This window comes from Rhodosalinus sp. 5P4 (assembly GCF_041365695.1).
GTDB lineage: Bacteria > Pseudomonadota > Alphaproteobacteria > Rhodobacterales > Rhodobacteraceae > Rhodosalinus.
Map to the genome: position 1 here is coordinate 254,234 of NZ_JBGFSJ010000001.1, position 350,187 is coordinate 604,420.

General features: G+C 70.7%; 332 protein-coding genes, 1 tRNA gene and 2 pseudogenes. 179 read left to right on the plus strand and 156 right to left on the minus strand.

All coding sequences use genetic code 11. From position 1 onward, the window contains the following. Window positions 1–70: 70 nt before the first annotated feature. Window positions 71–1,828, minus strand: a complete 1,758-nt coding sequence (locus tag AB6A69_RS01245; RefSeq protein WP_371059326.1) for an acetolactate synthase 3 large subunit — start codon at window positions 1,826–1,828, stop codon at window positions 71–73. A 440-nt stretch (window positions 1,829–2,268) separates the two neighbouring features. On the opposite strand from AB6A69_RS01245, the gene AB6A69_RS01250 reads away from it, so the two are divergent. The 3 genes from AB6A69_RS01250 to AB6A69_RS01260 all read left to right on the plus strand — a co-directional run bounded on the left by AB6A69_RS01250 (window position 2,269) and on the right by AB6A69_RS01260 (window position 6,721). Continuing rightward, window positions 2,269–3,351 carry a TRAP transporter substrate-binding protein gene (locus tag AB6A69_RS01250; protein WP_371059327.1) on the plus strand — a complete coding sequence of 361 codons (1,083 nt, stop codon included), beginning with the start codon at window positions 2,269–2,271 and terminating at the stop codon, window positions 3,349–3,351. Between the two features lie 103 nt (window positions 3,352–3,454). Then, window positions 3,455–4,360 carry a TRAP transporter small permease subunit gene (locus AB6A69_RS01255; RefSeq protein WP_371054839.1) on the plus strand — a complete coding sequence of 302 codons (906 nt, stop codon included), beginning with the start codon at window positions 3,455–3,457 and terminating at the stop codon, window positions 4,358–4,360. Window positions 4,361–4,363: 3 nt separating this feature from the next. Next, the gene (locus AB6A69_RS01260; RefSeq protein WP_371059328.1) at window positions 4,364–6,721 is read left to right on the plus strand and encodes a TRAP transporter large permease subunit; all 2,358 of its coding nucleotides are present in this window, start codon (window positions 4,364–4,366) and stop codon (window positions 6,719–6,721) included. 75 nt (window positions 6,722–6,796) lie between these two features. Here AB6A69_RS01260 and AB6A69_RS01265 read toward each other — a convergent pair whose 3' ends face one another. From AB6A69_RS01265 to AB6A69_RS01280, 4 genes are all read right to left on the minus strand, one after another. Then, window positions 6,797–7,624 (minus strand): arginyltransferase, encoded by an 828-nt coding sequence (locus AB6A69_RS01265; RefSeq protein WP_371059329.1) that lies wholly within the window; start codon window positions 7,622–7,624, stop codon window positions 6,797–6,799. A gap of 72 nt (window positions 7,625–7,696) precedes the next feature. Beyond that, window positions 7,697–8,143: an RDD family protein gene (locus tag AB6A69_RS01270; RefSeq protein WP_371059330.1), complete on the minus strand. Its 447-nt coding sequence runs from the start codon at window positions 8,141–8,143 to the stop codon at window positions 7,697–7,699. Window positions 8,144–8,202: 59 nt separating this feature from the next. After that, window positions 8,203–8,643 carry a DUF2852 domain-containing protein gene (locus tag AB6A69_RS01275; protein ID WP_371059331.1) on the minus strand — a complete coding sequence of 147 codons (441 nt, stop codon included), beginning with the start codon at window positions 8,641–8,643 and terminating at the stop codon, window positions 8,203–8,205. 97 nt (window positions 8,644–8,740) lie between these two features. Continuing rightward, window positions 8,741–9,223: a YbaK/EbsC family protein gene (locus AB6A69_RS01280; RefSeq protein ID WP_371059332.1), complete on the minus strand. Its 483-nt coding sequence runs from the start codon at window positions 9,221–9,223 to the stop codon at window positions 8,741–8,743. Between the two features lie 127 nt (window positions 9,224–9,350). Between AB6A69_RS01280 and AB6A69_RS01285 the strand changes: the two genes are divergently transcribed. After that, window positions 9,351–12,140: a bifunctional [glutamine synthetase] adenylyltransferase/[glutamine synthetase]-adenylyl-L-tyrosine phosphorylase gene (locus AB6A69_RS01285; protein ID WP_371059333.1), complete on the plus strand. Its 2,790-nt coding sequence runs from the start codon at window positions 9,351–9,353 to the stop codon at window positions 12,138–12,140. After that, window positions 12,137–12,415: a hypothetical protein gene (locus AB6A69_RS01290; RefSeq protein ID WP_371036533.1), complete on the plus strand. Its 279-nt coding sequence runs from the start codon at window positions 12,137–12,139 to the stop codon at window positions 12,413–12,415. The genes AB6A69_RS01285 and AB6A69_RS01290 overlap by 4 nt, the downstream gene beginning before the upstream one ends. On the opposite strand, the gene eda is transcribed toward AB6A69_RS01290, so the two are convergent. Together eda and edd are read right to left on the minus strand one after the other, a co-directional pair. Further along, window positions 12,412–13,050, minus strand: a complete 639-nt coding sequence (gene eda, locus AB6A69_RS01295) for a bifunctional 4-hydroxy-2-oxoglutarate aldolase/2-dehydro-3-deoxy-phosphogluconate aldolase (RefSeq protein WP_371054844.1) — start codon at window positions 13,048–13,050, stop codon at window positions 12,412–12,414. The two genes, AB6A69_RS01290 and eda, sit on opposite strands and share 4 nt — an antisense overlap. 91 nt (window positions 13,051–13,141) lie before the next feature. Then, window positions 13,142–14,947, minus strand: a complete 1,806-nt coding sequence (gene edd / locus AB6A69_RS01300) for a phosphogluconate dehydratase (protein WP_371059334.1) — start codon at window positions 14,945–14,947, stop codon at window positions 13,142–13,144. A gap of 459 nt (window positions 14,948–15,406) precedes the next feature. Here edd and AB6A69_RS01305 point away from each other — a divergent pair, with 459 nt between their 5' ends. From AB6A69_RS01305 to AB6A69_RS01315, 3 genes are all read left to right on the plus strand, one after another. After that, entirely contained in the window at window positions 15,407–15,706 is a 300-nt protein-coding gene (locus AB6A69_RS01305) for a hypothetical protein (protein ID WP_371059335.1), read from the plus strand. A gap of 134 nt (window positions 15,707–15,840) precedes the next feature. After that, entirely contained in the window at window positions 15,841–17,037 is a 1,197-nt protein-coding gene (locus AB6A69_RS01310) for an RSP_2647 family RNA methyltransferase (protein WP_371059617.1), read from the plus strand. Next, the gene (locus AB6A69_RS01315; protein WP_371059336.1) at window positions 17,034–17,576 is read left to right on the plus strand and encodes an RSP_2648 family PIN domain-containing protein; all 543 of its coding nucleotides are present in this window, start codon (window positions 17,034–17,036) and stop codon (window positions 17,574–17,576) included. Before AB6A69_RS01310 ends, AB6A69_RS01315 begins: the two co-directional genes overlap by 4 nt. Window positions 17,577–17,612: 36 nt before the next feature. Here the strand turns inward: AB6A69_RS01315 and serS are convergent, their stop codons facing one another. Further along, complete coding sequence (gene serS, locus AB6A69_RS01320) at window positions 17,613–18,905, minus strand: serine--tRNA ligase (protein ID WP_371054848.1); 1,293 nt, start codon at window positions 18,903–18,905, stop codon at window positions 17,613–17,615. Window positions 18,906–18,987: 82 nt separating this feature from the next. Further along, window positions 18,988–19,683 (minus strand): serine protease, encoded by a 696-nt coding sequence (locus AB6A69_RS01325; protein WP_371059337.1) that lies wholly within the window; start codon window positions 19,681–19,683, stop codon window positions 18,988–18,990. Window positions 19,684–19,841: 158 nt separating this feature from the next. Here AB6A69_RS01325 and yajC point away from each other — a divergent pair, with 158 nt between their 5' ends. The 10 genes from yajC to AB6A69_RS01375 all read left to right on the plus strand — a co-directional run bounded on the left by yajC (window position 19,842) and on the right by AB6A69_RS01375 (window position 26,788). Further along, entirely contained in the window at window positions 19,842–20,132 is a 291-nt protein-coding gene (gene yajC / locus AB6A69_RS01330) for a preprotein translocase subunit YajC (RefSeq protein ID WP_371059338.1), read from the plus strand. Between the two features lie 28 nt (window positions 20,133–20,160). Next, entirely contained in the window at window positions 20,161–21,822 is a 1,662-nt protein-coding gene (secD, locus tag AB6A69_RS01335; protein ID WP_371059339.1) for a protein translocase subunit SecD, read from the plus strand. Window positions 21,823–21,824: 2 nt separating this feature from the next. Continuing rightward, a complete protein-coding gene (gene secF / locus AB6A69_RS01340) occupies window positions 21,825–22,793 on the plus strand; it encodes a protein translocase subunit SecF (RefSeq protein ID WP_371059340.1) in 969 nt (322 codons plus the stop codon). Further along, window positions 22,786–23,544 carry a sulfite exporter TauE/SafE family protein gene (locus AB6A69_RS01345; RefSeq protein ID WP_371059341.1) on the plus strand — a complete coding sequence of 253 codons (759 nt, stop codon included), beginning with the start codon at window positions 22,786–22,788 and terminating at the stop codon, window positions 23,542–23,544. The genes secF and AB6A69_RS01345 overlap by 8 nt, the downstream gene beginning before the upstream one ends. Window positions 23,545–23,556: 12 nt before the next feature. Then, entirely contained in the window at window positions 23,557–23,910 is a 354-nt protein-coding gene (locus tag AB6A69_RS01350; protein ID WP_371059342.1) for an Mth938-like domain-containing protein, read from the plus strand. 119 nt (window positions 23,911–24,029) lie between these two features. After that, on the plus strand, window positions 24,030–24,641 hold the full coding sequence (gene ccmA / locus AB6A69_RS01355) for a heme ABC exporter ATP-binding protein CcmA (protein WP_371059343.1): 612 nt from the start codon (window positions 24,030–24,032) through the stop codon (window positions 24,639–24,641). Continuing rightward, entirely contained in the window at window positions 24,638–25,294 is a 657-nt protein-coding gene (ccmB, locus tag AB6A69_RS01360) for a heme exporter protein CcmB (RefSeq protein ID WP_371036519.1), read from the plus strand. Before ccmA ends, ccmB begins: the two co-directional genes overlap by 4 nt. Window positions 25,295–25,351: 57 nt before the next feature. Beyond that, a complete protein-coding gene (locus AB6A69_RS01365; protein ID WP_371059344.1) occupies window positions 25,352–26,098 on the plus strand; it encodes a heme ABC transporter permease in 747 nt (248 codons plus the stop codon). Continuing rightward, on the plus strand, window positions 26,095–26,253 hold the full coding sequence (ccmD, locus tag AB6A69_RS01370; protein ID WP_371036517.1) for a heme exporter protein CcmD: 159 nt from the start codon (window positions 26,095–26,097) through the stop codon (window positions 26,251–26,253). The genes AB6A69_RS01365 and ccmD overlap by 4 nt, the downstream gene beginning before the upstream one ends. Next, window positions 26,240–26,788: a DsbE family thiol:disulfide interchange protein gene (locus AB6A69_RS01375; protein ID WP_371054853.1), complete on the plus strand. Its 549-nt coding sequence runs from the start codon at window positions 26,240–26,242 to the stop codon at window positions 26,786–26,788. Before ccmD ends, AB6A69_RS01375 begins: the two co-directional genes overlap by 14 nt. Before the next feature lie 257 nt (window positions 26,789–27,045). Here AB6A69_RS01375 and acnA read toward each other — a convergent pair whose 3' ends face one another. After that, window positions 27,046–29,793 (minus strand): aconitate hydratase AcnA, encoded by a 2,748-nt coding sequence (gene acnA, locus AB6A69_RS01380; RefSeq protein WP_371059345.1) that lies wholly within the window; start codon window positions 29,791–29,793, stop codon window positions 27,046–27,048. 211 nt (window positions 29,794–30,004) lie between these two features. On the opposite strand from acnA, the gene AB6A69_RS01385 reads away from it, so the two are divergent. After that, window positions 30,005–30,721 (plus strand): DUF1223 domain-containing protein, encoded by a 717-nt coding sequence (locus tag AB6A69_RS01385; protein WP_371059346.1) that lies wholly within the window; start codon window positions 30,005–30,007, stop codon window positions 30,719–30,721. Here the strand turns inward: AB6A69_RS01385 and AB6A69_RS01390 are convergent. The 7 genes and pseudogenes from AB6A69_RS01390 to dddP all read right to left on the minus strand — a co-directional run bounded on the left by AB6A69_RS01390 (window position 30,685) and on the right by dddP (window position 38,258). Next, on the minus strand, window positions 30,685–31,626 hold the full coding sequence (locus tag AB6A69_RS01390; RefSeq protein ID WP_371059347.1) for a lysophospholipid acyltransferase family protein: 942 nt from the start codon (window positions 31,624–31,626) through the stop codon (window positions 30,685–30,687). The two genes, AB6A69_RS01385 and AB6A69_RS01390, sit on opposite strands and share 37 nt — an antisense overlap. A gap of 12 nt (window positions 31,627–31,638) precedes the next feature. Next, window positions 31,639–32,535, minus strand: coding sequence for a DMT family transporter (locus AB6A69_RS01395; RefSeq protein ID WP_371059348.1), 897 nt, complete (start codon window positions 32,533–32,535; stop codon window positions 31,639–31,641). Between the two features lie 48 nt (window positions 32,536–32,583). After that, a complete protein-coding gene (locus AB6A69_RS01400) occupies window positions 32,584–33,648 on the minus strand; it encodes a flagellar motor switch protein FliG (protein WP_371059349.1) in 1,065 nt (354 codons plus the stop codon). Between the two features lie 250 nt (window positions 33,649–33,898). Further along, window positions 33,899–34,060 (minus strand): chitin-binding domain-containing protein, encoded by a 162-nt coding sequence (locus AB6A69_RS01405; RefSeq protein ID WP_371036510.1) that lies wholly within the window; start codon window positions 34,058–34,060, stop codon window positions 33,899–33,901. Window positions 34,061–34,112: 52 nt separating this feature from the next. Then, window positions 34,113–35,426 carry an adenylosuccinate lyase gene (gene purB, locus AB6A69_RS01410; RefSeq protein ID WP_371059350.1) on the minus strand — a complete coding sequence of 438 codons (1,314 nt, stop codon included), beginning with the start codon at window positions 35,424–35,426 and terminating at the stop codon, window positions 34,113–34,115. 75 nt (window positions 35,427–35,501) lie between these two features. Continuing rightward, the gene (locus tag AB6A69_RS01415; protein ID WP_371059351.1) at window positions 35,502–36,722 is read right to left on the minus strand and encodes an alpha/beta fold hydrolase; all 1,221 of its coding nucleotides are present in this window, start codon (window positions 36,720–36,722) and stop codon (window positions 35,502–35,504) included. Between the two features lie 194 nt (window positions 36,723–36,916). Next, a pseudogene (gene dddP / locus AB6A69_RS01420) lies at window positions 36,917–38,258 on the minus strand (dimethylsulfonioproprionate lyase DddP). 163 nt (window positions 38,259–38,421) lie between these two features. Between dddP and AB6A69_RS01425 the strand changes: the two are divergent. Both AB6A69_RS01425 and AB6A69_RS01430 read left to right on the plus strand, forming a co-directional pair. Beyond that, window positions 38,422–39,639 (plus strand): class I SAM-dependent methyltransferase, encoded by a 1,218-nt coding sequence (locus AB6A69_RS01425; protein ID WP_371059352.1) that lies wholly within the window; start codon window positions 38,422–38,424, stop codon window positions 39,637–39,639. Continuing rightward, on the plus strand, window positions 39,636–40,400 hold the full coding sequence (locus tag AB6A69_RS01430) for a DUF3445 domain-containing protein (protein WP_371059353.1): 765 nt from the start codon (window positions 39,636–39,638) through the stop codon (window positions 40,398–40,400). The genes AB6A69_RS01425 and AB6A69_RS01430 overlap by 4 nt, the downstream gene beginning before the upstream one ends. Here AB6A69_RS01430 and AB6A69_RS01435 read toward each other — a convergent pair. From AB6A69_RS01435 to AB6A69_RS01455, 5 genes are all read right to left on the minus strand, one after another. Further along, window positions 40,393–41,241 (minus strand): hypothetical protein, encoded by an 849-nt coding sequence (locus tag AB6A69_RS01435; RefSeq protein ID WP_371054864.1) that lies wholly within the window; start codon window positions 41,239–41,241, stop codon window positions 40,393–40,395. The genes AB6A69_RS01430 and AB6A69_RS01435 overlap by 8 nt on opposite strands. Before the next feature lie 168 nt (window positions 41,242–41,409). Then, on the minus strand, window positions 41,410–42,201 hold the full coding sequence (locus AB6A69_RS01440) for a lytic transglycosylase domain-containing protein (RefSeq protein WP_371059354.1): 792 nt from the start codon (window positions 42,199–42,201) through the stop codon (window positions 41,410–41,412). Between the two features lie 113 nt (window positions 42,202–42,314). After that, window positions 42,315–43,070, minus strand: a complete 756-nt coding sequence (locus tag AB6A69_RS01445; RefSeq protein ID WP_371059355.1) for a hypothetical protein — start codon at window positions 43,068–43,070, stop codon at window positions 42,315–42,317. Between the two features lie 171 nt (window positions 43,071–43,241). Continuing rightward, on the minus strand, window positions 43,242–44,648 hold the full coding sequence (glnA, locus tag AB6A69_RS01450) for a type I glutamate--ammonia ligase (protein ID WP_371036501.1): 1,407 nt from the start codon (window positions 44,646–44,648) through the stop codon (window positions 43,242–43,244). 35 nt (window positions 44,649–44,683) lie between these two features. Further along, window positions 44,684–45,022, minus strand: a complete 339-nt coding sequence (locus tag AB6A69_RS01455) for a P-II family nitrogen regulator (protein ID WP_371036500.1) — start codon at window positions 45,020–45,022, stop codon at window positions 44,684–44,686. Between the two features lie 140 nt (window positions 45,023–45,162). Here AB6A69_RS01455 and AB6A69_RS01460 point away from each other — a divergent pair, with 140 nt between their 5' ends. Beyond that, entirely contained in the window at window positions 45,163–46,758 is a 1,596-nt protein-coding gene (locus tag AB6A69_RS01460; protein ID WP_371059356.1) for an NAD(P)H-hydrate dehydratase, read from the plus strand. A 3-nt stretch (window positions 46,759–46,761) separates the two neighbouring features. Here the strand turns inward: AB6A69_RS01460 and AB6A69_RS01465 are convergent, their stop codons facing one another. Continuing rightward, entirely contained in the window at window positions 46,762–47,259 is a 498-nt protein-coding gene (locus tag AB6A69_RS01465) for a Hint domain-containing protein (RefSeq protein ID WP_371059357.1), read from the minus strand. Window positions 47,260–47,425: 166 nt separating this feature from the next. Between AB6A69_RS01465 and AB6A69_RS01470 the strand changes: the two genes are divergently transcribed. Together AB6A69_RS01470 and tig are read left to right on the plus strand one after the other, a co-directional pair. After that, window positions 47,426–47,510 (plus strand) — tRNA-Leu (locus AB6A69_RS01470). 23 nt (window positions 47,511–47,533) lie between these two features. Next, window positions 47,534–48,865 carry a trigger factor gene (gene tig / locus AB6A69_RS01475; RefSeq protein WP_371059358.1) on the plus strand — a complete coding sequence of 444 codons (1,332 nt, stop codon included), beginning with the start codon at window positions 47,534–47,536 and terminating at the stop codon, window positions 48,863–48,865. 78 nt (window positions 48,866–48,943) lie between these two features. Here the strand turns inward: tig and AB6A69_RS01480 are convergent, their stop codons facing one another. The 6 genes from AB6A69_RS01480 to rpsF form a co-directional block, all read right to left on the minus strand. After that, window positions 48,944–49,831, minus strand: a complete 888-nt coding sequence (locus AB6A69_RS01480; protein WP_371059359.1) for an acyl-homoserine-lactone synthase — start codon at window positions 49,829–49,831, stop codon at window positions 48,944–48,946. A gap of 136 nt (window positions 49,832–49,967) precedes the next feature. Further along, on the minus strand, window positions 49,968–50,669 hold the full coding sequence (locus AB6A69_RS01485) for a LuxR family transcriptional regulator (RefSeq protein ID WP_371059360.1): 702 nt from the start codon (window positions 50,667–50,669) through the stop codon (window positions 49,968–49,970). Window positions 50,670–50,731: 62 nt separating this feature from the next. Next, complete coding sequence (locus AB6A69_RS01490) at window positions 50,732–51,103, minus strand: helix-turn-helix domain-containing protein (RefSeq protein WP_371059618.1); 372 nt, start codon at window positions 51,101–51,103, stop codon at window positions 50,732–50,734. Window positions 51,104–51,343: 240 nt separating this feature from the next. Further along, window positions 51,344–51,994: a 50S ribosomal protein L9 gene (gene rplI, locus AB6A69_RS01495; RefSeq protein ID WP_371059361.1), complete on the minus strand. Its 651-nt coding sequence runs from the start codon at window positions 51,992–51,994 to the stop codon at window positions 51,344–51,346. A gap of 10 nt (window positions 51,995–52,004) precedes the next feature. Next, complete coding sequence (gene rpsR, locus AB6A69_RS01500) at window positions 52,005–52,232, minus strand: 30S ribosomal protein S18 (RefSeq protein ID WP_020040241.1); 228 nt, start codon at window positions 52,230–52,232, stop codon at window positions 52,005–52,007. Between the two features lie 21 nt (window positions 52,233–52,253). Then, window positions 52,254–52,607: a 30S ribosomal protein S6 gene (gene rpsF, locus AB6A69_RS01505; RefSeq protein ID WP_371036493.1), complete on the minus strand. Its 354-nt coding sequence runs from the start codon at window positions 52,605–52,607 to the stop codon at window positions 52,254–52,256. 270 nt (window positions 52,608–52,877) lie between these two features. Between rpsF and AB6A69_RS01510 the strand changes: the two genes are divergently transcribed. Further along, window positions 52,878–53,090 carry a hypothetical protein gene (locus AB6A69_RS01510; RefSeq protein WP_371059362.1) on the plus strand — a complete coding sequence of 71 codons (213 nt, stop codon included), beginning with the start codon at window positions 52,878–52,880 and terminating at the stop codon, window positions 53,088–53,090. A 70-nt stretch (window positions 53,091–53,160) separates the two neighbouring features. Further along, window positions 53,161–54,093, plus strand: a complete 933-nt coding sequence (gene fabD, locus AB6A69_RS01515; protein ID WP_371059363.1) for an ACP S-malonyltransferase — start codon at window positions 53,161–53,163, stop codon at window positions 54,091–54,093. 31 nt (window positions 54,094–54,124) lie between these two features. On the opposite strand, the gene AB6A69_RS01520 is transcribed toward fabD, so the two are convergent. The 4 genes from AB6A69_RS01520 to AB6A69_RS01535 form a co-directional block, all read right to left on the minus strand. After that, window positions 54,125–54,547: a hypothetical protein gene (locus AB6A69_RS01520; protein ID WP_371059364.1), complete on the minus strand. Its 423-nt coding sequence runs from the start codon at window positions 54,545–54,547 to the stop codon at window positions 54,125–54,127. 14 nt (window positions 54,548–54,561) lie between these two features. Next, the gene (locus AB6A69_RS01525; RefSeq protein ID WP_371059365.1) at window positions 54,562–54,897 is read right to left on the minus strand and encodes a hypothetical protein; all 336 of its coding nucleotides are present in this window, start codon (window positions 54,895–54,897) and stop codon (window positions 54,562–54,564) included. Then, entirely contained in the window at window positions 54,894–55,703 is an 810-nt protein-coding gene (locus AB6A69_RS01530; protein ID WP_371059366.1) for a hypothetical protein, read from the minus strand. Before AB6A69_RS01530 ends, AB6A69_RS01525 begins: the two co-directional genes overlap by 4 nt. 308 nt (window positions 55,704–56,011) lie before the next feature. Further along, window positions 56,012–57,100, minus strand: a complete 1,089-nt coding sequence (locus AB6A69_RS01535) for a glycosyltransferase (protein ID WP_371059367.1) — start codon at window positions 57,098–57,100, stop codon at window positions 56,012–56,014. A gap of 151 nt (window positions 57,101–57,251) precedes the next feature. Between AB6A69_RS01535 and fabG the strand changes: the two genes are divergently transcribed. The 22 genes from fabG (at window position 57,252) to AB6A69_RS01645 (ending at window position 75,667) form a co-directional block, all read left to right on the plus strand. Next, window positions 57,252–57,989 carry a 3-oxoacyl-[acyl-carrier-protein] reductase gene (fabG, locus tag AB6A69_RS01540; protein WP_371059368.1) on the plus strand — a complete coding sequence of 246 codons (738 nt, stop codon included), beginning with the start codon at window positions 57,252–57,254 and terminating at the stop codon, window positions 57,987–57,989. 208 nt (window positions 57,990–58,197) lie between these two features. After that, window positions 58,198–58,431 (plus strand): acyl carrier protein, encoded by a 234-nt coding sequence (locus AB6A69_RS01545; RefSeq protein WP_371036486.1) that lies wholly within the window; start codon window positions 58,198–58,200, stop codon window positions 58,429–58,431. 171 nt (window positions 58,432–58,602) lie between these two features. Beyond that, window positions 58,603–59,862, plus strand: a complete 1,260-nt coding sequence (gene fabF / locus AB6A69_RS01550) for a beta-ketoacyl-ACP synthase II (protein WP_371059369.1) — start codon at window positions 58,603–58,605, stop codon at window positions 59,860–59,862. Beyond that, the gene (mltG, locus tag AB6A69_RS01555) at window positions 59,862–61,031 is read left to right on the plus strand and encodes an endolytic transglycosylase MltG (RefSeq protein WP_371059370.1); all 1,170 of its coding nucleotides are present in this window, start codon (window positions 59,862–59,864) and stop codon (window positions 61,029–61,031) included. Before fabF ends, mltG begins: the two co-directional genes overlap by 1 nt. A gap of 201 nt (window positions 61,032–61,232) precedes the next feature. Beyond that, on the plus strand, window positions 61,233–61,574 hold the full coding sequence (locus tag AB6A69_RS01560; protein WP_371054880.1) for a hypothetical protein: 342 nt from the start codon (window positions 61,233–61,235) through the stop codon (window positions 61,572–61,574). A 55-nt stretch (window positions 61,575–61,629) separates the two neighbouring features. Beyond that, entirely contained in the window at window positions 61,630–62,856 is a 1,227-nt protein-coding gene (locus AB6A69_RS01565) for a DNA-packaging protein (protein ID WP_371059619.1), read from the plus strand. 271 nt (window positions 62,857–63,127) lie between these two features. After that, complete coding sequence (locus AB6A69_RS01570) at window positions 63,128–64,309, plus strand: phage portal protein (protein WP_371059371.1); 1,182 nt, start codon at window positions 63,128–63,130, stop codon at window positions 64,307–64,309. Then, the gene (locus AB6A69_RS01575; RefSeq protein ID WP_371036481.1) at window positions 64,302–64,532 is read left to right on the plus strand and encodes a hypothetical protein; all 231 of its coding nucleotides are present in this window, start codon (window positions 64,302–64,304) and stop codon (window positions 64,530–64,532) included. The genes AB6A69_RS01570 and AB6A69_RS01575 overlap by 8 nt, the downstream gene beginning before the upstream one ends. 32 nt (window positions 64,533–64,564) lie before the next feature. Further along, on the plus strand, window positions 64,565–65,116 hold the full coding sequence (locus tag AB6A69_RS01580; RefSeq protein WP_371054882.1) for an HK97 family phage prohead protease: 552 nt from the start codon (window positions 64,565–64,567) through the stop codon (window positions 65,114–65,116). Between the two features lie 51 nt (window positions 65,117–65,167). Next, window positions 65,168–66,355, plus strand: a complete 1,188-nt coding sequence (locus AB6A69_RS01585; RefSeq protein WP_371059372.1) for a phage major capsid protein — start codon at window positions 65,168–65,170, stop codon at window positions 66,353–66,355. A gap of 79 nt (window positions 66,356–66,434) precedes the next feature. Then, on the plus strand, window positions 66,435–67,034 hold the full coding sequence (locus AB6A69_RS01590; RefSeq protein WP_371059373.1) for a head-tail connector protein: 600 nt from the start codon (window positions 66,435–66,437) through the stop codon (window positions 67,032–67,034). Then, the gene (locus tag AB6A69_RS01595; protein ID WP_371059374.1) at window positions 67,031–67,369 is read left to right on the plus strand and encodes a head-tail adaptor protein; all 339 of its coding nucleotides are present in this window, start codon (window positions 67,031–67,033) and stop codon (window positions 67,367–67,369) included. Before AB6A69_RS01590 ends, AB6A69_RS01595 begins: the two co-directional genes overlap by 4 nt. Continuing rightward, window positions 67,366–67,776, plus strand: coding sequence for a DUF3168 domain-containing protein (locus AB6A69_RS01600; RefSeq protein WP_371036476.1), 411 nt, complete (start codon window positions 67,366–67,368; stop codon window positions 67,774–67,776). Before AB6A69_RS01595 ends, AB6A69_RS01600 begins: the two co-directional genes overlap by 4 nt. A gap of 17 nt (window positions 67,777–67,793) precedes the next feature. Further along, window positions 67,794–68,207, plus strand: coding sequence for a phage major tail protein, TP901-1 family (locus tag AB6A69_RS01605; RefSeq protein ID WP_371059375.1), 414 nt, complete (start codon window positions 67,794–67,796; stop codon window positions 68,205–68,207). Window position 68,208: 1 nt separating this feature from the next. Then, a complete protein-coding gene (locus AB6A69_RS01610; RefSeq protein ID WP_371036474.1) occupies window positions 68,209–68,532 on the plus strand; it encodes a gene transfer agent family protein in 324 nt (107 codons plus the stop codon). Window positions 68,533–68,540: 8 nt separating this feature from the next. Beyond that, window positions 68,541–68,723, plus strand: coding sequence for a rcc01693 family protein (locus tag AB6A69_RS01615; protein ID WP_371059620.1), 183 nt, complete (start codon window positions 68,541–68,543; stop codon window positions 68,721–68,723). A gap of 1 nt (window position 68,724) precedes the next feature. After that, a complete protein-coding gene (locus AB6A69_RS01620) occupies window positions 68,725–69,390 on the plus strand; it encodes a phage tail tape measure protein (RefSeq protein ID WP_371036473.1) in 666 nt (221 codons plus the stop codon). A gap of 9 nt (window positions 69,391–69,399) precedes the next feature. After that, the gene (locus AB6A69_RS01625; RefSeq protein WP_371059376.1) at window positions 69,400–70,032 is read left to right on the plus strand and encodes a TIGR02217 family protein; all 633 of its coding nucleotides are present in this window, start codon (window positions 69,400–69,402) and stop codon (window positions 70,030–70,032) included. Next, window positions 70,029–70,916 (plus strand): DUF2163 domain-containing protein, encoded by an 888-nt coding sequence (locus AB6A69_RS01630; RefSeq protein WP_371059377.1) that lies wholly within the window; start codon window positions 70,029–70,031, stop codon window positions 70,914–70,916. Before AB6A69_RS01625 ends, AB6A69_RS01630 begins: the two co-directional genes overlap by 4 nt. Window position 70,917: 1 nt before the next feature. Next, on the plus strand, window positions 70,918–71,364 hold the full coding sequence (locus AB6A69_RS01635) for a peptidase (protein WP_371036470.1): 447 nt from the start codon (window positions 70,918–70,920) through the stop codon (window positions 71,362–71,364). After that, entirely contained in the window at window positions 71,364–75,290 is a 3,927-nt protein-coding gene (locus AB6A69_RS01640; RefSeq protein WP_371059378.1) for a glycoside hydrolase/phage tail family protein, read from the plus strand. The genes AB6A69_RS01635 and AB6A69_RS01640 overlap by 1 nt, the downstream gene beginning before the upstream one ends. Next, complete coding sequence (locus tag AB6A69_RS01645) at window positions 75,290–75,667, plus strand: hypothetical protein (protein WP_371059379.1); 378 nt, start codon at window positions 75,290–75,292, stop codon at window positions 75,665–75,667. Before AB6A69_RS01640 ends, AB6A69_RS01645 begins: the two co-directional genes overlap by 1 nt. On the opposite strand, the gene AB6A69_RS01650 is transcribed toward AB6A69_RS01645, so the two are convergent. After that, window positions 75,577–75,915, minus strand: coding sequence for a TraR/DksA family transcriptional regulator (locus tag AB6A69_RS01650; RefSeq protein ID WP_371036467.1), 339 nt, complete (start codon window positions 75,913–75,915; stop codon window positions 75,577–75,579). The two genes, AB6A69_RS01645 and AB6A69_RS01650, sit on opposite strands and share 91 nt — an antisense overlap. A gap of 91 nt (window positions 75,916–76,006) precedes the next feature. Here AB6A69_RS01650 and cysE point away from each other — a divergent pair, with 91 nt between their 5' ends. Continuing rightward, the gene (gene cysE, locus AB6A69_RS01655) at window positions 76,007–76,816 is read left to right on the plus strand and encodes a serine O-acetyltransferase (RefSeq protein WP_371059380.1); all 810 of its coding nucleotides are present in this window, start codon (window positions 76,007–76,009) and stop codon (window positions 76,814–76,816) included. A 112-nt stretch (window positions 76,817–76,928) separates the two neighbouring features. Here cysE and AB6A69_RS01660 read toward each other — a convergent pair whose 3' ends face one another. From AB6A69_RS01660 to AB6A69_RS01675, 4 genes are all read right to left on the minus strand, one after another. Continuing rightward, complete coding sequence (locus AB6A69_RS01660; protein WP_371059381.1) at window positions 76,929–78,290, minus strand: pyruvate dehydrogenase complex dihydrolipoamide acetyltransferase; 1,362 nt, start codon at window positions 78,288–78,290, stop codon at window positions 76,929–76,931. A gap of 13 nt (window positions 78,291–78,303) precedes the next feature. After that, complete coding sequence (locus AB6A69_RS01665) at window positions 78,304–79,686, minus strand: pyruvate dehydrogenase complex E1 component subunit beta (protein WP_371059382.1); 1,383 nt, start codon at window positions 79,684–79,686, stop codon at window positions 78,304–78,306. A gap of 15 nt (window positions 79,687–79,701) precedes the next feature. Next, window positions 79,702–80,712: a pyruvate dehydrogenase (acetyl-transferring) E1 component subunit alpha gene (gene pdhA / locus AB6A69_RS01670; protein WP_371059383.1), complete on the minus strand. Its 1,011-nt coding sequence runs from the start codon at window positions 80,710–80,712 to the stop codon at window positions 79,702–79,704. Between the two features lie 111 nt (window positions 80,713–80,823). Further along, window positions 80,824–81,123, minus strand: coding sequence for a septum formation initiator family protein (locus tag AB6A69_RS01675; RefSeq protein ID WP_371054945.1), 300 nt, complete (start codon window positions 81,121–81,123; stop codon window positions 80,824–80,826). 303 nt (window positions 81,124–81,426) lie between these two features. Between AB6A69_RS01675 and AB6A69_RS01680 the strand changes: the two genes are divergently transcribed. Further along, entirely contained in the window at window positions 81,427–81,915 is a 489-nt protein-coding gene (locus tag AB6A69_RS01680) for a bacterioferritin (protein WP_371059384.1), read from the plus strand. Between the two features lie 27 nt (window positions 81,916–81,942). Here the strand turns inward: AB6A69_RS01680 and pgk are convergent, their stop codons facing one another. Further along, a complete protein-coding gene (gene pgk / locus AB6A69_RS01685) occupies window positions 81,943–83,133 on the minus strand; it encodes a phosphoglycerate kinase (protein ID WP_371059385.1) in 1,191 nt (396 codons plus the stop codon). 129 nt (window positions 83,134–83,262) lie between these two features. Between pgk and AB6A69_RS01690 the strand changes: the two genes are divergently transcribed. The 3 genes from AB6A69_RS01690 (at window position 83,263) to AB6A69_RS01700 (ending at window position 85,390) form a co-directional block, all read left to right on the plus strand. Continuing rightward, window positions 83,263–83,769: a peptidylprolyl isomerase gene (locus tag AB6A69_RS01690; protein WP_371054893.1), complete on the plus strand. Its 507-nt coding sequence runs from the start codon at window positions 83,263–83,265 to the stop codon at window positions 83,767–83,769. Beyond that, window positions 83,762–84,307, plus strand: a complete 546-nt coding sequence (locus AB6A69_RS01695; protein ID WP_371059386.1) for a peptidylprolyl isomerase — start codon at window positions 83,762–83,764, stop codon at window positions 84,305–84,307. The genes AB6A69_RS01690 and AB6A69_RS01695 overlap by 8 nt, the downstream gene beginning before the upstream one ends. 99 nt (window positions 84,308–84,406) lie before the next feature. Next, complete coding sequence (locus AB6A69_RS01700; RefSeq protein ID WP_371059387.1) at window positions 84,407–85,390, plus strand: DUF3179 domain-containing protein; 984 nt, start codon at window positions 84,407–84,409, stop codon at window positions 85,388–85,390. Between the two features lie 94 nt (window positions 85,391–85,484). On the opposite strand, the gene tyrS is transcribed toward AB6A69_RS01700, so the two are convergent. Further along, window positions 85,485–86,741, minus strand: a complete 1,257-nt coding sequence (tyrS, locus tag AB6A69_RS01705; RefSeq protein WP_371059388.1) for a tyrosine--tRNA ligase — start codon at window positions 86,739–86,741, stop codon at window positions 85,485–85,487. 66 nt (window positions 86,742–86,807) lie between these two features. Between tyrS and AB6A69_RS01710 the strand changes: the two genes are divergently transcribed. Genes AB6A69_RS01710 through pgi form a run of 4 tightly spaced genes read left to right on the plus strand, consistent with a single transcriptional unit; the run spans window position 86,808 to window position 91,689 of the window. Further along, the gene (locus tag AB6A69_RS01710; RefSeq protein ID WP_371059389.1) at window positions 86,808–87,905 is read left to right on the plus strand and encodes an anhydro-N-acetylmuramic acid kinase; all 1,098 of its coding nucleotides are present in this window, start codon (window positions 86,808–86,810) and stop codon (window positions 87,903–87,905) included. A 51-nt stretch (window positions 87,906–87,956) separates the two neighbouring features. Continuing rightward, the gene (zwf, locus tag AB6A69_RS01715) at window positions 87,957–89,387 is read left to right on the plus strand and encodes a glucose-6-phosphate dehydrogenase (RefSeq protein ID WP_371059390.1); all 1,431 of its coding nucleotides are present in this window, start codon (window positions 87,957–87,959) and stop codon (window positions 89,385–89,387) included. Beyond that, window positions 89,384–90,055 (plus strand): 6-phosphogluconolactonase, encoded by a 672-nt coding sequence (gene pgl / locus AB6A69_RS01720; RefSeq protein ID WP_371059391.1) that lies wholly within the window; start codon window positions 89,384–89,386, stop codon window positions 90,053–90,055. The genes zwf and pgl overlap by 4 nt, the downstream gene beginning before the upstream one ends. Beyond that, window positions 90,052–91,689: a glucose-6-phosphate isomerase gene (pgi, locus tag AB6A69_RS01725; RefSeq protein WP_371059392.1), complete on the plus strand. Its 1,638-nt coding sequence runs from the start codon at window positions 90,052–90,054 to the stop codon at window positions 91,687–91,689. The genes pgl and pgi overlap by 4 nt, the downstream gene beginning before the upstream one ends. 34 nt (window positions 91,690–91,723) lie before the next feature. On the opposite strand, the gene AB6A69_RS01730 is transcribed toward pgi, so the two are convergent. After that, the gene (locus tag AB6A69_RS01730) at window positions 91,724–92,200 is read right to left on the minus strand and encodes an acyl-CoA thioesterase (RefSeq protein WP_371059393.1); all 477 of its coding nucleotides are present in this window, start codon (window positions 92,198–92,200) and stop codon (window positions 91,724–91,726) included. Between the two features lie 186 nt (window positions 92,201–92,386). On the opposite strand from AB6A69_RS01730, the gene AB6A69_RS01735 reads away from it, so the two are divergent. Next, entirely contained in the window at window positions 92,387–92,584 is a 198-nt protein-coding gene (locus AB6A69_RS01735) for a hypothetical protein (protein ID WP_371036451.1), read from the plus strand. Window positions 92,585–92,886: 302 nt separating this feature from the next. Here the strand turns inward: AB6A69_RS01735 and AB6A69_RS01740 are convergent, their stop codons facing one another. From AB6A69_RS01740 to AB6A69_RS01755, 4 genes are all read right to left on the minus strand, one after another. After that, complete coding sequence (locus AB6A69_RS01740; RefSeq protein ID WP_371059394.1) at window positions 92,887–93,042, minus strand: hypothetical protein; 156 nt, start codon at window positions 93,040–93,042, stop codon at window positions 92,887–92,889. A gap of 110 nt (window positions 93,043–93,152) precedes the next feature. Then, complete coding sequence (eno, locus tag AB6A69_RS01745; RefSeq protein ID WP_371059395.1) at window positions 93,153–94,427, minus strand: phosphopyruvate hydratase; 1,275 nt, start codon at window positions 94,425–94,427, stop codon at window positions 93,153–93,155. Window positions 94,428–94,519: 92 nt separating this feature from the next. Then, on the minus strand, window positions 94,520–95,443 hold the full coding sequence (locus AB6A69_RS01750; protein WP_371059396.1) for a DMT family transporter: 924 nt from the start codon (window positions 95,441–95,443) through the stop codon (window positions 94,520–94,522). Window positions 95,444–95,509: 66 nt separating this feature from the next. Continuing rightward, a complete protein-coding gene (locus tag AB6A69_RS01755) occupies window positions 95,510–95,935 on the minus strand; it encodes a Fur family transcriptional regulator (protein ID WP_371036447.1) in 426 nt (141 codons plus the stop codon). Window positions 95,936–96,088: 153 nt separating this feature from the next. Here AB6A69_RS01755 and AB6A69_RS01760 point away from each other — a divergent pair, with 153 nt between their 5' ends. Next, window positions 96,089–96,982 carry a DMT family transporter gene (locus AB6A69_RS01760; protein ID WP_371059397.1) on the plus strand — a complete coding sequence of 298 codons (894 nt, stop codon included), beginning with the start codon at window positions 96,089–96,091 and terminating at the stop codon, window positions 96,980–96,982. A gap of 91 nt (window positions 96,983–97,073) precedes the next feature. Here the strand turns inward: AB6A69_RS01760 and AB6A69_RS01765 are convergent, their stop codons facing one another. After that, window positions 97,074–98,492 carry a YdiU family protein gene (locus tag AB6A69_RS01765; RefSeq protein ID WP_371059398.1) on the minus strand — a complete coding sequence of 473 codons (1,419 nt, stop codon included), beginning with the start codon at window positions 98,490–98,492 and terminating at the stop codon, window positions 97,074–97,076. Window positions 98,493–98,615: 123 nt separating this feature from the next. Between AB6A69_RS01765 and AB6A69_RS01770 the strand changes: the two genes are divergently transcribed. Continuing rightward, a complete protein-coding gene (locus tag AB6A69_RS01770) occupies window positions 98,616–99,152 on the plus strand; it encodes a CBS domain-containing protein (RefSeq protein WP_371054904.1) in 537 nt (178 codons plus the stop codon). 153 nt (window positions 99,153–99,305) lie between these two features. Here the strand turns inward: AB6A69_RS01770 and AB6A69_RS01775 are convergent, their stop codons facing one another. From AB6A69_RS01775 to mazG, 3 genes are all read right to left on the minus strand, one after another. Continuing rightward, window positions 99,306–99,758, minus strand: a complete 453-nt coding sequence (locus tag AB6A69_RS01775) for an N-acetyltransferase family protein (protein WP_371059399.1) — start codon at window positions 99,756–99,758, stop codon at window positions 99,306–99,308. Then, window positions 99,755–100,696, minus strand: a complete 942-nt coding sequence (locus AB6A69_RS01780) for a nucleoside hydrolase (RefSeq protein ID WP_371059400.1) — start codon at window positions 100,694–100,696, stop codon at window positions 99,755–99,757. Before AB6A69_RS01780 ends, AB6A69_RS01775 begins: the two co-directional genes overlap by 4 nt. Before the next feature lie 83 nt (window positions 100,697–100,779). After that, window positions 100,780–101,604 (minus strand): nucleoside triphosphate pyrophosphohydrolase, encoded by an 825-nt coding sequence (gene mazG / locus AB6A69_RS01785; RefSeq protein WP_371059401.1) that lies wholly within the window; start codon window positions 101,602–101,604, stop codon window positions 100,780–100,782. Between the two features lie 63 nt (window positions 101,605–101,667). Between mazG and AB6A69_RS01790 the strand changes: the two genes are divergently transcribed. From AB6A69_RS01790 to AB6A69_RS01800, 3 genes are all read left to right on the plus strand, one after another. After that, the gene (locus tag AB6A69_RS01790) at window positions 101,668–102,831 is read left to right on the plus strand and encodes a M20 aminoacylase family protein (protein ID WP_371059402.1); all 1,164 of its coding nucleotides are present in this window, start codon (window positions 101,668–101,670) and stop codon (window positions 102,829–102,831) included. A 3-nt stretch (window positions 102,832–102,834) separates the two neighbouring features. Then, window positions 102,835–103,806: an agmatinase gene (gene speB / locus AB6A69_RS01795; RefSeq protein ID WP_371059403.1), complete on the plus strand. Its 972-nt coding sequence runs from the start codon at window positions 102,835–102,837 to the stop codon at window positions 103,804–103,806. Window positions 103,807–103,875: 69 nt separating this feature from the next. Next, entirely contained in the window at window positions 103,876–104,310 is a 435-nt protein-coding gene (locus AB6A69_RS01800; protein WP_371059404.1) for a DUF1499 domain-containing protein, read from the plus strand. On the opposite strand, the gene AB6A69_RS01805 is transcribed toward AB6A69_RS01800, so the two are convergent. Continuing rightward, window positions 104,307–104,564 (minus strand): hypothetical protein, encoded by a 258-nt coding sequence (locus AB6A69_RS01805; protein ID WP_371059405.1) that lies wholly within the window; start codon window positions 104,562–104,564, stop codon window positions 104,307–104,309. The two genes, AB6A69_RS01800 and AB6A69_RS01805, sit on opposite strands and share 4 nt — an antisense overlap. A gap of 62 nt (window positions 104,565–104,626) precedes the next feature. Here AB6A69_RS01805 and prfA point away from each other — a divergent pair, with 62 nt between their 5' ends. The 3 genes from prfA to AB6A69_RS01820 all read left to right on the plus strand — a co-directional run bounded on the left by prfA (window position 104,627) and on the right by AB6A69_RS01820 (window position 107,282). Then, window positions 104,627–105,676: a peptide chain release factor 1 gene (gene prfA, locus AB6A69_RS01810; protein WP_371059406.1), complete on the plus strand. Its 1,050-nt coding sequence runs from the start codon at window positions 104,627–104,629 to the stop codon at window positions 105,674–105,676. Then, a complete protein-coding gene (gene prmC, locus AB6A69_RS01815; protein WP_371054912.1) occupies window positions 105,673–106,506 on the plus strand; it encodes a peptide chain release factor N(5)-glutamine methyltransferase in 834 nt (277 codons plus the stop codon). Before prfA ends, prmC begins: the two co-directional genes overlap by 4 nt. Before the next feature lie 227 nt (window positions 106,507–106,733). Next, entirely contained in the window at window positions 106,734–107,282 is a 549-nt protein-coding gene (locus AB6A69_RS01820) for a DUF4167 domain-containing protein (RefSeq protein ID WP_371054913.1), read from the plus strand. Between the two features lie 4 nt (window positions 107,283–107,286). Here the strand turns inward: AB6A69_RS01820 and rsmA are convergent, their stop codons facing one another. Genes rsmA through lptF form a run of 6 tightly spaced genes read right to left on the minus strand, consistent with a single transcriptional unit; the run spans window position 107,287 to window position 114,726 of the window. Beyond that, window positions 107,287–108,138: a 16S rRNA (adenine(1518)-N(6)/adenine(1519)-N(6))-dimethyltransferase RsmA gene (gene rsmA / locus AB6A69_RS01825; RefSeq protein ID WP_371059407.1), complete on the minus strand. Its 852-nt coding sequence runs from the start codon at window positions 108,136–108,138 to the stop codon at window positions 107,287–107,289. Between the two features lie 40 nt (window positions 108,139–108,178). Continuing rightward, entirely contained in the window at window positions 108,179–109,150 is a 972-nt protein-coding gene (pdxA, locus tag AB6A69_RS01830) for a 4-hydroxythreonine-4-phosphate dehydrogenase PdxA (RefSeq protein WP_371059409.1), read from the minus strand. Further along, a complete protein-coding gene (locus AB6A69_RS01835) occupies window positions 109,147–110,385 on the minus strand; it encodes a peptidylprolyl isomerase (RefSeq protein WP_371054916.1) in 1,239 nt (412 codons plus the stop codon). Before AB6A69_RS01835 ends, pdxA begins: the two co-directional genes overlap by 4 nt. Further along, a complete protein-coding gene (locus AB6A69_RS01840) occupies window positions 110,376–112,499 on the minus strand; it encodes an LPS-assembly protein LptD (protein WP_371059411.1) in 2,124 nt (707 codons plus the stop codon). The genes AB6A69_RS01835 and AB6A69_RS01840 overlap by 10 nt, the downstream gene beginning before the upstream one ends. Further along, window positions 112,499–113,587 (minus strand): LPS export ABC transporter permease LptG, encoded by a 1,089-nt coding sequence (gene lptG, locus AB6A69_RS01845; protein ID WP_371054918.1) that lies wholly within the window; start codon window positions 113,585–113,587, stop codon window positions 112,499–112,501. Before lptG ends, AB6A69_RS01840 begins: the two co-directional genes overlap by 1 nt. Beyond that, on the minus strand, window positions 113,584–114,726 hold the full coding sequence (gene lptF, locus AB6A69_RS01850) for an LPS export ABC transporter permease LptF (RefSeq protein WP_371054919.1): 1,143 nt from the start codon (window positions 114,724–114,726) through the stop codon (window positions 113,584–113,586). The genes lptG and lptF overlap by 4 nt, the downstream gene beginning before the upstream one ends. Before the next feature lie 138 nt (window positions 114,727–114,864). On the opposite strand from lptF, the gene AB6A69_RS01855 reads away from it, so the two are divergent. Both AB6A69_RS01855 and AB6A69_RS01860 read left to right on the plus strand, forming a co-directional pair. Continuing rightward, window positions 114,865–116,328, plus strand: coding sequence for a leucyl aminopeptidase (locus AB6A69_RS01855; protein ID WP_371059413.1), 1,464 nt, complete (start codon window positions 114,865–114,867; stop codon window positions 116,326–116,328). Next, complete coding sequence (locus AB6A69_RS01860) at window positions 116,328–116,786, plus strand: DNA polymerase III subunit chi (RefSeq protein ID WP_371059415.1); 459 nt, start codon at window positions 116,328–116,330, stop codon at window positions 116,784–116,786. The genes AB6A69_RS01855 and AB6A69_RS01860 overlap by 1 nt, the downstream gene beginning before the upstream one ends. Before the next feature lie 6 nt (window positions 116,787–116,792). Here the strand turns inward: AB6A69_RS01860 and AB6A69_RS01865 are convergent, their stop codons facing one another. The 10 genes from AB6A69_RS01865 to atpD form a co-directional block, all read right to left on the minus strand. Further along, a complete protein-coding gene (locus AB6A69_RS01865; RefSeq protein WP_371059417.1) occupies window positions 116,793–117,407 on the minus strand; it encodes an endonuclease in 615 nt (204 codons plus the stop codon). A 90-nt stretch (window positions 117,408–117,497) separates the two neighbouring features. Beyond that, the gene (locus AB6A69_RS01870) at window positions 117,498–118,379 is read right to left on the minus strand and encodes a F0F1 ATP synthase subunit gamma (protein ID WP_371059419.1); all 882 of its coding nucleotides are present in this window, start codon (window positions 118,377–118,379) and stop codon (window positions 117,498–117,500) included. Beyond that, window positions 118,366–119,922 carry an alternate F1F0 ATPase, F1 subunit alpha gene (locus AB6A69_RS01875; protein ID WP_371059421.1) on the minus strand — a complete coding sequence of 519 codons (1,557 nt, stop codon included), beginning with the start codon at window positions 119,920–119,922 and terminating at the stop codon, window positions 118,366–118,368. Before AB6A69_RS01875 ends, AB6A69_RS01870 begins: the two co-directional genes overlap by 14 nt. Continuing rightward, window positions 119,919–120,725, minus strand: a complete 807-nt coding sequence (locus AB6A69_RS01880; protein WP_371059423.1) for a hypothetical protein — start codon at window positions 120,723–120,725, stop codon at window positions 119,919–119,921. Before AB6A69_RS01880 ends, AB6A69_RS01875 begins: the two co-directional genes overlap by 4 nt. Before the next feature lie 3 nt (window positions 120,726–120,728). After that, window positions 120,729–121,007, minus strand: a complete 279-nt coding sequence (locus AB6A69_RS01885; protein ID WP_371036421.1) for a F0F1 ATP synthase subunit C — start codon at window positions 121,005–121,007, stop codon at window positions 120,729–120,731. Between the two features lie 2 nt (window positions 121,008–121,009). Further along, on the minus strand, window positions 121,010–121,720 hold the full coding sequence (locus tag AB6A69_RS01890) for a F0F1 ATP synthase subunit A (RefSeq protein WP_371036420.1): 711 nt from the start codon (window positions 121,718–121,720) through the stop codon (window positions 121,010–121,012). Window positions 121,721–121,723: 3 nt separating this feature from the next. Further along, window positions 121,724–122,008 carry an ATP synthase subunit I gene (locus AB6A69_RS01895; protein WP_371036419.1) on the minus strand — a complete coding sequence of 95 codons (285 nt, stop codon included), beginning with the start codon at window positions 122,006–122,008 and terminating at the stop codon, window positions 121,724–121,726. Continuing rightward, window positions 122,001–122,309, minus strand: a complete 309-nt coding sequence (locus tag AB6A69_RS01900) for an AtpZ/AtpI family protein (protein ID WP_371036418.1) — start codon at window positions 122,307–122,309, stop codon at window positions 122,001–122,003. Before AB6A69_RS01900 ends, AB6A69_RS01895 begins: the two co-directional genes overlap by 8 nt. Further along, window positions 122,306–122,695 carry an ATPase gene (locus AB6A69_RS01905; RefSeq protein WP_371036417.1) on the minus strand — a complete coding sequence of 130 codons (390 nt, stop codon included), beginning with the start codon at window positions 122,693–122,695 and terminating at the stop codon, window positions 122,306–122,308. The genes AB6A69_RS01900 and AB6A69_RS01905 overlap by 4 nt, the downstream gene beginning before the upstream one ends. After that, a complete protein-coding gene (gene atpD, locus AB6A69_RS01910; RefSeq protein WP_371059425.1) occupies window positions 122,685–124,094 on the minus strand; it encodes a F0F1 ATP synthase subunit beta in 1,410 nt (469 codons plus the stop codon). The genes AB6A69_RS01905 and atpD overlap by 11 nt, the downstream gene beginning before the upstream one ends. Before the next feature lie 614 nt (window positions 124,095–124,708). On the opposite strand from atpD, the gene AB6A69_RS01915 reads away from it, so the two are divergent. The 5 genes from AB6A69_RS01915 (at window position 124,709) to AB6A69_RS01935 (ending at window position 129,550) form a co-directional block, all read left to right on the plus strand. Beyond that, window positions 124,709–125,158: a hypothetical protein gene (locus tag AB6A69_RS01915; RefSeq protein ID WP_371059426.1), complete on the plus strand. Its 450-nt coding sequence runs from the start codon at window positions 124,709–124,711 to the stop codon at window positions 125,156–125,158. A 127-nt stretch (window positions 125,159–125,285) separates the two neighbouring features. After that, window positions 125,286–128,036 (plus strand): cation-translocating P-type ATPase, encoded by a 2,751-nt coding sequence (locus tag AB6A69_RS01920; protein ID WP_371059427.1) that lies wholly within the window; start codon window positions 125,286–125,288, stop codon window positions 128,034–128,036. Window positions 128,037–128,129: 93 nt separating this feature from the next. Beyond that, window positions 128,130–128,345 carry a dodecin family protein gene (locus AB6A69_RS01925; protein WP_371059428.1) on the plus strand — a complete coding sequence of 72 codons (216 nt, stop codon included), beginning with the start codon at window positions 128,130–128,132 and terminating at the stop codon, window positions 128,343–128,345. Window positions 128,346–128,387: 42 nt separating this feature from the next. Continuing rightward, complete coding sequence (locus tag AB6A69_RS01930; protein WP_371059429.1) at window positions 128,388–128,852, plus strand: YbhB/YbcL family Raf kinase inhibitor-like protein; 465 nt, start codon at window positions 128,388–128,390, stop codon at window positions 128,850–128,852. Window positions 128,853–128,968: 116 nt separating this feature from the next. After that, window positions 128,969–129,550 carry an HPF/RaiA family ribosome-associated protein gene (locus tag AB6A69_RS01935; RefSeq protein ID WP_371059431.1) on the plus strand — a complete coding sequence of 194 codons (582 nt, stop codon included), beginning with the start codon at window positions 128,969–128,971 and terminating at the stop codon, window positions 129,548–129,550. Window positions 129,551–129,560: 10 nt separating this feature from the next. Here AB6A69_RS01935 and AB6A69_RS01940 read toward each other — a convergent pair whose 3' ends face one another. Continuing rightward, on the minus strand, window positions 129,561–130,178 hold the full coding sequence (locus AB6A69_RS01940) for an Hsp20/alpha crystallin family protein (protein WP_371059432.1): 618 nt from the start codon (window positions 130,176–130,178) through the stop codon (window positions 129,561–129,563). Between the two features lie 112 nt (window positions 130,179–130,290). On the opposite strand from AB6A69_RS01940, the gene AB6A69_RS01945 reads away from it, so the two are divergent. Both AB6A69_RS01945 and AB6A69_RS01950 read left to right on the plus strand, forming a co-directional pair. Continuing rightward, window positions 130,291–131,262, plus strand: coding sequence for an efflux RND transporter periplasmic adaptor subunit (locus AB6A69_RS01945; protein WP_371059434.1), 972 nt, complete (start codon window positions 130,291–130,293; stop codon window positions 131,260–131,262). Then, window positions 131,255–134,494 (plus strand): efflux RND transporter permease subunit, encoded by a 3,240-nt coding sequence (locus AB6A69_RS01950; RefSeq protein ID WP_371059435.1) that lies wholly within the window; start codon window positions 131,255–131,257, stop codon window positions 134,492–134,494. Before AB6A69_RS01945 ends, AB6A69_RS01950 begins: the two co-directional genes overlap by 8 nt. Before the next feature lie 15 nt (window positions 134,495–134,509). On the opposite strand, the gene xdhC is transcribed toward AB6A69_RS01950, so the two are convergent. The 6 genes from xdhC to AB6A69_RS01980 form a co-directional block, all read right to left on the minus strand. Further along, window positions 134,510–135,403, minus strand: coding sequence for a xanthine dehydrogenase accessory protein XdhC (xdhC, locus tag AB6A69_RS01955; protein ID WP_371059436.1), 894 nt, complete (start codon window positions 135,401–135,403; stop codon window positions 134,510–134,512). Beyond that, entirely contained in the window at window positions 135,393–137,765 is a 2,373-nt protein-coding gene (gene xdhB / locus AB6A69_RS01960; RefSeq protein WP_371059437.1) for a xanthine dehydrogenase molybdopterin binding subunit, read from the minus strand. Before xdhB ends, xdhC begins: the two co-directional genes overlap by 11 nt. Beyond that, window positions 137,762–139,195, minus strand: a complete 1,434-nt coding sequence (gene xdhA, locus AB6A69_RS01965; RefSeq protein ID WP_371059439.1) for a xanthine dehydrogenase small subunit — start codon at window positions 139,193–139,195, stop codon at window positions 137,762–137,764. Before xdhA ends, xdhB begins: the two co-directional genes overlap by 4 nt. A gap of 174 nt (window positions 139,196–139,369) precedes the next feature. Continuing rightward, the gene (locus AB6A69_RS01970; RefSeq protein WP_371036404.1) at window positions 139,370–140,137 is read right to left on the minus strand and encodes an ABC transporter permease; all 768 of its coding nucleotides are present in this window, start codon (window positions 140,135–140,137) and stop codon (window positions 139,370–139,372) included. Then, window positions 140,134–140,937 carry an ABC transporter ATP-binding protein gene (locus tag AB6A69_RS01975; protein WP_371056493.1) on the minus strand — a complete coding sequence of 268 codons (804 nt, stop codon included), beginning with the start codon at window positions 140,935–140,937 and terminating at the stop codon, window positions 140,134–140,136. Before AB6A69_RS01975 ends, AB6A69_RS01970 begins: the two co-directional genes overlap by 4 nt. A 60-nt stretch (window positions 140,938–140,997) precedes the next feature. After that, window positions 140,998–142,002 carry an ABC transporter substrate-binding protein gene (locus AB6A69_RS01980; protein ID WP_371059440.1) on the minus strand — a complete coding sequence of 335 codons (1,005 nt, stop codon included), beginning with the start codon at window positions 142,000–142,002 and terminating at the stop codon, window positions 140,998–141,000. 408 nt (window positions 142,003–142,410) lie between these two features. Between AB6A69_RS01980 and AB6A69_RS01985 the strand changes: the two genes are divergently transcribed. The 8 genes from AB6A69_RS01985 to ureG are packed head-to-tail and all read left to right on the plus strand — an operon-like array spanning window position 142,411 to window position 147,472. Then, a complete protein-coding gene (locus tag AB6A69_RS01985) occupies window positions 142,411–143,235 on the plus strand; it encodes an urease accessory protein UreD (protein WP_371059441.1) in 825 nt (274 codons plus the stop codon). Window positions 143,236–143,237: 2 nt separating this feature from the next. Beyond that, window positions 143,238–143,540 carry an urease subunit gamma gene (locus tag AB6A69_RS01990; protein ID WP_371059443.1) on the plus strand — a complete coding sequence of 101 codons (303 nt, stop codon included), beginning with the start codon at window positions 143,238–143,240 and terminating at the stop codon, window positions 143,538–143,540. A 16-nt stretch (window positions 143,541–143,556) separates the two neighbouring features. Further along, entirely contained in the window at window positions 143,557–143,724 is a 168-nt protein-coding gene (locus AB6A69_RS01995) for a hypothetical protein (protein WP_371036399.1), read from the plus strand. Next, window positions 143,721–144,026, plus strand: coding sequence for an urease subunit beta (locus AB6A69_RS02000; protein ID WP_371056497.1), 306 nt, complete (start codon window positions 143,721–143,723; stop codon window positions 144,024–144,026). Before AB6A69_RS01995 ends, AB6A69_RS02000 begins: the two co-directional genes overlap by 4 nt. Next, window positions 144,026–145,735, plus strand: a complete 1,710-nt coding sequence (ureC, locus tag AB6A69_RS02005; protein ID WP_371059445.1) for an urease subunit alpha — start codon at window positions 144,026–144,028, stop codon at window positions 145,733–145,735. Before AB6A69_RS02000 ends, ureC begins: the two co-directional genes overlap by 1 nt. A 9-nt stretch (window positions 145,736–145,744) precedes the next feature. Further along, window positions 145,745–146,194: an urease accessory protein UreE gene (locus tag AB6A69_RS02010; RefSeq protein WP_371059446.1), complete on the plus strand. Its 450-nt coding sequence runs from the start codon at window positions 145,745–145,747 to the stop codon at window positions 146,192–146,194. Beyond that, complete coding sequence (locus AB6A69_RS02015; RefSeq protein ID WP_371059447.1) at window positions 146,184–146,840, plus strand: urease accessory protein UreF; 657 nt, start codon at window positions 146,184–146,186, stop codon at window positions 146,838–146,840. Before AB6A69_RS02010 ends, AB6A69_RS02015 begins: the two co-directional genes overlap by 11 nt. Window positions 146,841–146,842: 2 nt before the next feature. Beyond that, window positions 146,843–147,472, plus strand: a complete 630-nt coding sequence (gene ureG, locus AB6A69_RS02020; RefSeq protein WP_371059448.1) for an urease accessory protein UreG — start codon at window positions 146,843–146,845, stop codon at window positions 147,470–147,472. 23 nt (window positions 147,473–147,495) lie between these two features. Here the strand turns inward: ureG and AB6A69_RS02025 are convergent, their stop codons facing one another. Continuing rightward, the gene (locus AB6A69_RS02025) at window positions 147,496–148,728 is read right to left on the minus strand and encodes a urate hydroxylase PuuD (protein WP_371059449.1); all 1,233 of its coding nucleotides are present in this window, start codon (window positions 148,726–148,728) and stop codon (window positions 147,496–147,498) included. Window positions 148,729–148,850: 122 nt separating this feature from the next. Then, window positions 148,851–149,207, minus strand: coding sequence for a hydroxyisourate hydrolase (gene uraH / locus AB6A69_RS02030; protein WP_371036392.1), 357 nt, complete (start codon window positions 149,205–149,207; stop codon window positions 148,851–148,853). Between the two features lie 73 nt (window positions 149,208–149,280). On the opposite strand from uraH, the gene puuE reads away from it, so the two are divergent. Together puuE and AB6A69_RS02040 are read left to right on the plus strand one after the other, a co-directional pair. Beyond that, window positions 149,281–150,690 carry an allantoinase PuuE gene (puuE, locus tag AB6A69_RS02035; RefSeq protein WP_371059450.1) on the plus strand — a complete coding sequence of 470 codons (1,410 nt, stop codon included), beginning with the start codon at window positions 149,281–149,283 and terminating at the stop codon, window positions 150,688–150,690. Beyond that, window positions 150,687–151,175: an ureidoglycolate lyase gene (locus tag AB6A69_RS02040; RefSeq protein ID WP_371059451.1), complete on the plus strand. Its 489-nt coding sequence runs from the start codon at window positions 150,687–150,689 to the stop codon at window positions 151,173–151,175. The genes puuE and AB6A69_RS02040 overlap by 4 nt, the downstream gene beginning before the upstream one ends. Here the strand turns inward: AB6A69_RS02040 and AB6A69_RS02045 are convergent. Next, window positions 151,162–151,989 carry a bifunctional allantoicase/(S)-ureidoglycine aminohydrolase gene (locus AB6A69_RS02045; protein WP_371059453.1) on the minus strand — a complete coding sequence of 276 codons (828 nt, stop codon included), beginning with the start codon at window positions 151,987–151,989 and terminating at the stop codon, window positions 151,162–151,164. The two genes, AB6A69_RS02040 and AB6A69_RS02045, sit on opposite strands and share 14 nt — an antisense overlap. Before the next feature lie 155 nt (window positions 151,990–152,144). Between AB6A69_RS02045 and AB6A69_RS02050 the strand changes: the two genes are divergently transcribed. The 12 genes from AB6A69_RS02050 to AB6A69_RS02105 all read left to right on the plus strand — a co-directional run bounded on the left by AB6A69_RS02050 (window position 152,145) and on the right by AB6A69_RS02105 (window position 165,089). Further along, entirely contained in the window at window positions 152,145–154,610 is a 2,466-nt protein-coding gene (locus tag AB6A69_RS02050) for a Lon protease family protein (protein ID WP_371059454.1), read from the plus strand. Continuing rightward, the gene (locus AB6A69_RS02055) at window positions 154,607–155,266 is read left to right on the plus strand and encodes a hypothetical protein (RefSeq protein WP_371056504.1); all 660 of its coding nucleotides are present in this window, start codon (window positions 154,607–154,609) and stop codon (window positions 155,264–155,266) included. Before AB6A69_RS02050 ends, AB6A69_RS02055 begins: the two co-directional genes overlap by 4 nt. 159 nt (window positions 155,267–155,425) lie before the next feature. Then, window positions 155,426–156,784, plus strand: a complete 1,359-nt coding sequence (locus AB6A69_RS02060) for a serine/threonine-protein kinase (protein ID WP_371036386.1) — start codon at window positions 155,426–155,428, stop codon at window positions 156,782–156,784. Then, the gene (locus AB6A69_RS02065) at window positions 156,781–157,623 is read left to right on the plus strand and encodes an FHA domain-containing protein (protein ID WP_371059455.1); all 843 of its coding nucleotides are present in this window, start codon (window positions 156,781–156,783) and stop codon (window positions 157,621–157,623) included. Before AB6A69_RS02060 ends, AB6A69_RS02065 begins: the two co-directional genes overlap by 4 nt. Continuing rightward, window positions 157,607–158,533, plus strand: a complete 927-nt coding sequence (locus tag AB6A69_RS02070; protein WP_371059456.1) for a PP2C family serine/threonine-protein phosphatase — start codon at window positions 157,607–157,609, stop codon at window positions 158,531–158,533. The genes AB6A69_RS02065 and AB6A69_RS02070 overlap by 17 nt, the downstream gene beginning before the upstream one ends. Next, the gene (locus tag AB6A69_RS02075; protein ID WP_371059458.1) at window positions 158,530–159,735 is read left to right on the plus strand and encodes a hypothetical protein; all 1,206 of its coding nucleotides are present in this window, start codon (window positions 158,530–158,532) and stop codon (window positions 159,733–159,735) included. The genes AB6A69_RS02070 and AB6A69_RS02075 overlap by 4 nt, the downstream gene beginning before the upstream one ends. A 96-nt stretch (window positions 159,736–159,831) precedes the next feature. Beyond that, the gene (locus tag AB6A69_RS02080) at window positions 159,832–161,886 is read left to right on the plus strand and encodes a dynamin family protein (protein ID WP_371059460.1); all 2,055 of its coding nucleotides are present in this window, start codon (window positions 159,832–159,834) and stop codon (window positions 161,884–161,886) included. A gap of 20 nt (window positions 161,887–161,906) precedes the next feature. Next, window positions 161,907–162,932, plus strand: coding sequence for a hypothetical protein (locus AB6A69_RS02085; protein WP_371059462.1), 1,026 nt, complete (start codon window positions 161,907–161,909; stop codon window positions 162,930–162,932). Between the two features lie 96 nt (window positions 162,933–163,028). Then, window positions 163,029–163,376 carry a hypothetical protein gene (locus tag AB6A69_RS02090; protein ID WP_371059463.1) on the plus strand — a complete coding sequence of 116 codons (348 nt, stop codon included), beginning with the start codon at window positions 163,029–163,031 and terminating at the stop codon, window positions 163,374–163,376. Between the two features lie 34 nt (window positions 163,377–163,410). Next, window positions 163,411–164,214, plus strand: a complete 804-nt coding sequence (locus AB6A69_RS02095) for a hypothetical protein (protein WP_371059465.1) — start codon at window positions 163,411–163,413, stop codon at window positions 164,212–164,214. Between the two features lie 118 nt (window positions 164,215–164,332). Continuing rightward, entirely contained in the window at window positions 164,333–164,617 is a 285-nt protein-coding gene (locus AB6A69_RS02100; RefSeq protein WP_371036378.1) for a DUF5132 domain-containing protein, read from the plus strand. Next, window positions 164,604–165,089: a hypothetical protein gene (locus tag AB6A69_RS02105; RefSeq protein ID WP_371059466.1), complete on the plus strand. Its 486-nt coding sequence runs from the start codon at window positions 164,604–164,606 to the stop codon at window positions 165,087–165,089. Before AB6A69_RS02100 ends, AB6A69_RS02105 begins: the two co-directional genes overlap by 14 nt. On the opposite strand, the gene AB6A69_RS02110 is transcribed toward AB6A69_RS02105, so the two are convergent. The 3 genes from AB6A69_RS02110 to AB6A69_RS02120 are packed head-to-tail and all read right to left on the minus strand — an operon-like array spanning window position 165,086 to window position 169,901. After that, the gene (locus tag AB6A69_RS02110; RefSeq protein WP_371059467.1) at window positions 165,086–166,234 is read right to left on the minus strand and encodes a methionine adenosyltransferase domain-containing protein; all 1,149 of its coding nucleotides are present in this window, start codon (window positions 166,232–166,234) and stop codon (window positions 165,086–165,088) included. The genes AB6A69_RS02105 and AB6A69_RS02110 overlap by 4 nt on opposite strands. Continuing rightward, entirely contained in the window at window positions 166,219–169,212 is a 2,994-nt protein-coding gene (locus AB6A69_RS02115) for a cation-translocating P-type ATPase (RefSeq protein ID WP_371059468.1), read from the minus strand. Before AB6A69_RS02115 ends, AB6A69_RS02110 begins: the two co-directional genes overlap by 16 nt. A gap of 14 nt (window positions 169,213–169,226) precedes the next feature. Then, a complete protein-coding gene (locus AB6A69_RS02120) occupies window positions 169,227–169,901 on the minus strand; it encodes a Crp/Fnr family transcriptional regulator (RefSeq protein WP_371036374.1) in 675 nt (224 codons plus the stop codon). 290 nt (window positions 169,902–170,191) lie between these two features. Here AB6A69_RS02120 and AB6A69_RS02125 point away from each other — a divergent pair, with 290 nt between their 5' ends. The 9 genes from AB6A69_RS02125 to AB6A69_RS02165 all read left to right on the plus strand — a co-directional run bounded on the left by AB6A69_RS02125 (window position 170,192) and on the right by AB6A69_RS02165 (window position 177,549). Continuing rightward, window positions 170,192–170,626 carry a host attachment protein gene (locus tag AB6A69_RS02125; RefSeq protein ID WP_371059469.1) on the plus strand — a complete coding sequence of 145 codons (435 nt, stop codon included), beginning with the start codon at window positions 170,192–170,194 and terminating at the stop codon, window positions 170,624–170,626. Further along, the gene (locus AB6A69_RS02130) at window positions 170,623–171,405 is read left to right on the plus strand and encodes a Crp/Fnr family transcriptional regulator (protein ID WP_371059470.1); all 783 of its coding nucleotides are present in this window, start codon (window positions 170,623–170,625) and stop codon (window positions 171,403–171,405) included. Before AB6A69_RS02125 ends, AB6A69_RS02130 begins: the two co-directional genes overlap by 4 nt. 104 nt (window positions 171,406–171,509) lie before the next feature. Further along, on the plus strand, window positions 171,510–172,727 hold the full coding sequence (locus AB6A69_RS02135) for a thiamine pyrophosphate-dependent dehydrogenase E1 component subunit alpha (RefSeq protein ID WP_371059471.1): 1,218 nt from the start codon (window positions 171,510–171,512) through the stop codon (window positions 172,725–172,727). Window positions 172,728–172,753: 26 nt separating this feature from the next. Then, the gene (locus AB6A69_RS02140) at window positions 172,754–173,722 is read left to right on the plus strand and encodes an alpha-ketoacid dehydrogenase subunit beta (protein ID WP_371059472.1); all 969 of its coding nucleotides are present in this window, start codon (window positions 172,754–172,756) and stop codon (window positions 173,720–173,722) included. Continuing rightward, window positions 173,709–174,005, plus strand: a complete 297-nt coding sequence (locus AB6A69_RS02145) for a type II toxin-antitoxin system MqsA family antitoxin (RefSeq protein ID WP_371059473.1) — start codon at window positions 173,709–173,711, stop codon at window positions 174,003–174,005. Before AB6A69_RS02140 ends, AB6A69_RS02145 begins: the two co-directional genes overlap by 14 nt. After that, entirely contained in the window at window positions 174,002–174,559 is a 558-nt protein-coding gene (locus AB6A69_RS02150; protein ID WP_371059474.1) for a hypothetical protein, read from the plus strand. The genes AB6A69_RS02145 and AB6A69_RS02150 overlap by 4 nt, the downstream gene beginning before the upstream one ends. A gap of 25 nt (window positions 174,560–174,584) precedes the next feature. Next, entirely contained in the window at window positions 174,585–175,124 is a 540-nt protein-coding gene (locus AB6A69_RS02155) for a hypothetical protein (RefSeq protein ID WP_371059475.1), read from the plus strand. Between the two features lie 21 nt (window positions 175,125–175,145). Then, a complete protein-coding gene (locus AB6A69_RS02160) occupies window positions 175,146–176,576 on the plus strand; it encodes an MBOAT family protein (RefSeq protein WP_371059476.1) in 1,431 nt (476 codons plus the stop codon). Between the two features lie 85 nt (window positions 176,577–176,661). Continuing rightward, a complete protein-coding gene (locus AB6A69_RS02165) occupies window positions 176,662–177,549 on the plus strand; it encodes a hypothetical protein (RefSeq protein WP_371059477.1) in 888 nt (295 codons plus the stop codon). A gap of 35 nt (window positions 177,550–177,584) precedes the next feature. Here AB6A69_RS02165 and AB6A69_RS02170 read toward each other — a convergent pair whose 3' ends face one another. Then, a complete protein-coding gene (locus AB6A69_RS02170; RefSeq protein WP_371059478.1) occupies window positions 177,585–178,553 on the minus strand; it encodes a LysR family transcriptional regulator in 969 nt (322 codons plus the stop codon). Between the two features lie 103 nt (window positions 178,554–178,656). Between AB6A69_RS02170 and AB6A69_RS02175 the strand changes: the two genes are divergently transcribed. The 14 genes from AB6A69_RS02175 to AB6A69_RS02240 all read left to right on the plus strand — a co-directional run bounded on the left by AB6A69_RS02175 (window position 178,657) and on the right by AB6A69_RS02240 (window position 193,879). After that, window positions 178,657–179,523, plus strand: coding sequence for an ABC transporter permease (locus tag AB6A69_RS02175; RefSeq protein WP_371036363.1), 867 nt, complete (start codon window positions 178,657–178,659; stop codon window positions 179,521–179,523). After that, window positions 179,523–180,317, plus strand: coding sequence for an ABC transporter permease (locus AB6A69_RS02180; RefSeq protein ID WP_371056526.1), 795 nt, complete (start codon window positions 179,523–179,525; stop codon window positions 180,315–180,317). The genes AB6A69_RS02175 and AB6A69_RS02180 overlap by 1 nt, the downstream gene beginning before the upstream one ends. Window positions 180,318–180,369: 52 nt before the next feature. Next, entirely contained in the window at window positions 180,370–181,512 is a 1,143-nt protein-coding gene (locus tag AB6A69_RS02185) for a PotD/PotF family extracellular solute-binding protein (protein ID WP_371056537.1), read from the plus strand. 172 nt (window positions 181,513–181,684) lie between these two features. Next, complete coding sequence (locus AB6A69_RS02190; RefSeq protein ID WP_371059479.1) at window positions 181,685–182,764, plus strand: ABC transporter ATP-binding protein; 1,080 nt, start codon at window positions 181,685–181,687, stop codon at window positions 182,762–182,764. A 4-nt stretch (window positions 182,765–182,768) separates the two neighbouring features. Continuing rightward, window positions 182,769–184,112 carry an aspartate aminotransferase family protein gene (locus AB6A69_RS02195; protein ID WP_371059480.1) on the plus strand — a complete coding sequence of 448 codons (1,344 nt, stop codon included), beginning with the start codon at window positions 182,769–182,771 and terminating at the stop codon, window positions 184,110–184,112. Then, the gene (locus AB6A69_RS02200) at window positions 184,112–185,038 is read left to right on the plus strand and encodes a 3-keto-5-aminohexanoate cleavage protein (RefSeq protein WP_371059481.1); all 927 of its coding nucleotides are present in this window, start codon (window positions 184,112–184,114) and stop codon (window positions 185,036–185,038) included. The genes AB6A69_RS02195 and AB6A69_RS02200 overlap by 1 nt, the downstream gene beginning before the upstream one ends. Before the next feature lies 1 nt (window position 185,039). Next, a complete protein-coding gene (locus AB6A69_RS02205; RefSeq protein WP_371059482.1) occupies window positions 185,040–185,507 on the plus strand; it encodes a GNAT family N-acetyltransferase in 468 nt (155 codons plus the stop codon). Continuing rightward, entirely contained in the window at window positions 185,504–186,523 is a 1,020-nt protein-coding gene (locus tag AB6A69_RS02210) for a histone deacetylase family protein (RefSeq protein ID WP_371059483.1), read from the plus strand. The genes AB6A69_RS02205 and AB6A69_RS02210 overlap by 4 nt, the downstream gene beginning before the upstream one ends. Further along, on the plus strand, window positions 186,520–187,647 hold the full coding sequence (locus AB6A69_RS02215) for an NAD(P)/FAD-dependent oxidoreductase (protein ID WP_371059484.1): 1,128 nt from the start codon (window positions 186,520–186,522) through the stop codon (window positions 187,645–187,647). Before AB6A69_RS02210 ends, AB6A69_RS02215 begins: the two co-directional genes overlap by 4 nt. Before the next feature lie 173 nt (window positions 187,648–187,820). Then, on the plus strand, window positions 187,821–189,146 hold the full coding sequence (locus tag AB6A69_RS02220; RefSeq protein ID WP_371059485.1) for an acetyl-CoA carboxylase biotin carboxylase subunit family protein: 1,326 nt from the start codon (window positions 187,821–187,823) through the stop codon (window positions 189,144–189,146). Between the two features lie 91 nt (window positions 189,147–189,237). Further along, the gene (locus AB6A69_RS02225) at window positions 189,238–189,885 is read left to right on the plus strand and encodes an ABC transporter ATP-binding protein (RefSeq protein WP_371059486.1); all 648 of its coding nucleotides are present in this window, start codon (window positions 189,238–189,240) and stop codon (window positions 189,883–189,885) included. Continuing rightward, window positions 189,882–192,293, plus strand: a complete 2,412-nt coding sequence (locus AB6A69_RS02230) for an FtsX-like permease family protein (protein WP_371059487.1) — start codon at window positions 189,882–189,884, stop codon at window positions 192,291–192,293. Before AB6A69_RS02225 ends, AB6A69_RS02230 begins: the two co-directional genes overlap by 4 nt. Continuing rightward, window positions 192,283–193,326 (plus strand): lipocalin-like domain-containing protein, encoded by a 1,044-nt coding sequence (locus AB6A69_RS02235; RefSeq protein ID WP_371059488.1) that lies wholly within the window; start codon window positions 192,283–192,285, stop codon window positions 193,324–193,326. Before AB6A69_RS02230 ends, AB6A69_RS02235 begins: the two co-directional genes overlap by 11 nt. After that, a complete protein-coding gene (locus AB6A69_RS02240) occupies window positions 193,319–193,879 on the plus strand; it encodes a pyridoxamine 5'-phosphate oxidase family protein (RefSeq protein WP_371059489.1) in 561 nt (186 codons plus the stop codon). Before AB6A69_RS02235 ends, AB6A69_RS02240 begins: the two co-directional genes overlap by 8 nt. 4 nt (window positions 193,880–193,883) lie before the next feature. Here AB6A69_RS02240 and AB6A69_RS02245 read toward each other — a convergent pair whose 3' ends face one another. From AB6A69_RS02245 to AB6A69_RS02280, 8 genes are all read right to left on the minus strand, one after another. Beyond that, window positions 193,884–195,134, minus strand: a complete 1,251-nt coding sequence (locus tag AB6A69_RS02245) for a lytic murein transglycosylase (RefSeq protein WP_371059490.1) — start codon at window positions 195,132–195,134, stop codon at window positions 193,884–193,886. A gap of 95 nt (window positions 195,135–195,229) precedes the next feature. Then, window positions 195,230–196,162 (minus strand): metal ABC transporter permease, encoded by a 933-nt coding sequence (locus tag AB6A69_RS02250; protein ID WP_371059491.1) that lies wholly within the window; start codon window positions 196,160–196,162, stop codon window positions 195,230–195,232. Continuing rightward, window positions 196,162–197,379, minus strand: a complete 1,218-nt coding sequence (locus tag AB6A69_RS02255; RefSeq protein WP_371059492.1) for a metal ABC transporter permease — start codon at window positions 197,377–197,379, stop codon at window positions 196,162–196,164. Before AB6A69_RS02255 ends, AB6A69_RS02250 begins: the two co-directional genes overlap by 1 nt. Next, the gene (locus AB6A69_RS02260) at window positions 197,376–198,194 is read right to left on the minus strand and encodes a metal ABC transporter ATP-binding protein (RefSeq protein ID WP_371036346.1); all 819 of its coding nucleotides are present in this window, start codon (window positions 198,192–198,194) and stop codon (window positions 197,376–197,378) included. The genes AB6A69_RS02255 and AB6A69_RS02260 overlap by 4 nt, the downstream gene beginning before the upstream one ends. 14 nt (window positions 198,195–198,208) lie before the next feature. Then, on the minus strand, window positions 198,209–199,162 hold the full coding sequence (locus AB6A69_RS02265; RefSeq protein ID WP_371059494.1) for a metal ABC transporter solute-binding protein, Zn/Mn family: 954 nt from the start codon (window positions 199,160–199,162) through the stop codon (window positions 198,209–198,211). Between the two features lie 131 nt (window positions 199,163–199,293). Then, window positions 199,294–200,523: a VWA-like domain-containing protein gene (locus tag AB6A69_RS02270; protein WP_371059495.1), complete on the minus strand. Its 1,230-nt coding sequence runs from the start codon at window positions 200,521–200,523 to the stop codon at window positions 199,294–199,296. Next, window positions 200,520–201,638, minus strand: a complete 1,119-nt coding sequence (locus AB6A69_RS02275; RefSeq protein ID WP_371059496.1) for an AAA family ATPase — start codon at window positions 201,636–201,638, stop codon at window positions 200,520–200,522. Before AB6A69_RS02275 ends, AB6A69_RS02270 begins: the two co-directional genes overlap by 4 nt. Next, the gene (locus AB6A69_RS02280) at window positions 201,635–202,333 is read right to left on the minus strand and encodes a hypothetical protein (protein ID WP_371059497.1); all 699 of its coding nucleotides are present in this window, start codon (window positions 202,331–202,333) and stop codon (window positions 201,635–201,637) included. The genes AB6A69_RS02275 and AB6A69_RS02280 overlap by 4 nt, the downstream gene beginning before the upstream one ends. A gap of 127 nt (window positions 202,334–202,460) precedes the next feature. Between AB6A69_RS02280 and AB6A69_RS02285 the strand changes: the two genes are divergently transcribed. Next, window positions 202,461–203,498 (plus strand): glycosyltransferase family 2 protein, encoded by a 1,038-nt coding sequence (locus AB6A69_RS02285; protein WP_371059498.1) that lies wholly within the window; start codon window positions 202,461–202,463, stop codon window positions 203,496–203,498. Between the two features lie 156 nt (window positions 203,499–203,654). Further along, window positions 203,655–204,779 (plus strand): NAD(P)/FAD-dependent oxidoreductase, encoded by a 1,125-nt coding sequence (locus AB6A69_RS02290; RefSeq protein ID WP_371059499.1) that lies wholly within the window; start codon window positions 203,655–203,657, stop codon window positions 204,777–204,779. Window positions 204,780–204,891: 112 nt separating this feature from the next. Here AB6A69_RS02290 and AB6A69_RS02295 read toward each other — a convergent pair whose 3' ends face one another. Then, complete coding sequence (locus tag AB6A69_RS02295; protein ID WP_371059500.1) at window positions 204,892–205,782, minus strand: LysR family transcriptional regulator; 891 nt, start codon at window positions 205,780–205,782, stop codon at window positions 204,892–204,894. 112 nt (window positions 205,783–205,894) lie between these two features. Here AB6A69_RS02295 and AB6A69_RS02300 point away from each other — a divergent pair, with 112 nt between their 5' ends. From AB6A69_RS02300 to AB6A69_RS02310, 3 genes are read left to right on the plus strand one after another with little or no spacing between them, the layout of a single operon-like run. Continuing rightward, on the plus strand, window positions 205,895–207,439 hold the full coding sequence (locus tag AB6A69_RS02300) for a proton-conducting transporter membrane subunit (protein WP_371059501.1): 1,545 nt from the start codon (window positions 205,895–205,897) through the stop codon (window positions 207,437–207,439). Between the two features lie 33 nt (window positions 207,440–207,472). Continuing rightward, window positions 207,473–209,884 carry a YbcC family protein gene (locus AB6A69_RS02305; protein WP_371059621.1) on the plus strand — a complete coding sequence of 804 codons (2,412 nt, stop codon included), beginning with the start codon at window positions 207,473–207,475 and terminating at the stop codon, window positions 209,882–209,884. Then, window positions 209,881–210,744, plus strand: a complete 864-nt coding sequence (locus AB6A69_RS02310) for a DUF6671 family protein (RefSeq protein ID WP_371059502.1) — start codon at window positions 209,881–209,883, stop codon at window positions 210,742–210,744. The genes AB6A69_RS02305 and AB6A69_RS02310 overlap by 4 nt, the downstream gene beginning before the upstream one ends. Before the next feature lie 4 nt (window positions 210,745–210,748). Here AB6A69_RS02310 and AB6A69_RS02315 read toward each other — a convergent pair whose 3' ends face one another. From AB6A69_RS02315 to AB6A69_RS02350, 8 genes are all read right to left on the minus strand, one after another. Continuing rightward, window positions 210,749–211,588, minus strand: a complete 840-nt coding sequence (locus tag AB6A69_RS02315) for an enoyl-CoA hydratase-related protein (RefSeq protein ID WP_371059503.1) — start codon at window positions 211,586–211,588, stop codon at window positions 210,749–210,751. A gap of 197 nt (window positions 211,589–211,785) precedes the next feature. Next, on the minus strand, window positions 211,786–212,142 hold the full coding sequence (locus AB6A69_RS02320) for a DUF5368 domain-containing protein (protein ID WP_371036336.1): 357 nt from the start codon (window positions 212,140–212,142) through the stop codon (window positions 211,786–211,788). A gap of 12 nt (window positions 212,143–212,154) precedes the next feature. After that, window positions 212,155–213,474 carry an NAD(P)/FAD-dependent oxidoreductase gene (locus tag AB6A69_RS02325; RefSeq protein ID WP_371059504.1) on the minus strand — a complete coding sequence of 440 codons (1,320 nt, stop codon included), beginning with the start codon at window positions 213,472–213,474 and terminating at the stop codon, window positions 212,155–212,157. A gap of 107 nt (window positions 213,475–213,581) precedes the next feature. Next, window positions 213,582–213,797 carry a formate dehydrogenase subunit delta gene (locus tag AB6A69_RS02330; RefSeq protein WP_371056564.1) on the minus strand — a complete coding sequence of 72 codons (216 nt, stop codon included), beginning with the start codon at window positions 213,795–213,797 and terminating at the stop codon, window positions 213,582–213,584. A 16-nt stretch (window positions 213,798–213,813) separates the two neighbouring features. Next, window positions 213,814–214,599: a formate dehydrogenase accessory sulfurtransferase FdhD gene (gene fdhD, locus AB6A69_RS02335; RefSeq protein WP_371059505.1), complete on the minus strand. Its 786-nt coding sequence runs from the start codon at window positions 214,597–214,599 to the stop codon at window positions 213,814–213,816. A 1-nt stretch (window position 214,600) separates the two neighbouring features. Further along, window positions 214,601–217,483 carry a formate dehydrogenase subunit alpha gene (fdhF, locus tag AB6A69_RS02340; RefSeq protein WP_371059506.1) on the minus strand — a complete coding sequence of 961 codons (2,883 nt, stop codon included), beginning with the start codon at window positions 217,481–217,483 and terminating at the stop codon, window positions 214,601–214,603. An 88-nt stretch (window positions 217,484–217,571) separates the two neighbouring features. Beyond that, on the minus strand, window positions 217,572–219,098 hold the full coding sequence (locus AB6A69_RS02345) for a formate dehydrogenase beta subunit (protein ID WP_371059507.1): 1,527 nt from the start codon (window positions 219,096–219,098) through the stop codon (window positions 217,572–217,574). Then, window positions 219,095–219,577: a formate dehydrogenase subunit gamma gene (locus tag AB6A69_RS02350; RefSeq protein ID WP_371056560.1), complete on the minus strand. Its 483-nt coding sequence runs from the start codon at window positions 219,575–219,577 to the stop codon at window positions 219,095–219,097. Before AB6A69_RS02350 ends, AB6A69_RS02345 begins: the two co-directional genes overlap by 4 nt. Before the next feature lie 170 nt (window positions 219,578–219,747). On the opposite strand from AB6A69_RS02350, the gene AB6A69_RS02355 reads away from it, so the two are divergent. From AB6A69_RS02355 to AB6A69_RS02365, 3 genes are all read left to right on the plus strand, one after another. After that, window positions 219,748–220,638, plus strand: coding sequence for a LysR family transcriptional regulator (locus AB6A69_RS02355; protein ID WP_371036329.1), 891 nt, complete (start codon window positions 219,748–219,750; stop codon window positions 220,636–220,638). A gap of 93 nt (window positions 220,639–220,731) precedes the next feature. After that, the gene (locus AB6A69_RS02360) at window positions 220,732–221,715 is read left to right on the plus strand and encodes a TAXI family TRAP transporter solute-binding subunit (RefSeq protein ID WP_371036328.1); all 984 of its coding nucleotides are present in this window, start codon (window positions 220,732–220,734) and stop codon (window positions 221,713–221,715) included. 119 nt (window positions 221,716–221,834) lie between these two features. Beyond that, window positions 221,835–224,069, plus strand: a complete 2,235-nt coding sequence (locus AB6A69_RS02365; RefSeq protein WP_371059508.1) for a TRAP transporter permease — start codon at window positions 221,835–221,837, stop codon at window positions 224,067–224,069. A gap of 155 nt (window positions 224,070–224,224) precedes the next feature. Here AB6A69_RS02365 and ligD (AB6A69_RS02370) read toward each other — a convergent pair whose 3' ends face one another. From ligD (AB6A69_RS02370) to AB6A69_RS02380, 3 genes are read right to left on the minus strand one after another with little or no spacing between them, the layout of a single operon-like run. After that, window positions 224,225–225,121 (minus strand): non-homologous end-joining DNA ligase, encoded by an 897-nt coding sequence (gene ligD / locus AB6A69_RS02370; RefSeq protein ID WP_371059509.1) that lies wholly within the window; start codon window positions 225,119–225,121, stop codon window positions 224,225–224,227. Continuing rightward, window positions 225,118–226,122, minus strand: coding sequence for a non-homologous end-joining DNA ligase (ligD, locus tag AB6A69_RS02375; RefSeq protein ID WP_371059510.1), 1,005 nt, complete (start codon window positions 226,120–226,122; stop codon window positions 225,118–225,120). Before ligD (AB6A69_RS02375) ends, ligD (AB6A69_RS02370) begins: the two co-directional genes overlap by 4 nt. Beyond that, on the minus strand, window positions 226,119–226,721 hold the full coding sequence (locus AB6A69_RS02380; protein ID WP_371059511.1) for a DNA polymerase ligase N-terminal domain-containing protein: 603 nt from the start codon (window positions 226,719–226,721) through the stop codon (window positions 226,119–226,121). Before AB6A69_RS02380 ends, ligD (AB6A69_RS02375) begins: the two co-directional genes overlap by 4 nt. 296 nt (window positions 226,722–227,017) lie before the next feature. Between AB6A69_RS02380 and dusA the strand changes: the two genes are divergently transcribed. The 3 genes from dusA (at window position 227,018) to AB6A69_RS02395 (ending at window position 229,752) form a co-directional block, all read left to right on the plus strand. Beyond that, the gene (gene dusA / locus AB6A69_RS02385) at window positions 227,018–228,034 is read left to right on the plus strand and encodes a tRNA dihydrouridine(20/20a) synthase DusA (RefSeq protein ID WP_371059513.1); all 1,017 of its coding nucleotides are present in this window, start codon (window positions 227,018–227,020) and stop codon (window positions 228,032–228,034) included. A 111-nt stretch (window positions 228,035–228,145) separates the two neighbouring features. Beyond that, window positions 228,146–228,970, plus strand: coding sequence for a sulfite exporter TauE/SafE family protein (locus AB6A69_RS02390; RefSeq protein ID WP_371036322.1), 825 nt, complete (start codon window positions 228,146–228,148; stop codon window positions 228,968–228,970). Beyond that, window positions 228,964–229,752: a hypothetical protein gene (locus AB6A69_RS02395; RefSeq protein WP_371059514.1), complete on the plus strand. Its 789-nt coding sequence runs from the start codon at window positions 228,964–228,966 to the stop codon at window positions 229,750–229,752. Before AB6A69_RS02390 ends, AB6A69_RS02395 begins: the two co-directional genes overlap by 7 nt. A 323-nt stretch (window positions 229,753–230,075) precedes the next feature. On the opposite strand, the gene AB6A69_RS02400 is transcribed toward AB6A69_RS02395, so the two are convergent. The 3 genes from AB6A69_RS02400 to ccmI are packed head-to-tail and all read right to left on the minus strand — an operon-like array spanning window position 230,076 to window position 232,035. Next, complete coding sequence (locus AB6A69_RS02400; RefSeq protein WP_371059515.1) at window positions 230,076–230,309, minus strand: DUF1289 domain-containing protein; 234 nt, start codon at window positions 230,307–230,309, stop codon at window positions 230,076–230,078. Next, window positions 230,306–230,794 (minus strand): Holliday junction resolvase RuvX, encoded by a 489-nt coding sequence (gene ruvX, locus AB6A69_RS02405; RefSeq protein ID WP_371059516.1) that lies wholly within the window; start codon window positions 230,792–230,794, stop codon window positions 230,306–230,308. Before ruvX ends, AB6A69_RS02400 begins: the two co-directional genes overlap by 4 nt. Beyond that, window positions 230,791–232,035, minus strand: a complete 1,245-nt coding sequence (gene ccmI, locus AB6A69_RS02410) for a c-type cytochrome biogenesis protein CcmI (protein ID WP_371059517.1) — start codon at window positions 232,033–232,035, stop codon at window positions 230,791–230,793. Before ccmI ends, ruvX begins: the two co-directional genes overlap by 4 nt. 174 nt (window positions 232,036–232,209) lie before the next feature. Between ccmI and AB6A69_RS02415 the strand changes: the two genes are divergently transcribed. The 7 genes from AB6A69_RS02415 to rarD all read left to right on the plus strand — a co-directional run bounded on the left by AB6A69_RS02415 (window position 232,210) and on the right by rarD (window position 239,774). Then, complete coding sequence (locus AB6A69_RS02415; RefSeq protein ID WP_371059518.1) at window positions 232,210–233,457, plus strand: sarcosine oxidase subunit beta family protein; 1,248 nt, start codon at window positions 232,210–232,212, stop codon at window positions 233,455–233,457. Window positions 233,458–233,542: 85 nt separating this feature from the next. Beyond that, window positions 233,543–233,872, plus strand: coding sequence for a sarcosine oxidase subunit delta (locus AB6A69_RS02420; protein ID WP_371059519.1), 330 nt, complete (start codon window positions 233,543–233,545; stop codon window positions 233,870–233,872). A gap of 55 nt (window positions 233,873–233,927) precedes the next feature. Next, window positions 233,928–236,939 (plus strand): sarcosine oxidase subunit alpha family protein, encoded by a 3,012-nt coding sequence (locus AB6A69_RS02425; RefSeq protein ID WP_371059520.1) that lies wholly within the window; start codon window positions 233,928–233,930, stop codon window positions 236,937–236,939. After that, window positions 236,932–237,501, plus strand: coding sequence for a sarcosine oxidase subunit gamma (locus AB6A69_RS02430; RefSeq protein ID WP_371059521.1), 570 nt, complete (start codon window positions 236,932–236,934; stop codon window positions 237,499–237,501). Before AB6A69_RS02425 ends, AB6A69_RS02430 begins: the two co-directional genes overlap by 8 nt. 89 nt (window positions 237,502–237,590) lie before the next feature. Beyond that, on the plus strand, window positions 237,591–238,193 hold the full coding sequence (locus tag AB6A69_RS02435) for a superoxide dismutase (RefSeq protein ID WP_371036313.1): 603 nt from the start codon (window positions 237,591–237,593) through the stop codon (window positions 238,191–238,193). A gap of 140 nt (window positions 238,194–238,333) precedes the next feature. After that, window positions 238,334–238,792 carry a host attachment family protein gene (locus AB6A69_RS02440; protein WP_371036312.1) on the plus strand — a complete coding sequence of 153 codons (459 nt, stop codon included), beginning with the start codon at window positions 238,334–238,336 and terminating at the stop codon, window positions 238,790–238,792. A gap of 31 nt (window positions 238,793–238,823) precedes the next feature. Further along, entirely contained in the window at window positions 238,824–239,774 is a 951-nt protein-coding gene (rarD, locus tag AB6A69_RS02445) for an EamA family transporter RarD (protein ID WP_371059522.1), read from the plus strand. On the opposite strand, the gene AB6A69_RS02450 is transcribed toward rarD, so the two are convergent. After that, complete coding sequence (locus AB6A69_RS02450) at window positions 239,660–240,232, minus strand: TIGR00730 family Rossman fold protein (RefSeq protein ID WP_371056546.1); 573 nt, start codon at window positions 240,230–240,232, stop codon at window positions 239,660–239,662. The two genes, rarD and AB6A69_RS02450, sit on opposite strands and share 115 nt — an antisense overlap. A 131-nt stretch (window positions 240,233–240,363) precedes the next feature. Here AB6A69_RS02450 and AB6A69_RS02455 point away from each other — a divergent pair, with 131 nt between their 5' ends. The 3 genes from AB6A69_RS02455 to AB6A69_RS02465 all read left to right on the plus strand — a co-directional run bounded on the left by AB6A69_RS02455 (window position 240,364) and on the right by AB6A69_RS02465 (window position 244,469). Continuing rightward, entirely contained in the window at window positions 240,364–241,917 is a 1,554-nt protein-coding gene (locus AB6A69_RS02455; protein ID WP_371059523.1) for a LysM peptidoglycan-binding domain-containing protein, read from the plus strand. Between the two features lie 58 nt (window positions 241,918–241,975). Beyond that, complete coding sequence (locus AB6A69_RS02460; RefSeq protein ID WP_371056544.1) at window positions 241,976–243,793, plus strand: ABC transporter ATP-binding protein/permease; 1,818 nt, start codon at window positions 241,976–241,978, stop codon at window positions 243,791–243,793. Window positions 243,794–243,905: 112 nt separating this feature from the next. After that, the gene (locus AB6A69_RS02465) at window positions 243,906–244,469 is read left to right on the plus strand and encodes a carboxymuconolactone decarboxylase family protein (RefSeq protein ID WP_371036307.1); all 564 of its coding nucleotides are present in this window, start codon (window positions 243,906–243,908) and stop codon (window positions 244,467–244,469) included. Here the strand turns inward: AB6A69_RS02465 and AB6A69_RS02470 are convergent, their stop codons facing one another. The 4 genes from AB6A69_RS02470 to AB6A69_RS02485 form a co-directional block, all read right to left on the minus strand. Next, a complete protein-coding gene (locus AB6A69_RS02470) occupies window positions 244,470–245,498 on the minus strand; it encodes an ATP-binding protein (RefSeq protein ID WP_371059524.1) in 1,029 nt (342 codons plus the stop codon). Between the two features lie 66 nt (window positions 245,499–245,564). Then, window positions 245,565–245,819 (minus strand): GlsB/YeaQ/YmgE family stress response membrane protein, encoded by a 255-nt coding sequence (locus AB6A69_RS02475; RefSeq protein WP_371036305.1) that lies wholly within the window; start codon window positions 245,817–245,819, stop codon window positions 245,565–245,567. Between the two features lie 22 nt (window positions 245,820–245,841). After that, the gene (locus AB6A69_RS02480) at window positions 245,842–249,651 is read right to left on the minus strand and encodes an efflux RND transporter permease subunit (RefSeq protein ID WP_371059525.1); all 3,810 of its coding nucleotides are present in this window, start codon (window positions 249,649–249,651) and stop codon (window positions 245,842–245,844) included. After that, entirely contained in the window at window positions 249,648–250,925 is a 1,278-nt protein-coding gene (locus tag AB6A69_RS02485; protein ID WP_371059526.1) for an efflux RND transporter periplasmic adaptor subunit, read from the minus strand. The genes AB6A69_RS02480 and AB6A69_RS02485 overlap by 4 nt, the downstream gene beginning before the upstream one ends. 204 nt (window positions 250,926–251,129) lie before the next feature. On the opposite strand from AB6A69_RS02485, the gene AB6A69_RS02490 reads away from it, so the two are divergent. The 3 genes from AB6A69_RS02490 to der all read left to right on the plus strand — a co-directional run bounded on the left by AB6A69_RS02490 (window position 251,130) and on the right by der (window position 254,698). Beyond that, complete coding sequence (locus AB6A69_RS02490) at window positions 251,130–251,795, plus strand: hypothetical protein (RefSeq protein WP_371056540.1); 666 nt, start codon at window positions 251,130–251,132, stop codon at window positions 251,793–251,795. A gap of 65 nt (window positions 251,796–251,860) precedes the next feature. Beyond that, a complete protein-coding gene (locus AB6A69_RS02495; protein ID WP_371059527.1) occupies window positions 251,861–253,192 on the plus strand; it encodes a PQQ-binding-like beta-propeller repeat protein in 1,332 nt (443 codons plus the stop codon). Between the two features lie 48 nt (window positions 253,193–253,240). After that, on the plus strand, window positions 253,241–254,698 hold the full coding sequence (gene der / locus AB6A69_RS02500) for a ribosome biogenesis GTPase Der (RefSeq protein ID WP_371059528.1): 1,458 nt from the start codon (window positions 253,241–253,243) through the stop codon (window positions 254,696–254,698). Here the strand turns inward: der and AB6A69_RS02505 are convergent. The 3 genes from AB6A69_RS02505 to AB6A69_RS02515 are packed head-to-tail and all read right to left on the minus strand — an operon-like array spanning window position 254,695 to window position 259,165. Further along, on the minus strand, window positions 254,695–255,396 hold the full coding sequence (locus AB6A69_RS02505; RefSeq protein ID WP_371059529.1) for a hypothetical protein: 702 nt from the start codon (window positions 255,394–255,396) through the stop codon (window positions 254,695–254,697). The two genes, der and AB6A69_RS02505, sit on opposite strands and share 4 nt — an antisense overlap. Window positions 255,397–255,434: 38 nt before the next feature. After that, window positions 255,435–258,047 carry an AAA family ATPase gene (locus AB6A69_RS02510; RefSeq protein ID WP_371059530.1) on the minus strand — a complete coding sequence of 871 codons (2,613 nt, stop codon included), beginning with the start codon at window positions 258,045–258,047 and terminating at the stop codon, window positions 255,435–255,437. Beyond that, window positions 258,044–259,165, minus strand: a complete 1,122-nt coding sequence (locus tag AB6A69_RS02515) for an exonuclease SbcCD subunit D (protein ID WP_371059531.1) — start codon at window positions 259,163–259,165, stop codon at window positions 258,044–258,046. The genes AB6A69_RS02510 and AB6A69_RS02515 overlap by 4 nt, the downstream gene beginning before the upstream one ends. 422 nt (window positions 259,166–259,587) lie before the next feature. Between AB6A69_RS02515 and AB6A69_RS02520 the strand changes: the two genes are divergently transcribed. Both AB6A69_RS02520 and AB6A69_RS02525 read left to right on the plus strand, forming a co-directional pair. Next, window positions 259,588–261,210: a hypothetical protein gene (locus AB6A69_RS02520; protein WP_371059532.1), complete on the plus strand. Its 1,623-nt coding sequence runs from the start codon at window positions 259,588–259,590 to the stop codon at window positions 261,208–261,210. A gap of 151 nt (window positions 261,211–261,361) precedes the next feature. After that, window positions 261,362–262,141, plus strand: coding sequence for an FkbM family methyltransferase (locus AB6A69_RS02525; protein WP_371059533.1), 780 nt, complete (start codon window positions 261,362–261,364; stop codon window positions 262,139–262,141). Between the two features lie 136 nt (window positions 262,142–262,277). Here the strand turns inward: AB6A69_RS02525 and ggt are convergent, their stop codons facing one another. Further along, entirely contained in the window at window positions 262,278–264,074 is a 1,797-nt protein-coding gene (ggt, locus tag AB6A69_RS02530; protein WP_371059534.1) for a gamma-glutamyltransferase, read from the minus strand. A gap of 340 nt (window positions 264,075–264,414) precedes the next feature. On the opposite strand from ggt, the gene AB6A69_RS02535 reads away from it, so the two are divergent. Next, window positions 264,415–266,778, plus strand: a complete 2,364-nt coding sequence (locus AB6A69_RS02535) for a choice-of-anchor F family protein (protein WP_371059535.1) — start codon at window positions 264,415–264,417, stop codon at window positions 266,776–266,778. Between the two features lie 448 nt (window positions 266,779–267,226). On the opposite strand, the gene AB6A69_RS02540 is transcribed toward AB6A69_RS02535, so the two are convergent. Further along, complete coding sequence (locus tag AB6A69_RS02540) at window positions 267,227–267,562, minus strand: hypothetical protein (protein ID WP_371059536.1); 336 nt, start codon at window positions 267,560–267,562, stop codon at window positions 267,227–267,229. A 263-nt stretch (window positions 267,563–267,825) separates the two neighbouring features. Here AB6A69_RS02540 and AB6A69_RS02545 point away from each other — a divergent pair. Next, window positions 267,826–268,997 (plus strand): annotated as a pseudogene (locus tag AB6A69_RS02545) (IS256 family transposase); the annotation flags it as partial. Between the two features lie 166 nt (window positions 268,998–269,163). Here AB6A69_RS02545 and AB6A69_RS02550 read toward each other — a convergent pair. From AB6A69_RS02550 to AB6A69_RS02590, 9 genes are all read right to left on the minus strand, one after another. Then, window positions 269,164–269,568, minus strand: coding sequence for a DUF4149 domain-containing protein (locus tag AB6A69_RS02550; RefSeq protein WP_371059537.1), 405 nt, complete (start codon window positions 269,566–269,568; stop codon window positions 269,164–269,166). Next, entirely contained in the window at window positions 269,562–270,284 is a 723-nt protein-coding gene (gene ubiG / locus AB6A69_RS02555; RefSeq protein WP_371059538.1) for a bifunctional 2-polyprenyl-6-hydroxyphenol methylase/3-demethylubiquinol 3-O-methyltransferase UbiG, read from the minus strand. Before ubiG ends, AB6A69_RS02550 begins: the two co-directional genes overlap by 7 nt. After that, window positions 270,274–271,095, minus strand: a complete 822-nt coding sequence (locus AB6A69_RS02560) for an isoprenylcysteine carboxylmethyltransferase family protein (RefSeq protein ID WP_371059540.1) — start codon at window positions 271,093–271,095, stop codon at window positions 270,274–270,276. The genes ubiG and AB6A69_RS02560 overlap by 11 nt, the downstream gene beginning before the upstream one ends. Further along, a complete protein-coding gene (locus AB6A69_RS02565) occupies window positions 271,092–272,027 on the minus strand; it encodes an NAD(P)/FAD-dependent oxidoreductase (RefSeq protein ID WP_371059541.1) in 936 nt (311 codons plus the stop codon). Before AB6A69_RS02565 ends, AB6A69_RS02560 begins: the two co-directional genes overlap by 4 nt. Beyond that, the gene (locus AB6A69_RS02570; protein WP_371059542.1) at window positions 272,024–273,241 is read right to left on the minus strand and encodes an FAD-binding domain-containing protein; all 1,218 of its coding nucleotides are present in this window, start codon (window positions 273,239–273,241) and stop codon (window positions 272,024–272,026) included. Before AB6A69_RS02570 ends, AB6A69_RS02565 begins: the two co-directional genes overlap by 4 nt. 282 nt (window positions 273,242–273,523) lie before the next feature. Continuing rightward, the gene (locus AB6A69_RS02575; RefSeq protein WP_371059543.1) at window positions 273,524–275,407 is read right to left on the minus strand and encodes a PHA/PHB synthase family protein; all 1,884 of its coding nucleotides are present in this window, start codon (window positions 275,405–275,407) and stop codon (window positions 273,524–273,526) included. A 56-nt stretch (window positions 275,408–275,463) separates the two neighbouring features. Next, window positions 275,464–276,195 carry an acetoacetyl-CoA reductase gene (gene phbB, locus AB6A69_RS02580; RefSeq protein WP_371059544.1) on the minus strand — a complete coding sequence of 244 codons (732 nt, stop codon included), beginning with the start codon at window positions 276,193–276,195 and terminating at the stop codon, window positions 275,464–275,466. Window positions 276,196–276,229: 34 nt separating this feature from the next. Then, entirely contained in the window at window positions 276,230–277,417 is a 1,188-nt protein-coding gene (locus AB6A69_RS02585) for an acetyl-CoA C-acyltransferase (RefSeq protein ID WP_371059545.1), read from the minus strand. Between the two features lie 20 nt (window positions 277,418–277,437). Continuing rightward, window positions 277,438–277,692, minus strand: a complete 255-nt coding sequence (locus AB6A69_RS02590; RefSeq protein ID WP_371038633.1) for a hypothetical protein — start codon at window positions 277,690–277,692, stop codon at window positions 277,438–277,440. Window positions 277,693–277,978: 286 nt separating this feature from the next. On the opposite strand from AB6A69_RS02590, the gene AB6A69_RS02595 reads away from it, so the two are divergent. Beyond that, complete coding sequence (locus tag AB6A69_RS02595; protein WP_371059546.1) at window positions 277,979–278,389, plus strand: CBS domain-containing protein; 411 nt, start codon at window positions 277,979–277,981, stop codon at window positions 278,387–278,389. 17 nt (window positions 278,390–278,406) lie between these two features. Here the strand turns inward: AB6A69_RS02595 and AB6A69_RS02600 are convergent, their stop codons facing one another. The 9 genes from AB6A69_RS02600 to AB6A69_RS02640 form a co-directional block, all read right to left on the minus strand. Next, window positions 278,407–279,150, minus strand: a complete 744-nt coding sequence (locus AB6A69_RS02600) for a Crp/Fnr family transcriptional regulator (protein ID WP_371059547.1) — start codon at window positions 279,148–279,150, stop codon at window positions 278,407–278,409. A gap of 292 nt (window positions 279,151–279,442) precedes the next feature. Beyond that, window positions 279,443–281,203 carry an SLC13 family permease gene (locus AB6A69_RS02605; RefSeq protein WP_371059549.1) on the minus strand — a complete coding sequence of 587 codons (1,761 nt, stop codon included), beginning with the start codon at window positions 281,201–281,203 and terminating at the stop codon, window positions 279,443–279,445. Between the two features lie 138 nt (window positions 281,204–281,341). Further along, entirely contained in the window at window positions 281,342–282,406 is a 1,065-nt protein-coding gene (locus tag AB6A69_RS02610; RefSeq protein WP_371059550.1) for a glycosyltransferase family 4 protein, read from the minus strand. Beyond that, the gene (locus AB6A69_RS02615) at window positions 282,403–283,992 is read right to left on the minus strand and encodes an ABC transporter permease (RefSeq protein ID WP_371059551.1); all 1,590 of its coding nucleotides are present in this window, start codon (window positions 283,990–283,992) and stop codon (window positions 282,403–282,405) included. Before AB6A69_RS02615 ends, AB6A69_RS02610 begins: the two co-directional genes overlap by 4 nt. Further along, window positions 283,989–284,789 (minus strand): ABC transporter ATP-binding protein, encoded by an 801-nt coding sequence (locus tag AB6A69_RS02620; protein WP_371059552.1) that lies wholly within the window; start codon window positions 284,787–284,789, stop codon window positions 283,989–283,991. The genes AB6A69_RS02615 and AB6A69_RS02620 overlap by 4 nt, the downstream gene beginning before the upstream one ends. After that, window positions 284,779–285,762 carry an ABC transporter substrate-binding protein gene (locus tag AB6A69_RS02625; RefSeq protein WP_371054653.1) on the minus strand — a complete coding sequence of 328 codons (984 nt, stop codon included), beginning with the start codon at window positions 285,760–285,762 and terminating at the stop codon, window positions 284,779–284,781. Before AB6A69_RS02625 ends, AB6A69_RS02620 begins: the two co-directional genes overlap by 11 nt. A 44-nt stretch (window positions 285,763–285,806) precedes the next feature. Next, a complete protein-coding gene (locus AB6A69_RS02630) occupies window positions 285,807–286,784 on the minus strand; it encodes a YbhN family protein (RefSeq protein ID WP_371059553.1) in 978 nt (325 codons plus the stop codon). 39 nt (window positions 286,785–286,823) lie between these two features. Then, complete coding sequence (locus tag AB6A69_RS02635) at window positions 286,824–288,464, minus strand: sulfatase-like hydrolase/transferase (RefSeq protein WP_371059555.1); 1,641 nt, start codon at window positions 288,462–288,464, stop codon at window positions 286,824–286,826. Further along, window positions 288,461–289,201, minus strand: coding sequence for a CDP-alcohol phosphatidyltransferase family protein (locus tag AB6A69_RS02640; protein ID WP_371059556.1), 741 nt, complete (start codon window positions 289,199–289,201; stop codon window positions 288,461–288,463). The genes AB6A69_RS02635 and AB6A69_RS02640 overlap by 4 nt, the downstream gene beginning before the upstream one ends. 135 nt (window positions 289,202–289,336) lie before the next feature. Here AB6A69_RS02640 and AB6A69_RS02645 point away from each other — a divergent pair, with 135 nt between their 5' ends. From AB6A69_RS02645 to AB6A69_RS02655, 3 genes are all read left to right on the plus strand, one after another. Then, a complete protein-coding gene (locus AB6A69_RS02645) occupies window positions 289,337–289,888 on the plus strand; it encodes a cytochrome b (RefSeq protein WP_371059557.1) in 552 nt (183 codons plus the stop codon). 70 nt (window positions 289,889–289,958) lie between these two features. Beyond that, a complete protein-coding gene (mdoH, locus tag AB6A69_RS02650; protein WP_371059558.1) occupies window positions 289,959–291,578 on the plus strand; it encodes a glucans biosynthesis glucosyltransferase MdoH in 1,620 nt (539 codons plus the stop codon). Further along, on the plus strand, window positions 291,578–293,080 hold the full coding sequence (locus tag AB6A69_RS02655; protein WP_371059559.1) for a glucan biosynthesis protein: 1,503 nt from the start codon (window positions 291,578–291,580) through the stop codon (window positions 293,078–293,080). Before mdoH ends, AB6A69_RS02655 begins: the two co-directional genes overlap by 1 nt. On the opposite strand, the gene AB6A69_RS02660 is transcribed toward AB6A69_RS02655, so the two are convergent. From AB6A69_RS02660 to AB6A69_RS02690, 7 genes are all read right to left on the minus strand, one after another. Beyond that, window positions 293,077–293,817: an endonuclease/exonuclease/phosphatase family protein gene (locus AB6A69_RS02660; protein WP_371059560.1), complete on the minus strand. Its 741-nt coding sequence runs from the start codon at window positions 293,815–293,817 to the stop codon at window positions 293,077–293,079. The genes AB6A69_RS02655 and AB6A69_RS02660 overlap by 4 nt on opposite strands. An 87-nt stretch (window positions 293,818–293,904) precedes the next feature. Next, window positions 293,905–294,489, minus strand: coding sequence for an ABC-type transport auxiliary lipoprotein family protein (locus AB6A69_RS02665; RefSeq protein WP_371059561.1), 585 nt, complete (start codon window positions 294,487–294,489; stop codon window positions 293,905–293,907). Between the two features lie 59 nt (window positions 294,490–294,548). Continuing rightward, window positions 294,549–296,288, minus strand: a complete 1,740-nt coding sequence (locus AB6A69_RS02670) for an MlaD family protein (RefSeq protein WP_371059562.1) — start codon at window positions 296,286–296,288, stop codon at window positions 294,549–294,551. After that, window positions 296,289–297,128 (minus strand): ABC transporter ATP-binding protein, encoded by an 840-nt coding sequence (locus tag AB6A69_RS02675; RefSeq protein WP_371059563.1) that lies wholly within the window; start codon window positions 297,126–297,128, stop codon window positions 296,289–296,291. It abuts the gene before it with no gap. 2 nt (window positions 297,129–297,130) lie between these two features. Continuing rightward, entirely contained in the window at window positions 297,131–298,261 is a 1,131-nt protein-coding gene (locus AB6A69_RS02680; RefSeq protein WP_371059564.1) for an ABC transporter permease, read from the minus strand. A 210-nt stretch (window positions 298,262–298,471) separates the two neighbouring features. Continuing rightward, window positions 298,472–300,493 carry a hypothetical protein gene (locus AB6A69_RS02685; protein WP_371059565.1) on the minus strand — a complete coding sequence of 674 codons (2,022 nt, stop codon included), beginning with the start codon at window positions 300,491–300,493 and terminating at the stop codon, window positions 298,472–298,474. 21 nt (window positions 300,494–300,514) lie between these two features. Further along, window positions 300,515–301,741, minus strand: coding sequence for an acetyl-CoA carboxylase biotin carboxylase subunit family protein (locus AB6A69_RS02690; RefSeq protein ID WP_371038615.1), 1,227 nt, complete (start codon window positions 301,739–301,741; stop codon window positions 300,515–300,517). 343 nt (window positions 301,742–302,084) lie between these two features. Between AB6A69_RS02690 and AB6A69_RS02695 the strand changes: the two genes are divergently transcribed. Further along, complete coding sequence (locus AB6A69_RS02695; RefSeq protein WP_371059566.1) at window positions 302,085–302,864, plus strand: ion channel; 780 nt, start codon at window positions 302,085–302,087, stop codon at window positions 302,862–302,864. 92 nt (window positions 302,865–302,956) lie between these two features. Then, a complete protein-coding gene (locus AB6A69_RS02700) occupies window positions 302,957–303,772 on the plus strand; it encodes a formate/nitrite transporter family protein (RefSeq protein WP_371059567.1) in 816 nt (271 codons plus the stop codon). Between the two features lie 13 nt (window positions 303,773–303,785). On the opposite strand, the gene AB6A69_RS02705 is transcribed toward AB6A69_RS02700, so the two are convergent. The 5 genes from AB6A69_RS02705 to AB6A69_RS02725 are packed head-to-tail and all read right to left on the minus strand — an operon-like array spanning window position 303,786 to window position 307,175. Beyond that, window positions 303,786–305,063, minus strand: a complete 1,278-nt coding sequence (locus AB6A69_RS02705) for an MFS transporter (RefSeq protein ID WP_371059568.1) — start codon at window positions 305,061–305,063, stop codon at window positions 303,786–303,788. Next, the gene (locus AB6A69_RS02710; RefSeq protein WP_371059569.1) at window positions 305,060–305,929 is read right to left on the minus strand and encodes an MBL fold metallo-hydrolase; all 870 of its coding nucleotides are present in this window, start codon (window positions 305,927–305,929) and stop codon (window positions 305,060–305,062) included. Before AB6A69_RS02710 ends, AB6A69_RS02705 begins: the two co-directional genes overlap by 4 nt. A 23-nt stretch (window positions 305,930–305,952) precedes the next feature. After that, window positions 305,953–306,696: a ZIP family metal transporter gene (locus AB6A69_RS02715; RefSeq protein WP_371059570.1), complete on the minus strand. Its 744-nt coding sequence runs from the start codon at window positions 306,694–306,696 to the stop codon at window positions 305,953–305,955. Between the two features lie 12 nt (window positions 306,697–306,708). Beyond that, complete coding sequence (locus AB6A69_RS02720) at window positions 306,709–306,876, minus strand: hypothetical protein (protein WP_371059571.1); 168 nt, start codon at window positions 306,874–306,876, stop codon at window positions 306,709–306,711. Between the two features lie 11 nt (window positions 306,877–306,887). Beyond that, on the minus strand, window positions 306,888–307,175 hold the full coding sequence (locus AB6A69_RS02725) for a hypothetical protein (RefSeq protein WP_371059572.1): 288 nt from the start codon (window positions 307,173–307,175) through the stop codon (window positions 306,888–306,890). A gap of 131 nt (window positions 307,176–307,306) precedes the next feature. On the opposite strand from AB6A69_RS02725, the gene AB6A69_RS02730 reads away from it, so the two are divergent. The 4 genes from AB6A69_RS02730 (at window position 307,307) to AB6A69_RS02745 (ending at window position 310,764) form a co-directional block, all read left to right on the plus strand. After that, window positions 307,307–307,684 (plus strand): cupin domain-containing protein, encoded by a 378-nt coding sequence (locus AB6A69_RS02730; protein WP_371059573.1) that lies wholly within the window; start codon window positions 307,307–307,309, stop codon window positions 307,682–307,684. A gap of 4 nt (window positions 307,685–307,688) precedes the next feature. Next, a complete protein-coding gene (locus AB6A69_RS02735) occupies window positions 307,689–309,101 on the plus strand; it encodes a dihydrolipoyl dehydrogenase (protein ID WP_371059574.1) in 1,413 nt (470 codons plus the stop codon). A 36-nt stretch (window positions 309,102–309,137) separates the two neighbouring features. Next, window positions 309,138–310,451, plus strand: a complete 1,314-nt coding sequence (locus tag AB6A69_RS02740) for a DUF2254 domain-containing protein (RefSeq protein WP_371054306.1) — start codon at window positions 309,138–309,140, stop codon at window positions 310,449–310,451. A 136-nt stretch (window positions 310,452–310,587) separates the two neighbouring features. Beyond that, on the plus strand, window positions 310,588–310,764 hold the full coding sequence (locus AB6A69_RS02745) for a hypothetical protein (protein WP_371054305.1): 177 nt from the start codon (window positions 310,588–310,590) through the stop codon (window positions 310,762–310,764). A 367-nt stretch (window positions 310,765–311,131) separates the two neighbouring features. On the opposite strand, the gene AB6A69_RS02750 is transcribed toward AB6A69_RS02745, so the two are convergent. Then, on the minus strand, window positions 311,132–312,604 hold the full coding sequence (locus AB6A69_RS02750) for a ferric reductase-like transmembrane domain-containing protein (protein ID WP_371059575.1): 1,473 nt from the start codon (window positions 312,602–312,604) through the stop codon (window positions 311,132–311,134). 123 nt (window positions 312,605–312,727) lie between these two features. On the opposite strand from AB6A69_RS02750, the gene AB6A69_RS02755 reads away from it, so the two are divergent. From AB6A69_RS02755 to arcC, 6 genes are all read left to right on the plus strand, one after another. Continuing rightward, window positions 312,728–313,813: a polyheme membrane-associated cytochrome C gene (locus AB6A69_RS02755; RefSeq protein ID WP_371059577.1), complete on the plus strand. Its 1,086-nt coding sequence runs from the start codon at window positions 312,728–312,730 to the stop codon at window positions 313,811–313,813. Between the two features lie 210 nt (window positions 313,814–314,023). Next, window positions 314,024–314,482 carry a TspO/MBR family protein gene (locus tag AB6A69_RS02760; RefSeq protein WP_371038601.1) on the plus strand — a complete coding sequence of 153 codons (459 nt, stop codon included), beginning with the start codon at window positions 314,024–314,026 and terminating at the stop codon, window positions 314,480–314,482. Between the two features lie 436 nt (window positions 314,483–314,918). Continuing rightward, window positions 314,919–316,394, plus strand: coding sequence for a YfcC family protein (locus AB6A69_RS02765; RefSeq protein WP_371059578.1), 1,476 nt, complete (start codon window positions 314,919–314,921; stop codon window positions 316,392–316,394). Beyond that, window positions 316,391–317,620, plus strand: coding sequence for an arginine deiminase (locus AB6A69_RS02770; RefSeq protein WP_371059579.1), 1,230 nt, complete (start codon window positions 316,391–316,393; stop codon window positions 317,618–317,620). Before AB6A69_RS02765 ends, AB6A69_RS02770 begins: the two co-directional genes overlap by 4 nt. A gap of 8 nt (window positions 317,621–317,628) precedes the next feature. Next, window positions 317,629–318,630: an ornithine carbamoyltransferase gene (gene argF, locus AB6A69_RS02775; protein WP_371059580.1), complete on the plus strand. Its 1,002-nt coding sequence runs from the start codon at window positions 317,629–317,631 to the stop codon at window positions 318,628–318,630. A gap of 4 nt (window positions 318,631–318,634) precedes the next feature. Then, entirely contained in the window at window positions 318,635–319,555 is a 921-nt protein-coding gene (gene arcC / locus AB6A69_RS02780) for a carbamate kinase (protein ID WP_371059581.1), read from the plus strand. A gap of 104 nt (window positions 319,556–319,659) precedes the next feature. Here arcC and AB6A69_RS02785 read toward each other — a convergent pair whose 3' ends face one another. Together AB6A69_RS02785 and AB6A69_RS02790 are read right to left on the minus strand one after the other, a co-directional pair. After that, window positions 319,660–320,121: a hypothetical protein gene (locus AB6A69_RS02785; protein WP_371059582.1), complete on the minus strand. Its 462-nt coding sequence runs from the start codon at window positions 320,119–320,121 to the stop codon at window positions 319,660–319,662. 11 nt (window positions 320,122–320,132) lie between these two features. After that, entirely contained in the window at window positions 320,133–320,420 is a 288-nt protein-coding gene (locus tag AB6A69_RS02790; RefSeq protein ID WP_371059583.1) for a hypothetical protein, read from the minus strand. Between the two features lie 248 nt (window positions 320,421–320,668). Between AB6A69_RS02790 and AB6A69_RS02795 the strand changes: the two genes are divergently transcribed. The 3 genes from AB6A69_RS02795 to AB6A69_RS02805 all read left to right on the plus strand — a co-directional run bounded on the left by AB6A69_RS02795 (window position 320,669) and on the right by AB6A69_RS02805 (window position 326,234). Further along, the gene (locus AB6A69_RS02795) at window positions 320,669–321,421 is read left to right on the plus strand and encodes a VWA domain-containing protein (protein ID WP_371059584.1); all 753 of its coding nucleotides are present in this window, start codon (window positions 320,669–320,671) and stop codon (window positions 321,419–321,421) included. Window positions 321,422–321,978: 557 nt separating this feature from the next. Further along, the gene (locus AB6A69_RS02800) at window positions 321,979–323,124 is read left to right on the plus strand and encodes an efflux RND transporter periplasmic adaptor subunit (protein ID WP_371059585.1); all 1,146 of its coding nucleotides are present in this window, start codon (window positions 321,979–321,981) and stop codon (window positions 323,122–323,124) included. Between the two features lie 14 nt (window positions 323,125–323,138). Beyond that, a complete protein-coding gene (locus AB6A69_RS02805; RefSeq protein ID WP_371059586.1) occupies window positions 323,139–326,234 on the plus strand; it encodes an efflux RND transporter permease subunit in 3,096 nt (1,031 codons plus the stop codon). Window positions 326,235–326,263: 29 nt separating this feature from the next. On the opposite strand, the gene AB6A69_RS02810 is transcribed toward AB6A69_RS02805, so the two are convergent. Together AB6A69_RS02810 and cls are read right to left on the minus strand one after the other, a co-directional pair. Then, window positions 326,264–327,106, minus strand: coding sequence for an endonuclease/exonuclease/phosphatase family protein (locus tag AB6A69_RS02810; protein ID WP_371059587.1), 843 nt, complete (start codon window positions 327,104–327,106; stop codon window positions 326,264–326,266). A 216-nt stretch (window positions 327,107–327,322) separates the two neighbouring features. Further along, complete coding sequence (gene cls, locus AB6A69_RS02815; protein ID WP_371059588.1) at window positions 327,323–328,774, minus strand: cardiolipin synthase; 1,452 nt, start codon at window positions 328,772–328,774, stop codon at window positions 327,323–327,325. Window positions 328,775–328,991: 217 nt separating this feature from the next. On the opposite strand from cls, the gene AB6A69_RS02820 reads away from it, so the two are divergent. From AB6A69_RS02820 to glnT, 5 genes are all read left to right on the plus strand, one after another. After that, window positions 328,992–329,660, plus strand: a complete 669-nt coding sequence (locus AB6A69_RS02820) for a helix-turn-helix domain-containing protein (protein WP_371059590.1) — start codon at window positions 328,992–328,994, stop codon at window positions 329,658–329,660. A gap of 150 nt (window positions 329,661–329,810) precedes the next feature. Then, window positions 329,811–330,701: a glutamine amidotransferase family protein gene (locus AB6A69_RS02825; protein WP_371054288.1), complete on the plus strand. Its 891-nt coding sequence runs from the start codon at window positions 329,811–329,813 to the stop codon at window positions 330,699–330,701. Window position 330,702: 1 nt separating this feature from the next. Next, window positions 330,703–331,380 (plus strand): protein GlxC, encoded by a 678-nt coding sequence (locus AB6A69_RS02830; protein ID WP_371054287.1) that lies wholly within the window; start codon window positions 330,703–330,705, stop codon window positions 331,378–331,380. Then, window positions 331,380–332,711, plus strand: a complete 1,332-nt coding sequence (locus AB6A69_RS02835; protein WP_371038586.1) for an FMN-binding glutamate synthase family protein — start codon at window positions 331,380–331,382, stop codon at window positions 332,709–332,711. The genes AB6A69_RS02830 and AB6A69_RS02835 overlap by 1 nt, the downstream gene beginning before the upstream one ends. A gap of 37 nt (window positions 332,712–332,748) precedes the next feature. Continuing rightward, window positions 332,749–334,077 (plus strand): type III glutamate--ammonia ligase, encoded by a 1,329-nt coding sequence (gene glnT / locus AB6A69_RS02840; RefSeq protein WP_371059591.1) that lies wholly within the window; start codon window positions 332,749–332,751, stop codon window positions 334,075–334,077. Window positions 334,078–334,086: 9 nt separating this feature from the next. Here glnT and AB6A69_RS02845 read toward each other — a convergent pair whose 3' ends face one another. Next, window positions 334,087–334,905: a cyclopropane-fatty-acyl-phospholipid synthase family protein gene (locus tag AB6A69_RS02845; RefSeq protein WP_371059592.1), complete on the minus strand. Its 819-nt coding sequence runs from the start codon at window positions 334,903–334,905 to the stop codon at window positions 334,087–334,089. A 269-nt stretch (window positions 334,906–335,174) separates the two neighbouring features. Between AB6A69_RS02845 and AB6A69_RS02850 the strand changes: the two genes are divergently transcribed. The 5 genes from AB6A69_RS02850 (at window position 335,175) to arsJ (ending at window position 340,698) form a co-directional block, all read left to right on the plus strand. After that, entirely contained in the window at window positions 335,175–336,494 is a 1,320-nt protein-coding gene (locus tag AB6A69_RS02850) for a glycine cleavage T C-terminal barrel domain-containing protein (RefSeq protein ID WP_371059593.1), read from the plus strand. A 99-nt stretch (window positions 336,495–336,593) separates the two neighbouring features. Then, complete coding sequence (locus AB6A69_RS02855; protein ID WP_371059594.1) at window positions 336,594–337,415, plus strand: methylenetetrahydrofolate reductase; 822 nt, start codon at window positions 336,594–336,596, stop codon at window positions 337,413–337,415. Window positions 337,416–337,592: 177 nt separating this feature from the next. Then, on the plus strand, window positions 337,593–338,438 hold the full coding sequence (locus AB6A69_RS02860) for a helix-turn-helix domain-containing protein (RefSeq protein WP_371059595.1): 846 nt from the start codon (window positions 337,593–337,595) through the stop codon (window positions 338,436–338,438). Continuing rightward, the gene (locus tag AB6A69_RS02865; RefSeq protein WP_371059597.1) at window positions 338,435–339,433 is read left to right on the plus strand and encodes an ArsJ-associated glyceraldehyde-3-phosphate dehydrogenase; all 999 of its coding nucleotides are present in this window, start codon (window positions 338,435–338,437) and stop codon (window positions 339,431–339,433) included. Before AB6A69_RS02860 ends, AB6A69_RS02865 begins: the two co-directional genes overlap by 4 nt. After that, window positions 339,430–340,698, plus strand: coding sequence for an organoarsenical effux MFS transporter ArsJ (gene arsJ, locus AB6A69_RS02870; protein WP_371059598.1), 1,269 nt, complete (start codon window positions 339,430–339,432; stop codon window positions 340,696–340,698). Before AB6A69_RS02865 ends, arsJ begins: the two co-directional genes overlap by 4 nt. A gap of 57 nt (window positions 340,699–340,755) precedes the next feature. Here the strand turns inward: arsJ and AB6A69_RS02875 are convergent, their stop codons facing one another. The 5 genes from AB6A69_RS02875 to AB6A69_RS02895 form a co-directional block, all read right to left on the minus strand. Next, a complete protein-coding gene (locus AB6A69_RS02875) occupies window positions 340,756–341,337 on the minus strand; it encodes a TIGR02281 family clan AA aspartic protease (RefSeq protein ID WP_371059599.1) in 582 nt (193 codons plus the stop codon). 54 nt (window positions 341,338–341,391) lie between these two features. Next, complete coding sequence (locus AB6A69_RS02880; RefSeq protein WP_371059600.1) at window positions 341,392–342,009, minus strand: MarC family protein; 618 nt, start codon at window positions 342,007–342,009, stop codon at window positions 341,392–341,394. Window positions 342,010–342,176: 167 nt separating this feature from the next. Continuing rightward, window positions 342,177–343,781 (minus strand): methyl-accepting chemotaxis protein, encoded by a 1,605-nt coding sequence (locus AB6A69_RS02885; RefSeq protein ID WP_371059601.1) that lies wholly within the window; start codon window positions 343,779–343,781, stop codon window positions 342,177–342,179. Then, window positions 343,778–344,077 (minus strand): hypothetical protein, encoded by a 300-nt coding sequence (locus AB6A69_RS02890; RefSeq protein ID WP_371059602.1) that lies wholly within the window; start codon window positions 344,075–344,077, stop codon window positions 343,778–343,780. Before AB6A69_RS02890 ends, AB6A69_RS02885 begins: the two co-directional genes overlap by 4 nt. 63 nt (window positions 344,078–344,140) lie before the next feature. Beyond that, window positions 344,141–346,000 (minus strand): ABC-F family ATP-binding cassette domain-containing protein, encoded by a 1,860-nt coding sequence (locus tag AB6A69_RS02895; RefSeq protein WP_371059603.1) that lies wholly within the window; start codon window positions 345,998–346,000, stop codon window positions 344,141–344,143. 213 nt (window positions 346,001–346,213) lie between these two features. Here AB6A69_RS02895 and ndk point away from each other — a divergent pair, with 213 nt between their 5' ends. After that, on the plus strand, window positions 346,214–346,636 hold the full coding sequence (gene ndk, locus AB6A69_RS02900) for a nucleoside-diphosphate kinase (RefSeq protein WP_371054277.1): 423 nt from the start codon (window positions 346,214–346,216) through the stop codon (window positions 346,634–346,636). Window positions 346,637–346,866: 230 nt separating this feature from the next. On the opposite strand, the gene AB6A69_RS02905 is transcribed toward ndk, so the two are convergent. Together AB6A69_RS02905 and AB6A69_RS02910 are read right to left on the minus strand one after the other, a co-directional pair. Further along, complete coding sequence (locus AB6A69_RS02905; protein WP_371059604.1) at window positions 346,867–348,045, minus strand: pyridoxal phosphate-dependent aminotransferase; 1,179 nt, start codon at window positions 348,043–348,045, stop codon at window positions 346,867–346,869. 74 nt (window positions 348,046–348,119) lie between these two features. Then, window positions 348,120–348,482: an MmcQ/YjbR family DNA-binding protein gene (locus tag AB6A69_RS02910; RefSeq protein WP_371059605.1), complete on the minus strand. Its 363-nt coding sequence runs from the start codon at window positions 348,480–348,482 to the stop codon at window positions 348,120–348,122. Window positions 348,483–348,678: 196 nt separating this feature from the next. Here AB6A69_RS02910 and cysS point away from each other — a divergent pair, with 196 nt between their 5' ends. Further along, on the plus strand, window positions 348,679–350,139 hold the full coding sequence (gene cysS, locus AB6A69_RS02915) for a cysteine--tRNA ligase (protein WP_371059606.1): 1,461 nt from the start codon (window positions 348,679–348,681) through the stop codon (window positions 350,137–350,139). Window positions 350,140–350,187 lie beyond the last annotated feature (48 nt).

Sequence of the window (350,187 nt, forward strand, 5' to 3'; positions counted from 1 at the left end):
CCCCCCCCCCCCCCCCCCCCCCCCCCCCCCCCCCCCCCCCCCCCCCCCCCCCCCCCCCCCCTCCGGCGCCTCAGACCAGCACCGAGCCCTTCGCGTCGATCGCGCCCTGCGTCTCCGCCTCGCCGAGCAGCATCTCGTTGTGCGCCTTGCCCGACGGGATCATCGGGAAGCAGTTCTCGTGCTTCTCGACGAGGCAGTCGAAGATCACCGGGCCGTCGTAATCCAGCATCTCCTGGATCGCGTCGTCGAGCTGGGCGGGATCGGCGCACTGGATGCCCTTGCAGCCGAAGGCCTCGGCAAGCTTGACGAAATCGGGCAGCGCCTCGGACCAGCTGTGCGAGTAGCGCTCGCCGTGCAGAAGCTCCTGCCACTGGCGCACCATGCCGAGCCGCTCGTTGTTGAGGATGAACTGCTTGACCGGCAGGCGGTACTGCACCGCGGTGCCCATCTCCTGCATGTTCATCAGCCAGCTCGCCTCGCCCGCGACGTTGATGACCAGCGCGTCGGGATGGGCCACCTGCACGCCGATCGAGGCGGGGGTGCCGTAGCCCATGGTGCCGAGGCCGCCGGACGTCATCCAGCGGTTCGGATCCTCGAAACCGATATACTGCGCGGCCCACATCTGGTGCTGGCCGACCTCGGTGCAGATGTAGCGGTCCGGGTGATCCTTCGTGAGCGCCTCGAGCCGCGCCAGCGCGTGCTGCGGCTTGATGGTCTTCGGGGCGGGCTTGAACGCCAGGCAGTCGACCTTGCGCCACTGTTCGATCCGCTTCCACCACTTGGCGAGGCCCTCGCGGTTCACCTTGCCGCCGCGCGCCTTCCAGAGTTCCAGCACGTCCTCGAGGACATGGCCGATGTCGCCCACGATGGGAAAGTCGGTCTTGACCACCTTGTTGATGGAGGACGGATCGATATCGACATGCGCCTTGCGGGAATTCGGCGAGAAGGCGTCGATCCGGCCGGTGATCCGGTCGTCGAACCGCGCGCCGAGGTTGATCATCAGATCGCAGCCATGCATCGCGAGGTTGGCCTCGTAGAGGCCGTGCATCCCCAGCATGCCGAGCCAGTTCGCGCCGCTCGCCGGGTAGGCGCCGAGGCCCATCAGCGTCGAGGTGACGGGAAAGCCCGTGGCATCCACGAGCTCCCGCAGCAGCCGGCTCGCCCGGGGGCCGGAGTTGATGACGCCACCCCCGGTGTAGAAGATCGGCCGCTCGGCGGTCTCGATCGCGGCGACGAGGTCGGCGATCCCCTCGGCATCGCCCTTCACCTGCGGCTGGTAGTGGCTCACCCGGGCCTTCGACGGCGGCGTGTAGCTGTCGGTGGCGAACTGCACGTCCTTGGGGATGTCCACGAGGACCGGCCCGGGCCGGCCCGAGGTGGCGACGTGGAACGCCTCGTGGATCGTGCCCGAAAGCCGCGCGGGATCCTTCACCAGCCAGTTGTGCTTGGTACAGGCGCGGGTGATGCCCACCGTGTCGGCCTCCTGAAAGGCGTCCGAGCCGATCAGGAAGGTGGGCACCTGGCCCGTCAGCACGACGATCGGGATCGAATCCATCAGCGCGTCGGTGATCCCGGTCACGGAATTCGTGGCGCCGGGACCCGAGGTCACGAGAACGACGCCGGGCTTGCCCGTCGAGCGCGCATAGCCTTCCGCGGCATGGACCGCGCCCTGCTCGTGGCGCACCAGGATGTGGCGGATGTCGTTCTGCTGGAAGATCTCGTCGTAGATCGGTAGCACCGCGCCCCCGGGATAGCCGAATACCGTGTCCACGCCCTGATCCTTCAGCGCCTGAACCACCATTTTCGCTCCGGTCATCTGCCGTGTCATCGGCGTGTCTCCTTCAAAGCCGCGTCGCCGCCTCTCGCATCGCACAAAAAAGCCCCCGTCCTTTCGTTCGGGGGCGCATGACATCCGGTCTGGGGTTCCGTTACCGGCCCATGCGCCAATTTTCCACGATTACGATAAGACGAGTCATACTTTCCTCCTGCGTTCCGGGAGATATGCATGTGCAGAAAGTCGCGTCAACCGGCGACTGGCACATTCCGGAGAAAATGTCGCACCGGGGCAAGCTTGCGCAATATTCTTTCTGACGGGTGGCGCGAGGGCGCGCGAGCGGGTGCGCAAGAAACAGTCGGCAAACGGGCCTCGCCGCGCATTTTTCCTGTTCCAAAGCAGGGGCGCCATCGCTAGTGTCCGCCCACGGTCAACGAGGGTCCGCTTCGGCAGCGCCGGGGACGGACCGCCAAACTTGGGAGGAAACCAGACCAATGGATCGCCGTTCTTTCATCCGTGCCGGCGCCGTCGGCGGCGCCGCCGCTGCCGCGTCGAGCCTGGCCGCGCCCCTTTACGCGCAAGGAAACCGCACACTCACCATGGTGACGTCGGTGCCCGAAGGCTTCGCCATCTTCGATGACGCCGCGCAGCTTGCCGCCGATTACATCACGGCCATGACGGACGGCCAGCTGACCATCGACAAGCGCCCCGCCGGCAGCCTCGTCGGCGCGTTCGAGGTGTTCGACGCGGTGTCCGCAGGCCAGGCCGACATGTACCACTCGGCCGACTACTACTTCCTGAACCAGCACCCGGCCTACGCCTTCTTCACGGCCGTGCCGTTCGGGATGACCGCGCAGGAGCTTGCCAACTGGTACTACCACCGTGGCGGCCACGAGCTTCACAACGAGCTGTCGGAGCTCTTCAACCTGAAGTCGTTCCTGTCGGGCCAGACGGCGATGCAGCCCGGCGGCTGGTTCAACAAGGAAATCACGTCGGCCGACGACCTGCAGGGGCTGCGCTTCCGCATGCCGGGGCAGGGCGGCCAGGTGCTCGGACGTCTCGGCGCGAGCGTGCAGAACATCCCCGGCGGCGAGATCTACCAGGCGCTGGCCTCGGGCGCTATCGACGGCGCGGAGTGGATCGGTCCCTTCGCGGACGAGCGGCTGGGCTTCCAGGAGATCACCAACATCTATTACGCCGCCGGCTTCCACGAGCCGGGCTCGGCGCTGAGCCTCGCGGTGAACCTCGATGTCTTCAACGACCTGACGCCCGCGCAGCAGCAGATCATCCAGACCGCCACCGAGGCCGTCTACAGCCGCAACCTCTCGCTCTCGCTGGCCGAGAACGGCGCGGCGCTCGCCCGCCTGCAAAGCCAGGGCGTCCAGGTTCGCCAGTTCCCGGACGACGTCTGGGACGCGTTCGGCCGCGCCTCGGCCGAGGTCCGCGAGGAGAACATGGGCGACCCGATCTACAAGGCGGTGGCCGACAGCTACTTCGCCAGCATGGAAGAATCCTCCAGCTGGTACGAGCAGGCCGACGGCGAATACATGCGCCAGCGCAACCGCGTGAACGCGTAACGCCGCCCGGATCCGGGCTCTGCCGCCCCCCGCCGCGCGCGGGGGGCGGCGTTCGACGGAGACAAGAAGCGATCCGCGATAGAACGCGGAGCAGGGGGGAGCGATGCTCGACGCGCTCGGCTGGTTTTTCCAGAACGTCCTGATGGCGTTCTACAATTTCGGCTATGCCGTCACCCATCCCGGGCTCTGGCTGAACTGGTCGGATCCCGAGGCGATGATGCGGGTGATCTATTACGGCGCCTCCGTCGAGTTCTTCTTTGTCGTCTTCAACGTCTTCGCGATCATCACGATCGTCGGGCTGTGGCGCCGGAACTTCCTATGGGGCGTCGTGACCGGCCTCGAGGGGTTCGCGAACACGGTGGGGCGCATCGCGGCGTGGGTCGGCCTCATCATGGTGCTGCAACAGGTCATGGTGGTGTTCACGCAGCGCATCTTCGCGCTGTCGCAACTCTCCGTCGGCGTGGGCTCCGTGGCCACCTTCGACGTGAGCTGGTGGTCCGAGGGGCTGAAGCTCTACAACGCTATGATCGTGTCGCTCTGCGTCTCCTACACCTTCGTGCAGGGCGGCCATGTGCGGGTGGACATCCTCTACGCGCAGTTCTCGCACCGCGTTCGCAAGGCCGTGGACATGTTCGGCGCGCTGGTCTTCATGGCGCCGATGGCGATCCTGATCTGGCTTTACGGCTGGTTCTTCATGTGGCGGCACCTCGTCGTGCCCGCGCCGTCCGCCTCGGACGAGATCGACCGGATGATGATGCGCGCCCGAGTGCTGCGCTGGAACGTCGAGACGACGGGTTTCGCGCCGCAGGGCTTTTCCGCCTATTTCCTTTTCAAGATCCTGCTCGTGCTGTTCGCCGGGCTCGTCCTTCTGCACGCCATGGCGGTGTTCTGGCGCGCCGTCTGCGAGATGCGCGAGGGCCCTGAAAGCGAGGGCAAGCACGTCGACCGCGACGTTCTCGGCGACGCGGCCGAAGAGCGCCAGCACGAAATCCATTCGGGAGCCACCTGACCCATGCTGTTCGGTCTAGATGGGGTCGAGATCGGCCTGATCATCGTCTTCCTGTGCCTGTTCGCCGGCATCCTGTCGGGGTTCCCGGTGGCCTTCGCCATCGGAGGGGCGGGCGTGATCTCCTTCGCGATCATCGCGGCGCTCGACAGCGCGGGGCTGCTCATACATCAGGCGATCGACACCGGCTCGGCCGCGTATCAGGCGCTGGTGAGCGACGGCGCGAGGCCGGCGAACATCAACATATTCCGATACCCCGAACTGCCGCGCGTCGAGACGCCCGTCTTCCCGCAGGGCTGGGAAACGGCGCTGGATCGCAACATCTCCTTCATCGTGAACCGCATCAACGAGCGGGTGCTCGCGGGCCAGTCCATCGAGACGCTGCTCGCCGTGCTGATGTTCGTGATGATGGGCATCACGCTCGAGCGGTCGCGCATCGCCGAGGATCTCCTGACCACCATGGCGCGGGTGTTCGGCCCGCTGCCGGGCGGGCTGGCGGTGTCCATCGTGGTCGTGGGCGCGTTTCTCGCCGCCTCCACGGGGATCGTCGGGGCCACCGTGGTGACGATGGGCCTGCTGGCGCTTCCGACCATGCTGCGCGCGGGTTATTCGCCGCAGCTTTCCACCGGCGTGATCGCGGCCTCGGGCACGCTCGGGCAGATCATTCCGCCCTCGATCGTGATCGTCCTTCTCGGCACGCTGACCGGCGACATCTACTCCGCCGCGCAGGAACAGCGCGCCCAGCTTGCCGGCTGCACCGACGCGCTCACCTATCTTGGCGAGGCGGCGGTGGTCTCGGTGGGCACGCTCTTCCAGGCGGCGCTATTGCCGGGGATCCTGCTGGCGGGCCTCTACGCGGCCTACGCCTTCGGCTACGCGGTCTTCAATCCGTCCAAGGCGCCGGCGGTCCCCTCCCTCGAAGGCACCGTCGGTGAGGTGACCACCCCGGGCGAGCGGTGGACCTGGTTCGCCGGCGTGCCGGCCGCGCTGATCCTCGGCGTGGTCCTTGCCGGGCAGGTCGGTCTCGTCGGCGGCCAGAACGTGGATCCCGGCGGCTTCTCCGAGCGCGGCGAGATGGCGTCGCTGCGCACCAACGTGTCCGACCAGTGCAAGGCCTCCATGATCGAGCTGCACGGGCAGGAGGCCTGGGACGAAGCCATCGCACAGCAGGAGGCGATCGAGGCGGCGGGCGGCGTGGAGGAGCAGCACGCCTTCACCGAGGAAGAGTATCAGCAGCGCCTCGAGGAGAATATCGCCAACGCCGCGCCGATCGGCACCGGCATCGCCGTCGGTTTCCTGGTGCTCGCGCTCATTCTCGCTCTGGCGCGGGGGGTGGCGCCCTCGGCCGATCCGCTGCCGCTCGTCATCGGCGCGGCGGGCATCGTGCTCGCCCTTCTGGCGGATATCGTGGCGATCTCGCCGCTCAGTTCGCCCGGGGCGAGCTTCCTGTGGCTGGCGCTGCCGCTGCTGCTGACGCTTTACGGCGTGCGGCACGCCTTCGCGCGGCTGGCCACCAACGACCTCCTGCGCGTGGTGTTCCCGCCGCTCATTCTGATCATCGCGGTGCTGGGGTCGATCCTGGGCGGGATCACCAACCCGACGCCGGCGGCCGCGCTCGGCGCGGCAGGGGCGATCATGCTGGCGGCCTACCGCAAGCTCGCGGACCAGGAGAAGTCGGGCCGGATCATCATCTGGTCGACCTTCGCGCTCGTCATCATGATCCTCGTGGGCGTGAACTTCGACCTTCGGGTCACGACCTCGACGGCGGGGATCGAGACGTGGCTGGCCTATGCCGTGGCGCAGGCGGCCTATCTCTACGCGCTCTTCGGCCTGCTTTATGCCTGCTGGGTGCTGTTCGCCGGCGGCGTGCTGACGCCGGTGGTGCGCGAAACCGCCAAGGTCACGTCGATGGTCTTCACCATCCTGATCGGCTCGCAGCTTCTGAACCTCGTGCTGATCTCCTTCGGCGGAGAGCACTACATCCAGGATTTCCTCAAGAGCTTCGACAACGAGATCAAGGTCTTCCTGATCGTCATGCTCGTGCTCTTCATCCTGGGCTTCGTGCTCGACTTCCTCGAGATCATCTACATCGTCGTTCCGATCGTGGGGCCGGTGATCTATGGCGGCAGCTTCGACCCGAAATGGGTGACGATCATGATCGCCGTGAACCTGCAGACCTCGTTCCTGACGCCGCCTTTCGGCTTCGCCCTCTTCTATCTCAGGGGCGTGGCGCCGCGCGAGGTGACGACAACCCAGATCTACCAGGGCGTGCTGCCCTTTGTGCTGATCCAGGTGATCGGCCTGGCGATCCTGTTCTGGTTCCCCGGCATCGTGACGATCGTTCCGGACCTGATCCCGAACTGAGGGTCGCGGCGCGCGCGTTCGCCCGCGCGCGCCGCCTGTGCTAACGGCGAAGATGTCTCGCGATGGCGGTGGATGTCAGCCCTTGCGGGCGGCGGGGCGCGCGCCGGGCAGCGACAGGTTCGCCACCTGCTCCGCGATCGGGTCGGTGGACAGCGGGTGCAGTTCGGCGCTGTAGTCCTGCGGGTCGCGCATCCGCTCCCACTGGCCGCGCCTGTGCACCTCCAGCCCGGAGAAGCGGGCCTTGTAGCCCATCTTCGGGCTGCCGGGCACCCAATAGCCCAGATAGACGTAGGGAAGCCCTGCCTCGCGCGCGATCTGCACGTGATCGAGGATGATGTATGTGCCGAGCGACGCCTTCGGGCGGTCGGGCGCATAGAAGGAATAGACCATGCTCAGCCCGTCATCGAGAACGTCCGTCAGGCATACGGCCACTAGCTCCCCGGTGCCGCGATCGCTGTATTCCACGACGCGGGAGCGGACCGGCGTCTCCTCGATCATGGCGGCGAATTCGAACACGTCCATGTCCGCCATGCCGCCATCGGCGTGCCGGCTGTCGAGATAGCGCCGGAAGAGCGCGTACTGCTCCTCGGTGGCCCACGGCGATGTCGCCCGGCGCGAGAGGCAGGCGTTGTTCTTTATCGTGCGGCGCTGGCTTTTCGAGGGGCTGAAGCGCGAGACGTCGATCCGTGCGGACAGGCAGGCCGAGCACTCCGAACAGGAGGGCCGGTAAAGCACGTTCTGTGACCGCCGGAAGCCCTGTTTGGACAGGGTGTCGTTCAGCCGCTCCGCCCCCTCGCCCTGCAGCGCGGTGAAGAGTTTACGCTCCATCCGCCCTTCGAGATAGGGGCAGGGTTGCGGTGCCGTCACGTAGAATTGCGGCGCTATGGGCAGGGTATGGCGCATCACGCTTCCACCTAGAAATTCGGGAAACGATAGCAACCCGTCCGCGACGCGCCAAGCCCGTTTCGGGACTGTTCAGGCCCGCAGGTTCAGCGCCACGGTTCCCATGACGTGATCGGTCAGCCCCTGCTGGTAGGTGCTGACGAGCATGAGCACGATGGACACGATCTGAAGCGGGAAGACCGCGATGGAGACGGTATATCCCAGCGTGTGCAGGAACGCGGCGGACACATCGAGCCTCAGCCCCCGCGCGTCGCGGATCTCGATCGCCATGAGGCGCATCCCCCAGGTGGCCGAGCCGCCCGCAAGCGTTGCCACGCGGTAGAAGAAGCCGACGACGAGCATCAGGAAGGGAAAGAAGAAGATGCCCGTGAAGGCCGTGAACGGCACCACCAGCAGCGACAGCAGGACGATGAGGAGCATGTCCACGACCCATGCGAAAAGGCGCTTGGCGGGCACGCCCGCGTAGAATTCCGGCTGGCGCTCGGGGTCGGGAAAGGGCGTGAGGCCGTCGAGATGCATGGCGGTTCCTTCGCATGGCGCCGCCCCGGCGCGCAATGGCCGGGGCGGTCGGGAGATGATCAGAGATCGCGGGAGCCAGCGCCGTCCGTGTCGTCCGGTGCCGTCCGGGCGGCGCGGGCGCGCTCTTCCATGAACTGGTCGAATTCGGCCTTGTCCCGGGCCTCGCGCAGGCGCTGGAGGAACTCGTGAAAGCTTTTCTGCTCCTCCTCGAGGCGCCGCAGGGTGTCGGCCTTGTAGGCGTCGAAGGCGGAGTTGCCCGAGGGCGTCATGGCGTCGAGGCCGGCCCGCGCGCCGTTTTCGTTACGGCAGGAGCCCCCGAAAAGGCGTTTGCTCCAGATCATGTAGGCAAGAAGTGCAAGGCCCAGAGGCCAGAACAGGATGAAGCCCAGGACCATGGCGGCGATCCAGGCGCCCTTTCCCTGCGAGTCGAGCCAGGCTTCGGCACGGGAAAACCAGTGCCCCGGACGGGCGCGGGTCCAGTCGGTTGCGGCGGATGTCATGTGCGTCTCCATGCGTCGTGTCACGATGTGAATGTCTTTCACATGAGGCAAGATCGGAACCGCGCCGCCCGGTCGCAAGGGGAGATGTGAAAGATTTTTACATTTTTTCGCGTTGGGCCGTGAAATCAGCGGGTTGCGCGCCGGAAATCCGCGGCAGGTCCGCCGGGTCCAGCGCGAAGACATGACGCGGGGTGCCCGCGGCGGCCCAGACCTCGTCGAAGTCCATGAGCCGGCGGTCGAGCCAGGCGCGCGGCGGGGTGAGATGGCCCACCGGCGCAACGCCGCCGATCGCGAAACCGGTCTGCGCGCGGATCAGCGCCGCGTCCGCCTTGCCCAGCGGCTCCCCGGCGAGCGCGGCCGCCTTCGACGCGTCCACCCGGTTCCCGCCCGCGGTGAGAAACAGCAGCGCCTCGCCGCTGTCCTCGCCGCGGAACATGATCGATTTGACGATCTGGTCGAGCGCGCAGCCCGCGGCTTGGGCCGCCTGCTCGGCGGTGCGCGTCTCGCCCGGCTCGCGGATCTCCGCCGCGAGGCCCGCAGCCTCCAGCGCCGCGCGCACGCGTTTCAGGCTTCGACTCATGGATTTCCTCCGGTTGGCCCCGTGCCATGCTAGCCCAGCCCCGGACGGCGCGAAACGGCGGCCCGTCCCCGCCGCGACGCGCCGCAGGCGATTGACCCCGCGCGCGGGCCGTGGCCATCTCCGCCACATGAGTTTCGCGAACCGCATCACCCGTCTGCCCCATGCCCATGAGCCCGAGCGCGGCGCCGAGGCCCGGGCCGCCTGCCCCGGGGCCGAGGGCGATCTCGCCCGGTTGCTCGAAGGGGTGGGGGGGTGCAGCCCCTATCTCAAGGACCTGATCGAGAAGGAGGCCGGTTGGCTTCCCGCCGCGTTCGAAGATCCCGAAGCGGCGCTCGCGGACGTTTTCGACGATCTCGGAGAGACGCCGCCCGACACGCTCTCGGACGCGCTTCGACAAGGCAAGCGGCGCGTGGCGCTTCTCTTGGCGCTTGCGGATCTCGCGGGGGTCTGGCCGCTGGAAAAGGTCACCGGAACGCTTACCGATTTCGCCGATCTCGCCTGCCAGCGCGCGATGGAGGCCGCGGTGGGCCGCGAGATCCGCCGAGGCAAGCTGCCCGGACAGGACGAGGACGCCGTCCCGACGGCGGGGGGCCTCGTCGCGCTCGCCATGGGCAAGATGGGGGCGCACGAGCTGAACTATTCCTCCGACATCGACCTGGTCTGCCTTTTCGACGAGACCCGCTACCCGGAAGACGACGTGATGGAGGCGCGCGCCGCGCTGGTGCGCGCCGTCCGGGCGATGACGCGAACGCTGTCGGACAACACCGCCGAGGGCTACGTCTTCCGCACCGACCTGCGGCTTCGCCCCGACCCGTCGGTGACGCCCGTGGTGCTGAGCATGGCCGCGGCCGAGACCTATTACGAGAGTCTCGGGCGCACGTGGGAGCGTGCGGCCTACGTCAAGGCCCGCCCCGCCGCGGGCGACCTCGACGCGGGCGAAAGGTTTCTCGAGACGCTCAGGCCCTTCGTCTGGCGCCGCCACCTCGACTTCGCCGCCATCGAGGACGCCCATGCGATGCGGCTGCGCATCCGCGAGCACAAGGGCCTCAACGGGCCGATCACGCTGCCCGGCCACGACATGAAGCTCGGCCGGGGCGGCATCCGCGAGATCGAGTTCTTCACCCAGACGCGCCAGATCATCGCCGGCGGGCGCGACCCGGCCCTCAGGGTGCGCGGCACCGTGGCCGGACTCGAGGTGCTGGCCGCGAAGGGCTGGGTGCCGGACGAGGTGGCCCGGACGCTGGCGCGCCACTACCGCGCCCACCGCGAGGTGGAGCACCGGGTGCAGATGATCCACGACGCCCAGACCCACGCGCTGCCGCGCTCGGACGCGGGCTTCGACCGGCTCGCCGCCCTGATGGGGCAGGAGGCGCAGGCGCTTCGCCGCGACCTGACCGAGCGGCTGACGGAGGTGCACGAACTGACCGAGGGGTTCTTCGCGCCCGACGCCGCGCCCCCGGCCGCCGACGCGGACACGCCCGAGATCGACGCCAGCGTCACGGCGCGCTGGCCGAGCTACCCGGCGCTGCGATCCGATCGCGCCATGGCCATCTTCGAGCGGCTCCGCCCCGAAATCCTCGGTCGCCTCGCGCGCACCGCGCGGCCCGAGGAGGCGCTGGCCGCCTTCGACGGCTTCCTCGCGGGGCTGCCGGCGGGGGTGCAGCTTTTCTCGCTGTTCGAGGCCAACCCGCATCTGATCGACCTGCTGGTGGACATTGCGGGCACCGCGCCGGCGCTGGCGCGTCACCTTTCGCGCCATGCCGGGGTCTTCGACGCGGTGATCGCCGGCGACTTCTTCGCGCCGATCCCGGGCGTGGAGGAGCTGAGCCGCGATCTCGCGACCCGCCTCGCGCGCGAGGACGACTACGAGCGCAAGCTCGATGCCGCCCGCCGCTGGGCGCATGAGGTGCATTTCCGCGTGGGCGTGCATCTTCTGCGCGGGCAGGCGGGCTGCGTCGAGGCCGGGCAGCACTATGCCGCTCTGGCCGAGGCCGCCCTGCGCGCGCTCTGGCCCGCGGTCGTGGAGCAGTTCGCGGCCAAGCACGGGGCCCCGCCCGGACGCGGCGCGATGGTGCTCGGCATGGGCTCGCTCGGCGCCGCGCGCATGGCGCCCACCTCGGATCTCGACCTCATCGTGATCTACGACGCCGACGGGGTGGAGCAGTCCGAGGGCCGCCGCCCGCTCTCCGCGCGCGCCTACTACGCGCGCCTTACCCAGGCGCTCGTGACCGCGGTGAGCGCCCAGACCGCCGAGGGCCGGCTCTACGAGGTGGACATGCGCCTGCGCCCCTCGGGCAAGCAGGGCCCCGTGGCCACGAGCTGGCAGAGCTTCCGGTCCTACCAGCGCGAGGAGGCGTGGGTCTGGGAACATCTCGCGCTCACGCGGGCGCGGGCCGTGGCGGGGGACGCGGCGCTCTCCGAAGAGGTGGAGGCGTTCCGCGAGAGCCTTCTGGGCCGCGAGGACCGCGACACCGTGCTGCGCGAGGCCGCGCGAATGCGCGCACGCATCGCCGAGGCCAAGTCCCCCGAGGGCCCCTGGGACGCCAAGATCGGCCCGGGGCGGCTGCAGGACGTGGAACTCGTCGCCCAGGCCGGCGCGCTGATCGGGGACGAGCCGTCCCGCGTGCCCCGTGACGGGCTTGCCGCCGCGGTCGCCGCGGGCTGGCTCGACGGGGCGGGCGCCGAAACGCTGGAAGAGGCCTGGACGCTCTGCTGGCAGGTGCAGATCGCGTCCAAGCTGCTGAGCGAGGGGCCGCTCGCCGATGACCGCATCGGCGAGGGCGGCGCGGCGCTGCTCGCGCGCCTGACGGGGATCGAGGGGCTCGAGGCACTCTCCGGCCGCCTCGGCGAGGTGACGGAGCGGGCCGCGGCCGTGATCGACGCGCACCTGCCCGCGGACACGGAGAAAGACCGATGACACGAGATTCCGCCGACCCGAAGGGCCTTGTCCGGGAGGCCTACCGCATCGAGGGCATCACCTATGAAGAGTGCCGCTCGATCTTCCTGGACTGGGCGCTCGGCGTGCCGATGGAGGCCGACCCGCGCGCGCTGCTGGCCGAACTCCTGGCGCGGCACGGCGATGGCGCGCCGGACCACCCGATGACCCGTGTGCTGACCGAGGGGCGGGACGCGGCCGCGCCCCCGCGCCGGCGCGGGGGCTGGCGCGGGCGCGACCGTGGCGGAGCGGGCTAGAGCGTCGCGGCCGCCCGGGCCAGCACCTCGATCCCGGCCCAATCCTCCGCCGCGACCCGGGCGGCCGGGGCCAGCCAGCTTCCGCCCACGCAAACCACGTTGGGCAGGGAAAGATAGTCGCGCGCGGTCCCGGCCGTGATCCCGCCCGTGGGACACCAGCCGACCTGCGGCAGCGGGCCGGCCAGCGCGCGCAGCGCAGCCGTGCCCCCGGCGGCATCGGCGGGGAAGAATTTCTGCACCGAATAGCCCCGCTCCAGAAGCGCCATCGCCTCGCTCGCCGTGGCCGCGCCCGGAAGCAGCGGCAGGCCCGCGTCCTCGCAGGCGTCGAGCAGCCTGTCCGTCGCCCCGGGCGAGACCCCGAAGACCGCGCCCGCCGCCCGCGCCGCGGCCACGTCGCCCGGTGACAGCAGCGTGCCCGCGCCCACCGCGGCCCCCGGAACCGCCGTGATCTCGGCGATCGCGTCGAGCGCCGCCGGCGTGCGAAGCGTCACCTCGAGCACGGGAAGCCCCCCCGCCACCAGCGCCCGGGCGAGCGGACGCGCGGTCCGCGCGTCCGTCACGACGAGCACCGGGATCACCGGCGCTCGGGCGCAAAGCGCGGCGATGTCTTTCGAACGCGCGCGGTCGTCCGTCATGGCCCGGCTCCTTCTTCTTGGCGGAAATACTCCGGGGGAGTCGCGCCGAAGGCGCGGCGGGGGCAGCGCCCCCATGGCGCACCGCGCCGCATCACACCACCACGCCGGCCCCCTCGCCCGCCGCGCCCACGCTGCGGCGGAACAGCTCGAAGAGTTCGCGCCCGGTGCCCTGGGCGCTGCCCGGCCTGTCCGGCAGGGCGGGCGCGCGCGCGTCGAGGTCATCGACCAGCGCCTCGAGCCGTCCCGCCCGCGCGTCGAGCCGCAGGATATCGCCGTCGCGCAGCCGCGCGAGCGGCCCGCCCGCGGCGGCCTCGGGGCTCACGTGAAGCGCCGCGGGCACCTTCCCCGACGCTCCCGACATGCGCCCGTCGGTCACCAGCGCGACTCTCAGGCCCCGGTCGAGCAGCACCGACAGCGTCGGCGTGAGCCCGTGCAGCTCGGGCATCCCGTTGGCGCGCGGACCCTGGTGGCGCACGACCACCACGCAATCCTCGGTAAGGGCGCCCGCGCGGAAGGCCCGCTTCACGTCCTCCTGGTCGTCGAACACGCGTGCAGGCGCCTCGATCGTCTGCACGTCCTCGGCCACCGCGGAGACCTTGATGATGCCCGTGCCCAGATTGCCCGAAAGCCGCCGGAGCCCGCCCGTGGGCTGGAAGGGATCGGCGGCGGGGCGCAGGATGCGCGCATTCTGGCTTTCGCGCGGACCGGCCTGCCAGGCGAGGCGCCCGTCCACGAGCTTCGGCTCCTCGGTGTAGCGGGCAAGCCCCGGCCCGGCCACGGTGGTGACGTCCTCGTTCAGCAGCCCCGCGTCGAGCAGTTCGCCGATCAGGTAGGCCAGCCCGCCCGCGGCATGGAAATGGTTCACGTCGGCCAGCCCGTTCGGGTAGACCTTCGCCATGAGCGGCGTGACCTGCGAGATCTCGTCGAAATCCTCGAGTTCCAGCAGAACCCCCGCCGCGCGCGCCATGGCGGGCAGATGGATGACGAGATTGGTGGAGCCGCCGGTGGCCATCAGGCCCACGATCCCGTTCACGAAAGCGCGCTCGTCGAGCACGTCGCAGACCGGCGTGTAGGCGTCGCCGAGCGCGGTGATCCCGAGCGCGCGCTCGGTCGCCGCCCGGGTCAGCGCCTCGCGGAGCGGCGTGCCCGGGTTCACGAAACTCGCGCCGGGCAGGTGCAGCCCCATCACCTCCATCAGCATCTGGTTGGAGTTGGCGGTGCCGTAGAAGGTGCAGGTGCCCGGCCCGTGATAGGAGGCCATCTCGGCGCGCATGAGTTCCTCCCGGCCGATCTCGCCCGCGGCGAAGCGCTGGCGCACGCGCGCCTTCTCGTCGTTGGGCAGCCCGCTCGTCATCGGGCCCGCCGGCATGAAGACGCCGGGGATGTGGCCGAAGGTCGCCGCGGCGATCACGAGCCCCGGCACGATCTTGTCGCAGACGCCCAGATAGGCGGCCGCGTCGAAGGTGTTGTGCGAAAGCGCCACCCCCGCGGCGAGCGCGATCACGTCGCGCGAGAAGAGCGAGAGCTCCATCCCCGACTGGCCCTGGGTGACGCCGTCGCACATGGCCGGCACGCCGCCGGCCACCTGCGCCGTGCCGCCCGCCGCCCGCGCGGCCTCCCGGATCAGGTCGGGAAAGCGCTCGAAGGGCTGGTGGGCCGAAAGCATGTCGTTGTAGGCGGTGACGATCCCGAGATTGGGCGCGCGGTGGCCGGCAAGGCTGTCCTTGTCCGCACCGCTCGCGGCATAGGCGTGGGCCTGGTTGCCGCAGGACAGGTGCGCCCGGCGCGGCCCGTCCTCGGCGGCGCGGCGCATGCGGTCGAGGTAATCGCGTCGCGTCGCGGCGGAGCGCGCGCGGATACGTTCGGTGACGCGGTGGATCGTCGGATCGAGTGCCATGAAACTCCTCTGCCCCTTAATCTAGCAACCCGGTTTAGCGCTAACAACCTGCTTGCGCCGCGGAGGAGGGAGCCCCGGACCCCGGCGGAAGACGCCTGTCCGATTGCTGCGCCACCCTGAATTGCGAAGCTCGAAGATCCCGCAATCAGGGGGGATGAAACGCCTGCCTGCCAAGCGGAAAACGCGCCCCAAGATTGATCGGGCGGCGAAAGCGCTGTATCGGAAAGCCAAAGGCGCCTCGTCAGCCGGTCACTTCGGCTCTCTCTTGGGTTTCCCGATCGGACCGGAACGACAAACTTCTAGCGGGGCGGCGTTGGATTGCTGGTTGCGGGACAGGCCGCGCCATGGGCGTCCGGAAGCAGAAGGGGCGCGCGTGACGGGCGCAGCACCGCCGCGTCGCCCGGCGGCAAGGTCCAGAGCCGAAGGACTTGGGATAGAGTTTGCACGAAGAGGTTTGATATGAGTTCGAAAATCGCAGGTATGGCGATCGTGGCCGCGCTGGCCGGGTGCACGATTTCGCCGCAGAACCTGGAATCGATTCCGGTGGTACTGTCCACGTCCCATGGCCCGGTGACGTGCCAGCTTTACACGCGCGAGCGCGTGGACTGGGACCGGTCGGTCGACCGGCCCGAGGGGATGAGCGTCGGCGAGGCGGACCGGCTCTGCGCCGCGGAGGGCCTGAGGCGCCAGCGCGGCGGCGAGGATACCGAGACCGCGGTGACGCTCGGCGAGGCGACCTCGCCCTGGCCTGCGGGCTGATCGGCAGGCTGTACGCCCGTCTCGACGCGGCCTTGCCCGCACCTTCCGGGCCGCCGGTCCTTTCGTCCCGCGGAAGGGCAGTGTCGCGCACGCGGACGCTTCCGCTTTCCGCATTGTCGGGCTATGGCGGCGGCATGAATGGTTCCGATCTTCCCGTCGTCCGGCTGAAGCCCAAGGCCGACGCCCGCGCGCTGCGGCACGGGTTTCCCTGGGTCTACGCGGACGACCTCGTGACCGACCGGCGCACCCGCGCCCTGTCGCCCGGCACCGTCGCGGTGCTGGAGGACGCGGCGCGCGCGCCCGTCGCTCTTGTCGCCATCAACCCGGTCTCGAAGATCATGGCCCGCGTGCTCGACGCCGATCCGGCGGCGCGGGTGGACGCGGGTTGGGTCGCCGCGCGGATCGCGCGGGCGCAGGCGTTGCGCGCGCGGCTCTACGACGCCCCTTTCTACCGCCTTGCCCACGCCGAGGGCGACGGCCTGCCCGGCGTGGTGATCGACCGCTTCGGGGATATCGCGGTGGTGCAACCGAACGCCGCCTGGGCCGAGGCGCATCTGCCCGCGCTGGTCGAGGCGCTGGTGGAGGTCACCGGCGTGACGACGGTGCTGAAGAACGCGGGCGGCCGGGCGCGCGCGCTCGAGGGGCTCGACGACCTGCCGGAAGTGCTTCGCGGTACCCCGCCCGAGGGACCGGTGGAGGTGCCGATGAACGGCGCCACCTACATGGCGGACCTCACCGGCGGGCAAAAGACGGGGCTCTATTTCGACCAGCGCGACAATCAGGCTTTCGCCGCCCGGCTTGCGGGTAACGGCCGTGTGCTCGACGTCTTCTCGCATGTGGGCGGGTTCGGCCTCGCCGCGCTCGCGCAGGGCGCGGCGGAGGCGCTTGCGGTCGACGGCTCGGCCCCGGCGCTCGCGCTTGCCGAGGCCGGGGCGCGTGCCTCGGGCCTGGGTGACCGCCTCGGCATCCGGCAGGGCGATGCATTCGAGGTGATGACCGCGCTCGGGCAAGAGGGCGCGCGCTTCGATCTCGTCGTCTGCGATCCGCCCGCCTTCGCGCCGTCGAAACCTGCGCTGGACGCGGGGCTTCGCGCCTATGAGCGCGTCGCGCGGCTCGCCGCACCGCTGGTGGCGGAGCGCGGCTTCCTGGTGCTGTGTTCGTGCTCTCACGCCGCGGATCTCGCGCGCTTCCGCCGCGCCTCGCTGCGCGGCATCGGGCGCGCGGGACGCGCCGCGCAGCTGATCCGAACTGGCTTTGCCGGCCCCGATCATCCCCAGCACCCGATGCTGGCCGAGAGCGGCTATCTCAAGGCGCTGGCGTTCCGGCTGTGAGGGCGCTGCTCGACGCCAACGTGCTCTATCCCACGGTGATGCGCGAGCTTCTGTTCGGCGTGGCGGCGCGCGGCGGGTTCCGCCCGCTCTGGTCCGCGCGCATCCTCGAGGAATGGGCGCGCGCCGCGGCGAAGCTCGGGCCCGGCGGCGAGGCGCAGGCGCGGGCGGAGATCGCGCTTCTGCGTGCGGCCTGGCCGGACGCCGAGATCGCGCCGGGCAGTTCGCTCGAGGCGCGGCTCTGGCTGCCGGACCCGTCGGACATCCACGTTCTTGCCGCCGCCATCGCGGGCTCGGCGGACGCGATCGTCACCATGAACGCGGCCGATTTTCCGCGCGGCCTGCTGGCAGAGGAGGGGCTCTCCCGCGCGGATCCCGACGGGTTTCTTCTTGGCTTCTGGAAGGCCGACCCCGCCATGGTGGCGGAGGCGGCGGAGGCCGTGCGCGCCCGGGCCGAGGCGCTGTCCGAGCACGGACGCTGGGAGATCCGCCCGCTTCTCAGGAAGGCGCGGCTGCCACGGCTGGGCAAGGCGCTCGCCTGACGGGCAGCAAGGCGCGCGGCCGGCGGGGCGTGCGGCTCAGGCGAGCGTGCCGTCGGTCGTGAGCCTCCCGCGTCCGCCGAGATAGGGCGCGAGCGCCTCGGGCAGCACCACCGATCCGTCGGCCTGCTGGCCGTTTTCCAGCACCGCGATCAGCGTGCGCCCGACCGCGAGGCCGGAGCCGTTCAGGGTGTGCACGAAGCCGGGCTTGCCGCCGCCCTCGGGACGGAAGCGCGCGTTCATCCGCCGCGCCTGGAAGTCGCCGCAGACCGAGACGGAGCTGATCTCGCGGTAGCGGTCCTGGCCGGGAAGCCAGACCTCGATGTCGTGGGTCTTCTTCGCGCCGAAGCCCATGTCGCCGGTGCAAAGCACGACGGTGCGGTAGGGCAGGCCGAGACGTTCCAGGATGTCCTCGGCGCAGCGGGTCATGCGCGCATGCTCGTCGAGCGAGGCGTCGGGATGCGTGACCGAGACCATCTCGACCTTCTCGAACTGGTGCTGGCGCAGCATGCCCGCCGTGTCCTTGCCGGCGCTTCCCGCCTCCGAGCGAAAGCACTGGGTATGGGCCACGAAGCGGCGGGGCAGGGTGGCCTCGTCCACGATCTGGCCGTTGACGATGTTGGTGAGCGTGACCTCGGCGGTGGGCACGAGCCACCAGCCATCCTCGGTGCGGTAGCTGTCCTCGCCGAATTTCGGAAGCTGCCCGGTGCCGAACATCATCTCCTCGCGCACGAGCACGGGCGTCCAGGTTTCGGTGAGGCCGTTCTCCTCGACATGGACGTCGATCATGAACTGCGCGAGCGCGCGGTGCAGCCGCGCCACCGCCCCCGAAAGCACCACGAAGCGCGCGCCGGAGAGCTTCGCGGCGGTCTCGAAATCCATTCCGCGCGCGACGCCCGCGATCTCGAAATGCTCCTTCGCCGTGAAGTCGAGGGCGCGCGGCGCGCCCCAGCGGCGGATCTCGACGTTGTCGTCCTCGTCGGCGCCGTCGGGCACGTCGTCGAGCGGCAGGTTCGGGATCTCGGCGAGAAGCTCGGCCAGCGCCTCGTCCTTGGCCCGCGCGCGGGCCTGCATCGCGGCCACCTCGTCCTTCTTCTCGGCGACGAGGGCGCGCAGGCGTTCGAATTCCGCCTCGTCGCCCGCGGCCTTGGCGCGGCCCACCTCCTTGGAGGCGCGGTTCTGCTCGGCCTGCGCCTGTTCGGCGGCGGTGATGGCGGCGCGCCGCGCCTCGTCAAGCTCCAGCAGCGTCGCGGCGACGGGGGCCGCCCCGCGCCGGGCAAGCGCCGCGTCGAAGGCGTCGGGCGCCTCGCGGATGAAGCGGATGTCGTGCATCGGTCCCTCTTGCGACTCGTCCTGGTCGGGGCGGGTTATGGAACAATTCCGCCGCCGACGTAAGGGCCCGGGGCCGGCCGGTTCAGCGCGGGCGGGCGAGGTGCCCCAGCGCCCACCGGTCGAGCGGCGCGGCATGGGTGCGCGGCGGCGCGCCGCCCGAGACGACGCCCACCACGCGCCAGGCGTCGCCGTGCCGCTCGAGCACCGGCCCGCCGGAGGCGCCGGGCGCGGCCGCGCAATCGAGCCGCATGTGCCCCGGCGCGACCGCGACGCCGCCGCAGCCGGTACGCCCGCCGAGCGTGTGGGGGCGGCTGGCCTGATATCCCAGGATCGCGCGCCCGCCGTTCGGCCGGCCGGCCGCCCCGAAGCCCAGTGGCGCAACTTCGAGCGCCGCGTCGAGCCGGATCACCGCGATGTCCGCGGCGAGCTCGCTCCGGCCGGTGCCGCGCCAGCGCGGATGCAGGTGAACGGCCACGGCCCGCGCGTGGCCCGCATGGGCGCCCTTGTGCCAGCCCGCGACGAAATGCAGATCGCCGAGCGGCACCGGGCGCCCGTCGCGCCGCGGCACGCAATGCGCGGCGGTCACCACCCGGTCGGGCGCCACCAGTGTTCCCGTGCAGATCCTGCGGCGGTCGAACCCCGCGACATTGACGCGTCCGACCGCGTGCCAGGCGGGCCCGCCGGCGTCGGCCAGCGGCGGAAGCGCGCTCTCTGCCCCGCCCGGCAGCGGGGCCCATAGCGCGAGGCAAAGCGTGGCGAGGCGGAGCGGCGCGCGCATCCTTGCGCTCCTTGTGAAGGGTGTCGGGCCAGGCGAGCCTAGCGTCGGGTCAGGCGCGCCCGCAAGCGTCCGGGCGCGTCTTGCAAACCCGGCGCCCGCCCCATAGGTTCGCGCCAGATCTCGCGGGGACGCCCCGCCACTTATCAAGGGAGTCCCCGATGGACGGTGCGAGCGCATTTGCCCAGATTCTGCCGCTGATTCTGATCTTCGCGATCATGTACTTCCTGCTGATCCGCCCGCAGCAGAAGCGCATGAAGGAACACCAGAAAATGGTGGAGAACCTGCGCCGCGGCGACCTGGTGGTCACGCAGGGCGGGCTGATCGGCAAGATCACCAAGGTCAAGGACGACAACGAGATCGAGGTCGAACTGGCCGAAGGCGTGCGCGTGCGCGTCGTCCAGAACACCATCGCGCAGGTCCTCAGCAAGACCGAGCCCTCGGGGTCCTGACCGCGGCCCCGGACGAAAGGTCCGCGAAATGCTCCAGTTCGATCTCTGGAAGCGCGTCCTGATCTGGCTCGTCGTGGCCACCGGACTGCTTCTGGCCATGCCGAACCTGTTCTACGAGCGGGTGGAGACCCGTAACGACGCGGTCGCCACCATCGAGCGCGAGGGCGCGACGCCGCGGCTGGAGGCCGAGGCGGGGCTCTGGCCGTCGTGGCTGCCCTCCGGCATCGTCAATCTCGGCCTCGACCTGCGCGGCGGTGCGCATCTACTGGCCGAGGTTCAGGTCGGGGACGTCTACGAAAGCCGGATGGAGTCGCTCTGGCCCGAGATGCGCGACGCGCTGCGCGACGAGCGCGATACCGTGGGCACGATCCGCCTGCAGCCTTCCGCGCCCGACGAGTTGCGCGTGCGCATCTCCGAGCCCGACGGCATGGCGCGCGCGCTGCAGGTCGCGCGCGGGCTCGCCCGCCCGGTCACGTCGCTTGCCGGCACGGGCGCGCAGGACCTGGAGGTGCGCGGCGAGGGCGACGAGATCGTGGTGACGCTCTCGGAGGCTGAAAAACGCGCCACCGACGATCGCACGGTGCGCCAGGCGCTCGAGATCATCCGCCGCCGCATCGACGAGGTGGGCACCCGCGAGCCGACCATCCAGCGACAGGGCGCGGAGCGCATCCTGATCCAGGTTCCCGGCATCGGCTCGGCCGCGGAGCTCAAGGAGATCATCGGCACCACGGCGCTTCTGACCTTCCAGCCGGTGGTCAGTCGAAACGCCGATCCCGGCGAGCCTCCGGGCATCGGCAACGAGATCCTGCCCTCGCTGGACGAGGAGGGTGTTTTCTACAACCTGGAGTCCGCGCCCGTCGTCACCGGCGAGGAGCTGGTGGACGCGCAGCCCGCCTTCGATCAGAACGGGCGCCCGGCGGTGAATTTCCGCTTCAACCCGACCGGCGCGCGCAAGTTCGGTGACTACACCGCGCAGAATATCGGCAACCCCTTCGCCATCGTGCTCGACGGGGAGGTGATCTCCGCCCCCGTGATCCAGAGCCACATTCCCGGCGGATCGGGCATCATCACCGGCGACTTCACGGTCGAGGAGTCCACCAATCTCGCCGTGCTGCTGCGCGCGGGCGCGCTGCCCGCGGGTCTCGAGTTCCTCGAGGAGCGCACGATCGGCCCCGAGCTCGGCGCCGACTCCATCGAGGCCGGGCGGATCGCGACCATGGTGGCGTTCGCCGCGGTGCTGGTGTTCATGGGGCTGTCCTACGGACTCTTCGGGCTTTTCGCCAACGTGGCGCTCATTCTCAACATCGGTCTCATTTTCGGGCTGCTGTCGCTGATCGGCGCGACGCTGACGCTGCCCGGCATTGCCGGGATCGTGCTGACCGTGGGCATGGCGGTGGACGCCAACGTGCTCGTCTTCGAGCGCATCCGGGAGGAGCTTCGCACCGCCAAGGGCCCGGCGCGGGCCATCGAGCTGGGCTACGAAAAGGCGCTTTCGGCGATCGTGGACGCCAACATCACCACCTTCATCACCGCGCTCATCCTTTACGTGATGGGGTCGGGGCCCGTGCGCGGCTTCGCGATCACGCTCGGCCTCGGCATCCTCACCTCGGTGTTCACGGCGATCTTCGTCACCCGCCTGCTGGTGGTGATGTGGTTCGAGCGTCGCCGACCCAAGACGCTGGAGGTCTGACGATGCGGCTGAAACTGGTCCCCCAGGACACGAATTTCGACTTCTTCGGACGGCCGAAGCTGTGGCTCGGGATCTCGGGGCTCCTGGTCGTCGTCGCCATCGCCTCCTTTCTGCTCCAGGGCCTGAACTACGGCATCGATTTCCGCGGTGGCACGACGATCCGGACCGAGTCGGCCCAGCCCGTCGACGTGGGCGCCTACCGCGACGCGCTGCAGCGGCTGAACCTGGGAGATGTCGCGATATCGGAGGTTTTCGATCCGACCTTCGGCCCCGACCAGAACGTCGCGATGGTCCGCCTCGCAGCGCAGGAGGGCGAGGAAAGCGTTTCCGCCGCGGTCGTGGAGGAGGTGCGCGGCGTGCTTCGGACGGTCGCGCCGGACATCCAGTTCGTGTCGGTGGAATCGGTCGGCCCCAAGGTCTCCGGAGAGTTGATCAGGACCGCGATCATCGCGGTGATGCTCGCCATCGGCGCGGTGCTCGTCTACATATGGCTGCGCTTCGAGTGGCAGTTCGCCCTGGGCGCCGTCGCCGCCCTCATCCACGACGTGATTCTGACCATCGGCATCTTCTCGGAATTGCAGATCAGGTTCGACCTCGCGATCATCGCGGCGCTGCTGACCATCGTGGGCTATTCGCTCAACGACACGGTGGTCGTCTTCGACCGGGTGCGCGAGAACCTGATGAAATACAAGAAGCGTCCGTTGCGGGAGGTGCTGAACCTTTCCATCAACGAGACGCTTTCGCGCACCTTCATGACCTCGGTGACGACGCTGCTCGCGCTGATCTCGCTTTTCGTCCTCGGCGGCGACGTGATCCGCGGCTTCGTCTTCGCGATGATCTGGGGCGTGGTCGTCGGCACCTATTCCTCGATCTTCGTGGCCTCGACGATCCTCCTCGTCCTCGGGGTGAAGCGCGACTGGTCGAAGCCCGACGCCTCCGCCGGAACGCAGTTCTCCGACGTGGATGCCTGAGGGCCTCTGGGCCGCGCTCGCGACCCCCGGCGCGGCCTGGCTCGCTCTCACGATCGCCGTCGCCGGGCTCGTCCGCGGCTTCACCGGCTTCGGCACCGCACTGATCTTCGTGCCCGTCGCGGGGCTTTTCCTGCCGCTCTCGCAGGTCGTGCTGCTGATCGCGCTCACCGGGCTGGCAAGCACCGGGGCGCTTTTGCCGCGGGCCTGGGGCGAGGCCGACCGGGGCGAGGTGGGTGTGCTTGCGCTTTGCGCTGCGGTGACCGTGCCCGCCGGCGTCTGGGCGCTGGGCGTGCTGCCGGAAACCACGCTGCGCTGGCTCGTCACGGGTATCGCGGCGACGACACTCGCCGCCGTGGCAACGGGATGGCGCTACCACGCGCGGCTTCGCGCGCCGGGCCTTGCCGCGATCGGGGGGGGCGCCGGCGTCGTGGGCGGGATGACCGGGCTGACCGGGCCGGTGGTGATCCTGTTCTACCTCGCCTCGACCCGCGCAGCGCAGGCCGTGCGCGCCAACACCATCCTCTTTCTCGCGGCGCTCGACGTGGTGATCGTGGCCAACCTGTCGCTGCGGGGGCTGGGGGGCGGCGCGGCGACGGTCTGGCTCGCCGCGTTGCTGGCCGTGCCCTATTTCGTCACCACGCTTCTGGGCCAGTGGCTCTTCGATCCCGCCCGCGAACGGCTCTTCCGGGGCGCGGCCTATGGCGTGATCGCGCTTGCCGTGATAACCGGAGCCCCGCTCTTCGACGGCTGAGGGAGGTCCGAGATGCGCCTCAACGAAGTGGTCTACACCGATGCCGTGCCGGTGGACGGCTACGGCCCCGGCTTCTTCCGCGTGGGCGGGGAGGCGCGCGAGGGCCCGCTTCTTCTGAGCCACCGCGGCGCGGCGTCCTGGGGCGGATACGACGACCACGAGAGCCTTCTTGCGCTGGCGGGCGACGTGGATGTGCTTTTCGTCGGCACCGGTGCGGAGATCGCCCACATCCCCGCCGATCTGCGCGCCCGGCTCGAGGAGGCCGGCATCGGGGTCGAGGTGATGGCCACGGGGCCCGCCTGCCGAAGCTTCAACGTGCTCCTGTCGGAGGGCAGGCGCATCGCGCTCGCCGCGCTGCCGGTCTGAGGGGGCCGGGGGCGCCTTCGTGAGCCCCGGCTCGCATCCGCGCGGCCCATCGACATCGGGCAGGGGCGCGGTGCCGTCCCGCCTTTCCCCCGCCGGGGCGATGGGCTAAGGCCCGGGTCATGTTGTTGTCCGTCCACGATCTTGCGGTCTCCCGCGGCGGCGTGCCCGTGCTGGAGCACGTGTCCTTCACGCTCGCCCCGGGCGGGGCGCTGGTGCTGCGCGGGCCGAACGGGTCCGGCAAGACCACGCTTCTGCGCACGGTGGCGGGGCTTCAGCCGCCGCTCGAGGGGCGCATCGAGGCCGCGCCGGACGCCATCGCCTACGCGGCCCACGCCGACGGGTTGAAGACCACGCTCACGGTGACCGAGAACCTCGCCTTCTGGGCGCGCGTCTTCGGCACCGGCGATATCGCCCCGGCGCTGGCCGCCTTCGACCTCGAGGCGCTGGCAGAGCGGCCGGCGGGCGCGCTTTCGGCTGGGCAGAAGCGCCGGCTGGGGCTTGCGCGGCTGCTGGTCACGGGCCGGCCGGTCTGGGCGCTGGACGAGCCCACCGTGTCGCTCGACATGGCCTCGGTGGGGCTTTTCGCGCAGGCGGTGCGCGCCCATCTCGGGCAGGGCGGCGCGGTGCTCATCGCCACGCATATCGATCTCGGGCTCGAGGCGCAGGTGCTGGACGTCACCCCGCTGAAAGCGCGGCCGCGCGCCGCGGCCGAGGACGAGGCGTTCCTGTGATCGCGCTTCTGGCCCGCGACCTGAAACTTGCGATCCGCGCGGGCGGGGGGTTCGGCCTCGGCCTCGCCTTCTTCCTGATCGTCACCGTCCTCGTGCCCTTCGGGGTCGGGCCGGATACCGCGCTTCTCGCGCGGATCGCGCCGGGCATCCTCTGGGTGGGCGCGCTGCTGGCCTGCCTGCTGTCGCTCGACCGGATCTTCGCGCTCGACTGGGAGGATGGCAGCCTCGATCTGCTGGCCACGGCCCCCCTGCCGCTCGAGGCGCTGGTGTCGGTCAAGGCGCTGGCGCACTGGCTGACCACGGGGCTGCCGCTGGTGCTGGCCGCGCCGGCCCTCGGCGTTCTGATGAACCTCGCGCCCGGGGGGTATCTGTGGCTGGTGGTCTCGCTCGCGCTCGGCACGCCCGCGCTGTCGGTGATCGGCACCTTCGGTGCGGCGCTGACGGTCGGGATCAAGCGCGGCGGGCTTCTGCTGTCGCTTCTCGTGCTGCCGCTTTACGTGCCCACGCTGATCTTCGGGGCGGAAGTGGCGCGCCGCGGGGCCGAGGGCCTTGCCGTCGCGACCCCGGCCGCGCTTCTGGCCGGGCTGACCTGCGGCACCATCGCGCTTTTGCCTTTCGCCTCTGCCGCGGTAGTCAGGATCAACCTGCGCTGATGTGAATTGCGCCCGGCGCCGGCAGCGACTAGATCAGGCGCGACGAGAGGGAGGACGATGGAACAGCGCGCGAGCCGGTCGATGTGGGAGTGGGCGAACCCCGTGAAATTCCTGCGGCTGTCGGGATGGCTGCTGCCCTGGGTGTCTTGGGGGGCGGCGATCTGCCTTGCCGTGGGTCTTGTCTGGGGGTTCTTCTTCACGCCCGATGATTTCCGCCAGGGATCGACGGTGAAGATCATCTACCTGCACGTTCCGGCCGCGCTCATGGCGATCAACATCTGGATCATGATGCTGGCGGCCTCTCTGGTATGGGTGATCCGCAGGCACCACGTCTCGGCGCTGGCGGCGAAGGCCGCGGCCCCCGTGGGCCTCGTCATGACGGTGATCGCGCTTCTGACGGGCGCGCTCTGGGGGCAGCCGATGTGGGGTACCTGGTGGGCGTGGGATCCGCGACTCACCTCGTTCCTTGTCCTGTTCCTGTTCTACCTCGGCTACGTCGCGCTCTGGGAGGCGGTGGACAACCCGGACACGGCGGCGGACCTCACCTCGGTGCTGTGCCTCGTGGGCTCGGTCTTCGCGCTTCTGTCGCGCTACGCGGTGCTCTTCTGGAACCAGGGTCTGCACCAGGGCGCGTCGCTCTCGCTCGACGCCGAGGAGAACGTGCACGACGTCTTCTACCTGCCGCTTCTCGTCTGCATCGCCGGGTTCGTGCTTCTGTTCGTGGCGCTTCTGCTGCTGCGCACGCGCACCGAGATCCGCGCGCGCCGGGCGAAGGCGCTCATCGCGCGGGAGCGGATGGCATGATGCCCGATCTCGGAAAATACGCGGCCGCGGTGCTGGGCTCCTATGGCGGGAGCCTTCTGCTCCTCGCGGCGCTGGTCTGGCTGAGCCTGAGGCGCGCGCGGCGCGTGAAGGCCGATCTCGACAAGCTGGAGGCGCGGCGCGATGGCGAAGCTTAGGCCGATGATGATCCTGCCGCCGGTGATCTTCGCCGCGCTGGCGGGGCTGTTCTTCGCGGGCATGTTCCGCGAAGACCCCGACGCGCTGCCCTCCGCGCGGGAAGGGCGACCGGCCCCGCCCGTGCAGGTGAGCGACCTCGGGGACAAGACGCTTTTCGATGACGACACGCTGCGCCGTCCCGGCGCGAAGCTTGTGAACTACTGGGCGTCCTGGTGCGCGCCCTGCCGGGTGGAGCATCCGCATCTCGAGACGCTCGCCGAGGAGGGCGTGCCGATCTACGGAATCAATTACAAGGACGACCCGGGCAAGGCGCTGCGATTCCTGGAGGAGCTGGGCGATCCCTACGCCGCCATCGGCGCGGACGCCTCGGGGCGCATGGCGCTCGACTGGGGGCTTTACGGCGTGCCCGAGACCTACGTGATCGACGGCGACGGCGTGATCGTCCTGCGCTTCGCCGGACCGATCACGGAGAGCATCCTGGAAAGCACGATCCGCCCGGCCATCGAGCGGGCGGGCGGCATCGCCGGGAACTGACCCTCACAACGCCGAGACCAGGACAAGCGTGAGAAGGAATGCCGCCTCGAGAAGCGGCATCGGGATGGCCCCGCGACGCAGGACGCGCGCGGGGGCGGAACGGTGGTTTGCGAAACGATGTGTCATTCGTGATTTCCGTGATGGCGCCCTCGCCCGTGGCGACGGTTCTGCCCGAAAATCGTCAAGGAAAGGTTTTCCCGCGCGCTCCCGTAAGGAGGGCAGGTGGCGGCGCCGGGTCGCCGGCGCCGCCCTTCGGATCATGCCGCGCCGGCGAGATTCCGGAGCACGAAGTGCAGCACGCCGCCGTTCTCGACGTATTCCTTTTCCACCGCCGTATCGATGCGGCACTTCAGGGTGATCTCCTTCGTCGTGCCGTCGCCGTAGGTGATCGTCGCCGGAACCTCGGCCTGCGGGCTCACGCTGTCGAGCCCCCCGATCGAGACGCTTTCGTCGCCCTTCAGCTCCAGAGTTCGCCGTGTGTCGCCGTTCATGAACTCGAACGGCACGACGCCCATGCCCACGAGGTTCGAGCGGTGGATGCGCTCGAAGTTCTCGGCGATGACGGCCTTGACGCCCAGAAGCGCGGTGCCCTTCGCCGCCCAGTCGCGCGACGAGCCGGCGCCGTACTGCTCGCCCGCGATCACCACGAGCGGCACGCCCTTCTCCTGCCAGGCCATGGCGGCCTCGTAGATCGAGGTCTGCTCGCCGTCCGGGCCGAGCGTGTAGCCGCCCTCGACCCCGTCGAGCATCTCGTTCCGGATGCGGATGTTGGCGAAGGTGCCGCGCATCATCACCTCGTGGTTGCCGCGCCGCGAGCCGTAGGAGTTGAAGTCGCGCGGGGCCACCTGCCGATCGGTCAGGTAGCGCCCGGCCGGCGTGTCGGGCTTGAAGGAGCCGGCGGGCGAGATGTGGTCGGTGGTCACCATGTCGCCGAGGATCGCGAGGATGCGCGCGCCCTCGATGTTCTCGATGGTGCCGGGCTCCATGCCCATGTCCTGGAAGTAGGGCGGGTTCTGCACGTAGGTGGAACTTGCCGGCCAGTCGTAGGTCTCGCTGTCGGTCGTCTCCACCGAACGCCACTTGTCGTCGCCCTCGAAGACGTCGGCGTAGCGCGTCTGGAACGCCTCGCGCGTCACCGTGCGTTCCACCAGCTCCGCGATCTCCTTCTGGCTGGGCCAGAGATCCTTCAGGTAGACGGGGTTGCCGTCCTTGTCGTCGCCGACGGGCTCCCGCGTGAGGTCGATGTTCATGTCGCCCGCGAGCGCGTAGACCACGACGAGCGGCGGGCTGGCGAGGTAGTTCGCGCGCACGTCGGGGCTGATCCGGCCCTCGAAGTTGCGGTTGCCCGAAAGCACCGAGGTGGCGATGAGGTCGCCCTTGGTGATCGCCTCGGAAATCTCAGGCTGAAGCGGGCCCGAATTGCCGATGCAGGTGGTGCAGCCGTAGCCCACGAGGTTGAAGCCGATGGCGTCCAGATCCTCCTGAAGCCCGGCTGCTTCCAGATAGGCGGAGACGACCTGGCTGCCCGGGGCGAGGGAGGTCTTGACCCAGGGCTTGCGTGTCAGGCCGAGTTCGCGCGCCTTGCGCGCCACGAGCCCCGCGCCGATCATCACGTAGGGGTTCGACGTGTTGGTGCAGGAAGTGATCGAGGCGATGACCACCGAGCCGTCGCGCAGGGTGTAGTCCTCGCCCTCGACCGAGACCTCCTTGCGCGGGTCGACCATCGCGTCGGGCGCCGGGCCCTCGGACGCCATGGAGGTGGCCTCGAGCCCCTCGTCCTCGCCGCGATACTCCGAGACGACCTCGAAGAAGGCCGGCGCGGCGCGGTCGAGCGTGGTGTAGTCCTGCGGCCGCTTCGGCCCCGAGATGGCGGGCACGATGGTGCCCATGTCGAGCGTCAGCGTGTCGGTGTAGATCGGCGCGTAGTCGGGCCCGCGCCACATGCCGTTGGCCTTGGCATAGGCTTCCACAAGGTCCACGCGCGCCTCCTCGCGGCCGGTCTGGCGCAGATAGCGCAGCGTCTCGTCATCGACCGGGAAGAAGCCGCAGGTGGCGCCGTATTCGGGGGCCATGTTGGCGATCGTGGCGCGGTCGGCGAGCGGCAGGTGATCCAGCCCTTCGCCGTAGAACTCCACGAACTTGCCCACCACGCCCTTCTTGCGCAGCATCTCGACCACCTTGAGCACGAGATCGGTGCCGGTCGTGCCCTCGATCATGCGGCCGGTCAGCTCGAAGCCGACCACCTCGGGGATCAGCATCGAGATCGGCTGGCCCAGCATCGCGGCCTCCGCCTCGATGCCGCCCACGCCCCAGCCGAGGACGGCCGCCCCGTTGACCATGGTGGTGTGGCTGTCGGTGCCCACCAGCGTGTCGGGATACGCCACCTCGTCGCCGTTCTGGTCCGCGTCGGACCAGACGGTCTGGGCCAGGTATTCGAGATTCACCTGGTGGCAGATGCCGGTGCCCGGCGGCACCACGCGGAAGTTGTCGAAGGCCTTCTGCCCCCATTTGAGGAAGGTGTAGCGCTCGATGTTGCGCTCGTATTCCCGGTCCACGTTCATCTGGAAGGCGCGCGGGTTGCCGAACTCGTCGATCATCACCGAGTGGTCGATCACGAGGTCGACCGGGTTCAGCGGGTTGATCTTCTGCGGGTCGCCGCCAAGCGCCTTGATGCCGTCGCGCATCGCCGCGAGGTCCACCACCGCCGGCACGCCGGTGAAGTCCTGCATCAGGACCCGCGCGGGGCGGTAGGCGATCTCGCGCGGGGTCTTGCCGCCCTTTTCGGCCCAGGCCGAGAACGCCTTGATGTCGTCCACCGAGACGGTCTTGCCGTCCTCGAAGCGGAGCATGTTCTCCAGCACCACCTTGAGCACGGCGGGAAGGCGGGAGAAGTCGCCCAGCCCGGCCTCCTCGGCCGCGGGAATGGAGTAGTAGGCAAACCGCTTGCCGCCCGCCTCGATCTCGCGGCGGGTTCCGGCGCTGTCCTGTCCGACGGTGATGGGCATTGAAAGCTCCTCGGGTAATGGCTGGAATGGCGCGTTCGCGGCCGGCTTACCGCCCGGGCAGGGGTGCGATCAAGGCCGGCGTCACCCTTTGTATACTATAGTGCACAATTGGTCGCAAGGCGCGTGTGACAGCTCTCGCAAAACGGTGATTGGCCAACCCCCGGTGCGGCTCCTAGAACGAGGATGGCGTAACGGAGAAAGGCATCGAGGCATGCGGCGGATCGGCGGATGGCTACTGGCTGGCTGGGTTCTGGTGGCGGGTGCGTCGGTGGCCTCGGCCGACGAGCACCCGGTCGTCGTCGAACTCTTCACTTCGCAGGGATGCTCCTCCTGCCCGCCCGCCGACGCGTTTCTGGCCGATCTGGCAGAGCGCGACGACGTGATCGCACTCGCGCTTCACGTCGATTACTGGGACTATATCGGCTGGAAGGACAGCTTCGCGCAGCCCGCCTTCACCGCGCGGCAAAAGGCTTACGCCCATGCCGCCGGGCACAATTCCATCTACACGCCGCAGATGATCGTGGGCGGCGCCGACCACGTGATGGGCGCCCGCCCGATGGCCGTGATCGACCTGATCCGCGCCCATGCCGAGGCGCCGCGCAAGGTGTCGCTGGGCGTCGAGCGCGCTGCCGGGGCGAAAGTGGCGATCGAGGTCGAGGCCGTGGCGCCCGTGGGCGCGGCGCAGGTGCACTTCGTGCGCTACCGGCCGCACGCGACCGTGAAGATCACGCGGGGCGAGAACGCGGGCCGCACGCTGGAGTATTCCAACATCGTGACCCGCTGGACGGTGCTGGCACGCTGGGACGGGCAGACACCCCTTCGGCTTCTGGCGGAGGCGCCCGGAGATCAGCCGGTGGTGGTTCTGGTCCAGGACGCGGGCGACGGCGACGATCAGGGCGCGGTGCTCGCGGCGGCGCGCTTGCGCTGACGCGCGGCCTGGCGCTCGGGCTTCCAGCGGCGGTGGATCCAGAACCATTGGCCGGGATCGGCGCGGACCCGCGCCTCCAGCCGCCGGGTCATATCACGGGTCATCTTCACCGGGTCGCCATGGGGCACCGGCGCCTCGAACGCGATCTCGAAATGAAGGCCGTCGGGCTGGCGGATGCCGAAGAACGGGATCACGTGAGCCCCGGTCTTCAGCGCGATCTCGGCCGCCGAGGTCAGTGTCGGCGCGGGCTTGCCCAGAAAATCCACCGGCGCGCCGCGCCCGGCATAGAGGTCGAAGAGCAGCACGCCGATGCCGCCCTCGCGGATGTGCCGGACGAGGCCCATCGTGCCCCGGCGGCCCTGCTCGAAGACCGGCCCCGAAAGCGCGTGCATGTTCGCCGCGTAATGATCGTTGAAGTAGCGGTTCTTCATCGGGCGGTAGAGGCCGCCCACCTGCAGGCCGCGCGCCACCAGCGCGGCGCGCGGGATCTCGTGGTTGCCGAAATGCCCGGTCACCAGCAGCACCGGCTCGCCGGCGGCGTGGGCGCGTTCCAGCAGCGCGAGACCCTCGCCGCCGATGGGCGCGGCGGCGGCGCGCGCCTTCAGCCCCGCGATGTCGTAGTTCTCGATCATGGTGCGCCCGGCATTGTCGGCGGCCGCGTCGGCGATGCGCCGCCGCTCCGCCTCGGGCATGTCCGGCCAGACATGGGCAAGATTGGCCCGCGCCCGCGCGCGCCAGCCGGCGAGCGGTGCCACCACCCGACGCACGAGCCATCCCATGAGGCGGGTTCGCGTCGTCCAGGGCAGCAGCAGGGCACCGGCGATCAGACCGCGCAGCAGCCGGTCCGTCAGCCAGTCGCTCCAGCTTCCGCCGGGGGCGTCGGATTGGGGCGGGGCAGGGGGCATGGCGCTCCGCCGTCAGGCGGCCCTTGTTTCGCGGTGCCAGACATAGAGTCCGGCGCCCGCGATCACAAGCGCGCCCAGGATGGTCCAGCCATCGGGGTATTCCGCGAAGAAGAGGATGCCCCAGAGCGCCGCGAAGACCAGTCCGGCATACGCGAAGGGGGCGAGCATTCCCGCTTCGCCCCGCTGCAGCGCGGTGATGAGCAGAAGCTGCCCGGTCGTCCCGAACCCCGCGAGCGCCACCATGAGGAGAAGCGAGAGGGCATCGGGCGTCTGCCAGTAGAACGGCACCGCAAGGCTGAGCGCGACCGTGCCGAAGAGCGCGGTGTAGACGAGCGAGGTCCAGCGGTCTTCGTCGCGGCCGACGAACCGGGTGGTGAGCGCATAGGCCGAATAGAAGATCGCCGCGCCCAGCGGCAGCAGCGCGAAGGGCGAGAAGACGGCACTGCCCGGCCGGATCACGATGAGCGCGCCCAGAAGCGCCGCCGCGATGCCGAAGGCGCGGCGCGGACCGATCCGCTCGCCGAGAAAGAGCGCGGCCCCGAGCGTGATCAGCACAGGGTTCACGTTCATGATCGCGGTGGCCTCGGCAAGTCCGATATTCGCGATGCCGAAGAAGAAGCACGCCGTCGCGCCAAGAAGGTAGAGCGAGCGAAGCAGCTGCAGACGCGGGTAGCGCGTGCGCAGCACGGTGCCGAGCCGCGGCGCCACGAGCGCCAGCACCACGAGCGTCTGGCCCGCGTAGCGCGCCCAGAGCGTCGGAACGGTGCCGACCCGGACCGAAAGCGCCTTGGCCGTGGCGTCCATCAGCGTGAAGCAGAGCACCGCGCCGAGCATCAGCAGGATCGCCCGCGACCGGACGAGGGCCGGATCGACGATCGGGGCGGGGGTCGGCGTCGCGGGGCGTGTCATGTCGGAAGGTTAGGCACGGGCCATCGCGGCTGTCCATCGCCGTCGGGCTCACTCCCTGGGCGGGGGCGTCGCGAGGCGGATCTCGCCCGCGCGCTCGAGGCGCCGGATGACGCCCACGGCCTCGGTGATGGCTTCCTCGCCCTCCTGCGCGGAGACCTCCCCCAGCCCGGCCATTTCCTCGCGCAACGTGTCGGCCAGGCGGGACGATATGTTGTCGAGGAGGAAGGCGGCCGCGTCGCGCAGGCCCTCGTCCGAGGCCTCGGCCGCGGCGAGCGCGCGGGCGAGGACCGGCTGTTCCATTTCGCGCAGGATCTTGCCCGCGTCGCGCGGCTCCAGCCGGCCGGGGATGTCGGCGAAGGTGAAGATCGCCTGGCGCACGCGTTCGGCGAAGGCGCGGTCGGTTTCCTCCAGCCCCTCGAGCACGTCGTCCCGGGTGGCGGCGGCAGACGAGTCGAGGATCGCGCCCACGCGCTGCACCGGCTCGTCCGGGAAGGCGCGGGGCGGGCGCGCGTCGAGCTGCGCGGCAAGGGCAAGGCCGATCCGGTCCACGGCCTCGGGCGTGATCGCGGCGGTGAGCGAGACGGCATAAGTGATCCGCCGCGCGCGCGCACCGGGCAAAAGGCCGAGAAGCGCCGCGGCCTTGGACGTCTCGAGCTTGGAGAGCAGCACGGCCGCGACCTCGATGCTTTCGGCCGTCACGAAGGGCAGAAGCTCCTTCGGGGAAAGCGCCCCGAGCCGCGCCCAGGGATCGCCGGACTGGCGCACCCCGGCCTCGCGGCGCAGACGCGCGGCGGTGGGGGCGCTGAGATGGCCGTCGAGCGCGTCGAGCGCCCCGGCCATGCCCCCCGGGAACGCGAGGCCCACGCGCTCCAGCTCGTCGGCGAACTCGTCGATGACGGCGCGCAACGTGTCGCGGTCGACGTAGCGCATGGCGCCCATTTCCTGGGCGAGCTCTGCCTGCAACTCGTCGGGCAACTCGGAAAGCGGGATCTCCGCCCCCTCTTTCACAAGAAGGCGGACGATGATCGCCGCCTTGCGCCGCCGGTCGAGCGACGAGGGCGGGGCGGCGGCCGGCGTGGCGCCGAGCGGTGCAAGCTCGCGATGCGTATCCATCCTCTCCCCGATGTCGAGCCGTTCTCGACGGGTCTTAAGCGGGAGCGGTGAAGAAAGACTGAACCGGGGCGGAGGATTTGCGGCGCCCGCCTGGTTTCCCGGCGCGCGTCGATTCAACGAGACGGCCCGGCCTCGCGGCGGCGGCGGGATGCGCGACGGAGACGGCGCCGATTGGCGCATGTCGCTTTTCGGGCAAGAGACCGCGGGCGAACGGGCCGGTCCTGTTCCGTCCTGCCCGGCGTCGCCGGTGTCAGCTCATGACCTGCTGCACGCAGGTCTGCTGAGCCTCGCTCCAGACAAGGCCCTCGCCGCAGGACATCACCTGCTTGCTGTGGCTGCCGCAGGCCGCCATCGACATTGCGGGCACGGCGGTCAGGGCGGCGGCGGCCAGAAGCGTCTTGATCGTGGTCATGGCGGTCTCCTGTTAGTTCCGTAACGGAAAGCTAGCACGGCGACGGCGGTCTTCAAATGCTCGATGCTCCGAAAACCCTCTCGAAGATCGTGTCGACGTGTTTCAGGTGGTAATCGAGGTCGAATTTTTCCTCGATCGCCTCTTTTCCAAGCGCCTGGACGACGTCCGGATCGGCCAGGAGCTCGGTCTTGAAGTCGCGGCCGTCCTCCCAGACCTTCATCGCGTTGCGCTGGACCATGGCGTAGGCGTCCTCGCGGCTCACCCCCGCCTGGGTGAGCGCGAGCAGAACGCGCTGGCTCATCACGAGGCCGCGGAAACGGTGCAGGTTCTCCAGCATCCGCTCGGGGTAGATCACCAGCTTGTCGACGACCCCCGCCAGGCGGTGCAGCGCGAAGTCGAGCGTCACCGTGGCGTCGGGCGCGATCACGCGTTCCACGGAGGAATGCGAGATGTCGCGCTCGTGCCAGAGCGCGACGTTCTCCATCGCCGGGATCACCGCCGAGCGCACCAGCCGCGCGAGCCCGGTGAGGTTCTCCGAGAGCACTGGGTTGCGCTTGTGCGGCATCGCGGAGCTGCCTTTCTGGCCCTGGCTGAAGAACTCCTCCCCCTCGAGCACCTCGGTGCGCTGCATGTGGCGGATCTCGGTGGCGATGTTCTCCACAGACGAGGCGATGACGCCGAGTGTCGCGAAGAAGGCGGCGTGGCGGTCGCGCGGGATCACCTGGGTGGAGATCGGCTCGGGTTCGAGCCCCATCTGCGCGCAGACATGCGCTTCCACCGCCGGGTCGATGTTGGCGAAGGTTCCCACGGCGCCCGAGATCGCGCCGGTCGCGATATCCGCCCGCGCGGCCTCCAGCCGGCGGCGGCCCCTGTCGATCTCGGCGTAGAAGCGCGCGAAGGTGAGGCCCATCGTCGTAGGTTCGGCGTGGATCCCGTGGGAGCGGCCGATGCGCACGGTCTCCTTGTGCTCGAAGGCGCGGCGCTTCAGCGCGGCGAGCACCCGGTCCAGATCTTCGAGAAGGATGTCGGCCGCGCGGGTGAGCTGCACGTTGAGGCAGGTGTCGAGCACGTCCGAACTCGTCATGCCCTGGTGGACGAAGCGCGCCTCCTCCTGGCCCACGATCTCGCCCAGATGGGTGAGGAAGGCGATGACGTCGTGCTTCGTGACCGCCTCGATCTCGTCGATCCGCGCCACGTCGAAGGTGGCGTCCTTCGCCTTCCAGACGGCTTCGGCGTTCTCGCGCGGGATCACGCCCAGATCGGCCATGGCGTCGCAGGCATGCGCCTCGATCTCGAACCAGATGCGGAACCTGCTCTCGGGCGACCAGACGGCCACCATCTCGGGGCGGGAATAACGGGGGATCATGGGCGGCGCTCCTTCCTGGGACGGCGCGGGGTGTAGACCGCGCGCCGCGCCCCCGCAAGCGCCGCGCCCGCGGGATCAGGCGAGCGCGGTCTCCACGCGGCTCGACTGCTCCAGGGTGCGGTGGACGGGGCAGCGGTCCGCGATCTCGAGCAGCCGGGCGCGCTGCGCATCGTCGAGATCGCCCTCGAGGCGAATCGTCCGGCGGAACACGTCCACCTTCTTCGGCTGGCCCGCGCCGGCCTCGTCCGCGTCCTCGGCGTGCAGCTTGTCGTGGGTGACCTCCACCTCGACATGCGCGAGCGGCCAGCCCTTCCGGCGGGCATAGATGCGGATCGTCATCGAGGTGCAGGCGCCGAGTCCCGCGGCGACGAAGCCGTAGGGCGACATGCCCCTGTCCGTCCCGCCGAGGCGTTCGGGCTCGTCGGCCAGCGCGTGGTGCTGCGGCCCGGACTGGATGTCCTGCAGGAAGCCTTTCGGATCGGCCTCCGTCACGCGGACCACGCCCTCGGGCGCGCCGTCGGGCGGGGCGGAGCGCTCGAGCGCGAGATAGCGCCCGGCCCAGGCCGCGATCACCTCCGCGGCGTAATCGGCGTCCCGCGCCCGTGTCACGAGATGGTCCGCGTCGTCGAGCGTGACATAGCTCTTCGGGTGCCGCGCGGCCTCGAAGATGCGGGCGGCGTTCTCGATCCCTACCACTGCGTCGCGGGGGGCGTGCATGACGAGAAGCGCGCGGCGCAGCTCTCGGATGTCCTCGACGAGGCTCGCGCCCTCGAGATCCTCGAGGAAGCCCCGCGAGATCGTGAAGGGCCGCCCGCCGAGATCCACCGTCGCCTCGCCCGTCTCGCGGATCTCGTCGAGATTCGCGCCGAAATTGTGGGTGACATGCTCGGGGTCGCAGGGCGCGCCGATCGTGGCCACGGCCTTCGCGCTTCCGATGCGGTGCGCGGCGCGGAGCACCGCCGCGCCGCCGAGCGAGTGCCCCACGAGGAGCGAGGGCGCCATGCCGCGCGCCTCAAGCGCCGCGGCGGCGGCGACGAGGTCGTCCACGTTGGAGCTGAAGGAGGTGTTGGCGAACTCGCCCTCGGAATGCCCGAGCCCGGTGAAATCGAAGCGGAGCACGGCAATGCCCATGCCGGCCAGGCGCTGGGCGATCCGCCGCGCGGCGGCGATGTCCTTGCCGCAGGTGAAGCAGTGCGCGAAGAGCGCGGTGGCCAGATGCGCGCCCCTCGGCATGTCGAGCCGGGCTGCAAGCGCGTGGCCGGCGTGGCCCTCGAAGGTGAAGCGGTCGTCGGGCATGGGGTCGAGCTCCTCGGCGATGACGTGACCGCACCCTGCTGAGGCCGTGGGCCCGGCGCAAGGCGCCTCGCGGCGAGGTGATGGGACGTCAGGGATGCAACGCGCAGGCAAGCCGCTTGCAAGCGGCTTCGCAAGCGGTTTTCAAACCGCTTGCGCAAGGCGTTTCGAAACGCCTTGCCCCCTCTCCGCGGGGCTCAGGCGCCCATGAGCCGGGGGTCGAACGGGTAGCGCGTCAGGTTCTCGTGGCCCGTCTCGGTGATCAGCACCTGGTCCTCGAGCTTGATCGAGAAATCGCCCCCGACCTCGCCCACCAGCGCCTCGACGCAGAGCACCATGCCGGGTTCGAGGTGACAGTCGAACGCGCCTGGGACCATCCGGTCGGGATAGGCGATGAGCGGCCACTCGTCGCAAAGCCCGACGCCGTGCATCAGGCAGCCGTATTTCAGTTCCTGGTACTTGTCCGCGAGGCGGTGGCAGTTTTCGGAAAGCTCGCGCATGTGCACACCGGGCCGCAGCATCTCCATGTTCGTCATGATGTGCTCGTGCGCGTGGCGCATCGCCTCCACCATGTCGGGGCGCGGCTCGGCCTCGCCCACCCACCAGGTGCGCGAGATGTCCACGCAGATACCGTAGGCGCCGACGAGATCCGTGTCGAAGGCCACGATCTCGTTCTCCTGCACGAGCCTTGGCCCGCATTCCTGGAACCAGGGGTTGGTGCGCGGCCCCGAGGCGAGAAGCCGGGTCTCGATCCACTCGCCGCCGCGGCGGATGTTTCCGGCGTGGAGCACCGCCCAGATGTCGTCCTCGCTGACGCCGCCCCCGGGCACGCTGGTGCGGGCGAAGCGCTCCATCTCGGCCACGGCCGCCTCGCAGGCGTGGGAGGCGCAGCGCATGGCGAGAATCTCGTCGGGGCCCTTCACGCTTCGCGCCTTCTCGGTGACCTCCACGCCCTCCATGATCTCGAAGCCGCGGCGCTCGAGCGCCGCGGAGCCCGTGAAGCATGATCTTGTCCACCGCGAGACGCATGTTGCCGCCGCCATGCTCGGCCACAAGGTCGCGCAGCTCGTTCGAGAAGGCGTCGGCCGCCACGTCCACCTTGTCCCCCCGGTCGAAGTAGAAGAGGTCCGCGCCTGAACGAACTTCGCGCACCAGGGGATTGAATTCGCTCAGGAAGGGGGCGTTCTTGTAGTCCCAGAGCACCATGTATCCGTCGGCGCAGAGCAGGAGCGCCCGGAACGGGTTGTGGGTGTTCCAGAGCTGCATGTTGGTGGAGGCGGTGGCGTAGCGGATGTTGAGCGGGTCGAAGAGCAGCAGCCCACCGTAATCGCGCGTCACGACGTGATCGGTGAGCCGGCGCCAGCGGTAGCGGCGCATCCGGGCCAGATCGGGAAGCGCGAGCCCCGCCGCCTCCCATTCCCGGAAGGCGAGCCGGGTCGGGCCGATCTCCACGCGGTCATTGTCGTTCGGCGTTCCGTCACCGAGCGTGGCGCCCCGCGTGGGGTCGATCTTGCGGGTGTCGCGGTAGTGCTGGTTCATGGCGCAGCCCTCCTCGCTCGCGCCAAGTCTGTCGGGCCTCGCGCGGCGCGCGCGCCTGCGGGCGACATCTCCGCTTGTCGTTTTCGGTCGCGCCGGACGCGTCAGGCTGCCGCCGGCGTTTCGGGCTTGCCTCCGCCGCGCTGGCGCGAAACTCTCTGGCCCCATGTCCGAGATCACCGAGCAGTACGACGCCTACCCCTATCCCGAGCGCGACCCCGATGACGAGCGCCGCCGCCTCGTCACGGGTTCGCCCTCCGACCTGCGGGAGATCGAGCATTTCCTCTTCGCCGGCCGGCGCGACTGGTCGCGGCCCTTCCGGGTGCTGGTGGCAGGGGGCGGCACCGGCGACGGGCTCGTGCAGATCGCGCAGCAGCTCGCCTGGGCGGGGCGGAGCGCGGAGATCACCTATCTCGATCCTTCGACCGCCGCGCGGGAGATCGCCGAGCGGCGCGCCGCGATCCGCGGCCTCGACGGCATCCGGTTCGAGACGGGCGATCTGCGCGAGGCCGCCCGGCTCGGCCCCTTCGACTACATCGACTGCTGCGGCGTGCTTCATCACCTGCTCGAGCCGCAGGAGGGGTTCGACGCGCTGGCCGCCGCGCTCGACCCCGGGGGCGGGATCGGGCTCATGGTCTATGCGCCCCACGGCCGAAGCGGGGTCTATCCCCTGCAGGAAGCGTTCCGGACCCTGCTCGCGGGGCTCCCCCCGGCCGAGCGCCTCGCCCGGGCGCGGGAGATCCTCTCACGCGTTCCCGAGGGCCACCCGTTCTGCCGCAACCCTCATCTCGTGGACCACGCGGCGAGCGACGCGGGCTTCTACGACCTTCTTCTGCACAGCTGCGACCGGGCCTTCGCCATCGAGGAGCTCGACGCGCATCTCTCCCGCGCCGGGCTTGGCCTCGTGAGCCCGGCCCGGCCCGCGCTCTATGATCCTGCGCGCTTCCTGCCCGAAGGCGTCGCGCTTCCCGAAGACCTGCCCCCGGCCGCGCGCATGGGGCTCGCCGAGCGGCTTTCGGGCACGCTCAAGACCCACATCGTCTATGCCGCGCCCGAGGCGCGGGCGGGCCGGGCCATGGCGCGGGGCAGCGACAGCGCGCTCGTGCCGCATCTTCGCGGCGCCGCGCCCGAGAAGCTTGCCGCGCATGTGGCGGCGAAGGGAGAGGTCGCGGCGCAGGGCGCGGGCACGCGCATCTCAGAGCCTCTGCCGCGTGCGTGCGCCCCGCTTCTCGCCCGGATCGACGGGCGGCGGAGCGTTGCCGATATCGTCGGGGCGGCCGGCGGCGACACGCTTGCCGCGCTCGGCCACTGGGCCCGGATCGACCGGGCGCTCACGGGCTGGGGCCTTCTGCACTACGCGAGCCCGCGGCAGGCCGGGCGATGAGCGCGCCGATCCTTCAGGAGCGGTTACCCTTCGATCCGGCCGCGCCGCGCCCGTTGCCGGGGGTCGCGCCGCTCGACCCGGCCGACTGGCTGCTGGTGGACGAGGCGTTCGCCGCGCAGATGGCGCTGCGCGACCGGTTGCTCGCGACGCGGCGCGACGAGGTGCTGCGGCTCGACCCGGCGGCGCGGCCGGCGGCGGAAGAGCTTTTCGACACGGTGCTCGGCCACCTCTCGCACCAGCCGGCCTATGAGGTCGGGGCAGGGGACGTACTTCGGCCCGACGGCGTGCGCGTCGCGCTCGACCGGGGGGATCCGCTGGCCACGCTCGGACGGCTGGTGCAGGAGGATCTGTGCCTGATGGATCTGCGCGGCGCGGAACATCTCCTTGCCGGTGCGGTGCTCTGCTTCCCCGCGAGCTGGCGGCTCGACGAGAAGTTCCTGCGGCCGCTGACCGCGATCCACCTGCCGGTGGAGGTTTACGACGCTGATCTCGCGCGGCGTGTGCAAAGGCTCTTTCACGGGGTGAAACCCGGCCGCCCGCTCTGGCGCTTCAACGCGCTGGGCTACCACGATCCGGCGCTCTTCCAGCCCAGGAGCGAATCGGACCCGAACCGGGGGGATCGCGGCAGCGCCCCCTACCTGCGCTGCGAACGCCAATGCCTGCTGCGTCTGCCGGAAAGCGGGGCGGTGGTGTTCTCGATCCACACCTACATGCTCGCCCGGCCGCGCGGGGCCGCGGCCGGGCGCGGCGCCATCACATGAAGGGAACCGGTGCGCCGGCCGCGGCGAGGGTGAGGAACACGCTGGTCAGCGTCAGCGCATGGGTGTTCAGCCGGAAATCCTCTCCGCGCAGGACGTTGTAGACCGCGAGCGAGGCCCCCACGGGCGGCGAGAAGATCGCAACCGTGCCGTTGACGGCCCAGGTGGCGAGGCGCGCCTCGATGGGCAGTTGCGGGCGATCCTCGACGATGTCCTGCCAGAAGCGGCGGGCGTCGGGCTCCGGCGGGTCGAGGCGGAGCCACTCGGCCTCGAGCCGGTCGCCCGTTTCCTCGATGTCGGGGAAGCGCGCGTCCACCGAAGCGTCGTCCTCGCTGTTTCCCGCGCCGATCAGCACGGTCGGCGGGCTCACGAGACGGAATTCGGTCTGGAACCTTTCGCCTGTCATCAGGCCCGAGCGGCCGGGCAAGCGCACGAAATGCGCGTAGGTGCGATCGACGAGAAGGTGCAGCATCTGCGCGAGCACCGCGGAGGTCGTGTCCGGCGTGCCGTCGGTATCGGGCGCATGGGCCACTAGGCGCACCGAAATCAGTGCGTCGGGGCGCGGCAGGTCGGGATAGGCGTCAGCGAAGACCTCGATCCCTTCCTTCACCTCGTCCTCCGGCACGCTGCCGCCGCGGCGGGCATCGGCGAACACGTCGAGCTGGGCCATCAGCGTCCGTCCCACGACGGTGAGCGGATCGTCGCATTCGGCCGGATCGCCGAGCGGGGCCTGGCCAGTGGCGCGGAACGCCGTCTCGACGTCGCCGCGCAGCTCGTCTGCATCGAACGTGTGGCGGCCGAAGACCACCAGCACGGCCTGGTGAAGAACTGCTTCCTCGTCCATTGCGGATTCCTTCCTTCTTTCTTGCCCAAGTTGTGGCGGGCAAAGAGGGAAAAACTGTGTCCTGACCGCAGAAACAGTTAGGCAATTGTTAAGGATTGCGCGGATTGTTGCCGGACGGCCGTAACCGGGCGCGCAGAGCACGGCAATTTTCTGCCGGTCGCGCGGCGCTCAGCCCCGACCGTCTATCTGCGCCGCCATGATCGCGATGGCCTGCTGGTAGACGGAAGCCGCGTTCCATTCCTGAATCACCCGGAAGTTGCGTTCGCCGGGCTGGTATCCGGCGCCGCGCTGCCAGCCCTTCTGCACGAGGAAGTTCGCGGTGGAGGCGAGCGCGTCGGCTTCGGAATAGAAATCCACCCGGCCGTCCCGGTTGGCGTCCACCCCGTAGCGCAGCGCGTTGCCAGGCAGGAACTGGGTGTGGCCGAGCTCTCCGTGCCGGGCGCCGAGCGTGCCGGCGGAGATCGTCCCGTTGTCCACGAGCCTCAGCGCGCCGATGGCGTGGGGCCTGAAGAAATCGCTCCGGCGGCAGTCATAGGCCAGCGTCACGATGGCCGAGACGACCTGGCTGTCGCCCATGAAGCGCCCGAACCCCGTTTCCATGCCGTGGATCGCGATCAGAACGCCCGCTGGCACGCCGTAGGCGCGTTCGAGCGCGGCGTAGAACCGCGGGTTCCGGGCAAGGCGCTGGCGGCCCTGCCTGACGATGGTGGCCGAGCCGCGCACCCGCATGAACTCGTCGAGCCCGAGACGAAAACTCTTCTGGTTGCGGTCGGCGTTGATGGTGGACTGCGCATAGCGCGAGGCGGCGAGCGCCTGCAGGCCGCGCTGACCGACCCCGGCGCGGGCGGCGTCCTGCGCGAAGGCGGCCTTCCATGTCTCGAAGCCCGCGCCGGTGTTGCCGCAGGGCGCGGCGGCGGCGGGGGGCGAGGCGGCGGCGGCGAGCGCGAAAAGCGCGCCCAAGGCGCGGCTCCTCTGTCGGGCGTGCATCGTGTCCCTCCGTGTGCGGTGCCAACGGGGGAAGCGTAGCCAAAGTTTACGCCGCGGCAAAGCGTTCGCTGCCGCGTCCGGGATCTTCAGGACAGGGCGAGCGCGGCCAGATGCTCGAAGGTGCCCGCCCGTTCGAGCAGGACATAGATCCCGGCCAGGGCCATCGCGTGGACGGGCAGGCGCGGATCGGCCCCGTGGCGAAGGTTGATCGCGGCGAGCACCGGCGCGAGAGGCAGGTAGATCGTCGCGATTGCGGCCGTGAAGGTCCAGGGCAGAAGCGTCTCGGCCCGTCCGGGCCGTCGCGCGGCCGGGGGGGCGTAGCGGGCTGCGTCCGCCCGTGCCGGCGGCGAGACGTCCTGCGCTGCCCCGGGCGGCGGGGCCGGGGCGGCGGGGCGGCGCACGCGCGCGGGGCGTGCGGGCCGCACGCGGCCGATCGGCCCCGGGATCACGCGCAGGAAATCCGCGACATCGAGCCGGAGACCGGGTTCCTGCCACTCGAGCGCGACAGGCCCGAGCCGCGCCGTAAGCCCGTAGGTGATGCCGATCAGGGCGAGGAGCGCGGCGTTGGCCGAGCCGCCGGTTTCCTCCAGCCGGATGGCGAGGCGGCGCTCCTTCGCGGTCTCGCCCACGCTTTCCATCACCGTGACCCGGAATCCTTCCGTTTCGATCAGCGCGGCCCCGTTCGACGGGTGAAGCCGTGCCGCGCGCACGGTGTGGCCGGCCTGCTCGAGCCAGCAGTCGAGCCGGTCCAGAAGCGCCGCCGCCGACGGCGCTTCGTCGGCCGGAAACACGAGCGCGGCGTAATGGCCCGTGCCGTGCAGGGTGTGCGGGATCGCGGTCATCGTCGCCCTCGCTCGAGTTTCCGAAGGAGAATGACGGTCAATCGCGGAGAATTCGTGACCCGAATTCGCAGAACCGGGGGCAAGTGCCGGACTCCCGACGCGTCGTCGCCGGTTCGGAAACGAAACGGGGCGCCCGAAGGCGCCCCCCGCGAACCTTGGAAACGATACGGTTCAGCAGCTGTAGTAGAGCTTGAATTCGACCGGGTGCGGCGTGTGCTCGTAGGTTTCGATCTCTTCCATCTTGAGATCGATGTAGCCGTCGATCTGGTCCTTGGTGAAGACGTCGCCCGCGAGAAGGAACTCGTGATCCGCCTTCAGGCAGTCGATGGCCTCGCGCAGCGACCCGCAGACGGTCGGGATGCCCTCGAGCTCCTCTGCCGGCAGGTCGTAGAGGTTCTTGTCCATCGCCTCGCCCGGATCGATCTTGTTCTTGATCCCGTCGAGGCCGGCCATGAGTAGCGCGGCGAAGCACAGGTAGGGGTTCGCCGACGGGTCGGGGAAACGCGCCTCGACCCGCTTGGCCTTCGGGCTTTCGGTCCACGGGATCCGGATGCAGCCCGAGCGGTTGCGGGCGGAATAGGCGCGCAGCACCGGCGCCTCGAAGCCCGGGATGAGCCGCTTGTAGGAGTTCGTCGACGGGTTGGTGAAGGCGTTGAGCGTCTTGGCGTGCTTCAGAAGCCCGCCGATGTACCACAGCGCCTCCTGGCTGAGGTCGGCGTACTTGTCGCCCGCGAAGAGCGGCTTGCCGTCCTTCCAGATCGACATGTTGACGTGCATGCCGGTGCCGTTGTCGCCGGCGATGGGCTTGGGCATGAAGGTCGCCGTCTTGCCGTAGGCCTGCGCCACGTTGTGGATGACATACTTGTATTTCTGCAGCTCGTCGGCCTGCTTGGTCAGGGTCGAGAAGATCAGCCCGAGTTCGTGCTGGCAGGACGCGACCTCGTGGTGGTGCTTGTCCACGGTCATGCCGATGCGCTTCATCGTGGACAGCATCTCGGAGCGGATGTCCTGCCCGTCATCGACGGGCGGCAGCGGGAAGTAGCCGCCCTTGATGCCCGGGCGGTGGCCCATGTTGCCCATCTCGTATTCGGTGTCGGTGTTCCACGACGCGTCGAGCGCGTCCACCTCGTAGGACACCTTGTTCATGCCCACCGAGAAGCGGACGTCGTCGAAAAGGAAGAACTCGGCCTCGGGACCGAAAAAGGAGGTATCGCCGATCCCCGAGGATTTCAGGTAGGTCTCTGCCTTCTCCGCGGTGCCGCGCGGGTCGCGGTCGTAGTGCTCGCCGGTGTCCGGTTCGACGATGGAGCAATGCACCGCGAGCGTCTTCTCGGCATAGAACGGATCGATGTAGCTGCTGTCGAGGTCCAGCTTCATGTTCATGTCGGAGGCTTCGATCCCCTTCCATCCGTTGATGGAGGAGCCGTCGAACATGAATCCCTCGTCGATGAAGTCCTCGTCCACCAGATCGGACATGACCGTGACGTGGTGCATCTTCCCGCGCGGGTCGCAGAAGCGCAGGTCGACGTAGGCCACGTCCTCGTCCTTGATGGTCTTGAGGATGGAGTCCTTGCTCATTCCCTTGGTCCCTTTCGTCTAGATTTGGGCGTTTATCAGATCGCGTCCGAGCCGGTCTCGCCGGTGCGGATGCGGATCGCCTGTTCCACGGGGCTGACGAAGATCTTGCCGTCGCCGATCTTGTCGGTCTTGGCGGCGCTGACGATGGCCTCCACCGCCGCGTCCACCTGGTCGTCGTCGAGAACGACCTCGATCTTCACCTTGGGAAGGAAATCCACGACGTACTCCGCCCCGCGATAAAGCTCCGTGTGCCCCTTCTGCCGTCCGAAGCCCTTGACCTCGATGACGGAAAGGCCCTGCACACCCACCTCCTGCAGTGCTTCCTTCACCTCGTCGAGCTTGAACGGCTTGATGATCGCCTCGATCTTCTTCATCCCGGGGTCTCCCTCGCTTCCCGTGTCACGGCGGTGAGACCAGTTTCGCGCCGGGGCGACAATCGGATAGGCTGAGAGCGCCACGGAGCGGGGAGGGGTTTCCCGTCGCGTGGCGCGGTTTTGTGCGAGGCGCATATAAAATGAGCAGAGTTGAATCGGTGAGCCGGGCGCCCTGCGAGGTGCTGACCGCGGTGCAGATGCGCGCGGCCGAACGCTCGGCCATGGAGGCCAGGGCGGCCACCGGGCTGTCGCTCATGGAGCGTGCGGGCCGTGGCGTGGTGGCAGAGGCGTTCGAGGTCTGGCCCGATCTCGCGGCCGCGCCGCGGCGGGCCTGGGTGTTCTGCGGGCCGGGCAACAACGGCGGCGACGGGTTCGTGGTGGCGCGGCTCCTCGCCGGGCGTGGCTGGCAGGTGGAGGTCGTGCTCTTCGGCGAAGCCCAGAAGCTGCCGCCCGACGCGCGCGCCAACCACGACTGCTGGACCGCAACCGGGCCGGTGCACCGCGCCCCGCCCGAAAGCGCGGCGGCCCCCGATCTCGTGGTGGACGCGCTGTTTGGCACCGGGCTCGGCCGTGCGATCCCAGACGAGATCGTCCGTTGGGGCCGGGTCGTCCGCCGCATGGACGGCGTGCGCGTCCTTGCGGTGGACATCCCGAGCGGGCTTTGCGCCGACAGTGGCGCGGCGCTTGTGCCGGCCGGCCGCCCCGACGCGCCGGCCGGGGACTGCGTGTTCGCGCCCGCCGACCTGACGGTGAGCTTCCATCGGGCTAAGCCCGGACATTTCCTGCGCGACGGCCCGAGGCTCTGCGGGCGGCTTGCGGTGCACGACATCGGCCTGGGCGGGGACGCCGCGACGGGACCGGGCGCCGCCCTGCTTCGTCTCGTGCGCCCCGGATCGCCGACCTTCGCGCCGCCGCGCAAGCGGCCCGAGGCCCAGAAATACGAGTACGGCCATGCGCTCGTCCTGTCGGGCGGGGCGGGGCAGGGCGGTGCGGCGCGGCTGGCCGCGCGCGGCGCGCTGCGCATGGGCGCGGGGCTCGTGACGGTGGGCTGCCCGCCCGAGGCGCGCACCGAGAATGCCGCGCGGCTGGACGCCATCATGCTGCGGGAGGTCGCCGACGCCGACCGCCTCGCGGAACTGCTCGAGAATCCGCGCATCACCGTGCTGTGCCTCGGCCCCGGGCTGGGCACCGGTGCGCGGGAGGCGGCGATCCTCGAGGTGGCGCTTCGCTCCGGGCGCGCCGCAGTTCTTGACGCGGACGCGCTCACGCTGCTGGCGGCGGACGGGACACTGGCGCGGCTCGTCCACGCGGGATGCGTGCTCACGCCGCATGGAGGAGAGTTCGCGCGTCTCTTTCCGGACCTGTCCGAAGCGCTCGACGCGCCACCCGTCAAGGGGCCGGCCGTCTCGAAGGTCGAGGTGGCGCGGCAGGCGGCGGCGCGCCTTGGCTGCACGCTGCTTTTCAAGGGGGCCGACACGGTGATCGCGGGGCCCGGACCCTCCGCGGCCCTGAGCGCGGCGGTCCATGAGCGCGCCGCCCCCTGGCTTGCCACGGCGGGCGCGGGAGACGTGCTTTCGGGCTTCGTCGCAGGGCTTCTGGCGCAGGGGCACGCGCCCCTCGATGCCGCTGCGACGGCGGCTTGGCTGCATCAGGAAACGGCAATCGCTTTCGGTGCCGGCCTCGTGGCGGAAGACCTGCCCGAGATGCTGCCGTCGGTCCTGCGGTCGCTTGGCTGAGCCTCAGCTCTCGGCGGCGGCGGTCATGGCCGAGGCGGCGGCGAGCTCCAGCCCGTCGGCGTAGACGATGTGCGGGCTGTCGAACTTCAGGGTGAAGAGCGTCCACTCCGCCACGCCCTCATCCGTGACGCAGGTGCCGTCCACCAGCCGCGCGGCGGGAATGATCGCCTGCTCCGCGCCGTAAAGCGCCTTCGCCCGCCAATCGCGGATGAGCACGCCCTGGCAGCCCGGCAGCGCCGTGTCGCGGATCGGCCGAAGCTGGCCCATCACGCGGGCCGGAAAGCGGATCCGTCTCATGCGTGCCCTGCGCCACGTCACGGCGCGGAGCGTCGCGAGGCCGCGGTCGCGGGTGATGATGCGGTCGCCCGGGCAGAGATACTCCACCGGGAGTTCGCCGTCCTTGCTGTAGACGATCGCGCCTGCGGGGATGCCCCCCGTTCCGGGCGGCTGGCACAGATCGAGTCCGGCGTCGCTGACGCGACGTGGCTGTCGAGGTCTCATGGGCTGGTCCTGCTTCGCCTGCCTTATTGTTTCTCATCAGAATACGGCAAAATCTGGTTGATGTCGCGGTTTTTCTGGCGCCTTTTTTCCTCTCGCATCCCCAGGGGCGCTTTGCTAGACAGCCGCGAAACGGCGGGGACCCGGCGGGTGCCCTCTCGTTCTATTGGCGGGTGTGGCGGAACTGGTAGACGCACCAGATTTAGGTTCTGGCGCCGCGAGGCGTGGGGGTTCAAGTCCCTCCACCCGCACCAGACAAGTTTGAGAAGGACTGAGAATGCAGGTCACCGAGACTCTCAAGGACGGGCTGAAGCGCGGCTACGAGATCACCGTCACCGCCGCGGAGCTTGACGAAAAGGTCAACGAGAAGCTCGCCGAGGCGCGGCCCGAGGTGGAAATGAAGGGCTTTCGCAAGGGCAAGGTGCCGATGGCGCTGCTGAAGAAGCAGTTCGGCCAGCGCCTTCTGGGCGAGGCGATGCAGGAGAGCATCGACGCCGCCATGTCCGAGCATTTCGAGCAGACCGGTGACCGCCCCGCCGCGCAGCCGCAGGTCCAGATGAAGGGCGAGGACTGGAAGGAAGGCGACGATGTCCTCGTCGAGATGACCTACGAGGCGCTGCCCGAGGTTCCCGAGCCCGACCTCTCGTCGATCTCGCTCGAGCGGCTTGTCGTGAAGCCGTCGGAAGAGGCGGTGGAGGAGGCGCTGCAGAGCCTGGCCGAGAACGCTCAGGACTTCGAGGACCGCGACGCAGGCGCGGCGGCGGAAGACGGCGATCAGGTGGTCATCGATTTCGTCGGCAAGCTTGACGGCGAACCCTTCGAGGGCGGCGCCGCCGAGGATTTCCCGCTGACCCTTGGCTCGGGCAGCTTCATCCCCGGCTTCGAGGAGCAGCTCGCCGGCGTGACCGCGGGCGAGGAGAAGACGATCGAGGTGACCTTCCCCGAGGATTACGGCGCCGAGGCCCTCGCCGGGAAGCTTGCGGCCTTCGACGTCACGGTGAAGGCGGTGAAGGCGCCCAAGGCCGCCGAAATCGACGACGCGCTCGCGCAGCGGTACGGGGCGGACGATCTGGAGGCGCTCAAGGCCCAGATCCGCGAGCGGCTGGAGGCCGAGTATGCCGGCGCTGCGCGCGCGGTCGCCAAGCGGACGCTTCTCGACAAGCTCGACGAGATGGTCGATTTCGAGCTCCCGCCGAGCCTGCTCGAGGCCGAAGCCAAGCAGATCGCGCACCAGCTCTGGCACGAGGAGAACCCGGACGTCGAAGGCCACGATCACCCTGAGATCGAGCCCACCGACGAGCACATGAAGCTGGCCGAGCGCCGGGTGCGGCTTGGCCTGCTTCTGGCCGAGCTGGGCAACCGCGCGGAGATCGAGGTTTCCGATGCGGAGATGACGCAGGCGGTGATGGCGCAGGCGCGGCAATATCCCGGCCAGGAGCGGCAGTTCTTCGAGTTCGTGCAGCAGAATCCGCAGATGCAGCAGCAGCTGCGGGCGCCGATCTTCGAGGACAAGGTCGTCGATTATATCCTCGAGCTTGCCGAGGTCACCGAGCGCGAGGTCGGCAAGGACGAGCTTCAGGCCGCCGTGGAGGCGATGGAAGAAGAGTGAGCTTCGCCCAAGGGCGGAGCTCCGAGGCCCGGGCGGCGCGGGCTGGGGGGCGCCGCCGCACGGGCCCCGCAGCCGGCGTCAGCCGACCACGCGGTGCGGGGCGGGACGCTTCGGCGTCTCGCCGCGACCGGATTTCAGGAGCTCTTCCATGAGTGCCAGCGCGGCCTCCAGCTCCGTCTCGTCCCGTGCGTCACGGATCTGCGCGCGCAGGTAAGCGCACAGCGCGTCGATGCTCGGGGCCGGAGCGTTTTCCTCCGGACTGTCGCCATCCACCACGGCCAGCGGCGGCTGACCCGCCGCGGTCGCTTCGCCGGCGACCCGGCGCGCGACCAGGGCAAGCGCCTCTTCGTCGCTCAGATGCACGTCGTGATGGATGCCCGCGAAGGCACGGATCCGGTTGATCCGCTCTTCGGTGCAATCGAGAAGCGCGGCCATCGCCGTGACCTTGCCCATCGGCTTGGCCGTGCCGAGGTAGTCGTAGGGGGCGCTGTCCGAGCGTTTCAGGATGCGATCGATGATGGGGTCGATCACCGTCACGATGTCCGAGATGCCCGAACGGCGCGCGAATTCGAGCGATCCGATCATCAGTTCGCAGGTCGCGTAAGAGATCGAGTTGCGCGCCTTGCCGCGGCCAAGGCGCTGCGTGTCCACGCAGAAGCGGGTCGATTCCCAGAGCGTCGCGCTGCGCAGCGGCGGCTCGCCGTCTAGAATCGCGGAGAACACGTCGGCCAGCATGTGCGGGCCGGTCGTCTGCAGCGCACGGACGCACGCGACCACATGGCCCTCGTCGTCGAGACCGACCACATAGGCCGGATCGAGCCGGTCGAACTTGTCGATTTCCTTGCCGTCGCTGACTTCCACCTCCCACCCGAGCCGGTCGGCGAAGACACGCGCGCGAAGGCGGAACATGTCGTCCAGAACGTGCTGGAAGCGGTGCTTGTTGATGGCGTCGATGACAATGATCATTTCGGTTTCCCCCGATGTTTCCGTAGAAAAACCTTAGGGGATGGACCGTTCTACTCCATTGGGGAAATCCCGTAGCTCTCTTGCGCAAACGGATCCCCAACGGGCGGGGGCCCTGCGGGTCGCCGCGAGGCGGCGCTCAGCGGGGCTGGATGAGCCCGAGCCCGATCGCGCGGCCGACGGCCTGGGGCGTGGTGAGAGAGTAGAGCTTTTCGCGCGCCGAGCGCAGATGCACCTCTACCGTGCGATGCGAGATCGACAGGATGTCCCCTATGTCCTGCTGCGACTTGCCGGCCGCCGTCCATTGCAGGATTTCCAGTTCGCGCAGGGACAGCGCGGGAAAGCGCAGCGCGCGCGAGAGCACGTCCGACCGCATCACCGTGTCGTGCAGGTGCACGGCCGCCGCCTGCAGATCCGCGATCACGGTGGGCAGAAAGTCATCCCAGTCGGACGGCGTGCAATCGCGCGTGACGCTCAGCATGCCCACCTCGCCGAAGGGCCCCCGGACCGGCACGGTCATGCCGCGATCGGCGATACCGAAGTCATGCGCATCGCGGAAGACGCGGTGGAAGCGCGCGTCGCGCTCGAGGCGGCGCCAGTCCACCGGCGCGATGCTGCGCCCGGCCGCAATGAGCGTCGGGTCGATGTTGTGAAAGCCGTTGCGGACATAGTGGCGCTTCCACGACTCCGGATAGGTCACATGGCCGTGGAGCGTGCCGTTTATGGGGTTGCTGCCGGCATAGGCCGCGTGATCGAAGCCCAGCCTGTCGCAGATCTGCGCAAGGAAATCTTCGAAGCTGCGATCTTCCTCGGAGATCGTTCCAAGGTCGATAGGATCCATCCGGGCTCCGCTGGGTTCGGCCTGGCCCCGGAACCCGGGAGGTCGGGCATGTCTTGTGGCGATCAGGCGCCGAGTCGCTCCGCCGTTCTGTCTGACCCCTCACGGTGCGCCATGGACGCGACGATATCAAGAACGGCCTTCTTCTGCTCTTCGGGAAGGCACAGGAAGTCGCTCACGAGGCGCATGGCGCGGGTATCGCCGAGAAAATCGGCGCGCCCGGCGTCAGATGCCGATCCGACGGGCAACTGTTCGAAGAAATGGACAACCGGGACATCGAGCGCCTCGGCGATGGCCCACAGCCTGGACGCGCTGACGCGATTCTGGCCGGATTCGTATTTCTGGACCTGCTGGAACTTGACGCCGATCCGTCGCCCGAGTTCCGTCTGGCTCATGCCGAGGGCCGCGCGCCGCGCACGCACCCGCTGACCGACCATGACATCCACTGAATTCATATCCATCTTCCCTCGCAGCCTCGGCGGGCAATGTCGGACGGCGAAGAAGATAGGAAGCCAAGGTTCCAATCGAGGACCACAACGTCCCCGTGCCTGAATGAGGCCTTCCCGCCCTACGTTGAAGTAGGTGAGGCATTACATCCTTGGGTAGAGAAAGGCAAGGTGTGAATGCCGGGGACGCGCCCGGCCGCGGGCGCGCCGCGGCCGGGACAGGCGGGCGCCTCAGGCGCCCGGGACGGTGTCCTCGTCCGAGCCGTCCTCGCGGGGCTCGTCCGCATCGCGGCTTTCGCCGCCGACGTCGTCGAGCTCGTCGAGCTGGGCCGCGCCGATGTCGTCGAAGAGCTCGGCAATCTCGAATTCGGCTTGCGCCTCTTCCTCGGCGGCGAGTTCCTGGATCGACTTGCCCGAAGCCTGGACCTCGGCCTCCTCGGGGGAGCGGGCCACGTTCAGCGTGATCCGGGCCTCGACCTCCGGGTGAAGGCGCACGAGGACCGTGTGCAGCCCCAGCTCCTTGATCGGCTTTTCGATCAGGACCTGTTTGCGGACGACCGAGAAGCCCGCCTCGGCCGCGGCGTCTGCGGCATCGCGCGGGGCGACGGACCCGTAAAGCGAGCCGCCGTCCGAGGCCTGGCGAATCACGATGAACTGCTGGCCGTCGAGGCGTTCGGAAAGCGCCTCGGCCTCCTTGCGGGTTTCGAGGTTGCGCGCCTCGAGCTCGGCCTTGCGGGATTCGAAGGCGGCGATATTGGCCTTGGAGGCGCTGAGCGCCTTGCCCTGCGGCAGGAGAAAGTTGCGCGCGAAGCCGGGCTTGACGTCGACGACGTCGCCCATCTGGCCGAGCTTCGCGACGCGTTCCAGAAGGATCACTTGCATCGCTCTCTCCTTATTTCACGGCGTAGGGCAGCAGGGCGAGGAAGCGGGCGCGCTTGATCGCACGGGCGAGTTCGCGCTGTTTCTTCGACGATACCGCGGTGATGCGCGATGGCACGATCTTGCCGCGCTCGGAGATGTAGCGCTGCAGCAGCTTCGTGTCCTTGTAATCGATCTTGGGCGCATTGTCCCCCGAGAAGGGGCAGACCTTGCGACGGCGGAAAAACGGTTTCGCAGCCATTTTCGGAACTCCTTTCCTCGCTCAGCGGCGCTCACGGCGGTCGCCGCGTTCGTCGCGCTTCTGCATCTGGACCGAGGGACCCTCGTCATGGGTGTCGACCTTGATGGTCAGCACGCGCATCACGTCGTCGTGCAGACGCATCAGGCGCTCCATTTCCTGGATGGCCGCGGCGGGCGAGTTCGTCCGCATGAAGCCGTAATGGCCCTTGCGGTTCTTGTTGATCTTGTAGGCCATCGTCTTGACACCCCAGTACTCGGTGTCGACGACCTGGCCCCCGTTGTCCGCCAGGACGGTGCCGAAATGCTCGATGAGCCCCTCGGCCTGCGCGTTCGAAAGATCCTGACGCGCGATCAGGACATGCTCGTAAAGCGGCATGCGTGCTCCGTTTCTGTTCAGGCGCATTTCATAGGGCCGGGCGATCTGCTTCCGCGCCCCGACCCACGAGAGACTGCGCGGCAAAAGAGTGCTTGCGCGGAAGGCGTGTCCCTTGCCACGGATCGACCCTCGGCGCAAGTCCGGCACCCCGGGGAAACGCCGCCGCGCGCGCGGCGCGTCATCGTCGCGGCCTTGCCCCGCATGTGCCCAAAATTCGACGCAGTGTTGAATGAGCTTGGTGGACACAAGACGAGCCACGGAGGATGAGTGATGTCGCTTACCGATCTTCAGAACGCCCGGCCGACGCCGCAGGGCCTCAACCGTCTTTTCTGCAGGGTGCTGGGGGTGGCGCTTCTCACCGCGGCTGCCGGGCTCTGGGTGCTGCCGGGATCCCTCTTCGCCATGGAAACGCTGCTGTTGAAGTTCGGGCTCACGCTCTTCCTGCTTGGCGGCAGCGCGACGCTTCTGGCCGCCCCGCGCTGAGGCGCCGCCTCGGCCGTTGCGCCCTCTCGCCGCGCCCGCTATCTGGGCGCGGGATTGAAGGGAGGGCCGCATGAGCCGGGCATTCGTATTTCCAGGACAGGGCGCGCAGACCATCGGCATGGGGCGCGCGCTGGCCGAGGCCTACCCCGCCGCGCAAGCGGTCTTCGACGAGGTGGACGAGGCGCTGGGCGAGCGGCTGTCGCACCTCGTCTGGGAGGGCGACGCCGGGGAACTGACCCTCACCCGAAACGCGCAGCCCGCGCTCATGGCGACATCGCTCGCCGCGATGCGCGCGCTCGAGGCGGAGGGCGTCGCCGTGACGTCCGCGGCCTACGTCGCCGGCCATTCCCTTGGTGAATATTCCGCGATGGCCGCCGCCCGCGCGCTTTCGGTCGCCGACGCGGCGCGGCTCCTGCGCCGGCGCGGAGAGGCGATGCAGCGCGCGGTGCCGGTGGGCGAGGGTGCGATGGCGGCGCTGCTCGGCCTCGATCTCGACGCCGCGCGGGCCGTGGCGGCCGAGGCCGCCCGGGGCGAGGTGTGCGAGGCCGCGAACGACAACGACCCCGCGCAGGTGGTGATCTCGGGGCACAAGGCGGCGGTGGAGCGCGCGGTGGAGATCGCGAAGGCGCGCGGGGCGAAGCGCGCCGTGCTGCTGCCCGTCTCCGCGCCCTTCCACTGCGCGCTGATGGCGCCCGCGGCCGAGGAGATGGCCGAGGCGCTCGCCGGCGTGGAGATCGCGCCGCCCGCCGTGCCGCTCGTGGCCAATGTCCGCGCAGAGGCCGTCACCGACCCCGACGAGATCCGCCGCCTGCTGGTCGAGCAGGTGACCGGCGCGGTGCGCTGGCGCGAGTCCGTGGCCTGGATGGCCGGCGCGGGCGTCGACGAGTTCTGGGAGATCGGCGCCGGCAAGGCGCTTTCGGGCATGATCCGGCGCATCGCGCGCGAGGCGGGCACGAAACAGGTCGGCACCCCCGAGGAGGTGCAGGCGGTTTCTCAGAACTAAAGGTAAGCAAAAAAACCGAAGCAGAAGTACTTCAAGTATTTTTTAGAGACTTCGGCAGTCTATGTGCGATCCCAGCGGCTGGCTCAAGAGGCAGACGATCATATAGGAATCGTGGACTAACAGCGTTGAAATCTAAGTTGATATACTCCGAAACAATTTTCTCGTAGTTGTCACTTAGCAGGGTGTTCTCCGGTTTCAAATTATGAACGACGCATAACCCGGTTTTTTCAGCGTCGAGAAGATGTATTTCAAGGTCAGGACGGTGATCCAAAAGTGCGACCACAGTCTTCCAAACATCTCCGGTCCACGGACGTTTGGCGGCAAGCTCACCTAGGTCTCGACTTGCCATTGCTTTTGTCGAAGGGCATACGTCGTGCAGCATGATTATGCCTTTCGGGTCCATAGCCGCTTCACAATTCAAGAAGTCTCTTAGCGCAAATTCGAAGTGATGCATGCCATCGATAAAGGCTATATCAGGTTTGGCCTCGATGCGGCGAAGACAATTCCTGGAAAAAATTCGTCGCTTGTCATCTGAAAGAAGTGCATTTCTTCAGCTTCCCGGAAAACGGGGTTCGAAATCCCAAACTCTGGATCAATTGCAATATAATTACAGCCAATTTTTGATAAAGATTTCCCGCTCCTGCTTCCAATTTCGAGATACCATTTTGCATTTTTTGCTTCGACTATTTCTGAAAGTGTAGCTAGATAGTGCTGCCCAGAAATTGTAGGAAACCCTGCATCATGCAACACTCTATTCACTCGCTGAAATTTAAGCGAAGAAAGCAGTTTAGAGATTTTTATCATTCAATTATGTCCAATAGCTGTTCGAGATCACGTGCCGTTCGTTTCGGGCTAATTAACGATGCAAGGTAGCGCATGCGATCGAGCGCCCTCTGCCATTGTTTCCCTCCGAATGCCATTTGTGCTGCCTCGAGGGCGCTTCGTACACTGTCTGAGTCTATTTTGTCCACGAGATATGGGTAATCTGAGCCCAAAAGTGCTTCCGCGTCGTGGGCGGCACGATTAACCAATACCGGTACACAACAACGGGCTGCCGTTACCGCTTTTGTCAAAGGTTTGAAGACCTGAGTGTTCGCCGTTTGGGCTTGCGGCCGGATTGCATAATGAAAGTTTGCCTGTCCAAAAAGGGATAGTCGTTCGGTCATGGCCGGATAGAGGCCTACGTCGACTACCTGAACACGTTCCGCAATCAGTTCGGGAAGGTGAGCATTTTTTGGATCCCCGAAGTAGGCTGGCCTTAACCGATCTGTGGGAGTGCTCGGGTTTTCCGGCAAGCGGTTATCGGGCTGGTGGAGCAGGAGCCCGCAGCGTGCGCCGCGGGCGTCCGAGGCGAGCAGGTAGTTGTCGAGGGCATTTTTTTGGGCAAGGGAGCTTGCAATATGTAGGTCTACATGGCTGAAAGGAGTTTCCGTGATCGGCCGATCGATAGGATCATGTGCGATCATCAAGGCTTTGCCGCGTAAAAGTTCACGTCCACTTGGACTCAGGCGATCAATGGAGTCCTTGACGAAAATGAAAATCGCTCCGGCTGGACGGGTCTTTACCCAAATATACTCTGCTGACTGAAGTGGAAATTTGGGGACGCGCATGATATTAAATGTGAACCGACCAGACCCATGGAGACGCATAATCTCGTTTAGCTGAAAGCAGCGCATTTGGGTCGACCCAAGTCGTCTTGAACTGCCCGTGTATAAGAAGAACACAGGTATCGGTTGCTTGACGTTAGGTCTCATAACGTACTCTGGCGAGATTTAGCATTTTTTGGAGTTTCAATTTCGTGGCTGGGTTTTGCGGATTTAAGAAGATGCTTCTCCCTAGTTGACTTGATCACGGAGGGGCAGACGGTTGATGGCAGGCTTGCGGGGCCGCAATGTGTGCGCTTTGGGGTGCTTTGTGGCTACCTGCGATTTGCTGTACCTAATAAAGAGATGACACGGTCGCGCAGAACGTCGACAGAGTGCTTCTTCGCGAACGCGTGAAGCGTCTGGGGCGAAAACGAGGTGTCGAGGGCGTTCTGCATCTTGCGGGCGAGGTCGTCGGCGTCGTCCATCCGTGCGATCCGCCCGCAGCCCGAGCCTTCGAGCACTTCCACCGCGCCGGGCGTGTCGGTGGCGACGACCGGCGTGCCGTGGGCGAGCGATTCGATGATGACGTTCGGAAATCCCTCCCAGCGGGAGGGCAGAACCGTCAGGTCGGCGCGTCGATATTCGGAGTCCACGTCGGAGACGTGGCCGAGAAAGGTGACGTCCTGGGCGATGCCCAACCGTCGGGCCTGGCGTTCGAGCTGTTCCCGCAGCTTGCCGTCGCCGGCGATCCGCAGCCGCGCGTCGCGCGTGCGGCGCAGCCGTGCGAAGGCGTCGAGCAGGAGGCCCACGTTCTTCTGCTTCGTCAGCCGCGCGACGCACAGGATCGTCGGCGGGCCGTCCGGCGGCAGGCGCTCGGGCGGGGCGTCGGGCACGTCGACCGCGTTGCGGATCACGGTGATCCGCTCGCGCGGCACGCCCCACTTCTCGGCGATCTGCTCGGCCATGCTGTCGGTAAGCGCGATCACGTGATCGGCGCGGGCGTAGCCCTTGCGGAACAGATTCGCTTTGTAGGCGCGCACGGGCCAGAACCGCATTCGGTTGCGCTCCCACGTGTAATGCGCCTCGCGCAGGATCACGCGCGGTTGCGGGTCCACGCCGCGCAGGGCGAGCCGCAAGCCCAGCATGTTCGCCATGTCCACCACAAGGCAGATATCGGGGCGCGCGGCCTCGATGACCCTGCGAAGCCGCGGCCCCACCTGGATGTTGCGGCGCACGTTCAGGACCTCCAGGCGGACGAGATCGCGGCGCAGCCCGAACTGGTCCGCCTGGGGCGCGCGGCCGGTCGCCAGCGTGACCTCGTGCCCCGCCTCGGCGAGGATGTTCGCGTATTTCACCGCGTTCTTGCCGGCGCCGCCCGAAACGGCGCGGACATAGACGACGATGCGAAGGGGGCGCGGCATGTGCACGGTCCGGATGGCTTGGCTGCGCGATACCGCCCGGCCGCGCGGGTTGCAAGTCGCGCGCACCGTCTTGCCGCGCGCCCGCGCCCTCGGTTAAGGCTCCGGGATCGGATCGCCGGGTGGGCGGTGTGTTTTTTGCTGGGAGGCGGGCATGTTCGATCTGACGGGAAAGACGGCGCTCATCACGGGCGCCTCGGGCGGTATTGGCGGCGAGATCGCGCGCGCGATGCACGACGCGGGGGCCACGGTGGGGCTTTCGGGAACGCGGGAGGCGCCTCTTGCGGCGCTCGCCGAGGAGTTGGGCGCGCGGGCGCATGTGCTGACCTGCGACCTCTCCGACCCCGCGGCGGTGGACGCGCTGCCGAAGCGCGCGGCCGAGGCGATGGGCTCGGTGGACATCCTCGTGAACAACGCGGGCATCACCGCCGACAACCTTTTCATGCGCATGTCCGACGAGGAATGGGCGCGGGTGCTCGAGGTCAACCTGACTGCCGCGATGCGGCTTTGCCGCGGTGTCATGCGCGGCATGATGAAGGCGCGCTGGGGCCGCATCGTCTCGGTGGGCTCGGTAGTGGGGGCCATCGGCAACCTGGGCCAGGCCAATTACGCCGCGGCGAAGGCGGGCCTGGTGGGGCTGACGAAGTCGATCGCCCACGAGGTGGCGAGCCGCGACATCACCGCCAATGTCGTCGCGCCGGGTTTCATCACCACGGCGATGACGGAAAAGCTGACCGAGGATCAGCGGTCGGGGCTGCTGACCCGCGTGCCGATGGGACGCATGGGGTCGGCGCGCGAGGTGGCGGCGGCGGTGGTTTACCTTTCGAGCGAGGAGGCAGGATACGTTACCGGCGCGACCTTGCACGTCAATGGCGGCATGGCCATGTTGTGAGCGCCGCGCGGGGCGGGCGAAAGCGTTTGCCATTCCCCGCGCCTGTGCTATAGGCGCGCAGGATTTCGGCGGGGGGCCTGCGGGCATGTCCCGCCAGCCCGCCCGAGGCGGGAGCAGGAGCCGCCCTCAGGGGCAGTTGAAACCGAGCGTCCGCAATGGGCGAGGGCAAATCAGGGGCGAAGCCCCGGAAAGACAATGAGGATTTGACATGAGCGACATCGCGGATCGCGTGAAGAAGATCGTCGTGGAACATCTCGGCGTGGAGGAGGACAAGGTCGCCGACAATGCGTCCTTCATCGACGATCTCGGCGCGGACAGCCTCGACACTGTCGAGCTCGTCATGGCCTTCGAAGAGGAGTTCGGCATTGAGATCCCGGACGACGCCGCCGAGAACATCCAGACCTTCGGCGATGCGGTGAAGTTCATTCAGGACGCCCAGTAAGGGCAGCCTCGGGATGATTGCGGGCGGCGTCCGGGAGACCCTGGGCGCCGTTCTTGCTTTTGGGCGGGCCTGCGCCGCGCCGCCGACGCCGGGTGCGGCGCTCTTGCCGAACGCGGGCGAGCCGCGCTAATGAGCGGCGAGTAAAAAACGGGAACAAGACGGGGGCCGGGCATGCGACGTGTCGTGGTGACGGGGCTGGGACTTGTGACGCCGCTCGGCTGCGGCGTCGAAACGACATGGCGGCGCCTGCTGGAGGGCCGGTCGGGCGCGGGCACGATCAGCAAGTTCGATGCGAGCCATCTTGCCACGACCTACGCGTGCGAGGTGCCTTACGGCGACGGCTCCGACGGCAGCTTCAACCCCGATGACTGGGTCGCGCCGAAGGAGCGACGCAAGATCGACGAGTTCATCGTCTTCGGTCTCGCCGCCGCGCAACAGGCGGTCGAGGACGCCGGCTGGACCACCCCGTCGGAGGCGGAGAAGCTGCGCACCGGCGTGATGATCGGGTCGGGAATCGGCGGGCTCAACTCCATTGCCGAGACGGCATACCTGATCCGCGACAAGGGCGCGCGGCGCGTGTCGCCCTTCTTCATTCCCGGCTCCCTCATCAACCTGATCTCGGGTCAGGTGAGCATCCGCTACGGCTTCAAGGGGCCGAACCATGCCGTGGTCACCGCCTGTTCGACCGGCGCGCACGCCATCGGCGACGCGGCGCGGCTGATCCGCGACGGCGACGCGGACATCATGGTGGCGGGCGGGGCCGAGGCCGCGATCAGCGAGATCGGCATCGCGGGATTCAACGCCTGCAAGGCGCTTTCCACGAAGCGTGGCGACGCGCCGGAAACGGCGAGCCGCCCCTACGACGCGGACCGGGACGGCTTCGTCATGGGCGAGGGGGCCGGGATCGTCGTGCTGGAGGATTACGAGCACGCGAAGGCGCGCGGGGCGCGGATCTACGCCGAGGTGATCGGTTACGGCCTTTCGGGCGACGCCTATCACATCACAGCGCCCTCCGAAGACGGCGACGGGGCGGAGCGCTGCATGCGCGCCGCGCTCGACAAGGCCGGTCTGGCGCCGTCGGACATCGACTACATCAACGCCCACGGCACCTCGACCATGGCCGACGTGATCGAACTGGGCGCGGTGGAGCGGATGATGGGCAACGCCGCGTCCAAGGTCACCATGTCGTCCACCAAGTCGATGACCGGGCATCTTCTCGGTGCCGCGGGCGCCATCGAGGCGATCTTCTCGATCCTCGCGATCCGTGACCAGGTGGCGCCGCCGACGATCAACCTCGACGATCCGGCCGTGGAGACGGCGGTGGACCTCGCGCCCAACGCGAAGCGCGAGCGCGAGATCAACGTGGCGCTGTCGAATTCCTTCGGCTTCGGCGGAACCAACGCGAGCGTGCTTTTCAGGAACCTCGCCTGATGTGGCGCAGCCTTGCGTCGAACGCCCTGACGATCCTCGCGCTGGCGCTGTTTCTTGCTGCCGGCGCCATTCTCTGGGGCCAGCGGCAATACGTTTCGGAGGGACCGCTCTCCGAGCCGATCTGCCTGCGGGTCGAGCGGGGCGCCAACATCCGCGACGTATCGGAGGATCTCGCCGCCGAGGGCGCCATCGAGAGCGCGGCCCTCTTCCGGATCGGAATGGACTACGCGGGCAAGTCCGAGGCGCTCAAATTCGGCAGCTACCTCGTGCCCGTGCATGCATCGATGCAGGAGATCGCGGACATCGTGACCCGGGGCGGGGCGTCCACCTGCGGCACCGAGATCGTCTACCGCGTGGGCGTGACCCAGACACAGACGGAACTGCGCGAACTCGACCCGGCAAGCGGCCGCTACGAGCAGCAGGCGGAATACCTGCTCGGGACGGGCGAGGCGCCCGATGCGGTCGCCGAGGCGATGGCGAAGCCCGACACCCGCTTTCGCATCGCGCTGGCCGAGGGCGTGACGAGCTGGCAGGTCGCCGAGGCGCTGCGCGACGTGGAGATCCTGGACGGCGAGGTCGATCTGCCAGCGGAGGGCAGCCTTGCGCCCGACAGCTACGAGGTCGTGCCCGGCGATAGCCGGCAGGCCCTGATCGACAGGATGCAGCAGGCGCAGCGGGTGATCCTCGCGGCCGCATGGGAGAATCGCCAGCCCGATCTGCCGCTCGAGTCGCCGGAGGAGGCGCTCATCCTCGCCTCCATCATCGAGAAGGAAACCGGCGTGCCCGAGGAGCGGCGCCAGGTCGCCAGCGTCTTCGTCAACCGTCTTCGTGAGGGGATGCGCCTGCAGACCGACCCCACCGTGATCTATGGCGTTACCGAGGGCCGGGGCGTGCTGGGGCGCGGACTTCGTCAAAGCGAGCTTCGCGGGGCGACTCCCTACAACACGTATGTCATCGAGGGGCTTCCGCCCACGCCTATCGCCAATCCGGGCCGCGCGAGCATCGAGGCCGCGGTGAACCCCGACGCCACGCCCTACATCTTCTTCGTGGCCGACGGCACCGGTGGACACGCCTTCGCCGAGACGCTGGCCGAGCATAATCGCAATGTCGCGCGCTGGCGCGAGATCGAGGCGGAACGGGCGGCCGAGCCGGACCAGGACAACCAGTAACGCGGTCTCTGCGGGCAGGATTTTGTTAAGGGAACCGGGCGCTTACCCGGTGCTCCGTTGCGCAACCCGGTTGACTCCCGGGCCGCTCTCGCCTATAAGTTGTGCCACGCTGACGGCAATGCGGGCGGCCCGGGGGATGACCCCGCGGCCGCCTTTTTCGTGCCGACGGCGGGACGTTCCCATGAAAGGCCGATCACCGACATGATCCTGAAGACCGAGGCGGAGGACACCTCCCCGCTGGACGAGGAGATCGTCAGCATTGCCCGCCAACTTCGCGAAATGCGCCACGATCTCGAAGACTTCCAGGCAAGTCTTGCCTCTGGCGATCTCGTCGAGGCGCGCGAAACGGGAAAGGCGGTCTCTTCGATCAAGCAGTGGATCCGCCTTGCCATCGAAGCGGAGATGCTCCTTGCCACACGACAAAGAAACCGCGCCGGCATCGCCCGCGGCGGATACGCCCTCGACCTCGACGCCGCCCGAAGCGAAATCGCCGCTCGACTGGATCGCCTGCGCCGGGCGCGAGACGCGGAGGACGTTTCTTGATGCGCTGGCTGACGGGCCGCTTCTGGCGCTTCCCTACCTTTTCGAGTTCTGGGCCATGGACCATCAGCTTCCCCCAGGGGGCGACTGGCGGGCCTGGGTGGTGCTGGGCGGACGGGGCGCGGGCAAGACGCGTGCGGGCGCGGAGTGGGTGCGCGCGCAGGTCGAGGGGCCGCGCCCGCTCGACGAGGGCCGGGCGCGGCGCGTGGCGCTTGTGGGGGAGACCTATGACCAGGCGCGCGACGTCATGGTTCTTGGCGAAAGCGGGATCGTGGCCTGCTCCCCGCCCGACCGTCGCCCGGAATGGCAGGTGAGCAAGCGCCGCCTCGTCTGGCCGAACGGCGCGGCCGCGCAGCTCTACTCGGCGTCGGATCCCGAGGCGCTTCGCGGCCCGCAGTTCGACGCGGCCTGGGCCGACGAGCTTGCCAAGTGGCCCCGCGGCGAGGCCGCCTGGGACATGTTGCAGTTCGCGCTGCGCCTCGGCGACGATCCGCGGCTGTGCGTGACGACGACACCCCGCAATGTCGCCGTTCTGAAACGCCTGCTCGATGCGCCGACGACCGTGGTCACACGCGCGGCGACGGAAGCGAACCGCGCGAACCTCGCCGAGAGCTTCCTTGCCGAGGTGCGGGCGCGCTACGACGGCACCCGGCTTGGGCGCCAGGAACTCGACGGCGTGCTTCTGGACGATGCCGAGGGGGCGCTCTGGACGTCGGCCGCGCTGGCGGGCATGCAGCTCGACGCGGCGCCCGAGCTCGACCGGATCGTGGTCGCCGTGGACCCGCCGGCCACCGGCCATGCGGGCAGCGACGCCTGCGGCATCGTCGTGGCCGGCGCGGTGACGCGCGGGCCGGTGGCGGACTGGCGCGCCGTGGTGCTGGAGGACGCAAGCGTCGAGGCCGCGAGCCCCTCGGCGTGGGCGAAGGCGGCCGTCGCCGCGATGGAGCGGTGGCGGGCCGAGCGTCTCGTGGCGGAGGTGAACCAGGGCGGCGCGATGGTCGAGGCGGTCATCCGACAGGTCGACCCGCTGGTGCCGATCCGCAGCGTTCACGCGACGCGCGGCAAGGTGGCCCGCGCCGAGCCCGTCGCGGCGCTTTACGAACAGGGGAGGGTGCGGCACCTGCGCGGGCTCTCCGTACTCGAGGACGAGATGTGCCGCATGACGGCGCATGGCTTCGAGGGTTCGGGCAGCCCAGACCGCGTGGACGCGCTCGTCTGGGCGCTCCACGAACTGATGATCCTGCCGGCGGCGGGCTGGCGCCGGCCGCGCATGCGGGAACTTTGAGACAGGCGCGAGGCTGAACGCCGCGGGCGGGCCGCCTGCGCAAGGGGAGGGCATGCCGGCCCCTCGCGGCACACGCGGGCGGTATCGCGGGGATGCGCGGCCGCCCGCCGGGCGAAGGCTGAAGACGGTCGATCGTGCCTGTTGCGGGGCCGCGCACATCACCGTGCGCTTCGCTGCCGCGTCGTTAACGCCTTGGTAGCTATACCCCTTCCCAACGCCACGGGGCGCGACGGAGCGCCCGCCGCAGACGAAGATCGAGGAGCCGCCAAAGATGGTCTTTCCCTTCCGCCGCGCCGAGTCGCAGGCCCCCGAGCAGAAGGCATCTGCCACGGGACCGGTGCTTGCCTGGGCGAGCGCGGGCCGCGTGGCCTGGAGCCCGCGCGACACCGCGACGCTGACCCGCACGGGCTTTGCCGGAAACCCGGTAGGCTTTCGCGCCGTCAAGCTGATCGCCGAGGCCGCGGCCGCGCTGCCCCTCGTCCTTCAGGACCGCGCGCGGCGCTACGAGACGCATCCCATTCTCACGCTGCTCGCGCGGCCGAATCCCGTGCACGGGCGGGCCGAACTTCTGGAGGCGCTCTACGGCCAGCTTCTGCTCACCGGAAACGGCTATCTCGAGGCCGTGGCGGGCGGCGAGGGCTGGCCGGTGGAACTGCACGTGCTGCGCTCGGACCGGGTGAGCCTCGTGCCCGGGGCCGACGGCTGGCCCGCCGCCTACGACTACACGGTGGGCGGGCGGAAGCACCGGTTCCACATGGACGAGCCACCCGCGCCGATCTGCCACGTGAAAAGCTTTCACCCCCAGGACGATCATTACGGCCTTTCCCCGCTGCAACCCGCGGCGCAGGCCATCGACGTGCACAATTCCGCCTCGCGCTGGTCGAAGGCGCTTCTCGACAATGCGGCGCGGCCGTCGGGCGCGATCGTCTATACCGGCGCGGATGGCGCAGGCGGGCTCGGCGCCGAGCAGTACGACCGGCTCGTGGCGGAGATGGAGCGCTACCACCAGGGGGCGCGGAACGCCGGGCGGCCGATGCTTCTGGAAGGCGGACTCGACTGGAAACCGATGGGGTTTTCGCCCTCCGACATGGAGTTCCAGAAGACCAAGGAAGCTGCGGCGCGGGAGATCGCGCTCGCCTTCGGGGTGCCGCCGATGCTGCTCGGGATACCGGGGGACGCCACCTACGCCAACTACCAGGAGGCCAACCGGGCGTTCTACAGGCTGACCGTCCTGCCGCTTGCCCAGCGGGTGACCGCCAAGATCGCTGACTGGCTCTCGGGTTTCGGGGGTGCGGTGCTTGAGCTCGGTCCCGACCTCGACCAGGTGCCCGCCCTTGCCGCCGAGCGAGACGCGCAGTGGCGTCGGGTCGCGGCCGCGGAGTTCCTGACGAACGCCGAGAAGCGGCGGCTGCTCGGCCTGCCGGCCGAGCCGGACGGGGCCACGGATGAGTGAGCGGGCACGCTACGGTTTCGAGCCGTTCGACTGTGCCCCCGCGCTGCGCCTCGAGGCGCACGAGGCCATGGTCCGGCTCCAGTTCCAGACGCTGGAGGCGCGGCTCGCGCGGATCGAGCAGATGGTGGAACGACTGGAACGGCGGCTCTGGCTGACCGTCTACGGGATCGCGGGAATGATCCTCGCGCAGGCGGCGCAGTCGCTGATGCAGGGCGCGCCCTGAGCGCGCCGGGAGGCCAGGGAAGGAATGGGGCGATGGACATGGAAACGGGACTGGAGCGCAAGTTCTGCCGCGCGGGCGAGACGCTTTCGCTGGGCGAAGGCGCCGTGATCGCGGGCTATGCAAGTCTTTTCGGCGCCGGCGATACGGGCGGCGACGTGGTCGCCGAGGGCGCCTTCGCGGCCTCGCTGGCGCGCCTCGCCGCGGGTGGCGGGCGGGTACGGATGCTCTGGCAGCATGACCCGCGCGAGCCGATCGGGGTCTGGGACGAGGTTCGCGAGGACAAGAAGGGCTTGCGTGTGCGCGGCCGGCTTCTCGAGGCCGTGGCCCGGGGCCGCGAGGCCGCCGCGCTGCTGGCGGCGGGCGCGATCGAGGGGCTTTCGATCGGCTACCGCGTGAAGCGCGCGCACCGCGACGCCGCGGGACGCCGTGTGCTCGAGGAAATCGAGCTGTGGGAGGTGTCGCTCGTCACCTTCCCGATGCTGCCGAGCGCCCGCGTGGCGGCGAAGGAGGATGCGGGCGCGGTCGCGCTTCGCGAGATGGCGCAGGTCTTCGAGACCGCGCGCCGCAGCCTGGCGGGCGACTGAACCCGTCCCCCGAAAACACGCCGCGGTCGCGGCCAAGCGAGAGGAAACCGGATGGAAACGCAGGAGGACGCGCCGGGCGGGCAGATCGCGCCTGTCGCGGAGGTGAAGCGCGCAGTGGTGGGTTTCACAAAGGATTTCAGGGAGTTCCGAGAAGGAATTCATCAAAGGCTTCAGCAACAGGAAGAACGGCTAGACATGCTTGACCGCAAGACAACGCTCGCCACGGCGACGACGACGCGCCCCGCGCTTTCGCGCGCCGATCACACCGACGCCCCGCACCGCAAGGCCTTCGCCGCCTACCTGCGCACGGGCGACGACGATCATCTGCGCGGACTCGAATTCGAGGGAAAGGCGATGTCGACCGCGGTGGCGGGCGACGGGGGCTACCTGATCGACCCGGAAACCGCGGCGACGATCCGTTCGGTCCTGGGCGGCGCGGGTTCCATCCGGCGGATCGCCAATGTCGTCGAGGTCGAGGCCAGCGCCTATGACGTGCTGATCGACACCAGCGAGGCGGGCGCGGGCTGGGCCAGCGAGGCGGGCCCGCAGGCCGAGACCGGGACGCCCACGGTCGACCGGATCTCGATCCCGCTTCACGAACTTTCGGCGCTGCCGAAATGCAGCCAGCGTCTTCTCGACGATGCGGCCTTCGACATCGAGGGCTGGCTGGCCGGGCGCATCGCGGAGAAGTTCGCCCGGGCCGAAGCTGCGGCCTTCGTGTCGGGCGACGGGACGGACAAGCCCACGGGGTTCCTGACCCACCCGGCGGTGGCGAACGACAGCTGGGCGTGGGACAGCCTGGGCTATGTGCCCACTGGCGCGACCGGCGCGTTCTCGGGCGCCGAGGCGCTGGTGGACCTCGTCTACGCGCTGGGCGCGCCCTACCGGGCCAATGCGAGCTTCGTGATGAACTCGAAGACGGCGGGCGCGGTGCGCAAGCTCAAGGACAATGACGGGCGCTTCCTGTGGTCCGACGGCCTCGCCGCGGCAGAGCCGGCGCGGTTGCTGGGCTACCCGGTGCTGATCGCGGAGGACATGCCCGACATCGCCAGCGGTTCGGACGCCATCGCCTTCGGCGACTTCCGCGCGGGATACACGGTCGTGGAAAGGCCGGACCTGCGCGTGCTGCGCGACCCGTTCAGCGCGAAGCCGCATGTCCTCTTCTACGCCACGAAGCGCGTGGGCGGTGACGTGACCGACTTCGCCGCGATCAAGCTGCTGCGCTTCGCCGCGTCCTGACGCGGCGACGGCAAGCCAGAGCCGGTCCCGGCGGCGCCCACGCGCGCGGCCGGGGCCGGGGACCAGTCGGAGAGGTTGGATGATGCTGATCGATGAAGCCGGCGTGCCCGACGCCGCGCTGCCGGTGACGGAGTTCACGGCCCATCTGCGGCTTGGCACGGGGTTTTCCGCCGAGACGCTTCAGGAGCCCGTGCTGCGGAGTTTCCTGCGGGCGGCCATCGCGGCGATCGAGGCGCGCACGGCCAAGGCGCTCGTCCGCCGCGTCTTTGCGCTGACGGTGCACGACTGGGCTGCGCGCGATGCGCATCCACTGCCCGTGGCGCCGGTGACGAGGCTGGTCTCGCTGGGCTTCCGCGACCGGGCGGGCACGGAAACGGCAAGCGGGCTTGACGTGGTCTGGCTGGCCGAGGACGCGCATCGCCCGGTGCTGCGCGCCGCGGGTGGGGCGCTGCCGGCGATCCCTAGGGGGCAAAGCGCCGTGCTGCGCTTTGAGGCGGGCTACGCCGCGGCCTGGGGAGAGTTGCCGGCCGACCTCGGCCAGGCGGTGCTGCTGCTCGCGGCGCATTACTACGAATACCGTGATGCGACGTCGCTCGGCGGGGGGTGCATGCCCTTCGGCGTGACGAGCCTGATCGAGCGTTACCGCGCATTGCGGCTTCATGCCGGGGCGGGGCGGTGAGCGCGCCGCGGCTGAACCGGGCGCTGGTGCTGGAGGCGCCGGGCGAGGTGCCGGACGGCGCCGGTGGCTTCGTCCCGGGCTGGAGCGCGCTCGGAACGCTCTGGGCCGCGGTCACGCCGCGCGCGGCGCGCGAGGCGGCGGGCATGGCGGCGCCTCTGGCGCAGTCCGCCTACCGGGTCACCGTGCGCGCGGCGCGCCCCGGCGATCCGGCCCGTCCGCGGCCGGGCCAGCGCTTCGCAGAGGGCGAGCGGCGTTTCCGGATCCTCGCGGTGGCCGAGGCCGACCCGCACGGCCTCTATCTCGACTGCGTCTGCGACGAGGAGCTTTCGCAATGAGTTACGCGCTCGCGCCCGATCTTCAGAAGGCGGTTCATGGCCGCCTGTCGGCCGACCCGGCGCTCGCGGCGCTTGTGGCCGGCCATGTTTACGACGCGTTGCCGCCGGGCAAGCTGCCGCCGCTCTTCGTGCTTCTGGGCGACGAGACGGTGCGCGACCGGTCGGACGCCACCGCGCGTGGCGCGGACCACGACGTCACCGTCTCCGTCGTCTCGGACGGGCGGGGCTTCGCCCCGGCGAAGGCGGCCGCCGCGGCGGTCTCGGACGCGCTTCTGGCGCCCGGGCTCTCGCTGGCGCGCGGGCATCTCGTCTCGCTCCGGTTCCGCCGCGCCGCGGCCCGGCGCGAAAAGCGCGGCCGCTATCGCCGCATCGATCTCGTGTTCCGCGTCCGCGTGGACGAGGACTGACCGAAGGAGGACCGCGCATGACCGCGCAGAACGGCAAGGATCTTCTGATCAAGGTGGATCTGACCGGTGACGGCCAGTTCCACACCATCGCGGGGCTGCGGGCCACGCGGGTGAGTTTCAACGCCGAGCAGGTGGACGTGACCAGCCTGGAAAGTCAGGGCGGCTGGCGCGAGTTGCTGGCCGGCGCCGGGGTCAAGTCGGCCGCCATCTCGGGTTCGGGCGTTTTCCGCGACGCGGCGACCGACGAGCGCGCCCGCCAGATCTTCTTCGACGGGGAGACGCCGGATTTCCAGGTGGTGATCCCGGGCTTCGGCACGGTGGACGGGGCGTTCCAGGTGACCGCGCTCGACTACGCGGGCAGCCACAACGGCGAAGCCACCTACGAGCTTTCCCTCGCCTCGGCGGGCGCCCTTCGGTTCACGGCGCTCTGAGATGGCCAATCCCTGGGCGGGCGAGGTGGAACTCGTCATCGATGGCAAGGCGCGGGTGATGCGGCTCACCCTCGGGGCGCTGGCCGAGCTGGAGGCCGCGCTCGAGGCGGGATCGCTCCTCGATCTCGTGCGGCGCTTCGAGGAGGGGATTTTTTCCGCGCGCGACGTGCTGGCGCTGCTTGCGGCGGGGCTGCGGGGAGGCGGCGCCGACATGACGGCCGCAGATCTTGCCCGCGCCGAGATCGCGGGCGGGCCGCGGGCGGCGGCGCGGGCGGCCGCCGAACTTCTGGCGCGCGCCTTCATGGATCCCGGAGAGCCGTCGTGACGGCGCGAATGGACTGGCCGGGGCTCTTGCGGGCTGGCGTGCGCGGGCTGGGGCTGGCGCCCGCCGAGGTCTGGGCGCTGACCCCGGCCGAATTGCGGCTGCTTCTGGGACCGGAGGCGGGAGTGGCGCCGATGCCGCGGGCGCGGCTCGACGAGCTGCTCGCGGCGTTTCCTGACGACATGGGAGACTGAGATGGCTGACTACGAGGAGGCCGAGCGCCTCGAGGACCAGATCGACGCCCTCGAGGCGAGTTTCGGCGCCGCGGCAGGCCTCGCGGCGGGCTTCGACGCCGAACTCAGGCGCATCCACGAGACGTTCAGCGCCACCGGCAAGGGCGTGGCGGAGCTCGAGTCGTCGCTGGGTCGGGGGCTACGCCGGGCCATCGACGGGATCGTGCTGGACGGGATGCGCGCCTCCGAGGCGCTGGAGGCGGTGGGCCGCTCGCTCGTCGCCACGGCTTACGGCGCCGCGGTGAAGCCCGTGACCGATCATTTCGGCGGGCTGATCGCGGACGCGGTGGGCGGGCTGTTCGGCGGGCTTTCCGGGTTCGCGTCGGGCGGCAGCTTCACGCAAGGGCGGGTGATGCCGTTCGCCGAGGGCGGGATCGTCACCCGGCCCACGCTCTTTCCCATGCGGGGCGGAACCGGGCTGATGGGCGAGGCGGGACCGGAGGCGATCCTGCCGCTCGCACGGGGCGCCGACGGGCGGCTCGGTGTGCGCTCCGGGCAGGGATCGGCGCGGCCCGTCACCGTGGTGGTCAACGTCACCACCCCCGACGTCGACGGCTTCCGCCGGTCGCAAGGCCAGATCGCCGCCGAGATGGGCCGTGCGCTCGCCCGCGGGCAGCGCTACCGCTGAGGAGGGACCATGGGCTTTCACGAGATCCGCTTTCCAAGCAACCTGAGCTTCGGATCGGTGGGCGGGCCGGAGCGCCGCACCGACGTGGTGACCCTCGCCAACGGGTTCGAGGAGCGCAACACGCCCTGGGCGCAGTCGCGGCGGCGCTATGACGCGGGCGTGGGCCTGCGGTCGCTCGACGACATCGAGACGCTCGTGGCGTTCTTCGAGGCGCGGCGCGGGCGGCTGCACGGGTTTCGCTGGAAGGACTGGGCGGACTTCAAGTCGTCGCGCCCCAGCCGGCCTGTCGCGCGGGACGATCAGCACCTTGGCGCGGGCGACGGGGCGACGCGGGCCTGGCAGCTCGTCAAGACCTACCGGTCCGGAGAGGGCGCCTACACGCGGCGGATCGAGAAGCCGGTCTCCGGCACCGTCCGCGTGGCGGTGCAGGGCGACGCGCTGCGCGAGGGCGTCGATTTCGAAGTCGATGCGTCCACCGGCCTCGTGACGCTGGAGCGCGCGCCGGCGGCGGGCATGGAGATCACTGCGGGGTTCGAGTTCGACGTGCCGGTCAGGTTCGACACCGACGCGATCCAGACCGGCGTGGCGAGTTTCCGCGCCGGCGAAATGCCCCGCGTGCCGGTGGTGGAGATCCGCACATGAGCGACATGAACCCGACCCTGGCCGCGCATCTCGAGGGCGGCCTCACGACGCTGGCGCGCGCCTGGGCGCTGATCCGCACCGACGGGGTGGAGATGGGGTTCACCGATCACGACCGTCCGCTCGTCTTCGAGGGCATCGCGTTCCGCCCCGACACCGGGCTGAGCGCCATGGCGCTTCAGCAGGGCACCGGGCTTGCGGTCGACAACACCGAGGCGCTGGGCGCGCTGTCGGATTCCGCGATCACGGAGGCCGACGTCGAGGCGGGCCGCTACGATGGCGCGGAGCTTCGGGTCTGGATCGTCGACTGGCAGGATCCGCGGGCGCACCATCTCGTCTTCCGGGGGCATATCGGCGAGATCCGGCGGATCGACGGCGCTTTCCGCGCCGAGGTTCGGGGGCTTTCGGATGCGCTCAACCGCCCGCTCGGGCGCGTCTTCCAGCGGCCCTGCACGGCCGTCCTGGGCGATGCCGCCTGCCGCTTCGACCTGTCGAGGCCCGGGTATGCCCACGAGGCCGCGGCCGTTTCGGCGGACCGCGGGCGGGTCTTCCGCCTTGCCCCGCTGCCCGGCTTCGCGCCGGGCTGGTTCGCGCACGGGCGGCTGACGGTGCTGGACGGGCCCGCGGCGGGGCTTTCCGGCGCGATCAAGCGCGACACGGCCGAAGAGACCGCGCGCGTCATCGAGCTTTGGGAGCCGCTGCGTGCCGTCGTCGGCGCGGGCACGCGACTGCGCCTCGAGGCGGGGTGCGACAAGCGCATGGAAACCTGTCGCCTGAAATTCGACAACCTTCTGAACTTTCGTGGTTTTCCGGATATTCCCGAGGAGGACTGGATGCTCGTTCATGCCGCGCAGTCGGGCAGCATCGGCGGCGGGAGCCGGCGCTGAGATGGCGGCGCATGCGCGGATCGTGGTCGCCGCCGCGCGCGGCTGGATCGGAACGCCCTACCGCCACCAGGCGAGCGTGAAGGGGGCCGGCGCGGACTGTCTCGGGCTGCTGCGCGGGGTGTGGCGCGAGGTTCTGGGCACAGAGCCGGAGGCCGTCCCGCCCTACACGCCCGACTGGTCGGAGCCGCAGGGCGAAGAGCGGCTCTGGCGTGCGGCGGCGCGGCATCTCGTTGCCAAGCCGCTCGCCGCGGAGGCGCCGGGGGACGTCCTGCTCTTCCGGCTTCGGCGCGGCGCGGTGGCCAAGCATCTCGGCATCCAGGGGCGCACCGGCCGCGCGGCCAGCGTGATCCACGCCTATTCGGGCCATGGCGTGGTGGAAAGTGCGCTCGGATCGCCCTGGCGGCGTTGCATCGTGGCCCGCTTCTCGTTTCCCGAAAGGACCCGCTGATGGCGACGATCCTTCTTTCCGCCGCCGGGGCGGCGCTTGGCAGTTCGCTGGGCGGCACGGTTCTCGGCCTGTCGATGACGGCCGCGGGCCGGTTCCTGGGCGCGACGCTCGGCCGGGCCATCGACGCGCGGCTGATGGGGCAGGGCTCGGACACGGTGGAATCCGGCCGGATCGAGCGGTTCCGCCTGACGGGCGCGGGCGAGGGCGCGCCCGTTCCGCAGGTCTATGGCCGGATGCGGGTGGGGGGGCACGTGATCTGGGCCAGCCGGTTCACCGAAGTCGTCACCGAGGCGGGCGGTGGTGGCAAGGGCGGACCGCGCCAGCCCAAGACGCGGCGCTACAGCTACCGCGTCAGCCTTGCCGTGGCGCTTTGCGAGGGCGAGATCGCGGGCGTCGGCCGTGTCTGGGCGGACGGCGCCGAGATCGCGCCCGGCGAGCTTGTCATGCGGGTGCACCCGGGCAGCGAGGACCAGTTGCCCGATCCGGCGATCGAGGCGATCGAGGGGGCGGGCGCGGTGCCCGCGTACCGCGGCACGGCCTATCTGGTGATCGAGAATCTGGACCTGTCGACCTGGGGAAACCGCATCCCGCAGCTGAGCTTCGAGGTGATCCGCCACGAGCAGCCCGCCCGTCCCGGGGCCGAGACGGAGCCGGCGGGCGTGTTGCGTGCGGTGGCCCTGACGCCGGGCACCGGCGAATACGCGCTCGCCACCACGCCGGTCCGGCTCGAACGCGAGCCCGGGCGGCAGGTGGTAGCCAACGTGAACTCGCCCTCGGGCGAGACCGATCTGGTGACCTCTCTCGACGGGCTCGAGCGCGAGTTGCCGGCCTGCGAGGCGGTGTCGCTGGTCGTGAGCTGGTTCGGCGACGATCTGCGCTGCGGCGCGTGCCGTCTGCGGCCGAAGGTCGAGCAGGCCGAGGCTGACGGCAAGGAAATGCCGTGGGCGGTGGCGGGGCTGACCCGCGGTGCGGCCGGAACGGTGCCTGTCGATGACGGCCGTCCCGTCTACGGTGGCACGCCCGCCGACGCCGCCGTGGTCGAGGCGATCCGCGAGCTTTCCGCGCGCGGGCAGGCGGTGACCTTCTACCCGTTCATCCTGATGGAACAGATGGCCGGCAACACCTTGCCCGACCCGTGGACCGGCGCGGCGGGGCAGCCCGTGCTGCCATGGCGGGGGCGCATCACGCTCTCCGTCGCGCCCGGGCGCGAGGACTCTGCGGACGGCACCGCGGCCGCGGCGGACGAGGTCGCGGCCTTCTTCGGCGCCGCGCGGGCGGCGGATTTCTCGGTGGGCGACGGCACCGTCACCTACACCGGCCCGGCGGAGGACTGGGGCCTGAACCGGTTCATCCTGCACTATGCGGCGCTCTGCGCCGCCGCGGGCGGGGTGGAGGCGTTCTGCATCGGGTCGGAACTGCGCGGCCTCACGCAGATCCGTGACGACGCCGGCTTTCCCGCGGTCGCCCGGCTGCGCGCGCTCGCCGCCGAGGTGCGGGTGCTGCTCGGACCGCAGGTGAAGATCGGCTACGCCGCCGACTGGTCGGAATACTGGGGCTACCAGCCGCCGGACGCGCCGGGCGACAGGCTCTTTCACCTCGATCCGCTCTGGGCCGACGAGGAAATCGATTTCGTGGGTATCGACAACTATCTGCCGCTGTCGGACTGGCGCGACGGCACGGAGCACGCCGACGCGGGTGATGCGGGTGGTATTCACGATCTCGACTACCTGCGCGCGAACGTTGCGGGCGGCGAACTCTTCGACTGGTTCTATCACTCCGAGGAGGCGCGCGCCGCCCAGATCCGCACGCCGATCGAGGACAGCGCCCACGGCGAGGCCTGGATCTGGCGGCCCAAGGATATCCGGAGCTGGTGGGAGAACCCGCACCATGAGCGCATCGGGGGCGTGCGGCAGGCCACGCCCACGGGTTGGGTTCCCGGGTCCAAGCCGATCTGGTTCACGGAGTTCGGTTGCGCGGCGGTGGACAAGGGCACGAACCAGCCCAATCGCTTTCTCGACCCGAAATCTTCGGAATCCGGGCTGCCGCACTTCTCGGACGGGCGGCGCGACGAGGTGCTTCAGGCGAATTACTACCGGGCGACGATCGCCCACTGGTCGGACCCGGCGGCGAACCCGGTCTCGGACATCTATGGCGCGCCGATGGTCGACCTGTCCCGCTGTTTCGCGTGGAGCTGGGATGCCCGGCCCTGGCCGTGGTTTCCCGCCGCGCAGGATGTCTGGGCGGACGGGGTGAACTATGCGCGGGGCCATTGGCTCAACGGGCGCGCCTCGGGGCGCGGGCTGGGATCCGTGATCGGCGAGATCTGCGACCGGGCCGGGCTGCACGATTACGACGTGGACGCGGCGCACGGCCATGTGCGCGGCTACCTCGTGCCCGATGCGGGCACCGCGCGCGCCGCGCTTCAGCCGCTGCTTCTGCGCCACGGCATCGACGCCGTGGAACGCGACGGGCGCCTGCGCTTCCAGCCGCGAGACCGGGCGCGCCCGCTGGAGCTCGACCCGGACCGGCTTGCCGTGATCGAGAGCCTGGAGGGCCGCCTCGAGGAAACACGCGCCGCAGAGGCCGAGCAGGCCGGGCGGGTGCGGCTGCGGTTCGTGGCCCATGGCAGCGATTTCGAGATCGCCGCCGCAGAGGCCGTGTTGCCCGACGATGCGACCCACGCGGTCAGCGAAAGCGAGATGCCGCTTGCGATGACGCGCGCCGAGGCGACGTCCACGGCGGAGCGCTGGCTTGCAGAGGCACGGGTCGCGCGCGACACGTGCCGCTTCGCCCTGCCGCCGTCGCGCTTTGCGCTCGGTCCGGGCGACGTGGTGCGCCTCGGCGACGGCGGGGGTGGCGCGCTCTGGCGGATCGACCGGACCGAGCAGGGCGCCGCGCTGCTGGTCGAGGCGGTGCGCGTGGAGCCCAGCGTCTACCTTCCGGCCGCGTTCGAGCCGGAGGCCCCCTCGCGCCTCGCGCCCTTCGTCGTCCCGGTGCCGGTGGAGTCGGTCTTCCTCGATCTGCCGCTCATGACCGGCGACGAGGCGCCCCATGCCCCGCATCTGGCGCTTCGCGCCGATCCCTGGCCCGGGACGGTCGCGGTGTGGGACGCGCCGTTCGACGCGGGCTACGCGCTGAATTCCGTCTTCGCGGTCCGCGCCGCGATGGGGGTCACGGAAACGGCGCTGCCCGCCGCGCCGCCCGGGCGGATCGACCGTGGACCGGCGCTCGCCGTGCGCCTCGACGGCGGCGCGCTGGGCGACGTCACCGAGGAGGCGCTGCTCGCCGGCGCGAACCTCGTGGCGATCGGCGACGGGAGCCCGGCGCGATGGGAGCTCTTCCAGTTCCGCGCGGCGCGCATGCTCGGGCCCGACCGGTGGCTTCTGTCCGAGCGGCTTCGCGGGCAGGCGGGCAGCGACGGCGTGATGCCGCCAAGCTGGCCCGCGGGCTCGCGGATCGTCCTGATGAACGGGGCCGCGCAGCAGATCGCCCTGCCACCCACCGCGCGCAACGTGGCGCGGCACTACCGCATCGGCCCCGCGCGGCGCGGCTATGACGATCCGAGCTATACCCATGTCGTGGCCGCCTTCGCCGGAGAGGGGCTGCGGCCCTATCGCCCCTGCCACCTGCGCGCCCGGGCCGAGGCCGGCGCATGGCATTTCCGCTGGGTCCGGCGCACGCGCATCGACGGCGACGGCTGGGAGGGGGCCGAGGTGCCGCTCGGGGAAGAGCGCGAACGCTACCTCGTCCGGATCGTCACCGGCACCGGCGTGCAGCGGGAGGTGACGGTGGACGCGCCCGAATGGGTGTATGCCGTCGCCGACATGGCCGCCGACGGGGTCGCGGCGCCGTTCGAGCTGCGCGTGGCGCAGGTCTCGGCGCGCTACGGCCCCGGGCCTTTCGCGGCGCTCACGGTGGGCGGCTGATGCGGGCCGTTCTCGTGGGCGACGTGTGGGCGGCGGCGCGGGCGCTTCGCGCGCTGCCGGGCCCGGCGCGCGCCCGGGCCTGCCGCCTGCTTCTGCAGGAAGCGGACGCGGCGCACCGCTACCACCGGCGCTTCGGCCGCGCGCATCCGCGCTGGGGCACGGGCTCGCTCATGGCACGGGCGGGGCAGGCGGGACCCCTGCCGCCCGCGCCGCCGCTGTCGGATCCCGACTGGTGCGACTGCCTGGCGGTGGCGCTGTCCGAACTCGCCGCGTTTCGCCGCGCCGGTCAGCCCGAGGCGCAGTCCACGCAACGCGCCGCCGCCGGGTCGAGGCGCAGCCGTCCGGCCGGGATCGCCTCGCCGCAGTCCTCGCAATAGCCGAATTCGCCCTCTTCGATCCGGGCGAGCGCGGCCGAAAGCCGCCGCCGTTCCGTGTCGCGGCGGAGCTGCTGGGCCTTGGCCATGGCCTGCGACTGAAGCGCGTCCTGCCGCGAGAGCCGCCCGACGGACTGCTGGTCCAGCGTGACCACCGACTGGCCGCCGGCGCCGAGCGCGTCCTCCGCGTCGAGCTCGGCGAGACGCGCCGCGATCAGGGCGCGGAACTCCTCGGGATCGGGATCCGGCATGGGTGTCGAGCCTCCGTTCAGGACTTTCCGAATGGCGGGCGAGGACCATTTTGTGTATCACGGACCGTATCAAGTGCCGAGGGAGGCCGCCATGGCGGAAACGCGCGCGAAGCTGAAGCAGCTCGACCCTGTCTGGGCCCGCATCACGTCCGAGGCGGAGGCGGCCGTCGCGGACGAGCCGCTTCTGGGCGGGGTGATCCATTCCAGCGTGCTGCACCACCCGACCTTGCCGCGCGCGCTCGCGTACCGGGTCTCGCTCAAGCTCGCCTCCGGCGAGATGTCAGAGCAGATCCTGCGCGAGATCTGCGACGAGGCCCACGCCGCCGAGCCCGCGCTCGCCCAGGCCGCGCGCGCCGACATCGCCGCCGTCTACGACCGCGATCCGGCCTGCCACCGCTTCCTGCAGCCGCTTCTCTTCTTCAAGGGGTTCCAGGCCTTGCAATGCTACCGCGTGGCGCATTGGCTCTGGACGCAAGGTCGGCGCGACCTCGCCTATTTCTTCCAGATGCGCGTCTCCGAGGTGTTCTCGGTGGACATCCACCCGGCGGCGCGCGTCGGGCAGGGGATCATGATCGACCACGCCCATTCCATCGTGATCGGCGAGACGGCGGTGGTGGGCGACAACGTCTCCATGCTCCATTCGGTGACACTGGGCGGCACCGGCAAGGAAGACCAGGACCGCCACCCGAAGATCGGCTCGGGCGTGCTGATCGGCGCGGGGGCCAAGGTTCTGGGCAATATCCGAGTTGGTGATTGCTGCCGGATCGCCGCGGGGTCCGTGGTGCTCGAAGACATCCCGCCGAAGAAGACCGTGGCGGGCGTGCCCGCGCGCATCGTGGGTGAGGCCGGCTGCGCCCAGCCCTCCGTCACCATGGACCAGATCCTGCGCGGCGAGATCTGACCCCGCCCGATCCTTCGGCACTGAACGCTCATCGCCGGGTGCGTAAACCGACGCGCTGCGGTGGCGCATCCCCCCCGGGCGGCTCGTCCGTCAGGGGCTGACGCCCGGGGCGTCAGGCAAGCATGGCGAGCGGCGCCTCGAGGTGCCGGACGATGGCCGCCAGCAGCTCCGCGCCGAGCGCGCCGTCGATCACCCGGTGATCCACCGACAGCGTGACGGACATCACCGTTGCGGAGGAGAGGGCGCCGCCCGCGTCCACGACCGGCTTCGTCACGCCGGCGCCCACCGCGAGGATGGCGCCGTGGGGCGGGTTGATGACTGCGTCGAAATTCTCGATCCCGTACATCCCGAGATTGGAGATCGCGAAGCTGCCGCCCTGGTATTCCTGTGGCGCGAGCTTGCGGTCGCGGGCCCGGCCCGCGAGATCCTTCATCGCGGCCGAGAGCGCGGAGAGCGATTTGCTCTCGGCATCCCGGATCACCGGCGTGAAGAGCCCGCCCTCCACGGCAACGGCCACGGCCACGTCCGACGGCTTGAGCCGCAGGATGCGGTCGCCCGCCCAGACAGCGTTGGCTGCCGGCACCTCCTGAAGGGCCAGCGCGCAGGCCTTGATGATGAAGTCGTTGACCGAGAGCTTGACGCCGCGCGCCTCCAGGTCCGCGTTGAGACGCTTGCGGAGGTCGAGAAGGGCGTCTAGCCGGATCTCGCGGCGCAGGTAGAAATGCGGGATGGTCTGCTTGGCCTCGGTGAGGCGCTGGGCGACCGTGCGGCGCATACCATCGAGGGCGATTTCCTCCGTCTCGCGGTCGGCATAGATCTTGCGGACCTGGTCGGCGTCGGGGCCCGTCGGCATGGCGCTGGCTGCCGGTTTCGGCGCGGCCTGTGCGGCCTCCGGCGCGGCGGCGTCAGCGGCCGCGGCGGGCTTCGCGCCCTCCACGTCGGCGCGGACGATCCGGCCATGCGGACCCGTCCCCTCGATCCGGGTCAGGTCGAGACCCTTCGCCGCGGCGATGCGGCGGGCGAGCGGGGAGGCGAAGACGCGCCGCCCCTCGGCGTCCTCGGGCGCGGCCGGGGCGGGCGTGTCGGGCAGCGCGTTCCCGGCGCTTGCCTCAGGGGCAGGGGCAGGGGCGGAACGCGGCGCGCTCTCCGGCTTGCCGGTTTCGGCCGGGGCCTCGGCGCCGCCCGCCTTGCCGCCCGCCGGAGCGGCCTCGCTCAGGTCGTCGGCGCTTTCGCCTTCCTCGAGAAGCACCGCGATGGGCGTGTTGACCTTCACGCCCTCGCTGCCCTCGGCCACGAGGATCTTGCCGACGGTGCCCTCGTCGACCGCCTCGAATTCCATGGTGGCCTTGTCGGTCTCGATCTCCGCCAGAAGGTCTCCTGCGGCGACGGTGTCCCCTTCCTTCACGAGCCACCTGGCGAGCGTGCCCTCCTCCATGGTGGGCGAAAGGGCGGGCATCAGGATCTCGGTGGGCATGCGCAGCGCTCCCTCAGCGGTAGGTGACCTGGCGCACCGCCTCGAGCAGCTCGTCGGTGGTGACGAGGGCATGGCGCTCGAGGTTGGCGGCGTAGGGCATCGGCACGTCCTTGCCGGCGACGGTGAGCACCGGCGCGTCGAGCCAGTCGAAGGCCTCGCGCATCAGCACGGCGGAGACGTGGCTGCCGATGGAGGCGACGGGCCAGCCCTCCTCCACGGTCACGCAGCGGTTGGTCTTCTTCACGCTCTCGATCACCGTGGCGGTGTCCATGGGCCGCAGCGTGCGCAGGTCCACCACCTCGGCGGAGACGCCGTCCTCGGCCAGCTTCTCGGCCGCGTCCATGGCGTAGGTCATGCCGATGCCGAAGCTCACGATGGTCACGTCCGTGCCCTCGCGCCAGATCTTCGCCTTGCCGAAGGGGATGGTGAAATCGTCGAGCACCGGGACCTCGAAGCTCTTGCCGTAGAGGATCTCGTTCTCGAGGAAGATCACCGGGTTGGGATCGCGGATCGCGGTCTTCAGAAGGCCCTTCGCGTCGGCGGCGGAATAGGGCATCGCGACCTTGAGGCCGGGAACATGCGCGTACCACGCCGCGTAATCCTGGCTGTGCTGGGCGGCGACGCGCGCCGCCGCGCCGTTCGGGCCGCGGAAGACGATGGGGCAGCCCATCTGCCCGCCCGACATGTAGAGCGTCTTGGCGGCCGAGTTGATGATCTGGTCGATCGCCTGCATGGCGAAGTTGAAGGTCATGAACTCCACGACCGGGCGCAGCCCGCCGAAGGCCGCGCCCACGCCGAGACCTGTGAAGCCGTGCTCGGTGATCGGCGTGTCGATGACGCGTTTCGCGCCGAATTCGTCGAGGATGCCCTGGGTGATCTTGTAGGCGCCCTCGTACTCGGCGACCTCCTCGCCCATGACGAAGACCGACCCGTCGCGGCGCATCTCCTCGGCCATGGCGTCGCGCAGCGCCTCGCGCACGGTCTGCTTCCTGAACTCGGTGCCCTCGGGCACGTCGGGCTCGGCGGCCGGGGCCGGGGTCTCGGCCGGCCTGTTCGCGCTCGCTGCGGCCTTCGGGGCCTCCGACCCGGATGTCTCCCGGGCCTCGGGCCGGTTTGCCTCGCTCGCGGCCGCCTCGGCGTCCTCGGCGCTTTCGCCCTCGTCGAGCAGCACCGCGATGGGCGTGTTGACCTTCACGCCCTCGGTCCCCTCGGCCACGAGGATCCTGCCGACGGTGCCTTCGTCCACCGCCTCGAATTCCATGGTGGCCTTGTCGGTCTCGATCTCGGCGAGGATGTCGCCCGCGGCCACGCTGTCGCCCTCCTTGACGAGCCACTTGGCAAGGGTGCCTTCCTCCATCGTCGGCGAGAGGGCGGGCATCAGGATCTCGGTGCTCATGCGGTCGGGTCTCCCTCAGGCATCCTGCGGCGCGGTGTTGGCATAGATGTCGGTCCAGAGCTCGTCGAGCGCGGGCTCGGGGCTTTCGCGGGCGAAATCCGCCGCGGCGTTGACCACCGACTTGATCTCGCGGTCGATCGCCTTGAGGTCTTCCTCGCTGGCGTGGTCGCCGGACAGCAGCAGCTCGCGCACATGCTCGATGGCGTCGCGTTCCTCGCGCATCTTCTGCACCTCCTCGCGGGTGCGGTACTTCGCGGGATCGGACATGGAGTGGCCGCGGTAGCGGTAGGTCTTGATCTCGAGGATGTAGGGCCCCTTGCCGGACCGGCAGTGCGCCACCGCCTTGTCGCCGCCGGCCTTCACGGCGAGCACGTCCATGCCGTCCACCGCCTCCCCGGGGATGCCGAAGGCGGCGCCGCGGGTATAGATGTCGGGCGTCGACGTCGCGCGCTTCTGCGAGGTGCCCATGGCGTACTGGTTGTTCTCCACGACGAAGATCACCGGCAGTTCCCAGAGCGCGGCCATGTTGAACGCCTCGTAGACCTGGCCCTGGTTGGCCGCGCCCTCGCCGAAATAGGTGAAGGTGACGCGGTCGGTCTCGTTGTACTTGTCGGCGAAGGCGAGCCCCGTGCCCAGCGGCACCTGCGCGGCGACGATCCCGTGCCCGCCGTAGAAATGTTTCTCTTTCGAGAACATGTGCATGGAGCCGCCCTTGCCCTTGGAATAGCCGCCCTCGCGGCCCGTGAGCTCGGCCATGACGCCCTTGGGGTCCATCCCGCAGGCCAGCATGTGGCCGTGGTCGCGGTAGGAGGTGATGCGCTTGTCGCCCTCCTCGGCGGCGGCCTCGAGGCCGACGACGACGGCCTCCTGCCCGATGTAGAGATGGCAGAAGCCGCCGATCAGGCCCATGCCATAAAGCTGGCCCGCCTTCTCCTCGAAGCGGCGGATCAGGAGCATGTCGCGGTAGTAGCCTTTCAGCTCCTCGGCCGACACGTTGGGGGCCTTGGCGGTCTTGCGGGTGGCCATGGGGGCGCGCCCTCCCTCAGGCAGATGGTTTAGCACTGAACAAAAGCCATAGCGGATTCCCCCGGCGGGAGTAAGGGGGTTTCTGGCGCGGCGCCGCGGGCCGCTGGTGGGCTATTGCAGCACGACCTCGTCGGCGCGCAGAAGGCCCAGCACGTCGCGGGCCTGCTGGTCCAGCAGATCGAGGTCGAGATAGTCGTCCGACAGACGATGGGTGAGGTTCTCCATCCGCGCCACCTCGGCGCGGAGCCGTGCCAGATCCTCGGCCAGGCGCGCCTTCTCCACCTCGACCTCGGCGCGGCGGAAGAGCCCGTAATCGCCCTGCACCGCGGCATAGGTGAAGTAGAGCCCGAGCCCGAGGGCGCCGGCGAAGAAGAGGATCGCCCCGAAGGCGGGACGGGATCGCGATGTCAGCATGGCTGCGCCTTGCTCTGCCTCGGCCGCGGCCTCTTTCGGGCCGTCGGCCGCCACTATGGCACAGGCGATTCGCCATGGGAATCCCCGAATCCGCGGGCATCGACGCGCCGGCGGCCCGGCGTGGCGCATCCGGGACGCGCGGGTCCGGCACGGGTTGAAAACCGGGATGGAGCCTCCACTTCGGGATGAACGCCGGCGCGCATCGGCGCGGCAGGGCCGCGCCGGAGCGCCGAGGAACGTGCACCCGCCCCGGAACGCGGGCGGGGCACGGGAACGCGACGGACAGGAAAGGAGGCCCGCATGGCCATGAAGAACGAGACCAGCATCGACAACCTGCAACAGGCGCTCGCGATGGAGCTGACCGCGGCGCACCAGTACCTGCTGCATGCCCATGTCCTCGACGATTGGGGGCTCGACAAGCTCGCCTCGCGGATGCGCGACGAGATGCAGGAGGAACTCGGCCATGCCGGCAAGTTCATCGAGCGCATCATGTTCCTCGGCGGCACGCCGAACCTCACCCCCGCGGCGACGCCGTCGAAGGCGGAGTCGCTACGCGCGCTCTTCGAGTCCGACCGGAAGGACGAGGGCGAGGCGATCCGCTTCTACACCGAGTCCGCGCGCGCCGCCTCGGACAATGACGATATCGGCACGCGCCGGCTTTTCGAGGACATCGTGCTCGACGAAGAGGGCCACTGGGACTGGCTGAACCGGCAGATCGACCTGCTGGAACGGATGGGCGAGCCGGCCTTCTACAACACCTACATGAGCGGCGATCGGGCCGGGGCCTGATGCGGGCGGGCGCGGCGCATCGCGCGATCAGCGCTTGAGCGCCGCGACGCCCGGAAGATCCTTGCCCTCCATCCATTCTAGGAAGGCGCCGCCCGCCGTCGAGATGTAGGTGAAATCCTTTGCCGCGTCGGCGCGGTTGAGCGCGGCCACGGTATCGCCGCCGCCCGCGACCGAGACGAGCCGTCCGCTGCGCGACAGCTCCGCCGCCTTGGCCGCCGCGGCGGCCGTGGCCGCATCGAAGGGCGGGTACTCGAAAGCACCGAGGGGGCCGTTCCAGAGAAGCGTGCGCGCGCGCTCCAGCGCGTCGCGGATGCGCCGGACGCTCTCGGCGCCCGCGTCGAGGATCATCGCGTCCTCGGGGCAGGCGCCGGCGGGCACGGTCTCGTGCGGCGCGCCCGCGGCGAGGTCGCGCGCCACCACCACGTCTACCGGAAGCAGGACCTCGCAGCCCGCCTTCGCCGCCTTCTCGGTGATCTCGCGCGCGGTGTCTGCCATGTCGTGCTCGGCCAGCGAGCGGCCGATCTCGAGGCCGCGGGCGGCCAGGAAGGTGTTGGCCATGCCGCCGCCGATCACGAGGATGTCGACCCGCTCCACGAGGTTGGCCAGAAGCTCGAGCTTCGTCGAGACCTTGGCCCCGCCCACCACCGCCATCAGCGGCCGCTCCGGCTCGGTCAGCGCGCGCGACAGCGCCGAGAGTTCGGCCGCCATCAGCCGCCCGGCGCAGGAGGGCAGGTGGGACGCGATGCCCGCCGTGGAGGCGTGGGCGCGATGCGCGGCCGAGAAGGCGTCGTTGCAGTAGATGTCGCCGAGCCGCGCCAGCGCCGCGGCGAAGTCCGCATCGTTGGCCTCCTCGCCCGGGTAAAAGCGCGTGTTCTCCAGAAGCAGCACCTCGCCCGCGGGCAGCGCGTCCGCCGCGGCTTCGGCGGCGGGTCCCACGCACGCCGCGCAGAAGCGCACCGGCACGCCGAGCGCGTCCTGCATCGGGCGTGCGAGCTGCTCCAGCGACATCTCCGGCACGCGCCTGCCCTTCGGGCGGTCGAAATGGGCCAAGAGGATCGGCCGGCCGCCGGCCTCCAGCACGTCGCGGATCGTGGGCGTGGTGCGGGCGATGCGGCTCGCGTCGGTGACCTCGCCGTCCTGCACCGGCACGTTGATGTCCACGCGGATCAGCACCCGCTTGCCCTCGAGCGCCATGTCGTCAAGCGTCGCCCAGCCCATCGTCCCCTCCTGCCCGGTTGCGGCCCGGGCTCCTCTTCCACGGGCCGCCCCGGCGCGTCAATGCGAAGCTTGCGGGCTGGCCGCACGCGGCCTAGGAGTGTGGCGAACCGAGGCGAAGGAGAGCCGGCCATGGCCGAGATCAAGGACCCCGAGAACACCATACTGATGGAGCTGAAGGACGGCACCGTCGTGATAGAGCTTCTGCCCGACATCGCGCCGGAACACTGCGCGCGGATGAAGGAGCTGGCCCGCGCCGGCGCCTACGACAACGTGGCCTTCCACCGCGTGATCGACGGGTTCATGGCGCAGACGGGCGACGTGGCGCATGGCAACATGGAAAGCGATTTCAATCTGCGCCGTGCGGGCACCGGCGGCTCGGACCTGCCCGATCTCAAGGCCGAATTCTCGCGCATCCCGCACGATCGCGGCACGCTCGGCGCGGCGCGCAGCCAGAACCCCGACAGCGCGAATTCGCAGTTCTTCATCAATTTCAAGGACAACCACTTCCTGAACGGGCAGTACACGGTCTACGGCCGCGTGATCGACGGGATGGCGCATGTGGATGCGATCACCCGCGGCGAGCCGCCCGCGAACCCGGACCGGATGATCAGCGTGAAGGTGGCCGCCGATGCGTAAACTCGCCGTTATCCTGGCCTTCGCGGCCTCTCCCGCCCTCGCCACCGGCATCGAGATCGAGGTCTCGGGCGAAGCCGAGGGCACCATTGCCATCGACCTTCTCGAAGACGTGGCGCCCGCCCACGCCGAGCGCATCGCGACGCTCGCCGCCGAGGGCGCCTATGACGGGGTCGTCTTCCACCGCGTGATCGACGGCTTCATGGCGCAGACCGGCGACGTGGAGTTCGGCAAGATGGGTGGCGACATGTCCATGGCCGGGCGCGGCGGCTCGGCCATGCCGGACCTGCCGGCCGAGTTCTCCGACATCCCGTTCGAGCGGGGCGTGGTCGGCATGGCCCGGTCCCAGAACCCCGACAGCGCGAATTCGCAGTTCTTCATCATGTTCGCCCCGGGGGCGTTCCTGAACGGCCAGTACACCGTCGTGGGGCGCGTGACCTCCGGCATGGAGGTGGTGGACGCGATCAAGCGCGGCGAGGGACGGAACGGCGCCGTGATCGGGCAGCCCGACGTCATGGAGCGGGTCACCGTCACCGACTGAGCCGGGGCCTCGCGGCCGGTCACGTTCGCGGCAAGGGGGCTGTGCGGGCGGGCGATTCGCCCGCACCCTGTGCGGAAGTTCCGCATGGGAGATCGCGCCATGACACCCAGAACGTTTCTCGCCGCCCTCGGCCTCGCGCTCGCCGCCGCCGGGCCGGTCGCCGCCGACCCCGCGCGCTGGGCCGCCGAGTGGCCCGATACCGATTTCTCGAAGAGCACGCTCGAGAGCTGGGACGAGGTGATCGCGGGCGGGCCGCCCAAGGACGGGATCCCCGCGCTTTCGGACCCCGATTTCATCCCCGTCTCCACCGAGACGCGGCTCGGCGCGCGCGAGCCGGTGATCGCGGTGGAGCTTGCCGGCGAGCGACCGCGCGCCTACCCGATCCGCTACCTCACCTGGCACGAGATCGTGAACGACGAGATCGGCGGACGGCCCGTCGCCGTGACCTTCTGCCCGCTCTGCAATTCCGGCATCACCTTCGACCGGCGCGCGGGTGGGCGCACGCTCGAGTTCGGCGTCTCCGGCAAGCTCCGTCACTCGGACATGATCATGTACGACCGCCAGACCGAGAGCTGGTGGCAGCAGGCCATCGGCGAGGCGATCGCGGGCGAGATGACGGGCACCACGCTAAAGACGCTGCCCACCTGGAGGGAGGGCTGGGCGCAGTTCGCCGCGCGCAACCCCGAGGGGCTCGTGATGGACGAGCCCGGCTGGAACCGCGCCTATGGCCGCAACCCCTATCGCGGCTACGAAAGCGCGCGCCGGCCCTTCCTCTACTCCGGCGAGATGCCGCCCCACGGCATTCCGGCGCTCGCCCGCGTCGTGCGGGTGGATACCCGGGCCTGGCCGCTCTCGCGGCTCTCCGAGGAAGGCCGCATCGCCGAGGCGGGCGTCACGCTGTCATGGCGGACGGGCCAGGCCTCGGCGCTCGATGCCGGCACGATCGCCGCCGGGCGCGACGTGGGCTCTGTGCGGGTGCGCGACGCGGCGGGTCGGGACGTGGCCCATGACGTCATGTTCGCCTTCGCGTTCCATGCCTTCTGGCCCGAGGGCCGCTGGATGCTGGAGGGTGGGGCGCGCTGACGCCCGCATGCGTCACCGTCGCGGGCGAGGGGGCGCTGCCCCCTCTTGGCCTGCGGCCAATTCACCCCCGGAGTATTTTCGCCAAGAAGAAGGCTCAGCCGGCCAGGGTGACGAGGGCGTGGCGCTTCTTGCCGGCCGATAGCTTCACCGGGCGCGCGAGGGCGGCGGCGTCGAGCATGAGCCCGGGATCGGAGACCGGCGCGTCGTCGAGCCGCGCGCCCTGCTCGGCGATGAGGCGCTTGGCGTCCTTGCCCGATTTCGCGAGCCCGGCGCGGACGAAGAGCTGCACGACGGAGATGCCCCCGCCGAGCTCGGCGCGGTCGAGGGCGAGGGTGGGCAGGTCCGTCCCGGCGCCGCCCTGCTCGAAGACTTTCCGCGCGGTGGCCTCGGCCGCCTCGGCCGCCGCGCGGCCGTGAAGGAGCGCGGTGACCTCGTTGGCGAGCACGATCTTGGCCTCGTTGATCTCCGCGCCACCGAGCGCGCCGAGCCGCGCGCAGTCCTCGACGGGGAGTTCGGTATAGAGACGGAGGAAGCGGCCCACATCGGCATCGGCGGTGTTGCGCCAGAACTGCCAGAACGCGTAGGGCGAGACGAGTTCCGCGTCGAGCCAGACCGCGCCCTCGGCGGTCTTGCCCATCTTGCGCCCGTCCGCCGTGGTCAGGAGCGGCGAGGTGAGGCCGAAGAGCTCCGCGTCGCTCATGCGCCGGGCGAGGTCGATGCCGTTGACGATGTTGCCCCACTGGTCGGAACCGCCCATCTGCAGCCGGCAGCCGTGGCGGCGGTAAAGCTCCACGAAATCGTAGGCCTGCAGGATCATGTAGTTGAACTCCAGAAACGAGAGCGACTGCGCGCGGTCGAGGCGGGACTTCACGCTTTCGAAGGAGAGCATCCGGTTGACCGAGAAGTGCCGGCCCACATCGCGCAGGAAGTCGAGGTAGTTGAGCCCGTCGAGCCACTCGGCGTTGTCGATCATGAGCGCGCCCGAGGGCCCCTCGCCGTAGTCGATGTAGCTCGCGAAGACGCGGCGGATGCCGGCGATGTTCTCGTCGATCTGGTCGGGCGTGAGGAGCGGGCGCTCCTCGGCGCGGAAGGACGGATCGCCCACCTTCGTGGTGCCTCCCCCCATGAGCGTGATCGGCTTGTGGCCGGTCTTCTGCAGCCAGCGCAGCATCATGATCTGGATGAGCGAGCCCACATGGAGCGAGCGTGCCGTGGCGTCGAAGCCGATATAGGCCGGGGTCGGGCCCGCCATCAGCGCCTCGTCGAGCCCTTGCAGGTCGGTGCAGTCGGCAAGGTAGCCGCGCTCGAGCATCACCTGGAGGAAGTCGGAGCGGGGGCGGTAGGTGGTCATCGGGCTGGTTCCCTTCCTTGGCGCCGCCCGTCTATAGTGCCGGGGCAAGCGAAGGGGAAGAGCAGGATGGGCGGAGGGTCTGTCTGGGCGCTGGGAGCGATGTCGGGCACCTCGCTCGACGGCGTGGACGCGGCGATGATCCGTACCGACGGCGTGCGGGTGGAGGCGTTCGGCGCCTCTGACTACCGGCCCTATTCGGAAGACGAGCGCGCGGTGCTGCGCGCGGCGCTGGGGCGTTGGCCGGGCGACGACCTGGAGCGGGCGGCGGAGGTGGTGCGGGGCGCCCATGCCGAGCTTCTGGCGCGCTTCTCCGAGGCGGAGATCGTGGGCTTTCACGGCCAGACGCTGGCCCATGATCCGCGTGGGCGGGGCACCCATCAACTCGGCGACGGCGCGGCGCTGGCCGAGGCGCTGGGTCGGCCCGTGGTCTGGGATTTCCGCACCGCCGACGTGCGGCTGGGCGGCGAGGGCGCGCCGCTCGCGCCCTTCTTCCACTTCGCGCTCGCCAAGCGGATCGGGGCGGAGCGGCCGCTCTGCCTGCTGAACCTGGGCGGCGTGGGCAACTTGACCTGGATCGACCCGCGCCGCGCCGCGCCGGAGGAGGAGGGCGCGCTTCTGGCCTTCGACACGGGGCCCGCCAACGCGCCCATCGACGACCTGATGCGTGCACGGCTGGGCGCGGCCTGCGACGAGGGCGGGCGGCTGGCGGGAGCGGGCCGGGTCGTGGAAGGCGCGCTCGAGGCGCTGATGGCGGAGCCCTATTTCCTGCGCATGCCGCCGAAGTCGCTCGACCGGGACGCGTTTCCGGGGCTCCTCGCCTCGGTGGAGGCGTTGTCGGACGCCGACGCGGCGGCCACGCTCACCGCCGTGGTCGCGGCGTCGGTCATGCGCGGGCTCGAACACTGCCCGGTCCCGCCCGAGCGGATCCTCGTCACCGGGGGCGGGCGCAAGAACCCGGTGATGATGCGGATGCTGGCCGCCGCGCTCGACGCCGAGGTCGCGCCGGTGGAGGCGGTGGGGCTCGACGGCGACATGCTGGAGGCGCAGGCCTTCGCCTATCTCGCGGTGCGCGTGATGCGCGGCCTGCCCACCTCGGCGCCGGGAACCACGGGCGTGCGCGCGGCGGTGGGCGGCGGCGTAATCTCGCGCCCCGGGGCGTTGTGATCGGCCTGCGAGATGCTAGTGTGACGCCGATCCGTCCCGGAGGGCCCGGCCATGGTCTCGCGCGTCATACCCGTCGATCCGTTCGACCTCGTGATCGTCGGCGCGACCGGCGATCTTGCGATGCGCAAGATCCTGCCCGCGCTCTACCGCCGGTTCCGCGCCGGCCAGATCCCGCCGGAGGCGCGGGTGATCGGCGCCGCGCGCACCGAGATGGACACCGCCGGCTGGCGCGCCGAGGTGGCGAGCGCGCTGGGCGAGGGCCCGGAACGCGACGCCTTCCTGGCGCGGCTCGACTACGTCGTGCTGGACGCCGAGGGCGAGACGGGATGGGACGCGCTGGCCGCGACCTGCCGGCCCGACGTCCTGCGTGCCTTCTACTTCTCGGTCGATCCCCATCTCTTCGCGCCTCTCGCGAAGCGGGTGGAACGGCACGGGCTCGCCGCGGCCGGCACGCGGGTCGTGGTGGAAAAGCCCTTCGGCCACGACCTCGCCTCGGCACGGGCGCTGAACGCGGCGCTGGCCGAGCATTTCCACGAGGATCAGGTCTACCGGATCGATCACTATCTCGGGAAGGAGACGGTGCAGAACCTGATGGCGGTGCGCTTCGGCAACACGCTGTTCGAGCCGCTGTGGAACGCGCAATACGTCGACCACATCCAGATCACCGTGGCAGAGACCGTGGGCGTGGCGGGGCGGGCGGAGTACTACGACCGCGCGGGCGCCATGCGCGACATGGTGCAGAACCACATCATGCAGCTTCTCTGCCTCATCGCGATGGAGCCGCCCGCGCGGTTCGAGGCGCACGCGGTGCGCGACGAGAAGCTCAAGGTGATCCGCGCGCTCGATCCGGTGGAGCCGGGCAACATCGTGCGCGGGCAGTATCGGGGCGACGGCGCGGTGCCGGGCTATCGCGAGGATGTGGGGCAGCCGCAAAGCCGCACCGAGAGCTTCGTCGCGCTCAAGGCCAACGTGTCGAACTGGCGCTGGGCGGGCACGCCCTTCTACCTACGTACGGGCAAGCGGCTGCGGGCGCGCTCTTCCGAGATCGCGATCGTCTTCAAGGACGCGCCGCATTCGATCTTCGGGACCGAGGCGGGGCGGCATTCCAACGTGCTCGCGATCCAGCTCCAGCCCAACGAGGGCATGACCCTCGACGTCACCATCAAGGAGCCGGGGCCGGGGGGCATGCGGCTTCTCGACGTGCCGCTCGACATGACCTTCGCCGAGACGCTGGGCCCGGACGCCGAAGAGATCCCCGACGCCTACGAACGGCTCATCATGGACGTGATCCGGGGCAACCAGACGCTCTTCATGCGCGACGACGAGGTCGAGGCCGCCTGGGCCTGGACCGACCCGGTGATCGCCGGGTGGCAGGAACGGGGCAAGGCGCCCGCGCCCTACGACATCGGATCCTCCGGCCCCGTGGATTCGCTCATGCTCATGCACCGCGATGGGCGGCGCTGGCGGGAGATAGACCCATGAAACTTGTGGAATACGCCGATCGCGAGATGATGGCGATGAACCTCGCCCAGAAGCTCGCCGGGGACCTTAACACCGCGCTTCACCGCAGCGACCGGGTGCTCTTCGCGGTGCCGGGGGGCACCACGCCGGGCCCGGTCTTCGACGATCTCTGCGCGGCCGACCTCGACTGGGCGGCGGTGGACCTCATCCTGACCGACGAGCGCTGGGTGCCCGAGGACGACCTCCGCTCCAACACCCGCCTCGTGCGCGACCGGCTGCTGGTGGAGCGCGCGGCAGCGGCGCGGCTGGTGCCGATGGTGACGGCGGACGCCACGCCGGAGGAGGCGATCGCCAAGCTGACCGAGGAGATCGCGCCGCGCCTGCCGGTGGACGTGCTTCTGCTGGGCATGGGGACGGACGGGCATGTCGCCTCGCTCTTCCCCGGCGCCGAGGGGCTCGAGGCCGCGCTCGCCGACGACGCGCCGCTTCTCGCCGCGATCAGCGCGCCGGGCGTGCCCGAGCCGCGGCTCACCATGACGGTGCCGGTGCTGGCGGGGGCGCTCGCGAAGCACCTCGTCATCACCGGGGAGGAGAAGCGCGCGATGCTCGACGCCTCGGTGAAGCGCGACCCGCGCGAGGCGCCCGTGGCGGCGGTGATGGACGGGATGACCGTCCACTGGGCGCCGTGAGCGGCGCACCGGGCGCGCCGCAGGGCGCCTGGGACAGGCTGCAGGCGCTCCGGGCGGAGGCCGCGGGGCGGCGCATCCTCGATCTCTTCGCGGCCGATCCCGACCGCGCCGCGCGCTTCTCGGCCCGGGCGGGCGGGATGCTTTTCGACTACTCCAAGACGGCGATCGACGCCGAGGCGCGGGCGGGGCTTCTCGACCTCGCCGCCGGGGCGGGCGTGGCGGCGCGCGCCCGGGCGATGATGGCGGGCGAGCCCGTGAACGCGACGGAGGGACGCGCCGCGCTCCACACCGCGCTCCGCGATCCCGACGGCCCGCCGCTGATCGTGGACGGGGCGGATGTGCGCCCCGGCATCCGGTCGGTTCTTTCGCGCATGGAACGCTTCGCGGAGGACGTGCGCACGGGCCGGTTCGAGGCCGCGGGCGGGGCGGTGGCGGATGTCGTGAACATCGGCATCGGGGGCTCCGATCTCGGCCCGGCGATGGCGGTGCGCGCGCTCGCGCCCTACCATGACGGGCCGCGCTGCCATTTCGTCTCCAACGTGGACGGGGCGGACATCGCCGACACGCTCGCCCCGCTCGACCCGGCACGCACGCTCGTCATCGTGGCCTCCAAGACCTTCACCACCGTCGAGACCATGACCAACGCCGAGACGGCGCGCGCCTGGATGGCCGAAGCGGTCGCCGATCCGGCGGCGCAGGTCGCGGCGCTCTCCACCGCGATGGCGCGCACGGCCGCCTTCGGCATCCCCGAGGCGCGCGTCTTCCCCTTCGCCGACTGGGTGGGCGGGCGTTATTCCGTCTGGGGGCCGATCGGGCTCAGCCTGATGATCGCCATCGGCCCCGCGCGGTTCCGGGATTTCCTCGCGGGCGCGCGCTGGATGGATCGCCATTTCCTCGAGGCCGCGCCCGAGGCGAACATGCCGCTTCTGCTGGCGCTCACCGGCATCTGGCACGCGCAGGTCTGCGGGCACGCGACCCGCGCCGTGCTGCCCTACGACGAGCGTCTGGCCCGGCTGCCCGCCTATCTTCAGCAGCTCGAGATGGAATCGAACGGCAAGCGGGTGGCGATGGACGGATCGGACCTCGCGCGCCCCGCGGGCCCGGTGATCTGGGGCGAGCCCGGCACCAACGGGCAGCACGCCTTCATGCAGTCCGTCCACCAGGGCACCGAGGTCGTGCCCTGCGAGTTCCTGCTGGCGGCCGAGGGGCACGAGCCGGCGCTTGCGCATCACCACCGGCTGCTCGTGGCCAACTGCCTCGCCCAGTCCGAGGCGCTGATGCGCGGCCGGACGCTGGCGGAGGCGCGCGCGCGGCTCGCCGACCGTTTCGAGGGGGACGAGCTCGAACGGCAGGCGCGCCACCGGGTCTTTCCGGGCGACCGACCCTCGGTGACGCTGGCCTACCCAAAGCTCACCCCGGAGATGCTGGGGCGCATCCTCGCGCTCTACGAGCATCGCGTCTTCGCCGAGGGCGTGATCCTCGGCATCAACTCCTTCGACCAATGGGGCGTGGAACTCGGCAAGGAGCTTGCCACGGCGCTCGGGCCCGTGCTCGAGGCGCGAGAGAGCGCGGAGAGCAAGGACGGCTCCACCCGCCAGCTCGTAGGCTACCTCACGGGGCAGGGGCGGGGCTGAGTGGCCCACGCCTCGCGCGCCGGGCCGTCCGCGCTCAGCCCGCCGGCCGGGCGCCGTCCACCTCGCGGAAGCGGGTGATAAGCGCTTGCGGCAATGCGCGCTTGGCCGAGCCGTCGGGCTCCAGCGTGACGATCACGCAGGAAAAGCCCGCGCGCTTCGTCCCGCCCGCCCAGATCTCGTTCAGGAGCGTGAAGCTCGTCCGCCGGAAGCTGCCGCAACGCGCGGTGACGATATAGCTTTCGTCCATCACCATCTCGGCGAAATAGTCGATCTCTGCGCGGCGGATCACGATGCGCGGATCCTCCGCCCGGTACTGCGAGAGGCCCCACTCCTGGAAATAGCGGATCCGGATCGTCTCGAACCACGCCATGTAGGCGGCGTTGTTGACGTGGCGCAGCATGTCGATCTCGCAGAACCGGACACGGTCGGCCATGGCCAGCGGCCAGGGCTCGGGCAGGCCGTGGGCCGTCTGCTCTTCCGGGCTGAGCGGGGCGTGATAGCGCAGGTCCATGGGCGCAACTCTTGCCGTGCCCGGCCACGCGCGGCAAGCCCGCCCGGCCCTTGCCCGCCGTTTTCGGGCGCGCCGCGGATGCGCCGGTGCCACCCCGTGTCCCGCCCGGTGTTGCCGCCTGCGCGGGCATGGGCTGACAGCCGGCGATCGCACGCTAGGTCCCGCCTCAAGCAAGGGAGACCGGACATGGACGACCACGCGCTCAAGGGAAGAATTCTCGCCTTCGCCCGGCATTGCGGCGCGGCGGCGAACGACCCGAAGGACATCGCTCACCGCCGCGGATGGCTCGACGCGGCCGGCGCGCCCACGAAAGACGGCGCCGCGCTGATCGCGGCGCTCGACGGGCAGGAAGCCACGCGCTCCGTCTATCGCGGGGTGCTCTAGCGCCGCCCCTTCACGCGGGGGGCGTGCACTCCCGCGAATCGAGCGTGCGCACCGGATCTTCGGGCGCGCATTCCTCGCCGGACATTGGATAATTGGTCTGTGGCCCTTCGCAGGCTGCCAGCAGGGCAAGTGCGACGAACAGGGCAGGCACACGATACATGGTGTCGATCTCCTCCGTTTCGGTATCCGGGGCGCCTTCGGGGGCGCTCGGGGACTTTGAACCGGACGCCGTTTCGGCGACTTGACCGGGATCAAGTCCTGGTGAGGAGACGGGGCTCGCGATCCGGGCGCGTCAAGGGCCTCTAGCCCGGCGGCGAGAGGCGCCGTGCCTCGAGGGTGTGGACCGGGTCATCGGGGTCGGGCGCCTGACGCGACAGGGCATAGCTGTCGGGCGCACCCGAACAGGCGCCCCCCGTTGCAGCGACGAGAAAAACCAGAAGCCTCAGGCGCGAGAGCATGGGATCGCCTTGCGATGAACTTGGGCGGATAAACCTGACCCTACGTCAAGCTAGCAGAAATTCCCCATGGCAAGTCGATATTGCCTGCGACCGATTGCCGCGGGCCGTCGTCACCGCAGGACGGAGCGCCCGGCATATTCCGCGGCCGCGCCCAGCCCCTCCTCGATCCGGATCAGCTGGTTGTATTTCGCCAGCCGGTCGGAGCGCGCGAGGCTGCCCGTCTTGATCTGCCCGCAATTCGTGGCCACGGCGAGATCGGCGATGGTGGTGTCCTCGGTCTCGCCCGAGCGGTGGGACATCACGTTGCGCATGCCCGCGCGGTGCGCCATTTCCACCGCGCGCAGGGTCTCCGTCAGGGTGCCGATCTGGTTCACCTTGACGAGCATCGCATTGCCTGCGCCGCGCGCGATGCCCATGGCCAGCCGCTCGGGGTTGGTGACGAAGAGGTCGTCGCCCACGAGCTGCACGCGGTCGCCGAGCGCCTCGGTGAGCGCGGACCAGCCCTCCCAGTCGTCCTCGGCGCAGCCGTCCTCGATGGAGATGATCGGATAGTCGTCGCAAAGCCCGGAAAGCCAGGTGACGTTCTCTTCCGCCGTCAGGGTTTTTCCTTCACCCGAAAGGATATACCGCCCGTCCTTGAAGTATTCGGTGGCGGCGCAGTCGAGCGCGAGGAAGATGTCCTCGCCGGGCCGGTAGCCGGCGGTCTCGATGGATTTCAGGATGACGTCGAGCGCCGCGCGGGTGGAGGCGAGGTCGGGCGCGAAGCCGCCCTCGTCGCCCACCGAGGTCGAAAGCCCCGCCGCAGCAAGCTCCTTCTTCAGCGTGTGGAACACCTCCGCGCCCCAGCGCACCGCCTCCGACAGGCTGGGCGCGGCCACGGGCATGATCATGAACTCCTGCACGTCGATCGGGTTGTTGGCGTGCTCGCCGCCGTTGACGATGTTCATCATCGGCACCGGCAGGATACGGGCCTGCGTGCCGCCCACGTAGCGGTAGAGCGGCAGGGCGCAGGCATCCGCGGCGGCCTTCGCCGTGGCGAGGGAGACGCCGAGAATCGCGTTGGCGCCCAGCCGGCCCTTGTTCGGCGTGCCGTCGAGTTCGACCATCGCCGTGTCGATCTCGACCTGCTCGGTGGCGTCGCTGCCCACCAGCGCGTCGGCGATCTCGCCGTTCACCGCGGCCACGGCCTCGCGCACGCCCTTGCCGAGATAGCGCTCGGCCTCGCCGTCGCGCCGCTCCACCGCCTCGTGCGCGCCGGTGGAGGCGCCCGAAGGCACCGCGGCGCGGCCCAGCGTGCCGTCCTCCAGCGTCACGTCCACCTCCACGGTGGGGTTGCCGCGGCTGTCGAGGATCTCGCGCGCGTGGATGTCGATGATCGTTGTCATGGGCCGTCCCTCGTGGCTGCGTCGCGTCCGCCTTTAGCACCCTTCGCAGCGGCGCGAACAGGGACCGGTTGCGCAAACATCGCCGCCCCGCGTCAGCGCGGCGGGCGGGGCTGGCGGCCCACCGCCTCGGGCGCGGCGGTGAGCGCGCCGCGCCGCCGGCCGAGCCGCGCCTCGCGCAGGAGCGTGTAGAGCCCCGAGCCGATCACCAGCGCGGCGCCGGCAAAGGTCATCGCGTCGGGCCGCTCGCCGAAGACCCAGATGCCGATCACCAGCGCGAAGAGAAGGCGGCTGTAACGGAAGGGCGTGACGACCGCGATGTCGCCCGAGCGCATGGCCTGCGTGATCGCGTAATAGCCAGCGATCCCGAACCCGATGGCGAGCACCATCTGCCCCATCGCCGCCGCCTGCGGCACCGTGGCCCCGCCCGAAAGAGCCAGGAGCGCCGCGCCCGTGGGCACGAGCATGGCGAATCCCCAGGCCGAGAGCACCAGCGTGGAGACGTCCCGCGGCACCGCGCGGGTGGCGAGATCGCGGAGCGCGAGCCCCGCCACACCCAGCACCGCGAAGAGCGAGGCGGGCTCGAACCCCTGAAGGCCGGGCCGGATGATGAGCAGCACGCCGAGAAAGCCCACGCCGATCGCGCTCCAGCGCCGCCAGCCCACCGGCTCGCCGAGGAAGAGCGCCGCGCCCAGCGTCACCGCGAGCGGCATGGCCTGGAGAATCGCCGAGGCCGAGGAGAGGGGCGTCAGCACGATGGCGGTGACGAAGCCCACCGTGCCGAGGATTTCGCCCAGGTTCCGAAGCATCACGGTGCGCGACAGGAAGGCGGGCGAGATCACCCGCTCGCGCCGGTAGGCGGCCATGAGCGCGAATCCCGCCGAACCGCCCAGGCCCAGAAAGACGAGGATCTGCCCGGGCGGCAGCGCCGCGCCCATCTTCTTGATGAGCATGTCCTCGACCGCGAAGGCGGCCATCGCCGCCACCATGAGCGCGATGCCGCGCAGGTTCTCCGTCATGGGCCACCTCCCGCGCGGGCGCTACGCCTTTTCGCGCGGAAGGGGAAGTCCCGGCGGAACCGGGGCTCAGCCCTTGCGCCGCCCGCGGCCGAGCGGCACGCCGTAGAGTTCGAGCTTGTGGCCCTTGAGCCGGTAGCCCAGCCGCTCGGCGATCTTCTCCTGCAAGGCCTCGATCTCGGGGTCCACGAACTCGATCACCTCGCCCGAGTGCATGTCGATCAGGTGGTCGTGATGCGCGCGCTCGGCGTCCTCGTAGCGGGCGCGCCCGTCGCCGAAATCGACCTTCTCGAGGATGCCCGCCTCCTCGAAGAGCTTCACGGTGCGGTAAACCGTGGCAAGCGAGATCGCGCCGTCGCGGTCCGCCGCCCGGGCGTAGAGCTCCTCGACATCGGGGTGATCCTCGGCCTCCTCGAGCACGGCGGCGATGATGCGGCGCTGGCCGGTCATCCGCAGCCCCTGGGCTTCGCATCGGTCGATGATGGAATGGGGCATCGGCGCCTCCGCCTCGGACTCCGGGTGCCAAGCATTTAAGCCGGTGGGCGCGTGGAATAAAGCCCTTCCGCCCGGCCGCGGTCAGAAGCCCGCCGTGCCCCCCTCGGGCGCGTCGGCTTGACGCCGCCCTGCGGGCCGGGTCCTTTGGCGCGCATGGAGCGCAAGGCGGGGATCGACGCGGCCGGGGCCGCGATGCTGGTGGGGTTTTCCCTGCTCCTCGCCGTCAACCAGGTGATCATCAAGCTCACGAACGACGGCTTTCAGCCGGTCTTCGCGGCGGGGCTGCGATCGGCGGGCGCGGTGCTGGTGCTGCTTTTCTGGATGCGGCTTCGGGGCATCCCGCTCTCGCTGCCGCGCGAGAGCTGGGCGGGCGGCGTGCTGGTGGGCGGGCTTTTCGCCGTCGAGTTCACCGCGCTCTTCCTCGCCCTCGATCGCACCACCGTCGCGCGCGCGGGCATCGTCTTCTACAGCATGCCGGTCTGGCTGGCGCTCGCCGCGCATGTGCTGCTGCCGGGGGAGCGGCTGGACGGGCGCCGGCTCGCGGAGCTCGCGCTCGCGCTCGCGGGCGTGGCGGTCGCGCTCGCGGACCGGGGCGGGGGGCAGGCGTCGCTCGCCGGCGATCTGCTCGCGCTCGCGGGGGCACTGGGCTGGGCGGGCATCGCGCTCACCGTGCGGCTCTCGGCGCTCTCGCGCCAGCGCCCGGAGATGCAGCTCTTCTGGCAGCTCGCGGTCTCTGTGCCGCTTCTCCTCGCGCTGGCGCCGCTCTTCGGGCCGCTTTTGCGCGATCCGGGGCCGGAGCACCTGGCGGGCCTCGCCTTCCAGATCCTGGCCATCGCCAGCGCGGGCTTCCTGTTCTGGTTCTGGCTGATCTCGGTCTATCCAGCCTCCGGCGTGGCCTCCTTCAGCTTCCTCGCGCCGGTCTTCTCGGTGCTGCTCGGCTGGGCGCTCCTGGCCGAGCCGGTGGGGCCCTCGATCCTGGCCGCCCTCGCGCTGGTGGCGGCGGGGCTCTGGCTCGTGAACCGCCCGCGTGGGCCCGTGGCGGGTTAGGGCCGGGGCGACGCGGCCCCGCCGCCCCTCATTCGGCTTGCGGCGGGCGGCTGCGGGGAGGCCCTGTCGGGCGCGGTGCGGCTGTCGCCCGTCAGGTTCCGCAAAACGTCGCCTGCACCCGTTCCGAGGCCTTGGGCGGACGGGTGAGGGCCGGGTCCTCCGGTGCCTCGTAGGGCCGCGAGAGCGCCTGCATCAGGGCCTCGAAGGGCGCCATGTCGCCGCCGAGGGCCGCGTCGATCATCTCCTCGATGCGGTGGTTGCGGGGGATCACGGCCGGGTTCGCGGCCCGCATCACCGCCTCGGGATCCTCCTCTTCCGCCTCGAGGCGCGCCTGCCACCGCGCGGCCCATGCGTCGAACTCCGCTCGGTCGGTGAACTGGTCGCGCGCGTCGCCCGTGGCGAGCGCCCGGAACGTGTTGGTGAAGTCCGCTCCGTCCCGCGCCATGAGGTCGAGAAGCCCCGAGACGAGGTCCAGATCCCCCTCCGCCTCGGTCGAGAGCCCGATCTTGGCGCGGAAGCGGGCGAGCCATTCCGCCTCGATCCGCGCTGGCATGGCGTGGACCGAGCGCGTGAAGCCCTCGATCGCGGCCTCCTCGTCGGGCATGAGCGGCACGAGCGCGGTGGCGAGCTGCGCCATGTTCCACACGATGATCCGCGGCTGGTTGGCGTAGGCGTAGCGCCCCATCCGGTCGATGGACGAGAACACCGTGTCGGGGTGGTAGTCGTCCACGAAGGCGCAGGGGCCGTAATCGATCGTCTCGCCTGAGAGCGCGCAGTTGTCGGTGTTCATCACGCCGTGGATGAAGCCCACCGACATCCATTGCGCGACGAGCCGCGCCTGGGCGGCGATCACCGCGTCGAGAAGCGCCTGGGGGTCCGCGGCCTCGGGGTAGTGGCGCGCCACGGTGTAGTCGAAGAGGCGGCGGAGCGACGCGATATCCCGCCGGGCGGCGAAGACCTGGAAGGTGCCGACGCGGATGTGGCTCGCGGCGACGCGGGTGAGCACGGCGCCGGGCAGCACCTGCTCGCGCAAGACGGGCTCTCCGGTGGAGACGGCGGCAAGCGCCCGTGTCGTGGGGATGCCGAGCGCGTGCATCGCTTCGGACACGACGTATTCGCGCAGCACCGGGCCGAACCAGGCGCGCCCGTCACCCATGCGCGAATAGGGCGTGCGCCCCGACCCCTTGAGCTGGATGTCGCGCCGCCGCCCGGCGCGGTCCACCACCTCGCCCAGCAGGATCGCGCGCCCGTCGCCCAGCTGCGGGTTGTACTGGCCGAACTGGTGGCCCGCGTAAAGCTGGGCGAGCGGGTCGGCGCCTTCGGGCACGGCGTTGCCGCCGAACACGCGGGCAAGCTCCTCGGCGTCGTCCCAGGCGATGCCGAGCTCCTGGGCCAGCGGGCGGTTGAAGGCCAGAAGATGGGGCGCGCGCACCGGCTCGGGCGCGAGGCGCGCGTGGAACTGGGCGGGCAGCCGGGCGTAGCTGTTGTCGAAGGGGATCGAAAGCGTCATGCACCGAACCTAGGCTCGCGCCGGCCCGTGCGCCAGCCCGGCCCGCCCCCGACGCGCCTGTTTGGTCCTGCGCGCCCGTGCCCTAGACTCGGGTGCCAAGAGATGGACGCAAAGGAGAACTCCATGAGCGCGACGACCCATGCGCGGATGCAATTGCAAGACAGGCCCGAGTTCGCCTCGAAATCGCGGCCGCTCACCTTTCCCGAAAGCGCAAGCGTGGCGGAGGCCGTGGCGGCCATGTGCGACCGGAATTTCGGCTCTGTCATGGTCATCGGCGAGGACGGCAAGCTGACCGGCGTGGTGACCGAACGCGACGTCATGCGCCGTGTCGTCAACGAGCGCCGTGACGCGCAGGCCACGACGCTCGCCGAGGTGATGACCCGCGAGCCGCGTGTCGCGCGCGCCACCGACGACGTGGTCGACTGGCTTCGGATCATGTCGAACGAACGGTTCCGGCGCCTGCCCGTCGTCGACGACGAGGGCCGCGTGGTGGCGGTGTTCACCCAGGGGGATTTCGTCTCCTACACGTGGCCCGACCTCATCTACCAGGCGCGGGAACTCACCAAGGCGAGCTTTGCGCGCAATCATGCGCTGTGGCTGATCGGCGGGGGCATCATGCTCTACTCGGTGCTGATGGTGATCGTGGTCGGCAGCCTCTAGGCGGGCGAAGCGGTTTCGAAACCGCTTCGCGCCAGGCCGTGAGGACGGCGCGGGCAGGGCAGTTCCGCCGCCCGCCGTAAAAGGGCGCGTCGTACGCCCGGTCCTGCGAGACGTGCGGGTGTGTGCCCGAGGCGGTTTCGAAACCGCCTTGCGTCAGAGCCGCCGTGTCATGCGCATGCTCGGCTCGCGCGCCTCGAAACGGCACCGGCCGTAGAGGCGGCGCGCGGCCTCGTCCTGCCGGTCCACCTCGATGTGGATCGCCTTGAGGCCGGCGGCCTTCAGCGCGCGGCAGAGTGCGCCCAGCACCTCCGAGGCGATGCCGCGCCCGCGCACGCCGGGACGGATGAAGATCTCGTCCACGGACCCGTCCATGCCGCCGAACGCCACGGACCATCCGAAGGTCACGACGAGATAGCCGATGGGCGCGCGCTGCGGCCCGATGAGGTAGACGGCGCCGTGGGGCGAGCCCTCGAGCAGCGGGGCGAGCGCGGCGCGGCGCGCCTCGTCGGTCTGCGAGATGCCCAGCTCGGCGTGCATCGCCGCGACCAGCGGCAGCACCCGCTCGAGATCCTCGGGCCGGGCGAGATGAAGCGCCGCGCCGTTCACAGCCGCGCCAGCCGTTCGGTCAGGAGCGCGAAGAAGCCCGGCGCGTCCAGCCCGCCCATGAAGGTCGCGTTGGGCGCGCGGTCGGTGACGCCCCACCAGTCGGCCACCGTCATTCCCATGGTCAGCTCCGAGACGGTCTCGACCTCCACGTTGACGAACCGCCCGGAGAAGAGCTCGGGCCGGATCAGGTAGGCGGTGACGCAGGGATCGTGCAGCGGCGCGCCCTCGGAGCCGTATTTCGCCTTGTCGAAGCGCTCGAAGAAGTCGGTCATCTCGGCGACGGCGCGACCCACCGGGGTGCCGATGGCGCGGAAGGCCTCGTTCCGCGGCCGGGTCACGAGCGCCTTATGCGTGACGTCGAGCGGCATCACCGTGAGCGGAGCGCCGGATCTTAACACGATATCAGCGGCTTCGGGGTCGACGTAGATGTTGAACTCGGCCGCCGGCGTGATGTTGCCCACCTCGAAATAGGCCCCGCCCATGAGAACGATCCCGGCCACCCGGTCCACGATGTCGGGGGCCTGCCGGAACGCGGTGGCGATGTTGGTGAGCGGTCCGAGAGGGCAGAGCGTGACGGTGCCCGGGGCCTCCGCGCGCAGCGTCTCGACGATGAAATCGACCGCATGGGCGTCCTGCAGCGGCATGGTGGGCTCCGGCAGCACCGGCCCGTCGAGCCCCGTCCTGCCGTGCACGTGCTCGGCGGTGACGAGCGCGCGGCCGAGCGGGCGCTCGCAGCCCGCGAGGACCGGTATGTCCCGCCGCCCGGCGAGCTCGCAGACGACGCGCGCGTTCCGCGCGGTGAGCGGCAGCGGCACGTTGCCCGCCACCGCCGTTATCCCCAGCACCTCGATCTCTTCCGGGCTCGCCAGCGCGAGCAGGATCGCCACGGCGTCGTCCTGGCCCGGATCAGTGTCGATGATGATGCGGCGGGGCGGCATGGCGCGGACCTTTGTGTCGCTGACGCGGCCTTAGTGTCAGAGCCGCGGCCGGCCCGCAACGGGCCTCGCGGCCGATGGGCGGCTCAGCGCCGTTCGAGGGCCTTCGCCCGGTCCCAGAGCGCGTCCATCTCGTCGAGAGTGGAGTCCTCCGGCCGCCGCCCCTCGGCGGCCAGCGCCGCCTCGATGGCGCGGAAACGGCGCGTGAACTTGGCGTTGGCGCGGCGGAGCGCCGCCTCCGGGTCCACCTCGAGGTGGCGGGCGAGATTCGCCATCACGAAGAGCAGATCGCCCATCTCCGCCTCGATCTCGTCGGGTCCAAGGGTGTCGCGCGCCTCCACGAGTTCGCGCGCCTCCTCGGCGATCTTGTCGAGGACCTGGCCCGTTTCCGGCCAGTCGAAGCCCACCCGCGCCGCGCGCTTCTGCAGCTTCACGGCGCGCAGGAGCGCGGGCAGCCCCACCGCCACGTCGTCGAGCACGCCATGGGCGTTCTTCGCCGCGCGCTCGGCGGCCTTGATCGCCTCCCAGTCGCGGGTCTGCTGCTCGGCGGACTTGTCGCGGCTATCGTCCCCGAAGACGTGGGGGTGGCGCGCGATCATCTTCTCCGAGATCCGGTCGGCCACGGAGTCGAAATCGAAAAGCCCCTTTTCATCAGCGATTTGCGCGTGAAAGATCACCTGGAGCAGAAGGTCCCCGAGCTCGCCCTCCAGCTCGTCCCAGGCGCCGCGCTCGATGGCGTCGGCGACCTCGTAGGCCTCCTCGATCGTGTAGGGCGCGATGGAGGCGAAATCCTGCTCCACGTCCCACGGGCAGCCCCGCTCCGGGTCGCGGAGGCGGGCCATGATCGCCTTGAGGCGCGGCACGCCGCCCCGGGGATCGTGGATGAGCGCGTCGTTCGGGTCGTGGGGCATTGCGGCTCTGTCCGGTTTGCGGTTGAGTGGACCCTGACCCGAGAGAGGTGGGGAGTCCAGCGCATGCCCGTGATCAACCGCATCGCCGGCCTGGCCGAGGACATGACGGCTTGGCGGCGCTACCTGCACGCCCGGCCCGAGATCGGATTCGACTGCCACGACACCGCCGGTTTCGTGGCAGCGACGCTGCGCGGGATCGGCGTGGACGAGCTGCACGAGGGCATCGCGGAAACCGGCGTCGTGGCGGTGATCCGGGGCCGCGCCGAGGGGCCCGGCGTGGGCCTGCGCGCGGACATGGACGCGCTGCCCATGGACGAGATGAGCGGTGCGGCCTGGGCGTCGGAGACGCCGGGGCGGATGCACGCCTGCGGCCATGACGGGCACACCTCGATGCTGCTCGGCGCGGCGCGCTACCTCGCCGAGACGCGCAACTTCGCAGGACGCGCCGTGCTGATCTTCCAGCCCGCCGAGGAGGACGGCGGCGGCGGCGGCGTGATGGTCGAAGACGGCGTGCTCGACCGGTTCGACGTGCGCGAGGTCTATGCGCTGCACAACCGCCCGGGCCTGCCCGAGGGCCATGTCGCCACCCGTGCGGGGCCGATCATGGCGGCGGTGGACGACTACGTGGTGACGCTGAAGGGCAAGGGCGGGCACGCCGCACGGCCCCACGAGACGGTGGACCCGATTCCGCCGCTCACCGCGATCGCGCAGGCGCTGCGCAGCCTCGCTGCGACGGAGGCCGACCCGAGCGCCGAACTCGTCGTCGCGGTGACCCGGCTGCAGGCCGGCACGGCGACGAACGTGGTGCCCGAGACGGCGGCGCTCGCCGGGACGGTGCGCAGTTTCGACCCCGCGCTGCGCGACTGGGCGGAGCGGCGGGTGCGCGAGGTCGTCACGGGGATCGCCGCGGCCTATGGCGTGACGCCGCAGATCGACTACCAGCGCTGGTATCCCGCAACCGTGAACCATGCCCGCGAGGCCGCCTTCGCCGCGGACGTCGCGCGCGAGATCGTCGGGGAGGACGCGGTGGAGACCGACACGCCCGCCAGCATGGGGGCGGAGGATTTCGCCTACATGCTCGGGGCGCGACCGGGGGCCTACCTGCTGGTCGGGCAGGGCGACACGCCGATGTGCCACCACCCGGCCTATGATTTCAACGACCGCATCGCGCCGGTCGGGGCCTCGCTGCTGGCCCGGATCGTCGAGCGCGCGCTTCCGCTGGGGTGAGACATGGCGCTCGAGGACGCGAAACGGCAGGTGGACCACGCCTTCACCCGGGAGGAACTGAAGGGCAACAGCTTCGAGAACACCTACGGTGGCGCGGTGTCCTTCCTGCGGCGCCGCTACACGAAGGATCTTTCGGGCGTGGACGTGGCGGTGACGGGCGTGCCCTTCGACCAGTCGGTGACGAACCGCCCCGGCACCCGGCTCGGGCCGCGGGCGATCCGCGAGGCGAGCTGCCTCCAGCCCTACGATCCGCCCTGGGGCTGGGGCGGCTACGATCCCATGCAGGACCTCGCCATCGCGGATTACGGCGATCTCGCCTTCGACTATGCCCGGGTGGCGGAGTTTCCCGACGCGCTGACCGCCCATATCCGCACCATCCTCGAGGCTGGCGCGGCGAGCGTGGCGCTGGGCGGCGATCACTATATTTCCTTCCCGATTCTGAAGGCTTACGCCGAGGTCTTCGGGCCGATGTCGCTTCTGCATTTCGACGCCCACACCGACACCTGGGCCGATGACGACATGGACCGCATCGACCATGGCACGATGTTCTACAAGGCGGTGAAGGCGGGCTGCATCGACCCGGCGCGCTCGGTCCAGATCGGCATCCGGACCTACAATCCGGACACGCTGGGCATCCCGATCATCGACGCGCGCGAGGTCCACGAGAACCCCGTCGCCGACACGGTCGCCAAGGTGCGCCGCATCCTGGGCGACGCGCCGGTCTATCTCAGCTTCGACATCGACGCGCTCGACCCGGCCTTCGCGCCCGGCACCGGCACGCCCGTCTGGGGCGGGCTGGCGAGCTGGCAGGCGGCGGCGATCCTGCGCGACCTCGCGGGGATCGACCTGCGGGGCGGCGACGTCGTCGAGGTCTCGCCGCCCTTCGACACCACCGGCGCGACGGCGGTGGCGGGCGCGCATGTGGCGACCGAGATGCTCTGCCTGATCGGGCAGGCTCGCTCGAAAGGGCTGTGAGGGCCTTGCGCCGCGTGCTCCCGGCGCGGCAGACGGGGTGGGAATGATGAAGCGGGGCGGAGGCCGGCGATGACAGGCGTTCTGAAGATCTTGTTCTGGTTCGCGGTGCTGGTGCTGCTCGTCGTGGTGAATGTCGCGGCGTGGGTGCGCTTCGCGCCCACCGACGTCGCGCGGTGGCACGCTGTGCCGCAGGTGGACGGGAACGAGGATCTGCCGGGCGGCGTGAAGCGGCGCGTCGCGGGCGCGGGCGCGGAAGGGCTCGCCGCCTTCGACCGGGTGGCACGCGCCGCGCCGCGCACGCGGGTGCTGGCCGGATCGCCGCAGGAGGGACGGATCACCTACGTCTCGCGCTCGCGGGTCTTCGGCTTTCCCGACTACACGACCGTGGCCCTCGACGGCGAGGATCTCGTCGTCCACGGGCGGCTTCGCTTCGGGCAGTCCGATCTCGGGGTCAACAAGGCGCGGGTGGACGGATGGCTGTCAAAGGCCGGCCTCGCCTCCTAGGAGGACGGGGCGCACCCTTCCGATATCTCGCGCCACATCGGATTGTTGAGCGACATCTGGCACTGGGCGATGAAGCTGCGGCCGTCCACGGTCAGGCAGATGCTCTCGCCCAGCTCGACCCGCCCGCCGGTGCTGTCGGTGCAGTAGCAGTCCGTGGCGGCAGAGGGGGTTGGCGCGCCGGGCGTGGCGGTGGGCCCCTCGGCGAGCGACGGGCCGGCGGCGAGCCAGCAGACGGGAAGCACGAGCACGCGCATGGCGTCGAGTGTAGCAAATCGCGCGGTCTTGACCAGACCCGCGCGATGGGGGACAGAGCGGTATGATCCCCACCGACAGGCTCGAGCAGATCTTGCAGCGCTTCCAGTACCTGGAGGCGCGCATGGCGGAGGGCGGCGGCGACCTTGCGCGCCTGGGCCGGGAATATGCCGAGCTGCGCCCGATCGTGGCCGAGATCGAGGCGTGGCGAAAGCTTCGCGCGGACCTGGCGGAGGCGCAGGCGCTTCTGGACGACCCCGACATGGCCGGGCTCGCGCGCGAGGAGATCGCGCGCCTCGAGGCGGAGCTGCCCGAGGCGGAGCAGGCGCTCCGGCTGGCCCTCCTGCCGCGCGACGCGGCCGACGCGCGCCCCGCCATGCTGGAGATCCGGCCCGGCACCGGGGGCGAGGAGGCGGCGCTCTTCGCGGCCGATCTCATGCGCATGTACCAGCGCTACGCAGAGGCGAAGGGCTGGAGCTTCGAGGTCGTCGAGCAGCAGGAAAGCGAGCTCGGCGGCATCCGCGAGCTGGTGGCGCAGGTGAAGGGGGAGGGCGTCTTCGCCCGGCTCAAGTACGAATCCGGCGTCCACCGCGTGCAGCGCGTGCCGGCCACGGAATCGGGCGGGCGCATCCACACCTCGGCGGCGACCGTCGCGGTGTTGCCGCAGGCCGAGGATGTGGACGTTTCCATCGACCCGGCCGAGCTGCGCATCGACACCATGCGCAGCTCGGGCGCGGGCGGGCAGCACGTGAATACGACCGATTCGGCGGTCCGGATCACCCATCTGCCCACGGGCATCGTGGTCACGAGTTCGGAGAAGTCCCAGCACCGCAACCGCGAGATCGCCATGCAGGTGTTGAAGGCGCGGCTCTTCGATATCGAGCGCCGTCGCGCAGCGGACGCGCGCGCCAGCGCGCGCAAGGCGCAGGTCGGCTCGGGCGACCGGTCGGAACGCATCCGCACCTACAACTTCCCCCAGGGGCGGATGACCGACCACCGCATCAACCTGACGCTCTACAAGCTCGACCAGATCCTCGCCGGGGACCTCGACGAGGTGATCGACGCGCTGATCGCCGACGCGCAGGCGGCGGAGCTGGCCGAGATGGAGGGATGACCGTCACCGAGGCGCTGGCGCGCGGCACGGCGCAGCTCCGCCTGGCGGGGATCGAGGGTGCGGCGCGCGACGCGCGGCGGCTTCTGGCGGGCGCCCTCGGCGTCGAGGCGGGGCGGGTCGGCGCGATGGGGCCGGACCCGGTGCCGCCGGAGACGCAAGAGCGGTTCCTGAAGATGCTGAACGCCCGCGCGGCCCGCCGCCCGGTGGCACGCATCCTCGGGCGGCGCGTGTTCTGGGGCCGCGATTTCAAGGTCGGCGACGCCGTGCTCGATCCGCGTCCCGAGACCGAGACGCTGCTTGCCATCGCGCTGATGTCGCCCGCCCGGCGGATCCTCGACCTGGGCACCGGCAGCGGCATCCTCGCCGTCTCTCTCCTCGCGGAATGGCCCGGCGCGCGGGGCGTGGCGACCGACATCAGCGCCGCGGCGCTCGCCATCGCGCGGGCCAACGCGACGCGGCACGGGGTGGCCGACCGGCTCCGGCTCGTCGAAAGCGACTGGTTCGCCGATGTGACCGGCCGCTTCGACCTGGTCGTGTCGAACCCGCCCTACATCGCCGAGGCGGAGCTTGCCGATCTCGCGCCCGAGGTGCGGCTCCACGATCCGCCGCAGGCACTCTGCCCGGGCGGCGACGGGCTCGACGCCTACCGCGCCATCGCCGCGGGCGCCCCGGGGCACCTCGCGGCGGGCGGGCGCCTGGCCGTGGAGATCGGACCGACGCAGGGCGACGCGGTCGCGGGTCTTTTCGCGGCGGCGGGTCTTGAAGACATCACCGTGCATGCCGATCTCGATGACAGGGATCGCGTCGTGTCGGCGCGTTGCCCGGCGTGATTTCTGCCTGAAAACCGGCGTAAATCCGCAAGCGGGCCGGATTTCCCCCTTGTCTCGACCGCGCCGACATGGTTACACAAGGCGTAGTCGCGGCAGTGGACACCCTAGGGGCTCGTCCCGGTCGCACGCCAAGCCAGACAATCCGCTCTTCCGATCCATGAAGCGGCGCGGCACATCCGCATGACGGCGCGAAGCGGCAAAACCGAAACAGGCTGGACAAGAGCTACATGAGATCTTCCAAAGCAAGGTCGCGGTCGAAGTCGAACCGCTCCCGTTCCGTGGGCAACGTGGTCAACCGCGTGTTCGACAGTTCGGGACCAGAGGGCAAGGTGCGCGGCACCCCCCAGCAGATCATCGACAAGTACAACCAGCTCGCCCGCGACGCGCAGCTGTCCAACGACCGTGTCGCGACCGAGAACTTCCAGCAGCACGCGGAACATTACCTGCGCCTGCTCTCCGAAGCGCAGCGCGAGCAGGAAGCCCGCCGCGAGCAGCAGGAGCGCGAGAATCGCGAACGCCAGGCGCAGCGCGACCGCGAGCGTGCCGAGCGCGAGGCCGCGCAGGGCGGCGGCGAGGGTGGCGGCGAAACCCCCTCGCAGGACAAGCCGCAGACCGGCGGAGAGGGTGAGAGCGGCCTCGTCGAGACGCCCGAGAGCCGCCCGAAGCCGCGCCGCAGCCGCAAGCCGCGCTCCGAACAGCGCTCCGAAGGATCGCAGGATGGCGGCTCGTCGGGCCGCGACGGCGGTGGTGGCGGCTCGCAGGAGGCCGCGGAGTAGCGCCTCAGCCCCGGTCCCGCGCGGCCACGGCGCGCGCCAGCGCGCAGAACGCCTCCAACCCGATATCCTCGGCCCGCGCCGTCGGCGCGATGCCTGCCGCCGAGAGCAGATCGCCCACGTCCGGGCCAAGCCCCTTGAGCGCGGAGCGCAGCATCTTGCGGCGCTGCCCGAACGCCATCGCCACGACGCGGCTCAGCACCGCCGGGTCGGCGGGGTACCGCGGCGCCGGCAGCGCCTCGAGCCGCACCACCGCCGAGGACACCTTGGGCGGGGGCGTGAACGCCGCCGGTGGAAGCTGCATGACGATCCGCGCCTCGGCGCGCCACTGCGCCAGCACCGCGAGCCGCCCGTAGGTCCTGGAGCCGGGAGGCGCCACGATGCGCTCTGCGACCTCGCGCTGGAACATCAGGGTCAGGCTGTCCCAGAAGGGCGGCCAGACCTTCGGCGTGAGCCAGCGCACCAGAAGCTCGGTGCCCACGTTGTAGGGCAGGTTCGCGACCACCTTCACCGGCCTCGAGAGATGGGCGAGGGGATCCACCTCCAGCGCGTCGCCGTGAATGACGGTCAGCCGGCCCGGATAGGCGGCGGCGATCTCTTCCAGGGCGGGCAGGCAGCGGGCGTCCTTTTCGACGGCCAGCACGCGCCGCGCGCCCTCGGCCAGAAGCCCGCGCGTGAGCCCGCCGGGGCCGGGCCCCACCTCGAGCACATCCGCGCCCGACAGATCGCCCGCCGCGCGCGCGATCCTGGCTGTGAGGTTCAGATCCAGAAGGAAGTTCTGGCCGAGCGCCTTGCGCGCCGAGAGCCCGTGGCGGGCGATCACCTCGCGCAGCGGGGGCAGGTCGTCGATGGCGCTCATGCCGCTTGCGCCGCCCGCGTCCGGCGCGTGCCCGCGCCGGTCATGCCGCCCCGCCGGACAGGCGCCAGGCGAGGTCGAGCGCGGCGAGGGTAGAGGCGGGGTTCGCGCGGCCCGTGCCCGCGATGTCGAGCGCCGTGCCGTGATCGGGCGAGGTGCGCAGGAAGGGCAGGCCCAGCGTCAGGTTCACGCCGCGGTCGAAGTCGAGCGTCTTGATCGGGATCAGCGCCTGGTCGTGATACATCGCCACCGCCGCGTCGTAGCCCGCCCGCGCGGCGGCGTGGAACATCGTGTCGGCCGGGCGCGGCCCCGAAAGATCGAGCCCCTCCTCGCGCAGGCGCTCGAGCAGGGGGGAGATCCACGCGATCTCCTCGCGGCCCATGCGCCCCGCCTCGCCGGCGTGGGGGTTGAGGCCCGTGACCGCGATACGGGGGTGCGCGATACCGAAAAGGCGCATCAGCCCGTCATGGGTCAGCCGGATCGCGCTTTCCAGCACCTCGGGCGTGAGGGCGCGGGGCACCTCGGAAAGCGGGATATGGATCGTGGCGGGCACCACCCGCAACTCTGGCGAGACCAGCATCATCGCCACGCAATCCACCTCGCCCAGCGCGGCGAGATACTCGGTGTGGCCGGGAAAGGCGAAGCCCGCGCCCTCGGCCAGCACGGATTTCTGGATCGGCAGCGTGCAGAGCGCGCGGGCGCGGCCGCCCCGCACCAGCCGGACGCCCAGGGCGATGGCCTCGATCACCGCGGCGGCGTTGGCGGGATCGGGCCGGCCGGGGCGCGCCGGGGCCGGGAAGGGCAGGCGCAGCACCGGCAGACCGTGCCGCGACGCCTCCGCGGCCTCTTCCGGCGCGTCGATCTCGGTTGTGGGCGTGCCTGGCGGCAGATGCCCCGGATCGCCGATCAGGAAGAAGGGGCGCGTGGCGCCCAGCGCCTGCCATGCCCGGGCCGCAAGTTCGGGCCCGATCCCTGCGGGCTCGCCGCAGCTGACGGCCACGGGCGGTGCGGTCATGGCTCTACGATGCGCGCCTCGGAGCGCAGCTGCTGCAGCAGGCTGTCGGCGTAGGAGGCCAGGCGCCGGTTCCTGAGCCCGATCTCGATCTCCTCGCGCGAGACGTCCTCCGCGATCTCCGGCGTGCGGCCGCAGAGCATCAGCAGAACGAGGTTCGCGTTGCCCGCGGCGTCGCGCCGGGTCAGGGCGGTCGAGATCTCGCCGTCGTCGAGCCGCGAGAGTTCCAGCGCGACGTCGCGCGGCACCTCGTCGGGCGGCAGGCTGACGCGCTCGAGCCGCTCGTCGGGCTGGCCGAGATTGACGCCGTAAAGGTCGTCGCAGCGGTCGACCGCGGCGCGGACGCGTGCGGCTTCGGCCAGCGCGGCCTCGGTGCGGCCGCCCGGGATGAGGTAGCTCGCGTATTCGATCGCCGCGTAGTCGGGCGCGGTATACTCCGTCTCCTCGATGTCGCGCAGCTGGAAGAGGGCGATCGCGCCGTCCAGCGGGATCGGGTCCGAGACATCGCCCGGCCCGAGCGCCAGGATCAGCGGCCGCAGCCCCGGCGGCAGCCGCGTGAGCTCCTGCCAGGGAAGCTGTCCGCCGGAGCGGGCGGAGGGCGCGGCCGAGAAGCGGCGCGCCGCCTCGGAGAACTGGGCCTCGGTGGTGTATCGGGAAATCTCGCCGGCGCGGGCGCGGATCTCGTCCTGCCGGGCCGGGTCCAGCGGAAGGATGATCTCGGCCAGCCTGACGCGGACGTTGCCCGCTCCGTCGCCGCCGATGGCGCGGTCGATCTCGCCCTCGCTCACCTCGGCGCGCCCGGCGAAGCGGGCCCGCACGAGGTTACGCCAGCCGATGCCCGCGCGCACGAAGTCCACCAGCGTCTCCTGGGCCACGCCGCTCGCTTCGAGGGCCTGCACCAGCTCGTCGGGCGAGAGGTTCGCGCGGCCGGCGAATTCCGTCACGCCTTCGGCGATCTGTTCCTCGGTGGGCAGAAGGCCCGCGCGGCGCACCTCTGCCAGCTTGAGCCGGTCGTCGATCAGCTGCTCGCGGGCCTGCTCGGCCGGGTTGCCGGGGGCGTTGAGCAGGACGAGGAACCGCTCGCGCTGCTGGAGTTCGTAACGCGTGATCACCTGGTCGTCGACGATGATGGCGGGCGCGAAGAGTCCCTGCGCCGCGAGTGGAGCGGCGAGGGCGACCGCGGCTGCCAGCGCGAGTGCCATCCGCCGCGCCGGTTCGATGAGCGATTTCAGTTGCATCTGCGTCGGTACTCCTTGGCGCTGCCACCCGTGCTATAACCTTTGAGCGCGATCGTCAGCCCGAAATCCGTATCGGGTTCGAGACTAGCGGAGCTGGCATAGTTCCGCGAGGCGGAAAGCGCGACCTCCAGACACTCGTTGCGGTAGGCAAGGCCCAGTTTCGCGCGCGCGGGGCGTCTTCCGGCGATGTCGTAGCGCCACTCCGCGCTGCCCGTCCAGTGCCGGCTGAGGCGATAGTCGGCGTCGAAGCTCCATTCCGATATCGCGCTGGGGCGCGCCTCGGCCGCATCGGCCGGCAGCAGCAGGTAGCTCGCGCCGAGCCCCAGCCGGTCGGTGCTCCAGGTGCCGCGCGCTTCGGCCTTGTTGACGTCTCCCAGCGTGGCGAAGAGACCGCGCGCCTGCAGGGAAAGCCCCTCGGCCAGCTCGAGCTGGCCCGCGACCAGCCAATCCGAGGCGCCGCCGTCGAGGCCGGAGGCCGTGGTGAAGGCCGCGTCGGGATCGTCGCGCCAGACGCGCCCGAGCACGAGGCCCGCGCTCCACCCGTCCGGGTCCTCGCGCACCCAGCGCAGCCCGGCGGCCCCGCGCAGGCCGCGCTCGCGCCGGTCCGCGGCCGGAAAGCGGGAGAGCGCCAGCAGGTTCGCCTCGTCGAATTCGGGCAGCGTGCTTTCTTCGGGGGCGATGTCCGCGCGATCCCCGCCCGACCAGGCGATCATCGCCACGGGTTCGAGAAGCTGGCGCGCTCCGCCGCTCTCGGTCCGCACCAGCGGCCAGCGAAGCTCTGCGCCGAGCGCGGGCGTCACGACCGTGTCGGCCCCGGCCCCGGTGCTGTCCTGCGCGACATCGAGGCGATCGACCGCGAGGCCGGCGCGCAGCCCCGCGCGCAGGCCGGCCGGCCCGGTCCAGCGCCGTTCCCAGTCGAGTTCGGCGGTCAGGCGCGCCATGTCGCGGCCCAGCACGTCGGCGTCCGACGTGCGGAAATGGCTGTGCGCGGACAGGCCGAGCCGCGCCAGCCCGCCGATCGCGGCGGGCCGCATCAGCCGCTCATAGAGAATGTTGGCGGTGCGGGTGGGCTGGGTGGAGTTGCTCTCGCCGTCGCGCAGGGTCTGGTAGTAGCTGAAGCCTGCCTCCAGATAGTCCCGGTCGCGCACGCGCGACAGCGTTAGCCCGCTGCGCAGCCGGTCCTTGTCGGCATAGCCGTAATCGTTGAGGTAGGCGCGGTCGCTGACCGCCTCGATGGCGAAGCGCAGCCGATAGCCGCGCGGCAGGCCGGTCTCGCCCGCGCCGATGACATAGCCGCGCAAGCCGTCCCGGCCGAGGCTGTCGCGGCTCGCCGCCGCGTCGATCTGCATGTCGCCATCCGCGAAGGCGCGGCGGTAGCGCAGCTCCAGCGTGCGCGTATCCGACGACAGGTAGGGCGTGAGCGTCACGTCCTGGTGCGGGCCGACGGGAATGAAATAGGGTATCTTCAGCCCGAAGCCCAGCCGCTCGGTGTTGCGCACCCGGGGAAAGAGAAAACCGCGCGCCCGCTCCAGCGTCGGATCGGGCAGGCGCAGGCGGGGCAGGTAGAGCACCGGCACGTCCAGCACCCGCAACTGCGCGTCGTCGAAGTAGATCTGGCGGGCCTTTTCGTCGTGGATCACGCGCCGCGCGCGGATCTGCCAGAGCGGCGGCTCGTCGCCGCAGACCTGGCAGGAGGTCACGGCCGTGCGCGCCATCATCGAGTAGCGGCCGCGGACGCGGGTCAACTGCGCGCTGGCGAGCTGGAGCTGGCGGTCGAGGACCAGCCGCGCGCCGGCGATCAGCCCGTCGCGCAGCCCCTCGTCCAGATCGGCCGCGTCGGCGAGGATCACCGCGCCGCTCTCGGGATCCTCGATCCGGATCGGGCCTTCCACGACCAGCCGCCCGGCGGCGCCGTCGTAGCGCAGCCGCGAGGCGCTGAGCCGGACGTCGCCCTGAAGCGCCTCGACGTCGCCTTCCGCGACGAGCGTGTCGTTGTCCTGCAAGAAGACCCGGTCGGCGACCAGGAACACGGGCTCGTCCTGCGCCGCCGCCGGGCCGGCGAGAAACGCCGCGGCGAGAAACGCCCGCGCACGCCGCCAGACCGCGGCCCGCATCAGCCTTCCTCCATGTTCAGCAGCACGCCCATCGCCAGCAAGACAGAGGCGAGGGGCGGCGTCCAGGCCGCGAGCCAGGGCGCAAGCTGCCCGCTTTCGCCGAGGATCTGCGCGAAATTGCGGATGTAGTAGAGTCCGAAGCCCAGCATCACCGCGGCCAGCACGAAAAGCCCCGTGCGGCCCGCGCGGGCGTGGCGCATGGTGAAGGCCGCCCCCACCATCATCATCGAGATCAGGAAGAGCGGCCGGGAAAGTTCCATCTGGAACCACACCGCGTGGCGCCGCGCCGAGAAGCCCGCCTCTTCCAGCGTCGAGATGAAGGCGGGCAGGTGCCAGATCGAGACCGAGGCGGGCTGGCCGAAGCTGTCCCGGATGCCTTCGCGGGTGAGCGTGGAGGGCAGGGTGAGGCGGTCGTGCACCGTCGCCGCCGCCTCCGGGTTGGTGCCGGTGGCGAGCGGCCAGTCCTTCGCCTGCGAAAGCTCCCAGGCCCCGTCGCCGAGCTCGGCGCGGGCGGCCTCGATCCGGCGGACCGGCCCGCCGCCCGGCGCGTAGGAGACGAAGCTCACGTCGTAAAGCACGGTGGCGTCGGCATTGGCGCGGTCGGCGCGGATCACCGTCTGCCCGCTGGCGCCGCCCTGGCGCAACCAGAGGCCCTCGCGCCCGATCGAGATGACCGACCCGCCGCCACCGTATCTTTCGCGCAACTCGGCGTAGCGCTCCGAAGTGGCCGCGACGAGCGGATTGCCCAGGGTCAGCGTCGCGGCGCCGATCAGGGCGGCCACGACGAGCGGACCCAGAAGCGCGGTGAGGCCGGAGCGTCCCGCCGCACGGGTGACCACCAGCTCCGAGGACCGCGAGAGACCCAGGAAGAGGCCGATGGCCGACAGGATCATCACCAGCGGCAGGAACTGGTAAAGCACCTGCGGCATGTTCAGCAGCGTGATCTTCATGATCTCGCCGAAACCGGCCTCCTCGAAGCGGCGCAGCTGCTCCACCATGTCGATGAGGCCCAGAAACAGGAAGAAGACGAGCAGGAGCCCGCCGAAAAGCTGCGCGAAGCGCCGCGCGAAGTAGAGATGCAGGATCATGCCGCCGCGCCCTCCGCCGGGTCGGGCGCGCGGACCCTGCGCCGCCGCCGGGGCCGCGCCGCCTGCCAGAGCATCCATGCCGAGATCGCGAAACCCAGCGCCGCAGGCAGATAGACCGCGGGCCAGAGCGCGGGATTGTTCCGAACCGGGGTCACGACGGCGCCCTTGGCGACCTCCACCAGCACCAGAAGAAAGATGGCGAGCGCGATCCGCCGGCCCATGCCGAGCCGGCTGAAACCGCCGGCCACGAGGGTCGAGAAGCCGATGAGCGCGGCCACCGCCACGAGCAGCGGCTCGGTGAAGCGCAGATGCGCCTCCTGCAGCACGCGGCCCACGTCCTGGCCGGTGATCCCGGCGGCGCGCCCGGGGTCGCCGAGCAGCGCGAGGGTCGAAAGGGTGCGCACGTTGGGACGCGGCGGCCCGCGCGCGGCGACGAGGCTGCTGACATCGTAGGCCAGCTCGTCGAAGCTCGTGGTGGACAGGCGCCTGTCGGCCCGGAAGAGCGTCTGCGCCATGCCGTCGACCATCACCAGCCGCGTGGCCGCGTCCTCGCGCAGCAGGAAGGCGCGCTCGGCGGTGTAGGTCACCGGCCGGTCGGCGCGCCGGCGGTCCGAGAGGTAGACGTCGCGCAGCTCGCCCGCGGGCGTGATCTCGCGGATGTAGAAGGTCACGCCCTCGGACGGGTTGAGGAAGACGCCCTCGCGGAAAAGCTTGGCCGAGAGGGATTCGGCGATCTCGGCCTCGCGCTGGGCGAACTGCGCGCCGCTGGCCGGGATCAGCACGTGGCTCAGCGCCGCGGTCATCGCCGCGAGGATGAGGCCGTAGACCGCCACGGGCCGGGCGAGGCGCCAGGGCGAGTAGCCCGTGGCCTGCACCACCGTCAGCTCGCTCTCGTTGGAAAGCCGGTTGGTGACGTAGACCGCGGCCGCGAAGGCCGAAAGCGGCATCACCTGTCCGACCACCTTGGGCAGGCTGAGCAGCGTGAACTCCAGCACCACGGTCGCGGAATGACCCGCCGCGATCAGCCGGTCGAAAAGCTGCACCGCCTGGTTCACCCAGTAGACGGAGACCAGAACGAGCGCGAAGAAGCCGAACAGCACCATGAGCTGCGACAGCATGTAACGGTCGAAACGGGCCAAGCGTCCCCCCAGACGGCAACCGCGCCGCGCTCAGTCCTATCGGAAAGGCCCGCGGCCTGAAACTGCTATCTGGCAGAGCCGGCGCACCCGCGCTAGGACGTGGGGCACGATCCGAACAGAAAATGCAGGGAGCCGCCGATGACCCGACCCGTCGCCGTGACATTCGCCGAAACCGATCTCGACACGCTGGCAGACCTCGAGGGGCGCGTCGCCGTCCTCGTCGAGGAGAGCGGGCGGCTCGACGCCGGCGCGCGCCGGGTGAACCGGCTGACCAAGGGCGCGGTGGCGCGCGCGGTCGAGTCGCCGCGCTTTGCCAAGCTGAAGCCGGGCGAGGCGATCACCCTGGCCTGGCCAACCGGCATGGCCGCCGAGGCGGTGGAGATCGTCAGCCTGCCGCGCCGGCCCTCGGTGGCCGAGGCGCGCAAGGCCGGCGCGCGGGTGGCGCGCGGCGAGGGTGCGCTCACGGTGCTGGCGGGCAATCGCCGCAATGCCGCGGAACTTGCCCTGGGCGCGGCGCTGCGCGCCTACGCGTTCACCGAGCACAAGGGCGAAGAGGCCCCAGCGCCCGGCCCGGTCACGGTGATGGTGTCCGACCCGAGCGCGGCCGAGGCCGCCTGGGTGCCCTGCGCCGCCCGCGTCGAGGGCGTCTATCTCACCCGCGACCTCGTGAGCGAGCCCGCCAACATCCTCAACACGATCCAGTTCGCCGAACGGCTCGAGGGGCTGCGCGACGCCGGCGTGGAGGTGGAGGTTCTGGAAGAGCCCGACCTCGAGAAGCTCGGCATGGGCAGCCTGCTGTCGGTGGGGCAGGGCTCTGCCGCGCCCTCCAAGGTGGTGGTGATGCAGTGGAAGGGCGGCGCGAAGGATGCCGCGCCGCTCGCGCTTGTCGGCAAGGGCGTGGTCTTCGACACCGGGGGCATCTCGCTCAAGCCGGCGCTGGGCATGGAGGACATGACGATGGACATGGGCGGCGCGGCGGTCGTGTCCGGCGTGATGCGGACCGTGGCGCTGCGCAAGGCGAAGGCCAACGTGGTGGGTATCGTGGGCCTCGTCGAGAACATGCCCTCGGGCACGGCCATGCGGCCGGGCGACGTGGTGACCTCGATGAAGGGCGACACGATCGAGGTGATCAACACGGATGCCGAGGGCCGCCTCGTGCTGGCGGACGCGATGTGGTACGCGCAGGAGCGTTTCAAGCCCGCCGGGATGATCGACCTGGCCACGCTCACGGGCGCGATGATCATCGCGCTCGGCCACGAGAAGGCCGGCGTGTTCTCGAACGACGACAAGCTGGCGGCGGCGTTCCTGAAGGCGGCCGAGGCGGAGGACGAGGGCGCGTGGCGCCTGCCCATGGGCGATGCCTATGACGAGCTGATCAAGAGCGATATCGCGGACATGAAGAATGTGGGCGGCCGCACCGCGGGCTCGATCACCGCGGCGCAGTTCCTGGGCCGGTTCGTCAAGGAAGAGACCCCCTGGATTCACCTCGACATCGCGGGCGTGGCGCGGGTCGGCAAGGACACCGCGCTCGCGCCGAAGGGGGCCACGGGCTGGGGCGTGCTCGCGCTCGACCGGCTGGTGGCCGACCGTTTCGAGGACTGATGGGCGCGGCCTACTTCTACCACCTCACCCGCCGCCCGCTCGAGGAGGCGCTGCCGCAGCTTCTCGAGCGGGCGCTGGCGCAGGGCTGGCGGGTGGCGGTGCGCGGCACGGATCCCGCGCGGATCGACTGGCTCGACCAGAAGCTCTGGCTCGGGCCGGAGGAGCGTTTCCTGCCGCACGGGAAGGCGGGCGGCCCGCATGACGCCCTCCAGCCGGTTCTGCTGACGACCTCGCACGAGGCCCCGAACGCCGCGGCCTGCGTGATGGCCGTGGACGGCGCACGCGTCTCGCCCGAGGAGACCGCGGCGCTGGAACGGGTGTGCATCCTTTTCGACGGCAACGACAGCGCGGCGGTGGAGGCGGCCCGCGACCAGTGGCGCACGCTCACCGGCGCGGGCTGCGCCGCGCAATACTGGTCGGAGGCGTCGGGCCGCTGGGAGAAGAAGGCCGAGGCCTGAACCCGCTCAAGCGGCGCGCATGAGCGCGGCGAGCAGGCCTGGCAGCCTTGCGCGGCCGACGAGGTCGCCAAGCCCCTCGGGCGTCTCGGGAAGGCCTCGCCGCGCGGCCTCCGAAAGGGTGCGGCTGTCGGCGTAAGGGTAGAGCTCGTCCCACGCCACCTGCGCCTCGCGGCAGAAGATGTCGGCGCCGAGATTTCCGATCCCCTTGAATTCCCGGAGCAGGCGATGCTCCTCGTCCGGGTCGCGCCCCGCGGCCTGGCGCAGGCGGCGCAGGTCGCCGCCGTAGTCGTCGAGGAGCTTTTCGGCCAGCTCTCCCAGCATGGTCGCCGTCTTCTCGTCGAAGCGCGCGTAGCCCGCGCCGTTCAGGACCTCCACCCGCTCCTGCCAGGTGCTGTCGGCCAGTTTCGCGGGGGTGGTCCAGCCCGCCTCTGCAAGCGCGGCGGCGGCGCGCATGGCGAGATCCGAGGAGATCCGCGCGCTGAGCAGAAGCGCCGCGCACAGGAGCCGGAAGAGCGGCGCAGGCGTGTTCTGCGAAAGCTCGAGGCCGAGCTCCCCGGCGAGCGAGGGGCCGTGGCGCGCCATCAGATCGGCCGCGATGTCCTTCTGCGTCGTGCCGGTCACGTCGTCGCGTCCTCCGTCGGGCCGAGCCTCGCCCGCAACGCCCGCCCCCGGCAATGACGCGCGTCAACCGGTGCCTGCGCGCGTCCGGCCTCAGCCCCGGTGCCGCACCGCCTCGAAGCCCGAGACCACATCGAGAAGCTCTCGCGTGATCGTCTCCTGGCGTTTCTGGCGGTAGCGGCCCTCAAGCTCCTCGCGCCGGTCGTCGATGTTGCGCTCGGCGCTCTGCATCGCGGCGAGCCGGGAGGCGTGCTCGCTCGCCAGCGATTCGGCGAAGCCGCGGTAGATCGCCACGAAGACATGCTGGCGGACGAGCCAGGAAAAGAGCGCGGTCCGCTCCATCCGGTAGGTCGGGCGCGACGGCCCGGACCAGGGCCGCGCGGCCAGTTCCTGCAGATACCGCTCCGGCACGGGCACGAGGCGCCGGTCCATCGGCTGGGCGAGCGCGTCCTGCGTCCGGCGGTTGTAGGCCAGCGTCACCGACCGCACCTCGCCCGCCGAGACGCGCCGCTCGATCTCCACCGAGAGGGCGTTGACCGCCTGCGCCAGTCCCGAGATCGAGCCGGGCAGCGTGAAGACCCCGTCGGCCGGCGCGCCCAGCGCCTCGAGCCGCGCGGCGGCGCGGATGCCCACCACGCCCACCAGCCGGGTATGGCCGTCCCGCACGGTCTCCAGCCAGGTCGATGCGTGCTGCGCGATCCGGTCGTTGAAACGCCCGCACAGCCCGCGATCCGAGCCAAGGACCACAAGACCGTCGGGCCCTTTCGACGACGCGTCGCGGCGCTCCAGCGGCGGGCCGTCGCGCAGCACGACCTGCAACCCCATTTCCACCGAGCGCTCGTATTCGCCCACCGCCTCCACCGCGCGCTCGTAGCCGCGGATGCTGGCCGAGGAGAGCGATTTCATCGTCCGCACGATGGCGCGGATATCGCCGGTGGTGTCGAGCTTCTCGCCGAGCGACTCAAGCGTTTCCATGGCCGCGCTCCCAGCCCGAACCGTCCCCGCGCATGTCGTCGAGCGCGCCCTCCATCGCCTTCAGAAGCGCGTCGCGGTCCGCGTCCTCCAGCGCGCCGCCCTCCGCGAGGCGGGTGGTGATCTCCTCGCAATTCTTTCGCGCGGCGTCCATCGCGCGCCGCTCCGCCCGGGCGATGTCCTCCACGGGGATGTCGTCGAAAAGGCCGGACGTGGCGGCGAGCAGGGCGGCGATCTGGTCGGGCACCGAGAGGTGCAGGCCTTCGGACTGGCGCAGGATCTCGCGCACCCGCCGCCCGCGGGCGAGCTTGGTGCGCGTCTCCTCGTCCATCTGGGTGCCGAAGCGCGCGAAGGTCTCGAGCTCCTCGAACTGGGTGTAGAAAAGCCGCAGGTCGCCGGCCACGGCGCGGTAGGCGGGCAGCTGCGCCTTGCCGCCCACGCGGCTCACCGACTTGCCCACGTCGATGGCGGGAAGCTGTCCCTTCTCGAAAAGCTTGGGCGACAGGTAGATCTGCCCGTCGGTGATCGAGATGAGGTTGGTGGGGATGTAGGCGGAGATGTTCTGCGCCTGCGTCTCGATCACCGGCAGCGCCGTGAGCGAGCCGCCGCCATGGGCGTCGCGCAGATGGGTGGCGCGTTCCAGCAGCCTCGAGTGAATGTAGAAGATGTCGCCCGGGTAGGCCTCGCGCCCCGGCGGGCGGCGCAGCAGCAGCGAGATCTCGCGATAGGCGCGGGCGTGGCGCGTGAGGTCGTCGTAGACGATCAGGACGTCGCGGCCCTCGGCCATGAACGCCTCGGCGATGCTGGTGGCGGCGTAGGGCGCGATGAACTGCAGCCCCGGCGCGTCCTCGCCGCTCGCCGCGACGACGACCGTGCGCTCCAGCGCGCCCTCGTCCCGCAGCCGCTGGATCACCCGCGCCACCGCCGAGGCGCGCTGGCCCACGGCGCAATAGACCGAGACGACGCCGCTGTCGGCCTGGTTGAGGATCGTGTCGACCGCGATGGCGGTCTTGCCGGTCTGCCGGTCGCCGAGGATGAGCTGGCGCTGACCCCGGCCCACGGGGACCGCCGCATCCACCGCCTTGATCCCGGTCTGAAGCGGCACCTCCACCGGCGCGCGATGCATGATGGGCGGCGCGGTGCGTTCCACCGGGGCGCGGTCCTCGGCCTCGAGCCGCCCCGCCTCGTCGAGGGGCCGGCCGAGCGCGTCCACCACGCGGCCCAGAAGCGCGCGCCCCACGGGCACGTCCACCACCCGGTGCGTGCGGCGCACCCGGTCGCCGGGCCGGATGCTTTCGGTTGGCCCCAGAACCATCACGCCGGTTTCCCGCTCGCCCAGGCTGGAGGCGATCCCCATGAGTCCCGCGCCGAAGCTGACGAGCTCGTCGGCGTGCAGGTCGGTGAAGCCCACGACCCGCGCGATCCCGTTGCCCACGCTCGTCACATGGGCGAGGTCGGCCACCTCGAGCTCGGGCCGGGTGTCCTCCAGAAGCGTCTCCAGCGGCTCGAAGAACGCCGCGCGCCCGATCTCATCGCGCAGCGTCATGCGTCCGCCGTCTTGCGCGCGCCGCCATCCCGCGCGGTGTCGGTCCGGGCCTCGATCGCCTCGCGCACCGTGTCCTCCAGCCGGTCGAGGTGCCGCTCGCCCGACCACCGCACCGTCTGGTCGCCCGCGGTGAGGCTGAGACCGATCAGGAGATCGGGGTCGGTGTCGAAGCGGATCCGGGCGTCCTCGTCGTCGAGGATCCCGCGGATTGCGTGCGCCACATGCGCGCGCGCCTCCTCGGGCAGGTCGAGCCCGCTTTCGACGACGAGCGGCCCCTCCGCATCGGCGGCCGCGCCCGAGAGCCGCGCGCGCGCGTCCTCGTCCAGCGCCTCGAGCCGGCGCGCGAATTCCCGCGCGGTCTGCGCGGCCAGCTCGGTGTCGGCGAAGTCGCGCAGAAGCCGGCGCACGGTCTCGAGGATGAAACGGTAGACCCGCTCCTGCAGGCTTCCGACGATCTGGTGGCGCTCGTCCTCGAGATGGCCGAGCCAGGCGCGGCGCTTCCGGTCCACCTCTTCGCGCGCCTGCGTCTCCAGCTCGCTGCGAAGCTCCTCGGCGTCCTTGCGTGCCTCGGCGAGGATGTCCTCGCGCCGGCTTTCGAGATCCTCGCGCTCTTCGCGCAGGCGCGTCTTCTCGTCCTCGGCGGTCCGGCGCGCGTCGCGGGCCTCGGCCATCCGGTCGGCGATGCGCGCCTCGCGCCGCGCCATGGCGGCGGTGATCGGGCCGTAGAGGAAGCGTTGCAGCAGCCAGATCAGGATGAGGAAGTTGACCAGCTGCGCCGCGAAGGTGATCCAGTCGACCTCCACCGCCTAGCCTCCCGCGGCCTGTGTCGCGACCTCCGTGAACGGGTTGGCGAAGAGCAGGATCATCGCCACGACGAAGCAGTAGATCGCGGTCGACTCGATCATCGCGAGGCTCACGAAGAGGGTGCGCGTGATCGTGTTGGAGGCGTCCGGCTGCTGCGCGATCGCGCTGAGCGCGCTTGCCGCGGCGCGCCCCTCGGCGAGCGCGGGCGCGATCGCGCCGACGGTGATCGTCAGCCCCGCCGTGACGATCGAGGCGATCGCGACCAGTGTGGACGTGTCCATTCTCAGTCTCCCTTGCTAGAGCGGTCCTGCGCGTCGGTCTCGCGTTCGCGCCGGCTGCGCGTGGCCGAGGCAATGTAGACCATCGCCAGGACGGCGAATATATAGGCCTGGATGAGCCCGGTGAGCAGCCCCAGAAGGCGCATCACGACGGGAAAGAAGAACGGCGCGATGCTGATCAGGATGCCCACGATCACCGTGCCGCTCATCACGTTGCCGTAAAGCCGCACGGCGAGCGAGATCGTGCGCGAGACCTCGCTGATGATGTTGAAGGGCAGCATGAAGGGCGTGGGCCGGATGTAGGTGCGCAGGTAGCCCAGGATCCCGCGCTCGGTGATCGAGAAGAGCGGCACCGCGATCAGCACCGCCACCGCCAGCGCCGCCGTCGTCGACAGCGAGCCGGTGGGCGGGACATAGCCCGGCACCACCGTCAGCAGGTTCGACACCGCGATGAACAGGAAAAGCGTGCCGATGAAGGGCAGGTAGCGCCCCGGCCGGTCGGCGCCGATCTCGGCGATCTGGTCGCGGATGCCGGTGACGACGACCTCGAGCATCACCTGCCAGCGCGAGACCGTCTCGCCCTCCGACAGGCGCGAGGTGATCGCCCAGGAGACGGCGACCAGAAGCGCCATCACCGCCCAGGTGAAGACGATCGTGGCGTTGAGCGCGATACCCCGCCATTCGTGCAGGACCCACGCGTCGGGGCTGATCTCCATCGCCTAGCCCTCCCGCGTGGGGCGCCGCGCGGCCCGCGTGGCCCAGAGCCGCGCGGCGAGAAATCCCAGCGCCGCAAGGCCGATCCCGGCCGCACCGACGCCCGTGGCGAGCGCCGCGGCGAGCGCGCCCAGCACCAGCGCCGCGCGCGCCGCGGCGCCTGCCGCGAAGCGCCCCCAGCCTCCCGTGCCGAGCGCGCGAACCGAGCGCCAGAGCAGCCCGAAATAGGCCGCGCCGAGCGCCGCGCCGGCCAGGAAGGCCCCGAGAAGCGGCAGCGCGGCCTCAGTCATCCCGGCCCTCCTTCTGCACCCAGTACCAGGCGTTCAGGCAGCCCAGTACGACGCCCGCGAAGAGGAAGGTGAGCGTCCACGAGATCTCGCCCCCGGTGCGCGCGTCGAGCCAGACGCCGAGCGCGATGCCCAGCACGGTGGGCACCGCCACCGCCCAGCCGACCAGCCCGAACATGGCGAGGCCGAAGAACGGGTTGTCCTTGCCCTCGCGCAGCGCCTTCTGCTTGCGCGTGGCCTTGCGCGCGATCTCGCGCGCGTCCTTGTCGGCGGGCCCCTCGTCCGTGTCGGTCTTCTTCGTCATGCCGAGATGTCGAGCTCCCTGAACTGGCGCATGAGTTCGAGTTCCAGCCGCGCGAGGGCGGCGCGCTCCGCGCGCTCGGTCTCCTCCAGCCGGCGGAACGCCTCCTCGACGCGATCGCGCACGGTCGCCGGATCCTCGCCCAGCACCGCCTCGCGCGTGGACACGAGCACGTCCTCGCCCCGCTTGACGAGCGTGCCCTGCGTGACGCCGGCATAGCGCTCGCGCCCCTCCGCGTCCTCGTAGAAGACAAGCCCGGCCGCGAGCTGCGAGACGAAATCGATGTGGTTGGGCCACATGCCGAACGCGCCGTCGGGCGCTTCGGCCACGATGCGCCGCACCCCGGTGTCGAGGCGGATCTCGCGCGGGGTGACGATCCTAAGCCGCATCCGGGGCCCCTTCGTCGTTCGCGCCGCGGTCGATCTCGTCCACCGTTCCGATCATGTAGAAGGCGCTTTCGCCGGTTCCGGAGAACTCGTCGGCGAGGATGCGCTCGCAGGAGGTCAGCGTGTCCTCGAGTTGCACGAAGGTCCCCGCGCGGCCCGTCATCGCCTCGGTGCTGAAGAAGGGCTGGGTCAGGAACCGCTCCAGCCGGCGGGCGCGGCGCACGGTGGCGCGGTCGCCCTCGGAGAGCTCCTCGAGGCCCAGCATCGCGATGATGTCCCTGAGGTCCTCATACTCTGCAAGCGCGTTGCGCACGGCGCGCGCCACGCGGTAGTGGCGCTCGCTCACCGTTCCGGGCGTCAGCATCTTCGAGAAGGACTTCAGCGGATCGATCGCGGGGTAGAGACCCTCGGCCGCGCGCTTGCGGGACAGCACGATGGATGCGGACAGATGCGAGAAGGTGTGCGTGGCCGCCGGGTCGGTGAAGTCGTCAGCGGGCACGTAGACCGCCTGCACGGAGGTCATGGCGCCGCGATCGGTGGAGCAGATCCGCTCTTCCAGCGCGGCCAGCTCGGTGCCCAGCGTGGGCTGGTAGCCCACCCGCGACGGGATGCGCCCCAGCAGCCCCGAGATTTCCGAGCCGGCCTGCACGAACCGGAAGATGTTGTCGATCAGCAGCAGCACGTCGCGGCGGGCGTCGTCGCGGAAATACTCCGCCATGGTCAGCGCCGCGTGGCCCACGCGGAAGCGTACGCCCGGGCTTTCGTTCATCTGCCCGAAGATCATCACCGTGCGCTCCAGCACCCCGGCCTCGCCCATCTCGCGGTAGAGTTCCTCCGCCTCGCGGCAGCGCTCCCCGATGCCGCAGAAAAGGCTGACGCCCTCGTACTCGGCCACCATGTTGTGGATCATCTCGGTGATGAGCACGGTCTTGCCCACGCCCGCGCCGCCGAAAAGCCCCGCCTTGCCGCCGCGCTCCAGCGGGCAGAGCAGGTCGATGGCCTTGATGCCGGTCTCGAAGGTCTCGTTCTCCACCCGGCGGCGTGACAGCGCCACCGGCTCGCCGTGGATCGAGCGGCGGGGCAGGTCGGGCAGCGGGTCGCCGTCGTCGATGGTGTCGCCGAAAAGGTTGAACACCCGCCCGAGCAGCGCCTCTCCCACGGGCACCGCGAGCGGCCCGCCGGTGTCGCGCACGGCAAGGCCCAGCCGCAGCACCGGCGCTGGGTCCAGGATCAGGCCGCGCGCGGTGTCGTGGGACGGCAGGTCCGCCACCTCGATCGTCACGGACGGATCGGACAGCGTGACGAGCCGCGTGCCGATCTCGGGCAGCGCCCCCTCGAAGCGGATATCGGCCACCCCGCCCTCGAGGGCCACGATCTTGCCGGTCCGGCCTTCGTCCGTCACCTGTCCCGCTCCGTGCGTTTGCACCCGGGCGCTTTCGCGCACGGCCCTCGGACCCTTCTAGAAAGCGCCGAGGCGGCCCACCTTAACCTCGATCAAATGCCCCGCCGCTCCCCTGGGGCGGGGGGATGCGCGGCGTGTCCCGGCGGCCCTCGGGCGCGCCGGCGCAGAACAGCCGGCGGCACCGCGCCACGGAGGCCGGCGTCATCCCGTAGTAACGGGCGATTTCCGCGTCGGCGAGCCCGTAATCCCGCATCGCGCGGAGCGAGGCCGCGGGCATCGGGCCGAGCTTGCGGGCAAGAAGCCCCCGGTCCCGGCCGGCCGGCGATGATGGTCCTGCACGATCGGGCATGTCGCCTCCTTCATGCGCGCATGGGCGCACCCCACGACGTGATCCCTGCGGCGGCGCCCGGGCGCATTGATCGCGCTCATTGAGCGGTGCCGCGCCGCGAAGGATAGCACACCGTCCGGCGGCGCGTATCGCCCCGACTTCGCCGCGATGCGGCAAGCCGGGCCCGCCCGGGATTTCCCGGACGTCCGTTGACAGAGATTAATGCGCGTGCGGCGCCGACGCGTCATGCAGCCGCCGACGCGACGGACATCCGAGGAGGACAGACATGGCCAGTTCGAAATCCACCGAGACGACGACCGGCGGAATTCCCGAGATGATGCAGCAGGTTCAGCGCGCCTTCGGATCCAGTCCGCTCGCCGCGCCGCAGATGGAGGAATTCTGGAAGGCGCAGGAACAGCTTCTCGACGAGGCGGAGGCGTTTTCGCGCCACTGGTTCGAGCGTCGCCACGTCGCCGCGCGCACCGCGATGGAGACCGCGCGCGAGCTGCGCGAGGGCGGCGCGAGCGATCCGGGCTCGGCGATGAAGGCCATGGGCGACTGGCAGGCCGAATCGGTCCAGCGCATGGTGGCCGACTGGCAGGAATGGCTTGAACTGTGCCAGCGCTGTGCCGGGCACATGTCGGCCGGCGGCATGGACGCGCAGAGCGAAAACACCGCGAGCGCGCGGAAGACCTCGGGCACCCGGAAGGCGCCGGCCTCGTCGGGGAATTCCTGACCTCCTGACGCGCGCGGTCTGCGCGGGCGGCCGCGCCTGCCTTGATCTGGGTTAAGGCGGGACGCCGGTCCCCGCAGCATCGTCGCCGCGCCTGCGCGCATCCGCGCGGCGTGGAGCGGAGGCGCCCTTGGCACGTCCCCTGGAAGACGCACATGCGCGCCCGGCCGCGGACGTGGCCGAAGAGCTGGATGTCACGCCAGAGAGGGGGCTTTCCGCCCGCGAGGCCGAAAGACGGCTCGAGGAGCACGGCGAGAACAAGCTGCGCCGGACGGAGCGCAAGAGCGTCGTCGAGATCCTCCTCCACCAGTTCCAGAGCGTCATCGTCTGGCTTCTCGCGGCGGCGGCCGTGCTGTCCTTCGCGCTTGGCGACCTGGCCGAGGGCCTCGCCATCGTGGCGGTTCTGGTCATCAACGGCTCCATCGGTTTCGTGACCGAGCTGCGCGCCGCCCGCTCGATGGAGGCGCTTCTCGACATCGCGGAGGTCCGCACCCGCGTCCGCCGCGAAGGCAAGGAGCGGCGCGTCGACGCCCGCGAGATCGTGCCCGGGGACATCGTCGTGCTGGAGGCGGGCGACGTGGTCACAGCCGATCTGCGGCTCGTCGCGTGCTCCAACCTGCAAAGCGACGAATCGGTCCTGACAGGCGAATCTGCCCCCGTCGCCAAGAGCGGCGACGCCGCCGAGGCGGAGGCGGGCGTGGGCGACCGCCCCGGCATGGTCTTCAAGGGCACCGCGATCACCCAGGGCGGGGGCGCCGGCGTGGTGGTGGCCACCGGCATGGAGACCGAGATCGGCCGGATCAGCGACCTCGCGCAGAGCGCGAAAGGCGAGGCGGCGCCGCTCGAGCGGCGCCTCGACCGGCTCGGCCACCGCCTCGTCTTCCTGACGCTGGCGCTCGCCGTCGTCGTCATCGGGATCGGCCTCCTGCGCGGCTACGAGATGGCCGCGATCGTCCAGACCGGCATGGCGCTCGCCGTGGCCGCCGTGCCCGAGGGCCTGCCGGTGGTGGCCACGCTCAGCCTCGCGCGGGGGATGCTGCGGATGTCGCGGCGCAACGCGCTCATCCGGCGGCTTTCCGCGGTCGAGACGCTGGGCGCGACGACGGTGATCCTGACCGACAAGACCGGCACGCTGACCGAGAACCGCATGACCGCGGTGCGCTACCTGCTCGTGGACGAGGACGTCGAGGTGGAGCGCAACGGCGAGACGGCGTTCACGTCCGACGACAGCGACGTCTCGCCGGAAAAGGACGACCGCCTTGCCTGGGCGCTGCGCGTGGGTGCGCTCTGTAACACCGCCTCGCTCGGCGACGGCGCGGAAGACGACGCGGGACAGTCCGGCGATCCGATGGAGATCGCCCTGCTTTCCGTGGCCGAGGCGTCCGGCGAGGGGCGGGAGGCGCTGCTCGAGCGCCACGAGACGCGCGCCGAGCATGCCTTCGATCCCGATCTGAAGATGATGGCCACGGTGCATGCCGCAAAGGAGGGCGTGATCCACGCGGTCAAGGGCGCGCCGGAGGAGGTGGTCGCCGCCTGCACGCAGGAACTGGGCCCCGACGGCCCGCGGCCGCTTGACGAGGCGGGCCGGGAGGACTGGATGTCGCGTAACGGCGCGGCGGCCCGGGACGGCCTGCGCCTTCTCGCGCTCGCCATGAAGCGGGGGGCAGGCGACGACGAGGAGCCCTACGAGGACCTCGTGCTGGTGGGGCTCGTCTGCCTGCTCGATCCGCTGCGCGAGGCGGTGACCGAGGCCATCGCGGCCAGCCGGGCGGCCGGCGTCAGGGTGGTCATGCTGACGGGCGACCATGCCGACACCGCGGAGACCATCGCGCGCGATGCGGGGCTCGGCGACGGCGAGCTCACGGTCATCCCCGGCTCGGACCTGGCCGGTTTCTCGGCCGAGGAAGCGGACGAAGAGACGCGCGAGCGTCTGCTCAGGGCGGACGTGTTCGCCCGTGTGGCGCCCGACACGAAGCTCGATCTCGTCACGCTCTACCAGGACGCGGGGCATGTCGTGGCGATGACGGGCGACGGGGTCAACGACGCGCCCGCGCTGAAGAAGGCCGACATCGGCGTCGCCATGGGGCAGCGCGGCACCGAGGTCGCGCGCGAGGCGTCGGACATGGTGCTGAAGGACGACGCCTTCGGCACGATCATCGACGCCATGCGGCAGGGGCGGGTCATCTTCGGCAATATCCGCCGCTTCGTGGTCTACCTGATGTCGTGCAACGTGAGCGAGGTGCTGGTCGTCGGACTGGCCATCGCGGCGGGGATGCCGGTGCCGCTGCTGCCGCTGCAGATCCTCTACCTCAACCTCGTCACCGATGTCTTTCCGGCCTTCGCGCTGGGCCTCGGCAAGGGGGACGAGGAGGTCATGCATCAGCCGCCGCGCGATCCCGATACCTCGATCGTGGACCGGCCGCGCTGGGTGCTGATCGCGGCGCTGGGCGCTGCGATCACTGTGGCCACGCTCGCCGCCTTCGCGCTCGCGCTCTACTGGTTGCGCCTGTCGACCGAGCAGGGCGTGACCGTGGCCTTCGTCACCCTCGCGCTGGCGCAGCTCTGGAACGTGTTCAACCTGCGCAGCCCGGCAAGCGGCTTCTTCGGCAACGTGGTCACGCGCAACCCCTATGTCTGGGGGGCGATCGCGCTTTGCCTCGGGCTCGTCGCGGTCGCGCTCTGGATGCCCGGGCTGTCGGATCTTCTGGGGCTGCCCGCGCCCGGGCCGGCGGGGCTGGGGCTCGCGCTGGGGATGAGCGTCGTGCCGCTCGCCCTGGGGCAGCTCCTGCTGACGCTCGCGAGCCCCGACTGGCTCGACCCGCACGAGTGGGAGGTGCCCGGCGGCGCGGCCGCGGCCCGTCCCGACCGATCGGACCGTTAACCGCCGTCAATGCAGGGCCCGGCCGTGTGGCGGTATCAACCCGGATGCGCCCTGCCAGGGGCAGGGGCAACGCAACGCGGAAAGGAAGACGCCATGACCATGCTCAAAGTGATCGAGGTTCTCGCCGAATCCGACAAGAGTTTCGAGGATGCGGCACAGAATGCCGTGACGCAGGCATCCGAGAGCGTCCGGAACGTGAAATCCGTCTACATCAAGGAAATGAAAGCGAGCGTCGAGAACGGCAAGATCACCAGCTACCGCGTGAACGCCAAGATCAGCTTCGCGCTCGACGGCGGGTCGGCCGACTGACGGGGTCCGGGGATCGGTGCAAACGGAACGAGGACAGCCACGATGCTCATGCTGACGAGCCCGGACTTCAACCCGGGCGAGACCATCCCGACGCGCTTCACCTGCGACGGGCAGAACGTATCGCCCGCACTGCGCTGGACGGGGGTGCCCGAGGGCACGAAGGAGCTGCTTCTGGTCTGTGACGACCCCGACGCGCCGGACGGCACCTTCCACCACTGGGCCGCCTACAACATCGCGCCGGACCGCGATTTCCTGCACGCGGGCTTCGGGCCGGAATCGGTCGAGCCGGGCTTTCGCCAGGCCGTGAACGATTTCGGAAAGCCGGGCTACGGCGGCCCGTGCCCGCCCGAGGGGGACAAGCCCCACGCCTACCATTTCAGGCTGAGCGCGCTGAGCGACAGGATCGTGTCGGCGGCGCCCGACGCGACCTGCGTCGAGGTGATGCGCCTCGCCGCGCCCTACATCATCGAGTTCACCGAGCTCGTGGGCGTCTACGGCCGCCCCTGAGGCCCGGCCGACTTGCGCGAGGTCAATGCGCACGGCGCGCCGCGGCGTGAAGCTGCCTCGCAGCGTCCGCCCGCCGCGGGGCGCGGCGCGCTTAATGCAACGGAGATCGACGAGACATGCAGACACCCCTGGAACTGACCTTCAAGCATGTGGAGCCCACCGACGAGATCAAGGCTCTCGTCCGCGAGAAGGTCGACCACCTCGAGACCTTCACCGACCAGATCACCAGTTGCCACGTCTACATTCGCGCGCCGCACGGCAGCCAGCGGCAGGGCAATCTCTACGAGGTGACGGTGGAGGCACGCGTGCCGGGCGACGAGCTCGTCGTGCATCCCCGGCAGAAGGACGCGGCCGCGCACGAGCATCTGCAGGTGGCCATCCGTGATGCCTTCGCGTCGATGGAGCGCGAGATCAAGCGCTGGAAGGACAAGATCCGCGGCGACGTGAAGGTGCATGACGGGCCCTTGCAGGGCAAGATCGTCGAGATCCACCACGACGAGGGCTATGGCCAGATCATCGCGACCGACCAGCGGCTGATCTATTTCCACCGCAACGCGGTCGTCGACGGCAGGTTCGAGGACTTGAAGCCGCGCGACACGGTGGAGCTTGTGGTGCAGACCGGCGAAAGCGAGATCGGCCCGCAGGCGAGCACTGTCCGCCCGATCGGCGCGATGGAATACGATCCCTCCGGCGGGTGATCCGGCACCGTCAGCCGCCCGGTTTCACCTCTATCCTGCGGGGCGCCGCCGCCGCCTCCGGCCTGCGCGGCACGCGCACGGTCAGCACGCCATTGGCGAAGTTCGCCTTCGCCGCGTCGGGGTCCACGCCTTCGGGAAGCCGGATGACGCGACAGAAGGCGCCGTAGCGGCGTTCGCAGAGGGCGAGTTCGCCAGCACCGTCGCGCGCATCGACCTCCTCGCGCTTTTCGCCGGAAATGGTCAGGGTGGTGTCGGAGACCTGAACGTCGATGTCCTTCATGTGCAGCCCGGGCAGTTCCGCGGTGACGCGGACCTCCTCGTCCGACGCGACCATCTCCACGGGAGGCACGTGCGCCGCGGCGCCGTCCGGCATCGCGGCGCCCAGCCGGCGGCGCAGCGGGCCGAAGGCGCTGCCCGCGTGAATGTCCTCGAAAAGCGCGTCGATCTCGTCGCGAAGCTTCCAGAGCGGCGCGAGGCCGCGCGCGGCGATCGAGCGGCGCGCCTCTTCGGTCTCGGCGTCGGGGGCGGTTTCGGGCATGTCCGTCATGGTCGGTCGGTCCTCGCTGTGGCGGGCGATGCGGTCAATATCGCCCGGCGTCAGGATGGCGGGCTTGCCTTCGGGCGGCATTGTCGGCGATCAACGCAGGCGACGCTTTTGCGCCAGATCAATGAGGCGCCGCATTGCCGGGCCTATCCACGGTGAACGGGGCGCATGCGCCCGCAACGAGAAGGGGCCCTGAATGCGTGCGCTTTTGATCCCGATATTGCTGATGGCCGCCGCGGGCGCGGCGCGGGCCGAGACGGTCGAGGTCGCCCGCGTGACGGTGACGGAGTGGAAGCCGATCTACGGCGAGGTCGCCACCCGCGACCGGGTGCCTGCCCGCGCGCGCATCGGCGGCACCGTGCGCATGCTCGACGTGTCCGAGGGCGACCGCGTCGAGGCGGGCCAGCGCATCGCGGTGATCGAGGACGACAAGCTCGAGTTCCGGATCGACGCGCTCGATGCCCGGCTCGAGGCGCTGCGCGCCCGCCTCGCCACCGCGCGCACCGACCTGCAGCGGGGCGAACAGTTGATCGAGCGCGGCGTGATCACCACCCAGCGGCTCGACCAGCTTCGCACCGAGGTGGAGGTGCTGCGCGGAGAGATCTCCAGCGTCGAATCCGAACGCCTCGTGGTGGAACAGCAGATCGAGGAGGGCGAGGTTCTGGCCCCCGAGGCCGGCGTGGTTCTCAGGGTGCCCATCGCGCGCGGCTCGGTCGTCACGCCCGGCGAGGCGCTGGCCGAGATCGGCGGCGGCGGCGCATTCCTGCGCCTGGCCGTGCCCGAACGCCATGCCGAAAGCCTGGCCGAGGGCGACAGCATCGAGATCGGCGGCGCGGATGCGTCGCGCCAGGGCGCGCTGGTGAAGCTTTACCCCCTGATCGAGGGCGGACGGGTGCAGGCCGACGTGGAGGTGGAGGGGCTCGACGCCCGTTTCGTCGGCCGGCGCGTGCCCGTGCGCCTGCCGGTGGGCACGCGCGCGGCGATCCTCGTGCCGCCCGGCGCGCTCGAGCGTACCGGCGGGCTCGATTTCGTGACGGTCGAGACGGGCGACGGCCCGCTCCGCCGGGTGGTGGTTCCCGGCGCGCAGGTCACCCATGACGGCCGGACATGGCGCGAGATCCTGAGCGGCCTCGCCGCCGGCGAGACGCTGGTGATCGAGAATGAGTGAGCGGCAGGGCCGGGACGAGTACACCCCCTCCGCGCCGGAGGGGCCGGGCCTTGCGGGCCGCCTGACGCGCGCCTTCATCGCCTCGCCGCTGACGCCGCTTCTGCTGCTGGCCTCGCTCGCGGTGGGGCTCATCGCGCTGGTCAGCCTGCCGCGCGAGGAGGAGCCGCAGATCTCCGTGCCGCTCGTGGACATCCACGTCCGCGCCGACGGGCTGCGGGCCGAGGACGCGGTGAAGCTCGTGACCGAGCCGCTCGAGACCATCGTCAAGGGCATCGACGAGGTCGAGCACGTCTATTCCGACACCCGCGACGACCGGGTCATGGTGACCGCGCGCTTCGTCGTGGGCGTCTCCGCCGACATCGCGATCCTGCGCGTGCGCGACAAGATCCTCGCCAACCTGGACCGCATCCCCGTGGGCATCCCCGAGCCCCTGGTCGTCGGGCGGGGCATCAACGACGTGCCCATCGTCTCGCTCACCTTCTCGCCCGCGGCTGGGCAGGGCGGGATCACCGCCGCGGACCTGACGCGGATCGCCCGCGAGGTGGAGGTGCGCCTCGCCCGGATCGAGGATCTGGGCCTCACCTTCCTGATCGGCGCGACGGAAGAGGCGCTGCGCGTGGCGCCCGACCCCGCGCGGCTGGCGCTTCACGGCATCACGCTTCAGCAGCTCGCCGCGAAGGTGCAGGGCGCCAACGCCGCCGCGCCCGTGGGCCGGCTGCGTGACGAGGGCGGGCAGATCGAGCTCGTGATCGGCGAGACGCTGTCCAGCCCCGCCGAGATCGGCAATCTGGAGCTGACCGCGCGCGACGGGCGCACCGTCTACGTGCGCGACGTGGCCGATGTGGCCTTCGTCTCGGATCTCGACGAGCATCACGTGGCCACCCTGGCGCGCGGACCCGATGGCGAGGTTGCCCGCGCGCCCGCGGTCACGCTCGCGCTCGCGAAGCGCGCTGGGGCCAACGCCGTGACCGTGGCCGAGCAGATCCTGCACCGGGTGGAGGAGATGCAGGGCCACGTCATCCCCGAGAGCGTCGAGATCGAGGTCACCCGCGACTACGGCGAGACCGCGAACGAGAAGGCCAACGAATTGCTCTTCCACCTTTCGCTCGCGACGATCTCGATCGTGATCCTCGTCTTCCTCGCGATCGGCTGGCGCGAGGCGGTGGTGGTCGCGGTCGTCATTCCGGTAACGATCCTGCTCACGCTCTTCGCGGCCTATTTCATGGGCTACACGCTCAACCGGGTCTCTCTTTTCGCGCTGATCTTCTCCATCGGCATCCTGGTGGACGACGCCATCGTCGTGATCGAGAACATCGCGCGGCACTGGGGCATGAAGCGGCAGTCGATGTCGCGGCTGGACGCGGCGGTGGCCGCCGTGGCCGAGGTCGGAAACCCCACCATCGTGGCCACCCTGACGGTTGTGGTGGCGCTGCTGCCCATGCTCTTCGTCTCGGGGCTGATGGGCCCCTACATGAGCCCGATCCCCGCCGTCGCCTCGGCCGCGATGATCTTTTCCTTCTTCGTGGCGGTGATGATCACGCCCTGGCTCATGCTCAAGGTCGCGGGGCGCGCGCCGATGGGTCACGACGGCGAGGGCGAAGGCTTCCCCGGCGGGCGGCTCGGCCGCTTCTACGCGGCGATGGCGCGGCCCGTGCTGGCGCGCAAGGGCGGATCGGCGCTCTTCCTGCTGATCGTCGCGGCGTTCTCCTTCGGCTCGCTCGCGCTCTTCTACACCAAGGACGTGACGGTGAAGCTTCTGCCCTTCGACAACAAGTCGGAGCTTTCCATCGTCGTGGACCTGCCCGAGGGCGCGAGCGTGGAGGCGACGGACGCCGTGGCCGAGGCGGCCGCCCGGATCGCGCTCGACCTGCCCGAGGTGATCTCGGCCCAGACCCATGCCGGAACCGCCGCGCCCTTCAACTTCAACGGGCTCGTGCGCCACTACTACCTGCGCCAGACGCCCGAGCTTGGCGAGGTGCAGGTCAACCTGGAGGCCAAGCACCACCGCGACCGCGTCAGCCACGAGATCGCGCTCGACCTGCGAGAGCGCCTGCGCGCGCTCGACACGCCCGAGGGCACGGTGCTCAAGGTCGTGGAGCCGCCCCCCGGCCCGCCGGTGATCGCCACGCTTCTGGCCGAGATCTACGGGCCCGACGCCGAGACACGGCGCGAGGTGGCCGGCAAGGTGCGCGCCGCCTTCGAGGAGGTGCCCTTCGTAGTGGACGTGGACGACAGCCAGGGCGCGCGCGCGCGGCGCCTGCGCGCGGAACTCCAGCCCTCGGACATGGATTTCTTCCGCGTGGCCGAGCGCGACGCGCTGGAGACGCTACGCCTGCTGAACGGCGAGACAACGGTGGGGTATTCGCACCGGGGCGAGGGGCGCCGGCCCATCCCCATCGTCGTGGCGCGCGACCGCTCCCGGCGGGTGATGGACGCCGAGGCGCTCTCCACCCCCGTTCCGGCCAACGCGCTGCCCGGCGGGCGCGGCGTGGTCGAGCTCGGCGACGTGGTGGAGATCGTGGAGGAGGAAACCTCTTTCCCGGTCTTCCGCCACAACGGCTACGACGTGATCATGGTGACCGGCGAGCTTGCCGGGGATTTCGAGGCGCCGCTCTACGGGATGCTCGAGGTGGCCGACCGCCTCGACGCGATGGACTGGCCCGAGGGCGCCAAGCCCGTGGTGAAGCTGCACGGTCAGCCGGAAAGCACCGAGGCGCCGGTGCTGCTCTGGGATGGCGAATGGGAGGTCACCTGGGTCACCTTCCGCGACATGGGCGCGGCCTTCGCGGTGGCGCTTCTGGGCATCTACATCCTCGTCGTGGCGCAGTTCGGCAGCTTCCGCCTGCCGCTGGTGATCCTGACGCCGGTGCCGCTCACCTTCCTCGGCATCATGCTCGGCCACTGGCTCTTCGCCGCGCCCTTCTCGGCCACATCGATGATCGGCTTCATCGCGCTCGCGGGCATCATCGTGCGCAACTCGATCCTGCTCGTGGACTTCATCCGCCACGCCGATCCCGAGCGGCGGGTGACCATCGACATCCTGATCGAGGCCGGGGCCACGCGGTTCAAGCCGATCCTTCTCACCGCCATCGCGGCGATGATCGGGGCGAGCGTGATCCTCTTCGACCCGATCTTCCAGGGCCTCGCCATCTCGCTGCTCTTCGGGCTGGCCTCGTCCACGGCTTTCACGGTGCTGGTGATCCCCGCGATCTACCGCCTCGCCAAGACCTGAGACCGGCGCCCCGGCTCAGGGCCCCGCCGCGGCCGGGTTCCGGGCCAGGAGCGCCGCCGCCACGCCCACCGCGATCGCCTGCGGGTGCTTGCCGAGGCTGGGCTCGCCGATCGGGCAGCGGATGCGCGCCACGGCCTCCGGCGCATGCCCCGCCGCCTCCAGCCGCTTGCGGAACCGCGCCCATTTCGTCGCCGACCCGATGAGCCCGCAGCCCGCGAAGCCGCGCCGCAAAAGCGCGTCGCAGAGCGCGAGGTCGATGTCGTGGCTATAGGTCATGACGTAGTGCCAGGCGCCTTCGGGCGCATGCGCGGTAAGCCGCGGCAGGTCCGCGGCCGGCACCGCCGCCACGCCCTCGGGCGGCGGATCCGGCAGGCGCTCCGGCCCGGTGTCCGCCAGCGTGACCGACAGCCCCGGCAGGGGTGCGAGCGCGCCGGCGAGGGCGCGGCCCACATGCCCCGCCCCCCAGATCCAGACGGGCAGGCCGGGGGGCGAGACCTCCTCGGCGAACCAGCCCGCCGCCCAGCCCGGCCCGGCGGGCGGGTCCGCGCCCGGCGCCGCCCCGGGTAGCGCCCGCGCCCAGAGCCCCGCCTCGGGGATCTGGGCCAGCCGCGCCGCGTCGAAGCACTCGGTCACCAGCCGCACCGCGCCGCCGCAGCACTGGCCGAGATCGGGGCCGAGCGGCACCTGCCGCGCCTCGTCGCGCATCTGCGAAAGGCAGACCCGCGCCCGCGCCGCCGCCGCATGCTCGAGCGCGCCGCCGCCGATGCTGCCCGCCTGGCCGCCGGCCCAGACCAGCATCGCGGCGCCGGCCGCGCGCGGGGCGGAGCCGCGCGCCTCGGCCACCACGACCCGCGCGAGGCGCCCCTCCCGCGCGACGGCGACGGCGAGGGCCGCGCGGTCAAGCGCCATGGCGCGCCCGCTCCACAGCCGCAAGCACCCGCTCCGGCGTCGCCGGTGCGTCGAGGGCGGGGTAATGGGGCCCGCAGGCCGCCGCCGCGTCCGAAAGCGCCATCAGCACCGAGATGCCCAGCATGAGCGGCGGCTCGCCCACGGCCTTGGAGCGGTGCACCGTCTCGGCCCGGTTGTCGCCTTCCCGGAGCGCCACGTTGAAGACGCGCGGCCGGTCCGCGAAGGCCGGGATCTTGTAGGTCGAGGGCGCGTGGGTCCTGAGCCGCCCGGCCTCGTCCCAGACCAGCTCCTCGCTGGTGAGCCAGCCTGCTCCCTGCACGAAACCGCCCTCGATCTGGCCGATGTCGAGGGCCGGGTTCAGGCTGCGCCCCGCATCGTGGAGGATGTCGGCGCGCAGGATCCTGTATTCGCCAGTCAGCGTGTCCAGCGCCACCTCGCTCGCCGCGACGCCGTAGGCGAAGTAGTAGAACGGGCGCCCCTCGCCCTTCAGCCGGTCCCAGGAGATGTCGGGCGTGCGGTAGAAGCCCGTGGCCGAAAGGCTCACCCGGCCCTCCCACGCGGCCCGCGCCGCCTCGGCGAAGCTGTAGCTCTCGCCGCCCACCTCCACGCGGCCCGCGCGGAAACGCACCGCCTCGGGCCGCGCCTGGTGGCGCTCGGCCAGGAAGGCGGCCATGCGCCCCGCGATCTCCTCGCAGGCGAGCTTGACCGCCATGCCGTTCAGGTCCGATCCGGAGGAGGCGGCGGTGGCGGAGGTGTTGGGCACCTTGGCGGTATCGGTCGCGGTGATCCGCACCGCCTCGGGCGGCAGGCCGAAGACCTCCGCCGCGACCTGCGCCACCTTCTGGAAGAGCCCCTGGCCCATCTCCGTGCCGCCGTGATTGAGCGCGACGGAGCCGTCCTGGTAGACATGCACGAGCGCGCCGGCCTGGTTCAGATGGGTCAGCGTGAAGGAAATCCCGAACTTCACCGGGGTGAGGGCGAGCCCCCGCTTGATCACGTCGTTTCCGGCGTTCCAGGCCGCCACCGCCGCCCGCCGCGCCGCGTAACCGCTCGTCTCCATCAGCTCCTCGGTCATGCCCCCGAGGACGAAATCCTCCACCACCTGGCCATAGGGCGTGACGCGGCGCGCCTGCGGATCCTTCTTCTTGGGCGAAATACTCTCGGGGGGTGAGGCGGCGAAGCCGCCGAGGGGGGCGGACAGCCCCCCGCCCCCGGTTTCCGCTTCGGCATAGTAGTTGATCCGGCGCACCTCCGCCGGATCGCGCCCCACGCGATGGGCCACGTGGTCGATCACCCGCTCGATGCCGAGCATCCCCTGCGGGCCGCCGAAGCCCCGGAAGGCGGTGGCGGACTGGGTGTTCGTGCGCAGCCGGTGGCTCTCGATCCGCATGGCGGGCAGCCAGTAGGCATTGTCGGCATGGAGCATCGCCCGGTCGGCCACCGGCAGCGACAGATCCTGTGCCCAGCCGCAGCGCACGAGATGGACGAAATCGACGGCGAGAAGCCGCCCCTCCGCGTCGTGGCCCGCGCGGTAGAGCACGCGGAAATCGTGGCGCTTGCCGGTGATGGTGAAGTCGTCGTCCCGGTCGTAACGCATCTTGCAGGGACGCCCGGTGGCCCGCGCCGCCACGGCACAGGCCACGGCGAGGGCGTTGCCCTGGCTTTCCTTGCCGCCGAAGCCGCCGCCCATGCGCCGCACCTCGACCCGCACGGCGTGCATCGGCAGCCCGAGCGCGTCGGCCACCTTGTGCTGGATCTCCGTCGGGTGCTGGGAGGAGGCGTGCACCACCATGTCGCCGCCCTCCTGGGGCAGGGCGAGCGCGGCCTGCCCCTCGAGGTAGAAATGCTCCTGCCCGCCGATCTCGATCGCGCCTCCCGTCACCGTCGGCGCGGCGGCGAGCGCGGCTGCCACGTCGCCGCGCCCATAGACGCGCGGGCCCTCCTCGAAACGCGCGTCCGCCGCGAGGGCCGCGTCGAGGGTGAGCACGGGCGGCTCCTCGTCGATCGCGATGCGGCCCATCCGGGCCGCCTTGCGCGCGGCGAGATGGCTCCTCGCGGCGACGAGGAAGACGGGCTGGCCCAGGTAATGGACGCGCCCCTCGGCCAGGAGCGGCTCGTCATGGGCCGAGGGCGAGACGTCGTTGGCGAAGGGCAGGTCCGCCGCCGTCAGCACCGCCGCCACGCCCGGCGCGGCGCGCACCGCGTCTAGCTCGAGCGCCCGGATCGCCCCCCGCGCGGCCGGCGAGAGGCCGAAGGCGAGATGCAGGCAATCGGCCGGGACAGGGATGTCGTCCACGTAGCGCGCGCTGCCGTCCACGTGGCGGCCCGCGGCGTCGTGGGGGAGCGGCCGCGCAACGCTCACGGCGCCACCTCCAGCACATGGGCCGGCCGGCCGGCATGGGCGTGCACCGCGCGAAGCAGAAGGTTCCGTGCGACGGCGAGGCGGTAACCGGCGCTCGCGCGCATGTCGGAGATCGGCTGGAAATCCTCGGCCCAGGCCGCGTCGGCGGCGGCGACGCCCGCCTCGGTGAAGGGCTGGCCGAGGAGCGCGGCCTCCACGGCGCGCGCCCGCTTCGGGACGCCCGCCATGCCGCCGAAGGCGATCCGGGCCGCCGCGACGCGCCCGTCCTCCAGCGCGAGGTCGAAGGCGCCGCAGAGCGCCGAGATGTCCTGGTCGAAGCGTTTAGAGACCTTCCAGGCGAAAAGCCGGTCGGGCTGGCGCGGGATCGAGACCGCTTCCACGAACTCTCCGGGCGCGCGGTCCTGCCGGGCGTAGTCGAGGAAGAAGTCCTCGAGCGGCAGGCTCCGCCGGGCCGCGCCCTTGCGCAGATGCAACGTGGCGCCGAGCGCGATGAGGGGCGGCGGCCCGTCGCCGATGGGCGAGCCGTTGGCGATGTTGCCGCCGATGGTGGCGGCCGCGCGCACCTGCTCGGAGCCGTAGCGGCGCAGGATCTCGGCGAAGGCCGGGTGGCGGGGCTCCATCGCCGTGCGGAGCCGCTCGATGGTGACGCCCGCGCCGATGCGGATCTCCGTCTCCGTCTCCTCGATCCGCTGCAGGTCACGGCAGCGGTGGAGGAAGGCGACGGGGCCCAGATCGCGGAGCTGTTTCGTCACCCAAAGCCCCACATCCGTCGCCCCGGCGACGAGCGTGGCCTCGGGGTGGGCGGCATACCAGTCGGCGAGCGCGTCGGCGCTTTCCGGCAGGACGCAGGCAGGGGGGCTGTCCGCCCCCCTCGGCGGCTTCGCCGCCTCACCCCCCGAGAGTATTTCGCCCAAGAAGAAGGGCGGGTCGGCGTCGACCGCGGCGCTGTCCTCGGCGAGCCAGGCGGGGCGGGGCGAATCCTCGATCGCGCGGGCGGCGCGCAGGATCGGCGCGTAGCCGGTGCAGCGGCAGAGATTGCCGGCGAGCTGGTCGTCGTGGTCGGTGCGCCCGCGGGCGTGCGCGGCGGCCATGGCGACCACGAAGCCCGGCGTGCAGAAGCCGCACTGGCTGCCGTGATGCGCCACCATCGCCGTCTGGGCGGGGTGGGGCGCACCGTCCGGCCCGGAGAGGCCCTCCACCGTGCGCACGGCCTTGCCGTGGAGCTGGGGCAGGAAGAGGATGCAGGCGTTGAGGGCCCTCGGGCCGGTCGCGGCGTCGGTCACCATGACGGTACAAGCGCCGCAGTCGCCCTCGTTGCAGCCCTCCTTCGTTCCGGTCAGGCCACGGCGACGCAGCCAGTCGAGGAGCGTCTCGGTCGCATGGGCCTCGGTCTCCACGGGGGTGCCGTTGAGCAGGAAGGCTGTTCGCATGTCGGTCAAGTCGCCGCGTTACCCTTGGGCCGGGGCGCCCCCTTCGATGCGGCGTAGAAGGGGCCGGCTGTTCCGTGCGCCGTGTGGCATGGTGCCGCGTGCGCGCTGCCTTTTCAAGGGCGTCGGGCAAGCCGGGCGCGCGGGCGCCGCGGACCGGCGCGGCGGGACGGGGTGTCAGGTCGGCGCGCGCTCGGCCCAGCCCGCGAAGATCCGCTCGAGCGCCACGACGACGTAGTAGAGAAGGATCCCCAGAACCGCGAGGGCGATGAGCACCGCGAACATCAGCGGGTAGTCGGAATTCGTCTTGCCGGAATCGAACAGCGCGCCCAGGCCGCGTCCATGGGGCGAGACGATCTCCATCAGGTTGGTGCCGATGAAGGCGAGCGTCACCGAGACCTTCAGCGCGCCGAAGAACTCCGGCAGGGTCTTCGGCAGGGCGATCTTCCAGAAGATCTTCGACTGCGAGGCGCCGAGCGAGCGCAGGATGTCGCGGTATTCGGGCTCGAGCGTGGACAGGCCGATGGAGACCGAGACCGCGATCGGGAAGAAGGAGATCATGAAGGCGATGAGCACGGTGTTGAAGTCGTGTGCGCCCACGAAGATGAGCGCGACGATGGGCACCACGGTGGCCTTCGGGATCGCGTTGAACCCCACCAGCAGCGGGTAGAGCGCGTCGCGCATCATGCGCGAGAAGCCCATCACCATGCCGAGCGCCACGCCCACCACCACCGCGAGCAGGAGCCCCAGCACCGTGCGCCAGAGCGTCTGCCAGCCCATGATCACGAAGAGGTCCCAGTACTTCGCGTAGGCGGGCACGAGGTCGGAGGGCGAGGCCATCTTGTAGTCGGGCCAGCCATTGGCCCAGACGGCCGCTTCCCAGAGAACGAGAAACACCAGGATGGCGACGAGCGGCGCCGCGGCCCGGCGCAGGCCCCGGGTCATTGCGCGGCCTCGGGCGTGTCGGTGCCGGCGCGGCCCTGGGCGATCTCGATCTGGTGGCGCAGCTCTGCAAGCATGTCCGCCGCCTCTGCCGTGTAGAGGTGATCGAGGTCGCGCGGGCCGGCCTGCGGCAGGTCGAGCACGTATTGCGTGCGTGCCGGGCGGCCCGAGAGCACCACCACCCGGTCCGCGAGGAAGATCGATTCGCGCAGGTCGTGGGTGATGAGCACGCCGGTGAAGGGTTCCTTTTCCTTGAGCGCGTGCATGGTCTGCCAGAGATCCTCGCGGGTGAAGGCGTCGAGCGCGCCGAAGGGTTCGTCGAGGATCAGCACCTCGGGCTGGTGGATGAGCGCGCGGCAGAGCGAGGCGCGCTGGCGCATGCCGCCCGAAAGCTCGGAGGGGCGCTTGTCCTCGAAACCCTCGAGCCCCACGAGTGACAGGAGACGGCGCGCCCGCGCCTCCTGCTCGGCGCGCGAGAGCGGCGTCTTCACGATCTCGAGGGGCAGCAGCACGTTCTTCAGGATCGTGCGCCATTCCAGCAGCACCGGGTTCTGGAACGCCATGCCCACGTTGGAGCGCGGCCCGGTGATGGGCGTGCCGTGCACGCGAACCTCGCCCGCGTCGGGGATCATCAGCCCCGCGATCAGCCGCGTGAGCGTGGACTTGCCGCAGCCCGACGGGCCCACCACGGCGACGAAGCCGCCCTCGTTCACCGTGATGTCGAGCCCGTCGAGGACCGGCAGCGGCCCGTCCTCGGTGCGGTAGGCATGGCGCACGCCGCGGATGTCTATCAGGTTTTCCAATGGCCTGCTCGTGGTCTCGTGTGTGGCGCGCGGGCCTCTTGCGGCCCGCGCACGGTCGCGTCAGTCGAGCGGGAAGCCGCCCTCGGGCAGGTAGGCGTCGGTGAAGTAGAGCGACGCGTCGGGCGCGTTCTGGAACTCGTAGGTCAGCGCGATCTGCTCCAGCGCCGTGGCCATGCGGTCGGGATCCACGGTGCCCATGCCGTTCGCTGCGGTATAGTCGGTGACCACGTTGGCGTCGATGGCGAGTGCGAGGCGGCGTTCCTCGAGCGCGGCGTCCGCGGCGGGATTGCGCGCCACGAGGCTCTCGATCGCCGCGGCCGGCTCCGCGATGGCGTCCTTCCAGCCCATGGCGACCGCTTCGAGGAAGCCTTCGACCGCCGCCGGGTTCGCGGCGGCGAACTCGGTGTTGACGATGACCGCGTTGCCGTAAAGCGCGACGCCGTGATCGGCCATCAGGATGGTCGAGATGTCGTCTTCGGGCACGCCGAGGCGCACGAGGTTCAGGAAGGACGAGAAGGAAAAGCCCGTCACCGCGTCCACCTCTCCCTCGGCGAGCATGGGCTCGCGGGTGGGAAAGCCCACCGGCTCCACGGTGATCGCGTCCATGTCGAGATCGTTCTCGGCGGCGAAGATCGGGAACTGCGCCCAGGCGCCGTCCGGCGGCGGCGCGCCCAGGACGCGCCCCTCGAGATCCTTGGGCGCCTCGACGCCCTGGCTCCTGCGGCCGACCACCGCGAAGGGCGGCTTGTCGTAGACCATCATCACGGCGGTCACCGGCGCGCCCGGGTTCTGGTCGAGGAACTTGATGAGGCTGTTGATGTCGGCGAAGCCCACCGGAAAGGCGCCGGTCGCGACCTTCGGGATGGCGTCGAGCGAGCCCTGGCCGGCGGTGATCTCGACCTCGAGCCCCGCGTCGGCGAAATACCCCTTGTCGATGGCGACGAAGTAGGGCGCGGCGGGGCCTTCGAACTTCCAGTCGAGCGCGAAGGGCATGGCGGTCTGCGCCGTGGCGGCGCCTGCGAAAGCCGCGAAGGCGGCGGCGGCGAGGATCGGGCGATGGAACACGTCTGGTCTCCCTGTTGTCGTTGGCGGACGTTCGTGGGTGCACCCGTCCGTCTGTGTCGTCCCGCCGGTCTTGGCCATGCCCCGCGCTGGCGCGCAGGCGTCAGAGCCGCCGGCTGGCCGGGCAACGATACAGATTTGGGCGATTCGCTTAATCCCGGGGCAGAAATTTCCTGCGCCTGCGTGTCCGGCTGTGCAAGGACCGCGTCCCGCCGCCCCCGGCCGGTATCGCCCGGGACGCGTTCGCGGGGTGGCGTGAAAATGAGCAACGCGGCTCAAACCGCTCATGAAGCAGGCGGCAAGGCGTGCCGCAGCCGGTGCGAGCGGCGCACGGCGCTGCCGGCCGGGTGTCATGGCTGTTGAAAAAGGGGCGACGCGATCGCGACCCCGGGAAGCCCAAGGCGATGACCCATGCCCTTCGACAAGCGTGAAACCCTGCCCGTCCAGCCGCGGGCGCAGGGCGCGCTGCGGGTGTCGGCGAAGGCGGGCCCGGGGGGCGGTCGGCTCGAGGCGCTGCGCGCGCAAGGCTCGCTGCGCGCGCTCTTTCCGCGGGGCGCGCGGGGCGTGGAGGTCTGCCTCGTGAACACGGCGGGCGGGCTGACCGGCGGCGATCGCGTCGCGGTGGAGGCCACGGCCGGCGCGGGCGCGACGATCACGCTGTCGACCCAGGCGGCGGAGCGGGCCTACCGCGCCGAGCCGGGCAGCGAGGCGCGGCTCGACGTGCGCCTCGCGGCGGGGCCGGGCGCGCGGCTCTCCTGGCTGCCGCAGGAGACGATCCTTTACGACGGCGCGGCGCTGGCGCGGCGGCTGCACGTCGATCTTGCCGGCGACGCGCGGCTCCTCCTGGTGGAGCCGCTGGTCTTCGGGCGCGCGGCCATGGGGGAGCGTCTTCGGGAGCTGCGCTTTCGCGACCGGATCGAGATCCGGCGCGACGGGCGGCTCGCCTGGCTCGACGCGGTGCGCCTCGAGGGCTGCGCGGCGGAGCTGCTTGCGCGTCCGGGCGTGGCGGCGGGCGCGGGCGCGATGGCGGCCCTGGTCTACGCGGGGCCCGACGCGGCGGCGCAGCTCGGTCCGCTGCGCGCGGCGTTCGGGGCCTCGGGCGGGGCGAGCCTGGTCGAGGACGGCCTTCTGGCCGCGCGGGTTCTCGCGCCCGAGTCTCACGCGTTGCGCCGCGCGCTCCTGCCCGCGCTCGACCGGCTGACCGGCGACAGTCTTCCCAAGGCCTGGAGGCTCTGACGATGCTCCTCACCCCCCGCGAACGGGACAAGTTGATGGTGGCCATGGCGGCCGAGGTGGCGCGGCGGCGCCTTGCCCGCGGCGTGAAGCTCAACCACCCCGAGGCCGTGGCGCTCATCACCGACGCGGTGGTGGAGGGCGCCCGCGAGGGGCGCTCGGTGGCCGACATGATGGAGGCGGGCGCGCAGGTCGTCACCCGCCAGATGTGCATGGAGGGCGTGCCCGAGATGATCCCCGACGTGCAGGTCGAGGCCACCTTTCCCGACGGCACCAAGCTCGTCACCGTCCACAATCCGATCCGCTGAAAGAAGGACTTCGCCCATGAGATACCTCACGGCCGTTCCGCTCCTCCTTCTCGCCGCCGCGCCGGCGGCCGCCCATCCGGGGCCCCACCTGCACCCGCATGACGGGGCGGGCTGGCTCTGGGTCGTGGCGCTTCTCGCGCTCGCTGCCGCGGCGCTCCTCGCCTGGGCGGGGTGGCGGCGATGATCCCCGGGGAGGTCTTCCCCGCCGAGGGCATGCTGACGCTCAACGAAGGCCGCGAGGCGGTCACGTTGATGGTGGCCAACACCGGGGACCGCCCGGTGCAGGTGGGCAGCCACTACCATTTCGCGGAAGCCAACCCCGCGCTCGAGTTCGACCGTGCGGCGGCGCGGGGCCTGCGCCTCGACATTCCCGCGGGCTCGGCCGTGCGCTTCGAGCCCGGGCAGCGCCGCGAGGTCGCGCTGGTGCCGGTGGCGGGCGCGCTGCGCATCTTCGGGTTCAACGGCCAGGTCATGGGGGCGCTCTGATGCCCGCACGGATTTCCCGCGCCGAGTATGCCGCGATGTTCGGCCCCACGACGGGCGACCGCCTGCGCCTTGCCGACACCGATCTTGTCGTCGAAGTTGAGAAAGACCTTACAACCTACGGGGAAGAGGTGAAATTCGGCGGTGGCAAGGTGATCCGCGACGGCATGGGCCAGAGCCAGGCGACCCGCGCCGACGGCGCGGTCGACACGGTGATCACCAACGCGCTGATCGTCGACCATACCGGCATCACCAAGGCCGATGTGGGGCTGAAGGACGGGCGGATCGCGAAGATCGGCAAGGCCGGCAATCCCGACATCCAGCCGGGCGTCGACATCGTCGTAGGGCCGGGGACGGAGGTCATCGCAGGCGAGGGCAAGATCCTGACCGCCGGCGGCTTCGACAGCCATATCCACTTCATCTGTCCGCAGCAGGTGGAGGACGCGCTGCATTCCGGCATCACCACGATGCTGGGCGGCGGCACGGGGCCGGCGACGGGCACCATGGCCACCACCTGCACGCCGGGGTCCTGGCACATCGGGCGGATGCTGCAGGCGGCCGACGCCTTCGCGATGAACCTGGCCTTCGCCGGCAAGGGCAACGCCTCGCTGCCGCAGGCGCTGGTGGAGCAGGTGGAGGCGGGCGCCTCTGCGCTCAAGCTGCACGAGGACTGGGGCACGACGCCGGCGGCGATCGACTGCTGCCTCTCGGTCGCGGACGACCACGACATCCAGGTGATGATCCACACCGACACGCTCAACGAGAGCGGGTTCGTCGAACACACGCTCGCCGCGATGAAGGGGCGCACGATCCACGCCTACCACACCGAGGGCGCGGGCGGGGGCCACGCGCCCGACATCATCCGCATCTGCGGCGAGGCGCATATCCTGCCCTCGTCCACGAACCCGACGCGGCCCTTCACGGTCAACACCATCGAAGAGCATCTCGACATGCTGATGGTCTGCCACCACCTCGACAAGTCGATCCCCGAGGACGTGGCCTTCGCCGAGAGCCGGATCCGGCGCGAGACCATCGCGGCCGAGGATATCCTCCACGACATGGGCGCGTTTTCGGTGATGGGCTCGGACAGCCAGGCGATGGGCCGGGTGGGCGAAGTGATCCTGCGGACCTGGCAGACCGCCGACAAGATGAAGAAACAGCGCGGGCGGCTTGGCGACGAGACCGGCGAGAACGACAATTTCCGCGTCCGGCGCTACATCGCCAAATACACCATCAACCCCGCAATCGCGCACGGCCTCGCCCACGAGATCGGCAGCGTGGAGGCGGGCAAGCGCGCCGACCTCGTGCTCTGGTCGCCCGCCTTCTTCGGGGTGAAGCCCGATCTGGTGCTGATCGGCGGCACCATCGCGATGGCCCAGATGGGCGATCCGAACGCCTCCATCCCCACGCCGCAGCCGGTCTATTCGCGGCCCATGTGGGGCGCCTATGGCCGCTCGGTGGAGCGCTCGGCCGTCACCTTCGTGAGCCAGGCGGCGCAGGCGGCCGGCATCCGTGACACGCTGGGGCTGGCCAAGGAGACCGTCGCGGTCCACGGCATCCGCGCCGTGACGAAGCGCGACCTGATCCTCAACGACGCGCTGCCGAAGATGGAGGTGGACCCGGAAACCTACGAGGTGCGCGCCGACGGGGAGCTTCTGACCTGCGCGCCGGCCGAGGTGCTGCCCATGGCGCAACGCTATTTCCTGTTCTGAGGCAACGACATGACCGAGCTTCCCATCGCGCAGACGCTCCATCGCAAGGGCGAATGGCACGGGCCCGCGGAGTGGGTACGGCTCGACTACGAGTCGCGCTTCCTGCGCCGAAAGCGGCTGGAGACGGGGGGCGGGGTGCCGTTTCTCGTCGATCTGCCGCACACCGTCTCGCTGGAGCATGGCGACGCGCTGGAGCTTTCCGACGGGCGGCTCGTCGAGGTCGTGGCCGCGCCCGAGCCGCTTTACGAGGTCACGGGCGACCTGCCGCGGCTGGCCTGGCATATCGGGAACCGTCACACGCCCTGCCAGGTGGCGCCTGGGCGGCTCTTCATCCGGCGCGATCACGTGCTCCGCGACATGCTGGACCGCCTCGGCGCCCATCTCTCGGAGACGGAGGCGCCCTTCACCCCCGAGGGCGGCGCCTACGGCCACGGCAGGACCCACGCCCATGCTCACTGAGCCCGGGGCGGATGCGCTCCTTACCCTCGCGCAGTGGCTCTCGCCGGCCTATCCCACGGGCGGCTTCGCCTGGTCCCACGGGCTCGAGACCGAGATCGCCGAAGGGCGCGTGCGCGAACGGGAGAGCTTCGCGGCCTGGCTCGCCGACTTGCTGGAGCACGGGGCGGGGCGCGCTGACGCGGTGTTCCTGATGGAAGGCTGGCGCGCGGAGACCGCCGAGGCGGCGCGGGAGGCCGACGCCACGGCCCGCGCCTTCGCGCCCTCGGCCGAGCGGCGCGCCGAGACCGTGGAGCAGGGCGCGGCCTTCGCCCGCACCACCGCCGCCGTCTGGGGGCTCGACCTCGCGCCGATGGCCCAGCCCGTGGCGGTGGGGCGCGCCGCGCGCCTCATGGGCCTGCCCGGGGAAGAGACGCTGCGGCTCTACCTCCACGCCTTCGCCACCGCGCTCGCCGGTGCGGCGCAGCGCCTCGTGCCCCTCGGCCAGACCGAGGCGCAACAGGCGCTCGCCGGGGCCGCGCCGCTTTGCGCGCGGCTCGCGCGGGAGGCGGGCGCGCTCGGGCCCGACGATCTGTCCTCCATCGCATGGGCGGCCGACATCGCCTCCATGCGCCACGAAACTCTCGAGACGAGGCTTTTCCGCTCATGACCATGAACGGCCCCCTTCGCGTCGGAATCGGCGGCCCCGTGGGCGCGGGCAAGACGACGCTCACCGCCGCGCTGGCCCGCGCCCTCGCGCCCGATCACTCCATCGGCGTCATCACCAACGACATCTACACGCGGGAGGACGCCGAGGCGCTTCTGCGGATGCAGGTGCTGCCCGGGGACCGGGTGATCGGGGTGGAGACGGGCGGCTGCCCGCACACCGCGATCCGCGAGGACGCCTCGATCAACCTTGCCGCCGTGGCCGAGCTCTCCGCCCGTCATCCGGGCCTCGAGATCGTGCTGATCGAGTCGGGCGGCGACAACCTCGCGGCCAATTTCAGCCCCGAGCTCGCGGATCTGACGATCTACATGATCGACGTCGCCATGGGGCAGGACATCCCGCGCAAGAAGGGGCCGGCGCTGATGCGCTCGGATCTGCTGGTCATCAACAAGACGGACCTCGCGCCCCATGTGGGCGTCGATCTCGAAGAGATGCGCCGGGACGCCGCCGAGAACCGGCAGGGCCGGCCCACCGTCTTCGCCGCGCTGCGCGAGGGCGAGGGTGTGGTGGAGGCGGTGGCGCATCTGCGGGAACTGGGCGGGCTCGCGCCGCGCCCGCTGCGCGCGGCGCGCTAGGGCCGGGCGCGCTGCGGGCCGCGTCAGCCGCCCGCGCCGGCGCGGTACCAGTCGGCGAGGGCCTGCCGCTCCTCCCCGGTCATGTAGGTGAGGTTGCCGGGCGGCATCGCGTGGCTCGCCCCGGCCTGAAGGAAGATCGCGCGGGCCTGGCGCGCGACGTCCGCCTCGGTCTCGAGCGCGACGCCCCTGGGCGCCCAGTGCAGCCCCTGCCAGAGCGGCTCGCGCGCGTGGCACATGGAGCAGCGGGCGAGCACGATGCCGTGGGCCGTCTCGAACCCCTCGGCGGCGGCGAAGCGCGCCGCCGCCCCGGTTTCCGGCAGCGCCGTCTCGGCGGGCGCGGGGCCGCGGCCGGGCAGGGCGGAGAGCCACATGATCGCGAGGAAAAGGATCGCCGTGGCCGCCCATGTCCAGTTCGGGCGGCCCTTCCGGGCGTGCAGGGTGTTGAAGTAGTGCCGGATCGTCACCCCCATCAGGAAGACGAGCGCCCCGATCGCCCAGGCATGGGGCGTGCCGAAGGCCAGCGGGTAGTGGTTCGAGAGCATCAGGAAGATGACCGGCAGGGTGAGGTAGTTGTTGTGGGTGGAGCGGAGCTTGGCGATCCGCCCGTATTCGGGATCCGGCACGCGCCCGGCCTTGAGGTCGCCCACGACGACGCGCTGGTTCGGCATGATCACGAGGAAGACGTTCGCCGTCATGATCGTCGCGGTGAAGGCGCCGAGATGCAGAAGCGCCGCGCGCCCCGTGAAGACCTGGTTGAGGCCCCACGACATCGCCACGATGACCCCGAAGAGCACCAGCATCAGCACCACGGGCCGGTGGCCGAGGGGCGACCGGCAGAGCCCGTCGTAGATCAGCCAGCCGAGCGCGATGGAGCCCGCCGAGAGCAGCACCGCCTGGAAGACCGAGAGATCCGCCTTCGCGGGATCGATCAGGTAAAGTTCCGCCCCCGCCCAGTAGAGGATCATCAGGAGCGCCGCGCCCGACAGCCAGGTGGCGTAGCTTTCCCACTTGAACCAGGTGAGGTCTTCCGGCAGCCGCTCGGGCGCCACGGCGTATTTCTCGACGTGGTAGAAGCCGCCGCCATGCACCTGCCATTCCTCGCCGGTCACGCCCTCGGGCATGCCGGGCCGTCGCACCAGCCCGAGATCGAGCGCGATGAAATAGAACGAGGTGCCGATCCAGACCATCGCGGTGACGACGTGCAGCCAGCGCGCGGCGAAGGCGATCCAGTCCCAGAAGATGGCGAAATCGAGCATGGCGAAGCCTCCGGTGGGAACCGCCCCGGCATAGCGCCGCCGCGCGCGGGAGGAAAGACCAGCCGCGCCGCCCGCGGGCCGCGGGACCGCGCGTGCCGAAGGATCGGGCCGCGGCGCGGCGCCTAGCTGCCGCGATAGGTGGAGTAGCCGTAGGGCGACAGCAGGAGGGGCACATGGTAATGCGCCGCGCGATCCGCCATGCCGAAGCGGATCGGGACCTCGTCGAGGAAGAGCGGCTCCGCGGCGGCCGCGCCTTGTGCGCGCAGGTAGTCCCCGGCGGCGAAGACCAGCTCGTAAACGCCTGTCTCGAAATCCTTTTCGGGCAGGATAGGCCCGTCCGTCCGGCCGTCGGCGTTGGTGGTGGCGCGGGCCACCTCGCGGCGCGTGCCGTTCTCGATCCGGTAAAGCGCGATCGCAATCCCCGCCGCCGGGCGGCCCGCCGCGGTGTCCAGCACATGGGTCGTGAGATAGCCCGCCATGGCGCGCCCCCTTTTCTTCCGTCTCGCTTTCCGGTCTCATCCCGCGCGCGTCCCGTCAAGCAGGAGGACCGAGGTGCAGCGCTACCCCCGCGACATGACAGGCCACGGCCCCACGCCCCCCGACCCGCGCTGGCCCGGGGCCGCGCGGGTGGCGGTGCAGATCGTGCTCAACTACGAGGAGGGCGGCGAGAACTGCATCCTGCACGGCGACGCGGCCTCCGAGGCCTTCCTGTCGGAGATCTCGGGCGCCGAGCCCTGGCCGGGCGAGCGCCACTGGAACATGGAGTCGATCTACGAATACGGCGCGCGGGCCGGGTTCTGGCGGCTCCACCGGATGCTGGCCGGCCTGCCCGTCACCGTCTTCGGGGTGGCCACGGCGCTCGCCCGCGCGCCCGAGCAGGTGGCGGCTATGAAGGACGCCGGCTGGGAGATCGCGAGCCACGGGCTCAAGTGGATCGAGCACCGCGCGATGCCCGAAGAAGAGGAGCGCGCGCAGATGGCCGAGGCCATCCGCCTGCACGCCGAGGTCGTCGGCGCGCGCCCGCGCGGCTGGTACACCGGGCGCTCCTCGATGAACACCGTTCGCCTTGCCGCCGAGGAGGGCGGCTTCGCCTATGTCGCCGACAGCTACGCCGACGATCTGCCCTACTGGATCCGCACCGGCGGGCGCGATCAGCTCGTCGTGCCCTACACGCTCGACGTGAACGACATGCGCTTCGCGGTGCCGGCCGGGTTCGGCTCGGGCGCGGAGTTCGAGCGCCATGTCAGGGACGCCTTCGACACGCTCTACGCCGAAGGATCGGCCGGGGCGCCAAAGATGCTGTCCATCGGGCTGCATTGCCGCCTCGCCGGGCGGCCGGGCCGCGCCGCCGCGCTCGCCCGCGCGCTCGATCACATGCGCGGCCATGACGGCGTCTGGTTCGCCACAAGGCTCCAGATCGCCGAGCACTGGGCGCGGGAGCACCCGCCCACGGGCCGCGCGCGTCCCTCCGAGATGGACCGCGACGCCTTCGTGGCGGCCTTCGGCGGCATCTTCGAGCACTCGCCCTGGATCGCGGAGCGCGCCTGGGCGCTGGAGCTGGGCCCCACTCACGACACGGCGCGCGGGGTTCACGCGGCGCTGGCGCGCGTCTTCCGCAGCGCCTCGGAGGAGGAGCGGCTGGGCGTGCTGCGCGCGCATCCCGACCTCGCGGGGCGGCTCGCTGCGGCGCGGCGGCTTACCGAGGCGAGCGCGGCGGAGCAGGCCGCGGCCGGGCTCGACGCGCTCACCGACGCGGAGCGGGAAAAATTCACTTCTTTCAACGCGGCTTACACCGGGAAGTTCGGGTTTCCCTTCATCATCGCCGTGCGCGATCACGACAAGGCGGGCATCCTCGCGGCCTTCGAGCGGCGGCTGGCCAACGACCGCGAGGCCGAGGTCGCGGAAGCCTGTCGGCAGGTGGAGCGGATCGCCGAGCTTCGGCTGCGGGAGGCGCTCGGATGACCCGGGAGATCGTGGCGCGCCCGCTTGAGCCTGCGGCCTTCGCACCCTTCGGCGACGTGCTGGAGGCCGCGGGCGCGCCCGACCGGCTCATCAATGCCGGGCGGTGCGGGCGCTTCCACGACCGCGCGCGGCTCGATTTCGGCGACGGGCGGGCGGGGATCAGCCTCTTTCTCGCCGAACCCCGCGCGCTGCCGCTGGAGCTCGACCTCGTGGAGCGCCATCCCGATGGCAGCCAGGCCTTCCTGCCGATGACCGCCGATCCCTTCCTCGTCGTGGTGGCGCCGGACGAGGGCGGGCGCCCGGGCCGGCCGCTGGCGTTCCTGACGCGGCCGGGGCAGGGCGTGAACTACCTGCGCGGCACCTGGCACGGGGTTCTGGCGCCGCTCGCGCCGCCGGGGCTCTTCGCCGTGGTGGACCGGATCGGGCCGGGCGCGAACCTCGAGGAGCATGTCTTCGCCACGCCCTGGCGGATCACGGCGGGCTGAGCGGCGGGTGGCGGTTCACGTCCTTGTAGAGGACGTAGCGGAAGGGCCCCGGTCCCCCGGCATAGCAGGCCTGCGGGCAGAAGGCGCGGAGCCACATGAAATCGCCCGCCTCCACCTCCACCCAGTCGCGGTTGAGCCGGTAGACGCCCTTGCCCTCCAGCACGTAGAGCCCGTGCTCCATCACATGGGTCTCGAGGAAGGGAATCGCCGCGCCGGGCTCGAGCGTCACGATCGTCACGTGCATGTCGTGGCGCAGATCGTCCGGGTCCATGAAGCGGGTCGTGGCCCAGCCCCCCTCGGTGCCGGGCATCGGGTCGGGCGCGATCTCGGCCTCGCTGGTGACGAAGGGGGCGGGAAGACCCAGCCCCTCGACGGCCTGGTGGCGCTTGCGGATCCATTGCAGGCGGGCCGGTTCGCCGCCCTCGTTGCGCAGCCGCCACTGCGTGCCGGGCGGCAGGAAGGCGAAGCTCCCGGGCGCGAGCCGGTGCGTGGCCCCCGCGAAGGAGAGCGCCGCCGTCCCGCCGGTGACGAAAAGCGCGGCCTCGGCCTCCGGGTCGGGTTCGGGGCGGTCGGAGCCGCCGCCGGGGGCGACCTCCAGCGCGTATTGCGCGAAACTCTCGGCGAAGCCGCTCATCGGGCGGGCCAGCACCCAGGCGCGCGTTTCCCGCCAGAAGGGCAGGCGGCTTGCCACGATGTCGCGCTGCACGCCGGCCGGGATGACGGCGTAGGCCTCGGTGAAGACGGCCCGGCCGGTCAGAAGATCGCCCTGGCCGGGATGCCCGCCCGGCGGGGCGGCGTATCGCCTGTCGGTCATGCGCTTACGGTCCTTCGGCTTCTGGCCTCTCGCGCCTTTGTCGGACGAAACGGCGCGGCTGTCACGTCCCTCGCGCGCCAGGGGCGTTGACGCAAGTCAAGGCCCCGCCCGCGCCGTGATGTTCAGGTAGGCGCAGCGACGGCGGGGAGGCGGCGATGGCAGCGACAGCAAGCGGACCCGAAGGGCTGCCCGCGGAGCGGTTGCAGACGCGCTGCGACCCGTCCGCGTTCCCCTTCGCCAGCACGGCCGAGCTCGACGGGCCGGCCGACCTGATCGGGCAGGAGCGCGCGCTCGACGCGATTCGCCTTGCCGGCGCGATCCCGCATCGCGACTTCAACGTCTTCGCCCTCGGGCCCGAGGGCACGGGGCGCCACAGCGCGCTCATGCGGATCCTGGGCGACGCCGCCGCCGATCGGCCGCGCCCGAAGGACTGGGTCTACGTCAACAACTTCGAGGCCGAGCACAAGCCGCGCGCCATCGGCCTGCCGCCCGGCACGGCGCTCCCGTTCCGGGACGCCATGCAGGATCTCGTGGACGATCTGGCCAGCGATCTGCCCGCGCTCTTCGAGTCCGATGACTACCAGAGCCAGCGCCGCGCCATCGAGCAGGAGTTCAGCGAGGAAGAGGAGTCCTCGCTCGAGGAGTTCGCCGAGCGCGCCCGCGCCGAGGACATCGCGCTCCTGCGCACGCCGATGGGTTTCATGCTGAGCGCGCTGCGCGACGGCGAGCTCGTCAAACCCGACGACTACCGCGAACTCGACGAGGAGGAGCGCGCCGAGATCGACGCCAAGATCGCGCGCCTCCAGGAGGAGCTGGCGGTCGTGCTGCGCGAGGCGCCGCGCCGCGCCAAGCGCCACCGCGAACGGGTGGAGGCGCTGAACGCGGCGATGGCCAAGCGCGTCGTGGACGCGCGCGTGGCCGAGGTGGCCGAGGCCTTCGACACCATTCCGGACATCCAGGATTTCGTGGCCGAGCTGCGCGAGGACATCGTGGCCAACGCCGAGCTTTTCCTGCGCCGCGCCGCGCAGTCGAAGGACGCCCCGTTTCCAGACACCGTGGGCAAGGCGCACATGGACCCGCTCTTCGGCCGCTACGCCGTCAACGTCATGGTGGGGCAGGAGGCCGAGACCGAGACCGGCGCGCCGCTCGAGCACGAGGCGCTGCCGACGCTCGACCGCGTGGTCGGGCGGATCGAGCACGCCACGCATATGGGCTCCCTCGTCACGAACTTCACTATGATCAAGCCCGGCGCGCTGCACCGCGCCAACGGCGGCTTTCTCGTGCTCGACGCGCGGCGCATCCTGTCCGAGCCCTACGCCTGGGACGGGCTCAAACGCTGCCTGCGCAACGGCGAGATCACCATCTCCTCGCTCGGCGAGCGGATGAGCCTCGTCTCCACCACCTCGCTCGAGCCCGACCCGATCCCGCTCGACCTTCGGGTGGCGCTGGTGGGCGACCGGATGCTCCATGCGCTGCTGGTGATGCTCGATCCGGATTTCGCACGTCTTTTCAAGCTTCAGGCCGATTTCGACGATGTCGCGGACCGCGACGACGAGACGCTGATGGGCTTCGCGCGACTTTTCGGATCGCAGGCGCGCGCTGCGGGGCTGCGCGCGCTCACCGCGGCGGGCGTCGCGCGTCTCGCCGACGAGGCGGCCCGCCTTGCGGGCGACACGGAAAAGCTCAGCCTGCGGCTCGAGGCGCTGGGCAACCTGATGCAGGAGGCCGACCATTACGCCGGCGCGCGGGGCGGAGAAGAGATCGGCGCCGGGGACATCGCGGCGGCGGTCACGGCGCGCGAGCGCCGCGCCTCGCGCCTCCGCGACCGGATGCAGGAGGCGATCCGCCGCGGCACCGTGCTCATCGACACCGCGGGCGCGGAGGTCGGGCAGATCAACGGGTTGTCGGTCATCGGGCTGGGCGACTACGCCTTCGGCCGGCCCTCGCGGATCACCGCGCGGGTGCGCCTGGGCGCGGGCAAGCTCGTGGACATCGAGCGCGAGGTGGAGCTTGGCGGCCCGCTGCATTCCAAGGGGGTGATGATCCTGTCGGGCTACCTCACCGGAACCTACGCGCGCGATCTGCCCTTCTCGCTTCATGCGAGCCTCGTCTTCGAGCAGAGCTACGGCGGCGTGGACGGCGACAGCGCCTCCTCGGCGGAGCTTTATGCCCTGCTCTCGGCGCTCGCGGACCTGCCCATCGACCAGGGCCTCGCCGTGACGGGCTCGATCAACCAGAAGGGCGAGGTTCAGCCCATCGGTGGGGTGAACGAGAAGATCGAGGGCTTCTTCGAGACCTGCGCCGCGCGCGGCCTGACGGGGCGGCAGGGCGTGCTCATCCCCGAGGCGAACGTGGCCCACCTGATGCTGCGCGACGAGGTGGTGGAGGCGGTGCGCGCGGGCGAGTTCCGCGTGATCCCGGTGTCGCGCGTCGACGAGGGGGTCGGGATCCTGACCGGAACGCCCGCGGGCACGCGCGGCGAGGACGGCGAATTCCCGCCCGAGAGCGTCAACGGGCGCGTGGACGCGGCGCTGCGCCGCTTCGCCGAGGCGCGGCGCGCCTTCGTGCGGGCGCCGTCGCATCCGGGCGCCGGGGGACCGGACGGGGAGGGCGCGCCATGAGCGCCCCCGCGCCGCGGCTTCTCGTCGGGGCGGGCAGCTTCGCGGAGGCGCGGCGCGCCCTGCGCCTGGCCGAACTGCTGCGGGGGCGCGCGCTCGGCCGGGTGGGCGGGCTCCTCTTGGCCGATCCGCTGCCGGGCCGCCTGGCCGAGCTGCCGGGGCAGAGGCTGGTGAGTTTCGGCGGAGAGCTGTCGCCCGCGCCGGGCCGGGCGGCCTTCGCGCGCCTTGCGTCCGGCGACGCGCGCGCCTTCGAGGCGGCGCTGCGCGCCTTCGCCGCGCAGGCCGGCACCGGCTGGAGTTTCGAGCGGCGGGAGGCCGAGCTGGCGGAGGGGCTTCTGGGCGCGGCGGCGGACTGGGATCTCGTGGTGATCGGGCAGGGCGCGGACACAGCGGCCGCCGGGCGCGTGGTGCTCGTGTCGGCACGAGGGAACGCGCCCGGGCCGCTCTACCCGCTGGCGGCCGACCTGGCCGGCCGGATGGGCGCGGATCTCGTCGAATCGGGGCTCGATGCAGCCGGGCGCGCGCGGCTCGGCCGGATGAGCGTCGCCTGCCTCGTGATCGACCGGGCCGACGCGCTGGCGCTGGGCCGCGCGGGGCTGCGCGCCCTTCTTGACGCGGCGCGGGGTCCCGTGCTGCTGGCGGCGCCGCGCGCGGGCTGACGCGGCGCCCCGCGGCGCGCTTCGCCCCGCCTGGAACGGCGACGAAGATTCACCCGAAACACGACACCTTTCAGACACTTTCTCGCGCCTCAATGGCCGCAATCCTCCTTTCTAAGGAGGGTTCGCATCCTGCCTTGCGTCAAGGACGAGGACGAGGACGTGACCGAGCAGACCGAAGACATCGCCGTCGATCCGGCAGAAGAGTTCGGGGACGCGCTGCGCCCCGGGACCGAGCTGTGCGGCGGCCAGTACACCATCGACAGCTACCTGAACTCCGGCGGGTTCGGGATCACCTATCTTGCGCGCGACAGCCTGGGCCGGAAGGTCGTGATCAAGGAGTGCTTTCCCGGCGCAATGTGCTGCCGCAAGAGCGACAACGTGCGGCTGCGCTCGCGCTCCTACCAGTCCGATTTCGACAAGATCATCGAGCTGTTCGAGCGCGAGGCGCGCGCGCTGTCCGCGCTCGAGCATCCGAACATCGTGGGCGTGCACCAGATCTTCAAGGACAACGGCACCGCCTACATGGCGCTCGATTTCATCGAGGGGCGGGACCTTCTCCAGATCATGGAGGAGGAGCGGGACCTGCTGACGCCCCGGACGATAAAGCGGCTGCTGATCCAGCTGCTCGACGCCGTGGCCTACATCCACGAGCGCGGGATCCTGCACCGCGACATCTCGCCCGACAACATCCTGCTCGATCCCGACAACAGTCCGGTGCTGATCGACTTCGGCGCAGCGCGGGAAAGCGCGAGCCGCGCGAGCCGGATCCTGTCCAAGGTGCACACGGTGAAGGACGGCTACTCGCCGCAGGAATACTACCTCGCGGGCAGCTACCAGGGCCGCTCGAGCGATCTCTACGCCCTTGCCGCCACCTTCTACCATCTAATCAACGGCCGTCCGCCGCCGAACAGCCACCTGCGGCTCGCCGCGACGGCCGAGAACCGCCTCGACCCCTATGTCCCCCTCGGCAACGGCACGAAGGGCTACGACGCCTATTTCCTCACCGCGCTCAACCAGTGCCTGAGCGTCTTTCCCAAGGATCGCCTCGACAGCGCCGAGGAGTGGCGCGAGATGGTGGACACCGAGCGCCGCGAGGCCATGCTGCGCGCCCAGGCGCAGAAGGACAAGGACATGGAGCACAAGATCTCCATGCTCGTCACGCAGTCCCTTCAGGCGATCGAAGAGGACGACAGGACCGCGCCATCGGCCGCGGAGGCCGCGGCCCGGGAGGCGGTCGCGGCGCGGGCGCCGGGCGAGCCGCTGACCGTGCCGGTCGGCTCGCGGATGTCCGACTTCCCGTCGCGGATCCGTCCGCGCCGCGATCCCGTCTCCTTCGAGGATCTTTATCCGGAGGCGGAGGCGCGGCCTGCCGCCAGCCGCGGGCCCGCGGCCGCGCCGCCCGCCGCCGCCCCGGCGCCGCGGCTGCTGCCACGGCTGCTTTCGGGCGCGGCCCGGTTCCTGTGGCGGCGGCCCCGAACCCGTCCCGGCAATTACAGAGAGGCGCAGAGACAGAGATGAGGCAGCTCCGAGACGTGATCGTGCGCAAGCGCCCCCGGGCGCGCCAGGAGGACAGTTCCGAAGACGTGCCCTATGTCCGGGATTTCGCCGAGATCGCGGCCGAGCGCCCGCGCCGCGCCGAGGGCGGGGCGACGGCGGAGAACGGCGGCGACACGCCCGGGCGCGACGTCGCCGAGGAGCTCGTCCAGATCGCCGGGGCCCGCACCGCGCCGCCCGCGCCCGAGGCGCCCGCGCAGGACGGCGCCGACGACGCCGAGACCGCCGCGCCGAAGATCTGGGATCTCGAGCCGGAGCCGGACCCCGACCGGGAGGATGCGGCCCCCGAGGCGCCCGCCCCGCCCGTGGCGCCCGGCCGGACCGCGCGCGCCGGACGGGTCAAGACCCGGCTTCTGGGCTTTCACGGCGAGGAGTTGCCGAAGGATGTCTTCGCGCAGCCGCCCGTCGCGCGCGCGCCCTCCGCCGAGTTCCCGGCCGGCTGGCTCGTCGTGGTAGAAGGGCCCGGCCGCGGGGCCTCCTTCTCGGTCGCCGCGGGCGTATCGACCATCGGGCGGGGCGACGGGCAGACCATCCAGCTCGATTTCGGCGATACCAGCATCTCGCGCGATCACCACGCGGCGGTCGCCTACGACGACGAGCAGAACCGCTTCTTCGTCGGTCACGGCGGCAAGTCGAACATCGTGCGGCGCAATGGCAACCCCGTGCTCGCCACCGAGGATCTGGAGGATGGCGACCTGATCCGCGTGGGCAAGACGGTGCTGCGCTTCGTCGCCCTGTGCGGTCCCAGCTTCCGTTGGGAGTTGGGCGAAACGGACGGGCAGGCCGATGCTGCAGGCCGCTGAACTGCTTCTCGATACCGCCTCGGCGCTGTCGCAGGGGCGCCGGGAGCGGCAGGAGGATGCCGTGATCACGGGCTTTCCCCAAGGCGGGGAGATCGGCATCGCCGTGCTGTCGGACGGCATGGGCGGCCATGCCGCGGGCGACCTCGCCAGCCGTCTCATCGTCACGGAGGTCTTCAGCGAACTCATGCTGCACGGCGCCGAGGCCGACCGCTTCCGCGACGCGACACCCGCGATCCTGCGTCACGCGGTGGAGGGCGCGAACGAAAGCGTCCGCGCCCACGGCGACGCACGGAGCGACCGCGACGGGATGGGCGGGACCGTCGTGGCCACGGTGGTGCAGGGCGGCTGCCTGCACTGGGCGTCGGTGGGCGACTCGCCGCTCTACCTCTTTCGCGACGGTGCCCTCTCGCGGCTCAACGAGGACCACTCCCTGGCCGCGCAGATCGACCTGATGGTGAGCGAAGGGCTTATGGACGCCGAGGTGGCGCGCTGCCACCCGCAGCGCAATTGCCTGTCCGCGGTGCTGATGGGAGAGGCGATCGAGCGGATGGACTGCCCGGCGGAGCCGCTTCCGCTTGTGCCGGGCGACGTGGTGGTGATGGCCAGCGACGGTCTGCAATTCCTCGACGACGCCACGATCGCGGGCATTCTCGGGCGTCATTCCGCGCAGTCGAGCGACGCGATCGCCGCGGCGTTACTCGACGGCGTGGCCGCGCTCGACGATCCCGACCAGGACAACGTCGCGCTGGTCGTCATCCGGGTTTCGGACGCGCAGACGCCCTCGCGCCGGGGCATGGCGCCCTTTCTTCCCGGGGCCGATGGCCGCTTCGCGCCCGGCGCGGCGGCGGCCGGCGCCTTCGGCGCCCTGCGCCAGCTTGTCGGCGGCACGCGCCAGCGGAGGTCGACGTGACGGTCGCCCCGCGCATCGACGCGGCCGGCGCGCTGGCCCGGCTGGAGGCGGCACGCGACGCGCGCGCCCTGCCGCCGCGTGCCGCGGATCGCTGCGGGCGCATCATCGAGGCGCTGCGCCGTCCCGTGCGCGTGACGATCCTGGGCGTGCCGGGGGCGGGAAAGCGCCGGCTTCTCGATGCCTTCGCCGGACATGCGATCGCGGCCGGCGACACGGTGCTGCCGACCTGCCAGCTTGCCTTCGGCGAGGCGGCGCGGACCACGGCCACGCTCGCGGACGGCGCGACGCTGACACGCGACGGGCTGCCCGACGCGGCGCTTCTGGGCAAGGGCGCGGTCTTCCTGCGGATCGAGGCGCCGCTGCCCGCGCTGCGCCGCATGTCCTTTCTTCTGGTGGCGGCCGAGGGCACGGCGCACGACATGCGCGCGGCGCTGCGCTGGTGTGCGCCGCGCACCGATCTGGCGCTCTGGTGCACGCGGCGCTTCGGCGATGAGGAGCGGGCGTTCTGGAGCGACGGGCCCGAGGCGCTCAAGCATCACGCGCTTCTGGTGCAGACCGATCCGGACGCGCCCGCCGTCGAAGGCTGTGCCGAGGCCGGCTTCGACGGACGCTACCGCGTCGCGCCGGCGGCTGACGGCACGGCCGGGATGCTGGCGGGCATGGAGGCGCTTTTCGCGCGCCTCGCGCGCGACATCGACCACGCGCTGGCCGAGGATCTCGACGCCGCGATGCTGTTCCTGAACCGCTTCGAGCCGCGGCCCGCCGCCGAGACCGCGGACGCCGACGACGACAGCGCCCCCGCGCCGAATCGTCCCGCCGACGCGGGGTCCCCGCCCGCCGATCCGGGCGCGGCCGTGGCCGAACCGCGCCGCCCGGCCGACGTGACGCGCCTGTCGCGCCCCTTTCTCTACCTCCGCGCCCGCGCCCGCGCGCTTCTCGACCGTCTCGCCGACGCCGAGGCGCAGGGCGGCTGGGCCGGCGACGTGCTGGCCCATTGCACGGAGACCACCGAGCGCCTGGCCGACCTGCTGGAGGCCGACGCGCCCGACGACGTCTCGGGCGCCGCGCTGCACCGCGCGGTGATCGAGGCGAGCGAGCTTGCCGTGCTGCTCCAGCTCGAGGGCGGCGAGGAGCAGGCCCGCGAGGCCGCGACGCTGCTTCTGCAACTGCGCGAGGAGTTCGCGCAGGAACTCGCGGCATGACCCCGCTGCGCCCCATCACCGGCGCGCCGCGCCGACCTGACCACGCCGCGTGGCCCCCGCCGGGCCGCGCCGCCATCCCCCGGGGGACCGTTTGACATGACTGCCGAAAAACTCCGCCTCGACCCTGCCGAGCGTGTGCCGCCGAAATCGGGCCTCCTGTCGGCCACCTATGCCGGGTTCTCGGGCCTCGCCGGCCGGATCGAGACCCTCGACCGGGCCATCGCCGACATCGGCGAGGCCGGCGACCGCGCGATCGACATCGCCGCGCAGCGGATGCGCAAGCGGCTGCGCGAGTTCGAGCCGAGCGTGACGATGATCGGGCAGGTGAAGGCGGGCAAGACCTCGCTCGTCAACGCGATGATCGGCTGGCCGGGCCTTCTGCCGGCCGACGTCAATCCGTGGACCTCGGTGGTCACCTCCCTGCACATGGACCCGCGCCAGACCGCGGTGGGCAATTCGGCGCGGTTCCGTTTCTTCAGCGAGGAGGAGTGGGGCCGGCTGCTGGAGCGCGGCGGCCGCGTGGGCGAGCTGGCCCGCCGCGCCGGCGCCGAGCAGGAGATCGAGAAGGTCCGCCAGCAGCTCGAGGAGATGCGCGAGAAATCGCGCCGCAGGCTCGGCCGGAAGTTCGAGATGCTGCTCGGGCAGGAGCACGACTACGGCTATTTCGACGAGGAGCTCGTCCAGCGTTATGTCTGCCTCGGCGACGATTTCGACGCCAGCCCGGAGGACCGGCAGGGCCGTTTCGCCGACATCACCAAGGCCGCGGACCTGCATTTCGGTCAGCCCGAGCTGCCGATGAAGCTGTGCATCCGCGACACGCCGGGCGTGAACGACACCTTCATGATCCGCGAGCAGATCACCATCCACGCGATCCGCGAAAGCCGGATCTGCGTGGTGGTGCTGTCGGCGCATCAGGCGCTGTCGTCGGTGGACATGGCGCTGATCCGGCTGATCTCGAACATCAAGTCGCGCGAGGTCGTCATCTTCGTGAACCGCATCGACGAGCTGGCCGACCCGGGGCGGGAGGTGCCGGAGATCCGCGACAGCATCCGGGCCACGCTGCAGAGCCATGGCGGCCCGGCCGAGGCGCAGATCATCTTCGGCAGCGCCTTCTGGGCCAACCACGCGCTGAGCGGCCGCTATGACGGGCTCAAGGGCGCGAGCGGCGAGGCGCTGCTCAACTGGGCGCAGTCGGAGGTGTCCGCCGAGAACGCCGACCCGTCCGTCGACTCGATGATCTGGAGCCTGTCGGGCTTGCCCGCGCTCGGCAAGGCCATCGCCGAACGCGCCGACAGCGGCCCCGGCGCGGAGCTCGAGGCGAAGATCGCGCGCGCGGCGCGCAACCTCGCGAACGGTCTTTCCGCCTCGCGCAGCGTCGTCTCGCGCGGCGCGGAGGGCGCGTCCGTCACGCCGATCGACCCTGACCGGATCGGCGCCGAGATCGACCGGATCGAGGCCGAACGGCTGGAAGAGCTGCGCAGCCGCCTCGACGCCGCGCTCGACGACTTCCGCGGGCGCGCGGCCGGCACGCACCGCACCTTCCTCGACCGTGCGGTCGCCTCGCTCATCCAGCACCTGGAAAAGCACGGCGAAAAGAAGGTCTGGATCTACGAGCCGAGCGGGCTGCGCCTGCTTCTGCGCTCCGGCTACCGGGTCTATGCGCGCGCGGCCTCGAAGATCGGCGAGGACGTGTTCTACCGCACCACATCGGAGATCTGCGATCTCTACCTGCGCGCCTTCTCCATCCCCGAGAAGAGTTTCGCGCTCGAGGCGCCGCCGGTGCCCGCCGCCCCCGCGCCGGTGCTTCTGGGTCAGACCATCGCGCTCGACCTCAAGGGCAACTGGTGGACCCGCTGGTGGCGGCGGCGGCGCAGCTACGCGTCCTTCGCGCGCGAGTTCACCGATCTCATCCACGCCGAGACGCTGCCCGTCGTGCAGGCGCTCGAGACCGATCACGCGGCCGCCTACGCGCGGGGGATCGAGGCGGCGCTCGCGGAATTCCTGTCGGGCCAGCGCGCGGTCCTCATGGACCTGGCCGAGCGCGCCGATCTCGACGCGGGCGAGCTGCGCGCGCAGATCGGCGGCGGCCAGCAGCGCTGGGACACGCTGAAATCCACGCTGTCGGTGCTGGCAGCCTTCGACAAAACCTGACCCGGAGGAGGGCGCGACCCATGTCCGAGACCAGCGAGATCCAGAGCCTGCCCGTGAGCGGCCGCAAGCCCCGCATCGTGCTGATGGGCGAATTCAGTTCCGGCAAGAGCACGCTGGCGAACCTGCTGATGGAGCAGGCCGTCTCGCCCGTGAAGGTGATCGCCACCCAGCTGCCCCCGGTGTGGTACAGCGAAGGCGACGGTGCGCCCTTCCGCATCACCCATGCGGGCGAGCATGTCAGGCTCGACGCCGAGGGCCTCAGCCGCGTCGGCGTGGAGGACACGCGCGCCGTGCGCGTCTTCCTGCGCGCGGGCATCCTCGGGCTTTGCGACCTCATCGACGCGCCCGGCACCTCGGACCCGAACATGGATCCCGAAGTCTGGCAGGCCGTGCTCGAGGAGGCGGATGCGGTGATCTGGTGCACGCCGGCCACCCAGGCCTGGCGCCAGTCCGAGGCCGCGGTCTGGGAGGAGGTGCCGCTCGAATTGCAGGAGAAGAGCCTGCTGCTCGTCACGCGGATGGACAAGATCCTGTCCGAGACCGACCGGACGCGCGTCTTCCGCCGGGTGGAGCGCGCGGTCGAGGGCTGTTTCCACGCCGTCTACCCGATTTCGCTGACCGAGGCGCTGGCCGCCGAGGGCGATCCCGGGCTCTGGGAGGAAAGCGGCGCGGCGGCCTTCACCGATGCGCTGGTGGAGCTTCTGGAGGATCTCGTCGAGCAGGTCGCCCGGCGTCCGAAGGGCGCGCCGCGCCTTCCCTCGGCGGCCCCGGCCGAGACCGGGTCGGACGGCGCGGAGGCCGCGGCACCCGAAAAGATCGCCGATCGCCTGCGCGCCCGCCAGAGCGGGCAGCCGCCGCAGGAGAGCGCCGGGGCGCCCGACACCGACGCCGCGGGCCCCGACGAGGACGAGGCGCAGCCCGAACGCCCCGGAGAGCCGGCACCGGCCGACGCCGCAGTGCTGCCGCGCCGCGTGGCGCCGCCATCGGGCGGCGGCCGCCGCCGCGCACGCCCGGGGCCGGGCGAGAAGGCGCCGTCGCTCTTCTGACGGGGGCGCGGCCCGGGCGGCGCGCACGCGGGGCTTGTATCCGCGGGCGCGCTGACGCAGAACGGCGGGCATCCACAGACCCGGACAGGCCCGCCGATGACCGCCGATGATCTCGCCCAGCTGCGCGCCGATCTGCCCGAATGCGAACTCGCGGTGTTCGCCGACGTTTTCTCGGGGACCGTGCTCGCCGCCGACGCCGCGCTGAAACACCCGCAGGAGAACCTCGACGCGCTGTGCGCCGAGGCGGCCCGGCTCTTTTCCGGCGCGGGCGCGTTCGAGGGGGCGGAGCCCGACACCGCCGTGGTGCTGACCTCGGTGACCTGCCGCGCCTTTTTCCGCGATCCCGCCGAGCCGGGCGAGGCGCTGTGCTGCCTCTGCGCGCCGGGCGTCCCGCCCGAGCGGCTTCTCGAGGCGGGGCGCGCCGCGTTCGCGGGGGCGGGATGAGCGGGTCCGGACCCATGGGCCGAGGGGCGCGCCCTTGAACGGGCTCGACGATCTGCGCGCCGTGCTGCGGCGGGTGGCCTCCGAAGGGGTGGCGCCCGCGCGGGAACATGCGCTTTCGGCCCCCGAGGACGCGCTCGCCGTCATCGTCCGACAGATCGACGCGACCGTTCTCGGCCGCGTGATCGCCTTCGATTTCGAGGGGCGTGGCCGGCTTCTCTGCGAGGCGTCGGGCCGGCGTCTCTTGCGGCTCGTTCCGCCCGTGCCGGACGGTCTGGGCCCTGAGGCCGAGGCGCTCGCCGGGACGCCGCTTTCCGGCGCGGAGGAGGATCACCTCGAAGCCCTCGCCGCGCTGCTGAGCGATCTTGCGGCCGGCGCGTCGCGGCTGCGGGTTTCCTCCGCGCCGCGCGGCGACGGCACCGAGACGGGCGAGACCGGGATCTCGGCCGCGCGCCTTGCCGAGGCGCTGGGCGTCGGCACGGCGCTCGCGCCGAAACCGGCCGGCGGGGATGCGCTGGCGGCGCTCGTGGAGGGGCTCGAGGCGCATCTGCGGGCCGCCTTCCGCGCAAGCGGCGCGCAGATCACGGTGCTCAAGGGCGACGGGGCGCTGATCGAGACGCTGACCGGCTGGAGCGAGACGGCGCTCGAAGGGCTGGTGGGCGGCGCAACACCGCCCGCCGCGGAGCTTCGCGAGGAGGGGCTTCTGCTTTTCGGCCTGCCCGCGCCGGCCGGCGGGCATCTCGCCGTGGCGGGGCAGGGCGGCGACATGCTGATCGCCCTGCTGGACGACGCGGGCCTCGCGCCGGCCATGCGGCTCTGGCAGAGCGTGCGCGCCACCTGACCGCGGGGGCCGGAAGCGGGGGGCGCGGATTTTTCCGCCTCTGCCGCGCCGGGGACTTTTGTCGCGCCGGCGCAGCGTGTAGCCTTCGCGACGATCGCAGATGGAGCGGGCGTCCGACATGAACAAGTCTTTCCTTCTCGGCGCGACGGTCGCGGTCGGCGCCGTCATGCTGATCCCCGGCGTCGCCCCGGCGGTCGGCCGCGCGAGCAAGCCGCTGGCGCGGGCCGCGCTGCGCACCGGAACCGTCGCCTATGACGAGTTCCGCAAGGCGGGGGCGGAGGCGTTCGAGCACTTCGAGGACATCGCCGCGGAGATCCGCGAGGAAATGGAGGCCGAGCGCCACGCCGCCGCGCAGGAGGCGGCCGGCACGGCCGCCCCGGGCGCCGCCGATGACGCCGACTGAGGGCACGGCCCGACCGCCCCGCCTCTGCCTCGTGCACCGCTCCGGCCGCCGCCTGCGCCTGCGCTTCCAGTCGCCGGTGCCCCAGGGTGCGGCGCTTGTGGCCTTCGCCGACGGGCTGGCCGACCTGACGGGGGTGGCGCGCGCGCTGGTGCGCCCGCGGACCGGCAGCGTCATCATCGAGACGCTGGCGCCGGCCGGGGAGGTGCTGGAGGCCCTGGCGGGGTCGGACCTCGTCTGGATCGTCGACGCGCCGAGGCCGGTGGCGGTGGGGCAGGTCATGCAGCTCGGCCTTGCGCGGACCGACATGGAACTCGCGCGCCGGACGGAGGGCGCGCTCGATCTGCGCAGCACGCTGGCGGTCGCGCTTCTGGGCGCGGCGATCGTTCAGCTGGCGCGCGGGCGGGTGGCGGGCCCGGCCACGACGCTCGCCATGACGGCCTTCTCGCTTCTCGAACGCGGCAAGCGCGGCTAGCCGCGCGCCAGCGACGCGGCGGCGTCCGTGTCCTCCCACGGTGCGCCGAGGCGCTCGCGCCCCATGTGCCCGTGCGCCGCGAGGCGCTGGTAGAAGCTGCCGTCATGGCGGCCCGGCAGCTCCCAGAGGCCGAAGCGCTCCTGGATCGCGCCCACGCGGAAGTCGATGGCGCGGGCGAGCCGGCGCGCGATCTCGGCGTCGGGCAAGGCGCCGGAGCCGTGGCTGTCCACCTCCAGGTCATGGGGGGCGGAATCGCCCGGCATGTAGGAGAGCTGCACCTCGCATTCCCGCGCCAGCCCCGCCGCGGTGACGGCGCGGGCGGCGTGGCGCGCGGCGTAGGCGGCGATGCGGTCCACGCGCGACGGGTCCTTGCCGCTCAGCGCCGAGCCGCCGTGGCGGACGAAGGCGCCGTAGGTGTCGTCGCCGGTCTTGCGCCCGGTCAGGCCGGAGTGGGCCGAGGGACCGCCCCGGCCCGGGTGCACGGTGAGTGAGAGGCGCATGTCCCGCGCGCGGCCCACCCCGAGTCCGTCGAGGGCGGGGCCCACGATCTCGGCCTCGAGCGCCTCGCGCACGGTGGCGTGGGACATCGCCTCGGCGAGCGCGACGTTGAGCGCGATGGCGGTCACCTCCGCCGCCCGGCGATCGGCATGGCGCACCGCCACCTGCGCCTGCGCATCGGGCGTGAGCCAAGGCAGGCGCCCGTCCTTGCGCGCGGCATCGAGCGCGGCGGTGATCCGGTGGGCGGCCTCGATGGGGGCGGGCATCGCCGCGGGCGCCCCCGCCACCGCGTAGCCGAAGGCGGTGACCATGTGGCGCGAGACGGCCTCGGTCACGCGGTCGGGCGAGAGCGTATCGTCCTCGCGCATCTCGAGGACCACGGTCAGGGCATCGCCTTCCTCGGCGTCATCGCCATAGCCCGCCTCCGCGACCACCTTGCGCGCGATGGCGGCCGGATCCACCGGCGCGCCCGCGCCCGACCGGACGGACAGGAATACAACGCCGGAGGCCACGGCGCATTCCGCCGCGACGCCCGCGCGCAGCCCGTGGCAGAGCCAGGCGTCCACCACCGCGTCGCTGATCCGGTCGCAAAGCTTGTCCGGATGCCCGGCCGTCACCGAATCCGAGGTCATCACGAAGTCCCGCATGGGCGTCCCTCCACCGTGTCGAGGTCGATGCGCACGCCGCGCCGGGCAAGGACCGCCGCGGCCGGCGCCACCGCGCCGGTGAGCGCGATCGCGCTGTCCGAAAGCCCGATGGGCGCGACACCGAGAAGCCGCCGGAGCGGCGGCACAAAGAAGGGCAGCACCGCGAGCCCCGAGGAGACGAGCACCGCCCCGTCGAGCGCGCGGTTCTCCAGAAGCTTGTCGGGCCGAAGCTCTCGGACGTCCGAGCGCTGGCACATCATGGTGTAGAGAAGCTGCCCGAGCGACAGCGACAGGAAGGTCATCCCCCGCGTTTTCGGCCCCGGCCCGTAGCGGGCGAGCCCCACGAAATGCGACACCAGCGCGGACGCGGCGATGGTCCCGCCATCGAGGCCCATGCGGCGGAAATCGTGCTCGGGGATGATCGGCTCTCCCGGTGCGCGGGGCGGGCGGCGCATCACGTCCGGGTCCGGGTCCGCGAGCGCGAGGCCGAGGCCCGGCAGCACGTCGCTGACGAGGTTGATCCAGAGAAGCTCCATCGGCGTCTCGAGCTCGTTCGGGCCGTGGGCGGCCTCCACCAGCCCGACGGCGATCTCGGACATGTTGGTGGTGATCAGGAACTCCAGCGCGCGGCGAATGTTGCGGTAGACCGAACGGCCCTGCGCGATGGCGTCCTCCAGCGTGCGCAGCTCGTCGTCGCGGATGACGACGTTCGCGACCTCGCGGGCGAGGTCGGTGCCGGTGGCGCCCATGGCGATGCCGATGTCGGCGGCCTTGAGCGCCGGCCCGTCGTTCACCCCGTCGCCCGTCATCGCGACCACCTGGCCCGAGCTTTGCAACGCCTTGACGATGGCGAGCTTGTGCTGCGCGCTCACCCGCGAGAAGACATGGGTCCGGCGTGCGATGCCGGCCAGCACCTCGGGCGAGAGATCGCCCAGCCGCGGCGCGTCCACGATGCGGAGCGCCTCGCCCGCGGCCAGGTCGAGTTCGCGGGCGATGGCCTCGGCGGTGGCGACCTGGTCGCCGGTGATCATGATGGTGCGCAGGCCCGCGCCGTGCATCGCCGCGATGAAGTCCTTCGCACCCTCGCGGACCGGGTCCGACATGCCCAGAAGGCCGAGCCAGGTCAGGCCCGCGGGGCTCTCCGGATCGTCGGGAACCGGCCCGCGCGCGAAGCCCAGTACCCGCGCGGGCCGCGCCGCGATCTCGTCGTTGAGTTGCCGGACCCGCGCGCGCGTCTCCTCGTCGAGGGCGCGGTGCTCGCCATCCTCGAGGTAGCTGTCGCACATGGCCAGCACCGCGTCGGGCGATCCCTTCACCAGGAAACAGCCCGTCCCGTCGCCGTGGGTCGTGGCCATCCATGGCCGGCTCAGCGTGCGCTCGACCACGCCGTCGCGCGGGGAGGCGGCGCGGAGCGCCGCCGCGTCGACGCCGTGGGCGGCGGCGAAATCGAGGAGCGCGCGCTCGGTGCCCGAGGAGCCCCGGGCCCCGTCGGCGCCGGGCTCTGCGTCGTTGTTGAGCGCGGCCACCTCGGCCAGCGTGGCGAGCGCGGGATCCGCAAGCTCTTCGGTCCGCCGAAGGCCCGCCGCCCCCTCGCAGACCGCGAGCCGGTTGCGCGTCAGCGTGCCCGTCTTGTCGAGGCAGATGACCTGAAGCGCGCCCAGCGTCTCCACCGCGTCCATCTGGCGCACGAGGATGCCCTTCCTCTCCATCCGCCGCAGCCCCAGCGACATCGTGGTGGTGGCCACGACCGGCAGCCCCTCGGGCACGGCCGCCACGGCGAGCGCGAGCGCGTCCTTCAGGATCGCCGACAGCGCCATGCCGCGCGCCCAGCCTATGCCGAAGAACGCCCCGCAGGCGAGCAGCGAAAGCTTCGCGAGCGTGCCGCTCAGCCGTTCGAGCTCTTCCTCGACGGGGGCGCGGGGCCGTTGCGCGCCGCTGCTCAGGAGCGAGATCCGCGCCGCCGCGGTGTGCGCGCCGGTTTCCACGACGACCGCGCGGCCCGACCCCTCGGCCACCAGCGTGCCGCCATGCAGCAGGGTGGCGCGCGCGCCCACCGGCGCATCGGCCTCAACCCGCGCGGCGGGATCCTTCGAGACGGGAAGCGTTTCCCCGGTCAGCGCGGATTCGTCCACCCGCAGGTTCTCGGCCGCGAGAAGGCGCATGTCGGCGGCCAGCTGCGTGCCCGCGCGCACCTCCACGATGTCGCCGGGAACGAGATGCGCGGCGCCGATGCGCAGCCGCCGGCCGTCGCGGATCGCGCTCACCTCCTCCTGTGAGGTGTCCATGAGCTTGTGGATCGCCGCCTCGGCCTGTCCTTCCGTCACGAAGCCGAAGACGGCGTTGACGCCCACGACCGACAGCGTGGCAACCGCGTCCGCGACCCCGCCCGTGGCGATGGAAAACACCGACGAGACGGTGAGCATGGCGACCGGCAGGCTGTTGAATTGTTGCGCGAAGAGGGCCAACTGCGATTGCCGCTCGTCCTGCGGCAGCACGTTCGGGCCGTGGCGGGCGCGGCGCCGTTCGGCCTGCGTGTCGCCGAGGCCCCGGTCCGGGTCCGTGCCGAGACTTGCCAGCACGTCCTCGGCGGGCTCGGCGTGCCAGTCCCGCGCCGCCCGTTCCGGCCGCGGCGCGCCGCGAGAGCGGGCCGGCGCGTCCGGCGAGAGGGCGCGGCCGAGCGCCTCCCGCGCAAGCGACAGGACCGCCGCGTCGCTCGTCAGCGCGGGCGCGCGCAGGATGACGCTGCCGGTCGCGGCCCGCGCGCGCACCTCCTCGACGCGCGGGTCGGCGTCGAGCGCCGCGCCAAGGCGGGCCATGCTGCGCCCGTGGTCGGGCAGACGGGGCACGCGCAGGCGGATCCGGCCGCCGCGCGTGCGGTGGGCAAGCGTGATCCCCTCGGAGGCGGCGGTCTGCACGGCGCAGGATCCCATGGGCCGGTGATGCCCGGTGATGTGACCCGCGGCCTTGACGCCGGTCAAGGCGCCCGCCGCGTTCAGCTGTTCGACGCGGCGCGCGCCAGTTGCAGAAGCGGGTCGGTGTCCGAGAGATAGTCCTGCCCCGAAAGCCGTGTCAGCCCGTCGAGGTCGCGGATCTCGAACCGGTAGGGGGAGTGCATGGCGATGAAGCCGTCCTCTGCCAGGCTATGGAAGGCGCGGCTCAGCGTCTCGGGGCGGGTGCCGAGGAAAAGCGCGAGGTCGTGCCGGCGGAGCGGCACGGTCACCTCGATCCGCCCGTGGTCGAGCGAGAGCGCGCCGGTCTGCGCGGCCCAGCGGCGGCAGAGCATCAGCAGGAAGGAGGCCGCCCGGGCCGAAACCTTGCGGTTGGCGAGCACGCCCACCCATTCGAGCGCCGCGTCCACCTCGTTCAGGATGTTGAGGATCACCAGCTTCTCGAGTTCCGGCGACCGTCCCAGCAGATCCTCGAACGGCCCGCGGCGGAACAGGCAGACCTCGGCGTCGGTGGCGGCCTCGATCGCGTAGCCGAGGGGCCCGTCGAACATCCGGCCGAACATGTCGGAGGCCACGAGGATGCCGATGATCTGCTGCTGTCCGTCGGAAAGCAGCTTCTCCAGCCTCAGCACGCCCCGGGTGACGCAGCCCACGTGATCCTGCGGCACATGGGCGGGAAAGACAGTCTCGTCGCGGGCGTAGCGGATGGGCTTGGCCATGGCGGCCAGCTCCGTCCGCACGGTTGCGGGAAGCGCGCGGAACAAGGGCATGGCGCTCAGGCCGCAACCGTCCCTGGGCCCGTCCTGCCTGGCAGGCTTCGTTTCGATCATAAGGTCCCCCCATGCCACCGCGCGGTGGTCACTGCACGCCAGACGACAAAGGTAGCACGGCTATCGTCCGGGACGCAGCACTTTCCGATTATCGCACAATGCGGATCGGTTGACGGCAGTCAATGACGTTACGGAAGGTTGATGCTCGGATCGAGGCCCGATCATTCGCGGGAGGGGGAATGGTTGCGTTTCGGATCTGGGCGTTGGTGTCGGATTGCGTGCGCGCGCGCATCCTGCGCGGCCTCGAGCGTGGCGGCGGGGATGCCGACCCGCCGACGGAACTCGTGGAGCGGCCGCAGGCGCGCGGCATCCGCGCCGCGCTGTCCGGCGCCGCGCCGGGCACCGCAGCCGGGCCCGAGGAAGACGTCGCGCAATTCGCGCGCACGCTTCTGCGGTTTCTCGACACCCATCGCGTGGCCGGGGATTTCACCCGGCTGGCCGTTTTCGCCGAACCCCGGATGCTGTCGGCGCTGCGCGCCGCCGCGCCGCCCGCGCTCTGGTCCACCGTCATTCTGGAAGAGCCGCGCAACCTCGTGATCCTGCCAGAAACGACGCTGCGCGCGACGGTTCTGCAATCTTTCGAGAGTCATCGCATCAGCGGAGAGAGACCATGACCGATATCGCCACACTGCCGTCCAAGCGGGTTTGCGGGACATGCGAGCTTCGCACGGGCGGGGACTGCCGGTTCGCCGCGTTGAGCGGCGTGCGCGTGCGCCATCTCGCCAAGGGCGAGACCCTCGTCCACGAAGGGGAGTTGCCGGAACGTCTCTTCCTGCTGCGGCGCGGCTATCTGCGCATGTTGCGCTTCGGGTGCGACGGCGACCGGGTGGTGATGGCGCTCCTCGCGGCGGGAGACGTGGTGCCGGCCTTTCCCGGGCGCGCGCTGGGCTTTTCGGTCGAGGCGGCGAGCGACACCGAGGTCTGCGAGATCTCGGGCGCCGCCTTCCGCGCGGCCTTCGGGCGGGACACCGCGCTGCGGCACCGGATCCTCGACAACGCCGCCGCGCATCTGCGACGCCTGCAGGACGCGATCTGGCTGCGCGGCCGGCTGACGAGCCGGGAACGGGTCATCGCGTTTCTCGTTCAGGCGACCGAGTGCATGCCGGTGGACCGTCTGCCCGACGGCAGTCTGCGCGTGACGATGCGGGTGTCGCGCGGCGACTGGGCGGACATGTCCGACACCACCGTCGAAACGGTGAGCCGCGTGGTCAGGGGGCTCGCGGACGAGGGGCTGGTCGAGACGCTGGCCCGCCACCGCTACCGGATCCCCGACATCGCGGGCCTCAGGCTGCTCGCGCGGCTCGACCCGGTCGGCGCGCAGGGCGCCCCGGGCCCCGCGCCGTGGCAAGTGATCGGCCCGCGCGGCGACAGGAGCGTTGTGCGCCATCAATGATTCGGCGCCGGGCCGGGCGTATCCTGCCCCCAAGCGGTCCCGGAAGGGAGGAGTCCGGCGACCGCGGGGCGCGGGGCATCCGCGCCGAACTCGGGAGGAAAACCATGCACGACACTGCCGATACCCCGGTCGCGGAGACCGGATGCGAGGATGTGCCCGCGTCGAACTCGCGGCGCGGCTTCCTGAAACTCGCCGCCCTGACGGGAGCCGCCGTCTCGGTCGGCCGCCGGGCCTGGGGCCAGGTGGAGGTGCCCTACTACGCCCACGACCTGCCGGACGAAAAGCTGATCGACATGTATCGCACGATCCTGCGCATCCGCTGGCATGAGCGCACGCAGGCCGACCAGATGCTGACGAACCCGGATTATCGCGGCTACAATCACTTCTACGCGGGCCAGGAGGCCGTGGCGACCGGCGTCTGCGCCAACCTGCGCAATTCGGGCCCGCGCGACCAGCTCGACCTCGTCTACTCGTCGCACCGGCCCTCGGGGCACGCCATCGCCAAGGGCGTCGACATTCCGAAGATGGTCGCCGAGATGGACTTTCGCGCCACCGGCATGAACGGCGGCTACGGCGCCGAGATGCACATCGCCGACCCCGATGTGGGCTTCGCCGGCGCCGACGGCATGATCGGGCCCGCGCCGGTGATCGCCAGCGGCTCGGCCTTCGCGTTCCGCGCGCGGGGATCCGACCAGGTCGCGGTGGTCTTCGCCGGCGACGGCAACTACGCCGCGCCGCATTTCCACTCCACCCTCAACAACGCGAAGCTTCTGGACCTGCCGCTCATCTACGTGTGCGAGAACAACCTCTATCACCAGTACGCGCATTACTCGCTGTCGTGCCCGCACGAGGACATCGCCTCGGCCGCGGCCGCCTACGGCATCCCGTCGCGCACGGTGGACGGGCAGGACGTGATGCAGGTCTACAACGCGGCGAAAGAGGCCGTGGAGCGCGCGCGCGCCGGCGGGGGGCCAAGCTTCATCGAGGCCAAGACCTACCGCTACTACAACCACTGGGGCGCGCCCGGCGCCAAGGAGGGCGAACTCGGCGCCTTCGGATACGACCCGCTGGCGATCACCTCCTTCCGGCCCGAGCGCGAGCTGCGCGAATGGATGCAGCGCGATCCGGTGGATATCTGCCGCCGCGTGCTGGTGGACTGGGGCGTGACCGACGAGGCCGGCGCGGCCGATATCGAGAAGGAGGTCAAGGCCGAGATCGAGGCCGCCTTCGAATGGGGGCTCTCGCAGCCGCTTTGCAACCCCGAGGACGGGCTCAAGCACGTGTTTGCCGAAGGCACCGTGCCCGCCCGTCAATTCGGATGATGGCCCGCTGACCGGAGGATACCAAGATGGCACAGAAAAGCTGGATGTATTCGGTCCTCGAGGCCGTGCAGCACGAGATGCGCGAAGACCCGGCGATGACCTGGATCTTCGAACTGACCCCGCCGGTGGCCTCGAACCCGGGCCAGCCGGTGATCAACCTGGAGACCGAGTTCGGGCGAAAGCGCGTGGTCAACACCGGCATCGACGAGAACTGGATGGCCTCGGCGGTGATCGGCGCGGGCCTCGCGGGGTCGAAGTCGGCCACCTACATCCCCTACCAGGGCGCGTGCATGCCCTTCGAGGTGATCCAGAACGTGGCCAGCAAGCTGCGCCACAAGACCGGCGGACGGGCCTCGGTGCCGGTGGTCTGGATCATCGAGATGACCGGACAGACGCCGGGCTTCGGACAGCAGCACTCCTGCTACGAGGAGGACAGCTACTACATGCACATCCCCGGCGTGCGCACGGTGATCCCGTCCACGCCCCATGACGCCAAGGGGCTGATGCACGCCGCGCTGCGCTCGCCCGACCCGGTCGTCTACCTCTACCCGGCGGGGCTGCGGACGCTCACCGAGGAGGTGCCGGACGAGGCGTTCGAGGTGCCGCTCGACAAGGCCGCCGTGCGAATGGAGGGAAGCGACCTGACCATCGTGAGTTCGGGCGCGGGGATGCGCACCGCGCTCGAGGCCGCCGAGACGCTCACCGGCGAGGGCGCGAGCGTGGAGGTGATCGACCTGCGCGCGCTCAACCAGATGGACACCGAGACCATCGTGACCTCGGTGGCCAAGACCAGGCGGCTGCTTACGGTGGACCAGTCCTACTACACGCTCTGCCCGGGCGCGGAGGTGATCGCGCGCGCGGTGGAGAACGTGGACGGGGTGAAGGTCAAGCGCGTGGCCTTCCCGGACGCGCCGCCGCCCGCCTCGCCGGAGATGTTCCTGTGGATGCGGCCGGGCCCCGAAAACGTGGTGGAGGCGGCCCGTGCCCTTCTCTGAGGCGCGCGCCGACCTGCCCGCCGCCCCGGTGTGCGACCTGTGCCGGGGCGGCCACCTGCAAGAGACGTGGGTGCAGACCGCGCTTTGGGAGGGCGAGCGCCTCGTGGTGGTCGAGGACGTGCCCGCGCTCGTCTGCACCGGCTGCAACGAGCGTTTCTACGACGACGAGACGGCGATGCGGCTCGACAGGCTGCGCGGCTCGGGATTTCCCGAGGCGCGCGCGGCGCGGCATCTTTCCGTGCCGGTCTTCCGCCTCGCGCCGGATGAGGGGGGCGGGGGATGACAGGTTCCGGACCCCGCGCCGCGGCGCTGTCTGTCGCGCTGGCGGGCGCGGCGGCCTTCGCCCAAGGGGGCGACACGTTCGGCTTCATGCCGCCCGGCGGCCGGACGATCCTCGCCGAGCGGCTGGGCGGGGACGATCCGGCCCTGCTGGCGAGGACCGCGGGGCGCGAGGCCGACGCGGACGCCTGGACGGCGTGGGCGCGGTCGCGGGCCCCGGACATCGAGGATGTCGCCGCCCGGACCTTCGCCGCCTATGCCGAGCTGAATTTTCCCGTCGGGACCGACGTGCTGGAGCGTCTGGCGGACAGCGGCGATCCCGCGCTCCTGCCGCCCGACGGGAAGGACCTCGCCGTCGCGCAGTGCCAGTTCTGCCATTCCATGTTCACCGGCTACCTGACGCATGACCGCGACGTGGAGGGGTGGAAGAGCACCTTCAAGGCGCCCTTCCACCTCGAGATACCGATGACGGAGACGGAGCGCGCCACCTTCGCGACCTACTCGGCGCTCAACATGCCGATGAAGGTTGGCGACGTGCCGCCCGAGCTTCGTTTCTGAGCCCAGACCCGAGGGAGATGCGCCCATGAGACCGCCGAGATACCTCGCCTTCTCCGCCACCGCCGTCGCGGGGCTCGCCGCCGGGCTGGCGCTTGCCCAGGAGGACGACATCTTCTCCTTCATCCCCGATGGAGGGCGGACGCTGCTCGCGGGGCTTCTCGACGGAAACGCGCCGGAGGGACTCGCGCGGGCCGTGGCGACCGAGGACGTCGACGAGGACGCGTGGATGGCCCGCCTCGGGGATACGGACCTCGACCAGTGGCAGACCGAGACGCTCGCCCAGTATCTCGCGGCGCGCGCGCCCTTCGACCCCGGGGGCGAGATGCCGCGCGACGGGCGCGACCTCGCGCTCGCGCTCTGCCAGTCCTGTCACATCATCACGGTGACGGTCACGCAGGACCGCACCGTCGAGGCGTGGCTCGGCACCATGAACTCGCCCAGCCACATCGAGATCGAGATGACCGAGGCCGACCGCCGGCTGCTCGCGGAGTACCTGGTGGTCAATGCGGGCATCCCGATCGACCTCATCCCCCGCGAGTTGCGCGCGGGCGGCGCCTCCTACTGAGGCGCGGGGCCGGGGGCGGGGATGCTGTTCACCTCCCTCGGCTACCTGATCTTTCTTCCGGCCGTCGCGCTCGCCGCCTGGGCGCTGCCGGGCCGCGCCCGGCTGCCCGTGCTGGTCCTGGCGAGCCTTGGCTTCTACGCCTCCTTCGGGCTGTCGCACCTCGTCGCGCTGGGCGCGGTGGCGGCGGTCGCGCTGGCGGCGGGCCGGCGGCTTGCCCGGGAAGACGCGGCGGGGCGGGGGGCGGCGCTCTGGGCCGGGGTGGGCGCAATCCTGGCCCTCATGTGGGCGCTCAAGTATCACGACGCGGCCGTCGCGGCGCTCGGCCTGCCGCTCGAACTGGGGCTCGAGGCGCCGCCTGGCTTCTCCTTCTACGCCTTCACGGCCATCGCGCTGCTGGCGGACCGCTACCGGCAGGCGCGGGCGCTCGGCGCGACGCCGGGGCAGGAGCTTCTTCTGCTCGCCTGGTTCCCGAAGATCCTCGCCGGCCCGATCGAGCGGGCGAAGCCCTTCGCCGCGGAGCTGGGCCAGGCGCCGCGCCTGCATCCCGCGCTCGTGGCGGGCGCGGCGCAACTCATCGTCTGGGGGCTGGTGAAAAAGGTCGTGGTGGCCGACAACCTCGCGCCCTTCGTGGATCGCGCCTACGCCGCGCCCGCCTACGCGGTGCCGATGGAGCTTCTGCTCGCAACCTATTTCTTCGCCTTCCAGATCTACTGCGACTTCTCGGGCTACACCGATATCGCGCGGGGCAGTTCGCGGCTTTTCGGGATCGAGCTCAACCGCAATTTCCGCCGCGCGTATTTCGCCACCTCCATCGGCGCGTTCTGGTCGGAGCGCTGGCACATCTCGCTGTCGCAATGGTTCCGCGACTATCTCTTCCGCCCGCTCCTGGGCCGGCGGGCGGGCCCGCTGCGGGTCTATGCCGCGATCATGGTCGTCTTCGTCGTCAGCGGGGTCTGGCACGCGGGGCTCGGCTACGGGATCGGCGCGGGCTTCGTCGTCTGGGGGGCGCTGAACGGCATCTATCTCTGTGCCGAGCGCGCGCTCGCGCCCTGGCGCGCGCGCCTGGCCGCGCGGCTCGAGGGGTCGCCCTGGGCGCGGGCCTACGCGATCCTCGCGGCGCTCGTCGTCTTCCACCTCGTTCTCGTGAGCTGGATCTTCTTCCGTGCGGGCGGGCTTTCCGACGGCGTGACCGTGGCCCGGCGCATCTGGGCGGCGCTGCCGGAGCTTCCCGGGCTCGTCGCGCGCTACCCCTTCACCGCCGAGCACGGTTTTCTCGCCGCGCTCGTGGCGGGGCTGCTCTTGTGCGAGGCCGCGCAGGAAAGCCGCGCCATCCGCCTGCGCCTTGCGAGGGCGCCGCGCGCCTTGCGCTGGGCAGGCTGGTACGCCGCGCTCTTCGCCCTCTTGCTGCTTGGCCGCTGGCAGGGAGAAAGCTTTGTCTACATGCAGTTCTGATCAAAACCTCAAGCGGGCCCGACCGAGCTGGGCAGAGCTCGGGCTCTTTGCGGCGGGGTTCCTCGCACTTTACGCCGCCGCCGCCGTGATCGCCGAATTCCGCGTGGCCCGGGCCAGCGCGGAGGCGCCGTTCCAGCGGCTGCTGGCCGCGCGGGGCGCGGCAGCGGACTGGGTCGTCCTCGGCGCGTCGCACGCGCTGCCCCTCGACTGGGGAGAGGTGCCCCGGCGGTTCGAGGAGGACACCGGACAACGGATGCTGATCCTCGCCGAAACGGGGGCCGGGCCGCTTTACATGCGGATGGTGGCCGATCAGGCCCTCCGTGACGTGGCGCCTGCACGCGCGCTTTACGTGCTGGACGATTTCGCCTTCTTCGATCGGCGCTGGAACGCGGGGCGTATCGAGGATCGCGCCCTGCTGCGCCTGACGCCGCTGCGGGCCTCGACCGTCGCGCTGCTGGCGGGGGCGGTGAGGGCGGAGGGTGTCGATCCCCGCGCGCTGCTCGACTATCTCACCGGGTTTTCGAAGCTGAACCCGCCGGAGCGTTTCCCGGCGCAGGGCTGGGAGGGGGAGGCCGCGTTCGACCGCGTGCACCGGCCTTCGCGCCACGCCGTGCGGGCGCGGATGGAGTTCCTTTACCCCGGTGGCGCGGAACTCGCGCAGGCGCGGCCGGCGCTGGAGGATTTCGCCCGTCTTCTCGACAGGCTCGGATCGGTGGGCACGCGGGTCGTGGTGCTGCGCCTGCCCGTGCCCGAGGCGTTCCGCGCAGCCGCGCCGCGCCCCCCGGCGTTCGAGGCGGCGCTGTCGCGGACCCTCGACGCGGCGGGCGTGCCGCTTGTGGACCTGTCCGCCGCGCTCGACGCGCCGGAATTCTATTTCGACACGGACCACCTGAACCGCGCGGGCGTCGAGGCGCTTTACGACAGGCACTTGCGGGACCTGCTGAGCGATCCGCCCGAGACGGAGGGCGGGTAGGGCGGGCCGCACGGCCAGTCCCGCGACGCGCCGCCTCAGCGGTAGGTCCGCGCCTCGATCGGCGTGGTTTCGATGGCCGCCTGCAACAGCTTTAGAAAGGAGGACTCGGCGCGGTTCATGCGTGTCCTGGGGTTCCACACCACGTGCACGTCGATGGCGGGCAGCGCCTCGTAGGGCGGCAGCTGCCAGAGCAGCCCGTCGGCCATGTCGCGCGCCGCGACGTGCACGGGAAGCGAGCCCACGCCGAGCCCCGCGACGATCATCCGCCGCACCTCTTCGAGGTGGCTGGAGACGCCGATCACCCGCTCGCCCATCCGCGCCTCGGCACGCATGAGCGTCACCGGGCGCAGCACGTCGCCCAGCCGGTCGGTCTCGAAGCTGACCGCGTCCTGCCCCGCCAGATCGCCGACGGCAAGGCCCTCTCGCCCGAAAAGCGGATGCGACGGGCCGCAGAAAAGGCCGAAATATTCGCGATATAGCCGGCTGTATTCAAGCCGCGGGTTGCGCTCGCGCACGAGGCAGACGGCGAGCGTCGCGCTCTTGTCGGTGACCCGCGCGACGGCCTCGGCGCTGGTGTGCACGTCGATGGAAAGCGTGGCCTTGGGGTGGCACGCGTGAAATTCCGCGAGCACCCGGTCGAAGAGCGGGCAGACCACGTGGCTGGCCACGGCGAGGCGGACATGGCCGCTGATCTCGTCGGGAAGCTCGCGCATGAGCGTGGCGATGCGCAGGATCGACCCCTGGATGTCCACCGCCTCGCGCTTGAGACGCTCGCCCGCCTCGGTCAGGCGGAACCGTCCCGGGCCACGGTCGATGAGGCGCTTGCCGATGCGCGCCTCCAGCCGCTTCAGCGCCGCCGAAACGGAGGGCTGCGCCAGTCGCAGCCGGTTCGCGGCCTCCGTCACCGATCGCGATTCCGACAGCACGACGAAGGTGCGCAGGAGGTTCCAGTCCAGCTCTCGCATGGTGCGCTCGGGCGCGCGGCGATCGTCGGGCAGATCCATGGATCATAGACTCTATCAATAATGACAATTCTCGTTAACTATTTGATCTATACCCGGACGAGGGGTCAAGCTTCGCTCGAAACCGTCATTTCGAGGACTGTGCATGTCCGTCGAGGCCCGCGAAGCCCGCCAGCCCTGGATCCTGCTTTCGCCCGCACTGACGGCGGTCACCTTCCTGCTGTTCGTGCCGCTTCTCTTCATCGTGGTCTATTCCTTCTGGCTGAGCTCGGCGACGGGCGCGGACATTCCGGCGCTTTCGCTCGCGAACTGGCAGGAGGCGCTGACCGATGCGTTCTACCGGGACATCCTGCTGGGCACGCTGAAGATCGCCGGGATCACGACGCTCGTATGCGCGCTCATGGGATATCCGGCGGCCTATTTCATCGCGAGGTCAAAGGGAAACAAGGCGATCCTTCTGCTTCTCCTGATCCTTCCCTTCTGGATCAGCTACATCATCCGCACGATGAGCTGGATCAACATCCTGGGCGTCTCCGGCGCGTTGAACTGGCTGCTGATGACCCTCGGGATCACCGCGGAGCCGGTGCAGATGCTTTACAACGAGACCACCGTGATCCTGGGCCTCGTGCATTTCCTGCTGCCCTTCATGGTGCTCAACGTGTTCGTGAGCCTCGACGGGATCGACACCAACCTCGAGGACGCGGCGACCTCGCTCGGCGCCACCCGGTGGCAGGCCTTCCTGCAGGTGACGCTGCCGCTCTCGCTCCCTGGCCTCGCGGCGGGCGGGCTGCTGTGCTTCGTGCTGGGCGCGGGCACCTACATCACGCCGATGGTGCTGGGCGGGCCGCGTGATGCGATGTTCGCCAACCTCGTCTACGAGGCGATCATCACCCAGCTCAACTGGCCGCTGGGCTCCGCGCTCTCGCTCATGCTGCTGATCGTGCTGGGCGCGCTGGTGCTGATCTACAACCGCTATCTCGGCATGGCGCAACTGGCCAAGGGGCTCGGCTGATGGGGGGGCTCGGCTGGAATCTCGTGCGTTTCTGGACGCTTCTGGTCTACGGCTTCATGTTCCTGCCGGTGGCGGTGGTGGTGCTGCTCAGCTTCAACGCGAGCCAGTTCGGCAGCTTTCCCATGACGGGCTTTTCGTTTCGCTGGTTCGTGGAGCTGGCGCAGAACGAGGCGATCCTGCGCGCCTTCCGCACCTCCATCGCGCTTGGGCTGCTGACGGCGATCATCTCCACCACGCTCGGCGTGCTCGCCTCGCTCGCGCTGGTGCGCTACCGGGTGCCGGCGGCGAACATGATCACGACGCTCCTGATCGCGCCCATCCTCGTGCCCGAGGTGGTGCTTGCCGTGGCGCTGCTGCTCTTCCTGAACTTCCTGGAACTGGGCAAGAGCTTCACGATGCTCCTTCTGGGGCACGTGATCTTCACGCTGCCCTTCGTGATCCTCGTGGTGCAGGCGCGTCTGGTGGCGATCCGCCGCGACGTGGAGGAGGCCGCGATGTCGCTCGGCGCCTCGCCGGTGCAGACCTTCTTCGAGATCACCCTGCCGCTCATGCTGCCGGCGGTGCTGGCCGGCGCGCTCTTCGCCTTCACCATCAGCTTCGACGACATCACCGGCACGCTGTTCTGGAAGCCGGGCGGCGTCGAGACGGTCCCCACGCAGATCTTCTCGATGCTGCGGAATTCCATTTCTCCCGAGATCAACGCGCTCGGCACGGTCATGATCCTCATGACGGTGGGCCTGCCCCTTCTGGGGCTGGCACTGGCGCGGGCCCTCGCAACCAGAAGCGGCGGGTGAAAACCGCCGCTCCCAACCCCAGACCGACAAGGAGGTGAAGATGACCAGGAAAATAGACGATACAACGCGTTACGAACGACTGCTGGAGCGTTACCGGAACGGCGACATCGACCGCCGGGGCTTTCTTGGCCTCATCGGCGCGGCGGGGCTGGCCTACGGGATGCAGACGCCCTTCGCGCGCTACGCCCACGCCCAGGACGTGAGCCAGATCCGCTTCGACGGCTGGGGCGGCGTGGTGTCGGAGGCGTTCCGCGAACACGCCTTCGATCCCTACACCGGCAAGACCGGCATCGAGGTGGTGGACGGCACCTTCTCGGGCGGGGACGAATATCTCGCCCAGGTGCGCGCGAGCCAGCCGGGCGAGTACAACATCGCCCACCTCTCGGGCGTGTTCGACTACGCGCGGTACCGGAACTTCGACCTGACGACCGAGCTCGACCTGGCGAACATCCCCAACTTCGAGCTGGTGATGACGCGGCTCGTCGAGCCCTACCGCGCGATCACGCCCGACGCGCTGTCGGCGGTTCCCTACAATTACGGGACCACGGGGCTTGCCTATAACCGAAAGCACATCTCCGACGAGGAAATGCAGGAGAAGGGCGCGCGCATCCTGATCGACGCGGCCTACGAGGGCAAGATCGGCGGCTGGTCGGACTGGCGCACGCGGATCTGGTACGGGGCGCTTCAGACCGGGCAGGACCCGAACGACATCCAGGACATGGACGCCGTCTGGGACGCGATCCGCCAGCACCGCGACCTCGCGCTGAAATACTGGGGCTCGGGCGCGGAACTGATGAGCCTTCTCGCCGAGGAGGAGATCTACGTCACCGAGGGCTGGTCGGGCCGCATCGCCGCGCTGCAGGAGCAGGGCCACGACATCGGCTATTACGACCCGCCGAGCGGGTTCGGCTGGCAGGAGTGTCTTTTCGTGATCAAGGGCTCGCCGGTCTCGGCCTGCGAGGAGCTTCTGAACTTCATGCTGGCGCCCGAGACCTCGATCGCGGTGGCCGAGGGGCAGAACTATCCGCCCGCACTCGACGGGACCAAGGTGGATCTCGGCGACAAGATCCCGACGCTGCCGGCCTACGATCCAACGGGCACGCTCTCGGGCCTCACCTTCGCCGATCCGGAATACTGGAACGGCAACGAGGCGGAGTGGTCCAAGCAGTTCAGCCGCGTGCAGCGCGGGTATTGAGGACAGGGCGCGGTCCCGTCGACGGGGCCGCGCCGGTCGAAGGGTCGCGGAAACGGTGCGCATGACGCGGCGCCGCGCCGGGCCCGGGCGGCAAGGGACGCGCGGCAGGCCGGGTGCCCGGGCCGGATTTCCGGGGGCGCGCGGCCGCCCCCGATGCAAGGAGGTTGTCTGAATGAGCTCTGTCCAGCTCAGGAATATCGTGAAGCGTTTCGGCAGCTTCACCGCCGTCCATCCGACCGACCTCGAGATCGAGGAGGGCGCCTTCGTCACGCTTCTCGGGCCGTCGGGCTGCGGCAAGACGACGAACCTGCGCATGATCGCCGGGCTTCTCGACCCCTCCGAGGGCGAGATCCTGATCGGCGGCAGGCGCATGAACGACGTGCCGATCCACAAGCGCAACCTTGGGCTCGTCTTCCAGAACTACGCGCTTTTCCCACACAAGACCGTGGCCGAGAACGTGGCTTTCGGTTTGAAATACCGCGACGTGGCGAAATCCGAGATCGCGGGGCGGGTGCAGCGGGTGCTCGATCTCGTGCAACTGCCGCAGGTGGGGGATCGCTATCCCAAGGCGCTGTCGGGCGGGCAGCAGCAGCGCATCGCGCTCGCCCGCGCCATCGTGATCGAGCCCGACGTGCTGCTTCTCGACGAGCCGCTCTCGGCGCTCGACGCCAACCTGCGCGAGGACATGCGCGTGGAACTCAAGCGCATCCAGGACCAGATCAACGTCACCACGGTCTTCGTGACCCACGACCAGTCCGAGGCGCTGGCGATGTCCGACCGGATCGTGGTGATGTCGGACGGCCGGGTCGAGCAGGTGGGCACCCCCGAGGAGGTCTACAACACCCCCGCGAGCGAGTTCGTGGCCCGTTTCCTCGGCGCCTCGAACATCCTGCCCGCGCGGGTCGCCGGCCGCGAGGGCGGCGCCGTGGTGCTGGAGGAGGCGGTCTTCGGCCGCATCCCCGTGCCCGCCGGGAAGGCGCCCCATGTCGGAAGCGAGGGCGCGGCCAAGCTGGTGATCCGGGCCGAAAAGCTGACGCTCGCCCCGCGCGGCGCGACGCGGGAGGGTGCGGCCTGCGTTGACGCCACCGTCGAGACGGTGGATTACCAGGGCCAGGCGGTGCGCTATTTCGTGCGCGCCGGGGAGTGCCAATTGCAAGCCATCAACATGATCGACGAGCATCCCTTCGCCGAGGGAGATGCCGTCACGCTGCACCTGCGTCCGCGCGACTGCGCGGCGCTGCCGGAGGGGTAGGCCCATGACCGAGCGTCCGCCATCGCATCTCTTCTACCAGGGCCGTCAGCGCCGCCCGGTGCTCGACCAGGCGCGCGGCATCTACATGTGGGACGTGGACGGCAAGCGCTACATCGACGGCTCGTCGGGCGCGATGGTCTGCAACATCGGCCATTCCAACCCGAACGTGCTGGCCGCCATGCGCGCGCAGATGGAGCGGTCCACCTTCGGCTACCGGCTGCATTTCGAGACCGAGGCGAGCGAGGCGCTGGCGCGCAGGACCGCCGCGCTTCTCCCGGACGAGCTGGACCGCGTGTTCTTCGTCTCGGGCGGATCCGAGGCCGTGGAAAGCGCGCTGAAGCTCGCCCGGCAATGGGCGCTCGCCACGGGGCAGGGCGGCCGCTGGAAGGTGATCTCGCGCTTCCCGTCCTATCACGGCTCCACGCTCGGGGCGCTCGCGGTGACGGGCTACAACGCGCTGACCGACCCGTTCGAGCCGATGATGCGGATGATGCCGCGCGTGCCCGCGCCGCGCGCCTATCTCGACGGGCTGGACCCCGCCGACCCGGCCACGGGGCGGCACTATGCCGACATGCTGGCCGCGAAGATCGAGGAGGAAGGCCCGGAAAGCGTGCTCGCCTTCATCGTGGAGCCGGTGGGCGGGGCCTCCACGGGCGCGCTGGTGCCGCCCGCGGGCTACATGGAGCGGGTGGCCGAGATCTGCCGGCATTACGGCATCCTGCTGATCTTCGACGAGGTGATGACCGGGGCGGGGCGCACCGGGCGCTTCACCGCCGCCGAGCACTGGGGGATCACGCCCGACATCATGGTGCTCTCCAAGGGCTTCGCGGCGGGCTACGTGCCCTTGGGCGCGATGGCCGTGGGCGCGCGGCTGGTGGAGCCCGTGCTCGACGCGGGCGGCTTCCTGCACGGCTACACCTATGCCGGCAACCCGCTCGCCTGTGCCGCGGGCCTCGCCGTGATCGAGGAGATCGAGCGCCAGGGCCTCGTGGAGAACGCCGAGCGCATGGGCGCGCGCCTCATGGAGCGGCTCGATGCGCTCCGCCAGCGCTACCCGCTCATCGGCGACGTGCGCGGCAAGGGGCTGCTCACCGCCTTCGAGTTCGTGGCCGACCGGCAGTCGATGGCCCCCCTGCCGCCCGGCCGGGCGGCGTTTCACCGCTTCGTGGAGCTGGCCTATGCGCGGGGGCTCATCGTCTATTCGCGCCGCACGCGCGGCGGCTACGCCGGGGATCACGTCATCGTCGCGCCGCCCCTCATCGTCACCGAGGCGCAGATCGACGAGATCGCGGGGCTTCTCGACGAGACGCTCGCGGAGTTCAGTGCCGAGATGGCGGCGGTGGCCTGATGCCGCCGATCCTGATCACCTGCGCGATCACGGGCTCGATCCACACGCCCTCCATGTCGCCCTACCTGCCGGTGACGCCCGAGGAGATCGCGGCGCAGGCGGTGGAGGCCGCGGAGGCCGGCGCGGCGATCCTGCACCTGCACGCCCGTGATCCCGAAACGGGGCAGCCCTCGGCCGATCCCGCCCATTTCCGCGCCTTCCTGCCGCGCATTGCCGCGGCCACCGACGCGGTGCTGAACCTCTCCACCGGGGGCAGCGCGGTCATGTCCCTCGAAGAGCGGCTCGCCGCGCCGATGGAGGCGCGCCCCGAGATGTGTTCGCTCAACATGGGCACGATGAACTTCGCCCTCTATCCCATGGCGGAACGGGTGGAAGAGTGGATCCACGACTGGGAGAAGCCGTTCCTGGAGGGCTCCGACGACCTCGTCTTCAGGAACACGCCGCGCGACATCGCGCGCATCCTCACCGCGCTCGGCCGGGAGCGCGGCGCGCGCTTCGAGTTCGAGTGCTACGACGTGGGCCATCTCTACATGCTGCGCCATTTCGCCGATCGCGGGCTTGTGGCGCCGCCCTTCTTCATCCAGTTCGTCTTCGGCGTCCTCGGCGGGATCGGCGCCGACCCCGAGAACCTGATCCACATGAAGCGCATCGCCGACAAGCTCTTCGGCTCTGACTACGCCTTCTCGGTGCTGGCCGCCGGGCGCTACCAGATGCCCTTCGCGGCGAAGGCTGCCGCCATGGGCGGGCATGTGCGCGTGGGGCTCGAGGACAGCCTGACCATCGGGCCGGGCGAACTTGCGCAGAGCAACGCCCAGCAGGTGGCCAAGGTCCGGCGCATCGTGGAAGAGCTGGGCCGCACGCCCGCCAGCCCAGACGAGGCGCGCGAGATTCTGGGTCTCAAGGGCGCGGCGGCGACGGCGATCTGACATGACGGTTTCGATCCGCACCGCAGGGCCCGACGACATGTCGGCGCTTTCCGAGGGGCTCGCCCGCCTCTCGGCCGATCTGGGCGATGATCACCGCGCCGGGGAGGCGGAGCTTGCCGCCGCGCTCTCGCGCGGCGTGGCGCGCGCCCAGATCGCCGGCGACGCGCCGTCGGGCCTCGCGCTCTACTCGCCGGTCTTCTCCACCGTGGCCGGCGGGGCGGGGCTTTATGTCTCCGATCTCTGGGTGGCGGAGGATGCGCGCGGCCGGGGGCTCGGGCGGCGCCTGCTGGCCGCGGCGGCGGCGGATGCGCGCCGCGAGTGGGGGGCGCTCTTCCTCACCCTCGCGGTCTACGAGGACAGCCGCGCGGCGCGGGCCTTCTACGTAAGGCTCGGCTTCGCGCCGGTGACGGGGCAGACCCGCATGATGCTGAGCGAGGCCGGTTTCGCGGCCCTGGAGAAAGAGCGATGAAAGCCGTGTTCGACGACCGCCAGTGGCGGCACGACCCGAAATTCTTCATGGCGAACGGCACCCGCCTGCCGAGCCCCGAGCAGCCCGAGCGCATCGCCCGGCTGAAGGCGGCCGCCGAGGCGGCGGGCTGCGTCTTCGATCCGCCGGCCGATCACGGGATGGGGCCGCTCGCCGCGGTGCACTCGCCGGAATACCTGCATTTCCTGCGCACCATCTACCTGCGCTGGCGGCGTATCGAGGGGGCGGGCGAGGAGGTCATCCCCAACATCCACCCGGCGAGCCGGGCCGACGGCTACCCGAAATCGGCGGTGGGGCAGGCGGGCTGGCACCAGGCGGACACGGCCTGCCCGATCGCCGAGCACACCTGGGAGGCGGCCTACTGGTCGGCGCAGACGGCGCTTTCGGCGGCCGATCTCGTGCTGGGGGGCGCGCGCGCCGTCTACGCGCTCTCGCGCCCGCCGGGCCACCACGCCTACCGCGACCTCGCGGGCGGGTTCTGTTTCCTCAACAACGCCGCCATCGCCGCCGAGCACCTGCTGCGCGCGGGGCGCCGCCCGGCGATCCTCGACGTGGACGTGCATCACGGCAACGGCACGCAGGGGACCTTCTATGCGCGGGGCGACGTGCTCACCGTCTCGATCCACGCCCATCCCGAACGCTTCTACCCGTTCTTCTGGGGCTATCCGCAGGAACGGGGCGAGGGCGCGGGGCTCGGCGCGAACCTCAACCTGGCGCTGCCGCGGGGCACGGACGACGCGGGCTACCTGGCAGCGCTCGACACCGCGCTCGCGCGGATCGACGCCTTCGGGGCGGACGTGGTGGTGGTGGCGCTCGGGCTCGACGCCCATGTGAACGACCCGTTCCAGGGCCTCGCCGTTACCACGGAGGGCTTCGGGCGGATCACCGGCGCCATCGCCGGGCTCGGGCGCCCGCAGCTCTACGTGCAGGAGGGCGGCTATCTCTCGCCCGATCTCGGGCCCAACCTGACCGCCGCGCTCTCCGGCGCCGCGGCATGAGCGCGCCCGACGTCATCGTGATCGGCGGCGGCATCGCCGGGGTGAGCGCGGCGGCCGAGATCGCCCGGGAGGCGCGGGTGACGCTTCTCGAGTCCGAGCCCGCGCTCGGCTACCATTCCACCGGCCGCTCGGCGGCGATCTTCATCCGCAACTACGGCAACGCGACGCTCCGCGCGCTCAACGCGCTGGCCGAGCCGGTCTATGCCGAGGCTTCCGAGATCTCGGACACGCCGCTTCTGTCCGCGCGCGGCGCGCTGACGCTGGCCTATGCGGGGGAGGCCGACGCCTTCGCCGACTACTGCGCGGACGCGGACGGGATCGAGCGGCTGGGCGCGCGGGAGGCGGCGGAGCTCGTGCCGATCCTCGATCCCGGCCCGGTGGAGGCCGCCGCGCTGGAGCCCGACGCCCGCGACATCGACGTGGACCGCGCGCTCCAGGGTTATGCCCGTCTGCTGCGGGCGCGGGGCGGGCGGATCGTGACCGGCGCGCCCGTGACGGCCATCGCGCGGGAGGGCGGCGCGTGGCGGGTGGAGACCCGGCAAGGCGCGGAGCGCGCCGCGGTGATCGTCAACGCCGCCGGGGCCTGGGCGGACGAGGTGGCGCGTCTCGCGGGCGTGGCGCCCTTGGGCCTCGTGCCGCACCGGCGCTCGGCGGCGATCCTGCCGCCGCCCGGCGGTCGTGACGTGGCGCGCTGGCCGCTCTTCGGCTCGGCCACCGAGACCTGGTACGCGAAGCCCGATGCCGGGCGGCTCATGGTCTCTCCGGCGGACGAGGACCCGGTGGACCCGCACGATGCCTGGCCCGACGACATGGTGCTGGCCGAGGGGCTCTGGCGCTACGAACAGGCGGTCACCCACGCGGTGGAGCGAGTGGAGCGCAGCTGGGCCGGGCTTCGCAGCTTCCTGCCCGACCGCACGCCGGCGGCGGGTTTCGCCGCGGACGCGGAGGCATTCTTCTGGCTCGCGGGGCAGGGGGGCTACGGGGTGCAGACCGCGCCCGCCCTCGCCGCGATCGCCCGCCATCTCGTGACCGGCGGCGGCGCCGCGCCCGATCCCGCGCTCCTGGCCGCGCTGGCGCCCGCGCGGCTTGCGGCGACGGGCGCACGCCACGCGCCCGAGGGCTGAGCCGCGCCGCAACGTGGGGCCTTCGACGACAGAGCGCGGGGGGCGCCGGAGTGGCGCCCGCGTCGATGGCCCGGCCCTGGGCGGCCATCGCGCCCTTGCGCCCGGCCGATTTGACCCGGTTGCCCGCGTGTGAGACCTTTTCAGCCGTTCTGCAAAGGGTGGGGTGAGGGCCTATGGACGACGATCGACGCAGGAACGTTTTCGTCGCGGGGCTAGACCCGTTCAATCTCCGCCTTCTGAAAAACGTGCGTCATGCGGACGATTACGCGTTCCACACGCTTTTCGACTTCGACGAAATCACCCATGCCGAGCGTTTCGACATGGAAGCCCTGCTCGACAAGGCGCGGGGCGTGCTGCGCGATTTCGACGGTTCGATCGACGCCATCGTGAGTTACTGGGATTTCCCGTCCATCGTGATGATGCCGATCCTGCGGCGGGAATTCGGTCTCCCGGGCCCCAGCCTCGAAAGCGTCCTGCGCTGCCAGCACAAGTACTGGAGCCGGAGCGTTCAGCGAAACGCCGTGCCGCGGCAGGTGCCGCGTTTCGCGCGCGTCGATCCCTTCGAGGCGGACCCGGACGCGCCGCCGCTCGACTATCCGTTCTGGCTGAAGCCGGTCGTCGCCCATTCCTCGATCCTCGGATTTCGGGTCGAGAACCGGGAGGACTACGCCCACGCGCTCGCGCAGACGCGGTCGGGAATCTCGCGGTTCGCGGAGCCGCTCGAGGTGCTGATGGGATATGCCGATTTGCCCGCCGAGATCGCCGAGGCGGGCGCGGCGCAGTGCATCGCCGAGGAAATCATTTCACAGGGCGCGCAATGCACGCTCGAGGGCTACGCGTTTCGGGGCGAGACGGAGATCTACGGGATCGTGGATTCGATCCGGGGGTCGAACCGCTCCAGCCTGGAGCGGTATGAGTATCCCTCCGCGCTTCCCGAGCCGGTGAAAGCGCGGATGCGCGCCTCGGCCGCGGAGGTCGTCGCGGCCATCGGCCTCGACAATTCGCCGTTCAACATCGAGTATTTCTACCACGAGGAAGAGGACAGCCTGTCGCTGCTGGAAATCAACGCGCGCATTTCCAAGTCGCACAGCCCGATCTTCGACATGGTGGAGGGTGTGCCCCACAAGGAGGTCATGCTCGACGTGGCGCTGGGGCGAAAGCCCGATTACCCCGCCCGTCGCGGTGAATTCCGTTACGCCGCCAAGTTCATGCCGCGGCTTTACGGCCATTCCGACGACGAAGTCGTGACGCACGCGCCCGGCGAAGACGAGATCCGCGCCCTCGAAGAGCGGTTTCCCGGCGCGCGGATCCAGCTTTACGTGCAAGAAGGCTTGCGGCTGGGCGAGTTGAAGCACCGCGACGAATACAGCCACGAACTCGCGGCCATATTCCTGGGCGCGTCGAGCCGCGAAGCCTTGCACGCCGACTTCGAAGAGCTTTTCGACGCGATGGACATCCTTACCGCCGATGCGGACGATGCGAGCGACGCGACAGGGTAGGAGAGACTACCCCTACGCGCCGTCCTGCGGTCTTGCGGGCGCTTGCCAAATCGGTCACGGGACGCACCTCTGGAAGGCAGAGGGCGAAGCGATGCTGCTTGAGATCGACACAGTCGAGAAGACCTATCCCGGCGGGCCGCCGGTGCTGCAGGGGGTGTCGCTTGCGCTCGACGCGGGCGAGACGCTCGCGCTGACCGGCGAGTCGGGCAGCGGCAAGTCCACGCTTCTGAACCTCGTCGCCGGGCTCGACACGCCCGATGGGGGTCATGTGCGGCTCGCCGGCGCGGATGTGGGCGCGCTCGACGATGCGGGCCGCGCGGCGCTGCGCCGCGAGACGGTCGGCCTCGTCTTCCAGCAGTTCAACCTGATCCCGTCGCTCGACGCGGGCGCCAACATCGCCTTCCAGGCGCGGCTCGCCGGGCGCGAGGATACGGGCTGGACCGCGCGGCTGAGCGACAGGCTGGGTCTTTCGGGTTTCGAGCGGCGCTACCCGGAGGAGCTGTCGGGCGGCCAGCAGCAGCGGGTGGCGATCGGCCGGGCGCTCGCGCCGCGCCCCGCGCTCATCCTGGCCGACGAGCCCACCGGCAACCTCGACGAGGAGACCGGCGACGCCGTGCTCGCGCTGATGCTGGAACTCGTGGCCGAAACCGGCGCGGCGCTCCTGATGGTCACCCATTCCGAGCGGCTGGCCGGGCGGATGGAGCGGCGCGTGCATCTGCGCGCCGGGCGGCTTGCATGAGCCGCTGGATCCTCGTCGCCCTGCTTGGCCACTGGCGTCGCCATCCGCTCCAGCTCGTCACCCTGCTGGCGGGGCTCGCGCTCGCCACCGCGCTCTGGTCCGGCGTCCAGGCGATCAACGCCGAGGCGCGGGCCAGCTACGCCGCGGCGCAGTCGGCCACCGGGCAGGCGGATCTCGCGGTGATCGAGGCCGAGGGCCGCGCGCTCACCGTCGCGGATTTCGCGGCGCTCCGCCGCGCGGGCTGGCGGGTGTCGCCGGAAATCGAGACGCAGCTCGTCGCGGGGGGCCAGACGGTGAGCCTTCTCGGGGTGGAGCCGCTGACCGCGCCCTCGGGCGGCGCGATCCCGGGGCTGGGCGACGGGGCCGCGCTCGACTTCCTGACGCCGCCCGGCATCGCCTACGCCGCCCCCGGCACTGCGGCGGCGCTCAACGCGGCCGAGCGCGCCGGCTGGCCGGAGATCCGTGTCTCGGCGGGTCTGGCCGAGGGCCGCGCGATCACCGACATCGCCACAGCGGCGCGGCTGTCGGGCGCGCCGGGCACCGTCACGCGGATCCTGGTTCTGCCCGATCAGCCCGCCGGGCGCGCGCCGCTCGAGACGGTGGCGGACGGGCTCGTGCAGCGCGCGCCCGAGGCGCAGGGCGACATCGCGCGGCTCACGCGGTCCTTTCACCTCAACCTCACCGCTTTCGGCTTCCTGTCTTTCGCGGTGGGGCTCTTCATCGTTCACGGCGCCATCGGCCTCGCCTTCGAGCAGCGGCGCGCGATGGTGCGCACGCTGCGCGCGCTCGGCGCGCCGCTCGGCCTGGTGATGCGGGTGGTGGCGGCGGAGCTGACGGCGCTTGCGCTTCTTGCGGGGCTTTTCGGGCTCGCACTGGGCTACGGCGTCGCCACGGTGCTCCTGCCGGACGTGGCGGCGACGCTGCGGGGGCTTTACGGCGCGGAGGTGACGGGCAGCCTCGCGTTCCGGCCGGGCTGGGCGGCGGCGGGGCTCGCCATGGCGCTCGGCGGGACGGCGGTCGCGGCCGCGCAGGCGATCTGGCGGCTCTGGCGGCTGCCGCTCCTGGCGCCCGCGCAGCCGCGCGCCTGGTCGCGGGCGGCCGCGGCCGGGCTGCGGCGGCAGGGCGCGGGCGCGGCGGCGCTCTTCGCGGCCGGCGCGCTTGCCCCGGTGCTCTTCGACGGGTTGCTGGCGGGCTTCGCCGCGCTCGGCGGGCTGCTTCTGGGGGCGGCGCTCGCGCTGCCGGTGTTCCTTCACGCGGTGCTGGGCCGGGCGGCGGCCCTGGCGCGCGGCCCGCTTTCCGAGTGGGTGTGGGCCGACACGCGCCACCAGCTTCCGGGCCTGTCGCTCGCGCTGATGGCGCTTCTGCTCGCGCTCTCGGCGAATGTGGGCGTGGGTACGATGGTGTCCTCCTTCCGGCTGGGGTTCACGGGCTGGCTGGATCAGCGCCTCGCGGCCGAACTCTACATCGGCGCCCGCGACCGGACCGAGGCGGCGGCGCTGCGCGACTGGGTGGCGCCGCGCGTGGATGCGGTGCTGCCGATCCAGTGGGCCGACACGCGGATCGCGGGGCAGCCCGCGGAGGTCTACGGCGTCGTCGATCACGACACCTACCGCGAGGCCTGGCCGCTTCTCGCCGCGGGCGCGCGCCCGTGGGACCGGGTCGCGGCGGGGGAGGCGGCGCTCGTGAACGAGCAGCTCGCGCGCCGCGCGGGGCTCTGGCCGGGCACGCGGGTGGAGCTGGCGCCGGGGTGGCAGCTGCCGGTGGCGGGCGTCTACTCCGACTACGGCAACCCGGCCGGGCAGGCGATCGTGGGGGCGGAGCCTTTCACCGAGCGTTTCCCAGACGTGGCGCCGCTGCGCTTCGGCCTTCGCCTGCCACCGGAAGAGGCCGAGGGGTTGCGCGCCGCGCTGGTGGAGGAGTTCGGCCTGCCGGCGGAGGCGGTCGTGGACCAGGCATCGATCAAGGCCTTCTCACTCGGCGTCTTCGAGCGGACCTTCGCGGTGACGGCCGCGCTCAACGTGCTGACGCTGGCCGTGGCGGGGGTGGCGATGCTGACCAGCCTGCTCACGCTTTCGGCCATGCGGCTGCCGCAGCTCGCGCCGGTCTGGGCGGCGGGGGTGGCCCGACGGCGGCTTGCCACGCTCGAGCTCGCGCGCGCGGGCATGCTGGCGCTTCTGACTTTCGTGCTGGCGCTGCCGGTCGGGCTGGCGCTGGCCTGGCTGCTGCTGGCCGTGGTGAACGTGGAGGCGTTCGGCTGGCGGCTTCCCATGCACCTCTTTCCCGGCCAGTGGGCGCCGCTGGCCGCGCTCGCGGTTCTCGCGGCGGTCCTGGCCGCGCTCATCCCCGCGCGGCGGCTCGCCCGGATGCCGCCCCGCCAGCTTGTCGCGGTGTTCACCCATGATCGCTAGATGTCTTGCCATCCTTCTCGTGGCGGCGGCCGGCACGGCCCGGGCGCAGGGCTTCGCCGGCCTCGGCACCGAGGCGGAGGGTTTCGCGCTGCCCGAGCGCGGGGCCCCGATCACCTTTCCCGAGGATCACGGCGCCCATCCCGAATTCCGCATTGAATGGTGGTACCTGACGGCCAACCTTCAGGCGACGGACGGGGCACGCTACGGCGTGCAATGGACGCTTTTCCGCACCGCGCTCGCCCCGCGCGAGGCGGACGGGTGGCAGAGCCCGCAGCTCTGGATGGGGCACGCGGCGCTCACCACCGCTTCGCGGCACCACCACGCCGAGCGCCTGGCGCGCGGGGGCGTGGGGCAGGCGGGCGTCACGGCCGAGCCCTTCGCGGCCTGGATCGACGACTGGCGCGCGGCGGGGCCCAGCCTGTCGGAGGTCACCGTCACCGCCTCCGGCCCCGGTTTCGGCTATGCCCTCGACCTCGACGCGGAGGGGCCCTTCGTCTTCCACGGCGAGGACGGCTTCTCGGTCAAGTCCGCCGAGGGGCAGGCGAGCCACTACTACTCGCAACCCTTCTACAGGGCCCGGGGCACGCTGTCCCTCGAGGGGCGCGAGGTGGCGGTCACCGGGACCGCCTGGCTCGACCGGGAATGGTCCAGCCAGCCGCTCTCCGAAAGCCAGAAGGGCTGGGACTGGTTCTCGATCAGCCTCGATGGCGGCGCGCGGGTCATGGCGGCGCAGGTCCGCGAGACGGGGGGCGGCGTCTTCACCTTCGCCACCTGGATCGCGCCTGACGGGACCGAGACGCCTTACGGCGACGGGGCGCTGCGCCTCACGCCGCTGGGGACGGCCGAGGTGGCGGGCCGCGAGGTGCCCGTGCGCTGGCGGGTGGAGCTGCCCGCCAAAGGGCTCGACGTCACGACCGAGCCGCTCAACCCGCAGTCATGGATGGCCACGAGCTTTCCCTACTGGGAGGGGCCGGTCTCCGTCTCCGGCAGCCATGACGGCCACGGCTACCTGGAGATGACGGGCTATGAGTGAGTGGTTCGAGACGCTGGAGGGCCTGCGCGCCCGCGTCTGGCAGCGCCTTGGGCGCGGCGTGGCGGACCGGCGTGCGCCCGCGCGTCACCCGACGCTGGCCACCCTGGGCACGGACGGCGCGCCCGAGGCGCGCACCGTGGTGCTGCGCGGCGCCTCGGAGGCTGCGGGCAGCGTCACGATCTACACCGATGCGGCCTCGGCCAAGGTGGCCGAACTCGCGCGCGAGCCCCGTGCCGCGCTGCATGTCTGGGAGCCGAAGGACCGGCTGCAGATCCGCCTCGCGCTGACGGTCGAAATACGCACCGGCGCTTCGCTCGACGCGCTTTGGGAGCGCCTGTCGCCCGAGGCGCGCCGGGCCTATGGCGGCCGGCCGGAACCGGGCCGGCCCATCGGCGATCCCGTGGCCGATTACGAGGAGACGCGGGAGCGCGCGCGCTTCGCGGTGCTGGACGGCCGGGTGGAGAGGATCGAGGCGCTTCATCTCGGGGACTGGCACCGCCGCGCGGATTTCTCTCGGGCGGACGGATTCGCGGGCGCCTGGATCGCGCCCTGACGCCTCAGGCGCCGCGCCGGAGCCGGTCGAGGAGCGCGCGGGTGGCCCGGCCGGTCTCGGGCAGGCGGCGGGCGCGCTCATAGGCGCGGATCGCCGCCTCGGTGCCGCTACCGATCACCCCGTCCACGCCGTTCGTGTCGAAGCCCGCGCGTGTGAGGCGCTCCTGGATCTCCTTGCGGTCGGAGAGGGTGAGCCCCTCTGCATCGGGCGGAAAGCTTGCCCGGATGGGCGGGCCGCCGGCGATCCGGTCGGCAAGGTGGCCCACCCCGATCACGTAGGACTCGGCGTTGTTGTAGCGCGCGATCACACCGAAATTCGGGAACACCATGAAGGCGGGCCCGGCAGACCCCGCCGGGCGCAGGATCGAGGCCGGGCCGTGGTCGGGCACGCGGTGGCCGTCCGTGTCGCGCACGCCCGCCGCGGCCCAGGCCGCTGGGCTGCGCGTGGTGCCGCGCCCCAAGGGGCCGGAGAAGCCCGCGGGCAGGCGCACCTCCACGCCCCAGGGCTGGCCGCGCCGCCAGCCGAAGCGGTCGAGATAGGCCGCCGCGGAGGCGAGCGCGTCGGTGGGGTCGTCCGACCAGATGTCCCGCCGCCCGTCGCCGGTGAAATCCACGGCATAGGCCTCGAAGGAGGTTGGGATGAACTGCGTGTGCCCCATGGCGCCGGCCCAGCTTCCGGTCATCCGGTCGGGCGTGATGTCGCCGCGCTCGAGGATGCGCAGCGCGGCCACGAGCTGACGCTCGAAGAAGGGGCCGCGCCGCCCGTCGAAGGCCAGCGTGGCGAGCGCCGAGATCACGGGGATGTCGCCCCGCCGTTCGCCGTAGCGGCTTTCGAGGCCCCAGATCGCGGTGACGATCTCGGGCTCGACGCCGTAGCGCGCGTCGATCGCGGCGAGCGTGGCCGCGTGGCGCCGGCGCATGGCGCGGCCCATGGCCACGCGCTCGTCCGAGGCCGCGATTGCGAGATAGTCCTCGAGCGAGCGGGTGAACTCCGCCTGGTTCCTGTCGCGCTCCACCACGCCGGGCAGGAAGCTCGCGCGGGGCAGGGCGCGCTCCAGCGTGGCCTCGGAGATGCCCGCGGCACGGGCGCGGGGGCGGAAGCCGTCGAGCCACGCGTCGAAGGCGGGATTGCGCGCGGGGCGCATGGCCGGGTCGGCGCCCGCGGGCGCGCGCGCGCTCGGTCCGGGACCGCCCGAGCAGGCCGCGAGCGCCGTCGCGCCCAGGCCCAGTGCCATCGTCCGCCGGGATAGCCGCATCACAGTCTCTCGCCTCTGCCTTGGCGGCTAGGCTAGCGCGAAACACCGAGCGGGCAAAGCGCGGAGCGCCTTCGCCATTTCGCTGCGTTCGGGCGTCAGGCCGCCTCTTCGCGGCCGATACCCGCACGGGACCGACGCGGCCCGAAGAGGCAGGCAAGCGCGAGGATCGCGCCGGAGACGGTCGCGATCATGCCCGCGGCGCTGACCGCGTCCCGCCCGCCGAGCCAGAGCGGCCCGTAGCCCGCGAGCACGTAGCCCAGCACGGCCGACAGCGTGGCGAAACCCACCGACCACGCCACCTGACGCGCCAGCCGGTCGGTCATCAGCCGCGCGGCGGCGGGCGGGCAGATGAACATCGCGATCACGATGATCGAGCCCACCGCGTCGAAGGCGGCGACCGCCGCCACCGCCGCGGCGGTCACGAGGCCAAGGCCGATCCAGCGCACGGGCAGGCCGAGCCCGGTGGCGAAGCCCTCGTCGAAGGTCGAGATCTTGAGCCAGCGCCAGAACACGGCCGTCAGCAGCGCCACGAGCGCACAGGCCACTGCCATGCGGAAAAGCTCCGGCGGCAGCGCGGCCAGCGCGGCGGGGTCGAGGAGCGAGCCCCAGCCCTCGGCGCGAAGCCAGACCAGCGATTCGAGATTGCCCATGAGCGCGTGTTCCACGTCGAGGTGCACGCTCGAGGTGTCGCTGCGCTCCAGCAGCAGAACGCCGGCCGCGAAGAGGGTGGTGAAGACCACGCCCATGGCCGCGCCGGGCTCGATCCGGCCGAGGCGGCGCACCGCCTCGATCAGCCCCACCGCCACCAGCGCCGCGCCCCCCGCGCCCAGCAGCATCGGCCCGGCCGCGACCACCCCGGTGAGCAGGAAGGCCACGACGATGCCCGGCAGCACGACATGGCTGATGGCGTCGCCCAGAAGCGCCTGCCGCCGCAGCAGAAGGAAGTTGCCCGGCAGCGCGCAGGCCACCGAGGCGAGCACCCCGATCAGGATCGGCGTCAGCGAGAACTGCACGAACTCCGCTCCCATCAGGCGTGTCCTCCGGCTGCGTGCGGCGGGCCGATCCGGCGGTCGAACTCCGCGATCTCGTCGGGGGTGAAGACGTCCTCGATCGGGGTCAGCCCGTCATAGCGCCCGGCGAGCGCGGTGTCCTGGTGGACGGCGCGCGCCACGTCCCAGCGGCGTTCGTCCCGCGCCTCCTTGGCGGCTGCCGCGCGCCCGGCCTCGGTTGCCACCCCGTCGGGACGGATCAGCCCCTCGGCGCGCAGCACGCGCAGGGTGAAGGCGTCGTGGATCACCTCGCCGCGGGCGAGCGAGAGCAGGCCCTGCCGCCGGTGCACCCGGTGCTGGAAGCGCCGGTGCCGCCAGAGCGCGGAGGCCAGGCCCCGCGCCGGCGCGAAGAGCAGCGAAAGGGCGAAGAGCGCCGCGGCGGTCAGCACGATGAGCGGCCCCGTGGGCAGGCCCGGCGCGGTGGCCGAGATCGCCGCGCCGACATAGCCCGAGACCGCGCCGAGCGCGCCGGCGGTCCAGACCATGCGGTTCGTGCGCTCGGTCCAGAACCGCGCCGTCACGGGCGGGATGATGAGCAGCGCGACGATCAGCACGAGCCCGACAAGCTTCAGCCCGATCACGGTGACGGCCATGCCGAGCCCCATCGCCGCGAGGTCGATGCGGCGCACGTCGTAGCCCGCCGCCGCGGCATAGTCGGGATCGAAGGCCACCAGCGTGAGCGGGCGGCGCAGCAGCCAGAGGATCGCCAGCACCAGCGCGCCGCCGCCCGCGATGAGCATGGCGTCGGACCAAAGCATCCCCGCCGTGGCGCCGAGCAGGAAGTCCTCGAGCCCGGCCTGCCGCCCCGCGCCCATGGTCTGGATCACGGTGAGCAGAACGATGCCGAGGCCGAAGAAGACCGACAGCACCGCGCCGATGGCCGCATCCTCGGACAGCCGCGTGCGCCGGGTGATCCACTCCAGCGCGAGAAGCCCGATCCAGGCGCTGAGCGCCGAACCGGCCAGAAGGCCGGCCAGGTTCCGCCCGTCGCCGCCGAGCGCCACCATCGCCATGAAGGCGATCCCAACGCCCGGCAGTGTCGCATGGGCCACCGCGTCGGAGACGAGCGCGCGCTTGCGCAGGAACAGGAAGCTGCCCGCCGACCCGGCGGAGAAGCCAAGAAGCCCCGCGCCCACCGCCACGAGCGCGGCGTTGTAGCCCGCACCGAGGGTGAGCGCGTCGAGAAGCGCGCTCACGAGGCGGCCAGCTCCAGCGCGTCGAGATGGGTGGCCGCGAGGCGTCCGCCATAGGCCGCGTTGAGCGTCTCGGCGGTGAAGGCCGTCTCCACCGGGCCCTCGGCGATGCCGCGTACGTTGATCAGGAAGACGTGGTCGAAGTAGGCGCGCACCGTCGAGAGGTCATGGTGCACGGCGATGACCGCCTTGCCCTCGGCCCTGAGCGAGGTCAGCACCTCGATGATGGCACGCTCGGTCGCGGCGTCCACGCCGGCGAAGGGCTCGTCGAGCAGGTAGAGATCGGCCTCCTGGGCGAGAGCGCGGGCGAGGAACACGCGCTGCTGCTGCCCGCCGGAAAGCTGGCCGATCTGCCGCTGGGCGAAATCCGCCATGCCGACGCGGTCGAGGCATTCCCGCGCGGTCGCGCGATGCCGCCCGGTGACGCGGCCGAGCAGACCCACCCGGCGGTAGAGCCCCATCAGCACCACCTCCATGACGGTGGTCGGGAAATCCCAGTCCACGCTGGCGCGCTGGGGCACATAGGCGATGCGGTCGCGCGCGCGCTCGAGCGGCTGCCCGAAGATGCGCACGTCTCCCGAGAGGCGCGGAACGATGCCGAGCGCGGCCTTCAACATCGTCGACTTGCCCGCGCCGTTCGGCCCCACGATCGCCGACATGGTCCCGGCGGGGAAGGTGGCGTCCACCGAGAAGACCGCCGGCGACTCTCCGTAGGAGACGGTGAGCCCGCGGATGGCGAGCGCCGTGCCGGGCGGTATCGCGAAGGTGTCCGTGGCCCGGCCGTTCCGCGCCGCAAGGCTGAGCCCCGGGGTCTGCATCCTGTCACGCTCCATCAGTTGAGCAGCCCCTGCATGCCGCGTTCGGGGGCCGTGCCGCCGAGCGCCGAGGCGATCACGGTGGCGTTGTGGTCGATCATGCCGAGATAGGTGCCCTCGTAGGTGCCGGGCGCGCCCATGGCATCCGAGTAGAGCTCGCCGCCGATGACGACCTCGTGCCCGCGTGCCGCCGCGCCCTCGACGAGCGCGCGCACGTTCCTGTCCGAGACGGAGCTTTCCACGAAGACCGCTCCGATGTCGCGCGCCACCAGCATGTCCACGAGTTCGCCGATCCGCCGCAGTCCCGCCTCGCTCTCGGTCGAGATGCCCTGGATGCCGACGACCTCGAAGTCGTGGGCGGCGCCGAAATAGTTGAAGGCGTCATGGGCGGTGACGAGCACCCGGCTTTCCTCGGGAACCGAGGCGAGCACCGCGTCGGTATACCGGGCGAGCTCCGCCAGTTGCGCCAGATACACCTCTGCGTTGGCGCGGAACGCCGCTTCGTCCCCCGGGCGCGCCGCGATCAGCGCGTCGCGGACGTTGAGCACCACGAGCCCCCAGAGTTCGGGGTCCATCCACACATGCGGGTCATGCTTGTCGGCGTAATCCTCGTGCGAGATCAGTACATCGCGCGGCAGGTTTTCGGCAACCGCGACCACGGGGCGATCCGCTCCGAGGTCCAGCAGGAACTCCTCGAGCTGCGCCTCCAGGTAGAGCCCATGCCACAACACCAGATCGGCGCGGGCCATGGCGACGATGTCGCTGCGGGTCTGCCGGTAGGAGTGCGGGTCCACGCCGGGACCCATGAGCGCGCGCACCTCCAGAAGCTCGCCGCCCACCTCGCGGGCCGCGTCGGCGATCATGCCGGTGGTGGCCACGACGTCGAGCCTTTCGGAGGCCATCGCCGGGCCGGTGCCAAGGGCGAGTCCGCAGGCCGTCGCCGCGGCCAGGAACATGCGTTTCGTCAGCATCCTTTACGTGAACCTTCGTTGCATCGAGGCGTGCAGCCTCACGCCTCCAATATTGCGAGTTAGTCGCATTTGTCAATGCAAGTGAGAGCCATTCGCAAGAACTCGCGCCATCCGGACGCGATGTCGCAGCCTCAGCGGTCGAGCCGCAGGACCCGGCCGAAGGGCGGGGGCGCCGGGGGCGCGCCGGGCACCGCCCAGATCACCGGAAGGCCCCGCGGCGCGGGACCGAAGGCGCCGTCGAGGTCGGTGAGGATCACCGCGGCCGACGCGTCGATCTCCACCGCCCGGGCGATCACGTGGCCGAAGGCGGTGCCGCCCCCGCGCCGCAGCGGGCGCGCGCGCAGCGCCGCGTCCCAGCCGCCGGGGCCGACCTCGCGGGCGGTGTGGACGGTTTCGTCGAAGGCCAGAAGATGCGTCTCGGCCCGGCTGCGCCGGGCGACGCCGTCGAGTTCGGCGGCGAAGCGCGCCAGCGTCGCGTCGTCGATGGATCCGGAACTGTCGAGCCCGACCGCGATGCGCGGCCGCCGCCCCGTGCGCGCCGTGCCGGGCTGGAAACCGGGCAGGGCGGCGCCCCGGGCTTCCGCCTCGGCGGCCATCGCGATCCAGCGGCGCGCGGGGCGAAGGGCGGCGGGCTCCGGCATCTCGGTCGCGGCCTTGGCGAGCAGCCCGCGCAACTCCAGCTCCCAGGGTGTGCGGGTGTCGGGGATGTCGGCCACGCGGCCCGCGAGCCGCCCGATCCCGCGCCCGGCGCGCCGCCCGGCCTCCATCGCGCGGGCGAGTGCGCCGCGCCAGTCCTCGGGGGCGCTCTCGCGGCCCGACGACCCCGCCGCCTCGGCCTCGAAATCCTCGGAAAAGCCCTTGGCGGCGGCGTAGGCCGCGACCTCCTCGCCCCCCGCGCCCTCGCGGGATGGCAAGCGGGTGTAGAGCCGCTCCACGTCCCAGTCGGCGAGCGCGGTTTCGGGGGCCGCTGTCCCGAGCCCCGCGGCGGCCAGCAGTTCGGTCAGCCGGACGGCGGGGCGCGGCAGGGCGTGACCGGCGAGCATGAGCGCCTCGTTCACGATGGCGTCGGCGGCGAGCGCGAAACGCGCGGGATCGAACCCCGCGCCCTGGCGCGCGCCCATCGCCGCCTTGCGCGCGCCGTGGCCGAGCGCCGCGTGGAGCACATGATGCCCGGCGAGTCCCACCTGTTCGGGCAGCGGGCGAAGCGGAAAGCCCGCGTCGTAGTAGATCGTCGCGCCCTCGCTGCGCATCTCGCCCGTCCCGTCGCGGTGGGCGCACCAGAGCGCGAGCGCGGCAAGCGCGGGGTCGGCCTCGGCGAGATGGGCGAGCGCGCGGCGTGCGCGGTCGGAGTGCCCGCTCATTCGAGCCCCGCGGCGCGGCGTTCGGAAGCGTAGGCGGCGTAGGCCTCCGACCGCAGGAAGGCGTCCTGAAGCCCCGCTTCCAGCGCCTTGCGGATCAGCATCTCGAAGCCGAAGGCGGTGAGCTCGCCCAGCGGCAGGCGGCGGAACACCTCTTCCTCGCGGTGCTTCGGAAGCTCGCGGAGCCCCGCCATCACCTCGATCGCCGGGGCGATGCGTGCCGCGTCCGCCGCGCCTGCAAGCGCGTAGACCAGCGCGTTGAGCCCGTTCAGCGTGTCCGGATAGAGCGCCCAGCGGTCCTTCGGCGGCGCGGCGAGCAGCGCGTCGAGTTCGAGCGAGGCCGCCACGTCCTCGGCCACCACGGCGAATTCCGCGGCCGGGGCCTCGCCCACGGTGCCCGCGATCATCGCCCGCGCGGGCCGGCCCCAGGGGACGCTCTTCATGATGTCGCTCACCCGCTCCCAGGCGCGGGGCGTGCAGGCGACGGTCAGCCCGCGCTTCAGCGTCTCCTCGGTGGTCTCCAGAAGGTCGGGGCGCGTGCGCAGGAAGGCGGTGACGGCCGGGTGAATGCCCCGGTCCACCGCGAAGCCCGACAGCCAGTCCTCCGCGCTCGCGCGGACGGCGAGGTGGATCAGCCGGTCCGAAAGCGCGGTGCCCATCTCATAGGCCACCGCGCCGTCCTCCACGGTGTTGCCGGCCGCGACGACGAAGACCGAGGCGGGCAGGCGGTGCCGGCCCACGCGCCGCTCCTGCAGGAGCCCGTAGACCGTGGGCTGAAGCCAGGGCGCGGCGGAGGTGAGCTCGTCGAGGAAGAGGACGGCAGGCCGCTCCGGGTCGTCCGGCAGGTCCTCGGGGCGGTACCAGACGGTGCGCCGTGCCTCGTGATCGTAATAGGGCAGGCCGCGCAGGTCCTGCGGCTCGATGGTGGTTAGGCGCAGGTCGTAGAGGTCCGCGCCGATCCGCCGCGCCAGCTCCGCCACCAACTGCGTCTTGCCCACGCCCGGCCGGCCGTGAAGCATCCAGGAGGCGGTGAGCCCGCCCGCGGACTGCGCGCGCCAGCCGGCCTCCAGCACCTCGAGCGCCTCGCCGGCCGAGACGGTCTGCGCGTTCACGCTCATGCCGGCACCTCGCGCGCGGGCGCGGCGTCCATCAGCGCGGCGAGCCGCGCATGGGCGGAGACGCCTTCGGCGGCGAAACCGACGTCGCGCAGGAAAACGTCCTCGCGCAGGTTGGCGCGGTGCAGCGTCCGCTCGTCGAGACCCTCGGCGAAAAGCTCGGCGCGCAGCATCTCCTGTTCCGAAGTGTCGAGGGCCAGCACCTCGGCGCCCGGGCTCGCGCGCTGCACCGAGACGAGGGTGAGCGGCACGACACGGGCGAGTTCGGACTGCTCTACCACGAGATGCAGCTCTCCCTCAGAAAGCCCCCGCCGCGCGGCGATCCGCGATAGGATACGCGTGGCGCGGAAGCGCAGCGTGTCGAGCGCGCGGGCGGCGTCGTCCTCGTCGATCACGTCCTTGCGGGCGCTCGCGGAGAGGCGCAGCACCTTCATCTCGACCACCCCCACGAGCAGCACCATCAGGATCGGGGCCTGGGCGATGGGAAAGGCGAGACGCGGCCAGATCAGCATGGCGGCGACGAAGGGCGCGAGCGCGCCGAGATAGCGCAGGAGTTGCGCGTCGAAGAGGATACGCGCCCATGCCGCCGGACCCGCGCGCCGGGGCAGGATCGCCACCCGTCGGAAAAGCTTCTTGGGCACGCGCCGGGTTTCCAGCGCGGCGGGGTTCAGGACGGTGTTGGGCGCGACGATCAGCATGGGTGTGTTCCTTGTCGGCCAAGCTAGGGCGCGGCGCGGCCCCGGTCGAGTGGTCAACCGGGCTTGCGCCGCCCGCCCGGCCTCCGGCAGTGTTCCTTCGGACGAGGCGGCGCGGACGGGAGGACCCATGGACCGCATCCTGTGCGTGAGCACGTTGCGCAACGAGGGGCCCTTCCTGGTCGACTGGGTGGCGCACATGCGCGCCATCGGCGTGACCGAGCTGCTCGTCTATTCCAATGACTGCGACGACCCCACGGCCCGGATGCTCGATCTCATGGCCCGTGCGGGGGCGCTGCGGCACCTGCCCCAGGAGGTGCCGCGCGGCGAGAGCCCGCAATGGCTGGCGCTGCGCGACGCCTGGCGCCAGCCCGAGCGCAAGGCGGCGGACTGGGCGCTGGTGGCGGACGCCGACGAGTATCCCAACATCCACGCGGGCGAAGGCCGGCTTGCCGACCTTTTCGCCCGGCTCGACGGGGAGGCGGAGGCGGTGGCGCTGCCCTGGCGGCTTTTCGGCGCGAACGGCCGCGCCCGGCTCGAGGAGGGGGCGGTGCCGGCGCTCTTCACGGCCTCGGCGGCGCCGGATCAGGATTTCCCCGTCGCCGCGACGCTTTTCAAGACGCTCTTCAGGCCATCGGGGCCGTTCACCCGGTTCGGCGTGCACCGCCCGGGCCAGCGCCGGGACACGGTCCCGGCCTGGCGGGACGGGGACGGGCAGCCGCTGGCGGGCCATGTCGCGGGGCGGGCCGGGCGGCTCTCGCTCTGGGGCGCGCCGGTGGCCCGGGGGCTGGCCGAGACGAACCACTACTCGCTCCGCTCGGCGGAGAGCTTCCTCGTCAAGCGCGACCGGGGCCTGCCCAACCGCTCGGCAAAGCGCGTCGATCTGCATTACTGGGTGGAGCGGAACTTCAACACGGTGGAGAACGCGACCATCGGGCGCAGCGCGCCCCTGCGCGCGGGCGAGCGGGCGGCGCTTCTGGCGATCCCCGGCCTCGCCGCGCTGGAGGAGGAGGCCTACGCCTGGCACCGGGCCCGCTTCCGCGCGCTTCTGCGCGACGAGGCGGCGTATCGCCTTTACGCGCATTGCCTGCTGTCGGCGGCCAGCGCGCCCGTCTCGTCCGAAACCGCGCGATGGCTCATTGCCCGCTATGGCGAGATCGCGGGGTGAACGGCGGGGCGGCGCGCTCAGGCGCCCGCGCATGGGCGCCGATCCACGCGAGGGGGCGAAAGGGCCGCCACGGCACGCGCCCCGCGCCGGGGCTTGGCTTCCGCGGGCGCCGACTTATACCCGCACGGATCGGAGCGTTCCTTACGGAGGCCTCGAATGGACGACGCAGAGTACGACGTGGCCGTGATCGGGGCCGGGATCGCGGGAAGCACGCTTGCCGCGGAACTGGCCGCAAGCGCGCGCGTGGCCCTTCTGGAGCGCGAGGAGGCGCCGGGCTATCACAGCACGGGCCGGTCCGCGGCGCTTTTCACCATGAGTTACGGGCCCGGAGCCGTGCGCGCGCTGTCGTGCCTTTCCGAGCCCGTCTTCCGCTCGGCCACGGGCCCGGACGGGCATCCGCTGCTTTCACCGCGCGGGCTGCTTTTCGTCGCGCGGGAGGATCAGCGCGCGGCGCTCGAAGCCTTCGCCGCGAAAGTGGGGAACGCGGTCGCGCCCGCGGGCACCGAGGAGGCGCAGGCCCGGCTGCCCATCCTGAAGCCGGGCTACGTCGCCGCCGCGCTTCTCGAAGCGGACGCCGCCGATATCGACGTGCACGCGCTTCACCAGCTTTACCTGCGCCGCTTCAAGGCGGCGGGCGGCACGCTTCTGTTCCGGGCGGAGGTGCAGGGCGTCGCGCGCCGGGGCGGGCGATGGGAGGTCGAGACGCCCGCCGGGCCCGTCCGGGCGGAGACGGTCGTCAACGCCGCCGGCGCCTGGGCCGACGAGGTGGCGCGCCTTGCCGGGGTCGCGCCGGTGGGGCTCGTTGCCAAGCGGCGCAGCGCCGCAATCGTCGCCACGCCGGGCGACGCGGACCCGTCGGGCTGGCCCATGCTCATGGATATCGACGAACAGTTCTACATGAAGCCCGATGCAGGCAAGCTCCTGGTCTCGCCCGCCGACACGACGCCCTCGGCGCCCTGCGACGCGCGCCCCGAGGAGATCGACATCGCCATCGCGGTGGACCGGGTGCAGCAGGCCTGCGAACTGCCCGTGCGCCGGATCGAGCGAAGCTGGGCGGGGTTGCGCAGCTTCGTGGCCGATGGCGTGCCGGTGGCGGGCCATGCCGCGGACGCGCCGGGCTTCTTCTGGCTGGCGGGACAGGGCGGTTATGGCATCCACACCGCGCCGGGGCTCGCGCGGGTCGCCGCGGCGCTGGTGCAGGGCCAGCCCGCGCCGGCCGACGCGGCGGAGGCGGGGCTCGACACGCGCGCGCTCGACCCCGGGCGGCCCGGGATCGGCTGAGGCGCCCCCGGCGCGGGACGGGACGCCGGCGGACCGGCACGGGCGCGGGACGCGCGGAAACGGCGCGCGACCGCCACGCCCCTTCACGCCGAGCGGGCGATGCCGCGCGGCCTCATCCCGCGCGGGGCCGGGCCGCGAGGCGGATGAGCTCGGGCAGGAGCGGGTTCGGAAAGCGCCTTTCCAGCGTGACGGCGTGAAACGATTCGGTGATGCCCGCAAGGGTCTGCGCCTCCTTCAGCACGCCGGTCGAAAGCTCGTCCGTCACCACGATGCTCGGCAGCACGGCGAGGCCCGCATCGGCGCGGGCCATGAGGCGCATCATCGCCATGTCGTCCACCTCGGCCGAGATTTGGGGGCGGATGCCCAGCCGGTCGCAGAGCGCGTCGAACCCGGTGCGCACGGGGCTCTCGGCGGTGGGCAGGATCACGGGCTCCCGGGCGAGCAGGGCGGCCGGGTCGCGCTCGCCCGCAAGCCGCGCGGGCGTGCCCACCAGACTGACCGGCTGATCGTCCAGTCGGTGGGAGACGAAGGGGGTCACCGCGTCCTCCGCCGCCGCGCGGTTCAGGAGCGCCACGTCGAGGTTGAGCGTGGCCAGCCCCTGCATCAGCTCCGCCGGGCTGCCCGAACGCAGGACGATCTCGACATCGGCGCGGCCCAGAAGCGGGCGCAGGAAGCCCAGCGTGAAGTTGCGCGAGAGCGTCGCCATCGCGCCCACCCGAAGCGCCCGCCGCGCGCGCCCGGCCGCCTTGAGCGTATCGACGAGTTCGTCGCCCGCCGCGAAGATCTCGTCGGCGTGATCGAGCGCGATCCGGCCCGCCTCGGTCAGCACGAGCTGTCGGCCCCGCCGGTCGAAAAGCCGGTGGCCCAAGCGCTCCTCGAGCTTGCGGATCTGCGTGGACAGCGCCGATTGCGACAGGTTCAGCCGCTCGGCCGTGCGCGTGAGGTTCCCGTCATGGGCGACCGCGTGGAAATAGCGCAGGTGGTGGTAGTTCAGGCTGCTCATGATCGTTCTCTTTATTAGAACGACTTCGACCATACAATGAATTTATTATCCGGATCGGCCTCTGATACTGCATCGCGGCACGGGATTTTGCATCTGCGAGGGACAGACAGGCATGGACGTGTTTTCGATACCTCTACTGGCGCCGGCGGCGCTGATCGCGGCCGCCATCGCGGCCTTCATGAACCCCGGCGGCCGTCCCGGACTGGTGCCGCGCCTGGCCGAGGGCACCGCCATCGCCGCCTTCGGGGTGGCGGTCGTCTCGCTTCTGGTGCTGCTGACGCGAGGGGCCGGAACGGGCGTCGTCGCCGGTGTCGCCACGCGGCTCGACCCGGTCAGCGTGACGATGCTTCTGCTGGTGAGCTTCGTTGGATGGGTGGTGCTGCGCTACACCGCGACCTACCTCGACGGCGAGGCGCGGCAGGGCGCCTTTACCGGCTGGATGGCGCTGACCCTCGCCGCGGTGCTGCTCTTCGTGCAGGCGGGCAGCCTCGCGGTTTTCGTTACCGCCTTCATCGCAACCTCGGTCTTCCTGGCGCGGCTTCTTCTCTTCTACCCCGAGCGGGTGCAGGCGCAGCGGGCCGCGCGCAAGAAATTCGTGACCGCGCGCCTTGGCGACGCGTCGCTGATCGCGGCGGCCGTGCTGCTCTACACCGGCTACGGCACGGGTGACATCGGCGAGATCCTCGCCGCGGCCCGTGTGGGCGTCGCGCCCGACGCCGCGCTCTGGGCGGCGGGCTTTCTCGCCCTTGCCGCGCTTCTCAAGTCCGCGCAGTTCCCAACCCATGGCTGGCTCACCGAGGTGATGGAGACGCCGACGCCGGTCTCGGCGCTTCTGCACGCGGGCGTCATCAACGCGGGCGGGTTCCTGCTGATCCGCTTCGCCGACGTGATGGTGCTCGCGCCCGGGGTGCTGGCGGTGCTGGTGATGATCGGGGGCTTCACCGCGCTTTTCGGCGGGCTCGTCATGCTGACCCAGCCCGCGGTCAAGACCTCGCTCGCCTGGTCCACGGTGGCGCAGATGGGCTTCATGATCCTGCAATGCGGCCTTGCGCTCTTTCCGCTCGCGCTTCTGCACATCGTGGCGCATTCGCTCTACAAGGCGCATGCCTTCCTGGCCTCGGGCATGGCGGTCGAGGGCGTGGCCGCGACCCGGCGGCCGGGGCCGGTGGCGGTGCCCTCCGGCGGCGCGGTGCTGCGCGCCTTCGTCGCCGCGCTCGTGATCTACGCGGCAGTGGGCTTCGGCTTCGGCTTCGACGGCAAGTCGCCGCAGGCCATCGCGCTGGGCGCGATCCTGATCTTCGGCGTGGCCTACCTGCTGGCGCAGGGTTTCGCCGACGCCGCGCCCACGGTGCTGACCCAGCGCACCGCGCTGATGTCGGTGGCCGCGTCGGTGGCCTACTTCGCGCTGCAGACCGGGGCCGAGGCGCTGATGGCGGGCACGCTCCCCTCCACGCCCGTGCCGGGTCCGCTCGAATGGGCGCTGATCGTGCTGGCCGTCATCAGCTTCGGCGCGGTGGCGGTTGCGCAGGCGATGTTCCCGCTCTGGGCCTATCACCCGGCCGCGGCGGGGCTGCGCGTGCACCTGGCGAACGGGCTCTACATGAACGCGGTCTTCGACCGCATCCTCGGCGGATGGCACATCCGGCGGATTGACTGACGATCTCGGGACGGAGCGAGCGACATGACCCATATCACCGAAAACACGTCTCTTCCCGCGGGAACCGTCATGGCGGCGGCCGGCGCGGCGGCGCGCGCAATCCCGCCGGTCTGGCCGCTGGCCTCTTCCGTGGCCGTCAACCCGTTCCTCGGCCAGACGGGCGAGACGCTGGCCGAGACGGGCGCAAGGCTCGCCCGGGTCGCGGGGCTGCCGGTGACCATGCCGCGCGAGTGGTATCTGTCCCGGCTGGAGGCAGGGCGGATCACCGACGCCGATCTGGAGGCCGCGCTCGCCGCGTCGTGCCACGCCGCCCGGCCGGCGAGCGTGAGCGATCTGAAGGAGGCGGCGGCGCGGCCACGGCGGCGGCCGCACGCCCTGCCGACGGTGGCGGAGATGGCGTCGGACCATTGCGGGCTCGACTGGCCCGGCCTCGTGGCGGACCGGGTCAGCCAGTGGGCGGCAAGCTTCTTCGACGCGGGGCAGGCGCTCTGGAAGGCGCCCAAGCGCCGCGGCGCCTATGCCGAGTGGCGCGCCGTGGCGACCCATGACCTGACGCCGGAGATCCACGGCCTCGAGGGCTTCGCCGCCCATGTGGCCGAGGCGCCTGAACACGCCGAGGACGCGATCGCGCGCGCCGCGTCCCGGCTGGGCCTCGTCGACGCGGCGCTGCCCACTTATTTCCACCAGCTTCTCATGACGATGGGCGGCTGGGCGCAATACGCCCGCTACCAGCTGTGGCAGGCGGAGCTGGGCGGCGGGACCGATCCGGTGGTGACCGAGATGCTGGCGATCCGGCTCCTCTGGGAAGAGGCGCTCTTTATCCAGTATGAGGAGGCGATCCTCGACCGCTGGGAGCGCGTGCGCGCCTCTCACGCGGCGCCGCTGGCGCCGGGCGAGGATCTCGTGGTGGACGAGATCCTGCAGGAGGCGGCCGAACGCGCCGCGCAGCGCGAGATCGCCGCGACGCTCGCGACCCAGCCGCCCGCGCCGGCGACAGAGCGTCCGTCGCTTCAGGCCGCCTTCTGCATCGACGTGCGCTCTGAAGTGTTCCGCCGGGCGCTGGAATCGGTCGATCCGGGCATCGAGACGCTGGGCTTCGCCGGGTTCTTCGGGCTCGCCACGAAGCACCGTGGCTTCGCCTCCGACGTGGAGGAGCTGCGCCTGCCCGTGCTTCTGAACCCCGGCGTGTGCTCCGTCGCGGGCGGGCCCGAGATCGAGGAGGCCGACCGCCAGGCGCGGTTCACCGCGCGGGCGAAGCGCGCCTGGGGCCGGTTCAAGTTCGCCGCCGTCTCCTCCTTCGCCTTCGTGGAGGCGATGGGGCCGGTCTATGCCGGCCGGCTCGTGCGGGACGCGCTCGGCCTCGAGGAGGGCAAGCTGCCCGACGGGCCCGCGCCCCGGCTCGACCCGGCGCTGTCGCTGTCCGAGCGGGTCGGCGCGGCGGAAACCGTGCTGCGCGCCATGTCGCTCACCGAGGGCTTCGGCCGCATCGTGCTGCTGGCGGGCCACGGCGCGAACGTGACCAACAACCCGCACGCCTCGGCCTATCACTGCGGCGCGTGCGGCGGCTATTCCGGCGAGGTGAACGCCCGGCTTCTGGCCGCGCTGCTCAACGATCCGGAGGTGCGCCAGGGCGTCGCCGCGAAGGGCATCGAGATCCCGGGCGATACGCTTTTCGTGGCTGCGCTGCACGATACCACCACCGACACGGTGAAGCTTTACGAGGCGGACATCGACGCCAGCCAGCACAAGGCCCTGCTTGGGGACGTGAAGGGCTGGCTTGCCAAGGCGGGGCGCGTGGCGCGGGCGGAGCGCGCGCTGCGGCTGCCGCGCGCGGCTGGCGAGGCCGAGGTCGCGGCGCGCGCGCGCGACTGGGCGGAGGTGCGTCCGGAATGGGCGCTCGCCGGCTGCCGGGCCTTCATCGCGGCGCCGCGCACGCGCACCGGGGGCCGGTCGCTCGAGGGCCGCGCCTTCCTGCACAACTACGACTGGCGGGCCGACGAGGGCTTCGGCGTGCTGGAACTCATCATGACGGCGCCCGTGGTGGTGGCGAGCTGGATCAGCCTGCAATACTACGGCTCGACCGTGGCGCCGCAGGCGTTCGGCGGCGGCAACAAGCTGCTGCACAACGTCACCGGCGGGATCGGCGTGGTGGAGGGCAACGGCGGGCTGATGCGGGCCGGGCTGCCCTGGCAGGCGGTGCATGACGGCGAGGGCCTCGCGCATGAGCCCCTGCGCCTGTCGGTCTGCATCGAGGCGCCGCGCGAGGCGATGAGCGACATCCTGAAGCGCCACGACGGTGTGCGCGCCCTGTTCGACAACCGCTGGCTTCACCTCTTCGCCCTCGACGAGGCGGGGCAGGTGGCGTGGCGCTACACGGGCGACCTCGAATGGGAGGCCGTCGAGGGCGTGGCACGGCCCGGGCCGGTGCTGAAGGCGGTGGGATGAGGGTGTCCGGGCCCGTGGGCCCGGCGCTCTGGGCCGGCCGGCGGGCGGTTCTGGCCACCATGCACGGGAAGCAGGCGGCCATCGCGCCGCCTCTTTCGCGCGTCGCGGGGCTGGCGGTGGAGGTGGCGCGGGGGCTCGACACCGACGCGCTCGGCACCTTCACGGGCGAGATCCCGCGCGCGGGCGGTCTGCGCGAAGCGGCGCTCGCCAAGGCGCGGCTCGGGATGCGGGCGGCGGGCTCGGACCTGGGGCTCGCCTCCGAAGGGGCCTACGGGCCGCACCCCTCCATCCCCTTCCTGCCGGCGGGGGCAGAAGTGCTGGTGCTCGTGGACGACGCCCGCGGCCTCGTCCTCTGGGAAGAGATCGTGGACAGCGCCCCGGTCTATGCCGCGACGGAGGCCGCGTCGGTCGAGACGCTGGAGAGCTTCCTCGCCGGGATCGGCTTTCCCCGCCAGGCGGCGGTGGTGCGGCCGAACGCGGGCGCGGGGCCGGTGCGCAAAGGGATCGCCGCGCGCGCGGCGCTCGCCCGCGCCGTGGAGGAAAGCGCCGCGGCCTCGGCCGACGGGCTCGCCCGCGTCGAGACGGACATGCGCGCCCACATGAACCCGGCGCGGATGTCCACCATCGGCCGGCTGGCCCAACGTTTCGCGGAGCGCCTGGCGCGGGCCTGCCCCGCCTGCGGCGCGCCGGGATACGGCCGCCTGCGCGCGGGGCCGGCGCGGCCCTGTGCGTGGTGCGGGGGACCGACGCTCCGCCCGGGGGAAGATGTGCTGGGATGCGTGGCCTGCGGCCACGAGGCCGCGCCCGCGGGCTACCCGCAACCGGGCGACCCCGGCGATTGTCCGGCCTGCAACCCCTGACGCGTCAGGAGCCGCGCGGCGTTCCGCGGCCCCCGCCGGGGGAGGTCCAGCCGGGGCTACGGGCGCCGAAGAAGCTTTCCAGCCCCTCGCGCCCTTCCGCGCTTTCGATCTGGTCGGCGAAGACGTCGGCCGCCATGTCGAGTTGCTCGTCCGGCAGCAGGCCGGGCAGGTCCAGCAGCAGGCGCTTGGTGGCCGCGACGGCGCCCGGCGCGCAGAGCGTCAGGCCGTCGCGGATGCGCGCGATCTCGGCGTCGAGGGCGGCGCTGTCGGGAAAGACGGCATCCGCCAGGCCGATATCGAGCGCCGCGCGCGCGTCGACATGCTCTCCCAGCAGAAGCAGGCGGCGCGCCGCGCGATGCCCCAGCCGCGCCAGCATGATCGGGGCGATCTGCGCGGGCACCATCCCGCGCCGCGTGTCGGTGAAGGCGAACTCCGCGCCCTCGGCGGCGAGCACCAGGTCGCCCGCAGCGGCAAAGCCGCAGCCCGCAGCGTGCGCGGGCCCTTCGACGGCCATCACGGTCAGCTGCGGCAGCGTGGCGACACGCCGAAGGAGCGCGCCGAACGAGCGGCTGGCCTGCACGAGCGCCTCGCGGTCGATGTCGCGGTTGGCCCCCGCGCGCAGCACGTCGCCGAGCGCGCCCTCGCAGAACACGCCGCCGCGACCGCGGAAGAGCACGCCGCGAATGTCGGGGCGCAGCGCCAGCCCGTGCGTGAGTCGCGCCAGTTCGGCGATCCGGGTCCGTCCGAGGGCGTTGCCGTTGGCAGGGTCATCGAACCACACCGTCAGCCACGGGCCATCCTGTTCCAGCGCGAGCGTCCGGGACCGGGGCAGTTGCTGGTTCATGGCGCACCTCGCGGCGCGGAGCCGGCCGGGCGCCCGCCCGAGACAGTTATCGATCGCGACTGCTGCCTCCGTCCCTTTTCCATGCGTCCCTCCCGCGTGGGCGCGGCCGCCGGAGTCGCGGCCCCTCAGCCTTAGAGCTAGCATATCATGCACACAAGGCGAGGGAGCGCGTGAAGATCGGGCCCTCGGGGAATGGCTCAGGCGTCGCGCTCGGGCGGGAACAGCAGGGACTGGACGGTGTAGACGAGAATCGCCGCGCCGACCGCGCCGGCCGCCGCGACGCCGAGCATCACGATCACGTCGATCGGGCCCCCGATATCGGACATGCCCGAATCCGTGATCGCCATCACGAACCACACGGCGGCGACGGCGCCCACGGGCATCGCGAGCTGGGCCGCCAGGAATTTCTGCCAGCTCACCGCGCGGTCGCGGATCAGAACGTAGATGTAGCCCAGCGTGACCACCGCCGCGGCGATCACGAGGGCCCAGAACAGCACCGGTCCGAACATTTCCTCGAACACGGCGATCATGGTCTCGAAGGTGAGTTCCTGCATGGGGTATCCTCCTCAGGCCTTGCCGCGCAGCATGGCGTTGTAGGTGGCCTTCAGCGCGACCTCCTTCATGAGCCAGCTAATCCAGAGCTCCTCGAGCGGCGCGATCACGCCGGGGAAGCTCGGGGTGAGGTCGTTGTTGTAGTCGAACTCGATCAGCATGGCCCGGCCCACGCGCGTGATGAGCGGGCAGGAGGTGTAGCCGTTATAGGCCGCGTCCGTCGTGTCGCCCGCGATCTGGGCGACCAGATGCGCCTCGACCACCGGCACCTGCCATTTCACGCTCGCGGCGGTCTTGCCCTTGGGTACGCCGGCCACGTCGCCCACGGCGAACACGTCGGGGTAGCGGCGGTGGCGCAGGGTCTGCTGGTCCACTTCCACCCAGCCCTGGTCGGTCCACCGGTCGGCCCAGGACAGCCCCGACTGCCGCACGACGTCGGGCGCGCGCATGGGCGGGATCACGTTGGTGAAATCGTAGGGCATCTCCGTGTCGCCGTCGGGCGTGGCGAAGGTCAGCAGCTTCCGGCCGGGGTCGATCGCCTTCAGCACGTGATTCTTGCGCGTCTCGATGCCCTTGTCGTCGAAGAGCATCCGCACCTTTTCGTGCACGATGGGCACGCTGAAATAGCTGCCCGAATGCGCGGCGTAGGTGATCTTCGTATTCGCGCGGTTGCCCTTGCGGCGCGCGTAGTCGTCGGTGAGGAAGGTGTACTTGAGCGGCGCGCCCGCGCATTTCATCTCGGTCGCGGGCCGGAAGAACACCGCCTCCCCGCCCTCGTCGGTGAAGCGGTCCATGGCTTGCCATGTCTTCGCGGCATGTTCGGGGCCCGCGTAGACCGCGCCGATGCCGTTCTGGCCCACCATGTCGAGAGAGAAGCCCTCGACCGCGTCCCAGTCGAGCGAGATGCCCGACGCCACGATCAGGTAGTCGTAGTCGAGGCTCTCGCCGCCGGAGAGGCCCACGCGCTTTGCCTCCGGGTCGATCTCGGCGGCGTATTCCGGCCGGAGCGCCACGCCCTGGGGCAGCCATTCGGTGGTCGTGCTGACCGAATATTCCGCCGGTTTCAACCCCGCGGCGATCAGCGTCCAGCCGGGCTGGTACCAATGCTCGGCCCGGCCGTCCACGATGGTGATGCGCGCGCCCTCGAGGCGCTGCACAAGGCGGTTGGCGAGCGAGGTGCCGGCGGCGCCGGCGCCCAGGATGACGATATGGGCGTTCGTGGGCACGCGCGCCTGCGCCTCGGCGCCGGGCCCCGCGAGGGCGAGCGCGCCGGCCCCGGCCGCGAGGCCGAGAAAGCTGCGACGGCTGGCTTTCGGGAGTCGGGTATCGGTCATGTGCATCCTCCGCGTCATATCGCGGCTATGGAATACAACAGCATACCCTTCGTTGATCCAGATCAAGAAAGCTGAGTTTCGCGTGCGTCTTTCGGCGCGTCCTTACGTCACGCCTCGGCCCGGAGCCGGCCCGCCGCCTCGATCACCAGCGGGTCGAGGCCCGCGCCGCCGCGCTCGATGAGTGCGAAGAGGTCCTTGCGCATGCGCGGCTCCCAGAAATCGGCAAGGTGTCGGGCCACCTGTGCCGCGCGGTCCGCGTCGTGTTGCGAGTGGAAGAAGGTGGCGATCTGGTTCGCCATGCGGACGAGTTTTTCCTCGGTCATTCGATCGCTCCCTCGGTCATTCGATCGCTCCCTCGGTCAGTCGGTGCGGGTGGGCGTAAACCCGCGCGGTGTGCTTGAGCCCGGCCAAGAGCGTCAACCCCGCGGCCTCGGCCATCTCGACGGCGAGCGCGGTGGGCGCGGAGACGGCGACAACAGCCTCGGCGCCCATCGCGGCGGCCTTTTGCACCATCTCCACCGACACGCGGGAGGTCAGCACCACGGCGCGGCCGCGCCCCGTCTCGCCGGCGGCGAGGCAGGCGCCCGCCACCTTGTCGAGCGCGTTGTGCCGGCCCACGTCCTCGCGCGGGAAGAGGAGACCGCGCCCCGGTTCCCAGAGCGCGGCGGCGTGCATGGCATGGGTCGCATCATGGCCCGGCTGGCGCCGGCGCAGCGCCTCGGGCGCGGCGCGCAGGTCGGGCGCCGAAAGGCGCAGCGCGTCGGTGGCGACCTGCGCGGCGGGGCGAAGCGCCGCCTCGATCGAGTCGATGCCGCAGAGCCCGCAGCCCACCGGCCCCGTCATCGCGCGCCGGCGCGCGGCGAGCCGCCCCGCCGCCGCCTCGGGCAGCCACATCCGCGCCTCGAACCCGCGCCCGTGGTCGACGATCTCGATTTCCTCGATCTCGTCGGCCGCCGTGACGATCCCCTCGGTCAGCGAGAAGCCTCGCGCGAAATCCTCCAGATCGCGCGGCGTGGCCATCATCACCGCCTGCGTCTCGCCGTTGTAGACGAGCGCCACGGGCACCTCGTCCGCCAGCGGCAGGGCGGCCCGGGGGCCGATCTCGATGCGCGGATCGCGGGTCATGTCACTCCGCCGCCGGCAGCACGCGGCGTGCCCGGTCCGCCATGGCCGCGTAGTCCTCCTGCCACTCCGTCGGCCCGTTCGAGGGGCTCACCTGCACAGCCGTCACCTTGTATTCCGGGCAGTTGGTCGCCCAGTCGGAATAGTCGGTCGTCACCACGTTGGCCTGCGTGTCGGGGTGGTGGAAGGTGGTGTAGACCACGCCCGACGCCATCCGCTCTGTCAGGTGCGCGCGCAGCGAGGTCTCGCCCTTGCGGGACGCGATCTTCACCCACTGGCCCTCGCGGATGCCACGCAGTTCGGCGTCGTTGGGGTGGATTTCCAGCACGTCCTCTTCATGCCACACCGTGTTCGCGGTGCGCCGGGTCTGGGCGCCCACGTTGTACTGGCTGAGGATCCGCCCGGTGGTGAGCAGAAGCGGGAAGCGCGGGCCGGTCCGCTCTTCTGTGGGCACGTATTCGGTCAGCACGAACTTGCCCTTGCCGCGCACGAAGCCGTCGATGTGCATCACCGGCGAGCCCTCGGGCCTGGCCTCGTTGCAGGGCCACTGGACGGACCCCTTTTCCTCGAGCACCGCGTAGGAGACGCCGGCGAAGGAGGGCGTGGTGGCGGCGATCTCGTCCATGACCTCGGCGGGATGCGTGTAGTCCCAGTCCGCGCCCATGGCATTCGCCAGCATCTGGGTGATCTCCCAGTCGGCGAACCCGTTCTTCGGCTCCATCACCTTGCGAACCCGGTTGATCCGGCGCTCGGCGTTGGTGAAGGTGCCGTCCTTCTCCAGGAAGGTGGAGCCCGGCAGGAAGACATGCGCGTAGTTCGCGGTCTCGTTCAGGAAGAGATCGTGGACGATCACGCACTCCATCGCGGCAAGGCCCGCGGCGACGTGGTGCGTGTCGGGATCGGATTGCAGGATGTCCTCGCCCTGGATGTAGATGCCGCGGAACTCGCCCGAGACGGCCGCGTCCAGCATGTTGGGGATGCGCAGGCCCGGCTCGGGGTCGATCGTCGCGCCCCAGATCCGCTCGAACACCTCCCGCGCCGCCTCGTCCGAGACATGGCGGTAGCCCGGCAGCTCATGCGGGAAGGAGCCCATGTCGCAGGCGCCCTGCACGTTGTTCTGGCCCCGGAGCGGGTTCACGCCCACGCCCGGCCGGCCGATGTTGCCGGTCGCCATGGCGAGGTTCGCGATCGCCATCACGGTGGTGGAGCCCTGGGAGTGCTCGGTCACGCCGAGCCCGTAGTAGATCGCACCGTTGCCGCCCGTGGCATAGAGCCGGGCCGCGGCGCGGAGCTCGGCCGCCGACACGCCGGTGAGCGCCTCGGTGGCCTCAGGCGAGTGCCGGTCCTCGGCGACGAAGCCCGCCCAGTCCTGGAACTCGTCCCAGTCGCAGCGCTCGCGCACGAAGTCCTCGTCCACCAGACCCTCGGTCACGATGACATGGGCCAGGGCGGTCAGCACCGCCACGTTGGTTCCCGGGCGCAGCGGCAGGTGATGCGCGGCCTCGATATGGGGCGTGCGCACGAGGTCGATCCGCCGCGGGTCGACCACGATGAGCTTCGCGCCCGCGCGCAGGCGCTTCTTGAGCCGCGAGGCGAAGACCGGGTGCCCGTCGGTCGGATTGGCGCCGATCACCAGCACGACATCGGTGTGCTCCACCGAGTCGAAATCCTGCGTGCCCGCGGAGGTGCCGAAGGTGGTCTTGAGCCCGTAGCCCGTGGGCGAGTGGCAGACCCGCGCGCAGGTGTCGGTGTTGTTGTTGCCGAAGACGGCGCGGATCATCTTCTGGACGAGGTAGGTCTCCTCGTTGGTGCAGCGGCTCGACGTGATGCCGCCGATGGCCTGGCGCCCGTGCGCCTCCTGGATGCCGCGCAGGCGCCCGGCGGCGAAGGACAGCGCCTCGTCCCAGGACACCTCGCGCCAGGGTTCGTCGATCGTCTCGCGGATCATCGGGTTCAGGATGCGGTCAGGGTGGCTCGCATAGCCGTAGGCGAAGCGGCCCTTCACGCAGGAATGCCCCCGGTTCGCCTTGCCCTGCTTCCAGGGCACCATGCGCACGAGCTGGTCGCCGTTCAGCTGCGCCTCGAAGGAGCATCCCACCCCGCAATAGGCGCAGGTGGTCACGACCTTGCGCTCGGGCGTGCCGAGCTCGATCACGGATTTCTCCTGCAGCGTCGCCGTCGGGCAGGCCTGCACGCAGGCGCCGCAGCTCACGCATTCAGAGTTCAGGAAATCGTCGCCCGCCATGCCCGCCGACACGCGGCTGTCGAAGCCGCGGCCCTCGATGGTCAGCGCGAAGGTGCCCTGCACCTCCTCGCAGGCGCGCACGCAGCGTGAGCAGACGATGCATTTCGACGGATCGTAGGTGAAATAGGGATTGCTCTCGTCCTTGGGCAGGTAGCGCGGGTTCGCCTCGCCGTTCGAGCGCGCGGCGACATGGTTCTCGCCCTCGTAGCCGTAGCGCACGTCGCGCAGGCCCACCGCGCCGGCCATGTCCTGCAATTCGCAGTCGCCGTTCGCGGCGCAGGTCAGGCAGTCGAGCGGGTGGTCGGAGATGTAGAGCTCCATCACCCCCTTGCGGAGCTTCTGCACCTTGGGCGTCTGGGTGCGCACCACCATCCCCTCGGCCACGGGCGTGGTGCAGGAAGCAGGCGTGCCGCGCCGCCCCTCGATCTCCACCACGCAGAGCCGGCAGGAGCCGAAGGCCTCCAGGCTGTCGGTCGCGCAGAGCTTCGGCACCTGAATGCCCGCCTCGGCGGCCGCGCGCATGACGGAGGTGCCCTCGGGCACCGTGACGGCGATCCCGTCCACGCTGAGCGTCACCGGCGCGCCGGTTTTCGCCGGCGTGCCCTTGTCCGCGTCGTCCCAGGGAATGACGAAATCCTTCATTCGCCCAGATCCTTCTTCTTGGCCCAAATACTCAGGGGATACGTCAGTGCCGCGCCAGCTCTCCGCGCGGCGAAACCGGCCCCGGGTCTCATTCCGCGGCCTCCCGCGCGGCGCCGAACTCCTCGGGGAAGTGGCGCAGCGCGCTCATCACGGGGTAGGGGGTGAACCCGCCCAGCGCGCAGAGCGAGCCGTCCTTCATCGTGTCGCAGAGGTCGGCGAGCAGCTCCACCGCCGCACCGTCGCCGGCTCGGATGCGCTCGAGCGTCTCGACCCCGCGCACCGCGCCGATCCGGCAGGGGGTGCACTTGCCACAGCTCTCCACGGCGCAGAACTCCATGGCGAAGCGCGCCATCTCCAGCATGTCGGCGCTCTCGTCGAAGACCACGATGCCCGCATGGCCGATGAGCCCGCCCTGGCCGTCGAATTCCTCGTAGCCGAAGGGCGTGTCGAACTGGGAGGCGTGCATGTAGGCGCCGAGCGGCCCGCCCACCTGCACCGCCTTCACCGGCCGCCCCGAGGCGGTGCCGCCCGCGATCTCCTCGACGAGGGTTCCGAGCGGCATGCCGAAGGCGGTCTCGAACAGCCCGCCGCGCGCCACGTTGCCCGCGATCTGCACCGGGATCGTGCCCTTCGACCGGCCGAGCCCGAAATCGGCGTAGAAGCGCGCGCCCTTCTCGAAGATGACCGGCACGGTGGCGAGGCTGATGACGTTGTTGACCACCGTGGGCCGGCCGAGGAAGCCCTCGAGCGCCGGGAGCGGCGGCTTGGCGCGCACGATGCCGCGCTTGCCCTCGAGTGAGTTCAGCAGAGAGGTCTCCTCGCCGCAGACATAGGCGCCCGCGCCCACGCGGATCTCCATGTCGAAGGCGCGGCCGGAGCCGAGCAGGTCGTCGCCCAGCACGCCCGCCGCCTGGGCGCGGCGGACCGCCTCCTCCATCACCTCTATGGCGTCGGGGTATTCCGAGCGGAGGTAGACGTAGCCCTTCGTGGCGCCCGTGCCGAGCCCGGCGATCGCCATGCCCTCGATCAGGCAGAACGGGTCACCCTCCATGATCATGCGGTCGGCGAAAGTGCCGCTGTCGCCCTCGTCGGCGTTGCAGACGATGTATTTCTGCGGGCCCTCGGCGTTCAGGACGGTGTTCCACTTGATCCCCGTGGGAAAGCCCGCGCCGCCCCGTCCGCGAAGCCCGCTCTCGGTCACTTCCTGGACGATCTCCGCGGCCGTCATCCCGAGCGCACGGCGCAGCCCGGCAAGGCCGCCATGGGCCTCGTACTGGCCAAGGTCGAGCGGGTCGATCACGCCGCAGCGCTGGAAGGTGAGCCGGGTCTGCCGCTTCATCCAGTCGAGCTCTTCCACGGGCCCCAGCGCCTTGGGGTGGGCATCCGCGGTCTCGAAGAGCGCCGGCACATCCGCCGCCGTCATCGGCCCGAAGCCGTGGCGCTGGCCGTCGCACTCGATCTCGAGAAGCGGCTCCAGCCAGATCATGCCGCGCGTGCCCGTGCGAACGAGCTCGAGCGGAACGTCGCGGCGGTCGGCCTCGGCGCGCAGGGCTTGCGCCACGGCCTCGGCGCCGAGCGCCTTCGCGGCGGCGTCGCGGGGCAGATAGACCTTCATGCGTCGCGCTCCTTCACCGTGGCCTCGATCCGCGCCGCGTCCGCGCGCCCGACGATCTCGCCGTCCACCATCGCCGCCGGGCCGCAGGCGCAGAGCCCGAGGCAATAGACCGGCTCCAGCGTCACGGCGCCGTCCGCCCGCGTCTCGCCCATGGCGACGCCGAGGCGCGCCTCGGCCTCCGCGGCGAGCGCGTCCGCGCCCACGGCCTTGCAGGCCTCGGAGCGGCAGAGCTTCACGACCCTGCGGCCGGCGGGCGCCTCGCGGAAGTCGTGATAGAAACTCACCACCCCGTGCACCTCGGCGCGGGTAAGGTTGAGCCTGTCGGCGATGGCCGGGATCATCTCGGCGGGGATGTGGCCCCACTCCGCCTGAACGTCGTGCAGGATGGGCAAAAGCGGCCCCTCGCGCCCGGCATGGGAGCGCACGATCTCGTCGAGCCGGGCGAGACGCGGATTGGCGGCGGCGGCGTCGAGGGCCATAAGGCGCACTCCTTGGCGATCTTCTCGCCCCGCGGATGCCGCGGACGGCGCTGCGGTTCAATGTCGCAGTTTCGTCGTTTGATAGGTATCTTCTATCAAGCGGTCGCAAACCCCTCGCATGACGTCGCGCAGGGGATTTCGGTCGCGAAAGGGTGAACGGAGACGAGGCCATGATCGACAAGCTGGAGATGTTCATCGCGCTCGCGCACGAGCAGCATTTCGGCCGCGCGGCGGAGGAATGCGGCGTGACACAGCCCACGCTCTCGGCCGGGATCAAGCAGCTCGAGGACCAGCTGGGCGTGATGCTGGTCTGGCGCGGCTCGCGCTTCCAGGGGCTCACGCCGGAAGGCCAGCGCGTGCTCGACTGGGCGCGGCGCATCGTGGCCGACAGCCGCGCCATGCGCGCCGAGATGCGCGCGGCGCGGCAGGGGCTTTCGGGCAACCTGCGCCTCGCGGTGATCCCCACCGCCCTTTCCACGGTGGAGCGGCTGACCACGCCGTTCCGCACGCGGCATCCCAACGTGCGCTTCTCGATCTACTCGCGCAGCTCGGCGGAGATCCTCGCCATGCTCGACGACCTCGAGGCGGAGGCGGGCATCACCTACCTCGACAACGAGCCGCTGGGGCGCGTGGCCTCCGTCCCGCTCTACCGCGAACGCTACATGGCCGTCGCGCCCGAGGGCGGGCCGCTTGCGGGGCGGGCGCGGCTGGGCTGGGCGGAGCTTGCCGACCTGCCGCTCGCGCTCCTGACGCCCGACATGCAGAACCGGCGGATCGTCAACCAGCACATGGCCGAGGCCGGGCGCACCGCCGACCCCGTTCTGGAGGCGAGCTCGGTGGTCACGCTGGTCAGCCATGTCCGCGCGGGCGGCCTCGCCACGGTGCTGCCGAGCCGCCTGGCGGAGCTCTTCGGCGCGATGGGCGGGCTGCAGTCGGTGCCGCTCGTGGCGCCCGAGGCCGAGCATCTGATCGGCCTCGTCGCGCCCGAGCGCGACCCGACGACGCCGGTCATCGCGGCGCTCCTCGACCAGGCGCGCAAGGTGTCCGAGTGCGGCGGCTGACCGGACATTTCCCTTGCCCGCGCGGGCATATGTTTTATGACGGTGCGACGCCCGCGGGCACGGTCCGCGGGCACGGAACCAAGGGAGGATCCAATGAAAACGCTTCTTTCGACCGCAATCGCGGCGAGTGTCGCGGCCGGCGCGGCCGTCGCGCAGGACTATGACCGCACCGGCTGGCCCGACAGCTTCACCGTCGGCACGGCGAGCCAGGGCGGCACCTATTTCGCCTACGGCTCGGGCTGGGCCAATCTCGTGGCCGAGGAGCTCGGTCTTTCCGGCGGCGGCGAAGTCACGGGCGGCCCGATGCAGAACATGGCGCTGGTGCACACCGGCGACGCCGCCTTCGGCATGACGACGATGGGCCCGGCCGCAGAGTCCATGGCCGGCGACAACCCGATCGCTCCCGGCCTTCAGATGACCAACGCCTGCGCGATGTTCCCGATGTACCAGACGCCGTTCTCGATCACGGCGCTGTCGTCCTCGGGCATCTCGTCGATCTCCGACATCCCGGACGGCGCGCGCATCGGCTTCGGCCCGGCGGGCTCCACCTCCGACACCTATTTCCCGCGCATGATGGAAGAGCTCGGCGTGAACTTCGACCGCCGCAACGGCGGCTGGTCGGATCTCGGCGGCCAGCTTCAGGACGGGCTTCTCGACGTGATCGCCTTCGCGGCCGGCGTGCCCGTGCCGGCGGTGAGCCAGCTCGAGGTGCAGACCGACATCAACATCATCGAGTTCACCGAGGAGGAGCAGGCGACCATCCTCGAGGCGTTCCCGGTCTCGCAATTCGAGATCGCGGCGGACACCTACCAGACCCTCGAGGCGCCGGCGCGCTCGGTCTCGATGTGGAACTTCGCCATCGCCAACTGCGACCTTCCCGAGGAGTTCGTCTATGCGGCGACCGACGTGGTGATGTCCGACAACGAGCGGATGGTGAACATCCACCGCGCGGCGCGGTCGACGATCCCGGAGAACTGGGACAAGAACAACGTGCTTATGTGGCACCCGGGCGCGGCGCGCTGGTTCAAGGAGAACGCGGACGCCGACATCCCGGACGACATGATTCACGGGATGTAAGCAACACCCGAGACTCTGCGGGCCGCGTCCGGAAGGGATGCGGCCCGCACCTTCGCGCGTCGCGCGTGGCCATCGCCCGCGCGACGTTGCCCGCCCAGACCGCATGACGGACGAGGCCCATGAGCTCCCAGCCCGCAATCGATCCCCAGCAGGTCATCGCCGAAGGCGTCGACGAAGAGCCGGTCGAGAAGAACCGCCGCCTCTACACGGGCGCCGCCTACACCTTCGTCACGGTGTTCTCGGGGCTTTACGCGGCCTTCCACATGGCCGCGCTAAACGGGATTTCGGTCGAGGCCCTGACCGGCATCGAGATCCCGTTCCTGCCGCAATTCCCCATGGAGACGTGGAATTTCCGGATCGTGCACATCGCGGGGGCGCTCGTGATCGGGTTCCTGCTCTACGCCTCGGCGAGTTTCCGCGACGAGGAAATGCGCGAGACGCCGCTGCTGGGTGGCCTCGCCATCCTGCTCATGGCGCCCGCGCTCTTCTCGCTGGGCGCGGGCGTCTGGTTCGCGACCCTCATCCGCGACGGGCTGATGTGGAACGGCATCGACGAGACGCTGCGCTTCCGCGAGATCTGGTATTTCGGCGTGCCGCTGCTGGTGGCCACCTTCGGCGGCATCCTGATCGGCTGGGCGCACCGGCGCCGCCGGTCGGCGTTTGCCGCGCCGGACATCCTTCTGGGGATCTGCGCGGTCTCGGTCGCGGTCTACCTGGTGACGATCTACGGCACCCTGATGCGCAACTCCACGGGCACGCCCTTCGCGCCCATCGGCATCTCGATCGCCGCGGTGGCGGGCACCGCCCTCATCATGGAGCTGACGCGGCGCGCGGCGGGCCTCGCCCTCGTGATCATCGCCGGCGTCTTCCTCGCCTATGTCTTCACCGGCCAGTACATGCCGGGCTTCCTTAATTCTCCCGCGGTGAGCTGGCAGCGCTTCTTCAGCCAGGTCTACACCGATGCGGGCATCCTCGGGCCGACCACGGCGGTGAGCTCGACCTACATCATCCTTTTCATCATCTTCGCCGCCTTCCTTCAGGCATCGAAGGTGGGCGACTACTTCGTCAACTTCGCCTTCGCCGCGGCGGGCCGCGCGCGCGGCGGGCCGGCCAAGGTGGCGATCTTCGCCTCGGGCCTCATGGGCATGATCAACGGCACCTCGGCGGGCAACGTGGTGGCCACCGGCTCGCTCACCATCCCGTTGATGAAGAAGGTGGGCTACAAGAAGCAGACCTCGGGCGCGGTCGAGGCCGCGGCCTCCACCGGCGGGCAGATCATGCCGCCCATCATGGGCGCGGGCGCCTTCATCATGGCCGAGATCACGGGCATCCCCTACCAGGAGATCGCCATCGCCGCGATCATCCCCGCGGTGCTCTACTTCGTGTCGGTCTACTTCATGGTCGACTTCGAGGCGGCGAAGCTCGGGATGCGGGGGATGCGCGACGACGAGCTGCCGCGCCTCGGCGACATGGCGCGCCGCGCCTTCCTGTTCCTGCCGATCGTGATCCTCATCGCGGCGCTCTTCATGGGATACTCGGTGATCCGCGCGGGCACCTACGCCACCGTCGCCGCCGCGGTGGTGAGCTGGCTCACCCCCTACCGGATGGGTCTCAAATCCGTCGGCAAGGCTTTCGAGATCGCCGGCACCATGTCGATCCAGATCATCACGGTCTGCGCCTGCGCGGGCATCATCGTTGGGGTCATCTCGCTCACCGGGGTGGGGGCGCGGTTCTCGAACCTGCTGCTGGGCCTCGCCGGCGTGAGCCAGCTTCTCGCGCTCTTCTTCGCGATGTGCATCGCGATCCTGCTCGGCATGGGGATGCCCACCACGGCGGCCTACGCGGTGGCGGCCTCGGTGGTGGCGCCGGGGCTCGTCAATCTCGGCATTCCGACGCTCACCGCGCATTTCTTCGTGTTCTACTTCGCGGTGCTCTCGGCGATCACGCCGCCCGTGGCGCTGGCGAGCTACGCGGCGGCGGGCATCTCGGGCGCCAACCCGATGGAGACCTCGGTCGCCTCCTTCAAGATCGGCATCGCCGCCTTCGTCGTGCCCTTCATGTTCTTCTACAACTCCGCCCTGCTCATGGACGGGACATGGCCCGAGGTGGGGCGCGCGGCGCTCACCGCGACCGTGGGCGTGTTTCTGCTCTCCTCAGGGGTGCAGGGCTGGTTCCTCGGCGCGCGCGCGGCCTGGATGGTGCGCCTTGCCATCCTGGTGGCGGCGCTTTTCATGATCGAGGGGGGGTGGCTCACCGACCTGATCGGCATCGGGCTGGCTGCGGCGGGCTTCTTCATCCAGCGCGTCTTCCACCCGGATCCCGACGCGCCCATCGAGGTGCGCGGCGCGGACTGAGGGGCGCGCCCAAACGCCGCCGGGATCAGGCCCCGGGCCACGCCGAGGCGCGGGCCGGAGGCATCCCGCGGCGTTTGCGAGCGGCAGGTCCGGCGTCGCTCTGACCGCGCCGTCGCGCGACGGCAAGGATGCGGCCCCGGCGCTGGCCGTCCCGCTCAGGTCCGTTCGACCAGGGCCGCCGCGTCGGCGGGCTGCGCGTCGATCCCGGCCCAGGGATCCTCGGCCTGGCCCAATCGGCGGAAGATGTTGGCGACGGTGTATTTTCGGGGTGTCATGTCGCCGGAGAGCGCCTCCTTCCAGGTGAGCGGCGTGGCGACGGGCGCGCCCGGGCGCGCGCGCACCGCATAGGGCGCGACGGCGGTCTGCCCGTAGGCGTTTCGCAGCCAGTCGAGGAACACCCGGTCGCCGCGCGACGCCTTGCGCTGCGCCACCGTGGCGAGGGCGGGGGCGTCTTCGGCCACGGCCTCGGCCAGCCGCCGCGCGGCGGCGCGCACGGGGTCGAAGGGCGCGGAGCCGTCGAGCGGGACCACCAGATGCAGCCCGCGCGAGCCGGTGGTCTGCACGAAGACGGGAAGATCCAGCGCCTCTAGACGGGCGCGAAGCCGCTCGGCCGCCTCCTGCACCTTGCCGAAATCGTCGTCGGAGGGGTCGAGGTCGAAGATCAGCCGGTCTGGGCGGTCCGGCGCGTCGGCGCGGGCGAGCGCGAGGTGTGGCGTGATGCAGCCCTGGTTGGCGATGTAGACGAGGGTCGCGGCCTCGTTGGCGAGGATGTGGGTGACGGTCCCGCCTTCCTTGGGCAGGTTCGCGCGCGCGATCCAGTCGGGGAAGTGGCCGGGGATGTCCTTCTGAAAGAAGCCGTCCTCGCCGATCCCGTCCGGGAAGCGGTGCATCGTGAGCGCACGCTCCCGCCAGTGCGGCAGGGCGATGCCGGCGATCCGCCGGTAATGGTCCACGAGGTCGCCCTTGGTGATCCCGTCATCCGGGAAGAACACCTTGTCGAGGTTCGAGAGCGCGATCTCGCGCCCGTCCACGGTGATCGTCTTCTCGCTCATGCCGCCGGGCGCTCGCGCGTGACGTCGCGCGGGTCCTTGTCGTCGCGCAGCCCGAGAAAGCGGGGATGGCGCAGCTTGCCGTGGGAGGTCCACTCGGTGAAGCCGATCTCGGCCACGAGCTCCGGCGAGACCCAGGTCACGCCGTCGCCCGCGGGTGGGTCGTCGAAGGGCGCCGTCTTGCGGGAGAGCCCGTCGAGCTTCTGCCGGAAGCTTTCGAGGAACGCGTCGTCGAACCCCGTGCCCACCTTGCCCGCGTAGCGCAGCGCGCCGTCCTCGTAGTAGCCCACGAGCAGCGCGCCGAAGCCCTTGCGGCTGCCCTCGGGCTCGGTGAAGCCGCCGATCACCAGCTCCTGCCCGTTCGCGCACTTGAACTTCAGCCAGTCCCGCGAGCGGCTGTGGACGTAGGGCGCGTCCGCGCGCTTGGCGATGACGCCTTCCCAGCCCTTGTCGCAGGCCTCGCGGAAGAAGGCCTCGCCCTCCTCGACGCGATGGGGCGTGAAGCGGATCGGGTCGGCGAAACCGAAGGCGCGCTTCAGGACCGACTTCCGCGCGCGCAAGGGCAGGGCGGTCAGGTCCTGCCCGTCGAGGTGCAGCAGATCGAAGAGGTAGTAGAAGACGCGCACATCGCTTTTCCGCGCCGCCTCGGCGTCCTTGATCTGCATGCGGGCCTGAAGCCGGGAGAAGCTTGTGACGCCGCCCTCGAAGGCGACGATCTCGCCGTCGGCCACGAAGTCTTCCGGCGTCGCCGTGCCGAGCGCCTCGGCGATTTCCGGGTAGGTCTGGCCCAGATCCTTGCGGTTCCGGGTGAGCAGGCGGACGCGGTCGCCGTCCCGGAAGGTGAGGGCGCGCTCGCCGTCGAGCTTGCGCTCGTAAAGCCAGCCGGGATCGGAGAAACGGTCGTCGGTGAGCGTGGCCAGCATCGGCGCCGTCCAGTCCGGGTGGGGCGCGTCCCGAAGCGCGTCCCGCTCCGTGTCGGAGAGCGCGTCGAAGGGGCCACTCACCGCTCCGCCCCCGCGTCGGCGATCTCGTCGAGATCGCGGCCCGAGAGCACCGAAAGCGGCTCGGTGGAGACGGGGTTGCGCCGCGCGTCGGCCGCCTCGTCGTCCATCTTCACGAGAAGCCAGCGCGCGTCCTCGCCCGACCCCGTGCGCTGAAACGCGTAGCCGCCCTGCAGCTTCTCGCCATGGAGTCGCACCAGCACGTGGCCGTCCTCGATCGCCTCGGCCATGGGGCGCAGGCCGTCCTCCTTCTCGGTGATGTTCTCGTAGGGCCCCGTGTCCCAGACGAGCACCGTGCCCGCGCCGTATTCGCCCTCGGGGATCACGCCTTCGAAATCGGCATAGTCGAGCGGATGGTCCTCGGTGGGCAGCGCCAGGCGCTTCTCGCCCGGATCGGTGGAGGGGCCCTTGGGCACCACCCAGGATTTCAGCACGCCGTCGACCTCGAGACGGACGTCGTAGTGGAGCGTGGAGGCGTCGTGCTTCTGGATCACGAAACGCGGAGCGTTTTCGGACATGCTGCCGCCTCCCTCGGGTTCTGGGCTTTTCGAGAAATCCCGCCGCGCGCGGTATCGGGCCAGCCGGTCGTTTTCCCGGCTCATCGCGCGCCCCACGCAGGCGCGCCCCGCCTTGCCACGTCCTCGCCGATCATGGGTTTAGTCTACGGCGCAGGGCCGTCGCCATCAATGCCGTCGCGCGACCGCGCGCGTCGGCGTCCCTTCGGCAGGCGCGGCGCGGCGAGCCCGGCCGATGGGCCCGAGTGTTGCAAAATCACGGCATCTGCGCCATCTGGGCGTGATCCGGGGGCGCCCGCGAGCGTGGCGGGCGGCCGCATCCCGGGCCCCGCGACGCGCCCGCCGCGCGCCCGGAGCCTTCAGGAAGGACGTGGACCGTGCCGATGGAACAGCAAGAAACGGCCTGCCGCCTGTCCGTCGCACCGATGATGGACTGGACCGACCGGCACTGCCGGGTCTTCCACCGGCAGCTGTCGCGCCGGACGCTTCTTTATACCGAGATGGTGACCGCGCCCGCGCTGGTGCGGGGCGGCGCGCTGCATCTTCTGGACCACAGCCCCGAGGAGCATCCTGTCGCGCTTCAGCTCGGCGGCTCCGATCCGGAGGAGCTCGCCCAGGCGGCGCGGCTCGGCGCGGAGGCGGGCTACGACGAGATCAACCTCAATGTGGGCTGCCCGTCGGACCGCGTGCAATCCGGCACCTTCGGCGCGGTGCTGATGCGCGACCCCGCGCGCGTGGCCGACTGCGTGGCGGCGATGCGCGCCGCCGTCGCGGTGCCGGTGACCGTCAAGTGCCGCATCGGCGTGGACGAGCAGGACCCGGAGCGCGTGCTGCCCGATTTCCTGGCGCGCATGGCCGAGGCCGGCGCGGCGCAGGTCACGGTGCACGCCCGCAAGGCCTGGCTCGAGGGGCTGAGCCCGAAGGAGAACCGCGACGTGCCGCCGCTCGATTACGATCTCGTGCGGCGCATGCGCGACGCCTTCCCGGCACTTTCGATCGCGCTCAACGGCGGCGTGCAATCGCTCGACGAGGTCGAGGCGCATCTCGAAGACGGTTTCGCGGGCGTGATGGTGGGACGCGCCGCCTATCACCGGCCCTGGGACATCCTGGGCGAGGCCGACCGGCGGCTCTGGGGCGAGGCGCGCCAGACCACGCCCGAGGCCGCGGCGCGGGCCATGCTGCCCTACATCGAGGCGCATCTCTCGGCCGGCGGGCGGCTCAACCAGGTCACGCGGCACATGCTGGGGCTCTTCGCCGGCAGGCCGGGCGCGCGGCGCTGGCGGCAGATGCTCTCCGAGGGCGCGTCCTGCCCGGATGCGGGCCCAGAGCTGGTGGAACGGGCGCTGGCACAGGTCCCGCCCCTCGCCGCCGATTTCACGGAGGCGCGGCGCAGCGCCTGAGCGCGCTCCGTCGCCCGGGGGCACCGGATGCACGGATTTCCCGTTGTGGCCGCCCGGAAAACACTGTCTACCTGACGCCCGCCGAAACCGCCGGACCGCGCGAGGAGCCCCATGCCCGACCCGATGTTGCTTGCCCAGATGATCGCGCTGCTTCTGGTGATCGGCGCGGTGGCGGGCGTTCTTGCCGGGCTTCTGGGCGTGGGCGGCGGCATCGTTCTGGTGCCCGCTTTCTTCTACGCTTTCCAGACGCTGGGATATGGCGGGCCGCAGCTCATGCAGATGTGCCTTGCCACCTCGCTGGCCACCATCGTCGTGACCTCGGCGCGCTCGGTGTTGAGCCACAACCGCAAGGGTGCGGTGGAGTGGGAGATCCTGAAGACCTGGGCGCCGGGCATCGCGGTGGGCGCGGTGCTCGGCGTGATGCTGGCCGCGGTGCTGCGCTCCACGGTGCTCCAGGGGGTCTTCGGGGGGCTCGGCCTGGTGATCGGGCTCTATCTCGGGCTCGGCCGGGCGGAGTGGCGGCTCGGCCCCGAGATGCCGCGCGGCTGGCGGCGGGCCGCGCTTTCGCCGCTCGTGGGCTTCCTTTCGGTTCTGATGGGCATCGGCGGCGGCAGTTTCGGCGTGCCGCTGATGAGCCTTTACGGCGTGCCGATCCACCGGGCGGTGGCGACGGCCGCGGGCTTCGGAATTCTGATCGCCGTGCCCGGCGTGGCGGGGTTCCTGCTCTTCGAGATCGCGCCGGAGAACCGCCCGCCCTTCACCGTGGGCGCGGTGAACCTGCCTGCCTTCGCGGTGGTGATCGCGATGACGCTTCTCACGGCGCCGCTCGGCGTCAGGCTGGCGCACGCCATGAACCCGAGGCCGCTCAAGCGTGTCTTCGCGGTGTTCCTGCTCCTGGTGGCGGGCAACATGCTGCGGAAATCGCTGGGGTGGTAGACGGGCTTGCCACGCGCGGCTGGGCGCGGCTCGGCCCCGATCCGGCGCTGGCGGGCTGGGCCGCCGCCGCGCGGCCGGCCGCCCGTGCCGCGGTCGCGGACCCGGCGCTGCGGGCGGCATGGCTCGACTGCGAGGGAACGTGGTTCGTGGGCGTGGACGCGCTGCCCACCGATGCCGAGGGGCGGCTGCCTGGCGGCCCGCCCTTGCCCCGCGCCGCGCGCGCGCCCCTCGAGGCCGTTCTCGGCCCGCTGCCGCCCTTGCACCGGGCGCAGCTTTCGGTGGTCTGGCCGGGCTATCCGCGCCCGCGCCGCGGCGAAAGCTCGGCCGCCTTCGGCTATCGCGCGCGGCGCGACGCGGCCCATGTGGACGGGCTGCTGCCCGAGGGACCCGAGCGGCGGCGCCACCTGCGCGAGCCCCACGCCTTCATCCTGGGCCTACCGCTCACCGAGGCGGGGAGGGGGGCGAGCCCGCTCGTCGTCTGGCAGGGCAGCCACGAGATCATGCGCGCCGCCTTCGCCGCGGCGCTTTGGGGTCGCGCGCCGGAGCGGTGGGGCGAGGCCGACCTGACCGATACCTACCAGGCCGCGCGCCGCCGTGTCTTCGAGACATGCCGGCGGGTGGAGGTGACGGCGCGGCCGGGGGAGGCGATCGTGGTGCATCGCCTTGCGCTCCACGGTGTGGCGCCCTGGGCGGAGGGCGCCGAGGCCCCGCCGGAGGGACGGATGATCGCTTATTTCAGGCCCCAGTTCGCCGATCCCGCGCGCTGGCTGGAGGCGCCCTGAGGCCCGCGCGGAAGCGCGGCTCAGCCGCCGCGCCGCAGGGGGTGTCGTGGGTCGCGATGGCGTCGCGCTGACCGGCGTTCCGGCCGGTTCTGTGGTCCCCTCAGGGAAACGATGGTTCGGATCGCGGTGCATCGTTGATCGGAGCGGGACGGTGGCGGGGCGACACATCTTGTCCCGAGAGGACCTCGCGGGTCGCGGCGCGAAGGGGAAATCCGGTGACGAACACCGATTGCACGGCAGCGCCCGGGACGGGACTGCCCGCGGTGCCCGTTGCGCCGCGATCCCGCCGCGGGCCCCCGGCTACCATGGCCTTGCAGGCTGGGTCAGCCCCGCGCGCGGCGCGTGGCGCGCCCGCCGCGCCGCTTTTTCAGAAGCGCGCCACGGGACGGCAATTCCGCCATTACGGCACGGCGCGCCTCTGCCGTCATGCGCGACCAGGCGGTGATCTCGTCGATGCTGCGGTGGCAGCCGGCGCAGATCCGCGCCTCGGGGTGGATCACGCACAGCTTCACGCAGGGCGATTCGATCTCGTCGCGTTTCCAGACCTCGTCGGTCATTCCGCCTGCTCTCCCGCCAGCCTCAGGTGCCGGATCCGGTCCAGCGCTCCTTGAAGGATATAGGACGCGGCGACGTGGTCGATCACCTCGGCGCGACGTTTTCGTGTCGCATCCGCCTCAAGAAGCGCGCGTTCGGCCGCCACGGTGGAGAGCCGCTCGTCCCAGAAGACGATGGGACTGTCGCGCAGACGCGCGAGATTGCGCGCGAAGGCGCGGGTGGACTGGGCGCGCGGCCCCTCGCTGCCGTCCATGTTGCGCGGCAGGCCGAGCACGATGCCGCCGATCTCGCGCTCGTCGAGGATCGAGAAAAGCGTGACGGCGTCGACGGTGAACTTGGTCCGCCGGATGGTGCGCAGGGGGGTCGCGACGGCCAGGCCACGATCCGACACTGCCACGCCCAGCGTCTTCTCGCCGAGGTCGAGCCCCGCCACCGCCCGGCCCGGGGGCAGGGCGGCGGCGAAATCCGCGATGCCGTCGTGGATCATCCCTCGAGGCCGGCCTGCCGCGCGGCGTCGCGCAGGCGTCCCAGCGCAGCCTCGTCGCCCGCGAAGGTGGAGAGCGCCTCGTCGAAGATCGCCTGCGCGCGCTCGCTCTCTCCCAGCACGCCCAAGGCGCCGATGAGCCGCGCCCATTCCTCGGCGGTCCCGCCCTGCGTGGCGAGCCGTTCCGAAAGCCCCTCCACCATGCCGCGCACCATCGCCATGCGGTCCTCGGGGCTCATGTCCTCCGCCGCCGCCATGTCCTCGGCCGACGGGCCGGCAAGCCCGGCCACGGGCGCCTCGGCGCGCGTCGGCGGCGTGTAGTCGGTCTGCCCGGCCAGGCGCGCCAGCCGGCCGATCCCCGCCTCGACCGGGGCGATCCAGGGCGCGTCGGGCGGGCTTTGACGCAGAAGCCTGTCCCAGGCGCGGAACGCCCGGTCGGGCCGCCCGGTCTGGTCGAACATGACGCCGGTGTAGTAGAGCGCCACGCCGTTGTTCGGATCGCGGTTGAGCGCGGCGGCCAGCGCGGTCTCGGCCTCGGGCGAGACGTAGCCCCCGGCCGCCATCACCAGCATCTCCGCGTAATCGGCGTAATCCTGCGCGGTGGCCTGCTCGCCCCGCAGTGCGAGCACGCGCTGCTGCGCCGTGTAGGCGGCCTCGAAGTTCCCGAGCGCGGCTTCGTTGCGGGCGAGAAGCGCGTGGCCTTGAAGATCCGTGGGCCGATCCTCCAGCGCCGCGCGTAGCCGGGTCATCAGTTCGGCGTAATCCTCGGGCACGTCGGCCGCGGGCGCGGCGGGCACGCCGGCCTCGGCGGTTTCCTGGCTCGGGCGGTTCTGCCGCGCTTCCTCGGCCCGCGCGATGCGTTCGGCGAGCGCCATGTCGGGATAACCCGGCGTGCCGATCGCGGAATAAAGCGCGAGCGCCCCGCCGACCACCCCGAAGGCGAGGAACACGACGATCGCGATGCCGGCCCAGGCGGGCTGGCGCGTGTCGCCCCGGCGCGCGGCCTTGGCGGCGGTGTCGGCGGCCAGGATGCGCCGCGACACCTCGGTGCGCAGCCGCTCGGCGTCGGCTTCGTCGATGACGCCGCGCGCGAGATCGCGCTCCACCTCGTTCAGCTGGTCGCGATAGACCTTCAGGTCGTAGTCGGCGGCCTCCGCCTCTTGCGCGCGCGCCCTGAGCGCCACGAGCCCCAGAAGCAGCCCCACGACACATGCGAGCCCGACCACGCCGATCCAGAAAACCATGGTTCCTCCAAAAGATTTGCCCCTGATTTATGCGGTCGGACCCCGCGACGGAAGGGCAAACCGCCCGCGCGGAGCGTCATGTCGCAACCGGCGCCCATTGTGACGCATGGAAGCAGGGTTTATCCCGCGCCAAGGTCCAGTTATCGCCCACGCCGCATCACGGATTCGAGGCCCATGAAACGCTATTCCGCCTTCGCCGTCGCCCGGGAAGCCTTTCGCAACCACAACGGCTGGGAACGCGCCTGGGCCAATCCCGCGCCGAAGAAGCGTTACGACGTGATCATCGTGGGCGCGGGCGGCCATGGCCTCGCCACCGCCTACTACCTCGGCAAGAACCACGGTATCCGCAACGTCGCGGTGCTGGAGAAGGGCTGGCTCGGCGGCGGCAACACCGGGCGCAACACGACCATCATCCGCTCAAACTATCTTCAGGATCCCTCGGCGGCGATCTACGAGAAGGCGCGCAGCCTCTACGAGACGCTGAGCCAGGAGCTGAACTACAACATCATGTTCAGCCCGCGCGGCGTGATGATGCTGGCGCAGACCGAGCACGAGGTGCGCGGCTACCGGCGCACCGCGCAGGCCAACGCGCTGCAGGGCGTGGACACCGAGTTCGTGGACCGCAAGCGCGTGAAGGAACTCTGCCCGATCATCAACATCGACGGGCCGCGCTATCCCGTTCTGGGCGCGCTCTGGCAGGCGCGGGCGGGCACGGCGCGCCACGACGCAGTGGCCTGGGGCTATGCGCGGGCCTGCTCGGACATGGGGATGGACATCATCCAGAAATGCGAGGTCACGGCCGTCCGCCGCGAGGGCGGCCGCGTCGTCGGCGTGGACACCACCCGCGGGCCGATCGACTGCGAGAAGCTCGGGATCGTCGTCGCCGGGCATTCGGGCCAGCTTGCCGAGATGGCGGGGTTCCGCCTGCCGATCGAGTCGGTGGCGCTTCAGGCGCTCGTTTCCGAGCCGATCAAGCCCTGCATGGACGTGGTGGTGATGGCCAACACGGTGCACGGCTACATGAGCCAGTCCGACAAGGGCGAGATGGTGATCGGCGGCGGCGCGGACGGCTACAACAATTACACCCAGCGCGGCAGCTTCCACCACGTGGAGGAGACGGTGCGCGCGCTGGTCGAAACCTTCCCCGTGATCTCCCGGCTCAAGATGCTCCGCTGGTGGGGCGGGATCGTGGACATGACCGGCGACCGCTCGCCCATCCTGTCGAAGACGCCGGTGGAGGGTGTCTTCATCAACTGCGGCTGGGGCACGGGCGGGTTCAAGGCGATCCCCGGCTCGGGCTGGGCCACCGCCGAGATGATCGCCCGCGGAGAGCCCGGCCCGCTCGCCGCCGAGTTCTCGCTGGATCGCTTCCGCGAGGGCCGCTTCATCGACGAGAGCGTCGCGGCGGGGGTGGCGCATTGATGGTGCAGGAAGCGCGCAAAATTCTTGGAAGAATTTTGCCAAGGATCTTCGAAGATCCTTGGCGCCCGATTGCAGGAGCCACGCGATGCTGATGCTCGAATGCCCCTACTGCGGCGTGAAGGCCGAGGAGACCGAGCTTGCCCCCGGCGGCGAGGCGCATCTGACGCGCGTCGGCCCCGAAGGCTCGGACGACGCGTTCCACGACTACCTGTTTTCCAAGGAGAACCCCAAGGGCGTGCATTTCGAGCGTTGGCGCCACTCTCATGGCTGCGGCAAGTGGTTCCACGCCGCGCGCTGCACCGCGACGCTCGAGGTCTTCGGCACCTACCCGGCCCAGACCACCGAGCCGCCGAAGCACATCCGCGACGCCATCTCCGCCAAACGCCCCGGCTGGACATGGAGGGCTTTCTCTTGACCCGCCGTTCCGACACCGCCGCGCGGCCCGTCACTTCTTTCAGGGGGCTCACCGCATGAGCACGCGTCTCGCCACCGGCGGGCGGCTTCTCGACCGTTCGCGCCGCATCCCGTTCAGCTTCAACGGCAAGCGGTTCTCCGGCCATCCCGGCGACACGCTGGCCTCGGCGCTTCTGGCCAACGGCCAGATGCTGATGGGGCGCAGCTTCAAGTATCACCGCCCGCGCGGTCCCGTGGCGAGCGGCGCGGAAGAGCCCAACGCGCTCGTCAATCTGGGCGAGGGCGCGCGGCACGAACCCAACCAGCGCGCGACCACGACCGAGCTTTTCGAGGGTCTCGCCGCCACCTCCCAGAACCACTGGCCCAGCCTCGAATTCGACGTGGGCGCGATCAACACAGCGCTCGCACGTTTCCTGCCGGCGGGCTTCTACTACAAGACTTTCATCCACCCGCGACCCTTCTGGAAACATGTCTACGAGCCCTTCATCCGCCAGTCGGCGGGGCTCGGCAAGGCGCCGGCGGAGGCCGATCCGGACGAGTACGAGCATTTCTACGCCTTCGTGGACGTGCTGGTGGTGGGCGGCGGCGTCGCGGGCCTCGCCGCGGCGAAGGCGGCGGCGCTCTCGGGCGCGAAGGTGATGCTGATCGAGCAGACGGCCCATTGGGGCGGGCGCGCGCCGGTGGACGGCGGCGAGATCGACGGCGTTCCCGCGGCGGAGTGGGTGGCGCGCACCGTTTCCGAGCTGGAAACGATGGAGAACGTGACGCTGCGCACCCGAACGATGGGCGCGGGGATCTACGATCACGGCTATGTCCTCGCCTATGAGCGCGTGGCCGATCACAAGCCCGGCGGCGAGGCGCCGCGCCACCGTCTGTGGCGCATCCGCACCGCGCAGACCGTGACCGCGACCGGCGCGATCGAGCGGCCTCTGTCCTTCGCCGGCAACGACGTTCCGGGCGTGATGCTGGCCTCGGCGGTGCGCGACTACGTCGTCAACTGGGCGGTGTCGCCCGGCGACCGGACCGTCGTCGTGACCAACAACGACGACGCCTACCGCACCGCGCTCGCGCTGAAGGAGGCCGGGCTCGTGGTCGCCGCCGTGATCGACGCCCGCGCCGAGGGCGGCGGCCGGCTGATGGACGCCGCGCGCGACGCCGGCATCCGCGTCGAGACGGGCCGCGGCATCGCCAAGGTGAAGGGCGGCAAGCGGGTCGAGGGGGTGCTGACCTGCCCGCAGGCGGGCGAGGGCACCGCCACCGAAGAGATCAAGTGCGACGCAGTGGCCATGTCGGGCGGCTGGTCGCCGGTCGTGCACCTTTGGTCCCACTGCGGTGGAAAGCTTCTCTGGGACACGGCGGAGGCGGCCTTCCGCCCGGATCCGGACCGCGCGCCCACCGGGGCCAACGGGAAGCCGATGGTCGTCACCGCCGGCGCGGCGAGCGGGGCGATGGGGCTGGGCGACGTGCTCGCGGATGCCCACGCCGCCGGCCTCGCCGCCGCCGGGGCGGCAGGCCGCGCGCCCGCCGATGCCGAGGCGCCCGCGGGCGAGGCGCGCGACGAGGCACCGCTCGCGCCGGTGTGGATGATGCCGCAAGGCGCGGGGCCCGCGCTGCGCGCCAAGGCGTGGCTCGACTACCAGAACGACGTGAAGGTGTCGGACGTCCAACTCGCCGCGCGCGAGGGGTTCGAGAGCGTGGAGCACGCCAAGCGCTACACCACGCTCGGCATGGCGACCGATCAGGGAAAACTGTCGAACATCAACGGCCTTGCCGTGCTCGCGGGCGAGCTTGGCGCCGACATTCCCGCGGTCGGCACCACCACCTTCCGCCCGCCCTACACGCCCATCTCGATGGGCGCGATCGCCGGGCCGGCGCGGGGCGCGACCTTCCAGCCGATCCGCCGCACGGCGATGCATGACTGGCACGAGGCCCATGGCGCGGACTGGGAGCCCGTGGGCCAGTGGCGGCGTCCCTACACCTACCGGCGGGACGGCGAGAGCCGCGAGGCGGCGGTGAACCGGGAGGTGAAGAACACCCGGGACGCCCTTGGAATGCTGGACGCGTCCACCTTGGGCAAGATCCTCGTCAAGGGGCCGGACGCGCCGCGCTTCATGGACATGCTCTACACCAACATGATGAGCACCCTGAAGCCCGGGCGCTGCCGCTACGGCCTGATGTGCAGCGAGAACGGCTTCCTGATGGATGACGGGGTGGTGGCGCGGCTCGATCACGACACCTTCCTGTGTCACACCACCACGGGCGGGGCGGATCACGTCCACGCCCACATGGAGGAATGGCTTCAGACCGAGTGGTGGGACTGGAAGGTCTGGACGCTCAACGTCACCGAGCAATGGGCGCAGATCGCGGTGGTCGGGCCCAACGCGCGCAAGGTGCTGGAAAAGCTGGGCGGCATGGACGTCTCGAAGGAGGCGCTCTCCTTCATGGGCTGGGCGGAGGGCACGCTGGGCGGCTTTCCGGTCCGGGTCTTCCGCATCTCCTTCTCGGGCGAGCTCTCCTACGAGATCGCGGTGCCGGCGAGCCACGGCCGCGCGCTCTGGGAGGCTATCCACGAGGCCGGGCAGGAGTTCGGCGTGATGCCTTATGGCACCGAATGCCTGCACGTCCTGCGCGCCGAGAAGGGCTTCATCATGATCGGCGACGAGACCGACGGCACGGTGATCCCGCAGGATCTGGGTCTCGACTGGGCGATCTCGAAGAAGAAGGACGACTACATCGGCAAGCGGGCGCAGATGCGCAGCCACATGGCCGATCCCGAGCGCTGGAAGCTCGTGGGCCTCGAGACCGTGGACGGCTCGATGCTGCCCGAGGCCGCCTACGCCACCGCGCCCGGCACGAACGGCAACGGCCAGCGCAACACGCAGGGCCGCGTGACCTCCACCTATCACTCGGCCAATCTGGGGCGCGGGATCGCCATGGGGCTGGTGCACCGCGGGCCCGAGCGCATGGGCGAGGTGCTGGAGTTCCCGAAGGTGGACGGCACCGTGGTGAAGGCGAAGATCGTGGAACCGGTGTTCTACGACAAGGAAGGGACGAAGCAGGATGTCTGAGCCGGCAGGCCCGCTCGCGGGTGAAAGCTATGAGGGCTACGTCACCGTCCGGGCGCTTCCGCCGCAGGGCATGATCTCCGTCCGGGCCGATCTCTCGGCCGAGGGGGAGGGCGCGGCCATGGCGCTTCTGGACGCGCTCGGTGCCGAGATGCCGGACCGCCGCGGCATCGCGGAAGGGCGGGACGGCGCGGTCCTCGCCTGGTTGTCGCCGGACGAGGCGATGGTGCTGTGCAGCTATGACAGCGCGCGCCAGCTTGCCGCCGGACTCGATGAGGCGCTCTCGGATCAGCACGTGCTGGTGGCCGACGTCTCCGACGCCCGCGCCGTGATCGAACTCGAGGGCGGGGCGGTGCGCGAGGTGATCGCCAAGCTCGCGCCCGTGGACATGGACGCCTTCGCCCCCGGAGAGATCCGCCGCACGCGGCTCGCGCAGGTGCCCGCGGCCTTCTGGATGCCCGAGGAGGGACGCCTGCGGCTGGTCTGCTTCCGGTCGGTCGCGCGGTATGTCTTCGACCTGCTGGCCACGGCGGCGCGCCCGGGCCGCGAGGTTGCGAAGGGCTGATCGCGTCGCGGACGGGGCTTGACCTTGCGCGCCGGCAAGCCACACATACGCGGCAGACGTTATCGCAAACACCAAAAAAGGGGGCCCAAATGGCTTTCGAACTTCCCGATCTTCCCTATGCCCATGACGCGCTGGCCGATCTGGGCATGTCGCGCGAGACGCTCGAGTATCACCACGACATCCACCACAAGGCCTATGTCGACAACGGCAACAAGCTCGTCTCCGGCACCGAGTGGGACGGCAAGAGCGTTGAGGACATCGTGAAGGGCACCTACGACGCCGGCGCGGTGGCGCAGTCCGGCATCTTCAACAACGCCTCCCAGCACTGGAACCACACGCAGTTCTGGCAGATGATGGCGCCCGGCGCGGACAAGAAGATGCCCGGCGAGCTTGAAAAGGCCATCACCGAATCCTTCGGCTCGGTCGACAAGTTCAAGGAAGAGTTCTCGGCCAAGGGCGCGGGTCAGTTCGGCTCGGGCTGGGCGTGGCTGGTGAAGGACACCGACGGCAGCCTCAAGGTCACGAACACCGAGAACGGCGTGAACCCGCTCTGCTTCGGGCAGACGGCGCTTCTGGGCTGCGACGTGTGGGAGCATTCCTACTACATCGATTTCCGCAACAAGCGGCCCGCCTACCTCACGAACTTCCTCGACAAGCTCGTGAACTGGGAAAACGTCGCCTCGCGTCTCTGACGGCCGACGCGTTCGAGACAAGCACGCCCCGCGCGCCGGCCCGGCCGCGGGGCGTGCCGCGTTCAGGGGCTTGCAAACCCGCGCGGAAAGGCATTCATGTGGGCGCCGTGAACGCGCGACCGCATTGCAGGAGAGACGAGATGACCGAGCTGACCAACGGGACCTGGGTGCTGATCGCCGACGGCGAAAAGGCGCTTTACCTTCGCAACATCACCGACGCCGAGAACCCCAACCTCGAGGTCGTGCGCAAGGAAGAGCAGGAAAACCCTTCCACGCGCGAGCAGGGCACCGACCGGCCCGGCCGGATGCCCGACGACAGCCAGAGCCACCGTTCCGCGATGGACGAGGCGGACTGGCACCGCCTTGCCAAGGAACGCTTCGCCCACGATCTCGCCGATCATCTCTACGAACTCGCCTACAAGAACGTGTTCGAGCGCATCGTCATCGTGGCCCCGCCGCGCGTGCTGGGCGAGCTGCGCGATCACCTGCACCAGGAGGTGACCCGCCGCGTCGTGGCCGAGATACCCAAGGATCTGACCCAGCATCCCGTGGGCGATATCGAGCAGAACCTGAAAAAGACGCTGGCCGGGGAAGAGTAGACCGCGACGGGTGCGCATGCCGGAGCGCGGGGTGAGCGAGGCCGCAAGGGGCGTGGCCGCGATGGTGGCGGCCTGCACGATCTGGGGCCTCTCGCCCATCTACTATCGCCTGCTCGACCACATTCCGCCGCTGGAGGTGCTCGCGCACCGCACGATCTGGTCGCTGGTCTTCTTCGCCGGCGTGCTGGCGCTGCAAGGGCGGCTGGGTGCCCTCGGCCGGGCGCTCGGCTCCCTCGGCGCGGTCTGGGTGACGGCGCTTGCGGCGCTCTTCATCTCGTCGAACTGGTTTCTCTTCATCTACTCGGTGCAGATCGGGCGCACGACGCAGACGAGCCTCGGCTACTACATGTTTCCGCTGGTGGCGGTGCTGATCGGCCGGGTGGTCTTCAAGGAGCGGTTGGGCCACGCGCAGTGGCTCGCCGTCGCGCTCGCGGCGGCGGCGGTGGTCGTGCTGACCCTCGGGACGGGGACCGCGCCCTGGATCGCGCTGACGCTGGCGGCGACCTTCGGGCTTTACGGGCTGATGAAGAAACGCCAGCCGGCGGGGCCGGTGGTCTCGGTCACGGCGGAGGTGCTGCTGCTCTCGCCCATCGCGGTGGCGGTGATCTGGGCGGCCCATGCGGGCACGGGCGGCGCCTTCGGGGCGGGCGGGCAGGACACGGCGCTTCTGATGCTGTCGGGGCCGATCACGGCGACGCCGCTCATCCTGTTCTCCTACGCGGCGCGGCGCGCCGCGCTCGCGACCGTGGGGCTCGTGCAGTATCTCAACCCGACGCTGCAATTCTTCTGCGCCGTGGCGATCTTCGGAGAGCCGTTCGGCCTGTGGCAGGGCGTGGCCTTCCCGATGATCTGGACGGCGCTCGCGATCTATTCCTGGGCGGCGCTTCGCGTCTCGAGGGCCTCGCCGAGGCCGGCCACCAGCGCGGAGGTGCCTTCCGCCGTTCTCACCAGCCCGCGCAGCGAGGGATCGGCGAAGCCCTGATCGATCACGTGGTCGATGAGCGCGAGGAGCGGCTGCCAGTAGCCCGCGACGTCCAGCAGGAAGATCGGTTTCGCGTGAAGCCCGAGCTGCGCCCAGGTGAGCACCTCGAAGAACTCGTCGAGCGAGCCCGCGCCGCCGGGCAGCACGACCACCGCGTCCGAGTTCATGAACATGACCTTCTTCCGCTCGTGCATGTTCTCGGTCACGACGTGGTTGGGCGCGGGGCCCGACAGCGCCTCGCGCGCCACGAGGTGCTGGGGAATGACCCCGAGGGTCAGCCCGCCCGCCGCCTTCGCCGCAAGCGCCACGGCCCCCATCAGCCCGACATCGCCGGCCCCGTAGACCAGTCGCCAGCCCCGGGTGGCGAGCGCGTGGCCAAGTGCCGTCGCCTCCTCGGCATAGCGGGGATCGGCGCCGTTTCGCGATCCGCAATAGACGCAAACGGAGGTGAGCGGCATGGCAGGCCCTTCGTCTCGGTGCTTTTGACCCGTGATACCGGCGTTGCTAAGGTGCTGCAATCGCGCGCGCCGAAGCGCCGGGCGGAAGGGGGAAAATGAACGCGAAGCCGGGCCGCTCATGGGTTGGCGCCGTGACCGCGGCGGCGATCGCCGCCGTGGCGCTCGCCATGGCCGGCCTATACGGCCCGGGCTATTTCACCGCCCGCCCCGAGCCCGTTCCGACGGAGGCGGCAGAGCGCCCGCGCGAAGAGGTCGCACCGTCCCCGGAGACGGCGGATGCAACGCCGCCAGAGCCGACGCAGGGCGGCGCGGCGCAAGACGCCCCCGCGGCGCGTGGCGAGATGGCGGAGGCTGCCGGGGCGAGCGCTCCGCCTGACAATATCGCGCCCGGGTCCAAGGCGAGTTCGGCTGCGGACGACGCGTCGGGGGCCGAGCCGGACCATTCCGCAGCGGCCGGCCCCGCGCCGCCCGCCTTCGACCTCGTGCGGGTGGAGCCCGACGGCGAGGCGCAGATCGCCGGGCGGGCCGCACCGGGGTCCGAGGTCACGATTCTCGTCGACGAAAGGCCGCTGGCGCGGGCCACAACCGACGCGGCGGGACGCTTCTTCACCTTCCTGTCGCTCGGGACCAGCGCGGCGCCCCGGCTTCTGAGCCTCAGCGAGGCGCTGGACGGGGAGGAGCGCCTCTCCGACGACGCCGTGATCCTCGCCCCCACCGCCGCGCCGGTCCGCGACATGGCGGCGGCGCAGGCCGGTGACGAGACGTCGGAGAACATGGAGCGCGCGGCGAAGCCCCCACCGGATGCGGGCGCGCCCGGTGCCGAGGTGACGCCCTCGGCCGAGCCAGGGTCAGAGACCGCGATGATCGCGCCCGCCCCCGAGGTTGACGGGCCGGCCCCGCGGCGCGCCGCGCCCGACGATCCCGACACAGGCGACCCGGCGCTCATGAGCGCGCAGCCGGAACCGGAAACCGATCCCGGCGCGCCGCCCCTGCCCGGGGCGGACAAACGCGCCGCCGCGCCGCCGCCCGACCTGCCGGCGGAAGGCGCTGCGCCGGCCTCTCCGGCCGCGCCCGCCGCGCCGCTCGTGACAGAGGCGCCCGCCCTCGCTGGCCCGGCCTCGGAAATCGCGGCGGCGCCCGCGGTGATCGTCGCCGGCCCCGACGGGGTGCGCGTGGTCCAGAGTGGCACGCCGGGCCCGGACAGCCCGGTCGGGGTCGCGCTCGACGCGATCAGCTATGACGGGACGGGTGCGGTGCGGCTTTCGGGGCGCGCCCGGCCGGGCGGTTTCGTGCGCGTCTACGTCGAAAACCGCCCCGTCGCGATGGTGGAGGTGGACCCGGACGGCGCCTGGGCGAGCGACCTTCCGGGCGTCGGGGCCGGCGTCTACACGCTGCGCCTCGACGCGCTCGATGCCGAAGGGGCGGTCGCCTCGCGGATCGAACTGCCGTTCAAGCGCGAATCCGCCGCGGCGCTCGCCGCGGCGCAGGCGGCGGCCGAGATGGCGGACCCGGGCGCGGGGCCGGTGCGCGCCGTCACGGTTCAGCCCGGGAACACGCTCTGGGGGATTTCGCGCCGGAACTACGGGGAGGGGATCCTCTACGTCCGGATCTACGAGGCCAACCGCGACCAGATCCGCGACCCGGATCTGATCTATCCCGGGCAGGTTTTCAGCATCCCGCGCTAGGGGCTGGCCAAGCGCCGCCACCCGGCCTAGCTAGGGCGAAGCGTCAAGGAGCCCCGCCATGCCCCCCGAGACACCCCCTGCCGACGAAGCGCTTCAAGAGCGCCGGTCCGGCTGGCGCACGGTTCGGAAAGTGGCACCCTATCTCTGGCCCGAGGACCAGAGCTGGGTGAAGCGTCGCGTCGTGATCGCGGTTCTGGCCCTCGTCGCGGCGAAGCTCATCGCGGTGGGCACGCCCATGATCTTCAGCGCGGCGGTGGACACGCTGTCGGAGGAGGGCGCACCGGACCTTCTGCTGGGCGCGGTGGGGCTGACGGTGGCCTACGGTCTGGCGCGCCTGATGTCGAACGGGTTCCAGCAGCTGCGCGACGGGGTCTTCGCCAAGGTGGGGCAGCGCGCGCTGCGACAGCTCGCGCTCGAGACCTTCACGCATATCCATCGCCTGTCGCTGCGCTACCATCTCACGCGCAAGACGGGCGGGCTGTCGCGGATCATCGAGCGCGGCGTGAAGGGCGTCGATTTCCTGTTGCGCTTCATGCTGTTTTCGATCGCGCCGCTCCTGCTGGAGTTGCTGCTGATCGGGATCGTGCTTCTGTTTCTCTTCGACATCTGGTATCTCGTCGTGGTGGCGGGCACGATCGCGCTCTATGTCTGGTTCACCTTCGCGGTGACGGAATGGCGCGTGCGGTTGCGGCGCGAAATGAACGCGCAGGACACCGACGCCAATCAGAAGGCTATCGATTCGCTTCTGAATTTCGAGACGGTGAAGTATTTCGGCGCCGAGGCGCGGGAGGCCGCGCGCTACGACCGCGCCATGGCGGGCTACGAGGTCGCGGCGATCAAGACCGCCACCTCGCTCGCCCTGCTGAATTTCGGGCAGACCTTCCTGATCACGGGCGGGCTGGTGATCGTGATGGTCATGGCCGCGATCGGCGTGGAACGCGGGGCGCTCAGCGTGGGCGACTTCGTCATGGTCAACGCCTACATGATCCAGATCACCATGCCGCTGGGCTTTCTCGGGACCGTCTACCGCGAAATCCGCCAGAGCCTCGTGGACATGGGCGAGATGTTCGACCTGCTGGAGCAGCCGCGGGACGTGGCGGACAAGCCGGGCGCGCCCGCGCTCTCGGTGCGGGGCGGCGCGGTGGCGTTCGACGGCGTGGATTTCGGCTACGACGCGGCGCGGCCGATCCTGCGCGACGTCACGCTTCGGGTGGGCCCGGGCGAGAAGGTGGCGCTGGTCGGGCCCTCGGGGTCCGGCAAGTCCACGATCGGGCGCTTGCTCTTCCGGTTCTACGACGTGACAGGGGGCGCGGTGCGGATCGACGGGCAGGACGTGCGCGACGTCACGCAGGACAGCCTGCATGCGGCGCTCGGCGTGGTGCCGCAGGACACCGTGCTTTTCAACGACACGATCCGGTACAACATCGCCTATGGCCGCGACGGCGCCTCGCAGGAAGAGATCGAGGCGGCGGCCCGCGCCGCGCAGATCCACGAGTTCATCGTCGCGCTGCCCGACGGCTACGAGACGCAGGTGGGCGAGCGCGGCCTGAAGCTTTCGGGCGGCGAAAAGCAGCGCGTGGGCATCGCGCGCACGCTTCTGAAGGATCCGCCGATCCTGCTGCTGGACGAGGCGACCTCGGCGCTCGACACCGAGACGGAGGCGGAAATCCAGGACGCGCTCCGCCGTGCGGGCGAGGGCCGCACGGTCATCACCATCGCGCATCGCCTGTCCACCATCGCGGATGCCGACCGGATCGTGGTCCTGGAGGCGGGGCGCATCGTGGAGGAGGGCACGCATGACGCCTTGCTGTCGCGGCGCGGGCGATATTCGCAGCTCTGGGCCCGTCAGCAGTCAGAGCGCGACGCGGCGGCGTGACCGCATCTCTCCCCGTGTCACGTTCAGGTGACGGCAGGGTGCATGCGCGGGGCGCTGTGATAGTCTCGCAGGTCACGACACGCTTGACGAGGAAACGGAGGATGGCCGCATCATGACGAGAGCGAGCGAAGCGCCGCCGGACGCACCGCAGAAACCGGGCTACGCCGTCGAGGTCACCGGCGAGGGGATCGACGAACGCCTGGCCGAGGTCTACCCGAATGGCTTGCCCAACATCTACCGCATGTTGTCGCGCAACCCTCAGGTGATGGGCGGGCTCTTGTCGATGAAAGCGCATCTCGCCGCCGGCCGGCTGAGCGAGATCGAACGCAGCCTCGTGGCGCTCGAGGTCGCCCATCACTCCGGCTGCAAGTACTGCGAAGCGGCGCTTTGCCACTCCGCTACCGAGGAGCTTGGCGTGCCCGAGACCATGCTTGCGCATGCCGGCACCGCGGAACTGCCCGCGGATCCGGGCCTTGCGGCGATCGTCCGCGCCGCCCGCGCGCTGCTGGAAAAGCGCGGTCAGCTCGGCCGGGCCGAGATGGCGGAGTTCGCGCGGAAGGGTGTCGACTTCGACAAGATCCTCGAGATCATCGGGGTGATCTCGGAGTACACGCTCGCCACATATTCGGCGAACCTCGATCGCACCCGGATCGACCCGGAATACCGGCAGAGCTGATCAGGCCGGGGCGGGCAGCGTCACACGGAAGCAGGTGCCCTCGGGCCCTGTCGCCTCGAGTTCGAGCGCCCCGCCATGCCCGCGGCAAAGCTCGGCCGCGATGGAGAGGCCAAGGCCCGTGCCCATGACGCCCGCAAGGCCATGCTTTTCGGTTTGCAGGCGCGCCCCGATGCCGTCCGGCAGGCCCGGCCCGTCATCGCGCACCCAGATTGTCGTGCCGGTGCTGTCGTGCCGGCCCCAGATGCGCAGCTCCCGCGCGCCGGCGTCGAAGGCATTGCGCGCGAGGTTCAGCAGGATCCGGTAGGCCTGGTCGAAATCGGCGTCGAGGATCACGGCGTCGCCGCTTGCATCGATCAGACGGCGCGCCGTGCTTCCCGGGTCGAGCACGGTGACCTCCAGCTCCTCCAGCACGTCGGCCAGCAGGAACCGTTCCCGTTCCGGCGCGCTGGCCGGCCCGGTGCGGCTGGCTTGCGCGGTCTCGGCGCAAAGCCGCGTCGCGCGTTCGAGCGAGCGGGTCATGCTTTCGGCGGCCAGCCGCACCTTGTCGTCCTCGTGCGCCGCCAGCCGGTCGCATACCAGCTGCGCGGTGCTGAGCGCGTTCTTGAGGTCGTGGGCAAGCTGGCGCACGGCGTTGCCCAGTCGCGCCAGTTGGTGGTCGCGCTGGTCGCGTATCACGATCAGTACGCGCGGCCCGGCGGCGCGTCGCACCACGTCGGCACGGATCAGCGCCGGAACGGTGCGTCCGTCGCGCAGGCGGCAGGACAGGTCGTCGGCCGTTTTCCGCCCTTCGCGGAGGATGTCGCGGAAGAACGCGTCGATCCGCGACAGTTCGTGCGGATGGATGTCGGCCGGGCTCATCTCGCGGAGTTCGGCCTCGTCATAGCCCAGGAAACGCAGCGCGGCGGGGTTGGCCGCGACGAAGCAGTCGCGCGCGGGATCGATCAGGACGGCCGGGTCGAGCAGGGTTGCGAAGAGTACGTCGAAAGCCTCGTCGACGGGGTCGACCGTCAGATTCGCGTCCTCGACCATCGCTGCGTCCTCGCGCCTCGCAGAGAGGATGGAGGATGCAGCGCGCAGGTCAAGCGTCGATCCCCGTCAGGCCGATTTCACGATACGGATCAGCACGAGCAGCACGACCGCGCCCAGCGTGGATTGCAGGATCGTCGCGATGAGCCCGCCGCCCACGCCGAAGCCTATGGCCGGAAACAGGAACCCCGCGATCACCGCGCCGACCACGCCGACGACCATGTTGCCGAGCAGGCCGAAACCGCCGCCGCGCACGAGCGTGCCGGCGAGCCAGCCCGCGACGACGCCGACGATCAGCATGGCGAGTATGCTGGAAAATTCCATGGGATCCTCCCTCGGGGGCCGGTTATTCCGCGGCGCGAAGCGGCTTTCCGTCGCCGCCGTCGGGACCTTCGTCGTCCTTGTGCCGCGTCGCGTCAAGGACGCGCTTCAGGTCGGCGAGGCGCGGCTCCTGCGGCGGCGCGTCGGGATCGTCTGTCGGGGCGGTCACGGTCGGCCCGTCGCTTCCGTCGTCCCAGATGATCTCCGGCGCGCGCAGGCGCCGCGCGGCGCGGCGCAGCGCCCAGTCCTCCGCAAGCCGGCTCGACCGGCCCGCGCCGGCTCGCGCCAGCGCGCGCGCGACCCATTGCGCGTAGATCACGATCCAGACGCGGACCGAAAGCGCCGCGGGCGTCACGACGAGCGTGAGCACGGTGGCGATTCCCAGCCCGAACACCACCGCGGTGGCGAGCTGCTTCCACCAGAGCGCCGTGGGGCTGTCGATGGTGTAGCCGCCGCCGAAGAAGTCGAGGCTGAGGCCGAACATCATCGGCGCGAGGCCGGCCATCGTGGTGATCGTGGTCAGCAGGACGGGCCGCAGCCGGTCCTCGGCGGTGCGCGTGATCGCCTCGAGCCGCGGCATGTAACGCGCGTAGTCCTGAAAGGTGTCGATCAGCACGATGTTGTTGTTCACCACGATGCCCGCCAGCGCGACGATGCCGGTGCCGGTCATGATGATCGAGAAGGGCTGTTCCATCACCACCATGCCGATCAGCACGCCCGTGGTCGAGAGCACCACCGCGAGAAGCACCAGCGCGGCGTTGTAGAAGCTGTTGAACTGCGCCAGCAGGATGATGAACATGAGGCCGAGCGCGCCGGCAAACGCCTTCATCAGGAACTGGCCGCTTTCGGCCTGGTCCTCCTGGTCGCCGGTCCACTCCCACGCGATGCCGGCGGGCAGGGGGTCGCTCTCCAGCCATTCGGTGAGCAGCTCGATACGCTCGTTGGCGTTGACCGTCGCGGTGGTCGCGCCGTCCCAGTCGGAACCGTCCCCGGCGGCCGCGGCGATGCGCGCCTCCGCCTCCGCGGCCTCGTGCAGGCCCAGATCCGTCCCGTCCGCGGCGCTCACCCGCACGAGACCCGGCGCCACGTCCGCCTTCACGTCGAGGTAGCGCGTCTGGTTCACGCGGTTGATTTCTGCGAGCTTCTGCACGGGCTTGCGGGTGATGAAATTGGCCAGCGGCACCAGCCCGTCCTCGGTGCGCACGCGCAGCGTGTCGAGGGTGGAGAGCACGCGGTCCTCCTCGGGCAGGCGCACGCGGATGTCGATCTCCTCGTCCGAGCTGGGCACCCGCATGGTGTCGAGCAGAAGCCCGCGGGTCACGAGCTGGACCATGGCGCCGACGGTGGCCACGTCGGCGCCGAAGCGGCCGGCCTTCTCCACGTCCACGTCGATTTCCCAGTCGATGCCGGGAAGGGGCCGCGTGTCCTCGATCAGGGTCAGCGCCCCGGTTGCCTCGAATTCTGCCCGGGCGATGCCCGCGGCCTCCACCAGGCGGCCGAAGTCGTCGCCCTTGAGCCGCAGGTGCACGGGCTTGGCCGAGGCGGGCCCGCCGGTGCTTTCGAGGATCTCGGCGTCGATGCCGGGCAGGCGGTCGAGCTCGGCCGAGATCTCCGCAAGCACCGTGTCGCCGTCGAAGGCCGGGTCCTTGACGCGGTAGTCGTAGTCGAAAAGGCCGAAGAAACTTGCCGTGGCGCGGGCGTCGGGCCGCTCGTCCCAGGGGATCGTCTCGAGCTGGATCTGCCCGATCGTGTCCTTGGGCGCCTCCGCGCCGCCGGTGTTGGAATCGAGCCCGCCCTCGCCGGCGAATGCGAAGGCCGAGCGCACGGCCGGGTGCGAAAGCACGATCTCCTCGGCCTCGCGCACCATCGCGTCCTTCTCGGCGAGGCTGAAATTGCCGCGTGCCTTGACGTAGACGATGGCGCGTTCCGGTTCGCTCTCCACGAAGAACTCGACGCCGCGGTTGTTCTCTCCGTAATAGGAGAACACGCCCAGCACGAAGGCGACCACCGCGCCGATCGTCACCAGCGGCATGACCGGGTTGCCGGTCACGAAGCGGATGAGATGACCGAAGGGGGTGCGCCGGTGGCCCGCGCGGATGCGCTTGCGCCGCGTCGGCAGCCGGGCGGCGCCCATGGTGATCGACAGCGCCACGGCCGACAGCAGGAAGATGGCGACGCCGGGCAGCGCGCCCCAGGCGCCCGGCAGCGGTGGCCTGCCGCCGAAGAGGTAGCCTGGGTTGAGCACCTGCATCGCGCCCAGGAAGAGCGCGTAGCCCGCCAGCGGAACGAGCGCGGCGCGCACGACCCAGGGCAGGCCGCGCCGCAGCGCGTCAGAGGCGCGGGAGAAGCCGCGGCTGAGGCGCCCGCTCACCCCGCCCATCACCGGCAGGTAGACCAGCGCCACGACCAGCGAGGCCGACAGCACGAAGATCAGCGTGACGGGCAGCATCCCCATGAACTCTCCCGGCACGCCCGGCCAGAACAGCATCGGCAGGAAGGCGCAGAGCGTCGTCGCCGTGGAAGAGACGATGGGCCAGAACATGCGCTTGGCGGCCTCGACATAGGCGCGCATCGGGCCGGACCCTTCCCGGATCCGCTTGTCGGCATATTCGACAACCACGATGGCGCCGTCCACGAGCATCCCCACGGCCAGGATCAGGCCGAACATGACGATGTTCGAGACCGCGACGCCCATCACCGCGAGCAGCGCGAAACAGAGCAGGAAGGAGGTGGGGATCGCGAAGCCCACCAGAAGCGCCGCGCGCGTGCCGAGCGAGGCCAGCACGACGATCATCACCAGCGCCACCGCCGTCAGCACCGATCCCTCGAGCTGGCTGACCATCGAGGCCACCTCGCGCGAGGTGTCGTTCGACGTGCCGATCTGCACCGCGGCGCGCAGTTCGGGCGGCCAGTCGGCCCGCGCCTCGTCGACGAGCGCGCGCACCTCGGCCGCGGTGTCGATGATGTTGAAGCCCTTGCGCTTGACCACCTGCAGCGCCACGGTCGGCGCGCCGTCGAAACGCGCGGTGCCGTCGCGGTCCTCGAAGGTCAGGTTGATCGTGGCGATGTCGCCCAGCGTGACCACCCGCTCGCCGTTCGTCTTGACCGGAAGCTCGTATACGTCCCGGGGCTCGTCGAAGCTCGACGGGATCTTGACCGCGAAGGCGCCCTGCGCGGTCTCGACCTCGCCCGCCGCGATGAGCTGGTTGTTATTGCGTACCACGTTGACCAGTTCGGACGCCGTCACGTTGTAGGATTCGAGCCTGAGCGGGTCGATCACCACCTCGAGCATCTCGTCGCGATCGCCCGCGATCCCGGCCTCGAGCACCGGCTCCAGCCCCTCGATCCGGTCCTGCAGGTCGCGTGCCACGCGGAACATGGTGCGCTCGGGCACCGGGCCGGTCAGGTTGACGATGAGGATCGGGAATTCGGAGAAGTTGATCTCGTTGATGGAATACTTCTCGAAGCCGTCGGGAAACTGGCCTTCGGCGGTGTTCATCGCGTCGCGCACGTCGGCCAGCGTCTTGGACTTGTCCCAGCCGAACTCGAACTCGAGGGCGACGCCGGCGTACCCTTCGGCGGCGGTGCCGGTCATGGTATCGAGCCCGTCGAGATCCGAAAGCTCCGTCTCCATCGGCTTGACGAGCAGCGACTCGGCGTCCTCCGCCGAGATGCCGGGGAACGGCACCGACACGAAGAGCGCGGGGATCTCGATATCGGGCTCGCCTTCCTTGGGCAGCGCCCAGTAGGCGTAGCCGCCCGCGACGAGCGAAAGCGCGATGAAGGCCAGAACCATCCGCGCACGGGTTGCCGCCCAGTCGACGATGCCGGTCATTGGGTGGCCTCCGCCTCGCGGTATTCGGGACGGACGCGAACGCCGTCGGTGACGTATTCCTGGCCGCGCACGATCACCGCCGCGGTGTCGGGCAGGCCCGCGATCCAGACGCCGTCCACCGTGTCGCGCAGAAGCGTGACCGGCGCGAAACGGGCGCGGTTGTCCGCGTCGACGACCCGCACGCCGAGCCGCCCGTCATCGTCGAGCGTGAGCGCCGATTGCGGCAGCAGATGCGCGGGCTCGCCGTCGGCTGCGATCACGATCTCCACCGTCTGGCCGGCGCGCACGGAGAGATCGGGGTTGGGCAGGTCCACCTCCACCCGGAAGGTCCGCGTCTCGGGGTCGGCGGAGCGTGACACGAACGCTACGCGCCCCTCCACCTCGCGCCCCGAGACGAACCGGGCGCGGGCCGGCGCGCCCGGTTCGACGCGGTCCACGGACATTTCGGGCACGAAGCCCACCAGCCGGATCGGGTCGAGCTGCAGGACGCGCGCGCAAAGCTTGCCGGGCTGCATCAGGCTGCCCAGCTCGGCGGTGTCGCTGTCGAGAAGCCCGGCGAAGGGTGCGGCGATGGTCAGCCGCCCTATCTCTGTCTCGGCGCTCTGGACCCCGGCGCGCGCGGCCTCGATGCCCGCGCGCACGCTTTCCAGCTGGCCGATCGCGGCCTCCAGCCCCGCCTCGGCGGCGCGCGCCTCGGCGCGGGTCGCGGCGACGCGCGTCTCGGCGGCGAAACCGCTCTCCGAAAGGCGCGCGGCGGCGGTGGCGTTGAGGTCCGCCGCCTCGAGGCGGGCGCGCGCCTCGGTCACCCGGGCCGCGGATTCGGGCACGCGGGCCTCCGCCTCCGCAAGCCGCGCCCGGGCCTCGTCGAGCGCGGCCTCCCGCGCGCCGGGGTCGAGCCGGCATAGCACGTCCCCCTCCTCGATCATGGCGCCCTTGCGCAGCGGCGTACCGATCACCCGGCCCGACGTCTCGGCCATGATCTCGACGACCCGCCGGGGCTCGGTCTCGCCGCGCAGCATCACCGCGCGATCGAGTTCGCGCGCCTCGGAGCGCAGCGCGAGCACGCGAACGGCCTCAACCGAAGCGTCCGCCGATGTCGAGGATGCCGTGTCCTGCGCGGCGGGCGCGGCCCCGCCCGGCGTGCCTTCGGCGGAGGTGGCGGCGCCCGGCGCCGCGTTGCGCCCGGCGAATTGAAGCAGCGCATCGCGCTCGAGCACGATCAGGTAGAGCGTCGCGGCCACAGCCAGCGCGGTCAGGATGGAAAGTCGTCGCATCGCGTATCTTTCATGACGCCGCACCGGCGCGCGCCGGTTGTGACGCGTAACTTGTGAACCTTACGCTGAACCGTTTCGTTCAGATTAGACTTTTGCGCCAGGTGGTGCAAGGCTGAACCGATCGGTTCAGTCTTGCCGCGGCCGGTCGGCCTTGGCACCGTGCCGGCGAGGCGTTAAGACACGCCCAAAGCGCAGGAGGCGATCTTGAGCGACGGGGACAGCTTCATCGAGGAAGTGGCCGACGAGGTCCGACGCGACAGGCTCTATGGGGCGATGCGCCGCTACGGCTGGATCGCCGTGGTCGTCGTGCTTGCCATCGTGGGCGGCGCGGCCTTCAACGAGTGGCGCAAGGCGGACGCGGCGCGCGCGGCCGAGGCGACGGGCGACGCGATGCTGAGCGCGCTGCAACGGCAGACGCCGGAGGCGCGGGCCGAGGCGCTGGCCGGGATCGATGCGCCGTCCCCGGGGGCCGCGGCGGTGGCCGCGCTGCTGCGCGCGGCGGAGCTGGGCGAGGCGGGCGAGACGGCCGCGGCCGCCGACACGCTCGCGTCGGTCGGTGGTGCGGGGGATCTGCCGGACATCTACGCGCGGATCGCCGCCTTCAAGGCGCTGCTTCGGCAGGGCGACGCCTTGCCGGCGGAGGAGCGGCGGCTGCGTTACGAGGCGCTCGCAGAGCCCGGCAACCCGCTGCGTCTGCTGGCCGAGGAGCAACTCGCCCTCATCGACGCCGAGCAAGGCGATCAGGAGGCCGCGATCGCCCGTCTGGAGGCCGTGCGCGAGGATGCCGAGGCGGGCGCGGGCTTGCGTCGGCGGGCAACTCAGTTGATTGTGGCGCTCGGCGGCACGCCACGCGCGTTCGCGGACGGCTGAGACCAGGGCGCGGTACGGCAGAGCGGCACGACAGAAGGGCGACACGGCGGATGAGGGCAGGCGGTTTGAGGTCTCTGGTGCATCTGGCGGCGCTGTCCGGGTTGACCGTGCTGGCTGCCTGTTCCGAACGGGAGGTGATCCTTCCCGGCGAGCGGGTGGGCCTGCGCGCGGTGCTCGACGGCCCGACCGCCGTGCCCGATACCGAGATCGCGGAGCCCGAAAACCGGGCCGAGGCGATTTCTCTCCCGCCGGCGCGGGCGAACGCGGATTGGCTTCAGGCCATCGGCACGCCGAGCGCGCGCCCGGAGCATCCCGCCCTCGGCCGCACGCTTCAGCGCGCCTGGAGCGCGCCCATCGGCGACGGGGACGCGCGGCGCCGCCGCATCACCACCGACCCGGTGGTGGCCGATGGCCGCATCTTCACCCTCGACAGCCGCGTGCAGCTGTCCGCCACCTCGGCCGGCGGGCAGACGCTCTGGACCCGCAACCTCACCCCGCCGCGCGATCGCGCGGGCGAGGCCTCGGGCGGCGGGCTCGCGGTCGGTGGCGGACGGCTTTACGCCAGTTCGGGCTATGGCTCCGTCTCGGCCCTGGATCCGGCGAGCGGGGACCTGATCTGGGAACAGAAGCTGCGCGCCCCCGCAACCGGCGCGCCCACCTATTTCGACGGGGTGCTGTACCTCGTGGCCGGCGACAGCAGCGCCTGGGCGATCGAGGCCGACACTGGACGTGTGCGCTGGCAGATCGACGCCGTCGCCGACGTGAACAACGTGGCCGGCGGACCGGCGCCCGCGCTCGGCGGGGATCTCGCCGTGTTCGCCTTCGGCAGCGGAGAGATCCAGGCGGTCTTCCGCAAGGGCGGGCTGCGGCGCTGGAACGCCATCGTCTCCGGCGAGCGGCGCGGCCGCACGCTGAACACGGTCAACGACATCACCGGATCCCCAGTCATCGACGGGCGCCGGGTCTATGCGGGCAGCCATTCGGGACGCCTCGTGGCGGTCGACCTGGAAAGCGGCGAGCGGCTCTGGACCGCGGAGGAGGGCGCGGTGGGGCCCGTATGGCCGGCGGGTGGTGCGCTTTTCCTGATTAACGACCGCAACCAGCTTCTGCGCCTCGACGCCGAGGACGGCAGCCGCGTCTGGGCGGCCGAGCTTCCGGGGTTCACGCGCGACCGCCCCCGCCGCCGCGCCGAAATCCATCCAAGCTACGGCCCGGTGCTGGCCGGGGGGCGCATCATCGTGGCGTCGGGCGATGGCGTGTTGCGCGTGTTCGATCCGCGGGACGGCGGGCTCGTGCAGGCGGTCGATATCCCCGGCGGCGCGACGAGCGCGCCGGTCGTCGCGGGCGGCACGCTCTACGTCGTGTCGCGCAACGGGCGTCTGCACGCTTTCCGCTGAGCGCGAAATGCGCTATCGGGCCGGGTCTGACCGACCGGAGCCTTCCTTATGAGCTTTCGCCTCGCCATCGTGGGCCGCCCCAATGTGGGCAAGTCCACGCTTTTCAACCGTCTCGTGGGCAAGCGGCTGGCGCTGGTGGACGACCAGCCCGGCGTCACCCGTGACCTGCGCGAGGGTGCGGCGCGGCTCGGCGCGCTGAGGTTCACCGTGATCGACACGGCCGGCCTCGAGGAGGCGACGGACGAAAGCCTGCAGGGCCGGATGCGCCGGCTCACCGAGCGCGCGGTCGAGCAGGCGGATGCCTGCCTTTTCCTGATCGACGCGCGGACGGGCGTCACCCCGACCGACGAGGTCTTCGCCGAGATCCTGCGCAAGAAGGCCGATCACGTGATCCTCGCGGCCAACAAGTGCGAGGGCACGGCGGCCGAGGCCGGCCTGATCGAGGCCTGGGGCCTCGGGCTGGGCGAGCCCATCGCGCTGTCGGCCGAGCACGGTGAAGGGATGGCCGACTTGGCCGCCGCGCTCTTCCCGCTCGTCGAGGCCAAGCAGGAAGAGATGGAGGCCGAGGCCCCGCTCACCGATCTCGACGTGGACGAGGAGGGCCGGGCCGAGGGCGCGGGCGGCCCGACCGTGGCACGGCCCTTGCAGATCGCCGTGGTGGGCCGGCCCAACGCCGGCAAGTCCACGCTCGTCAACCGCATCATCGGCGAGGAGCGGCTGCTGACCGGCCCGGAGGCCGGCATCACCCGCGACGCGATCTCGGTCGCCACGCGGTGGGACGGGCTGCCGGTGCGGATCTTCGACACGGCGGGGATGCGCCGGAAGGCCAGGGTGCAGGACAAGGTCGAGAAGCTCTCGGTCGCGGATGCGCTGCGCGCGGTGAAGTTCGCCGAGGTGGTGGTGGTGCTTCTGGATGCCGCGATTCCCTTCGAAAGCCAGGACCTTCGCATCGCGGACCTGGCCGAGCGGGAAGGCCGCGCCGTGGTCGTCGCGGTCAACAAGTGGGACGCCGAGACCGACAGGCAGGAAAAGCTGCGCGACCTGCGCGAGGCGTTCGAGCGGCTTCTGCCGCAATTGCGCGGCGCGCCGCTCGTCACCGTCTCGGCCCGGACGGGCAAGGGCCTCGACCGGCTGCGCGCGGCCGTGGCGCGCGCCCATGATGTCTGGAACCGCCGCGTGCCCACGGCGCAGCTCAACCGCTGGCTCGGCGAGATGGTGGCCGCGCACCCCCCGCCCGCGCCGGGCGGGCACCGCATCAAGCTGCGATACATGACGCAGGCCAAGACCCGGCCGCCCGGCTTCGTCGTGAAGTGCTCCCATCCAGACAAGATGCCCGAAAGCTATTCGCGCTATCTCGTCAACGGGTTGCGGGACGATTTCGACATGCCGGGCACGCCGATCCGGCTGTGGATGCGCAGCCAGTCCGACCGGAACCCCTACAAGGCGAAGAAGAAAGCGCAGCCTTCGAAGCTGCGCAAGCATCTCGACGGGCGCTCGGGGCGTTAGCGGCGGCGCAGGACCACCGCGGCGGCCACCGCGATCGCGCCGGCCCCGGCGAGCGCGGCGACGAGCGGTTCCGGCCGCGACAGGTTCGCCACCGTGACGCCCGCGAGCGCCCAGATCACCGCCGCGCCGTATTCCGGCGCGCGGGTCACGCGCAGTTGCACGGCAAGCGCGATGCCCAAGGCCAGGGCGAGCATGGCGAGGGCGGTCGGCACGGGCGCCAGAACGCCGTAGCCGCCCAGGACGACGCCGAGCCCCACGCAGCTCGCCGCCGTGAGCCAGCCCGCGTAAAGCGCGACGGGCGCTTCCTGCCAGAGCCGGTCGGTGCGCCCCGTCCGCGCGAGGGCGAGCAGGGCGAGCGCGAGCATCGCCCAGATGAGCACGGTGGCCCAGATCGCGGAGAGCTGCGCCACCCCGAGCCAGGCCGCGCCAAGCACGAGGCTGCCGGTGAGCGGCCAGCGCATCGCCGCCCAGTCGTCGCTGTCGAACCGCGCGAAAAGGCCGAAGGCGGTGCCGGCGACGAGCCAGAGATAGATCAGGCCCCAGATGGCGAAGGCCCAGCCCGCCGGCTGGACCGGCGGATCCTCCAGCGGCACCGGGAAGGCCGCGGTGTCAAACCCGTCGAAGCCGGGGTTCACGAAGGGCGAGGCGGCGAAGAACACCGCCGCGGTGAAGCAGAGAATCGCGGCCATCCTGTCCATGCGGCGCACAGCACACCACCCGGGGGGACGGTGCAAGCTCAGTCTTGCGCCGGCGCGAAGCGCAGCCTGCGCCCGCCGAGATCGCGGAACGCCCGCTGACGGCAGGACAGCACGAGGATCTGGATGTCGCCGGCCTGCCGGTGGAGCGCGTCGAACATCCGCTCGATACGCTCGTCATCGGTGAAGACGAGCGCGTCGTCGAGGATGACCGGCGCGTGACGGCCCTGTGCCGCAAGCATCCGCGCGAAGGCGAGGCGCACGAGCAGCGCGAGCTGTTCCTGCGTGCCGCCCGAAAGGATGTTCACCGGCTCTTCCTGGCCATCGCGGATCAGCGCGCGGGGTAGAAGGGTGTCATCGGCCCAGACCAGCTCCGCCTCGGGCCACAGCAGATGAAGAAGCGGGCGCAACTCACGGGCGACAGGCGAGAAATAGCGCTCCCTCGCGGCCTTGCGCGCGTCTTCCAGCGCGCCTTCCAGCCGTTGCAGCGCGGCGACCTCGCCGGCATAGGCCGCCGCGCGGGCCTCGGCGGCGGCATGGCGGGCGCGTGCGTCGGCGAGTTCTTCCTCGACCGCCTCGCCCGCGGCCTGACCGATCCGCGCGTCGAGCGCGGCGAGGCGCAGGCGAAGCTCCTGCGCCTCGGCCTGGGCGCCGGTCACCACGTCCCGGGCCCGGCGCAGCCGTGCGCGCGCGGCCTCGAGGTCGGGCGCATCGCGTTCGAGCGCGGAAAGCGCCGCCGCGGCCTCGGCTTCCTTCGCCTCGAGCGTGACGCGTTCGGCATCGAGCGCGGCCTCGTCCGCGTCCGCGATCCGGGCGAGCGCGGCCGCCGCCGTCTCCAGCCTGTCGCGCGCCGCGCGGGCGCGGGCATCCGCCGCGGCGCGTGCCTCGCGCCGCGTGGCGAGCGTGGCCTGGGCCCGCTCCCGCGCCTCCTCCGCGGCCCCGAGCGTGGCCGCCGCCGCGGCGCAGGCGGCCTCTGCGGTGTCCGGATCGGGCGCGGTCGTATCTTCCGGGTTTTCGTCGGCGGCTGGCAGGGCGGCGATGGCGGCGCGAAGCGCGTCGGTGCCGTCCGGCGCAAGCGCGTCGAGACGCGCCGCGGCTTCAGCCGCCTCGCGGGTTGCGGCCTCGCGCGCCGTGGCGGCCTCGCGGGCGTCCTCGAGCGTGTCCGCCCCGGCTGCGGCCAGCGCCTCGGCGAGGGCGCGGGCGGCGGCGTCCATGTCCGCGGCACCGGCGCCCGCGGCTTCTCCGGGATCGATCTCGAGCCGCCCGATCTCCGCGATGTCGAGCGTTGCCGGACCGGTCAGCGCGACCTGCGCGCCGTCCTCGAGCACGCGGCCGTTTAGCGTGACCCGGCCGGGGTGTCCCCTCGCGTAGCGCATGGTCAGCTGCGCCGCGCGCGCATCGCGCAGCGCCCGGGCGGTGGCGAGGTGCTGCGCGGCGGCCTCGATCCCGCGCATCGCTTCGGCGTCGGGGCCTCGCCGGGCCCGCCGGGCGGCGGCATCGCGCGCCGCCACGGCCGCCTCGGCCCGGGCGAGCCGCCCGGTCAGCTCCGCGCGCCGGCGGGCGCCGTCTGCCGCCGCGGCCTGGCGTTCCGCCTCGCGGCGCGCGGCATCGGCTCTGGCCTTCGCGGCGGCGGCCTCCGCGCGGGTGCGCTCGGCCTCTGCGGCGGCCTCCGCGGCCTGCGTTTCGCGTTGCCGTGCGTCCTCCAATGCGACGTCGGCCTCTTGGCAGGCCCGATTGGCCGTCTCGCGGGTGGCGCGGGCCTCGCTCAGGGCGAGCAGCCGTTCGGCCGCCTGCCGCGCCTCCAGGCGCGCAAGATCGCGGCTGCGTCTGGCGGCGTCCAGATGCTCGGCATGCTTTTCCGCGGCCTCGTGCGCCGCCTCGGCCACGGCGAGGCGCGCGCGCCGCTCTTCCATGGCCTCGGGATCGTCGAGCGCGGCCAGCTCCTCGCGGCACCGCCGGCGGTCCTTCAGGGCCTCGGAGAGCGCGCGCGCGGTTTCGGCAAGGCCTTGGGCGCGATCCGCGAGCGCCGCGGCCTCGTCCAGCGCGGCCTTGTAGGCGCCGCGGGGCTGCGCGCGACCCGGCGTCGCCAGCTCCGTCAACTCCTCCCGGCAACGCGCCAGCGCCGCGTCCATGCGCCGGCCGCCCGTCATCGCGTCGACCTCGCCTGCCACGGAGGACAGCAGATCGCGGCGCGCGGCCAGCGCCGCGTCGCGGGCCTTTCCGGTGCCGTCCTCGAGGCCGTGAAGGCCCTGGCGCACCCAGAGCAGCCCGGCCGGACCGCCCTCGGCGCCACCCACGAGGTCGGCGATGACCGCCTCGGCCTCGTCGGCGCGGGCGATCACGCGGCCGTCGCGCTCGATCCGCGCCTCGGGACGCGAGAGCCAGCGCTTGACCAGGGTGACGGGGCCGGTCTGCTCGCTCTCGATCTCGGCGCGGATCTCGGGCGCGCCGCCGGCATGGGGCCGCAGCGCGAGCACGTCCTGCGCGCGTGAGCCGTGGCGGGTGTAGAAAATTGCGTGCAGCGCGTCGAAGAGGGTGGACTTGCCCTGTTCGTTGGCCGCGCAGAGCAGGTTGAGCCCGTCGCCCATCCCGTCGATCTGCACCGGACGGTCGAAGCGGCGGACATGCTCGAGGCGCAGGGCGCGAAGCTTCATGCCGCGCCCTCCACCACATAGGCATAAAGCCGCGCCAGCGCCGCCGCCGCGGTGCGCCGCGCGGTCGCATCCAGCGTCTCGTCCGCGGCTTCGGCGGCGAGCGCGTCGGCGGCCCGGCGCAGCGCGCCGGCCTGGTCGATGGCGTCGAGGTCCGCGGCGTCGGGCTCCGTGGCGAGGGCGTCCGCGATCAGGTCGAAATGCCAGAAATCCGGGGCCGCGGCGGCCGCGGCGCGGGCAAGCGCGGCGCGCTCCGCGAGGCGCGCGCGCCCCTCCGCGCTCAGGCGCAGGAGCACCTCCCGCCGGCCCGAGGCGGGGAGCAGCGCGGCAAGCTGCGCCTCGGGGTCGGTTCCGGGCACCAGCGGCAGCCTTTCCTCGCGCCAGAGGAAGACGCCGGTTTCCACCTCCTCGATGACGGGCGCCGCGCCGGGGCCGGGCAGGGTGACGGCGAGGCAGACGCCCCGGCGCCCGTGGCGGAAGCGGTCCTGTTCCGGCGTTCCGGGGTATTGCGTGCGCGCCGAGACGGAGAGGCGGCCGTGCCAGTCGCCGAGCGCGAGATAGTCGAGCCCGGCCCGGCGGTCGCGGTCGGGCGGAATGCTCGCCCCCGTTTCCGCGAAATCGACCACCCCGCCATGGGCGAGCCCGATGCGGAGCGCGCCCTCGAGGCTTTCCATGGCGTCGAGCGCCGAGGTCAGGTCGCGCCCCGGCGCCGGACGCGTGACCGGTGCGGGCAGAAGCGTGACGCCGGGCGCCAAGTTGACCGGCGCGGCCTCGCGCACGGGATGGACATTGGCCGGCGCCTCGGCGGCGATGCGCTCCCAGAGCGGTTCGGCGCCCGCGGCGCTGTCGTGATTCCCGGGCAGCAGCCACCAGCTGACGCCCGCCGCCTCCGCCATGGCGTTGAGCGCCTGCCGCAGCACCCGGTCGGACGGGGTGGGCGTGTCGAACGTGTCCCCGGCCAGAAGGACATGGGCCGCGCCATGCGCCCGCGCCGCCGCCGCGAGGCGGGCGAGCGCGGTATGGCGCGCCTCGGCCAGCGGGCCGCGCACCTCCTCCGGCAGCCGCCCGAAACGGCGGCCGAGATGCAGGTCGGAACTGTGAACGAAGCGGAACTCTGTCATGGATCGGCCCGGGTGAGTCGAGGGCGCAGCATAAGGCGCGGGTCGGAACGAAAAAAGAACGGAGTCGCTCGTTTCTGCGGGACGATCGCCGCAGGGTTGCGTGGCACCAGGACGAGGCGCCCCGCAAGGAAGGGGTCGAGTGGAAGGTGACGTCGGCCGCAGAGATCGAACCGGGGGAGGGCGAACCGGTGCGCGGTCGGAAAGAACGCGTCCGTGAGCCGCTGAACGATCCTTGGCGCCCTCGGTCCTGCGTCTCTCGCCAGGACCTGTGTGTTGCCGGTCCCGGACGGGATCGAAAAATCGCGGGTGCAATTCTTGCCGGTTCCCATGACCGCGCTGGCACACTACGCTTCCCCGCGCGCGGTGACGACCGGCGGCCGTGGCGAAAGCCGCGGGCCCTGGCATTGGAGACCGGTTCGGAGATGAACGTGAATCGAGGACGCGAACATCCGCCTGTCCCGGGCCTTCAGGCCGCCATCGTCGTCTTGGGCATTGGTTTTGCCGACGCTGCCCTTGCCGAGCCGGTCGTCGAAAGCCCCGCACCGCGCCATGCGAATTTCGATACCGGATATCTGCTGCCGCGCGACAGCCTCGTGCTGGAATTCGGGTCGCACCAGACGGGGCCCGACAAAGGGGCCGGAACCGGGATCCAGCTTTATCACGGCGGTGTGGACCGGCGCGGTTCAGGGCGGTTGCAGTTCGGCATCGATGCGCAGGTGTTCGATGATCCGCCGGTCTCGGCGATCGGCGGGTCGCTGGATAATGTCACGCTCGCCAAAGTCGGCGCGCATCTCAAGGTTCTCCTGAGGTCGGATGCGCGGATGAGCCTCGCCGCGCTTGCCGGGCTGGAATATTTCGGGATCGAGCCCGACGCGACGGCGGGGGATGACTGGATCCACGGCGCCGCGGCCACGCTCAAGCTGCCGGCGAGTTTCCGGGTGGGCCCGGATCTCCGCCTTCACCTGGTGCCGGGGGTCACGGTCTTTCCGGATCGGCTGGAGGGGTACGAGTTTCTCGGGACCAACGTGCACATGGGCGTGGGCGCCACCTGGCAGCCCGGCCCGCGGCTGCAGGCCTATGGCGGGGTCACGGCCAGCGTCGGACCGGGCGGCAATACGCTGGACGCCGACGGCGAGATCGAGCGCAGGCCGGTCTGGACCGCCGGCTTTCGCTACGCCGTCACGCCGAGGGTCGCGCTCGATGTCTTCGCGACGAACGGGCTCGGGATGTCGCCGGCCACCGATCTCGTGACGCTCTTCCCGGGCGGCGACGAGGCGCTTTTCGGACTGAAGCTCAGCTATGCGCCGGGTGCCCGCGACCGGGTGCGGGCGGCCTACGGGGTCGACGCGCCGAGCCCGGTGACGCCGCGCGACCGCCAGTTGGCGCGGGCCGGGTTCACTTTGTCGAGCGCCGATACGCTCAGTCCGGGCCAGGGCCAGCTCGGGCTCGGCGCGGGAAGTGACGACAACGCCGCGCTTGCCTTGCGTTTCAGCCCCGATCACGCGATACAGATCGAGGCCCTGATCGAGGATTACGCCGATGACGGCAGCGTCGGTCCGGACCGCAATCCCAGCCAGGACGCCCGCTACATGTTCGGAGGGCGGCTGCAATTCCTCGACCGCAACAACGGGGATGCCTTTTCCCTCTCCGCCGGGCTGCTTGCCGGGCGCGACGTGGAGCGGCCGACGACCGGCGTGCTTTTCGCCGACCTCGCAGCGAGCCGCGACATCGGCGCGGCGACAGCGGTCACCATCAATCCGCGCTTTGCCGTCTTCGGCGACGAGGAGATCGGCGGCCTCGGCCTTGGCATCAATCACGCTTTCGGTCCGAACTGGCAGGTGATCGGCGAGGTGACGCCCGTGTCGGGCGGCGAGGACGCGGTCTGGGCGGCGGGCGCGCGCTATGCCTTCGACGCGGCACCGGCAAGCCTCGACCTCTTCGCGACCAATGCCATCGGGCGCCACGGGCTCGGGACACTCGTGGCGCAGGACAGCGCGCGGATCGGCGTCGGCGTGAGCTTCGAGTCCCGTCTGCTCCGGCGTTAGGCGCCTGACCGTCGGCCGCGTTTCGGACGCCGCTCGGGGCAGGCAAGATGGCCGGGTCACTCTTCGGGACCAGCGACGGGCGTTCGCATCTCGGCCATGGCGCCGGCATCGATGGAGCGGCCGATCCGCGCGCCGAAACCTGGAGACCGCGATGCACGCGACATCGAACCCGAAACGAACGAAACCGGCGGCGTCGGTCATCGGCCGCTCGCTGGACATCTACTACCGTGACAGGGCGCGGACCGCGCGCATGGATGCGCTGCACGCCGCCCTCGTGTCGCCCGGGGCGCTCGTTTTCGATATCGGCGCGCATCTGGGCGATCGAACCGGCAGCTTCCTCGGGCTTGGCGCATCCGTCGTCGCGTTGGAGCCGCAGCCCCGGGTGTTCCGGGCGCTCCGCCTGATCCACGGCCGGTCCCCGGGGGCCGTCCTGCTGCCCATGGCCGCGGGGGCCGCGCCCGGGGAACTCGTCCTTCATCTCAACCCGCGCAATCCGACCGTCGCGACGCTCGAGCGGGATTTCATCGCCGCCGCGGCGGGCGCGCCGGGCTGGCAGGACGAGGTCTGGGACAGCGCCGTCACGGTGCCCGTCACCACGCTCGACGCGTTGATCGCGCGCCATGGCACGCCCGATTTCGTGAAGATCGACGTGGAGGGGCACGAACCTGCCGTGCTGCAGGGGCTGAGCACCGCGCTGCCGTTGCTGTCCTTCGAGGTCACCATGATACAGCGGGCCGCCGCGCGGGCCTGCATCGCGCGGTTGGGCATGCTCGGGACCTACGAATACAATCTCAGCCTCGGCGAGGAGCACCGGCTGCTTCATGACGGGTGGCAGACACCGCAGGAGATCTCTGCAACGCTGGACGCTCTGCCGGCGGCCGCGAACTCCGGCGACGTCTACGCGCGCCTCGTCCGTCCGGCCTGCGGGTGACGTCGCTCGAAGGGCAAGCCCGTCCGCCACGGGGCGCGGCGGTCTGGCCGCCGCCGAGGGTAGGCGGGCGTCCCCCGGGCCGGACCTGCAGAGCTTGCGGGGCTCGCGGGGGCTGACCGGAGCGGCCCCACGCTTTCTATCGGCCCAGCGCGATGCCCTCGCGCCGCGGGTCGGCCCCGCCGGTCAATCCATCGGTATCGATGGCGATGGCGTGCAGGCCCGAGGTCAGGCTGCGCGCGTTCACCTCGTAGCCGAGCGCCGCAAGTCCCTCGGCCAGGTCTTCCGCCTCGGTGCCGGCCTCCAGATCGAAGGTGCCGAACCGGTTGACGGCCCGCGGCATGGCGACGGCCTGCTGCACGTCCATGCCCCAATCCAGATGCGCGATGATCGTTTGCGCGACATACCCGATGATACGGCTCCCGCCGGGAGAGCCGACGACGAGAACCGGCGCGCCGTCCCGCAGGACGATGGTGGGCGCCATGGAAGAGCGCGGCCGTTTTCCGGGCTCCAGCCGGTTGGCGACCGGATAGCCGTCGGCATGGGTGCGGAACGAGAAATCCGTCAGCTCGTTGTTCAGAAGGAACCCGCCCGGTGCCATCAGTCGCGAACCGAAGGCGTTCTCGATCGTTGTGGTCATCGAAAGCGCGTTGCCGTCGCGGTCCACGATCGAGATGTGCGAGGTCGACGGAAGTTCCAGGGAGGTGTCGTCGGCCCAGATCCGCGCGTGGTCCCATTCGGGCCGGCCGGGCGCCACCTCGGGCAGGGCGTCGTCGCCGGCCAGCAGCGCGCCCCGCTCGGCGAGGTAGGCCGGATCGACAAGCCCCTCGGTGGGCATGGGCACGAAGTCGCTGTCGGCCATGTAACGGCCCCGGTCCGCGAAGGCGAGCCGCGAGGCGTCGCCGATGAGCCGCCAGGCCTCGGCGCTCTCCGGCCCGAGGTCCGCAAGCTCGTAGCCCCCGAGCATGCCGAGGATCTGGCCGACGGTCAGCCCCCCGGACGAGGGCGGCCCCATCCCGCAGACATCATGCGCGCGGTATTCGACGCAGACGGCGGGCCGTTCGACCACCTCGTAGGCGGCCAGATCGGCCAGCGAGAGAAGACCCGGGTTGCCCTCGGCCGCGCGCACCGTGGCGACGATCCCCTCCGCGACCGGTCCGGAATAGATCGCGTCGGCGCCCTCCCGCGCCATGGCGCGAAGGGTCCGGGCATAGGCGGGATTGCGCAGCGTGTCGCCCGCGGAAATGCCCGTGCCGCCGGGGAAGAAATACGCCTCTGTCGCCGGGAAGCGGCGCAGGCGGTCCGCGTCGCCCGCCACGAGCTCTGCCAGACGCGGCGAGACGGTGAAGCCGTTTTCGGCATGCGCGATGGCGGCGTCGAAAAGGTCGCCCCAGTTGGCGCGGCCCCAGCGGCGATGCGCGGCCTCCATCAGCGCCGGCGTGCCGGGGGTGCCCACCGAGCGCCCGCCGACGACGGCGTCGAAGAAATCCAGCGGCTCCCCGCTTTCGTCCTGAAAGAGCGTGGGCCGCGCGGCCATCGGGGCGGTTTCGCGGCCGTCCAGCGTCGTCACCGCGCCCGTGGCGGCATCGTACCAGACCAGAAAGGCGCCGCCGCCCAGGCCGGAGCTTTGCGGCTCGACCAGCCCCAGCACGGCCTGGACCGCGACCATTGCATCCGCGGCGCTGCCGCCCGCGGCCAGCACCTCGGCCCCGGCCTCTACGGCGAGCGGATTCGCCGCCACGACCATCCAGGTCTCCGCCCTGACGGGCACGCCGGCCGCACGGGCCGCGAAGGCCGCCCCGGCCGCGGGCGAAAGCCCGGGAAAGGCCGCCGCCTTGGTGCCGGCCTCGGGCGCGACGGCGTCGGCGGCCTCCTGCGCGGGGGCGGCGAAGGCCGCCCATGCCAACAGCGCGGCAAGTGAAACGGGTCTCGTCATGGATGCTCTCCGGTCATGGCTTGCCGCAACAGCATGCCCGACTCGGCGGACATTGGCACGCCGCAATGCCGGACCGCGCCGGAAGAGCCGCGTCTTGGGGCCATGGCCGGTGCAGGCGTCACGCATCCCGACGCGGAATGGCGGATCCGCCTGCGGCGGGCTTGCCGTGATCGTTTCGCCACAGCCGCGCGGGACGGGTCCGGCCGTTGATAAATATCAACGAATTTGTATTCAAAAAATATGTTATGAAAAGTGGCGTTGAGTGGGGACAACTCGCATCTCGCCCTGCGCGAAAGAATGGCGGCCGGAGAAACCCGGCGCAGCAGCAAGTGGAGTTGACATGCAAAAGAGTGACACGGGGCTTCTGGCTAGATTGCGCGTTGGGGTATCGCCCCTCGTTCTGGCGGCTCTCGCGGCCGGACCGGTCTGGGCGGGAACGCTGGACGACGACGTGCTGGCGGGAACATCGGGGGATGGCCTGATCCTCGTCGACGAGGAAGAGGGCGTGGTCGCGCCGGGCATCAAGGCCGTGACCTTCACGCGCACGCGCATCGAGGATCCCGAGAACGAAGGAGAGTTCCTTTTCCTCGATCCTTTCCCCGTGTTCCTCACAGACTACTCGGCCCTCACTTTCCGCGGCGAGATGACGAACTGCCTGATGGCCAGCAATCCCGACGTCTACTGCGACTCCGAGCGGGGATCCGGCAAGCGCATCAAGACGCTGCTGACCGGACCGACGCCCTTGGACCTTATCCTGTCGACCACGCCGGGGACCTTGCCGGGCGAGACGATCACGCTCCAGGGCGCGGAGGGGCCCGTCGAGGTCGACACGTCGAGCGTCGATTATTTCACCTTCGGCAAGATCGAAAACTTCACCGGAGCGCGGATCACCGGCTTTTCCGTCGAACTGCTCGACATGGACGGCACGCCCATGGGCGAACTCGACGCCGCCGACGCCGTCCTCTTCAATCTCGACACGACGGAGATCGGCCTCGGCGGACGGCTGGTCGACGGGCTTTTCGGCGCGGGCGGCAACGAGGGAGAGATCGGGTTCTTCACGACGAACACGGCCGATCCTGAAAGCACCGTCAATCGCGCCGGGTTCAGCAACGATTTCACGATCGACGTGCTGGATTTCGGCCCCGGGGAGACTGCGCTGCTCTCGCAGGCGGATTATACCGTGTTCTTCGGGGAGGCGTTTCTTGCCGACAACATGGTGCCCGACGGGTTGTTCTGGGACGACAACGACAATCCCGACGACGAGTCCGCGCTGGTGGCATGGTACAATGTCGGCGCGGATCAGTGGACCTACGGAAGCCTCGCCCCCGACGCGGGCATCGATGCGCGCCTCGACGAGCTTGCCGCCGCGCTCGGTGTCGACGCGGACGATCTCGCCTACGCGCCCGGCGCTCCGGTCCCCGACGCGATCCTCGAACGCGCCGAGAGCAACGGGCTTTTCGGCGTCGACAGGATCGAGGATCTGCGCAACGCCAACCTGAACTACACGATCACGGTCGGCAACGTCGAGGACGGGCAGTTTATCCTTCGCTACGCACCGCGCTTCGCGCAGATCGTGGAAGAGACCCGGACGCCCTACCAGTTCAGCGTGGCGGGTGCGCTCGATTCGGCGAACATTCCCTATCTCGGCGCCGACGAGGGCTACCTGACGACGATCGACGATATCCTCGCGATCGAGGAACCGGCCGAGCAGAACACAGCGCTGGAGCGTCTGGGCTACAGTTTTCTCGGCGCCTATGGCGGGCTCGGCTACGAACTGGCCCGCAACCAGGTCCACGCCCTCGGCACTCCGGCGGGGGTCGGCGCGGCGGGCAGCGCCACCGTCTCGACCCAGGGCAGCCCCTGGTGGCAGATGGGTGAAAGCATGCAGGGCTTCGTCTCGCTCGGCGGCAGCACCGGCGAGGTCTCCGGCACGTCGACGGGCGGCGATTACGACTTCACCACGACCGACGTGAGCTTCGGGCTCAAGACGACGCTGGCGGACGGGCTCGATGGCGGGCTGATGCTCGGTTACGGCCGTGCCGACGCCGACATCGACGACTCCCGCGGCTCGCTCGACGCCGAGGGGTTCGCCTTCGGCGGCTTCATCGAGGGACCCATCGGCGCCGCCGGCAGTTTCCGCGCCTTCGCCGGCGTCCAGAACCTCGACTTCGACAGCGAGCGCAACATCGACATTCCGGGCTTCACCGGGACAGCCACCGGCGACACCGACGGCACGGTGACCTTCGCGGGGATCAGCGCCGACTACATGGCGGTGCGCGGGGCCGGCTACGCCTTCGGCCCGATGGGATCGATCGAGATCTACAACACCTCGGTGGATGGGTTCGACGAAACCGGGGCCGGGATCTACAACCTCTCGGTCGAGGATTTCGACGACAGCTTCACGCTGGCGCGTCTGGGCGCCCGCGGCGAAGCGATGCTGGGCCAGGCCACGCTGCGCGGACATGTCGCCTATGCCAGCCGCAACGGCAGCGATGAGAGCGTGCAAACCGCGTTCGACAATATCCTGGTCGCCAGCACGCCGCTCGACGGCAAGGATGACGACTGGCTGGATATCGGCCTCGGGGTGTCGATGCCGCTTGGCGGCAGCGGGTCGCAAACCTCGCTCGATGCCGAGTATCGCGGCGCGTTCTCGGACGACTACACCAGCCATGGCGCGCGCCTGTCGCTGCAGATGCGCTTCTGAACGACGGGCCGGCCGGGATCTTTTTCCGGCCGGCCTTGCCCGTCACGACGGCGTTGGTTCGTGGAAGACCAGCACGAATACAGACTGGCATCTGTGCGTGGGCCGTGTCGTCGAACTTTCTTGCGACAGCGGTTATGGCGGGAGGTGCGTCCATTTGGCGTGACATCGGCGCCGGGTGAAAAGGGCTCCTCGATCAATTCGTCGGTTCCGCCTTGTTCCCGACCACCCTACAGAGAAAGAACCACACAGAAACCGGGTGTGCCAACGCGGACAATCCGACGACGCCTTTGGCGATAAAGATGGCAACATGCCGATGCGGAACGCCTCTCGATCAATACCATTCAGACGGGTTATCGACGCGATACCGCTTTTTCTAGTGGACTTTCGCCTGCGGCACAATTTCGCCATTTTTTTTACATTATGATTCTTGAATGTGATAGGAATGCAATCACGCCACCCAGAAACAGGAAAGTAAACAGGTATGAGACACGGACTTCTGGCAAGCGCCGCCCTCATTGCATCGGTGATTTCGACGACCGCCGTGAATGCGGCACACAACAACCCCTGGGCCGGCCCGGACGACACGGTTCTCGCCAAGAAGCACGACACCAATCAGGCGAAGAAGCCCGGTACAGGCCAAGGCGAAATGCGGGGCGACCAAGCGCAAACGGGCGCGGAGCGTGACGGCGATCGTGGCCAGGGCGCTGCCGATCACGGTGGTGCCGGGCATGGCGGTGGCCACGGCGGCGGCGATGGTCACGGAGGCGGTGGTGCTGGTGGCCACGGCGGCAACGGTCGCGGCCAGTAAGCATCAAGCGAACCGCCGCTTAGGCGGCGGTTCATTCCTCACGGCCATTGCGGCGCAAGGTGGCGCAGCATGCCGTCGACAAGTGGGACGCTGCTGACGCCATCCGGGCGGAGGGCCGTTTTCTTGAAATGCGCTTAAGACTCCGGCGGGCCCTAAGCTTGGTAACGAATCTCTGCCCGCGGCGCAGCGGCTGATGGAATTCGACCGTGAAGTGATCGATCCGGGGGATCGATCATTGGGAGAATGAGGTGGCCGCCGTGTGCGGTGCCGGGCACGGCGAGCGCAGCTCGGAGCGGGAGAACCAGCGCAACGGCTACCGACCGCGGCAACGGGATACCCGGGCAGGCACCATCGGCCTGAACATCCCTAAGCTGCGCAAGGGCAGTTACTTCCCGACCTTCCTGGAGCCGCGCCGGACGGCGGAGAAGGCGCTGATGGCGCTCGACCATTGTTCTTGAACCAATGGCGAACAAGGGCTCGCTCCAGGAAGCCTATATCCACGGTGTTTCCACGCGCGCCGTCGACGATCTGGTGCGCGCGATGGGGCTGACGGGCACCTCCAAGAGCCAGGTCAGCCGGCTCTGCGAGGAGATCGACGAGCGGGTGCAGGCGTTCCTGAACCGCCCCCTCGAGGGTGACTGGCGCTCGCCATTGTTGCTCGAACCAATGGCGCAACAAGGCTCGCCTCTGGCTCGACGCTACTTACGTGAAGCTGCGCGAGGGCGGGCGGATCGTCTCGATGGCGGTGATAGTGGCCGTGGCGGTCAACACGGACGGACGGCGCGAGGTCCTGGGGATCACGGTCCTGCCCTCCGAGGCCGAGACGTTCTGGGCCGACTTCCTCCGCTCCCTGACCAGGCGCGGCCTGCGGGGCGTGCAGATGGTGATCAGCGACGCCCACGAGGGCCTGAAGGCCGCCGCACGCAAAGTCCTTGGCGCCGGCTGGCAGTGCTGCCGCGTGCATTTCCAGCGCAACCTCCTGGCTCGTGTGGGCAAGGCCCACAAGCCCGTGGTCAGCGCCGTGGTGAAGACCGTCTTCGCCGAGAAGGACCGCGACCAGGCCCATGCCCGCTGGCGCGAGGTCGCCGACAGCCTGCGCGAGCGGTTCCGCGATGTCGCGGAGCTCATGGATGAGGCCGAGCACGACGTGCTGGCCTACATGGCCTTCGACGAGAGCCTGCGCTCGAAACTGCACAGCACGAACCCGCTGGAGCGCGTCAACAAGGAGATCAAGCGGCGCACCAACGTCGTCGGGATCTTCCCGAACCGCGAGGCCGTGATCCGCCTCGTCGGCGCACTCATGCTGGAGCAAAATGACGAGTGGGCCGTCTCTCGCCGCTACATGCCCGTGGAAAAGCTGACGGCCATGTGCAACAATGACGACGAGACGGTCATGATCGCCGCACAGTGAACGAGCAACACCAGCTATGAAGAAGCAGGTGGACGCCAGTTCCTACACCACCTCCCGGGACACTACCCAACCGTCACGCCCCCAAGCCGGACCGTCACGCGCTGCGGCACGGGCTCCAGCGCCGGCGGGCGCGGGTAGGACTGGACGTTCTCACGCGGCAGGTCGGTCACGCGAGCCCTCCGCCGGCGAAGCGCGCCAGGACATAGGCCGAGATTACGACATGGGCGAGGGTGATGACGACGGAAAGCCCGTGCAGCCACTTGAAGCGCGCCTTCGCGCCCGTGTCGGTGGCGCGGTTGATGGCCGGCATCAGGATCTGCCGCGTGGGCAGCGTCGTGGCCGCGACCAGCGCGAGCAGCCCGGCCGCAAGCGGGTCGACGGGCCACGCGAGCGCGGCCGCCGCCGCGGCGACGCCCATGACGAAAAGATAGAACAGTGGAAAGGCGCGCCGGATCGTCGTGCCGGCCACGTCCGGCGGCAGGGCGGTGAACAGGAAGGCCGCGAAACCGAAGGAATAAAGCACCATGCCCCCGAAAAGAAGCGCGGTGGCGAGAAGCGCCGCGGTCAGCATGAGACATCTCCGCTTGCGAGGGCGGGCCGCCGGGCGAGGCCCATGTAGAGGATCGCGGTGAGGGGCAGGGGCCCGAAGGTCAGGTCCAGGCGGCGGTCGATGCCGCGCGGCCCGAGGCCGGTCATCGGCCCCGGCGCGAGGCCCGCGCCCTCCATCGCGCGCGAAAGCTCCCGCGGCTTGATGAACATCGCGGGATCGTGCGTCCCGCGCGGCAGAAGGCGCAGCAGATCCTCGGCCAAGGTGATGGTGGCGAACCGCGCCAGCGGGTTGCGGTTGATCGTGTCGTAGAGAAAGCACCCGCCCGGACGCAGCACGCGTGCCACCTCCGCGAGCACCCGGTCGAGGTCGGCCACATGTTCGAGCACGTCGACGCAGACCACGGCATCGAAGGCCGCGTCGTCGTATGGCAGGGCCTCGCCCACGCCGACATCGTAGCGGATCCCGAGCCCTTGGGCGTCCGCGTGGCGGCGCGCGGCCTCCACCGCCTCGGCGGCGGGGTCGATCCCGGTGACCCGCGCGCCGCGCCCGGCCATCGCCTCCGCCATGAAGCCGCCGGCGCATCCCAGGTCCAGCACGTCCTTTCCCGCCCAGTCGATATGCCGGTCGAACCATTCCAGACGCCCCGGCACGAGATTCTTGAGCGTGCGCACCCAGCGCAGCTCGCCCGACCACCATCGGTCGGCCACGGCGTCGTAGATCGTCAGGTCATTTCGCATCGGCATTGTCCCGTGTCGGTCTGGGCCGCGGCACCACATAGGGCACGGAGGCGCGGTACCGCGCGAACCGGTCGCCGTAGCGCGCGGCGAAGCGCCGTTCCTTCAGGCGCGGGGCCAGCAGGCAATAGGCGGTGTAGCTGACGGCGAGGGCGAGCTGGTCCAGCGTCCAGACCGGCACCGTCCAGAGCGTGAGCGCGAACGCCACGTAGATCGGCTGCCGTATCACGCGGAACAGGCCCTGCGTCGGCATGTCGGGAAAGACCGGACGGATCCGCGCCATCAGCGACATCCATCCCAGCGCGCCCGACTGCACCTCCGCGCCGGCGTCGAAGCTTGCCTTGATCAGCAACAGCCAGCTTGCGGCATAGGCCGCGCAGATCGCCCAGAACGCCGCGCCCTCGGCCCGCCACCAGACGATGCCCGAGGGTGTCCAGAGCGCGAAGAGCGCCAGCAGCTGCGCCGAGGCGATGATGGCATAGGTGGTAGTGGCGAGCGTCGCGCCGTGCGGGCCGGGGATCAGCCGCGTCAGCCAACGCCCGCCCGGACCGGTCAGCAGGAACGAATGGGCAAGCGGAAACTGGGCGATCAGCGCCGCGTTGGCCAGCAGCGCCCAGGGCCACGGGACGGTGCCGAAGCTTTCGCTCAGCCCGAAGAACATGGCGGCGATCATCGCCAGCACGGCCGCCGCGAAAAGCGTGTGGCAGAGCAGCCCCAGCCCGAGCGCGAGGGCGATGCGCCCGGCGCCCGGCGGTGGACGCAGCGCGGAACCGATCAGGGCGAGCAGCCGGGCGATCCGGGGGTCATCGGTCATGGCATGCGCTCCAGCAGGGTGTCGGCGGCGGCGGTGCCGCTGGTCCAGGCCGCCTCGACGCGCGGGCCGAGGCACCAGTCCCCGGCAAGGCAAAGCGTGCCATCCGCTGCCGCGAGGCAGGGCTGGCCGAGCGGCGCGGTGACGTGGGCGTAGCGCCAGCGATGCGCCGCGGCGTGGACCGCGCGGTCGGGCGCGGTGCCCAGCCTGTCGCAGAGCAGGGGCAGCATTGCCGCGGCGATATCGTCCGGGTCGTCTTCGAGGTGGCGCCGGCTGAACGCGGCACTCGCCTGCGCGACCCACGCCACCGCGTCCGATGCGGGGCGGCCCGGTTTGCTGCTGTCCTGGGCAATCCAGGAGAGCGGATCATCCGGGTCGCACCGCGTGACGAAGGGGGCAGGCGCGCTCAGCGCCGCCATGAGTGTCAGGGAGGGGGCGAACCCGACGGCGGCCAGCGGCGCGACCAGCGGATGATCCGCACCCAGCAGTCCCGCCACTTGCGGCGCGGGGACGGTCACAACGACGCGGGCGGCCCGGTGCCAGGCGTCGCGCACGCGCAGCATCCACGCGCCCTCGTCGGGGCGCAGGGCGGTGACCTCGGCCCGCTGGCGCACCTCGAGACCCTGTGCGAGCGCCTTGGCGAGCGACGACATCCCTGGCGTGCCGACCCAACGGCCGCGCCCGGAGCCGTCCTGCCAGCGCGCCACAGCCTCGCGGGTTTCAGCCGCGTCGAGCACCGCGGCAAAGGCATCCCCGCGCACCGTGACGTACTGCGCGCCGTGGTCGAATTGCAGCCCGTCGGCGCGCCGGGTGGCGACCCGCCCGCCGATGCCGCGCCCCTTGTCGAACAGCACCGGCACCAGCCCCGCCCCGGCAAGCCGCCGCGCACAGGCGATGCCGGCGATTCCGGCCCCCACGATTGCCACGTCCATCATGCCTCGACCGTCCGTTCGAGGATCTGCGGGATCTTCTTCTTCACCTTGAAGAACCCGGCGGTCGCGTGGGGCCAGATCGCGCTGTCCCAGTCGCGGCGCCACTCGCGGATCGCGATGCCACGCGCCTCGAGCGCCGGCCGCGCCTCCATCAGCCAGTCATGCAGCGGACCGCGCGTCACATAGGGCGTGACGATCTGCGTGGCCCCCGCCTCGGCCGCCCAGCGAGCGAGAAGATCCGGGTGATCGGCGCGCAATCTGGCGGGCGAGACGCCCGCCCGGGCCGCCGCGTCGGCGAGCGCATCGGCCTCGAACCGCGCGACGGCCTCCGCCACGGGCCGGGGCGAGCGCAGGTGGCTGGCCGCCAGCGTGGCGGTGCCGCGGATGTCGAGACCGGCGAGGTCGAACTCCTCGACGCGGCAATCCTCGTCGGTGATCAGAAGCGCGGCGGGCGCGTGCGCGTCGGGTTCAGCGACCTCGCGCAGCGGCTGGACTGGGGGCAGCCCGTCGGGCTCTTCCGCCTCAAGGCCCTCGGTCACCTCTGCCAGATCGCGCTCGCGCGGGGTGAAGCGGCCGCCGGTGAACTTGGCGATGTTCCAGGCCTGCGCGCGGTAGGGCTTGCCGCGCGTATGCAGCCCCGCCACCCAGCGCCAGCCCAGCGTGTTCGAGGCCGCATCCCCGTCGAGCAGGTGGCGGTAGAAGAAGTCGGCGCCCAGACGCCAGGGCAGTTCCAGCGTGAAGATCCAGATCGAGGCGAACCACATCCGCGCGTGGTTGTGCAGATACCCGGTCTCGACCAGTTCCTCGGCCCAGGCGTCGAAACACGCCAGCCCGGTCCGCCCCTCCTCGGCGCGGCCCACGTCGCGCCGGAGGCGGCGGTCGAGATCGAGGGTCTCCAGATCGGCCCGGACGCCCTCGGCATAGCGGGTCCAGACTTGGGGCCGGCGTTCCAGCCAGCCCTTGAAATAGCCGCGCCAGATCACTTCCTGGACGAATTTCTCGGCGTTCTCGGGGCCGTGGGCGGCCAGCGCGGCGGCCGCGACCTCTTCTTCGGTGACGAGCCTGCGCCGGATATAGGGCGACAGGACGGAGACGTCCTTGTGCCGGCCGGGCCCCCGGTCATGGTTGCGCCCGTTGGCGTAGCGCCGGCCCATGGCTGGCACGAAGTTTTCCAGGCGTTCCAGCCCATGGGCGCGTGTGGCGATGGGGCGATGCATCTCTCTGCCGTATCCGGTTACCGGTGTCCGGCGCAGATGTTTCGCGGCGCCGGCGGGTCAACACCATGCGACGGGGTGTCCCCGGATTCCTTCAATGGACATCGCGCGGCCGGGCAGGGCGCCGCGCCGTCCGTGCCGGCACGCATCGCGGGTCTTTCCGGCCCATGTCCGGGTGCTCGCGCCGCGTGCGAGCCCGTGCCCGCGTCTTGCCGCGCGACGGGCTGGGAGGTGTCGGCGGGCCGGGCGCGAGCCCTTCGCGCCGCGCCCCCATGCCGCCGCGCCTCAGCGCTGGAACACGTAGGCGCCGGGCGCCTCCTCGATCGGGCGATAGCGGCCCGACGTGGTGCCCATGGCGGGCGGCGCCACCTCCTTCGAGGAGCGTTCGCCGAGCCATGCGGTCAGCGCGGGCCACCAGGAGCCCTCCTGCCGTTCCGCCGACGCCTGCCACGCCTCGGGCGAGAGATAGGGCTCCCCGTCCTCGGTGGTGCGTATCCGGTACTCCCGGCCGTCATGGCCGGGCTCGCTGATGATGCCGGCGTTGTGGCCGCCATTGGTCAGCACGAAGGTGAGCTGCGTGTCGGCAAGCAGGTGCAGCTTGTAGACCGATTGCCAGGGCGCGACGTGATCCGACGTGGTCGAGACGCAGAAGATCGGCGCGTGGATGTCGCCGACCGTCACGGGCTTGCCGTTCAGCCGGTACTTGCCTTCCGCGAGTTCGTTGCCCAGGAAGATCTTGCGCAGGTACTCGCTCTGCATCCGGTAGGGCATCCGCGTCGCGTCGGCGTTCCACGCCATCAGGTCGAACATCTCCTGCCGGCGCCCCATCAGGTACTCGTGGACGTAGCGCGACCAGATCAGGTCCGCCGAGCGCAGCAACTGGAACGCCCCGGCCATCTGCTTGGTGTCGAGATAGCCCTGGTCCCACATCATGTTCTCGAGAAACGCGACCTCGCTTTCGCTGACGAAGAGCTGAAGTTCTCCCGGCTCCTCGAAATCGGTCTGCGTGGCGAAGAGCGTCAGCGAGGCCAGCCTGTCGTCGCCGTCGCGCGCCATCTGCGCCGCCTTGGCCGCCATCAGCGTGCCGCCGAGGCAGTAGCCGACACCGTGGATCTTGCGGTCCGGCACGATCGCGCCCACCGCGTCCAACGCCTCGGCCACCGCGTCGAAATAGTCGTCCATCCCCTTGTCGCGATCCTCGGCCGTGGGGTTGCGCCACGACACCATGAAGACCGTGAACCCCTGCTCGACGAGGTATTTCACCAGCGAGTTGTGCGGGCTGAGATCGAGGATGTAGTATTTCATGATCCAGGCCGGGACGATCAGAAGCGGTTCGGCCTTCACCTTGTCCGTCTGCGGCGCGTACTGGATCAGTTCCAGAAGCCGGTTGCGGTAGACGACCTTGCCGGGCGTGACGGCGACGTCGCGCCCCGGCAGGTAGTCCTCGGTGCCCACGGGCAGCTTGCCCGAGATCGCGCGCTCCCAGTCTTCCAGGAAGTGCTCGGCGCCGCGCACGAGATTGGCGCCGCCTTCGCGGAACGTCGCCGCCGCGACCTCGGGATTGGTCGCCACGAAATTCGACGGCGACATCATGTCGAGTATCTGCCGGGTGACGAACGAGACCACCTGCTCCTGGCGGGGGGTCACGCCGTCGATGTCGCAGGCCGCGTTGTACCACCATTGCTGGTTCAGCAGGAAAGCCTGGTAGATGGCGTTGTAGGGCCAGCGCGTCCAGCCCTCGTCCTCGAAGCGGTGGTCGTGGGGCAGGGGCTCGATGCAGGGCTCCGCGCCGGGATCCCGGGCGAGCTGGCCCGCGTAGACGCCGAAGCGCATCGCCTTGCGCGCGGCCTTCTCGGCCAGCTGGACCTGCTTTCCGGGCGATCCGGCAAGGTGGGTCCACCACGTGAAGAAGGTGGAGGCGAGGCCATAGGGCGACACACCGAGGGTGAAGCGCGCCAGATGCGCGTTGGCGGCCTGGTCGAGGCTCTTGGTGCTGTACCGGTCGGGCGCCTCGAGCGGCGAGGTGTGGACGATTTCGGGCGGCTCGGCGTCGAGGCCACTACGCGCCTCGCGCGGCGTGGACCGTTCGGCCTGCGCCTCGTCCGCGTCAGGCTTCCGGGCCTTCTCCGCCTTGGCGGAACGGGGGGTCTCGTGCTTGGTGTCGGGCATGACTGCTCCTTTCGAACCTTCGCCGCCGCGTTTTTCCGGGCCGGTCGCGCCCCAGTCTACCCCATCCGGAGCCCGCCGTTCACCGCAAGAGTGGTCCCGGTGATGAAACCCGCGTCATCGGAGGCGAGGAACCTCACGCAGCGCCCGATTTCCGGCGGTTCGGCGAGCCGCGAGAGCGGGATCATGTCCACGATGCCGTCCAGGATCTCGTCGGGCATGGCGCCCACCATCGGCGTGTCGGCATAGCCCGGGGCGATCGCGTTGACCGTGATGCCCTTGCCGGCCGTCTCTCGCGCGAGCGCGCGGGTGAAACCCTCGACGCCCGCCTTGGCCGCGCAGTAGTTGGTCTGGCCCGCCTGGCCCCGCGCCGCGTTCACCGACGAGATGTTGATGATCCGACCGAAGCCGCGCTCCCGCATGCCGTCGATCACCTGGCGCGTGACGTTGAACATGGATCCCAGATCGACCCGCATCACGGCGTCCCAATCCTCGCGGTCCATCTTGTGGAACATCATGTCCCGGTTCACGCCCGCGTTGTTCACGAGGATGTCGATCGGGCCCAGCGCCTCTTCCACCTCCGCGATGCCCTCGGCGCAGGCGTCGTAATCGGCCACGTCCCATTCGAAGACGGGCATGCCCGTCTCCTTCGCGAAGGCGTCCGCGCGCTCCCCGGCGCCAAGGTGCGTGGCGGCTACCGACGCGCCGCCCTCGGCAAGGGCGCGCGCGGCGGCGGCGCCCAGCCCCTGAACGCCGCCCGTCACCAGGGCCACTCTCTTCTCGGTCGTCATCGGTCGTCCTTTCCTTCTGGCTTGGCATCGAGGCTCAGGCGTCGCGCTCCAGCAGCAGCGCGATGCCCTGCCCGCCGCCGATGCACAGCGTCACGAGCCCCCGGCCCACGCTCTCGCGGTCCATGGCGTGCATCAGGCGGGTGGTGAGAATCGCGCCGGTCGCGCCGATTGGGTGCCCGAGCGCGATCGCGCCGCCGTCGGCGTTGACGATCTCCTCGGAAAGGCCGAATTCGTCGGTCAGCGCGATGGCGATGGCGGCGAAGGCCTCGTTGATCTCGGCCCGGCCGATATCGTCCATCGACCAGCCCGCGCGCTCGAGCGCCTGCCGGACGGCCGGCACCGGCCCGAGGCCGAACATGCCCGGCGCCACCGCGCCGACGCCCACGGCGGCGAGGCGTGCCGCAACCTGCAGGCCGTGCTCTTCGGCGAACTCGCGCGTGGCCACGATCATCGCGGCCGCCGCGGTGTTCAACCCGGGCGCATTGCCGGCGGTGATCGTGCCGTCCTCGCGGAAGGCCGGCCCGAGCCTGGCAAGCCCGTCCTCGGTGGCATCGGGCCGGTTCGCCTCGTCCTTGCGGAATTCGGTCTCGCCGCCCTTCGCGCGCACGCTCACCGGAACGATTTCTGCCTCGAACGCCCCGCGCTCCTGCGCCGCGATGAAGCGCGCCTGCGACCGGGCGGCCCAGGCGTCCTGCGCCTCGCGCGAGATCCCGCGCGCCGCGACGAGGTCCTCGGTATGCCAGCCCGAATGCTCGCCGGAAAAGGCGTCGTTCAGACCGTCGCGCAGCGTCGCGTCCTCGATCGTGCCCGGCCCCATGCGGTAGCCCCAGCGCGCCCGTCCGAGAAGATGCGGCCCCTGGTCCATGTTCTCCATGCCGCCCGCGATCATGCAGCGCGCATGGCCCAGCCACAGCTCCTGCGCCGCGGTCGCAATGGCCTGCGCGCCGGACCCGCAGACGCGGTTGACGGTCATCGCCGGTACCGCCTCGGGCAGCCCGCCATCGAGCGCGGCCTGCCGCGCCGGGTTCATGCCCGTGCCCGCGGTCACCACCTGGCCCATCACCACCCCGTCGACGAGGTCCGGCGCGAGATTGCTGCGGCGCAGCGTCTCGCGCACGACCGTGGCGCCGAGTTCGGTTGCGGGCCTGTCCTTGAGCGTGCCGCCGAATTTTCCGACGGGCGTGCGGACGGCGTGGCACAGAACCACTTGCGGCAGGGACATGCGGGGCTCCGATCTGGGGATCAGGTTTCGGGAAAGTCGGTGTCGGTGGGCTTGCCGCTGCCCGGCTTGCCGCTCCGGACGTTCCAGTGCGGATCCTTGCGCTTGATCCGGCGCGAGATCGCGTAGGCGGCCGGCCAGGTCAGAAGCAGCCCCGCGACGACGGCGGCCGCGATCGGGATCCAGCTGTAGAAACCGAGGGACAGCACCGTGATCACCAGCCCGCCCACGAGGACGGGCCCCGTCAAGAGCGTCACGACGATACTCAGGCGATCCATGTCGGCTCCTTCTCCGGCCCGTGCCGGGACCTGTCTCTCCTGCCGCGGAGCATGGTCGAAAAGGGGCCCGCGATCATTAACGCTCGTTAACGACCGCGGCGGCGCGGGGCTGCTTGACTGACGAGCGCTCAAGCTGACCCAGACGAAGCGAGACGGGCATGGGCATCGAGCCATATCCTGACGTAAAGCGCGGCCCCCGGCATCGCGCACCACTGCCGCGCGGCATCCGCATCCCGAGGCGGCTGGCCGCGTGGGCAACGCGGCGTGCGGGGTGTCGTTTCCTGCCATGAAGGTTCGCGAGATCATGTCGCGCCCCGTGGTCGCGATCTCCCCGTGGGGGTCGATCCGCACCGCCCTCGGCCTCATGCGCGAGAACGACATCGGCGCGCTTCCCGTGGTGGGCGAGGACATACTGGTGGGGATCGTCACGGATCGCGACATCGCCTTCGCGCTGGCCCGGGACGCCACCCGGGACACGCTTGTCTGCACGTTCATGACGCGGCATCCGGCAAGCTGCCGCGCCGATGAGGAGGTGGCCCGCGCCGCGGAGATCATGGGGGATCGGCAGGTCCGCCGGCTTCCGGTGCTCGACCGGGACGATCGCCTCGCGGGTGTCCTGTCGCTCGGCGATATCGCCGAGCGCGTGTCGGAGGAACTGGCCGGCCAGACCCTTGGCGAAATCTGTGAAAGGCGGTAGCGCCGCGCCGGCCCGGATCAGGCCGCGTGCGTGACTTCCCTGCGCAGCTCTTCGAGGTCGATCTCCGCGATCACGGCCAGCGCGTCGAGATCGTGAACGACGATGTCCATGTGGTCGCTGACCGACAGGATGTCCTGCCGTTCGAAGCGGCGGAAGGTCCGGCAGACATGGACCGAGGACAGCCCGACGAAATCGCCCAGCACCTGCTGCGTCATGGGGATGTGGAACTGCTTTTCCCCGACGAGGCCCGATGTGGACGTGCGCAGCCCGAGTTCCAGAAGCGCGTAGGCGATCCGGCAGTCGGCGTTGCTCCGTCCAAGGCGCAGCATGCGCTCTGCCATGCGCGCATCGCGCAACGCGAAGAGATCGTCCACGAGCCAGTGCGCGTCCGCATGCGCGCCGAGAAGCCGCTGCCAATCCCCGCGCGGGATGGAGGAAAGGGTGACATCCGTCAGCGCCCAGAGATCCGCCGTGGCGTGCTCCCCGCCCGCGGATCGCGGGTCGAAGACGTCGCCGGGAAGCAGGATGTCGATGATCTGGCGATGCCCTTCCATCGTGGACTTCGACAGGACCAGCCATCCCGAGACCACGAAACAGATCGCCGTGCCCTGCTTGCAGGAGACCGACAGCGTCCGGTCCGCGGGGATGTTGCGCCGGGTCGCCTCGATCAGGGCGCGCAGCGCCTGCGCCGCCTGCGGATCCGCAATGTCCCAGCGCGGCATCGCAAGCGGGCTCTTTCCGGCCGGGGTCTTCCTGGTCACTCGCATCTCTCCGGAAGGTCCAGATGGCATCGGCGGGTCACGGTCGGGGCGCATGTGGCCGCACGCTCCGTTCGGTGAGCACGTCGCACGGTTCCCGACATTCAGTGCATTCGATATCACATTCGGTGGCGAATGGCCATGAAATCGCCCGATTTGGCGCACCGGCCGGAAAAAGCGGGGAAAACGCCCACCGGGAGTGGCGGTCCTTTCGCAAGGAGTGCGGCAGGACAGGTCGGGCCTTTTCTTGTGCCACCGCGCGTTCCCGCCCGCGCAGTGCGACGGATCCCGGTCCTCACCAGATCATCGGCACGAGGACGAGCAGCACCGTCACGCAGATCAGCGTCAGCGGCGCGCCGGCACGGGCGTAATCGAAGAACCTGTAGCGTCCGGCGTCGTAGACCAGCAGGCAGGCCGGCTCCAGCGGCGAGATGAACGACACCGAGGCGGACAGCGTCACGAGAATCGCCAGCATCCGCGGGTCGAGCCCCAGCCCGTCGGCGGCCGCCACCGCGACCGGGATCACCGTCAGCGCGGCGGCCGCGTTGGACATCGGCTGGGTCAGCAAGACGGTCAGCAGGCTGAAGCCGGCCATCGCCGCGAACGGGCCGACGGGCGCGCTCCACCGCACGACGATATCGGCGAGGTAGGCCGCCGCGCCGCTTTCCTCCATCGCGAGCCCGAAGCCCGACATTGCCGCGATGAGCACGATGAGCCGCCATTCGATGAACCTGTAGGCTTCCGACATGGCGATGTTGCCGGCCAGGATCACGAAGAGCACCGCCACGAGGAACGCGAGCGACAGGGGCGCAAGGCCCAGGGCGCTGACGAGGATCGCCACCGCCATGGCCGCGAGCGCCCTGGTGCCTTCGCGCGGCGTGACGACCGGCGTCTCGACACGGGTGAGGACCTTAAGATCCGGATCGCCCCGCAGCGACGCCATGTGCCGTTCCGGGCCCTGAAGCAGAAGCACGTCGCCCGAGCGCAGCCGCAGGTTCTCGATCCGGGCCGGGCGGCTCCGCTCGCGCCGGTAGACGGCCAGCACGATGCCGCGGTAGCGGTCGAAAAAGCCGATCTGCTTGAGCGACTGCCCGACCAGCCGGGACTGCGGCGTCACCACCGCCTCCACCAGCACCGGGGTCACGTCGCCGCCGTATCGTTCGGAGAAGTGGCTGTCGGGCTCCAGCGTGAAATCGGAGGATTTCCTAAGCTTCATCAGACCGTCCCGCGTGGTCCGGATGATCAGCTCGTCGCCCGCGCGCAGCTTGCGGGAATGGTGCGGATCGCGCCTTTCGCGATCGCGAACGACGGACAGCAGGTCCGTGTCGAGCCCGTCGAAATCGAGGTTTCCGATGGCCTCGTCGATGGCCGAGGAGCCTTCGGGAAGGCCGAGCGTGGTGAAGAACCGTCGCGGTTCGGCGTTTCGCGCGGTCTCGACGGACCTCCGCGCAGGCAGAAGCCAATGCCCCGTCATCGCCAGCCACAGCAGCCCGGTCACCGACAGAACGGCGCCCACCGCGGCGAACTCGAAAAGCGAGAAGGGCTCCAGCCCGAGCCTTGATGCCATGCCGCTGCCCGCGAGGTTGGCCGAGGTGCCGATCAGCGTCGCCGATCCGCCGAGCATCGAGGCGAAGGCCAGCGGCATCAGGACCCGGCTCGCGCTGATCCCGGTGCGCCGGGCCGTCTCGATCGCCGCGGGCATCAGGATCGCGGTCGTGTTGGTGTTGCTCAGAAGGGCGGAACTGCCCGCGGACATGGACAGCAGCGTGAGTATCGATAGCCGCTCGTTGCCCTTTCCAAGGTCATGCGCGAATTTTCCCAGCCATTCCATCACCCCCGATTTCGCGACCGATCCCGCCAGTACCATGACCGACGCCAGCACGATGATGATTTCGCTGCCGAACCCCGTATAGGCGTCCGCCGGCGCGAGGATCCCGCTTGCGACGAGGGCCGCGAGCAATCCCAGCGCCGTGACGTCGGGCGAGACCAACTCCGTCGCGAAAAGGACCATCGCCGCCACCAGAAGCAGGAGGACAATCGCGATCTCGGGCGTCATCGTCTCCCCCGTCGGCCTGGCCCGGCGCGGCAGGCAGGATTCGCGGGCCATTTAAGCCGGTTTCGGCGCAAGGTGCGAGCGCCGCCCGTGATGCGCCCCGGTCGGCGCCGTGGCGTGAGCGAAAAGCGGCGGCCGCGCCTAGGGGTGGTCGCGCCCCGGGGCAAGACCGTCGAGGACCAGGCCCGCCACCCGCGCGGTATCGTCCCAGCCGGGCAGCGCCGCTCCGGCGGCCTGCGCGGCGCGCGCGATGTCCGCGCGCAGCTTCGGGTCGCCCAGAAGCCGGTCGAGGGCCGCCGCGAACGCTGCGGCATCGTCCGGCGGCACCAGAAGCCCCGCGTTCTTGGCCACCGTGTCCGGCACCGCGCCGGTGCGGCAGGAGACGATGGGCAGCCCGTGCGCCATCGCCTCGTCGAAGACGATCCCGTGCCCCTCGTACCGGGTGGCGAGCGCGAAGATCGACGCTTCCCCGTAAAGCCGCGACAGCGCCTCTGCCGAGACCCGCCCGGCGATCCGCACCCGCCCGGCGAGACCGAGGGTCTCGCGCAGCCGGGCAAGCTCTTCCGCGTGGGCCGCGTCGTGCGGCGCGCCGACGATCACGCAGTGCCAGTCGCGCGCGGTCAGCCCGGCCAGCGCCCCGAGGAGGATGTCGTGCCCCTTGCGCGGATGCTGGATGCCCACCGAAAGAATGAGCGGGGGATCGGTCGGCGCCCGCCGCCCGGCCGGGCGGTCGGTGCCCGGGCGGGCGATGGTGATGCGGTCGGGGGCGACGCCGTAATCCCCCTGCAGCGTCGCGGCGGTGTGGGGGCTCGGCACCAGGACATGGGCGGCAAGCGCGAGGTTGTCGCGCTCCGTCCGGTAAAGATGCGCGCGCCGGCGCGGCTCCAGCCCGCTTTCCAGGGCGAGCGGATGATGGATCATCGCGACCACGGGCGCGCGCACCTCGCCAAGCGCCCCGGTGTCGATCGCGCCGAAGACCAGCCCGTCGAGGATCAGCGGGCGGTCCGGCGCGATGGCGGCGAGGCGCGCGGCGGCGTCGGTCATGTCCCCGGGCGTCGGATCGGGAAACGAGGGCCCGAGGGCCAGATGGGCCACGTCGCGGCCCTGGGCGCGCAGCCCTTCGAGAAGCCGGCGCTCGTAGATGTAGCCACCCGTCAGCGTCGTGATGTCGCCGGGAATGGCGAAGGCGGCGGCGCGCGGGCTCATGCCAGCTGCTCGGGGGCGTAGACACGCAGCACGCGCGTCTCCAGCCGGCCGACCCCGGCATAGCCGAGCGCCGAGAACCCGGTGACGACCAGCACCGTGATCCAGAGCATGGTGTAGTCCGACAGCGAGGCCGACAGCGCCATGAGGCTGCCCACGCCCTTGCCGGTGGCGAGCCATTCCACCACCGTCACCGCGAGGACCGAGGCCGGCACGCCCATCCGCGCGGCAGCGAAGAAGGCGGGCAGCATCGCGGGCAGCCGGACCCGCAGCAGGCGCTGCCATTGCCCGGCGCCGTAGCTGTCGAGCACGTCGATCACCTGCCCGGGCGCCTGCCGCAGCCCGTGCAGGCACGCCACGAGGGTGGGAAAGAACACCATCACCGCGACCAGCACGATGGTGCCCAGCGCGCCGCGCCCGAGGAACAGGACGATGAGCGGCGCGGTGGTGACGATCGGCACGGATCGCAGCGCGATGGCAAGCGGCATGACGGTGCCTGCGACGGCCGGCACCAGCACGAAGAGAATCGCCAGCCCCGCGCCCGCGGCGAGCCCGGCGGCGTATCCGGGCAGCAGGAACACCGCCGTTTCCGCCATCGCCGCGCCGAGCGTCGCGCGGGTGGCCGCGGCGTCGGGCGCGGTGATCAGCGCCGCAAGCACGTCGCCGGGGTCTTTCGCGAAGAACGGGTTCGGCCCGAAGAGCGCGATGGCGCCCCACCAGAGGCCCAGGATCGCGAGCGACACGCCAGCCACCCGCGCGAGCAGGCGGACGGGGCCCGCATCGGCCGCCGTCTCGGCCCGCGGCGGGGCCAGGATGATCGGCGGCGCGTCCTTCAGCGCATGTCGGGCGAGCGCCCCGATGGCGAGGTAGGCCAGCACCGAGACGGCCGTCGCAAGCGTGGCGATCGCCCAGGTCATCTCCACGTCGAGCGCGCGCATCGCGCGGGTCGTCAGGACCCCGAGGCCGCGCTCGGCGCCGGTGAATTCGCCCACCATCGCGCCGAGGAAGGCGGCGGGCGCGGCGATCTGCAGACCGGCGAAGAGATAGGGCAGCGACGCCATCAGCCGGATGTGGACAAGGGTCGCGATCCGTCCCCGCCCGTAGCTCGCCACGAGGTCGAACCAGCTCGCCGGCGCAGCGCGCAGCCCCACCAGCAGCGGGACCAGCGTGGTGTAGTAGACGGCGAGCGCGGCCAGCACGATCTGCGGCCCGTTCCCGGGCCCGAAGATCACGCGCAGGATCGGTCCCGTGGCCACCAGGGGCAGGCAGAACACCACGAGCGCGACCCCGGTCACCAGGCGCTGGCTGCGCGGCCAGGCCAGCGCGATGCCGGCGAGCAGCAGCGCGGCGAGATTGCCGAGCACGAAGCCCGCGGCCGCGTTGCCGAGCGTCTCGCCGAGCGCGCGGAACATCAGCCCGCGATTGGCGATCAGATAGGCGATGACCTCCGAGGGCGCGGCGAGGACAAAGGCGCCCGACAGGGCGCGGGCCGACAGCTCCCACCCCGCGAGGACAAGGGCGAGACCGAGGCCGGTCAGGCGCACGCTCCCCGCGCCCGTCGCGGCGGCCGGCTGCGCCAGCCCGCTCATTGCGCCGCGAGCGGCCGGTCGCGCAGCGCCGCGCCCTTCGAAAGCGCGGCGAAGACCTCGTCGACCAGCGCGACGAAATCGGGATGGCGGGCGTCTTCGGGGGCGCGGGGCCGGGCGAGGTCGACCGCGATGTCGGCCACGATCTCCGCCGGGCGCGGGGACAGCACGACCACCCGGTCCGACAGCATCACCGCCTCGGTCACCGAATGGGTCACGAGGATGGTGGTGGTGCCGCGCGCCTCCCACAGGCGCGGCAGGTCCTGGGCGAGTTGCTTGCGCGTCAGCTCGTCCACCGCGCCGAAGGGCTCGTCCAGCAGCAGAAGCCGCGGCTCGGTGGCCAGCGCGCGTGCAATGGCCGCGCGCTGGCGCATGCCGCCCGAGAGTTCGGCGGGGCGCGTGTCGGCGAAACCGTCAAGGCCCACCAGTGCGATCAGCTGGTCGATGGCGGCCTGGTCCACGGGGCGGCGCGCCAGCGACAGCGCCAACTCGATGTTCCCGCGCACGCTGCGCCAGGGCAGGAGCGACGGATCCTGGAAGGCCACCGACAGCCCGGCGTGGCGCAGGGTCTCCGCTGGCGGGCGACCGCCGATCTCGACGCGGCCCGCGCTCGGCGCCTCCAGCCCGGCGATCATCCGCAGAAGCGTGGACTTGCCGCAGCCCGAGGCGCCGACCATCGCCGTCGTCTGTCCGGGCGCGAAGCGGATGTCGACGGGTCGCACGGCCTCGACGCCGCCGGGCCACGACTTCGCCAGCCCGGTGCAGGTCACGCCGGGTGGTTGGTTGGTGTCAGCCGCCATGGACCTCTTCTAGGATCGAGCGGTCCCACAGCTCGGGTGTGACCGTCCGGCCGAGAAGCGCGAGGGTTTCGATGTTCGCGGCGACCGTCTCGTCGGTCCACCACCCGAAGCCGTTCTCGTCGGTCAGATCCGAGAACATCAGCGGCACCTGACGCGCCGCCTGAAGCTTTTGCGTCTCGGGGTCGAGCCCCGCGTCGGGGTGCATCCGCAAGGTCAGCTCGGCGGCGGCGTCGGTGTCCTCGCGGTAGGCCTCCCAGCCCCGGACCTCTCCGCGCATCAGCGCCACGAGCTCGTCCCGGCGGTTGGCGATGCTGTCCTCTGTGGCGATGTAGGTCTGCGAATGCAGGGCGTAGCCGTGATCGGCCATCAGCATGGTGACCGACTCGATCCCGCGCACGGCCATGGCAACCGGCAGGTCGGTCTCCCAGCAGAGCAGGCAGTCGACCTCCCCGGCCAGCAGGGGCTGGGCGGAATACTGCGTGGGCACGATCTCGATCGCGTCGATGTCCACGTCGTTCAGCGCGCAGAGCGCGCGCAGGACGGGCGTGTTCGCCAGCGCCATGCCGATTCGCTTGCCGATGAGATCCGCCGGCGTGTTCACCGGGTTGCCGGGCAGCGAGGCGACGACGAAGGGGTTCTTCTGCATCGCGACGCCGAGAATGCGGAAGGGCGCGCCCTGTTCGACCGCCGCGGCGGTGTAATCTGCGGCGGAAATGCCGACGAGCGCCGCGCCCGAGATCACGGGCGGTTCGACCGGGGCGTTCGGTCCGCCGGGCAGAAGTGCGACCTCCAGCCCTTCCTCGGCCCACCATCCGCGGTCCTGCGCAATATAGCTGCCCGCGAACTGCGCGGAATGCAGCCACGACAATTGCAGCGCCACCCGGTCCTGCGCCATCGCCCGGCGCGTCGAAAGCCCCAGCGCCGAGGCCGCGATGCCTGCCGCTCCGGCGCCGAGCAGGCCGCGCCGTGTCATGTTCGATCGTTTCGTCACCACATCCTCCTGTCGCGCCCGATAGGCTAAGTTGCTGGGCCCGATTGGCAAGGGGTCGCGTTTTCCTGTCCGGGTTTCCGGGGCGGCATCCCGCGCGGCGCATCGCCCGCGTCACGGCGCGGCGCCAGTCCGAAGAGCACGAGGCCCGGGCCCATCGAGGCAAGAAAGACGAGACCGAAGGCGACGCTCGCGGCAAGCCCCTCGGCCGCGCTCGCCCCGGCGAGGGGGAAGAGCGCGGCGGCGGCACCCTCGCGCAGGCCCCAGCCGCTGATCGTGAGGGGGATCACCATCGTGAAGAGGATGAGCGGGACCAGCGTCAGCACCGCGGCGCCCGACAGCTCCGCGCCGATGGCCCGCGCGCAGAAGGCGAAGGCGGCGATGTTGCAAAGCGCGGTACCGAGGCTCAGCCAAAGCTGCCGCCAGCGCACGGCGGGCGCCGCGACCGCCTGCCCGAAGGCCCGCGCGAAGGCCTCGAGGACGCGCCCGGCGGGTCCGGGCAGGAGCGTCCCGGCCGCCCACAGCGCCCCCGGCAGCGCGAGCCCGGCAAGCACGAACGCCGCGAGCGGGCCTTGCAGGGCGCCCGGCCAGTCGAGGCCGCCCGGCCGGGCGGCGGTGACCAGAAAGGCCATGGCCAGCACGATAAAGAGCGCGATCTGCCCCGCGAGCCGCTCGAAGAAGACCGCCTGCCCGGAGGCCAGAAGCCCGGCCTGCGAGCGCGCGCGCACCGCGCGCCCGGCGTCGCCCAGCATGCCGCCGGGCAACGCCTGGTTGACGAGCTGCGACAGGTAGTATTCGCGCAGCGCCGTCAGACGGTCGAGCCGGATGCCGAGCCGCGACGCCGTGAGCCGCCAGCGCAGCGCGGACAGGATCGTCTGCACCGTCAGCGCCGCGAGCGCCGCCGCCAGCCAGGCGGGATCGGCACCGGCGAGCCGCCCGGCCGCCTCCGCCCCGTCGGCGACGCGCCAGAGCAGGCCCAGAAGACCCGCGGTCACCGCGATCTTCACGAGCCCGGAAAGGGCAGGGGTCGACAGGCCGCGCACCGCTCAGCTTTCGCCGCCGGGCGCCCGGCCCGACGAATAGCTTCGCAGGATCAGGTCCCGCATGCGGTTCATCGGCACGACCTTCGTGTCGTGCGCCGGGATCAGCCCCGGTGCAAGGCCCCAGGTCGCGGCGCGCGTCACCAGGTGCGCCGGGCCGATGACGTGGATCGGGACGTGCGGGCGCTCGTCGAGGGCCACGAATCCCGCCGCCTGGTGGTCGCCCAGCACGATCATCAGCGGCGGGTCGTCCGCATGACGCGCGGCATAGTCCAGCACGGTCCGAAGCGCGTAATCCACCGCGAGCCGATACTGCGCCCTGACGCGTCCGCGGTCGCGCCAGACCACGTCGGGCGGATCGCCCGCTTCGGCCATCGCGTCGAAGACGCGGCCGTCGCCGATCTCGTCCCAGGCCACGAGATCCGGCACCGGCACCCAGGGCGCGTGGGACGAGCCCGTCGCCACCTGCGCGAAGATCGGCCGGTCGTCGGGCGCGTCGCGCAACCTGCGGTCGAGCGCGGCCAGGGTGAACTGGTCCGGCATCGTCACCCAGTTGAACGGGCGTCCGCGATAGCCGAGATCGCGCGCGGCGAGGATCGTCTCGAAGCCCATGACCTCGGATTCCGGCCAGTCGAGCGTGATCTGCGGCATCACGGCGGCGGTGTGGAAGCCCGCGCGCCCGGCGAGGTGAAAGAGCGTCTGCCGGCCGGATGCGAGCGCCGCGCCATAGCGGGTCTGGCCGTCGATCCAGAGCCCGTTGGCAAAGGTCGCATGGGCGAGCCAGCTTTGCCCGCCCTGCGTGGGCGAGCCGAGAAGCCCCGACGCCATGGACAGGCCGAGCCCGGACAGACGGTCCTCTCCCCGGGCCAGCGTGGTGCGGTGCAGCTGCGCGAAGAAGGGCGTGTCGAGGCTGGTGCGCCCGTAGCTCTCGACGAAGACGATCAGCACATCGCGGTCGATCAGGTCGAGAAGCCCGTCGCCGTCCGCGAGGGGATCCTCGGCGGCCGCCTGCCGGAACGTGCGCAGGTCGGCCAGCGTGGCGCGCGCCGATTGCAGGCGCTCCACGCCCACGCGGGCGGTGAAGGCGGCGCCCGGCGGGTCGAGCGGGAGGCTCCAGCGCCCCATCGCATGGCCGAGCTCGGCGGTGGCGAGCCCGGCCACGAGGATCGCGCCCGCGGCCGCGCCCCGGCGCAGATGACGGTCGGGCCCGGGCAGCCGCGCCCAGACGCCCGTCGCCCACCACGCCGCCGCCGCCACGAGCGCAAGCGCGACGAGGGCGCCCGCGACGGAAAGGATCGCCGGCAGCGGGCCGATCGCGCCGGTCAGAAGCCGAAAGCCCGCCTCGACCAGCGCAAGGTCGGCCACCGGGTTGAAGCCTCGCGACAGCGAGGTGAACATCGCGAAGTCGGCCGTTTTCAGAACCGCGATAAGCAGCAGCGCGGCGACGAGCGCCGCGCGCGCCGCCGTCGCCCACGTTCCGGCCCCCAGTGCGACCAGCCCCAGCAGGATCACCGGCAACTCCAGCGGAAAGACCGCGAGCGCGCCCCAGGTGAAGGCCGCGGGATGGTTGGGCTGCACGAGCAGAAGATAGAGAACCAGCGCGGCGAGGGCCGGCGGCAGAGCGTTCCGGACGGTGCCGCGTGTCAAGGCCGGGTCCGCCAAAGCCAGAGCACGTCGCGCGCGAAGGACCACGCAAGCGCCGCGGCCACACCGGCAACGAGGGGCTCGGCGATGCGCAGGGCGACCGGGTCGAGCTGCAGGGCGATCAGCGCGCCCAGCTGCAGCACGCAGACGGCCTTGCGGCCGAAACGCTCGGGCAGGGGCCGGTCGAGCCAGGGCAGCACATGCGCGGCCACCGCGAAGACGTAGCGCGGCAGGCCGAGCAGTACCACGGCCGGTCCCGCGGAGCCGGCGACCCAGGCGTTCAACGCGAGGATCAGTGCGAGGGCCGCGTCCACCTCCATGTCGAAGCGCGCCCCGAAGGACGACACGCGCGCCTCGCGCCGGGCGAGCCACCCGTCGACGCCGTCGAGCGACAGCGCGATCCCGGCGACCGCAAGCACGGCCCAGGGAGCGGCGGCGCCGGCCAGCGGCGCCAGAAGCGCAGAGGTCAGCGCGAGTCGCGTCAGCGTCACGACGTTGCAAAGCCCGAGCGCGCCATGCGGGTAGCCGCGGCGCATCAGGTGCAGGACGAAACCTGCACCCGCGAGATAGCCCGCGAGAGCCAGCGCCATGGCCGCGCCGTCCGGCCCGACCAGCGCCATGGCGACGGCAAGCACGATCGGAACGCCCCCGAGGACCGCCGCGCCAAGCATGCCGCGCGGCCCGCGCATCAGAGCGGGCCACGTGCGGCGCGGCGCGGGTACGAGATTGAAATCGCTCATCCGCGAAAGATTAGCGCCGCGCGCCTGCTGTCAAGATGAGACACCGGCCGCTTGATGCATGGCGGACCTGCTCTAAGCTTTTACGTCACGCAAACTAGTGCAGCCCGCGAGGCAGGACGGAGCGACCGGCGCCCGATGCAGATCACGCGATACTCGACGACCGCACGACTCTTGCACTGGATCATGGCCGCGCTGATCCTTCTGACCATCCCGGCGGGGTTCGTCATGGTTCAGCCGGGTATCGACCGGGGGCTTCAGAACGCCCTTTTCATCTATCACAAGAACGTGGGCGTCCTTCTCTTCGTCCTCGTCGCCCTGCGCCTGGCCTGGCGGCTGCGCAACCCGCCGCCGCCCCTGCCGTCGCACATGCCGGGCTGGAAGGCGCGGATCGCCGGGGCCACCCATGCCGCGCTCTATGCCCTTCTGGTGCTTCTGCCCATCGCCGGATACGTGCGGGTCAGGGCCGGCGGCTTTCCCATCGAAAGCCTCGACGCGCTGGGCGCGCCATCGCTGGTGCCGCGCTCCGACGCGCTTGCCGAGGTCGCGAAACGCGTTCACTACATCGCCGCGATCTCCATTGCCGCGGTGCTCGCCACCCATGTCGGCGCCGCTCTTCATCACGGCATTGTGCGGCGCGACGGCGTGTTTTCGCGCATGTGGCCGCCGATCGGGGGCAGGACACGCTGAGGCGTGCTTGCAACCGCCGCAGGTTGCGATAGCTGGCAGCGCAGCCGCGCGTCCTCGACCGAAGAATGGCGTGGCTGGTCCGAAGGAGGGGCCGCCCTGCATCATGTCACTTGCCGAGATCGCCCTTCGCCCGGTCCGGGCCCATCCCGCGCGTCCAGCTCGCGGTGGCGGGCGGTGGCTGGGCGCCTTCCTCGCGCTGACAGCACTTCTCGCGGGTGCGCTCGTTGCGGCGATGGCCCTCGCGATCACGGAGTGGACGGTCCTCTCGGCCCTGGCGCTCGCGCTCGCCGGGCTGAGTGCGCTCTGGATCTCGGGCGGCGCGGCGACCGCGCTGGTGGGCCTCGTCCAGCCGGTCCTTGCGCGCGAAAACGTTCCCGATGGGTGGCGGCCGGCGGGCCGGACGGCGATCCTCGTGCTTCTGTGCAACGAGCCGCCCGCCGCGCTCGCCCGGTATCTGTCCGACCTGCGCCGCGGCCTCGACACTCTCGGTCTCGGGACGGACGCGGCAATCTTCGTGCTGTCCGACACGTCGGGCCGCGAGAGGATCGCGGCGGAGGACGCGGCGCTCGCGCCGCTCGCCGCTGCGGGAGAGATAACCCTGCGCCGGCGCGCGAAGAACACGGGCCGCAAGCCCGGCAACATCGCCGACTGGCTGGAAACCCACGGCGCGGCCTTCGAGCACATGGCCGTGCTCGATGCCGACAGCCGCATGAGCGCGTGGCGCCTGCGTGACCTGATCCACCGGATCGACACCCGGCCGCGCACGGGCCTCTTGCAGGCCGGCATGACGCTTCTGCCGGGCCGCAGCCGGTTCGGCCGCCACCAGCGGACATCCTCGCGCCTGCTGTCACCGAATTTCGGGCGCGGCATGGCCGCCTGGGCCGGCGAATGCGGCAACTACTGGGGGCATAACGCGATCATGCGGGTGGCGGCGTTTCGGTCCGCGGCGACGCTGCCGCGCCTGTCGGGCCCGCCGCCCTTCGGCGGCCCGCCGCTCAGCCACGACTTCGTCGAGGCCGCCTGGATCCGGCGCGCGGGCTGGGCGGTCGAACTCGATCCCGATCCGTCCGGCAGCGCAGAGGACGGCCCGCAGACGCTTGCGGCGTTCCATCGCCGCGACCGGCGCTGGTGCCAGGGCAATCTGCAACACCTGCGCCTGCTGGCCGCGCCCGGGCTCGACCCGGTCAGCCGGCTACACCTCGCCTCGGGCGTGCTGAGCTATCTCGCCGCGCCGATCTGGCTCGGGCTCGTGGCGCTGGTGGCGTCGGGTGCGGTCACCGTCTCGGGCGCTCTGCCTCTCGCGCTTGCCGCGGGCATCCTGCTGCTGCCGAAACTCTGCGCGATGGCTGGCTGGCTAGCCCGCGCGCGCACCGCCTTGCGCCGTCGGGTGATCCTGCGGGCCGCGGCGGGGGAATTGTGGCGGTCCACGCTGATCGCGCCGCTGGTGATGATCCGGCAGGCGGGCTCGGTGGTGTCGGTGCTGACCGGGCATGACTGCGGCTGGACACCGGGTGCCGCGGCGCGGCGCATTCCGGTGCCACGTGGCCTGCCCGAGGCGGCCGTGGGCCTTGCCCTCGTCGCGCTCGCCGCGCTTTCGGGATCCGGCACCGCGGCGCTCTGGGTGCTGCCCGTCGCCCTGCCTCTCGTCGCCGCGCCGATGATCGAGCGCAGGCTCGACGCGGGCGCGTGATGCGGCGGCGTGGGTTCCTCGCGGGGGCGGCGGCGCTCATCGCCGGACCGGCGCCGCGCGTCTCCGCACAGCCGGGGCGCGGGACGCTGCTCGACGTCGCGCGGGCGCGGGCGGCCGCGCCCTTCACAGAGAGCCCCGCGGCGCTGCCGCCGCCCTTCGCCGGCCTCGATTACGATGCCTTCCGGGGCATCCGCCCCGGCCCCGGGCGGGCCGGGATGCTGCCGCTCGGGTCGGGCTTCGCCGTCGATCTGCTGCCGCCCGGGCTCTACTTTCCCCACCCGGTGGAGATCGAGCTGCCCGAGGGCGACGGGTTCGCGCGCGTCCCCTTCGCGCCCGGCCTTTTCGATTTCGATTCGCGCTATTTCGGCGCCGTCCCCGACAAGGCCCCGGGCGCGGGGTTTTCCGGCCTGCGGCTGCGCCACCCGCTCAACGCGACGGGCCGCCCCGACGAGGTTCTGGTCGTGCAGGGCGCAAGCTATTTCCGCGCCGTCGGGCAGGCCATGGTCTACGGCCTGTCGGCCCGCGCCGTCGCGCTCGGCACGGGCGGTGCCGGGCCGGAGGAGTTTCCCCGCTTCACCCGCCTGCGCCTGCATCCGCCCGAGGGCGGCGCGGCGCGGATCGAGGCGGTGATCGACAGCCCGTCGCTGGCGGGGCATCTCGACATGACGCTCTGGCCCGGCGCCGAGACCGTCATGGATCTTGCCGTGACGATCCTGCCGCGCCGGGACATCGACGATATCGGCATCGCGCCCCTGACCTCGATGTTCCTGAAGGGGCCGATGCGCGCCGCGGTCTCGGACGATTTCCGGCCACGCGTGCACGACAGCGACGCCCTGGTGATCGAGAACGGGGCGGGCGAGGCGCTCTGGCGACCCATCGCCAATCCCGCCTCGCTCCAGATGTCGTCCTTTGTCGATGATGGCCCCGGCGCCTTCGGCGTCTGGCAGACGCCGCGCGGCTTCGAGGATTTCGAGGACAGCGAGGCGCGCTATCACGACCGGCCCTCGGCGGTGGTCCGGCCCGTGGGCGACTGGGGCCGCGGGGCCGTGGTGCTGGTCGAGATTCCCACGGCGGACGAATTCATGGACAATGTCGTGGCCTTCTGGCGCCCCGAGGCGCCGCTGTCCGCCGGGGGCGAATACCGGTTCGTCTATCGCCTGGTCTGGACGCGGGCGGCGCCGCTGCCCGAAATGCCGCTGCCGATCCGGCAAAGCCGCAGCGGGCGCGAACACGACCGGCCCGGCACACGGCGCTTCGTCGTCGATTTCGCGGGCGCGGCGGCCGGGTTCGAACCGGACCTCTCGGTGAGCGGCGATGCGGAGTTGTCGGGGCTGAGCCTTTTCGCCCTGCCGGGCGGACGGGGCACGCGCGTCACCTTCCTGCTGACACCGGGCGAGGCGCCGGCCGCGGAATTGCGTCTCGTGCTGCGCCGCGCGGACGGATCGGCGGCGAGCCCCGTCTGGCTGCACCGGTGGACGCGGGCGCGCGACGGCGGCGTCTAGGGGTCGAACGCGACCTCCGCGCGCAGCGGGCGATGGTCGGAGGCCATCCGTAGCCCCGGCCCGTCGAGAACCCGGGCGGTGGCCACGCGCGCCGGCGCGGTGACGAGCACCCGGTCGAGCGGAAGAAACGGGCGGCGCGCGGGGAAGGTCGCGGGCGCCGGCCCGGACAGGCGCAGCCCGATGATCCCGTGCGAGAGCGCGAGCCCGCCCCAGGGCCGCCATTCGTTGAAATCCCCGCAAACGAGCGTCGGCCGCGCCGCGCGGCGGAAGAGATGCTGACCCAGGGTGCGCATCTGCGCCACGCGCAGCCCCTGCGAGAGCGACAGATGGGTGCCCGCAAGGCGCAGTGGGCGGCCGTCGAGCCGGAAATCGACCACGACCGCGCCGCGGTGGCAGTGACCGGGCAGGTCCACCAGCGCGATGTCCTCGACGCGGCATCGCGGATGCAGGAAGACGACCGTGCCCAGAAACCCGTGGCTTTCGGGGCCCCATCGGTGGCTCGCATCGCCGTGGATGTGGCGGAGCGCGGTGTCGGCCTCGATCCGGGCGAGGTCGAGAAAACCGCGATGCGGCGGCGCCTCCTCGTCGGCCTCCTGCAGGATCAGCGCGTCGAGGTCGGAGGAGCAGACCTCCTCGTGCAAAACCCGCGCGGTCCGGTCGGGATCGACGACGCCGTCGTTGCCGCGCCCGCGGTGAATGTTCCAGCTGACGCAGCGAAACGTCTCGACGTCTGTCACGCGACGGCCCCCGGTGTCTTCGCCGTGGCGCTACGTAACTCCGAACGGTCCACCATCAAGCCGCGTGAGCCGGTGGCCGGCCCGCGCCTAGCCCGCGCCGAGGGAGGATGTGGCCCAGGCGGCGAACTCCGAGATCACGCGTCCGGCGGCCGCGTCGAAGGCGCCAAGAAGCGCCTCGTCGTCGAGGGAACTCGCCGAGGCGCTCGCGGCGAAGCTGCGGGTGGCGACGATCGCCGTGTCGCGTTCGCGGACGATGCGCGTGATCATGCGGACCACCACGCGGGCGCTGTCGGCGCCGGGGTCCTGCTCTGCGTGGAAATCGATCAGCTCGGTGACGATCGCGAAATCGCCGCTCGGGCCCAGGGGCTTTCGGCCGACATACTGGAAGGCCTGCGTCGAATCGAGGGCGCGCAGCATCAGCGTCTGCACCATCACGGGGGCCGGATCGGCCCACCGGACATCGGGCAGGTACTGGGCCTGCAGCGCGCCGGGGCGGATCATGATCCGGTCGGTCTGCAGCGCGCCGCTCGTGGTGGGCTCCTCGATGATGACGTCGCGTGCCAGCATCCGCCCCGCCCGGGCGGGCAGATCGGCGGGGGCCTGCAACTCGAACACGTTGCGCGGGGTGGTGGCATCGGTGAGCGCCGAGAGCGCGCTGCAGGACGCCAGCATCGGGACGGCCAGCGAAAGAGCCAACGCACGAACGGTATGAGCGAGGGGCACGGGGAATCTCACCTTCTGAATTCCGGCACGTTCCGATCCAGCAGGAACTGGGTCGGGTTGCGCTCTATCTGTCGGGTGAGCTGATCGAGATTGGCGATCAGCTCGCGGGTCTCCTGCGTCAGCCGGGTGAAGAGCGGCAGCGCGTTTGTGGTAAAGTCCTGAATACCGGGCGCGGAGCTGTCAACAAGCCCCTGCACGCGCGTGAACGCGTCCGAGGCGGCCGCGCTGGCGGACCTGATCTCTGCCGAGATCTCCGGCAGGTCCTCCGACACGGTGCCGATCGCGTCGTTGAGGTCCCGGACCGTCGTGTCGAGCTCCGCGATCAGGGCGGACAGATCGCCGTTGATCATCTCGTCCGCGCCGGTGAAGGCGCTTTCGGCGGCGGCCAGCGTGCGCTCGCCGGTTTCGAGCGCGCCGTTCATCGCCGACAGGGTCTCGTTGGCGTTGGCGAAGGTCTCGGTCACCTGCGTCATGGTCGTCTCCGCCGACGAGACGAGTTCCGCAACGTCGCCGCTGGCCGCGCTCAGGTCGCTCCCGACCGTGTCGATGACCGCGCGCGCGTTTTCCACGGCGGCGCGGACATCCTCCATGACCGCGGGCAGATCCGTCTCCGCCGCCTCCCGGATGGTCGCGATCGCCTGGGTCGCGTCGCTGACCGCGGTCCGCGTTTCGCTCAGCAGCGGGGTGGCCTGATCCTCGATCAACCCGTCGAAGCGGCTGGCCGCGGTCTCGACCGCGCCGGCCGTCTCGTCGAGCGATCCGATCAGCGCGTTCGCCCGCTCGAGCGTCGCTTCCGCCTCCTCCAGCCGGGCGGTGGCGGTCGATCCCGTCGTCTTGAGCGTCTCGATCAGTTCGCTCGCCTCGGCGCGCAGCCCCGCCATGTCGCTGCGCAGGGCGGCCAGCGTGTCCCGCGCCTCCGTCGTGGTGGCGGAGAGATCCTCGGAGATGTAGCGGCGCGCGTCCGTAACCATCCCGTCGAAGGCCTCCAGCGTTCCGGACCCGGTCTCGACGACCCCCCGCGTCTCGGTGGCCAGCCCGTCGATGGAGACCAGCGTTTCGTCGGCCGTCGCCAGAACCGTGCTGAGATCCGCGCTGAGCGTGTCGAGCGTCGTGTTGAAGCGGTCGATCTGGAAGGCGAAATCGTCGACGGTGCCCGCGATGCCCGAGAAATCCTCCAGCGCGGAGGCGAATTCCGAGGAAGCCGTCTCGGCGTTCACGAGGATCCGTTCCAGCCGGTCCGCGTTCTCGCCGCGAAAGAGATCGCCGATCTCGCGCACGACGCGCAGGGTCTCGTTCACGAGTTCCGGGGCATCCTCCGTCAGCGACTGAAGGGTCGAGCGGCCCGCCTCAATCTGCGGGATCTCCTCGTCGCTGACCTCGGTCAGAAGTGGTGCGTCGGGGCTGCCCGGGCCGATGCTGACATAGGAGACGCCCGTGACGCCCTGGGCTTCGATCGTCGCGACGCTGTCGGCGCGCACCGGCGTGTCGGCGGCCACCTCCACCCGCACCGCGATGCTGCCGTCGCCGTCCGGCGCAAGGCGCACGTCCACAACCTGGCCCACGGGCAGGCCGCTGAACCGCACGTCCGACGCGTTGCTCAGCCCGGAGACGGACGAGAAGCGGACGTCGTAATAGGCGAACTGCCGGTCGAGTTCGACGCGCGCGAACCACAGGAACATCCCGAGAATGCCCAGAAAGCCGGCGATGGCGAAAATGCCGATGAGGACGTAATTGGCTTTCGTTTCCACCTAGACGTCTTCCTTCGCAGTGTCGGGGGACGCGGTGTCCCGGGCCGCCCGCGCCCGCGGGCCGTGGAAGTAGTCGCGCACCCAGGGATGATCGACCGAGAGCATGTCCTGCATGGTTCCGGTCACCAGCACCTTGCGTTCCGCGAGCACCGCGATGCGGTCGCACACGGCGTGCAGCGTGTCCAGATCATGCGTCACCAGAAAGACCGTAAGACCGAGCGAGCGGCTCAGTCCACGGATGAGGTCGTCGAACTCCGCGGCGCCGATCGGGTCGAGCCCGGCGGTCGGCTCGTCGAGAAAGACGATCTCGGGATCGAGCGCGAGCGCCCGCGCGAGCCCGGCCCGCTTGCGCATGCCGCCCGAAAGCTCCGAGGGGTACTTGTCGCCGGCAAGGTAGGGCAGACCCACCATCGAGATCTTCAGGTCGGCCAGCGCGCGGGCGACCTGTCCGTCGAGGTCCGCGATCGCGTGCATCGGCACCTCGACGTTCTCGCGCACCGTCAGCGACGAGAAAAGCGCGCCGTCCTGGAACATCACGCCCCAGCGCGCCTCGAGCGCGGCGCGCGCGTCCTGGCTGGCGGTGAACACGTCGGTGCCCAGCACCTCGACGCTGCCTTGCGCTGGCCGGTTGAGCCCGGCGATGGTGCGCAGCAGCACCGATTTGCCGGTGCCCGACCCGCCGACGACGCCCAGGATCTCGCCGCGGTAGACGTCGAGATCGAGGTCGTCATGGACGACATGCGTGCCGAACTGGGTGCGCAGCCCCCGCACCTTTATGACGGCCTCGGCCCTGTCGCCCGCCATGTCCTCGGCCCTCTTTTCCGTCGTGCCACCGTCCATCGTCATACCCCGATCTCGGCGAAGAAGACCGAAAAGAGCGCATCCGCGACGATCACGGCGAAGATCGCGGCCACAACGGATTTCGACGTCTGCCGGCCGAGCGACTCCGCGTTGCTTTCCACCTGCATTCCGGCATGGCAGCCCACCACGCCGATGATCAGCGCAAAGACCGGCGCCTTGACCATGCCCACCATCAGGTGGCTCGTGTCCGTCCCCTCGATCAGCCGCGTGCGGAACATCGCCGGAGAGATGCCGAGCTCGATCCAAGCCATCAGCGCCCCGCCGAAAAGGCCCGCGAGGTTCGCGATCAGCCCGAGGATGGGCAGCATCAGCAGCAGCGCGAGGATGCGCGGCACGAAGAGGATCATCGCCGGATCGAGGCCGAGGGTGCGCATGGCGTCCACCTCCTCGCGCATCTTCATCGACCCGATCGCGGCGGTGAAGGCCGAGCCCGTCCGCCCCGCGACGATGATCGCGGTCAGCAGGATGCCCAGCTCGCGCAGGATCGACACGGCGATCAGGTCCACCACGAAGACCTCCGCCCCGAACTGGCGCAACTGAGAGGCGCCCTGGAAGGCCAGCACAACGCCGATCAGGAACGCCATCAGCGCGACGATGGGAACCGCCTTCACGCCGACTTCCTCGCAATGATGCACGAGCGAGGTCAGGCGGAATTCCCGCGGGTGGCCCACGCTGCGCCCCAGCCGCGACAGGAACAGGCCCAGGTATCCCGCCAGCCCGAGGAACTTGGAAACGCCGCCGGCCACGCGGCGGCCGACCTCTTCCAGCATCCCGACCAGCGTCGCGGGTGTCTCTGCCTGCTCCTCGGGTTCGGGCAGGGCCTCGGCGACGGTTTCGAGGATCGCCCGCGCCTCGGTCGAGGCGCCTTCGACCTCGAGCCGCCCGCCGCCCGCTTCGAGCCGCGAGCGGAGCGTCACGAGAAGCCAGGCCCCGGCCGTGTCGAGACGGGAGACCGCGCCAAGGTCGGCCACGACATCGGCGTCGGGGCGCAGGGTTTCGAACCGTCTTGCCACCGCGCCGACCGTGTGGATGGTGAACGCGCCGGACAGCTTCATCGCGACGGTGTCGGTCCCGACATCCATCTTGATTTCCGGGGAAGCGTCTGAAACCATCCTCGCAACCTCCATCGTCGGACAGCCTCGGTCCCGGCCCGGTCGGACGACAGGACAGGCCATCCGCTCGACCTCTACCGAAAATCCGCCTGCTGCAAGATGCAATAAATATCCGCGCCGGTGCGCGCCAGCCCGGGCGGTGGTGCCGCGCGGGTCGCGAGCGTCGCGGGGGCGCAGGCGCCGCGCGTCACGGCCCGTGCCCCCGGCCGGTCAGTCCTGCTCGGCGCTGGCCAGGCGCGTGATCGCCGTGCCGGCGATCTCCTGCCGGCCGGCGGCCCAGGTTCTGCGCGCCATGGTGGCCGTGCGCTCCAGCACCGCCTGCGGCGGGCGTGTGGCTTCCTGCGGCCGCATCAGTTCCTCGTGGAAGAGATAGAGACGCGAGGCGAAAAGCTCGAAGGGCAGCGACGCCTCACCGTGCCGTTCGCCCGAGCCGTGGGTCGAGACCACGACGCCGTCGCCCCAGTCCTGGCCCGAGTCGTTGTTGGGGTTGTAGAAGTAGACCCGCATCTCGTCGTCCTGGTCGGGCGCGACGCGCAGGATGGTGATCGCGTGCCATCCGACGAAGCGCGCCGCGGCATCGGTGGCCGCGATGCCCGCGGGCTGGGGGTGGGTGACCGGTTCCCCGCCGTTGAATGCCGGATGGTAGGCGGAATGGAAGCGGGCGATGAAGTCCTCGATCCCGGCAAGCGCGCCGGTGGGCACGTCGACGGCTACCGCGCAGGCGCGGCCGACCCACCAGCCGTGGAATTCGGGATTGATCCAGATGTGCGGATCGTTGTTGCGGTCACTGCAAAGGCGGCCCATCTCGGCGTAGATCCGGTCGAGATGCGGCACGAGCGCCACCGAGACCGGGTCGGCGTCGAGCGGCGCGCCCGCCGCGAGGCCCGCCGGCAGGTCGGCCGAACGGATCGCCCGGCCCTCGAAATGCATCGTCACCGTATCGAAACGCGCGGCCTGCGCCGCAAGGTGAAGAAGGTAGTCGGGATCGTTCTGCGCCCACATGGCGATGGCGCGCGCCGACTGGCAGGTGGGATTGGCGCCCTGGCCCACGCCGAGAGGCTGGCCCAGAGCCTGGATGCACCCGGCAAGCAGCAGATCGGCGGGCGGCGTCGCGTGGAGGCCCGAGATCGACAGCCGCTCGGCGACCGCCGCGTTCGGCACGAGCGCCAGCAGGCGGCGCAGGGCGGGGGCGACGGGCGCGTGATGCAGGATGCCGCGGTCCAGAAGAAGCGACAGGCCATAGAGCGCCTGCGCGGTTTCCGGCCGGACTGCGCGGCGGATGATCTCGATCACGAGCGCGCGATGGCGGCGCCAGCAGTCGCTGCCGGTGGCGCCGAGGCCCAGCGCCTCGGGGGCCATGCCGTCATGCTCGGAGTCGATCACCCAGAGCAGGAAAGCGGCGTGATAGTCGGAAACGAGGCCCGTGTCGTGCATGGCCCGGGCAAGGCCCTGCGCCTCGTGGCGCAGGTCGGAGTCGTCCATCGCCGAAAGCCGCTCGCGGTAGATCTCGAGCCCCGGGTCGTCCATGCACGCGGTGGTGGGCCCGAAAAGGGCCGTCACCAGGCGGTCGGCGCCCAGGCGCTTCTCGCCGATGTCGCCGCCGCGCTCGGCCAGTGTGATCGCGATCTGCGCGATCATGTCCTTCACCTCGGCCACCTGGATCGGGCGTTGCCGCAGGATGCGCCAGATCTCGTCCACCAGCTCGCCCAGCACATCCTGAAAGCCGACATGCTCGGCGAGGTAGCGAAACAGCCCGTCGACGACGATCTGCCTCTCGCCCGCGGCGCGCGCGGCCTCGTCTGGGGCGCCGAAGAACCGCCGCAGGTTGAGCGCGAGGACCCGGGTCAGGAACCGGCGCGCTGCGGCGGCGTGGATGCCCGGATGCTCCGCCTCGCCATTGGCCACGGCCATCAGGCGCAGCAGGCTGACGGCCTCGGCGGTCACGGTGGCGGGCGCGCCGTTCTCCAGCGTGCCCGACACGAGGCCGGGCAGCAGGTTGGCCGGGGCGTCCCAGTCGGAGCCGGCGAAGAGGCCCGCCCGGTCCATGCGCGGGGCGAGCTCGTGCAGGCGGTCGATGCCGCCCGGAACGGCAAGCAGCCGGCCGGCCACGCTCAGCACCTGCGCCTGGTGCCGCGGCTTGGCGAAGGTGCGGGCCTCTTCGAGCCGTGCCAGCGGCCCTTCGAGGGTGGCGACGAGGCGCTCGGCCTCGTCACCCTGTGGGGCGCCGGTCATGGGCGGCAGCCTCCATGCCGGTTACACATAGAAATCGAGTTCTTCCTGCGCCTTGAGCAGGTCGCGAAGGCGGTGCGGATTCTCGCCGAAGAAATAGACGAGGCCCCAGTGGGTGCCGAAGGCCGTGCGCTTGGTGACCTTCTGCTCGAAGGGATCGGCCAGTTCGTGAAACTCGAAATATGGGTCGTTCGCCGTCTCCTCGGGGATCTGCATCCGCTCGACCACGCGGCGGCGGGGATAGGCGCCGAAACAGCCGGCATGGCCCTTGGCATCCTCCACCGGCTTGGGGAAGAAGGCGTCGAGCTCTTCCTGCGTCGTCTTGGGATCGAAGGCGAGCACGATCCCCTGGTAGCCGTTGAAGCCATAAGCCCGCTCGATCAGTTCCAGCGCGTTGAAGCCCGGCGGGCGATAGGCCACCTCGCCGAAGTACATCGTGCCATCATTGGTCACGAAGTATTCAGGATGGATGAACCCGAAGTCGATGTCGAAAGCCTCGATCAGCTTGTTGATCTGCTCTTCGATCAGGGGACGCCAGGATTCCAGTTCCGGCGTGGCTGGCACGAAGACCGAGTAGCCCAGCGTCACGTATTCGGAAATGTTCAGGAACTGGATCTTGCGGTCCTTGATCCAGGCCTCGACCGCGAACTCCCAGCCGTCGAGATGGCTTTCGAGCAGGGCGGGAAACTCGTCGTCCGAGATCGAATCGACGTCCTCCACGGTGCGGATGGTCCGGTGACCCAGGCAGCCCGCCTTGTCGAACGCCTTGAAGTGGATCGGGTCGTCGGGATCGCCGTCGAGCTTCAGCAGCGTCTGGTTCACCCGCTTGAGAAACCGTACCACGTCGCCGCGGTTGTCGGCTTCCTCGAAGATGCCCACGCGGATGCCGGCAAGCTGCGCGCGGCGCTTCATCAGCGACTTGTCGCGGAAGAGCATCGACTGCCCGAGCAGACGCGGGTTGTTCAGCAGGACGGAGTTGATGGCCCCGGCCCACTCCACGGTTTCCTCGTAGAGCGGGATCGCCACGTCACAGCCCTCGTCCTTGAGGATCTGCGCGATCTCGTGGGACCGCTCGTTCAGCCGGTCGAAATCCCACGCGATGAAGGGAATATCGTTGGCCTTGGCGTATTCCTCGGCCCAGGCGGGCGCGACGATCACGTAACGGCGGTCGAACCGGTCGATGGCGTCGATCGCGTTCAGCGACCAGCCGAGGATCGCGACGTAGCCCTTGTTGGGGTCTTTCTCGGTCATGATTGGCCTTTCGTTTCTGTGTGCCAAAAACTGCTTTGTTTCAGTAAGATGGACGCGGACTTCGACGCGAGCGCCCGTCATCGCATCCCGCCAGGGACACGCGAAGGACGTCGCGCTGTATCGGAGTGGGTCCGACGGCTCCGGTAGGTCGCGTCAGGTCATGGAGAGATACTTAGCATGACTAAGCAGATTTGCCAACCCGCTTGCCGTTTTCCGCCGTCCGGCCCTGTTCCGGCCAGCCGGTGCGGCGCATCCAGGCACAGCCGGGCGCACTGTCGCACGACCGCCAGCCTTCCGCAAATTTCCCGTGTTCGCTCCGCAGCTTGTCGGCTAACGTCGCACCATGAAAGACCTGCACCGAACGATCCGCCTGCTCTACACGGGGCGCAGCCAGCGCGCGCGCCAGTTCCGCTACGGGCTGATCGTGTTCGACGCGCTGACCATTCTCTACTTCATCGCCACCGCGGCCCTTCCCACGACCCCTCTGATTTCGCTGCTGAACACCGTGCTCGGCGCGGCGATCCTTGCGGACATCTCGGCGCGCCTGTGGATTTCGGAGAACCGGCGCCGCGAACTGAGGCGCATCCATACGCTCGCCGACATCGTCGTGATCGGGTCGCTCATTCTTGCGCCGCTCTTCGCCGAGAACCTCGCCTTCCTGCGTGTCCTGCGGGGGTTGCGCATCCTTCACGCCTACCAGCTGCTGCGCGACCTTCGCAGCGAAAGCACGTTCTTCCGCTACCACGAGGATGCGATCCTCGCAGCGGTCAACCTGTTCGTGTTCATCTTCGTCACGACCTCGTTCGTTTTCGTCATCGCCTTCGAGGATCGCTCGGGTCTCGCGGGCTATATCGACGCGCTGTATTTCACCGTCGCGACGCTGACGACCACCGGCTTCGGCGACATCACCATGACGACGCCGACGGGCAAGCTGCTGGCGGTCTTCATCATGGTCGTTGGCGTGGCGCTTTTCGTGCAGCTTGCGCGCGCCATCTTCCAACCCTCCAAGATCAAGTATAAATGTCCCGAATGCGGGTTGAACCGCCACGATCCCGACGCGATCCACTGCAAGCATTGCGGCACGTCGCTGAAGATCGAGACGGAAGGCGCGAACGGGACCTGACGCGGCCGTGGGGGTGTGCGCGACGGCGCGATCGCCCCGTCGGCCGCAGGATGAAGCCGCCCGCGTGACGCGGGCCCGAGGGGAACAGCACCATGTCGGAAGAGGCCGATCTCGACCGCGACGAGGAAAAGCGCGTCGACGAATACGAGAAGGTGCCCTCGTCGGTCATCTTCGAGGCGCTCCGCCGCGAGGGCGATCACGAACTGTCGCGGCCCGCGAACGCGCTCTGGTGGTCGGGCGTGGCGGCGGGGCTCGCCATCAGCACCTCGGTCGTGTGCAAGGGCTTCCTCGTGTCGATCCTGCCGCATGAGCCTTGGGCCGCAGGCATCTCGAACCTGGGCTACACGGTCGGCTTCCTGATCGTGATCCTGGGGCGGATGCAGCTTTTCACCGAGAACACCATCACGCCGATCCTGCCGCTGTTCCTGGCGCCGACGCGCGCCAATTTCTACCAGACCGCGCGGCTGTGGGGGATCGTGTTCGCGGCCAATCTCGCAGGCTGCCTTGCCGCGGCGCTCGTGCTGGCCTACGGCCATATCCTGCCCGAGGCCCGCTTCGAGGGCATCCTCTACGTCTCGCGCCACTACGCGGAGGCGACGCCGTTCGAGCATTTCGCCTGGGGCATCCCGGCGGGCTTCCTGATTGCGGCGCTGGTCTGGATTTTGCCGCGCATGGAAAGCGCGGGCGAGGTCCTGATGATCGTGATCCTGACCTACGTCATCGGGCTGGGCGGCATGTCGCACGTCGTCGCCGGTTCGACAGAGCTTTTCATCCTCGTGGCGCTGGGCGAGCTGGACCCGGTGGCCGCGGTGCTGGGCGGCATCCTGCCCGCCTTCGCCGGGAACGTGCTGGGGGGAACCGGCATATTCTCGACGCTGACCTACGCGCAGGTGCGCGCGGAGATCTGACGGGGGGAGTGGCTCAGTCCTGCTGAACCTCCTCCAGCCCGCGGGCGAGCACCGCGCCGAGCGCGGCGATGACGGCGAAGGCCAGAAGCACGGCGGCGGGCCCGAAGCGGTCGGCCGCCAGCCCGAAAAGCCCGCCGGCAAGAAGCGCCAGCCCGATCAGCGTGTTCGACAGCGCGGTATAGCGGGCGCGGAAGCCGTCCTCCGCCATGTCGGTCAGGTGCAGCTTGCGCCCCGCGCGCACGCCCTCATAGGCGATCTGCGCGGCGAAGATCGCCGCCGCCGCGCCGAGCGCGCCGCCGAGCCCCCCGAAAACGAGGCCGAGCGCGCCTGTCGCGGCGAAGACGACCGCCCCGAGCGCGCCCGCTGCCATCAGCGTCTGGCGGCTGGAGCGGTCCGACAGGCGCCCCCAGACATAGGAGGCCAGCACCGAGGCCGCGGTGGAGGCCATCACCAGCGGGCCCAGCTGGTCGAGCGCGGTGCGCCCCGACGCGGCCGAGAGCATGACGATGAAGGGCGGGGCGAGCGCCGTCACGGCCAGCGCGGCGCGCGAGCCCACGAAAAGGCGCAGCTGCGCGTCGGTCAGGATGGGATCGACGAGCGCGGCCAACGAACCGTCGTCGTCTTCGTCATCGTTGCGTTCCCGCGGTTCGCGCAGCGCCATGAAGAGAACCGCGGCGAGCAGGAAGGCCGCCCCCGCCACCGCGATCAGGGCGGCGAGCGGCGCGACGGCGACCTCGAAGACGCCGGCCGCCATCAACAGGCCCACCCCGAAGACCGAGACGGACGCGACCGACGCGGCAAGCCCGGTGATCGCGCCGCGGCGACGCTTGGCGATGGTGCGCGCCAGCGAGTCCTTGTAGCTGACCGACGAGGCCGACCGCGCCACGGCGAGCACCGCAAGGCAGGCCACGATCACGGCCCCCGCCACGGCCCCGGACAGAAGCAGCGCCGCCGCCGCGATCCCGAGCGCCGCCAGCCCCTGCACCGCGCTGCCCGCGGCCCAGAACCGCTTGCGCTGCGGGCTCGCCTCGACGCTGCGGGCGAGCGCGAGCTGCGGCAGCAGCGCGCCGGCCTCGCGCACCGGGACCAGCAGGCCGATCATCGCCCCCGGCGCGGAAAGCGCCGTGAGAAGCCAGGAGAGCACCAGCTTGGGATCGATCAGCGCGTCGGCGGTCTTGGTCAGGGTCAGCGAGACGACGTGGATCATCCCGTTGCGCGCCTCGCCGAGGCGGACCTCCTCGGCGTCGGTGCCGGTGATGCGGCCGAACGCCGTTTTCAGCCTGTCGCTCATCGCGGATCGAACTTTCCGACCGGGATCTTCAGGTAGCTGTGGCCGTCGTCCTCGGCCCCCGGCAAGCGGCCGCCGCGGATGTTGACCTGCAGCGCGGCGAGCATCCGGCCGGGCAAGGGCAGGGTGGCGTCGCGCGCCTCGCGCGTGGCGATGAACTCGGCCTTGCCGATGCCGTCCTTCACGTGCCGGTTGCGCAGCCGGTGCTCGGCCACGGTGGCCATGTATTGCGGCGCCGTGCCGTCGCCCGGATAGTCGTGACCGATGTAGAGCCGCGTCTCCGGCGGCAGGTCGAGGATCGCCCGCAGCGAGTTCCACAGATCCTCGGTGCTGCCGCCCGGGAAATCGGCGCGGCTGGTGCCGCTTTCCGGCATCATCAGCGTGTCGTGCACGAAGGCCGCGTCGCCGGCGACATAGGTGATCGAGGCCAGCGTGTGACCGGGCGAGAACATCACCCGCACCGGGATCTCGCCCACCATGAATTCGTCGCCCTCGGCGAAGAGGCGGTCCCATTGCGATCCGTCGGTCGGGAAATCCTCGCCCAGGTGATAGAGGTCCTTCCAGAGCTTCTGCACGCCGGTCACCTTCTCGCCGATCGCGGTGGGCGCGCCCAGCTTTTCCGAAAGGTAGCGCGCCGCGCTGAAGTGATCGGCATGGGGGTGCGTGTCGAGAATCCAGTCGACCTCGAGCCCCTCGTCCCGGACGTGGTCGAGGATCTCGTCGGCGCTTTCGGTCGTCACGGCGCCGGCCTCGGGGTAGAAGTTCCAGACCGGATCGACGATCGCGGCCTTTTTCGTCCCGGGGCAGTGGAAGACGTATTGCAGGCTGCCGGTCGGGCGGTCGAAGAAGGCGCGGATGATGGGGGACATGGGATACTCCTTTTTCACGGAATTCAGTGGGCGAGGACGAGCATCTGGAAGGCCATCATCACCGAGAAGGCCAGCGTGACGGCGGTCGCGGCGGAGCCGGTATCGACCTTTTCCGTCGCCTCGGGGAAGAGTTCGGCGAAGACCATCCAGATCATCGCGCCCGCCGCGAGGCCGAGGCCCACGGGCAGGAACGGACGGAAGGTTTCGACGAACAGGTAGGAGGGCGCGGCCATGATCGGCTGCGGCAGGCTGGTGAAGATGGCCCAGAGCCCGGCCTTCCAGACGGGCGAGCCGCGCGGCACGAGCACCAGCGCGATGGCCAGCCCCTCGGGCACGTTGTGAAACGCGATGGCGGTGGTGATGAAGGCGCCGAGCCCTTCCGATCCGGCGAAGGACACGCCCACGCCCACCCCTTCGGCGAAGGAATGGGCCGTCATGATCCCGAGGATCAGCAGCGCCTTCGTCGCGTTCGCACCGTGCAGGTCGGCCACGTCGACCTCGCCCGCGCCCGAGAGCAGCCTGTCGGCGAGCACGATCGCGCCGAGCCCCACGAGCACGCCCACGAGGGTGAGCGTGATGTCGAGGGTCGCACCCTCCGCGATCAGGCTGTGGCTGGCGGCCAGCATGAGCCCGCCGGCGGCGGCATTCGACCAGCCCATCGTGCGGTTGCCCAGTTTCTTCACGAACAGGAAGGGCAGGGCGCCCACGCCGGTCATGATCGCGGTGAGCATCGCCGCCGCGACGACGATCAAGAGGGTGGTTTCCATCCTTCGCTCCCGTCAGCTGTCGGAGCCGGTGTTCCCGCCGGCGGTCCGGGCCTCGGCGATCCCGGCGCGCATCTCCCCGGTCGTGGTCGGCGCGTCGTTACCTTGGGCGGCGGCCGGCAGGGCGGCGCAGCCCGGCGCCAGCACGGCGACGGCGCCGCGCAGTGTCGTGGCAAGGGTCATCGGCAGCGCCGTCACTTGAAGCGTGCCATGGCGTTGCGGAACGATTCCGAGAGGTTGTCCCACGCCTTGTCGAACCCGGATTTCATCTCGGCCCATGCCTCGTCGCTGGCCTCGCGCAGCTCCTTCAGCTTGGCCTCGGCCTCGTCGCGCCGGTTGCGCGCCTCCTCGAGCTGCTTTTCGTACTCGATCCTGGTGTCGGCCTCGGCCTCGTCCACCTTGGCCTTCATCTTCTCGATCTCGGCGTTCCACTGGTCCAGCTTCGCCTTGGCCTTCTCGATGTAGGCGTCTCTCTCGGACATCGCGCAAACTCCCTCCGGTTGACGATGCGCGCGAAAGCGCGCTCCATGACGCATATTGCATTGTTCGGCGCTGCGAAAGCATGCAAACTCCTGAATGAGACCCTGACGTAGGAACCGAAAGGAGAAATTTCATGTCGGAAACCCAGAAGCTTACCCTGCCTGTCGTGCGGATGGCGCGCGACAATGACGAGTTCCGCAAGGTCATCTGGACCGGCGGGAACGCCCAGCTGGTGCTGATGGCGATTCCCGAGGGCGGCGAGATCGGCGGCGAGGTGCACGAGGGGCACGACCAGCTGCTCTACTTCGTCGCGGGCAGCGGTGTCGCCAAGATCGGTGAGACGGAACTCGACGTGGCCGACGGCGATGTGAGCATCGTGCCCTCCGGCACCTTCCACAACTTCCGCAACACCGGATCGGGGATGCTGAAGCTCTTCACGACCTACAGCCCGCCCGAGCATGAAGCGGGCACGGAGCACGCCACCAAGGCCGAGGCCGACGCGGACGAGTGAGCGCGTGAAGGTCGATACCGCAATCGTCGGGGCGGGCACCGCCGGCCTGTCCGCCCTGCGCGAGGTGCGTCGGTATACCGACGACTTCGTGCTGATCAATCACGGTCACTGGGGCACCACCTGCGCCGCGACGGGATGCATGCCGTCCAAGACGCTGATCGAGGCGGCGAACGCGTTCCACCGGCGGCGCGCCCTCGCGACCCTCGGGATCCGGGGGGGCGAGGGGCTTCGTGCCGACATTCCGGCGGTCCTCGCGCGGGTGCGCGAGATGCGGGACGGGTTCGTCGAGGGGCCCGAGGCGGTGCCCGGCAGGCTTGGCGCGCGTGCGATGTCGGGCCGGGCGCGGCTTCGCGGCCCGGGCCGGTTGACGGTGGACGGCGACGAGATCGAGGCGCGCGCGATCATCCTCGCGCCGGGCAGCCGGCCCGTGGTGCCCGCGCCCTGGCGCGATTTCGGCGAGCGGCTGCTGACCACGGACACGCTCTTCGACCGGCAGGACCTGCCGCGCCGCATCGCGGTGATCGGCATGGGCGCGGTCGGGATCGAGATGGCCCAGGCGCTGGCGCGGCTCGGGCTGGAGGTCGCGGGCTTCGACGCGGTCGAGGCGATCGCCGGCATCGACGACCCGGAGGTGCTCGCCTCGCTCCGCCCGCTGATCGAGGCGGAGCTTGCGCTCCACCTCGGCGCCGAGGCCGAGCTTCGGCAGGAGGACGGCGCGATCCGGGTCACCGGCGCGGGCGGCACGTTCGAGGCCGACGCGGTGCTGGCCGCGATCGGACGCCGGCCCAATCTGGACGATCTGGGCCTCGACACGCTGGGCGTTCCGCTCGACGACCGGGGGATGCCCGAGGTCGATCCCGAAACGCTGCGCATCGGCGATCTGCCGGTGTTCCTGACGGGCGATGCGAACGGTATTCGCCCGCTGATGCACGAGGCCGCGGACGAGGGGCACATCGCCGGTCGCATGGCCGCGCCGGAGGAGGTGCGCGAAAGGCTCTGCCGGCGCACGCCGCTGTCGATCGTGTTCTCTGCGCCGCAGGTCGCGCGCGTCGGCCCGCCGCTGTCGGAACTCTCCGGCCGCGACATCGCCACGGGCAGCGCGGATTTTTCCGCGCAGGCCCGGGTGCGCATCGCCGAGAGCACCGCGGGGGTGCTTCGCATCCATGCCGAGCGCGATACCGGGCGGCTGCTCGGGGCCGAGATGGCGGTGCCCGCCGCCGAGCATCTCGCGCATCTGATCGCGCTCGCCGTGGAGCGGCACGCGACCGTGGCCGACATGCTTGCGATGCCCTTCTATCACCCGGTCCTCGAAGAGGGGCTTCGCAGCGCCCTGCGCGATCTTGCCAAGAAGGTTTCGGGCGCGGGCGGGTCGGACCTGTCGCGCTGCAAGGCGCTTGGCCATGACGCGCTCGACTGACGGGCGCCGGGCGTCTCGCGCGGGCGTTTGCGCGACATGATCTCGCGCTCGGCATGGTATCTTCGCGCCCTGCTCCGGCAGGTCTGGGTGCGCGTCGCGCTCTTCGCCGCGCTCGCGCTCGTCTCGGCCGTGCTCGCCCGCGTCCTGTCGCCCTACCTGCCGGAGACCGTCGCGCTCAGCACCGGGTCCGAGGCGGTGGCGCAGCTTCTGGGCGTTCTGACCTCCTCTATGCTCGCGGTGACGACCTTCTCGCTGTCGATCGCCGTCTCCGCCTTCGCGGCCGCGGCGGGCACCGCCACGCCACGCGCCACCGTGCTCCTGCAGGAAGACCGGACGACGCAGAACGTGCTGGCCACGTTCCTGGGCGCGTTCCTGTTCGGGCTGGTCGGGCTGATCGCGCTGCGCGCCGATCTCTACGACGCGTCGGGCAAGGTCGTGGTGTTTCTTTTCACCGTGGCGGTCATCGGGCTGGTTGTCGTCGCCCTGATCCGCTGGATCGACCACCTGATGGAGTTCGGGCGGATGGGCGACACGCTCGACCGGGTGGAGCGTGCGGCGACCGCTTCGCTGCGCAAGCGCATTGACACCCCCTATCTCGGCGGACGCGCCCTCGCCACGCAGCCCTCGCGCCATGCGCAGACCGTCGACGCGACCGAGACCGGCTATGTGCAGAACATCGACATGCACGCGCTTCAGGAACGCGCCGAGGCGCTGGGGGCCCGCGTCATGCTGTGCCGCCTGCCGGGCGCGTTCGTGGCGCGGGGCGACCCGCTCATGGCGGTCGAGGGAAGCCCGATTTCCGAAGACGCGGCGTCGGCGATGGCGCGCGCGGTCATCATCGGCAACCGTCGCACCTTCGACGAGGATCCGCGCTTCGGGCTGATCGCCCTGGGCGAGATCGCCTCGCGGGCGCTGTCGCCCGCCGTCAACGATCCCGGCACGGCGATCGACATCCTGGGCCGGCTTGTCCGCGTGCTCGTGCCGTGGCGCGACGCCGATGGCGCCGAGATCCGCTTCCCCGACGTGTTCGTGCCCGCGATCACGGCGCAGGATTTCATGGAGGATGCCTTCCGGCCGATCGCGCGCGACGGGGCGGCGCTGTCCGAGGTGCAGATCAGGTTGCAGAAGGCGCTCTCCTCGCTGCGGCAGGACGCACCCGGGGATTTCGCGGCGGCCTGCGAACGCATGGCGCGGGAGGCGCTGGCCCGGGCCGAGGCCGAATCGCTTCTGCCCGCGGAACTGGCCGCGATCCGCGCGGCCGCGCGGCTGGAAACGCCCCCGTCCGGTGCGGGCGACGGGATCGCGGCGCCGCGCGGGGCAGGGCCCGCGGCGGGCGATCCGCCCGGGTGAGCCGGTCGCGCAGCCGGGGGCGATGCGCTGGTGCGGATGTCGCCTGACCTCTTGTCTTCGCCCGTCCCTGGTGCCAAGTGTCGCAGCCGGAAGACGCCGTCCGGCAGGACAGGCCCACGCATCGCGGAGATAACAGATGTCCTCACCCGATCCCGATTTCGAGAAGCAGAAGAAGCGCCACTGGCCGACGCTCATCGGCATCGCGGCCGTTCTCCTGCTCGTCATCGTGGCCATGCTGGGCTTCGGCGTGTGGGACGCGGCCCCGATCGAGGAGCAGGCCGCGCCCGGCCCGATCGAAGAGGGTGAGGGCTGATCCCCCGCGCGGCAGCCGAGCCGGTGGCACGGCGAGATCGTCATTGAAAAGTAGAGGGTTACGGCCCAGCTTCAACCTTTCGGCCCAAGGCCGGAACGGCCGCCTGTCGGGCCTGCGATGCCGTCGCGGCGCACGCCCCGAACCGCGGGGTCTGGCCGACCGCTTGACCGTCGCGGTTTTCCGGGGGCGATGTCCCGCCGCGGCGGGTGACGTCCATGGCCTAGGGGATGCGAAGGGCGTGCTGAAACCGGCGTCGTGCCCGATCACGTGACCCGTGCGGTCGCGCGCGCCGGTCCTTTCGCGTTCGTGACCTCGCCTCGCGCCGATACGAGGGCAGGGCGTCGCCCACCGCTCGCGGGCCGGCGGATCACCCCGCGAGCGCCACGAAGCCCGCGACGCCAAGCGCCAGCGCTGCGCCCACGGCCAGGTAACGCCCCCGCATCCGGCGGTCCTGCCGGGATGTGCCGCCGAGGTAATCGAAGCGCTCGTAGATGACCTGGTCCATCGGAACGCCGAGATCGGCGAGGGTGTCGGACACCGCGGTCACCATGGGCCCAGGTCCGCAGATGAACGCGACCGCGCGCCCGGGGTCGAGGTCCCGAAGCATCGCGGACAGCCGGTCCCGGTCGAGCCTCCCGATTTCGCCGCTCCAGCCGGGGCCGCCTTCCTCGCTGACGAGCAGGACCTCGAGGTCGAGGCGCGCCTTCGCCGCCTCGATCTCGGGAAGGCAGGCGAAATTCTCGGGCGTGCCTGCCGCGTAGGCAAGCCGCACGGGCCGGGGATCGCCGCGCGCGTCGATGTCGCGCAAGAGGCCCATGATCGGCGCGATGCCGACGCCGCCCGCGATGAGAAGGAGCGCGTTGCCGTCGTGGGACTCCAGCGTGAAGTCGCCATAGGGCCCGTCGATGCCGATGGTGGTGCCGGCGGGCAGCGTCCCGATCCGGTTCGTGAAGTCGCCGGCCTCCTTGATGATGAGGCCCAGCCCCGGGCGCTTCGGGCTGTCGGCGATCGAGAACGGATGGTCGAAGAGCGGAAAGCGCCGCGCGCCTTCGGTCATCCAGACGAACTGTCCCGCGCGATAGTCGAGCGGGGCGGTCCCCGGTGCGGGCTGGATGTCCAGCTCCCACATGCGATCGGCAAGCGGGGTGACACGGGCAAGCCGCCAGCGGCGCAGGTGCAGCTGGGCCCAGCGCCAGCCATAGAGCACCGCCATGACGCTCACAACCAGCCCGGCCGTCATCCACCAGAAGGACTGGACCGCGCCCATCGCGCTGAACCGTCCCACCGCGAGGGCATGATGCAGGCCCGCGCCCACCGCCAGGATCGCGAGAACCACATGCGCCCCGCGCCACGCCTCGTAGGGCAGGGGCAGCCGCGCGCGCAGCGCGGAGCCTGCGACGAGAAGGAAAAGGGCGGCGACCGCGATGACCCCGCTTCGGTAATGCGGTAGCGTGTGATAGGCCCAGAGCCGTTCCAGCCCGAGCGCGGGATCGGCCATGACCGTGGGCACGACATAGGCGAGCGGATGCAGCAGGGCGGCCAGCAGGACCCACCAGGCGGCGGTCTTGTGAAACGCCATCACGCGGTCGATCCCGAGATGCCCCGACACGACCTCGAACCGGCCGGAGGTCACGAACTGGACCGCCATCGCGGCAAGCGCCACCATGCCCAGCCCCGCCGCGGCGATTTCCCAGGGCACCGCCGGCGCCACGCTGCGCGTCGTGGACAGCAGCAACGGCGCGAGGCAGGCCGCGAGGTAGAGCGGCGCAAGCGCCCGCGAGGGCACACGCAGGCTTCTGGATCGATGCGGTCGCTTGGCGGATGTGGCTTCGCGCGTCATGCCGCTGTCCCTCTTGCGTTTTCGCGACCACGCCGCGCCCGGTCCGCCATGCGCGATCATGCGCAGGACTCGCGCCTGATCGTATGGTATTCTCGAGCCATAGCCAATCTGCCGGAGGGTGCCATGTCCGCGATCCGAGTCCTGACGCTTTCCTGTGCGATGACGCTCGGTTTTCTCACAGTTGCACCCGCGGCCGCGCAGGCGCCCACCCTCACGGAGATCACCGAGGCGTGGCTCGATGGTCCGCACGGGGATTATCGCTCGCCCTCCTACACGCACTGGAACGAGGATGGCGAAGTGCCGCCGGCCTGCGCCGCCTGTCACTCCGAGACGGGGTTCCTCGACTGGCTCGGCGCGGATGGCAGCGCGGCGTTGTCGGTCGAGCATCCGGCCACGATCAACACCGCGATCGGCTGCGTCTCTTGCCATGTCTCGCAGGCCGAGGCGCTCGACGCGGTGCCCTTTCCCTCGGGCGTGACCGTGAGCGGCCTCGACACCTCGGCCACCTGCACGGTCTGCCACCAGGGCCGCGCCTCGACCGCGACGGTGGCCGAGGCCACGGACGGAATCGGGCCGGACACGGTCTCGGACGAGCTCTCCTTCATCAACGTCCATTACGGTGTCGCGGCGGCGGTGATGCACGGCGCGGAAACGCGCGGCGGCTTTCAGTACGACGGCCGCAGCTATGTCGGCCGTTTCGTGCATGTCGCCAGCGCGAACAGTTGCGTGGCCTGCCACGAGCCCCATGGCGGAGAGGTCGCGACCGCGGGGTGCCTCGATTGCCACCAGGGCGTTTCGGATATCGCGGCGATCCGCACGCGCCACGCCGATTTCGATGGCGATGGCATCGCCGATGGCGGCATCGCCGACGAGATCGACGGGCTGCACGCCATCCTGAACGACGCCATCACGGCCTATGCGCGGGAGGTCGCGGGCACGCCGATCGGCTATGACAAGGAAAGCTACCCCTATTTCTTCACCGACGGCGACGGGGACGGACGTATCGGCGCGGCGGAAGCGGTCTACCCCAACCGCTACGCGAGCTGGACGCCGCGTCTCTTGAAGGCGGCCTACAACTACCAGCTCGTGGCCAAGGACCCGGGCGCGTGGACGCACAACCCGTCCTACGCGATCCAGCTTCTGCACGACAGCGTCATGAGCCTGTCCGAACGCGTGGAGATCGATACCGGTGGCCTCGTGCGGCCGTAGCGCGGGCGCGCGCGCGGCGGGCTTGGTGCCCGCGCCCGGCGGCCGAGCGCGCGCGGGTGCCGGGCAAGACGCCACCTCACGCACCCGATCACCGCAAAGCGCCGCGTGGGGCTTCATCGCGCGGCGTTTAGCGGTTAGCGTGCGGTGTACACATGCCGGTTGCCGCGGACACGCCGCGCACGGGCCAAGGGCAGCAGCGCGGAGCGACCGATGACACTTTTTCCCCTCTACCTCGCGATCTGCGCCGTCCCTGCGGCGGCCGGCATGATGTTCAAGCCCGGTGCCTGGTACCGCGACCTCGACAAGCCGGGCTGGACGCCGCCCGACATGCTTTTCCCGGTCATCTGGGCGGTGCTTTACGTCCTGATGTCGCTGGCGGCCGCGCGCGTCGCGATGCAGCCCGACAACGATCTTGCCCTCGGGCTCTGGGCGCTTCAGATCACCATCAGCACGCTCTGGTCGGCGGTCTTTTTCGGGCTGCACCGGATCCGCACCGGGGCTGTGGTGATCGCGCTCTTGTGGGCTGCGGTGCTGGCCACCACGCTCGCGTTCCTCGCCCATGACACGCTCGCCGCGCTGATGATGGTGCCCTATCTCGCCTGGGGCAGCTTCGCGCTTGCGCTGAACCTCTCGGTCATGCGGCGCAATCCCGAGCGCGGCTACGCCTGAGCGCGCGGCCGACCCGCCTTGCGCGAGAGGCACAGGGGCCCGCAGGCGTGACATCCGGCCAGGGCGCCGTCTTGCGAAAGGAACCCGCCGTCTGCCGGCGCGCCGCCTGGTGTGACGCGCCACGGCCCGTCCCGTCCTGCGCAGCGCTCCGGCAGCCGCGCGCAGGGATGGCCGCAAGCTTAGGCCGAGGACGCGGGTCCGGGGAGCCGACCTTCACGACACTGCCTGCCCCGCGAGGATCGGGTGCCCCTCGCGGCCTGCCAATCCACCGCCCGCGCGCCACGCCGCCGGATGCGCGAGTCGCGGCCTGCGCGCGGGCGGGAAGACGGTCCTGCGCGCGCGCATTGACCCGCGTCAATGTCGCGCGCGGTCACGCGCGGGAGAGTGACCACGCCGGTCGATGTCCACCGGTCGCAAACGGGAAGGGGAGGTGACCATGCCCGAGACCTCGAACGAGGCGGCCGACGAAAGCCCCCGCGGCGACGAGCCCGATCTCCAGTCGCGGTTTCCGACGGCCTACACGATCCTGTTCCTGCTTATCGTCCTGGTCGCCGCGCTGACATGGATCATCCCGGCCGGCCAGTACGACCGGGAACTGAACGAGGAAATCGGCCGCGAGGTCGCGGTGCCGGGCACCTACCAGACGGTCGAGGCGAACCCGCAAGGCCCGATCGACGTGCTTCTCGCCCCGATCGCGGGCTTCTACGATCCCGACAGCTATTCGGCCAACGCCATCGACGTGGCGCTTTTCGTGCTGCTGCTGGGCGGTTTCCTGGGGGTGGTGAACGCCACGGGCTCGATCGACACCGGCATGCGATCGGCGATGCGCTCGATGGAAGGGCGCGAGATATGGATGATCCCGATCCTCATGACGCTTTTCGCCATCGGGGGCACGACCTACGGCATGGCCGAGGAGACGCTGGCCTTCTACGCCATCCTTCTTCCGTTGGTGATGAAGGCGGGCTATGACGCGGTGACCGGCGTCGCGATCATCCTGATCGGCGCGGGCATCGGCGTGCTCGGCTCCACCATCAATCCCTTCGCGACCATCATCGCCTCCGATGCCGCGTCGATCCCCTTCACCAACGGCATCGTGCTGCGCTTCGTGATCCTGATCGGCGGGCTGGCGATCTGCGTGGCCTACGTCATGCGCTACGCCGCGCGGGTGCAGGCCGACAACGACCGCTCCGTCGTCGCGCGCCAGTGGGACGCGCACAGGCGGCACTTCCTGAAGGACGGCGGCGGGGAAGAGGGCGACGACACGCTGACGGGCACGCAGAAGGTGATCCTCGTCGTCTTCGCGCTCACCTTCATCGCGATGATCTGGGGCGTGTCGAGCCAGGACTGGTGGATGGCGCGGATGGGCGCGCTTTTCCTCGGCGCCGCGATCCTGACCGGCCTGATCGGCCGGCTGGGAGAGAAGCGGCTGACCGGCGCCTTCGTCGACGGCGCGCGCGATCTGCTGGGCGTCGCGCTGGTCATCGGACTTGCCCGCGGCATCGTCGTGGTGATGGAGGACGGGCTGATCGCCGACACGATCCTGCACGCCTCGGCCCAGACGCTGGGCGAGTTGTCGAGCGTCGCCTTCATCGCGACCATGTTCGGCATCGAGGTCGGGATGAGTTTCTTCGTGCCCTCGTCCTCGGGGCTGGCGGTGCTGTCCATGCCCATCCTCGCACCGCTCGCGGATTTCGCCGGCGTCGGGCGCGATCTCGTGGTCACGGCCTACCAGTCGGCGAACGGGCTGGTGAACCTCATCAACCCGACCTTCGCGGTGGTGATCGGCGGGCTGGCGATCGGGCGGGTGCCCTATGACCGCTGGATCGTCTTCATCTGGCCGCTTCTGCTGATCCTGACGGCCTTCATCCTCGTCGTGCTGGCGGCGGGCGCCCTGATGGGAGGTGCGGCATGAGCGATCGCGAGCTCGGGGTCCATTCCGAAACCGGCCAGCTGCACCAGGTCATCGTGTGCCGGCCCGGCCTCGCGCATCGGCGGCTCACGCCGCAGAACTGCGAGGACCTGCTTTTCGATGACGTGTTCTGGGTCCGCCAGGCGCAAAAGGACCACGACGTCTTCGCCGAACTGATGCGCGGCGAGGGGGTCGAGGTCCTCGACACAGGCGTTCTGCTGGGCCAGACGCTCGACATCCCCGAGGCGCGCGACTGGGTCCTCGACCACAGGATCACGCCGCAGGAGATCGGGGTGGGGATGCTGTCCGACCTGCGCGCCTGGATGAAGGAGCTGCCGGGCGAGAGGCTGGCCGAGTTCCTCATCGGCGGGCTCACGGTGGACGATCTGCCCTTCGAGCCGGCGGGCATGTTCGGCGCCTATCTCGGGCGGCTCGGCTTCATCCTGCCGCCGCTGCCCAACACGCTCTTCACCCGCGACAACAGCGCCTGGATCTACGGCGGCGTGTCGCTCAATCCGATGTACTGGCAGGCGCGGCGGCCGGAAACCCTGCTGACGGCGGCGATCTACCGCTTCCACCCGGTCTTCGCGGGCCGGGCGGAGGTGCTCTGGGGCGATCCGACCCGCAATTTCGGGCTCGCGACGCTGGAGGGCGGTGACGTGATGCCGGTGGGCGACGGGCTCGTCCTCGTCGGCATGGGCGAGCGGACCTCGCCGCAGGCGGTGGGGCTGCTGGCCGAGTCGCTCTTCGACCAGGGGCGGGCCACGCGGGTGCTGGCCTGCCAACTCCCGAAGTCGCGCGCGGCGATGCATCTCGACACGGTCTTCACCTTCTGCGGCGGCGAGGTGGTGACGAGCTTCACGGAAGTCGCCGCGGAAATGACGGTCTACGATCTGCATCCCGGCGAGGGCCGCGCCCCGCTCGACATCCGCCGGATCGACCGCCCGCTTTTCGACGTCGTGGCCAAGGCGATGGGCTTCAAGAAACTCACCGTGGTGCCCACGGGCGGCGCGGACGCCTTCGAGGCCTCGCGCGAACAGTGGAACGACGGGAACAACGTGCTGGCGCTGCGCCCGGGACTCGTGGTCGGCTACGACCGCAACGACGATACCAACGCCGCGCTCAGGGCCGAGGGCATCGAGGTGCTCGAGGTGCCCGGCGCCGAGCTTGGCCGCGGCCGCGGCGGCGGGCGCTGCATGAGTTGCCCCACGATCCGCGACCCGGCATAGGAGGACGCATGGCCTACAATCTGAGGAACCGCCATTTCCTGAGCCTGAGGGATTTCGCCCCCGCCGAGATCGGGTTCCTGCTCAAGCTTTCCGCAGACCTGAAGGCGGCGAAATACGCGGGCACCGAGCGGCAGCTTCTCAAGGGCAAGGAGATCGCCCTGATCTTCGAGAAGGACAGTACGCGCACGCGCGCGGGCTTCGAGGTGGCCGCCCACGACCAGGGCGCCAACGTCACCTACCTGGGCCCCTCGGGCTCTCATATCGGCCGCAAGGAGACGGTGAAGGACACGGCCCGCGTTCTGGGCCGGATGTTCGACGGGATCGAATATCGCGGCTTCGGGCAGGCGGTGGTCGAGGAACTGGCCGCCCATGCCGGCGTGCCGGTCTGGAACGGGCTGACCGACGAGTTCCACCCGACCCAGATCCTGGCCGATTTCCTGACCATGCAGGAGCATTCCGGCAAGCCCTGGCGCGACATCGCCTTCTGCTTTCTCGGCGATGCCGGCAACAACATGGGCGACAGCCTTCTGATCGGCGGCGCCAAGATGGGCATGGACGTGCGGCTTTGCGCGCCCAAGGCCTGCTGGCCCGCCGGGGAGATAGAGGCCGAGGCGCGGGAGATCGCCGAGGAGACGGGCGCGCGGCTCGCGATCACGGAGGACGTGGCCGAGGCGACGCGCAACGCGGATTTCCTCTACACCGATGTCTGGGTCTCGATGGGCGAGCCGAAGGAGCGCTGGGCCGAGCGGATCGAGCTTCTCAAGCCCTACCAGGTCACGGCCGAGGTGATGGCCGGCACCGGCAATCCGCGCACCCGCTTCATGCATTGCCTGCCCGCCTTCCACAACGCCGAGACCGAGGTGGGCGCGGAGATCGAGAAGGCGTTCGGCATCACCGCCATGGAGGTGACCGACGAAGTCTTCGAAAGCGAGGCGTCGATCGTCTTCGACCAGGCCGAGAACCGGCTGCACACGATCAAGGCGGTGCTCGTCGCCACGCTGGGGGCGTGAGGCGATGCTGGTGGTGGCCGCGCTGGGCGGCAACGCGCTTCTGAGCCGCGGGCAGGCGCTCACCGCGGAGAACCAGCGCGAGAATGCGCGGATCGCGGCAGGGGCGCTGGCCGAGATCGCGCGGGCCGGGCACGACCTCGTCGTGACCCATGGAAACGGCCCGCAGGTCGGGCTTCTGGCGCTTCAGGGCCTCGCCTACAAGCCAGAGGAGATCTACCCCCTCGACGTGATGGGCGCCGAGACGGAAGGCATGATCGGCTACCTGATCGAGCAGGAACTCGAGAACGCGCTCGCCCACGAGCGCACGGTGGCCACGCTGCTCACGCAGATCCGCGTCGATCCCGACGATCCGGCCTTCGACAAGCCCACGAAGTTCGTGGGCCCTGTCTACGACAAGGCGAAGGCCGACGAGATGGCGGAACGCCACGGCTGGACCGTCGCGCAGGACGGAGAGCACTGGCGCCGCGTCGTGCCCTCTCCGGCGCCGGTGGAAATCCCCGACCTCAAGGTGATCCGGCAGCTTCTCCTGCACGGCACCATCGTGATCTGCGCGGGCGGCGGCGGAATCCCGGTGATGGTGCGCCCCGACGGAAGCCTTACCGGCGTGCAGGCGGTGATCGACAAGGACGCGGCCAGCGCGCTTCTGGCCGACGCGATCGGGGCCGACGCGCTACTGATGCTGACGGATGTCGAGGGCATCGTCCGTGATTTCGGCACGGAGGCGGCCGAACGGATCGAGCATCTCTCCCCCTCCGAAGCCACGGCGCTGGATCTGCCCGCGGGCTCGATGGGCCCGAAAGCCGAGGCCGCGGCACGTTTCGCCGCCGCCCGCGAGGGCCGTATGGCGGGAATCGGACGCCTCGGCGAGGCGCTGGAGATCCTCGAGGGCCGGGCGGGCACGCGCGTGAGCGGCGCGCCGGGCTGATCGGGTCGCGCCGCCCGCGCCGATGCAAGCGCGGCAGGGGCACGCGTCTGTCGATGGATCGAAGTGCGGCGTGCCCGCGACGGTCGCGGGCGCGCCGTGTCCGGTCAGTTGCCGGACGCGCCGTTGTCGTCGGCGGTCCAGGCCTCGGCGACCGCGTCCCAGGCGTCGGCGAAGCCGTCCTTGAGCTCGTCCCAGGCGCTGTCCGCGCCCGCCTGGAGCGCGCCGAAGCGCTCGCCCAGCCGGTTGCGCGCCGCGCGCAGCGCGCGAAGCTGGTCGCGGGCGGTCCCGCGGGCCTCCTCCGACATCTCCGCCCAGTTCTCGCGCAGCGCCTGCTCGCGCCGCGCGATCTCGGCGTCGAGCCGATCGAGCGCCTCGCGCGCCCGGGTCAGCGCCGCGTCGCGCTCCTGCTCGGAATAGGCCGCGACGGCGTCCATCGCCTCGGCGATCTCGGCGCGCACCTCCTCGGTCGTGGTCAGTGCGTCGGTATCCTGGGCGGCGGCCGGCAGGGCGGCGCAGCCCAGCGCCAGCGCGGCGACGGCGCCGCGCAATGTCGTGGCAAGGGTCATCGGCAGCTCCTTCACTTGAAGCGCGCCATGGCGTTGCGGAACGATTCCGAGAGGCTGTCCCACGCCTTGTCGAACCCGGATTTCATCTCGGCCCAGGCCTCGTCGCTGGCCTCGCGCAGCTCCTTCAGCTTGGCCTCGGCCTCGTCGCGCCGGTTGCGCGCCTCCTCGAGCTGCTTTTCGTACTCGATCTTGGTGTCGGCTTCGGCCTCGTCGACCTTGGCCTTCATCTTCTCGATCTCGGCGTTCCACTGCTCCAGCTTCGCCTTGGCCTTCTCGATGTACTCGTCTCTCTCGGACATTACGCAACCTCCATTCTGGACTGTCCGTGCGAGGCGGGATGCCTCGCCACGCGGCCAGTCGATTTCGGGCCCGGATGGGGTGCGCCGCCTTCGTACTCTCGAAGCAGCACGGTGTGGCCATCCGACTTGTGCCGACCTGTAGACCATGCATGAAATCCCTTTCCATTGACGCAGGTCAAGACCCGGCCGGGGCGTGAACCCGGCCGGCGCATGTGCTAGATTTCCGACGATGGTCGAAGGGGGATGTCGTGGCCTCAGGATTGCGCGCGCTCGCCGTGGCGGGCTTCGTTTCCGCCGGGACCCTCTCGGGCGCGCCGGGGCTCGAGGCCGATCCCGGCTGCGCGACGGATGCGATCCTCGTCTTCGACGGCTCGGGCAGCATGGCGGAGGTCGCCTACGAACTGTCCGGGACCCCGCGAATCATCGACGCGCGGGCCGCCATGCGCCGGGCCATTCCCGACATCACGCCGTTTCGCGATCTCGGCCTGCTGGTTTACGGCCCCGGCGGTGCCGACGCCTGTTCCGGGATCGATCTGCGGTTCGAGCCCGCGCCGGACATGGGGCCGGCCGTGATCGACGCGATCGAGAGGCTGGAGCCAGCGGGCCTCACGCCGCTCGCGGCGTCGGTTGAGCACGCGGCCGAAGCGCTCGACTACCGGACGCGGCCCGCGATCGTCGTGCTGGTGACCGATGGCAACGAGACATGTGGCGGGACGCCTTGCGCGCTCGGCACGCGGCTTGCGTCGCGCGCGGCCGACCTGCGCGTCCATGTCATCGGCTTCAAGGTCGTGGACGATTTCTTCGGCTGGAACAGCCCGGAGGCGCGGACCTACACGGGCGGCGAAACCGTCGCGAAATGCCTCGCCGACGCGACGGGCGGGCTTTTCGTGTCCACCCGCACGGTCGATGACCTTACCCACGCGCTGCGCGAAACGCTGGGCTGCGCCCTGATCGGCCGCGCCGCAACGGCGCCCGGCGCGGTGGGCCGTGCGCCGGGGTGAGGGCCGGGATCCGGGGGCCTGCAGGGGCAAGGATGCGCCGATACGGCGATGCCGTGCGGGCGAAAGCCATGGCAAAATTCAAGAATACGTGATCCGTCCAGTGCGAATCGGGCATTTCCAGGCTGTGGATAACCTTCGGGACATTTCTCCTTTGCGGCTTGGGTGACGGACCTGCCATGACGCTGTCGCGGTCGTTTGCGCCGCAAGGGCCAAGGTGCTGACAAGATACGAGATTGCCCGTGACACCCGGGTGGGAGCGGCGTTTTCACCGGTGCGGCGAGGTGCTGGGCCGTGCGCGCGCCGGCCCGTGCACAAACCCTGAACGTCGGCGCTGCGTCGCTGTGGAACGGGCAGGGGCGGCGTCGCGCCTTGATCCAGATCAAGGTTTGCGCGAATTCCGCCACGGCGCCTTCATCTGCATCGGTCCCGCCAGCCGCAACTCGGCTTCCGGGGCGGATGTCCCTTTCGCTGCGGGCTTTGCGAAACCGGGTTCTCGCCTGTCAACCCACCGGATATGCGCTACCTTCAGGAACTGAAGCGGCGTAGCGGTCAACGGCATGGTCAGGCAACTTGTTCTTTCGCTCGTGGTGATCGCCGGAACGCTGGCGATCTGGATCAACTTCGTGCCGTCCTCCCTGCCGCTTCTCGACCGGCTGGGCGTCCTCGACCTCGTCGGGGTGGAGCTCGACGCGGAAGAGGATACCGGCGGCAGCGGCGGGTTCGGGCGCGGACCGGCCACCGTCATCACCGTGCCCGTCGCCGAAGGCATCATCGACGACCGCGTGGCCTCCATCGGCGACGGCAAGGCGCTGCGCAGTGTCACGGTGCGCACCGACGCGACCGGACGGGTGGTGGAGATCGGGTTCGAGCCCGGCGGCAAGGTGCAGGAGGGCGACCTGATTGTCAGGCTCGACGACGAGGCGGAGCGCATCGCGCTGGAGCGCGCGGAGCTGACGCTGGCCGATGCGCGGGACGAGGCGGAGCGGCTGGAACGCCTTGCCGGGACCGGATCGGTGACCGAGGTCAGACGTCGGGATGCCGAGCTCGCGCTGCGGCAGGCGGAGCTCGCCTTGCGCCAGGCCGAGTTCGACCTCGCGCAGCGGCGTGTGCGCGCGCCCATCTCGGGCTGGGCCGGCGTGCCCGACCTCGGCGTGGGCGATCGCGTGACGGGCGGCGCGGCGCTCGTGTCGATCAGCGACCGCTCGGACATCCTGATCGACTTCCGGGTGCCCGAGCGCGTGGTCCCGCGCCTTGCAACCGGCATGCCGCTGGAGGCGCGGCCGCTTGCCCTGCCGGACCGCCTGCTGGAGGGCGAGGTGCGCGCGATCGACACGATCGTGGACAGCACCAGCCGCACCCTGCTGGTGCAGGGCAGGCTCGCCAATCCGGACGACGCGCTGCGCGCGGGCATGGCGTTCGAGGTCTTCCTCGCCTTTCCGGGCGAACGCCTGCCGTCGGTCGATCCGCTTGCCGTGCAGTGGTCGAGCGACGGCTCCTTCGTCTGGGTCGTGCGGGACGGGGCGTCGGTGCGCGTGCCGGTGACGATCCGCCAGCGCAACGAGGATGCGGTCCTGGTCGAGGGGGCGCTCGAGATCGGCGAGCAGGTCGTGACCGAGGGCGTGCAGAACCTGCGCCCCGGCGGCGGGGTGCGGGTCGCCGAACCGCAGGCCGCGCGGCTCGACACGTCGCGCGACGCGCTCTGAGGGGGGGCGGGCGGATGATGGAGGATGCCACGCGAACGGCCCAGGGCGGCACGGCGCTTTTCGTGCGCCGCCCGATCCTGGCCTATGTGCTGAGCGCGCTCGTCGTGCTGGCGGGGCTCGCCGCGATCTTCGGCGCCGAAATCCGCGAGCTTCCGAATGTCGATCGCCCGGTCGTGACCGTTACGACCCAGTTCCCGGGCGCATCGCCGGAAAGCATCGACCAGGAGGTGACCGGCCGGATCGAGGGGGCCGTGGGCCGGGTCGCGGGCATTCGCTCGATCTCGTCGAACTCGCGTTTCGGGCGCAGCCGCGTCACGCTGGAATTCACCGGCAACGTCGATATCGATGTGGCGGCGACCGACGTCCGGGATGCCGTGGCGCGGATCGCGGGACAGCTTCCCGACGGTGCCGAGACGCCCGAGATCGTCAAGGCCGACGCCGACGCGCAGCCGGTGGTGCGCGTGGCCGTCACCTCCGCCAGCCGCTCGCCGCAGGATCTCACGCGGATCGTCCGGGAGCGGGTCGAGGACCGGCTGATCTCGATCGAGGGTGTGGCCGACCTTCAGATCTACGGCGACCGGGAACCGATCTTCCGCGTGGACATCGACCTGGCCGAGCTGGCCAGCCGGGGCCTGACACTTGCCGACATGCGCCGCGCGCTGGCCGATGCGGGCTTCAACGCGCCGGCGGGCGATCTTGCGGGCAGCCGGCAGTCGATCAACGTGCGCACCACGGCGCTCGTGGCCTCGCCAGCCGCCTTCGAGGATCTGCAACTTGCTTCGAACGTCCGCGTGCGCGACGTGGCCACCGTGACGCTGGGCCCCGCGCCCAACGAGACGGTGCTGCGCGCCAACGGCCAGACGGGGCTCGGGATCGGCATCATCCGGCAGGCGGGCAGCAACACGCTCGACATCTCGGCGGCGGTGCGGGCGACCGTGGCGGAACTCGACGCCACGCTGCCCGAGGACGTGCGCATCTTCGTCACCTCCGACGACGCGGTGTTCATCAACGGCGCGATCGCGGAGGTCCTGAAGACGCTCGGGCTGGCCATCCTCATCGTCGTCGTGGTGATCTTCGTGTTCCTGCGCGACGCGCGCGCCACGATGATACCCGCGATCACCATGCCGGTGGCGCTGATCGGCACGCTCGCCGCGATCTGGATGGTGGGCTTTTCCGTCAACATCCTGACGCTGCTCGCCCTCGTGCTGGCCACCGGGCTCGTGGTGGACGACGCCATCGTCGTTCTGGAAAACATCGTGCGGCGGCGGTCCGAAGGAATGGGCCCGCGCGCGGCGGCCGTGCTCGGCACGCGGCAGGTGTTCTTCGCCGTGGTGACGACCACCGCGACGCTCGCGGCCGTGTTCGTGCCGCTGTCCTTCCTGCCGGGACAGGCGGGCGGGCTTTTCCGTGAATTCGGATTCACCCTCGCGATGGCGGTCGCGCTCTCTTCCGTCGTGGCGCTGACGCTTTGCCCCGTGCTGGCGAGCCGGCTCCTGCGCGAGGGATCGGCCCGGACCGGCCCGGTGGCGTGGGTCGGCAATCGCCTCGCGGCGATCTATGCGCGCACGCTGGGCTGGGCGCTCGCCGTGCCGCTGGTGATCGTGCTTGCCGCGGCGCTCTTCGCGGCGACGGCCGTTCTGGTGGGCAGCGGCATCCGCCATGAACTGACCCCGCGCGAGGATCGCGCCGTAGCACTTCTCAGCGTGACCGCGCCGCAGGGCGTCTCGCTCGACTACACCACCGGAAAGATGCGCGAGATCGAGGACGCGGTGCAGCCCCTGCGCGAGGCGGGCGAGATCACCAACGTCTTCTCGATCACCGGCTTTGGCGCCGACAACCGCGGGTTCATGGTCTTCACGCTGGCCAAGTGGGGCGAGCGCGCGCGCAGCCAGGACGAGATCGTGGGCGAGATCAACGGCAAGCTGCGCCGGATCGTGGGCGTGCGCGCCTTCGCGATCCAGCCCAATTCCCTGGGCATCCGGGGCGCCGGGCGGGGCCTGTCCTTCGCCGTCACGGGATCGAGCTACGCGCAGCTCGCGGAGGTGGCCGAAAGCCTCGTGGCCCGGATGCAGGAGATGCCGGCGATGGGCCAGGTGCGCCTGGAATACGAGACGACCCAGCCGCAGCTTTTCGTGGAGATCGACCGCACCCGCGCGGCCGATCTGGGCATCGACATCACCGGGCTGGGCGAGGCGCTGCGCGCGGTGCTGAACGGGCGCACGATCGGCGAGGTCTTCGTCGAGGACGAGGCGATCGACGTGCAGATGCTGTCGACCACGAACCCCGTGAACGACCCGGGCGATCTGCAGAACATCTTCGTGCGCTCGTCGGAGGGGCAGATGGTGCCGATGTCGAGCTTCGTCCGACTGGAGGAGCGCGCTGTCGCGCCCGAACTCGAACGCGAGGGCCAGCAGCGCTCGGTCGAGATCTCGGCAGGGCTCACGCCGGAGCTGGCGCTTGGCGACGCGCTGGCGCAGGTCGAGGAGATGGCGGACGACATCCTTGCCGAGGAAAACCGCATCGTCCCGCTGGCCGAGGCCGCGACGCTCGACCAGACCAACGCGGGCCTCCTCGTGACCTTCGCCTTCGCCATCGCGGTGGTGTTCCTCGTGCTTTCCGCGCAGTTCGAAAGCTTCGTCTCGGCCATCGTCGTGATGGCGACCGTGCCCATCGGGCTGGCCTGCGCGGCCTTCGCGCTTCTGCTGACCGGGCAGAGCCTGAACGTCTATTCGCAGATCGGGCTCGTCATGCTGATCGGGATCATGGCCAAGAACGGCATCCTGATCGTGGAGTTCGCGAACCAGCTGCGCGACCGGGGGCAGGGGGTGCGCGAGGCGATCCTCGACGCCTCCACGATCCGCCTGCGTCCCGTGATGATGACGATGACCTCCACCGTGCTGGGCGGCGTGCCGCTCATCCTGTCGTCGGGGGCCGGGGCCGAGGCGCGCGAGGCGCTGGGCTGGGTGATCGTGGGCGGGCTCGGGCTCGCCACGCTTTCCACCCTCTATCTCACACCGGTCGCCTACCTTCTGCTCGCCCGCTTTTCCAAGCCCCGTGCCGAAGAGGCGCGGCGGCTGACCCGGGAGCTCGAAGAGGCGCTGGCGGGCTGAGGCGGTCGCGCCGGCGCCGTCCTGTCGGCTCAGGCCCGGCGCAGCCTGCGGAGCCTCGACCGCGGCGGTGCGGGACGCGCGGCGGGCGCGGGGTGGTCGGACGCGTCGGGCATGAGGGCGGGCGCGAATTCCGCCCAGACGGGCAGGTGGTCCGAGGCGATGCGGCTCGGCCCTTCCCTGACAACGCCCGCGCCGAAGGCGTGCAGGCCGCGGCCGTGCGCGATCCTGTCGAGCGGCGCCAGCGGCCGCGCGGCGTGGAAGCTGGCGCCCGGCGCGAGCACCGCGAAATCGGGCGCGAGGGCCTCGAGCCCGCGGACCGTGGACCATTCGTTGAAATCGCCCAGGATCAGGGTGTTGGGCAGGGCGGCGGCGTCCAGCCCGGTCCGGATCGTGGCGAGCTGGCGGCGCCGCCACGCGCGCAGGAGCCCCAGGTGGGTCGCGACCACGCGCACGCGCGCTTCGAGCCCGGGCACGGCGATTTCCGCCGTGATCGCGCCGCGCGGCTCGAGCGCGGGAAGCTCGATCGAGGCCGCCGCGCGCACCAGCAGATCCCGCCGCACCAGCAGCGCGTTGCCGTGCACGCCGAGCGAGCCTGGATTGCCGCCCACGTCCACGACCTCCATGCCGGTGGCCTCCGAGATCTCGTGGCGCGACAGCGCGGCGGGCCGGGTGCCCAGGCGCAGATCGGCCTCCTGCAGGGCGACGATGTCGGCGCGCAGATCGGCGATGGCGGCGATCACGCGCGCGGGATCCCGCCGCCGGTCGAGGCCGACGGCCTTGCGGATGTTCCAGGTCGCCACGCGCAGGGCCGCGGCGGGCGCCGTGTCCGGTTCCCGTCCTTGCCAGTCGATCGTCTCGCGGTCTGTCTGCACCAATCCTCTGTTCCTTGCCGGGCGTCCTCTGCCCCCTTGTCGCGTCGCCTGGTCGCGCCGCGCGGGCGTGTCAGGCGCGCTGACCGGCGGCCACAGGGCTGCCGCGGGGCCTCGATGATCGCCCGTGAGCCGCATGTCGGGCGGGGTTTCGCATTATGTCGCGACGCCGCGGCGGCGATTCAAGGCGGTGGCGCCGTGCGGCCCATCCCGCGCGCCTCACAGCACGGGGCCCATCATGGCGACCGAGTTGTTCCAGAGCCGTTTCGCCGGACCCCAATCCGTCACCTCCTTCATGGTGATTTCGCGCGACCGGGAAATGTAGCCGTCCTGCAGGTCGCGGAGTTCTCCGGTGAGCGCCCTGTCCTTGAGAAGCACGTTGTTTTCGTAGTTGAGCTCGAAGGAGCGCCGGTCGAGATTGGCCGAGCCGATCAGGGCGATCTCGCGGTCGAGGGTGAGCGACTTGGCGTGCAGCAGACCTCCCTCGTACTCGAAGATCCGCACATTCGATTGCAGAAGCTCGAGGTAGTAGCTTCGGCTCGCGGCGCCGACGATCCAGGAATCGTTCTTGGCAGGAAGCACCAGGCTGGTGCGGACCCCGCGATGGCCGGCGCCGCAGAGCGCCGACTGCATCGAGTCCGAGGGCACGTAATAGGGCGTCGTGATCACCAGTTCCTCGCGCGCGCCGTGCATCAGCGTCTCGAAGACTTCCGGCATGGCGGAATTGCGGACCGTCGGTCCGGTGCCGATCGCCTGTGCCACGATCGAGCCCTTCGACGGCTGTTCCGCTGCCGATGCGTCCAGATCCTCCAGCCCGTCGTCGACATGCGAGACCCAGTCCTGCAGGAACAGCCTCTGGTTCTGGCCGGCCACCGGGCCTTCGAGGCGCAACATGACGTCGATCCAGGGGGCGTATCGGGGTTTCACCCGGAATTCCGGGTCGGCGCAGTTCTGGCTGCCGCAATAGGTGATGCGGTCGTCGATCACCACGATCTTGCGGTGGTTCCTGAGATCGACCCGGCCCCGGATCGGGTGCAGCAGCGGGTTGCCGATGGGAAGCGCAGCGGCGAGCCGCACGCCGGCCGCCTGCATGTCGGTCCAGTGGCGCGAGCGCACGAGCCGCCGGGAGCCGAGATCGTCCGCCATCGCGCGCACGACGACCCCGCGGCGCGCGGCCGCCTTGAGCGCCTCGACGACCTTCAGACCGTTGTTGTCGTCGAGCCAGATGTAGAAGACGAGATGGACGTAGCGCTCCGCCGCCGCGATGTCGTCGAGCAGGGACGCGATCGAGGCGTTCGAGTCGGAGAAGACCCGCGCGGCGTTTCCGGTCGTGGGAAGAAAGCCGCTGACAGAATGGCCGAGGTTGAAGAGATACGCATGGTCCGAGGCGACGGCCGCGATCCGCCTGCGGGCATCAACTGGGTCGACCTGCGGCGCCTTGAAAAGCCGCGCGGCCTCGCGGTAGCGCGCGACCCGGCGCCGGCCGATGTTGGTTTCTCCGAAAAGGACATAGGCCAGCATGCCGACCGCCGGCAGCGCGAGCATGACGAGAACCCAGGCGACGCGGGCCGAGGGCTCCCGGTAGGGGCGCAGCAATGCCCGCAGGATGAAGCCCACCTGCAGCGCGATATAGAGCGTCAGCAGAGAGACGGTCACGACCGATGAACTCATCGCGCGTCCTGCGCAAGGTGATGAAGCCCGGTTGCCTGCGCCATGTCCGCCTCCGTTTCGAGGGTGCCGCTTTCGGACGCATCCTCGGCGTTCGGGGCGCGCAGCGCAATGTCGCCATGGCGCGACGGCGTTGTCGCCCGTGGGTGCCGGATTGACCGCAGCGAACGATTTTTTCTCTTGCGGAACCGGGCTAGGCTTGCAGCCGGGGCGCTCGGTCATGTCGCGCCCGGCAGGAAAGAGGCGAGACGCCGTGGCGCGCAAACCCGTAACGCTGACCCAGGATCCCCATGGACGCCGCGGCGCGCGCGAAAAGGTGCTCGAGGTCGCGATCGGGCGGGAGTTGCGCGCCTTCCGTCGCCAGCAGAGCATCACCGTGGCCGAGCTCGCCCAGCAGACGGGGCTTTCGGCCGGTATGCTCTCGAAGATCGAGAACGGCAACATCTCGCCCTCGCTCACGACGCTCCAGGCGCTGTCGCACGCGCTGAGCGTGCCGCTCACGGCCTTTTTCCGCGGCTACGAGGAGCGCCGGGGCGTCGTCCATACGCCGGCGGGGCAGGGGGCGGATGTCGAGCGGGCGGGCACCCGGGCCGGGCACCAGTACAACCTGCTCGGTCACCTGGGCTCCAACGCGAGCGGCGTGGTGATGGAACCTTATCTCATCACGCTCTCCAAGAAGACGGACGTCTTTCCCGTCTTCCAGCACGAGGGGCTGGAGCTGATCTACATGCTGGAAGGCGAGGTGGGCTACCGTCATGCCGAAAGCCTGTTCGACCTCCGGCCGGGAGATTCGCTGTTCTTCGATGCCGACGCGCCGCATGGCCCCGAGGAGCTGCGCCGCCTGCCCATCCGGTACCTCTCCGTGATCTGCTATCCGCAATCGGGATAAGCGTGGCTGCCTGAATTCTGTGCAGATCCGCCACTGGTTGGCGGGCCGGGGCCCAAGCTGGGTATTGGCACTTTTGCCCCAGAAGAAAATCTGTTTCCCATCAGTCCTGGCGGGCCCGTCTCTGGGCCGGCGGCGAAGCGGGGCGCGGCAATGTGCGGAATCGTCGGACTGTTTCTCAAGGACGCGGCGCTCGAGCCGCGGCTCGGCGCGCTTCTGTCGGACATGCTGATCACCATGACCGATCGCGGCCCCGACAGCGCGGGGCTCGCCGTCTACGCGCCGGGGGGCACGGGCAAGATCACGGTGCAGTCGGACGCGCCCGCGGCGGATCTCCCGGGGCTCGACGCGCGACTGTCCGAGGCTCTGGGCGCGAGGGTCACGATGCGCGCGAAGGACACCCACGCCGTTCTAGAGCTGCCCGCCGACTGCATTCCTGCGGCGCGCGAGGCCCTGGCCGGGCTAAGCCCGGGCCTTCGGGTGATGAGCGCGGGCGAGGCGATCGAGATCTACAAGGAGGTCGGGCTGCCCCGCGACGTGGCGGCGCGCTTCGACCTCGCGTCGATGACCGGCACCCATGGCATCGGCCACACGCGCATGGCCACCGAATCCGCCGTCACCACGCTGGGCGCGCATCCCTTTTCCACTGGCGCCGACCAGTGTCTCGTGCATAACGGCTCGCTTTCGAACCACCACAACCTCAAGCGCCGCCTCGCCCGGGCCGGCGTGGAGGTGCAGACCGAGAACGACAGCGAGGCGGCGGCGGCCTACCTCACCTGGCGGATGCAGGAGGGGGCCACCCTCGGCGAGGCGCTGGAGGCGGGGCTGGCCGATCTCGACGGCTTCTACACCTTCGTGGTCGGCACCAAGGACGGCTTCGGCGTCGTGCGCGACCCCATCGCCTGCAAGCCCGCCGTGATGGCCGAAACCGACGGCTACGTCGCCTTCGGCTCCGAATACCGCGCGCTGGTCGGGCTTCCCGGCATCGACGCGGCGCGCGTCTGGGAACCCGAACCCGCCACCGTCTATTTCTGGGCCCGCTGACATGCAGACGATCGACCTTGCCGCCGAGGACCTCCGGACGCTGAACGCCACGCTTCAGGGCGCGGGCGGGAACGCGACCGAGTGGGAGGTGCTGAACCCTCGCGGCGCCCATGCCCTGGCGGTCGGTCTCGACACGCCGATCCAGGTCACGGTGCGCGGCTCCACCGGTTACTATTGTGCCGGCATGAACAAGCGGGCGACCGTGCGCGTCGCGGGATCGGCCGGGCCGGGCGTGGCCGAGAACATGGTCTCGGGCACCGTCATCGTGGAGGGCGACGCCAGCCAGTATGCCGGCGCCACGGGGCGCGGCGGCCTGCTGGTCGTGAAAGGCAACGCGAGTTCGCGCTGCGGCATCTCGATGAAGGGCATCGACATCGTCGTGGGCGGGGGCGTGGGCCACATGTCCGCCTTCATGGCTCAGGCCGGAACGCTCGTCGTGTGCGGCGACGCGGGCGAGGCGCTGGGAGACTCGCTTTACGAGGCGCGCCTCTTCGTGCGCGGACGGGTGAAGAGCCTCGGCGCGGATTGCGTCGAGAAGGAGATGCGCCCCGAGCACCTGGAACTGGTTGCCGGGCTGCTCGAGCGGGCGGAGATCGACGCGCGGCCCGAGGCGTTCCGCCGCTACGGCTCGGCCCGCACGCTCTACCACTTCGACATCGACAACGCCGGGGCCTACTGATGAGCGACACTCCCCAGACGCCGCCGCGCTTCTCCGCGACCTTCCCGCCCGAGGTGAACGCCGAGATCCGCCGCGCCGCGGCCACCGGCATCTACGACATCCGGGGCGGCGGGGCGAAGCGGCGGGTGCCGCATTTCGACGATCTGCTTTTCCTGGGCGCGTCGGTGTCGCGCTACCCGCTGGAGGGCTACCGCGAAAGCTGCGGGACGGACGTGGTGCTGGGCGGACGCCACGCGACGAAGCCGCTCAACCTCCAGATCCCGATCACCATCGCGGGGATGAGCTTCGGCGCGCTCTCGGGTGCGGCGAAGCAGGCGCTCGGCCGGGGCGCGAGCATGGCGGGCACCTCGACCACCACGGGCGACGGCGGCATGACCGACGAGGAACGCGAGCACTCGACGCTTCTGGTCTACCAGCTCCTGCCCTCGCGCTACGGCATGAACCCCGACGACCTGCGCCGCGCCGACGCCATCGAGGTCGTGGTGGGGCAGGGCGCCAAGCCCGGCGGCGGGGGGATGCTGCTCGGCCAGAAGATCTCGGACCGGGTGGCCGGGATGCGCACGCTGCCAAAGGGGATCGACCAGCGCTCCGCCTGCCGCCACCCGGACTGGACCGGGCCCGACGACCTGGAGATCAAGATCCTGGAGCTGCGCGAGATCACCGGCTGGGAAAAGCCGATCTACGTGAAGGTGGGCGCGACGCGGCCCTACTACGACACCGCGCTCGCCGTGAAGGCCGGCGCCGACGTGGTGGTGATCGACGGGATGCAGGGCGGCACCGCCGCCACGCAGGACGTGTTCATCGAGCATGTGGGCATCCCGACCCTCGCGGCGATCCGCCCCGCCGTGCAGGCGCTTCAGGATCTCGGCGTCCACCGCGAGGTGCAGCTCGTCATCTCGGGCGGGATCCGCAGCGGCGCCGACGTGGCCAAGGCCATGGCGCTCGGGGCCGACGCGGTGTCCATCGGCACGGCGGCGATGATCGCCATCGGCGACAACGATCCGAAATGGGAGGCCGAGTACCGGAAGCTGGGTACCACCGCGGGCGCCTATGACGACTGGCACGAAGGGCGCGACCCCGCGGGCATCACCACGCAGGATCCCGAGCTTGCCGCGCGCCTCGACCCCGAGGACGCGGGCCGCCGGCTGCGGAACTACCTCAAGGTGATGACCCTAGAGGCGCAGACCATCGCGCGCGCCTGCGGGCACAACCACCTCCACAACCTAGAGCCCGAGGACCTGTGCGCGCTGACGATGGAGGCCGCGGCGATGGCGCGCGTGCCCCTTGCCGGAACGGACTGGTGGCCGGGCAAGCCCGGAGGCGGCCTCTAGTCCCGCCGGGCGGCGACATCGGAACAGGGAGACGGCGATGACACAGGATCTGGCGGAGTTCGCCCGCGAAAAGGGGGTCAGGTACTTCATGATCTCCTTCACCGATCTCTTCGGCGGCCAGCGCGCGAAGCTGGTCCCGGCGCAGGCGATCGGCGACATGCAGAAGGACGGCGCGGGTTTCGCGGGCTTCGCCACCTGGCTCGACATGACCCCGGCCTTTCCCGACATGCTGGCCGTGCCCGACCCCGCGAGCGTCGTCCAGCTTCCGTGGAAGCCCGAGGTCGCCTGGGTCGCGGCCAATTGCATGATGGAGGGAGAGGAGGTCGCGCAAGCCCCGCGCAACGTGCTGCGCCGCCAGATCGCGGCCGCCGCGGAGGCCGGGCTGCACGTCAAGTCGGGAATCGAGGCGGAGTATTTCCTGCTCACGCCCGCTGGCGACGCCATAAGCGATCCCTACGACACCGCCGAGAAGCCCTGCTACGACCAGCAGGCCGTGATGCGCCGCTACGACGTGGTGCGCGAGATCTGCGACCACATGCTCGATCTCGGATGGGGCCCCTACCAGACCGACCACGAGGACGCGAACGGGCAGTTCGAGATGAACTGGGCCTTCGACGACGCCCTCGTCACCGCCGACCGGCACAGCTTCTTCAAGTTCATGGTGAAGTCGGTGGCCGAGGCGCACGGGCTGCGCGCCACCTTCATGCCCAAGCCCATCGAGGGGTTGACGGGAAATGGCTGTCACGTCCACGTCTCGGCCTGGGACGCGCCGGGCGCCGATGCGGGCCGCAACGTCTTCGACGGCACGGGGCCGGGCCCCGCGGGAGAGCTCGGACTCTCGGCGGATGGCGCGCATTTCCTCGGCGGGATCATGCGCCACGCGCCCGCGATGGCGGCGATCACCAACCCGGTCGTGAACAGCTACAAGCGGATTAACGCGCCCGTCACCCATTCCGGCGCCACCTGGGCGCCCAACACCGTCACCTGGTCGGGCAACAACCGCACCCACATGGTGCGCGTGCCCGGGCCGGGGCGGTTCGAGCTGCGCCTCGCGGACGGCGCGGCCAACCCCTACCTGCTGCAGGCGGCGATCATCGCGGCGGGGCTGTCGGGTCTGAAGGACGAGGCCGATCCCGGGCCGCGCCTCGACATCGACATGTACGCGGACGGCCACACCGTCACCGAGGCACCGCGGCTGCCGCTCAACCTGCTCGACGCGCTGCGCGCCTTCGAGGCGGACGGCGCGTTCTCCGGGGCCATGGGGGAGGCGTTCACGGCCGCCTACCTCAAGCTCAAGAACCGGGAGTGGCACTCCTTCGTCTCGCATTTCTCCCGCTGGGAAAAGGAAAACGCGCTCGACATCTGAGCGCCGCCTTCAGCCGGGCTTGCGTGCGACGAGGCAGGCCCAGGTGATATGCCCGCCGGCCAGCGCCTTCCGCCAGCGCGCGACGCTCTGCGCGATGGCGTCCCGCGCGTCGGGGTCGAGGCCGGGCACCGGGTCCGACAGCGCCTCGGCCAGCTTGTCGTAATGGGTGCGGATGTCCCGGGGGCGCTCCTCCGACGCCGCGATCTCGAACCCCGCCGCCTCCGCCATGGCGCGGTAGTCCGCGGGCGTCGCGCCGGCCCGGGCGCCCAGCCTCGCGAAGGCCTCGTTGACCAGCGCCTCGTCCGCGCCCGGGGCGGTCAGGATGTCCGAGAGCGCGAAGACGCCGCCGGGACGCAGCACACGGTGGACCTCGGCCATCACGCGCGGCCGGTCCGTGGAATGGATGAGCGACTCCTGGCAGATCGCCGCGTCCCATGCGCCGTCGGGCTCGCCGATCTCGTGGAAATCGCCGAGCCGGACATCGATGCGGTCGTCGAGCCCGGCCTCGGCGTTGCGGCGCCGCGCCTCGGTCACGGCGCGCCCGGAGATGTCGATGCCCGCCGCGGGGCACCCCATGCGCGCCAGAAGGCGCAGCGTCCCGCCATAGCCGCAGGCGATGTCGAGAACCCGGTCGCCGGCCACGATCCCGGCGAGGGAGAGAAGATGGCGCGTCATCGCGACGGAGGCGTCGGCCACGCTTTCGGCCCCGGTGTCGTAACGCCCGATATGGATGTCGTCCCCGCCCCAGCAGAGCCGGTAGAAGGCCGCGACGTCTGCGTCGTCGTAATAGGCGGCCGCCTCTGCCGCGTCGGTCTTCCCGCCGTCCATCCGTGCCCCCGTGTCTGACACCTCCCCAAGACATGCCACGGCCCGACGTGCCGGTCCATGCCGTCGCGGCGCGCAGCTTGGCGCGGTCGGTAGCGCACCCCCGAAGAGGTCGGCCGGAGCTTTAGAAGGCTGAGGTGTTTGCGAAACACCGGCGGGCTGTCGTTGCGCGACGTCCTCGGCTTTGGCAGGCTCAGAACGGAAGGAAAAGCCGGAGGTTGCGCGCGGGAGGAGCGCGCCGTCTCGGGACGCGACCGCAGGGAGGGGATCGCATGACGGAAGAGGGCCGCTCCCATCCGAACGTGCCGGGCGTGGACCAGTCCGACCGGCTGGTTCCCGTGAACCTGCGGCAGTCCGGCGCCCCGCCCGTGCAGATGCTGATCTCCACCCGCGTGCGGAAATCGCCCTTCTGGCATCTCTCGGTCGAGGCGGGGTGCTGGCGCGCCACCGTCTATAACCGGATGTATCACCCGCGCGGCTATGTCCGGCCCGAAGAGGGCGGCGCCATGGCCGAATACGAGGCGCTGGTGAACCGCGTCACGCTCTGGAACGTCGCGGTCGAGCGCCAGATCCGCGTGCGCGGACCCGACGCCGAGGCGTTCGTCAACCGTGTCATCACGCGCGATGCCACGAAGATCCAGCCCATGCGGGGCAAGTACGTGATCGTCTGCAACGAGAAGGGCGGCATCCTCAACGACCCGGTCCTTCTGCGTCTTGGCCGCGACGAGTTCTGGTTCTCGGCCTCCGACAGCGACCTGCTTCTGTGGTTGCAGGGCGTGAACGTGGGGCTTGGCCACGACGTGGAGATCGCCGAGCTCGACGTCGCGCCGCTTCAGGTCCAGGGGCCGACCTCGGAGGCGTTCATGGCCGATCTCTTCGGCGAAGAGATCCGTCGCCTGCCCTATTACGGCCTTTTCGAAACGACGCTTGCCGGCTGCCCGGTGGTGGTCAGCCAGACCGGCTTTTCCGGCGAGAAGGGCTACGAGATCTTTGTGCGCGACGCGACCCTCGCCGCGGAACCGGTCTGGTACGCGCTGCGCGCGCATGGCGCGCTCTACGGGCTACGGGTGATCGCGCCGGCCCATCATCGCAGGATCGCGGCCGGTATCCTGTCCTGGGGCCAGGACATGGATACCGAGACCTCCCCCTTCCAGGTGAACCTCGCCTACCAGGTGCCCCGCAAGAAGGCCGCCGACTACATCGGGCGCGCCGCGCTGGAGGCTCAGCGCGCCGAGATCGACGCGGGCCGCTTCCCCTTCAAGCTGAAGCTCGTCGGGCTGACGATGGGCGGGAGTCCGGTGACCGACTACGCCCCCGATTTCTGGCTCATCGCCACGCCGGACGGAGAGCGGGTGGGCTACGTGACCTCGCCGTGGTGGTCGCCCGAGCTTCAGGTCAACATCGCGCTTGGCTACGTGCCGCCGGCACTCTCGGCGCCGGACACGGCGCTGAAGGTCGAACTGCCAGACATCTACGCGGACGCCACGGGCCGACCCGTGGACGCCCGGGTGACGGAGGTGCCGTTCCGGCCCTCGTCGCATCCCGGCGCGCGGGAGCAGGCGCAGGCGGCCGGCCGCGACTGGGCCGGCTGAGGGCGCGGAGACCGGATCGTCGTGCCCCATCGCCAGCTTGTTCCACAGCCAGCCGATGCGCTCTTGCGGCGGCTCGTCATCTCCGGCGGGGCGGTGCCCATGGGGTTCGAACTGTTTCCGCCACGGTCGGAGCGCCGCCATGCACAGTTCCGCGAGACCGTCGAGCGCCTCGCCCCGGCTGCCAGCGAGGGGTTCTCCGTCACGATGGGCGCGGGCGGCACCACGCGCGCGGGCACCCACGACAGCGCGGTGGAGGTGGCGCGCCTGACCGGGCGACCCGTCATGGCGCACCTGACGGCGCTGGGTCTGTCGCGGCGGGCGGCGCTCGAGACGGCGGAGGGTCTCTGGCAGGCCGGGATCCGCGACATCCTTGCGCTGCGGGGGGATCAGCCCCACGCGATGGAGGGTCCGCTGCCGCCGGGCTTCGCGCATGCCTCGGACCTCGTCGCGGCGCTTGCAGAGCGGCACCCGTTCCGGATCGCCGTCGCCGCCTATCCCGAAAAGCACCCCGAGGCCGGCACGCTCGACCAGGATATCGACCACCTGAAGCTGAAGCTCGATGCCGGGGCGCACATGGCCTATTGCCAATTCGTGCTGGACCCGGCGGCTTACGGGCGGTTCCTCGAGGCATGTGCGCGCCATGGCATCGACGCGCCGATCGTGCCCGGCCTCATGCCGCTCGAGGGGTGGGCGCGTGTGCGGAGCTTCGCCAGGGCCAACGGCACGACGGTGCCCGACTGGCTGGAACGGCTCTTCCGGGAGAGCGAGGACAAGCCCGAGATGCAGCCCTATCTCGCGGCGGCGGCCACGGTCGAGCAGGCCCGGCGCCTCATCGCCTACGGCGCCCCCTCCATCCATGTCTACACGATGAACCGCTGGCCGCTTCCCCTGGCACTGTCGCGTCTTCTGGGGCGGTGCTGAGCCCGCGCGCATCGCCGCCACGCTTGCCGGGCTGAGCGGGGCCGGCACGCGGCCGTGGCGCAGCGCGGCCTGACGCTGCCTGACGCAACCGCAGCCGGCGGAAACCCGGGACGATCCTTTGCCCCCCAAGCGGGAAAAAGAACTTGCGAAAGCTCATATTTCATATATTCACGAAATATGGAAATTACTGCCTCCGACCGCCTTTCGACACTCGGCCACCCGCAGCGGCTGGCCCTCTTCCGGCTGCTCATGCGCCGTTACCCCGACCGCGTGCCGGCCGGTGAGCTGGCCTGTGCGCTGGATCTCAAGCCCTCCACCTTGTCGTCCTACCTGGCCGCGCTGATGCAGGCCGGCCTCGTCACGCAGGAGCGTGCGGGCACGTCGCTTCGCTACACGGTCGACATGACGGAGGTGCGGGGCACCCTCGACTACCTGCTGCGCGACTGCTGCCGCGGGCGGCCGGAACTTTGCCCGCCTCTGACCGATCCCTCCACGACAGGAAAACTTCCCATGCCCGAAAACCTTTACAAGGTGCTCTTCATCTGCACCGGCAACTCGGCGCGGTCGATCTTCGCCGAGTCCATTCTTCGCAAGGAGGCCGGCGACCGCTTCGAAGCCTATTCGGCCGGCACGAAACCCTATTCCGAACTCAATCCCTTCGCGCTGGAGGTGCTGGCGCAGAAGGGGCACGACATCTCCGTGCTGCGCGCGAAGAACCTGTCGGAATTCCAGGGCGACGACGCGCCCAAGTTCGATTTCGTCTTCACGGTCTGCAACCAGGCCGCCAACGAGGAATGCCCCGCCTGGCAGGGGCAGCCGATCAGCGCCCACTGGGGCATGCCCGACCCGGTGCAGGTGGAGGGAACCGACGCCGAGAAGAGCCTCGCCTTCCAGCAGGCCTACGGGGCGCTGCGCAATCGCATCCGCGCCTTTGCCGCGCTGCCTTTGGCCTCGCTCGACCGGATTTCGCTCCAGAAGGCGGTGGACGAGATTGGCCACGCGAGCAACGGGGCGCCGGCATGACGGTCTACGCGGTGAACGGCCTGGGGCGGATCGGCAAGCTTGCCCTCAAGCCGCTGCTCGAACGTGGGGCGACGCTCGCCTGGATCAACGACGCGATCGGCGATCCGGCGATGCACGCCCATCTGCTCGAGTTCGACACGGTGCATGGCCGCTGGGACGCAGCCTTCGCACATGACGACGCCTCCGTCACCATCGACGGCACGCGCCTGCCTTTCGTCGGCGCGCGGGATCTTTCCGACCTGCCGCTCGAGGGCGTGGACGTGGTCATCGACTGCACCGGCGTCTTCAAGACCGAGGCAGCGCTCGCGCCCTATTTCGAGGCGGGCGTGAAGAAGGTGGTCGTCTCCGCTCCGGTCAAGGACGGCCCCACCGCCAACATCGTCTACGGCGTCAATCACGACATCTACGATCCCGTGGCCCACCGGATCGTCACCGCCGCGTCCTGCACCACGAACTGCCTCGCGCCGGTGGTGAAGGTGCTGCACGACAGCCTCGGCATCCGCCACGGCTCCATCACCACGATCCACAACGTGACCAACACCCAGACCATCGTGGATCGCCCGGCGAAGGATCTGCGCCGGGCGCGCTCGGCGCTCAATTCGATGATCCCGACGACGACCGGCAGCGCGACGGCGATCACCCTCATCTACCCCGAGCTCGCCGGCCGGCTCGATGGCCATGCCGTGCGCGTGCCGCTTCTGAACGCCTCCATCACCGACTGCGTCTTCGAGGTGGAGCGCGCGACCGATGTCGATGAGGTGAACGCGCTCTTCGCGGCCGCGGCCGAGGGGCCGCTTTCGGGTATCCTCGGCTACGAGGAACGCCCGCTCGTCTCGACCGACTACACCAACGATACCCGGTCGGGTATCGTGGACGCGCCCTCGACCATGGTGGTGAACGGCACGCAGGTGAAGGTCTACGCGTGGTACGACAACGAGATGGGCTACGCGCACCGGCTGGTGGACGTGGCGCTGATGGTGGGCGCGTCGCTGTGAGCGCGCGGCCCGACGGTCTTTCCGCCTACGTCGCCGTGACGGCGGCCTACTGGGCGTTCATGCTGACCGACGGCGCGCTCAGGATGCTGGTGCTGCTGCATTTCCACACGCTGGGCTTCACGCCGGTGCAGCTTGCCTATCTCTTCGTGCTCTACGAGATCGCCGGGATGATCACGAACCTCGCGGCCGGGTGGATCGCGGCGCGGTTCGGGCTGACCTCGACGCTCTATGCCGGGCTCGCGATCCAGGTCGTGGCCCTCGTCGCGCTGGCGCGGCTCGACCCGGACTGGGCGATCGGCCTATCGGTGGCCTATGTCATGCTCGTCCAGGGGGCGAGCGGCGTGGCCAAGGATCTCGCAAAGATGTCGTCGAAGTCGGCGGTGAAGATCCTGGCGCCGGCCGGGCAAGGCGGCCTCTTTCGGTGGGTGGCGCTGCTGACGGGGTCGAAGAACGCGGTGAAGGGCCTGGGCTTCCTGCTGGGCGCCGCGCTCCTGGCCACGCTCGGCTTCGCGTGGGCGGTTCTCGCCATGGCGGCGGTGCTGGCGGCGATCCTCGTCGCCGTGCTGATCGTCATGCCGCCGGGCCTTCCGAAAGGGCGCAAGGGGGCGAAATTTTCCGAGGTGTTCTCGAAATCGGCCAACGTGAACTGGCTGTCGGCGGCGCGGGTGTTCCTTTTCGGTGCGCGCGACGTCTGGTTCGTCGTCGGCATCCCGATCTATTTCTACGCGGTCCTCTCGGACGGCACGGAGGCGGGCAACCGCGCGGCCTTCTTCCTCATCGGGAGCTTCATGGCGCTCTGGATCATCCTTTACGGGGCGGTCCAGGCCGCGGCACCGCGGCTGCTGCGCGCCGCCCTGCGCCCGGAGGCCGAGCTGGTGCACGCGGCGCGGGGCTGGGCCTGGGGCCTGTTTCTCGTGCCCGCCGCGCTCGCCGTCGCCGCGCTCCTCTCGCCCGGGCCGCAAGCCTGGCTGACCGCAACGCTGGTCGCGGGGCTTCTGGTCTTCGGCGCGATCTTCGCGGTGAACTCGTCGCTGCACTCCTACCTGATCCTCGACTTCACGCGGGCCGAGCGGGTCACGATGGATGTTGGCTTCTACTACATGGCGAATGCGGCGGGCCGGCTTCTCGGGACGGTTCTGTCGGGGCTCACCTACCAGCTCGGGGGGCTGGCGCTCATGCTCGGGACGGCGGCGGTCATGCTCACGGCCTCGGCGCTGGCCGCCGGGCGTCTGCGCGCGGACCGGTCTGTGGAGGCGCCGGCCTGAAGGGTGGGGCGATCGCGGATCGAGGCCCGCGCCCGACGCGGGGATGGCGCCCGGGCCTCACCGGGTCAGCACAAGCTCGCCATCCGAGATCCGGATCGTGCCGAAGCGTTGCAGGTAGCTCATCCCCAGGAGCGACTCGCGCATCTCGCCCGCGTTGACCCAGGCGTTGAAGCCCTCGTCGCGGATCGGACCCGTGCCGATGCTGTCGAGCCTCACGGGCGCGGTGGCCACCTCGCCATTCGCGGTCATGGCCCGGCCGAGAAAGGCAAGGGACGCCGTGTCGATGCCCGCCCGCGCGGCGTCGGCCCGCGTGAGGACGACCTGGCTCGCGCCCGTGTCCACCACGAAGCGCACGGGGACGCCGTTCACGTCGAGGGTGAGGTAATAGTGCCCGTCGGGTGCGCGCGGGACCGTGATCCGGCCCTGATCGGCCAGCACGTTCTGGCGCGGCGCCACCGTCTGGCGGATGTCGCCCCAGAGCCCCACCGCCGCGATCGCGCCGAGAAAGATCAGCCCCCAGACCGCGGCGTATTGCGCCATCTGTCCCAGGCGCGTCCGGTTGCGCAGCAGAAGCCAGAACGCGATCGCCCCACCCAGAAGGGCGAGGTAGGTCAGTTGGGCGATCTGGTCTCCGGTCATCGGCGGCGGCCCTCTGGCGGTTGAATGGGGATGTAGGCACACCGGCCCCGGATGTCAGGACCCCGCCAGCCCGAAGGCGCGGAATCCGTCCAGCACGAACTGCACGGACAGCGCGGCGAGCAGCATCCCCAGAAGCCGGGTGACCACGTTGACGCCCACCCGCCCGAGCGCCCGTTCGATGAGGCCGCTTGCGAGGAAAAGGATGAACGCGATCGCGACCACCGTCGCCATCACCCCCGTGACCCAGGCCAGCCCCAGAAGGCCGGGGTTCTCCTCGGTCAGCAGGATCATCGAGGCGATGGCGCCCGGTCCGGCCAGGAGCGGGATCGCCAGTGGGAACACCGACGGGTCGGGACGATCTTCGCTGGCCTGGTCCTGGCGCCGCTGGGCGCGCCGCTCGAACAGCATGTCGAGCGCGGTGAGGAAAAGCAGGATCCCGCCGGCAATGCGGAAGGCGGGCATCGAGATCCCGATGAAGCCCAGAACCGCCTCGCCGAACGCTCCGAAAAGCGCGAGGATCGCGATGGCGATCACGCAGGCGCGCAGCGCAATGGCGCGTCGTTCGGCAAGCGTCATTCCGGGTGTCAGCGCGACGAAGACGGGGGTGAGGCCCACCGGATCGATGACGACGAACAAGGTCGTGAAGGCGACGACGAGAAAGGCGGGCTCCATGCGCGCAGTCTTTCCCCGAAGACGCAGATGCGCAAGACTCGCGGCCTCGCGGACGGTGCCGTTCTTCCGCCGCGTCCCGGGAGCGTTTCACGGTCATCGCCGCGCCATCGACCTGTCCTGCGCCGGGTCGCTTTCGGGCCGCGGATCCTGGTCCGGGCCGGGACGCGTCAGCCTGCGATGCGGTGTGTCCGGTCCTCGTATGCCGCTGTCGGCGCCAGGGCGCTCCTTGCCGGCCCGGCTTCCGTGGCGGGACCGTCGGCGCCGCGGAAACGGGCCACCACCTCGGACAGGCTTTCGGCGCGTTCCTGCAGGACAAGGCTTGCCGCCGAGGTTTCCTCGAACATGGCCACGTTCCTTTGCGACATCTGGTCGAGTTCGTGCATCGCGCCGTTGATCTCGTCGACCGCGCTCGACTGCTCGGTCGCGGAGAGGGAGATCGCACTGACGTGCTCCGACAGGGTCGCGACCTCCTCTCCGATACGCGTCAGCGCCTCGGCGGCGGTGCCGGCGATCTGCACGCCCTTGTCGATCCTGGCGTCGGACTCCGAGATGAGCGTGCCGATCCGCTCGGCGGCGTCCGCCGAGCGTTGCGCCAGCGCGCGCACCTCGTCCGCGACGATGGAAAAGCCCCGACCCGCGTCGCCCGCCCGGCTCGCCTCGACATTGGCGTTGAGCGCGAGCAGGTTGGTCTGGAAGGCGATCTCGTTGATGACGCCCGTGATCTGGCCGATCTCGCGGGACGCCTCCTGGATGTCGCGCATGGTCTGCTCGGCGCTCTGGACGACGGACTTCGACTCCTCGGCGCGCTTGTGCGCGGAGGCGGCGCGGCTTTCGGCATTGGCGGCCGCGGCGGCCTGCTCGCGGATCCGTGCGGCGATCCTGTCTGCCGCACCGACGATTTCGGCAAGCGTCGCGGCCTGCTTCTCGCTGCGTTGCGAAAGCGTCGTCGAGGCTCCGGCGATGCTCTGGGTTTCGGAACGCACGGCCTCCGCGCTGGCGTGAACCGACGCGATGGCCTGCGAAAGTTCCGTGCAGGCGCCGTTGAAGTCGTGGCGCAGATCCTCGTAACGGCCCGCGAAGACGTCGTCGATCCGCGCGCCCAGATCGCCGTCCGCGAGCGCATGAAGGGCCCGTTGCAAGGCGGCGACGACCGCCGTGCGCTCCTCCTCGAGGCAGGATTGCTCCGCCGCCCGCCGGGCGGCCTCCGCCCGGGCGCGGGCATCGGCGTCGGCCCGCTCGGCCTCCAGGCGGTTGCGGCTGCGGATCGCCCACCAGAGCGCGCCGGCCTCGATCGTCACGACGAGGCCGTGGAAGAGCGTGCGCGACAGATCGTTGGCGAGGCCGAGCGAGGGGTAGATCAGCGCGGGCAGCGCCAGGGTGAGCATCAGGTGATGTGCGGCGATCGCGGCGGCGGCGGCCAGCACTGCCACCTCGTCGGACATGACGAGCGTCGCCGCGAGAAGGGCGAAGAAGATCATGTGACTGTCGAGCTGCCAGGCATGTCCCGCGAGCGCCGCGGTAATCGCGATGGCCTGACCGACGAGGCCCAGCGCCGCGGCGATCCGGCCCATGCGTCCGGCCGCGCTTGCGCCCAGGGCGCCCAAGCCCGCGAAGAGCGCCGCGGCCAGAAGCGGCGGCCAGACGGGATTGCCGGCGACCGCCGCCGCCAGCGCGGAGAACGGAACAAGCGCGAAGCAAAGCCGCACGATCAGTCGCAGCCCCGCGTTGCGGGCGACCTCCAGCCCGGTTTCGGTGTCGGTGGCGGCGGTCATGCCCGGCCTCCGCAGATGGCGGCGAAAATACCCGCATTGGCCACCGCCCAGGCGCCCTGCGCGCGGAGCGCGGGCGCGAAACCCGGCCCGGAGAACTGGGCGAGGCGCCCGAAGGGTGGCGAAACCGGCGCGACCGGCCAGCCGCCGGCCTCCCGGATCATCGTGTCGATCCCGGCCCAGGGCGGGGCCACCACCAGAACCGGGGCGCCCGGCCGCGGCGGCGCGCCGGTGAGCGCGAGCACCGGCCCCGAGACGAGCATGGCGAGACAGAGCATGGCGAGAGCGAGTTGCGGCATCGGGCGCCTCCCTTCCGGATGCCGAATCGCTATCATGCGAGAGCTTTTGAAACGTTTAACGCCTCAGCTGCCGCCGGCGGTCTCCAGACGCTCGACGGCGCGGACCCAGAGCGCCTCGGCGCGGTCCAGCCCTTCCATGACCTCGGCGTACTTGCGCTGCCAGACCGTGGCCTCATCGGTGCGTTCGGGCGCGTAAAGCTCCGGATCGGCGAGCTTTTCCGCCAGCCTGTCGCGCATCTCGGTTAGCTTTTCGAGGCGCGCCTCGCATTTGCGGACCTCCTGGCGCAACTCGGCCATCCGCTCGCGCGAGGGCCGGCGCGGCCGTTCGGGCGCGGCGGGCCGGGGCGCGTCGCGCGGCGCCCTGGACTCTTCCAGAAGGAAGCGGCGGTAGGCGTCGAGATCCTCGTCGTAAGGCGCCACCGTCCCGCCCGACACCAGCCAGAGCCGGTCGGCCACGAGATTGAGCAGATGCATGTCGTGAGAGACGAGGATCACCGCGCCGCTATAGGCGTTGAGCGCCTCGACGAGCGCCTCGCGGCTTTCCATGTCGAGGTGGTTGGTCGGCTCGTCGAGGATCAGCAGATGCGGCGCGTCGAGCGTCGCCAGCAGGAGCGCCAGCCGCGCCTTCTGCCCGCCGGACAGGCGCACGGTGACCGTATCGACCTGCTCGGCATGAAGCCCGAATCCCGCAAGCCGCGCGCGAAGCTTCGCAGGGGGCACGTTCGGCCGGGCGCGGGCGAGATGCTCGAGCGGTGTCTCGCCTTCGCGCAGCTCATCTAGCTGGTGCTGCGCGAAATAGCCCACGCGCAGCTTCGCGGCGGTGGTCTTGCGACCTTCCATCAGCGGCAGCCGGTCGGCGAGCAGCTTGGCGAGCGTGGATTTGCCCTGGCCGTTCCGCCCGAGGAGCGCGATGCGGTCGTCCTGGTCGATCCGCAGGTCGAGCCGCCGCAGCACCGGCGTGCCGTCGTACCCCGCCGCGCCGCCCTCGATGCGGATGATGGGCGGCGAAAGCGCCTCGGGCTCGGGGAAGGTGAAGACCTGCCTGGCCGCCTCCTCTGGGGCCGCGATCGGGTCCATCCGCTCGATCATCTTGATGCGCGCCTGCGCCTGGCGCGCCTTGTTCGCCTGGTAGCGGAACCGGTCGACGAAGCTTTGCATGTGGGCGCGCCGCGCCTCCTGCTTCTTCGCCTCGGCCGCCTGCACGGCGCGGCGTTCGGCGCGGGCGCGCGCGAAACGGTCGTAAGTCCCCGTCCAGAGCGTGAGCTTGCGGTCCGAAAGCTCTAGGATCGCGCCCACGGCGCGGTTCAGCAGGTCCCGGTCGTGGCTGATGACGATGACCGTGTGCGGGTAGCGTGCGAGGTAGCTCTCGAGCCAGAGCGCGCCTTCGAGGTCGAGGTAGTTGGTGGGCTCGTCGAGCAGCAGCAGGTCGGGCTGCGCGAAAAGCACGCCAGCGAGCGCCACACGCATCCGCCACCCGCCCGAGAAGGCCGAGCATGGCATCGCCTGTTCCGCCTCGGTGAAGCCGAGCCCCTTCAGGATCGCTGCCGCGCGCCCCTCGGCCGACCAGGCGTCGATGTCCGCGAGACGCGTCTGGACCTCGGCGATCCGGTCGGGATCCTCGGTCGTTTCGGCCTCGGCCAGGAGCCCCGCGCGCTCGGCGTCGGCGGCGAGCACGGTGTCGAGGAGCGACACCGCGCTCGCCGGCGCCTCCTGGGCGACGCCGCCGATGCGCGCGCGGGACGGCAGCTCGATCCGTCCGCCCTCCAGCGCCAGCTCGCCGCGGATCAGGCGAAAGAGCGTGGACTTGCCCGTGCCATTCCGCCCCACGAGCCCCACCTTATGCCCGGCGGGAATCGTGGCGGAGGCCTCCTGGAACAGCGGGGTGCCTTCCATGGAGAAGGAGATGTTCTCGATACGCAGCATGTGCGCTCTCTAGCAGCGGCGCAGGCCGGCATCCAGCGGGGCTTTGGCCCATCGCGACGACATGCCCCCCGGGGGCCGGCGCGCGCGCGCCTACCGCCGGGCGGCCGAGGCGTTTCCCGGGTTTTCAAGGGCGGGTCTGCATGCTAGGCGCACGCCCGACGTGACCGGGCGGGCATGGGGCGCGCCCATCATTTCTTGCGAGGACAGACCGATATGGCCACCGAACGCACGCTGTCGATCATCAAGCCCGACGCCACCCGCCGGAACCTCACCGGCAAGATCAACGCCAAGTTCGAGGAGGCGGGACTGCGCATCGTCGCGCAGAAGCGCATTCGCATGACGATCGAGCAGGCGCAGACCTTCTACGCCGTCCACAAGGAGCGCCCCTTCTTCGGCGAACTCAGCGAGTTCATGGCATCCGCACCGGTCGTCGTGCAGGTGCTCGAGGGCGAGGGCGCGATCGCGAAGAACCGCGAAGTGATGGGCGCGACGAACCCCGCCGATGCCGCGCCGGGCACCATCCGTGCGGAGTTCGCGGAATCGGTCGGCGAGAACTCGGTGCACGGCTCCGATGCGCCCGAGACCGCTGCGCAGGAGATCGCGTTCTTCTTCTCCGAGCTCGAGATCGTCGGCTGATCGCAGTCGTTCAGTGACCGTAGATGGCCGCCGCCGCATCCGCGCCGGCGGCCTTTTCGTGCCCGGAGGGCGCGTGGTCGCCACGCACCGCGCCAACCCGGGGCGGCCGTGCGCACCGCACACCCGACCGGCGTAGGGTGCGTGCTCGCCACGCACCACACCGGCCCCCCGACCGCGTGCTCGTCACACACCGCGCCCGCGCGCTTCTTTCATGGGCGAAGGCCCGGGCCTCAGACTGCCTCGGCGGCGCGTGCGGCCGCGAAGGCGCAGATCGTCTCCAGCGCTTCGGTGAAGGCGTCATCGGGCACCGTCATCGCCACCCTGACATGGCCCGCCGCGGCGCGCCCGAAGCTTTCCCCGGGCATCACGGCGATGCGGTGCGCGTCGAGCAGCCCATCCGCGAAGGCGATGCCCGAAAGCCCGGTGCGGCGGATGTCGAGCATCACGTACATCGCCCCCTCGGCGGGCACGAGGCCCACTGCCTGCTGGCGCGCGAGGATGTCCCGCGCCAGCGCGCGGCGGCGGCGGAAGGGGGCCGCCACCGCCTCCTCGAGATCGGGACGCGACAGGGCGAAGATGCCCGCGTCCTGGATGTAGCCCGGCACGCCGTAGGTGGTCACGGTGGCGAGGTCTATGAGCCGCGCGACCGCCTCTTCCGGCCCGACGATCCAGCCCAGCCGCGAGCCCGTCATGGCGTGGCTCTTCGACATGGAGCCCACGACGAGCGTGCGCGCGGCCATGCCGGGCAGGGCGCACGGAGAGACGTGCGCTCCCTCCCAGACCTGGGTGTCGTAGACCTCGTCCGAGACGACCCAGAGATCATGCGCCTCGGCCACGCGGGCGAGGCCCTCGAGCGTCTCGCGGCGATAGACGGCGCCCGTCGGGTTGTTGGGCGTGTTGACGAGGATCGACCGCGCGCCCGCGGCCTTCTCCGCCACCGCCTCCGCCTGCGGCTGGAAGCCGTCCTCGGCCCGGGTCTCCACCCGCACCGCCTCGGCGCCCGCCGCGCGGATCGTGCCGGGGTAGGTGGCGTAGTAGGGATCGAGGTAGAGCGCCCGGTCGCCCGGGTCGCAAAGCGCCATGTGCGCGGCGAAGAGGCCGGCCTGACCGCCCGGCGTGATCAGCACGTTCTCCCGGCCCGTCGGCACGCCCGTGCGCGCGGCGACCCGCTCGGCGACGGCGTCCCGAAGCGCGTCGACGCCCGGCACCATGGCGTAGCCCGTGTGCCCGGCCGCCGCCGCCGACTGCATCGCCGCGAGAATCTCGGGGTGGGTCGGCACGTCGTGCTCGCCCACGGTGAGTTCGGTCACCGGCTGTCCCGCCGCCTTGAGGGCGCGCGCGCGATAGAAGAGCTCCCAGCCGTCCGAGCCGCCTTCGTTGAGCGTCCTGATCCGTCTCGAGAGTTCCATGCAAGTCCCCTTTCGCCACCCGCGGCGGAAAGGACCGCCGGCGGCCGGCGATGTCAACCGCCGCGGGCGGCGCGTCAGTCCGCGGCGGCGATCCGGGCGCGTTCGGTGTCGGGAAGCTCTTGCAGCGCCCGGTCATGGCTGTCGCGGATCCGGCGCTTCAGCACGTCCTCGGAGGTGGAAGATATCTCCACCGCGATCCAGCCGTCATGGGGCAGGAACGGGGCCATGCCGGTATAGGCGGCCCTCAGGCGTTCGGCGGCGCTTTCGGCCCCGTCGGCCCTGAGCGACAGGGCCTCGCCGCCATCGGCGAGAAGCGCGAAGGCCCTGGAGCCCACCATCCAGCAGGTGAGGCCCGCGCCGAACGGGTTGTCCCGGCGCGCGCCGGGCAAGCCGTCGCAATAGGCGATGGTGTCGTCGTGCATCATGGACTGAGTCATGCCCGAGCGGGGCCTGTCGCGCAACGCTCTTGGCAGGGCCGGCGCGTGTTGTTACAGGAACTTCATGACCACCGTCGCCACATGCATTCGCATCTGCATTATCCGCTGAGTCACGGCGGCGGGACGGTCTTCACTTTCCATTTCCGGACGAGATCGCTAAGCCCGCCGCGGCAGACCCGCCAGAGGGACGCGCGCCATGACCGAGATCCGCCTGACCAACAGCCAAACCCGCCGGAAGGAGGCGTTCGCGCCGCTCGATCCCGGCAACGTGCGGATGTATGTCTGCGGGCCCACGGTCTACGACCGCGCCCATCTGGGCAACGCGCGGCCCGTCATCGTCTTCGACGTGCTCTACCGGCTGCTGCGCCATGTCTACGGCCCCGGGCACGTGACCTACGTGCGCAACATCACCGATGTCGAGGACAAGATCATCGCCCGCGCGCAGGAGCGCGGCATCGGGATCGACGAACTGACCCGGCAGACCACCGAGTGGTTCCACGAGGACATGGCCGCGCTTGGCGTTGACTATTCCGACGACCCGCGGTTCCGCGAGCCCCACGCGACCGATTTCATCCCCCAGATGATCGCCATGATCGAGGCGCTCATCGCCCGCGGCCACGCCTACGAGGCCGAGGGACATGTCCTGTTCGCGGTGGGCAGCTACGCGAATTACGGACGCCTCTCGGGCCGCTCGGTCGAGGACATGATCGCGGGCGCGCGGGTGGAGGTGGCGCCCTACAAGCGCGACCCGATGGATTTCGTCCTCTGGAAGCCGTCGACGCCGGAAGAGCCCGGCTGGGAGAGCCCCTGGGGCCGCGGCCGGCCGGGCTGGCACATCGAGTGCTCGGCGATGAGCCACGCGCTTCTCGGCGTGTCCTTCGACATCCACGGCGGCGGCAACGACCTCATGTTCCCCCACCACGAGAACGAGATCGCGCAATCCTGCTGCGCCCATCCCGAGGGCAGCTTCGCGCGCTACTGGCTGCACAACGAGATGCTGCAGGTGGAGGGCAAGAAGATGTCGAAATCCCTCGGCAACTTCTTCACGGTGCGCGATCTTCTGGAGGGCGACTGGAGCGGCGGCTGGAAGGTGCCCGGAGAGGTGATCCGCCTCGTCTTCCTGCAGACCCATTACCGCAAGCCCATGGACTGGACCGAGGAGAAGGCGCGGGAGGCGAAGCGGCTCATCTTCGACTGGCACAAGCAGACCATGGATCTCGAACCGACACCGCAGGCTTCGTTCCGCCCGAGCGACACCATGCTCGACGCGCTTGCGGATGATCTGAACACGCATGAAGCCCTCAATGTTCTCAAGAGGCTTAGAAACGAGCCGCAGCGGCTCTTGGACAATGCGCGGTTTCTCGGATTCCTGTCGGACGAGGCACGAGAACGGTTTCGGCAGGAATGGCTCGCGATGAGTAGCGGAACCGGCTCCAGCCCGAGCCTTGCAGAGCTCGGCCGCAAGCTGGATGAGCTGCGGAAAATGGCCATGCAGACCAAGGACTTCTCCGAGGTGGACCGGCTGAAGGCTGCGCTCGTCGCGGCCGGGGTGGAGGTCCGGATGAGCAAGGCGGGGGTGGAGCTATTGCCCGCCGCAGGTTTCGATCCGTCGAAGCTGGAGCCTTTGGAAGAAGAATGGCCGGACGAATGGGAGTGACGGGGGAAGCTGCCATGTGCCCCGCCCGGGCCAGCGGCCCGGGGGGAG

Coding starts and splice junctions, on each gene's coding strand:
- AB6A69_RS02875 (WP_371059599.1), bottom strand. CDS start 341,337: ATGACCGGAGACCAGATCGCCCAACTGACCTACCTCGCCCTTCTGGGT.
- AB6A69_RS01265 (WP_371059329.1), bottom strand. CDS start 7,624: ATGCGCCATACCCTGCCCATAGCGCCGCAATTCTACGTGACGGCACCG.
- AB6A69_RS02230 (WP_371059487.1), top strand. CDS start 189,882: ATGAGCCGCTGGATCCTCGTCGCCCTGCTTGGCCACTGGCGTCGCCAT.
- AB6A69_RS02045 (WP_371059453.1), bottom strand. CDS start 151,989: ATGACCGACAGGCGATACGCCGCCCCGCCGGGCGGGCATCCCGGCCAG.
- AB6A69_RS02850 (WP_371059593.1), top strand. CDS start 335,175: ATGACGGAAGAGGGCCGCTCCCATCCGAACGTGCCGGGCGTGGACCAG.
- AB6A69_RS02205 (WP_371059482.1), top strand. CDS start 185,040: ATGACGGTTTCGATCCGCACCGCAGGGCCCGACGACATGTCGGCGCTT.
- AB6A69_RS01575 (WP_371036481.1), top strand. CDS start 64,302: ATGAGTGAGCGGGCACGCTACGGTTTCGAGCCGTTCGACTGTGCCCCC.
- AB6A69_RS02355 (WP_371036329.1), top strand. CDS start 219,748: ATGATCGACAAGCTGGAGATGTTCATCGCGCTCGCGCACGAGCAGCAT.
- AB6A69_RS01950 (WP_371059435.1), top strand. CDS start 131,255: ATGAGTGAGCGGCAGGGCCGGGACGAGTACACCCCCTCCGCGCCGGAG.
- ccmI (WP_371059517.1), bottom strand. CDS start 232,035: ATGGTTTTCTGGATCGGCGTGGTCGGGCTCGCATGTGTCGTGGGGCTG.
- yajC (WP_371059338.1), top strand. CDS start 19,842: ATGGACGGTGCGAGCGCATTTGCCCAGATTCTGCCGCTGATTCTGATC.
- AB6A69_RS01425 (WP_371059352.1), top strand. CDS start 38,422: ATGTCCGAGATCACCGAGCAGTACGACGCCTACCCCTATCCCGAGCGC.
- zwf (WP_371059390.1), top strand. CDS start 87,957: ATGGTCTCGCGCGTCATACCCGTCGATCCGTTCGACCTCGTGATCGTC.
- AB6A69_RS01760 (WP_371059397.1), top strand. CDS start 96,089: ATGGAGCGCAAGGCGGGGATCGACGCGGCCGGGGCCGCGATGCTGGTG.
- AB6A69_RS01400 (WP_371059349.1), bottom strand. CDS start 33,648: ATGGATACGCATCGCGAGCTTGCACCGCTCGGCGCCACGCCGGCCGCC.
- AB6A69_RS01520 (WP_371059364.1), bottom strand. CDS start 54,547: ATGCATCACTTCGAATTTGCGCTAAGAGACTTCTTGAATTGTGAAGCG.
- AB6A69_RS02450 (WP_371056546.1), bottom strand. CDS start 240,232: ATGCCGCTCACCTCCGTTTGCGTCTATTGCGGATCGCGAAACGGCGCC.
- AB6A69_RS02110 (WP_371059467.1), bottom strand. CDS start 166,234: ATGCGGGACTTCGTGATGACCTCGGATTCGGTGACGGCCGGGCATCCG.
- AB6A69_RS01285 (WP_371059333.1), top strand. CDS start 9,351: ATGAGTTTCGCGAACCGCATCACCCGTCTGCCCCATGCCCATGAGCCC.
- edd (WP_371059334.1), bottom strand. CDS start 14,947: ATGGCACTCGATCCGACGATCCACCGCGTCACCGAACGTATCCGCGCG.
- AB6A69_RS01625 (WP_371059376.1), top strand. CDS start 69,400: ATGGGCTTTCACGAGATCCGCTTTCCAAGCAACCTGAGCTTCGGATCG.
- AB6A69_RS02845 (WP_371059592.1), bottom strand. CDS start 334,905: ATGGACGGCGGGAAGACCGACGCGGCAGAGGCGGCCGCCTATTACGAC.
- AB6A69_RS02595 (WP_371059546.1), top strand. CDS start 277,979: ATGAAGGTTCGCGAGATCATGTCGCGCCCCGTGGTCGCGATCTCCCCG.
- AB6A69_RS02805 (WP_371059586.1), top strand. CDS start 323,139: ATGATGGAGGATGCCACGCGAACGGCCCAGGGCGGCACGGCGCTTTTC.
- AB6A69_RS02010 (WP_371059446.1), top strand. CDS start 145,745: ATGACCGAGCTTCCCATCGCGCAGACGCTCCATCGCAAGGGCGAATGG.
- AB6A69_RS02890 (WP_371059602.1), bottom strand. CDS start 344,077: ATGCCGCAACTCGCTCTCGCCATGCTCTGTCTCGCCATGCTCGTCTCG.
- AB6A69_RS02330 (WP_371056564.1), bottom strand. CDS start 213,797: ATGACCGAGGAAAAACTCGTCCGCATGGCGAACCAGATCGCCACCTTC.
- prfA (WP_371059406.1), top strand. CDS start 104,627: ATGATCCCCACCGACAGGCTCGAGCAGATCTTGCAGCGCTTCCAGTAC.
- speB (WP_371059403.1), top strand. CDS start 102,835: ATGGCGCTCGAGGACGCGAAACGGCAGGTGGACCACGCCTTCACCCGG.
- xdhA (WP_371059439.1), bottom strand. CDS start 139,195: ATGCGAACAGCCTTCCTGCTCAACGGCACCCCCGTGGAGACCGAGGCC.
- AB6A69_RS02895 (WP_371059603.1), bottom strand. CDS start 346,000: ATGCTGCGTATCGAGAACATCTCCTTCTCCATGGAAGGCACCCCGCTG.
- AB6A69_RS02440 (WP_371036312.1), top strand. CDS start 238,334: ATGACCGAGCTGACCAACGGGACCTGGGTGCTGATCGCCGACGGCGAA.
- AB6A69_RS01630 (WP_371059377.1), top strand. CDS start 70,029: ATGAGCGACATGAACCCGACCCTGGCCGCGCATCTCGAGGGCGGCCTC.
- ggt (WP_371059534.1), bottom strand. CDS start 264,074: ATGACGAGACCCGTTTCACTTGCCGCGCTGTTGGCATGGGCGGCCTTC.
- AB6A69_RS02655 (WP_371059559.1), top strand. CDS start 291,578: ATGCGGCGGCGTGGGTTCCTCGCGGGGGCGGCGGCGCTCATCGCCGGA.
- AB6A69_RS02050 (WP_371059454.1), top strand. CDS start 152,145: ATGGCAGCGACAGCAAGCGGACCCGAAGGGCTGCCCGCGGAGCGGTTG.
- AB6A69_RS01485 (WP_371059360.1), bottom strand. CDS start 50,669: ATGGATCCTATCGACCTTGGAACGATCTCCGAGGAAGATCGCAGCTTC.
- pdxA (WP_371059409.1), bottom strand. CDS start 109,150: ATGACCGCACCGCCCGTGGCCGTCAGCTGCGGCGAGCCCGCAGGGATC.
- AB6A69_RS01835 (WP_371054916.1), bottom strand. CDS start 110,385: ATGCAACTGAAATCGCTCATCGAACCGGCGCGGCGGATGGCACTCGCG.
- pgl (WP_371059391.1), top strand. CDS start 89,384: ATGAAACTTGTGGAATACGCCGATCGCGAGATGATGGCGATGAACCTC.
- AB6A69_RS02605 (WP_371059549.1), bottom strand. CDS start 281,203: ATGACGCCCGAGATCGCGATTGTCCTCCTGCTTCTGGTGGCGGCGATG.
- AB6A69_RS01640 (WP_371059378.1), top strand. CDS start 71,364: ATGGCGACGATCCTTCTTTCCGCCGCCGGGGCGGCGCTTGGCAGTTCG.
- AB6A69_RS02620 (WP_371059552.1), bottom strand. CDS start 284,789: ATGGCGGCTGACACCAACCAACCACCCGGCGTGACCTGCACCGGGCTG.
- AB6A69_RS01855 (WP_371059413.1), top strand. CDS start 114,865: ATGACCCGACCCGTCGCCGTGACATTCGCCGAAACCGATCTCGACACG.
- fabG (WP_371059368.1), top strand. CDS start 57,252: ATGTTCGATCTGACGGGAAAGACGGCGCTCATCACGGGCGCCTCGGGC.
- AB6A69_RS02610 (WP_371059550.1), bottom strand. CDS start 282,406: ATGAGCCCGCGCGCCGCCGCCTTCGCCATTCCCGGCGACATCACGACG.
- AB6A69_RS02000 (WP_371056497.1), top strand. CDS start 143,721: ATGATCCCCGGGGAGGTCTTCCCCGCCGAGGGCATGCTGACGCTCAAC.
- AB6A69_RS02910 (WP_371059605.1), bottom strand. CDS start 348,482: ATGACTCAGTCCATGATGCACGACGACACCATCGCCTATTGCGACGGC.
- AB6A69_RS01445 (WP_371059355.1), bottom strand. CDS start 43,070: ATGACCGCGATCCCGCACACCCTGCACGGCACGGGCCATTACGCCGCG.
- AB6A69_RS01310 (WP_371059617.1), top strand. CDS start 15,841: ATGAATGGTTCCGATCTTCCCGTCGTCCGGCTGAAGCCCAAGGCCGAC.
- AB6A69_RS01935 (WP_371059431.1), top strand. CDS start 128,969: ATGCAGACACCCCTGGAACTGACCTTCAAGCATGTGGAGCCCACCGAC.
- AB6A69_RS01860 (WP_371059415.1), top strand. CDS start 116,328: ATGGGCGCGGCCTACTTCTACCACCTCACCCGCCGCCCGCTCGAGGAG.
- AB6A69_RS02745 (WP_371054305.1), top strand. CDS start 310,588: ATGTCCTCACCCGATCCCGATTTCGAGAAGCAGAAGAAGCGCCACTGG.
- AB6A69_RS02380 (WP_371059511.1), bottom strand. CDS start 226,721: ATGAGCCGGGAAAACGACCGGCTGGCCCGATACCGCGCGCGGCGGGAT.
- AB6A69_RS01695 (WP_371059386.1), top strand. CDS start 83,762: ATGCGTAAACTCGCCGTTATCCTGGCCTTCGCGGCCTCTCCCGCCCTC.
- AB6A69_RS02720 (WP_371059571.1), bottom strand. CDS start 306,876: ATGACCCTTGCCACGACACTGCGCGGCGCCGTCGCCGTGCTGGCGCCG.
- AB6A69_RS02615 (WP_371059551.1), bottom strand. CDS start 283,992: ATGAGCGGGCTGGCGCAGCCGGCCGCCGCGACGGGCGCGGGGAGCGTG.
- AB6A69_RS02180 (WP_371056526.1), top strand. CDS start 179,523: ATGGGGGGGCTCGGCTGGAATCTCGTGCGTTTCTGGACGCTTCTGGTC.
- AB6A69_RS01280 (WP_371059332.1), bottom strand. CDS start 9,223: ATGAGTCGAAGCCTGAAACGCGTGCGCGCGGCGCTGGAGGCTGCGGGC.
- AB6A69_RS02390 (WP_371036322.1), top strand. CDS start 228,146: ATGCCCGACCCGATGTTGCTTGCCCAGATGATCGCGCTGCTTCTGGTG.
- AB6A69_RS02275 (WP_371059496.1), bottom strand. CDS start 201,638: ATGAGCGTGAACGCGCAGACCGTCTCGGCCGGCGAGGCGCTCGAGGTG.
- AB6A69_RS02905 (WP_371059604.1), bottom strand. CDS start 348,045: ATGGAACTCTCGAGACGGATCAGGACGCTCAACGAAGGCGGCTCGGAC.
- AB6A69_RS02025 (WP_371059449.1), bottom strand. CDS start 148,728: ATGCTCGATTTCGCCATCTTCTGGGACTGGATCGCCTTCGCCGCGCGC.
- AB6A69_RS01585 (WP_371059372.1), top strand. CDS start 65,168: ATGGAAACGCAGGAGGACGCGCCGGGCGGGCAGATCGCGCCTGTCGCG.
- AB6A69_RS02080 (WP_371059460.1), top strand. CDS start 159,832: ATGACTGCCGAAAAACTCCGCCTCGACCCTGCCGAGCGTGTGCCGCCG.
- ligD (WP_371059509.1), bottom strand. CDS start 225,121: ATGAGCGAGAAGACGATCACCGTGGACGGGCGCGAGATCGCGCTCTCG.
- AB6A69_RS01415 (WP_371059351.1), bottom strand. CDS start 36,722: ATGCCCGACGACCGCTTCACCTTCGAGGGCCACGCCGGCCACGCGCTT.
- eno (WP_371059395.1), bottom strand. CDS start 94,427: ATGACAACGATCATCGACATCCACGCGCGCGAGATCCTCGACAGCCGC.
- AB6A69_RS02040 (WP_371059451.1), top strand. CDS start 150,687: ATGACCCGGGAGATCGTGGCGCGCCCGCTTGAGCCTGCGGCCTTCGCA.
- AB6A69_RS02705 (WP_371059568.1), bottom strand. CDS start 305,063: ATGAGCGACAGGCTGAAAACGGCGTTCGGCCGCATCACCGGCACCGAC.
- AB6A69_RS02150 (WP_371059474.1), top strand. CDS start 174,002: ATGACAGGTTCCGGACCCCGCGCCGCGGCGCTGTCTGTCGCGCTGGCG.
- AB6A69_RS02175 (WP_371036363.1), top strand. CDS start 178,657: ATGTCCGTCGAGGCCCGCGAAGCCCGCCAGCCCTGGATCCTGCTTTCG.
- AB6A69_RS01890 (WP_371036420.1), bottom strand. CDS start 121,720: ATGGAGATCAGCCCCGACGCGTGGGTCCTGCACGAATGGCGGGGTATC.
- mltG (WP_371059370.1), top strand. CDS start 59,862: ATGTGGCGCAGCCTTGCGTCGAACGCCCTGACGATCCTCGCGCTGGCG.
- AB6A69_RS01290 (WP_371036533.1), top strand. CDS start 12,137: ATGACACGAGATTCCGCCGACCCGAAGGGCCTTGTCCGGGAGGCCTAC.
- AB6A69_RS02525 (WP_371059533.1), top strand. CDS start 261,362: ATGCACGCGACATCGAACCCGAAACGAACGAAACCGGCGGCGTCGGTC.
- AB6A69_RS02125 (WP_371059469.1), top strand. CDS start 170,192: ATGGTTGCGTTTCGGATCTGGGCGTTGGTGTCGGATTGCGTGCGCGCG.
- AB6A69_RS02195 (WP_371059480.1), top strand. CDS start 182,769: ATGACCGAGCGTCCGCCATCGCATCTCTTCTACCAGGGCCGTCAGCGC.
- AB6A69_RS01270 (WP_371059330.1), bottom strand. CDS start 8,143: ATGCATCTCGACGGCCTCACGCCCTTTCCCGACCCCGAGCGCCAGCCG.
- AB6A69_RS02320 (WP_371036336.1), bottom strand. CDS start 212,142: ATGCAGGAACTCACCTTCGAGACCATGATCGCCGTGTTCGAGGAAATG.
- AB6A69_RS02100 (WP_371036378.1), top strand. CDS start 164,333: ATGAACAAGTCTTTCCTTCTCGGCGCGACGGTCGCGGTCGGCGCCGTC.
- AB6A69_RS02135 (WP_371059471.1), top strand. CDS start 171,510: ATGCACGACACTGCCGATACCCCGGTCGCGGAGACCGGATGCGAGGAT.
- AB6A69_RS01990 (WP_371059443.1), top strand. CDS start 143,238: ATGCTCCTCACCCCCCGCGAACGGGACAAGTTGATGGTGGCCATGGCG.
- AB6A69_RS01875 (WP_371059421.1), bottom strand. CDS start 119,922: ATGACGCTGCGCGATGAGATCGGGCGCGCGGCGTTCTTCGAGCCGCTG.
- ccmA (WP_371059343.1), top strand. CDS start 24,030: ATGTTGTTGTCCGTCCACGATCTTGCGGTCTCCCGCGGCGGCGTGCCC.
- AB6A69_RS02480 (WP_371059525.1), bottom strand. CDS start 249,651: ATGACCGGCATCGTCGACTGGGCGGCAACCCGTGCGCGGATGGTTCTG.
- AB6A69_RS02285 (WP_371059498.1), top strand. CDS start 202,461: ATGGACCGCATCCTGTGCGTGAGCACGTTGCGCAACGAGGGGCCCTTC.
- AB6A69_RS02855 (WP_371059594.1), top strand. CDS start 336,594: ATGGGGTTCGAACTGTTTCCGCCACGGTCGGAGCGCCGCCATGCACAG.
- AB6A69_RS02240 (WP_371059489.1), top strand. CDS start 193,319: ATGAGTGAGTGGTTCGAGACGCTGGAGGGCCTGCGCGCCCGCGTCTGG.
- fabD (WP_371059363.1), top strand. CDS start 53,161: ATGAGCCGGGCATTCGTATTTCCAGGACAGGGCGCGCAGACCATCGGC.
- AB6A69_RS02270 (WP_371059495.1), bottom strand. CDS start 200,523: ATGAGCGGGCACTCCGACCGCGCACGCCGCGCGCTCGCCCATCTCGCC.
- ureC (WP_371059445.1), top strand. CDS start 144,026: ATGCCCGCACGGATTTCCCGCGCCGAGTATGCCGCGATGTTCGGCCCC.
- serS (WP_371054848.1), bottom strand. CDS start 18,905: ATGCACGACATCCGCTTCATCCGCGAGGCGCCCGACGCCTTCGACGCG.
- AB6A69_RS01840 (WP_371059411.1), bottom strand. CDS start 112,499: ATGCGGGCCGCGGTCTGGCGGCGTGCGCGGGCGTTTCTCGCCGCGGCG.
- AB6A69_RS02680 (WP_371059564.1), bottom strand. CDS start 298,261: ATGGTTTCAGACGCTTCCCCGGAAATCAAGATGGATGTCGGGACCGAC.
- AB6A69_RS02315 (WP_371059503.1), bottom strand. CDS start 211,588: ATGAACCAGCAACTGCCCCGGTCCCGGACGCTCGCGCTGGAACAGGAT.
- AB6A69_RS02415 (WP_371059518.1), top strand. CDS start 232,210: ATGAAACGCTATTCCGCCTTCGCCGTCGCCCGGGAAGCCTTTCGCAAC.
- AB6A69_RS02665 (WP_371059561.1), bottom strand. CDS start 294,489: ATGCTGGCGTCCTGCAGCGCGCTCTCGGCGCTCACCGATGCCACCACC.
- AB6A69_RS02260 (WP_371036346.1), bottom strand. CDS start 198,194: ATGCAGACCCCGGGGCTCAGCCTTGCGGCGCGGAACGGCCGGGCCACG.
- AB6A69_RS02740 (WP_371054306.1), top strand. CDS start 309,138: ATGATCTCGCGCTCGGCATGGTATCTTCGCGCCCTGCTCCGGCAGGTC.
- AB6A69_RS02835 (WP_371038586.1), top strand. CDS start 331,380: ATGAGCGACACTCCCCAGACGCCGCCGCGCTTCTCCGCGACCTTCCCG.
- AB6A69_RS02210 (WP_371059483.1), top strand. CDS start 185,504: ATGAAAGCCGTGTTCGACGACCGCCAGTGGCGGCACGACCCGAAATTC.
- AB6A69_RS02085 (WP_371059462.1), top strand. CDS start 161,907: ATGTCCGAGACCAGCGAGATCCAGAGCCTGCCCGTGAGCGGCCGCAAG.
- AB6A69_RS01565 (WP_371059619.1), top strand. CDS start 61,630: ATGGACCATCAGCTTCCCCCAGGGGGCGACTGGCGGGCCTGGGTGGTG.
- AB6A69_RS01305 (WP_371059335.1), top strand. CDS start 15,407: ATGAGTTCGAAAATCGCAGGTATGGCGATCGTGGCCGCGCTGGCCGGG.
- AB6A69_RS01665 (WP_371059382.1), bottom strand. CDS start 79,686: ATGAGCACCGAGATCCTGATGCCCGCCCTCTCGCCGACGATGGAGGAA.
- AB6A69_RS02755 (WP_371059577.1), top strand. CDS start 312,728: ATGTCCGCGATCCGAGTCCTGACGCTTTCCTGTGCGATGACGCTCGGT.
- AB6A69_RS01755 (WP_371036447.1), bottom strand. CDS start 95,935: ATGCCCCATTCCATCATCGACCGATGCGAAGCCCAGGGGCTGCGGATG.
- AB6A69_RS02365 (WP_371059508.1), top strand. CDS start 221,835: ATGAGCTCCCAGCCCGCAATCGATCCCCAGCAGGTCATCGCCGAAGGC.
- AB6A69_RS02200 (WP_371059481.1), top strand. CDS start 184,112: ATGCCGCCGATCCTGATCACCTGCGCGATCACGGGCTCGATCCACACG.
- cysS (WP_371059606.1), top strand. CDS start 348,679: ATGACCGAGATCCGCCTGACCAACAGCCAAACCCGCCGGAAGGAGGCG.
- AB6A69_RS01615 (WP_371059620.1), top strand. CDS start 68,541: ATGGACTGGCCGGGGCTCTTGCGGGCTGGCGTGCGCGGGCTGGGGCTG.
- AB6A69_RS02245 (WP_371059490.1), bottom strand. CDS start 195,134: ATGCGGCTATCCCGGCGGACGATGGCACTGGGCCTGGGCGCGACGGCG.
- AB6A69_RS02435 (WP_371036313.1), top strand. CDS start 237,591: ATGGCTTTCGAACTTCCCGATCTTCCCTATGCCCATGACGCGCTGGCC.
- AB6A69_RS01275 (WP_371059331.1), bottom strand. CDS start 8,643: ATGACATCCGCCGCAACCGACTGGACCCGCGCCCGTCCGGGGCACTGG.
- tyrS (WP_371059388.1), bottom strand. CDS start 86,741: ATGACCACCTACCGCCCCCGCTCCGACTTCCTCCAGGTGATGCTCGAG.
- AB6A69_RS02675 (WP_371059563.1), bottom strand. CDS start 297,128: ATGGACGGTGGCACGACGGAAAAGAGGGCCGAGGACATGGCGGGCGAC.
- AB6A69_RS01535 (WP_371059367.1), bottom strand. CDS start 57,100: ATGCCGCGCCCCCTTCGCATCGTCGTCTATGTCCGCGCCGTTTCGGGC.
- rplI (WP_371059361.1), bottom strand. CDS start 51,994: ATGCAAGTGATCCTTCTGGAACGCGTCGCGAAGCTCGGCCAGATGGGC.
- AB6A69_RS02235 (WP_371059488.1), top strand. CDS start 192,283: ATGATCGCTAGATGTCTTGCCATCCTTCTCGTGGCGGCGGCCGGCACG.
- AB6A69_RS01905 (WP_371036417.1), bottom strand. CDS start 122,695: ATGCGGCTTAGGATCGTCACCCCGCGCGAGATCCGCCTCGACACCGGG.
- purB (WP_371059350.1), bottom strand. CDS start 35,426: ATGATCCCCCGTTATTCCCGCCCCGAGATGGTGGCCGTCTGGTCGCCC.
- glnA (WP_371036501.1), bottom strand. CDS start 44,648: ATGAGCAAGGACTCCATCCTCAAGACCATCAAGGACGAGGACGTGGCC.
- AB6A69_RS01750 (WP_371059396.1), bottom strand. CDS start 95,443: ATGACGGAGAACCTGCGCGGCATCGCGCTCATGGTGGCGGCGATGGCC.
- AB6A69_RS01365 (WP_371059344.1), top strand. CDS start 25,352: ATGGAACAGCGCGCGAGCCGGTCGATGTGGGAGTGGGCGAACCCCGTG.
- AB6A69_RS01635 (WP_371036470.1), top strand. CDS start 70,918: ATGGCGGCGCATGCGCGGATCGTGGTCGCCGCCGCGCGCGGCTGGATC.
- xdhC (WP_371059436.1), bottom strand. CDS start 135,403: ATGGCGCTTGACCGCGCGGCCCTCGCCGTCGCCGTCGCGCGGGAGGGG.
- pgk (WP_371059385.1), bottom strand. CDS start 83,133: ATGGGCTGGGCGACGCTTGACGACATGGCGCTCGAGGGCAAGCGGGTG.
- AB6A69_RS02470 (WP_371059524.1), bottom strand. CDS start 245,498: ATGGTCGAGGACGCGAATCTGACGGTCGACCCCGTCGACGAGGCTTTC.
- AB6A69_RS01455 (WP_371036500.1), bottom strand. CDS start 45,022: ATGAAGAAGATCGAGGCGATCATCAAGCCGTTCAAGCTCGACGAGGTG.
- AB6A69_RS01245 (WP_371059326.1), bottom strand. CDS start 1,828: ATGACACGGCAGATGACCGGAGCGAAAATGGTGGTTCAGGCGCTGAAG.
- AB6A69_RS01570 (WP_371059371.1), top strand. CDS start 63,128: ATGGTCTTTCCCTTCCGCCGCGCCGAGTCGCAGGCCCCCGAGCAGAAG.
- AB6A69_RS01620 (WP_371036473.1), top strand. CDS start 68,725: ATGGCTGACTACGAGGAGGCCGAGCGCCTCGAGGACCAGATCGACGCC.
- AB6A69_RS01970 (WP_371036404.1), bottom strand. CDS start 140,137: ATGACCCGGGGCCTGCGCCGGGCCGCGGCGCCGCTCGTCGCCATCCTG.
- AB6A69_RS02295 (WP_371059500.1), bottom strand. CDS start 205,782: ATGAGCAGCCTGAACTACCACCACCTGCGCTATTTCCACGCGGTCGCC.
- AB6A69_RS02715 (WP_371059570.1), bottom strand. CDS start 306,696: ATGGAAACCACCCTCTTGATCGTCGTCGCGGCGGCGATGCTCACCGCG.
- AB6A69_RS01580 (WP_371054882.1), top strand. CDS start 64,565: ATGGACATGGAAACGGGACTGGAGCGCAAGTTCTGCCGCGCGGGCGAG.
- AB6A69_RS02070 (WP_371059456.1), top strand. CDS start 157,607: ATGCTGCAGGCCGCTGAACTGCTTCTCGATACCGCCTCGGCGCTGTCG.
- pdhA (WP_371059383.1), bottom strand. CDS start 80,712: ATGGCCACCCGCAAGACCGCCAAGGCCCCCAACGTGTCGGCCGAGGAG.
- AB6A69_RS02785 (WP_371059582.1), bottom strand. CDS start 320,121: ATGACCCTTGCCACGACATTGCGCGGCGCCGTCGCCGCGCTGGCGCTG.
- AB6A69_RS02460 (WP_371056544.1), top strand. CDS start 241,976: ATGCCCCCCGAGACACCCCCTGCCGACGAAGCGCTTCAAGAGCGCCGG.
- AB6A69_RS01325 (WP_371059337.1), bottom strand. CDS start 19,683: ATGCGCGCGCCGCTCCGCCTCGCCACGCTTTGCCTCGCGCTATGGGCC.
- AB6A69_RS02760 (WP_371038601.1), top strand. CDS start 314,024: ATGACACTTTTTCCCCTCTACCTCGCGATCTGCGCCGTCCCTGCGGCG.
- eda (WP_371054844.1), bottom strand. CDS start 13,050: ATGACGGACGACCGCGCGCGTTCGAAAGACATCGCCGCGCTTTGCGCC.
- arcC (WP_371059581.1), top strand. CDS start 318,635: ATGCTGGTGGTGGCCGCGCTGGGCGGCAACGCGCTTCTGAGCCGCGGG.
- AB6A69_RS01940 (WP_371059432.1), bottom strand. CDS start 130,178: ATGCCGCCCGAAGGCAAGCCCGCCATCCTGACGCCGGGCGATATTGAC.
- der (WP_371059528.1), top strand. CDS start 253,241: ATGAGCTTTCGCCTCGCCATCGTGGGCCGCCCCAATGTGGGCAAGTCC.
- AB6A69_RS01525 (WP_371059365.1), bottom strand. CDS start 54,897: ATGATAAAAATCTCTAAACTGCTTTCTTCGCTTAAATTTCAGCGAGTG.
- secF (WP_371059340.1), top strand. CDS start 21,825: ATGCGGCTGAAACTGGTCCCCCAGGACACGAATTTCGACTTCTTCGGA.
- AB6A69_RS02130 (WP_371059470.1), top strand. CDS start 170,623: ATGACCGATATCGCCACACTGCCGTCCAAGCGGGTTTGCGGGACATGC.
- AB6A69_RS01690 (WP_371054893.1), top strand. CDS start 83,263: ATGGCCGAGATCAAGGACCCCGAGAACACCATACTGATGGAGCTGAAG.
- phbB (WP_371059544.1), bottom strand. CDS start 276,195: ATGACGACCGAGAAGAGAGTGGCCCTGGTGACGGGCGGCGTTCAGGGG.
- AB6A69_RS02225 (WP_371059486.1), top strand. CDS start 189,238: ATGCTGCTTGAGATCGACACAGTCGAGAAGACCTATCCCGGCGGGCCG.
- AB6A69_RS02750 (WP_371059575.1), bottom strand. CDS start 312,604: ATGACGCGCGAAGCCACATCCGCCAAGCGACCGCATCGATCCAGAAGC.
- fdhF (WP_371059506.1), bottom strand. CDS start 217,483: ATGAAGGATTTCGTCATTCCCTGGGACGACGCGGACAAGGGCACGCCG.
- ccmD (WP_371036517.1), top strand. CDS start 26,095: ATGATGCCCGATCTCGGAAAATACGCGGCCGCGGTGCTGGGCTCCTAT.
- AB6A69_RS01460 (WP_371059356.1), top strand. CDS start 45,163: ATGAGCAGAGTTGAATCGGTGAGCCGGGCGCCCTGCGAGGTGCTGACC.
- AB6A69_RS02155 (WP_371059475.1), top strand. CDS start 174,585: ATGAGACCGCCGAGATACCTCGCCTTCTCCGCCACCGCCGTCGCGGGG.
- AB6A69_RS02695 (WP_371059566.1), top strand. CDS start 302,085: ATGAAAGACCTGCACCGAACGATCCGCCTGCTCTACACGGGGCGCAGC.
- fdhD (WP_371059505.1), bottom strand. CDS start 214,599: ATGACCCGCGATCCGCGCATCGAGATCGGCCCCCGGGCCGCCCTGCCG.
- AB6A69_RS01660 (WP_371059381.1), bottom strand. CDS start 78,290: ATGCCCACCGAGATCCTGATGCCCGCCCTTTCGCCCACCATGGAGGAG.
- AB6A69_RS02520 (WP_371059532.1), top strand. CDS start 259,588: ATGAACGTGAATCGAGGACGCGAACATCCGCCTGTCCCGGGCCTTCAG.
- AB6A69_RS02140 (WP_371059472.1), top strand. CDS start 172,754: ATGGCACAGAAAAGCTGGATGTATTCGGTCCTCGAGGCCGTGCAGCAC.
- AB6A69_RS02465 (WP_371036307.1), top strand. CDS start 243,906: ATGACGAGAGCGAGCGAAGCGCCGCCGGACGCACCGCAGAAACCGGGC.
- AB6A69_RS02700 (WP_371059567.1), top strand. CDS start 302,957: ATGTCGGAAGAGGCCGATCTCGACCGCGACGAGGAAAAGCGCGTCGAC.
- AB6A69_RS01735 (WP_371036451.1), top strand. CDS start 92,387: ATGGACGACCACGCGCTCAAGGGAAGAATTCTCGCCTTCGCCCGGCAT.
- tig (WP_371059358.1), top strand. CDS start 47,534: ATGCAGGTCACCGAGACTCTCAAGGACGGGCTGAAGCGCGGCTACGAG.
- AB6A69_RS01645 (WP_371059379.1), top strand. CDS start 75,290: ATGCGGGCCGTTCTCGTGGGCGACGTGTGGGCGGCGGCGCGGGCGCTT.
- AB6A69_RS01995 (WP_371036399.1), top strand. CDS start 143,557: ATGAGATACCTCACGGCCGTTCCGCTCCTCCTTCTCGCCGCCGCGCCG.
- AB6A69_RS01405 (WP_371036510.1), bottom strand. CDS start 34,060: ATGACCACGATCAAGACGCTTCTGGCCGCCGCCGCCCTGACCGCCGTG.
- AB6A69_RS01260 (WP_371059328.1), top strand. CDS start 4,364: ATGCTGTTCGGTCTAGATGGGGTCGAGATCGGCCTGATCATCGTCTTC.
- AB6A69_RS02325 (WP_371059504.1), bottom strand. CDS start 213,474: ATGACCGATACCCGACTCCCGAAAGCCAGCCGTCGCAGCTTTCTCGGC.
- AB6A69_RS02770 (WP_371059579.1), top strand. CDS start 316,391: ATGAGCGATCGCGAGCTCGGGGTCCATTCCGAAACCGGCCAGCTGCAC.
- AB6A69_RS01530 (WP_371059366.1), bottom strand. CDS start 55,703: ATGCGCGTCCCCAAATTTCCACTTCAGTCAGCAGAGTATATTTGGGTA.
- AB6A69_RS01255 (WP_371054839.1), top strand. CDS start 3,455: ATGCTCGACGCGCTCGGCTGGTTTTTCCAGAACGTCCTGATGGCGTTC.
- AB6A69_RS01800 (WP_371059404.1), top strand. CDS start 103,876: ATGACAGGCGTTCTGAAGATCTTGTTCTGGTTCGCGGTGCTGGTGCTG.
- AB6A69_RS02570 (WP_371059542.1), bottom strand. CDS start 273,241: ATGCATCGCCCCATCGCCACACGCGCCCATGGGCTGGAACGCCTGGAA.
- AB6A69_RS02430 (WP_371059521.1), top strand. CDS start 236,932: ATGTCTGAGCCGGCAGGCCCGCTCGCGGGTGAAAGCTATGAGGGCTAC.
- AB6A69_RS01345 (WP_371059341.1), top strand. CDS start 22,786: ATGCCTGAGGGCCTCTGGGCCGCGCTCGCGACCCCCGGCGCGGCCTGG.
- AB6A69_RS01820 (WP_371054913.1), top strand. CDS start 106,734: ATGAGATCTTCCAAAGCAAGGTCGCGGTCGAAGTCGAACCGCTCCCGT.
- fabF (WP_371059369.1), top strand. CDS start 58,603: ATGCGACGTGTCGTGGTGACGGGGCTGGGACTTGTGACGCCGCTCGGC.
- AB6A69_RS01780 (WP_371059400.1), bottom strand. CDS start 100,696: ATGCCGCCCCGCCGCATCATCATCGACACTGATCCGGGCCAGGACGAC.
- AB6A69_RS02830 (WP_371054287.1), top strand. CDS start 330,703: ATGCAGACGATCGACCTTGCCGCCGAGGACCTCCGGACGCTGAACGCC.
- AB6A69_RS01390 (WP_371059347.1), bottom strand. CDS start 31,626: ATGCCCCCTGCCCCGCCCCAATCCGACGCCCCCGGCGGAAGCTGGAGC.
- AB6A69_RS02485 (WP_371059526.1), bottom strand. CDS start 250,925: ATGCGACGACTTTCCATCCTGACCGCGCTGGCTGTGGCCGCGACGCTC.
- dusA (WP_371059513.1), top strand. CDS start 227,018: ATGGAACAGCAAGAAACGGCCTGCCGCCTGTCCGTCGCACCGATGATG.
- AB6A69_RS02160 (WP_371059476.1), top strand. CDS start 175,146: ATGCTGTTCACCTCCCTCGGCTACCTGATCTTTCTTCCGGCCGTCGCG.
- AB6A69_RS02170 (WP_371059478.1), bottom strand. CDS start 178,553: ATGGATCTGCCCGACGATCGCCGCGCGCCCGAGCGCACCATGCGAGAG.
- AB6A69_RS02535 (WP_371059535.1), top strand. CDS start 264,415: ATGCAAAAGAGTGACACGGGGCTTCTGGCTAGATTGCGCGTTGGGGTA.
- AB6A69_RS02280 (WP_371059497.1), bottom strand. CDS start 202,333: ATGCTGATCGTCGCGCCCAACACCGTCCTGAACCCCGCCGCGCTGGAA.
- AB6A69_RS01915 (WP_371059426.1), top strand. CDS start 124,709: ATGGCCAGTTCGAAATCCACCGAGACGACGACCGGCGGAATTCCCGAG.
- AB6A69_RS02860 (WP_371059595.1), top strand. CDS start 337,593: ATGGAAATTACTGCCTCCGACCGCCTTTCGACACTCGGCCACCCGCAG.
- AB6A69_RS02865 (WP_371059597.1), top strand. CDS start 338,435: ATGACGGTCTACGCGGTGAACGGCCTGGGGCGGATCGGCAAGCTTGCC.
- AB6A69_RS02825 (WP_371054288.1), top strand. CDS start 329,811: ATGTGCGGAATCGTCGGACTGTTTCTCAAGGACGCGGCGCTCGAGCCG.
- AB6A69_RS02515 (WP_371059531.1), bottom strand. CDS start 259,165: ATGACAGAGTTCCGCTTCGTTCACAGTTCCGACCTGCATCTCGGCCGC.
- AB6A69_RS02730 (WP_371059573.1), top strand. CDS start 307,307: ATGTCGGAAACCCAGAAGCTTACCCTGCCTGTCGTGCGGATGGCGCGC.
- ruvX (WP_371059516.1), bottom strand. CDS start 230,794: ATGATCCACGACGGCATCGCGGATTTCGCCGCCGCCCTGCCCCCGGGC.
- AB6A69_RS01805 (WP_371059405.1), bottom strand. CDS start 104,564: ATGCGCGTGCTCGTGCTTCCCGTCTGCTGGCTCGCCGCCGGCCCGTCG.
- AB6A69_RS01900 (WP_371036418.1), bottom strand. CDS start 122,309: ATGACGAAGAAGACCGACACGGACGAGGGGCCCGCCGACAAGGACGCG.
- AB6A69_RS02565 (WP_371059541.1), bottom strand. CDS start 272,027: ATGATGGACGTGGCAATCGTGGGGGCCGGAATCGCCGGCATCGCCTGT.
- AB6A69_RS02585 (WP_371059545.1), bottom strand. CDS start 277,417: ATGTCCCTGCCGCAAGTGGTTCTGTGCCACGCCGTCCGCACGCCCGTC.
- AB6A69_RS01465 (WP_371059357.1), bottom strand. CDS start 47,259: ATGAGACCTCGACAGCCACGTCGCGTCAGCGACGCCGGACTCGATCTG.
- ndk (WP_371054277.1), top strand. CDS start 346,214: ATGGCCACCGAACGCACGCTGTCGATCATCAAGCCCGACGCCACCCGC.
- AB6A69_RS01870 (WP_371059419.1), bottom strand. CDS start 118,379: ATGGAAACGCTTGAGTCGCTCGGCGAGAAGCTCGACACCACCGGCGAT.
- AB6A69_RS01945 (WP_371059434.1), top strand. CDS start 130,291: ATGCGTGCGCTTTTGATCCCGATATTGCTGATGGCCGCCGCGGGCGCG.
- AB6A69_RS02820 (WP_371059590.1), top strand. CDS start 328,992: ATGTCGCGCCCGGCAGGAAAGAGGCGAGACGCCGTGGCGCGCAAACCC.
- rpsF (WP_371036493.1), bottom strand. CDS start 52,607: ATGCCGCTTTACGAGCATGTCCTGATCGCGCGTCAGGATCTTTCGAAC.
- AB6A69_RS01250 (WP_371059327.1), top strand. CDS start 2,269: ATGGATCGCCGTTCTTTCATCCGTGCCGGCGCCGTCGGCGGCGCCGCC.
- AB6A69_RS02885 (WP_371059601.1), bottom strand. CDS start 343,781: ATGACCGCCGCCACCGACACCGAAACCGGGCTGGAGGTCGCCCGCAAC.
- AB6A69_RS01895 (WP_371036419.1), bottom strand. CDS start 122,008: ATGACTGAGGCCGCGCTGCCGCTTCTCGGGGCCTTCCTGGCCGGCGCG.
- AB6A69_RS02575 (WP_371059543.1), bottom strand. CDS start 275,407: ATGCCCGACACCAAGCACGAGACCCCCCGTTCCGCCAAGGCGGAGAAG.
- argF (WP_371059580.1), top strand. CDS start 317,629: ATGGCCTACAATCTGAGGAACCGCCATTTCCTGAGCCTGAGGGATTTC.
- AB6A69_RS01435 (WP_371054864.1), bottom strand. CDS start 41,241: ATGGACGAGGAAGCAGTTCTTCACCAGGCCGTGCTGGTGGTCTTCGGC.
- ubiG (WP_371059538.1), bottom strand. CDS start 270,284: ATGCGAAATGACCTGACGATCTACGACGCCGTGGCCGACCGATGGTGG.
- AB6A69_RS01560 (WP_371054880.1), top strand. CDS start 61,233: ATGATCCTGAAGACCGAGGCGGAGGACACCTCCCCGCTGGACGAGGAG.
- AB6A69_RS01680 (WP_371059384.1), top strand. CDS start 81,427: ATGGCCATGAAGAACGAGACCAGCATCGACAACCTGCAACAGGCGCTC.
- AB6A69_RS01930 (WP_371059429.1), top strand. CDS start 128,388: ATGCTCATGCTGACGAGCCCGGACTTCAACCCGGGCGAGACCATCCCG.
- AB6A69_RS01740 (WP_371059394.1), bottom strand. CDS start 93,042: ATGCTCTCGCGCCTGAGGCTTCTGGTTTTTCTCGTCGCTGCAACGGGG.
- AB6A69_RS02685 (WP_371059565.1), bottom strand. CDS start 300,493: ATGACCGGCGCCCCACAGGGTGACGAGGCCGAGCGCCTCGTCGCCACC.
- AB6A69_RS02105 (WP_371059466.1), top strand. CDS start 164,604: ATGACGCCGACTGAGGGCACGGCCCGACCGCCCCGCCTCTGCCTCGTG.
- AB6A69_RS01385 (WP_371059346.1), top strand. CDS start 30,005: ATGCGGCGGATCGGCGGATGGCTACTGGCTGGCTGGGTTCTGGTGGCG.
- AB6A69_RS01710 (WP_371059389.1), top strand. CDS start 86,808: ATGGGCGGAGGGTCTGTCTGGGCGCTGGGAGCGATGTCGGGCACCTCG.
- AB6A69_RS02425 (WP_371059520.1), top strand. CDS start 233,928: ATGAGCACGCGTCTCGCCACCGGCGGGCGGCTTCTCGACCGTTCGCGC.
- AB6A69_RS02345 (WP_371059507.1), bottom strand. CDS start 219,098: ATGAAGGTCTATCTGCCCCGCGACGCCGCCGCGAAGGCGCTCGGCGCC.
- AB6A69_RS02310 (WP_371059502.1), top strand. CDS start 209,881: ATGAGGGTGTCCGGGCCCGTGGGCCCGGCGCTCTGGGCCGGCCGGCGG.
- AB6A69_RS02765 (WP_371059578.1), top strand. CDS start 314,919: ATGCCCGAGACCTCGAACGAGGCGGCCGACGAAAGCCCCCGCGGCGAC.
- AB6A69_RS01765 (WP_371059398.1), bottom strand. CDS start 98,492: ATGACGCTTTCGATCCCCTTCGACAACAGCTACGCCCGGCTGCCCGCC.
- AB6A69_RS01395 (WP_371059348.1), bottom strand. CDS start 32,535: ATGACACGCCCCGCGACGCCGACCCCCGCCCCGATCGTCGATCCGGCC.
- acnA (WP_371059345.1), bottom strand. CDS start 29,793: ATGCCCATCACCGTCGGACAGGACAGCGCCGGAACCCGCCGCGAGATC.
- AB6A69_RS02510 (WP_371059530.1), bottom strand. CDS start 258,047: ATGAAGCTTCGCGCCCTGCGCCTCGAGCATGTCCGCCGCTTCGACCGT.
- AB6A69_RS01490 (WP_371059618.1), bottom strand. CDS start 51,103: ATGGTCGGTCAGCGGGTGCGTGCGCGGCGCGCGGCCCTCGGCATGAGC.
- mazG (WP_371059401.1), bottom strand. CDS start 101,604: ATGCCCCACGACCCGAACGACGCGCTCATCCACGATCCCCGGGGCGGC.
- AB6A69_RS02250 (WP_371059491.1), bottom strand. CDS start 196,162: ATGGGAGCGGAGTTCGTGCAGTTCTCGCTGACGCCGATCCTGATCGGG.
- AB6A69_RS02350 (WP_371056560.1), bottom strand. CDS start 219,577: ATGGCCCTCGACGCCGCCGCCGCCAATCCGCGTCTCGCCCGGCTCGAC.
- AB6A69_RS01600 (WP_371036476.1), top strand. CDS start 67,366: ATGAGTTACGCGCTCGCGCCCGATCTTCAGAAGGCGGTTCATGGCCGC.
- cls (WP_371059588.1), bottom strand. CDS start 328,774: ATGAGTTCATCGGTCGTGACCGTCTCTCTGCTGACGCTCTATATCGCG.
- AB6A69_RS01590 (WP_371059373.1), top strand. CDS start 66,435: ATGATGCTGATCGATGAAGCCGGCGTGCCCGACGCCGCGCTGCCGGTG.
- AB6A69_RS02550 (WP_371059537.1), bottom strand. CDS start 269,568: ATGCTGACCGCGGCGCTTCTCGCCACCGCGCTTCTTTTCGGGGGCATG.
- AB6A69_RS01730 (WP_371059393.1), bottom strand. CDS start 92,200: ATGGACCTGCGCTATCACGCCCCGCTCAGCCCGGAAGAGCAGACGGCC.
- AB6A69_RS02475 (WP_371036305.1), bottom strand. CDS start 245,819: ATGGAATTTTCCAGCATACTCGCCATGCTGATCGTCGGCGTCGTCGCG.
- AB6A69_RS02640 (WP_371059556.1), bottom strand. CDS start 289,201: ATGAGCGATTTCAATCTCGTACCCGCGCCGCGCCGCACGTGGCCCGCT.
- AB6A69_RS02505 (WP_371059529.1), bottom strand. CDS start 255,396: ATGGACAGGATGGCCGCGATTCTCTGCTTCACCGCGGCGGTGTTCTTC.
- AB6A69_RS01925 (WP_371059428.1), top strand. CDS start 128,130: ATGACCATGCTCAAAGTGATCGAGGTTCTCGCCGAATCCGACAAGAGT.
- AB6A69_RS02290 (WP_371059499.1), top strand. CDS start 203,655: ATGGACGACGCAGAGTACGACGTGGCCGTGATCGGGGCCGGGATCGCG.
- uraH (WP_371036392.1), bottom strand. CDS start 149,207: ATGGCGGGCTATCTCACGACCCATGTGCTGGACACCGCGGCGGGCCGC.
- AB6A69_RS02710 (WP_371059569.1), bottom strand. CDS start 305,929: ATGTCCCCCATCATCCGCGCCTTCTTCGACCGCCCGACCGGCAGCCTG.
- AB6A69_RS01545 (WP_371036486.1), top strand. CDS start 58,198: ATGAGCGACATCGCGGATCGCGTGAAGAAGATCGTCGTGGAACATCTC.
- AB6A69_RS01375 (WP_371054853.1), top strand. CDS start 26,240: ATGGCGAAGCTTAGGCCGATGATGATCCTGCCGCCGGTGATCTTCGCC.
- AB6A69_RS01790 (WP_371059402.1), top strand. CDS start 101,668: ATGCCCGTGATCAACCGCATCGCCGGCCTGGCCGAGGACATGACGGCT.
- AB6A69_RS02055 (WP_371056504.1), top strand. CDS start 154,607: ATGAGCGCCCCCGCGCCGCGGCTTCTCGTCGGGGCGGGCAGCTTCGCG.
- glnT (WP_371059591.1), top strand. CDS start 332,749: ATGACACAGGATCTGGCGGAGTTCGCCCGCGAAAAGGGGGTCAGGTAC.
- secD (WP_371059339.1), top strand. CDS start 20,161: ATGCTCCAGTTCGATCTCTGGAAGCGCGTCCTGATCTGGCTCGTCGTG.
- AB6A69_RS02690 (WP_371038615.1), bottom strand. CDS start 301,741: ATGACCGAGAAAGACCCCAACAAGGGCTACGTCGCGATCCTCGGCTGG.
- rsmA (WP_371059407.1), bottom strand. CDS start 108,138: ATGAGCGCCATCGACGACCTGCCCCCGCTGCGCGAGGTGATCGCCCGC.
- AB6A69_RS02015 (WP_371059447.1), top strand. CDS start 146,184: ATGCTCACTGAGCCCGGGGCGGATGCGCTCCTTACCCTCGCGCAGTGG.
- AB6A69_RS02645 (WP_371059557.1), top strand. CDS start 289,337: ATGCAGATCACGCGATACTCGACGACCGCACGACTCTTGCACTGGATC.
- AB6A69_RS01480 (WP_371059359.1), bottom strand. CDS start 49,831: ATGATCATTGTCATCGACGCCATCAACAAGCACCGCTTCCAGCACGTT.
- AB6A69_RS02300 (WP_371059501.1), top strand. CDS start 205,895: ATGGACGTGTTTTCGATACCTCTACTGGCGCCGGCGGCGCTGATCGCG.
- cysE (WP_371059380.1), top strand. CDS start 76,007: ATGGCGGAAACGCGCGCGAAGCTGAAGCAGCTCGACCCTGTCTGGGCC.
- AB6A69_RS02590 (WP_371038633.1), bottom strand. CDS start 277,692: ATGGATCGCCTGAGTATCGTCGTGACGCTCTTGACGGGGCCCGTCCTC.
- AB6A69_RS01650 (WP_371036467.1), bottom strand. CDS start 75,915: ATGCCGGATCCCGATCCCGAGGAGTTCCGCGCCCTGATCGCGGCGCGT.
- AB6A69_RS02190 (WP_371059479.1), top strand. CDS start 181,685: ATGAGCTCTGTCCAGCTCAGGAATATCGTGAAGCGTTTCGGCAGCTTC.
- AB6A69_RS01610 (WP_371036474.1), top strand. CDS start 68,209: ATGGCCAATCCCTGGGCGGGCGAGGTGGAACTCGTCATCGATGGCAAG.
- rpsR (WP_020040241.1), bottom strand. CDS start 52,232: ATGGCTGCGAAACCGTTTTTCCGCCGTCGCAAGGTCTGCCCCTTCTCG.
- prmC (WP_371054912.1), top strand. CDS start 105,673: ATGACCGTCACCGAGGCGCTGGCGCGCGGCACGGCGCAGCTCCGCCTG.
- AB6A69_RS02360 (WP_371036328.1), top strand. CDS start 220,732: ATGAAAACGCTTCTTTCGACCGCAATCGCGGCGAGTGTCGCGGCCGGC.
- AB6A69_RS01430 (WP_371059353.1), top strand. CDS start 39,636: ATGAGCGCGCCGATCCTTCAGGAGCGGTTACCCTTCGATCCGGCCGCG.
- AB6A69_RS02790 (WP_371059583.1), bottom strand. CDS start 320,420: ATGTCCGAGAGAGACGAGTACATCGAGAAGGCCAAGGCGAAGCTGGAG.
- AB6A69_RS02800 (WP_371059585.1), top strand. CDS start 321,979: ATGGTCAGGCAACTTGTTCTTTCGCTCGTGGTGATCGCCGGAACGCTG.
- AB6A69_RS02215 (WP_371059484.1), top strand. CDS start 186,520: ATGAGCGCGCCCGACGTCATCGTGATCGGCGGCGGCATCGCCGGGGTG.
- AB6A69_RS01605 (WP_371059375.1), top strand. CDS start 67,794: ATGACCGCGCAGAACGGCAAGGATCTTCTGATCAAGGTGGATCTGACC.
- AB6A69_RS02090 (WP_371059463.1), top strand. CDS start 163,029: ATGACCGCCGATGATCTCGCCCAGCTGCGCGCCGATCTGCCCGAATGC.
- AB6A69_RS02725 (WP_371059572.1), bottom strand. CDS start 307,175: ATGTCCGAGAGAGACGCCTACATCGAGAAGGCCAAGGCGAAGCTGGAC.
- AB6A69_RS02220 (WP_371059485.1), top strand. CDS start 187,821: ATGGACGACGATCGACGCAGGAACGTTTTCGTCGCGGGGCTAGACCCG.
- ureG (WP_371059448.1), top strand. CDS start 146,843: ATGAACGGCCCCCTTCGCGTCGGAATCGGCGGCCCCGTGGGCGCGGGC.
- AB6A69_RS02625 (WP_371054653.1), bottom strand. CDS start 285,762: ATGACACGGCGCGGCCTGCTCGGCGCCGGAGCGGCAGGCATCGCGGCC.
- AB6A69_RS01985 (WP_371059441.1), top strand. CDS start 142,411: ATGCCCTTCGACAAGCGTGAAACCCTGCCCGTCCAGCCGCGGGCGCAG.
- AB6A69_RS01700 (WP_371059387.1), top strand. CDS start 84,407: ATGACACCCAGAACGTTTCTCGCCGCCCTCGGCCTCGCGCTCGCCGCC.
- AB6A69_RS01885 (WP_371036421.1), bottom strand. CDS start 121,007: ATGGACACGTCCACACTGGTCGCGATCGCCTCGATCGTCACGGCGGGG.
- AB6A69_RS02065 (WP_371059455.1), top strand. CDS start 156,781: ATGAGGCAGCTCCGAGACGTGATCGTGCGCAAGCGCCCCCGGGCGCGC.
- AB6A69_RS02420 (WP_371059519.1), top strand. CDS start 233,543: ATGCTGATGCTCGAATGCCCCTACTGCGGCGTGAAGGCCGAGGAGACC.
- AB6A69_RS02880 (WP_371059600.1), bottom strand. CDS start 342,009: ATGGAGCCCGCCTTTCTCGTCGTCGCCTTCACGACCTTGTTCGTCGTC.
- AB6A69_RS02400 (WP_371059515.1), bottom strand. CDS start 230,309: ATGACCGACGAGGTCTGGAAACGCGACGAGATCGAATCGCCCTGCGTG.
- AB6A69_RS01770 (WP_371054904.1), top strand. CDS start 98,616: ATGAGCGCGACGACCCATGCGCGGATGCAATTGCAAGACAGGCCCGAG.
- lptG (WP_371054918.1), bottom strand. CDS start 113,587: ATGATCCTGCATCTCTACTTCGCGCGGCGCTTCGCGCAGCTTTTCGGC.
- AB6A69_RS02265 (WP_371059494.1), bottom strand. CDS start 199,162: ATGCTGACGAAACGCATGTTCCTGGCCGCGGCGACGGCCTGCGGACTC.
- AB6A69_RS02120 (WP_371036374.1), bottom strand. CDS start 169,901: ATGGCCAAGCCCATCCGCTACGCCCGCGACGAGACTGTCTTTCCCGCC.
- AB6A69_RS01350 (WP_371059342.1), top strand. CDS start 23,557: ATGCGCCTCAACGAAGTGGTCTACACCGATGCCGTGCCGGTGGACGGC.
- AB6A69_RS02560 (WP_371059540.1), bottom strand. CDS start 271,095: ATGACCGATGACCCCCGGATCGCCCGGCTGCTCGCCCTGATCGGTTCC.
- AB6A69_RS01510 (WP_371059362.1), top strand. CDS start 52,878: ATGTCGCTTACCGATCTTCAGAACGCCCGGCCGACGCCGCAGGGCCTC.